Annotated in this window: 423 protein-coding genes, 18 tRNA genes, 10 pseudogenes and 1 riboswitch (2 of these 452 only partly in view); of the genes and pseudogenes, 198 read left to right on the top strand and 253 right to left on the bottom strand. The window is 66.0% G+C overall.

From position 1 onward, the window contains the following. From OMP44_RS07120 to OMP44_RS07110, 3 genes are all read left to right on the top strand, one after another. Positions 1–192, top strand: the end of a protein-coding gene (locus OMP44_RS07120; RefSeq protein ID WP_280307142.1) for an acyl-CoA dehydrogenase family protein. Its footprint begins 960 nt before the window's first position; 192 of the gene's 1,152 nt are visible here — the last part of the coding sequence; its start codon lies off the left edge, out of view; it ends in the stop codon at positions 190–192. A 138-nt stretch (positions 193–330) separates the two neighbouring features. Further along, positions 331–1,131, top strand: coding sequence for a universal stress protein (locus OMP44_RS07115; protein WP_158891073.1), 801 nt, complete (start codon positions 331–333; stop codon positions 1,129–1,131). Positions 1,132–1,279: 148 nt separating this feature from the next. Continuing rightward, positions 1,280–1,831 carry an ATP-dependent Clp protease proteolytic subunit gene (locus OMP44_RS07110; protein WP_187979065.1) on the top strand — a complete coding sequence of 184 codons (552 nt, stop codon included), beginning with the start codon at positions 1,280–1,282 and terminating at the stop codon, positions 1,829–1,831. Between the two features lie 62 nt (positions 1,832–1,893). On the opposite strand, the gene OMP44_RS07105 is transcribed toward OMP44_RS07110, so the two are convergent. Further along, on the bottom strand, positions 1,894–3,654 hold the full coding sequence (locus OMP44_RS07105; RefSeq protein WP_187979064.1) for a glycoside hydrolase family 5 protein: 1,761 nt from the start codon (positions 3,652–3,654) through the stop codon (positions 1,894–1,896). 398 nt (positions 3,655–4,052) lie between these two features. On the opposite strand from OMP44_RS07105, the gene OMP44_RS07100 reads away from it, so the two are divergent. Both OMP44_RS07100 and OMP44_RS07095 read left to right on the top strand, forming a co-directional pair. After that, positions 4,053–4,460 (top strand): response regulator, encoded by a 408-nt coding sequence (locus OMP44_RS07100; RefSeq protein WP_158891078.1) that lies wholly within the window; start codon positions 4,053–4,055, stop codon positions 4,458–4,460. Positions 4,461–4,525: 65 nt separating this feature from the next. Continuing rightward, the gene (locus OMP44_RS07095; protein ID WP_273862864.1) at positions 4,526–4,738 is read left to right on the top strand and encodes a hypothetical protein; all 213 of its coding nucleotides are present in this window, start codon (positions 4,526–4,528) and stop codon (positions 4,736–4,738) included. 15 nt (positions 4,739–4,753) lie between these two features. Here the strand turns inward: OMP44_RS07095 and OMP44_RS07090 are convergent, their stop codons facing one another. Next, positions 4,754–5,215, bottom strand: a complete 462-nt coding sequence (locus tag OMP44_RS07090; protein ID WP_027597697.1) for an Lrp/AsnC family transcriptional regulator — start codon at positions 5,213–5,215, stop codon at positions 4,754–4,756. Positions 5,216–5,438: 223 nt separating this feature from the next. On the opposite strand from OMP44_RS07090, the gene OMP44_RS07085 reads away from it, so the two are divergent. From OMP44_RS07085 to OMP44_RS07065, 5 genes are read left to right on the top strand one after another with little or no spacing between them, the layout of a single operon-like run. Continuing rightward, the gene (locus OMP44_RS07085; RefSeq protein ID WP_187979062.1) at positions 5,439–6,671 is read left to right on the top strand and encodes a thiamine pyrophosphate-dependent enzyme; all 1,233 of its coding nucleotides are present in this window, start codon (positions 5,439–5,441) and stop codon (positions 6,669–6,671) included. 4 nt (positions 6,672–6,675) lie between these two features. After that, entirely contained in the window at positions 6,676–7,734 is a 1,059-nt protein-coding gene (locus OMP44_RS07080; RefSeq protein WP_187979061.1) for an alpha-ketoacid dehydrogenase subunit beta, read from the top strand. A 1-nt stretch (position 7,735) separates the two neighbouring features. Continuing rightward, positions 7,736–9,022, top strand: coding sequence for a dihydrolipoamide acetyltransferase family protein (locus OMP44_RS07075; RefSeq protein WP_280307136.1), 1,287 nt, complete (start codon positions 7,736–7,738; stop codon positions 9,020–9,022). 2 nt (positions 9,023–9,024) lie between these two features. Beyond that, positions 9,025–10,407 (top strand): dihydrolipoyl dehydrogenase, encoded by a 1,383-nt coding sequence (gene lpdA, locus OMP44_RS07070; protein WP_280307134.1) that lies wholly within the window; start codon positions 9,025–9,027, stop codon positions 10,405–10,407. Further along, positions 10,404–11,423: an AraC family transcriptional regulator gene (locus tag OMP44_RS07065; RefSeq protein WP_280307132.1), complete on the top strand. Its 1,020-nt coding sequence runs from the start codon at positions 10,404–10,406 to the stop codon at positions 11,421–11,423. Before lpdA (OMP44_RS07070) ends, OMP44_RS07065 begins: the two co-directional genes overlap by 4 nt. Here the strand turns inward: OMP44_RS07065 and OMP44_RS07060 are convergent. The 9 genes from OMP44_RS07060 to tyrS all read right to left on the bottom strand — a co-directional run bounded on the left by OMP44_RS07060 (position 11,420) and on the right by tyrS (position 20,385). Next, entirely contained in the window at positions 11,420–11,821 is a 402-nt protein-coding gene (locus tag OMP44_RS07060; protein ID WP_187979057.1) for an ester cyclase, read from the bottom strand. The genes OMP44_RS07065 and OMP44_RS07060 overlap by 4 nt on opposite strands. Before the next feature lie 61 nt (positions 11,822–11,882). Then, a complete protein-coding gene (locus OMP44_RS07055; protein ID WP_280307130.1) occupies positions 11,883–13,136 on the bottom strand; it encodes a metal-dependent hydrolase family protein in 1,254 nt (417 codons plus the stop codon). Beyond that, on the bottom strand, positions 13,133–14,440 hold the full coding sequence (locus OMP44_RS07050) for an MFS transporter (RefSeq protein ID WP_280307129.1): 1,308 nt from the start codon (positions 14,438–14,440) through the stop codon (positions 13,133–13,135). The genes OMP44_RS07055 and OMP44_RS07050 overlap by 4 nt, the downstream gene beginning before the upstream one ends. A 183-nt stretch (positions 14,441–14,623) precedes the next feature. Next, a complete protein-coding gene (locus tag OMP44_RS07045) occupies positions 14,624–15,526 on the bottom strand; it encodes a LysR substrate-binding domain-containing protein (protein WP_273862857.1) in 903 nt (300 codons plus the stop codon). Positions 15,527–15,591: 65 nt separating this feature from the next. Further along, a complete protein-coding gene (locus OMP44_RS07040) occupies positions 15,592–16,377 on the bottom strand; it encodes an enoyl-CoA hydratase (protein WP_158891100.1) in 786 nt (261 codons plus the stop codon). Between the two features lie 14 nt (positions 16,378–16,391). After that, positions 16,392–17,576 (bottom strand): acetyl-CoA C-acyltransferase, encoded by a 1,185-nt coding sequence (locus OMP44_RS07035; RefSeq protein WP_280307126.1) that lies wholly within the window; start codon positions 17,574–17,576, stop codon positions 16,392–16,394. Positions 17,577–17,586: 10 nt separating this feature from the next. Further along, positions 17,587–18,354 (bottom strand): SDR family NAD(P)-dependent oxidoreductase, encoded by a 768-nt coding sequence (locus tag OMP44_RS07030; RefSeq protein ID WP_280307125.1) that lies wholly within the window; start codon positions 18,352–18,354, stop codon positions 17,587–17,589. Between the two features lie 98 nt (positions 18,355–18,452). Next, positions 18,453–19,130 (bottom strand): SDR family oxidoreductase, encoded by a 678-nt coding sequence (locus tag OMP44_RS07025; RefSeq protein ID WP_280307123.1) that lies wholly within the window; start codon positions 19,128–19,130, stop codon positions 18,453–18,455. A 10-nt stretch (positions 19,131–19,140) separates the two neighbouring features. After that, entirely contained in the window at positions 19,141–20,385 is a 1,245-nt protein-coding gene (tyrS, locus tag OMP44_RS07020; protein WP_280307122.1) for a tyrosine--tRNA ligase, read from the bottom strand. 595 nt (positions 20,386–20,980) lie between these two features. Between tyrS and OMP44_RS07015 the strand changes: the two genes are divergently transcribed. Both OMP44_RS07015 and OMP44_RS07010 read left to right on the top strand, forming a co-directional pair. Then, positions 20,981–22,150 carry a sensor histidine kinase gene (locus OMP44_RS07015; RefSeq protein ID WP_280307121.1) on the top strand — a complete coding sequence of 390 codons (1,170 nt, stop codon included), beginning with the start codon at positions 20,981–20,983 and terminating at the stop codon, positions 22,148–22,150. Between the two features lie 5 nt (positions 22,151–22,155). Continuing rightward, positions 22,156–22,767, top strand: a complete 612-nt coding sequence (locus OMP44_RS07010; protein ID WP_280307120.1) for a histidine phosphatase family protein — start codon at positions 22,156–22,158, stop codon at positions 22,765–22,767. On the opposite strand, the pseudogene OMP44_RS24905 reads toward OMP44_RS07010, so the two are convergent. The 7 genes and pseudogenes from OMP44_RS24905 to OMP44_RS06985 form a co-directional block, all read right to left on the bottom strand. Beyond that, positions 22,764–23,201: pseudogene (locus OMP44_RS24905) on the bottom strand (methyl-accepting chemotaxis protein); the annotation flags it as partial. The gene OMP44_RS07010 and the pseudogene OMP44_RS24905 sit on opposite strands and share 4 nt — an antisense overlap. Positions 23,202–23,306: 105 nt before the next feature. Next, positions 23,307–24,077: pseudogene (locus OMP44_RS24900) on the bottom strand (PAS domain-containing protein); the annotation flags it as partial. A 250-nt stretch (positions 24,078–24,327) separates the two neighbouring features. After that, a complete protein-coding gene (locus tag OMP44_RS07000; protein ID WP_252977104.1) occupies positions 24,328–25,794 on the bottom strand; it encodes a chemotaxis protein CheW in 1,467 nt (488 codons plus the stop codon). Next, positions 25,791–26,237 (bottom strand): annotated as a pseudogene (locus tag OMP44_RS24895) (methyl-accepting chemotaxis protein); the annotation flags it as partial. The gene OMP44_RS07000 and the pseudogene OMP44_RS24895, both read right to left, overlap by 4 nt. Positions 26,238–26,402: 165 nt before the next feature. Continuing rightward, positions 26,403–28,265, bottom strand: a pseudogene (locus tag OMP44_RS06995) (PAS domain-containing protein); the annotation flags it as partial. Between the two features lie 141 nt (positions 28,266–28,406). Next, positions 28,407–29,192 carry a sulfite exporter TauE/SafE family protein gene (locus tag OMP44_RS06990; protein ID WP_280307117.1) on the bottom strand — a complete coding sequence of 262 codons (786 nt, stop codon included), beginning with the start codon at positions 29,190–29,192 and terminating at the stop codon, positions 28,407–28,409. A 117-nt stretch (positions 29,193–29,309) separates the two neighbouring features. Then, a complete protein-coding gene (locus tag OMP44_RS06985) occupies positions 29,310–29,672 on the bottom strand; it encodes a hypothetical protein (protein ID WP_280307116.1) in 363 nt (120 codons plus the stop codon). Between the two features lie 166 nt (positions 29,673–29,838). On the opposite strand from OMP44_RS06985, the gene OMP44_RS06980 reads away from it, so the two are divergent. The 3 genes from OMP44_RS06980 (at position 29,839) to OMP44_RS06970 (ending at position 30,610) form a co-directional block, all read left to right on the top strand. Then, positions 29,839–30,042, top strand: a complete 204-nt coding sequence (locus OMP44_RS06980) for a hypothetical protein (RefSeq protein ID WP_133859334.1) — start codon at positions 29,839–29,841, stop codon at positions 30,040–30,042. A gap of 75 nt (positions 30,043–30,117) precedes the next feature. Further along, complete coding sequence (locus OMP44_RS06975; protein WP_260175664.1) at positions 30,118–30,246, top strand: hypothetical protein; 129 nt, start codon at positions 30,118–30,120, stop codon at positions 30,244–30,246. Positions 30,247–30,424: 178 nt separating this feature from the next. After that, entirely contained in the window at positions 30,425–30,610 is a 186-nt protein-coding gene (locus tag OMP44_RS06970; protein WP_133859335.1) for a hypothetical protein, read from the top strand. Positions 30,611–30,705: 95 nt separating this feature from the next. Here OMP44_RS06970 and OMP44_RS06965 read toward each other — a convergent pair. From OMP44_RS06965 to OMP44_RS06955, 3 genes are all read right to left on the bottom strand, one after another. Continuing rightward, positions 30,706–30,790 (bottom strand) — tRNA-Leu (locus OMP44_RS06965). Positions 30,791–30,841: 51 nt separating this feature from the next. Next, positions 30,842–30,917: transfer RNA gene (locus tag OMP44_RS06960), tRNA-His, on the bottom strand. Positions 30,918–30,952: 35 nt separating this feature from the next. After that, positions 30,953–31,029, bottom strand: a tRNA-Arg gene (locus OMP44_RS06955). A gap of 247 nt (positions 31,030–31,276) precedes the next feature. Here OMP44_RS06955 and folD point away from each other — a divergent pair. After that, on the top strand, positions 31,277–32,131 hold the full coding sequence (gene folD, locus OMP44_RS06950) for a bifunctional methylenetetrahydrofolate dehydrogenase/methenyltetrahydrofolate cyclohydrolase FolD (protein WP_133859336.1): 855 nt from the start codon (positions 31,277–31,279) through the stop codon (positions 32,129–32,131). 42 nt (positions 32,132–32,173) lie between these two features. On the opposite strand, the gene OMP44_RS06945 is transcribed toward folD, so the two are convergent. Then, complete coding sequence (locus OMP44_RS06945; RefSeq protein ID WP_371099721.1) at positions 32,174–33,019, bottom strand: glycine betaine ABC transporter substrate-binding protein; 846 nt, start codon at positions 33,017–33,019, stop codon at positions 32,174–32,176. Positions 33,020–33,288: 269 nt separating this feature from the next. On the opposite strand from OMP44_RS06945, the gene OMP44_RS06940 reads away from it, so the two are divergent. Together OMP44_RS06940 and OMP44_RS06935 are read left to right on the top strand one after the other, a co-directional pair. Next, a complete protein-coding gene (locus OMP44_RS06940) occupies positions 33,289–34,599 on the top strand; it encodes an alpha/beta fold hydrolase family protein (RefSeq protein WP_280307112.1) in 1,311 nt (436 codons plus the stop codon). Between the two features lie 97 nt (positions 34,600–34,696). Next, positions 34,697–35,413, top strand: a complete 717-nt coding sequence (locus OMP44_RS06935; RefSeq protein ID WP_252977306.1) for an MlaA family lipoprotein — start codon at positions 34,697–34,699, stop codon at positions 35,411–35,413. A 3-nt stretch (positions 35,414–35,416) separates the two neighbouring features. On the opposite strand, the gene OMP44_RS06930 is transcribed toward OMP44_RS06935, so the two are convergent. Beyond that, a complete protein-coding gene (locus tag OMP44_RS06930; protein WP_280307111.1) occupies positions 35,417–36,553 on the bottom strand; it encodes a patatin-like phospholipase family protein in 1,137 nt (378 codons plus the stop codon). Next, positions 36,554–37,489, bottom strand: a complete 936-nt coding sequence (locus OMP44_RS06925; RefSeq protein WP_280307110.1) for a lipid A biosynthesis lauroyl acyltransferase — start codon at positions 37,487–37,489, stop codon at positions 36,554–36,556. Positions 37,490–37,640: 151 nt separating this feature from the next. Between OMP44_RS06925 and minC the strand changes: the two genes are divergently transcribed. From minC to OMP44_RS06895, 6 genes are all read left to right on the top strand, one after another. Further along, positions 37,641–38,387 carry a septum site-determining protein MinC gene (minC, locus tag OMP44_RS06920; RefSeq protein ID WP_133859341.1) on the top strand — a complete coding sequence of 249 codons (747 nt, stop codon included), beginning with the start codon at positions 37,641–37,643 and terminating at the stop codon, positions 38,385–38,387. A 134-nt stretch (positions 38,388–38,521) separates the two neighbouring features. Then, positions 38,522–39,340: a septum site-determining protein MinD gene (minD, locus tag OMP44_RS06915; protein ID WP_133859342.1), complete on the top strand. Its 819-nt coding sequence runs from the start codon at positions 38,522–38,524 to the stop codon at positions 39,338–39,340. After that, entirely contained in the window at positions 39,337–39,591 is a 255-nt protein-coding gene (gene minE, locus OMP44_RS06910; RefSeq protein WP_017642793.1) for a cell division topological specificity factor MinE, read from the top strand. Before minD ends, minE begins: the two co-directional genes overlap by 4 nt. Positions 39,592–39,708: 117 nt before the next feature. Next, entirely contained in the window at positions 39,709–40,344 is a 636-nt protein-coding gene (locus tag OMP44_RS06905) for an RluA family pseudouridine synthase (RefSeq protein WP_187979040.1), read from the top strand. 45 nt (positions 40,345–40,389) lie between these two features. Then, the gene (locus OMP44_RS06900; protein WP_187979039.1) at positions 40,390–40,968 is read left to right on the top strand and encodes a class I SAM-dependent methyltransferase; all 579 of its coding nucleotides are present in this window, start codon (positions 40,390–40,392) and stop codon (positions 40,966–40,968) included. 88 nt (positions 40,969–41,056) lie between these two features. Then, positions 41,057–42,346 carry a M18 family aminopeptidase gene (locus OMP44_RS06895; protein WP_280307105.1) on the top strand — a complete coding sequence of 430 codons (1,290 nt, stop codon included), beginning with the start codon at positions 41,057–41,059 and terminating at the stop codon, positions 42,344–42,346. A 7-nt stretch (positions 42,347–42,353) separates the two neighbouring features. Here OMP44_RS06895 and OMP44_RS06890 read toward each other — a convergent pair whose 3' ends face one another. After that, complete coding sequence (locus OMP44_RS06890) at positions 42,354–43,091, bottom strand: UTRA domain-containing protein (protein WP_058790817.1); 738 nt, start codon at positions 43,089–43,091, stop codon at positions 42,354–42,356. Positions 43,092–43,273: 182 nt separating this feature from the next. Between OMP44_RS06890 and OMP44_RS06885 the strand changes: the two genes are divergently transcribed. The 6 genes from OMP44_RS06885 to OMP44_RS06860 are packed head-to-tail and all read left to right on the top strand — an operon-like array spanning position 43,274 to position 48,375. Continuing rightward, on the top strand, positions 43,274–44,335 hold the full coding sequence (locus tag OMP44_RS06885; protein ID WP_133859346.1) for an ABC transporter substrate-binding protein: 1,062 nt from the start codon (positions 43,274–43,276) through the stop codon (positions 44,333–44,335). Positions 44,336–44,339: 4 nt separating this feature from the next. Further along, positions 44,340–45,137 (top strand): alkaline phosphatase family protein, encoded by a 798-nt coding sequence (locus OMP44_RS06880; RefSeq protein WP_280307103.1) that lies wholly within the window; start codon positions 44,340–44,342, stop codon positions 45,135–45,137. Beyond that, positions 45,134–45,967 (top strand): ABC transporter permease, encoded by an 834-nt coding sequence (locus OMP44_RS06875; protein ID WP_133859348.1) that lies wholly within the window; start codon positions 45,134–45,136, stop codon positions 45,965–45,967. Before OMP44_RS06880 ends, OMP44_RS06875 begins: the two co-directional genes overlap by 4 nt. Continuing rightward, positions 45,954–46,739 (top strand): ABC transporter permease, encoded by a 786-nt coding sequence (locus OMP44_RS06870; RefSeq protein WP_133859349.1) that lies wholly within the window; start codon positions 45,954–45,956, stop codon positions 46,737–46,739. The genes OMP44_RS06875 and OMP44_RS06870 overlap by 14 nt, the downstream gene beginning before the upstream one ends. Continuing rightward, positions 46,736–47,725, top strand: a complete 990-nt coding sequence (locus OMP44_RS06865; RefSeq protein ID WP_280307101.1) for an ABC transporter ATP-binding protein — start codon at positions 46,736–46,738, stop codon at positions 47,723–47,725. The genes OMP44_RS06870 and OMP44_RS06865 overlap by 4 nt, the downstream gene beginning before the upstream one ends. Next, positions 47,722–48,375 carry an HAD family hydrolase gene (locus OMP44_RS06860; RefSeq protein ID WP_280307099.1) on the top strand — a complete coding sequence of 218 codons (654 nt, stop codon included), beginning with the start codon at positions 47,722–47,724 and terminating at the stop codon, positions 48,373–48,375. The genes OMP44_RS06865 and OMP44_RS06860 overlap by 4 nt, the downstream gene beginning before the upstream one ends. Before the next feature lie 173 nt (positions 48,376–48,548). On the opposite strand, the gene OMP44_RS06855 is transcribed toward OMP44_RS06860, so the two are convergent. Then, the gene (locus OMP44_RS06855) at positions 48,549–49,511 is read right to left on the bottom strand and encodes an NAD(P)H-quinone oxidoreductase (RefSeq protein ID WP_280307098.1); all 963 of its coding nucleotides are present in this window, start codon (positions 49,509–49,511) and stop codon (positions 48,549–48,551) included. 237 nt (positions 49,512–49,748) lie between these two features. Between OMP44_RS06855 and OMP44_RS06850 the strand changes: the two genes are divergently transcribed. Together OMP44_RS06850 and OMP44_RS06845 are read left to right on the top strand one after the other, a co-directional pair. Beyond that, positions 49,749–51,830, top strand: coding sequence for a carboxy terminal-processing peptidase (locus OMP44_RS06850; RefSeq protein ID WP_187979032.1), 2,082 nt, complete (start codon positions 49,749–49,751; stop codon positions 51,828–51,830). A 92-nt stretch (positions 51,831–51,922) separates the two neighbouring features. Beyond that, positions 51,923–53,668 carry a bifunctional diguanylate cyclase/phosphodiesterase gene (locus tag OMP44_RS06845; RefSeq protein WP_273862838.1) on the top strand — a complete coding sequence of 582 codons (1,746 nt, stop codon included), beginning with the start codon at positions 51,923–51,925 and terminating at the stop codon, positions 53,666–53,668. Between the two features lie 3 nt (positions 53,669–53,671). Here the strand turns inward: OMP44_RS06845 and OMP44_RS06840 are convergent, their stop codons facing one another. The 3 genes from OMP44_RS06840 to bamJ all read right to left on the bottom strand — a co-directional run bounded on the left by OMP44_RS06840 (position 53,672) and on the right by bamJ (position 55,437). Next, positions 53,672–54,043 carry a hypothetical protein gene (locus OMP44_RS06840; protein ID WP_280307095.1) on the bottom strand — a complete coding sequence of 124 codons (372 nt, stop codon included), beginning with the start codon at positions 54,041–54,043 and terminating at the stop codon, positions 53,672–53,674. A 5-nt stretch (positions 54,044–54,048) separates the two neighbouring features. Further along, positions 54,049–54,513 carry a YkvA family protein gene (locus OMP44_RS06835; protein ID WP_280307093.1) on the bottom strand — a complete coding sequence of 155 codons (465 nt, stop codon included), beginning with the start codon at positions 54,511–54,513 and terminating at the stop codon, positions 54,049–54,051. A gap of 150 nt (positions 54,514–54,663) precedes the next feature. Next, the gene (gene bamJ, locus OMP44_RS06830; protein WP_280307091.1) at positions 54,664–55,437 is read right to left on the bottom strand and encodes a BamJ family beta-barrel-assembly machinery protein; all 774 of its coding nucleotides are present in this window, start codon (positions 55,435–55,437) and stop codon (positions 54,664–54,666) included. A gap of 255 nt (positions 55,438–55,692) precedes the next feature. Here bamJ and OMP44_RS06825 point away from each other — a divergent pair, with 255 nt between their 5' ends. From OMP44_RS06825 to OMP44_RS06790, 8 genes are all read left to right on the top strand, one after another. Further along, positions 55,693–55,983, top strand: coding sequence for a hypothetical protein (locus OMP44_RS06825; RefSeq protein ID WP_187979031.1), 291 nt, complete (start codon positions 55,693–55,695; stop codon positions 55,981–55,983). A 63-nt stretch (positions 55,984–56,046) separates the two neighbouring features. Beyond that, entirely contained in the window at positions 56,047–56,721 is a 675-nt protein-coding gene (locus OMP44_RS06820; protein WP_280307090.1) for an ABC transporter ATP-binding protein, read from the top strand. Then, the gene (locus OMP44_RS06815; protein ID WP_280307088.1) at positions 56,718–59,177 is read left to right on the top strand and encodes an FtsX-like permease family protein; all 2,460 of its coding nucleotides are present in this window, start codon (positions 56,718–56,720) and stop codon (positions 59,175–59,177) included. The genes OMP44_RS06820 and OMP44_RS06815 overlap by 4 nt, the downstream gene beginning before the upstream one ends. After that, positions 59,167–60,219, top strand: coding sequence for a lipocalin-like domain-containing protein (locus OMP44_RS06810; protein ID WP_280307086.1), 1,053 nt, complete (start codon positions 59,167–59,169; stop codon positions 60,217–60,219). Before OMP44_RS06815 ends, OMP44_RS06810 begins: the two co-directional genes overlap by 11 nt. Positions 60,220–60,344: 125 nt before the next feature. Then, the gene (locus OMP44_RS06805) at positions 60,345–60,656 is read left to right on the top strand and encodes a DUF6482 family protein (RefSeq protein ID WP_280307085.1); all 312 of its coding nucleotides are present in this window, start codon (positions 60,345–60,347) and stop codon (positions 60,654–60,656) included. 163 nt (positions 60,657–60,819) lie between these two features. After that, positions 60,820–61,251 carry a DUF4440 domain-containing protein gene (locus OMP44_RS06800; protein WP_187979026.1) on the top strand — a complete coding sequence of 144 codons (432 nt, stop codon included), beginning with the start codon at positions 60,820–60,822 and terminating at the stop codon, positions 61,249–61,251. Between the two features lie 143 nt (positions 61,252–61,394). Beyond that, positions 61,395–62,420 carry a TerC family protein gene (locus OMP44_RS06795; RefSeq protein ID WP_280307084.1) on the top strand — a complete coding sequence of 342 codons (1,026 nt, stop codon included), beginning with the start codon at positions 61,395–61,397 and terminating at the stop codon, positions 62,418–62,420. 14 nt (positions 62,421–62,434) lie between these two features. Then, on the top strand, positions 62,435–62,722 hold the full coding sequence (locus OMP44_RS06790; protein WP_280307083.1) for a hypothetical protein: 288 nt from the start codon (positions 62,435–62,437) through the stop codon (positions 62,720–62,722). A gap of 406 nt (positions 62,723–63,128) precedes the next feature. Here the strand turns inward: OMP44_RS06790 and OMP44_RS06785 are convergent, their stop codons facing one another. Continuing rightward, a complete protein-coding gene (locus OMP44_RS06785) occupies positions 63,129–63,602 on the bottom strand; it encodes a GreA/GreB family elongation factor (RefSeq protein ID WP_208694798.1) in 474 nt (157 codons plus the stop codon). Positions 63,603–63,743: 141 nt separating this feature from the next. Here OMP44_RS06785 and OMP44_RS06780 point away from each other — a divergent pair, with 141 nt between their 5' ends. Further along, entirely contained in the window at positions 63,744–64,577 is an 834-nt protein-coding gene (locus OMP44_RS06780) for a DUF1206 domain-containing protein (protein ID WP_280307082.1), read from the top strand. A gap of 235 nt (positions 64,578–64,812) precedes the next feature. On the opposite strand, the gene hrpA is transcribed toward OMP44_RS06780, so the two are convergent. The 3 genes from hrpA to OMP44_RS06765 form a co-directional block, all read right to left on the bottom strand. Then, on the bottom strand, positions 64,813–68,838 hold the full coding sequence (hrpA, locus tag OMP44_RS06775; protein ID WP_280307080.1) for an ATP-dependent RNA helicase HrpA: 4,026 nt from the start codon (positions 68,836–68,838) through the stop codon (positions 64,813–64,815). Positions 68,839–68,981: 143 nt separating this feature from the next. Beyond that, positions 68,982–69,761, bottom strand: coding sequence for an SGNH/GDSL hydrolase family protein (locus OMP44_RS06770; protein ID WP_273862827.1), 780 nt, complete (start codon positions 69,759–69,761; stop codon positions 68,982–68,984). Between the two features lie 152 nt (positions 69,762–69,913). Beyond that, positions 69,914–71,593, bottom strand: coding sequence for a long-chain fatty acid--CoA ligase (locus OMP44_RS06765; RefSeq protein WP_133859369.1), 1,680 nt, complete (start codon positions 71,591–71,593; stop codon positions 69,914–69,916). Between the two features lie 259 nt (positions 71,594–71,852). On the opposite strand from OMP44_RS06765, the gene OMP44_RS06760 reads away from it, so the two are divergent. Then, positions 71,853–72,323, top strand: a complete 471-nt coding sequence (locus tag OMP44_RS06760; RefSeq protein WP_187979019.1) for a MaoC family dehydratase — start codon at positions 71,853–71,855, stop codon at positions 72,321–72,323. A gap of 16 nt (positions 72,324–72,339) precedes the next feature. Here OMP44_RS06760 and OMP44_RS06755 read toward each other — a convergent pair whose 3' ends face one another. The 15 genes and pseudogenes from OMP44_RS06755 to OMP44_RS06690 form a co-directional block, all read right to left on the bottom strand. Next, the gene (locus OMP44_RS06755; protein ID WP_280307078.1) at positions 72,340–72,915 is read right to left on the bottom strand and encodes a DUF1349 domain-containing protein; all 576 of its coding nucleotides are present in this window, start codon (positions 72,913–72,915) and stop codon (positions 72,340–72,342) included. A 53-nt stretch (positions 72,916–72,968) separates the two neighbouring features. Next, positions 72,969–74,039 (bottom strand): protein-glutamate methylesterase/protein-glutamine glutaminase, encoded by a 1,071-nt coding sequence (locus tag OMP44_RS06750; protein ID WP_280307077.1) that lies wholly within the window; start codon positions 74,037–74,039, stop codon positions 72,969–72,971. Continuing rightward, positions 74,036–74,545, bottom strand: a complete 510-nt coding sequence (locus OMP44_RS06745) for a chemotaxis protein CheD (protein ID WP_187979017.1) — start codon at positions 74,543–74,545, stop codon at positions 74,036–74,038. The genes OMP44_RS06750 and OMP44_RS06745 overlap by 4 nt, the downstream gene beginning before the upstream one ends. A gap of 2 nt (positions 74,546–74,547) precedes the next feature. Beyond that, positions 74,548–75,351 (bottom strand): CheR family methyltransferase, encoded by an 804-nt coding sequence (locus OMP44_RS06740; protein WP_133859374.1) that lies wholly within the window; start codon positions 75,349–75,351, stop codon positions 74,548–74,550. Positions 75,352–75,361: 10 nt separating this feature from the next. After that, on the bottom strand, positions 75,362–75,832 hold the full coding sequence (locus OMP44_RS06735) for a chemotaxis protein CheW (RefSeq protein ID WP_183630429.1): 471 nt from the start codon (positions 75,830–75,832) through the stop codon (positions 75,362–75,364). Continuing rightward, positions 75,832–77,487, bottom strand: coding sequence for a methyl-accepting chemotaxis protein (locus tag OMP44_RS06730; protein WP_187979016.1), 1,656 nt, complete (start codon positions 77,485–77,487; stop codon positions 75,832–75,834). Before OMP44_RS06730 ends, OMP44_RS06735 begins: the two co-directional genes overlap by 1 nt. A gap of 82 nt (positions 77,488–77,569) precedes the next feature. Then, a complete protein-coding gene (locus tag OMP44_RS06725) occupies positions 77,570–78,073 on the bottom strand; it encodes a chemotaxis protein CheW (RefSeq protein WP_133859377.1) in 504 nt (167 codons plus the stop codon). Between the two features lie 7 nt (positions 78,074–78,080). Then, positions 78,081–80,255 (bottom strand): HAMP domain-containing methyl-accepting chemotaxis protein, encoded by a 2,175-nt coding sequence (locus OMP44_RS06720; protein ID WP_280307073.1) that lies wholly within the window; start codon positions 80,253–80,255, stop codon positions 78,081–78,083. 187 nt (positions 80,256–80,442) lie between these two features. Continuing rightward, a pseudogene (locus OMP44_RS24890) lies at positions 80,443–81,160 on the bottom strand (methyl-accepting chemotaxis protein); the annotation flags it as partial. 54 nt (positions 81,161–81,214) lie between these two features. After that, positions 81,215–82,738, bottom strand: a pseudogene (locus OMP44_RS24885) (MCP four helix bundle domain-containing protein); the annotation flags it as partial. A 44-nt stretch (positions 82,739–82,782) separates the two neighbouring features. Then, positions 82,783–84,954: a chemotaxis protein CheA gene (locus tag OMP44_RS06710; protein WP_187979013.1), complete on the bottom strand. Its 2,172-nt coding sequence runs from the start codon at positions 84,952–84,954 to the stop codon at positions 82,783–82,785. After that, a complete protein-coding gene (locus OMP44_RS06705; protein WP_187979012.1) occupies positions 84,951–85,256 on the bottom strand; it encodes an STAS domain-containing protein in 306 nt (101 codons plus the stop codon). Before OMP44_RS06705 ends, OMP44_RS06710 begins: the two co-directional genes overlap by 4 nt. 20 nt (positions 85,257–85,276) lie before the next feature. Further along, positions 85,277–85,648 (bottom strand): response regulator, encoded by a 372-nt coding sequence (locus OMP44_RS06700; protein ID WP_133859381.1) that lies wholly within the window; start codon positions 85,646–85,648, stop codon positions 85,277–85,279. 11 nt (positions 85,649–85,659) lie between these two features. After that, positions 85,660–86,409: a methyl-accepting chemotaxis protein gene (locus OMP44_RS24880; protein ID WP_252977305.1), complete on the bottom strand. Its 750-nt coding sequence runs from the start codon at positions 86,407–86,409 to the stop codon at positions 85,660–85,662. Between the two features lie 565 nt (positions 86,410–86,974). After that, the gene (locus OMP44_RS06690) at positions 86,975–87,742 is read right to left on the bottom strand and encodes an FCD domain-containing protein (protein WP_187979011.1); all 768 of its coding nucleotides are present in this window, start codon (positions 87,740–87,742) and stop codon (positions 86,975–86,977) included. Between the two features lie 221 nt (positions 87,743–87,963). Between OMP44_RS06690 and OMP44_RS06685 the strand changes: the two genes are divergently transcribed. The 4 genes from OMP44_RS06685 to OMP44_RS06670 all read left to right on the top strand — a co-directional run bounded on the left by OMP44_RS06685 (position 87,964) and on the right by OMP44_RS06670 (position 92,814). Then, entirely contained in the window at positions 87,964–89,658 is a 1,695-nt protein-coding gene (locus tag OMP44_RS06685) for a lactate permease LctP family transporter (protein ID WP_273862897.1), read from the top strand. Positions 89,659–89,873: 215 nt separating this feature from the next. Continuing rightward, complete coding sequence (locus OMP44_RS06680) at positions 89,874–90,698, top strand: (Fe-S)-binding protein (protein WP_280307070.1); 825 nt, start codon at positions 89,874–89,876, stop codon at positions 90,696–90,698. Continuing rightward, positions 90,695–92,149: a LutB/LldF family L-lactate oxidation iron-sulfur protein gene (locus OMP44_RS06675; RefSeq protein ID WP_187979008.1), complete on the top strand. Its 1,455-nt coding sequence runs from the start codon at positions 90,695–90,697 to the stop codon at positions 92,147–92,149. Before OMP44_RS06680 ends, OMP44_RS06675 begins: the two co-directional genes overlap by 4 nt. After that, on the top strand, positions 92,146–92,814 hold the full coding sequence (locus tag OMP44_RS06670) for a LutC/YkgG family protein (protein ID WP_187979007.1): 669 nt from the start codon (positions 92,146–92,148) through the stop codon (positions 92,812–92,814). The genes OMP44_RS06675 and OMP44_RS06670 overlap by 4 nt, the downstream gene beginning before the upstream one ends. 168 nt (positions 92,815–92,982) lie before the next feature. Here OMP44_RS06670 and OMP44_RS06665 read toward each other — a convergent pair whose 3' ends face one another. From OMP44_RS06665 to OMP44_RS06655, 3 genes are all read right to left on the bottom strand, one after another. Next, positions 92,983–93,453 carry an MEKHLA domain-containing protein gene (locus OMP44_RS06665; protein WP_280307067.1) on the bottom strand — a complete coding sequence of 157 codons (471 nt, stop codon included), beginning with the start codon at positions 93,451–93,453 and terminating at the stop codon, positions 92,983–92,985. 108 nt (positions 93,454–93,561) lie between these two features. Beyond that, a complete protein-coding gene (locus OMP44_RS06660; protein ID WP_280307065.1) occupies positions 93,562–94,683 on the bottom strand; it encodes a YncE family protein in 1,122 nt (373 codons plus the stop codon). A gap of 101 nt (positions 94,684–94,784) precedes the next feature. After that, positions 94,785–95,789 carry a ribonuclease Z gene (locus OMP44_RS06655; protein WP_280307064.1) on the bottom strand — a complete coding sequence of 335 codons (1,005 nt, stop codon included), beginning with the start codon at positions 95,787–95,789 and terminating at the stop codon, positions 94,785–94,787. Positions 95,790–95,975: 186 nt separating this feature from the next. Between OMP44_RS06655 and OMP44_RS06650 the strand changes: the two genes are divergently transcribed. Further along, positions 95,976–97,220, top strand: a complete 1,245-nt coding sequence (locus OMP44_RS06650) for an acyl-CoA dehydrogenase family protein (RefSeq protein ID WP_280307062.1) — start codon at positions 95,976–95,978, stop codon at positions 97,218–97,220. A 57-nt stretch (positions 97,221–97,277) separates the two neighbouring features. Here the strand turns inward: OMP44_RS06650 and OMP44_RS24875 are convergent. Next, positions 97,278–97,673, bottom strand: a pseudogene (locus OMP44_RS24875) (methyl-accepting chemotaxis protein); the annotation flags it as partial. A gap of 144 nt (positions 97,674–97,817) precedes the next feature. Further along, positions 97,818–98,504, bottom strand: a pseudogene (locus OMP44_RS24870) (PAS domain-containing protein); the annotation flags it as partial. 301 nt (positions 98,505–98,805) lie between these two features. On the opposite strand from OMP44_RS24870, the gene OMP44_RS06640 reads away from it, so the two are divergent. From OMP44_RS06640 to OMP44_RS06625, 4 genes are all read left to right on the top strand, one after another. Further along, positions 98,806–99,972: an acyl-CoA dehydrogenase family protein gene (locus tag OMP44_RS06640; RefSeq protein ID WP_273862901.1), complete on the top strand. Its 1,167-nt coding sequence runs from the start codon at positions 98,806–98,808 to the stop codon at positions 99,970–99,972. A 10-nt stretch (positions 99,973–99,982) separates the two neighbouring features. Further along, a complete protein-coding gene (locus OMP44_RS06635) occupies positions 99,983–101,068 on the top strand; it encodes a sigma-54 interaction domain-containing protein (protein WP_280307060.1) in 1,086 nt (361 codons plus the stop codon). Positions 101,069–101,144: 76 nt separating this feature from the next. Next, positions 101,145–102,005, top strand: a complete 861-nt coding sequence (locus tag OMP44_RS06630; protein ID WP_280307059.1) for a pirin family protein — start codon at positions 101,145–101,147, stop codon at positions 102,003–102,005. A gap of 55 nt (positions 102,006–102,060) precedes the next feature. Next, positions 102,061–102,402: an FKBP-type peptidyl-prolyl cis-trans isomerase gene (locus tag OMP44_RS06625; protein WP_187978999.1), complete on the top strand. Its 342-nt coding sequence runs from the start codon at positions 102,061–102,063 to the stop codon at positions 102,400–102,402. 13 nt (positions 102,403–102,415) lie between these two features. On the opposite strand, the gene OMP44_RS06620 is transcribed toward OMP44_RS06625, so the two are convergent. Further along, positions 102,416–102,604 carry a hypothetical protein gene (locus OMP44_RS06620; protein WP_187978998.1) on the bottom strand — a complete coding sequence of 63 codons (189 nt, stop codon included), beginning with the start codon at positions 102,602–102,604 and terminating at the stop codon, positions 102,416–102,418. A 223-nt stretch (positions 102,605–102,827) separates the two neighbouring features. Further along, positions 102,828–105,503 carry a glycoside hydrolase family 5 protein gene (locus OMP44_RS06615; protein WP_488803451.1) on the bottom strand — a complete coding sequence of 892 codons (2,676 nt, stop codon included), beginning with the start codon at positions 105,501–105,503 and terminating at the stop codon, positions 102,828–102,830. A 445-nt stretch (positions 105,504–105,948) separates the two neighbouring features. Here OMP44_RS06615 and xth point away from each other — a divergent pair, with 445 nt between their 5' ends. Further along, complete coding sequence (xth, locus tag OMP44_RS06610) at positions 105,949–106,737, top strand: exodeoxyribonuclease III (protein WP_280307055.1); 789 nt, start codon at positions 105,949–105,951, stop codon at positions 106,735–106,737. Positions 106,738–106,741: 4 nt separating this feature from the next. Here xth and OMP44_RS06605 read toward each other — a convergent pair whose 3' ends face one another. Continuing rightward, positions 106,742–107,134 (bottom strand): hypothetical protein, encoded by a 393-nt coding sequence (locus OMP44_RS06605; RefSeq protein WP_280307053.1) that lies wholly within the window; start codon positions 107,132–107,134, stop codon positions 106,742–106,744. A 224-nt stretch (positions 107,135–107,358) separates the two neighbouring features. Between OMP44_RS06605 and OMP44_RS06600 the strand changes: the two genes are divergently transcribed. The 4 genes from OMP44_RS06600 to OMP44_RS06585 all read left to right on the top strand — a co-directional run bounded on the left by OMP44_RS06600 (position 107,359) and on the right by OMP44_RS06585 (position 110,337). Continuing rightward, positions 107,359–108,204, top strand: coding sequence for a sigma-54-dependent transcriptional regulator (locus OMP44_RS06600; protein WP_280307052.1), 846 nt, complete (start codon positions 107,359–107,361; stop codon positions 108,202–108,204). A 253-nt stretch (positions 108,205–108,457) separates the two neighbouring features. Further along, a complete protein-coding gene (gene rfbD, locus OMP44_RS06595; RefSeq protein ID WP_187978993.1) occupies positions 108,458–109,342 on the top strand; it encodes a dTDP-4-dehydrorhamnose reductase in 885 nt (294 codons plus the stop codon). A gap of 438 nt (positions 109,343–109,780) precedes the next feature. Continuing rightward, a complete protein-coding gene (locus tag OMP44_RS06590) occupies positions 109,781–110,017 on the top strand; it encodes a hypothetical protein (RefSeq protein ID WP_280307050.1) in 237 nt (78 codons plus the stop codon). Positions 110,018–110,130: 113 nt separating this feature from the next. Beyond that, positions 110,131–110,337, top strand: a complete 207-nt coding sequence (locus OMP44_RS06585) for a carbon storage regulator (RefSeq protein WP_280307049.1) — start codon at positions 110,131–110,133, stop codon at positions 110,335–110,337. 22 nt (positions 110,338–110,359) lie between these two features. Here the strand turns inward: OMP44_RS06585 and OMP44_RS06580 are convergent, their stop codons facing one another. From OMP44_RS06580 to dapA (OMP44_RS06555), 6 genes are all read right to left on the bottom strand, one after another. Further along, the gene (locus tag OMP44_RS06580) at positions 110,360–110,830 is read right to left on the bottom strand and encodes a hypothetical protein (protein ID WP_158896513.1); all 471 of its coding nucleotides are present in this window, start codon (positions 110,828–110,830) and stop codon (positions 110,360–110,362) included. Positions 110,831–111,186: 356 nt separating this feature from the next. Further along, positions 111,187–111,276, bottom strand: a tRNA-Ser gene (locus OMP44_RS06575). A gap of 80 nt (positions 111,277–111,356) precedes the next feature. Next, entirely contained in the window at positions 111,357–112,067 is a 711-nt protein-coding gene (gene purC, locus OMP44_RS06570; RefSeq protein ID WP_280307048.1) for a phosphoribosylaminoimidazolesuccinocarboxamide synthase, read from the bottom strand. 158 nt (positions 112,068–112,225) lie between these two features. Next, positions 112,226–112,984 (bottom strand): MBL fold metallo-hydrolase, encoded by a 759-nt coding sequence (locus tag OMP44_RS06565; protein WP_280307047.1) that lies wholly within the window; start codon positions 112,982–112,984, stop codon positions 112,226–112,228. After that, positions 112,923–114,107: an NlpB/DapX family lipoprotein gene (gene bamC, locus OMP44_RS06560; RefSeq protein ID WP_280307045.1), complete on the bottom strand. Its 1,185-nt coding sequence runs from the start codon at positions 114,105–114,107 to the stop codon at positions 112,923–112,925. The genes OMP44_RS06565 and bamC overlap by 62 nt, the downstream gene beginning before the upstream one ends. Positions 114,108–114,121: 14 nt before the next feature. Next, positions 114,122–115,000: a 4-hydroxy-tetrahydrodipicolinate synthase gene (dapA, locus tag OMP44_RS06555; RefSeq protein ID WP_280307044.1), complete on the bottom strand. Its 879-nt coding sequence runs from the start codon at positions 114,998–115,000 to the stop codon at positions 114,122–114,124. 154 nt (positions 115,001–115,154) lie between these two features. On the opposite strand from dapA (OMP44_RS06555), the gene OMP44_RS06550 reads away from it, so the two are divergent. Then, a complete protein-coding gene (locus OMP44_RS06550) occupies positions 115,155–115,715 on the top strand; it encodes a glycine cleavage system transcriptional repressor (protein ID WP_007162770.1) in 561 nt (186 codons plus the stop codon). A gap of 22 nt (positions 115,716–115,737) precedes the next feature. Further along, positions 115,738–116,211: a redoxin domain-containing protein gene (locus OMP44_RS06545; protein ID WP_133859407.1), complete on the top strand. Its 474-nt coding sequence runs from the start codon at positions 115,738–115,740 to the stop codon at positions 116,209–116,211. Here the strand turns inward: OMP44_RS06545 and OMP44_RS06540 are convergent, their stop codons facing one another. Next, positions 116,212–116,466, bottom strand: a complete 255-nt coding sequence (locus OMP44_RS06540; protein ID WP_273862906.1) for a sulfurtransferase TusA family protein — start codon at positions 116,464–116,466, stop codon at positions 116,212–116,214. A gap of 96 nt (positions 116,467–116,562) precedes the next feature. On the opposite strand from OMP44_RS06540, the gene OMP44_RS06535 reads away from it, so the two are divergent. Further along, positions 116,563–118,002, top strand: a complete 1,440-nt coding sequence (locus OMP44_RS06535; protein WP_187978986.1) for a M48 family metalloprotease — start codon at positions 116,563–116,565, stop codon at positions 118,000–118,002. Here OMP44_RS06535 and nadA read toward each other — a convergent pair. Next, complete coding sequence (gene nadA / locus OMP44_RS06530) at positions 117,999–119,057, bottom strand: quinolinate synthase NadA (protein WP_280307266.1); 1,059 nt, start codon at positions 119,055–119,057, stop codon at positions 117,999–118,001. The two genes, OMP44_RS06535 and nadA, sit on opposite strands and share 4 nt — an antisense overlap. Before the next feature lie 212 nt (positions 119,058–119,269). Here nadA and OMP44_RS06525 point away from each other — a divergent pair, with 212 nt between their 5' ends. Continuing rightward, positions 119,270–121,123 (top strand): pyruvate kinase, encoded by a 1,854-nt coding sequence (locus OMP44_RS06525; protein ID WP_273862908.1) that lies wholly within the window; start codon positions 119,270–119,272, stop codon positions 121,121–121,123. A 22-nt stretch (positions 121,124–121,145) separates the two neighbouring features. On the opposite strand, the gene OMP44_RS06520 is transcribed toward OMP44_RS06525, so the two are convergent. The 5 genes from OMP44_RS06520 to apbC form a co-directional block, all read right to left on the bottom strand. Further along, positions 121,146–122,036, bottom strand: coding sequence for a S66 peptidase family protein (locus OMP44_RS06520; RefSeq protein WP_273862909.1), 891 nt, complete (start codon positions 122,034–122,036; stop codon positions 121,146–121,148). Further along, positions 122,033–122,836 (bottom strand): MOSC domain-containing protein, encoded by an 804-nt coding sequence (locus tag OMP44_RS06515; RefSeq protein WP_273862910.1) that lies wholly within the window; start codon positions 122,834–122,836, stop codon positions 122,033–122,035. The genes OMP44_RS06520 and OMP44_RS06515 overlap by 4 nt, the downstream gene beginning before the upstream one ends. Before the next feature lie 72 nt (positions 122,837–122,908). Then, complete coding sequence (locus OMP44_RS06510; RefSeq protein WP_017640322.1) at positions 122,909–123,838, bottom strand: chemotaxis protein CheV; 930 nt, start codon at positions 123,836–123,838, stop codon at positions 122,909–122,911. Positions 123,839–123,954: 116 nt separating this feature from the next. Beyond that, complete coding sequence (gene dcd, locus OMP44_RS06505) at positions 123,955–124,521, bottom strand: dCTP deaminase (protein WP_007162761.1); 567 nt, start codon at positions 124,519–124,521, stop codon at positions 123,955–123,957. An 80-nt stretch (positions 124,522–124,601) separates the two neighbouring features. Beyond that, positions 124,602–125,696, bottom strand: a complete 1,095-nt coding sequence (gene apbC, locus OMP44_RS06500) for an iron-sulfur cluster carrier protein ApbC (RefSeq protein WP_273862912.1) — start codon at positions 125,694–125,696, stop codon at positions 124,602–124,604. 122 nt (positions 125,697–125,818) lie between these two features. Between apbC and OMP44_RS06495 the strand changes: the two genes are divergently transcribed. The 5 genes and pseudogenes from OMP44_RS06495 to OMP44_RS06475 all read left to right on the top strand — a co-directional run bounded on the left by OMP44_RS06495 (position 125,819) and on the right by OMP44_RS06475 (position 131,234). Next, positions 125,819–126,970 carry a M14 family metallopeptidase gene (locus OMP44_RS06495; protein WP_280307039.1) on the top strand — a complete coding sequence of 384 codons (1,152 nt, stop codon included), beginning with the start codon at positions 125,819–125,821 and terminating at the stop codon, positions 126,968–126,970. 98 nt (positions 126,971–127,068) lie between these two features. After that, on the top strand, positions 127,069–129,108 hold the full coding sequence (metG, locus tag OMP44_RS06490; RefSeq protein ID WP_273862914.1) for a methionine--tRNA ligase: 2,040 nt from the start codon (positions 127,069–127,071) through the stop codon (positions 129,106–129,108). A gap of 171 nt (positions 129,109–129,279) precedes the next feature. Continuing rightward, positions 129,280–130,275 (top strand): annotated as a pseudogene (locus tag OMP44_RS06485) (RnfABCDGE type electron transport complex subunit B); the annotation flags it as partial. Further along, complete coding sequence (gene nth, locus OMP44_RS06480) at positions 130,272–130,910, top strand: endonuclease III (RefSeq protein WP_093249298.1); 639 nt, start codon at positions 130,272–130,274, stop codon at positions 130,908–130,910. The pseudogene OMP44_RS06485 and the gene nth, both read left to right, overlap by 4 nt. Positions 130,911–131,051: 141 nt before the next feature. Then, the gene (locus OMP44_RS06475) at positions 131,052–131,234 is read left to right on the top strand and encodes a PA3496 family putative envelope integrity protein (protein WP_064307213.1); all 183 of its coding nucleotides are present in this window, start codon (positions 131,052–131,054) and stop codon (positions 131,232–131,234) included. Positions 131,235–131,284: 50 nt separating this feature from the next. Here OMP44_RS06475 and OMP44_RS06470 read toward each other — a convergent pair whose 3' ends face one another. Together OMP44_RS06470 and OMP44_RS06465 are read right to left on the bottom strand one after the other, a co-directional pair. Then, positions 131,285–132,502: an argininosuccinate synthase gene (locus OMP44_RS06470; protein WP_133859418.1), complete on the bottom strand. Its 1,218-nt coding sequence runs from the start codon at positions 132,500–132,502 to the stop codon at positions 131,285–131,287. A 117-nt stretch (positions 132,503–132,619) separates the two neighbouring features. Further along, the gene (locus OMP44_RS06465; RefSeq protein WP_280307036.1) at positions 132,620–133,570 is read right to left on the bottom strand and encodes a flagellar protein MotY; all 951 of its coding nucleotides are present in this window, start codon (positions 133,568–133,570) and stop codon (positions 132,620–132,622) included. A gap of 141 nt (positions 133,571–133,711) precedes the next feature. On the opposite strand from OMP44_RS06465, the gene pyrC reads away from it, so the two are divergent. The 4 genes from pyrC to bfr all read left to right on the top strand — a co-directional run bounded on the left by pyrC (position 133,712) and on the right by bfr (position 136,424). Then, positions 133,712–134,755: a dihydroorotase gene (gene pyrC, locus OMP44_RS06460; RefSeq protein WP_133859420.1), complete on the top strand. Its 1,044-nt coding sequence runs from the start codon at positions 133,712–133,714 to the stop codon at positions 134,753–134,755. Positions 134,756–134,757: 2 nt separating this feature from the next. Continuing rightward, on the top strand, positions 134,758–135,429 hold the full coding sequence (gene rnt, locus OMP44_RS06455) for a ribonuclease T (protein ID WP_405046278.1): 672 nt from the start codon (positions 134,758–134,760) through the stop codon (positions 135,427–135,429). A gap of 110 nt (positions 135,430–135,539) precedes the next feature. Then, positions 135,540–135,755, top strand: a complete 216-nt coding sequence (locus OMP44_RS06450; RefSeq protein WP_007162750.1) for a bacterioferritin-associated ferredoxin — start codon at positions 135,540–135,542, stop codon at positions 135,753–135,755. A 192-nt stretch (positions 135,756–135,947) separates the two neighbouring features. Then, entirely contained in the window at positions 135,948–136,424 is a 477-nt protein-coding gene (gene bfr, locus OMP44_RS06445; protein WP_017640309.1) for a bacterioferritin, read from the top strand. Between the two features lie 58 nt (positions 136,425–136,482). Here the strand turns inward: bfr and grxD are convergent, their stop codons facing one another. Continuing rightward, a complete protein-coding gene (gene grxD, locus OMP44_RS06440) occupies positions 136,483–136,809 on the bottom strand; it encodes a Grx4 family monothiol glutaredoxin (RefSeq protein ID WP_017640308.1) in 327 nt (108 codons plus the stop codon). A 245-nt stretch (positions 136,810–137,054) separates the two neighbouring features. Between grxD and OMP44_RS06435 the strand changes: the two genes are divergently transcribed. Together OMP44_RS06435 and argF are read left to right on the top strand one after the other, a co-directional pair. Beyond that, entirely contained in the window at positions 137,055–137,459 is a 405-nt protein-coding gene (locus OMP44_RS06435; protein ID WP_280307031.1) for a DUF3597 domain-containing protein, read from the top strand. 191 nt (positions 137,460–137,650) lie between these two features. Next, the gene (gene argF, locus OMP44_RS06430; RefSeq protein ID WP_280307029.1) at positions 137,651–138,568 is read left to right on the top strand and encodes an ornithine carbamoyltransferase; all 918 of its coding nucleotides are present in this window, start codon (positions 137,651–137,653) and stop codon (positions 138,566–138,568) included. A 45-nt stretch (positions 138,569–138,613) separates the two neighbouring features. Here the strand turns inward: argF and OMP44_RS06425 are convergent, their stop codons facing one another. Beyond that, positions 138,614–139,396, bottom strand: coding sequence for a PhzF family phenazine biosynthesis protein (locus OMP44_RS06425; RefSeq protein ID WP_187978972.1), 783 nt, complete (start codon positions 139,394–139,396; stop codon positions 138,614–138,616). A 296-nt stretch (positions 139,397–139,692) separates the two neighbouring features. Between OMP44_RS06425 and OMP44_RS06420 the strand changes: the two genes are divergently transcribed. The 5 genes from OMP44_RS06420 to metR all read left to right on the top strand — a co-directional run bounded on the left by OMP44_RS06420 (position 139,693) and on the right by metR (position 145,792). Then, complete coding sequence (locus OMP44_RS06420) at positions 139,693–140,565, top strand: MIP/aquaporin family protein (RefSeq protein WP_133859426.1); 873 nt, start codon at positions 139,693–139,695, stop codon at positions 140,563–140,565. A gap of 30 nt (positions 140,566–140,595) precedes the next feature. After that, entirely contained in the window at positions 140,596–142,104 is a 1,509-nt protein-coding gene (glpK, locus tag OMP44_RS06415) for a glycerol kinase GlpK (RefSeq protein WP_187978971.1), read from the top strand. Between the two features lie 169 nt (positions 142,105–142,273). Beyond that, complete coding sequence (locus tag OMP44_RS06410; RefSeq protein WP_133859428.1) at positions 142,274–143,038, top strand: DeoR/GlpR family DNA-binding transcription regulator; 765 nt, start codon at positions 142,274–142,276, stop codon at positions 143,036–143,038. Between the two features lie 156 nt (positions 143,039–143,194). After that, entirely contained in the window at positions 143,195–144,724 is a 1,530-nt protein-coding gene (glpD, locus tag OMP44_RS06405; protein WP_280307026.1) for a glycerol-3-phosphate dehydrogenase, read from the top strand. A 150-nt stretch (positions 144,725–144,874) separates the two neighbouring features. Continuing rightward, entirely contained in the window at positions 144,875–145,792 is a 918-nt protein-coding gene (gene metR / locus OMP44_RS06400; protein ID WP_059227569.1) for a transcriptional regulator MetR, read from the top strand. A 24-nt stretch (positions 145,793–145,816) separates the two neighbouring features. On the opposite strand, the gene OMP44_RS06395 is transcribed toward metR, so the two are convergent. Next, complete coding sequence (locus OMP44_RS06395; RefSeq protein ID WP_133859431.1) at positions 145,817–146,077, bottom strand: type B 50S ribosomal protein L31; 261 nt, start codon at positions 146,075–146,077, stop codon at positions 145,817–145,819. A 397-nt stretch (positions 146,078–146,474) separates the two neighbouring features. Here OMP44_RS06395 and OMP44_RS06390 point away from each other — a divergent pair, with 397 nt between their 5' ends. The 4 genes from OMP44_RS06390 to OMP44_RS06375 are packed head-to-tail and all read left to right on the top strand — an operon-like array spanning position 146,475 to position 151,469. Continuing rightward, positions 146,475–148,247 (top strand): N-acetylglutaminylglutamine amidotransferase, encoded by a 1,773-nt coding sequence (locus OMP44_RS06390; RefSeq protein WP_273862921.1) that lies wholly within the window; start codon positions 146,475–146,477, stop codon positions 148,245–148,247. 13 nt (positions 148,248–148,260) lie between these two features. Beyond that, entirely contained in the window at positions 148,261–150,000 is a 1,740-nt protein-coding gene (gene ngg, locus OMP44_RS06385) for an N-acetylglutaminylglutamine synthetase (RefSeq protein ID WP_280307023.1), read from the top strand. Continuing rightward, a complete protein-coding gene (locus OMP44_RS06380; protein WP_017640298.1) occupies positions 149,997–151,184 on the top strand; it encodes an osmoprotectant NAGGN system M42 family peptidase in 1,188 nt (395 codons plus the stop codon). The genes ngg and OMP44_RS06380 overlap by 4 nt, the downstream gene beginning before the upstream one ends. 54 nt (positions 151,185–151,238) lie before the next feature. Next, the gene (locus tag OMP44_RS06375) at positions 151,239–151,469 is read left to right on the top strand and encodes a YheU family protein (RefSeq protein ID WP_158896618.1); all 231 of its coding nucleotides are present in this window, start codon (positions 151,239–151,241) and stop codon (positions 151,467–151,469) included. Between the two features lie 15 nt (positions 151,470–151,484). Here the strand turns inward: OMP44_RS06375 and OMP44_RS06370 are convergent, their stop codons facing one another. The 13 genes from OMP44_RS06370 to OMP44_RS06310 form a co-directional block, all read right to left on the bottom strand. Then, positions 151,485–151,814, bottom strand: a complete 330-nt coding sequence (locus OMP44_RS06370; RefSeq protein WP_187978966.1) for a YnfA family protein — start codon at positions 151,812–151,814, stop codon at positions 151,485–151,487. Then, positions 151,808–152,950 carry a GNAT family N-acetyltransferase gene (locus tag OMP44_RS06365; RefSeq protein WP_273862923.1) on the bottom strand — a complete coding sequence of 381 codons (1,143 nt, stop codon included), beginning with the start codon at positions 152,948–152,950 and terminating at the stop codon, positions 151,808–151,810. The genes OMP44_RS06370 and OMP44_RS06365 overlap by 7 nt, the downstream gene beginning before the upstream one ends. Positions 152,951–153,084: 134 nt before the next feature. Next, positions 153,085–153,160: transfer RNA gene (locus tag OMP44_RS06360), tRNA-Glu, on the bottom strand. A gap of 34 nt (positions 153,161–153,194) precedes the next feature. After that, positions 153,195–153,270: transfer RNA gene (locus OMP44_RS06355), tRNA-Ala, on the bottom strand. Between the two features lie 40 nt (positions 153,271–153,310). Next, positions 153,311–153,386: transfer RNA gene (locus OMP44_RS06350), tRNA-Glu, on the bottom strand. 34 nt (positions 153,387–153,420) lie between these two features. After that, positions 153,421–153,496, bottom strand: a tRNA-Ala gene (locus tag OMP44_RS06345). Between the two features lie 39 nt (positions 153,497–153,535). Beyond that, positions 153,536–153,611 (bottom strand) — tRNA-Glu (locus OMP44_RS06340). 41 nt (positions 153,612–153,652) lie between these two features. After that, positions 153,653–153,728 (bottom strand) — tRNA-Ala (locus OMP44_RS06335). 99 nt (positions 153,729–153,827) lie between these two features. After that, entirely contained in the window at positions 153,828–154,706 is an 879-nt protein-coding gene (locus OMP44_RS06330) for a ParB/Srx family N-terminal domain-containing protein (RefSeq protein WP_280307019.1), read from the bottom strand. Positions 154,707–154,776: 70 nt separating this feature from the next. Further along, positions 154,777–155,898 (bottom strand): beta-ketoacyl-ACP synthase III, encoded by a 1,122-nt coding sequence (locus OMP44_RS06325; protein ID WP_280307018.1) that lies wholly within the window; start codon positions 155,896–155,898, stop codon positions 154,777–154,779. 72 nt (positions 155,899–155,970) lie between these two features. Next, complete coding sequence (locus OMP44_RS06320) at positions 155,971–156,960, bottom strand: DctP family TRAP transporter solute-binding subunit (RefSeq protein ID WP_280307017.1); 990 nt, start codon at positions 156,958–156,960, stop codon at positions 155,971–155,973. Positions 156,961–157,146: 186 nt separating this feature from the next. Continuing rightward, positions 157,147–157,278, bottom strand: a complete 132-nt coding sequence (locus OMP44_RS06315) for a hypothetical protein (protein ID WP_007162893.1) — start codon at positions 157,276–157,278, stop codon at positions 157,147–157,149. A 57-nt stretch (positions 157,279–157,335) separates the two neighbouring features. Continuing rightward, positions 157,336–157,575, bottom strand: coding sequence for a DUF2789 domain-containing protein (locus tag OMP44_RS06310; protein WP_133859439.1), 240 nt, complete (start codon positions 157,573–157,575; stop codon positions 157,336–157,338). Between the two features lie 139 nt (positions 157,576–157,714). Here OMP44_RS06310 and cprA point away from each other — a divergent pair, with 139 nt between their 5' ends. After that, the gene (gene cprA / locus OMP44_RS06305) at positions 157,715–158,866 is read left to right on the top strand and encodes a cationic peptide resistance protein CprA (protein WP_133859440.1); all 1,152 of its coding nucleotides are present in this window, start codon (positions 157,715–157,717) and stop codon (positions 158,864–158,866) included. A gap of 43 nt (positions 158,867–158,909) precedes the next feature. Here the strand turns inward: cprA and OMP44_RS06300 are convergent, their stop codons facing one another. Then, positions 158,910–159,848, bottom strand: a complete 939-nt coding sequence (locus OMP44_RS06300; RefSeq protein WP_252977103.1) for a bestrophin family protein — start codon at positions 159,846–159,848, stop codon at positions 158,910–158,912. A gap of 284 nt (positions 159,849–160,132) precedes the next feature. Here OMP44_RS06300 and OMP44_RS06295 point away from each other — a divergent pair, with 284 nt between their 5' ends. Beyond that, positions 160,133–160,771 carry a DsbA family oxidoreductase gene (locus OMP44_RS06295; protein WP_187978961.1) on the top strand — a complete coding sequence of 213 codons (639 nt, stop codon included), beginning with the start codon at positions 160,133–160,135 and terminating at the stop codon, positions 160,769–160,771. Here the strand turns inward: OMP44_RS06295 and def are convergent. Further along, entirely contained in the window at positions 160,768–161,307 is a 540-nt protein-coding gene (gene def, locus OMP44_RS06290) for a peptide deformylase (protein WP_133859443.1), read from the bottom strand. The genes OMP44_RS06295 and def overlap by 4 nt on opposite strands. Before the next feature lie 60 nt (positions 161,308–161,367). Between def and OMP44_RS06285 the strand changes: the two genes are divergently transcribed. Next, a complete protein-coding gene (locus OMP44_RS06285) occupies positions 161,368–162,558 on the top strand; it encodes a serine hydrolase domain-containing protein (protein WP_280307012.1) in 1,191 nt (396 codons plus the stop codon). Here the strand turns inward: OMP44_RS06285 and OMP44_RS06280 are convergent. From OMP44_RS06280 to OMP44_RS06245, 8 genes are all read right to left on the bottom strand, one after another. Further along, positions 162,546–163,391, bottom strand: a complete 846-nt coding sequence (locus OMP44_RS06280) for a hypothetical protein (RefSeq protein ID WP_133859445.1) — start codon at positions 163,389–163,391, stop codon at positions 162,546–162,548. The two genes, OMP44_RS06285 and OMP44_RS06280, sit on opposite strands and share 13 nt — an antisense overlap. A 3-nt stretch (positions 163,392–163,394) precedes the next feature. After that, on the bottom strand, positions 163,395–164,297 hold the full coding sequence (locus OMP44_RS06275; RefSeq protein ID WP_280307011.1) for a response regulator: 903 nt from the start codon (positions 164,295–164,297) through the stop codon (positions 163,395–163,397). Between the two features lie 68 nt (positions 164,298–164,365). After that, positions 164,366–166,225 (bottom strand): M48 family metalloprotease, encoded by a 1,860-nt coding sequence (locus tag OMP44_RS06270; RefSeq protein WP_280307010.1) that lies wholly within the window; start codon positions 166,223–166,225, stop codon positions 164,366–164,368. Positions 166,226–166,229: 4 nt separating this feature from the next. Further along, a complete protein-coding gene (locus tag OMP44_RS06265; protein ID WP_280307008.1) occupies positions 166,230–166,817 on the bottom strand; it encodes a LemA family protein in 588 nt (195 codons plus the stop codon). Between the two features lie 123 nt (positions 166,818–166,940). Then, positions 166,941–167,549, bottom strand: a complete 609-nt coding sequence (locus tag OMP44_RS06260; RefSeq protein ID WP_187978955.1) for a hypothetical protein — start codon at positions 167,547–167,549, stop codon at positions 166,941–166,943. 315 nt (positions 167,550–167,864) lie between these two features. Beyond that, the gene (gene pepN, locus OMP44_RS06255) at positions 167,865–170,504 is read right to left on the bottom strand and encodes an aminopeptidase N (protein WP_280307007.1); all 2,640 of its coding nucleotides are present in this window, start codon (positions 170,502–170,504) and stop codon (positions 167,865–167,867) included. A gap of 11 nt (positions 170,505–170,515) precedes the next feature. Then, complete coding sequence (locus tag OMP44_RS06250) at positions 170,516–171,358, bottom strand: DUF2797 domain-containing protein (RefSeq protein WP_133859983.1); 843 nt, start codon at positions 171,356–171,358, stop codon at positions 170,516–170,518. An 85-nt stretch (positions 171,359–171,443) separates the two neighbouring features. After that, positions 171,444–171,707, bottom strand: a complete 264-nt coding sequence (locus OMP44_RS06245; RefSeq protein ID WP_007162881.1) for a YeaC family protein — start codon at positions 171,705–171,707, stop codon at positions 171,444–171,446. A 335-nt stretch (positions 171,708–172,042) separates the two neighbouring features. Between OMP44_RS06245 and pdeM the strand changes: the two genes are divergently transcribed. Beyond that, a complete protein-coding gene (gene pdeM / locus OMP44_RS06240; protein ID WP_187978953.1) occupies positions 172,043–172,702 on the top strand; it encodes a ligase-associated DNA damage response endonuclease PdeM in 660 nt (219 codons plus the stop codon). Between the two features lie 18 nt (positions 172,703–172,720). On the opposite strand, the gene OMP44_RS06235 is transcribed toward pdeM, so the two are convergent. Continuing rightward, positions 172,721–172,945, bottom strand: a complete 225-nt coding sequence (locus tag OMP44_RS06235; RefSeq protein ID WP_027602825.1) for a hypothetical protein — start codon at positions 172,943–172,945, stop codon at positions 172,721–172,723. 67 nt (positions 172,946–173,012) lie between these two features. After that, positions 173,013–173,894 (bottom strand): polyprenyl synthetase family protein, encoded by an 882-nt coding sequence (locus tag OMP44_RS06230; RefSeq protein WP_187978952.1) that lies wholly within the window; start codon positions 173,892–173,894, stop codon positions 173,013–173,015. 135 nt (positions 173,895–174,029) lie between these two features. Here OMP44_RS06230 and fni point away from each other — a divergent pair, with 135 nt between their 5' ends. The 6 genes from fni to OMP44_RS06200 all read left to right on the top strand — a co-directional run bounded on the left by fni (position 174,030) and on the right by OMP44_RS06200 (position 180,667). Further along, the gene (gene fni, locus OMP44_RS06225) at positions 174,030–175,079 is read left to right on the top strand and encodes a type 2 isopentenyl-diphosphate Delta-isomerase (RefSeq protein ID WP_187978951.1); all 1,050 of its coding nucleotides are present in this window, start codon (positions 174,030–174,032) and stop codon (positions 175,077–175,079) included. Next, a complete protein-coding gene (locus OMP44_RS06220) occupies positions 175,079–176,374 on the top strand; it encodes a nucleotide disphospho-sugar-binding domain-containing protein (protein WP_280307006.1) in 1,296 nt (431 codons plus the stop codon). The genes fni and OMP44_RS06220 overlap by 1 nt, the downstream gene beginning before the upstream one ends. Further along, positions 176,337–177,530 carry a lycopene beta-cyclase CrtY gene (crtY, locus tag OMP44_RS06215; protein ID WP_280307265.1) on the top strand — a complete coding sequence of 398 codons (1,194 nt, stop codon included), beginning with the start codon at positions 176,337–176,339 and terminating at the stop codon, positions 177,528–177,530. Before OMP44_RS06220 ends, crtY begins: the two co-directional genes overlap by 38 nt. After that, on the top strand, positions 177,527–179,023 hold the full coding sequence (locus OMP44_RS06210) for a phytoene desaturase (RefSeq protein WP_280307005.1): 1,497 nt from the start codon (positions 177,527–177,529) through the stop codon (positions 179,021–179,023). The genes crtY and OMP44_RS06210 overlap by 4 nt, the downstream gene beginning before the upstream one ends. Positions 179,024–179,025: 2 nt before the next feature. Beyond that, positions 179,026–179,961 (top strand): phytoene/squalene synthase family protein, encoded by a 936-nt coding sequence (locus OMP44_RS06205; protein WP_273861113.1) that lies wholly within the window; start codon positions 179,026–179,028, stop codon positions 179,959–179,961. A 172-nt stretch (positions 179,962–180,133) separates the two neighbouring features. After that, positions 180,134–180,667 carry a gluconate 2-dehydrogenase subunit 3 family protein gene (locus tag OMP44_RS06200; protein ID WP_280307003.1) on the top strand — a complete coding sequence of 178 codons (534 nt, stop codon included), beginning with the start codon at positions 180,134–180,136 and terminating at the stop codon, positions 180,665–180,667. 39 nt (positions 180,668–180,706) lie between these two features. On the opposite strand, the gene OMP44_RS06195 is transcribed toward OMP44_RS06200, so the two are convergent. The 5 genes from OMP44_RS06195 to OMP44_RS06175 all read right to left on the bottom strand — a co-directional run bounded on the left by OMP44_RS06195 (position 180,707) and on the right by OMP44_RS06175 (position 184,944). Continuing rightward, the gene (locus OMP44_RS06195; protein ID WP_273861115.1) at positions 180,707–181,234 is read right to left on the bottom strand and encodes a sterol desaturase family protein; all 528 of its coding nucleotides are present in this window, start codon (positions 181,232–181,234) and stop codon (positions 180,707–180,709) included. Between the two features lie 181 nt (positions 181,235–181,415). After that, the gene (yegS, locus tag OMP44_RS06190; RefSeq protein ID WP_280307001.1) at positions 181,416–182,360 is read right to left on the bottom strand and encodes a lipid kinase YegS; all 945 of its coding nucleotides are present in this window, start codon (positions 182,358–182,360) and stop codon (positions 181,416–181,418) included. Positions 182,361–182,486: 126 nt separating this feature from the next. Continuing rightward, a complete protein-coding gene (locus tag OMP44_RS06185) occupies positions 182,487–183,683 on the bottom strand; it encodes a molybdopterin molybdotransferase MoeA (protein WP_280307000.1) in 1,197 nt (398 codons plus the stop codon). Next, positions 183,680–184,219 carry a molybdenum cofactor biosynthesis protein B gene (gene moaB, locus OMP44_RS06180; RefSeq protein WP_280306999.1) on the bottom strand — a complete coding sequence of 180 codons (540 nt, stop codon included), beginning with the start codon at positions 184,217–184,219 and terminating at the stop codon, positions 183,680–183,682. The genes OMP44_RS06185 and moaB overlap by 4 nt, the downstream gene beginning before the upstream one ends. Positions 184,220–184,452: 233 nt before the next feature. Continuing rightward, on the bottom strand, positions 184,453–184,944 hold the full coding sequence (locus OMP44_RS06175; RefSeq protein ID WP_263258706.1) for a hypothetical protein: 492 nt from the start codon (positions 184,942–184,944) through the stop codon (positions 184,453–184,455). A 205-nt stretch (positions 184,945–185,149) separates the two neighbouring features. Between OMP44_RS06175 and mobA the strand changes: the two genes are divergently transcribed. The 3 genes from mobA to OMP44_RS06160 all read left to right on the top strand — a co-directional run bounded on the left by mobA (position 185,150) and on the right by OMP44_RS06160 (position 186,209). Further along, complete coding sequence (mobA, locus tag OMP44_RS06170) at positions 185,150–185,725, top strand: molybdenum cofactor guanylyltransferase MobA (RefSeq protein ID WP_273861119.1); 576 nt, start codon at positions 185,150–185,152, stop codon at positions 185,723–185,725. Positions 185,726–185,834: 109 nt separating this feature from the next. Beyond that, positions 185,835–186,056 carry a YgdI/YgdR family lipoprotein gene (locus OMP44_RS06165; protein ID WP_059314378.1) on the top strand — a complete coding sequence of 74 codons (222 nt, stop codon included), beginning with the start codon at positions 185,835–185,837 and terminating at the stop codon, positions 186,054–186,056. 76 nt (positions 186,057–186,132) lie between these two features. Beyond that, positions 186,133–186,209 (top strand) — tRNA-Pro (locus OMP44_RS06160). Positions 186,210–186,450: 241 nt separating this feature from the next. On the opposite strand, the gene OMP44_RS06155 is transcribed toward OMP44_RS06160, so the two are convergent. After that, entirely contained in the window at positions 186,451–187,254 is an 804-nt protein-coding gene (locus OMP44_RS06155; protein ID WP_280306997.1) for a cation diffusion facilitator family transporter, read from the bottom strand. A gap of 68 nt (positions 187,255–187,322) precedes the next feature. Between OMP44_RS06155 and OMP44_RS06150 the strand changes: the two genes are divergently transcribed. Continuing rightward, positions 187,323–187,757, top strand: coding sequence for a MerR family transcriptional regulator (locus OMP44_RS06150; RefSeq protein ID WP_187978939.1), 435 nt, complete (start codon positions 187,323–187,325; stop codon positions 187,755–187,757). A gap of 106 nt (positions 187,758–187,863) precedes the next feature. Here OMP44_RS06150 and OMP44_RS06145 read toward each other — a convergent pair whose 3' ends face one another. The 3 genes from OMP44_RS06145 to OMP44_RS06135 form a co-directional block, all read right to left on the bottom strand. Beyond that, complete coding sequence (locus tag OMP44_RS06145; RefSeq protein ID WP_280306995.1) at positions 187,864–188,484, bottom strand: LysE family translocator; 621 nt, start codon at positions 188,482–188,484, stop codon at positions 187,864–187,866. A 107-nt stretch (positions 188,485–188,591) separates the two neighbouring features. Further along, positions 188,592–189,080: a hypothetical protein gene (locus OMP44_RS06140; RefSeq protein WP_133859468.1), complete on the bottom strand. Its 489-nt coding sequence runs from the start codon at positions 189,078–189,080 to the stop codon at positions 188,592–188,594. 217 nt (positions 189,081–189,297) lie between these two features. Beyond that, positions 189,298–189,684: a response regulator gene (locus tag OMP44_RS06135; RefSeq protein WP_187978937.1), complete on the bottom strand. Its 387-nt coding sequence runs from the start codon at positions 189,682–189,684 to the stop codon at positions 189,298–189,300. A 233-nt stretch (positions 189,685–189,917) separates the two neighbouring features. Between OMP44_RS06135 and OMP44_RS06130 the strand changes: the two genes are divergently transcribed. From OMP44_RS06130 to OMP44_RS06115, 4 genes are all read left to right on the top strand, one after another. Next, on the top strand, positions 189,918–191,531 hold the full coding sequence (locus OMP44_RS06130) for a histidine kinase famiy protein (RefSeq protein WP_187978936.1): 1,614 nt from the start codon (positions 189,918–189,920) through the stop codon (positions 191,529–191,531). Between the two features lie 224 nt (positions 191,532–191,755). Beyond that, positions 191,756–193,249, top strand: coding sequence for an ATPase domain-containing protein (locus OMP44_RS06125; protein ID WP_187978935.1), 1,494 nt, complete (start codon positions 191,756–191,758; stop codon positions 193,247–193,249). After that, positions 193,246–195,348, top strand: a complete 2,103-nt coding sequence (locus tag OMP44_RS06120; RefSeq protein WP_280306992.1) for a response regulator — start codon at positions 193,246–193,248, stop codon at positions 195,346–195,348. Before OMP44_RS06125 ends, OMP44_RS06120 begins: the two co-directional genes overlap by 4 nt. Positions 195,349–195,383: 35 nt before the next feature. Continuing rightward, a complete protein-coding gene (locus tag OMP44_RS06115) occupies positions 195,384–195,869 on the top strand; it encodes a GNAT family N-acetyltransferase (protein WP_280306991.1) in 486 nt (161 codons plus the stop codon). A gap of 483 nt (positions 195,870–196,352) precedes the next feature. Here OMP44_RS06115 and codA read toward each other — a convergent pair whose 3' ends face one another. Both codA and codB read right to left on the bottom strand, forming a co-directional pair. Beyond that, entirely contained in the window at positions 196,353–197,594 is a 1,242-nt protein-coding gene (gene codA / locus OMP44_RS06110) for a cytosine deaminase (RefSeq protein ID WP_280306990.1), read from the bottom strand. Between the two features lie 10 nt (positions 197,595–197,604). After that, positions 197,605–198,867 (bottom strand): cytosine permease, encoded by a 1,263-nt coding sequence (gene codB, locus OMP44_RS06105; protein ID WP_280306989.1) that lies wholly within the window; start codon positions 198,865–198,867, stop codon positions 197,605–197,607. 197 nt (positions 198,868–199,064) lie between these two features. Here codB and OMP44_RS06100 point away from each other — a divergent pair, with 197 nt between their 5' ends. The 8 genes and pseudogenes from OMP44_RS06100 to OMP44_RS06065 all read left to right on the top strand — a co-directional run bounded on the left by OMP44_RS06100 (position 199,065) and on the right by OMP44_RS06065 (position 208,033). Then, on the top strand, positions 199,065–199,982 hold the full coding sequence (locus OMP44_RS06100) for a 3-hydroxyacyl-CoA dehydrogenase family protein (RefSeq protein WP_280306988.1): 918 nt from the start codon (positions 199,065–199,067) through the stop codon (positions 199,980–199,982). Further along, a complete protein-coding gene (locus OMP44_RS06095; protein ID WP_280306986.1) occupies positions 199,979–201,421 on the top strand; it encodes a sigma-54 interaction domain-containing protein in 1,443 nt (480 codons plus the stop codon). The genes OMP44_RS06100 and OMP44_RS06095 overlap by 4 nt, the downstream gene beginning before the upstream one ends. Positions 201,422–201,782: 361 nt before the next feature. Then, complete coding sequence (locus tag OMP44_RS06090; RefSeq protein WP_158896688.1) at positions 201,783–203,177, top strand: GntP family permease; 1,395 nt, start codon at positions 201,783–201,785, stop codon at positions 203,175–203,177. A 10-nt stretch (positions 203,178–203,187) separates the two neighbouring features. Next, entirely contained in the window at positions 203,188–203,940 is a 753-nt protein-coding gene (locus OMP44_RS06085) for a 3-hydroxybutyrate dehydrogenase (RefSeq protein ID WP_059314355.1), read from the top strand. Between the two features lie 19 nt (positions 203,941–203,959). Next, the gene (locus OMP44_RS06080) at positions 203,960–204,661 is read left to right on the top strand and encodes a CoA transferase subunit A (protein ID WP_133859480.1); all 702 of its coding nucleotides are present in this window, start codon (positions 203,960–203,962) and stop codon (positions 204,659–204,661) included. A gap of 1 nt (position 204,662) precedes the next feature. Further along, positions 204,663–205,289, top strand: a complete 627-nt coding sequence (locus OMP44_RS06075; RefSeq protein ID WP_187978927.1) for a CoA transferase subunit B — start codon at positions 204,663–204,665, stop codon at positions 205,287–205,289. Between the two features lie 13 nt (positions 205,290–205,302). Further along, complete coding sequence (locus OMP44_RS06070; protein ID WP_280306984.1) at positions 205,303–206,484, top strand: acetyl-CoA C-acetyltransferase; 1,182 nt, start codon at positions 205,303–205,305, stop codon at positions 206,482–206,484. Positions 206,485–206,611: 127 nt separating this feature from the next. Beyond that, a pseudogene (locus OMP44_RS06065) lies at positions 206,612–208,033 on the top strand (short-chain fatty acid transporter). Positions 208,034–208,089: 56 nt separating this feature from the next. Here OMP44_RS06065 and OMP44_RS06060 read toward each other — a convergent pair. From OMP44_RS06060 to OMP44_RS06040, 5 genes are all read right to left on the bottom strand, one after another. Then, positions 208,090–208,314 (bottom strand): hypothetical protein, encoded by a 225-nt coding sequence (locus tag OMP44_RS06060; RefSeq protein WP_059314350.1) that lies wholly within the window; start codon positions 208,312–208,314, stop codon positions 208,090–208,092. 132 nt (positions 208,315–208,446) lie between these two features. Continuing rightward, positions 208,447–209,199 carry a TerC family protein gene (locus tag OMP44_RS06055; protein WP_158896822.1) on the bottom strand — a complete coding sequence of 251 codons (753 nt, stop codon included), beginning with the start codon at positions 209,197–209,199 and terminating at the stop codon, positions 208,447–208,449. Between the two features lie 111 nt (positions 209,200–209,310). After that, positions 209,311–210,126: a quaternary amine ABC transporter ATP-binding protein gene (locus tag OMP44_RS06050; RefSeq protein WP_133859485.1), complete on the bottom strand. Its 816-nt coding sequence runs from the start codon at positions 210,124–210,126 to the stop codon at positions 209,311–209,313. After that, on the bottom strand, positions 210,123–210,974 hold the full coding sequence (locus tag OMP44_RS06045) for an ABC transporter permease (protein WP_133859486.1): 852 nt from the start codon (positions 210,972–210,974) through the stop codon (positions 210,123–210,125). Before OMP44_RS06045 ends, OMP44_RS06050 begins: the two co-directional genes overlap by 4 nt. Position 210,975: 1 nt before the next feature. Continuing rightward, complete coding sequence (locus tag OMP44_RS06040; protein WP_187978924.1) at positions 210,976–211,935, bottom strand: ABC transporter substrate-binding protein; 960 nt, start codon at positions 211,933–211,935, stop codon at positions 210,976–210,978. A 284-nt stretch (positions 211,936–212,219) separates the two neighbouring features. Between OMP44_RS06040 and OMP44_RS06035 the strand changes: the two genes are divergently transcribed. After that, positions 212,220–213,056 carry an MBL fold metallo-hydrolase gene (locus OMP44_RS06035; RefSeq protein WP_133859488.1) on the top strand — a complete coding sequence of 279 codons (837 nt, stop codon included), beginning with the start codon at positions 212,220–212,222 and terminating at the stop codon, positions 213,054–213,056. Between the two features lie 177 nt (positions 213,057–213,233). On the opposite strand, the gene OMP44_RS06030 is transcribed toward OMP44_RS06035, so the two are convergent. The 3 genes from OMP44_RS06030 to hpxO form a co-directional block, all read right to left on the bottom strand. After that, the gene (locus OMP44_RS06030; protein WP_280306982.1) at positions 213,234–214,016 is read right to left on the bottom strand and encodes a phosphate/phosphite/phosphonate ABC transporter substrate-binding protein; all 783 of its coding nucleotides are present in this window, start codon (positions 214,014–214,016) and stop codon (positions 213,234–213,236) included. Positions 214,017–214,063: 47 nt separating this feature from the next. Further along, the gene (locus OMP44_RS06025) at positions 214,064–215,077 is read right to left on the bottom strand and encodes an ABC transporter substrate-binding protein (protein WP_133859490.1); all 1,014 of its coding nucleotides are present in this window, start codon (positions 215,075–215,077) and stop codon (positions 214,064–214,066) included. 75 nt (positions 215,078–215,152) lie between these two features. Further along, the gene (hpxO, locus tag OMP44_RS06020) at positions 215,153–216,310 is read right to left on the bottom strand and encodes an FAD-dependent urate hydroxylase HpxO (protein WP_280306980.1); all 1,158 of its coding nucleotides are present in this window, start codon (positions 216,308–216,310) and stop codon (positions 215,153–215,155) included. Between the two features lie 292 nt (positions 216,311–216,602). Here hpxO and OMP44_RS06015 point away from each other — a divergent pair, with 292 nt between their 5' ends. Then, complete coding sequence (locus OMP44_RS06015; protein ID WP_187978921.1) at positions 216,603–217,196, top strand: Yip1 family protein; 594 nt, start codon at positions 216,603–216,605, stop codon at positions 217,194–217,196. Positions 217,197–217,266: 70 nt separating this feature from the next. Here OMP44_RS06015 and OMP44_RS06010 read toward each other — a convergent pair whose 3' ends face one another. Both OMP44_RS06010 and OMP44_RS06005 read right to left on the bottom strand, forming a co-directional pair. Continuing rightward, complete coding sequence (locus OMP44_RS06010) at positions 217,267–218,043, bottom strand: DODA-type extradiol aromatic ring-opening family dioxygenase (protein ID WP_280306978.1); 777 nt, start codon at positions 218,041–218,043, stop codon at positions 217,267–217,269. Positions 218,044–218,065: 22 nt separating this feature from the next. Further along, positions 218,066–218,464, bottom strand: a complete 399-nt coding sequence (locus tag OMP44_RS06005) for a DoxX family protein (protein ID WP_273861138.1) — start codon at positions 218,462–218,464, stop codon at positions 218,066–218,068. Between the two features lie 102 nt (positions 218,465–218,566). On the opposite strand from OMP44_RS06005, the gene OMP44_RS06000 reads away from it, so the two are divergent. From OMP44_RS06000 to OMP44_RS05990, 3 genes are all read left to right on the top strand, one after another. Beyond that, positions 218,567–219,475, top strand: a complete 909-nt coding sequence (locus OMP44_RS06000; RefSeq protein ID WP_187978918.1) for a LysR family transcriptional regulator — start codon at positions 218,567–218,569, stop codon at positions 219,473–219,475. A gap of 106 nt (positions 219,476–219,581) precedes the next feature. Beyond that, positions 219,582–219,953, top strand: coding sequence for a YkgJ family cysteine cluster protein (locus tag OMP44_RS05995; RefSeq protein WP_273861139.1), 372 nt, complete (start codon positions 219,582–219,584; stop codon positions 219,951–219,953). A gap of 413 nt (positions 219,954–220,366) precedes the next feature. Next, complete coding sequence (locus OMP44_RS05990) at positions 220,367–220,639, top strand: HU family DNA-binding protein (protein WP_007159052.1); 273 nt, start codon at positions 220,367–220,369, stop codon at positions 220,637–220,639. Positions 220,640–220,741: 102 nt separating this feature from the next. Here the strand turns inward: OMP44_RS05990 and OMP44_RS05985 are convergent, their stop codons facing one another. From OMP44_RS05985 to imuA, 3 genes are read right to left on the bottom strand one after another with little or no spacing between them, the layout of a single operon-like run. Continuing rightward, the gene (locus OMP44_RS05985; protein WP_273861256.1) at positions 220,742–223,816 is read right to left on the bottom strand and encodes an error-prone DNA polymerase; all 3,075 of its coding nucleotides are present in this window, start codon (positions 223,814–223,816) and stop codon (positions 220,742–220,744) included. Then, positions 223,813–225,222 (bottom strand): Y-family DNA polymerase, encoded by a 1,410-nt coding sequence (locus OMP44_RS05980; RefSeq protein WP_280306971.1) that lies wholly within the window; start codon positions 225,220–225,222, stop codon positions 223,813–223,815. Before OMP44_RS05980 ends, OMP44_RS05985 begins: the two co-directional genes overlap by 4 nt. Positions 225,223–225,229: 7 nt before the next feature. Then, positions 225,230–225,847 carry a translesion DNA synthesis-associated protein ImuA gene (gene imuA, locus OMP44_RS05975; RefSeq protein WP_280306970.1) on the bottom strand — a complete coding sequence of 206 codons (618 nt, stop codon included), beginning with the start codon at positions 225,845–225,847 and terminating at the stop codon, positions 225,230–225,232. A 426-nt stretch (positions 225,848–226,273) separates the two neighbouring features. Between imuA and OMP44_RS05970 the strand changes: the two genes are divergently transcribed. After that, positions 226,274–226,759: a DUF4124 domain-containing protein gene (locus tag OMP44_RS05970; RefSeq protein ID WP_133859499.1), complete on the top strand. Its 486-nt coding sequence runs from the start codon at positions 226,274–226,276 to the stop codon at positions 226,757–226,759. Positions 226,760–226,761: 2 nt separating this feature from the next. Here the strand turns inward: OMP44_RS05970 and OMP44_RS05965 are convergent, their stop codons facing one another. From OMP44_RS05965 to OMP44_RS05955, 3 genes are all read right to left on the bottom strand, one after another. Next, positions 226,762–227,706, bottom strand: coding sequence for a SphA family protein (locus OMP44_RS05965; RefSeq protein WP_280306968.1), 945 nt, complete (start codon positions 227,704–227,706; stop codon positions 226,762–226,764). Positions 227,707–227,778: 72 nt separating this feature from the next. Next, positions 227,779–228,546, bottom strand: a complete 768-nt coding sequence (locus OMP44_RS05960) for a coniferyl-alcohol dehydrogenase (RefSeq protein WP_280306967.1) — start codon at positions 228,544–228,546, stop codon at positions 227,779–227,781. A gap of 39 nt (positions 228,547–228,585) precedes the next feature. Next, complete coding sequence (locus OMP44_RS05955; protein WP_280306965.1) at positions 228,586–230,058, bottom strand: benzaldehyde dehydrogenase; 1,473 nt, start codon at positions 230,056–230,058, stop codon at positions 228,586–228,588. Positions 230,059–230,284: 226 nt separating this feature from the next. On the opposite strand from OMP44_RS05955, the gene OMP44_RS05950 reads away from it, so the two are divergent. From OMP44_RS05950 to OMP44_RS05940, 3 genes are all read left to right on the top strand, one after another. Next, the gene (locus OMP44_RS05950) at positions 230,285–232,012 is read left to right on the top strand and encodes a sigma-54-dependent Fis family transcriptional regulator (RefSeq protein WP_187978911.1); all 1,728 of its coding nucleotides are present in this window, start codon (positions 230,285–230,287) and stop codon (positions 232,010–232,012) included. Between the two features lie 54 nt (positions 232,013–232,066). Then, entirely contained in the window at positions 232,067–232,531 is a 465-nt protein-coding gene (locus OMP44_RS05945) for a MarR family winged helix-turn-helix transcriptional regulator (protein WP_187978910.1), read from the top strand. A 670-nt stretch (positions 232,532–233,201) separates the two neighbouring features. Continuing rightward, positions 233,202–233,924: an IclR family transcriptional regulator gene (locus OMP44_RS05940; RefSeq protein WP_280306964.1), complete on the top strand. Its 723-nt coding sequence runs from the start codon at positions 233,202–233,204 to the stop codon at positions 233,922–233,924. On the opposite strand, the gene OMP44_RS05935 is transcribed toward OMP44_RS05940, so the two are convergent. From OMP44_RS05935 to OMP44_RS05925, 3 genes are all read right to left on the bottom strand, one after another. Then, positions 233,905–234,837, bottom strand: a complete 933-nt coding sequence (locus OMP44_RS05935; RefSeq protein ID WP_280306963.1) for an amidohydrolase family protein — start codon at positions 234,835–234,837, stop codon at positions 233,905–233,907. The genes OMP44_RS05940 and OMP44_RS05935 overlap by 20 nt on opposite strands. A 52-nt stretch (positions 234,838–234,889) precedes the next feature. Continuing rightward, positions 234,890–236,221, bottom strand: coding sequence for an MFS transporter (locus OMP44_RS05930; RefSeq protein WP_187978908.1), 1,332 nt, complete (start codon positions 236,219–236,221; stop codon positions 234,890–234,892). Positions 236,222–236,295: 74 nt separating this feature from the next. Next, the gene (locus tag OMP44_RS05925) at positions 236,296–237,273 is read right to left on the bottom strand and encodes a hydroxyacid dehydrogenase (protein ID WP_187978907.1); all 978 of its coding nucleotides are present in this window, start codon (positions 237,271–237,273) and stop codon (positions 236,296–236,298) included. Between the two features lie 212 nt (positions 237,274–237,485). Here OMP44_RS05925 and OMP44_RS05920 point away from each other — a divergent pair, with 212 nt between their 5' ends. After that, a complete protein-coding gene (locus OMP44_RS05920; RefSeq protein WP_280306962.1) occupies positions 237,486–238,160 on the top strand; it encodes an RraA family protein in 675 nt (224 codons plus the stop codon). Positions 238,161–238,386: 226 nt separating this feature from the next. Here OMP44_RS05920 and OMP44_RS05915 read toward each other — a convergent pair whose 3' ends face one another. The 5 genes from OMP44_RS05915 to OMP44_RS05895 all read right to left on the bottom strand — a co-directional run bounded on the left by OMP44_RS05915 (position 238,387) and on the right by OMP44_RS05895 (position 245,563). Then, the gene (locus OMP44_RS05915) at positions 238,387–239,742 is read right to left on the bottom strand and encodes an MFS transporter (protein WP_280306961.1); all 1,356 of its coding nucleotides are present in this window, start codon (positions 239,740–239,742) and stop codon (positions 238,387–238,389) included. 55 nt (positions 239,743–239,797) lie between these two features. Continuing rightward, a complete protein-coding gene (locus OMP44_RS05910; RefSeq protein ID WP_280306960.1) occupies positions 239,798–240,718 on the bottom strand; it encodes an SMP-30/gluconolactonase/LRE family protein in 921 nt (306 codons plus the stop codon). Between the two features lie 434 nt (positions 240,719–241,152). After that, positions 241,153–243,021, bottom strand: coding sequence for a feruloyl-CoA synthase (locus OMP44_RS05905; protein WP_280306959.1), 1,869 nt, complete (start codon positions 243,019–243,021; stop codon positions 241,153–241,155). 222 nt (positions 243,022–243,243) lie between these two features. Further along, positions 243,244–244,692 (bottom strand): aldehyde dehydrogenase, encoded by a 1,449-nt coding sequence (locus OMP44_RS05900; protein WP_280306957.1) that lies wholly within the window; start codon positions 244,690–244,692, stop codon positions 243,244–243,246. A 40-nt stretch (positions 244,693–244,732) separates the two neighbouring features. Beyond that, on the bottom strand, positions 244,733–245,563 hold the full coding sequence (locus OMP44_RS05895) for a p-hydroxycinnamoyl CoA hydratase/lyase (RefSeq protein ID WP_058792502.1): 831 nt from the start codon (positions 245,561–245,563) through the stop codon (positions 244,733–244,735). A 266-nt stretch (positions 245,564–245,829) separates the two neighbouring features. Between OMP44_RS05895 and OMP44_RS05890 the strand changes: the two genes are divergently transcribed. Together OMP44_RS05890 and OMP44_RS05885 are read left to right on the top strand one after the other, a co-directional pair. Then, complete coding sequence (locus OMP44_RS05890) at positions 245,830–246,888, top strand: aromatic ring-hydroxylating dioxygenase subunit alpha (RefSeq protein ID WP_187978902.1); 1,059 nt, start codon at positions 245,830–245,832, stop codon at positions 246,886–246,888. 10 nt (positions 246,889–246,898) lie between these two features. Then, a complete protein-coding gene (locus OMP44_RS05885; protein WP_280306955.1) occupies positions 246,899–247,852 on the top strand; it encodes a PDR/VanB family oxidoreductase in 954 nt (317 codons plus the stop codon). Positions 247,853–247,913: 61 nt separating this feature from the next. Here OMP44_RS05885 and OMP44_RS05880 read toward each other — a convergent pair whose 3' ends face one another. Further along, entirely contained in the window at positions 247,914–248,621 is a 708-nt protein-coding gene (locus OMP44_RS05880) for a GntR family transcriptional regulator (protein ID WP_273861147.1), read from the bottom strand. Beyond that, entirely contained in the window at positions 248,618–249,523 is a 906-nt protein-coding gene (locus tag OMP44_RS05875; RefSeq protein WP_187978899.1) for a LysR substrate-binding domain-containing protein, read from the bottom strand. Before OMP44_RS05875 ends, OMP44_RS05880 begins: the two co-directional genes overlap by 4 nt. Before the next feature lie 151 nt (positions 249,524–249,674). Between OMP44_RS05875 and ydiJ the strand changes: the two genes are divergently transcribed. Continuing rightward, positions 249,675–252,695 carry a D-2-hydroxyglutarate dehydrogenase YdiJ gene (gene ydiJ / locus OMP44_RS05870; protein WP_280307263.1) on the top strand — a complete coding sequence of 1,007 codons (3,021 nt, stop codon included), beginning with the start codon at positions 249,675–249,677 and terminating at the stop codon, positions 252,693–252,695. 340 nt (positions 252,696–253,035) lie between these two features. On the opposite strand, the gene OMP44_RS05865 is transcribed toward ydiJ, so the two are convergent. Both OMP44_RS05865 and OMP44_RS05860 read right to left on the bottom strand, forming a co-directional pair. Continuing rightward, positions 253,036–253,112, bottom strand: a tRNA-Asp gene (locus OMP44_RS05865). Between the two features lie 13 nt (positions 253,113–253,125). Next, positions 253,126–253,201, bottom strand: a tRNA-Val gene (locus OMP44_RS05860). A 211-nt stretch (positions 253,202–253,412) separates the two neighbouring features. Here OMP44_RS05860 and rdgC point away from each other — a divergent pair. Further along, a complete protein-coding gene (gene rdgC, locus OMP44_RS05855) occupies positions 253,413–254,333 on the top strand; it encodes a recombination-associated protein RdgC (RefSeq protein WP_158893974.1) in 921 nt (306 codons plus the stop codon). Between the two features lie 60 nt (positions 254,334–254,393). Further along, positions 254,394–255,335: a bile acid:sodium symporter family protein gene (locus OMP44_RS05850; RefSeq protein WP_027602755.1), complete on the top strand. Its 942-nt coding sequence runs from the start codon at positions 254,394–254,396 to the stop codon at positions 255,333–255,335. Here the strand turns inward: OMP44_RS05850 and OMP44_RS05845 are convergent. After that, positions 255,285–257,741 carry a putative bifunctional diguanylate cyclase/phosphodiesterase gene (locus OMP44_RS05845; RefSeq protein WP_273861149.1) on the bottom strand — a complete coding sequence of 819 codons (2,457 nt, stop codon included), beginning with the start codon at positions 257,739–257,741 and terminating at the stop codon, positions 255,285–255,287. The two genes, OMP44_RS05850 and OMP44_RS05845, sit on opposite strands and share 51 nt — an antisense overlap. A gap of 185 nt (positions 257,742–257,926) precedes the next feature. Next, a complete protein-coding gene (locus tag OMP44_RS05840; protein ID WP_133859529.1) occupies positions 257,927–258,493 on the bottom strand; it encodes a GNAT family N-acetyltransferase in 567 nt (188 codons plus the stop codon). 157 nt (positions 258,494–258,650) lie between these two features. Here OMP44_RS05840 and OMP44_RS05835 point away from each other — a divergent pair, with 157 nt between their 5' ends. From OMP44_RS05835 to OMP44_RS05820, 4 genes are all read left to right on the top strand, one after another. Then, a complete protein-coding gene (locus tag OMP44_RS05835) occupies positions 258,651–262,121 on the top strand; it encodes a hybrid sensor histidine kinase/response regulator (protein ID WP_280306949.1) in 3,471 nt (1,156 codons plus the stop codon). A 567-nt stretch (positions 262,122–262,688) separates the two neighbouring features. Then, positions 262,689–263,567 (top strand): dTDP-4-dehydrorhamnose reductase, encoded by an 879-nt coding sequence (gene rfbD / locus OMP44_RS05830; RefSeq protein ID WP_187978894.1) that lies wholly within the window; start codon positions 262,689–262,691, stop codon positions 263,565–263,567. 97 nt (positions 263,568–263,664) lie between these two features. Beyond that, the gene (locus OMP44_RS05825) at positions 263,665–263,946 is read left to right on the top strand and encodes a DUF3509 domain-containing protein (protein ID WP_064306571.1); all 282 of its coding nucleotides are present in this window, start codon (positions 263,665–263,667) and stop codon (positions 263,944–263,946) included. 15 nt (positions 263,947–263,961) lie between these two features. Then, entirely contained in the window at positions 263,962–264,396 is a 435-nt protein-coding gene (locus OMP44_RS05820; protein ID WP_187978892.1) for a hypothetical protein, read from the top strand. Positions 264,397–264,539: 143 nt separating this feature from the next. On the opposite strand, the gene OMP44_RS05815 is transcribed toward OMP44_RS05820, so the two are convergent. Further along, positions 264,540–264,827, bottom strand: coding sequence for a DUF3509 domain-containing protein (locus tag OMP44_RS05815; RefSeq protein WP_007159080.1), 288 nt, complete (start codon positions 264,825–264,827; stop codon positions 264,540–264,542). Between the two features lie 350 nt (positions 264,828–265,177). On the opposite strand from OMP44_RS05815, the gene OMP44_RS05810 reads away from it, so the two are divergent. The 6 genes from OMP44_RS05810 to OMP44_RS05785 all read left to right on the top strand — a co-directional run bounded on the left by OMP44_RS05810 (position 265,178) and on the right by OMP44_RS05785 (position 271,656). Further along, positions 265,178–265,573, top strand: a complete 396-nt coding sequence (locus OMP44_RS05810; protein WP_187978891.1) for an ElaB/YgaM/YqjD family protein — start codon at positions 265,178–265,180, stop codon at positions 265,571–265,573. A gap of 15 nt (positions 265,574–265,588) precedes the next feature. After that, positions 265,589–265,981 carry a phage holin family protein gene (locus tag OMP44_RS05805; RefSeq protein WP_133859534.1) on the top strand — a complete coding sequence of 131 codons (393 nt, stop codon included), beginning with the start codon at positions 265,589–265,591 and terminating at the stop codon, positions 265,979–265,981. After that, a complete protein-coding gene (locus OMP44_RS05800) occupies positions 265,978–266,319 on the top strand; it encodes a hypothetical protein (RefSeq protein ID WP_187978890.1) in 342 nt (113 codons plus the stop codon). Before OMP44_RS05805 ends, OMP44_RS05800 begins: the two co-directional genes overlap by 4 nt. 99 nt (positions 266,320–266,418) lie before the next feature. Beyond that, positions 266,419–267,597 carry an EAL domain-containing protein gene (locus OMP44_RS05795; protein WP_280306948.1) on the top strand — a complete coding sequence of 393 codons (1,179 nt, stop codon included), beginning with the start codon at positions 266,419–266,421 and terminating at the stop codon, positions 267,595–267,597. A 94-nt stretch (positions 267,598–267,691) separates the two neighbouring features. Beyond that, positions 267,692–269,023 (top strand): deoxyguanosinetriphosphate triphosphohydrolase, encoded by a 1,332-nt coding sequence (locus tag OMP44_RS05790; RefSeq protein WP_007159085.1) that lies wholly within the window; start codon positions 267,692–267,694, stop codon positions 269,021–269,023. An 11-nt stretch (positions 269,024–269,034) separates the two neighbouring features. After that, complete coding sequence (locus OMP44_RS05785) at positions 269,035–271,656, top strand: ligase-associated DNA damage response DEXH box helicase (RefSeq protein ID WP_280306946.1); 2,622 nt, start codon at positions 269,035–269,037, stop codon at positions 271,654–271,656. Here the strand turns inward: OMP44_RS05785 and OMP44_RS05780 are convergent. Both OMP44_RS05780 and OMP44_RS05775 read right to left on the bottom strand, forming a co-directional pair. Next, positions 271,610–272,461 (bottom strand): CvfB family protein, encoded by an 852-nt coding sequence (locus OMP44_RS05780; RefSeq protein WP_187978888.1) that lies wholly within the window; start codon positions 272,459–272,461, stop codon positions 271,610–271,612. The two genes, OMP44_RS05785 and OMP44_RS05780, sit on opposite strands and share 47 nt — an antisense overlap. A 325-nt stretch (positions 272,462–272,786) precedes the next feature. Then, on the bottom strand, positions 272,787–273,056 hold the full coding sequence (locus OMP44_RS05775; protein ID WP_252977097.1) for a hypothetical protein: 270 nt from the start codon (positions 273,054–273,056) through the stop codon (positions 272,787–272,789). Positions 273,057–273,753: 697 nt separating this feature from the next. Here OMP44_RS05775 and OMP44_RS05770 point away from each other — a divergent pair. The 4 genes from OMP44_RS05770 (at position 273,754) to dacB (ending at position 276,533) form a co-directional block, all read left to right on the top strand. Further along, positions 273,754–273,963: a cold-shock protein gene (locus OMP44_RS05770; protein WP_007159089.1), complete on the top strand. Its 210-nt coding sequence runs from the start codon at positions 273,754–273,756 to the stop codon at positions 273,961–273,963. A gap of 105 nt (positions 273,964–274,068) precedes the next feature. Further along, positions 274,069–274,725, top strand: coding sequence for a hypothetical protein (locus tag OMP44_RS05765; RefSeq protein ID WP_187978887.1), 657 nt, complete (start codon positions 274,069–274,071; stop codon positions 274,723–274,725). Positions 274,726–274,751: 26 nt separating this feature from the next. Beyond that, positions 274,752–274,901, top strand: coding sequence for a hypothetical protein (locus tag OMP44_RS05760; RefSeq protein ID WP_017639713.1), 150 nt, complete (start codon positions 274,752–274,754; stop codon positions 274,899–274,901). Between the two features lie 168 nt (positions 274,902–275,069). Then, positions 275,070–276,533 (top strand): D-alanyl-D-alanine carboxypeptidase/D-alanyl-D-alanine endopeptidase, encoded by a 1,464-nt coding sequence (gene dacB, locus OMP44_RS05755; protein WP_280306944.1) that lies wholly within the window; start codon positions 275,070–275,072, stop codon positions 276,531–276,533. Between the two features lie 157 nt (positions 276,534–276,690). On the opposite strand, the gene OMP44_RS05750 is transcribed toward dacB, so the two are convergent. From OMP44_RS05750 to OMP44_RS05630, 25 genes are all read right to left on the bottom strand, one after another. After that, positions 276,691–276,849, bottom strand: coding sequence for a DUF3309 family protein (locus tag OMP44_RS05750; RefSeq protein ID WP_007159093.1), 159 nt, complete (start codon positions 276,847–276,849; stop codon positions 276,691–276,693). A gap of 205 nt (positions 276,850–277,054) precedes the next feature. Next, a complete protein-coding gene (locus OMP44_RS05745) occupies positions 277,055–278,710 on the bottom strand; it encodes a cation acetate symporter (protein WP_280306941.1) in 1,656 nt (551 codons plus the stop codon). Beyond that, on the bottom strand, positions 278,707–279,018 hold the full coding sequence (locus tag OMP44_RS05740) for a DUF485 domain-containing protein (protein ID WP_133859542.1): 312 nt from the start codon (positions 279,016–279,018) through the stop codon (positions 278,707–278,709). Before OMP44_RS05740 ends, OMP44_RS05745 begins: the two co-directional genes overlap by 4 nt. 96 nt (positions 279,019–279,114) lie before the next feature. After that, positions 279,115–280,017 carry an efflux RND transporter periplasmic adaptor subunit gene (locus tag OMP44_RS05735; protein WP_280306940.1) on the bottom strand — a complete coding sequence of 301 codons (903 nt, stop codon included), beginning with the start codon at positions 280,015–280,017 and terminating at the stop codon, positions 279,115–279,117. 28 nt (positions 280,018–280,045) lie between these two features. Further along, positions 280,046–280,249 carry a DUF1656 domain-containing protein gene (locus OMP44_RS05730; protein ID WP_042135685.1) on the bottom strand — a complete coding sequence of 68 codons (204 nt, stop codon included), beginning with the start codon at positions 280,247–280,249 and terminating at the stop codon, positions 280,046–280,048. Next, complete coding sequence (locus OMP44_RS05725; protein WP_280306937.1) at positions 280,236–282,239, bottom strand: FUSC family protein; 2,004 nt, start codon at positions 282,237–282,239, stop codon at positions 280,236–280,238. The genes OMP44_RS05730 and OMP44_RS05725 overlap by 14 nt, the downstream gene beginning before the upstream one ends. A 153-nt stretch (positions 282,240–282,392) precedes the next feature. Continuing rightward, a complete protein-coding gene (locus tag OMP44_RS05720; protein ID WP_187978883.1) occupies positions 282,393–283,391 on the bottom strand; it encodes a tRNA dihydrouridine synthase in 999 nt (332 codons plus the stop codon). A gap of 2 nt (positions 283,392–283,393) precedes the next feature. After that, positions 283,394–283,834 carry an acyl-CoA thioesterase gene (locus OMP44_RS05715; RefSeq protein ID WP_158893939.1) on the bottom strand — a complete coding sequence of 147 codons (441 nt, stop codon included), beginning with the start codon at positions 283,832–283,834 and terminating at the stop codon, positions 283,394–283,396. Between the two features lie 141 nt (positions 283,835–283,975). Next, positions 283,976–284,052 (bottom strand) — tRNA-Arg (locus tag OMP44_RS05710). Between the two features lie 60 nt (positions 284,053–284,112). After that, positions 284,113–284,189: transfer RNA gene (locus OMP44_RS05705), tRNA-Arg, on the bottom strand. A gap of 106 nt (positions 284,190–284,295) precedes the next feature. After that, a tRNA-Ser gene (locus OMP44_RS05700) sits at positions 284,296–284,386 on the bottom strand. 61 nt (positions 284,387–284,447) lie between these two features. Next, on the bottom strand, positions 284,448–284,633 hold the full coding sequence (csrA, locus tag OMP44_RS05695) for a carbon storage regulator CsrA (protein WP_007159101.1): 186 nt from the start codon (positions 284,631–284,633) through the stop codon (positions 284,448–284,450). Between the two features lie 156 nt (positions 284,634–284,789). Next, a complete protein-coding gene (locus tag OMP44_RS05690; protein ID WP_133859548.1) occupies positions 284,790–286,025 on the bottom strand; it encodes an aspartate kinase in 1,236 nt (411 codons plus the stop codon). Between the two features lie 226 nt (positions 286,026–286,251). Next, on the bottom strand, positions 286,252–288,876 hold the full coding sequence (gene alaS, locus OMP44_RS05685; RefSeq protein ID WP_273861154.1) for an alanine--tRNA ligase: 2,625 nt from the start codon (positions 288,874–288,876) through the stop codon (positions 286,252–286,254). A 185-nt stretch (positions 288,877–289,061) separates the two neighbouring features. Continuing rightward, entirely contained in the window at positions 289,062–290,060 is a 999-nt protein-coding gene (gene ltaE / locus OMP44_RS05680) for a low-specificity L-threonine aldolase (protein WP_280306935.1), read from the bottom strand. An 11-nt stretch (positions 290,061–290,071) separates the two neighbouring features. After that, positions 290,072–291,079, bottom strand: a complete 1,008-nt coding sequence (gene astE, locus OMP44_RS05675; RefSeq protein WP_187978879.1) for a succinylglutamate desuccinylase — start codon at positions 291,077–291,079, stop codon at positions 290,072–290,074. Positions 291,080–291,279: 200 nt separating this feature from the next. Continuing rightward, positions 291,280–291,576 carry a GTPase gene (locus OMP44_RS05670; RefSeq protein WP_280306933.1) on the bottom strand — a complete coding sequence of 99 codons (297 nt, stop codon included), beginning with the start codon at positions 291,574–291,576 and terminating at the stop codon, positions 291,280–291,282. A 14-nt stretch (positions 291,577–291,590) separates the two neighbouring features. Further along, positions 291,591–292,952, bottom strand: coding sequence for an N-succinylarginine dihydrolase (astB, locus tag OMP44_RS05665; RefSeq protein WP_280306932.1), 1,362 nt, complete (start codon positions 292,950–292,952; stop codon positions 291,591–291,593). Beyond that, positions 292,949–294,412 carry a succinylglutamate-semialdehyde dehydrogenase gene (astD, locus tag OMP44_RS05660; RefSeq protein ID WP_280306931.1) on the bottom strand — a complete coding sequence of 488 codons (1,464 nt, stop codon included), beginning with the start codon at positions 294,410–294,412 and terminating at the stop codon, positions 292,949–292,951. Before astD ends, astB begins: the two co-directional genes overlap by 4 nt. A 9-nt stretch (positions 294,413–294,421) precedes the next feature. Next, positions 294,422–295,429 carry an arginine N-succinyltransferase gene (astA, locus tag OMP44_RS05655; protein ID WP_187978876.1) on the bottom strand — a complete coding sequence of 336 codons (1,008 nt, stop codon included), beginning with the start codon at positions 295,427–295,429 and terminating at the stop codon, positions 294,422–294,424. 26 nt (positions 295,430–295,455) lie between these two features. Further along, complete coding sequence (gene aruF / locus OMP44_RS05650; protein ID WP_280306929.1) at positions 295,456–296,475, bottom strand: arginine/ornithine succinyltransferase subunit alpha; 1,020 nt, start codon at positions 296,473–296,475, stop codon at positions 295,456–295,458. 62 nt (positions 296,476–296,537) lie between these two features. Continuing rightward, positions 296,538–297,758, bottom strand: a complete 1,221-nt coding sequence (locus tag OMP44_RS05645; protein WP_187978874.1) for an aspartate aminotransferase family protein — start codon at positions 297,756–297,758, stop codon at positions 296,538–296,540. Positions 297,759–297,944: 186 nt separating this feature from the next. After that, positions 297,945–298,409: an outer membrane lipoprotein gene (locus OMP44_RS05640; protein WP_133859558.1), complete on the bottom strand. Its 465-nt coding sequence runs from the start codon at positions 298,407–298,409 to the stop codon at positions 297,945–297,947. A gap of 133 nt (positions 298,410–298,542) precedes the next feature. After that, positions 298,543–299,190, bottom strand: coding sequence for a pyridoxamine 5'-phosphate oxidase (gene pdxH, locus OMP44_RS05635; protein WP_187978873.1), 648 nt, complete (start codon positions 299,188–299,190; stop codon positions 298,543–298,545). Between the two features lie 80 nt (positions 299,191–299,270). Continuing rightward, the gene (locus tag OMP44_RS05630; protein ID WP_280306926.1) at positions 299,271–300,116 is read right to left on the bottom strand and encodes an OmpA family protein; all 846 of its coding nucleotides are present in this window, start codon (positions 300,114–300,116) and stop codon (positions 299,271–299,273) included. Between the two features lie 279 nt (positions 300,117–300,395). Here OMP44_RS05630 and OMP44_RS05625 point away from each other — a divergent pair, with 279 nt between their 5' ends. Together OMP44_RS05625 and OMP44_RS05620 are read left to right on the top strand one after the other, a co-directional pair. Beyond that, on the top strand, positions 300,396–300,815 hold the full coding sequence (locus OMP44_RS05625; protein WP_187978871.1) for a hypothetical protein: 420 nt from the start codon (positions 300,396–300,398) through the stop codon (positions 300,813–300,815). 224 nt (positions 300,816–301,039) lie between these two features. Then, a complete protein-coding gene (locus OMP44_RS05620) occupies positions 301,040–301,633 on the top strand; it encodes an NYN domain-containing protein (RefSeq protein ID WP_133859562.1) in 594 nt (197 codons plus the stop codon). A gap of 9 nt (positions 301,634–301,642) precedes the next feature. On the opposite strand, the gene OMP44_RS05615 is transcribed toward OMP44_RS05620, so the two are convergent. The 4 genes from OMP44_RS05615 to OMP44_RS05600 all read right to left on the bottom strand — a co-directional run bounded on the left by OMP44_RS05615 (position 301,643) and on the right by OMP44_RS05600 (position 306,273). Next, the gene (locus OMP44_RS05615; RefSeq protein WP_280306924.1) at positions 301,643–302,788 is read right to left on the bottom strand and encodes a serine hydrolase domain-containing protein; all 1,146 of its coding nucleotides are present in this window, start codon (positions 302,786–302,788) and stop codon (positions 301,643–301,645) included. A gap of 194 nt (positions 302,789–302,982) precedes the next feature. Further along, a complete protein-coding gene (dinG, locus tag OMP44_RS05610) occupies positions 302,983–305,127 on the bottom strand; it encodes an ATP-dependent DNA helicase DinG (protein ID WP_187978870.1) in 2,145 nt (714 codons plus the stop codon). A gap of 135 nt (positions 305,128–305,262) precedes the next feature. Continuing rightward, the gene (locus OMP44_RS05605) at positions 305,263–305,523 is read right to left on the bottom strand and encodes a DUF1145 domain-containing protein (RefSeq protein WP_133859564.1); all 261 of its coding nucleotides are present in this window, start codon (positions 305,521–305,523) and stop codon (positions 305,263–305,265) included. Between the two features lie 90 nt (positions 305,524–305,613). Next, a complete protein-coding gene (locus tag OMP44_RS05600; protein WP_280306921.1) occupies positions 305,614–306,273 on the bottom strand; it encodes a PA1041 family peptidoglycan-binding anchor lipoprotein in 660 nt (219 codons plus the stop codon). A 135-nt stretch (positions 306,274–306,408) separates the two neighbouring features. Here OMP44_RS05600 and OMP44_RS05595 point away from each other — a divergent pair, with 135 nt between their 5' ends. Both OMP44_RS05595 and OMP44_RS05590 read left to right on the top strand, forming a co-directional pair. Next, entirely contained in the window at positions 306,409–306,906 is a 498-nt protein-coding gene (locus OMP44_RS05595; protein ID WP_187978868.1) for a DUF6231 family protein, read from the top strand. Position 306,907: 1 nt separating this feature from the next. Then, the gene (locus OMP44_RS05590) at positions 306,908–307,381 is read left to right on the top strand and encodes a YchJ family protein (protein ID WP_187978867.1); all 474 of its coding nucleotides are present in this window, start codon (positions 306,908–306,910) and stop codon (positions 307,379–307,381) included. A 12-nt stretch (positions 307,382–307,393) separates the two neighbouring features. Here OMP44_RS05590 and OMP44_RS05585 read toward each other — a convergent pair whose 3' ends face one another. After that, positions 307,394–307,954 (bottom strand): hypothetical protein, encoded by a 561-nt coding sequence (locus OMP44_RS05585; protein WP_187978866.1) that lies wholly within the window; start codon positions 307,952–307,954, stop codon positions 307,394–307,396. Positions 307,955–308,123: 169 nt separating this feature from the next. Between OMP44_RS05585 and OMP44_RS05580 the strand changes: the two genes are divergently transcribed. Continuing rightward, positions 308,124–308,606, top strand: a complete 483-nt coding sequence (locus tag OMP44_RS05580) for an LEA/WHy family protein (protein ID WP_187978865.1) — start codon at positions 308,124–308,126, stop codon at positions 308,604–308,606. A gap of 1 nt (position 308,607) precedes the next feature. Beyond that, the gene (locus OMP44_RS05575; RefSeq protein ID WP_007159125.1) at positions 308,608–308,805 is read left to right on the top strand and encodes an SEC-C metal-binding domain-containing protein; all 198 of its coding nucleotides are present in this window, start codon (positions 308,608–308,610) and stop codon (positions 308,803–308,805) included. A 57-nt stretch (positions 308,806–308,862) separates the two neighbouring features. Here the strand turns inward: OMP44_RS05575 and OMP44_RS05570 are convergent, their stop codons facing one another. Next, a complete protein-coding gene (locus OMP44_RS05570; protein ID WP_263259061.1) occupies positions 308,863–310,356 on the bottom strand; it encodes a RimK family ATP-grasp domain-containing protein in 1,494 nt (497 codons plus the stop codon). Positions 310,357–310,495: 139 nt separating this feature from the next. Between OMP44_RS05570 and OMP44_RS05565 the strand changes: the two genes are divergently transcribed. The 9 genes from OMP44_RS05565 (at position 310,496) to OMP44_RS05525 (ending at position 325,320) form a co-directional block, all read left to right on the top strand. Beyond that, the gene (locus OMP44_RS05565; protein ID WP_263259060.1) at positions 310,496–311,590 is read left to right on the top strand and encodes a GNAT family N-acetyltransferase/peptidase C39 family protein; all 1,095 of its coding nucleotides are present in this window, start codon (positions 310,496–310,498) and stop codon (positions 311,588–311,590) included. Positions 311,591–311,800: 210 nt separating this feature from the next. Then, positions 311,801–312,703 carry an AraC family transcriptional regulator gene (locus OMP44_RS05560; protein ID WP_027596884.1) on the top strand — a complete coding sequence of 301 codons (903 nt, stop codon included), beginning with the start codon at positions 311,801–311,803 and terminating at the stop codon, positions 312,701–312,703. A 112-nt stretch (positions 312,704–312,815) separates the two neighbouring features. After that, positions 312,816–313,649: a glutathione-dependent disulfide-bond oxidoreductase gene (gene yghU / locus OMP44_RS05555; RefSeq protein WP_280306917.1), complete on the top strand. Its 834-nt coding sequence runs from the start codon at positions 312,816–312,818 to the stop codon at positions 313,647–313,649. A 494-nt stretch (positions 313,650–314,143) separates the two neighbouring features. Next, on the top strand, positions 314,144–315,328 hold the full coding sequence (locus OMP44_RS05550; RefSeq protein ID WP_187978862.1) for an efflux RND transporter periplasmic adaptor subunit: 1,185 nt from the start codon (positions 314,144–314,146) through the stop codon (positions 315,326–315,328). Then, positions 315,325–318,471: a multidrug efflux RND transporter permease subunit gene (locus tag OMP44_RS05545; RefSeq protein ID WP_280306916.1), complete on the top strand. Its 3,147-nt coding sequence runs from the start codon at positions 315,325–315,327 to the stop codon at positions 318,469–318,471. The genes OMP44_RS05550 and OMP44_RS05545 overlap by 4 nt, the downstream gene beginning before the upstream one ends. Further along, the gene (locus OMP44_RS05540) at positions 318,468–321,569 is read left to right on the top strand and encodes an efflux RND transporter permease subunit (RefSeq protein WP_280306914.1); all 3,102 of its coding nucleotides are present in this window, start codon (positions 318,468–318,470) and stop codon (positions 321,567–321,569) included. Before OMP44_RS05545 ends, OMP44_RS05540 begins: the two co-directional genes overlap by 4 nt. 11 nt (positions 321,570–321,580) lie before the next feature. Further along, on the top strand, positions 321,581–323,017 hold the full coding sequence (locus tag OMP44_RS05535) for an efflux transporter outer membrane subunit (protein ID WP_280306913.1): 1,437 nt from the start codon (positions 321,581–321,583) through the stop codon (positions 323,015–323,017). Between the two features lie 234 nt (positions 323,018–323,251). Continuing rightward, on the top strand, positions 323,252–324,652 hold the full coding sequence (locus tag OMP44_RS05530; protein WP_280307262.1) for an ATP-binding protein: 1,401 nt from the start codon (positions 323,252–323,254) through the stop codon (positions 324,650–324,652). After that, entirely contained in the window at positions 324,649–325,320 is a 672-nt protein-coding gene (locus tag OMP44_RS05525; protein WP_280306911.1) for a response regulator, read from the top strand. Before OMP44_RS05530 ends, OMP44_RS05525 begins: the two co-directional genes overlap by 4 nt. A 5-nt stretch (positions 325,321–325,325) precedes the next feature. Here the strand turns inward: OMP44_RS05525 and OMP44_RS05520 are convergent, their stop codons facing one another. Then, positions 325,326–326,723, bottom strand: a complete 1,398-nt coding sequence (locus tag OMP44_RS05520) for a CoA transferase (RefSeq protein ID WP_280306909.1) — start codon at positions 326,721–326,723, stop codon at positions 325,326–325,328. Between the two features lie 162 nt (positions 326,724–326,885). On the opposite strand from OMP44_RS05520, the gene OMP44_RS05515 reads away from it, so the two are divergent. The 3 genes from OMP44_RS05515 to OMP44_RS05505 all read left to right on the top strand — a co-directional run bounded on the left by OMP44_RS05515 (position 326,886) and on the right by OMP44_RS05505 (position 329,105). Further along, positions 326,886–327,929 carry an SDR family oxidoreductase gene (locus OMP44_RS05515; RefSeq protein WP_280306908.1) on the top strand — a complete coding sequence of 348 codons (1,044 nt, stop codon included), beginning with the start codon at positions 326,886–326,888 and terminating at the stop codon, positions 327,927–327,929. An 85-nt stretch (positions 327,930–328,014) separates the two neighbouring features. Further along, on the top strand, positions 328,015–328,554 hold the full coding sequence (locus tag OMP44_RS05510) for a DsbA family protein (protein ID WP_280306906.1): 540 nt from the start codon (positions 328,015–328,017) through the stop codon (positions 328,552–328,554). A 113-nt stretch (positions 328,555–328,667) separates the two neighbouring features. Next, a complete protein-coding gene (locus OMP44_RS05505; protein ID WP_280307261.1) occupies positions 328,668–329,105 on the top strand; it encodes a YqaA family protein in 438 nt (145 codons plus the stop codon). Between the two features lie 20 nt (positions 329,106–329,125). Here OMP44_RS05505 and OMP44_RS05500 read toward each other — a convergent pair whose 3' ends face one another. From OMP44_RS05500 to OMP44_RS05490, 3 genes are all read right to left on the bottom strand, one after another. Then, positions 329,126–329,908 (bottom strand): lipopolysaccharide biosynthesis protein, encoded by a 783-nt coding sequence (locus OMP44_RS05500; protein WP_263259050.1) that lies wholly within the window; start codon positions 329,906–329,908, stop codon positions 329,126–329,128. Positions 329,909–330,215: 307 nt separating this feature from the next. Beyond that, positions 330,216–330,614: a hydroxyisourate hydrolase gene (uraH, locus tag OMP44_RS05495; protein WP_273861178.1), complete on the bottom strand. Its 399-nt coding sequence runs from the start codon at positions 330,612–330,614 to the stop codon at positions 330,216–330,218. Between the two features lie 11 nt (positions 330,615–330,625). Beyond that, a complete protein-coding gene (locus OMP44_RS05490) occupies positions 330,626–331,102 on the bottom strand; it encodes a GlcG/HbpS family heme-binding protein (RefSeq protein ID WP_280306904.1) in 477 nt (158 codons plus the stop codon). Between the two features lie 362 nt (positions 331,103–331,464). On the opposite strand from OMP44_RS05490, the gene dapA (OMP44_RS05485) reads away from it, so the two are divergent. The 10 genes from dapA (OMP44_RS05485) (at position 331,465) to OMP44_RS05440 (ending at position 342,210) form a co-directional block, all read left to right on the top strand. Next, positions 331,465–332,340 (top strand): 4-hydroxy-tetrahydrodipicolinate synthase, encoded by an 876-nt coding sequence (gene dapA / locus OMP44_RS05485; protein ID WP_150340685.1) that lies wholly within the window; start codon positions 331,465–331,467, stop codon positions 332,338–332,340. A 12-nt stretch (positions 332,341–332,352) separates the two neighbouring features. Beyond that, on the top strand, positions 332,353–333,519 hold the full coding sequence (locus tag OMP44_RS05480) for an iron-containing alcohol dehydrogenase (RefSeq protein WP_183630685.1): 1,167 nt from the start codon (positions 332,353–332,355) through the stop codon (positions 333,517–333,519). Beyond that, positions 333,516–334,769 (top strand): four-carbon acid sugar kinase family protein, encoded by a 1,254-nt coding sequence (locus tag OMP44_RS05475; RefSeq protein WP_280306902.1) that lies wholly within the window; start codon positions 333,516–333,518, stop codon positions 334,767–334,769. Before OMP44_RS05480 ends, OMP44_RS05475 begins: the two co-directional genes overlap by 4 nt. Then, positions 334,762–335,775 (top strand): 4-hydroxythreonine-4-phosphate dehydrogenase PdxA, encoded by a 1,014-nt coding sequence (pdxA, locus tag OMP44_RS05470; RefSeq protein WP_273861182.1) that lies wholly within the window; start codon positions 334,762–334,764, stop codon positions 335,773–335,775. The genes OMP44_RS05475 and pdxA overlap by 8 nt, the downstream gene beginning before the upstream one ends. Positions 335,776–335,786: 11 nt before the next feature. Continuing rightward, positions 335,787–336,737 carry a phosphoglycerate dehydrogenase gene (locus OMP44_RS05465; RefSeq protein ID WP_280306901.1) on the top strand — a complete coding sequence of 317 codons (951 nt, stop codon included), beginning with the start codon at positions 335,787–335,789 and terminating at the stop codon, positions 336,735–336,737. 27 nt (positions 336,738–336,764) lie between these two features. Beyond that, positions 336,765–338,090, top strand: coding sequence for an MFS transporter (locus OMP44_RS05460; RefSeq protein WP_187978850.1), 1,326 nt, complete (start codon positions 336,765–336,767; stop codon positions 338,088–338,090). A 78-nt stretch (positions 338,091–338,168) separates the two neighbouring features. After that, positions 338,169–339,581, top strand: a complete 1,413-nt coding sequence (locus OMP44_RS05455) for a sodium:solute symporter family protein (RefSeq protein WP_280306899.1) — start codon at positions 338,169–338,171, stop codon at positions 339,579–339,581. Further along, entirely contained in the window at positions 339,568–340,698 is a 1,131-nt protein-coding gene (locus OMP44_RS05450) for a sialidase family protein (protein ID WP_208694627.1), read from the top strand. The genes OMP44_RS05455 and OMP44_RS05450 overlap by 14 nt, the downstream gene beginning before the upstream one ends. A gap of 11 nt (positions 340,699–340,709) precedes the next feature. Further along, a complete protein-coding gene (locus tag OMP44_RS05445) occupies positions 340,710–341,393 on the top strand; it encodes an SDR family NAD(P)-dependent oxidoreductase (RefSeq protein WP_263259041.1) in 684 nt (227 codons plus the stop codon). A 55-nt stretch (positions 341,394–341,448) separates the two neighbouring features. Further along, complete coding sequence (locus OMP44_RS05440; RefSeq protein WP_280306896.1) at positions 341,449–342,210, top strand: DeoR/GlpR family DNA-binding transcription regulator; 762 nt, start codon at positions 341,449–341,451, stop codon at positions 342,208–342,210. Between the two features lie 78 nt (positions 342,211–342,288). Here OMP44_RS05440 and OMP44_RS05435 read toward each other — a convergent pair whose 3' ends face one another. From OMP44_RS05435 to OMP44_RS05395, 9 genes are all read right to left on the bottom strand, one after another. Next, a complete protein-coding gene (locus OMP44_RS05435; RefSeq protein ID WP_027596893.1) occupies positions 342,289–342,648 on the bottom strand; it encodes a RidA family protein in 360 nt (119 codons plus the stop codon). After that, entirely contained in the window at positions 342,609–343,775 is a 1,167-nt protein-coding gene (locus OMP44_RS05430; protein ID WP_280306894.1) for an NAD(P)/FAD-dependent oxidoreductase, read from the bottom strand. The genes OMP44_RS05435 and OMP44_RS05430 overlap by 40 nt, the downstream gene beginning before the upstream one ends. 13 nt (positions 343,776–343,788) lie before the next feature. After that, positions 343,789–345,168, bottom strand: a complete 1,380-nt coding sequence (locus tag OMP44_RS05425) for an FAD/NAD(P)-dependent oxidoreductase (protein ID WP_280306892.1) — start codon at positions 345,166–345,168, stop codon at positions 343,789–343,791. Further along, the gene (locus OMP44_RS05420; protein ID WP_280306891.1) at positions 345,165–345,512 is read right to left on the bottom strand and encodes a (2Fe-2S)-binding protein; all 348 of its coding nucleotides are present in this window, start codon (positions 345,510–345,512) and stop codon (positions 345,165–345,167) included. Before OMP44_RS05420 ends, OMP44_RS05425 begins: the two co-directional genes overlap by 4 nt. After that, positions 345,502–346,641 (bottom strand): NAD(P)/FAD-dependent oxidoreductase, encoded by a 1,140-nt coding sequence (locus OMP44_RS05415; protein WP_280306889.1) that lies wholly within the window; start codon positions 346,639–346,641, stop codon positions 345,502–345,504. The genes OMP44_RS05420 and OMP44_RS05415 overlap by 11 nt, the downstream gene beginning before the upstream one ends. After that, positions 346,638–347,435 carry an ABC transporter permease gene (locus tag OMP44_RS05410; protein ID WP_280306888.1) on the bottom strand — a complete coding sequence of 266 codons (798 nt, stop codon included), beginning with the start codon at positions 347,433–347,435 and terminating at the stop codon, positions 346,638–346,640. Before OMP44_RS05410 ends, OMP44_RS05415 begins: the two co-directional genes overlap by 4 nt. 5 nt (positions 347,436–347,440) lie before the next feature. Further along, positions 347,441–348,313, bottom strand: a complete 873-nt coding sequence (locus OMP44_RS05405) for an ABC transporter permease (RefSeq protein WP_280306887.1) — start codon at positions 348,311–348,313, stop codon at positions 347,441–347,443. Continuing rightward, entirely contained in the window at positions 348,300–349,373 is a 1,074-nt protein-coding gene (locus OMP44_RS05400) for an ABC transporter ATP-binding protein (protein WP_280306885.1), read from the bottom strand. Before OMP44_RS05400 ends, OMP44_RS05405 begins: the two co-directional genes overlap by 14 nt. Before the next feature lie 232 nt (positions 349,374–349,605). Further along, complete coding sequence (locus OMP44_RS05395; protein ID WP_280306884.1) at positions 349,606–350,679, bottom strand: ABC transporter substrate-binding protein; 1,074 nt, start codon at positions 350,677–350,679, stop codon at positions 349,606–349,608. Positions 350,680–350,902: 223 nt separating this feature from the next. Here OMP44_RS05395 and OMP44_RS05390 point away from each other — a divergent pair, with 223 nt between their 5' ends. Together OMP44_RS05390 and OMP44_RS05385 are read left to right on the top strand one after the other, a co-directional pair. Then, complete coding sequence (locus OMP44_RS05390) at positions 350,903–351,796, top strand: LysR substrate-binding domain-containing protein (protein ID WP_280306882.1); 894 nt, start codon at positions 350,903–350,905, stop codon at positions 351,794–351,796. 526 nt (positions 351,797–352,322) lie between these two features. Continuing rightward, positions 352,323–352,574 (top strand): hypothetical protein, encoded by a 252-nt coding sequence (locus OMP44_RS05385; RefSeq protein WP_280306881.1) that lies wholly within the window; start codon positions 352,323–352,325, stop codon positions 352,572–352,574. Positions 352,575–352,987: 413 nt separating this feature from the next. On the opposite strand, the gene OMP44_RS05380 is transcribed toward OMP44_RS05385, so the two are convergent. The 10 genes from OMP44_RS05380 to OMP44_RS05335 all read right to left on the bottom strand — a co-directional run bounded on the left by OMP44_RS05380 (position 352,988) and on the right by OMP44_RS05335 (position 360,877). Next, positions 352,988–353,064 (bottom strand) — tRNA-Pro (locus OMP44_RS05380). A gap of 64 nt (positions 353,065–353,128) precedes the next feature. After that, complete coding sequence (locus OMP44_RS05375) at positions 353,129–353,488, bottom strand: MerR family transcriptional regulator (RefSeq protein ID WP_007159195.1); 360 nt, start codon at positions 353,486–353,488, stop codon at positions 353,129–353,131. Beyond that, positions 353,469–353,771: an integration host factor subunit alpha gene (ihfA, locus tag OMP44_RS05370; protein WP_007159196.1), complete on the bottom strand. Its 303-nt coding sequence runs from the start codon at positions 353,769–353,771 to the stop codon at positions 353,469–353,471. Before ihfA ends, OMP44_RS05375 begins: the two co-directional genes overlap by 20 nt. A gap of 3 nt (positions 353,772–353,774) precedes the next feature. Further along, positions 353,775–356,153 carry a phenylalanine--tRNA ligase subunit beta gene (gene pheT, locus OMP44_RS05365; RefSeq protein WP_280306877.1) on the bottom strand — a complete coding sequence of 793 codons (2,379 nt, stop codon included), beginning with the start codon at positions 356,151–356,153 and terminating at the stop codon, positions 353,775–353,777. Between the two features lie 18 nt (positions 356,154–356,171). Beyond that, entirely contained in the window at positions 356,172–357,173 is a 1,002-nt protein-coding gene (gene pheS / locus OMP44_RS05360) for a phenylalanine--tRNA ligase subunit alpha (protein WP_017638834.1), read from the bottom strand. A 96-nt stretch (positions 357,174–357,269) separates the two neighbouring features. After that, positions 357,270–357,626, bottom strand: a complete 357-nt coding sequence (gene rplT, locus OMP44_RS05355; RefSeq protein WP_007159199.1) for a 50S ribosomal protein L20 — start codon at positions 357,624–357,626, stop codon at positions 357,270–357,272. 30 nt (positions 357,627–357,656) lie between these two features. After that, on the bottom strand, positions 357,657–357,851 hold the full coding sequence (rpmI, locus tag OMP44_RS05350) for a 50S ribosomal protein L35 (protein ID WP_007159200.1): 195 nt from the start codon (positions 357,849–357,851) through the stop codon (positions 357,657–357,659). 61 nt (positions 357,852–357,912) lie between these two features. Then, complete coding sequence (gene infC / locus OMP44_RS05345; RefSeq protein WP_158891979.1) at positions 357,913–358,446, bottom strand: translation initiation factor IF-3; 534 nt, start codon at positions 358,444–358,446, stop codon at positions 357,913–357,915. A gap of 20 nt (positions 358,447–358,466) precedes the next feature. Beyond that, positions 358,467–360,389, bottom strand: a complete 1,923-nt coding sequence (thrS, locus tag OMP44_RS05340; RefSeq protein WP_280306875.1) for a threonine--tRNA ligase — start codon at positions 360,387–360,389, stop codon at positions 358,467–358,469. 206 nt (positions 360,390–360,595) lie between these two features. Further along, positions 360,596–360,877, bottom strand: coding sequence for a hypothetical protein (locus tag OMP44_RS05335; protein ID WP_158891983.1), 282 nt, complete (start codon positions 360,875–360,877; stop codon positions 360,596–360,598). A gap of 405 nt (positions 360,878–361,282) precedes the next feature. On the opposite strand from OMP44_RS05335, the gene OMP44_RS05330 reads away from it, so the two are divergent. Continuing rightward, the gene (locus OMP44_RS05330; RefSeq protein WP_280306873.1) at positions 361,283–361,990 is read left to right on the top strand and encodes a YfdX family protein; all 708 of its coding nucleotides are present in this window, start codon (positions 361,283–361,285) and stop codon (positions 361,988–361,990) included. Positions 361,991–362,560: 570 nt separating this feature from the next. After that, positions 362,561–363,730, top strand: coding sequence for an MFS transporter (locus OMP44_RS05325; protein WP_187978832.1), 1,170 nt, complete (start codon positions 362,561–362,563; stop codon positions 363,728–363,730). A 287-nt stretch (positions 363,731–364,017) separates the two neighbouring features. Here the strand turns inward: OMP44_RS05325 and OMP44_RS05320 are convergent. The 4 genes from OMP44_RS05320 to OMP44_RS05305 form a co-directional block, all read right to left on the bottom strand. Then, positions 364,018–364,094 (bottom strand) — tRNA-Val (locus tag OMP44_RS05320). Positions 364,095–364,182: 88 nt separating this feature from the next. Further along, positions 364,183–364,695, bottom strand: coding sequence for a DUF2937 family protein (locus OMP44_RS05315; protein ID WP_187978831.1), 513 nt, complete (start codon positions 364,693–364,695; stop codon positions 364,183–364,185). A gap of 18 nt (positions 364,696–364,713) precedes the next feature. Then, entirely contained in the window at positions 364,714–365,487 is a 774-nt protein-coding gene (locus tag OMP44_RS05310; RefSeq protein ID WP_158891991.1) for a class II glutamine amidotransferase, read from the bottom strand. A 98-nt stretch (positions 365,488–365,585) separates the two neighbouring features. Next, complete coding sequence (locus OMP44_RS05305; RefSeq protein ID WP_280306870.1) at positions 365,586–366,059, bottom strand: MFS transporter; 474 nt, start codon at positions 366,057–366,059, stop codon at positions 365,586–365,588. A gap of 89 nt (positions 366,060–366,148) precedes the next feature. Here OMP44_RS05305 and OMP44_RS05300 point away from each other — a divergent pair, with 89 nt between their 5' ends. From OMP44_RS05300 to OMP44_RS05260, 9 genes are all read left to right on the top strand, one after another. After that, positions 366,149–368,170, top strand: a complete 2,022-nt coding sequence (locus tag OMP44_RS05300; protein WP_280306868.1) for a S9 family peptidase — start codon at positions 366,149–366,151, stop codon at positions 368,168–368,170. Between the two features lie 53 nt (positions 368,171–368,223). Further along, positions 368,224–368,979, top strand: coding sequence for an SRPBCC family protein (locus OMP44_RS05295; protein ID WP_280306866.1), 756 nt, complete (start codon positions 368,224–368,226; stop codon positions 368,977–368,979). Positions 368,980–369,194: 215 nt separating this feature from the next. Then, the gene (locus OMP44_RS05290; protein WP_133859631.1) at positions 369,195–370,046 is read left to right on the top strand and encodes a MurR/RpiR family transcriptional regulator; all 852 of its coding nucleotides are present in this window, start codon (positions 369,195–369,197) and stop codon (positions 370,044–370,046) included. A gap of 41 nt (positions 370,047–370,087) precedes the next feature. Beyond that, positions 370,088–370,663 carry a D-alanyl-D-alanine dipeptidase gene (gene ddpX, locus OMP44_RS05285; RefSeq protein ID WP_280306865.1) on the top strand — a complete coding sequence of 192 codons (576 nt, stop codon included), beginning with the start codon at positions 370,088–370,090 and terminating at the stop codon, positions 370,661–370,663. 106 nt (positions 370,664–370,769) lie between these two features. Further along, complete coding sequence (locus OMP44_RS05280) at positions 370,770–372,335, top strand: ABC transporter substrate-binding protein (RefSeq protein WP_280306864.1); 1,566 nt, start codon at positions 370,770–370,772, stop codon at positions 372,333–372,335. 48 nt (positions 372,336–372,383) lie between these two features. After that, positions 372,384–373,400 carry an ABC transporter permease gene (locus tag OMP44_RS05275; protein ID WP_133859634.1) on the top strand — a complete coding sequence of 339 codons (1,017 nt, stop codon included), beginning with the start codon at positions 372,384–372,386 and terminating at the stop codon, positions 373,398–373,400. Between the two features lies 1 nt (position 373,401). After that, on the top strand, positions 373,402–374,277 hold the full coding sequence (ddpC, locus tag OMP44_RS05270; RefSeq protein ID WP_187978825.1) for a D,D-dipeptide ABC transporter permease: 876 nt from the start codon (positions 373,402–373,404) through the stop codon (positions 374,275–374,277). A gap of 1 nt (position 374,278) precedes the next feature. Beyond that, on the top strand, positions 374,279–375,262 hold the full coding sequence (locus OMP44_RS05265; protein ID WP_187978824.1) for an ABC transporter ATP-binding protein: 984 nt from the start codon (positions 374,279–374,281) through the stop codon (positions 375,260–375,262). Further along, positions 375,259–376,242, top strand: a complete 984-nt coding sequence (locus OMP44_RS05260) for an oligopeptide/dipeptide ABC transporter ATP-binding protein (protein WP_187978823.1) — start codon at positions 375,259–375,261, stop codon at positions 376,240–376,242. Before OMP44_RS05265 ends, OMP44_RS05260 begins: the two co-directional genes overlap by 4 nt. An 8-nt stretch (positions 376,243–376,250) precedes the next feature. Here OMP44_RS05260 and OMP44_RS05255 read toward each other — a convergent pair whose 3' ends face one another. Continuing rightward, positions 376,251–376,700, bottom strand: a complete 450-nt coding sequence (locus tag OMP44_RS05255; protein WP_058762427.1) for a YcgN family cysteine cluster protein — start codon at positions 376,698–376,700, stop codon at positions 376,251–376,253. 137 nt (positions 376,701–376,837) lie between these two features. On the opposite strand from OMP44_RS05255, the gene OMP44_RS05250 reads away from it, so the two are divergent. Beyond that, positions 376,838–377,434, top strand: coding sequence for a nitroreductase family protein (locus OMP44_RS05250; RefSeq protein ID WP_133859638.1), 597 nt, complete (start codon positions 376,838–376,840; stop codon positions 377,432–377,434). Here the strand turns inward: OMP44_RS05250 and OMP44_RS05245 are convergent. From OMP44_RS05245 to rnd, 3 genes are read right to left on the bottom strand one after another with little or no spacing between them, the layout of a single operon-like run. Then, positions 377,419–378,360, bottom strand: a complete 942-nt coding sequence (locus tag OMP44_RS05245; RefSeq protein ID WP_280306862.1) for a D-2-hydroxyacid dehydrogenase — start codon at positions 378,358–378,360, stop codon at positions 377,419–377,421. The genes OMP44_RS05250 and OMP44_RS05245 overlap by 16 nt on opposite strands. Then, positions 378,357–378,659: a YcgL domain-containing protein gene (locus OMP44_RS05240; protein ID WP_273809156.1), complete on the bottom strand. Its 303-nt coding sequence runs from the start codon at positions 378,657–378,659 to the stop codon at positions 378,357–378,359. The genes OMP44_RS05245 and OMP44_RS05240 overlap by 4 nt, the downstream gene beginning before the upstream one ends. Beyond that, the gene (gene rnd, locus OMP44_RS05235; RefSeq protein WP_280306860.1) at positions 378,656–379,810 is read right to left on the bottom strand and encodes a ribonuclease D; all 1,155 of its coding nucleotides are present in this window, start codon (positions 379,808–379,810) and stop codon (positions 378,656–378,658) included. The genes OMP44_RS05240 and rnd overlap by 4 nt, the downstream gene beginning before the upstream one ends. Positions 379,811–380,094: 284 nt before the next feature. Between rnd and OMP44_RS05230 the strand changes: the two genes are divergently transcribed. Continuing rightward, positions 380,095–381,399 (top strand): OmpP1/FadL family transporter, encoded by a 1,305-nt coding sequence (locus OMP44_RS05230; protein ID WP_280306859.1) that lies wholly within the window; start codon positions 380,095–380,097, stop codon positions 381,397–381,399. Between the two features lie 102 nt (positions 381,400–381,501). Here OMP44_RS05230 and OMP44_RS05225 read toward each other — a convergent pair whose 3' ends face one another. From OMP44_RS05225 to cobO, 11 genes are all read right to left on the bottom strand, one after another. After that, positions 381,502–383,655, bottom strand: coding sequence for a putative bifunctional diguanylate cyclase/phosphodiesterase (locus OMP44_RS05225; protein ID WP_187978818.1), 2,154 nt, complete (start codon positions 383,653–383,655; stop codon positions 381,502–381,504). Positions 383,656–383,814: 159 nt separating this feature from the next. Continuing rightward, positions 383,815–384,546, bottom strand: coding sequence for an adenosylcobinamide-GDP ribazoletransferase (locus OMP44_RS05220; RefSeq protein ID WP_208694589.1), 732 nt, complete (start codon positions 384,544–384,546; stop codon positions 383,815–383,817). Further along, entirely contained in the window at positions 384,546–385,097 is a 552-nt protein-coding gene (locus OMP44_RS05215) for a histidine phosphatase family protein (protein WP_280306857.1), read from the bottom strand. The genes OMP44_RS05220 and OMP44_RS05215 overlap by 1 nt, the downstream gene beginning before the upstream one ends. Beyond that, positions 385,090–386,148: a nicotinate-nucleotide--dimethylbenzimidazole phosphoribosyltransferase gene (gene cobT / locus OMP44_RS05210; RefSeq protein WP_187978815.1), complete on the bottom strand. Its 1,059-nt coding sequence runs from the start codon at positions 386,146–386,148 to the stop codon at positions 385,090–385,092. Before cobT ends, OMP44_RS05215 begins: the two co-directional genes overlap by 8 nt. Continuing rightward, positions 386,145–386,666, bottom strand: a complete 522-nt coding sequence (cobU, locus tag OMP44_RS05205; protein WP_280306856.1) for a bifunctional adenosylcobinamide kinase/adenosylcobinamide-phosphate guanylyltransferase — start codon at positions 386,664–386,666, stop codon at positions 386,145–386,147. The genes cobT and cobU overlap by 4 nt, the downstream gene beginning before the upstream one ends. Next, entirely contained in the window at positions 386,667–388,118 is a 1,452-nt protein-coding gene (locus tag OMP44_RS05200) for a cobyric acid synthase (protein WP_280306855.1), read from the bottom strand. It abuts the gene before it with no gap. After that, entirely contained in the window at positions 388,115–389,104 is a 990-nt protein-coding gene (cobD, locus tag OMP44_RS05195) for a threonine-phosphate decarboxylase CobD (RefSeq protein WP_273861208.1), read from the bottom strand. Before cobD ends, OMP44_RS05200 begins: the two co-directional genes overlap by 4 nt. Next, positions 389,097–390,005, bottom strand: coding sequence for an adenosylcobinamide-phosphate synthase CbiB (cbiB, locus tag OMP44_RS05190; RefSeq protein WP_273861209.1), 909 nt, complete (start codon positions 390,003–390,005; stop codon positions 389,097–389,099). The genes cobD and cbiB overlap by 8 nt, the downstream gene beginning before the upstream one ends. Continuing rightward, positions 390,002–390,652, bottom strand: coding sequence for a 5,6-dimethylbenzimidazole synthase (gene bluB / locus OMP44_RS05185; RefSeq protein WP_133859651.1), 651 nt, complete (start codon positions 390,650–390,652; stop codon positions 390,002–390,004). Before bluB ends, cbiB begins: the two co-directional genes overlap by 4 nt. After that, positions 390,649–391,947, bottom strand: coding sequence for a cobyrinic acid a,c-diamide synthase CobB (locus tag OMP44_RS05180; RefSeq protein ID WP_280306854.1), 1,299 nt, complete (start codon positions 391,945–391,947; stop codon positions 390,649–390,651). The genes bluB and OMP44_RS05180 overlap by 4 nt, the downstream gene beginning before the upstream one ends. Continuing rightward, the gene (cobO, locus tag OMP44_RS05175) at positions 391,941–392,567 is read right to left on the bottom strand and encodes a cob(I)yrinic acid a,c-diamide adenosyltransferase (RefSeq protein ID WP_158895445.1); all 627 of its coding nucleotides are present in this window, start codon (positions 392,565–392,567) and stop codon (positions 391,941–391,943) included. Before cobO ends, OMP44_RS05180 begins: the two co-directional genes overlap by 7 nt. Before the next feature lie 96 nt (positions 392,568–392,663). Next, a riboswitch (cobalamin riboswitch) is annotated at positions 392,664–392,858 on the bottom strand. Positions 392,859–392,955: 97 nt separating this feature from the next. Here cobO and OMP44_RS05170 point away from each other — a divergent pair. The 4 genes from OMP44_RS05170 to OMP44_RS05155 all read left to right on the top strand — a co-directional run bounded on the left by OMP44_RS05170 (position 392,956) and on the right by OMP44_RS05155 (position 395,444). Beyond that, positions 392,956–393,285, top strand: a complete 330-nt coding sequence (locus OMP44_RS05170) for a four-helix bundle copper-binding protein (protein WP_280306853.1) — start codon at positions 392,956–392,958, stop codon at positions 393,283–393,285. A gap of 138 nt (positions 393,286–393,423) precedes the next feature. Continuing rightward, a complete protein-coding gene (locus tag OMP44_RS05165) occupies positions 393,424–393,792 on the top strand; it encodes a YggL 50S ribosome-binding family protein (RefSeq protein ID WP_280306852.1) in 369 nt (122 codons plus the stop codon). A gap of 69 nt (positions 393,793–393,861) precedes the next feature. Further along, positions 393,862–394,695, top strand: coding sequence for a metallophosphoesterase family protein (locus OMP44_RS05160; RefSeq protein WP_187978808.1), 834 nt, complete (start codon positions 393,862–393,864; stop codon positions 394,693–394,695). Between the two features lie 131 nt (positions 394,696–394,826). Beyond that, positions 394,827–395,444, top strand: a complete 618-nt coding sequence (locus OMP44_RS05155) for a DedA family protein (protein WP_280306851.1) — start codon at positions 394,827–394,829, stop codon at positions 395,442–395,444. On the opposite strand, the gene OMP44_RS05150 is transcribed toward OMP44_RS05155, so the two are convergent. The 9 genes from OMP44_RS05150 to ttcA all read right to left on the bottom strand — a co-directional run bounded on the left by OMP44_RS05150 (position 395,441) and on the right by ttcA (position 403,673). Next, positions 395,441–397,687 (bottom strand): xanthine dehydrogenase family protein molybdopterin-binding subunit, encoded by a 2,247-nt coding sequence (locus tag OMP44_RS05150; protein ID WP_280306850.1) that lies wholly within the window; start codon positions 397,685–397,687, stop codon positions 395,441–395,443. The genes OMP44_RS05155 and OMP44_RS05150 overlap by 4 nt on opposite strands. Then, the gene (locus OMP44_RS05145; protein WP_133859659.1) at positions 397,684–398,166 is read right to left on the bottom strand and encodes a (2Fe-2S)-binding protein; all 483 of its coding nucleotides are present in this window, start codon (positions 398,164–398,166) and stop codon (positions 397,684–397,686) included. The genes OMP44_RS05150 and OMP44_RS05145 overlap by 4 nt, the downstream gene beginning before the upstream one ends. A 2-nt stretch (positions 398,167–398,168) precedes the next feature. Continuing rightward, positions 398,169–399,395, bottom strand: coding sequence for a c-type cytochrome (locus OMP44_RS05140; RefSeq protein ID WP_280306849.1), 1,227 nt, complete (start codon positions 399,393–399,395; stop codon positions 398,169–398,171). Between the two features lie 278 nt (positions 399,396–399,673). Further along, entirely contained in the window at positions 399,674–399,994 is a 321-nt protein-coding gene (locus OMP44_RS05135) for a hypothetical protein (RefSeq protein ID WP_133859661.1), read from the bottom strand. Positions 399,995–400,048: 54 nt separating this feature from the next. Further along, a complete protein-coding gene (locus tag OMP44_RS05130) occupies positions 400,049–400,585 on the bottom strand; it encodes a C40 family peptidase (RefSeq protein ID WP_017638877.1) in 537 nt (178 codons plus the stop codon). Positions 400,586–400,681: 96 nt separating this feature from the next. Continuing rightward, complete coding sequence (locus tag OMP44_RS05125; RefSeq protein WP_280306847.1) at positions 400,682–401,347, bottom strand: C40 family peptidase; 666 nt, start codon at positions 401,345–401,347, stop codon at positions 400,682–400,684. Positions 401,348–401,416: 69 nt separating this feature from the next. Then, entirely contained in the window at positions 401,417–402,181 is a 765-nt protein-coding gene (locus OMP44_RS05120) for an SIR2 family NAD-dependent protein deacylase (protein ID WP_280306846.1), read from the bottom strand. Further along, a complete protein-coding gene (locus tag OMP44_RS05115) occupies positions 402,178–402,849 on the bottom strand; it encodes a DNA-3-methyladenine glycosylase I (RefSeq protein ID WP_187978806.1) in 672 nt (223 codons plus the stop codon). Before OMP44_RS05115 ends, OMP44_RS05120 begins: the two co-directional genes overlap by 4 nt. Next, positions 402,849–403,673, bottom strand: a complete 825-nt coding sequence (ttcA, locus tag OMP44_RS05110; protein ID WP_187978805.1) for a tRNA 2-thiocytidine(32) synthetase TtcA — start codon at positions 403,671–403,673, stop codon at positions 402,849–402,851. Before ttcA ends, OMP44_RS05115 begins: the two co-directional genes overlap by 1 nt. Positions 403,674–403,770: 97 nt before the next feature. Between ttcA and OMP44_RS05105 the strand changes: the two genes are divergently transcribed. Together OMP44_RS05105 and OMP44_RS05100 are read left to right on the top strand one after the other, a co-directional pair. After that, on the top strand, positions 403,771–404,391 hold the full coding sequence (locus OMP44_RS05105) for a DNA-J related domain-containing protein (RefSeq protein WP_280306845.1): 621 nt from the start codon (positions 403,771–403,773) through the stop codon (positions 404,389–404,391). After that, positions 404,339–404,911: a SprT family zinc-dependent metalloprotease gene (locus OMP44_RS05100; RefSeq protein ID WP_431312627.1), complete on the top strand. Its 573-nt coding sequence runs from the start codon at positions 404,339–404,341 to the stop codon at positions 404,909–404,911. Before OMP44_RS05105 ends, OMP44_RS05100 begins: the two co-directional genes overlap by 53 nt. A gap of 43 nt (positions 404,912–404,954) precedes the next feature. Here OMP44_RS05100 and OMP44_RS05095 read toward each other — a convergent pair whose 3' ends face one another. Both OMP44_RS05095 and htpG read right to left on the bottom strand, forming a co-directional pair. Then, positions 404,955–405,692 (bottom strand): dienelactone hydrolase family protein, encoded by a 738-nt coding sequence (locus OMP44_RS05095; protein WP_273861217.1) that lies wholly within the window; start codon positions 405,690–405,692, stop codon positions 404,955–404,957. A gap of 55 nt (positions 405,693–405,747) precedes the next feature. Continuing rightward, positions 405,748–407,652, bottom strand: a complete 1,905-nt coding sequence (gene htpG, locus OMP44_RS05090) for a molecular chaperone HtpG (RefSeq protein WP_064306644.1) — start codon at positions 407,650–407,652, stop codon at positions 405,748–405,750. Between the two features lie 200 nt (positions 407,653–407,852). On the opposite strand from htpG, the gene OMP44_RS05085 reads away from it, so the two are divergent. Continuing rightward, positions 407,853–408,134 (top strand): hypothetical protein, encoded by a 282-nt coding sequence (locus tag OMP44_RS05085; RefSeq protein WP_007159246.1) that lies wholly within the window; start codon positions 407,853–407,855, stop codon positions 408,132–408,134. Between the two features lie 55 nt (positions 408,135–408,189). Here the strand turns inward: OMP44_RS05085 and brnQ are convergent, their stop codons facing one another. The 10 genes from brnQ to sdhC all read right to left on the bottom strand — a co-directional run bounded on the left by brnQ (position 408,190) and on the right by sdhC (position 421,037). Beyond that, a complete protein-coding gene (gene brnQ / locus OMP44_RS05080; RefSeq protein ID WP_187978800.1) occupies positions 408,190–409,533 on the bottom strand; it encodes a branched-chain amino acid transport system II carrier protein in 1,344 nt (447 codons plus the stop codon). A gap of 205 nt (positions 409,534–409,738) precedes the next feature. After that, on the bottom strand, positions 409,739–410,626 hold the full coding sequence (sucD, locus tag OMP44_RS05075) for a succinate--CoA ligase subunit alpha (protein WP_133859671.1): 888 nt from the start codon (positions 410,624–410,626) through the stop codon (positions 409,739–409,741). Then, positions 410,626–411,792, bottom strand: coding sequence for an ADP-forming succinate--CoA ligase subunit beta (gene sucC / locus OMP44_RS05070; RefSeq protein ID WP_064306646.1), 1,167 nt, complete (start codon positions 411,790–411,792; stop codon positions 410,626–410,628). Before sucC ends, sucD begins: the two co-directional genes overlap by 1 nt. A gap of 207 nt (positions 411,793–411,999) precedes the next feature. Further along, positions 412,000–413,436 carry a dihydrolipoyl dehydrogenase gene (gene lpdA / locus OMP44_RS05065; RefSeq protein ID WP_133859672.1) on the bottom strand — a complete coding sequence of 479 codons (1,437 nt, stop codon included), beginning with the start codon at positions 413,434–413,436 and terminating at the stop codon, positions 412,000–412,002. An 80-nt stretch (positions 413,437–413,516) separates the two neighbouring features. Next, positions 413,517–414,737, bottom strand: a complete 1,221-nt coding sequence (gene odhB, locus OMP44_RS05060) for a 2-oxoglutarate dehydrogenase complex dihydrolipoyllysine-residue succinyltransferase (protein WP_280306843.1) — start codon at positions 414,735–414,737, stop codon at positions 413,517–413,519. Between the two features lie 42 nt (positions 414,738–414,779). Beyond that, complete coding sequence (locus OMP44_RS05055) at positions 414,780–417,611, bottom strand: 2-oxoglutarate dehydrogenase E1 component (protein ID WP_133859674.1); 2,832 nt, start codon at positions 417,609–417,611, stop codon at positions 414,780–414,782. A 185-nt stretch (positions 417,612–417,796) separates the two neighbouring features. Then, entirely contained in the window at positions 417,797–418,501 is a 705-nt protein-coding gene (locus OMP44_RS05050) for a succinate dehydrogenase iron-sulfur subunit (RefSeq protein WP_007159253.1), read from the bottom strand. A gap of 11 nt (positions 418,502–418,512) precedes the next feature. Further along, positions 418,513–420,285 (bottom strand): succinate dehydrogenase flavoprotein subunit, encoded by a 1,773-nt coding sequence (sdhA, locus tag OMP44_RS05045; protein WP_133859675.1) that lies wholly within the window; start codon positions 420,283–420,285, stop codon positions 418,513–418,515. 3 nt (positions 420,286–420,288) lie between these two features. Continuing rightward, the gene (gene sdhD, locus OMP44_RS05040) at positions 420,289–420,657 is read right to left on the bottom strand and encodes a succinate dehydrogenase, hydrophobic membrane anchor protein (RefSeq protein WP_133859676.1); all 369 of its coding nucleotides are present in this window, start codon (positions 420,655–420,657) and stop codon (positions 420,289–420,291) included. Then, positions 420,651–421,037 carry a succinate dehydrogenase, cytochrome b556 subunit gene (gene sdhC / locus OMP44_RS05035; protein WP_026083585.1) on the bottom strand — a complete coding sequence of 129 codons (387 nt, stop codon included), beginning with the start codon at positions 421,035–421,037 and terminating at the stop codon, positions 420,651–420,653. The genes sdhD and sdhC overlap by 7 nt, the downstream gene beginning before the upstream one ends. 347 nt (positions 421,038–421,384) lie before the next feature. Here sdhC and gltA point away from each other — a divergent pair, with 347 nt between their 5' ends. Further along, entirely contained in the window at positions 421,385–422,665 is a 1,281-nt protein-coding gene (gltA, locus tag OMP44_RS05030; protein ID WP_017638893.1) for a citrate synthase, read from the top strand. Positions 422,666–422,800: 135 nt separating this feature from the next. Here gltA and OMP44_RS05025 read toward each other — a convergent pair whose 3' ends face one another. The 6 genes from OMP44_RS05025 to ppsA all read right to left on the bottom strand — a co-directional run bounded on the left by OMP44_RS05025 (position 422,801) and on the right by ppsA (position 429,256). Beyond that, the gene (locus OMP44_RS05025) at positions 422,801–423,856 is read right to left on the bottom strand and encodes an OmpA family protein (RefSeq protein WP_187978798.1); all 1,056 of its coding nucleotides are present in this window, start codon (positions 423,854–423,856) and stop codon (positions 422,801–422,803) included. 100 nt (positions 423,857–423,956) lie between these two features. After that, a complete protein-coding gene (sigX, locus tag OMP44_RS05020) occupies positions 423,957–424,541 on the bottom strand; it encodes an RNA polymerase sigma factor SigX (protein ID WP_007159259.1) in 585 nt (194 codons plus the stop codon). 55 nt (positions 424,542–424,596) lie between these two features. After that, entirely contained in the window at positions 424,597–425,421 is an 825-nt protein-coding gene (locus tag OMP44_RS05015; protein WP_158895487.1) for a mechanosensitive ion channel family protein, read from the bottom strand. Further along, complete coding sequence (locus tag OMP44_RS05010; protein ID WP_187978797.1) at positions 425,422–425,685, bottom strand: CrfX protein; 264 nt, start codon at positions 425,683–425,685, stop codon at positions 425,422–425,424. Positions 425,686–425,733: 48 nt separating this feature from the next. Beyond that, complete coding sequence (locus OMP44_RS05005) at positions 425,734–426,735, bottom strand: zinc transporter ZntB (protein ID WP_187978796.1); 1,002 nt, start codon at positions 426,733–426,735, stop codon at positions 425,734–425,736. 151 nt (positions 426,736–426,886) lie between these two features. After that, on the bottom strand, positions 426,887–429,256 hold the full coding sequence (gene ppsA, locus OMP44_RS05000) for a phosphoenolpyruvate synthase (RefSeq protein WP_280306842.1): 2,370 nt from the start codon (positions 429,254–429,256) through the stop codon (positions 426,887–426,889). A 126-nt stretch (positions 429,257–429,382) separates the two neighbouring features. On the opposite strand from ppsA, the gene ppsR reads away from it, so the two are divergent. Together ppsR and OMP44_RS04990 are read left to right on the top strand one after the other, a co-directional pair. Beyond that, positions 429,383–430,201 (top strand): posphoenolpyruvate synthetase regulatory kinase/phosphorylase PpsR, encoded by an 819-nt coding sequence (gene ppsR / locus OMP44_RS04995; protein ID WP_133859682.1) that lies wholly within the window; start codon positions 429,383–429,385, stop codon positions 430,199–430,201. Between the two features lie 48 nt (positions 430,202–430,249). After that, a complete protein-coding gene (locus OMP44_RS04990; RefSeq protein WP_280306841.1) occupies positions 430,250–430,879 on the top strand; it encodes a LysE family translocator in 630 nt (209 codons plus the stop codon). Position 430,880: 1 nt separating this feature from the next. On the opposite strand, the gene OMP44_RS04985 is transcribed toward OMP44_RS04990, so the two are convergent. From OMP44_RS04985 to OMP44_RS04960, 6 genes are all read right to left on the bottom strand, one after another. Beyond that, positions 430,881–431,936 carry a hypothetical protein gene (locus OMP44_RS04985; protein WP_280306839.1) on the bottom strand — a complete coding sequence of 352 codons (1,056 nt, stop codon included), beginning with the start codon at positions 431,934–431,936 and terminating at the stop codon, positions 430,881–430,883. A gap of 101 nt (positions 431,937–432,037) precedes the next feature. Beyond that, positions 432,038–432,538, bottom strand: a complete 501-nt coding sequence (locus OMP44_RS04980) for a GNAT family N-acetyltransferase (protein WP_133859685.1) — start codon at positions 432,536–432,538, stop codon at positions 432,038–432,040. 84 nt (positions 432,539–432,622) lie between these two features. Beyond that, entirely contained in the window at positions 432,623–435,025 is a 2,403-nt protein-coding gene (locus tag OMP44_RS04975; protein ID WP_187978793.1) for a TonB-dependent siderophore receptor, read from the bottom strand. A gap of 395 nt (positions 435,026–435,420) precedes the next feature. Beyond that, a complete protein-coding gene (locus OMP44_RS04970; protein WP_187978792.1) occupies positions 435,421–437,418 on the bottom strand; it encodes a CHASE2 domain-containing protein in 1,998 nt (665 codons plus the stop codon). A gap of 10 nt (positions 437,419–437,428) precedes the next feature. Next, the gene (locus OMP44_RS04965) at positions 437,429–438,061 is read right to left on the bottom strand and encodes an OmpA family protein (protein WP_280306838.1); all 633 of its coding nucleotides are present in this window, start codon (positions 438,059–438,061) and stop codon (positions 437,429–437,431) included. Further along, positions 438,058–438,507 carry a FecR family protein gene (locus OMP44_RS04960; protein ID WP_280306837.1) on the bottom strand — a complete coding sequence of 150 codons (450 nt, stop codon included), beginning with the start codon at positions 438,505–438,507 and terminating at the stop codon, positions 438,058–438,060. Before OMP44_RS04960 ends, OMP44_RS04965 begins: the two co-directional genes overlap by 4 nt. Positions 438,508–438,773: 266 nt before the next feature. On the opposite strand from OMP44_RS04960, the gene OMP44_RS04955 reads away from it, so the two are divergent. Then, complete coding sequence (locus tag OMP44_RS04955; protein ID WP_280306836.1) at positions 438,774–439,340, top strand: histidine phosphatase family protein; 567 nt, start codon at positions 438,774–438,776, stop codon at positions 439,338–439,340. A gap of 6 nt (positions 439,341–439,346) precedes the next feature. Here the strand turns inward: OMP44_RS04955 and OMP44_RS04950 are convergent, their stop codons facing one another. Both OMP44_RS04950 and OMP44_RS04945 read right to left on the bottom strand, forming a co-directional pair. Further along, positions 439,347–439,727 (bottom strand): DUF1090 domain-containing protein, encoded by a 381-nt coding sequence (locus OMP44_RS04950; RefSeq protein ID WP_166655859.1) that lies wholly within the window; start codon positions 439,725–439,727, stop codon positions 439,347–439,349. A gap of 48 nt (positions 439,728–439,775) precedes the next feature. Beyond that, positions 439,776–440,585, bottom strand: coding sequence for an inositol monophosphatase family protein (locus OMP44_RS04945; RefSeq protein ID WP_280306835.1), 810 nt, complete (start codon positions 440,583–440,585; stop codon positions 439,776–439,778). 301 nt (positions 440,586–440,886) lie between these two features. On the opposite strand from OMP44_RS04945, the gene OMP44_RS04940 reads away from it, so the two are divergent. From OMP44_RS04940 to xylB, 9 genes are all read left to right on the top strand, one after another. Further along, positions 440,887–441,327, top strand: a complete 441-nt coding sequence (locus OMP44_RS04940) for a hypothetical protein (RefSeq protein WP_133859693.1) — start codon at positions 440,887–440,889, stop codon at positions 441,325–441,327. Positions 441,328–441,479: 152 nt separating this feature from the next. After that, entirely contained in the window at positions 441,480–441,725 is a 246-nt protein-coding gene (locus tag OMP44_RS04935) for a hypothetical protein (RefSeq protein ID WP_133859694.1), read from the top strand. A 143-nt stretch (positions 441,726–441,868) separates the two neighbouring features. Further along, a complete protein-coding gene (locus OMP44_RS04930) occupies positions 441,869–442,183 on the top strand; it encodes a hypothetical protein (RefSeq protein WP_133859695.1) in 315 nt (104 codons plus the stop codon). A gap of 215 nt (positions 442,184–442,398) precedes the next feature. Then, positions 442,399–443,724 (top strand): ABC transporter substrate-binding protein, encoded by a 1,326-nt coding sequence (locus OMP44_RS04925; RefSeq protein WP_187978787.1) that lies wholly within the window; start codon positions 442,399–442,401, stop codon positions 443,722–443,724. 122 nt (positions 443,725–443,846) lie between these two features. Continuing rightward, positions 443,847–444,779: a carbohydrate ABC transporter permease gene (locus OMP44_RS04920; RefSeq protein ID WP_133859696.1), complete on the top strand. Its 933-nt coding sequence runs from the start codon at positions 443,847–443,849 to the stop codon at positions 444,777–444,779. A 10-nt stretch (positions 444,780–444,789) separates the two neighbouring features. Then, positions 444,790–445,623 carry a carbohydrate ABC transporter permease gene (locus OMP44_RS04915; RefSeq protein ID WP_133859697.1) on the top strand — a complete coding sequence of 278 codons (834 nt, stop codon included), beginning with the start codon at positions 444,790–444,792 and terminating at the stop codon, positions 445,621–445,623. Between the two features lie 19 nt (positions 445,624–445,642). Continuing rightward, on the top strand, positions 445,643–446,740 hold the full coding sequence (locus tag OMP44_RS04910) for an ABC transporter ATP-binding protein (RefSeq protein WP_187978786.1): 1,098 nt from the start codon (positions 445,643–445,645) through the stop codon (positions 446,738–446,740). 67 nt (positions 446,741–446,807) lie between these two features. Further along, positions 446,808–448,283 (top strand): mannitol dehydrogenase family protein, encoded by a 1,476-nt coding sequence (locus tag OMP44_RS04905; protein ID WP_273861224.1) that lies wholly within the window; start codon positions 446,808–446,810, stop codon positions 448,281–448,283. A gap of 72 nt (positions 448,284–448,355) precedes the next feature. After that, complete coding sequence (xylB, locus tag OMP44_RS04900; RefSeq protein ID WP_280306833.1) at positions 448,356–449,852, top strand: xylulokinase; 1,497 nt, start codon at positions 448,356–448,358, stop codon at positions 449,850–449,852. A gap of 159 nt (positions 449,853–450,011) precedes the next feature. Here xylB and ybaK read toward each other — a convergent pair whose 3' ends face one another. Together ybaK and OMP44_RS04890 are read right to left on the bottom strand one after the other, a co-directional pair. After that, positions 450,012–450,482, bottom strand: coding sequence for a Cys-tRNA(Pro) deacylase (ybaK, locus tag OMP44_RS04895; RefSeq protein ID WP_187978783.1), 471 nt, complete (start codon positions 450,480–450,482; stop codon positions 450,012–450,014). Continuing rightward, positions 450,479–450,716 carry the 3' end of a diguanylate cyclase gene (locus tag OMP44_RS04890; protein ID WP_187978782.1) on the bottom strand. The gene runs 827 nt beyond the window's last position, so 238 of the gene's 1,065 nt are visible here — the last part of the coding sequence; its start codon lies off the right edge, out of view; its stop codon occupies positions 450,479–450,481. Before OMP44_RS04890 ends, ybaK begins: the two co-directional genes overlap by 4 nt.

Here is a 450,716-nt window from a genome sequence, read left to right as displayed (position 1 = left end):
AAGCTGTTCGCCACCGAGACGGGCGAATGGGTGTGCTCCAAGGCCATCCAGATCCATGGCGGCTATGGCTACCTGGAGGACTATCCGGTGGAGCAGTATTACCGCGATATCCGCATCACCCAGATCTACGAAGGCTCCAGTGAAATCCAGCGCCTGCTGATCACCCGGGAACTCGATCGCTACGAAATGTGAGGGCGTACAGGATGACGGCCGTGACCTGTCCAGCAAAAGCCGAAGATGACATCCAGGCGTCATCTGGACAGCGCCGGGCGGGTGCTACGCTCCGGACAGGGATCGTGTCTGGTCCCGGTCTTGCCAAGGAATACCGTTATGGCCTCCCTGCTCGCCTGCATCGATGGATCCCCCCACGCCGAAAGCGTCTGCGACCACACCGCCTGGTTGTCGCGACGCCTGGATGCGCCCGTCACCCTGCTGCATGTGCAGGAGTCGGCCAGTAGCGGCAAGAAGGTCGCCAACGGTACCCCGGTCTATCTGGACGATGACGTCGGTGCCGGCATGGCCAAGGCGCTGCTGCTCAATGCCCGCCAGCGCCTCCTCCAGCAGGGCCTGACCTCGGCACCGCAGATCCTGCGCCGCCCCGAGGGACTGGTGGATACCCTCAAGACCCTCGAAGGGGATACCCGCCTGCTGGTGATCGGCAAGCGCGGCGAGCGCTCCGGGGACAGCGGCATCGGCAGCCAGCTGGAAGCTGTGGTACGCGCCGTGCACCGGCCGATCCTGATCTGCTCGGGCCCCTTCAAGCCCCCGCGCCAGTTCACCATCGCCTATGACGGTCGGGAAGCCACCCACCAGGGCATCCTGGCGCTGGCGCGCAGTCCGCTGCTGACCGGCATGAGCGGCACGCTGCTGCGGGTCGGCGAAGACGATCCGATCCTGCGCAAGCGCCTGGAAGACCTGGCGCTGCTGCTGCGCAGCGCCGGGTGCCGGGTCGACACCACCGTCGCCCATGGCGACGTGGAGCGCATCGTCCCTCGCCACCTCGACGAACGCCGGGCCGACCTGCTGATCATGGGTGCCTACAGCCATTCCTCGGTCTGGCGCTTCCTGCGCGGCAGTCGCACCACCCAGCTGCTGCACAAGACCGAAGTACCGATGCTGCTGCTGCGCTGATCCTGGTTGCGTCACGGCACAGTCCATCCTTCTGGGACGCGCTTCGTCGGCCAGCCGACCTTCACGCTCAAGCCCGTCCGAAAGTCGCCGAAGCAACTCTTATAGAGCCCCGCCCTCCGCCGGGCTCCCCGGCGCGTCGGTAGGCACCATGAGCACCCATGTCATCCATTTCACCGGTCCCATCAATTCCACCAGTTGCGGCCAGCTGATCGCCCATTGCTCCCAGGCGGTCCAGCAGGATGCCTCGCGGATTCTGCTGAAGATCGCCACCATGGGCGGTGACTGCAGCTACGGCTTCACGATGTACAACTTCCTGCTGTCCCTGCCGCTGCCGGTGCACACCCACAACCTGGGTACCGTCGAATCCATGGGCAACATCCTGTTCCTGGCCGGCGAACACCGCACCGCCAGTCGCCACAGCAAGTTCCTCTACCATTCCTTCTACTGGAACCTGAACAACTCGGTGGACCATGCGCGCATGGCCGAATACGCCATGTGCCTGGACTACGACCTGGACCTCTACGCCGGCATCGTCGCCGAACGTACGGCCGGTGCCGCCGAAGCCCTGGACATCTACAGCTGCCTCAAGGCCAACGCCCGGCTGCTGAGTCCGGAAGCGGCCCTGACCACCGGGGTGATCCATGCCGTGGACGAATGCCGGGTACAGCCGGGTGAGGTCACCACTTTCATCCACCTTTAAGCGGGCAATAAAAAACCCGGTGGCCAAAGGTCACCGGGTTTTTTATTGCCCGCTGCTGAAGATCAGCGGCTGAAGGACACCAGGGTGTTCGGGTAGCCGACGCTGGCATCCAGGCGGCTGGCGTCGAAGAATACCCCCAGGTTGCTCGCGCCCTCCTGCACATAGCTGATCTTGAGGATCTGGCCATTGACGAGGCGTACCGAGCCACCCAGCTTGAAGGCCGAACGATTGGCCGCGGTGGCCGGGATGGAGATGGCCGCGCCGCGACGGTAGACACCGCGATTCCAATCGGCGTTGGTGAAGTCGTTGATGGCGCTGCTGACGCTGGCGGCGCTGGTCACGCCGGTGGGCGACACGGTCACCGTCTTGGGATAGCCCACGGCGTTGCCGTTGAAGGGCGTGCCCTCGGTGAAGACGCCCAGGCTGTTGCCGACCTGCACCGCGGAAATCCGCCGCACCTGGCCATCCGCGGTGGTGAGATAGGCACCGGCCTTGAAGGCGGCGCGGTTCACCGCGGTACCGGGTACCGAGATCGCGGCCTTCTTGAGGAACACCCCCTTGTGCCAGTCCGGGTTGGTGAAGTCGTTGATCACCGAGGTCACGGTACCGGCGGTCGCCCCGGTGCTCGGCGGAATCTGCACACCGGCATTGCTACCGGTGTTGCCTGCGTTGCCGGTGTTGCTGCCGCTGCCGGAATTGCCGCCGGCGCTGCCGCCTGCCGAACCGCTGTTGCCGGTGGCGCTACCGCCGGTGGCCGGCGCGGTGCTGCCACTGGCGACCGGACCGATGGCAGTGCAGCTGCTGTCGTCCAGGTACTTGCGCAGGGTCGGCCACTGCGGCCGCTCCTGGCCATTGATCGGCTCCACCGACATGAAGTAGCTGCCCCAGCCGGGACCGGCGGCCCAGTAGGAGGCCGGGATGCAGTTCTGCTTGAGGTAGGCCAGCATGTTGTCCATCAGCAGATTCCAGCGCGGATTATTGTCCGGGACACCGAATTCACCGATGTAGCCGCGCTTGTTGTTCTTCTTCAGCCAGTCGACGAAGGGCTTGACCCGGGTCACGCCATAGTTGGCGTCGAGCTTGTTGACATCGGTCTTGTCGTAGCTGCCGCCGGCGTTCTCGTCGAAGTAGGAATGCGCCGAGAAGATGATGTTGTTGGCCGGATCCTTCAGCCCCAGCAGGGCGTCGTTGAATTCGGCCCAGCGGGTCGCGCTCGACCAGCCGTTGCCTTCGACGATGACCGGGCGGGTGCTGTCCACCGCGCGCACGCCATTGATGCCGTACTGGGCCGCGGTCGGCCAGTAGGCCATGGCATCGTGGGGCTCGTTCATGATGTCGTAGGCGTACAGCGAGGACTGGCCGCTCCACTGCCGCGCGATGTGGGTCATGATCTCCTGATAGCGGGCATAGGGTACGCCGCTGGTGCCGATCACCTGGCCGCGATAGCGGGCGTAGTTGTGCAGGTCGAGGATGATCTTGATGCCGTGCTTCTGCGCATAGCCGAAGGTCTGGTTCACCAGGGCGACGTAGGCACTGTCCAGTGGTCCGCCCAGCTTGGGTTGCAGGCGCTCCCAGATGATGGGGAAACGAATCAGCTTGACGCCCCGCGCGCTCCACTGCTGGAAGTAGGCCTCCACCGGGAAGATGTAGTTGGTGCCATTGATGCCGGGCAGCACCTGGGGCGCGAAGCCCGCACCCGACAGATTCAGACCGACCAGGCTGACAGGCTCGGCCTGGGCAACGCCAGCGGACAGCGCGAGAACAGTGGCGGCCGCGGCGAGCGGACGACGAAGGGCGGTAGCGAAGGAGCGGATAGGCGTCATGGTCGGATACTGCTCAGGGAGGCGTGGCGTCGATATCCTTTGTGTACGAGCAAAGCCTGGGTTTAGGTAAGGCCACTGGGACGTGACAAAAAAAGCACTCTGCGTCCTGCAGTTGCCTTACCCAATACAAGTCATATGCCAGGTGGCTGAAACCTTTCACCCCAAAAGTAGTCCTTCCGCTTCACTGTCACGCTGAAACCCCTGACCTAGAGCCTTTACGGCAAACGTAACCAAATGTGCGCGGCATGGGGTCGCAGTGTCGAAACGCTGCGTCTGACAAGATAATCGCACCCTGAAGACAGAAATCTGACGCCAAATTCATTGACGCTCAGACTGGGGAATTTTCCTGGGTCGCGGCTATCCAAGGCTCAGCAACGTCTTGTATATAAGGTCCAGTCATGCGCGCAGAACAGCCGGGAACCCCTGTCTTCCGACCCACTCTCCTGGTGGTGGACGACGAGCCACTGGTCGCGGATTTCGTCCGCGAGATCCTCGAACCCGAAGGCTTCAACATCATCGCCGCTGACTCCGCCGACACCGCGTTGACGCTGTTGGAAAAGGAAGACGCCAACATCGACCTGCTGCTCACGGATATCCGTATGCCGGGTTCGATGGACGGGGCGCAGCTGGCCAACATGGTCTGCCAGCGCTGGCCAGACATGCCGATTATTGTCATGTCCGGCTACGAAACGCCGTCCACCGCAAGCATCAAATGCCAGGTGCGCTTCCTGCCCAAGCCCTGGTCCATCGGTCAGCTGATCGATGCAGTGAACGGCGTCGCCTATTCGGTTACGCCCAGCGCCTGAAGACCTGGGAACCTTGGCGATGTGAATAGTGTCACATCGCCACCCTGGTACTTAGGACAATAACAATGCTCGCCCTCACCCATCAGTTCGTCGCTCAATTGCCCAACATCGATTGCCTGTTTGGCCCGTTGACCCCGGATGGCGGTCTGCCCGTGCAGCTCGGTCGTTCCTGCGACGAGCGCCGGCTGACCCTGATGCTGGATATGGCGCGCCTGCGTGATAGCGCCTATTGTGCCGCTCAGGCGCAGCAGGTCCGCAGCTCGCTCGGCATTCGCTAACGGCTTCTCCTGCGCTCAGAGCGGTGGCGCCGGCCTGAGTAGCACCGCCTTGAGCGAAAAGGCCGAGGTCACACTGGCCACCCCGGGAATGCAGGTCAGGGTCTCGGCCAGAAAGTGCTGATAGGCCGCGAGATCCTGCACCACCACTCGCAACACATAGTCGGCATCCCCGGTCATCTGGAAACAGCTCATCACCTGAGGTGCCTTGACGATCTCCCGTTCGAAGGCGCGCAGGTAGTCGGTGGACTGCTTTTCCAGGCGCACCGAGACGAAGACGCTGACACTGCCGGCCAGCCGGGTCTCGTCGAGTTGGGCGTGATACCCCTGGATGTAGCGCTCCTCCTCCAGACGCTTGACCCGCCGTAGCGTCGGGGTCAGCGACAGCCCGATCTTCTGCGCCAGATCGCGCCAGCTCAGCCGCCCATCGGCGGACAGGGCATTGAGGATGCGCAGGTCGATACGATCCAGACCAGCCATGGTGCAAAACCTCTACTGTTGTTCTTGTACTGAGTTCAATAGCACCAAAAGCCCGGGCTGCCCATCCCGAAATTGCGGCAAAACGGCTAGTGGAGCCGGCCTATACTCAGGTGACCAATAACAAGAATGCCGAGGCCTCCACCATGTGGCACCCTGCATCGCATCCGGACGGCCAACCCGTCCTGCGACCCGCCCGCACCCTCATCCAGCTGGAGGGGCGGCCATGAGCGACTACCCTCCCCTGCGCCTGCACGTCCCCGAGCCCAGCGGCCGACCGGGACGTCCCACGGATTTCAGCTACCTGCAACTCTGCCCCGCCGGTCGTGCGGAAAGGCCGCCGGTGGACGTGGCACCGGTGGATACCCGGGAACTGGCCACCCAGCTGATCCGCATCCTCGACGAAGAGGGTCGCGCCGTCGGCCCCTGGGCCAGCGAAGAAGCGCCCGAACTGCTGCTGCAGGGCCTCAGGGCCATGCTCAAGACGCGGCTGTTCGATGCGCGGATGCTCAAGGCCCAGCGGCAGAAGAAGCTCTCCTTCTATATGCAGTGCCTCGGTGAGGAAGCCATTGCCGTCGGCCAGACCCTGGCGCTGCGCCCGGACGACATGCATTTCCCCACCTATCGCCAGCAGGGCATCCTCATCGCCCGCGAGGCGCCGCTGGACGAGATGATCTGCCAACTGTTGTCCAATGCCCGGGATCCGCTCAAGGGCCGCCAGCTGCCGGTGATGTACTCCTACCGCGACCTCGGCTTCTTTTCCATCTCCGGCAACCTGGGCACCCAGTACATCCAGGCGGTGGGCTGGGCCATGGCTTCGGCGATCAAGGGCGATACCCGCATCGCCGCCGGCTGGATCGGCGACGGCGCCACCGCCGAAGGCGACTTCCATGCCGCCCTCACCTTCGCCCACGTCTACCGGGCGCCGGTGATCCTCAACATCGTCAACAACCAGTGGGCCATCTCCACCTTCCAGGCCATCGCCGGCGGCGAGGGCATCACCCTGGCCACCCGTGGCCTCGGCTATGGCATCGCCGCCCTGCGGGTGGATGGCAACGACTTCCTCGCCGTGCTGGCCGCCTCGCGCTGGGCCGCCGAACGTGCCCGGCGCAACCTGGGGCCGACCCTGATCGAATGGGTGACCTACCGCGCCGGTCCCCACTCCACCTCGGACGATCCGTCCAAGTACCGTCCCGCCGATGACTGGACGCACTTCCCCCTGGGCGATCCCATCGACCGGCTCAAGGCGCACCTGATCGGTCGCGGGCTCTGGTCGGACGAACAGCACCAGGCGCTGACCGCCGAGCTGGAAGCCGAGGTGGCGACCGCGCAGAAGGCCGCCGAAGCCCATGGCACCTTTGCCAGCGATCTCGCCCCCAGCGCCGCCGACATGTTCGAGGAGGTCTACCAGGACCTGCCGCCGCACCTGCGCCGCCAACGCCAACAGCTCGGGAAGTGACGCCATGACCGTACAACAGGAAACCGACCTGCCGACCCAGGCCGGCAGCCGCAGCACCCTGACCATGATCCAGGCCATCCGCTCGGCGATGGACGTGATGCTCGAACGCGACGACAACGTGGTGGTGTTCGGCGAGGACGTCGGCTACTTCGGCGGCGTCTTTCGCTGCACAGAGGGCCTGCAGGCCAAGTACGGCGCCTCGCGGGTGTTCGATGCGCCCATCTCGGAGAACGGCATTGCCGGCGCCGCGGTGGGCATGGGCGCCTACGGCCTGCGCCCGGTGGCGGAGATCCAGTTCGCCGACTACGTCTACCCGGCCATCGACCAGATCGTCTCCGAGGCGGCGCGGCTGCGCTATCGCTCGGTCGGCCAGTTCACCTCGCCGCTGGTGTTCCGCATGCCTTGTGGCGGCGGCATCTATGGCGGCCAGACCCACAGCCAGAGTCCTGAGGCCATGTTCACCCAGGTGTGCGGCCTGCGCACGGTGATGCCCTCCAATCCCTACGACGCCAAGGGCCTGCTGATCGCCTCCATCGAGAGCGACGACCCGGTGATCTTTCTCGAACCCAAGCGCCTCTACAACGGCCCCTTCGACGGCCATCATGATCGTCCGGTAACGCCCTGGTCGGGCCACCCGGCCAGCGCAGTGCCGGATGGCTATTACCGGGTCGAGCTGGAACGGGCCGCCGTGGTCCGCCCTGGCAAGCAGGTCACGGTGCTGACCTATGGCACCACCGTCTGGGTCGCCCTGGCGGCCGCCGCCGAGACCGGCATCGATGCCGAGGTGATCGACATCCGCAGCCTCTGGCCGCTGGACCTGCAGACCCTCACCGATTCGGTGAACAAGACCGGTCGCTGCGTGGTGGTCCACGAAGCCACCCGTACCTGCGGCTATGGCGCCGAGCTGGTGTCCCTCATGCAGGAGCACTGCTTCCATCGCCTGGAGGCGCCCATCGAGCGCGTGACCGGCTGGGACACCCCCTATCCGCATGCCCAGGAATGGGACTACTTCCCGGGTCCGTCCCGGGTCGGCGCCGCGCTCAAGCGCGTCATGGAGGTCTGAGATGGGTACCCATGTCATCAAGATGCCCGACATCGGCGAAGGCATCGCCGAGGTGGAACTGGTCAAGTGGTACGTGGCGGTAGGGGATGAAGTCGGCGAAGACCAGACCCTGGCCGACGTCATGACCGACAAGGCCATGGTGGAGATCCCCTCCCCGGTGGTGGGCCGGGTGGTCGCCCTGGGCGGCGAGCCCGGCCAGGTGCTGGCCGTGGGCGCCGAGCTGATCCGCCTGGAGGTGGCCGGTGACGGCAATCTGCGCGAGGCCAGTCGCCCCGTGCCGATGGAAGCCGCGCCGGCGCCAGCACCCAAGGCGGAAGCGCCCAAGCCCGAAGCGGCCCCTGCTCCGCGACGCCTGGAAGCGGAGCTCCCGCGCGACGACGAGCGACCGGCTTCCCGTCCGGCCCCCGGCAGTCCGCCGCTGGCGTCTCCCGCGGTGCGCCAGCACGCCTGGGACCTGGGCATCGAATTGCGCTTCCTCACCGGCAGCGGACAGGGCGGGCGCATCCTGCATGGCGATCTGGAAGCCTATGTGCAGCAACGCGACGCCGGACTGCCACCGGCCACTGGCGGCGGTGGCCTGGCGAAACGCAGCGGCGAGGAGCGCATCCCGCTGATCGGCCTGAGACGCAAGATCGCCGAGAAGATGCAGGCCGCCAAGCGGCATATCCCCCACTTCACCTATGTGGAAGAGGTGGATGTCACCGAGCTGGAAGCCTTGCGCGCCACCCTCAACCAGCGCTGGCAGGGGCGTCGTGCCCATCTCACCCTGCTGCCCTTCCTGGCGCGCGCCCTGGTAGTGGCGGTGCGGGACTTTCCGCAGATGAATGCGCGCTTCGACGAAGACAGCAGTACCGTGACCCGCTATGGCGCCGTGCACCTGGGCATCGCCACCCAGGGCGAACAGGGTCTCGCGGTGCCGGTGGTACGGCACGCCGAGACCCTGGATCTCTGGGGCTGCGCCCAGGAGGTGGCACGGCTGGCCACCGCGGTGCGCGGCGGCAAGGCCGGTCGCGACGAACTGTCAGGCTCGACCCTGACCATCAGCAGCCTCGGTCCGCTGGGAGGAATCGCCTCCACGCCCATCATCAACCATCCCGAGGTGGCCATCATCGGCGTCAATCGCATCGTCGAGCGCCCGGCCTTCCGCAACGGCCTGGTGGTGCCACGCAAGCTGATGAATCTGTCCGCCTCCTTCGACCACCGGCTGATCGATGGCCAGGACGCCGCCAGCTTCATGCAGGCCGTGCGCCAGCTGCTCGAACAACCCGCCACCCTTTTCCTGGAGTAGCCATGGACACCCGACTCCTCATCATCGGCGGCGGCCCCGGCGGTTATGTCGCCGCCTTGCGCGCCGCCCAGCTGGGCATCGCCACCACCCTGGTGGAGGGCGCTGCCCTCGGCGGTACCTGCCTCAACGTCGGCTGCATTCCCTCCAAGGCGATGATCCATGTCGCTGAGGAATATCATCGCGCCAGCGGTCGCGCTGAGCATGGCAGCCTGGGCATCCGCCACGGCCGCCCGGAGCTGGATCTTGGCCAGGCCGTGGCCTGGAAGAACGGCATCGTCGATCGTCTCTCCACCGGCGTCGCCGCGCTGCTCAAGAAGCAGGGCGTGACGGTAATCGAGGGCTGGGCCGAAATCCTCGATGGCAAGACCGTCGAGGTGCAGCGCGCCGGCGGCGAGCGGCTGCGCATCCGCACCGAGCACCTGGTGCTGGCGATGGGCTCCACCTCGGTGGAATTGCCCAGCCTGCCCTTCGGTGGTCCGGTGATATCGGCCACTGAGGCCTTGTCACCCACGGAAATCCCCGACCACCTGGTGGTGGTGGGCGCCGGCTATATCGGTTTGGAACTGGGCATCGCCTATCGCAAGCTGGGCGCCCGGGTCGCGGTGGTGGAAGCCCAGTCGCGTCTGCTGCCCGGCTACGACGCCGAGCTCACGGCGCCCCTACGGCAGCGCCTGGAACGCCTGGGCATCGAGCTGCACTTGGGCTGCACCGTCGCCGGTCTGGCCGCGGACGGCGCGGGTCTGCGGATGACCCGTGGCGACGGTCGGGAAGAGCTTCTGCCGGCCCAGCGCATCCTGGTCGCCGCCGGCCGCCGCCCCCGCACCGAAGGCCTGGAGCGCCTGCCGCTGGACTACGACGGTCGCTACATCCGCGTCGACGACGGCTGTCGTACCAGCATGACCGACGTCTGGGCCATTGGTGATCTTACCGGCGAACCCCTGCTGGCCCATCGCGCCATGGCCCAGGGCGAGGTAGTGGCCGAGCTGATCGCCGGCAAGCGGCGGCGTTTCGCCCCGGTGGCCATCCCGGCGGTCTGCTACACCGATCCGGAGATCGTGGTGGTCGGCCTCACCCCCGAGCAGGCCAAGGCCCAGGGGCTGGAGACCAAGGTCGCCAGCTTCCCCTTAGCCGCCAATGGCCGTGCCCTCACCCTGGAGGCGCCGGAAGGCTTCGTGCGGGTGGTGGCCCGCGCGGACGACCACCGTATCCTCGGCTGGCAGGCCACCGGGCAGCAGGTGGCGGAACTGGCCACGGCCTTTTCCCACAGTCTGGAAATGGGCATGCAGCTGGAAGACGTCGCCGCCACCCTGCATCCCCACCCCACCCTGGGCGAAGCGGTGCAGGAAGCGGCGCTGCGGGCCCTGGGCCGGGCCCTGCATCTGTGACCGGCCTGCCGCGCGACAGCCTGGCGCGGGGCATCCTCGACGAGGCCCTGGCCGGGCTGTGCCGGCGCAGTGGTCTGGCGCCAGACGCCCTGCTAGCCGCCGAAGGCGTCCAGCTAGCCGACCTGCTGCTTGGCCGCGAGCGCCTTTCGGCGCCGCTATTCGGCCAGCTGTGGTATCGCCTGGCGCGGCGTTTCGATGATGAATTCTTCGCTCTCGGTCCGCGCCCGCTGCCGGCGGGCAGCTTTGCCTTTCTCTGCCAGAGCACCCGCCTGCAACCGACCCTCGGCGATGCCCTGCGGCAAAGCCTCGACTTCCTGCGGCTGACCCTCGGCGTCGACCTGCGCCTGCAGCGCAATGGCGAGCAGGTGACCCTGCGGCTGGCCCTGGGCAGTCTGCCGGGCAGCTTCGCCGTCTTCACCCTCTGGCTGATCCTGCACGGCCTGGCCTGCTGGCTGGTGGGCCGTCGCTTGCCGCTGGAGGAAATCCGCCAGACTGCCGAGGAGCCGCCAGCGGAACTGCTGGCCGACTATCGGCAGCGCTTCGGCTCCAAGCTGAGCTTCGCTCGCGGCGAAGACTGCCTGGTGCTAAACGCTGCCGTGCTGGGCCTGCCGATCCGCCGTACTGCCGCGGACGCGCGCCGCTTCATAGCCGCCGCACCGGGCAATCTGCTGGTGCATTATCGCGACGACGCCAGCCTGATCACCCGCATCCGCACCCTGTTGCGTACTTGTGCACCAGAGGACTGGCCGGACGCCGTCAGCCTGGCCGAGGCCCTGGGCCTGGCCCCCGCCACCCTGAGGCGCCAGCTGGCCGCGAGCGGCCAGACCTACCAGGGCCTCAAGGACGAACGCCGGTGCCGGCTAGCCTGTCGCCAGCTGGACCAGGGCGCCTTGCCCCTGGACGAGCTGGCCCTGCGCCTGGGTTTCGCCGACCCCCGTTCCTTCCAGCGCGCCTTTCGCAAGTGGACGGGCCTCAGTCCCCTCGGCTATCGCCAACGCCAGACCCGGGCGGGTTAGCCGTCGGCCAGCTGGGCAGCGATGGCGGCGGTATCGATCACCGAGCGCACCTCGCGGATGCGTCCGTTCTCGAAACGATAGAAGACATGTTCGCTGAAGCGTACGCGCCGTCCGTTCACTGCCAGCCCGAACAGCTCGCCGCGCGGCGTGCAATCGAAATCCAGCTGCGCGGCCAGCCAAGGCGCCTCGACCACCAGCAGATGGACGGTGAAGTGCAGATCGGGAATGGCGGCATGATCGCCTTCAAGCATGGCCTGGTAGCCCGCCAATCCCAGGGGCCGGCCGTTGTGCTCGACGGCGTCGTCGACATAACGGCCAAGCGCCGTCCAGGCCTGGCGGTTGAGGCAGTCGAGGTAGGCCTGGTAGTGGCTGCCGAGTTCGGTTGCGGCAAGGGGCATGACACGTTCTCCATGGGCGTTGACTGCTACAGGGGACCGCGCCAGTCCGGCAAGACTCCCGTTACCCGAGGCGATTCTTCACCAGACGGCCACCTTGCAGGATGACGTCGAGTCTTTCGCCCTGCCCCACCAGACAGGAGATATCAGCCAGCGGATCGCCATCCACGACCAGCAGATCGGCCAGGGCTCCGGTCGCGATACAACCCAGTTCGCCCTCGCGTTCAAGGATGCGTGCCGCGACACTGGTGGCGCTGCGCAAGGCCTCCAGATTGCCCAGCACCTCGGCGCGGATGCGCAGTTCCTGGGTCTGGTATTCGTGCATCTCGCCCAGCAGGTCGGAGCCGTAGCCCATGGGCACGCCCGCCTCGGCGAAGAATTCCAGGGCGCGACGGCCCGCCAGACGGACATCTTCGATCTTGGCCACGGAATCCGCCGGCAGGCCATAGCGCGCGCCGTGCTCGGCGAGCATCTCGTAGGTCACCTGGGTGGGCACGGCGAAGGCGCCCCGCTCGCGCATCAGCTGCGCCGTATCCCGGTCGACCAGATTGCCGTGTTCGATGGTGCGTACCCCGCACGCCACGGCGCGGCGAATGGCGCGGGCGGTATAGGCATGGGCCATCACATAGGTGTTGGCCGCCTCGGCTTCCTCGACGATGGCGCAGATCTCGGCTTCGCTGTACTGGGTATTGGCGATGGGATCAGTAGGTGAGGAAACACCGCCGGAGGCCATGATCTTGATCTGGCTGGCGCCCTGCTGCAGTTCTTCGCGCACCGCCTTGCGCACGTTGTCCACCCCATCCACCACCCGGGCGATGGCACCGGCGCGGAAACAGCAACTGCACGGCTCGTTCAGCAGGAGCTCCCCACGCGCCCGCATGTCCCCGTGGCCGCCGGTCTGCGACAGCGCCTTGCCGGAGGCGAAGATCCGCGGGCCCGGCACCAGTCCCAGGGCAATGGAGCGCGCCAGCGCCCAGTCCGCACCGCCGGCATCGCGGACGGTGGTGAAACCGCGCTCGAGCATCGCGCCCAGGATCGGCAGGGCGCGGTACATGATGATGGCGTTGGGCTGCAGGGCGTTGAAACCCAGGTTGGCACTGGACGCCAGTACATGCACATGGCAATCGATGAGGCCCGGCATCAGGGTGCGGCCGCCCAGATCGATGACGGTGACACCTGCCGGCGGCGCAGCGCTCTGGTCGCGTACGGCGGTAATGCGCTCACCGTCCACCAGGACTTCTTTACCGCTGATCAGGGTGCCGGTGGTCAGATCGAGCAGCTTGCCGTTGCGCAGTAGTAGAGAGGTGTTTTGAGTCATGCGGATTCTCCCGAGGGTTGGCCGCTGGCGCCGTCGCGGAACAGCGCGGCGCCCCCGGCACTGATGGCCGCGGCGAACATGATGTAGAAGGCTGGCGCCAGGTGGCTGTCGGTAGCAGCGATCAGCCAGGTCACGGTAAAGGTGGCGAAGCCGCCGAACAGGGTCACGGCGAAGTTGTAGGCCACCGACAGTCCGGTGGAGAGCACCCGCGTCGGCAACAATTCGCCGAAGGCCGCCAGCAGACCGCCCAGATAGCCGGAGATCAGCAGCCCCAGCACGGCCTGGAACACCAGCAGGGAAGGCAGGCCCGGCCAGCGATTGAGCATCCAGAACAGCGGCCAGGCGGCGCAGAAGATGGCCACGGCCGACCCCAGCAGCCAGGGTCGCTTGCCATGGCGATCTGCCAGGCGCCCTACCAGGGGCGTTGCCACCAGCAGCACCACGCCACCGAGTACACCGGCGGTGAAGCCCAGGCCGCTGGGCAGGCCCAGCACCCGAGTAGAGTAGGACGGCAGGTAGAACAGCACGGAGTAGGTGCAGACCGTCCAGAGCACGACCATGGAAAAGGTAATGGCGGTCTGGCGGGGATAGATGCGCACTACCTCCCGCAGCGGCGACTGGGCACGCTCGACGGAGGCATAGGCAGGGGTTTCGTCGATGCGGCTACGGATGTAGAAACCGACGGGGCCGATCAGGGAGCCGAACAGGAACGGCAGGCGCCAACCCCAGCTCTCAAGTTGCTCCGGGGTCAGCAACGCCGACAGCAGCGCGCCGGCGCCTGCACCCAGGGCGACCGCCACCCCGATGCTGGCCTGGATCCAGCTGGAGTAGTAGGCCTTTTGCCCAGCGGGCGCGTGTTCGGTGAGAAAGGCGGTCGCGCTGCCCATCTCGCCACCCGCGGAAAAGCCTTGCAGCAAGCGCGCGAAGACGATGAGCGCCGGGGCGAACAGCCCCCACTGGGCATAGCCCGGGGTCACGGCGATGATCAGGGTACCGGCGGCCATCAAGAGGATGGTCAGCGACAGCGCCGCCTTGCGACCGCGGCGATCGGAGTAGATGCCGAGCAGGATGCCACCGACCGGCCGCATGAAGAAGCCGACGCCAAAGGTGGCCAGGGCCAGGAGGTAGGAGGTGAGTTCGCTGGCGGTCGGAAAGAACACCTTGGCGATGATCACGGAGAAGAAGCTGTAGACGGTGAAGTCGAACCACTCCAGACCGTTGCCGATCACGGTTGCGACCACCGCCTTGTTGGCCTGGCGGCGGTGGGCGGCGGACGGCTGCGGAAAGGTCGTAGCGCTCTGCATTGTTGGCTCCCTGAATGCAAGTCGCGCAGGAAACTCGGGAGTCCCTGCACCGGCGACGGCAGTTTCGATAAAGGAAACAGGACGAGGATCTCCGCCCTCTGCCGCCGAGCTTAAGGGGCTACCGGGGACGCAGGAAAACGCTGATTGCAGGGGTTTGCATGCGCCTGACGCATGCAAGAGCGATCAGTGCGACGCGCTCAGGCTGTCATTCAGCCAGGTCTCGAAACGGCGCGCCGCCAGGCCCGGCTGGCGATCGCCCGGCCACAGCAGGTAGTACCCCCCCTGCCCCTGCACGCATTCGCTACAGGCTGCCACCAGCGCACCCGACTGCAGGTGGGCATCGATCATGGGGCGCCAACCCAGGACGATACCGTGGCCGGCAATCGCCAGATCGACCAGGATGGGGTACTGACTCACGGTGAGCCGCTGGCGGATCCGCGGGGCGGGATAGCCCAGCCGCGCGAACCATTCCGCCCAGGAGAGCCAGCGCCGCTGACCGTCCTCGATCATCAGCAGGCACCGGTCGAGCAGCTCCGGGGGTGACAGCTGACGCCCGCCCAGGTAGTCCGGCGCGCAATAGGCGCCTACCCACTCGGGAAACAACTGGCGGCCAGCCAACCCTGGGGGCGGCGGCTCACGCAGGAAATAGAGCGCCAGATCGAATTCGGGCTTGAGCAGGGTATCGAGGTTGTCCAGCACCCGCAGGCGCACGTCGATGCCGGGAAAGGCACTGGCGAAGCGGCCGATCAGCGGGCCCAGCCACAGTGCGGCCACGCCCGAGGAACAGGCCAGCACCAGCTGCTGCTCGCCACTGATATCCATGACGTCCGCGGTGGTTTCCGCGAGACCCGCGAGCAGCTGCTGAACCCGCTCGGCATAGCGCTGCCCGGAGACGGTCAGGTGCAGCCGCTTGTGCTCTCGACGAAACAGCGCGCGACCGAGAAAGGCCTCCAGCTGCGCCACCTGACGGCTGATGGCGCTCTGCGTGAGGTTGAGTTCCAGCGCCGCCCGGGTAAAGCTGCCGAGCCTGACCGTTGCCTCGAAGGCAATCAGATTGGTCAGGGGTGGCAAGGGCTCGATACGCATCCGGAGGCTCTGCAACACTGGGCTGAAACGGCCAGTCTAGCGCCTCTGACGGGCGCGGGGCGTGCTCAACGATGCTCGAACTTCGCCGGCCGCTTCTCGACGAAGGCCGCCATGCCTTCCTTCTGGTCGGCGCTGGCGAACAGCGAATGGAAGACCCGGCGCTCGAAGCGGATGCCCTCGGCCAGGCTGGTCTCGAAGGCGCGATTGACGCTTTCCTTGAGCAGCAGGGTCGCCGGCAGCGAACGACTGGCGATGCCGCGGGCGGCTTCCAGGGTGCGCTCCAGCAGCTCGTCGGCGGGAAACACCTGGGCGACCAGCCCGGCACGCTCGGCTTCGGCGGCGTGCAGCTGCCGCCCGGTCAGGCACAGTTCCATGGCCTTGGCCTTGCCCAGGGCGCGGGTCAGCCGCTGGGTACCGCCGATGCCGGGAATCACGCCCAGGGTAATCTCCGGCAGGCCGAAGCGTGCGGTGTCGGCGGCATAGATGAAGTCGCACAGCAGCGCCAGTTCGCAACCACCGCCCAGGGCATAGCCGGCGACGGCGGCGATCAGCGGTTTGCGCCGCTCGGCGATGCGGTCGGCGACGCGGAAGTAGTCGTCCAGGTAGATCTGCGGATAGCCCTGCCCGGCCATTTCCTTGATGTCGGCGCCCGCGGCGAACGCCTTGGCCGAGCCGGTGAGCACCACGCAACCGACCTCGGGATCGGCGTCCAGGCGCGCCAGCATGGCATCCAGCTCATGGAGCAGCTGGGCATTGAGGGCGTTGAGCGCCTTGGGGCGATTGAGGGTGATGAGGGCGACGCGCGCCTCGATCTCCAGCAGCAGGGTCGATTCGGTAGAGGCTTCGCTCATGGTCTTGTCCTTGTCTAGTCGTTGAGTTCCAGCGCCATGGCCGTGGCCTCGCCGCCGCCGATGCAGATGGCCGCCACGCCCCGGCGCAGACCGCGCTGGCGCAGCGCCTGGATCAGGGTGACCAGGATGCGCGCACCGGACGCGCCGATGGGATGGCCCAGGGCACAGGCGCCACCGTGCACGTTCAGGCGTTCCGGGTCCAGCCCCAAGGCATCCTGAGCGGCCAGGGCCACCACGGCGAAGGCTTCGTTGATCTCGAACAGGTCGACGTCGCTCAGCTGCCAGTCGATGCGCGCGAGCAAGGTACGGATGGCGCCGATGGGCGCGGTGGGAAAGTCGCCCGGCGCGCCGGCATGGGCGGCATGGCCACGGATCGTCGCCAGCGGCCTCAGCCCTTCGCGCGCTGCCGTGCTGGCCCGCATCAGCAGCAGCGCTGCGGCGCCATCCGAGATGGAACTGGCGTTGGCCGCGGTGACGGTACCGCCTTCACGAAAGGCCGGCTTGAGGGTGGGAATGCGTGCCGGATCGGCACGGCGGGGTTGCTCATCGGTGTCGATGCTCAGGGTTTCCCTGCGTCCCGCCACCTCCACCGCCACGATCTCGCTGGCGAAGGCACCGCTGGCCTGCGCCTGGCGCGCCCGGGCGAGGGACTGCTGGGCATAGGCATCCTGGCGTTCGCGGCCGATGCCCAGGCGCGCGGCGCAATCCTCGGCGAAGGTGCCCATCAGGCGCCCGGGTTCATAGGCGTCTTCCAGGCCGTCGAGAAACATGCTGTCGATCAGGGCGCCATGGCCGAGGCGGTAGCCGCTGCGGGCCTTTTCCAGCAGATAGGGCGCGCGACTCATGCTCTCCATGCCGCCCGCCACCACCACCTCGCCACTGCCGGCGCGCAGCAGGTCATGGCCGAGGATGGCCGCCTGCATCCCCGAACCGCACATCTTGTTCAGGGTGGTGCAGCGCGTGCTCTGGGCCAGACCGGCGCCAAGCGCCGCCTGGCGAGCGGGTGCCTGGCCGAGGCCGGCGGGCAGCACGCAGCCCAGCAGCACCTCGTCGACCCGTTCCGGCGCCCAGCCCGCCCGTTCCAGTACGGCGCGGACCACGGCGCTACCAAGCTGCGGCGCCGACAGCGCGGCCAGTTCGCCACCCAGGGCCGCCATGGGCGTACGGGCGGCGGCGACGATGACAATGGGGTCGTTCATGACGATTCTCCTAGCGCGGGGCCATGCGCAGCGCGCCGTCGAGGCGGATCACCTCGCCGTTGAGCATGGGATTCTCGATGATGTGGCGGACCAGGGCGGCGAATTCCTCGCCGCGGCCGAGGCGCGGCGGAAAGGGCACATTGGCGGCCAGGGCGTCGCGTACCTCGGGGGTCATGCCGGCCATCATGGGCGTCTCGAAGACGCCCGGCGCTATGGTCATGACCCGGATGCCCTGCCCGGCCAGTTCGCGCGCCGCCGGCAGGGTAAGCGCGGCGACGCCGCCCTTGGACGCGGCATAGGCGGCCTGGCCGATCTGGCCATCGAAGGCGGCGATGGAGGCGGTGTTGATGATCACGCCGCGCTCACCGCCGGCATTGGCCTCACCCTGGGCCATGGCCGCCGCGGCCAGGCGCAGGACATTGAAGCTGCCCACCAGGTTGACGTTGATGATGCGCGCGAAGGCGGCGAGATCGTGGGGGCCATTGCGCCCGAGGATGCGTGCGCCGCCGACGATGCCGGCGCAGTTGATCGCCCCCTGCAGACTGCCCCAGCGGGCCAGCAGGGTATCCAAGGCGGCGCTCAGGGCCTCGGCATCGGTCACGTCCACGGCCAGCGCCAGGGCCTGGTCGCCGAGCCGTTCGGCCTGGGCCTGCACGGCCTCGGCCTGGAGATCCAGCATTGCCACCCGGGCGCCTGCCGCGATCAGCGCCTCGGCGGTGGCGGCGCCCAGGCCGGAACCGGCGCCGGTTACCAGAAAGGTTTGCTCGTCGATGCGCATGGTGGCACTCCCCAGGATGATGGACTCATCTTCGATCCTCGGCCGGGGTCGGACAAGGGCCGGAGCGCTCAGTCGCAGCGAGCGATCCGGCTCCTCGTTCACCAGGGCAGGACCTGCCCCTGGTAGTCGAGAAAGGCGCAGCCAGGCTGGCCGGTCCGCGCCTCGATCGTCGCCACCAGACCGGCGACGCTATCGGCCACCTCGACCGGCGCGCTGGAGCCGCCCAGTTCGGTGCGCACCCAGCCCGGGTGCAGTGCCAGCACGGCGAACGCCGGCTGCTGCCCGGCGACCCAGCTCTGCAGCAGGCTGTTGAGCGCTGCCTTGCTGGCGCCATAAAGCGGCATTTCGGCGGCTCGTGCCAGGCTGACGCTGCCCATCTGCGAACTCAGGCAGGCCGCCACCCCGGCAGCGGCCATCCGCGGTGCCAGGGCCTCCAGCAGCCGCAGCGGCGCCACTGCATTGGTGAGGAACAGCTCGCCCAGCTCCGCGACGCTCGCCCGCTGCCCGTCCTCTTCCATCGGCCCCATGATGCCGGCATTGACGATCAGCCGCTCCAGCGAGCCGTCACCCAGCTCGTCCAGCAGGCGCGTGCCAAGGTCGGGATCGCGCAGATCCCCGGTCACCACCCGCAACCGCCCCTCGACGGCCGCGACCATCGCATCCAACGCCGCATTCGGCGTTCGCACCACCGCCAACACCCGAGCCCCTTGCGTCAGATAGCGCTCCACCAGCCCCAACCCTATGCCCCGCGAGGCACCTATCACCCAGACATTCATAGCCTTCTCCTCAGTCCGTCAACGTGATGCGCAGATGCCGTTTCTTGCCCAGACTCACCCGCCGACCCGCGTCGCTCAGCGCCAGACGGATAGCGGGATCCATCACCGGTTGCTCGTCCAGGCGCAGGCCGCCGCCTTCCGCCAGTCGACGTACCGCACTGCGCGACGGTTGCACTCCCGCCTCGACCAGCAACTCGACCAGGGTGACGCCCGCGTCCAGTTGCCTGCGGCTCACGGCGACCTCCGGCAACTGCCCGGCGCCGTCGCGATCGGCGAATACCTCGGCGGCGGCTGCCTCAGCATCGCGTTGCGCCCGCTCGCCATGGGCCAGCCGGGTCGCCTGATTGGCCAGCACGCTCTTCGCCAGATTGATTTCCGCACCGCCGAGCGCGCCGAGCCGCCGCACCTCGTCCAGCGGCAACTCGGTGAACAGGGCGAGGAAGCGCTCGACGTCGGCATCGTCGCAATTGCGCCAGAATTGCCAGAAGTCGAAGGCCGACAGCCGCTCCTCGTTGAGCCAGACCGCGCCCTGGGCCGACTTGCCCATCTTGCGGCCGTCGCGGGTGGCCAGCAGCGGCATGGTCAGGCCATGGAGCTGGGGACCGCCCTGCCGGCGTGACAGCTCCACGCCGTTGATGATGTTGGCCCACTGGTCGGCACCGCCCAGTTGCAGGGTGCAGCCGTAGCGCCGCGACAGCTCGACGAAGTCGTAGGCCTGCAGCAGGGTGTAGCCGAATTCCTCGAAGGACAGCGAGTGCTCGCGGTCGAGACGATTCCTGATGGCATCGAAGGTCAGCAGCCGGTTGATGGAAAAGTGCCGGCCGACGGCGCCGAGAAAATCCAGGTAGCCCAGGCCGTCGAGCCACTCGGCGTTGTCCACCACCTGGGCGCGGCCGTGGCCATCGCCCACTTCAAGATAGCGGTGAAAAGCCTTGGCGATGCCGGCCATGTTCAGGGCGATCTGGCCGTCGGTCAGCACCGGGCGGCTACTGTCACGAAAGCTGGGATCACCGATGCGGGTGGTGGCGCCGCCGATCAGCAGGAGGATGGGATGGCCGGCGCGCTGCAGCCAGCGCATCAGCATCAGGCCCTGCAGATGGCCGACGTGGAGGCTGTCGGCGGTGGCGTCGAAGCCGAGATAGCCGGTCACCGGTCCACTGGCAAAGGCGCGGGCGAGGCCGTCACGATCGGTGGTCTGGTGCACGAAGCCGCGGGCTTCGAGGGTGGCGAGCAGGTCTTGCTGGGTGCTGTCCATGGGGTCTCCTGTGGCTGGACGGTGCCAGGGAGACCGGGAGAAGTTGCCTTGACCGAGCCGCCCTAGGCGGTTCGGTCATGCGGCGCAGTACCTACCACCCGATATTGATCAGGTAGTAGTAATAGGCGCTGATGGGGCAGAGGAAGGTTCGCATGGGGCATCACGCTACCGGCTTGCCCAGCGGTTGGCAACTGCGAACCGCTCGCACTGCCGCTTCGACCAGATGTCGCACCTCCCCTGGCAGGCGCTGAACGAACGGCGACAGTGGCGTTCCGACACCTGTCCTTTGCCAGCAGTATCGAGACGCAGAGATGAACCTACCCGCTCCACCCCTAGCGATCCCCCGCGCCAACGTGGCGTTTCCAGGTGTACCTGGACAAGGAAAACCCCTTGCGTGAGAGGATCCCACCGATGAAAAGCATCACCCCGGCCAATCTGCTGCTGCTACTGCTTTGCCTCACGGTACTGGCCTACGCGACCGACCTGATCGGCTAGCCTCGGCCTGGAACAACCTCAATGAGGCGTAGCTGATGGTTGCCGTCCGGCGTCTCTTGGCCTAGCGTTCAGGCCGTGTCCGTCAGAGAACTACAGCGTCATGCCCAGCCAACTCTCCAGCACCGTCGAAAGCATCGAGCTGCTGGCGTCCCTGGATTCCGTCGCGGCGCTCCTGCGCGTCGTCTGTGATGTCAGCGGCCTTGGGGTCGCCACCGTCGCCGAGGTCACCGAGCAGCGCTGGATCGCCTGCGCGGTGGAAGATCGCATCGCCTTCGGCCTGCAACCCGGCGCCGAATTGGACCTCGAATCCACCCTCTGCAACCACGTACGCTCCTCCCACGACGCCGTGATCATCAGCGACGTGACCCAGAACCCCACCTACTGTGATCACCCGGCGCCCGGCCTCTATGGCTGGAAGAGCTACCTGTCGGTCCCGGTGTTTCGACCCAACGGCACCTTCTTCGGCACGCTGTGCGCCTTTGATCCCCAACCCGCACCGCTGCTGGAGCAGCGCCCGGTGATCGCTACGCTGGACGGCTTTGCCAGCCTGCTGGGCGAACTCCTCGCCCGCGAAGAACAGCGTCGCGAAGAAAGTCCCGGCCCGCGTGGCGACCTCGATCTCACACCGTTGCGCGAACAGTTGCTGGTGCTGCTGGAGGAGGATCTGCAGCATCCGCTGCAGGCGCTGGCCAAGGACGCGCCCGTGGATGCCTCCCAGGCGCAGCGCTGGCAGACCGAGGCCCGGCGCCTGGCCGAACGCAGCGCTGCGGCCGCCGACTTCGTGCGCGTCCGCCTGGGCCATGGCCTGCCCCTGAAACCGGCCCTGGTGGCAGGCGCCAATGAACGGCTCCTGGACCTGCTCGTCAGGCTGCAGACGCGTTTCCCCGACCATACCCTGGGCAGCGAGTTGCCGGAGCTACCCGCCGCCCTGCGCCTCGACCTGCCGCGCCTGTTGCAGGCGGTGGAGGCGCTGCTGGAGTGGGTCGCATCCCGCAACCCTGCTGGTGGCACCCTGCTGCTGCGCGGCGTGCTCGACGAACGCTGCTACCGCCTCGCCGTGGAAAGCCGCACCGCCGTGGTGGAGCCTGCAACCCTGAACCAGGTGTTCCAGCCGCTGCTGACCCAGGCCGATTCCGAGCAGCCCGCCCGCCTGGACCTGGGCCTCTATCTCGCCCAGGAAATCGCCCGCGGCCATGGCGGCAGTCTGGTCGCGCGCCTGGAAGCCGGCCACCTGAGATTTCTCCTTACCCTGCCCACTGCTCTGGATTGATACCCTTGCCCTTCCCTTCTCCCCTGCTGGTGATCCGTCACGGCGAAACCGACTGGAACGCCAGTGGTCGCCTCCAGGGTCGCCAGGACATACCCCTCAACGCGCGCGGCCGTGCCCAGGCCGAAGCCGTGGGCCTGGCCCTGCGCGACCGCCTCGACGTCTCTCGCTTCGCCTGCCTGAGCAGTCCGCTGCAACGCGCCAGCGCGACGCTCGATCTGATCCTGGCGCAGCTGTCGGGCACGCCAAGAAGCCTGGCCCGCGATGCGCGCCTGGCGGAAAAGGCCTTTGGTGACTGGGAGGGACTGGACATGCCGACCATCGCCCAGCGCTATCCGGAGCAGCACGCCCGACGCGTCGCCGAGCCCTATACCTTCCGGGTACCCGGTGGCGAAAGCTATGCCGATGCCGCCGAGCGGGTGCGCCCGCTGCTGGAAGAACTCCAGGGTCCCACGCTACTGGTGGCCCATGGCGCCCTGATCCGCAGCCTGCTGGTGGCGACCGGTCTAGCCAGCACTGAGGTGGCGACCCGGATGGTCATCCACCAGGGGCGCTGGCTGGAACTCGATGCGACCGGTTATGCGTGGTACAGCGCGCCTGGCTGGGACGAGCAGTCCTAACTCAGCCGCCGGGCGAACTGGCTGACCGCGCCCACCACCTGGCGGGCGCCCTCCTGGATCTCGGTGATGCGCACCCCGGCGTTGCTCGCCAGGTGCAGCCCCTGCTCCGCCTGCTGGCGGCTGGCGGCCATGTTGCTGACCGCGGTCTGCGCCAGTTGCTGATTCTGCTGCACCACCCCGACGATCTCTTCGGTGGCCTTGCTGGTGCGCCCGGCCAGTTGCCGGACCTCGTCCGCCACCACAGCGAAACCCCGGCCCTGTTCGCCCGCCCGGGCGGCTTCGATGGCGGCGTTGAGCGCCAGCAGATTGGTCTGCTCGGCGATACCGCTGATGGTCTTGACGATGGCGCTGATCACCAGCGACTGCTTGCCGAGGTCCTCGATGCCGTTGGCAGCGACCTGGATCTCGTCGGCGATGCGGGTCATCACCGCCACCGTGTCCCGCACCACCGCCGCACCCTGACGGGCGCTTTCGTCGGTGGTCTGGGAGATGTCGAAGGCGACCCGCGCGGCGTCGGCCACCGCCAGCTCCTGCTCCACCTGCTCGGTGATGACGGTGGCGAACTTGATGACCTTGTACAGCTCGCCGCGGGTGTTGAGCACCGGGTTGTAGGAGGCTTCCAGCCAGACCGTGCGGCCATGGCTGTCGATGCGCTTGAAGCGACTGGCCACGTAGTCACCCCGGTTGAGCCGCTCCCAGAAGGCGCGATAGTCGGCCGATTCGGCCTCTTCACGGCTGCAGAACATCCGATGGTGCTTGCCGACGATCTGCGCCAGCGAATAGCCCATGCCCTGCAGGAAGCGCTCGTTGGCGGTGAGCACCTCACCGGACAGATCGAATTCGATCACCGCGGTGGAGCGCAGCAGTGCATTGATGATGCCCGAGTGCTCGGTGGAGACTTCCACCTGCTCGGTCCGGTCGTAGGCATAGCAGCGGATCTGCTTGACCTGGCCCTGGCTGTCACGCACCGGCGTCCAGATCGCATAGAGCCAGGCAACGCCGCCCGTGCCGCGCAGCAGCCGATAGATGCCACTGGCCTGGTGACCTTCGCTGAAGCTTCGCTTCAGATCCCGATAGCAGTCCATGCATTTGATGTAGTCGGGAATGAGGTCGTCGAGTTTCCATCCGGTCAGGCTGCCAGGCGCGTAGCCCAGGCAGAGCGCGAAGTTCTCGTTGAAATCCTCGATCCGGCCCTGGGCGTCCAGCAGCAGATGCAGCGAATCCTGATGGAAGGCCGCGCTGACCTGGCGGTGTTCGGACAGTTCGGCTTCGAGATCGGCGATGCGGCGTTTGAGTGCGGAGTTGAACATGGGATCACCCAGGAAAGTTGTGTCTTCCTCTGGTTCGACGCGCCGCGGAATTTCTTGACAACTCGCTGATGAACGCCTGCACCCGGTTCCGGCAGAGGAGGCGCGGGTGGCGCGCCCCGTCTGGCGACTCCCGGCAAACACCACTCGCTCTAGCCTGCCGGTACCGCTTTGATGAGGGACGCCTGCGGTGGCCGACAAAGCCACGGGTAATCCGTTACCCGACCGTTCGACGAAGCGACGAGCGGTATCGTCAAACGGTCGCAGCCACGCGCTCCGGAAGGGTCTGCCGGGCCTGACCTTCCAGACGTTTCACCAGCGCCCCGAGATCGATCAGGGTCGCCTGGCGACTGTTGCCCGCGGATCCTACGCCCACCCAGCTCTGCGCCCGCTGCGCCGGTACTGCCCCGCCCTCCCCTGGCAACTGCCAGCTGCGCGCCAGGGCATCGGCGCGCAACTCGGTAAAGGCCTCGATGGCCTCGACCCGCTGCACCACGAAACCCAGGCGCTGGCTTTGCCCTTCCACCACGATCACCTGATCGCCGGGACCGGACTCCACCGCTGTCGCACCGGCCAGGGTCCGCAGGCAGACCAGGGTGATCTGCTGGCCGCGGACCTCCATCAATCCCAGCAACCGCGGATCCCGCTGGCCGAGGCGTAGGTAGTGCGCCGGCAGCGGCAAGACCTCCGCCACCTGCTCCAGCGGGACGGCGAACAGCAATTCGGCGAGAAAGGTCAGGCACGGCTGACGGCGGACCTGACGCCGCTCTTCGCGCAGCAGGTCGCGATCGGTGCGATAGATCCGCGCATAGGCCACCGCCGCCTCCTGGCACCCCAGGGCCAGGTGATCGATCACGATGGCCGCCTCGCCCTCCGCGGCGCTGAACACCCCGCGCAACAGCCCGGGCTGCTCCAGCCCGAAGCCAAGCAGCGGCGCGCACTGCGCCGGATCCCGCCGCCACATGCCGAGCAGCCGCTGGAAGCCGAAGGCGACCCGATACTGACCCCGGTCGCCCGCCGCCAGCACCAGCAGCTGCTCATGGTGAGCCTGGGCGGACGTGGCCAGCCCCAGCAGCTCGGACAGCTCCAGCACCGGCAAGGCCTGGCCTCTCAGCTGCACCTGGTAGCGACAGCTGTCGCTGGCGAATTCGCTGGGCGTCAGCTGCGGTCGATCCACCAGCTCCTGAACCACCGCCGCATCCAGGCACAGGCGCCGCCCGTCGCACTCGAACAGCAGATAGAGCCGCTCCGCTTCCGTGCCAATGGCGGCCTGCCGCTGTAGCGGCGGCGGCCTGTCGGCACTGACCTCGAAGCCCGGCAAGGCGGCCAGGGTGTCCAGATCCAGCAGATGGACCAGCCGGCCGCTTTCCGGGCGCAGATGGACGCGCCCCAGCAGGCGCCCGGGCGTCCCCTGCAATTGCACGATGGCGTCATCCGCCAGCTTGAGGATGTCCACCACCCCATCGATGGCCAGGCCGAAGCGTCCCCCCCCATGACGGATCACGGCGATCCGGCGCTCGTGCTCGACCGCCGGCAGCCCCAGCAGGCAATGGCCGTCCACCAGCGGCAGCGGCTGGCCGCCCAGCTCGAAGAGGCCCAGCAACCAGGGCACCGGACTTGGATGAGGCGCCAGGCGCTCCGGCCAGGGCACCACGCGTTCCAGGGCCTGGGCGGACAGCGCGACTTCCAGTTCGCCGATCCGCACCACACCCTGGGTCACGGCCGTCCTCCCCCAACCACCGGCGAAAGGGTGGTGGCCGCGTCCAGTTCCTGGATCAGCTGATTGACCCGCGCCGCATCGTCGAGCTGGGCCGCGGTGGAGCCGTTGATGGCCTCGATGGACTGCTGGGTCTTGCCCACCCCTTCGGCGATCAGGCCGAAGGCCTCGCCCACGCTGCGCGAGATCTCACTGCCCTGGGCGATGCTCTTGACCGACTCCAGGATCAACTTGTTGATCTCCTTGGTCGCCTGGGACGACTTCTCGGCCAGCTTGCGGACCTCATCGGCCACGACCGAGAAGCCCAGGCCGTGCTCGCCGGCGCGAGCCGCCTCGATGGCGGCGTTGAAGGCGAGCATGTTGGTCTGATTGGCGATGTCGCTGATCACCTGGACGATGTCCTGGATGCCTCCGGCCGTGGTACCGATGGCCTCCATGGCGTCCAGCGAGCGGGTCAGGGTCAGGGAACCACGCTCGGCTTCTTCCAGGGTGCGTCGGGCCATGCGGTTGGCGTCGTCGGTGGTCTCGGCGATCTGGTTGATGGAGCGGGTCAGGGCGTGCAGCGAAAGATTCATCTGCTCGATCTTCTGCCGCACGTGCTGTTCCATCTCCACCTGGCGGGTGATGTCGGTGGCGAACTTCACCACCTTGTGCACCTGCCCATCGGCGTCGAAGATGGGGTTGTAGGTGGCCTGGATCCAGATCCGCTGGCCGAACTTGCTCAGCCGCATGAAGCGCCCGCCAAACACCTCGCCCTGGGCCAGCCGCGCCCAGAACTCGCGGTACTCGCCGGAGGCGACGTGCTCCGCCTCGCAGAAGATGCGGTGATGCTGGCCGCGGATCTCCTCCAGCCGATAGCCCAGGGTCGCCAGGAAGTTGCGGTTGGCTTCGAGGATCTTGCCGGTCAGATCGAATTCGATCACCGCCTGGCCGCGGTCGACGGCCGCCACCTTGCCCGCATAATCGCTGTTGCGAATCTGGCTTTCGGTGATGTCCACGGCGAACTTCACCACCTTGCACGGCTTGCCGTCGGCGTCGAAGATCGGGTTGTAGGTGGCCTGGATCCAGATCTCCTCGCCCCGGCTGTTGCGTCTCTTGTACACCCCGGCGTCGAATTCGCCCCGCGCCAATTTATCCCAGAACAGCCGGTACTCCGCCGAGCGGGCATAGTCGTCGGGACAGAAGATGCGGTGATGCTTGCCCACCACTTCATCGGTCTGGTAACCCAGGGCCAGCAGGAAGTTGCGGTTGGCGGCGAGCACCGTGCCGTCGAGGGAGAATTCGGCGATGGCCTGGGATCGGTCGATGGCCGCCACCTTGCCCTCGTAATCGCTGTTGCGCAGCTGAGTCTCGGTGACGTCGCTGGCGAACTTGACCACCTTGTACGGCTTGCCCTCAGCATCGAGGATGGGGTTGTAGGTGGCCTGGATCCACACCTGGCGGCCGTCGCTGGCGCGTCTCTTGTACAGCCCGGCATCGAAGTCGCCGCGGCCGAGCTTTTCCCAGAACAGCCGATAGCCTGGCGAGCGGGCATGCTCGGGCTCACAGAAGATCCGGTGATGCTTGCCGCGCACCTCGTCCAGGCTGTAACCCAGAGCCGACAGGAAGTTCTCGTTGGCCGTCAGGATGTTGCCGTGCAGATCGAATTCGATCACCGCCTGGGCACGGTCGATGGCGGCCATCTTGCCTGCGAATTCGGCGGCCTGCAGTTGCGCATCGGTCACATCGGTGGCGAACTTCACCACCTTGTAGGGTCGACCGTCGCTGTCGAGGATGGGGTTGTAGGTGGCCTGGATCCAGATCGGCCGGCCATCGCGGCGGATGCGCTTGTAGACCCCGGTATCGAAGACACCCTGCCCCAGGCGATTCCACAGCAGGGCGTACTCCGCCGAACGCGCGTATTCGGCCGGGCACATCAGGCTGTGATGACGCCCGCGCAACTCGTCCAGCGCATAGCCGGTCATGCCGAGGAAGTTGTCATTGGCCCAGAGCACGTTGCCCTGCAGATCGAATTCGATCACCGCCTGGGAGCGATGGATGGCTTCGATCTTGCCTTCGTACTCGACCGCCTGCAGCCGCGTCTCGGTGATGTCGGTGGCGAACTTGATGATGCGCTGCGGGCGCCCCTGCGCATCCAGCAACGGATTGTAGGTGGCGCGAATCCACCTCAGAGTGCCGTCCTTGTGCTTGCGGCGATAGACACCGCTGTGGAACTCGCCGCGCGCCAACGCCGCCCAGAAGTCCTGATAGTCCTCGCTCTCCGCCACCCCGGGCGGGCAGAACAGGCGGTGCTGCCGCCCGCTGATCTCGTCGAGGCGATAGCCGAAGGTCTGCAGGAAGTTGTCGTTGGCGTGAAGGATCGTGCCCTGCAGATCGAATTCGATCACCGCCAGGGAGCGGTCCAGCGCCTGGCGCAGGGCGTGATAGGCAGAGGCATCGTCGACAGCGGCGGATTCGGCAGAGGCGGAAAACATGGGCAGCTCCAGGAGAGAACTCGGCGAACAGGTTATCGGCAATCGCGATAACAAATTGAACACCGTCTATCCTAGAGATGTTTTCTCCTGGCGGATTGCCAGTAGTCGTCCGATGAACGACCTTAAGTTTCCCCCCGACGTTCAGACCACCAGCTTGGCGCCTATGACCAGCAGCATGACCGCCAGACAGGGCCGCAGCACGCCATCCGGTACGCGTCCGGAGAGATGGCTGCCCAGGAAAATCCCCGGCAAGGACCCCAGCAGCAGAAAGCCCAGGACATGCCAGTCCAGATTGCCCAACCCGGCGTGACCGAGTCCCGCCACCAGCGTCAGGGGGACCGCATGGGCGATCTCGGTACCGACCAGGCGCCGGGTCGCCATCAGCGGATAGAGCAGGAACAGCGCCACCGTGCCCAGGGCCCCAGCGCCGATGGAAGTCAGGGTCACCATGAAGCCCAGCACTGCGCCGGTAAGCACCGTCAGGGCATTGAGCCGCCTGGCACTCAGGTGAAATCTGTCGCTGGCATGGCGGCTGGCAAAGGCGAAGATCTGCTTTTTGAAGAGAATGGCCAGGGCCGTCAAAAGCAGCACGATGCCCAGGGCATGCTTGATGAGGGCATTGGTGGCGTGCTGATCACCGGGCAGCAGCGCCAGGGCGAGTAGCGTCAGGGCGGCAGTGGGTACGCTACCGGCGGCCAGCCAGCCGGTCACCGTCCAGTCGATGTTGCGGTTGCGCTGGTGGACGAAGACGCCGCCCGCCTTGGTGATGGCGGCATAGAGCAGATCGGTGCCTACCGCTGCCGCGGGATTGATCCCGAACCAGAGCAGGATGGGGGTCATCAGCGAGCCACCACCCACGCCCGTCATGCCAACGATGAAGCCAACCACCAGCCCCGCGATCACGAAGCCCAACGCCTCTACTTCCATTACAGCCCCAATTGCCGTTGTCGGCTCATTTTGCGGCCGCACAGAATAACCACTCAGGTTAGACCGACCTATATTGAAAGGGTCTTTGCTTATAACCGATAACACTAAACTCTCGGGTTAGCGGCTCTGGTGGGCATTCAGATAGGCCGCGACCTCTTCGTCGCCATAGCCGGCGCGCCGGGCATGCGCCTCGATGGCGGCACGGCAGGCGGGATCGTTAACGGTCGCCGGCATGACGGTGCCGCAGGGCGCCAGGCTCGCCTGCGCCAGGAAGCTCTCGAGACCCTGCTTGTGTTCGTCCGCGACCGAATGGGTACCCGTGGTGGGTGCGTGGGCCGCTACCGGGGGCGTGGTGGTCGCCACCACGGCTGGCACACTGCTGGTCGAATCGCTACGGTGGGTGGTTGCCACTGCAGCCACTACCAGCAGGCCGAAACCTGCGGTCAACACCAGCAACTTGCGAGTTGAAGTCCCGCTCATGATTTCTTCTTCCCTATGAAAAAGCTGACAGCTCGGACCTGAAAACGACATGAGCTGCCGAAAGTCCGACTTTTAACCAATCAAGTCAGACAATATTTTTCCAGTCTGTGTTCAGTCAAAGGCGGCGCATGCCACACTCGGCGGTATCAGGAGACAGGAGCGGCTCATGCAGCACAAGGATTTCATCGGCCCCCGGTTGCGCCAGCTCAGCGCGGACCTTTCGCTCGCCGATCGTCTGGCGGAGAGTGCCCAGGTCGATCTCAATGCCGACCTGAAACGCCGGGTCCGGGAAGACCTCGAACGGGCGTTGCGCGAGGTCGGTCAGCTCAGCGAAGAGCAGACCCTCTGGCTGAACTGGGCGACCAGCTAACCCGGCACGCCCGCCGTCGTCGCGCTGTAACGCGCGGCTGCTATCTGTAGCGGCAGCCATCCTCTGGAGCCGAGCATGAAAGCGGAATACGAAATCAGTGACGACATCGCCCACTTCGTCGGGGGCGCCTTGATCAGCCTGGTGCTGCTCAGTGGCGGAGCCATCGGCGGCGCCCTGTTCCTGCTGGCCGAGACCTTCAACTGACCGTTTGTCGCCAGTCGCGCCGCTCCCGCAGCAGCTGCGAGGCCGTCCTTGACCGGGTCAGTGTTCGACCGCGCAGCCGTCACTCGCCCCGAATCCGCCCGCATCTTGCATTACCCGCCCGCCGCATTAGTCTTGAAAGTGCCAATAACAATTAGTGCAGACGGCAAGAGGTCGGATCATGCGCACCCAACTGACCCGCTCGATCACCCTGTTCGACAGCCCGGATCATCAGCCTGCGACGGCAGAGGTCTCCTCCGCGCCGGGCAATCGCAAGCGCAACCTGCAGAGGTGGACCAAGACCCTGGTGTTCGGCACCTCGTTCGCCGTCGCGCTCTGTGCGCCGCTGCTGCGGCATCTGCACTGAGACCGGGTACCAGCACTGGACGCCCGCTGGCCGCCACCTGAATCCCAGGCACAAAAAAACCGGCGCTGGGCCGGTCTTCTGCTGTGCATCTTGATTGGTGCGGACGGAGAGACTCGAACTCTCACACCTTGCGGCGCCAGAACCTAAATCTGGTGTGTCTACCAATTCCACCACGTCCGCGAGACGCTTGAAAGACGAACGCCAGACACGAGGTCTGGCGTTCGCTGAATATGGGGTGGACGATGGGAATCGAACCCACGACACCAGGAGCCACAATCCTGTGCTCTACCAACTGAGCTACGCCCACCATATCTTACGTGCTTGCCGTCGCCGAACCGCCAATGGCGCGCCCGGCAGGACTCGAACCTGCGACCATCCGCTTAGAAGGCGGATGCTCTATCCAGCTGAGCTACGGGCGCCTGTTACGGCAGCTGCCCTAGCAGAGACTTCCTTGGTGAGAAGCCTCTTGCCTGGCCCTTGTCAGTGACTTGGGCTGTGCTCGGCAAGCGGGGCGAATGTTATAAAGCTCCCGCCGGCCCGTCAACTAATTTTTAAAAAATTTTTAAGCAGAAGAATGAGTTAGCCGCCGCAGAGGCTTCTCTGTTGCCAGCGGGCCCGTCCATGCGAAAATAGCCGACCTCTTTCCGTCACCACCAGAAATCGCCCATGACCGCCCAACTGATCGACGGCAAGTCCATTGCCGCCCGCCTGCGCCAGGATATTGCCCAGCGAGTCTCTCAACGTCGTAGCGCCGGACTGCGCGCCCCTGGCCTCGCCGTCATCCTGGTCGGCACCGATCCCGCCTCGAGCGTCTATGTGGCGCACAAGCGCAAGGATTGCGAAGAGGTCGGTTTCGACTCCTATGCCCATGACCTGCCGGCCAGCACTACCCAGGCAGAACTGGAAGCCCTGATCGACCGGCTCAACGACGACACCAGCGTCGACGGCATCCTGCTGCAGTTGCCGCTGCCCGCGCACCTGGATGCCACCCAGCTGCTGGAACGCATCCGCACCGACAAGGACGTCGACGGCTTCCATCCCTACAACCTGGGTCGTCTGGCACAGCGCAATCCCCAGCTGCGCCCCTGCACGCCCAAGGGCATCATGACCCTGCTGCACAGCACCGGCGTCGACCTCTATGGGCTGGATGCGGTGGTGGTCGGCGCCTCCAACATCGTCGGTCGGCCCATGGCGCTGGAACTGTTGCTGGCCGGGTGCACCGCCACCGTGACCCACAGATTCACCCGCTCCCTCGAACACCACGTCAGCCAGGCCGATCTGGTGGTCGTCGCCGTGGGCAAGCCGGGACTGGTCAAGGGTGAATGGATCAAACCCGGCGCCATCGTCATCGACGTGGGCATCAACCGCCAGGCCGATGGCCGTCTGGTGGGCGACGTGGAATTCGACAGTGCCTGCGAGCGCGCCAGCTGGATCACTCCGGTTCCCGGTGGCGTCGGCCCGATGACGCGCGCCTGCCTGCTGGAAAACACGCTGTACGCGGCCGAGCAGCTGCACAGCTAGCAAAACGGGCCCCGCAGGGCCCGTTTTTCATTCAGCCAACCCTCAGGGCAGCCAGGACTTCACGCGATCCGGATGGGCAGCGATCCAGGCCTTGGCGGCCTCTTCCGGCTTCTTGCCCTCTTCCACGGCCAGCATCACCTCATTCACCTCACCCGGCTGCCAGGCGAACTTCTTCAGGAAGTCCCAGACCGGCTTGGCCTTGGCTTCCAGCGCGGGGTTGGCCACGGTGTCCACGTGCTCGGAGCCGCCGAACACACCCTTGGGATCTTCGAGGAACTTCAGCTTCCATTTGGCGAACATCCAGTGCGGCACCCAGCCCGTCACCACGACCGGTTTCTGGTCCTTCTCGGCCCGGGTCAGCTCGGCGATCATGCCGCTACCGGAACTGGCCACCAGCTTGTAGTCCAGGCCATAGTCCTTGATCGCCTGGTCGGCCTTGAGCATGACCCCGGCACCGGCGTCGATACCGACGATCCGACCACCGAAGTCGGCCTTCTGCGCCTGCAGATCGGCGATGCTGTTGGCCTTGACGTACTCCGGCACGATCAGACCGATCTTGGCATCGGGGGTGTTGACGTTCAGATCGACCACCTGGTCCTTCATCTTCTCGTAGTAGGCGCCATGGGTGACCGGCAACCAGGCGGACAGCATGGCGTCGAGCTTGCCGCGCGCCACGCCCTGCCACATGATGCCGGCGGCCACCGGCATGAGCTTGACCTCGTAGCCCAGATTCTGGCGGATCACTTCAGCTGCGGTATGGGTGGTGGCCACGCTATCGGCCCAGCCATCGACGTAGCCGATGGTGATTTCGGGCTTGGCCGCCTGGGCCAGGCTCATGGCCGAGGTCAGCGCGACACCGAGTCCTATTCCCAACAGTTTCTTCACCATGCTCATGCAGCAGTCCTCTCGCTATGGAAGTCGGGCGGTTGCCCCACCCCCATCATTCGGGCAATGCAAGATGGCCACTACCGTCTGGGCGACGCATAACGACCGGTTAGCGACAGGAGCTGAACTTTTCACGACATGCGATGTCGCTTGACGCAGCCCGGCGACCGCTCTGTAATCGACGCCGCGCAGAAACCTGCACCTGCCGATGCAACCTATTGGCGGGCCGTTGTCTTACCTACGCTCTCAAGCCCTCTGAAAGGACTCTGTCCATGCGTCTTTCGTTGCGCGTCGCCGCCCTGCTGGGCGCGCTGTTTTCCGGTCTCTGGGGTACCGCGCACGCGGCCGCCGAAGTGGATGCCGCCACCTATGGCTATCCACTAGTCAATCCTTTCGAAGCCACCATCGTCACCACGCCGGAAAAATTCCGTCCCGAGCTGCCGCCTGAAAGCACCATCGACCAGGATGACTACAGCCTCAACTTGCGTCCGGAACGGGAATACCAGCTGCCCGGCAACTTCTGGCCGGTGAAGAAATTCCACTACCGTCTTGCCCGCCAGGACCATCCGGCACCGCTGATCTTCCTGATCGCCGGTACCGGGGCCAACTACTCCTCGAGTACCCAGGAATACCTCAAGCGGCTGTATTACGCGGCCGGTTACCACGTGGTGCAGCTGTCCTCGCCCACCAGCTGGGACTTCATGGTGTCGGTGTCGCGCACCGCTACCCCGGGCTACACCCCGCACGATGCCGAGGATCTCTATCGCGCCATGCAGGCGGTACGCGCCCAGCATCCCAAGCTGCCGGTCACCGACTACTACCTGACCGGCTACAGCCTGGGCGGCCTGGACGCCGCCTTCGTCTCCTACCTGGACGAGAGCCAGCGCAGCTTCAACTTCAAGAAGGTGCTGATGGTCAATCCGCCGGTCAATCTGCTGACCTCGGTACGCAACCTGGATCGCCTGGTGCAGACCGAGGTGAGGGGCGTGACCAACAACCGCACCTTCTACGAGCTGATCCTGTCGAAGCTGACCCGCTACTTCCAGGAGAAGGGCTACGTCGACTTCAACGACGCCGTGGTGCGCGATTTCCAGCGCTCGCCGGAGCGACTGAGCAACGAAGAACTGGCCATGCTGATCGGCTCGTCCTTCCGCTTCTCGGCGGCTGACATCGCCTTCACGTCCGACCTGATCAACCGCCGCGGCCTGATCACCCCGCCGACCTACCCCATCAGCGAGGGCACCAGCCTGACGCGCTTCTTCGCCCGTTCGCTGCAGTGCGATTTCGACTGCTACATGACCGAGCAGGTAATGCCGTTCTGGCAGAAGAACTTCAAGGGGCAGAACCTCGACGATCTGGCGCGCAAGTCCAGCCTCGTCGCGCTGGAAGACTACCTGAAGAGCAGCCCGAAGATCGGCGTCATGCACAATGCCGACGACATCATCCTCGGCCCGGGCGACCTTGGTTTCCTGCGCAAGACCTTTGGCGATCGCTTGACCGTCTATCCCCACGGCGGCCATTGCGGCAATCTCAACTACCGCGTCAACGCGAACGCCATGCTGGAGTTCTTCGCCCGTGGTTAAGTCCCTGCTCGCTCTCCTCCTGATGGCCAGTGCCTCGGTCTTCGCCGCCGAATCGAGTCCGCCGCCCTCCTCGACCCTGACCATCGGCTCGGACACCATGCCGGCCGCGCCGGTGGGCGCCGATGGCTTCAGCAATCCGCTGTCGACCCTCAAGTACAACCCGGGTCTGGACCAGCGCGAATTCGAACGGGCGTCCCTGGTCGCCCTGGACGTCTACGATCCCTTCGAATCCTGGAATCGCCACGTCTACCACTTCAACTATCGGCTGGACGAGTGGGTCCTGCTGCCGGTGGTCAACGGCTACCGCTGGATCACCCCGCGCTTCGTACGTTCGGGCGTGAGCAACTTCTTCAGCAACCTGGGCGACGTCAACAACCTGCTCAACAGCGTGCTGCAGTTCAAGGGCCGCCGCGCCCTGGACACCACCGGCCGCCTGCTGCTCAACACCACCATCGGGGTGTTCGGCCTGTGGGACCCGGCGACTCGCGTCGGGCTGATCAAGCAGCCGGAAGACTTCGGCCAGACGCTGGGCTTCTATGGGGTTGGCAATGGCCCCTACCTGATGCTGCCGGTCCTCGGCCCGTCCAACCTGCGCGATACCGGCGGTCTGGCGGTGGATTTTGCCGCTGAAGCCCAGGTGAACTTCCTCAACGTCAGCGACGAAAGCGGTCGTCATCCGGAGATCATGGTGCTGCGCGGCATCAACCTCAGGTACGTGACCGACATGAGATACGGCCAGCTCAACTCGCCCTTCGAGTACGAGAAGATCCGCTATTTCTACACCAAGGCGCGGGAACTGCAGATCGCCGAATAAGGCCTAGGCGCGGGCGAGAAAGGTCTGGAGTTCGGGCAGGCGGGCCAGGGCATCGGTCCGCCCCAGCGCCATGAGTTCCTGGCAGTAGGCCGCCTCGAACAGCAGATAGCTGAGCAGCGCGCTGCCCGAGGGGCGATTCACCCCGACTCCCCGTAGCAACTGCCGCAACGCCGGTGGCAGGCGTTTGCGGTGCCGGGTGGCGATGTCCGCCAGCGGCTGGCTGGGCGAGATCACCAGCATGTCCACGGGACGGCAGAAGCGTCCGCTGACCGGGTCCCCTGCCGGCAGGGCGCTACTCAGCAGATTGAGGCGCCGGAGGGTTTCGGTATCGCTGTCCAGGGCATCGACGAAGGTGCTGTTGAGCAGATGACCGCCGATCTGCGCCACCGTCGGCGGCCGACCCTGCAGTCCGTGCTCGTGACCCCCAGGCGCGCCGAGTCCGATCACCAGGATACGCTCCGCCCCCAGATGCAGCGCCGGACTGATGGGCGCCGTCTGCCGTACCGAACCGTCGCCCAGGAACTCCCGCCCGACCTTCACCGGCGGAAAGAACAGTGGAATGGCCGTGCTGGCCAGCAAATGGTCGACCGCCAGCCGTGCCGGCACCCCGACGCGCCGATGACGAAACCAGGGATCGAGCGCGCCATGACTCTGGTAGAAGGTCATCGCCTGGCCCGAGGCATAGCCGAAGGCCGTGACCGCCACGGCTCGCAGGGCGCGCTGGCGCAAGGCCGCGGTGATCCCGGAGAAATCCAGCTCGCGGCTGAGCAGCGCCCGCAGGGGCGCGTTATCGAGCAGGGCCAGCGGTTCCTGGCGCCAGGCGCCGAACAGCGTCTGCAGGCCGAAACGCGCGGCCTGGCGGCTCGCCCCGGCCCAGTCGCTGCGATAGATCATCGCCGTTTCCAGGCTCGACCAGACCGCCGCCAGGCGATCCACCGCACGGCCGAAATCCAGGGCGCCGCAGCCCAGCACGGCGGCGTTGAGCGCGCCCGCCGAGGTAGCGACGAGGATCGGGAAGGGATTCTCGGAACGGACCGCCAGGGTATCGGCCACCACCTGCAGCACCCCGACCTGATAGGCGGCCCGCGCGCCACCGCCGGCCAGAATCAGCCCGGTGCGCCGCTCGCCGCCCAGACTCATCTAGCGCTTCTTCTTCGGATAGAGCTTTGGCTCGCCGGGCGGACGGGTCTTGAACCGCCGATGGGCCCAGAGGTACTGCTCGGGCAACTCGCTGACGCAGCGCTCGACCCAGTGATTGATGCGCAGGCAGTCGGCTTCCTCGCTCTCGCCAGGGAAGTCGGCCAGCGGCGGATGAACGACCAGGCGATAGCCCGAACCGTCCGCCAGGCGCTCCTGGGTGAAGGGCAGCACCCGTGCGCGCCCCAGGCGGGCGAACTTGGTGGTGGCCGTTACCGTGGCTGCCTGGATGCCGAACAGCGGCACGAACAGACTCTGCTTGGCGCCGTAGTCCTGGTCGGGCGCATACCAGATGGCCCGTCCGGCGCGCAGTACCTTGAGCATGGCGCGGACGTCCTCGCGCTCGATGGCAGTGGCGTCCTGGTTGTGGCGCTCGCGACCGCGGCGCTGGATGAAGTCGAACACCGGATTCTTGTGCTGGCGGTACATGCCATCGATGGTGTGCCGCTGCCCGAGCAGCGCCGCGCCGATTTCCAGGGTGGTGAAATGCAGCGCCATGAGGATCACCCCCTGACCTTCGCGCTGAGCGGCCTGCAGGTGCTCGAGGCCTTCGATATGGGCCAGGCGGGCCAGGCGCTGCCGCGGCCACCACCAGCTCATGGCCATCTCCAGCAGGGCCATGGCGCTGCTGGCGAAGTTGCGCCTCAGCAGGCGATCGCGTGCCCGCTCGTCGAGCCGGGGAAAGCAGAGTTCCAGATTGCGGCGGGCGATGGCGCGGCGCTGACCGGCGACGTGATAGAAGAGCCAGCCGAGTCCCTGGCCGAATCGCAGCAGCACGGCATAGGGCAGTTGCACCAGCAGCCAGAGCAGCCCCAGCCCCAGCCAGAGCGGCCAATAACGTGGATTGAGAAAGGCGAGGCGGAAAGACGGCCGCTCCATCGGAACTCCTGCATGAAAAAGTCGCGCCATTCTACAGGGCTCGCGCAGATTTCCCGTAGCCTTCACAGTCATGGTCCCCCAGACCCGGTGAGGGTTGCGACACGCCGGGCATCCCGCTATAAGTCCCGCCATCCAAGCACAAGTACCCACCATGACCGCAGCCGATCCTTCCGAAAGCGACTCCGTCTTCCAGCTCAAGGGCAACATGCTCGCCGTGACCGTGCTGGAGCTTCTCCGCAACGACCTGGGGCGCCTGGACCGGCAACTGGCCCAGAAGGTCGCCCAGGCCCCCAACTTCTTCCAGGAAACGCCGCTGGTACTGGGCCTCGACAAGCTCGCCGAGGATGCCGGCCCGCTCGACCTGGGCGCCCTCCTCGACCTCTGCCGCCGGCACGGCCTGCGCACCCTGGCCCTGCGCGCCAGTCGCAGCGGGGATCTGGCCGCCGCCAACGACTACGACCTGCCGATCCTGCCAGTCAGTTCCGGCGGGCGTGAACGCCAGGTCGAACCGCGCGATCGCGAGCCGGTCAAGCCGGCGGAACCGCCTAAACCGGCCGCACCGACGATCAATCCGACCAAGATCATCACCGCCCCGGTGCGCGGCGGTGTGCAGCTCTATGCCCCGGCCGGTGACCTAGTGGTGCTGGCGCCGGTCAGCCCGGGCGCCGAATTGCTCGCCGACGGCAACATCCATGTCTACGGCCCCATGCGCGGCCGAGCGCTGGCCGGGGTAAAAGGTGATACTAAAGCGCGGATTTTCTGCCAGCAGCTGACCGCGGAACTGCTCTCCATCGCTGGCCAGTACAAGGTCGCCGAGGACCTGCGACGCCATCCACAATGGGGCAATCCGGTACAGGTCAGTCTGGTGGGAGATGTGTTGAACATCACCCGTCTTTGACGGATACTTCCGCGAATTTTTCGCACTTGGCGCCTAAGCCGCCAACGGCAACACGAAGCGCGACACTGCCTGCAATCTCGTCACCGAGGGCATCGAGTCGCTTCAGTTATTCCTTTCGATCAAGGTGAATCAGTTTGGCCAAAGTACTCGTAGTCACCTCCGGCAAGGGCGGCGTCGGCAAGACCACCAGCAGCGCCGCCATCGGTACCGGTCTCGCCCTGCGCGGCCACAAGACCGTCATCGTCGACTTCGACGTCGGCCTGCGTAACCTCGACCTGATCATGGGCTGCGAGCGCCGCGTGGTGTACGACTTCGTCAACGTGATCAACAACGAAGCCACCCTGAGTCAGGCCCTGATCAAGGACAAGCGTCTCGAGAACCTGTTCGTGCTGGCCGCCAGCCAGACCCGCGACAAGGACGCCCTGACCCAGGACGGCGTGGAGCGCGTGATCAACGAACTCAAGCAGACCTTCGACTTCATCGTCTGCGACTCCCCGGCCGGCATCGAGAAGGGTGCTCACCTGGCGATGTACTTCGCCGACGAGGCCATCGTGGTGACCAACCCCGAAGTCTCCTCGGTCCGCGACTCCGACCGCATGCTCGGCCTGCTGGCCAGCAAGTCGCGCCGCGCGGAAAAGGGCGAGGAAGCCATCAAGGAACACCTGCTGCTGACCCGCTACAACCCCGAGCGCGTCACCAAGGGCGAAATGCTCGGCGTCGAGGACGTGGAAGAGATCCTGTCCATCCGCCTGCTCGGCGTGATCCCCGAATCCCAGGCGGTGCTCAAGGCGTCGAACCAGGGTATCCCGGTAATTCTCGACGAACAGAGCGACGCCGGTCAGGCCTACAGTGATACCGTGGAACGACTGCTCGGCAAGGAAGTGGCCTATCGCTTCCTCGACGTGAAGAAGAAAGGCTTCCTGCAACGTCTGTTCGGGGGTGGTAGCGAATGAACATCTTCGACTTCTTTCGCGATCGGAAGAAGCAGAACAGCGCTTCGATAGCCAAGGAGCGGCTGCAGATCATCGTGGCCCACGAACGCGGTCGCCACGAGCAGCCGGACTATCTGCCGCAATTGCAGAAAGATCTGCTGGAAGTGATCCGCAAGTACGTGCCCATCGAGCAGGACCAGATCCAGGTCGAACTGGAAAATCAGGGCAGTTGCTCGATCCTCGAACTTAACATCACCCTGCCCGACCGCTAAGGCGAGCGCAGCAGGACAGCGGCGGCCCCAGGGCCGCCGCTGGCGTTTAAGCCATGGCGAATCCTCGGTACCTGCCCAGCGCGGTGCCGCGATTCGCCGCCAGGTCCCAGGAAGCCCATGCCCCTCTCCAACATTCGCATCATCCACGAGGACGCCGCCCTGCTGGTGGTCGACAAGCCTACCCTGCTGCTGTCGGTCCCCGGTCGCGCCGAAGACAACCGCGACTGCCTGGTGACCCGCCTGCAGGAAAACGGCTATCCCGAGGCGCGCATCGTCCATCGCCTGGACTGGGAGACCTCCGGCGTCATCGTGCTGGCGCGGGACGCCGACAGCCATCGCGAGCTGTCCAGGCAATTCCATGATCGCGAAACGGAAAAGGCCTACATCGCCCTCTGCTGGGGCGAACCGGAGGCCAACAGCGGCCGCATCGAATTGCCGCTGCGCTACGACCCGCCGACCAAGCCGCGCCATGTGGTGGATCACGAACTGGGACGCCATGCCCTGACCTTCTGGCAGGTGCTGGAGCGCCATGGCCACTACAGCCGGGTGGAGCTCACGCCCATTACCGGCCGCTCCCATCAGCTGCGCGTCCATATGCTGAGCATCGGGCATCCGCTGCTGGGCGATCAGCTCTATGCCGAGGGCGAGGCGCTGGCGGCCCAGCCGCGCCTCTGCCTGCACGCCAGCCTGCTGACGCTGACCCACCCCCTTTCGGGCGAGCGGATGAGCTTTACCAGTCCCGCGCCTTTCTAAGCCTGGGCGCTGGCATACTGAGGCACTCAGCCAGAGGAGTGCCGCTTGTCTCACTGGACGTCCTACTACACCGCCACTGCCGCGGGCGGTCCGCGCGAGACCCTGCTGCAGGCACTCTCATCCCGCTCAGATCCGCCAGGATTGGCGCTGGATCTGGGCTGTGGCACCGGGCGCGACACCCTCGTCCTGCTGGAACGCGGCTGGCAGGTGCTGGCGGTGGATGCCGAGGCCGAGGCGCTGAGCACCCTGCGCGAGCGCACGCCGACCCTGCTGCAGAAACGCCTGGAAACCCGCCAGGCACGCTTTGAAACGCTCGAAATCCCTCCCTGCGACCTCGTCAATTCCAGCTTCGCCCTGCCCTTTTGCGAGCCAGCGCGCTTCCCGCTGCTCTGGACCGGGATCACCGCGGCGGTGCGCCCGGGTGGGCTGTTCTGCGGCCAGTTGCTCGGCGAGCGGGACAGCTGGGCCAGCAAGGGGGTGGCGGTCGTCGACGCCGCGGTCCTGCAACAGCTGCTGCGGGACTGGCAAGTCCTCCTGCAGCGGGAAGAGGAGGAGGACGGCCATACCGCGGTCGGGCGGCCCAAGCACTGGCATATCCATCACCTGGTGCTGCAGCGCCGCTGAGCCCTGAGCTGCCGTCCGCCCTGGGCGCTACGCTCGACTCCCCTGGGTCCAGAACCTAGACTGGACGCCTTGTCGTCCGGAGTCGTCCATGCGTACCGATCAGATCCAAGGCCTCATCGATTTCCTCTCCACCTCGCCCACGCCCTTCCACGCCACCGCAACCCTCGCGCGCCGTCTCGAAGCCGCCGGCTACCAACGCCTGGACGAGCGAGAAAGCTGGTCCGTGCAGCCGGGTGGACGCTACTACGTCACCCGCAACGATTCGTCGCTGATCGCCGTGCGCCTGGGTGCCCAACCGCTGGAACGCGGCCTGCGCCTGGTCGGCGCCCATACCGACAGTCCCTGCCTCAAGGTCAAGCCGCAGCCGGAGCTGCAGCGGCAGGGCTTCTGGCAACTGGGCGTCGAGGTCTACGGCGGCATGCTGATGGCGCCCTGGTTCGACCGCGACCTGTCCCTGGCGGGCCGGGTGACCTATCGCGCCGAGGGCCGGGTGCAGAGTCGCCTGATCGACTTCCGCAAGCCGCTGGCGATCATTCCCAATTTGGCCATCCACCTCAATCGCGAAGCCAACCAGGGCTGGGCCATCAATGCCCAGAACGAGCTGCCACCGATCCTGGCCCAGGTGCCTGCCGGCGAGCGGCGCGACTTCCGCGCCCTGCTGGCGGCGCGCCTGCAGCAGGAACATGGCATAGACCAAGCCGAGGTGCTGGATTTCGAACTGAGCTTCTATGATGTCCAGCCCGCCGCCCTGATCGGGCTGGATGACGACTTCATCGCCGCCGCTCGCCTGGACAACCTGCTGTCCTGCTATGCCGGCCTGGCAGCCCTGCTGGCCGACGAGGGCGACGAGAACGCCGTGCTGGTCTGCACCGATCACGAGGAAGTGGGCTCCACCTCCTGCTGCGGCGCCGACGGTCCCTTCCTCGAACAGGTGCTGCAACGCCTGCTGCCCGCCGGGGATGCCTTTACCCGCACCCTGCAGCGCTCGCTGCTGATCTCGGCCGACAACGCCCATGGCGTGCACCCCAACTATGCCGACAAGCACGATGGCAACCACGGCCCGAAACTGAACGGCGGCCCGGTGATCAAGGTGAATGCCAACCAGCGCTATGCCACCAGCAGCGAAACCGCGGCCTTCTTCCGCGACCTCTGCCAACGCGAAGCGGTGCCGGTACAGAGCTTCGTGGTGCGCAGCGACATGGGGTGCGGTTCCACCATCGGCCCCATCACCGCCGGGCAGCTGGGGGTGCGCACCGTAGACATCGGCCTGCCCACCTTCGCCATGCACTCCATCCGCGAACTGGCCGGCAGCCATGACCTGGGCCATCTGATCAAGGTGCTGACGGCCTTCTATGCGAGCAGCGAACTGCCGCTCTGAAGCCAGCCTAGTCCGGTACTTCGACCCTGACCTGGATGGCGTCATGCCGCCAGAATTCCAGGTCGCAATCGATCAGTCGCCCCTGCTGGTCGTGGTTGATGCGGGTGATGTGCAGCGCCGGACTGCCCTGCGCCACCCGCAGCGCCTGGGCCGCCTCCGGCAGCAGCGCCGTCGGCAGGATCTCGAAGCGCACCTCGCCGTAGCGAATGTCGTAGCGGTCGCGATACAACTCGGTGAGGGAGCGCTGCAGATCGTGCTCCAGCAAGCCCGGGAAATAGGCGGCATTGAGGTAGTGCTCGACATAGAGCACCAGCCGGCCGTCCACCCGACGCACCCGGCGGATCTGATAGACGCTGGACAGCGCCGGCAACTCCAGCAGGCGACAGATCTCCGCGGACGCCAGCATCTGCCGGGCCGCCACGACCTCGGTCGCCGGTACCCGTCCCTGGGCTTCCACCATGGCGTGAAAATGGGTCCGTGCCAGGGGGTTGTAGGCCAGCCGCGGCGGGGCGACGAACCAGCCCCGACGTTCCTCGCGATAGATCAGCCCTAGGGCTTCCAGCTGCAGCAGGGCTTCACGCAGGGTGATACGGGTGGTGGCGAACAGCTCGCTCAGCTGGCGCTCGGAGGGCAGGCGCTCCATGGCCGGCAGCAGGCCATGGGCGATCTGCTCCTGCAATGCCTGGCGGATGGCACCGGCACCCGGCGCACTTCTTTGGACTAGACCAGTTTCGGATTGGTGCACCCGGAGTGCCTCGACTAGGGTTTGTTGGGAGACTAAGACGGCCAGATGACCGCTTGGTGACGATTGCAGCGCCCGTGCCAGCGGTGAAACAGGGCGCATTGCCATCAAATCGTCATACCCCGGTCCTAGATTGGCCTGTGTCTTGCTGACCTAGACCAAGCCCTAACACCTGGAGCACCCGTATGACCCGTCTGCTTGCTTCCTTGTTGGCCACTGCCGTTGCGCTACAGGCCGGTACCGCCTTCGCCGATACCGTCGATCTCAAGTCCCTCGAAGCCGCCGCCCGCAAGGAAGGCGAGGTGAACAGCGTCGGCATGCCCGATACCTGGGCAAACTGGAAAGGTACCTGGCAGGACCTTGAGCAGAAATATGGGCTCAAGCATCAGGATACCGACATGAGCTCCGCCCAGGAGATCGCCAAGTTCGCCGCCGAAGGCGAGAACGCCTCCGCCGACATCGGTGACGTCGGTGCTTCCTTCGGCCCCATCGCCGTGCAGAAGGGCGTTACCCAGCCCTACAAGCCGAGCACCTGGGACCAGGTACCGAGCTGGGCCAAGGACAGCGACGGTCACTGGGCGCTGGCCTACACCGGCACCATCGCCTTCATCGTCAACAAGCAGACCGTCAAGGACGTCCCCCACTCCTGGGCCGATCTCCTCAAGGGCAACTACAAGGTCACCATCGGCGACGTCAGCGCCGCCTCCCAGGCGGTGAGTGGCGTACTGGCAGCGGCCTATGCCAACGGCGGCGACGAAAAGAACATCAAGCCGGCGCTGGACTTCTTCGCCAAGCTGGCCAAGCAGGGTCGCCTGGCCTTCACCAACCCGGTGGTGGCCAACCTCGAGAAGGGTGAAGTGGAAGTCGGGGTGGTGTGGGACTTCAACGCCCTGAGCTATCGCGACCAGATCGATCGCTCGCGCTTCGAGGTGCTGATCCCCTCCGATGGCTCGGTGACCTCCGGCTACACCACCATCATCAACAAGTACGCCAAGCACCCCAACGCCGCCAAGCTGGCCCGCGAGTACATCTTCTCCGACGCCGGCCAGATCAACCTGGCCCAGGGCTATGCCCGGCCGATCCGCGCCGAGCACCTGACCCTGCCGGCCGACGTCCAGGCCAAGCTGCTGCCCCAGGCGCAATACGCCAAGGCCCGGCCCATCGCCGACGCCAAGGCCTGGGAGGAAACCTCCAAGCGCCTGCCGCGGCTCTGGCAGGAACACGTTCTGATCAACATGCAGCAGTGACGTCATGAAGGTCATCCTGGTCGTGCTGGACGGACTCGCCCTGAGGGTCGCCGAACACGGACTCGGCTTTCTCCAGGCGCTCTGCCTGGCTGGCCGGGGTCGCCTCTACCGGTTGGAGTGCGAATTGCCCTCGCTCTCCCGCCCGCTCTACGAATGCCTGCTTACCGGGGTGCCCCCGGTGCGCAGCGGCATCGTCCACAATGGCGTGGACCGGCTGTCCAACCAGACCAGCCTCTTCCATCTGGCCCAGGCCGCCGGCCTCACCACGGCGGCGGCGGCCTACCACTGGGTCAGCGAACTCTACAACCGCAGCCCCTTCGATCGAGCGCGGGACAGGCACGTCAGCGACACCGCCCTGCCGATCCAGCACGGCCACTTCTATTACGCCGACCACTACCCGGACTCCCATCTGTTCGACGACGCCGAGCACCTGCGCCTGACCCAGGCGCCGGACATCCTCCTGGTCCATCCAATGAACATCGACGATGCCGGCCACCGGCACGGCCTCTCCAGCCCCGAATACCGCAATGCCGCGCGCCGCGCCGACGGCCTGCTGTCCCACTACCTGCCCGCCTGGCTGGACGCCGGCTACCAGGTGCTGGTGACCGCCGACCACGGCATGAACGACGACCGCAGTCACGGCGGGACGCTTCCGGAAGAACGCGAGGTGCCCCTGTTCGTCTTTGGCGCGGGCTTCTCCCTGGGCGAGGCCACACCGCGCCAGGTGGAGATCTGCGGCACCGTCTGCACGCTGCTGGGTCTTGCCCACGACAAGCCGCTATGCCGGGAGTTGCTGGCATGAAGCGGCCCTGGCTCGCCCTGCTGCTGATCCTGCCTTTCCTGCTGGTGTTCGGCGCCTTCCAGCTGGCGCCCCTGGCCTGGATCGCCTTCAACAGCTTCAATTCCAGCGAAAGTGGCTGGGGCCTGGGCAACTACGCCGAAATCCTCGGCTCGCCCTTTTACCTGCAGGCCATCCGCTTCTCCCTGGAAATTTCGCTCTGGTCCAGCGTCTGCGGTCTGCTCATCGCCCTGCTCGGCGCCTATTCGCTGACCCGGGTCGACTCGCGGCTGCGCGGCTTCGTGGTGGCCTTCACCAACATGACCAGCAACTTCGCCGGGGTGCCGCTGGCCTTCGCCTTCATCATCCTGCTGGGCATCAACGGTTGCCTGACCCTGGCGCTCAAGCAATTCGGACTGATCGAAGGCTTCAACCTCTACACCAAGGGCGGACTGATCCTCATCTACACCTACTTCCAGATTCCCCTGGGGGTGTTGCTGCTGTTCCCGGCCTTCGAAGCCCTCAAGCAGGACTGGCGCGACGCGGCGGCGCTGCTCGGCGCCGGCACCTGGCAATACTGGCGGCACATCGGCCTGCCGGTGCTCAGCCCGGCGCTGGTCGGCACCTTCATCATCCTGCTGGCCAACGCCCTGGGCGCCTACGCCACGGTCTATGCGCTCACAACCGGCAACTTCAACGTGGTACCGGTGCGCATCGCCGCCCTGGTTTCCGGCGATATCTATCTGGAGCCCAACCTGGCCGCGGCGCTGGCCATGCTGCTGGTGGCCTTCATGACCCTGATCACCCTCGTCCACCAGTGGCTGCTACGGCGGAGTCGGCATGTCCAGAACTGAGCGCCTCTATCATCGGACAGTGGTCTGGGTCCTGTTCCTGATCCTGTTCACGCCCCTGGCCGCGACCCTCCTCTATTCCCTGGCCACCCAGTGGTCGGCGACCCTGCTGCCGGCGGGCTTCACCTTCAAGTGGTACCTGCAGCTGTGGAGCGAGCCGCGCTTTCTCGCCGCCTTCGGTCGTTCCCTGGCGATCTGCTTTGGCGCCCTGGCGCTGTCCTGCGTGCTGATCCTGCCGGCCATGTTCGCCGTCGCCTATCACTTTCCACGGCTGGATGCGCTGATGAACGTGCTGATCCTGCTGCCCTTCGCCGTACCGCCGGTGGTCTCGGCGGTTGGTCTGTTGCAGCTCTACGCAAGTGGTCCGCTGCCGCTGACCGGCACGCCCTGGATCCTGGTGTTCTGCTACTTCACCATCGCCCTGCCCTTCATGTACCGCGCCATCAGCAACAACCTCCAGGCGCTGAATCTGCGCGACCTGATGGACGCCGCCCACCTGCTCGGCGCCAGCTCCTGGCGCGCCGCCCTGCTGGTGGTGCTGCCCAATTTGCGGACCGGGCTGATGGTGGCGCTGTTCCTGTCCTTTTCCTTTCTCATCGGCGAATTCGTCTTTGCCAACCTGCTGGTGGGAACGCGCTACGAGACGCTGCAGATCTACCTCTACAACCTGCGCAACGGCAGTGGCCACCTGACCAGCGCCCTGGTGATCTCCTACTTCCTCGCGGTCCTGCTGCTGACCTGGATCGCCAATCGCCTCAATCGGGAGCGGACATGAGCTATCTCGCGGTCAAGGGACTGCACAAGCGCTACGGCGCCAACACCCTGTTCACCGACATCGAATTCCATGCCGAACAGGGCGAACTGGTGACCCTGCTCGGTCCCTCGGGCTGCGGCAAGTCCACCCTGCTGCGCTGCCTGGCCGGGCTCACCGAGGTCGACCGCGGCGCCATCGTGCTGGCCGACCAGGACATCACCCAGCTACCACCGCAGCGCCGCGGCATCGCCATGGTGTTCCAGAGCTATGCGCTGTTTCCCAACATGACGGTGGAGCAGAACGTCGCCTTCGGCCTGCGCATGCAGCGCCTGGCACGGGACGAGGTGCAGCAGCGCGTGCAGGAGGTCCTGACCCTGGTGGAACTGCAAGGCTTCGCCACGCGCTATCCGCACCAGCTCTCCGGTGGCCAGTGCCAGCGGGTGGCCCTGGCGCGCTCGCTGATCGTGCGGCCACGGCTGCTGCTCCTGGACGAACCCCTCTCGGCGCTGGATGCCCGCATCCGTCGCCACCTGCGCGAACAGATTCGCGCCATCCAGCAGGAGCTGGGCCTGACCACGGTGTTCGTCACCCATGACCAGGAAGAGGCTCTCACCCTGTCCGATCGCATCGTGCTGATGCGCGAGGGCCGCATCGTCCAGAGCGGCGATGCCGAGACCCTCTACACCGCGCCGGTGGATGCCTTCGCCGCCGGCTTCATCGGCAACTACAACCTGCTCAGCGCCGACCAGGCCAGCCGGCTGTTCGGCCAGACCTTCCAGGGGCAGGTGGCGATTCGTCCCGAGGCCATAAGGCTCGGCGCCGCCGGTGGTTTCAGCGGCCGCATCGTTGGCCACAGCCTGCTGGGCAACGTGATCCGCTACCGGATCGCCACCGAAGCCTGCGAACTCAATGTCGACGTTCTCAACCATGGCCCGTCGGCCTTGCAGGCGAACGGCACAGCCGTCACCCTGGCCGTCGATTCCGACAGCCTGAGAGAAGTGGCATGACCCTGGCGATTTTCGATCTCGACGAAACCCTTATCGATGGTGACTGCTCCAGTCTCTGGAGCCAGCAGATGGGCGTGCTCGGCTGGGTCGACCGCGAGTCCTTCGTGCGGCGCGACAGCGAGCTGATGGCGGCCTACGCCCAGGGCGAACTGGCCATGGAAGACTACATGGCCTTCCACCTCGAACCCCTGGTGGGCCGCACGCCCGAAGAAGTGGATTTCGAGGTCGGTCCCTGGGTCGAGGACGTCATCGAACCGCTGATCTTCAGCGACGCCATGAAGTGCATCGCTGCCCACCGCGCCGCCGGCGACCGCGTGATCATCGTCTCGGCTTCCGGGGTGCATCTGGTGGAGCCCATTGCCGAGCGGCTGGGCGTGGAAGAGGTGCTGGCCATTGATCTGCAGGTCAGCCACGGCGTCTACAGCGGCCAGGTGGAAGGGGTCATGACCTTTCGCGAAGGCAAGCTGACCCGGCTGCTGGAATTGCTCGGCGGCGACCGCAGCCTGCTGGCTAACGCCAGCTTCTACTCCGACTCCCGCAACGACCTGCCGCTGCTCGAAGCGGTGGGCAAGCCGCACGTGGTCAACCCGGATCCGGTATTGCGCGAGCGCGCGGCACAGGCCGGCTGGCCGATCCTCAGCTGGCGGTAGAGTCAGTAAGACACTTATGTTATCGCGGCCATGGGCCGCTCCTACAGAAGCATCGCCCCTCGTAGGAGCGGCCCATGGCCGCGATGAAGACAGTTGCGCCTACAGCGGACTCGATCTGTAGGAGCGACCGTAGCGGCGGACCGCCATGGCCGCGATAACCCTGGCCGTGGGTGCTACTCCAACCCCTCGTCCAGCACCAGCACCACCTTGCCGTTCACCTCGTTGCTTTCCAGGGCGGCAAAGGCGGCTTCGGCGTTCTGGGCGGCGAAGCGGCGTTCCAGGTTGACGTTCAGCTTGCCTTCGGCGAACAGCGGCCAGACCCTGGCTTCCAGGGATCTCATGGTCTTGGCCTTGAACTCCACGGATCGATTGCGCAGGGTCGAACCGATGATGCGGATGCGCTTGCCCAGTACCTTGCCCAGATCCATCTCGGCCTGACGACCGCCCATGAGGCCGATCAGCACCCAGCGTCCATCCTGGCCCAGTAGGTCCAGGTTGAGCGGCGCATAGTTCGCCCCCACCGGATCGAGGATGACGTGGAAGGGCGCGAAATCGCGCAGGCCTTCCAAATCGGTCTTGCGCAGCACCCCGCCCTCGGCGCCGAGGCGCTCGCAGTGCGCCAGACGATCCTGGGAACCAACGCTGACCCAGCAGGGATTGCCAAAGGCCTTGCACAGCTGGATGGCGGCCGAGCCAACGCCGCTGGCACCGGCATGCAGCAGCACCTTTTCACCCGGCTGCAGGGCGGCCAAGTCGAACAGGTTGCTCCAGGCGGTCGCCCAGACCTCGGGCAGCGCCGCGGCCTCGACCAACGACAGGCCTTCCGGCACGGAAGCGGCCTGGCGCCCATCCACAACCACCTCGCTGGCCATGCCGCCGCCGGCCAGGAGTGCGCAGACGCGATCACCCACCTGCCAGCGCGAATCCGCGGTGGTCTCGCTGACCACCCCGGCGCATTCGAGGCCCAGGGTCGCCGGCGCGCCGGGTGGCGGCGGATAGTTGCCGGCCAGTTGCAGCAGGTCGGCACGGTTGAGGCCGGCGGCCGCCACCTTGATGCGAATTTCCCCTGGCGCCAGAGCGCGAGCGCTCAGTGACTGCCATTCCAGTTGCCCTTCGATACCTTGCAATGCGTTCACGGTGCCTCCATAGTGGCTCAGGCTTTGACGAAAAGCGCCTGCGCCGGCGGGTTCTGCGGGAGTCGAGCGGACCGGAAGACGCGGGGCTGTCACAGCCTTCCCCTCCGATCGCCGCTACCCTTCAGACCGCCGTCAGACGACTTTCGTCAGCGCCCGTCATACTTCCCCTGGCCGCGGAACCGCCCGGGCCGGGAAGGGCCTATAGCCTATTCCTTTCCGTGCATTAGTCGAATACACATGAAGCAGCTCTTGTCCCGTACCGCCCTCGTTGTCCTGCTTGGCGTCAGCGCAACGCCCCTCTTCGCCAAGCCCAACGCGCCGGTAGGCGCCGAGAAACTGCAACCCGACCGCGACCAGGTTATCGCCAGCCTCAACATCGTCGAACTGCTCAAGCGGCACCACTACAGCAAGCCGCCGCTCAACGATGCCCAGTCGATCAAGATCTACGACAGCTATCTGAAGATGCTTGATCCCGGCCGGCTATATTTCAATGCCGCCGACATCCGCGAATTCGATGCCTCGCGCACCCGTTTCGACGACTACCTCAAGCAGGGCAATCTCGAACCGGGCTTCGCCATCTACCGCCGTTATGCCCAGCGCATGACCGAGCGGCTGAACTATGGGCTGGGCCTGCTCAACGCCGGCATCGGCAAGCTCGACTTCAGTGTCGACGAGTCCTTCAACACCAATCGCGAGAAGGCGGCCTGGCCGGCGGACACCGCCGCGCTGGACGATCTCTGGCATCGCAAGCTCAAGGACGAGGTGCTGCGCCTGCGGCTGTCCGGCAAGACCGACCAGCAGATCCAGCAGCAGCTGACCAAGAGGTACAAGAATCAGCTGGCGCGCCTCAACCAGACCCGTGGCGAAGATGTCTTCCAGACCTACATCAATGCCTTCGCCGAGTCCTACGACCCGCACACCCAGTATCTCTCGCCGGAAAGCGCGGAGAACTTCGACATCAACATGAGCCTGTCGCTGGAAGGCATCGGCGCAGTGCTGCAGAACGACAACGACTACGTGCAGATCCTGCGCCTGGTCCCGGCCGGCCCTGCCGACAAGTCCAAGCAGATCGCTCCGGCCGACAAGATCGTCGGCGTCGCCCAGGGTGACGGCGAAATGGTCGATGTCATCGGCTGGCGCCTCGACGAGGTGGTCAAGCTGATCCGCGGGCCCAAGAACTCCAAGGTGCGCCTGGAGATCATCCCGGCGAGCAATGCGCCGAACGACCAGAAGACCAAGATCGTCACCATCACCCGCGAAGCGGTCAAGCTCGAAGAGCAGGCGGCGCAGAAGCACGTGATCGACGTGCCCCACGAGGGCAAGCACTACAAGCTCGGCGTGATCGACGTGCCGGCGTTCTACCTGGACTTCAAGGCCTATCGCGCGGGCGATCCGAACTACAAAAGCACCACGCGTGACGTGAAGAAGCTCATCGGTGAGCTGCAGAAGGAAAAGGTCGACGGCATCGTCCTCGACCTGCGCAACAACGGTGGTGGCTCGCTGCAGGAAGCCACCGAGCTGACCGGGCTGTTCATCGACCAGGGTCCCACCGTGCTGGTGCGCAATGGCGACGGCAAGGTCGAGGTGCTGGCCGACGACGAAGGCGGCGCCTTCTACAAGGGCCCCCTGACCGTGCTGGTCAATCGCCTGTCCGCTTCGGCCTCGGAGATCTTCGCCGGCGCCATGCAGGACTATCACCGCGCGCTGATCGTCGGTGGCCAGACCTTCGGCAAGGGCACCGTGCAGACCATCCAGCCGCTGAACCATGGCGAGCTGAAGCTGACCATCGCCAAGTTCTATCGCGTCTCCGGCCAGAGCACCCAGCATCAGGGCGTCCTGCCGGACATCGATTACCCGGCGGTGGTGGACACCAAGCAGATCGGCGAGAGCGCCCTGCCCGATTCCATGCCCTGGGATACCATCGCCCCGGCGGTGACCGGCCTGAGCAATCCCTTCGCCAACTACCTGCCGGAACTGGTCAAGCGCCATGACGTGCGGGTGCAGAAGGATCCCGACTTCATCTTCGCTGGCGAGCGCCTGAAGCTGGCCCAGGAGCTGGCGGCGGACACCACCGTCAGCCTCAACGAGCAGAAGCGCCGGGCCGAGCAGACCGCCCTGGACAATCGCCAGCTGGCCATGGAAAACCAGCGGCGCCAGGGCAAGGGTGAAGCCCCGCTCAAGGAGCTGAAGAAGATCGACGAGGACAACCCGGCGATCGACGACGACAAGACCAAGCCGCAGGACGACGCCTACCTGATGGAGTCGGGTCATGTACTGCTGGACTATCTCGACCTGAGTCAGACACCACCCAAGCGCTGACATCAAAGCGTCATATCTCTGTCGTGAAATGCCCGGGGGTCGCCAAGTGCGACCCCCGGGCATTTTCGTTTCTGGGTTTCTACAGGCTAACCATGACGCTTAACGACCAGGCTGGGGTGTTGGATCGCATTCTCGCCAACCGCGAGCTGCATTCGCTCTTTCAACCCATAGTGTCCTTGAGCGAGCGACGCATCCTCGGCTACGAGGCGCTCATCCGCGGCGCCTCCAATACTCCGCTGCAATCCCCCCTGCCCCTCTACGCCACCGCGCGCCAGGCCGGTCGCCTGTCCGAACTGGAAATCGCCGCCCGCCAGCAGTCCTGCCAGACCTTTCGCGAACTGGCCCTGGATGGCCTGCTGTTTCTCAATGTCTGCCCGGAAACCCTGCTGGAGCCGGCGCATCAGTCGGGGCAGACCCTCAAGCTGCTGCAGCGCCTGGGGCTCTCACCGGCCCAGGTGGTGATCGAGCTGACCGAACAGGCGCCCATCGATGACTTCGCGCTGCTGGCCACCGCCCTGCACCACTACCGCGCCATGGGCTTCTCCATCGCCCTCGATGATCTGGGCGCGGGCTATTCCAGCCTCCGGCGCTGGTCGGAGTTGCGCCCGGACTTCGTCAAGATCGATCGGCATTTCATCGAATCCATCCACCGCGATGCGGTGAAACGCGAATTCGTCGGCTCCATCCTGAAGATGGCCGAAGCCTCCCGGGCCCAGGTGATCGCCGAGGGCATCGAGACCCACGAAGAGCTGTCGACCCTGGCTAGCATGGGCATCGACCTGGTGCAGGGCTATCTGCTGGGCCGCCCGACGGCGGCCCCGCCGCGCGAGATCCAGACCCTGCTGCCGGTGATCACCACCCGCAGTTCCGATTTCGCCGAGGAAGCGACCACCGTCGCCAGCCTCAGGGTCGAGCAGGTCGCGGTCGGCCAGGACATGCTGATCCCCGAGGTACTGGAGCGCTTCCGCCTGCAACCCAGCCTCAATACCCTGGCGGTGGTGGACGAGGACGATCGCCCGGTGGGCATCGTCCATCACCACGAGCTGAGTTCGGCGCTGCTCAAGCCCTTCGCCCACGAAGTGTTCGCGCGCAAGCCCATCGCCCGGCTGATGAGCCAGGATTTCCTGGCCACCGAAACCAACCAGTCGCTGCAGCAGGTCAGCCGGCTGCTCACCGCGCGGGCACGCCAGCGCATCGAAGAGGATTTCATCATTACCGAGGGCGGTCGCTATGTCGGGGTCGGTCGGGTGATGGATGTCCTGCGGCTGATTACCGAGCAGCGCATCCAGCAGGCCAAGCACGCCAACCCCCTCACCCAGCTGCCCGGCAACGTGCCCATCCAGCAGTGCCTCACGCGCTTGCTGGATCAGCAGCGCGAAGCCGTGGTGTGCTACGTCGACATCGATGGCTTCAAGCCCTTCAACGATCTCTATGGCTACGCCAAGGGCGACGAGGTGCTGCTCTCGCTGGCGCAGACCCTCTCCGAACGCCTGGATCCGCAGCAGGACTTCGTCGGCCATATCGGTGGCGACGACTTTCTGGTGGTGCTGGGTTCCTCGGACTGGCGACAGCGACTCAACGGCCTGATGGCGGGCTTCCAGGAGCGCTGCCGGCATTTCTATCGCAGCGAGCACCTGGAAGCCGGCTGCTTTCTCGCCTACGACAGAGACGGCCGCCGCCGCGAGTATCCGCTGCTGTCGCTGTCACTGGGGGTCGTGGAGCTGGACAAGGAGGCCGGCAAGCGGGTGGATGCCAGCGGCCTGGCCGGCCTTGCCTCGGAAGCCAAGCGCAACGCCAAGAGGGTGCCCGGCTACAGCCTGCACCTGATGCGGGCTTGAACCCTATTTAAGGCGATGGTCGGGATAGCGGTGGTCGAATACCCGGGTCACCTCGGCCGCGTGCCAGCTGACTGCATCGCTCACCGGCGGCGAGCCGTCCAGGGCACCCAGGCGCAGGGCGCAGTCGAAGAAACCTTCACGAGGGATGCGCGTCCCGCTCTGGCTCACCACCAGCGCACTGCGCAGGGGCCGGCCCTCGCGACGGTCGAGGGCCGCCAAATACTCCAGAGCGGTGGTCAGAGTCACCATCGCCGGCTGGGGCAGCCCCAGCCGTTCGATCACCGAGCGATAGGTCAGCAGGCTGCGGCTGCGCCGCGCACTTTCCAGTTCATCCAGCAAGGCCAGCCAGTGCTGGCGACTGATGCGTACGCTCAAGCCATTCAGTCCCGCAGCTGATCGAGGGCGACACCCGCCGCCGGCCGTTCGTGTCGGTCGGGCAGCGCGGCCAGAGCCGCCTGCTGACTTGCGGTACGGTTGGCGCGCCAGGCTAGGAAGCCATCCAGCTCGTCGCTGCAGGCCTTGCCGACCCAGGCCAGCACGGCGAGGTCGTCGAGCAGACCGAACATGGGCACCCAGTCGGGAATGAGGTCAATAGGCAGCAGGAAATAGACCAGGCCGCCGGCTACGGTCAGCAGCGTCTTGCGGCTGACCCCGCGATACTCGCCGCGCCACCAGGCCAGCAGCAACTGATGGAACAGCCCCAGGGTCTCACGGGCTTCGCCCAGCTTGAGTCCACGCTTGCTGGTCTTGCGCGCGACGCCGAGCAGCAGCGCCGGCAGGCGGCCACGGATCAGCAGGCGCTGGGCGATACCCAGATAGCGATCAAAATTCTTCGGCGGCTTCATGGACACCTCGAGCAATGGAGAACGGAGGGCAGCAACCCCTTTGGCGCAGGGCTTTTCACCCCAGCTTTGATCGCACCGCTGCGTCAGGGTTTCCCGCCGCCCAACGTAAAACGCCCTGCAAGGCAGGGCGTCTGATACAGCAGGAGCGGCTTACTTCTTGGCCGGGGCCTTTTCGGCAGCGGCCGGCGCATCGGCAGCCGGAGCGACCGGGGCGTCTTCGGCGTCGGCAGCAGCGGCGTCCTTGATGCCGAGCAGTTCCAGGTCGAACACCAGCACCGAGTTGGCCGGGATCGCCGGGCTCGGGCTCTGGGCGCCGTAGGCCAGCTCGGAGGGGATGTACAGCTTGATCTTCTCGCCGACATGCATCAGTTGTAGCGCCTCGACCCAACCCGGAATCACGCCGTTGACCGGCAGGTCGATCGGGGTGCCACGCTTGATGGAGCTGTCGAACACGGTACCGTCGACCAGCTTGCCCTCGTAGTGCACGGTGACCACGTCGGTGGGCTTGGGCTGCGGGCCGTCGGCCTTCTTGACCACTTCGTACTGCAGGCCGGAGGCGGTGGTGATCACACCAGGCTTCTTGCCGTTCTCTTCAAGAAACTTCTTGCCGGCCTTGGCGTTGTCTTCGCTGACCTTGGTCATCTTCTCTTCGGCACGCTTCTGCAGGGCGGCGAAGGCTTCGGTCAGCTGCTGATCGGTCAGCTTCTGGTCCTTCTTGCCAACGGCGTCCTCGATACCCAGGGCGACGGCCTTGGGATCCAGGTCATCGATACCTTCCTGGGCCAGGCTCTTGCCCATGTTCAGGCCGATGCCGTAGGACGCCTTCTGGGCCGGGCTTTCCAGCTCGACCTTGGGCTTGGAGTCGCAGCCGCCCAGAACCAGACCCACCAGGGCCACCGCTGCTGCCAACCGATACTGTTTCATGTTGATTCCTTATCCGTGCGCATTGTGCGCGTTCAAATAACTGATCGAGCTTACAAGGAGACCTGCTCGCTTGCCATCGTCAGGCCTCTAAATGGCTGCAAAGGATAAGATTTCAAGCTTAGGTCTGCCTGAACATCGCGTGAACGAGGGGCGGGCAATCCCTGCGACGTCTTGTCCGGGGTGCCCGAGCAGTGGCGACCGGCGCGAGTCCAGGCGCTAGACTAGCGCCTTCTTCAGTGCCTGCCAGAGACCTCCATGTTCGAGCCCAACGATCTGAATCGCCCGCCCCTCGACCTCGCCCGCGAATCGCGCAAGGCCGGCGGCTACGGCCTGCTGTACTCGGTGCTGCTGGCGATCGGCATCCTGCTCTATCACCACTGGGTGCCCAGCGCCTTCCCCGGCAGCCTGCTGGAAATGTCCCTGGCGCTGCCCATCATCCTGTTCGCCGGCAGCGCCGTGTACTACCTGAACATGGTGCGCAAGTGCGAACGCCTGCAGCGCGAGGAAGACGAAAAAGCTGGCAAGGGCAAGGCCAAGCGCCGCTGACCGCGCTGAACGTCACCGCCCGCGCCCGGTCGATTGCAGACCACGACCGGCGCTGGAGGCGCGATGCTGACCATCACCGATCTGCACAAGAGTTATCCCACGCCCCAGGGGCCGCTGCCGGTCCTGCGCGGCGTGGACCTGAGCCTGGCGCGGGGCGCGAGTCTGGCGCTCATGGGCGAATCCGGCAGTGGCAAGAGCACCCTGCTGCATCTGGTCGCCGGTCTCGACCGGCCTGACCGAGGCGATATCCAGGCCGCGGGCCAGGCACTCGCCAGCCTCAACGAGCGTGACCTCGCCACCTGGCGCCGCGAGGGCATCGGGCTGATCTTCCAGCAATTCAATCTGATCGCCAGTCTGACCGTGGCCGACAATCTCGCCTTCCAGGCCCGGCTGGCCGGCCGCCATGATCCGCGCTGGCAAGCCGAGCTGGCCGAACGCCTGGGCCTGGCCACCCTGCTGGAACGCTATCCGGAACAGCTCTCCGGCGGCCAGCAGCAGCGCGTGGCCCTGGGGCGGGCGCTCGCCTCCTGGCCACCCCTGCTGCTCGCCGATGAACCCACCGGCAATCTCGACGAAGCCAGTGGCGACCAGGCCCTCGCCCTGTTGCTGGAACTGGTGGCCGAGACCGGCAGCAGCCTGCTGATGGTGACCCACAGCGCGCGTATCGCCAGTCATCTCGATCGCACCCTGCAACTGGAACGCGGACGTCTCGGCGGCGCAGCCGTGGGCCCATCATGAGGCTGCTCTACTGGAGTCTGCACAGCCTGGTCAGTCACTGGCGGCGGCATCCCCTGCAACTCGCCGGCCTGGTCGCCGGCCTGTGGCTGGCGACCGCACTGCTGACCGGAGTGCTGGCGCTCAACGCCCAGGCCCGCCAGAGCTATGCCCAGGCCAGCGCCCTCTTCGGCGCCGACCAGTCGAGTCTTGAAGCCCCCGACGGCAAGCGCTTGCCCCAGGCGCTGTTCGTTGAACTGCGCCGCCAGGGCTGGCCGGTGTCGCCCGTCCTACAGGGGCGCCTGACCCTGGCCGAGCGCGAGGGCGCCCTGCCACTGCTGGGCATCGAACCGGTCAGTCTGCCCAGCGATCGCGGCGTGACGGCCAGCGCACCGCCAGAGGCCCTGTTCGACTTCCTCGGTCCGACCGGGACCACCTGGATCGCGCCAGAGACGCTGCGTGAATGGCGGCTGCAGGCCGGCGCGGTGCTGCATCGCGCCGATGGCCTGGTGCTGCCACCGTTGCAGCCGCGCCCCGGCCTGGCGCCCGGTACCCTGGTAATGGACATCGGCCAGGCTCAGCGCCTGCTGGACGCGCCAGACCAGCTTTCCCGGCTGATCCTGCCAAAGACCTTCCAACGTGCCCTGCCCACCCTGGACGGGGTCAGCCTGCAACGGGTGGAGAATGACCAGGGCGCCGAACTGGACCGCCTGACCGACAGCTTCCACCTTAACCTGCTGGCACTCGGCCTGCTGGCCTTTGCCGTCGGCCTGTTCATTGTCCATGCCGCGACCGGTCTGGCGCTGGAACAGCGCCGGGCCCTACTGCGTACCCTGCGCGCCTGTGGCCTGTCGGCCGCGACCCTGGTACTGGCGCTGACCCTGGAGCTGGCGCTGATCGCCCTGGGGGCGGGCGCCCTGGGGGTTGCCAGCGGGTACCTTCTGGCGGCGCTGTTGCTACCCGATGTGGCGGCCAGCCTGCGCGGCCTCTACGGCGCCGAAATCGCCGGCAGCCTGACCCTGAGTCCGGCCTGGTGGCTGGCCGGCCTCGGCCTCAGCCTGGGTGGAGCCCTGCTGGCCGGTGCCGATGGTCTGTGGCGCGCGGCGCGGCTACCGCTGCTGGCCCTGGCCCAGGGCGAGGCCTGGCGCGCTGCCCATGGCCGCTGGCTGCGTCGCCAGGCGCTGGGTGCCCTGCTGGTGGGCCTGGCGGCGCTGGTCCTCTGGCTGGGCGGCAACAGCCTGGCCAGCGGCCTGGCCCTGCTGGGTTGCCTCCTGCTGGCTGCCGCGCTGGCGTTGCCCCCGCTGCTGAGCGCCCTGCTGGATCTCCTGCTGAAGCGGGCACGGAGGCCACTTTCGCGCTGGTTCCTGGCCGACGCCCGACAACAGTTGCCCGGACTGTCCCAGGCGCTGATGGCGTTGTTGCTGGCCCTGGCGGCCAATGTCGGCGCCGGCAGCATGACCGAGGGTTTTCGCCGCACCTTCGATGGCTGGCTCGACCAGCGCCTGGCCGCCGAACTCTATCTGCGCCCGCAGGACGCTGCCCAGGCGGCGACCCTGCTCGACTGGCTGCCCCGCCAATCCAGCGTGCGCGCGGTACTGCCGGTGTACGAACGGGAGACGGGTATTCAAGGCCAGCCATCTACCCTGAGCGGTATCCTCGACGCCGATCTCTATCGGCGACACTGGCCGCTGCTCGATGCCGGCGACGAGGCCTGGACGCCGTTCTTCGCCGGTGATGGCCTGATGCTCAGCGAGCAACTGGCCCGCCGCCTGGGGGTGGTCAAGGGGCAACGGCTGGAGCTGCAGGGCAGCCAGGGTCGCTGGTCCGCCCCGGTGCTCGCCACCTATGCCGACTATGGCAATCCGCGCGGCCACCTGCTGCTGCCTCAGGCTCGCCTGCGGGCGCTGTGGCCGGATGCCGCCCTAGTGCGCATCGTCGTCCGCATGGCGCCGGCGCAGGTGGAGGCCCTGCGCAGCGAGCTGCAGCAGCGCTTCGGGCTGGACGCCAGTCACTCCATCGATCAGGGTCAGCTGCGGCGTTATGCCGACCAGGTCTTCGAGCGCACCTTCAGCGCCACCGCGGCGCTCAATGCCCTGACCCTGGCGGTGGCCGGTCTTGCCCTGTTCATCGCCCTGCTCGGCCAGGCGCAACGCCGTCTCGGCCAGCTCGCGCCACTCTGGGCGCTGGGCATCGAGCGTCCGCGGCTGATCCTGCTCAGTCTGGGCCAGTTGCTGGGGCTCGCCCTGCTGACCCTGGCACTGGCCATCCCGTTGGGCATCCTGCTCGCCTGGTGCCTGGTGGCGGTGGTGAACGTCCAGGCCTTTGGCTGGCGATTGCCGCTGCAGGTCTTTCCGGGCCAGCTGTTGGCGCTCTCCGCCATTGCCCTGCTGGCAACCCTGCTGGCGGCCGCCTGGCCCCTGCTTCGGCTGCAGCGCAGTCAACCGCTGGATCTGCTGCGAGAACTCGGTAATGAACGCTAGGGTCCTGCTGGTCGCATTCCTGCTGCTCACCGGTTGCGACGAGCAGCCGCCGTCCGCAGGCTTCGCCGGCCTCGGCCAGGGCAGCGAGAACTTCGCCGCGGTGGTGCCCGGCAAGGTCTTCAGCTTTCCGGCCGATCACGGCGCCCACCCGGATTTCCGCATCGAATGGTGGTACGTCACGGCCAACCTCAGCGATGCCGAGGGCCATCAATACGGCGTGCAATGGACGCTGTTCCGCAGCGCCCTGCGCCCCGGCGCCGACCAGCCCGGCTGGAGCAACGGCAACCTCTGGCTGGGCCATGCCGGCCTTACCAGCGAGACCCGCCAGTTTTCCGCCCAGACCCAGGGTCGCGGCGGCATCGGCCAGGCCGGGGTGACCGCCGCGCCCTTTTCCGCCTGGATCGACGACTGGCGGCTGAGCGGAGACCTGAACGGACGCGCCGAGGTTCGGGCCCAGGGTCCGGGCTTCGCCTACCGGCTGAATCTCGCCGCCAGCGGCCCGCTGGTGCTCCAGGGCGAAGGCGGGGTGAGTCGCAAATCCGCCAGTGGCCAGGCGTCCTACTACTACAGCCAGCCGTTCTTCCAGGCCCAGGGCGAATTGGAGATCGAAGGCCGGCGTGTGCCGGTCAAGGGCCTGGCCTGGCTGGATCGCGAATGGAGCAGCCAGCACCTGGCCGCGGACCAGCTCGGCTGGGACTGGTTTTCCCTGCACCTGGACGACGGTCGCCAACTGATGCTCTATCGCCTGCGCCAGGCCGACGGCCAGCACTATCTATTCGGCAACCTGATCGGTGCCGACGGCCACAACCAGCCCCTACATCCCGGCGATATCCGCCTGGCGCCGGAGTCCACCCACAGGGTCGCCGGACGCGAGGTGCCGGTACGCTGGTCCATCACCCTGCCGGGGCAGCAGCTCGATCTGCATATCGCGGCGGTCAACCCCGATGCCTGGATGGCCCTGGGCACGCCCTACTGGGAAGGTCCGGTAAGGGTGGAGGGCAGCGCCAAGGGGGTGGGCTATCTGGAAATGACGGGGTACTGAAAAAAGCCGCAAAACGCGCCCTGGCCGCCTCTCGCATCGGAACTCCCAGCCCTGCCCTCGCCTCGAATCCCTAACTCCCCCTGCCGCCGCGCAGGGCTCGTTAGCGTGATAACCGAGGTGTGTCGATGAATGTCAAAGAGCTGAATCAGCAGGTCAAAGCCGGCGCGGTCAAGGAAGTCAACCTGGTGTCCATGGAAGGCGGCTCCTACGTCATCCATGCCTTGGTGGAAGGCACCTCGGTACCGGTCGCCGATGACAAGGGCGCGACCCTGCACGTGGCCTCGGTGGAAGAAGCCCGGCGTATCCTCGACGACGTCAAGGAGGTGCGCCTGTTCATCGCCCAGCCAGCGGTCTATGAAGAGATGGTCGGCCAGCCGGTGAGCGAGACCGATTCCCGCGAAGAGATCCCGCTGCGCTCGAAGATCGAGAATCGCTGAGCCGCACTCCTCCGCCGTCGCCGGCTACCGACGGCGACGCCGCCCCGTCATGACCCGGATCTCCCCGACCGGTGTCATCTTCCAACGATCTGGCCATGGCACGTACTCGCTCAGTACCAATTGTTATATTATAACAATTTCAAGTTCACCTGAGGATAACGCCGTGTCTGTTGCCAGTCCTGCCCACGCGCCTGCTCGCTCCAACGAAGAGATCGCCTGCCTCGCCGGCGCCAAGGCTGCCCTGCACACCTGGGCGGCGACCGTCGCCACCCGCGATGTGGAAGCCATTCTTGCGCTCTATGCGCCCGACGCCATCCTGGTGCCGACGCTTTCCAACGAGGTGCGGGACTGCGAGGACAGCCGACGGGAATATTTCCGCAATTTCCTCGCCAATGAGGGGCTGGTGTGCGACGTGGAGATCTTCAAGAAGAGGGTCAGCAGCAAACTCAGCACCGTGGTGGTCGGCGGCCTCTATGTCTTCCACTATCGCGATGGCGAGCAGGTCATCAGTGTGCCCGCACGCTTTCTCTTCACCTTCGAGCAGATCGACGGCCGCTGGCTGATCACCGGCCACCATTCCTCCCGAGAGGCCTGATCCAGAGCGGTTGCATTTTGTAAAACTGCAAGCCTTGCCGAATGTGCGCGAGTTCGAAATCCTGTCCTGGTGACCCGGGCCCCTCTGACGGTATGTGCCGCCATGTCGAGTCATAGTCTTGAAACTTGACTAAGGAGGGGCTCATGAACGCCCTGCATGCATTCTTCTTCGCCGACTTCCTCGGCACCGCCACCTGGATGTGGCTGACCTTCTTCGCCGTCGTCATCGCCCTGCTGGCCTTCGACCTGGGTGTCCTCCACAAGGAGAACAAGCCCATCGAGGTCAAGGAAAGCCTGCTGCTGTCCGCGGGCTACATCACCGCGGGCCTGCTGTTCGCCCTCTTCGTCTGGCAGCTCAAGGGCGTTGATGCCAGCCTCGACTACGTCACCGGGTTCCTGATCGAGAAGTCGTTGTCCATGGACAACGTCTTCCTCATGGCGGTGATCTTCGGCTTCTTCGCCATCCCGCGGGAATACCAGCACCGGGTGCTGTTCTGGGGCATTCTCGGGGTGATCGTGCTGCGCGCCATCATGATCGGCCTGGGCGCCGCCCTGATCCATCAGTTCGACTGGATCCTCTATGTCTTTGGCGCCTTCCTGGTAATCACCGGGGTCAAGATGCTGTTCGCCAAGGTGGACGAAGAGCCCAAGCTCGACGACAACTTCTTCATCAAATTCCTGCGCAAGAAGCTGCGCGTGACCGACGAGCTGCACGGCCAGCATTTCTTCGTGCGCCAGCCTGATGCCAGCGGCAAGACGGTGCTCTGGGTGACGCCGATGTTCCTGGCGCTGATCGTGATCGAGTGCGCCGACCTGGTGTTCGCGGTGGACAGCGTGCCGGCGATCTTCGCCATCACCCAGGATCCCTTCATCGTCTACACCTCCAACGTCTTCGCCATCCTCGGCCTGCGCGCCCTGTACTTCGCCCTGGCGGCGATGATCCATCGCTTCGCCTATCTCAAGTACGCCCTGGCGCTGGTGCTGGTGTTCATCGGCTGCAAGATCTTCCTGGTGGGTATCATCGGCAAGATCCCCCCGGCGATCTCCCTGAGCGTGACCCTGGGCCTGCTGGCCGGTGGCGTGCTGGTGTCGCTGTACAAGACCCGCAGCGAGGCCAAGCCCACCGCTGCCGGTCATGAGCCGCGCGACTCCCTGAACAGGCCTTCGTGAAAGAGCGGACGACCATGACTACCAGAGCCATCCTCGGACTCGCCGGCATTCTCCTGCTACTTGGTCTCGGCGGTTGCGACAGTGCCGAGAAGGCCGCGGACAGCTTCGCCACCAAGGTGGAGGAAGCCGCTCGCGAACAGGCGCGGGAAACCCTCGGTGGGACGCTCGACGAGCTGAACAAGAAGGTCGACGAGGCCCAGAATCAGGGCCGCGCCTGGCTGGATCAGCATCGGCCGAAGTCGGAAAAGGAAGAGGCGGCACCGCCCAGGTCCAACCGGCCGGTGGAGGGGGTGGAGACCTGAGAGAGGGATCACCCTGGCGGCAATCCTGGAATCACGGCGGACCTCAACGTCTCTCAATCGCGGCCATGGCGATCCGCCGATGCGGCCGCTCCTACGGCCAACAGCACTGCCCTAATCGCACAACATGGTCGACGCCCCTAAGCGAGGTCTGTAGGAGCGGCCCATGGCCGCTATTACCATCAACGGCACCACATGGGATCGTAGCGTGGAAAACGGCGTAGCCTTTTCCACCGGGGCTTCGTGGCGAAGGCACCCTCACCCCAACACTCTCCCGAGGGGAGAGGGAGCTATCCGGGCGGGCATTCATCTCCATCGGCACCGGCACGCTCGCGATCCGCCGCCATTGCCCAGTCCACAGGCGCGGGCCAAGGCCACGATGGAGACAGGACGTTACCTCTGTCCTACGTTAATACACCGCCAGGATCTCCTGCCGGTGCACCTTGCCTTCCACCGTCACCGCCACCTCATCGCCCTCCTCCCGCCCCAGCAATGCCTGACCCAAGGGTGCGCGGGGCGAGATCACCAGGACATCGTGGCCATCCAGCCTGACCTTGAGTCCCGCTGCATCCGGGCCGAGGAACAGCCAGCGGCTGGCCGTCGCAGTGGTCAATTCGACCAGGGCACCGACGCGAATGCCATCGTTCATGGCGACGGGTGTCAGCGCCCGGTAGGCCGCCAGGGCCAGCTCGATCTCGTGCAGGCGACGGCGTTGGCCATCCGCCAGATAGGCCGCTTCCAGACCGCGGGTGTCGTACTTGTTCTCGGCCTTGCTTTCGCTGTGGGTGGCCGCCTCGTGGCTGGCCGCCAACTGCTGGCTGATGACCTCGCGGTCGGCTTCCAGGGCCTGAAGAATGAGGGGAAGCAGTCGCGCTTTGTCCATGAACCGGTCGCCGGAGCAAAGAGTGCGAGCCTAAGGCCAAAACCCGCTCGCTGCCAGTCCTCGGAGAACGTCCGTCCGGCCATTAGAACCCGCACGCGGGCCACCGGTCAGTACAAGGCAGAATGTAACAGGGCATAACAGATGCACACTCGTACCGGACTTACCTTGCTGGCTCGCGGCGGCTACGCCGCTCGTGGCCTCGTCTATCTCATCATCGGCGTTCTGGCGCTGCTCGCCGCACGCGGCTCCGGCCAGCCGGCGGACAGCCACGACAGCCTGGAAGCCCTGCTCGCCCAGCCCTTCGGGCACTTTCTGGTCGGCCTGGTGGTGGTCGGTCTGATCGCCTTCGCGGCCTGGCGTATTCTCCAGGCCATCCGCGATGTCGATGACCATGGCAGCAAGCCCAAGGGCCTGGTGATCCGCGCCGGCCTGCTGGTGGGCGGCATCACCTATGGCGCCCTGGCCTTCTTCGCCCTGGGGCTGCTGATCAGCGGTCTGCGCCAGAGCGGTGGTTCGGGTGGGGAAACCAACGACCTGCTGCAGATGATCCTCGGCTGGCGCTATTCCAATCTGCTGGTTTACGTCGCCGCACTGATCCCCCTGGGGGTGGGCCTCGCCCATTTCGTGAAGGGCTGGAAGGCCAGCTTCGAGCGGTATCTCGAAGCCAGTCCCGAACAGCTGCGCATGATTCGGCCCATCGGTCGCTTCGGCCTCATCGCTCGGGGCGTGGCCTTCGTCGAGATCGCCGTCCTGCTGGTGGTCAGCGGCTCGCGCTACCAGGCCTTGCATCCGCCGGGCATGAAGGACGCCCTGAACGGCCTGCAGAATCTGCCCTTCGGTGGACTGGTGCTGTCGGTGGTAGGCCTGGGCCTGATTGCCTTTGCCTTCTACAGCTTCGCGGAAGCCTGGTGGCGGCGTATCGAGATGAACCTGCCGGATGTGGGCGGCTCGCTGCGCCAGGTGCTGCCGCGCTAGGCCCGCGCCAGACGTTCATACATCGCGCGCCAGTGGCTGGGTGGCTCCCCGTCCGGAACACCTAGTAGCCGTCCGGACAGTGAACGAAAGACAGGCGGCGGGCGCCAACCCATGCCGGGAGACGCTCCGCCGCGCGGCCAGCCGTACCACCAGGTTGCCGACCAGACAGCGCGGCTCAGAGATCTACGGATGATCGCTCGAACATCTTCCGAGCGGCGCCGCCGATGGAGGACCGCTAGGCCTCCACCTGGCTCCACTGCTTGTTCAGCCGCTTGTCCGACACCGGCATCCGCGTGCCCAGCTGCTGGGCCCAAAGCGACACCCGATACTCTTCCAGCATCCAGCGATAGAGCTCCAAATTGGCGTCGCGCTTGCCCTCCTGACCATGCTTGGCGGCGCGGGCGCGATACTGCTCCCAGAGTCCGGCCAGCTCGCCGCTCCAGACGCGATCGCGCTGCACCTGGCCGCCGAGCTTGTCGAAGCGCTGCTCGATGGCCTTCAGGTAGCGTGGATACTCCTTGAGCCATTCCAGCGGCGTATCGCGGACGAACCCGGGATAGACCAGGCTACCCCGCTGCGCCTTGATGTCGTTGAGAGCCACCGCCTGGGCCAGGTCGATGCGGCCCTTGAATTTCTTCTGCAGGCCATGCCAGAGCTTGAGGATCTCCAGGGTCAAGCGCGCGATGCGTTCCGCCTGCTCGGTCCAGCCCGCCTTGCGCCGTTCGGCCAGCGAGGCCAGGCCGGCGCCATCGCGGGGCAGCTCGGCGTCGTCAGCGAGGATGGTGGCGTCCAGGCTGGCCAGCAGGATGTCTTCCACCAGGGCCTCCGGCCGGCCCAGCTCGCGGTGCAGCAGGCCCAGCTCGGTGAGCCCGGGCAACTTGCCGCGCAGGAACTTGGCCTGTTCCGCCAGTTGCTGCAGCAGCAGTCGCTGCAGGGCGCGGCGGTGCTGGTAGCGGGCTTCGGCCTGGGTGGCGAAGCGGCCTTCGCGCACCGTGCCCTGCTCGTCCACCAGCGCCGGATAGACCGTCATGGAAAGGCCGGCCACCTGCTGCTGGGTCTTGGCCGCCACCTCGGCGAAGGCCTTGGCCTCCACCGGGCGCTGCTCCTGGCGCTTCTGCGTCGGCAGCGCCAGGGCCGCCTGGCTTTCCTGAGCGAAGCGCGCCGTCACCTCGGCCAGGTCGCGGCCTTCCCCCAGCGGCTTGCCCTGGGCATCGACCACCTCGAGATTCATGCGCAGGTGCGGATCCAGGCCGGCTTCGGCCTCCGGCCAGGCGTCGTCGGGGATGCGGGCACCGGTCATGCGCTGCAATTCGCGCCCCAGGGCCTCGTGCAGCGAGCCCTCGCCGAAGGGGATCTTGTCCAGCGCCGCGCGAACGAAATCCGGCACCGGGACGAAGTTCTTGCGCAGGGCCTTGGGCAGGTTGCGCACCAGGGCCACGCAGCGGTCATAGAGCACCCCCGGCACCAGCCAGTCGAGGCGCTGGGGCGGCAGCTGTGGCAACAGTGGCGCCGGCACCCGCAGGGTGACGCCGTCACGCGGATGGGTCGGGTCGAATTCGTAGGACAGCGGCAGGGTCAACTCGCCCAGGCGCAGGGTGTCCGGATACTGGGCGGCGGTGACCTCGCTGGCTTCGCGGGCAAGGACGTCTTCCTCGCGCATGATCAGCAGATCGGGCTGCTTGGCGCTTTCGCGGCGATACCAGCTGTCGAAGGTGGCAGTCTGGTAGACGTCCGCCGGCAGACGCGCGGCATAGTAGTCAAACAGGGTTTCCTCGTCGGCGAGGATGTCGCGGCGGCGGGCCTTGGCTTCCAGTTCGTCCAGCCGCTCCAGCAGCGCCCGGTTGGCGGCCAGGCACTTGGCGCGACTGTTGATCTCGCCGCGCACCAGGCCCTCGCGGATGAACAACTCGCGGGCAGCGGGCGGATCTACGGGGCCGAAGTGCACCGGGCGACGACCGACCACGATCAGGCCATAGAGGGTGACCTGCTCATAGGCCACCACCTGGCCCCGCTTCTTCTCCCAGTGGGGTTCGAGGTGGGTCTTCTTGACCAGGTGCCCCGCCACCGGCTCGATCCAGTCCGGTTCGATCTTGGCCACCATGCGGGCGAACAGCTTGGTGGTCTCCACCAGCTCCGCGGCCATGATCCAGGTGGGTTTCTTGCGGCCGATGACGCTGCTGGGATGGATCCAGAAGCGCCGCTGGCGCGCGCCCAGGTAGTCGCCATCCTCGCTCTTCTGGCCAATCTGGCTGAGCAGACCGGCGAGAATGGCCTTGTGCAGCGCCGCGTAACCACGGGCGCGTACCGCCGCCTCGCTGGCTTCGGCCTGTTGCTGGGCCTTGGCGTTGACGTGCTTGTCGGTGGTCGGCGCGGGTTTGTGGGTGCCCTCCGCGGCTGCTGGCGCTGGACTTTCGGCCTTGCGCACCTGGAGCCCCAGTTCGCGGCACAGCAGGGTCAGCTGGCGATGGGCATCGCGCCACTCGCGCAGCCGCAGGTAGTTGAGGAAGTGCTTGCGGCACCAGCTGCGCAGGGCGTTGGAACCCAGCGCCTGGCGTTGCTCTTCGAAGCCGTGCCAGAGATTGACCAGGGCGGCGAAATCCGAATCCGGGTCCTTCCACTGGGCGTGGGCCTGATCGGCCTGGGTCTGGCGGTCCGCCGGGCGCTCGCGCGGGTCCTGCACGGACAGCGCGCTGGTGACGATCAGCACCTCGGCGAGACTGCCCTGCTCGGTCGCCTCCAGCAGCATGCGCCCCAGCCGCGGATCGACGGGCAGGCGCGCCAGTTGCCGACCCAGGGGCAGCAGGCGGCCTTCGACATCGACCGCCGAAAGTTCCTGCAACAGGGTGAAGCCGTCCTTGATCGCCTTGCCATCCGGCGGCTCGATGAAGGGGAAATCTTCGATGCGACCCAGGCGCAGATGCAGCATCTGCAGGATCACCGCCGCCAGGTTGGTGCGCAGGATTTCCGGATCGGTGAAGGTCGGGCGACCGAGGAAGTCCTCTTCGCTGAAGAGGCGGATGCAGATGCCTGGCTCGACCCGGCCGCAACGACCCTTGCGCTGGTTGGCGCTGGCCTGGGAGATGGCTTCGATGGGCAGTCGCTGGACCTTGGCTCTATAGCTGTAGCGACTGATGCGCGCGGTCCCGCTGTCGATCACGTAGCGGATGCCCGGCACGGTCAGCGAGGTCTCGGCGACGTTGGTGGCCAGCACAATCTTGCGCCCGGGACGCGGCTGGAAGATCTTCTGCTGCTCGGCCGGCGTCAGTCGGGCATAGAGCGGCAGCACCTCGGTGAATTTCAGCTGGGCCTTGCGCAGGACCTCGGCGCAGTCGCGGATCTCGCGCTCGCCGGGCAGGAACACCAGTACATCGCCCGGGCGCTGACCGACGCTGCGCTCGTGAGCCTCGATCTCGTCCAGCGCCTGGAGGATGCCCTGGTCCACCGAGAGATCGTCCACCAGCCGTTCGCCGTCTTCATCCACCTCGGCGCTGAGCGGGCGGTACCAGGTCTCCACGGGATAGGTCCGCCCGGACACCTCGACGATGGGTGCGCCGTCGAAGTGCCTGGAGAAGCGCTCCAGATCGATGGTGGCCGAGGTGATGATCAGCTTGAGATCGGGACGACGCGGCAGCAGGGTCTTGAGAAAGCCCAGCAGGAAGTCGATGTTGAGACTGCGCTCGTGGGCCTCGTCGACGATGATCGTGTCGTAGCGCTCGAGAAAGCGGTCGTGCTGGGTTTCGGCCAGCAGGATGCCATCGGTCATCAGCTTGATCAGGGTGGCATCGGTGCTCTGATCCTCGAACCGCACCTGATAGCCGACCAGTTCGCCCAGCGGCGAACCCAGTTCCTCCGCCACCCGGGCGCCCACGCTGCGCGCCGCCAGGCGGCGCGGCTGAGTGTGGCCGATCAGTCCCTGCACACCCCTGCCCAGTTCCAGACAGATCTTGGGCAGCTGGGTGGTCTTGCCCGAACCGGTCTCGCCGGCGATCACCACCACCTGATGGGCGGCGATGGCGCGCTTGATCTCCTCGCGCTTGGCGGCGATTGGCAGGGCGTCGTCGTAGCGGATGCGCGGCACGCTGGCACGCCGCGCCTCGACCTTGGCACAGGACGCCTGGAAACGCTCCAGCCACTGGGCTTCGCGGGTCGGATCAGGTTGTTTCTGCAGGGCCTGGAGCTGGCGCCGCAGGCGATGGCGATCGGCGTTGAAGGCCTGATCCAGGTTGGCGGCGAGACGGGCAACGGAGGGGGTATCGGTCATGAAACTCTTTCGACGGCGGTCGCTTGGACCGGTAAGTGTAAAAGAGTTGGGGGGTGCGGCGGGGCTTTACAAGAACGGCGGGTGGAAAACCGCCGGGTTGCCGGCCCCTGCGCGACGCCTGGTCGCGCAGGGGCGGTAGCGCATTAGCGCTTGGCCTGGACGCTGGCCACGTTCAGTTTGGCCGGCGGCGTGCGCAGGGCCATGTCCAGGGACTGCAGGGCCTTCCAGGCGTCCTGTTGCAGATCGGCGGGATCGGCGTGATCGAACTTGATCTTTTCGCCGGCGGCCGGCAGCGGCGGACGGGTGCCGTAGATCAGCGCATAGAAGACCGAGGCGGTCAGGTAGGTGCCGGTAAAGGACGGATGGCTGCCGTCGGGCAGGAACAGCCCGGGCTGCGGCTGATCGGCCAGGGCCTTCTGCCAGGCCTGGCCTACCGGGGCCAGCAGCGCGCCGGTCTCCTTGGCCAGGGGGGTGTAGACGCTGTCCAACTGCGCCTGCATGGTCGGGTTGTTCTGCCGGGCCCAGGTCAGGTAGAGGATCGGCTGGGCGCCGTCCTTGCGCGCCAGATCGGCGATCAGGCGTACGTACTGACGGGTGAGGTCCGGATTCTTCACCGGCATCATGCTGTGATCCTGGATCACCACGTAGTCGTAGTTGGCCTTGGCCAGCTCGTCCTGCACGTCGTGGCGCTTCCAGTGTTCCTCGAGGCTGGCGCCGCTGAAGGTCACATGCTTGACGTCCAGCGGACGCGACTGACCGGCCTCGACGGACATCTGACGGACCATTGCCGGCAGATCGTTGACGAAGGTGTAGCTGTTGCCCACGAACAGGACGCGGATGGGTTCACCGGCCTGGACCTGACCGAGCACGCTGGAGCCCAGCAGGAAGAGGCCCAGCACGGCCTGGCGTACGCTAATTCGCATGGTGTGTCCTCAAGGAAAGAGGTCGGAGAGATGACGGCAAAATGCCGCCTGCGGTTTATACCCGAACCTCTTGCGAAAACCATGCTTGGAAACCAGCGGCACCGCTACCAGTCGACGAGAGGTAGCGGCGCAGGGGACGTAGCGACGTCCTGTTACGCCTTCTTGAGTTCGGCGTCACGCAGTTCACGACGCAGGATCTTGCCGACGTTGGTGGTCGGCAGGCTATCGCGGAATTCCACCAGTTTGGGTCGCTTATAGCCGGTGACGTTGTCGTGCATGTGCTTGAGCACCTGCTCGGTGGTCAGGGACGCACCGGGCTTGGGCACCACGAATACCTTGATCTTCTCCCCCGCCACCTCGTCGGGAATGCCGATAGCCGCGCACTGCATCACCCCGGGCAGCTGGGAGAGCACCTCTTCCAGCTCGTTGGGATAGACGTTGAAGCCGGACACCAGAATCATGTCCTTCTTGCGATCGACAATGCGCAGGTAACCATCCGGCTCGATCACGGCGATGTCGCCGGTACGCAGCCAGCCCTCGGCATCCAGCACCTCGGCGGTGGCCTCGGGTCTCAGCCAGTAGCCTTTCATGACCTGGGGGCCCTTGACGCACAACTCGCCGGGGGTGTCGAAGCCCTGGGCCACGCCATCGGCATCCACCACCTTGCAGTCGGTGCCCGGCACCGGCATGCCGATGGTGCCCAGCCGGCGACGCTCCAGCGGATTGAAGCTCACCACCGGACTGGTCTCGGTCATGCCGTAGCCTTCGCAGATGCCGCAGCCGGTGACCTCTTCCCAGCGCAGGGCCACGGATTGCTGCAGCGCCATGCCGCCGGAAAAGGTCACCTTGAGCTGGGAGAAATCCAGCTGGCGGAAATCCTCGCTGTTGCACAGGGCGGCGAACAGGGTGTTGAGACCGACGAAGCCGTTGAAGCGCCACTGCCTGAGTTCCTTGACCAGCGCCGGCAGGTCGCGCGGATTGGTGATCAGGACATTGTGGTTGCCCTGGATCAGCATGGCCATGCAGTGAATGGTGAAGGCATAGATGTGGTAGAGCGGCAGCGGCGCGATCATGACCTGGGCACCGCCGCCCAGGTACTTGGTCATCAGCACCTGGCACTGCAGCATGTTGGCCACCAGATTGCGGTGCGTCAGCATGGCGCCCTTGGCGATGCCGGTGGTGCCGCCGGTGTACTGCAGCACGGCGACGTCCTCCGCCGCAGGGTCGGCGTCGACGAAATCGACGTGCTCGCCCTTGGTCATGGCATCGACGAAGCGGATGGAATGGGGAATGCGATAGGCCGGCACCATCTTCTTGACATGGCGGACCACGGCGTTGACCAGCAGGCGCTTGAAGGTCGGCAGCAGGTCACCAACCTCGGTGATGATGACGTGGCGGATATCGGTCTGCGGCAGCACCTGTTCGGCCAGGTGCGCCATGTTGGCCAGGCAGACCAGCGCCCGGGCGCCGGAATCCTTGAACTGGTGCTGCATCTCGCGGGCGGTATAGAGGGGGTTGGTGTTGACCACCACCAGGCCGGCGCGCATGGCGCCAAAGACCACCACCGGGTATTGCAGCACGTTGGGCATCTGCACGGCGATGCGATCGCCGGGTTGCAGGTCGGTGTGCTTTTGCAGATAGGCGGCGAACTGGCCGGACAATTCATAGAGTTCGCGGTAGCTCAGCGTCCGCCCCAGATTGCTGAACGCCGGGCGCTCGGCGTAGGTCTGGCAGGCCTCGCGAAATACCGCCAGGACGTTGCGATAACGGTCCAGGTCTATGTCTGTCTGGATGCCCTCGGGATATTTGTCACTCCAGAAATTCGGCATCATGCAGCCCGCTCCCGCTCTATGGTTATTGTTCGTTGGCGTGCCGTGATCAGCGCTGAACCGGCCCTGCGAGCCTAGCAGCTTTGCCTAGCCCGCAACAGCATCAATATCCGCCCTTGACGTCACTTAATGACCATATGATCAATTACGGTCACGCTCTCTGCCGGCTTTTCCGGGAGGTGATTAGCCTCTGGCGGCGAGGCTGGGTAGAATGCCCGGCTTCGCGGCGTCCGCCGCCTTGTCACAGCTGCCGGAGCGCTTCATGAGCCTGACCGAAAACATCCCTTATGAAGCCCTCGAAATCGGCCAGAAGGTGACCGTGACCCGTACTATCGAGGAGCGCGACGTGCTGCTGTTCGCCGCCGTCTCCGGCGACTGCAACCCGCTGCACTTGGACCCTGAATTCGCCGCCAAGACGCTGTTTCGCGAGCCCATCGCCCACGGCATGCTCAGTGGCGCCCTGATCAGCGCCGCAGTGGCCTGCAACCTGCCGGGACCGGGCACCCTCTATGTCGACCAGACCATGACCTTCGAAAAGCCGGTCAAGCTGGGCGATACCCTGACGGTGGAAATCGAGGTGCTGGAAAAGCTGCCGAAGTTTCGCGTGAACCTGGCTACCCGGGTGTTCAACCAGCATGGGGACAAGGTCGTCGACGGCGTCGCCAAGGTGGTCGCGCCGCGTAAGCCGGTGCAGGTGCAACAGGTGGAACTGCCCCCCGTCACCGTCGGCTGAACCACCCTTCCCCGCGTCAACTCAGATCGGCCAGGCCTCGTTGCAGCGGGGCTTGCAGACTGAACTCGCTGAACGCCACTTCCATGCCGCCGCGCTCCGGGGTGCCACAGACCGGGCCGACCCGGTATTCCGCGGCGGCTGGCAGGCTGGCCAGGCGCAGCAGCGGCCAGCGCTGACCGTCGAACGAGGTCTGGACCCGCAGGGTACCCTGGGTCAGGGTGACCCTCAGCCACACCTCCTCTCGCTCACCCAGCGGTGCGCCCACGGCCAGATCCGAGCGTCCCAGGGTCAGGACGCTGAGCAGCTGGGGGGTATCGTCGAAGTAGCCGATGCCGACGCGCAGCCACTGCTGCTCATCGATCCGCACCATCAGCCCGGCGTGGTCGCCCTGGTTCTTGCAGCGCGCCGCCACCCGCAGCTGGGCGGTGAAGCCACTGGTGACCCGGGCGCCGAAGAAGTGGCCGCTGTGGCGCTCGGCGCCGTCGTGGGTCTGATGCCAGAAGTCACTGTGGCGATCGGTGATGACCCGCAGCCGCTCGGGCTCGGCCAGCCAGGTCTCGGGTTCATTGATCCATTGGCAGATGTCGAACATGGGGCTCTCCTCGCGTGCTCGCGCTTGGAGTCCCGCCTGCCCCGCAAGTTCGTCTAGACCCCACCTTTGAGAATGGCGGCGGCGATCTGGCCGAGGCCGATTTCCTGCTCCACCGCGCCGAGCTTCATGGCTTCCTTGGGCATGCCGTAGACCACGCAACTGTCTTCGTCCTGGCCGAGGGTCCGGCCGCCGACGTCACGCAGCTCCTTGAGGCCGCGGGCGCCGTCATCGCCCATGCCGGTCATGATGATACCCAGGGCATTGCTGCCGGCGGCCCGCGCCACCGAGCGGAACAGCACATCCACCGAGGGGCGATGGCGACTCACCGGCGGACCGTCGACCACGTCCACCTGATACTGGGCACCACTGCGCTTGAGCAGCATGTGGCGACCGCCCGGGGCGATCAGCACCCGCCCCGGCAGGACCCGATCGCCATGCCGGGCTTCGCGCACCTCCAGCTCGCAGAGGCGATCCAGGCGCTCGGCGAAGGCGGCGGTGAAGCGCTCGGGCATGTGCTGGACCACGACGATGCCCGGGCAGACCCGTGGCAGTGAGGTCAGCACCGCTTCCAGGGCCTGGGTCCCGCCGGTGGAGGTACCCAGGGCGACGATGCGCTCGGTGGTGCGCGCCATGGCCGGGCTGCCGCCGGCCGGCAGGATGGCGTCGGCGCTGAGCTTGGGCGTCGGCACCACCGGCACGCCACGGGGCGCCAGGCGCTTGAGATTGGCCCGGGCGGCGGCCTTGACCGCGCTGGTGAGGTCGTCCGAGGCGTCCTTGAGGAACTGCTTGAGATTGGCCTGGGGCTTGGTGACGATGCTGACCGCCCCGGCGGCCATGGCCTGCAGGGTGGTGGCGGCGCCCTTCTCGGTCAGGGTCGAGCAGATCACCACCGGGGTCGGACGCTCGGCCATGATCTTCTTGAGAAAGGTGATGCCGTCCATGCGTGGCATCTCCACGTCCAGCACGATGACGTCGGGCCACTGCTTGCGCATCTTGTCCTGGGCGAACACCGGGTCGGCGGCGCCCCCCAGCACCTCGATGGCCGGATCCTCCGCGAGACTCTGGGCGAGCACCTGCCGCACCACGGCGGAGTCGTCGACGATAAGGACCTTGATCTTGTTCATGGAGTAATTCTCGTAAGCGGCGGAACATAGGGTAGCTCCACCTGTTGCATGAGCACCCGGCCGTCGACGAGGTCCAGGGACAGTTTGCGATGGCCGGCGCCGCGGACATGGGTCCGCACCGAATGGATACCGGCCTGGGCCAGCTGCGCCAGCGCCGCCTCGACGTTGACGTCGCCGATGCTGCGGACGCGATCGCGCAGGAGCTGGGGAAACATGTTGCCGCCGCCGTAGAGGTGCACCTGGTAACCGGGCAGATCACCGCCGTGGCGGGCGATCGCCCCCAGCAGCAGCTGCAGGGATTCGTCGACATAGTGACCGTCGGCGGGCGCGCCGGGCACGGCGCGCTGGCGCGTGGGCAACAGCGCATGGGTCATGCCGCCGAGACGGCGCCGCGGGTGCCAGAAGACGAAGGACACGCAGGAGCCCAGGATGGTCCGGATCCGCACCTCGCCCTGGCCGAAATACCATTCGCCTGGACGCAGAAACAGCTCCGGCGCGGCTGCCATGGCTAGAGCGGACGTTGATAGATGGAAGGACTGACCATTTTCAGGGCGTCGGTCACCCCATTGAGGCTCTCGGAATGACTGACGAAGAAGTAGCCACCGGGTCGCAGGTGGCGGACCAGGCGGGCCACCACCTGGCGCTTGGTGGGCACGTCGAAGTAGATCATCACGTTGCGCAGGAAGATGATGTCGAAGGTGCCCAGCTCCGGCAGCGAATTGTTCAGATTGATCTGGCGAAAGGCGATCCGCGCGGTCAGGCGCGGATCCACCAGAAAGGTGCCGTCGTTGTCGCCCACGCCCTTGAAGCAGTAGCGCCGCAACAGCGCCGGCGGGATGTTCTCGGCTTCGGCGAGCGGATACTGGGCATTGCGCGCCTTGGCCAGCACCCGGGTGCTGAGGTCGGAGGCGACGATTTCCCAGGGCCGCTCGCCCAGTCCTTCGGCCAGAGTCATGGCCAGCGTATAGGGCTCCTCGCCCGAGGAGCAGGCGCCGCTCCACAGCCGCAGCGGCTGGCGCCTTTCCCAGTTCGGCAGCACCTGCTCGCGCAGGAAGTCGAAGTGCTTGGGCTCCCGAAAGAAATAGGTTTCGTTGGTGGTCAGCAGATCGACCGCCATCTGGCATTCCGCCTGGTCGCGCTGGATCAGCTGGAAATAGGCGTCGTAGCTGGGCGTGCCGCGCTGGCGCACGCGCTTGGCCAGGCGACCGCTCACCAGCGGGCGCTTGGCATCGGACATGCTGATGCCGGCGACCCGGAAGATGAAGCTGCGAAACTGGCGGAATTCGCTGTCGGTCAGCGCGGGGAGTTCCATGGTTCGCGACTCAGGCAGCCGTCATGGCGGCGAGCTGGGCGAGATCGTCTGCGCCCAGCACCCGATCCATGTCGAGCAGGATGACGAAACCGGCACCCTGCTTGGCCATGCCGAGGATGAAATCGGTGCGGATCGAAGCGCCGAAGCGCGGCGCCGGCTCGATGCCGTCGGCGCCGATCTCCAGCACCTCGCAGACCGCGTCCACCACGATGCCGAACACCTGGGGGCCACCGTCGACCTGGATCTCCAGCACCACGATGCAGCTGCGGCGGGAGGTCTCGGTCACCTCGTTGCGAAAGCGCACGCCGAGGTCCATGACCGGCACGGCGGCGCCGCGCAGGTTGATGACGCCACGGATGGCCGGCGGCAGCATGGGCACCGTGGTGACCGCGCCGTACTCGATGATCTCCCGCACGCAGCCGGTGTTCACGCCGTAGAGGTCACCGGCGAGCTGAAAGGTCAGAAACTGGCGCAATAGCATCAGGCTTGCTCCTCGAAACGGGCGAAACCGGCCGGCACGCTGCCACGGGGCGCGCGACGGGGCGAGTCGATCAGCGCCGAGGCGCGCTCGGCCAGGCTCGACCCCGAGCGCTTGGCGCCGGGACGGGCGACCTGCTGGGCCACCGGCGAACCGCTCAGGGTGAAGTATTCCATCATCTGCTGGAGCTGCTCGGCCTGGCCGCTCATCTCCTCCGCGGTGGCGGCCAGCTCTTCGGACGCCGAGGCGTTCTGCTGGGTGATCTGGCTCAGTTGCAGCATGGCGCCATTGATCTGCTCGACCCCGGCGCTCTGCTCTTCGGAGGCCGCGGTGATTTCCTGCACCAGGTCGGAGGTCTTGTTGATGGAGGGCACCATCTCGGCCAGCAGCGATCCGGCGCGCTCGGCCAGGGCCACACTGCTCTTGGCCACGGTGCCGATTTCCTGGGCGGCGACCTGGCTGCGTTCGGCCAGCTTGCGCACCTCGGCGGCCACCACGGCGAAGCCTTTGCCGTGCTCGCCGGCGCGGGCGGCTTCGATGGCGGCGTTGAGCGCCAGCAGGTTGGTCTGGTAGGCGATGTCGTCGACGATGCCGATCTTCTCGGCGATGGTCTTCATGGCCACCAGCGTCTCGCGCACGGCCTGGCCGCCCTCGTCCGCTTCACGCGCGGCCTTGCCGGCCATGCCGTCGGTGACCTTGGCGTTCTCGGTGTTCTGGGCGATGGAAGCCGACATCTCCTCGATGCTGGCGCTGGTCTCCTCGACGGAGGCGGCCTGCTCGGTGCTGGCCTGGCTCATGCTCTGGGCAGTGGCCGAGACCTCTTCCGAGGCGCTGGCCAGGCCATCGGCCGAGCTGCGCACGTCGCTGATGATCTGCGCCAGGGTGGTGGTCATGGTACGCACGGAGGCCAGCATGCTGGTGGTGTCGCCTTCGCGGGTCGCCACCTCGACGCTCAGATCGCCGCGGGCGACGCGCTGCACCACCTCGGCGGCATAGGCCGGTTCGCCACCCAGCTGCCGGATCAGGCTGCGGGTGATCAGATAGCCGAGCAGGACGGCGATCAGGGTCGCCACCGCGCCAATCACCAGCATCAGGTTGCGGGCATCGACGTAGGCGTCGGTCGCCGCTTCACCGGCTTCCTGCATGCGCTGGGCCTGCAGATCGTTCAGGGCGCCGAGGGCGGCGACCAGCTCGTTGTTGTTGGGCGCGAAGACATTCAGCAGATAGTCCCGGGCCTGGCCACGGTCGGTGTCGAGCAGGCGAAAGAATTCGCCGTACTTGTCCTGCAGGCGCTGACGCGCGTCCGTGGCAGCGGCCAGCTTCTGCTTGCCATCCTCACTGACGATCTTCTTTTGCAGATCGGCGAGTATCTCTGCGTTGCCGGAGCGGACCTTGGCGATGTCTTCCTTGGTCTTGGCCAGGGCGCGCTCATCGTCCAGCAGCAGCAGGTTGCGCATCAGGCGGCCGCTGTCCAGGGTGTTACGCACCAGGGTGTTGGCCTGGACGGTCATGGGGAAACGGAATTTCGACATGTTGTCGGCCGAGTCCTTCATGGTGCCCATGTTCAGCAGGGCGACACCCATGACCAGCAGCAGCATCAGGATGGCAGCCCCGAAGCCGATCGCCAGCTTGGTCGAGACGCGAAGTGTGTTCAGCATGGTGGAAGCGCCTCCGGCGCCGATTGAAACTGCTTCGTTTAAGAGGCGCCGGTTACCGTCGCCCATGGCAATGCGGGGTCTTTCAGCTGGCGGCCTGGGCCAGGTTCGCCAGTTCCTGTACGTCGAGGACCTGGGCCACGTCGAGCAGGGTCAGGAAGCCGTCTTCGGACTTGACCATGCCGGCGATGAAGTGCGGCGCCAGGCGACTGCCAAAGGCCGGCGCCGGACGGATGTCCGCCGCGGCGATTTCCAGCACCTCGCTCACCGCATCCACCACCACGCCCAGCACCTGGGTGTCTTCGTCGGCGCACACTTCCAAGATCACGATGCAGGTCCGCGGGCCGACCCGGGTCGGTCGGCCGCCGAAGCGGGCCTCCAGATCCACCACCGGGACCACCGCGCCGCGCAGATTGATCACCCCACGAATGCAGGCCGGCATCAGCGGGACCTGGGTCAGTTGGCCGAACTCGATGATCTCGCGCACCGCGAGGGTATCCACCGCATAGGTCTCACCGTCGACCACGAAGGTCAGGTGCTGATGGCCAAGGTGTTCGTGGGCGATGTCGCCAAGGGTCAGGGCAGTCATGAAGCCATTACTCCGGGAAGCGGACGTAACCGTCCGGCAGGCCGCCCGCGGCCATCTGGGGACGACGCAGGGTCGGCTGGGCCGTACGGCTCGCGGCCGGGCGCGTCTGCTCGATGGCACGCTCCAGGTCCTGGACCGCACGACCATCGCCGGTGTGGAAGAAGCCCATCAGGCGCTGCAGCTGCTCGGCCTGACCGCTCATTTCTTCGGCGGTCGCGGCCAGCTCTTCCGAGGCCGAGGCGTTCTGTTGGGTGATCTGGTTGAGTTGCAGCATGGCGCTATTGATCTGAGTGACTCCGCTACTCTGTTCTTCGGACGCCGCGGCGATTTCCTGTACCAGATCGGAGGTCTTGCTGATGGACGGTACCATTTCGTCGAGCAGTGACCCGGCGCGCTCGGCCAGGGCCACACTGCTCTTGGCCACGGTGCCGATTTCCTGGGCGGCGACCTGGCTGCGTTCGGCCAGCTTGCGCACCTCGGCGGCCACCACGGCGAAGCCTTTGCCGTGCTCGCCGGCGCGGGCGGCTTCGATGGCGGCGTTGAGCGCCAGCAGGTTGGTCTGGTAGGCGATGTCGTCGACGATGCCGATCTTCTCGGCGATGGTCTTCATGGCCACCAGCGTCTCACCCACCGCTTCGCCACCTTCGTTGGCCTCGCGCGCGGCCTTGCCGGCCATGCCGTCGGTGACCTTGGCGTTCTCGGTGTTCTGGGCGATGGAGGCCGACATCTGCTCTACGCTGGCGCTGGTCTCCTCGACCGAGGCGGCCTGTTCGGTGCTGGCCTGGCTCATGCTCTGGGCGGTGGCGGAGATCTCTTCCGAGGCGCTGGCCAGGGCATCGGCCGACAGGCGCACGTCGCCGATGATCTGGTTCAGCTTGCCGACGGTGCCGTTGATCGATTCCTTGAGTTCCAGCAGCTGACCCTGGTAGTCACCGCGCACGGTACGGCTCAGGTCGCCCTGGGAGAGCCCGGCCATGACGCCCATGGCTTCGTTGACCGGCGCCACGATGGCATCGAGTGTACCGTTGATCCCGGCGACGATGCGGCGGAAGTCACCCTGGTGGGCAGCGGCATCGGCACGGGTGTCCAGGCGACCGGCCATGGCCGCCTGGCTCAGCTGGTTGGCGTCCTCGACCAGGCGCTGGATGTTGCCGCGGACCTGCTCGAGGTTGTCGTTGATGACCGCCTTCTGCCCGGGGAAGCGCTCCAGCGCCACCGACAGATCGCCTTCGCCGAAGCTCTTGACGCAGGCCATGGCCTTTGCCGAATCGCTCAGGTGGCCGGCGACCATGCCGTTGACCCCTTCGGCCATGTTGCGATAGGCGCCCTGGAAGCGCTCGGCCGGAATGCGCACCACGGTTTCGCCGCGGTCATGGGCAGCCGACATACTGCTCATTTCGCTGATCAGGCTGCGCAGGGTGGTGACCATGTTCTGCATGGCCGCCATCAGGCTGGTCTTGTCGTCGTCGCGCAGCTTGATGTCGTCCGGCAGATCGCCGGCGGCCACGCAGCCGGCCAGGGTCGCCACCGCCGCGGGCTCACCGCCCAGCTGACGCAGCAGATTGCGGGTGATGAAGAAGCCCAGCAGGGCCACCGCCAGCAGGGTCGCCAGGGCAATGCCCAGGGCCAGCCAGGTGGCCTCGACCTTGGTCTTCTGGGCGACCTGCACACCTTGCAGCGCCAGGGTCTGGTTGTAGCCTACGTGCTCGTCGAGGGCCTTGTTGATCGCCAGCATCACGTCGGTGCGGCTGCGCATCAGGGCCTGGGCGTCTTCGTTGCGATTTTGCCGCGACAGGGCGATGACCTGGTCGCCGAGGCTGAACAGCGCCGTAAAGGCGGCGCGATCGGCGACCAGCAGGCCACGGTCGCGGTCGTCCGAGACCAGCGTCTCGTACTTGCCGAGATTCTGGCCGATGCGCTCCTTGGCCGCGGCCAGGTCCTGCTCGACGGTGGTCATGGTTTCGGCGCTGGTCGACAGCACGTGGCGATAGATGCCCACCACGTAGTCGGAGCGGCTGTCGTTGACCTCGCCGAGCGCCTTGAGGCTGGGAACGGTGTTGTCGTTGCCGTAGTTGGCTGCCTGGAACACCTGGTCGATTTCGTATTGCCCGGTGCCGGCCAGCACCAGGATGCCCAATAATGCGGACAGCACCAGCAGCAGCATTTTCTTGATGACGGTCATGTCGATGGTCTCAAAAAGGCCACCTGCAGGTGGCCGTTGGATAGGGGTCAGGATTCGAAGGAGACGTAGCCGTCAGGCACGCCCGAGGTACCCGTACGCAGGGCCTTGCCCGGGACCTGCATGGCCTTGGGCCGCGAGGCCTCCAGCGCGCGTTCCAGGTCCTGTACCACCCGGCCTTCGCCGGTATTGAAGAAGCCCATCAGGCGTTGCAGCTGCTCGGCCTGGGTACTCATTTCCTCGGCGGTGGCAGCCAGTTCTTCGGACGCCGAGGCGTTCTGCTGGGTGATCTGGCTCAGTTGCAGCATGGCGCCGTTGATCTGGCTCACCCCGCTGCTCTGTTCTTCGCTGGCCGAGGCGATTTCCTGCACCAGGTCGGAGGTCTTGCTGATGGACGGCACCATCTGCTCCAGCAGGGTGCCGGCGCGTTCGGCCAGGGCCACGCTGCTCTTGGCCACGGTGCCGATTTCCTGGGCGGCGACCTGGCTGCGTTCGGCCAGCTTGCGGACCTCTGCAGCCACCACGGCGAAGCCCTTGCCGTGCTCGCCGGCACGGGCCGCTTCGATGGCGGCGTTGAGCGCCAGCAGGTTGGTCTGGTAGGCGATGTCGTCGACGATGCCGATCTTGTCGGCGATGGTCTTCATGGCCACCAGGGTCTCGCCAACCGCCTGACCGCCCTCCCCGGCTTCCCGCGCGGCCTTGCCGGCCATGCCGTCAGTGACCTTGGCGTTCTCGGTGTTCTGGGTGATGGAGGCCGACATCTGCTCGACGCTGGCGCTGGTCTCCTCGACCGAGGCCGCCTGTTCGGTGCTGGCCTGGCTCATGCTCTGGGCGGTGGCGGAGATCTCTTCCGAGGCGCTGGCCAGGGAGTCGGCCGACAGGCGCACGTCGCCGATGATCTGGTTCAGCTTGCCCACGGTGCCGTTGATCGACTCCTTGAGCTCCAGCAACTGCCCCTGGTAGTCACCGCGTACGGTGCGGCTCAGGTCGCCCTGGGAGAGCCCGGCCATCACGCCCATGGCTTCGTTGACCGGCGCCACGATGGCGTCGAGGGTGCCATTGATGCCGGCGACGATGCGGCGGAAATCGCCCTGGTGGGCACTGGCATCGGCGCGGGTGTCGAGACGACCGGCCATGGCCGCCTGGCTCAGCAGATTGGCGTCTTCGACCAGGCGCTGGATGTTGCCGCGGACCTGTTCGAGGTTGTCGTTGATCACCGCCTTCTGGCCGGGGAAGCGTTCCAGCGCCACCGACAGATCGCCTTCGCCGAAGCGCTTGACGCAGGCCATGGCCTTTGCCGAATCGCTCAGGTGGCCGGCGACCATGGCGTTGACGCCTTCGGCCATGCCGCGGAAGGTGCCCTGGAAGCGCTCGACGGGAATGCGGGCATCGGTCTCGCCGCGATCATGGGCGGCGGACAGCTGCACCATCTCCGCGACCAGAAGCTGGATGTTGTCGCGCACCTGCTCAAGGTTGTCGTTGATCACCGCCTTCCTGCCGGGGAAACGCTCCAGCGGCGCGGCCAGATCGCCTTCGCCGAAGCTTTTGACGCAGGCCATGGCCTTGGCCGAATCGCTCAGGTGACCGGCGACCATGGCGTTGACGCCTTCGGCGACGTTGCGGAAGGTGCCCTGGAAGCGCTCCAGCGGGATGCGTTTGTCGGTCTCGCCGCGATCATGCTCGCTGGCCATGGTGCTCATCTCCTGCACCAGACCGCGCAGGGTCACCACCATGCGCTGCATGGCGGCCATCAGGCTGGAATCGTCGCCGGCGCGCAGCTGCAGATCGTCGGGCAGGTCGCCCGCGGCGGTGCGGTTGGCGACCTTGGCCACCTCGGCCGGCTCGCCGCCGAGCTGACGCAGCAGGTTGCGGGTGATGAAGAAGCCGAGCAGGCCGATCAGTAGCAGGGTGGCCACGGAGATGCCGACCGACAGCAGCGTGGCCTGATTGAGCGTGCCCTCCGCCAGGTTGGACTGCTCGGTTCCCAGCTTCTGGTTATAGAGGCGATGGGCGTCGAGAACATCACCCACGTGGGTGATGATCTCCTGGTTTTCGCCCAGCAGCCGCTTGACCTCGTCATCCTGGCTGGCGCGCGACAGCGGGATCACCTTGGCCGCGAGCTGGTTGAGCGCGGCGATCGCCTGCCTGTCGTCTTCCCATAGACGCTTGTCGGTGTCGTCGGAGATCTGCCCCTCGTAAGCCTTGAGCGCCTCATCGGTCAGCCGCTGCGATTCGCTGAGTTCCTTTTCGGCCTTCTGGGTGGCGGCATCACCGTCGGCGGCGAGATGGCGATAGATGTTGGTGATGACATCGGCGGAATGGGCGTCGACGGCGTCGATGCCCAGAATGGCCGGCACGGTATCGTTGTTGCCGAAATTGGCCCGTTCGAAGACCTGGTGCAATTGGTAGTAGGCCAGCCCTGCCAGGAGAATGATCCCCAGCAGCGCAGAGAGGACCAGCAGGGACATGCGTTTGGTAACGGTCATGGACTCTAAATCCTTGTCGGTCAGGTCAAGTCGGGTCGGTTCAGTTAGGCCAGCACGGGTGCGAGGACTGGAGCAGCGGTGCCGGTGGACGCGGCTTCGCCAATCAGGCCGGGCACGTTGAGGATCAGCGCCACGGCACCGGTACCCAGGATGGTGAAACCACCGAGGCTGCGGTTGTGGCCGAACAGCGGACCGAGCGGCTTGATCACGGTCTGGAATTCGCCGAGCAGCTGATCGACCACCAGGCCGGCGCGCTGGCCGGCATAGCGCACCACCACCACGTTCTGCCGCCGCGGCGGGGCTTCCTCGATGGTAAACAGCTGACGCAGGCGCAGCACCGGCAGCACCTCGCCGCGCAGGTCGAGGTAGTCGTTGCCGTTGGCCTGGACACTGGCCGCCTCGGTCAGCTCGATGCACTCCTCCACCGCTTCCAGGGGCACCACGTAGGTGGCCTTGCCGACGCCGATGAGGAAGCCGTCGATGATCGCCAGGGTCAGCGGCAGGCGGATGGTCACCGTGGTGCCGCGGCCCTCCTCGCTGGTGAGGTCGACGCTGCCGCGCAGGGCGGTGATGTTCTTTTTCACCACGTCCATGCCGACGCCGCGACCGGACAGGTTGCTGATCTGCTCGGCGGTGGAGAAACCCGGTTCGAAGATCAGGTTGAACACGTCCTTGTCGGCCAGCACCTGGCCTTCGGCGATCAGGCCGCGCTCGGTCGCCTTGCGCAGGATGCGCTCGCGCGACAGACCGCCACCGTCGTCGGTGACCTGGATGACGATGCTGCTGGCCTCGTGATAGGCGTTCAGCCCCACGGTGCCCTGGGCCGGCTTGCCACGCGCCAGGCGCAGCTCGGCGGATTCGATGCCGTGGTCCATGGCGTTGCGGATCAGGTGGGTCAGCGGATCACCGATCTTTTCCACCACGGTCTTGTCCAGTTCGGTCTCGCCACCGCTGATGCGCAGGGCAATGTCCTTGCCGATTTCCTTGGAGACGTCGCGGACCACCCGCTGGAAGCGGTTGAAGGTGGTACCGATCTGCACCATGCGCAGGGTCAGGGCGGTATCCCGCACCTCTTCCACCAGGCGCGACAGCACCCCGGTGGATTCCACCAGGGCCGCCAGGCCGCTCTGCTGGGCGATCAGCTGGGTCCCGGCACCGGCGATGATCAGCTCACCGATGAGGTCGATCAGTTGGTCGAGTTTGGTGGCGTCGATGCGGATCAACTGGCCTTCGCCCGCCGGCGCGCGCTGCTCCTTGATCTTGCGCTGCTTGTTCAGGGCCGCATCCACCACCGGCGGATTGACCAGCTGGGCTTCCACCAGGGCTTCGCCAATAGGCTGGCGCGGGGTGGCCGGATCGGCCTGGCGGCGCAGCACCTCGTCCAGCTCGGTGGCGGTCAGGGTGCCGCAGCGCACCAGGATCTCGCCCAGGCGCAGGTCTTCCTCGGCCAGGTCGTCGATCAGCTGGCAGTAGTCGCTGCTGCGGCTGTGCGGCGGCAGGATGCGGATCTGGCTGTCTTCGCGGACGAATTCGAAGGCCGCCTCGATGGTCGCCTTGTCGGCGTCGCTGTCGAAGGCGACCTCGAAGCCCAGGTAGCAGGTCTCCGGATCCATGTCCGCTGCGGCCGGGATGGCATCGGTCAGGGTGACGATGTTGACGATGCGGCCAAAGCTGTTGAGGTAGCGGACGAAGGCCAGCGGATCCATGCCGTTGCGCAGCATGTCCGGACCGAAGCGCAGCGACAGGTGCCAGTGGCCGGCGGCCACGCCATCGACCGGTGCCGCCAGGGTACGGGCGGCAGCGACCGGCTGGGCCGCCTTGGCGCTCGGCTGCAGATAGTGCTCCAGGCGCTGCACCAGCACGGCGCCGGCGGCCTGGAAGTCGGGCTCCGGCTCGCTGCCGGACGACACCCGGGCGATCAGGCCGTTGAGGTGGTCGCAGACCTCAAGGAACAGCGCCGACAGGGTCTCGTCGAAGGCCAGCTCGTTGCTGCGGATCCGGTCGAGCACGCTTTCGGCGACATGGGTGAAGGCCACCACATGGTCCAGACCGAACAGACCGGCCGAACCCTTGATGGTGTGGGCGGCGCGGAAGATGGCATTGATCAGCTCGACATCATCCGGTGCCTGCTCGATCTGCAGCAGCGCGGCTTCCATCTGCTGCAGCAATTCCTCGCTCTCGGCGATGAAGGTCTTGAGAATCTCGTCCATGTTCATGCGGCAACACCTTCCGCGGCGGCCGCGGTAAAGAAGTCGGCAAGACCTGCCAGCTCCAGCAGTTCGGTGACGGCGGGGCTGGGATCGACCAGCTCCAGGCTGCCGCCCAAACGCTGCGCCTCCCGGTGGGCCAGCAGCAGCAACTGCAGCCCGGCCGAATCGAATTCATCGACCTCGGCCAGTTCCAGCGCCACGGTGACCCCGGCGGTCAGGGGCTCCATCAGCAGCGGCTTGCTGTCGGCCGCGGTGTAGATGGTCAGCGGCCCGGTAATGGGCAAGCGGGTACGAACGGCATCGTTCATGGGGGCAGCCTCCAGGGCCATCAGGGCATGATCAGCTTGGAAACCGCCGCCAGCATCTGCGCCGGCTGGAACGGCTTGACCATCCAGGCCTTGGCACCGGCGGCCTGGCCGGCGGCCTTCTTGGCGGCATCGGATTCGGTGGTGAGCATGATCACCGGGGTGAACCGGTAGGCCGGCAGCTTCTTGGCCGCGGTGACGAAGGTGATGCCGTCCATGTTGGGCATGTTCACGTCGCTGATGATCAGGTGCACCTTGCGACCGTCCAGCTTGGTCAGGGCATCGCGGCCGTCGCAGCCTTCGATGACGTCATAGCCCGCGCTTTTCAGGGTCATGGACACCACCTGGCGGATGGAGATGGAGTCGTCGACGATCAGAATGGTCTTGTTGCTCATGACAGCTTTCCTTAAAAGAACGTGATATCGGATTCGGCAGCGGCGGCGGCCGGTCGCTTGCCGTGGTGCACGGCGACCTGCTCGGCCATGGTGTAGGTGCGGGCCAGCTCGGCGAGCCAGCCACGGGTGTCGAGGGTCGGCAGCGGCTGACCGCTGGCAGCCAGGGTGCGACGGTCGATCACCAGGCGCTCGAGGCGCGCCTGGTCGTCACGGATGTGGCCGAGCATCTGGCTGACGCGATCCTGGAATTGCAGGGCGACCAGCACCTCGGCAATGGCGCCGCCCACGGCCGCGGCGTTGTCGGCCAGGGCATCGCTGCGCTCGACCACGTCACGGGTGGTGCCGCCAAAGGCGCCGATGACCTGCTCGATGGTCTCGCCGGACTGGTTCAGGGTGCCGGTGTCGCGTTCGGCGTGGAGCTGCGACAGTTCCAGGGTGCGGGCAATGGCGCCGTTCACCGTTTCCACGGTTTCGCCGATCTTCTGTCCGGTATCGCCGGACAGGGTGGAGAGCTTGCGCACCTCGTCGGCGACCACCGCGAAACCGCGCCCGGCTTCACCGGCCCGGGCGGCTTCGATGGCGGCATTGAGGGCCAGCAGGTTGGTCTGGCGCGCCACGTCGCCGACGTCCTTGGCCATGCTCTTGAGTTGTTCGGTCAGACCGGCCAGGCCGTTGACCTCGTCCAGCAGCGCGCCCTTGCTCGACAGCGCCTCGCGCAGCGAGTGCAGGATGCCGTCGAGCTGGTTCTGGCTGCTGGCCATGAGATTGACCAGGCGATCGCCACCGCCATGATCGGCGCCGGCGACGCTGTGGATGCGGTCGGCCAGTTCGGCGAAGCGACTGGTCAGGCTGACGATTTCCTGCTCGGTGTGGGCCCGCGCCGCTTCGATCTGCTCGGACCATACCGGCAGTACCGCCACGCAGAGGGCTTCGAGTGCCTCGTCCCGACCGCTGGCCGGGCTCTGGCTCACGGCCTGGTCGGCGGCGCGCTCGGCGTGGCGCGCCTGGGCGCGACGCAGCTGCCAGAAGCCCAGACCGGCGGCAAGCACCACCTGGGTGGCACTCAGCGCCAGGGTGGTCGGCGTCACGCCGCCCACGAACAGGATCGCGCCGGTACCGCAGGCACCGAGCAATGCAGGGGTGAAGGTAAAGTCGACGAGCGAGGGCGAAGAAGAGGCGTGTTCCACAGGAGGGTACCGGTCTAGACGCCAGCGAAGGCGGGAAGGTGTGACCGGGTTATCAGCTCTGGAACGCTAAACTTTAGCCGCGGACGCTCAACTTATGCTACTAGCATAATGACATCATGATGTTTTCCGCCAGATTTTTCTAGAGCTCATCTCGCCGTTTGGCCCGTGCTAGACGGCCTGCCATGGCGCCGGCCTCCTCCAGAACCTCCCGCACATAGCCCAGATGACGACTCGCGGCCTCGCGCGCCGTTTCCGCTTCACCCGCGACAATCGCCTGGTAGAGCGACCGGTGCTGTTCCAGCAGGCGCTCGCGGGTTTCGCCCCGCTGCGCCTGCATGCCGCCGATATTGGTCACCATGTGATGGCGCAGCAATTCGAACAGGCTGCGGATGCTGTGCAGGTAGACGGCGTTGTGACTGGCCTCGGCGATGGCCAGGTGAAAGGCCGCATCGGCCTCGCCCTCCTCTTCCCGGGTCAGGGTCTCGCGCCGCCGGTAGCAGTCTTCCAGGCGTTCCCAGGCCAGGGTCAGCCGCGCCAGGTCCGGCTCGGTGGCGCGCTGGGCGGCGTAATAGGCACAGGCGCTTTCCAGGGTGTGGCGAAACTCCAGCAGATCGCGGCGGGTTTCCTCGCGGCTTTCCAGCAACGGTAGCAGGGGATCGGTGAAGGCACTGTTGAGCGCCTCGGTGACATAGGTGCCACCGCCCTGCCGGCTGAGCAGCAGGCCGCGCGCGATCAGCTTCTGGATGGCTTCGCGCAGCGAGGGTCGCGATACCCCGAAGCGCTCGGCCAGCACCCGCTCGGCCGGCAGGCGCTCGCCAGGTCGCAGAGAGCCTTCGGCGATCAGCGCCTCCAGGTGCTTGACGATGTCGTCCGACAGACGACGTTGCTTGACCGGTTCGAACCCCATGAAAAACCTCGAAAAATGCCGCGGACGATGGCGGACGTCCGCCAGCCGGGCGGTACTGGCCGACGAAAGTCGCACATCAAGGGGTTTGACAGAGGCAAAGACCCCGCTTAACGTGCGTGAAGTCGCTCTTGTAAATTGGTATTACCAATTTTTGCCACAGGTCGCGATCTTGTGCAACCCCGTCCTGCCGCCTCCCTACAAAAACAATCAAGGAGCACCCGATGGATACCTGGCAACAGATCTATCTCCCCCTGGGCAGCCTGGGCCTTTCGGCCTTCGTCGCCGCCCTGCCCATTCTGTTCTTCTTCGTCGCGCTCGCCGGTCTGAGGCTCAAGGGCCATGTGGCGGGCGCCATCACCCTGGCGATCGCCCTGCTCATCGCGCTGTTCGTCTATCGCATGCCGGTGGACAAGGCGCTGGCCTCGGCCGGCTACGGTTTCCTCTATGGCCTCTGGCCCATCGCCTGGATCATCGTCACGGCGGTGTTCCTCTACAAGCTGACGGTCAAGTGCGGGCAGTTCGACATCATCCGCAGCTCGGTGCTGTCCATCACCGACGACCAGCGCCTGCAGGTGCTGCTGATCGGCTTCTGCTTTGGCGCCTTCCTGGAGGGTGCGGCCGGCTTCGGCGCACCGGTGGCCATCACCGCCGCCCTGCTGGTGGGCCTCGGCCACAATCCGCTGAAGGCGGCCGGGCTCTGCCTGATCGCCAACACTGCGCCGGTGGCCTTTGGCGCCCTGGGCATCCCGACCATCGTCGCCGGGCAGGTGACCGGTATCGACGCCTTCAAGATCGGCGCCATGACCGGTCGCCAGCTGCCGCTGCTGTCGCTGCTGGTGCCGCTGTGGCTGATGTTCATGATGGACGGCATGCGCGGGCTGCGGGAAACCTGGAAGCCGGCGCTGATCTGCGGCGGCACCTTCGCCGTGTTCCAGTACCTGACCTCCAACTTCATCGGTCCGGAGCTGCCCGACATCACTTCGTCCCTGGCCGCCATGATCGCCCTCACCGCCTACCTCAAGCTGCGCCAGCCGCAGCACGCCACCGCCGGTGCCACGACCGTGACGGGCGGCGGTGCGGCCATGCTGGGGGGCGGTGGTGCCGGCTTCGGCCAGGGCGGTCGCCTGCCGCCGGAGCATCCCCTGGGTACCGTGATCAAGGCCTGGTCGCCGTTCCTGATCCTGACCGTGGTCGTCACGATCTGGACCACCAAGGCCTTCAAGGCGCTGTTCGCCACCGGCGGCGCCCTCTATGCCCTCGTGATCAACGTACCGGTGCCCTACCTGGACAAGCTGGTGCTCAAGACGCTGCCGATCGTAGCCACGCCGACGCCAATGCCGGCGGTCTACAAGCTCGACCTGCTGTCGGCGTCGGGCACCGCCATCCTGATCTCGGCGCTGATCTCCATGGCCATCTTCCGCATCAAGCCCTCGACCGCCCTGGGCGTGTTCAGGGAAACCCTGGTGGAGTTGCGCAAGCCGATCCTGTCGATCGGCCTGGTGCTGGCCTTCGCCTTCGTCGTCAACTACTCGGGCATGTCCACCACCCTGGCCCTGCTGCTGGCCGGTACCGGCGCGCTGTTCCCCTTCTTCTCGCCGCTGCTGGGCTGGCTAGGGGTATTCCTGACCGGTTCGGATACCTCGTCCAATGCCCTGTTCGGCTCGCTGCAGGCGACCACCGCGCACCAGATCGGCGTTTCCGACACCCTGCTGGTGGCGGCCAACAGCTCCGGCGGCGTGACCGGCAAGATGATCTCGCCGCAATCCATCGCCGTGGCCTGCGCCGCCACCGGCATGGTGGGCAAGGAGTCCGACCTGTTCCGTTTCACCGTACGGCACAGCATCGGCTTCGCCGTGCTGGTCGGCTTGATCACCCTGGCGCAGGCCTATGTGTTCACCGGCATGCTGGTGCACTGATCGTGCGTTTCCCGGCGGCGACCCAGGTCGCCGCCGGTCTTCTGGAGCCTTTTCATGATCTCGCGAGCTAGAGACAAACAAGGCGAAAAGGCCTGAGGAAGCGGAGTTTACGAGTGGTAAATGAGCATTCCGAAGGCCTTTTCAACGCGGTTTGGCCGACGCGCAGCAGATCATGAAAAGGCTCTCTTTTAACCGGGCCAACCCGGAGTAGCCTAATGAACGACCTCTTCCACAACGCCGCCCCCAACGCCACCCGCACCGCGCCACCGCTGGCGCCGCCGCGGACCTATCCGCCGCAGAAACCGACCCAGGTCTATCTGTTCGGCACCTGCGTGGTGGACCTCTTCTATCCCGAAGCCGGCATGGACAGCATCCGCCTGCTGGAGCGCGAAGGCATCCGCGTGCATTTCCCCCAGGAGCAGAGCTGCTGTGGTCAGCCCGCCTACACCTCGGGCTACACCGAGGAAGCCCGTGCCGTGGCCCGCACCCAGCTGGCGCTGTTCGCCGAGCCCTGGCCGGTGGTGGTGCCCTCCGGCTCCTGCGCCGGGATGCTGCGCCATCACTACGCCGAGCTGTTCGCCGACGAGCCTGACACCCTGCGGCAGGTAAGGGATCTGGCCGAGCGCACCTACGAACTGGCGGAATTCCTGCTGCACGTCTGCCAGGTCGACTACCAGGATCGCGGCGCCCCGACCAAGGTGGCGCTGCACACCTCCTGCAGCGCCCGCCGGGAGATGCAGACCCACCTGCACGGCCGCGCCCTGCTCGGCCAGCTGCAGGCCGTGGAGCGCGTCGACCATGACCACGAGAGCGAATGCTGCGGTTTTGGCGGCACCTTCTCGGTACGCATGCCGGACATCTCCGGCGCCATGGTGGCGGACAAGACCCGTGCCCTGCAGGACAGCGGTGCGGCCCAGGTGCTCACCGCCGACTGCGGTTGCCTGATGAATATCAACGGCGCCCTGGAAAAGCAGCGCGCTGCCCTGCGTGGCGAACACCTGGCGAGCTTTCTCTGGCGCCGTATCGGAGGTGCCGTATGAACGAGATGCTGAAGATCCCCCTCACCGACATCAGCGCGGCGCCCCCCTTCAAGACGCGCGCCCGCCAGGCCCTGGGCGACGACCAGCTCAGACGCAACTTCCGCACGGCCATGGATTCGCTGATGACCAAGCGCCTGGCCAGCATGAGCGATGCCGACGAGCGCGAGCGCCTGCGCGAACTGGGCAATCGCACCCGCGCCCGGGCGCTGTCCAAGCTGCCGGAGCTGCTGGAGCGCCTGGAAGCCAACCTCAAGCGCAATGGCGTCCAGGTGCACTGGGCCGAGACCACGGCCGAGGCCAACGCCATCGTCCAGCAGATCGCCGAGCGCCATGCGGCCAAACTGCTGATCAAGGGCAAGTCCATGGTCAGCGAAGAAATGGACATGAACCACGTGCTCGGCGCCCAGGGCATCGACTGCCTGGAATCGGACATGGGCGAGTACATCATCCAGCTCGCCGGCGAGAAGCCCTCGCACATCATCATGCCGGCCATCCACCTCAACCGGCAGCAGGTGGGCACCCTCTTCCACGAGCACCTCGCCGAGCCCTACACCACCGACGTCGACGAACTCATCCAGACCGGTCGGCGGGTGCTGCGGCAGAAATTCTTCGAGGCCGACATCGGCATCTCCGGGGTCAACTTCGCCGTGGCCGAGACCGGTACCCTGCTGCTGGTGGAAAACGAGGGCAACGGGCGGATGTCCACCACGGTACCGCCGGTGCACATCGCCGTGACCGGTATCGAAAAGGTGGTGGAGAACCTGCGCGACGTGGTACCGCTGCTATCGCTGCTGACCCGTTCGGCCCTGGGCCAGCCGATCACCACCTACGTCAACATGATCTCCGGGCCGCGCAAGGCCGAGGAGCTGGACGGACCGCGCGAGGTGCACCTGGTGCTGCTGGACAACGGCCGCAGCCAGGCCTTCGCCGACAGCGAATTGCGCCAGACCCTCAACTGCATCCGCTGCGGCGCCTGCATGAATCACTGCCCGGTCTATACCCGCATCGGCGGCCATGCCTATGGTGAGGTCTATCCCGGCCCCATCGGCGCCATCATCACCCCCCACCTGGTCGGCCTGGAGCAGGCGCCCGACCACCCCAGCGCCTCCTCGCTGTGTGGCGCCTGTGGTGAAGTCTGCCCGGTCAAGATCCCGATTCCGGCGCTCTTGCGGCGCCTGCGCGAAGAGAACGTCAAGGCGCCCAATGCCGAGCCGCACCTGCTGCGCGGCCAGGGCAGCAAGTTCTCCGCCCGGGAGCGCTGGACCTGGCATGCCTGGCAGAATCTCTACACCTCGCCGCTGCTCTATCGCGGCTTCAGCTACCTGGCCACCCGCTTCGGCCGCTTCGCCCCCGGCCAGCTCGGCCCCTGGACGGAGCACCACAGCGCGCCCAGGCCGGCATCGCGCTCGCTGCACGAACTGGCCCGCGACCACCTGGAGAAACGCCCATGAGCGCCCGCGACAACATCCTCGCCAAGCTGCGCGGCAGTCTGCAGGGCACTCAGCCGCTGGCGGACACCTTCGATGAAGCCCTGGTGACCGAACCCTGGCGCTATCCACCTGCGGAGCGCGTCGCCCGCCTGCGCACCCTGATGGAGACGGTGCATACCGAAACCCACCTGACCACCGCGGCGGACTGGCCGGCGCTGGTCGAGCGCGTCCTCGCCGAACGGGGTCTGGATCAGCTATTGATCGCTCCCGGCACGCCCCACGGTGCGCGCCTGGTGGAGCGCTGGCAGGGCGACGGCTCACCGCGCTGGAAGGCCTACGATCGCCCCGTGGAAGAGTGGAAGGCCGAACTGTTCAACGACACCCCGGCCAGCCTCACCGGCACCCTTGGCGCCCTGGCCTCCACTGGCAGCCTGGTGCTCTGGCCGGATCGTCAGGAACCGCGCCTGATGAGCCTGGTGCCCCCGCTGCATATCGCCCTGCTCAGGGCCAGCACCGTGGTGGACAACTTCTACGAGTTGCAGCAACAGCACCGCTGGCAGGACGGCATGCCGACCAATGCCCTGCTGATCTCCGGGCCGTCCAAGACCGCCGACATCGAGCAGGTACTGGCCTATGGCGCCCACGGGCCCAAGGATCTGGTGGTGCTGATCGTCGAGGACAAGTGAAGCATCCGACCGGGATGAGTCGGGATAGCCTGGCATTACCCTCGCGTGGAAAACGCTGCGCGGTTTTCCACCCTACGACGTCAGACTAGGCGTAGGGTGGACAACGGCGCAGCCTTGTCCCCGAATTCGCCGATCTTCCGAGCGCAGCCGAGCCCAACGATCTTTGCCTCACTCCAGTTGCCCAATCCGCTGCGGGTCCGGCCAGAACAACGCCGCCTGCCCCAATCGCTGTCCGTCGACATCAAGCAGATTCCACACCACGCCGGCATGGATCTGGAAGGCCTCACCGTCTCGATCGATCCGCCAGCCCTCATAGCCACAGGCATAACCCTGGCGCCCCACCGCTTCCATCAGGCGCTGGCGCTCGTCCCTGTCCTTGGGTGAGGCGCTGAACCTGGAGGGCATGCCGATGAATTCGGCGCGGGGATAGCCGAAGCAGCTTAAGGCCTGCCGGTTGGCATAGCAGAACAGCGGATCGGCTTCGGTACCGTGCGCCAGCAGGGCATAGGGTGCCCGCTCATGCAGCCAGGCAGGAACGTCGGCCGCAAGTAATCCCGCAGGACGCGGCAGCGGCTGGCCGAGCCAGTGACGATAAGAGGCTTCCAGCAGCGGAAGCAGGCTGAGATCGGTCGCGGACAAGGTGGCGGCTCCTGGGTGGTGGGACCCACGCATTCAAGAGCAAGCCGGCGGGCTTGGGAAGCCCGGGGCCACCGCAGCAGGACGCTGCAGCAGCCAGGGCGGCGTGGTTTACTTCACCGCGGAGAGGTCGATGCGCACCACGCTTTCCGGTGCGGTGTTCATGTATTCCTTGTCGAAGGGCGTCTTCACCGTCGCATACAGCGTCTGGCCATCCGGGCTGACCAGCAGGCTGTTGGGATTGGGCTTGAGGTCGTAGGCCTTTTTCTCGGCGTAGGTGGTGGCGTCGAGGATCAGCAGCCGACCGGTCTCGCGCTGGGTGATGTACAGCTCATTGCGTTTGGTATTGAGCTTGATGGCCAGGGCGTCACCCACCGGCAGGCGCTTGATTACCTTGCCGCTGCGGATATCGAAGACCAGCACGGTCTTGGCCTCGGAATTGTCGGTGACGAACAGCTGGTGGTTCGCGCGATCCTCGGCCAGGTTCAGCAGCAGGTACTTGCCACCGTCACCCGGGGTCCAGCGGTGTTCGATCTTGCGGGTGCGCGGATTGATCACCAGCACTTCCCCACTGCCGTTGGCCGCATAGAGGCGCCCGGTGTCCTCGGAATACAGCAGGCCGGTCACCCACTTGCCGGCATTGGGAATGCGCGCCTTGAGGGTCAGCGTCTTGGCGTCCACCACCCAGATCACCCCCGGATCGCCGACACCGCCGACATACAGCAGGCCGTCATGCAGGATGACCTGGCGCGGATTGACCGGATGGCCGTCACGACCCATCTCGTTGAATTTCAGCCGTTTCTCCACCTTGCCGGTACGCAGGTCGATGCGGCTGAGGCCGCCGTCCAGGGAGTTGGTGACGAATAGTGTCTCGCCGCTGGCATCGGTGGTCAGGGCGAAGTTCTTCAGGTCGGTGTGGATCTGGCCAGTGATGGCCAGGGTGGCCGGATCCAGCTGGTAGATCACCCCGCCGGTGACGCCCTTGGTCAACTGGGCAGTCGCCGCATAGACCGACTGCTTGGCCGGGCTGTAGGCCAGCTCGTAGACGCCGTAGCCCAGCTCGATGCGCTTGAGTTCGGCCGGCGCCTGGGGCGCGGCGGGCTGCGCGGCGACAGGCGTCGGCGCGGGCGGCGGTGGCATCGGTGCCTCCGGGCGGCTGGAACAGGCTGCCACTGCCAGGGACAGTAGCGCCATGGCGCCCAGCGTCGAGACCTTGTTGAAAGACACCGCCATTTGCTTCTCCTAGGACGAGGTGCGAGGGATCGAAAGGATCCTGAAATGATAAACGTTCGCACTATGCCCAAGGAGAACAGGTCAGACAAGACCGAAGCGTTTCAGCCTCTTTCCTGCTGCGGTTCGCCATCCCCTGCCCCGCCGCTCTGGTCCAGGGCTTTCAGCCGGCCGTGACGATCCAGGCGAAAGCGCGCGAAATCCTCGGCCAGCTGCAGATGGCCGCCATAGCAGGCCGCGGCTTCCCGACGCAGCTCGTCGATGGACGGCGAACGCACCGCCTCGGCCTGATAGCGCGGACTGAAATGAGTGAGCAGCAGGGCCGGCAGCGCCTGCGCCTCGGCGAAACGAGCGATGCCGGCCGCGCTGCTGTGGCCCCAGCTCTGCCCGGTCTTGTCGATCTGCGCCTGGGCGTAGGTGGCTTCATGGACCAGCAGCTGAGCGCCCCGGCAGGCCTCCGTCAGCAAGGCGGGATCGTCGTTGTCTCCCGCCACCACCAGCCGCCGCTCGCCATGGGCCGCCTGCAGGAAGTCGGCGCTGCGCAGCAGGCGGCCTTCGTGCAGCACGTCCTCGCCGCCATGCAGCCGGCCCCACAGCGGCCCGCGCGGCACCTGGGCCGCCGCCAGGGCCGCGGGATCGAGGCGCTGCGGCCGACGGGTCTCGCGGAAGCGAAAGGCATGGCTGGGCACCCGGTGGGAGAGCGCGAAGGCGTCGATATCCCAGGCGCCCACGGCAACGCCGGTAAAACCCTCCAGGGCATGGAAGCGCAGCTCGAAAGGCAGGTGCAGCGCGGTCAGCATCCGGGTGGCGGCGAGCCAGTCATGGACCGCCTGGGGTGCGATCAGCAGCAGTGGCTGGCGGCGTCCGGTCATGGCGGCACTGGCCAGCAGCCCTGGCAAACCATAGCAGTGGTCGCCGTGGACATGGGTGATGCAGATGGCGCGCAGATCCGCCGCCGACAGCGGGGTGCGCAGCAGCTGGTGCTGGGTGGCCTCGCCGCAATCGACGAGAAACCAGCCCTTGCCCTGGTCCTCGATCAGGGCAAGGGCCGAGACGTTGCGCCGCCGGGTCGGCACCCCGGCCGAGGTGCCGAGAAACAAGAGGTCCATGGGGACTCCAGACAAAACGCCAGTCTAGCGTGGCCGACTCGCTGTCGCCCGGGCAACAGCGGCCAGGCACTCCTGCTGCCGGCCAGGCAGTCCATGCCCGGCAAACCCCGAAAAAGCGGCCTTTCAGGTCCTGGCAACGCTCTTGCAAAGCCTCTGGCGTCGACCTTCCAAACGCTGAGGATCACCATGAACCTGCCCGCTCGCCACCTGCCGCCCACCCCTGCGCCCAGCCCCGACTACGAACAGCTGGCCGCGCGCTTTCGGCCGCTTTTTGCCCGGATCGCCGAAGGCGCCCTGGAACGCGAACGCCAGCGCACCCTGCCCTATGCGCCCGTCGCCTGGCTCAAGGACGCCGGCTTCGGCGCCGTGCGGGTGCCCGTGGAGTTCGGCGGCAGCGGTGCCAGCCTGCCGCAACTGGTACGGCTGCTGATCGAACTGGCAGCCGCCGACAGCAATCTGCCCCAGGCGCTGCGCGGCCACTTCGCCTTTGTCGAGGATCGCCTCAACGCCCATGCCAGCGCTTCCCAACAGGTCTGGTTCGAGCGCTTCGTCGCCGGTGACCTGGTGGGCAACGCCTGGACCGAGATCGGTACCGTCAGGCTAGGCGAGGTCATCACCCGGGTCAGCCAGCAGGACGGTGAGTGGCGTCTCAACGGCACCAAGTACTACAGCACCGGCAGCCTGTTTGCCGACTGGATCGACGTCTACGCCCAGCGCGACGACACCGGCGACGACGTCATCGCCGCCATCCGCACCGACCAGCCGGGTGTGCGCCAGTCCGACGACTGGGACGGCTTCGGCCAGCGCACCACCGCCAGTGGCACCTCGATGTTCGAAAACGTGCGCGTGGCGCCGGAAAATGTCATCGACTTCGCCACCCGCTTCAAATACCAGACCGCCTTCTACCAGCTGGTGCTACTGGCCGTGATCACCGGCAGCGGCCAGGCGGCCGTGCGCGAATTCGCTGCCGAAGTACGGGGGCGCACCCGGGTCTACAGCCATGGCAACGCCAATGCGGCCAGTGCCGATCCCCAGGTGCAGCAGGTGGTGGGCAGGGCCTCGGCCTTCGTCTATGCCGCCGAAGCCGCGACCCTGGCAGCCGCCGCCGCGGCCCAGGTCGCTTTCGAGGCCCGCTATGCTGGGGATGCCGCCGCCGAGCACGCCGCCAACGTGGCGGCGGAACTGGAATCGGCCCAGGCGCAATCGGCGGTCGCCGAGCTGGTGCTGCGGGCCACCAGTGACCTCTTCAATGCCTTGGGCGCGTCGGCCACTAGCAGCCGCAAGGGCCTGGATCGCCACTGGCGCAATGCCCGCACCGCGGCCTCGCACAATCCGCTGATCTACAAGGAACGCATCGTCGGCACCTGGGAGATCGACGGCAGCGAACCGCCCTTCGTCTGGCAGATCGGCGGCGGCAGCAAGCAGGGCTGACCACCTGAATGCACAACGGCAACCCTGGGGTTGCCGTTGTGCATTCAGCGTGCGGGATCAGTTCGACAGCTGGCGGGCGAAGCGCCCCACGGCGCCGACCACCCGCTGGGCGCCATCCTGGATCTCCACGATCACCTGCCCGGCCTGCCCCGCCAGCTCCAGGCCCTGCTCGGCCTGACGCCGGCCGTTCTCGATCACCGTCACGGCTTCGCCGGCCAGTTGCTGGTTCTGCTGCACCACCCCGACGATCTCCTCGGTCGCCTTGCTGGTGCGCGAGGCCAGTTGCCTGACCTCGTCGGCCACCACGGCGAAGCCGCGGCCCTGCTCGCCGGCCCGAGCCGCCTCGATGGCGGCATTGAGCGCCAGCAGGTTGGTCTGTTCGGCGATGCCGCTGATGGTCTTGATGATGGTGCCGATCACCTGGGACTGGTTGTCCAGCGCCTCGATGCCCTTCACCGCCTCCTGCATCTGGGTGGCCAGGGCGCGCATCACCTCCACCGTCTGCTGCGCCACCGCCGCACCCTTGCGGGCGGTGTCGTCGGTATGCCGGGAGGTCTCGAAGGCTACGCTGGCGGCCTCGGACACCGCCTGTTCCTGCTGGACCTGATCGGTGATCACGGTGGCGAACTTGACCACCTTGTACAGGCGATCATGGGCGTCGATCACCGGGTTGTAGGAGGCTTCCAGCCAGACATCGCGGCCATGGGCATCCAGGCGCTTGAAGCGATCCACGACGAATTCGCCGCGACGCAGACGCGCCCAGAATTGCTGATAGGCCTCGGAGTTGGCCTCGGCCGGCTCGCAGAACAGCCGGTGGTGCTTGCCCTTGATCTGCGCCAGGGAATAGCCCATGGCCTGCAGGAATCTGTCGTTGGCGTCGAGCACCTCGCCGTCGAGGTTGAATTCGATGACCGCCGTGGAACGGCGCAGCGCCTTGAGCAGGCTTTCGTGCTCGCGCGAGGTCTCGATGGTTCTCGTCAGGTTGTTGCAGAACAGTCGGAAGCGCGTCACCTGGCCCTGGCTGTCGTGGAACGGGTGCAGGATGCCTCTCAGCCAGGCTTCCCGGCCATCGCCACGCAAGAGATGCAGCGCCCCGCTATAGGGCTCGCCGCGGCTCAGGCACTGCTGCAGGCGACGGTTGTACTCCTGGTTTCTGACATGCGCCGGCACCAGATCCAGGAGCGGACGACCCAGCAAATCCGCGGCGCGCAGGCCCATTTCCTGTTCGAAATTGGCGTTCACCGCGGTCACGCGGCCCTGGCCGTCCAGCTCCAGGCCAATCATCTCGACGTCGAGCTCGGCCTTCAGTCGCTTGAAGGAATCCACCTGCTCGCGGAGACGCTGCAGTTCTTGTTTTAATCCTTTGTTGAACATGACACGCCCCTGGTCGGGAGATTGAGTTAATTCAGTGTCGGCAGCCAACAGTCAGGGCTTAAATGAGATAGCAAAAAAAGATGACCAGGCGGTCGGAATGCAAGATGGGTGGCGCCACGCCATTAACTAATAACAAAAAAATATTTCAACTAAGGGTTTGGCTCGCATTACGTTCTAACACCTGCGACCCCCTCCACCGCACGAGTCCCTCATGTCCGATGCCCTGCTGGATCCCCTCACGCCCCTGCTGGAACGCTTCGCCGCCACCGCGGCCGAACGCGATCGTCAGGGCGGAACGCCCAAGACCGAGCGTGACGCCCTGCGCCAGAGCGGTCTCCTGGCCCTGAGCATTCCCCCGGAACTGGGCGGCCTCGGCGCCACCTGGGACCAGACGCTGGAGGCAGTGCGGCGGCTGGCCCGGGTCGACAGCTCCCTGGCCCACGTCTTCGGCTTCCATCATCTGTTGCTCGCCACCACCCAGCTGTTCGGCCAGCCTGCGCAATGGCGACCCTGGCTGGAGAGCACCGCGCGCGATGCCCTGTTCTGGGGGAACGCGCTCAACCCCCTGGATCGCCGTACCCTCGCCCGCCGCCACGGCGATGCCTGGCAGGTGGATGGCCAGAAGAGCTTTTGCAGCGGTGCCCTGGACTCCGATCTGTTGCTGCTCTCGGCGCTGGAGAACGATGACAGCGGACGCCTGCTGATTGCCGTGGTGCCTACCGGGCGCGCCGGCATCCAGTTGTTCGACGACTGGGACAACAACGGCCAGCGCCAGACCGACAGCGGCAGCGCGCGCTTCGACGGCGTACGCGTCGAACAGCAGGAATGGCTGCTCGACCCCGGCCCGCTAAGCACGCCTTTCGCCTGCCTGCGGCCGCTGCTGGCCCAGCTGATCTTCGCCAACATCTTTCTCGGCCTGGCCGAAGGCGCCTTCGCCGAGGCGCGCCGCTACACCACCACCCAGGCGCGCCCCTGGTTCAAGTCAACGGCCGCCAGCGCCAGCGAAGACCCCTACATCCTACGCCACTACGGCGAGTTCTGGGTCGCCCTGGAGAGCAGTCGGCTGCTGGTGGAGCGCGCCAACGGCGCCTTCGCCCAGGCGTGGCAACAGGGTACGGCCCTCACCCCAGCGGCACGCGGCGAACTGGCCGTCGCCATCGCCACGGCCAAGGTCGCCGCCAGCCGGCACGGCCTCGATCTCGCCAGCCGCCTGTTCGAGGTCGGCGGCGCCCGGGCCACCGCCGGTGCGCTGCGCCTGGATCGCTACTGGCGCAACCTGCGCACCCAGACCCTGCACGATCCGGTCGACTACAAGTTGCACGAGCTGGGCGAGTGGGCCCTCAACGACACCCTTCCCACCCCCAGCTTCTACTCCTGAGGAATCCGCGATGACCCTGCTGACCCTGACGCGCACGCCCGAGGTGCCCCGCTACCGCGCGACCGCCCAGGTGTTCGCCGATCCCAAATCGCGCGACCTGCTCGCCCACCTGGAAAAGATCGCCCCGAGCGACGCCAGTGTGCTGGTGATCGGCGAGACCGGTACCGGCAAGGAACTGATCGCCCGGCATATCCATGCGCTGAGCCACCGCTATGCCGGCCCCTTCGTCGCCGTCAATTGCGGCGCCTTTGCCGAGAGCCTGGTCGAGGCTGAGTTGTTCGGCCATGAGAAAGGCGCCTTCACCGGCGCCCTCACCGCGCGCGCCGGCTGGTTCGAGGAGGCCAACGGCGGCACCCTGTTTCTCGACGAGATCGGCGACCTGCCGTTGTCGGTGCAGGTCAAGCTGCTGCGCGTCCTGCAGGAGCGCGAGGTGGTGCGGCTCGGCTCTCGCCGCAGCCTGCCGCTGAACGTAAGGATCGTCGCCGCCACCAACGTCCCGCTGGAGCGGGCGGTGGCCGAAGGCTCCTTTCGCGAAGACCTCTGGTACCGCCTCAATGTGGTCAGCCTGCCGCTGTTGCCGCTGCGCCAGCGCCAGGGCGATATCCTGCCGCTGGCCCGGCACTTCCTTCACGCCTATGCCCAGGCGCCGGTCGCCCTGACACCGGCGGCGGAGCGACGCCTGCTGGAACACCCCTGGCCGGGCAATATCCGCGAACTGGAAAACACCCTGCAGCACGCCCTGCTGGTCAAGCCTCAGGGCCAGCTGGAAGCCAGCGACCTGTCCTTCGTCCAGCGGCCCAGCCTCGTTTCGCCAGCGCCACGCCCGGTCGAGACGGCGCCAGTGGACAGCCTGCTGGCCAAGGCATTCGCCCAGTTGTTCGAAGAGCAACCGGAGGCCCTGCACGAGCGCGTCGAAGAGGCCCTGGTACGCGCGGCCTATCGCTTCTGCCATCGCAACCAGGTCCACACCGCGCGCCTGCTGGGGCTGAGTCGCAACGTCACCCGCGCCCACCTGATCCGCATCGGCGAACTGGTGGTCAATCACCGTCGCCCGCTCGCGGTCCGGCCGGAACGCGAGGTGCGCTTCTCCATCTGAAGGGCGCTCTTCACGCCTGGGGTACCCGCCTGCCGAGGTGCCCCTTACACTGGGGTTTTGCCCCGCGAGGCCCCGCATGACCGCCCGTACCCTGCAGCACCGCCATCCCGCCCGGCGTGACGACATCGGTGACCTCCAGACCCGCCGCCCGCTGCCGGGCCCCGGCCTGCCGCATCTGGATCCCTTCCTGTTCCTCAACCACCACGGTCCCCAGGTCTATCCGCCGCACAATGCCGGCCTGCCCTTTGGTCCTCATCCCCATCGCGGCTTCGAGACGGTGACCTTCATCCTCGCCGGTGCGCTGGCCCACCGCGACAGCGGCGGCCACGAAAGCGTCATCGAAGCCGGGGGCATCCAGTGGATGACCGCGGGCAGCGGGCTGGTGCATGCCGAACTCTCTCCCGCCGCCTTCAAGCGCGATGGCGGTGACCTGGAGATCCTGCAGCTGTGGGTCAATCTGCCCGCCCGTCTCAAGTTCACGCCTCCGGCCTACCAGGGCGTCACTGCCGAGGCCATGCCGCTGATCGAAGAGGATGAAGGCCGGGTGCGTATCCGACTCACCTCCGGCACTCACCAGGGTGTCCAGGGCGCCGTGCAGACGCCGACGCCCATCACCCTGATGACCGTCGAGATCGCCCCCGGCGGCCGCGCCACCCTGCCCGCTCCCGCGGGTGCCATGGTGTTCTGCTACAGCGTCCGCGGCACCCTGCAGATCGCTGGTCATGACGAAGCCCCCTGGCAGCTGTTCGAATTCGCCGATGACGGCGACCACCTCGAAGTCGCCAGTCGCGACGGCGCGGTACTGCTCTATGGGCATGCGGCGCCCTTTGCCGAACCCATCGTCGCCCATGGCCCCTTCGTCATGAACAGCGCCGAGGAGATCCGCCAGGCGATCCGCGACTACCAGGCGGGCCTGTTCGGCGACGTGCCGGAGTGAGCCCGCCACAGGATCGCACTCAGGCTAGAATCCGGCTTTTGCCGGGAGCATAGCCATGAGTGACGAATTGCGGATCGAGGATCTGGTAGTGGGTGACGGCAAGGCGGTGGTCAAGGGCGCCCTGATCACCACCCACTACGAGGGCTGGCTGGACGACGGCACCCTGTTCGATTCATCCCGCGCCAAGGGCCGGCCCTTCCAGTGCGTGATCGGCACCGGCCGAGTGATCAAGGGCTGGGACCAGGGGTTGATGGGCATGCGGGTGGGCGGCAAGCGGCGCCTGGAGGTACCGGCGGCGCTCGCCTATGGCGAACGTCAGGTCGGTGCGCTGATCAAGCCGCACTCCAGCCTGACTTTTGAAATCGAATTGCTGGAAGTCTTGACGCGGGACGATTGAGGCCTGGCCGACTTCAGTTCGGTGCCTTGGTATTCCGGCGTACCAGCTCGAGCTGGGCTTCGAGCACGCTCAGCCGGGCAAACTCACGGGTGTAGATGACGAATTGCTCCTGAAAGCTCTGCCGGCTCCGGGCGAGATCCTGTCGATGACTGCGAATCTGCTCTTCGAGCGTCTGCAGCCGCTGCTGGGTGGTTTGCGTCATGGCACCTACTCCTTGTGCTTGGGGTGTCAATCGGACTCTAACCGTGCCCTGACAAATCGAGCTAGAGCCGTTCGTCGTCGCTAAACTAGCGCCACAGAGCCGTTTCGTATCGTTGATGCGCTTCCGTGCTGCGTGAAAGGCGCGTTTTTCCTTACCGATCGGTCAAGAAAAAAGCAACGAACCTCGAGAGGTTCGTCGCCTTCAGGACAGGCTCAGCGAAAAGCTAGCGCGGGCCTACCGCCGTGCAGGCGTTGCTGGCATCGACATACTTCTTCAGGGTCGGCCACTGCGGCCGCTCCACGCCATTGACCGGCTCCACCGCCAGCGGGGCAGCTCCCCAACCCGGACCCGCCGCCCAGTAGGTCAGCGGCATGCAGTTCTGTTGCAGATAGGCCAGCAGATTGTCGGTGGCGGTCAGCCAGCGGCTGTCGCCAGCCGGTACGCCGAACTCGGCGATCATGCCTCGCTTGCCGTTGCGCTTGAGCCATTCGACGAAGGGCTTGACGCGATTGACCCCTACCTGCGGATCGAAGTTGTTCATGTTTTGCGCGGCGTAGCTGCCACTGCCATCCTCATCGAGGTAGACGTTGGCTGCGTAGATGATGTTGTTGGCCGGATCCTTCAGATTGAGCAAGGCATTGCTCGCGCTCGGCCAGTTGGCCGCGCTACCCCAGGCATTGCCCTGGACGATCACCGGGTGGGTGCGGTCCATGGTGCGCACCCCGTCGATGCCGGACTGCGCCGTCACCGGCCAGCTGCTGTCGGCGCCATTGGGCTTGCCCATGATGTCATAGCCATAGAGCGCGGCATGGTTGCCCCACTGGTAGGCCAGACGGTACATCAGATCCCAGTAGTTGAAGTTGGTGACGGTACCGGTGCCGATCAGGGTGCCCTTGTAGCGCCCGCCGTTATCCAGCGCCAGGATCACCTTCATGTTGTACTTCTTGGCCAGCTCCAGTACCTGGGTGACCTGCTGGGTGTACGCCCCTTCCAGGCTCCCGAAGAAACGTGTCTGCAGACGTTCCCAGATCACCGGAAAGCGGATCAGCCGCACGCCCTTGGCGCTCCACTGCTGAAAGTTGGCCTCGCCCGGCATGATGTAGTTGACGTTGAGGACCCCGGGCAGCGTCTGAGGCGCAAAGGCGGCACCCGAGAAGTTCAGCCCCAGCAGATTGAGCTTGGCGCTGTTGGCAGGCGTACCGCTCGATCCCGTCGGCGCGGCCGCGGAACCGGCTGCCGGCGTGGTAGAGCCCGTGGATCCCGAGCTGCCGGTTCCGGTGGCAGGCTTCACCTCGACCACCGGCGCCGTCGCGGCCGGCGTCGCGCTGCCGGAGTTATTGCTGGAGTTGCTGCCCGAGCTGGAGCTGCCCGTACTGCCCGTCGTGGTCCCGGGCACCGTCGCCGGCGTGCCGGAGGTGGTGGTGCCAGTCTTCAGGGTCTTGGGATAGCCATAGGCATTGCCGTCGAGCTGCGGGCTCTCGATGAAGACGCTCATGTTGCTGCCGACGACCTGGGCATAGGTCACCTTGTAGCTCTTGCCATCGGCTGGCGTGAGCTGTGCGCCCACCTTGAAGGCGCCCACGTTGGCGGCCGACGCCGGAATGGAGAAGCCGGCCGACTTGCGATAGACGCCATGCAGCCAGTCTTCGTTGGTGAAATCGTTGATCGAAGTAGTCACCCCGGTCGTGGTCGAGTCGCCAGTATTGCCGGTGCCCGCAGGGGTACCGGTGCCCGTGCTGCCACCGCTGCTCGAACCGCTGCTGCCGCTGCTGGAGCCACCGCTGCTGCCCGTGGAGCCGCTGGAGCCGCCCGTGGCTCCGGTGCCACTGGCCGGCGTACTGCCGGCGCCACTGGCAAGCGGGCCGATGGCGGTGCAGCTGCTGTCATCGATGTATTTCTTCAGGGTCGGCCACTGCGGTCGGTCGGCACCGTTGACGGGCTCCACCGACAGGAAGTAGTTGCCCCAGCCCGGACCCGCCGCCCAGTAGGTCGAAGGAATGCAGTTCTGTTTGAGATAGGCCAGCATTCGGTCCATCAGCGGCAGCCAGCGGGGGTCGTTATCCGGCACGCCGAATTCGCCGATCATGCCCTTCTTCTTGTTCTTCTTCAGCCATTCGACGAAGGGGCGCACACGCTCCACGCCGTAGTCCTGGCTCAGCTTGCCGACATCGATACCGGTGTAGTTGCCGCCGGCGCTCTCGTCGAAATAGGAATGCGCCTGGAAGATCAGGTTATCGGACGGATCCTTGAGCGCCAGCAGGGAGTCGTTCCACAGTGGCCAGCGGGTTGCCTCCGACCAGCCATTGCCCTCGATCATGATGGGCTTGGTCTTGTCCACCGCGCGGACCCCGTTGATGCCGTACTGGGCGGCGATCGGCCACTGGGCCATGGAGTCGTGGGGCTCGTTCATGATGTCGTAGGCGTACAGCGACGGCTGACTGCTCCAGCGCTGCGCGATCCGGGTCATGATCTCCTGGTAGCGGTCATAGGGCACCGCCGCGCTGCCGATCACCGACCCGCGATAGAAGGTGTAGTTGTGCAGGTCGAGGATGATGCGCATGCCGTACTTCTGCGCATTGGCGAAGGTCTGGTCCACCAGCGCCGCATAGGTCGGGTCCAGCGGACCGCCCAGCACCGGTTGCAGGCGCTCCCAGATGATCGGGAAGCGGATCAGCTTGATGCCCTTGCCACTCCACTGCTTGAAGTAGGCCTCGACGGGAAAGATGTAGTGGGTGCCATTGACGCCCGGCAGTACCTGACCCGCGAACCCGGCCCCGGACAGATTGAGGCCGACCAGATTGACCTGCTCGGCCTTGGCACCGGTAGCCAGGGTCAGGGCGGCAACGAAGGGCAGCACCTGGGCGGCCCTGAGGGAAAACTTCAGGAAGGATGGATTCATCATCACCAACTGCGCTAAATCGACAGCGCGCTCCCTGAACACTGGCCGATATGAAGTGAGAGAAGAGTCGCGCAGTTATGCCTGACGCGACGTTGCCTCCAGGCACCCTGACCTATACAAGCCACATGCCAACTTCATAGTCAATGACTATGGCCACTATTTAGACATCATCAAGAACAAATACAAGCAATTGATTATTAATGATTTTTTCAAATAACCGCTCATCGCCGCCGACAGATGAATCCTTTCACCTAGAGTTGTCAGCGCTTCAACTCCAGTCCGCCGTCAAATTTATTCCTCCAACTATCAGACAACCGCCCAAAAGTTCCCGAAGGTGCCAAAAAAAGTAAGTCGCATATTAACGTGAAACAGATCACATAATCATTACTGAGGAACTGCCCATCTCTTGCCCGGGTCATGGCTATAACCTCTTCCGGAGCACTCCATGACCTCCCTTACCCTTGCGACCTACAACGTCAACGGCATTCGTGCCCGGCTGCCCGTCCTCCTGCAATGGCTGGAGCGGGAGCAGCCCGACATCGTCTGCCTGCAGGAACTGAAGGCGAAGTGTGCCGACTTTCCGCGGGCGGAACTGGAAGCTGCGGGGTATGGTGCGCTGTGGGATGGTCAGCCTTCCTGGAATGGGGTCGCCATCCTGGCGCGCGACGACCAGCCACTGGAGATTCGCCGGGGCCTGCCGGGAATGGCCGACGACCCGCAACGCCGCTATCTGGAGGCGGCGGTGAAAGGCGTGGTGGTCGCCAGCCTCTATCTACCCAACGGCAATCCCTGGCCGGGCCCCAAATTCGACTACAAGCTGACCTGGTTCGAGCGCTTCATCCAGCATGCCCAGGGGCTGAGCGAAAGTGGCCATCCCGTAGTGCTGGCGGGTGACTACAACGTGGTGCCGACCGATAGGGACATCTACGATCCCACGTCCTGGCGCAAGGACGCCCTGCTGCAACCCGAGAGTCGTGCCTGTTTCGAACGCCTGCTGGGTCAGGGATGGTTGGATGCCCTGCGTGCCTGCCATCCGGACGAGGCGATCTACACCTACTGGGACTACTTCCGCCAACGCTGGCAGCGCAATTCGGGTCTGCGCATCGACCATCTGTTGTTGAGTCCGACGCTGCAGGACGCCTTGCAGGAAGCCGGGGTACATCGCTGGGTACGCGACCTGGAAAAGACCAGCGACCATGCCCCCACCTGGATCCGCTTCAAGGCACCTCGCTAAGCGTTCAGGCGTCACGCAGCAGGTCGTTGGCATTGAGCAGCGCGAAGAGCACTTCCGGACGCTGGTTGAGGCCGCGGCGCACGGCCGCCGGTATCGACTGCTGGAGCTTGCGACACAGTCCCGGTCGTGACTGCAGCTCAATGAGCATGCCACGCGCGCTGCGCACCTCTCCGGGTCCCGGCTCGATGTTCAGGCGGATGCCGAGCTGCTCCTGCAGGCGCTGCTGCAGCCGCTGCAGATCGGCAACGCTGGCGACGTTTTCCAGTCGCTCCAGCAGCCGCTGCTCTTCCTGGCGATTGAGCAGGAGCGCCCGCGCATCAGCGGCGGGATCCGCCAGCACGGCTTCACGCTCGCAGGTGCAGACGCCAGCGGGACAAGGCGCACGCAGGGAAGGCATTTGAATTCGATTCCTCTTCTTCAGGGCGACCGAGACGTTCCGGCCGCTTCATTCCGGCGATAGTGGCAGCTGTACCCAGTCTTTTGGCAGACCCTCGGACCAACGCCCTGATTCCTCGGCTTACCACCGACAACCAAATCAATCGACTCAAAATAACCAAAAACTCTAGATGCATAGCGAAAGCTTATTTTTTGGCATAACTTGTCAGAGGATAGGATAGCGCTTTGACTGACTATGACTTCGCCATGCCCACGCTCTCACCCGACCTTCTTATAGTTCCTGCAGATCAGCAAAGCGCCCTGACCATCCGCGCCAAGGCACTGGCCTTCGCCGATCCGCGCTCCCGAGAGCTGCTCGAATACCTGGATGAGCGGGCGCCGCAACCCCATCCCGTAGTGCTGGTGGGCGAATGGGGAACTGGTCGTGAGCTGCTGGCACGTCGGCTACACGAGCGCAGCGGCAGGACCGGGCTGTTCAGCAGCCTGAATTGCGCCGCACTCAGTCGTCGCCATGGGGCTGCCGAACTGTTCGGCTATGTTCCCCGAGCCTATGCCGGCACCTCTGGCAGCCGCGTGGGCTGGTTCGGTACCGCCCATGGAGGCAGCCTCTATCTCGACGAGATCGCCGACCTGCCTGGCGAATTGCAGGAAGAGCTGCTGGACGTACTACTGGATGGCAGCATCCTGCGTCTGGGCAGTAGCGTACGCACGCCCGTGGATGTCCGCCTGATTGCCGGTTCCAGCGTGGACCTGGCACGGGCGGTCGAGGCTGGCAATTTCTCTGCGCGTCTCTGGGCGCTCCTTGCGCCGGGTCTGGTGCCCGTGCCGCCGCTGCGCGAGCGCCCGGCCGACCTACTGCCCCTGGCCCGGCATTTCCTCCAGCAGCATGCCGACCGCCTCGATCGCAGGGCGCCTGAGCTGACCACCGAGGACGAAACGGCGCTACTCGCCTATCCCTGGCCAGGAAACGTCCGCGAACTTGAACAGGTTCTCCATACCGCCCTGCTGACTGCCTCGACGTCAGGGCTCCAGCTTGGCAAGCTGCTGCCCTGGTCTTCCAAGACGCGCTGAACTCCGCCGACAGACGGCAGTCCTAGCCGCGTATACCACTTTGCTCGAGTCCTACCATGACCGCCCTGTCCAATCAGTCGATGCCCACTCCGCCATAGCCAGCGGCTGCCACCTTTCTTCGTAAAGGTGACCAGAAACCTCGATTTGTCGCCTCGTGCGGCAGGTTTCGGTTCGCGCAGGAAAAGCCCGCGGCTTTTCAGCAATCGACTACTTTGGATTACGCCTTCAGCAGAAGGCGTTCAGGCATGGTTTCATGAATATTGTGATCACTGGCCGCTCCGGCCAGGTTTCGCGCGCCTTGCAGCGCGAGTTCGGTAGCACCCATCAATTGACCGTGCTCGGTCAAGCGGATCTGGACCTCGCCCAGACCGGACGACTGCGGGCAGCTTTCGACCGCCTGGAACCCGACCTCATCCTCAACGCCGCCGCCTATACCGCCGTGGATCAGGCTGAAGAGGACAGCGAGCGCGCCGAGGCCATCAACGCCCGCGCGCCGCAGATCCTGGCCGAGCTGGCACGCGAACGGGATATTCCCTTCGTGCACTACTCGTCCGATTACGTCTTCGACGGCAGCCGTCGCCACCCCTATACCGAGACCTGCAATCCGGCGCCCCTGAGCGTCTATGGTCGCTCCAAGCTGGCGGGTGAAGAGGCGGTGCTGGCAGCTGGAGGTCGCGCACTGGTGCTGCGCACCTCCTGGGTCTACTCCCATGACGGCCAGTGCTTCTTCAATACCATGCGCCAGCTGCTGGCCGAGCGCGACGAACTCCACGTAGTCGAGGATCAGCTCGGCGCCCCCACCTGGGCACCCACCATCGCCACCACCACGCGCCAGCTGGTCGAACGCCTGCTGGAGCAGGGCGATGTCGGCGGCCTCTATCACCTGACCAATGCCGGCCAGACCTCCTGGTACGGCTTCGCTGCCGCCATCGCCGAGCGCCTGGCGCAACGCGGCGAGCTGCGTGCCCGCCTCTACCCGACAACAACCGAACACTACCCAACGCCGGCCACGAGACCGCTCTATTCCTGCCTGGACTGCCGCAAGATCGAGGCGGTCCTGCCGGCCGCCTTGCCGCACTGGCAGGCCGACTTCGACCGCTGCTGGGCGTTGTTCGAGCGCGACAGACAGCTGAACTGAGCGTGCAGGACCCCGGCGGATCTGTCCGCCGGGTCGCCCCAGATCGAAGGTCAGAAGAGGTGTCTTCCCTCACTGTAGCTCCCGCTCGTCACTCTCGCGGGTGGGCTCAGCCATGTCGTCGCCTGTCCCTTCCCGGATGATCCTGGCAGATCGTGAGGGTGATCCCGTCGTCGTTCGTGATGGTCTCCAGGCTGGTCACGTCGGATACGAGGGCGACCGAGCCTGGCCGCGACAGTTGTCGGCCGTCGGACGATCCGGCCCGAGATCAAAAGGCGCCCCTACCGCGCCCGCCGACCACCCAGGGCTTCAGCCAATACCTCTTGTCCGTTCAGCGGAAAAAAAAGCTGATCGCGCTATCGATCCCATCCAGACTGTTCATCAGCAGTCGATAAGATTCATGGCGATACTCTCCAACAAGAACAGCAGCCGGAGCCTCCCATGCCAGAAGAATACGAAAGCGATATCCGTCCCTATGCGAGATCGGCGCGGAAATCCGATTTCAATGAAATGGCCGCCGCCGTGGCCGCCGCCATCTCCGTCTGGGCCCTGGCCACCCTGATCGCCGTCATCGCGGGCTATCACGGCAGTGGGGCGACCAACACCATCAACCTGCTGGTCATGGTCTCGGGAGGTCTGGGATTCGTTGGACGCCGCTGGCAACTGGGACGTCGATAGCGGCCTAGGACCTGCGCCAAGCCCCTGGAGCAGCACCAACAATCTGCCTACTGATTCTCACAAAGGGCGGAACTGTTTATCATCGGCGCCCTGAAATCATGGCAGGGATGCTCATGTCTTATCTGGTCTTGACCCGTCGCACCGACGAAATCATCAATCTATCCCTCAAGCCGGGAGCTGATGAAGAACAGCTGCTGGATCTGCTGTTCAATGGCGGCATCAACATCCGCATCCTCAAGGTGCAGGGCGACCGCGTGCAGATAGGCGTCCAGGCGCCTGCCGACATCAGCGTCATGCGTCAGGAGTTGCTGCCCTTCTAGGTCGGCCGGTAACCGCCAGGCGCTACCTAGACCAGGGCGAGTGGCGATTGCGTACGTACTCGAAGCGCCCCTCCAGTCCCCGCCACTCCACACCCTGCCAGAGTTCGGGAGCCAGCGTCCCTTCTGCCTGCAGATCCGCACGATAGTGGGGGAAGAACGGCTGGCCATTGCGCAGCACGATCACGTTGTGGCGCTCCTCGATCTGGGCGATGAGGTCCAGAACGGCTTCGGACGAGCGTCCGCCGCTCAGGCAATAGCAGCTGCCATATTGGTGCAGCATGCTTTCGAAGCGGTAACGATAGAGGGTGCAGCGATCGGTTTCGAGGTGAACGCTCTGCCCCTTGGCATCCTGCAAGGCGTGATGAACGCAGTGGTCGCAATCCTCGAATTCCTGCCGCGACTCCACCCACTCACCCAGAAACTGCTTCTTCCACCGCCACACCAGCAGCCCACGATCTTCAGGCCGTGAGTACACGCTGACCTTGTAGAACATCGCTCGACTCCTCTTATTGTTATGCGCCGAAGCCATCGTCCAACGGCTGCCGCCTGCTGCTCGGCCATCGGAGATCGCACGCTCTATGGCGTACATTTCCAGCATCGCTCCATTTGCCCGAAGCGTCCAGCCATTCCCAGACGCCGATCACTACCGCCCGACGGCATGCAGCGACCATGGACAGCGGTGCGTTGGCTGCCGAACCAGCCGCAGCTTCGTCCAGCGTCGATACCAGATGCCGGCGGTCCCACTTCGTAAATAATCCGCATTAGACCGGGACAAACTTCCGATCCAGAGCCGAAATCCGGCCAATAAAAAACCCCGAGGTGCCTGGCACACTCGGGGTTTTTCGTAATTGGCGGAGAGATAGGGATTTGAACCCTAGGAGCCATTGCTGACTCAACGGATTTCGAATCCGTCCCGTTCGACCACTCCGGCATCTCTCCAACGCGGCGCATGATACCAGCGATGCGCGCAAAAGCGAACAAGCAATTGCAAAAAAAGCTCTGGTATCAGCGGCTTGCGTTTAGAGCGGGACGCCCAGGCGCTGGGCGACCTCTTCGTAGGCCTCGATCACGCCGCCCAGCCCCTGGCGGAAGCGATCCTTGTCCATCTTCTTGCGGGTTTCCTTGTCCCACAGGCGGCTGCCGTCTGGGCTGAATTCGTCGCCCAGCACGACCTTGCCATGGAACAGGCCGAATTCCAGCTTGAAGTCCACCAGCAGCAGGCCGGCATCATCGAACAGCTGCTTGAGGATGTCGTTGATGCGGAAGGTCAGCGCCTTCATCTCGACCAACTGGTCGAGGGTGGCCCAGCCAAAGGCCTGGACGTGGCTTTCGTTGACCATCGGATCGTGCAGCGCATCGTTCTTCAGGAAGAGTTCGAAGGTCGGCGGCGTCAGCTCCAGGCCCTCTTCCACGCCCAGACGGCGCACCAGGCTGCCGGCGGCGAAGTTGCGCACCACGCACTCCACCGGAATCATCTCGAGCTTCTTGACCAGGCATTCGTTGTCGCCCAGCAGTTGCTCGAACTGGGTGGGGATCCCGGCGGCTTCCAGCTTCTGCATGACGAAGGCATTGAACTTGTTGTTCACCATGCCCTTGCGCTCGAGTTGCTCGATGCGCTCGCCATCGAAGGCAGAGGTGTCGTTGCGGAACAACAGGACCAGGCGATCGGGATCGTCGGTGGTGAATACCGACTTGGCCTTGCCACGGTAGAGTTCTGCGCGTTTTTCCATCTTGGACTCCGGTTCGAATGGCTTGCAGGCTGTGGACGAACGCAGGTGAGACGACCGGTTCGGGACGAGTACAGCCGGGAAGCGCAGTTTACATAGGATCGTGGGTATTTTGGCCGTGCAGCAGCGCCCGGCCGCCAAAGAAAAACCGGGTCAGCGCCTCAGGCGATGACCTGCCATTCCAGACCCTGCTGCTGATCGGCGATCTGCAGCCAGTCCGCGTCGCAGCCCAGCGCGTTGGTGAAGCAGGCGCGGGCAAGCCAGGGGTTGTTGTTCTTCTCGCTCAGGTGGGCGAGCACCAGATGCTGCAGGCGCGGACAGGCCAGCTCCATCACCAGGTCAGCCGATTGCCGGTTGTTGAGATGCCCGCGCACCCCGCCGACCCGTGCCTTGAGGTGATAGGGATAGGGTCCCGCGGCGAGCATGTTGCTGTCGTGGTTGGCTTCGATCACCAGGGCATCCAGGCCGCGGTAATGCGCCAGCACCCCTGGGGTCGCCTCGCCGAGATCGGTGAGCACGCCCAGGCGCTTGCGGCCGTCGTCGAAGACGAACTGGGTCGGCTCCAGGGCGTCATGGGACACCTGCACCACCGTCACTTCCAGCGCATCCAGTACCAGCCGTTCGCCGTCCACCAGCAGCCCCTGGGCCGCCACCGGCTTGCGCAGGCCACGCCCGGTACCGGCACTGTAATAGACCGGCACCCCGTGCTTGCGCGCCAGCAGCTCGACGCCCTGCACGTGATCGGAGTGTTCGTGGGTGACCAGGACGGCGTCCAGCTGGGCAGGTACCACACCCAGCCGGGCCAGGCGACGTTCGGCTTCCCGCAGGGAGAAGCCGCAGTCGATCAGCACATAGCTGTTATGGCTGTGCACCAGGGTCGAGTTGCCCCGACTGCCGCTGCCCAGGATTGCGAAGCGCATATTGCATGCTCGTCTGAAGCTTTTTCAGCACGCCTTCGGCGATGTCCTGGGGTGCTGCGGTGTTGATGGTCTTGTCCAGGGTAACCTGGACGGTGTTGCCCACCGAGGTGAGGCGCACCTGGAAGCGCCGGGCGCGGGCGTCTTCCTCTTCCTTGGTCTCGCCCTTGCCGAACAAGCGGCCGAAGAAGCCCGGCTTGCGTTCTTCAGGCTTCTGCGCGCCTTCGGCGATGTTCACGTAGTAGACGCCCAGGCTGCGATCCATGTCGTCGACGCGGATGTCGGCGCCTTCGATGGCGCGACCCACGCTGGACCAGGCGCGATTCAGATCGCTTTCCAGCACCAGCATGGGCACGCCGCTGCCGTCGACCTCGTAGGTCACGCGCTCCGGGGTGTCGTAGCCACCGGCGGCCAGCAGCGAGACCGAGCCACTGCCCTGCTCGCTGCGGTCCAGGCCGGCCAGCACCTGATTCAGCAGGGCGTCATCGAGCGCCGAGCTGTTCTGGCTGCTGGACCAGGACGGCTCGCTGGAGCTGCCCTGGCTGCGGGTCTGGGTCTGGAGGAAGATCTCGCTGCTGCCCGACTGTACGCCCGGCTCGATGCGCAGACGGGTGCGCAGCTCGTTGCCCGGTTGCAGGCGGCCGTTGGTGCTCAGGCTGCGCGCCAGCGGCGTCGATAGATCGGTGGGCGCCTGCCAGGCGGTGATGATCTCACCGGTCTGCGGGCGCTCTTCGGCAATGCGGAAGCCATTGTCGGTCAGGTACTGACGAGCCACCGGCCAGACGTTGGCCGGGACCTTCTGGGCGGCCAGCCAGCGGGCATTGCCGCTACGCTGCACGCTGAACTGTTCGTTGCCACTGCCCTGGACGGCCAGCGCCTGGGGTTTCGGCACTTCGAAGCCATAGGAGCGATTCTGGGTATCGGCCACATTGGCCGGAATCGGCAACAGCGGATCCATTGGCTTGGCCTGGACATCCGTCGGCACCTGCATAGGGCCGGTCTCGCGGGATTCGAGATAGTCATTGCCGCGATCGCGGAAATAGCCATGCTCGCCCCACACCCAGCTGCAGCCACTGGCGGCGGCCACGGCCAGACCCAGCGTCGTCAAACCCAGAACACGTTTCATCGACTGCTTCCTAATCACGCCAGCACTCCCGCCTGACGCAGGGCCTGACGTACCACTTCGTGGCAGCGCGAGCTGAGCCAGGTCAGCGGCAGACGGATACCGGCGTCGATCATGCCCATTTCATGCAGGGCCCACTTCACCGGGATCGGATTCGATTCGATGAACAGATTCTTGTGCAGCGGCATCAGCTGTTCGTTGAGCGCGCGTGCGGTGTCGGCATCGCCGCGCATGGCGGCGGCGCAGAGTTCACTCATGGCGCGCGGCGCGACATTGGCGGTCACCGAGATGTTGCCCTTGCCACCCAGCAGCATGAGTTCGGCGGCGGTGGCGTCATCGCCCGAGTAGACCAGAAAGTCCTTGCTGACCCGGGAGAGAATGTCGCGTGCGCGCGCCAGGTCGCCGGTGGCTTCCTTGATGCCGATGATGTTCGGCACCTTGGCCAGCCGCTCGACGGTCTCGGCCAGCATGTCGCAGGCGGTGCGGCCCGGCACGTTGTAGAGGATCTGCGGGATGGCGACGGTTTCGGCGATCATGCGGAAGTGCTGATACAGCCCTTCCTGGGTCGGCTTGTTGTAGTAGGGCACGACCAGCAGACAGGCGTCGGCGCCCGCGTCCTTGGCGGCGCGGGTCAGGTCGATGGCCTCCCGGGTGGAATTGCCACCGGTACCGGCGATCACCGGGATGCGGCCCTTGACCTGCTCGACCACATGACGGATCACAGCTACGTGCTCGTCCACGTCGACCGTGGCGGATTCACCCGAGGTGCCCACCGCGACGATGGCGTCGGTGCCTTCGGCGAGATGGAAGTCCACCAGCTTGGTCAGGTTGTCCCAGTCGATACGCCCCTGGGCGTCCATAGGGGTGACCAGCGCCACCATGCTCCCCGCAATCATGCAACCGCTCCTGCCGGAAAAAGAGAGCGGTAATGGTACTGACGCCTCTGCGCCAGCACAAGCAACGTGCCCCCAACGGGCATTCCCCCCGCGAGCGCTTTTCGCTACCCTTTCGCCTTTGCCAGTCTGTATCTCCCTCCTGCCAGGAACCCTAATGTCCGCTACCCCCCCGATTCGCGAACAATTTCTCGTCATCAGTGCGCTGGGCGCCAATCCCATGGAGCTGACCAACGTGCTCTACCGCAGCTGCATGGACAATCGCTGTGCGGTAGTCAGCAGCCGGCTGAGCCGGCACGGGGAATACAGCGCGCTGATCCTGCAGGTCTCCGGCAACTGGGACGGCCTGGCGCGCCTCGAAGGCGGCCTCGCCGGCCTTGGCAAGCGCCACGGCTTCACCGTCGGCGTCACCCGCAGCGCCGCCCTGGAGAATCGTCCCCAGGCGCTGCCGTACGTCGTCTATGTCAGCGCTGCCTACCGCCCGGACATCCTCAACGAACTCTGCCAGTTCTTCGCCGACCACAAGATCGAAGTGGAGAATCTGGTCTGCGATTCCTACCAGGCGCCCCAGACCGGCGGCACCATGCTCAACGCCACCATCACCGTAACCCTGCCCGCCGGCACCCAGATCAGCTGGCTGCGCGATCAGTTCCTGGATTTCGCCGACGCCCTCAATCTGGATGCCCTGATCGAGCCCTGGCGGCCGCAGAGCAACTGACCGAACCCGCAAGGAGCTGCCCATGAGCGTGACCCTCGACCAACCGCTTCCGGATTTTCAGGCCCAGGCCACCAGCGGCCTCGAGGTCTCGCCCGCCAGCCTGCGCGGTCGCCAGGCGGTGCTGTACTTCTACCCCAAGGACAACACCCCCGGCTGCACCACTCAGGGCCAGGGCTTTCGCGACCTGCACGAGCAGTTCCAGGCGGCCGATACCCTAATCCTGGGCGTCAGCCGTGACAGCCTGCGCACCCACGAGAATTTCCGCACCAAGCAGGGCTTTCCCTTCGAGCTGATCAGCGACAAGGACGAGACCCTCTGCCAGCTGTTCGACGTGATGCGGCAGAAGAAGCTCTATGGCAAGGACTACATCGGCGTGGATCGCAGTACCTTCCTCATCGACCGGGAAGGCGTGGTACGCCAGATCTGGCGCGGCGTGAAGGTCCCAGGGCATGTCGCCGAGGTGCTGGCCGCCGCCCAGGCACTCAACCAGGCCTGATCAGGCCTTGCGCAGCCAGTAGCGAAAGGTCTCCCCCGCCACCTCTTCGCCCACCAGGGCATGGCCCGACAGCTTGGCAAAGGTGCGGAAGTCGCGTTGCGAACCGGCATCGGTCGCCACCACGGCCAGTACCTCGCCGGAAGCCAGCCGATTGAGTTCCAGCTTGGCCTTGAGCAGCGGCATGGGACAACTCAGGCCGCTGGCGTCCAGCTGGGCGGTCACGGCGCCGGTGTAGGGTTGGCTCAGATCGGCCATGGGATTCTCCATTGGGGGCTGCGTCAGTGCCCGGGGTTGCTAGGCACCCAGACGACGGGCCGCTAAAGTAGCGCTTTTGCGGCCACGAGTCTTGCCATGAACGTCCTGCGCCCCGCCCTGCTGTCCCTGGCGCTGCTCGCCGCGCCCTTCCTGGCGCAGGGGGCGAACGATCTGCCGTCGCTGGGCGATGCTAGCTCTTCGATCGTCTCGCCCGAGCAGGAGTTTCAGATGGGCCGCGCCTGGCTGAGCATGCTCCGCGGCCAGGTCCCGACCATCAACGATCCGCAGCTCAAGCAATTCGTCGAACAGACCGTCTACAAGCTGGCCGAGACCAGCGACCTGCAGGATCACCGCCTGGTCTTCATCCTGATCAAGGACCCCGAGATCAACGCCTTCGCCGCGCCCGGCGGGGTGATCGGGGTGAATGGTGGGCTGTTCCTCAAATCGGAAACCGAAGCCGAGTATGCGGCGGTCATGGCCCATGAGCTGGGTCATTTGATCCAGCGCCACTTCGCCCGCGGGGTGGAAAACCAGCAACGCATGCAGCTGCCGCTGATGGCGGCCCTGCTCGCCGGAATCGTTGCGGCCGCGGCCGGCGGTGGCGACGTGGGAATCGCCGCCATCGCCTCGACCCAGGCGGCGGCGATCCAGAGCCAGTTGCGCTTTTCCCGCCTTAACGAGCAGGAGGCTGACCGCGTCGGTATCGTCAATCTTGAGCGCGCCGGCTACGATCCGCGTGCCATGCCGGAGATGTTCGGTCGGCTCGCCCGCCAGTATCGCTATGACCGTACCCCACCGGAGTTCCTGCTGACTCACCCGGTCACCGACAGCCGGATCGCCGATACCCAGGCGCGCGCCGAGCGTTTTCCCAAGGGCGGCGTCGAGGACAGCAAGCGCTTCCAGCTGATGAAGGTGCGCACCCAGATGTACTTCGAGGAGACCGCCGGCCTGCTGGTGAAGCGCTATCGCGCCCAGCTGCAGGAGGCGCCGGACAACGATCCGGTGCGCTATGGGCTGGCCATGGGCCTGACCAAGCAGGGCCAGCTAAACGAGGCGCGCGACACGCTCGCGCCGCTGCTGCGCAAGGCCCCGGACGACATCAGCTACAACCTCGCCCAGGTCGATCTGGACATTACCGCCAATCGCCTGCCTGACGCTCAGAAACGCGTGCAGCGGCTGATGGACCTCTATCCGGACGATCTGGCCGTGAGTCTGGCCCAGGTAGACATGCTCGGCCGCACCAAGCAGGCCAAGGCCGCCAGCCAGTTGCTCGACAAACTGATCAAGCAGCGGCCGATCGATCCGGACCTGTGGAATCAGGCGGCGGACGTTCGCGGCCAGGCCGGGGATCTGGTCGGGGTGCATCAGGCACGAGCCGAGTACTTCGCCCTGACCGGGGACTACAACCAGGCGATCCAGCAATTGGGGTTCGCCAAGCAGCGCGCCGCCAGCAACTATCAGCTGGCCGCGCGGATCGACGCCCGCCAGCAGGAAATGATCGCCCAGCGCAAGCTGAGCGAAGAGATCCTGCGCTAGGCGTTACCCTTGATCTGCAGCTGCAGCGCCTGGGTGAAGTCGAGCATGCGCTTGAGCGGCTTGACCGCCCGGGGGATGAGCGCCGGATCGACCAGCACCTCGCCGGAGCCGTCGAGCAGGCAATTGAGGGTGCGCTCCAGGGTGTTCATCGCCATCCAGGGACAGTGGGCGCAGCTGCGACAGGCGGCGCCGTTGCCGGCGGTGGGCGCCTCGATGAAGGTCTTGTCGGGGCAGGCCTGCTGCATCTTGTAGAAGATGCCGCGATCGGTGGCGACGATGAACTGGCGATTGGGCAGTGTCTGGGCCGCCTTGATCATCTGGCTGGTGGAGCCGACATGGTCGGCCAGCTCGATCACCGCCTCGGGCGACTCGGGATGCACCAGGATGGCCGCTTCCGGATAGAGCCGCTTGAGGTCTTCCAGCTGGCTGGCCTTGAACTCCTCGTGGACGATGCAGGAGCCTTCCCACAGCAGCATGTCGGCACCGGTTTCGCGCTGGATATAGCGACCCAGGTGGCGATCGGGCGCCCAGAGGATGGCCTCGTCGTTGTCCATCAGATGCTCGACGATGTCCAGCGCGCAGCCGGAGGTGACCACCCAGTCCGCGCGGGCCTTCACCGCGGCCGAGGTGTTGGCGTAGACCACCACGGTACGCTCGGGATGCTGGTCGCAGAAGGCGGAGAATTCCTCCACCGGGCAACCCAGGTCCAGGGAGCACGTGGCCTCCAGGGTCGGCATCAGCACGCGCTTTTCCGGATTGAGGATCTTGGCCGTCTCGCCCATGAACTTGACCCCGGCCACCACCACGGTGGACGCCGGGTGGCGATTGCCGAAGCGGGCCATCTCCAGGGAATCGGCGACGCAACCGCCGGTCTCCTCGGCCAGCGCCTGGATCAGCGGATCGGTGTAGTAATGGGCGAGCAGCACCGCGTTCTGCGCCTTGAGCTCGCGGGCGATGGCGGTCTTGTAGGCCGCGATCTCGTCCGGCCCGAGCGCCTTGGGCTGCTTGGCGGCCAGATGGGCCTGGACCAGGAGACGTTCGGAAATCTGCACCATGGCGGGTACCTGAAAACGGGGGTCGTCAAGGCCGCGCATCATAGCAGCATCCTCGCCGACTCCCTATGGGCGCCAGCGGCAGCCTCCGCGAGCAGTGGCCATCTGCCGCTAATGTCTGGCAACACTTGGCTTTTCACTTCTGCGGCGGCCATGGGTCCGAGACAGGAACGCCCGGTGAGCGTCTCGCCTGGGCCCTCTGCTGGAGATCTAGCGTGCCGTCCCGTTCGACCTCGCGTTCCCGAACCTCCGATCAGGCTCTCGCCACCCTGCTGGATAAGCTACGCGCCCTGCAAGGTGCCCTGGAGCAGGCCGCCGCCGAGCCGCGGCTGGATCGGCAGGCGCTCAATCCCGCCTACCGCGCCAGTGCCCAGAATCTGCTCGCCTATCTGACACTGCGCGACAACGATCTGCATGACCTGCAACTGCAACTCTCCGCCCTGGGGCTATCGTCCCTGGGGCGCTCCGAAGCCGCCGTGCTGCCGACCGTGGCGACCCTCATCAACACCCTGGAGCGCCTGCTCGGTGGCCGCCCGGCGACGCGGCCGACGACCATGGCCGCCAATCCCCTGGCAGACCATGCGCGGGCATTGTTCGGCACGCCCGCCGCCGCGCGGGAGGTACGCATCATGGTCACCTTGCCCAGCGAGGCCGCAGACGATTATGCGCTGGTACGCGACCTGCTGGCGGGCCATATGGATTGCGCGCGCATCAACTGCGCCCACGACGAACCGGCCAGCTGGACGCGCATGATCGAACACGTGCGGCGGGCCAGCGCGGAGCTGGACCAGCCCTGCAAGGTATTCATGGACCTGCCGGGCCCCAAGCTGCGCACCGGGCCCATCGCCACGGGCGTGGCGGTAAAGAAGGTCAAGCCCGAGCGCGACGCCCAGGGCCGCGTCCGCCAGCCGGCGCGGATCTGGCTGACCGGCCGCCGCCGACCGCGACCAGCGCCCTCCCCGGCGACTGCCAGCCTCCAGGTGGGCGAACGCTGGCTGAAGAATCTGCAGGCGGGCGACTGCATCCGCCTGGTGGACACCCGGCAGGCGCGGCGGCGCTGGACGGTGGTCGAGGTCGGCGATCGCGGCTGCTGGGCGGAGGCGACCAAGACCACCTACCTCACGCCCGGCCTGCGCCTGAGCGTCGATCGCGATGGACGCAGGCGGCACAGCCGCATCGGCGACTTCGCCCCGCAGCCGGGCGCCCTGCGGCTGGCCGAGGACGATCTGCTGATCCTGACCGCCGACCAGACGCCCGGTCGGCCCGCCAGCCAGGACAGCGGCGGGTGCCTGCTGACACCCGCCACCCTGGGCTGCACCCTGCCCCAGGTGTTCGCCGACGTCCGTAGCGGCGAGCCGGTCTGGTTCGACGATGGCAAGATCGGCGGGCTGATCGAACGCGCCGATCAGGACGCGCTGCAGATCCGCATCACCCAGGCGCCGGGCGGCGCCAAGCTCAAGGGCGACAAGGGCATCAACTTTCCCCAGAGTACCCTGCGGCTGGCAGCGCTGGGCGAACAGGACCTCGCGGCCTTGGCCTTTGCCGCCGAGCATGCGGACGGCATCGAGATGTCCTTCGTCAACAGCGCGGACGACGTCCGCGCGCTGCTCGCGGAACTGGAGCGCCTGCAGGCCGAGCACCTGGGTGTGGTGCTGAAGATAGAAACCCGTCGGGGCTTCGACAACCTTCCCGCACTGCTGCTGGCGGGCATGCAGCGCGGCGGCTTCGGCGTGATGATCGCCCGCGGCGACCTGGCGGTGGAAGGCGGCTTCGAGCGCCTGGCGGCGCTGCAAGAGGACATTCTCTGCCTGTGCGAAGCGGCCCACGTGCCGGTGATCTGGGCGACCCAGGTGCTGGAAAACCTGGCCAAGAAGGGTTCGCCTTCGCGCGCCGAGATCACCGATGCCGCCACCGGGGTCCGCGCCGAATGCGTGATGCTCAACAAGGGCCCGCACATCCTCAAGGCGGTCGCCACCCTGGATGAACTGCTGGTGCGGATGCAGGGCTACAACAGCAAGAAGCGCCAGCTGCTGCGCAAGCTGGAACTGGCTTCGCCCTGGGCGGACTGATCCGCCCAGGGGCTGGTCAGGCTTAAAGCACCTGCAGGCGACCCGCTTCCAGACGCACGCGGGCGCCATAGGGCCAGGCCTGGTTTTCCGGCCCATGGCCGCTGGGCAGGCCGCGATAGAGGGCGATGCCGCGCGGCGCCAGCCATTCGACGAAGATCTCTTCCAGCGACTGCTCGACGTTACGCGGCGGGCAGTCGGTGAAGGTGCCCAGGCAGACCGCGCCGATGCGGTGCTCGGTGAGGTTGCCGAGCAACTGGCAGAGGCTGCGCTCCAGTCGATAGTAGGGCTCGCCGACGTCTTCCAGCATGAGGATGGCGCCGTCGTGGGGGCGCAGGGCAGCGGCGGTCCCGACCACGCTGGCCAGGGTAGTCAGGTTGCCGCCGATCAGTTCGCCGGCAGGCACCTGGGTCGGGCCGGCCAGGCGCTCCAGCTGCCAGGCCGGACGGCTGCCCGCGCACAGTTCCAGGACCGATTCCAGCGAGCGGGTACGGGCCGCCTGGGTAGCCGGATCCTCGTCACGACGCCCCCAATCCAGGGCGCCCGGGCCGTGGATGGCGGTGAGACCGCGGCGGTGAAAGGCCTCCAGCAGCACCGTCAGGTCGGAATAGCCGATCAGCGGCCGGCCCTTGCTGCTGGACAGCCGCGACCAGTCCAGCCAGGGCAGCAGTTGCGCGGATCCGTAACCGCCGCGCAGGCACCAGACCGCATCCACGTCCGCCTGGCTGAAAGCCCAGTGCAGATCGGCGGCGCGCTCCTCGGCGGTACCGGCGAGATAGCGATGGCGCTTGAGCGCCTGTTCGCCCAGCACCGCTTCGATGCCGGCGGCCTGCAGTTGCTCGATCGCCACCGTGACCAGCTCTTCCTTGACCGCACCCGCCGGACTGACCAGCGCCACACGCCGCACGGGATTCATTCCAGCACCTCCACCGGCATGCCGGCTTCGATGGTGCCGCGCCCCAGGGGGATGACGTTCATGCCGAACAGCATGCGATTGTCCTGGAAGCGGTATTCGCGCAAGGCCGTGAGCGGCTGTCGATCCGGATCCTTTTCACCGGTCAGCGGATCCTGGGTGATGACGATGCAGCGCGAGCAGGGACAGGCGACGGCGAAGTCCACCGCGCCGATGCGCAGGCGCTTCCAGCCATCTTCGGCGTATGCGGGCGTACCCTCCACCACCAGATTTGGCCGGAAGCGCAGCATGTCCAGCGGCTTGCCTACCCGCGCCACCAGATCGGCCAGGGAGGCCTCGCTGGTCAGCAGCAAGGGGAAGCCGTCGGCGAAATGCACCTTCTGCCCCGGCTCGGCGAAATCGGTATTGATCTGCCGGGCATGGCTTTCGGCGATGTGCACCAGGCGGCAGCGGCGACCGAGGAAGTCGCTCAACCAGGCATCTGCCGCCGCGGCGACCGGCGCCTGCAGGGTGTCGCGCCAGATGGTCACGCCCAGTTGTTCGCCGGTGGTATCCGGCACCGCCACCTCGAGCGGCGTCCGGCCGGGCGCGCTCAGGCGCAGCCGGTCGGCAGCCAGCCAGCGCGCCTCGATGTGATTCATCTGCGCCAGCTGGCGCAGCGTCAGGAAGCGGCCGGTGTCGGCATCCACCACCATCCAGCGGCGGTCACCCACCAGGCCCAGGGCATCCACCTCGGCCTGGACGAGGGATTCCACGGCCGTCGACTTGACGGGATAACGATAGAGGGCACTGAGGTGCGACATGGGCGCGGCTTCCTGGCGGCGGACAAAGGCCGCCAGTGTAAGGGAGGCGCCGGAGCGGCGAAACCGCGAGGATTACTCCTCGGCCAGCGCCAGGCGCCGGCGCACTTCCTCGACCAGTTGATCGGGCTGGAACTTGGAGAGGAAGGCGTTGCAGCCCACCTTTTTCACCATGGCTTCGTTGAAGCTGCCCGACAGCGAGGTGTGCAGCACCACATAGAGGTCGGCGAGCCGCGGATCCTGGCGGATCTCGGTGGTCAGGCGATAGCCGTCCATTTCCGGCATCTCAGCATCGGTCAGGACCATCAGCAGCTTCTCGGTCAGCACCACACCTTCATCGGCCCAGGCCTTGAGCTTGCGCAGGGCCTGCAGGCCATCGGTGGCGACGTGGAATTTCAGATCCAGCTGCACCAGGGTGTCGCGCAGCTGGCCGATGGCGGTGCTGGAGTCGTCCACCAGCAGCACCTCGCGACCGCGAGCCTTGGCCAGCAGCGGATCGGCCAGGCGCTCCTGGGAGACCTTGACGTTGTAGGGGGCGATCTCGGCCAGCACCTTTTCCACGTCGATCACCTCCACCAGACGGTCTTCGATGCGGGTGATGGCGGTCAGGTAGTGCTGGCGTCCAGCGCCGCCGGGCGGAGCCTGGATGCTGTCCCAGTTGAGGTTGATGATGCGATCGACGCTGCCGACCAGGAAGGCCTGCACCGAGCGGTTGTACTCGGTAACGATGATGGTGCTGTTCTCGTCGGGCGTGATGGGTCGCATGCCGATGGCGGCGGCCAGATCAATCACCGGCAGGGTCTGACCCCGCAGGTGGACGACGCCGCAGATCATCGGATGGCGCTTGGGCATCTGGGTCAGGCGCGGCAGCTTGAGGACTTCCTGCACCTTGAACACGTTGATGGCGAACATCTGCCGGCTGGACAGCTGAAACATGAGAATTTCCAGACGATTCTCGCCAACCAGCTGGGTGCGTTGATCGACGGTGTCGAGAATGCCGGCCATGGAAAGTCCACTCCAAAGATAAGTCAGGTCACAGGCTATCGGCGGCAGCGGTCGATTCTTGAGGCCCGGAAACAGCGAAGCCGCCCAACAGGCGGCTTCGCTCGAACAGCTGCGGATCAGGCGCGTGGCAGGGTCACGCCGCGCTGGCCCTGGTACTTACCACCGCGATCCTTGTAGGAGACCTCGCAGGCCTCGTCGGACTGCAGGAACAGCATCTGGGCCACGCCCTCGTTGGCGTAGATCTTGGCCGGCAGGGTCGTGGTGTTGGAGAACTCCAGGGTCACGTGGCCTTCCCACTCGGGCTCCAGCGGGGTGACGTTGACGATGATGCCGCAGCGGGCATAGGTGCTCTTGCCCAGGCAGATGGTCAGGACGTCGCGCGGGATGCGGAAGTATTCCACGGTGCGGGCCAGGGCGAAGGAGTTCGGCGGAATGATGCAGACGTCGCTGACCACGTCGACGAAGCTCTTGTCGTCGAAGTTCTTCGGGTCCACCACCGCCGAATGGATGTTGGTGAACACCTTGAATTCGTTGGCGCAGCGCACGTCGTAGCCGTAGCTGGACACCCCGTAGGAGATCACCCGGCTGTCGTCCGCACCGCGCATCTGGCGCTCGACGAAGGGCTCGATCATGCCGTGCTCCTGGGCCATGCGGCGAATCCACTTGTCCGATTTGATGCTCATGGCAGGTCTAGCTCCGGGGCGAAAAATTGACCGCGCATTGTATTGGATAGCGGCGCGGTCTCAAAGGCGAACGCACGAAATCAGTCGTCGCTGACGGTGATGGTCGGCATGCCGCCGCCGGCCTGGCCGCCCTGGGCGATGCGGGCGCCGACCTTGCGCGCCAGTTCCTGGTAGATCAGCGCGATCTGGCTGTCGGGATCGGCGATGGCGGTGGGACGTCCGGCGTCGGCCTGCTCGCGGATGGCCATGGCGAGCGGCAAGGAAGCCAGGAGATCCACGCCGTACTGCTCGGCCAGCTTGCTACCGCCGCCTTCGCCGAACAGGTGCTCGGCGTGGCCGCAGTTGGAGCAGATGTGCACCGCCATGTTCTCCACCACCCCGAGCACCGGGATGTTGACCTTCTGGAACATCTCCACACCCTTCCTGGCGTCCAGCAGGGCCAGGTCCTGGGGCGTGGTGACGATCACCGCGCCGGCCACTGGCACCTTCTGCGCCAGGGTCAGCTGGATATCGCCGGTGCCCGGCGGCATGTCAATCACCAGGTAGTCAAGGTCGTTCCAGGCGGTCTGGGTGATCAGTTGGATCAGGGCGCCGGAGACCATTGGGCCACGCCAGGCCACCGGGGTCTTGTCATTGGTCAGGAAGGCCATGGACATGACCTCGACACCATGGGCCTGCAGCGGGATGAACCACTTCTCGTCGCGCACCTCGGGCCGGGTGCCCTCGGCGAAACCGAACATGATGCCCTGGCTGGGGCCATAGATGTCGGCGTCCAGCACGCCGACCCGGGCCCCTTCGCGGGCCAGCGCCAGGGCCAGGTTGGCGGCGGTGGTGGACTTGCCCACCCCGCCCTTGCCCGAGGCCACGGCAATGATGTTCTTGACGTTGCCCATGGCCTCCAGCTGCGGCTGGGCGGCGTGAGGCGCGATGAGGCAATCGACCTGGATCTCGGCGGTCTCGACCCCGGGCACGTTCTCCAACGCGGTCTTGAGCACCTGGGCCAGGCCACCCTTGAACAGTCCGGCGGCATAGCCCAGCTCGAAGCGGGCGCGCACCCTGCCACCGTCCAGCGCGAGGTCGCGCAGGGCGCCGGCGCTGAGCAGGTCCTGTTCGAGATAGGGATCGTGATACTGGCGCAGCGCGGCCTCGATGGCCTCGCGAGTCGGAGCGGTCATGCGGACTCCCGGAAACAGCGGATAGGAAAGAGAAGCTGCGGCCTATGCTACCCACTGTCCTTGCTAAAGCCTATCCACGCGGCGCTACACTCCCGGCTTTCCCCTCGCCCGTGGAGTCCTGCGTGAACGCCTCTTCCCTGCACATCAGTTCCACCTTCGACAGCGGCGCCGTCGAGGTGCTGTCCCTGGCCGATCACGCGGACATCCGCCTGCGCATCCGCCCGGACACCGCCTCGCCCTTCACCCAGTGGTTCCATTTCCGTCTCGAAGGCGCCCGCGGCCTGCCCTGCCAGCTGAGCTTCGACAACGCCGGCGAGTGCGCCTACCCAGAGGGCTGGCGCGACTATGGCGTGGTCGCCAGCTATTGCGGCCAGGAGTGGTTCCGCATTCCCAGCCGCTATGACGGCAAGGCCCTGAGCTGGACCGTCACCCCGGAACACGACAGCCTGTTCTTCGCCTATTTCGAACCCTATCCGGAGAGCCGTCACCTGGCCTTCATGGGCGAGGCGCAACGCCATCCCGCCGTCCGTCTGGAAACCGTCGGCCGTTCGCTGCTGGGACGTTCGCTGGACCTGCTGCGCATCGGCACCCCAGGCGCTGGCAAGAAGAACATCTGGATCATCGCCCGCCAGCACCCCGGTGAGCCCATGGCCGAGTGGTTCGTCGAAGGCCTGCTGCGCCGCCTGCTCGGCCTGGGCGAACACCAGGGCGACCCGGTCGGTGCCAAGCTGCTGGAGCATGCGGTACTGCACGTGGTGCCCAACATGAATCCCGACGGCTCGGCGCTGGGCAATCTGCGCACCAACGCCGCCGGCGCCAACCTCAACCGCGAATGGCTGGAGCCGGACGAAGGACGCAGTCCCGAGGTGCTGGCGGTACGCCGCGCCATCGCCGCGAGCGGCTGCGACCTGTTCCTCGACATCCACGGCGACGAGGCCCTGCCCTATGTCTTCGTCGACGGCTGCAACGGTCTGCCCACCTTCGGCGAGCGCGAGGAAGCCGAGCAGCAGGCCTTCCTGCAGCGCTTCCAGCGCGCCAGCCCGGATTTCCAGACCCGGTACGGCTATCCCCGCGGTCATTTCGGCAGCGAGACCCTCAAGCTCGCCACCAAGTACGTCGGCTATACCCATGGCTGCCTGGCCCTGACCCTGGAGCTGCCATTCAAGGACAACGCCAACGATCCCCGCCCGGACGTCGGCTGGAACGGTGCCCGCAGCGCCGCCCTGGGCGCGGCCATGGTCAGCGCTCTTTACTGGCAACTGGCCGATCTCTAGGCCAGCTCCAGTCATCGCCCATCCCCACGGATGAAACCGACCGGCCATTTCGCTATGATGGTCGGTCAATTTATCAGCGCCGCGATCCAGCCAAGACCATGACCGAGCCCCGCAAGATTCTCGTCACCAGCGCCCTGCCCTATGCCAACGGCTCCATCCATCTCGGCCACATGGTCGAGTACATCCAGACCGACATCTGGGCCCGCTTCCAGCGGCTGCGCGGCAACCAGTGCATCTATGTCTGCGCCGACGACGCCCACGGTTCGGCCATCATGCTGCGCGCCGAGCGCGAGGGCATCACGCCCGAGCAGCTGATCGACAACGTCAAGCGCGAGCACAGCGCCGACTTTGCCGACTTCGGCGTGGCCTTCGACAACTTCCACTCTACCCACGCGGAAGAGAATCGCGAGCTGTCGCGCGCCATCTACCTGAAGCTGCGCGAGAAGGGCCATATCGCCACCCGGCCGGTCACCCAGTATTTCGACCCGGACAAGCAGATGTTCCTGGCCGACCGCTTCATCAAGGGCACCTGCCCCAAGTGCGGCAGCGCCGACCAGTACGGCGACAACTGCGAGAAGTGCGGCGCCACCTATGCGCCCACCGAACTGAAGGATCCCAAGTCGGCCATCTCCGGCGCGACCCCGGTGCTGCGTGAATCCGAGCACTTCTTCTTCAAGCTTCCCGACTTCGCCGAGATGCTCAAGGGCTGGACCCGCAGCGGTGCCCTGCAGGAATCGGTGGCCAACAAGATCGCCGAATGGCTGGACGCCGGGCTGCAGGAATGGGACATCTCCCGGGATGCGCCCTACTTCGGCTTCGAGATCCCCGACGCTCCGGGCAAGTACTTCTATGTCTGGCTGGACGCGCCCATCGGCTACATGGCCAGCTTCAAGAATCTCTGCGATCGTCGCGACGATCTGGACTTCGACGCCTACTGGAACAAGGACAGCACCGCCGAGCTGTACCACTTCATCGGCAAGGACATCGTCAACTTCCATGCGCTGTTCTGGCCGGCCATGCTCGAAGGCGCCGGCTACCGCAAGCCGACCGCGCTGAGCGTCCACGGTTTCCTCACCGTCGACGGCCAGAAGATGTCCAAGTCCCGCGGTACCTTCATCAAGGCGCGCACCTACCTGGATCACCTGAATCCCGAATACCTGCGCTACTACTTCGCCGCCAAGCTCTCTCGCCACGTCGAGGACATCGACCTGAACCTCGAGGACTTCGTGCAGAAGGTCAATTCCGACCTGGTGGGCAAGGTGGTCAACATCGCCAGCCGCTGCGCCGGCTTCATCCACAAGGGCAATGCCGGCCTGCTGGTGGACGCCCAGGCCGCGCCCGAGCTGGAAGCCGCCTTCCGCGCCGCCACGCCCAGCATCGCCGAGGCCTACGAGACCCGTGACTTCGGCCGCGCCATGCGCGAGATCATGGCCCTGGCCGACCGCGCCAACGCCTGGATCGCCGACCAGGCGCCCTGGAGCCTGGCCAAGCAGGACGGCAAGGCCGACGAAGTGCAGGCCATCTGCGCCCAGGGCATCGAGCTGTTCCGCCAGCTGGCGATCCTGCTCAAGCCGGTACTGCCCAACCTGACCGCCGCCGCCGAGGCCTTCCTCAACGTCGCCCCCCTGACCTGGGCCGACCTCGACACCCGCCTGGCCAATCATCAGCTCAACGCCTTCCAGCCCCTGCTCACCCGCATCGAACCCGCCAAGGTGCAGACCATGATCGACGCTTCCAAGGAAGACCTGGCTGCCCAGGCCGCTCCCCAGCCCGCCGGCAATGGCGAACTGAGCAAGGCCCCGCTGGCCGAGACCATCGACTTCGATACCTTTTCCAAGGTCGACCTGCGCATCGCCCTGATCGAGAAAGCCGAATTCGTCGAAGGCGCCGACAAGCTCCTGCGCCTGACCCTGGACATCGGCGATGCCAAGCGAAACGTCTTCTCCGGCATCAAGAGCGCCTACCCGGAGCCGAGCCAGCTCGAAGGCCGCCTGACCCTGTACGTCGCCAACCTCGCGCCTCGCAAGATGAAGTTCGGCGTCTCCGAAGGCATGGTCCTGGCCGCCGGCCCCGGCGGCAGCGAGATCCACCTGCTCAGTCCCGACAGCGGCGCCAAGCCCGGCCAGCGGGTGATGTGACAGCAACGGCGCCGAGAGCCTGCTCAAAGGCGAGCGAGCTAGCGACAAACAAGGCGAACATGGCTGAGGAAGCGGAGTTTACAAAGCGTAAATGAGCATTCCGAAGCCATTTTCAACGCAGTTTGGCCGACGCGCAGCCGACTTTGAGCAGGCTCTCAGGGCGCCGTTCTTCCTCCAGCCCCGACCCTGATCATGAACGCTCACGCCACCCTCATCACCGCCATCGACGCCCTGCTGCCGCAGACCCAGTGCGGCAAATGCGGCCACCCCGGTTGCCAGCCCTATGCGGCGGGCATCGCCGCGGGTGAGGCGCACAACAAGTGCCCGCCCGGTGGCGCGGCCACCATCCTGGAACTCTCGACCCTGCTCCAGCGCCCGACGCTGCCCCTGGACTCGCCTTATCCGGTCACACCCAGCCAGCGCGCGGTGATCCGCGAGGATGAATGCATCGGCTGCACCAAGTGCATCCAGGTCTGCCCCACCGATGCCATCCTGGGCGCGGCCAAGCTGATGCACACGGTGATCGAGAACGAATGCAGCGGTTGCGAGCTGTGCCTGGCACCCTGCCCGGTGGACTGCATCGATCTGGTGGCGGTCCCGGCACCGGTCGACCGCACGGCGGAGCGTCAGCGCGCGCACTACTATCGGCGCCGCTTCGACGCCCGCCAGTCCCGCCTGCAACGGGACCGCGAACGACTGGACGCCGAGCGCCAGCGCCGTCAGGTGCCACCTGCGACCGCCACGGCTGCAGAGCCCCTCGCCACGGCGGAATCCTCACTCAAGCCGCTGAAGATCGCTGCCGCCATGGCGCGTGTCGCCCTGCAGAAGGCCGAGCGGCAATTGGTCCAGTACGGTACGCCCGCGTTGGAAACCCAGGTGCAGCAGTTGCGTGAAGCGGCCCAGCAGGCGCAGACGGCCCTCGACAGGGCGCAGCAGGGGCCCGCCAGCGCCAGTGCGCCGGCCCTGGCGCAGCCGTCCGCCGACCCCGCTGCGCTCAGGCAGGCGCGGATCGCTGCCACCCTGGCACGCGCCCAGCTGACCAAGGCCGAGCGGGCCTTCGGTAGCGAGCCCACACCCCCGCAGAGCGCCCAGCTGGAAACCCTGCGCAGCGCCGCTCAGCAGGCGGCTCACCACCTCACGGCCTTGGAAGAGCGAACCGACCGATGAATGCCGCCAAACGCCTGGAGATCTTTCGCCGGCTGCACGAGGACAACCCCGATCCCAAGACGGAATTGGCCTACGCCTCGCCGTTCGAGCTGCTGATCGCGGTGATCCTCTCGGCCCAGGCCACCGACGTCAGCGTCAACAAGGCCACCGCCCGCCTCTATCCGGTGGCCAACACGCCCCAGGCCATCCTGGACCTGGGCGTGGCGGGATTGTCGGAGTACATCAAGACCATCGGGCTCTACAACAGCAAGGCCAAGAACGTCATCGAGACCTGCCGGCTGCTGCTGGAACGCCATGGCGGTGCGGTGCCCGAGACCCGCGAGGAACTGGAGGCCCTGCCCGGCGTGGGGCGCAAGACCGCCAACGTAGTGCTCAACACCGCTTTCCGTCAGCTCGCCATGGCGGTGGATACCCATATCTTCCGCGTCAGCAACAGAACCAATCTCGCCCCGGGCAAGAACGTGGTGGAGGTCGAGCTCAAGCTGCTCAAGGTGGTGCCGAAGGATTTCCTGCTGGATGCCCACCACTGGCTGATCCTGCACGGCCGCTATGTCTGCCAGGCGCGCAAGCCCCGCTGCGGCAGCTGCCGCATCGAGGATCTCTGCGAATACAAGGCAAAAACCTCTGACGATTGAAAAAGGGCGCACCAAAGCCCTTTGGCGATTGAAAAAATCTTTTTTACCGGCCCCTGCTTTGTCGCTATAAGGTGCGCGAAAAGGTCCGCAGCCCCGTCGATGACTGGCGTGTGACCCTGTCCAGCCTTGCAGGAGTTACCCATGGCCGAAGACAAAAGCGACATCGATGTAGACGAAGATTTCGAGACCGATGGCGAGACGCCTGAAACCGTCGAGCCCATCGTCATCAGCAAGACCAATCTGACCAAGCGGCGTCTGATCGACGACATGCTCGAAGAGCGTCGCCTGAAGCGGCAGATCTCCGAGTACGACTTCGATCTGTAGCCCATGAAAAACCCCAGCTGAGGCTGGGGTTTTGCGTTGCGCGGCGACCCTTACAGCAGGGTACGACCCTTGCCAGCAGCGATGCGCATGCGCAGGGCGTTGAGCTTGATGAAGCCCGCCGCGTCGGCCTGGTTGTAGGCGCCACCGTCTTCTTCGAAGGTGGCGATGTTGGCATCGAACAGCGACTCGTCGGACTTGCGGCCGACAACGATGACGTTGCCCTTGTACAGCTTCAGGCGTACCACACCGTTCACACTGGCCTGGGAGGCGTCGATCATCTTCTGCAGCATCAGCCGCTCGGGGCTCCACCAGTAGCCGGTGTAGATCAGGCTGGCGTACTTGGGCATCAGCTCGTCCTTGAGGTGAGCCACCTCGCGGTCGAGGGTGATGGACTCGATGGCGCGGTGGGCCTTGAGCATGATGGTGCCGCCAGGCGTCTCGTAGCAGCCACGGGACTTCATGCCGACGTAGCGGTTCTCGACGATGTCCAGGCGACCGATGCCGTTCTCGCCGCCGATGCGGTTCAGTTCGGCCAGCACGGTGGCCGGGCTCAGCTCCTGGCCGTCGATGGCGACGATGTCACCATTGCGGTAGGTCAGCTCGAGGTAGGTCGGGGTGTCCGGCGCGGCTTCCGGAGACTTGGTCCAGCGCCACATGTCTTCTTCGTGCTCGGTCCAGGTGTCTTCCAGCACGCCGCCCTCGTAGGAGATGTGCAACAGGTTGGCGTCCATGGAGTACGGCGACTTCTTCTTGCCGTGGCGCTCGATCGGGATCTGGTGCTTTTCGGCGTAGTCCATCAGCTTCTCGCGGGACAGCAGGTCCCACTCGCGCCAGGGTGCGATCACCTTGACGCCCGGCTTGAGCGCATAGGCGCCCAGCTCGAAACGCACCTGGTCGTTGCCCTTGCCGGTGGCGCCGTGGGAGATGGCGTCGGCGCCGGTCTCGTTGGCGATCTCGATCAGGCGCTTGGCGATCAGCGGACGGGCAATGGAGGTACCCAGCAGGTACTCGCCTTCGTAGACGGTGTTGGCACGGAACATCGGGTAGACGAAGTCGCGGACGAATTCTTCGCGCAGGTCGTCGATGTAGATTTCCTTGACGCCCATGGCCTTGGCTTTGGCGCGTGCCGGTTCGACTTCCTCGCCCTGGCCGAGGTCAGCGGTGAAGGTCACCACTTCGCAGTTATAGGTATCCTGCAGCCACTTGAGGATCACCGAGGTGTCCAGGCCGCCGGAATACGCCAGGACTACCTTCTTCACATCCGCCATGCCGTTCGCTCCCGTGTGTTGCGTTGAGTCGGAAAGCGACAATTCTACTGGTCGCCTCGCTGCTTTTACAGGGGCGCGACGCACTCTGATGTCTGGGCGACATGCGGTCGTGACGGATCAGCCCTTGGGCTTGGCCGGCGGTGCCGGGGTGGGCGCCGGCGGTTCGGCCGGATTGGCCGCGGTGCTGGTGGTTGCCGCAGCTGGAGGCTCGGCGCCTGGCGGCACCCGCGAGAACACCAGGGTCACCCGGCGATTGAGCGCGCGATTGGCCTTGCTGCTGTTGGGCGCCACGGGGTACTGCTCGCCAAAGAAGCGCAATTCGATCTGCTCCGCGGCGAAGCCCTTGCTCTTGAGGTACTCCATCACCGCGATGGCACGCAGCCGGGATTCCTGGCGGTTATCCAGGCGCGTGCCCTGGTTGTCGCTGTAGCCCGAGACGATGACGTGGTTGACCGTCGGATCGGCCTTCAGGTACTCATCGATGAGATCGAGCTTGGCCTTGGCCAGATCGTCCAGGGTATCTCCGCCGCCCGGAAAATTGACCTGGGAATGGCGGATCTGCTCGAAATTGACCGCCAGCAGCTTCTGGGTACAGGCCTGGAACTGCTGGTAGGCCGGTTCGAAGCGCACCGGCAGCAGCCGGACCTCGACCCGGTCGTCCAGGGCGCCCGCGCGACTGACCTGGGGCATGCGCCCTTCCATCAACCCCGCCAGCAGCCGCTGCGCCTGCTGCGCGCTGGTGGCCAGCGCCTGCTCACCCTCGACGACCTTGACCGAGCCGAGGCTGATATCGCCCAGCCCCGGCTTCCAGGGCACCGCCGCCGCCTTCAGGCTGGCACTGCCCGCCGGCAGCCACTGACCATTGGGCCGTAGCTCGAACACCGTGGACTCGCCCGCGCGACGCAGGAAGCCGCCGCTGCCGAAACGAGGAATGGGCTGCAGCAGGCGACAGGCGAAGATGTCGCCCTCGACCTTCCATTCCACGCTTTCGAGCCGGCTCTGGAAGGTCATCCCCCAGGCCGGCACGGCAAGCAGCAGAGAGGAAAGGAAGAGGTAACGCGAGCGCACGTCGGACTCCGGAAAGAAAAAGTACCTGGGCTTCTTATCGGTCGAAGGCGCGGAAAACTTGAGTACGGTCCCGCCGCACGGATGCCGGCTACCCCCTTTTCCGGTAGCATTTCCCCACTTTCCCGCAGCCTGGAATCCCGCATGACCGACCGGATCACCCTTGCCCGTCCCGATGACTGGCACATTCACCTGCGCGACGGCGCCGCCCTGCCGCAGACCGTCGCCGACGCTGCCCGGGAATTCGGTCGCGCCATCGTCATGCCCAACCTGGTGCCACCGGTGCGCAATGCCGAGCAGGCCGCCGCCTACCGCGCGCGTATCCTGGCCGCGCGCCCGGCCGGCAGCCGCTTCGAACCGCTGATGGTGCTCTATCTCACCGACCGCACCAGCCCGGAAGAGGTACGCAGCGCCAAGGCCAGCGGCTTCGTGCACGCCGCCAAGCTCTATCCGGCCGGCGCTACCACCAATTCCGATTCCGGCGTGACCTCGCTGGACAACCTCTTTCCCACCCTGGAAGCCATGGCCGAGATCGGCCTGCCGCTGCTGGTGCACGGCGAGGTCACCCATGCCGAGGTGGACGTCTTCGACCGCGAGAAGAAATTCATCGACGAGCATCTGGTGCGTATCGTCCAGCGCTTCCCGACGCTGAAGGTGGTGTTCGAGCACATCACCACCGGTGATGCCGCTGCCTTCGTGCGCGAGGCCCCGGCCAACGTCGGTGCCACCATCACCGTCCACCACCTGCTGTACAACCGCAACCACATGCTGGTGGGCGGGATCCGGCCGCACTTCTATTGCCTGCCGATCCTCAAGCGCAATACCCACCAGAGCGCCCTGCTGGACGCCGCCACCAGTGGCAATCCCAAGTTCTTCCTCGGCACCGATTCGGCACCCCATGCCCGTCACGCCAAGGAAGCGGCCTGCGGCTGCGCCGGCTGCTACACCGCCTATGGCGCTCTAGAGCTCTATGCCGAGGCCTTCGAGAGCCGCAATGCCCTCGACCGTCTGGAAGGCTTCGCCAGCCATTTCGGCGCCGACTTCTACGGCCTGCCGCGCAATACCGAGACCGTCACCCTGGTCCGCGAGGACTGGCAGGCCCCTGCCTCCCTGCCCTTCGGTGACCACGAGGTGATTCCGCTGCGCGCCGGCGAGACGCTGCGCTGGCGTCTGGAGGTGGGCGCATGAGCATGGACGAGACCTTCAGCGACGAACTGGACGCCAGCCAGCCGATGTCCGACTCGCGCATCCCCATGGCGCGCCGCTTCCGTGGCTACCTGCCGGTAGTAGTGGATGTCGAGACCGGTGGCTTCAATGCCGCCACCGATGCCCTGCTGGAAATCGCCGCCACCACGGTGGCCATGGACGAGGACGGGGTGCTCTACCCGGACCACACCTACTTCTTCCGCGTCGAACCCTTCGCCGGCGCCAATATCGAGCCGGCGGCGCTGGAGTTCACCGGCATCAAGCTCGACCATCCGCTGCGCATGGCGGTGGGCGAAGAGCAGGCGCTCAGCGAAATCTTCAAGGGCGTGCGCAAGTCGCTCAAGGCCAACGGCTGCAAGAGAGCCATCCTGGTCGGCCACAACAGCAGCTTCGACCTGGGCTTTCTCAATGCCGCGGTGCTGCGCTGCGGGCTGAAGCGCAATCCCTTCCACCCCTTCTCCAGCTTCGATACCGCCACCCTGGCCGGACTGGCCTATGGTCAGACGGTGCTGGCCAAGGCCTGCCAGGCCGCCGGTATCGAATTCGATAACCGCGAAGCCCACTCGGCCCGCTACGACACTGAGAAGACCGCCGAGCTGTTCTGCGGCATCGTCAATCGCTGGCGGGAGATGGGCGGCTGGGTTGATCTCGACTGACCGTCCGTCGCCCGCCCTGCCGTTAATGAGATTTTGCCGCCTACAACTTTGACAATAATTCTCATTGTCATTAGCTTTGGCGGCACCTCCACTCATACAGCAGGCGATCCATGTACGTGTGTCTTTGCCGTGGCGTGACCGACAAGCAGATTCGCGAAGCCATCTATGAGGGCTGCTGCAGTTATCGGGAAGTCCGGGAAAGCACCGGTTGCGCCACCCAGTGCGGCAAGTGCGCCTGCCTCGCCAAGCAGGTGGTCAAGGAAACCCTCGGTGAGCTGCACGGCGCCCAGCAGCTCGCCTATGCGCTGGACGTCCCGCGCGCCTGAGCGATACCCCTGCAAAAAAAGCCGGACCTTGCGTCCGGCTTTTTTATTGTCTAATCAAACGCTTACGAAAAGGATGGAAAAGCTTTCGATTACCGTTCGATTTTCGTCGATTTTTCAACAACTTAAGCTTTTGACAAAGGGCCCTCCCACGCTCAGACTGCCGGTAATCCCACCCGATTTGCAGGTCCGGCCATGAAAGGCGATATCACCGTCATCCAGCATTTGAACAAGATCCTCGGCAACGAACTGGTGGCCATCAACCAGTATTTCCTGCACTCGCGGATGTACAACGACTGGGGTATCCGCAAGCTGGGTCATCACGAGTACAAGGAATCCATCGACGAGATGAAGCACGCCGATCGCCTGATCGAGCGCATCCTGTTCCTGGAAGGTCTGCCCAACCTGCAGGACCTGGGCAAGCTGATGATCGGCGAGAACACTCAGGAGATGATCCAGTGCGACCTGCGCCTGGAAATCAGCGCCGTGGCCGACCTGCGTGAAGCCATCACCTATTGCGAGAGCGTGCGGGACTATGTGAGTCGCGACATGCTCAAGAGCATCCTCGAATCCGAGGAAGAGCATATCGACTGGCTGGAGACCCAGCTGAGCCTCATCGCCAGCGTCGGGATCGAGAACTACATCCAGTCGCAGATGCACGACGACGATTGATCGGGCAGCCGCCCATAAAAAAGCCCGCACGCTGCGGGCTTTTTTATGGGCCAGGGACTCAGGCGTCCTTGGTTTCCACGGCCTGCTTGATCAGGGTCTGCAACTCGCCCTTCTCATAGAGCTCGGCCAGGATGTCGCTGCCGCCGACCAGCTCGCCGCCGACCCACAGCTGGGGGAAGGTCGGCCAGTTGGCGTACTTGGGCAGGTTGGCGCGGATTTCCGGATTCTGCAGGATGTCGACATAGGCGAATTTTTCGCCACAGGCCATCAGCACCTGCGCGGCGCGGGAAGAGAAGCCGCACTGAGGCGCGTTCGGCGAACCCTTCATGTAGAGCAGCACGGGATTGTTGGCAATCTGGTCTTTGATGGTATCGATGATTTCCACGATGCACCTCGCTAATACGGTGGGACGATTGTAACGGAAAGGCCGGTGGAACGCCGGGATTTCCGCGACGTCCAGCCCATGACAGGCGCGGCTCGACCTGCAAATCGACCACGCTCCGGCACCACCGTTCGCCGCCATGACCACGATCCGGCGCGCCGCCGAGCAAACTTTGCGGACGCGGCCGTGGTCAGGTTAAAGGTAGGCGCCGCTCGGTGCGCCTGATCCAAGACCCCCAGGAGAACTCCATGAGCCTGTTCAGCACCATCCTATCCAAGCTCGGCATCGGTGAAGCCCACGCGGACACCCCTGCCGCCGCGCCCACTACCGGTGCCACCGAGACCACCACGCCCGCCGGTAGCACCGCCCCCGCAGGTGCTGGCAACCATATGAGCCAGGTGGACGTCGCCGCCAAGCTGGATGGCCTGGCCACTCAGAAAGGCGAGCAACTCAACTGGAAGACCTCCATCGTCGACCTCCTCAAGCTCCTCGACCTGGACAGCAGCCTGACCGCCCGCCAGGAACTGGCCAAGGAACTGAACTGCCCGGCCGACAAGCTGGGCGACTCTGCCCAGATGAACATGTGGCTGCACAAGGCCGTCCTGCAGAAGCTGGCCGACAACGGCGGCAACGTTCCCGCCGACCTGCTGTAAGGCTACCGCCAACTGATCCGTCTCGGGCCAGCCGCCCTGCCCGAAGGGCCTGGCCTGCGATGGTGGTAAAATGCGACATGAACTTATACCATTTCGCCTTTGGTCTTTCCGCCGTTTGAAACGGCATGCTCTCAGGTTCGCCGCGTCCTCCATGGACGGCCGTTACCGGGACGGGACGCTAGGGTAACGAAATGACGGTTCGCCACTTTCTCTCTTTCATGGACTGTTCCCCCGAGGAACTCCGGCAACTCATCGCACGCGGCATCGAGCTCAAGGCCCTGCGCAACCGGGGTGTGCTGCACGAGCCCCTGCGCAATCGCGTCCTGGGCATGATCTTCGAAAAGGCCTCGACCCGTACCCGCCTCTCCTTCGAGGCCGGCATGATCCAGCTCGGCGGCCAGGCGATCTTCCTCTCTTCCCGTGATACCCAACTTGGTCGCGGCGAACCTGTCCCGGACAGCGCCCGCGTCATGTCGAGCATGCTCGACGGCGTGATGATCCGTACCTATGCCCACGAGATGCTCACCACCTTCGCCGCCAATTCCAGGGTGCCGGTAATCAATGGCCTGTCGGATGATCTGCACCCCTGCCAGCTGCTCGCCGACATGCAGACCTTCTTCGAACACCGGGGCGACATCCGCGGCAAGACCGTGGCCTGGATCGGCGATGGCAACAACATGTGCAACAGCTACATCGAGGCGGCCGAGCAGCTCGACTTCAGCCTGCGCATCGCCTGCCCGGAAGACTATGAGCCCAATCCGCGCTTCCTCGAACGCGCCGGCGACCGCGTGCAGCTGACCCGGGATCCACGCGAGGCGGTGGCCCAGGCCCACCTGGTCAGTACCGACGTCTGGACCTCCATGGGCCAGGAAGAGGAAACCCGCCTACGCCTGGCGGCCTTCAAGCCCTACCAGGTCACCGCCCAACTGCTCGATGGCGCCGCGCCCGATGTGCTGTTCATGCACTGCCTGCCGGCCCACCGCGGGGAAGAGATCAGCCACACCCTGCTGGACGATGCCCGCGCGGTGGTCTGGGACGAAGCCGAAAATCGCCTGCATGCCCAGAAGGCGCTGCTCGAATTTCTCATCAAGCCGCCGCTGCACGCCTGAACCCGGCAGAAGCCTCGGCTGCGTCAGGCAGTCGAGGCCCTTTCGCTACAGCAACAGCTGACCGCGCAGCACCGTCACCGCCCGCCCGGCGATACTGACCCGGTCACCCTCCAGTCGACACCTGAGCTGCCCGCCCCGGGCCGAAAGCTGCTGGGCGGTGAGCATCCGCTTGGCCAGTCGCCGCGACCAGTAGGGAATCAGGCTGCAATGCGCCGAACCGGTGACGGGATCTTCATCCACACCCACTGCCGGGGCGAAGAAGCGCGAAACGAAGTCCACCTCCTGCCCCCGCGCGGTCACGATGACGCCTTGCCAGGGGAGCCGGGCGATGGCCGCCAGGTCCGGCTTGCAGTCACGCACCGCCTGCTCCGACTCCAGCAGTACCAGCAGCTTGTCCGCCGCCAGTGCATCCACCGGCGAGACCCGCAGGGCACGTTCCAGCTCGGGAGTGACCCCCTGCTCCGTGGGCACCAGCGCAGGGAAATCCAACGCCAGCAGTCCATCGGCTTCGCGAAATACCCGCAGGACGCCCGACTGACTGATGAACTCCAGGCGATCACCCGCTTCGCCATAGACCTCGAACAGGATGTGCGCGGCAGCCAGGGTGGCATGACCGCACAGGGGCACCTCGGTCCGCGGGGTAAACCAGCGGATGCGCCAGGTATCCTCCTCCCACACCACGAAGGCGGTTTCCGAAAGATTGTGCTCGGTGGCGATCCGCTGCAGCAGCTCATCGGCCGGCCAGCTGTCCAGGCGGTAGACCGCAGCGGGATTGCCACGGAAGAACTGATCGGTGAAGGCATCGACCTGATGAAATTCTAGGGGCATGCGCGCTACCTGAGCAGAAGAAGAGAAACAGCAAGCATCGACGTCGCACGGGCACCCGGCCTCTGATGATCCCTGACAGCAACGGCTATACATTAAGACCTGCCAACCGGCCGGTTGTCGCCAGAAGTCCTATGACCAAAATAGCAGGCGGCGTCGCATCGGCAATGAATTGTCGAACGTCGTCACTGTTTTTGCGCTCAGGAGCTTTGACAGTTTTCATATTTGAAATTAGATTTTCGGTTGCGAACAAATGGCTCTCCGGCCACCTATAAATACAACAACCACGAGGCTCCTCCATGAGTACTCTTCCGGCTCCAACGCTACGCGGTCAATGCATCGCCGAATTCCTCGGCACAGCCCTCCTCATTTTTTTCGGTACCGGTTGCGTGGCGGCCGCGAAGGTCGGCGGCGCTACTCTCGGCCTCTGGGAGATCAGTATCATCTGGGGCGTCGGCGTGAGCATGGCGGTCTACCTGTCCGCCGGTGTCTCCGGCGCGCATCTCAGTCCGGCCGTCACCATCGCCCTCTGGCTGTTCGGTGGCTTCGAAAGACGCAAGGTCCCGGCCTACATCCTGGCCCAGGTGGCCGGCGCCTTCTGCGGTGCGGCGCTGGTCTACGGCCTCTACAGCAGCCTGTTTTTCGATTATGAACAGGCCCATCACATGGTCCGCGGCAGCCAGGCGAGCCTGGAGCTGGCCGGCGTCTTCTCCACCTATCCCCATCCGTCCCTGTCGGTTGGCCAGGCCTTCCTGGTCGAGGCCGTCATCACCGCCATCCTGCTGGCCATGATCATGGCCCTCACCGACGACGGCAACGGCCTGCCCCGCGGTCCGCTCGCACCCCTGCTGATCGGCCTGCTGATCGCCGTGATCGGTGGCTCCATGGGTCCGCTGACCGGCTTCGCCATGAACCCGGCTCGCGATTTCGGACCCAAGCTGATGACCTTCTTTGCCGGCTGGGGCGAGATCGCCTTCACCGGTGGCCGTGACATCCCCTACTTCCTGGTGCCCATCTTCGGCCCCATCGTCGGTGCCTGCCTGGGCGCCGCCGGTTACAAGGCGCTGATTTGCCGCCATCTGCCCGGCCTGGCTTCGGGTGCCTGCGACGTCCCGGCCAAGGCCGAGGACAGTGCCCGCACCGAAGTGACCTCCGCCTCCAAAGCGTCCTGATCGCCGCGAATCACAATAAGGAACAAGACCATGACCGACCAGAACAAGCAGTACATCGTCGCGCTCGACCAGGGCACCACCAGCTCGCGCGCCATCGTGCTGGACCGCAACGCCAACGTGGTGACCATTGCCCAGCGCGAATTCGCGCAGATCTACCCGCAGGCCGGCTGGGTCGAGCACGACCCCATGGAGATCTGGGCCACCCAGAGCGCGGTGTTCGTCGAGGCGCTGGCCCAGGCCAGCATCAGCAACGAGCAGATCGCCGCCATCGGCATCACCAACCAGCGGGAAACCGCCATCGTCTGGGACAAGACCACCGGCCGTCCCATCTACAACGCCATCGTCTGGCAGAGCCGCCAGAGCACCGCGATCTGCGACCAGCTCAAGCGCGACGGCATGGAAGACCATATCCGCAAGACCACCGGCCTGGTGATCGACCCCTACTTCTCGGGCACCAAGATCAAGTGGATCCTCGACCATGTCGAAGGCAGCCGTGAACGCGCCCGCCGTGGCGAGCTGCTGTTCGGCACCGTCGATACCTGGCTGATCTGGAAGATGACCCAGGGTCAGGCCCACGTGACCGACTACACCAACGCCTCGCGCACCCTGCTGTTCGATATCCACAAGCGCGAGTGGGACGCCACCATGCTCGAGGTGCTGGACATCCCGCGCGAGATGCTGCCGGAAGTGAAGTCCTCCTCCGAGGTCTATGGCCACGCGCACCTGGGCAGCGGCCAGACCACCGGCATCCCCATCGCCGGTATCGCCGGCGATCAGCAGGCGGCGCTGTTCGGCCAGATGTGCGTGGAACCCGGCCAGGCCAAGAACACCTATGGCACCGGTTGCTTCCTGCTGATGAACACCGGCGAGAAGGCGGTACAGTCCCAGCACGGCCTGCTGACCACCATCGCCTGCGGTCCCCGCGGCGAGGTCAACTACGCCCTGGAAGGCGCCATCTTCAACGGTGGCTCCACCGTCCAGTGGCTGCGCGACGAACTCAAGGTGATCAACGACTCCCTGGACTCCGAGTACTTCGCCACCAAGGTGACCGACAGCAACGGCGTCTACCTGGTCCCGGCCTTCACCGGCCTGGGCGCGCCCTACTGGGATCCCTATGCCCGCGGTGCGCTGTTCGGCCTGACCCGTGGCGTCAAGGTGGACCACATCATCCGCGCCACCCTGGAATCCATCGCCTTCCAGACCCGCGATGTGCTGGATGCCATGCAGCAGGATGCCGGCGAAGCCCTGAAGTCCCTGCGGGTGGACGGTGGCGCCACCGCCAACAACTTCCTCATGCAGTTCCAGTCGGACGTGCTCGGCACCCGGGTCGAGCGGCCGGTAATGAAGGAGACCACCGCCCTGGGCGCGGCCTACCTGGCCGGTCTTGCCACCGGCTTCTGGAGCAGCCTGGACGAGTTGCGCAGCAAGAGCACCATCGAACGGGTCTTCGAGCCGGCATGCGACCCGACCAAGAGAGACACCCTGTACAAGGGCTGGAAAAAGGCCGTCGAGCGCACCCGCGGCTGGGCCCTGGACTGAGTGACTCCGTTGCGGAAGGTGCCGGCGGTTGCCCGGCGGCCTTCCGGACGGCTCTCCATGAGACCGGCGTCTTCCGACGCCGGTCTTGCTTTGCGCGACAAGCGCTTTCCACCCGGAAAGACCTACGGCATCCTCTGTGAATTTACTCGATCACCTCAAGGAAGCCGCAATGAGCCTGGCGCCTCGCCAACAGCAGATTCTCGAACTGGTCCGTGAGCGCGGCTACGTCAGCATCGAAGAGCTGGCCCAGCATTTCTCCGTCACCCCGCAGACGATCCGCCGCGATATCAACCAGCTCGCCGAGGCCGGCCTGCTGCGGCGCTACCATGGCGGCGCTGCCCACGACTCCAGCGTGGAGAACACCGAATACAGCATGAGGGCCGGCCAGATGCGCGAGGAAAAGCGCCTGATCGCCGAAGCCGTGGCCGCCGCCGTACCCGACCATGCCTCGCTGTTCATCAATATCGGCACCACCACCGAGGCCATCGCCCATGCCCTGCTCGGGCATCGCAGCCTCAAGGTCATCACCAACAACCTGCACGTGGCCAACATCCTCAGCGCCAAGGACGACTTCGACGTCCTGATCGCCAGCGGCAAGGTGCGCAGCGACGGCGGCGTGGTGGGCCAGGCGACCGCCGACTTCATCAAGCAGTTCAAGGTCGACTACGCCCTGGTTGGCATCAGCGGCATCGACGAAGACGGCACCCTGCTGGACTTCGACTACCAGGAGGTCTGCGTCTCCCAGGCCATCATCCATAACGCCCGCCAGGTGTTTCTTGCCGCCGATTCCAGCAAGTTCGGTCGCAACGCCATGATCCGCCTGGGCAGCCTGGAGCAGATCGACCAGCTCTTCACCGAGCGCGAGCCGTCACCCGCCTTCGCCCGCTGCCTGCAGGAATGGCAGGTCAAGGTGGAAGTGGCGCGCCCGCGCTGACCCTCCGAGGCGACGACCATTCGTCGCCTGGCTTCTCTCTATATTCGTTTTTTTTCGTTTTAGCGGTCTGAAGACACAGACCTGGCTAGAACCTGAGTTTTTGCTGGGCTATTATGTTCGAAACCGAATAATTATGTTCGTTTCACAGGAGGCATCATGGCCCAGGCACCCACTGCAACTCCCCGGACTTACGATCTCGCCGTCATCGGCGGTGGCATCAACGGCGTAGGCATCGCGGCCGATGCCGCCGGTCGGGGTCTGTCGGTGTTTCTCTGTGAACGCGACGACCTGGCGAGCCATACCTCGTCCGCCAGCAGCAAGCTGATCCACGGCGGCCTGCGCTACCTGGAACATCACGAATTCCGCCTGGTGCGCGAAGCCCTCGCCGAGCGTGAGGTGCTGCTGGCCAAGGCGCCCCATATCGTCAAGCCGATGCGCTTCGTCCTGCCCCACCGCCCGCACCTGCGTCCGGCGTGGATGATCCGGGCCGGTCTCTTCCTTTATGACCACCTCGGCAAGCGCGAAAAGCTGCCGGGTTCCCGTGGCCTGAAGTTCGATGCCCAGGGGCCGCTCAAGGCCGAGATCAAGCGCGGCTTCGAATATTCCGACTGCTGGGTGGACGATGCCCGCCTGGTGGTGCTCAACGCCATGCAGGCGCGTGACAAGGGTGCCGACATCGTGACCCGCACCCGTTGCGTCAGCGCCCGCCGCGTCGAGGGTCACTGGGAGGTCGAGGTCGAAGGTCCTCAGGGTCGCCAGCAGATCCGTGCCAAGGGCCTGGTCAATGCCGCCGGTCCCTGGGTCGCCAGCTTCATTCGCCAGGACCTGCAGCAGAAGTCGCCTTACGGGATCCGCCTGATCCAGGGCAGTCACGTCATCGTGCCCAAGCTGTACGAAGGCGAGCAGGCCTACATCATGCAGAACGAAGATCGCCGCATCGTCTTCGCCATTCCCTATCTCGGCCAGTACACCATGGTCGGTACCACGGATCGCGAGTACCAGGGCGATCCGGCCAAGGTGACCATCACCGAACAGGAAATCGACTACGTGCTGGGCGTGGCCAATGCCCACTTCCGCAAGCAACTCAGCCGCAACGACGTCCTGCATACCTTCTCCGGCGTACGCCCGCTGTGCGACGACGAATCGGACAACCCTTCCGCCATCACCCGCGACTACACCCTGTCGCTGGCCGAGGAGCAGGGTGCCCCGCTGCTGTCGGTGTTCGGTGGCAAGCTGACCACCTACCGCAAGCTCGCCGAGTCGGCGATGGCGCAGTTGCAGCCCTTCTTCCCGCAGCTGGGCAACAGCTGGACCGCATCGGCACCGCTGCCCGGTGGCGAGAACATGACCACACCCCAGGCGCTGACCCGCGAGTTGCTGGACAAGGTCAGTGGTCTGACGCCGGCCCTCGCGCAGCGTTGGGCAACCACCTATGGCAGCCGGGTCTGGACCCTGCTCGGTGACGGACGCTCGGTGGAGACGCTGGGCAAGGTGATAGGTGCCGACCTGTACGCGCGGGAAGTCGAGTACCTGCAACGATACGAGTGGGTCACCAGTGCCGATGACGTGCTCTGGCGGCGGACCAAGCTGGGCCTGGTATTCAGCGATGCCGAACGGGCTGCGCTGGAAGACTTCCTGGCGCATTCGGAACCGGCCCAGGACAGCAAGGACAGCAACGCCGCCTAAGTGGGATGCTGGTCTGTCCCCGGGCGGGCAATCTGGTCGGGGGCACTCGATTCATCAATCGCACTGGATTCTGCAGCGGCTGACGTGGCGGAAGATGGCCAGTACCATGAAAAGTCTTCATGATGCGGCTTTACTTCCAGCGCCAGTGCCATGTTCGAACTCCGTCACCTGAAAACCCTGCATGCTCTCCGCGAATCCTCCAGCCTGGTGGAAGCGGCGGAGCGTTTGCACCTGACCCAATCCGCCCTCTCCCATCAGTTCAAGGAACTGGAAGAGCGCCTGGGTACCCCACTGTTCATCCGCAAGACCAAGCCCATCCGCTTCACCAGTGCCGGCCTGCGGCTGCTGCAGACCGCGGACGCGGTGTTGCCGCATCTGCGCAGTGCCGAGCGGGACCTGGCGCGGCTGGTGGGCGGGACCGCGGGACGGCTGCACATGGCCATCGAATGCCACAGCTGCTTCCAGTGGCTGATGCCCACCATCGACCAATTCCGTGATTCCTGGCCGGAAGTGGAGCTGGACCTGGCCTCCGGGTTCTCCTTCGCGCCCCTGCCGGCCCTGGCCCGAGGCGATCTGGATCTGGTGGTGACGGCCGATCCGGTGGACCTTTCGGGCGTCACCTACGTGCCACTGTTCACCTACGAGGCCCTGCTGGCGGTGGCCAACCAGCATCCGCTGGCGCAGCGTCCCTATATCGTCCCTGAGGACCTCGCCCAGGAAACGCAGATCACCTATCCGGTGGAGCGCGATCGACTGGATATCTTCACCCGCTTTCTCGATCCGGCCGACGTCGAGCCGTTGTCGATACGCACGGCGGAGATGACGGTGATGATGCTGCAGCTGGTGGCGTCGGGTCGTGGCGTCTGCTGCCTGCCCAACTGGGCGATTCACGAATACAGCTCACGCGGCTATGTCACCGCGCGCCGACTCGGTGAGAAGGGGCTGTATGCGACGCTCTATGCGGCGATCCGCGAAGACATGCTGGAGGCGCCTTTCATGCAGGATTTCCTGCTGACCGCCAAGGACACCTCCTTCGCCACCCTGGAAGGGGTCAGCAGCGCGCGCTGAGTCGGCGCGCTGCTCGCGAGGGGCTTACTTGCTGTTGCCACCCGGGAAGCCGGCGAACTTCTTGTTGAAGCTCGAGACACGACCTTCGACCTTCATCTGGCGCTGCTCGCCGGTGTAGATCGGGTGGGAGGCGCTGGATACGTCCAGACTGATGTAGGGATAGGTCTCCCCTTCGTATTCCTGGGTCCGATCGCTCTCGGCAGTGGAGCGGATCAGGAAGTAGGTGTCCGAGGTGGTGTCGTGGAACAGCACGGGACGGTAGTTGGGATGGATACCGGGTCTCATGAGGCGTCTCCTGGTCTGGGGCGGCGACGACGACAGGTCATCGCTGGGCCCGATAAAGATACATTATAACATAAACAAGCAAGTTTGACAGCCGCACCTGTGACGGTGGCGGCAGCCACGGGCTTTTCGATGGAACCATCCGCCGCGCCCGGGGCTCGTAACCTGAGGCCCTGACCGGCGGCACCCCACCCTCTCTGAGACCTGCTGTCGGTCAATGCGTGCGTTCAGACCTGGAGCGCCAGACAGACGACCTGTCCGCTCCACGCCTCCCACACGCACCGCGCCCCTGCATTGGCTTCTCAAGGATCGCGAGAAGTCCACACGCATTGGATGCGCACGCCGGGTTCGGGATTGAACTCACCGCGCCGCATCCCAAGGATTCAAGAGGCACAGAACCATGTGCGGCATCGCCGGAGAGCTTCGTTTCGATCAACAACCCGCAGCCATCAGCGTGGTGGAGCGTATTACCCACCGCCTCGAACAGCGCGGACCTGATGCCTGGGGCTTCCATAGCCAGGGACCGGTCGCCCTGGGCCATCGCCGGCTGAAGATCATGGATCTGGCGGAAGCTTCGGGCCAACCCATGATCGAGCCGGAACTGGGTCTGTCCATGGTGTTCAACGGCGCCATCTACAACTATCCGGAACTGCGTACCGAGCTGGAAGCCAAGGGTTATAGCTTTTATTCCGGGGGTGACACCGAGATCCTGCTCAAGGCCTATCACGCCTGGGGCAAGGACATGCTGCCCAAGCTCAATGGCATGTTCGCCTTCGCCATCTGGGAGCGTGACAGTGGCCGGCTGTTCATCGCCCGGGATCGCCTGGGGATCAAACCACTGTATCTCTCGTTCACCGACAGGCGCCTGAGATTCGCTTCCAGCCTGCCCGCCCTGCTGGAAGCCGGTGACATCGACACCCGTATCGATCCGGTCGCGCTCAACCACTACCTGAACTTCCATGCCGTGGTGCCGGCGCCGCGTACCATCCTGCAGGGCGTGCAAAAGCTGCCGCCGGCGACCTGGATGACCGTGGATGCGTCCGGCCAGCAGCACCAGGAGACCTGGTGGAACCTGGACTACGGTCCCCGTGAAGACGAGCGCCGCTATACCCTGGACGACTGGGCCGAGCGGGTCCTGCATGGTCTCAAGGACGCCGTGGCGATTCGCCAGCGTGCGGCGCGCGAGGTTGGGGTACTGCTTTCCGGCGGGGTGGATTCCAGTCTGCTGGTGGGCCTGCTGCACGATTCGGGAGTCAAGGACCTGCTGACCTTCTCCATCGGCTTCGAGGATGCCGGTGGCGAGCGCGGCGACGAATTCCAGTATTCCGATCTGATCGCCAACCACTACGGCACTCGCCACCATCAACTGCGCATCGCCGAAGACGAGATCATCCAGCAGCTGCCGCGTGCCTTCTCCGCCATGAGCGAGCCGATGGTCAGTCACGACTGCATCGCCTTCTACCTGCTCTCGCGTGAGGTCTCCAAGCACTGCAAGGTGGTGCAGAGCGGTCAGGGTGCGGACGAACTCTTCGCCGGCTACCACTGGTATCCCCAGGTACATGGCGCCGCCGATCCCTTCGCCGCCTACCGCGCCGCCTTCTTCGATCGCGACTACGCCCAGTACGCCGCCACCGTGCAGGCGGGTGTACGCCTGGAGGAAGACGCCGCCGAAGCCTTCGTCCGTCAGCACTTCGCCAAGCCGGGCGCCAGCGCCGGGGTCGACAAGGCCCTGCGCCTGGACAGCACCGTGATGCTGGTGGATGACCCGGTCAAGCGGGTCGACAACATGACCATGGCGTGGGGCCTGGAAGCCCGGGTGCCCTTCCTCGACTATCGCCTGGCCGAACTCTCGGCGCGCATTCCCGCCGAATTCAAATTGGGCGATGGCGGCAAGCAGGTACTCAAGGCCGCCGCGCGCAAGGTCATTCCTCAAGAGGTGATCGACCGACCCAAGGGCTATTTCCCGGTGCCGGGCCTCAAGCACCTGGAAGGCAACACCCTGACCTGGGTACGCGAGTTGCTGCTGGATCCCAGCCAGGATCGCGGCCTGTTCGACACCGCCGAGATCGATCGCCTGCTGACCAATCCGGCCGATCGCATCACGCCTCTGCGCGGTTCCAAGCTCTGGCAACTCGCCGCGCTCAACCTCTGGATGAGCGAACACGGACTGTGAGGGTGCAAGACGCATGAAAGCGACCAGCTACAACCAGCGCCTCCAGCGTGCCCAGACGCCCTCCTACGAACGGCTGCAGGCGCGCCTTGCGGAAGGCGACCATCCGACCTCCCAGCCGCTCTGCCTCCATTGCGGCTGGGGACGGCTGCTCATCGGTCACACCTATCCCGATCCCGCCAGTCTGGCCAAGGAATTGCTCACCGAAACGCCCGGCGAGCGCGACATCGCCCTCTACGTGGCCGCTCCGCATCAGGTGCTGGCCCAGGCGCCACAACAGCTGTTTCTCGACCCCAGTGATACCCTGCGGGTCTGGTTCAGCGACTATCGCCCGGCACGCCGGATCTATCGCGGCTTTCGTATCCGCCGCGCCTGCTCCGCGCAGGACTGGAGCGAGATCAATCGGCTCTATCAGCAGCGCCATATGCTGCCCGTGGACACCGAGCGGCTGACGCCGCGGCACAAGGGTGGTCCGGTCTACTGGCTGGCGGAAGACGACGACAGCGGCGCCATCATCGGCTCGGTGATGGGCCTCAATCACGTCAAGGCCTTTAGGGATCCCGATGGCGGCTCCTCGCTGTGGTGCCTGGCGGTCTCGCCCGAGTGCAGCCGGCCCGGTGTCGGCGAGGCGCTGGTTCGCCACCTGATCGAGCACTATGCCAGCCGCGGCCTGGCCTATCTGGACCTGTCGGTGCTGCATGACAACCTGCAGGCCAAGCGACTCTACGACAAGCTGGGTTTCCGCCCGCTGCAGACCTTCGCCATCAAGTGCAAGAACGGCATCAACCAGACGCTGTTCCTCGGCCCCGGCCCTGCCGCCGAGCTGAATCCCTATGCACGGATCATCGTCGACGAAGCCTTGCGGCGTGGCATCGAGGTGCAGGTGGACGATGCCGAAGGGGGTCTTTTCACCCTTATCCAGGGCAACCGCCGCATCCGCTGCCGCGAATCCCTCACCGATCTCACCTCCGCCGTGACCATGACCCTCTGCGCCGACAAGGTGCTGACCAGTCGCACCCTGGCCCGTGCCGGGCTGAAGGTCCCCGAGCAGCAACTGGCGGGCAGCGACGAAGACAACACCGCCTTTCTGGAGAAGCACGGCGCCCTGGTGGTCAAGCCGGTCAATGGCGAACAGGGCAAGGGCGTGGCCGTGGACATCCGCGACGCCGAGCACCTTGCCACCGCCATCCAGGCGGCGCGGCGCCATGACGATCGTGTGCTGCTGGAAAGCTTTCACCAGGGCCTCGATCTGCGGGTGGTGGTCATTGGTCACGAGGTGGTGGCCGCGGCCATTCGCCGGCCGGCGGAAATCGTCGGCGATGGCCAGCACAGCGTCCGGGACCTGATCGAAGCCCAGAGCCGCCGCCGTCAGGCCGCTACCGGCGGCGAGTCGCGCATCCCGATGGACGAGGAAACCGAACGCGCCATCCGCGGCGCCGGTCACGACTGGGACAGTGTGCTGCCCGCCGGCACTCATCTGGCCGTGCGCAAGACCGCCAACCTGCACACCGGCGGCATCCTGGAGGACGTCACCGACAGTCTGCATCCGGTGCTCGCCGACGCGGCCATCCAGGCAGCGCGCGCTCTGGACATCCCCGTCACCGGCATGGACCTGCTGGTCCCAGCCGCCGATTCGCCCGACTACGTCATCATCGAAGCCAACGAGCGACCGGGCCTGGCCAACCACGAGCCGCGGCCCACCGCCGAACGCTTCATCGACCTGCTGTTCCCGCTGTCCCGGGAGGTTCCGCTATGAATCGCTTGCCCGAGCCCGATCTGGATTACCTGCGCAAGGTCCTGCTGGACATGCTGGCGATCCCCAGCCCCACGGGCTTCACCGACACCATCGTCATGTACGTCGCCGAACGGCTCAACGAACTGGACATCCCCTTCGAGCTGACCCGCCGCGGCACCATTCGCGCCACCATCAAGGGCCACAAGGAGAGTCCGGATCGCGCCGTCTCCGCGCATCTGGACACCATTGGCGCCATCGTCCGCGAGATCAAGGACAACGGCCGGCTGGGCCTGGCGGCCGTGGGCCACTGGTCGAGCCGCTTCGCCGAAGGCAGCCGCGTCAGCCTGTTCACCGATGACGGTACCCTGAGAGGCAGCGTGCTGCCGCTGCTGGCCTCCGGCCACGCCTTCAACACCGAAATCGACAAGATGCCGGTGACCTGGGACCACATCGAATTGCGCCTGGACGCCGTGACCAAGAGTCGCCACGAGACCGAGCAGCTGGGCGTGCAGGTCGGCGACTTCGTCGCCTTCGATCCGTTGCCGGAGTTCACCGACAGCGGCTACATCAGTTCGCGCCATCTGGACGACAAGGCTGGCGTCGCCGCCCTGCTCACCGCCTTGAAGATGCTCAAGGAAACCGGCCAGACCCCACCGATCGACTGCCACCCGCTGTTCACCATCACCGAGGAGGTGGGCTCGGGCGCCGCCGGTGCCCTGCCCTGGGACGTCAGCGAATTCGTCGGCATCGACATCGCCCCCGTGGCGCCCGGACAGCGCTCCGACGAGCACCGCGTCAGCGTGGCCATGCAGGACTCCGCCGGTCCCTACGACTATCACCTGTCACGGCACCTGCTGCGCCTGGCGCAGCGCAACGACATCCCGGTGCGCCGCGACCTGTTCCGCTACTACTACAGCGACGCCCACTCGGCGATCAGTTCCGGCCAGGACGTGCGGGTCGCCCTGCTGGCCTTCGGCTGCGACGCCACCCATGGCTACGAGCGCACCCATATCGTCAGCCTGGCGGCGCTCAGCCAGCTGCTGACCGGGTACATGCTCAGCCCGCCGGTGTTCGACAGCGATGCGCAACCGGCCGACAGTTCGCTGGATCGCTTCGGTCACCAGTTGCTGCCGGAAGACACCCAGATGGACAACCAGACGCACCTGCCGCCGCTGGAGGAGGTCGTCGGCGACGGCAGCAAATAGCGTTCGAACCAAGCGCCTGGGGTATCCTGGGCGCCTTTTTTCAGGCACCTCTCGATGATCATCCCCCACGACCAGCTCGCTGCCGCCACCCTCGACAATCTGCTGGAAGACTTCGTCACCCGCGACGGCACCGACAACGGCGACGAAACACCCCTGGCGACCCGTACCCAGCGCGCTCGCCGCGCCCTGGAAACCGGCGAGGCCGTCATTCTCTTCGATCCGGACAGCGCGCTGTGCCAGCTGGTACTGCGCCGCGATGTGCCGCCCGAACTGCTAAACGACTAGCGCGTCTCGCGCCTGTCAGGCACTGCCGCGCGGCGCCAGCAGGATCACCAGCGCCCCGGCCACGCACAGCAGACCGCCCGCCAGATCCGTCCAGGTCGGCCGGGTGCGCTCGACCAGCGCCAGCCAGCCCAGCGAGGCCACCACATAGATGCCGCCATAGGCCGCATAGGCGCGCCCGGCGTAGGCCGACTCGATACGGGTCAGCAACAGGGCGAAGAGCACGAGGCTGGCAAGCCCGGGCGCTATCCACCAGGGACTGCGATCCAGCCGTAGCCAGAGCCAGAAGGCATAGCAGCCGGCGATCTCGAATAGCGCCGCCAAGAAGAACCAGAGATAGTTCAGCATGGCGCCGCGCCGTCTTCCTGGCGATAGGGCAAGGCCTCGGCGGCCCGCTGCGCATAGGCCTGGACGCCGTCGCGCTCCTGGTCGAGAAACTCCGCCACGGCCGCTCTCAGGCCTGGATGCACCAGATAGTGCCAGGAACGGGTCAGGGTCGGTTCAAAGCCGCGAATCAGCTTGTGTTCGCCCTGGGCGCCGGCATCGAAGCGTTGCAGCCCTTCGGCGATGGCGTATTCGATGCCCTGGTAGAAACAGGTCTCGAAATGCAGCTGGTCGAATTCCTGCAGGCAGCCCCAGTAACGGCCATAGAGGGTGTCACCGTCCTTGAGATAGAAGGCCATGGCCACCGGCCGACTGCCCTGGCGGACCAGCACCACCCGAATCGCCTCGGGCAGCCGTTCGGCCAGCAGACTGAAGAAGGCGCGGGTCAGATAGGGATCCTGGCCACGCACCTCGTAGGTGTTGGCGTAGCAGGCATGGACGAAGTCCCACTCCGCCTCGCTCAGCTCATCGCCCTTACGCCACTCGAAACTCACCCCCAGGCCGGCGACCTGGTCACGTTCCTTGCGCAATTGCTTGCGCTTGCGCGAGGTCAGGGCGGCGAGGAAGTCGCCATAGTCGCGATAGCCGCGGTTATGCCAGTGGAACTGGCAGCCAAGCCGCGCCAGCCAGCCGTCGCGATCCTGGAGCAGGGCATCGGCCTTGGGATCGGTGAAGTTCACATGCAGGCTGGAGAGCTCCAGCTCGGCCAGGCTGCTCGTGGTGGCGTCGAGCAGGGTCGCGCAGGCAGCCGGATCGCCCAGCAGGCGCGCGCCCTGCACCGGTGAAAAGGGCACGGCGGCCAGCAGCTTGGGATAGTAGTCGATCCCGGCACGGCGGCAGGCATCGGCCCAGGCCCAGTCGAAGACGTATTCCCCATAGGAGTGCATCTTCAGATAGGCCGGCATCGCGGCTCGCAGGTGCCCCTGGTCATCCTTGAGGATCTGGTGCGCCGGCTGCCAGCCGGTCCCCTGCCCCAGGCTGCCACTGTCTTCCAGGGTGGCAAGGAATTCATGCCGCAGAAAGGGCTGGTCGTCCGCCAGCAGCGCGTTCCACGCGGCAGCAGGCACCTGGGCCAGGCTGTAGAGATACTCGACGATCATCCCACTCCCCTTGCTTGCATTCGGCCTACAGGTCTAACACAGATGAGTACCCGGACGGGCACCTGTGAAAGACTCTGACGGCGGGCTTTCGTGCGGACGAAAAAAAACCGCCGTGAGGCGGTTTCTTTCGAGTGTGGCGTCCCCTAGGGGACTCGAACCCCTGTTACCGCCGTGAAAGGGCGGTGTCCTAGGCCACTAGACGAAGGGGACGTTACCCTGGTGTGACCCTCGCGGATCACGAATTTGGTGGAGCTAGACGGGATCGAACCGTCGACCTCTTGCATGCCATGCAAGCGCTCTCCCAGCTGAGCTATAGCCCCAAGTACAGCATCTTGCCACGCCTGGGCTGCGTGACCGATATGGCGTCCCCTAGGGGACTCGAACCCCTGTTACCGCCGTGAAAGGGCGGTGTCCTAGGCCACTAGACGAAGGGGACGTTACCCTGGTGCAACCCTTGCGGATCACGAATTTGGTGGAGCTAGACGGGATCGAACCGTCGACCTCTTGCATGCCATGCAAGCGCTCTCCCAGCTGAGCTATAGCCCCGTGTACAACGTTCGCCACGTCTGGGATACGTGACTGATATGGCGTCCCCTAGGGGACTCGAACCCCTGTTACCGCCGTGAAAGGGCGGTGTCCTAGGCCACTAGACGAAGGGGACGAAACCTTCTACCGATTTCCCCCAAGGGCGAAACCGAAATTTGGTGGAGCTAGACGGGATCGAACCGTCGACCTCTTGCATGCCATGCAAGCGCTCTCCCAGCTGAGCTATAGCCCCGTCGGTCAGGACGGGGCGCATGTTAAGAGGCTCGGCCTCCCCTGTCAACACCAATAAGAAAAAAACCTGCTAGTAACAGACACTTAAGCCGCAAAACGGCTAGATCGCCCGCGCCAGGGCGGCACGCTGGGCGCGTGCCGCCAGCAGGTAGGTGAACTTGCCGTCGCTGGCGGAGAGCTTGCGCAGGACCTTCTTGTCCAGGGCGCGATAGCCACCCATCTCCAGCGCCGTACGCCCCGAACTGCCGATCAGCATGCCGGGATTGGCCACCATCAGACGGGCGGCTTGCTCCACGGCCTTGGCGTAGCTCTTGCGATCATCGAGATCGTAGCCCTGCAGGGGCAACAGCATGCGCAGCCACTCGGCCCAGTAGAACTCGAGGAATTCCGACGGCAGCACCCGACCGTCCGGGGTACGCGGCTTGTCGTAGCCGATCTGGCGGGTGAAATACACCAGGGCGCGGTAGGGATCGTCGGCCATGGCGGTGAGGCCCAGGGTTTCCGGGAGCTGCTCGGGTAGGATCGGGCGGCCCTGGGGGTCCTTGAGCCAGGCCTTGCGCTCGTCGAGCAGGCGAATCCAGAACTCGGCCATGCTCGCCGCGCCACTGAAGTCATCGGTGACCCTGACCCACACCGAGGTCTCGGGGCCACCGCCGGGGTGTTCCCAGAAGGCGGAAAAGGTGTGGTGACCATCGGTGAGGTAGAGCTGTCGTCCCGGCCCTATGACGACGGTCTTCATCTCATCCGGACAGGTACCGGGCGGCCGCATACCGAGGGCGTCACCGGCCGAGCGCAGACTGGTGCTCGGCTGGACGCCGCCACTCAAGTGCTGGCCGTTGGCTTCGCAGTAGTCGTCGAACAGCTTGCGCCGGTCGCAGGCGTACTTGCCAAGCTTGTACAGCACCTGGTCATGGCCGATCGCGGGCTGGGTGGGGCGCAGCTGGCGCAATTGCACCCGGAGCAGGCTTCCTGGCGACACGGGGTCTTCCTTTCTCGAGAGGTCTTCCCAGGTCCGACAACGGTCCTCCCGGGAAAACTCCTGCCGTCGATCAGACCTTGCGCAGGACCACGCTGCCGATGGAGTAACCGGCGCCGAAGGAGCTGAGCACGCCCAGGCTGCCACTGGCCAGATCCTCGTGGTGCAGATGCAGGGCAATGACCGAGCCGGCCGAGCTGGTGTTGCCGTAGGTATCGAGGATGACCGGCGCCTCGCCAGGCTCGGGTTCGCGCCCCAGCAGGCGCTTGACGATGAGGTGGTTCATCGCCAGGTTGGCCTGGTGCAGCCAGAAGCGCGAGACCCGCTCGACAGGAATATCCAGCTCGGCGAGGTGATTGGCGATCAGCTCGGCCACCAGCGGGCAGACCTCCTTGAACACCTTGCGCCCTTCCTGGACGAACAGCTTGTCCGGGTGGGTCATGCCCTCCTCCGCCGCGCGGTTGAGAAAGCCGAAGTTGTTGCGGATGTTATTGGAGAACTGGGTGAGCAGCCGGGTCCCGAGGATCTCGAAGCGATGCGCCGAGGTCGCCTGGTCGGCGCGCTCCACCACCAGGGCAGTGGCCGCATCGCCAAAGATGAAATGGCTGTCGCGGTCGCGGAAATTCAAATGGCCGGTGCAGATCTCCGGATCTATCACCAGTACCGCCCGCGCCTGGCCCAATTGCACGGCGTTGGCCGCGGTCTGCAGACCGAAGGTCGCCGAGGAGCAGGCAACGTTCATGTCGAACCCGTAGCCCTGGATACCCAGTGCGGCCTGGACCTCGATGGCTACCGCCGGATAGGGGCGCTGCAGGTTGGAACAGGCGATGATGACGCCGTCGATGTCGGCGGCCGTCCGCCCGGCGCGTTCCAGGGCCTCGCGCGCCGCGGCGACCCCCATCTCGCAGAGGATCGACGGCTCGTCGTTGGAACGCTCGGGAATGCGCGGCACCATGCGCGCCGGATCGAGGATACCGGCCTTGTCGACCACATGGCGGCTGCGGATGCCGGAGGCCTTCTCGATGAAGGCGGCGCTGGATTCCGGCTGGGGCGCCAGGCTGCCCTGGGCGATGGCGTCGGCATGCTCGGCATTCCACTGGCCAGCCCACTGATTGAAGGACGCAACCAGCTCGTCGTTGGAAATGCTTTCGGGCGGCGTATAGAGCCCACTACCGCTGATGACCGCGTGCTGCACGGCTATTCCTCTTGTTGTCAGGATGACGCCGTGCCAGTTTGCCGCAAATCCGGGGTGGACGCCCGTGCAATCTCAGCGCCGATTGGCGGCCTCGGCGGCGCGCAGGACGTCGCTGCCCACTTCGCTTTCATACCGCTTGATCAGGGGCGCCACCGCCGCGCGCCAGGCATCGCGCTCGGCAGCCGTCGGCACCAGGATCTTGCTGGTATTGGCCGCCACCACCCGCTCGCGCGCCTTGGCGTTGATGGCTTCGGCATCGCGATTCACCCCTTGGGACACCTCTTCGAGGATGGCCTCCAGCTCGCTGCGGATCTCGAAGGGCAGGCCGTTCCAGAACGTGGTGTTGGTGATGAGCATATAGGTGAGGAAGCTGTGGTTGTCCTCGACGATATAGGGCTGCACGGTATTGATCTTCTGCCCCAGGAGATTCGACCAGGGATTCTCCGCGCCCTGCACCTTGCCGGTGCGCAGGGCGTCGTAGACCTGGGCGAAGGGCAGCTTGACCGCCTGGGCGCCCAGTTGCTGGTAGTAGGCCGCCAGCACATCGGAGGATTCGACGCGGAAGGTCAGGCCCTTGAGGTCGGCGGGGATGTGGATTTCCCGCGTGGCCGAGAGCTGCCTGCCACCGTTGTTCCAGTAGGCCAGCCCGGTGATGCCGTGGGGGACCAGGCTGCCCAGCAGTTCGCGGCTCTTGTCGCGGCGCTGGAAACGCTTGACCGCCTCGATGTTGTCGAACAGAAAGGGCAGATCGTAGACCCTGAGCGGCTTGGCCAGGGCGTTGAGCTTGGACACCGAGGGCGCCAGCAGCTGGACCCGATTGCTGCGCAGGGCCTCCAGCTCGTCGGCATCGCCTACCAGGCTGGAGTTGGGATAGACCTCGATCCGGACCTTGCCGGCCAGCCGCTCCTGCACCAGCTTCTGCACCTGCAGGGCTCCGCGGCCCTTGGGCGTATCGTCCGTCACCACATGGGCGAACTTGATGACGATGGGCTCGGCCACGGCAAGGGGCATGGCCAAGGCAAAGAGTGAGCCGGCCACGGTGGTGAAGAAGGTCTTGATCATGGGATTCCCTGCGTTGAACGATCCATCGGATCGCCCGTGCGACCCCGGTCGCGGTGCGTGCGCGACGCCATTACCTTAGCAGTCGCGGCGGGAAAGGCTGGTCAACGGCGAAAACGGCAAGACGAGTGTGCAAGAAAGGCGGATCAGGGGTAGGGTCAGCGCCGCCGAAGCGGCGCCAGGAAACCATCAGGGCGAAATGGGATCACTTGCGGGGAAGGTTTCCTCGACGGATTCGTCGAGCTGTTCCTCGCTCACCTCGTCTTCATCGTCGGCGACGGGCGGATCGTTGGGCTGCTGTTGGGCATGGACGGCATTCATGGCAAGTCTCCGGACAGGGAAGGGTCTGCAGGGCTGAATGCTTCCAGCCCTGTAGCTTTAGTCATGACTGTGCAGACGGACGTTCAGCTCGTCGACGATCGGTGCCCAGTCGGCGTCGCCCATGATCTCGTCCTTGAGGAAGGCCTTCTGCGCCGGCGACCAGAAGTCGGCTTCGGATACCTTGACCGCGTCGGGCAGCGGGGAGTGGCTGGCGATGAAGTCATCGATGGCAGCCGGATCGGAGTCCAGGCCCAGTTGCTCGAAGAGGGTCGTCAGATCGTGAACAGGAAGTTCCATGGGGGTCTCCAGGCGGTTATCGGTCGTTACGCTCAGGTATCTAGAAAGACGCCAGCCTTGAGGGGTTCCCCTGCCTTAATAAATCCTTCAGCGACGAGCCTTAAGGTACGCCCACGTTCCGCCAACCAGGGCCTCTGCCATGTCGCTTCCCGTCTCTTCCATTCAATTCACCGCCGCGCCGCGCCGCATCCTCGTTACCGGTGCCACCGGCTTTCTCGGCGGTGCCGTCACCCTGCGTCTGCTGGAGCTGGGCCATGTCGAAGGGCTGAGCTTCCTGGTCCGTGCCGCCACCCCGGCGGAAGGCCTGGAGCGCCTGCTGCAGAATCTGCGCGTCCATGACATCGACGAGCGCCTGGCAGCCCTGCTCAAGCCCGAACAGATTCTCTGTGGCGACCTGCTCGACACCCACTGGATCGACGCCGCCAAGCCGCTCCTGCAGACCCTGGACGAGGTCATCAACTGCGCGGCGGTGGCCTCCTTCTCGCGCAATCCGAAAATCTGGCCGGTCAACGTCGAAGGCACCTTCGCCCTTGCCGAGGCGTGCGCCCAGTCGCGGCGCCTGAAGCGCTTCCTGCACGTCAGCACCGCCATGGCCTGCGGCCCGCAGCGCCAATCGCCGGTCGCAGAAACCTGGGATTTCCCCGAACCGGACCAGCAACTGGTGGATTACACCGCCTCCAAGGCCGCCATCGAACTCAAGCTGCGCAACGAGTTGCCGCTGCTGCCGCTGGTGGTGGCGCGCCCCTCCATCGTGGTGGGTCATCGTCGTTCGGGTTGCAAGGCGTCGGGCAGCATCTTCTGGGTGTTCCGCATGGGCTTCGCTCTGGAACGCTTCACCTGCGGCCTCGATGAGCAGATCGATGTCATCCCGGTGGACTACTGCGCCGAAGCCCTGGTGGAACTGGCGCTCAAGCCCAAGCTGAACTACAGCCTGTACCACATCTCCGCGGGTAACGCCGGCGCCTGCACCTTCGGCGAAATCGACGAGGCCTATGCCGGCGCCATGGGCGACGCCCCGGTCGGCGAGCGCTATCGCCAGGTGGACAGCGCCGACCTCAAAGAGCTGGCCGCCGACTTCAACGAGCGCATCGGCCCGGCCAATCCGCGCCTGGTGCTGCGGGCGCTCAAGCTGTACGGCGGCTTCGCCGATCTGAACTACCTGTTCGACAACCAGCGTCTGCTCGACGAAGGCATCGCCGCTCCGCCGCGCTTCACCGACTACCTGGATGTCTGCGTGCATTCCTCGCGGGACATCAGCATCCCGGCGCAGATGCAGTGGGATTTCAAATGAAGCGCGTGCCCGGTGCCGGCGACCGCCAGGCACCGGGCGCTGCTCAGACGGAATCCCGCTCCGGTGAAGTCAGTCGCGAATCCCGGACGATATCGCTGACCGAGGCGTAGCCCCCGCGCGCATCGCGCAACATTGTCCGCAGGTTACCTTCGATGGTGTTGCAGATGGTGCCCATGGTGATCTGGTGCCGACTGCGCTGGAAGGGATTCTGCAGATCGGTACCGACCTTCTCCATCGCCAGGAAGATGAAGCCCACCACGGTGGAGGCCAGCGGTGTGTACCACTGCAGGCTTTCCACCAGACCGATGGGCATGAGCACGCAGAACAGGAAGATGAACAGCCGCGGGAAGTTCACGTAGGGATAGGGCAAGGGCGTATTGGCGATGCGCTCCATGCCACCCTGCCAGTTGGACATGTCGACGAAGGTGGCTTCGAGTCGCTCCAGGCGGATGCTGTCCAGGCGGCCGGCGCGGTATTCCAGGGCGATCAGGCTAGAGGAGCCACTGAGGATGGCATTGGCGAAGTTGTTGGTCTCCTTGCGCATCGACCACTCCTCCTTGCCCAGGTAGGTACGCACCTCCTTGGGTAGGGGATCGCCGCTGAGCTGGCAGGCCAGGCAGCGCACATAGGCGAGATGGCGCTCGATGAGCACCGTCTTGATCGCATTGAAATGCTCGTCACCGTCGTCGATGAGCGTCAGCACCTGGCGAGTGAAGCTGCGCGAGCTGTTGACCATGCCACCCCAAAGGGTGCGCGCCTCCCACCAGCGCTGGTAGGCGCTGGTATTGCGGAAACTGGTCAGCACGATCAGCGCCGAGCCGATCAGCGTCAGGGGGATATTGGGCAGCTCCGCCCGTTTCTCCACCAGCAGCATATAGTCAGCGGTAACGGCGATGTCCCACAGCAGCAGCCAGAAAACCGACCAGCCGACGTAGGTGAAGGTTTGCCGAAGGAATGTCAGGATGCGGTGGAAATAGCCCACGGTGATAGTCCTTAGCGCGTGAAAGAAGGGGTGCCGCCATAGGAACCTGGGGTCGGAAACAGGTTCAAGGCAAGCGTCTGGAGCGCGGATCGCCGCCCACTTCACGCAATTGACCGGTGGCAATTCCATTTCCAGATATGAAGAGCTGTCCGGTCGCAGGCTGCGGCTCTTCGCGACCACAGGAGCTGACCGGGTACCAGATTGCCCAGGGATATCGGCAGCTTTACCGAACATCTGCGCCCAGGTGCGGTCCGACGGACACCATGCCCTTCCGGAGCACTGCCATGACCGCCACCCCGCGCGTTCGTCTGGATGTCTGGAGCGATTACGTCTGCCCCTTCTGCTATCTGGAGCTGCCCCAGCTGGCGCGTCTGCAGGAGGAATTCGGCGACCAGCTGGCCATCGAGTGGCATGCCTTCGAATTGCGTCCCGAGCCCACCCCTACCCTCGATCCTGCCGGCGATTACCTGCGCCGGACCTGGGATCGCGCCGTCTATCCCATGGCGGCGGAGTACGGCATGGTGCTGCGCCTACCGCCGGTACAACCGCGCAGTCGCCTGGCGCTAGAGGCGGCGGAATTCGCCCGCGAGCACGATCGCTTCGACGCCTTCCATCTGGCGGTTTTCCAGGCCTTCTTCGAAGAGGGTCGGGATATCGGTGAGCTGGACGTGCTGCTGGAGCTGGCGCGGCGCACGGGTCTGGACAGCGAGGCGCTGAAAGCCAGTCTCGCCCGTGGCGATCACACCGATCTGGTGCTGCATGCCGAGGATCGCGCCGAAGCCCTGGGCATCACCGCCGTGCCGACGCTGCTGCTGCGCTCCGCCGGGGCGCCCGTCGAAGCGGCTCGGGCACTGGATGGCGCGGTGCCCTTCGCCCAATTGGCGGCGGCCGTCAGGGCGCAGCTGGAGACGGCCGGCGCCTAGCGCTGGGCGTCCGGCGTCAGCTCGGGGAACAGCACCTCGGTAAAGCCGAAACGGGCGAAATCCTGGATCCGCGAAGGATAGAGGCGGCCGATGAGGTGATCGTATTCGTGCAGGACCACCCGTGCGTGAAAACCCTCGGCTTCCTGGTCGACGGCGCGGCCATCGCCATCCACGCCGCGGTAGCGGATCCGCCGTGGCCGCGGCACCTCGCCGCGCAGTCCGGGGATCGACAGACAGCCTTCCCAGCCGAGTTCTTCGCGGGCGTCCAGCACCTCGATCCGCGGATTGATCAGCACCTGCAGCGGCACCGGCGCCGCCTCGGGATAGCGGGCATTGCGCTCGAAGCCAAAGACCATCAGCTGCAGATCTTCGCCGATCTGGGGCGCCGCGAGGCCCACGCCACCGGCGGTGGCCATGGTGTCGAACATATCCTGGATAAGGCCGTGCAGCTCGGCCGAGCCGAAGCGCTCTGCCGCTACCGGCGGCGCCACCCGCAGCAGACGCGGATCGCCCATCTTCAAAATGTCACGAATCATGCGAGGATTCCTCCCTTTGGCCGGTCCAGCCGCCGGCGTTTCGCCAGGAGCTTAAACCAGATGTCTTCCCTACTGCTCGCCAGCGCACTCGGCCTCGGCCTGAGTACAAATCTCGCCCAGGCCGAGGACGCCACCCTCGCCGCCCGCCTGGATCCGATCCTGGAACGCGCCGTCGCCCAGCAGCGTATCGTCGGTACCGTGGTCATGGTCGCCCGCCAAGGCCGGGTGGTGTACCAGCGCGCGGCCGGTTTCGCCGATCGCGAAGCCCAGCGGCCGATGCGCGAAGACCAGCTGTTTCGCTTCGCCTCCCTGACCAAGCCGATGGTGGCCGTGGCGGCCTTGCGCCTGGCGGATCAGGGTCGCCTGGATCTGCAGGCGCCGGTCAGTCGCTACCTGCCCTACTTCACCCCGCAGCTGGCCGACGGCACCCTGGCCGTACCCACCCTGGCGCAGCTTCTCAGTCATACCGCCGGCCTGCACTACGGCTTCGGCGAAGATTCGAACGGACCCTATCATCGCGCCGGGGTATCCGACGGCCTGGATGGGACTCCGCTGACCCTGGAAGAGAATCTGCGGCGCCTGGCGGGTGTGCCGCTGGACTTCAAACCGGGCACCCAGTGGCGCTACTCCCTCGGGCTGGACGTGATGGGCGGTGTGCTGGCGGCCGCGACCGGGCAGCCCCTGCCCGAGGTCGTCCAGCAGCAGGTGGCCGCACCGCTGGGCCTGCACGACCTGAGCTTCCACGTCAGCGACGCCGAGCGCCTGGCCACCGCCTATCGCGACGGCTATCCGCGCCCCGAACCCATGAGCGAGCCCTATCTGCTGCCGATGCCCAAGGGCGGCATCCTCTATTCGCCGGCGCGCGCCCTTTCGGCGCAGGCCTTCGCCTCGGGCGGCGGTGGCATGCAGGGCAGCGCGGGCGACTATCTCGCCTTTCTGGAGGCACTCCGCCAGGGCAGGCTGCTCACGCCGGCCAGCCAGCGCCTGATCATGGAAGACCAGATCCCGGGGCTGCAACGCGACGATGCGCCGGGCTGGGGTTTCAGCCTGGGCGCGGCGGTACTGCGCGATGCCCGGCTGGCCAGGACCCCGCAGGCGCCCGGCACCCTGCAGTGGGGCGGCGTCTACGGCAATGCCTGGTTCATCGATCCGGCGCGGGAGCTCAGCGTGGTGATCCTGACCAACACCGCGATCGCCGGCATGAGCGGGCCCTTCCCGGAGGCCATCCTCGCCGCCCTCTACCGCGACTGAGCGGACTCCAGGCGGGCCTGGAGCGCCTGCAACTGCTCCTGCAGCGCGGCATGCTCGTGCTGCAGGGCCTGGTAGCTGTCCGTCACGGCATCGGTATCGATGAACACCTGCTCGATGAATTCCTTTTCCACCAGGGTCCGCGATAGCTTCGCCCGTTCTGCTTCGAGGCTTTCGCGCAGGGTCTCCAGCTCCTCCTGCAGGTGCCCATCCAGTTCCGGCGAGGCCGCAACGGCCGGGGTCGTCGGCTGCTGTCGCAGCCGCAGCAGGTCTTCGCCGAGTCGCTGGACCGTCGCCTTGAGCTGATCGCGCTCGCGACGCATTTCCAGCAGGGTGCCCTGGACCCGGTCATGCTCGAGACTCAGGCGCTGCAGCTTCGCCTCGGCGCCGCGCATCTCGCGATTCTGCACGTGCAGATTGGTGACCAGCTTGTGCGCCCGGTCCAGTTTGGACTTGAGATCGTCCAGCTTGAATTCGAGATTCTCGCGGTGGGCCAGCAGGTCGTCGATATAGGGCTGGTTGGTCTTTTTCCAGTCCGGATAGTCGTCGCCCTCGACCCCGTCGAGACGGCCCACCAGGTCCAGGCTGTCGCTCATGGCCTGACCCAGGGGCTCGACATCCGCCTGCCGCGCCGCGTCGATCAGGCCGGCCGCGGTCTCGGCCTGGCTGGTGAGCGACTGCGGCTCACCGGGCTCGGGAGTCTCGCTTTTCTCGCCAGCCGCTTCAGGGCGCGGAAAGAGCCGCTGCCAGAGCAGCGTCAGGACCAGGGCAATGAGCAGCACGTTGGACAGGGTGACCAGCAGGAAACCCCATTCGACGAAGCGCGAGTCGTTCATTCCCTAGCTCAACAGGAAGGCGATGAAACCGTCGCCGAGCCCGGGAAAGGACAGGCTGAAGTCGGCGCGCCCATTGTTCTGTCGCCAGAGGCTGTAGAGCTTTTCGAAGGGCTTCTGCACCAGGTGACTGGTGCTCAGCACCAGCGGCGCCCCGCCCTTGCCGGTGGAGATCATGCTGCTGAGGTCGGCGAGGAAGGCGGTGGCGTTCTCGTAGATCTCGCGGCTCAGGGTCGCACTGGCGATGGCCGCATGGATGGCGGCGGGCGAGAGCCCGGCCAGAGCGCCACCGAGAATGCAGGCCGCATTGAGGTCCAGCAGGCAGACGGCTTCCAGCGCCTTGCTCTGCGGGTGGCCATAGATGCCGATCACATAGGGCAAGGCCAGTCGATCGACTGGGATCGGCGCCATGGGCTCGATCTGGCAGACGATGGAGGACAGACCGAGCAACTGGCGAATACGCTGTGGATCGGGATTGAAGCGGGTCGGGATCAGCAGGCTCTCGCGACCTGAGGATTCGATGGCCTGTTCGGCACTGGCGCCGTCCTGCAGCACGGTGAGCACCGCCTGCTGCAGGGTCTCCTGGACGAAGGGCTTGGTCACGACGAAGGCTGCGCCGTTGCGGTAGGCCGCCTCGATGTTGCGCGCCGAGGACTCGGTGGTGACAAAGCCCACATGGATATCGGCGCCCACCCGCTGGCGGATCGCCTGGAGCAATTCCAGACCGGTCATCCCAGGCATGTGCCAGTCGGTGAGCACCAGGTTGGGGGTCCAGGTCTCCAGCAGCGCCACGGCTTCCTCGCCGGTGGACGCCACGCGCAATTCGATATCCCTGTAGCCGGTATTCGCCAGAATCCGCTTGATGATGGTCTGGACCGCTCGACTGTCGTCTACCACGAGGAACTTCATGTTCCATCCCTGAATTATGAACGCCGCGTTATCCCTCGGCGATTACTCGCCTCAGGCGCCAGTATGGATCACACATCAGATATCACATGGCCAGTATCAGCTGAACGGCGACCTTTTTGCGACAGTTTGTCATCGGTAACTGAAAGGTATTCGTCCAACGCAGGATACGGCAATTCGAGCACCGTACAATATAACCTTAGCAGCTCTAGCTCGGAGGTTTGGACGCGCTCGTCCGCCTTGACCAGGCACAGCAGGCCCTCCAGCACCAGGGTGCGCGCCGCGATGCTCAGCAGGCCAAGTCGCGCCAGGGCGCCGTCCAGCGCCGGACGCCAGGGGTGCGGGGGCTCATAGGCACAATGCAGGCCGGGAAAGGTGCTGGCGACGGCCAGCATAAAGGCCCGCCGAGCGGCCTGGACGTCCCGGTGATTCTGTTCGGCGGCCACCGCATAGAGGGTGAGCACCGCGACCCGGGCCTGGGCCAGCGTTCTCCGCCCCGACAGTCGCTGACGCCCGGGCGCCAGACTGCCGATCAGCTGGCGCTGGATGATGCGCGCCAGACAGTAGCGTGAGAGATCCAGCTCAGGCGTAGCGGCGAAGCCTGTCTTGAGGTCGACGAGCAGCTGGCGTAGGACCGGCCGCGGCAGTTGGCGGATGGCCGGAAAGGTCAGCTGGGCAACCGGCAGGCGCAGCGACGGATGCAGGCTGTCGGCCCAGCGCTGCCCTGCCCCGCCGTCGGCTACCGACGGGCTGGCGGCCAGCGCCAGCAGCAGCTCCGCCGCCTGCCGGGGTTGCCGCACGAAAGCCTGCAGGGTCTCGGGAATGTTCCGCCAGGGCGCGGGGGTAGCTACCGCCGCGAGCGGGGGCGCGGCGGACACCGGCGGCGGCGCAGCGAATGCCGGATTGCCCGCGACATGGGCAACGCCCATGGGTAGCAGGGCCTCGGCCCGGAGTCGCTCGAGCTGCCACTCGTCAAAGTCCGGTTCCAGCTGCTGAATACGCTCCAGCACCGGGGGATGGGTGGCGAACCAGGAGGCGCCCGAATCGCCCAGCACCATGTGGGCGACGCTACGTGCCCGGCGGTGATAGAGCCGCCCCTGCAGCGGATGGGCGGCGATCTTCTTCAGGGCATTGGCCAGTCCCTGGGGCTGGCGGGTGAACTGCACGGCGGAGGCATCCGCCAGGCGCTCGCGCGAGCGCGCCGCCGCGGCCTGGATCAGATTGGCGAAGAACAGTCCGCAGCCGCCGATCACCAGCAGCAGGGTGCCCAGCAACCCGCCCAGCAGGGGGCTGCCACTGCCCCGGCCGGTGGTCGAGCTGCGATCGAAGAACAATTCCCGCCCCAGGTCGGCGATCAGGCTGATGCCATGCAGCCAGCCCAGCAGACGCAGATTCAGGCGCATGTCGCCATTGAGCAGATGACTGAATTCGTGGGCGACCACCCCCTGCAATTCATCGCGGGTCAGCTGGTGAAGGGCGCCGCGAGTCAGGCACAGGGTCGCATCGGCCGGTCCGTAGCCGCTGATGAAGGCATTGATGGCCGGTTCGTCCGGCAGCAGGTAGAGGCGCGGCACCGGGATGCCGGCGGCCAGGGCCATCTCTGCCACCACGTTGTGCAACTGGCGCGTCGTGGGGTCGGCCTGATCGTCCAGGGGCAGCGCGCCCAGCCGCCTGACCACGGCCTGTCCACCCAGGCGGGCGAGTTGCCGGACCTTCCAGCAGGAGGCCGCGGCGATGACGCCGGTGAACGTCAGGCCGGTCTTCACCAGCGTCGCCTCGCGCCCGCCCAGATAGTCGATCACCTTCCGCGGCAGGAACACCAGGGCCAGGCCGGCGCTGGCCAGCGCCATGACCAGCACCACCAGGGCCAGCAAGACGAGACAAAGCCGGGTGCGCCGGCGCGCCGCGGCCTGGTCCTCGAGGAAACGCACGCGCTCAGCTCAGGCTGATCCGCGGTGCCCGACGCGCGTCTGCGTCCGGCAGGGCCAGCGGCTGCGCCAGGCGGAAGCCGAAGCGCCTGGCGACCAGCGAGCCGGGAAAGGTCTCGCAGCGATTGTTGTAGTCCATCACCGCGTCGTTATGGGCCTGGCGCGCATAGGCCAGGCGATTCTCCGTGGAGCTCAGCTCTTCCATCAGCTGCAGGACGGTCTCGTTGGCCTTGAGCTCAGGATAGGCTTCGCTGACGGCGAACAGCCGTCCGAGGGCGCTGCCGAGGCGCTGCTCGCCCTGCTCCAAGGCGGCCCGCGCGACGGGATCCTCCGGTCGGGTCTTGGCCTGGTGCAGACCGGATTGCGCCTGCTGCCGCGCCGCCATCACCGCCTGCAGTGTCTCGCGCTCGTGCTGCAGATAGCCCTTCACCGCTTCCACCAGATTGGGGATGAGGTCGTATCGGCGATTGAGCTGAACATCGATCTGGGCGAAGGCGTTGCGATAGGCGTTGCGCGCCGTGATCAGGGCGTTGTAGAGGCTGATCGCGAACAGGCCGAGGGCGACCAGGGCAGCCAGCAGGAGCAGCAGTTTCATAGAATCGTCCTTGAAGGTGCTGAGAAGCCCCAGTCTAGGGGCACGCCACTCCAACGGTTGCGCAGCGCGACGGATGCGACGGTTGAGGGGATGGCTGGCGAATCAGGCGCCGCACACCACCGTTCAGGACGAGGAAGGCGCGCCCGTGTCGGTCGGATGCCGGGACGCCGAGTCCGCCTTGCGACCGGGCTGTAGCTCGGCCAGCAGGGCGTCACGCTCCTGGCGCAGCTGGGCAAGGCTGGTCTGGGTGCGAGTCAGCTCTTCCTGCAGGCGCTGGGCGTGGGCCTCCGAAGCGCGCAGTTCGCGATTCTGCGCGCGCAGGCCGGTCACCACCTTGTGCGCCCGGGTCAGCCGCATGACCATGTTGTCCACCTTGAGCTCCAGGGCTTCGCGGTGCGACAGCAATTCCTCGACGTAGGGGTCGTCGCTCTTCTTCCACTCGGGATAGTTGGCGTCGTACACCTCTTCCGGGCCCTCGTCGAAGAGATCGACGTTACGGTTCACCGCCGGGCCGCTGCTGGCGGGGAGCGGCGGCGGCGGGGTATCGGCAGGCGGGCTCTCGAGCACTTCGGGAACCGGCAACGGCTGCTCCTCGCTGGCACCCTCGGCCTTGGCCGACGCGTCGCTGGCGACATAGCGCTGCCACAGGAGAAACACCACCAGGGCGATCAGCAGGATGTTGCACAGGGTTATCAGGACGAATCCCCAATCCATCAGCTGTGCATGACTCATCTGCCGCTCCGCTCTCTTCCGGTGATTAGGGCCTGGGTGCCGTTCGAAACACCCTGCCCACCCTGTCGGCGGCGGTGCCTCGTTCTGCAGCTGATTTGAATACAGCTGCCAGCCTAAAGCATTTCTATCAGCCCAGCGGCGCCAGAGCGGAGACGAGTTGCCGGGCACGGGCATGCGCTGCCGGTCCGCGGGCTGAGCCAGAAGCCTTGGCTGCGGAGAAAAGCTGGGCGAAAAAAAGCCTGACGCTGGGCGTCAGGCTTTGCAGAGGCGGGCGAGGTCGGGCTTCGCGGAGCTCAACCCAACCTGTGGATGGCCCTACGCCAGGCTCTTGCTCACCACCTCGTAGACGTCGCTGGACAGCTCGCCGCTGGCCAGAATCCGCTCCAGCTCGGCACGCATGAGGGCCTGGCGCGCGGGACCGTACTTCTTCCAGCGGGTCAGGGGCGTGAGCAGGCGCGAGGCGATCTGCGGATTGAGGCGGTTGAGGGTGATGATCTGGTCGGCCAGGAAGCGATAGCCGCTGCCGTCCTCGGCGTGGAAGTTGACCAGGTTGGCGTTGGCGAAGGCACCGATCAGCGCCCGCACCTTGTTGGGGTTCTTCAGGATGAAGACCGGGTTCTGCATGAGTGCCTGGACGCGCGCCAGGCCGCCCGGCAAGGGACTGGAGGCCTGGACGCTGAGCCAGGTGTCCATCACCAGCGGATCGGCCTTGAATTCCTCGAAGAAGCGCGCCAGCACCTCGGCCTTTTCCTGCTCGAAGCCGGAATTGACCAGGGCGCTCAGTGCGGCCAGGCGCTCGGTCATGTTGTCGGCGTGCTCGAATTGCTCCAGGGCGGCATCGCGCGCCTCCGGCTCTTCCAGCAGCATCAGGTAGCCGAGGGCGGCGTTCTGCAGGCTGCGGCGGGCGATATGGTCGGCGCTGGCCTGGTAGGGCGTGGCGCGCGAGGCTTCACGGGCACTGCGGTAACGCTGCCAGAGCACGTCGCGCAGGGACTCGGCGATGGCCCGGCGCGCCTGGCGACGAGCACCATGGATGGCACCCGGATCGGCCTGCTCGGCCAGCTCCACCAGATAGGCCTCGGACGGCAGCGACAGCATCTCGGCGACCATGGCCGGATCGAGGGAATCATCCGCGGCCACGCTACGCAGGGCCTCCACAAGTCGGGTGTCCAGCGGCTCGCCAGCGATCATGCCCTGCAGCACCTGCACGGCCAGCTGCTGGCCGGCGTCCCAGCGGTTGAAGCCGTCGCTGTCGTGCTGCATGAGGAAGGTCAGCTGCTCGCGACTGTAGGGGAAGCTGAGCTTGACCGGGGCGGAGAAGCCCCGCAGCAGCGAAGGCAGCGGTTGCTCGGGTACGTCGACGAAGGTGAAGGTCTGCTCGGCCTGGGTGACCGACAGCACCCGGTCGCTGCCCTGGGCCGCGCTCTCGCCTTCCAGGCGCAGCGGCAGGTCGCGGCCCTGGCCGTCCAGCAGCCCCAGCTGGACCGGGATGACGAAGGGTTCCTTGGTCGGTTGACCCGGGGTGGGCGGGCAGCTCTGGCGGAAGGTCAGCCGATAGGTCCTGGCCGCCGCATCGTACTGCTCGCTGACCGCCAGGCGTGGCGTGCCGGACTGGCTGTACCAGCGCTTGAACTGGCTGAAATCGGCGCCGTTGGCGTCTTCCAGGGCCTTGATGAAGTCGTCGCAGGTCACGGCCTGGCCATCGTGGCGCTCGAAGTAGAGATCGGTGCCCTTGCGGAAGCCCTCCGGCCCCAGCAGGGTGTGCAGCATCCGCACCACCTCGGCGCCCTTCTCGTACACCGTCAGGGTGTAGAAGTTGGAGATCTCGATGAAGTGATCCGGGCGCACCGGGTGGGCCATGGGGCCGGCGTCCTCGGCGAACTGGTTGGTGCGCAGGAAGGCCACGTCCTCGATGCGCTTGACCGTGGGCGAATTCATATCGGAGCTGAAGCCGGCGTCGCGGAACACGGTGAAGCCTTCCTTGAGCGACAGCTGGAACCAGTCGCGGCAGGTCACGCGGTTGCCCGACCAGTTGTGGAAGTACTCGTGGGCAACGATGGCCTCGACGCGCTGGTGAGCGGCGTCGGTGGCGGTGCGCGGACTGGCCAGCACGGCGCTGGAGTTGAAGATGTTGAGGCCCTTGTTCTCCATGGCGCCCATGTTGAAGTCGTTCACCGCGACGATCATGAAGATGTCCAGATCGTATTCGCGGCCGTAGACCTCCTCGTCCCAGCGCATGGACTTCTTCAGGCTGTCCATGGCGTGCTGCAGCTTGCCGATGTTTTCCGGTTCGACGTAGATGCGCAGGGTCACGTCGCGACCGCTGCCGGTGCGATAGCTGTCTTCCACGGACCGGAGGTCACCGGCCACCAGGGCGAACAGATAGGCCGGCTTGGGGAAGGGATCTTCCCAGGTGGCCCAGTGACGTCCGCCCTCGGCATCGCCACTGGCCACGGGATTGCCGTTGGAAAGCAGGATCGGGTACTTGCCCCTGTCGGCCTCCACCGTGGTGGTGAAGACGCTCATCACGTCCGGCCGGTCCAGGTAGTAGGTGATCTTGCGGAAGCCCTCGGCTTCGCACTGGGTGCAGAACATGGTGCCGGAGACGTACAGCCCTTCGAGGGCGGTATTGCTTTCCGGATGGATGCGCACCGAGGTCTTGAGCACGAAGGCCTCGCCCCGCGGCTGCAGGGTCAGGCTGCCCGCCTCGACCTGGTAGTCGCCCGCCGCCAGGGTCTGGTCGTCCAGCGCCACCGCCAGCAGCTCCAGCTCCTCGCCATGCAGCACCAGCGGCGGCAGGCCCGCGCCACGCGTCGGGTTGCGCTGCAAACGTAGCTCGGCATGCACCAGGGTCTGGTCGTCATGCAGCTCGAAGCGGAGGCGGGTTTCCTCGATGAGGTACTCGGGCGCCTGGTAGTCCTTCAGGTAGATGGTCTGGGGCTGGTCGGTGCGCATGGCTTACGTCCTTACATCTCTGCTGCGGAGGCGGACACGGCCAGCTGATAGGCCGTGTACTTGCGAATGTTGATCACGCCGGTGTCGAACATCAGGTATTGACCCTTGATGCCCAGCAGCGTGCCTTCCACCACGGGGGTCTTTTCCAGGTCGTGGCTGACCACCTTGGTGGGATAGACCGTGACCGGATAATGGATCTCGATGGGCGCCATGTCGACCACCGGCTGGATCGCCTGCAGGCCGAAGCGACCCTGGAGATCGTCCAGGCCCTGGGCGCAGGCATCGAAGATCCGCTCGCGCACCGCGACCAAGTCTTCCGGCGCGGCCACGCCCTTGAGCATGGCCCGCCAGTTGGTGCGATCGCCTACCTGGCTGCGCAGCACATCTTCCACCAGACCGGATTGCTGGCGGGTGGCCACCCTCAGGATCGGCAGCGCCTGGTAGGCGCCCTGGTCGATCCAGCGGGTGGGCAGCTGGGTGGCGCGGGTGATGCCGACCTTGAGGCCCGAGGAATTGGCCAGGTAGACGATGTGGGGCACCATGCAATGGGCCTCGCCCCACTCCGGCTGGCGGCAGGTGCCGTGCTCGTAGTGGCACTTCTCTGGGCTGACGATGCAGCTGTCGCACTGGGCCAGGGCGGTGAAGCAGGGATAGCAGTAGCCCTGGCTGAAGCTCTTGCGGGTCTTGCGTCCGCAATGGGTGCAATGGATGGCACCCAGGTACTCGAGCCGCACGCGACGGCCGATCAGCGGATTGACCGGCACCTCGCGCTCATCGAGGCGAAAGGCATAGTTGACGGGGTCGGCCAGGGTCACGGCCATCTTGCGCAGGGCGCCACGGCCCAGTTCGGTCATCACGGTAGAAATTTCTCGATTTCTAAAAGACGCGAGGTGCCTCTTCGTCGCCGAAGGGCACCTCGTCAGGGTAAGGCGCGGACAGTCAGTGGATGGCGTCGGACTTGAACAGGATGTTCTCGATGGGTACCGACTTGGAGGCGCACTCCTGGGGCCCCATGTAGCCGGTCCGCTGATCTTCGGGCAGGTGCTTGGCCTCGTAGGCGATCACTGCCTGAAGACAGAGCTCGACCTGGTCGCGACTGAGCTTGCGGCCGTCCGGCCACTTGCCGATCTCCACGGCCAGCTTCAGGCCCTCGTAGATATCGGGGGTGATGTTTTCCAGCATCTGGGCGAAGGATGTCGACATGGGTCGCTCCGGACTCTAGTGATCCGCCAGTTTACCGGGCTGCCGGCGACGGCGCACCTGGCCTGACTCAATGGTGGCCATAGGTTGTGTTTGGCTCGAAGCCCAGAGTTGGCGATGCCGGATTGGGCTGTTGGGCTTCGCTGCGCTCAACCCAACCTACGCGGGTGCGTATCCCGTAGCGTAGAAAACGGCCTGGCCTTTTCCACTGAAGAATTCGGGTCAGGGTCGCCCTTCTCACCCAGGGAGCGGGCGCTAGCCAACAGGCCTACCCTGCAACAGGGCTGAACCCTGACACCTGGCCGCCATCAGAGCAGGAAGCGCTTTCCGGAGACCCCATGCCTGCCTATCACCCCCTCATCCTCGCCGATGTCGAACTCTGGCTACTCGCGGAAAAGGCCATCTACTGGCCGGCACGCCGGGCGTTACTGGTGGCGGACATCCATTTCGGCAAGGCGGCGGCCTTCCGGGCCCTGGGCCAACCGGTACCCCACGGCACCACTGCGGGCAACATCGCCCGGCTGGACAGCCTGCTGGCGCGCTACGACTGCCAGGAGATCATCTTTCTCGGTGACTTCCTGCACGCCCCGGAGTCCCGCGCGCCCCTGACCCTGGACACCTTGGAGCGCTGGCGGGAACACCAGGCCCATCTGCGGCTGCTGTTGATCCGCGGCAACCACGATCGCCGCGCGGGAGATCCGCCCGCCGCCCTGGGCATCGACGTGGTGGGCGAACCGCTGGAGCTGGATGGCCTGTCGTTGCAGCACGAACCCGATCCGCACCCGCGACTGCCAGTGTTGGCCGGGCATATCCATCCGGCCTTTCGGCTGCAGGGCCGTGGGCGCCAGGCGCTTCGCCTGCCCTGCTTCTGCCTGGAAAACGACGAGGTGCTGATCCTGCCGGCCTTTGGCGATTTCACCGGCGGGCACCTGCTGGCACCCGATCCGGCGCGGCGGATCTTCGTGGTGGGGGATGGCGGTATCTGGCCCTTGCGCTAGAGCCAGATACCCGGGAGATCAGCCTTCTTCGGTGATCCCGGTGATGGTGATGCCATGGCGCTCCAGCAGGGCCACCGTGGGTTCGTCGTAGTCCCGTGGCACCTCACTGTCGTCGTACTCTTCCAGGGCATCGTCACGGACGATCTGGGCGACCCGCTCCATATCCGGCTTTTGGTCAGCGTCGGTGGTCACCACCGAGGTATTGCCGTCAACGTTACTGTAAGCAATTTTCCACTTCGACATCTCAGGACTCCTCACACGGAAACAGGGTTATCGAGAGATTAGAGGGTCGGACGCCCAGTAATTCGCCCTAACGCGGACGAAAGACGATATCCAGCAGGGCGGCGAGGGCGCCCTCGGCGCAATCGGCCTGGGCCAGAGCCTCGCGGGCCTGCCTGAGGTGACTTTGTAACTGGCGTTGAGCATGGTCGCGGCCGAGCAGGCTGACCAGCGTGGACTTATCGCCATCCTTGCCGGCGTCCTTGCCCAGGCCCTTGCCGTCGTCGAGATCATCGAGCAACTGGAAGGCCAGGCCGAGCTGGCAGGCGAACACCTGGAAGGCTTCGCGCTGCGTGGCGGTGGTAACCAGGGTGACACTGGCCATGCCCATGGCCGCGGAAAACAGCGCACCGGTCTTGAGCTGGTTGGTCAGGGCGATGGCATCGGCCGGACGCGTCTGGCGACCGCCGTGCAGGTCATGGTACTGGCCGCAGACCAGACCGGCGGTGCCGACCGCATCGGCCAGTTGGCAGACCATCTGGGTACGGGTTTCCGCCGGTACGCCGGAGAGGCCCGCGACCAGGCGCAGGGCATGGCTGAGCAGGGCCACCGCGGCCAGCATGGCGACGTCTTCGCCGAATTCGACGTGCAGCGTTGGCCGACCGCGACGCAGACGAGCATCGTCCATGCAGGGCATGTCATCGAGGAACAACGAGGCGGCATGGACCATTTCCACGGCGCAACCCAGATCGAGGACGGCTTCGTCGGACTGACCCAGATCCTCGGCGGCCAGCACCATCAGCAGCGGACGCAGTCGCTTGCCCGGGGCCATGACCCCACTGCGGATGGCGGCGGCGACCGGATCGGTCCCGGCCGGCAATAGCTCTGCCAGACGCTCGTCGATACGGGTACGCTGCCATTGCAGCGAAGCGGCAAAATTGTCTGTCGCGTTCGGCACTAATACGGTCGCCATGAGTCGAGATACTCCATATGTGGAACCGACGAACGGTCGCACCTCGGTGGATAAGGTCTTCGCAAAGCGAACCCGTCGTCCCCTACCAGACCACAACGACCGACGAAAGGTCATTCAGGGCGGACTCTAGAAGACATGGTGGATTGGGAACTGGCAAGCCGCAAGAACGATCATCTGGACATCGTGCTGGATCCCCACAAGGCCCGTAGCGCCGTCACCACGGGCTTCGACGCCTATCGCTTCACGCATTGCGCCCTGCCCGAGCTCAATCTCGACGAGGTCGACCTGGGCACCCGCCTGTTCGGTCGTCCCCTGGCCGCGCCGCTGTTGATCAGCTCCATGACCGGCGGGCCAGAGCGGGCCGCGCTGATCAATCGCCACCTCGCCGAGGCGGCCCAGACCCTGGGCATCGCCCTGGCAGTCGGCTCCCAGCGCATCGCCCTGCAGCAGGGTGGCGATCAGGGCCTAACCGGCGAATTGCGCCGCCTGGCGCCGGACGTGCCGCTGCTGGCCAATTTCGGCGCCGCGCAGCTGGTGGCCGGCTACGGCCTCGACGAGGCCCGGCGCGCGGTGGAGATGATCGAGGCAGACGCCCTGATCGTGCATCTCAATCCCTTGCAGGAAGCCGTGCAGGCCGGTGGCGATCGCCGCTGGCGCGGCATTCTGGCAGCCCTGGAAAATCTGGTTACACAACTGTCCGTGCCAGTGGTCGTCAAGGAAGTCGGCGCCGGCCTGTCGGGCCGGGTCGCCACGCAACTGCTGGAGGCTGGCGTGGCGGTGCTGGATGTCGCCGGAACCGGTGGCACCAGTTGGGCGGCGGTGGAAGCCGAACGCGCCCGTGACGAGCAGCAGCGCGCCATCGCCCGCGCCTTCACCGACTGGGGCATCCCCACCGCCGAGAGCCTGCGCCAGGTGCGCGCCGCCTGCCCCCGGGCGACGGTGATCGCCTCGGGCGGCATCCGCGACGGTATCGACGTGGCCAAGGCCATCCGCCTTGGTGCGGACCTGGCCGGCCAGGCCGCTGCGGCCCTGCCTGGCGCCACTGAATCCACCGAGGCGGTGATCGCGCATTTCCGGGTGGTGATCGAACAGCTGCGCATCGCCTGCTTCTGTACCGGCTCGGCGGATCTGGCCGGCTTGCGCCAGGCCGAGCTGCTGGACGCCGCGCCGCGGCGGTGCCCATAGTGGCCGACACCCGACCGGACGCCGCCATGCATGTCGCCCTGATCTCGCCGCCGCTGCCGAGCCACCTGTCCACCCATCTGGTGCTGGGCGAGGCGCTGGTCGCGCTCGGCCACCGGGTCACCCTGCTGCACCAGGTGGAAGTGGGCGATCGGGCGCTGCCAGCAGGCATCCAGTTCCAGTCCCTGGGCGCGACCAGCCATCCACGTGGCAGCCTGGCGCCCCTGCTGGCGCGGACCGCCAGCAACAAGCCCTGGTCGGTATTCGGCGTGATCGCCGACATGGCGCGCAATACCGAACTGTTCTGCCGCGAAGGCCCGGCCGCCTTGCGTGACCTCAGGGTCGACTGCCTGATCGCCGACCAGATGGAACCGGCCGGCGGACTGCTCGGCGACCACCTGGGCCTGCCCTATGCATCACTGGCCTGCGCCGTGCCGATGAATCGCGAGCCCCACCTGCCGCTGCCCACCCTGCCCTTCGCCTATCCTGGCACCGAGCGGGAGCGGCAGATTGTCCAGGGCGCCACCCAGGTGTTCGACCTGATGATGCGCGGCCAGGGCAAGGTCATCCAGCGCCAGGCCCAGGCCTTCGGCCTCGGCGAGCGACGGACCCTCGACGACTGCTTCTCGCCGTATCTGCAGTTGAGCCAATGCCTGCCGGGCTTCGACTTTCCGCGTCATGCCCCGCCGCCGCACTTTCACGAGGTCGGGCCGCTGCGTTCGCCGGCAGTGCGTGAGCAACGGCTGGAACTGGAGATCGATCCGCGCCAGCCCTTCGTCTTCGCCTCCTTCGGCACCCTGCAGGGTGGCCGGCTACCGCTGTTCCGCCGCATCGCCCAGGCCTGTCGCCAACTCGGCGTCCAGGTGCTGATCGCCCACTGCGGACGTCTGGAGGCCAGTGCCGAACGCCGTCTGCTGGACGACGGCGCCACCTGGGTCACCGACTTCGCGCCCCAGGAGGCGGCCATTGCCCGCGCCGACGCAGTCATCACCCACGGCGGTTTCAATACCGTGCTGGACGCCCTGGCGGCTGGCAAACCCATGCTCGCCCTGCCCATGGTGTTCGACCAGCCAGGCATCGCCCGCCGCCTGGAAAGGGTCGGCGCCGGCATCTGCCTGGCACCGCGCCTGGCCAGCAAGGCCCGCCTGACCCAGGCCCTGGGCGCCGTGCTGGCCGACCCGGCCTATCGCCGGGCGGCCGAACGCTTCGTGCCCATTACCCAGGCGGCCGGCGGTGTCGCGGCTGCCGCCCGCCTGGTGGATGGCCTGGCCCGGCGAGGACTCGAACGTGCGTCCTGACCTGCTGATCGTCGGCGGCGGCCTGGCCGGCGGCCTGCTCGCCCTGCGCCTGGCGGAAACCCGCCCGGAGCTGGACTGGCGCCTGGTGGAAGCCGGTCCGCGGCTGGGCGGCAACCACACCTGGTCCTTTCACGAGCCGGACCTCACCGCGCCGCAGCATGCCTGGATCGAGCCCCTGATCGCCCACCGTTGGCCGGGCTACGAGGTGCGCTTCCCCAAGCGCCAGCGGCACCTCGGCAGCGGCTATGCCAGCATCAGCGCCGAACGCTTCCATGAGGTATTGAGCGCCCGGCTGCCGGCCGAGCGCCTGCTGCTGGGCCGCGAGGTGCTGCGCCTGCAGGACGATGGCGTGGTGTTCGCCGATGGCTACACCCTGGCCGCCGGCGCCGTGATCGACGCGCGGGGGCCGCGACCCGATCCGGCGCTCTGGCTCGGCTATCAGAAATTCCTCGGCCAGGAGGTGCGCCTGGTTCGCCCCCATGGCCTGGCCGAACCCATCGTGATGGACGCCACCGTCGATCAGCTGGACGGCTATCGCTTCGTCTACAGCCTGCCGCTGGCGCCCGACCGGCTGCTAATCGAAGACACCTACTATGCGGACGGCGAAAGCCTCCCCGCGGAACGCCTGCGCCAGCACCTGGCCGACTATGCCCGACAGCAGGGCTGGGAAATCGCCGAGGTACTGCGCGAAGAACAGGGCGTGCTGCCCATCATCCTGGGCGGCGATCTCGACCGCTATTGGGACAACGTCACCGCCGGCGCGCCCATTGGCCTGGCCGCGGGGCTGTTCCACCCCACCACCGGTTACTCGCTGCCGGAGGCGGTGCGCCTGGCGGAGCACCTGGCCGCGCAACCCTTGACCTCCAGCGCCAGGCTGCGCGACTCCCTGCGGCAGTACGCCCAGGGGCGCTGGCAGCAACAGGGCTTCTTTCGCCTGCTCAATCGCATGCTGTTTCTCGCTGGCCGTCCCGAGCACCGGGTGCGCGTCATGCAAAGGTTCTACGGCCTCGGCGAACCGCTAATCCAGCGCTTCTACGCCGGCCGCCTCACCGCCTTCGATCGGCTGCGCATCCTCTCCGGCAAACCGCCGGTGCCGCTGAAACCAGCCCTGGATGCCGCGCTGGCTCGTCCCCCTCAGTCCAAGGAAGCACCATGACCCAAGGTAACGGGCCCAAGCGGGCCATCGTCATCGGCGCCGGCTTCGGCGGTATCGCCCTGGCGATCCGCCTGCAGTCGGCCGGCATCGCCACCACCCTCATCGAGGGCCGCGACAAGCCCGGCGGCCGTGCCTACGTCTATGAGGAGGCGGGCTTCACCTTCGACGCCGGCCCCACCGTCCTCACCGATCCCTCGGCGCTGGAAGAGCTGTTCGCCCTGAGCGGCCGGCAGATGAGCGACTATGTGGAGCTCTTGCCGGTCAGCCCCTTCTACCAGCTGTGCTGGGAAGACGGCACCCGCTTCGACTACGTCAACGACCAGGCCCGGCTGGACGAGCAGATCCGTGCCCTGGAGCCAGACGACGTGGCCGGCTACCAGCGCTTCCTGGCCTATTCCCAGGCGGTGTTCGAAGAAGGCTACATCCGTCTCGGCGCCAAGCCCTTCCTCAAGGTCGGCGACATGCTCGCCGCGGGTCCCAAGCTGGCCAAGCTCACGGCCTGGCGCAGCGTCTACACCCAGGTGTCGCGCTTCGTGAAGAGCGAGAAGCTGCGCCAGGCGCTGTCCTTCCACACCCTGCTGGTGGGCGGCAATCCCTTCGCCACCTCCTCGATCTATGCGCTGATCCATGCGCTGGAACGCAAGTGGGGCGTCTGGTTCGCCAAGGGTGGCACCCATCAGCTGGTTCTGGGCCTACTGAAGCTCTTTACCGACCTCGGCGGCGAAGTGCGCCTGAACACGCCGGTGGAGCGCATCCTCACCGAAGGCAATAGGGCCACCGGCGTCTGCCTGGCCGATGGCAGCCAGCTCGAGGCGGACCTGGTGGCCTCCAACGCCGACGTGGTGCATACCTATCGCAAGCTGCTCGGTCATCACACCCATGGCGTGGTCGAGAGCAACCGCCTCAAGCGCAAGCGACACAGCATGTCGCTGTTCGTCATCCACTTCGGCCTGAGCCAGCCGCCGGTGGGGCTCGAACACCACATGGTCTGCTTCGGCCAGCGCTATCGCGGCCTGATCGACGAACTGTTCAAGGGCCCGGGCGTACCGGACGACTTCTCGCTCTACCTGCACTCGCCCTGCGTCACCGATCCGTCGCTGGCACCGCCCGGGCACAGTTCTCACTACGTGCTGGCGCCGGTGCCGCACCTGGGCAATGCCGACGTCGACTGGAGCGTGGAAGGTCCGCGCCTGCGCGACAAGATCCTCGCCTACCTGGAAGAGCGCTACATGCCCGGCCTGCGCGAGCATCTGGTCACCTCGCGCATCTTCACCCCGGCCGATTTCCGCCAGGAGCTCAATGCCCACCTTGGCTCGGCCTTCTCCCTGGAGCCCATCCTCACCCAGAGCGCCTGGTTCCGGCCGCACAATCGCGATAGTGTCATCCCCAACCTCTACCTGGTCGGCGCGGGCACCCATCCCGGGGCCGGCGTCCCGGGCGTGGTCGGCTCAGCCAAGGCCACCGCCAGCGTCATCCTCGAGGAGCACGGTTAGCCATGCCAGCCACCCATGACGTCGTCGACCACGCCGAGCAGAGCATCGCCGTCGGTTCCAAGAGCTTTGCCGCAGCCGCCAAGCTGTTCGCTCCCGAGACCCGCGAGAGCGCCGTGCTGCTCTATGCCTGGTGCCGCCATTGCGACGACGTCATCGATGGCCAGGAACTGGGCCATGGCCAGGTCGAGGGCGATCGCCGCGCCGGGCGCGAACGCCTGGCCGAACTGGAACGCCTGACCCGCGCCGCCTACGGCGATGAGCCGCTGCAGGATCCGGCCTTCGCCGCCTTCCAGCGGGTGGTCAGGCGCCATGGCATTCCCCTGGCGCTGCCGCTGGATCACCTCGCCGGCTTTCGCATGGATGTCGAGGAACGCATCTATGTGGAACTCGAAGACACCCTGGAGTACTGCTACCACGTCGCCGGGGTGGTCGGGGTGATGATGGCGCGCATCATGGGCGCCGAAGACGAGGAAACCCTGGATCGCGCCTGCGACCTGGGCATGGCCTTCCAGCTCACCAACATCGCCCGCGACATCGTCGAGGACGCCCGTATCGGGCGCATCTACCTGCCACGCCTGTGGCTCGACGAAGTCGGCGTGCCGGCGGGTGAACTAGCGGAGCCGCGCCATCGCGAAGCGGTCGCCCAACTGGCCGAGCGGCTGGTGCGCCTGGCCGAGCCCTACTATGACTCGGCACGCCAGGGCATCGCCGCTCTGCCCCTGCGCTCGGCCTGGGCCATCGCCACCGCCCGTGGCGTCTACCGCGAGATCGGCGTCCAGGTGCTGCAACTGGGCAGCCATGCCTGGGACCAGCGCGTCAGCACCAGCACCGCCGACAAGCTGCGCCTGGTCTGCCGCGGCGCCGCGCGCGCCATGCTCTCCCGTCACCAGCGCGACGAGCCACGCCCGACCGAGCTCTGGACCCGACCGCGGCGCTGACGCCAGTGATCGCGCCCCGGTCACATTTGCGTGCATCTCGGGGATGCCCAACAGCAAACTTTTATGCGATAAACGGGTCGGATTAAAGCGACCCCTCGCGGGCCGCGGATGGATGGATGCCTGAGCCAGAGCGCTGCATCCGGTAGTCAGCCTACGAGTATGGGATTTGCACATGCACAAGACGGAAACGGCTGTTTCAAACGATCGCTTCGCTGCCTCCTCGTCACTACTTGCCCTTGGCCTTTCCGCTAACGCGCAGTCCGGTTACAAGCCCGAATTCTTCAACGCCATCCAGTGGCGTACCCTGGTCGCCCTCTGCGCGCACCTGCAGGCCGATAGCGAACAGGCCGATACCCGCCTGCCCGAATTCATCGATCGCCACATGCTGACCCCCTACGCCCACGGCGACCGTTCCAACATCGTCGATCCCTTCGACGAGCAGGCCCAGGTCCAGCAGGGTGCCAATCTGCGCGATCTGCTGCGTGACGGCCTGGCCGTGGTGAACAGCTACTGCACCGAGCGGCTAGGTGCCGGTTTCGCCGAACTGGCGGCTGGTGAACAGGCCCAGGTGGTCACCGCCGCCGAAACGGGCACCCTGAACCCGCCGGCCAAGGAGTTCATCGATCTGCTGCGCAACGAGAGCGAGCGCAGCCAGTACGCTCATTCACTGTTCGCTGCCTACGACGACACTCCCGCTATCGCCTGATCCCGTCTAGCGCCTCCCTGGAGGCGCTTCCGCTCCCGCCTAGTCCACTTCTTCCTGCGCCTGATCCCGGGCCTTGCGTTCGCGTGAGGAATCCAGGGCGCCGCCGTGTATCTCGCGCAACTGCTGCTTGAGCTGCTGGGTGGTCGGTGCCAACAGGAAACCGAAGGACACGCAGCCGTCCTTGCCGTCCACCGCATGGTGCATGCGATGCGCCTGATAGAGCCGTTTCAGATAGCCGGTGCGCGGGATGTAGCGGAAGGGCCAGCGCTGATGCACCAGGCCATCGTGGGCGATGAAGTACAGCAGACCGTAGAGGGTCATGCCGGCTCCTATCCACTGCAGGCGCCAGTAGCCGGCATTGCCCAGGGCGATCAGCAGGATGGCCAGGCCGGCGAAGACGACCGCATAGAGATCGTTCTTCTCGAACCAGCCCGTCCGGGCGCGGTGGTGAGACTCATGCCAGCCCCATCCCCAGCCGTGCATGATGTACTTGTGCGACCACCAGGCGAAGGCTTCCATGCCCGCCACGGTGGCCAGCACGATTCCCGCATTGATCAGTATTTCCAACGTAACCTCCGCAGCCACCTGATCAGAAGCTGCTCACGATCTGCTGCGCGTCGGCCAAACTGCGTTGAAAAGGCCCTGGAGGGCCAGCCCCATCGGAATGCTCATTTACAACTCGTAAACTCCGCTTCCTCAGGCCTTTTCGCCTTGTTTGACTCTAGCTCGCGAGATCGTGAACACCTTCTTAGGACGTCGCCGCCGGTTCGGCCAGGGAGCCGGCGGTCTCGCCCAGCAGGGGCGAATCCACCGGTAGACAGACCTGCAGGATACCCGGACGTACCTCGAATCTCACCCGGTCTCGCTTGACCGGTTCACCGTCGAGGTTCATGTCCAGACCTTCGGCGGCTTCCAGCTCCACCCAGGGCAGGCGCGCGCGGATAAACATCTCTTCGGTGCTGAAGCCCTTGCTGAGGAATTCGCCCAGGGTACCGAGCACATCCTGGGACGCTGGCAGGATGCCCACGTCGAGCAGGCCATCGTTGACCACGGCAGTGGGACAGAGCACGTGGCCACCGCCGGCCTGACGACCGTTGCCGATGCCCAGGGCGAGGAATTCGCCTTCCCACTCGAAACCGGGACCGCGGAAGCGACCATGGGCCGAATGCACCTCGGCGAAACGGGTCAGGCCGGTGAGGAAGTAGGCCGCACCACCCAGCAGGCGCTTGAGTTCGCCAGGGGTGTTGGCGGTCACCTGGGAGCCGAAGCCGCCGGTGGCCATATTGAGGAACAGCTGGCCTTCCGCCTCGATCAGGTCGATGGCACTGGTCGGCCCATCCAGCAGCGCCAGGGCCGCCGCAGGCTCCACCGGCACACCCGCCGCCCGGGCGAAGTCGTTGGCGGTGCCCAAGGGCAGCAGGCCGAGGCGGGCCTGGCTGTGATTCTGCGCCATGGCTTCGGCCACGGCGCGCAGGGTGCCGTCGCCACCAGCGGCCACCAGGGTGCCGTAGCCTTCGCGGGTCGCCTGCTCGACGAAGCGCGCGGCATCGTCTTCTTCCCAGGTCACCCGTACATCGATGCGATGACCGGCGGCACGCCGTTCAAGAATGGCCTCCCGCACGTCCTCGTTACCGGTTTCCTTGCCATTGAGAATGACCAGGGCTGCGTCAGCCAGGGTGCCTGTCGTCGTCATGTCTGTCGTCCAAGGTTGGCTCTGCGCGGCGAGATGCCGCGCCAGGTACCGGGCAGCGCCCGGCGAGCGAATCTGGAGACTAGGACTGTGGCCCAACGGCCACGTTCAGTCCTGACTGCCGGTTGGCTAGGCCTTGAGCAATTCGGCCAACGGGATGAAGCGCACCGGATCACCGACGGCGAAGGTACGATCCTCACGGATCTCCACCAGGCCATGGGCCCAGGCCGCCGTCTGCAGCACATTGGAGCCCTGGTTGCGATGGGGTACCGCCCGGCCATCTTCCAGCCGCGCCCGCTGGTATTCGCGGCGCGCACCGGCACGCGGCCAGTCGAACCCCGCCGGCACCTCGACGCTCAGCGGTGCCACGTCGATCTTGCCGGCCCGGCGCAGCAGATAGGGCCGTGCCAGCAGGCCGAAGGTCACCAGGGTGGACGCCGGATTGCCCGGCAGGCCGATCAGCGGAATGCCACGAAAGCGTCCGCAGGTGAGCGGCTTGCCCGGCTTGAGCGCCAGCTTCCACAGGGTCAGCTCGCCTTCTTCGCGCAGGGCCTGGCCCAGATAGTCGGCCTCACCCACGGAGACACCGCCCGTAGAGAGGATCAGATCGGCCTGCAGCGCGCCCAGTCGCCTGCGCGTCTCGGCGAGATCATCCGGCAGGATGCCCTGGTCCGACACCTCGCAACCCAGCCGCCGCAGCCAGCTGATGAGCAGGGCGCGATTGCTGTTGTAGATCTGCCCCGGACCGAGCGGCTGTCCGGGCGCCACGAGTTCATCGCCGGTGGACAGTACCGCGACCTTGAGGCGGCGAAAGACGTTCAGCTGGGCACGCCCGAGGGACGCGGCGACTCCCAGCTCCGCCGGCCCCAGAGCGGTACCGGCCGACAGCACCTCGTCACCCACCCGGACTTCGTTGCCGCGGCGACGGATGTTGCGCCCCGGTCGCAGCTGCTCGACGAAGCGCACCCGACCGTCATCCAGCACCTCGGTGTTCTCCTGCATCTCCACGCAGTCGGCACCCGCCGGAACGGGCGCGCCGGTGAAGATGCGCGCACAGGTGCCCGGCTCCAGGGGCGCCGGTGCCTGGCCGGCGAAGATGCGCTGGGAGACCCGCAGCGGCTCGCCCTGCCAGTCGTCCAGGCGCAGGGCATAGCCGTCCATGGCACTGTTGTCCCACGGCGGGAGATCCAGGTCGGCTACCAGGGGCGCGGCCAGGATGCGCCCGTCGGCGTGTTCCAGGGCCACCTGCTCATGGGGCAAGGGACCGTCTTCGGCCGCCAGGGCCAGCAGCCGGGCCAGGGCCTCTTCCAGCGCCAGCAGGCTCATCCGCGCGGCCCGCAGGGCTCGGCCTGCTTGAGATGCGGCACGAAGTTGCAGGGGCGATGACGGTTGTCCAGCTGTTCGGCGAGGATGCCGTCCCAGGCGGTACGGCAGGCGTTGGTCGAACCCGGCAGGCAGCAGACCAGGGTGCCATTGGCGAGGCCGGCCAGCGCCCGGGACTGCACGGTGGAGGTGCCGATGTCGGCCACGGAGATCTGGCGGAACAGTTCGCCGAAGCCATCCACCTGCTTGTCCAGCAGGCAGGCGACGGCTTCCGGGGTGCTGTCGCGACCGGTGAAGCCGGTGCCCCCGGTGATCAGCACTACCTGCACCTGGTCTTCGGCGATCCAGTGGGCGACCCGGGCGCGGATCTTGTAGAGGTCATCCTTGAGCAGCACGCGGTCGGCGAGGAAATGGCCGGCGGCCTCCAGGCGGTCGACGAACAGCTGACCCGAGGTATCGGTCTCGAAGGTGCGGGTGTCGCTGACCGTCAGGACAGCGATGTTCAGCGGTACGAAAACCGCCTCGGCTTTGTGGCTCATCTGGTTGGATTTCCGAAGAGTGCGAAGGAAAGGGTGCAGCGGAAGACCGCTGGACGGGCAGCGGGTTTCCCGAAGGGGGTGAGCATTGGACTGGCAGCGACCGGAAGGTGGCCGCTCCGACAGTGAGGGCGGCTGTCGATCCCGATCGACGTGAAGATCCGAAAAGGCTGCATCATCACAGCCTAGAGGAAAAGCCGACGCCCCTTCAACCGAGCGGGCGCCGCTGGCGTGACCTAGCGCTGGCGTTGCTCGCCTTCGGCGTGAGTCTCCCACTTGATGGGACGCGGGTCGGCGATGTCGTTGGCATCCTGACTGAAGCGACCGTATTGCGGGGCGATGTTCGGGTCTTCCTCCCAGGTCGCCTGTTGGGTGAAGGTGCCGGCCTTGCGATCGAACGTGAGGAAATGCCGGGCCGTCTTGCCGCCCCAGTCCGCGGAGGGCAGGGAGATGAAATCCACCTGGTACTTGTCGTCGGTCAGCTTGCCGTGCACCACGTAGACGCCATAGTGCTCCTCGCCGGGCGAGATGATCTTGTAGACGCCATTGCTGTAGTAATAGAGGGTGGCGTCGGGATAGGGCTTCTTCTCGTAGAGCTTCTCGTAGAACAGCTTCTGCCGGACGGTCGGCTGGCCAAAGGTGACCTTGATCGCAGGGGGTTCACCACCGCCGGCGCCAAAGGCGGGCAAGGCAGCCAGGGCCAAAGCGGAAAGCAGCATCGTCTTCATCGTTTGCAAACTCCTTCTGGGCAGGGACTCCCCGCCACCGCGCGGCAGGAATCAAAGGTGTCTAGCACGCCCCTTTGCACGGGACGCGCTCGAGTCTAGCCCAGCCGTCCCGCCCGGATAAAGCCCGCTCTGGTCAGCCGCCAGCGGTGAAACCGGGCTAGGATGGACACCCGTTTCCCGCGTCCGCAAGCCCGAGGCCTCCTGCATGCCACTGCTCCCCTCCTCCATCCTCATTCTGGCCGGCGGTCGCGGTCAGCGCATGGGTGGGCGCGACAAGGGCCTGGTGGAATGGCAGGGCCAGCCGCTGGTGGCCCAGGTGCAGGCTGCGGTGCGGGCACTGACCGATGATCTGGTGATCTCCTGCAACCGCAATGCGCCGCGTTATGCCCTCTGGGCCGACCAGCTGGTGGCCGATGAGCAACCGGACTTTCCCGGTCCCCTGGCCGGCATCCTCGCCGGACTCGCCGTGGCGCGGCATGACTGGGTGCTGCTGCTGCCCTGCGATGCACCGCGAATAGATGCCGCCCTCGCCCTGCAGCTGCTCGCTGCGGCCCAGGCGAGCGCGGGCCCGGTGATGGCGCGTCAGGGTGGCTACTGGCAACCGCTGTTCAGCGCCCTGCCCCGGCGCCTGTTGCCCGCCTTGCGCCAGGCCTGGGCGGACGGCGAACGCAGTCCGCGAGGCGCCCTGCTGCCACTGGGCCTGACTGCCGTGGACTTCGCCGAAGACGATGTCCGTCTGGCCAACTTCAACGATCCCGCGGCCCTGGAAAACGGGGTTTGAACCTGGCGAACCATTAGGCCAGAGGGCGTGACCCAGCGGTTCCGGGACGAACTCGGCCCCGCACCCGCGGTCCTAAGCCCGCTTGGTTGCCAAGAAAGGAGACCGTCACATGAACAAGCACCTGCTCCCCGCCGCCCTGCTGGTCGTCGCCAGCGCCCTGCTCGCCGGCTGCTCCACCCCCAGCGTCATCACCCTGAACGATGGCCGCGAGATCCAGGCCACCGACACGCCGAAGTATGATGACGACTCGGGTTTCTATACGTTCAAGCAGCTCGACGGCAAGCCGACCCGCATCAACAAGGATCAGGTTCGCACCATCAAGGAGCTCTGATTCCTGCCCGGCGCGATTTTTTTACCTAACCCCTTGTGCTTGCATGAGTTTTAGGTAGAATGCGCGCCATCCATTACGGAGCGTAGCGCAGCTTGGTAGCGCGTCTCGTTCGGGACGAGAAGGTCGCTGGTTCGAATCCAGTCGCTCCGACCAATCTGATCCGCAAGGATCACCCCAAAGCCCGCCCAGTGCGGGCTTTGTCGTTTCTGACGTTTAGCTATTTGCTCTGGCGATGCTTGCCTCTCTTCTCTCCTGCATGACTGCTCCGGCAGGCACTCGTCTTGTTCTCCGGCATGCCAAACCGGGAAGCGGACGTCTCGGCGGTGGATTGTCCGCGCCCCAAGGGAGCGACGAGATCGCCTCGCCCGACCCTGCCTGCACAGCGACAGACCGCCTACGGGCGGCCTGGCTTTTCCACGGATTCAAGAGCCCCCTGGCTGTCAGCGGCGCAGCACGAAGCAGCCGGAGCGCGCTGGCCAGGCTCAACGATGACCGCTGGCGCCTTACCGCCGCAGCAGGAAGGCACCGGCGTCTCCTGCATTGAAGCGGCTTGCAGCTCCTGCGCTGGCACTCCCTGCCCTTCCGAACCAGGACGCCACGCGCGGTAGGCCTCACGACTGACCTGCCAGGCCGAGTGCAGGAACAGCGCGGCGATGGCCAGACCGACCAGGACGTCTGGCCAGAGGCTGCCAGTGACAGCCACCAGGATGGCAGCCAGCACCACGCTGGTATTGGCGACCAGATCGTTCCGTGAACAGATCCAGGTGGACCTCATGTTCAGATCGTCCGCGCGATGGCTGTACAGCAGATAGAAGCAGTAGGTATTGGCGAGCAGTGCGACGAGTCCGACCGTGCCCATCCAGTCGGCCTGGGGCACCTCCTGCAGGATCACCTTGCGCACGGCGTCCGTGATCACCAGCACGCCGAACAGCAGCATGAAGCCGCCTTTCACCAGGGCAGCACCAGCGCGGGCTCTATCACTTCGATGCAGCACGAACAGCGTCAGCGCATAGACCGAGGCATCGCCGAACATGTCCAGGGAATCCCCGAGCAGCGCCGTCGAGCCGGCCAGCCAACCGGCCGCGAACTCCACCAAAAACATCACCGCATTGATCGCCAGCACACTGTAGAGCACGCGACTCTGGCGACCTCGCAGCTGAGCCAGCTCGCTGGCCTTGTCTTCGCAGCAACTGTCCACGGCACTCTCTCGGCAACACTCAGGATTTGCCCTAGGCTGAAGGTTATAGTCGCTATAAGGTCAAGGCCATGAACGCTCCTACGTACACCATCGGTCAGCTGGCCAAGGCCACGGATACCAAGACCGTCACCATCCGCTACTACGAAAAGGAAGGCTTGCTGCCGTCCTCGACGCGCTCTGCGTCCGGCTACCGGCTGTACGGCCCGACCGAACGGGATCGGCTGCTCTTCGTCAGACGTGCCCGCATGCTGGGCTTCAGCCTGGATGAAGTCCGGGAGCTACTCGGCCTGGCGGATCGGCAGCAGGCGCCTTGCGCTGCCGTGGATAGCCTCGTGGCAGAACACCTGCGGCAGGTGCGGCAGCGGCTTGCCGATCTGCAAGCCCTGGAGAGCGAATTGCAGCGGCTGTTGGCGTGCTGCCACGGCGGGACCATAGCGGAATGCAGGATCATCGAGTCGTTGGCTGGTACGCCGATGCCTGGAGGTGGGCGCTGCCTTGGCTAAAAGGGGCATCCACCTGCGCGCTTGCACCCCAAGGCCCGCTAAATGCGGGCTTTGTTGTTTCTGGCGTTTGGCTTTGGCGTCCTCTCGGAAGCGCCCCTCCCCCTCTTTACCTGCGACTCAGCGCCAGCTTGGCGGCGAACAGCAGGAAGACCACGCCCGTCACCCGATCCAGCCAGCGGATCACCGCGGCCTTGCGCAGGGCCTCGCCCAGGGTGCGAGTGGCGCCGATCAGGGTCAGGGACCAGAGCAGCCCCAGCGCCACATGGATGGCGACCAGGCCGAAGGTCCAGGCGATCAGGGGTTGGCCCTGGGGAATGAACTGGGGCAGGAAGGACACGTAGAAGATGCCGACCTTGGGATTGAGGATATTGCCCAGCATCCCCTTGAGGAACCAATTCGAGTCTGTGCCGCCCTCGCCTGCCGTTGGCGTGAGGGTCGTACGAGGGCGCAGCAGCAGGTTGAGGCCGAGCCAGCAGAGGTAGGCGGCGCCACAATACTTCAGCAGCGTATAGGCCAGTTCCGAGACTGCCAGCAGCGCGCCCAGGCCGAAGGCCACGGCGGCGCCCCAGAGCAGGCAGCCCGCGTTGATCCCCAGGGCCGCACGCCAGGCCTGGGCGCGTCCTTCGACGGCGGCGGTGCGCAGGATCAGCGCGGTATCGAGGCCTGGTGTGACGGTGAGCAGGGACGCGGCCAGGGTGAAGGCCAGCAGGTTATCGGCGAGGGCCATGACAGGGCTCGTTTCGGCTGGGGGCTTGGAAACGGTAGCACGGGACAGGCCGGCGATCAGCCTGCTCTCGAACCGCCATGGCCGCCCGCAGGCGGCCATGGCGAGGCTCAGCCGGCGGCGCGGAAGGCCGGTTCCTGCTCGGCGATGTAGCGCGCGGCGGCGCGGCGGGCTTCCAGTCCGAAGGCCTGGGGATTGCGATCGACGATGCGCTCCAGGGTCCCGCGGGGAATACCGTCGGCTTCGAAGTCGGTGCGGCACTGCAGGGCGCCGGCGTGGCAGACGTTGCGCTCGACCGCCTCGATCAGGCCACCGGCACGCAGGGTCTTGACGATGTTATGGGGCAGGCGCCGACTGCGGCGCAGGGCGGCCGTGGCCGTGGCCAGGACGTCGAGGATCTCGTTTTCCACCGGGGTGAAGGGGCCGTTGCCGAGCTTGCCCTTCTGCATCAGGTAGCGGCGCGAAAGCAGCCTGCCCTGGCGTTCGAGGGCTTCGCGCGCGGCCAGGTCGAGGCGACCGCGGCTTTCCAGGCTGCGCTCCAGCGCAATGAGAAATTCCCAATCGGTGATCTGAGAAATCTGGGTGATGACTGCGTCCATGAAGCGCTCCTTGCCAGTCGGGAATAGATGGCACATTGATAGCGTTCAGCGCTTTTGGTTCCCTGTAAAACAGGCATGCCGACGGACGTCATATCATTTGGCCAGTCGAAACGGGGCACTGCCGACGAGCGCGTCTATTCGGGGGACGAAAGGAGGCATGACCAGATCAGGGCGGCAGGCCGGCTCGGACAGGTTGCGCCACCCATGAAGCAGGCCCCTAGCGACGCGGCAGCAGGCTCTCGACCAGTTGGCTGAGGTCGGCCACGCTCCAGGGCTTGGGCAGGAAGGCCGCCCGGCGCGGCAGGATGGCAAGATCCTGGTCGATGTAGCCGGAGATGATGATGAAGGGGATCGTCGGCCAGCTCACAGCGGCAAGCTGGGCGAAGGCCAGGCCATCCAGCATGCCCGGCACGTTGACATCGGCGATGACCATCTTGGTATCGCTGCCGCGGGTGTCCATGTGCGCCAAGGCCTCGTCACTGGAAGCGACCGCCACGACATCCAAGCCCTGTTCGGTGAGAATTTCGGTCAGCAGCTCGCGCTGGCCCGCATCATCTTCCAGAACAAGAATTTGTCTTTGTATTTCAAGGCTTCTCGGCTTCATGGCAGGTCAGACAGCGAAGGCTGAAGAGGTTCTCCCGAAACCTACCTAACGGTCACCTGAGGCAGGTGAGCGGTACACTGGCAAATGGCCGCCAAAGCCGCGCCACGCTTGGCTTTCAGCTCCGAAAAGGGCGATGCCAGACCGCCTCGTGAGGGGTGCCGATGAAGTTTTCTCGCCGCTTGGCTGTCTGAGGGCCAAGACGCCCAATTTTGCCTGCCAAGGATTCCGCCTCCGTGAGCCAGAAGCACCCACCCCGCAAGGCGCGGGTCGACAATTCCGCGACGAGCGATGTTTCGCACGAGGGCAAGAACATCTTCTTCGCCGCCGTAGAAACCACGCGGATGCCGATGCTGATCACCGACCCCAATCAGCCGGACAACCCGATCCTGTTCGCCAACAATGCCTTTACCGACATGACCGGTTACGGGGTGGACGAACTGCTGGGACGCAATTGCCGTTTCCTGCAGGGGCCGGAGACCGATCGCTCGGTGGTCGCCCAGATCCGCGAGGCGGTGGAGCAGGAACGCGAGATCTCGGTGGAGATCATCAACTATCGCAAGGACGGCTCGACCTTCTGGAACGCGTTGTTCGTCTCGCCGGTGTACAACGATGCGGGCGAGCTGACCTATTACTTCGCGTCCCAGCTGGATGTCAGCCGGCGGCGCGACGCCGAGGATGCCCTGCGCCAGGCGCAGAAGATGGAGGCGCTCGGCCAGCTCACCGGTGGTATCGCCCACGACTTCAACAACCTGCTGCAGGTGATGATGGGCTATATCGACATCATCCAGCGCACCGCGGAAAAGCCCAGCTTCGACCAGGAGCGCATCGTCCGCAGCGCCACCCATGCCAAGTCGGCGGCGGAACGCGCCAGTACCCTCACCCAGCAGCTGCTGGCCTTTTCGCGCAAGCAGAAGCTCGAAGGCCGGGTGCTCAATCTGAACAACCTGATCCGCACCTCCCACGAGTTGGCGGAGCGGACCCTGGGCGACGTGGAAATCCGCACCCGGCTGGAACCCGAACTGTGGAATTGCCGCATCGATCCGACCCAGGCCGAAGTGGCGCTGCTCAATATCCTGATCAATGCCCGGGATGCCCTGGCTGATCGCCCGCAACCCAGCGTGGGCATCGAGACGCGCAACGTCGAGGTGCGCGAACTGGCGAACATGTCCTACGACGGCCTGATGCCCGGTCGCTATGTCAGCCTGGCGATCACCGACAACGGTCATGGCATGCCCGCCAGCATCCGCGATCGGGTGATGGACCCCTTCTTCACCACCAAGGAAGAAGGCAAGGGCTCGGGGCTGGGTCTGTCGATGGTCTATGGCTTCGCCAAGCAATCCGGCGGTACGGTACGCATTTATTCGGAAGAAGACGTCGGTACCACGCTGCGCCTGTATTTCCCGGTGGATGACAGCCTCGTCACCCATCAGCAGGCGGAGCAGCGTTCGGACCGCCGCAGTGGTACGGAGCGCATCCTGGTGGTGGAAGACCGCCCGGATGTCGCCGAACTGGCCAAGCTGGTAATGGAAGACTATGGCTACACCGCGCAGATCACCTTCAATGCCAGCGAGGCGCTCAGGGTGCTGCGCGAAAGCGAGCAGCCGTTCGACCTCCTGTTCACCGACCTGATCATGCCGGGCGGCATGAATGGCGTGATGCTGGCGCGGGAGGTGAAACGCCTGCACCCGGGGATGAAGATCCTGCTCACCACCGGCTACGCCGAAAACTCGCTGGAGCGCACCGATATCGGCGGCTCGGAGTTCGAGGTGATCTCCAAGCCCTATATCCCCAACGATCTGGCGCGCAAGATTCGCCGGGTGCTGGATGGGCCGAACGGGATCGCCTGATCGCAACGGCTTGGCGAGGCTGCACTGTGTCGGAGTGGCCGGCGGCGGGCCAGGGTATTAGACTTACTATAATTCAGTGCGGCTCTGGTCTCCGCCGTCGACTCCCGGCGTGACATCATCACTGCCCGCACCTTGCCGCCGGATTCTCGGGCCTGCCCGGAGCTCAGGCTGGGCCGCGGCCATGCTGTCCCCTTCGCTTCCGCCACCTTGAGGTCCGGTCACCCATGAATTCCCCTAGCCCGTCAATTATCGCGACAGGCAATACCGGTCTGGACCAGGTGTTGCGCGGCGGCTTACCCCGCGATCGACTCTATCTGCTGGAGGGTACACCGGGGTCGGGCAAGACCACCCTGGGCCTGCAGTTTCTCTTTGAAGGGGTACGCCGGGGCGAGTCGGTGCTCTACATCACGCTATCGGAAACCAGCGAAGAGTTGCAGAGCGTGGCCGAGTCCCATGGCTGGAGCCTGGAGGGCGTGGAGCTGTTCGAGCTATCCGCCGCCGATGCGGTGCTGGGCGGTGCTCAGGAGCAGACCATCCTGCACCCCTGGGAATCCGAACTGGGCGATACCATCGAGCTGATTCAGGCGCGGGTGGATGAACTCAAGCCGAGTCGGCTAGTGTTCGACAGCCTGTCGGAGATGCGTCTGCTGGCCCAGGATCCCCTGCGCTATCGGCGCCAGGTGCTGGCGCTCAAACAGTTCTTCGCCGGGCGCGGCATCACCGTGCTGCTGGTGGACGACCTGACCACCAGTCCAGGCGGGCGGGACAACCACCTGCACAGCCTCTGCCACGGGGTGCTGACCCTGGAGCGCCTGACCCTGGACTTCGGCGCTGCCCGCCGCCGCCTGCAGATCCAGAAGCTGCGTGGCCGAGATTTCGTCGCCGGCTATCACGACTTCACCATCCGCCGGGGCGGGCTGGAGATCTATCCGCGGATCATCGCTGCGGGGCACTACGAAGAATTCCTTGGCGCCGTCGTCCCCAGCAACATCCAGGACCTGGACGCGCTGCTGCACGGCGGGCCCTTGCGCGGTACCAGCACCCTGATCACCGGTCCGGCGGGGGCCGGCAAGACGACGCTCGCCCTGCAGTTCGTGATGGCGGCCTGCGCGCGCGGGGAAAGATGCGCCGTATACGAATTCGACGAACGTATCGGCACCCTGCTCAAGCGTGCGGAAAGCATGGGGATGCCGCTGCTGCGCTATATCGACGAAGGTCTGCTGGTGGTTCACCAGATTCATCCCGCCGAGTTGTCGCCCGGCGAATTCGCCTGGCGCGTGCGGCAGGACGTCGAGGAAAACAACTGCCGGATGCTGGTGCTGGACAGCCTCAATGGCTACCTGGCGGCCATGCCGCAGGAGCAGCAGCTGATTCTGCAGTTGCACGAATTGCTCTCCTACCTGAGCCAGTCCGGGGTGGTGACCTTCCTTATCAATCCCCAGCATGGCCTGGTCGGCTCCATGACCTCCAATCTGGATATTTCCTACATTGCCGATACGGTGGTGCTGGTGCGCTTCTTCGAAGCGCACGGCCGTCTGCGCAAGGCCATTTCCATCCTCAAGCACCGCGGCGGCGGGCATGAGGATGCGATACGGGAATTGCGCATCGATACCCAGGGCATCCGGGTGGGTCAGCCGCTGGTGGACTTCCGTGGCGTGCTGACCGGCACCCCGGAGTATTTCGGTGCCAGGCAGCCCCTGATGGAAGAGCGCGATTGACCGAGTCCAAGACGCCCGCCTGCGAACTGATCATCTGTGCCCCGCTTCGCGGTGACGCGGCCAACCTGCAGCGGCTTTTTACCCAGGGCTATCTCACCCGCTACGTCACCAGCCTCGACGAGGTCGCGGCGGCCCTGGGCGACGACACCGGCATCATCGTCTTTACCGAGGAAGCCCTGCGCCAGGACCTGAGCGCCCTGGCAGAGGCTCTGGAGCGGCAGCCCACCTGGTCGGATATCCCGCTGGTATTGCTGGCTTCCGATGCCAAGCGCTCGGGGCGTGGCAACGATCTCCTGCGCCGACAGCTGCCGGCGGCGACCACCAACCTGGTCATCCTCGAACGGCCGCTGAGTGGCGCCTCGCTGCTGAGCAGCGTCGCGGCGGCCTGGCGGTCGCGCCTGCGTCAGTTCGAGATGCGCGACCGCCTCGCCGAACTCGCCCAGGAACGCGAGCGCCTGCAGACGCTGCTGGAGAATCTGCCGGTCGGGGTGTGCTTCATGGATGCCGAGGGTCGGACCCTGGTCAGCAATCCCTTCTATGAGCAGTACGTGCCGGGTCAGCACATTCCTTCCCGGCAGCCTGGGGAGGTGTCGCGCTGGACCGCGCTCGACGACAGTGGCCGACTGTTGCCACCCGAGCGCTTTCCGGGTGCTCGGGCGCTGGCTGGCGAGCGGGTCAAGGGCCAGGATTTCTATCACACCAGTGCAGCCGGCGAGGAATCCTGGCTGCGGGTGAGCGCAGTGCCGCTGCACGACGCCGGCCGGCAGATCATCGGGGCGACCACGGTGATCGCCGATGTCAGCGACGAGAAGCGCGCCGAACTGGCGCTGCGTCGCTTCAATGAAGAACTGGAACTCCAGGTCGCGGAGCGCACCCGCACCCTGGCGCTTACCCTCAGCGAATTGCAGCGGGAAACCGCCGAGCGCAATCGCGCCGAAGAGCAGTTGCGCCAGTCGCTGAAGATGGAAGCGGTCGGCCAGCTCACCGGCGGCATCGCCCATGACTTCAACAACATGCTCACCGGGGTGCTGGGCGCCCTGGATCTGATGAAAATCAAGAACAAGGGACAGCTCGCCGGCCTGGAGCGGTACATGGAGGCCGCGCAGCACTCGGCGCACCGGGCGGCCGCCCTTACCCAGCGGTTGCTGGCCTTTTCCCGCCGGCAGTCGCTGGAGTCCCGGCCGATGTCCGCCAACGAGCTGATCCTGGCGCTGCAGGAGTTGTTGCAGCGCACCGTGAGCGAACAGATCTCGGTGGAGCTGGCGCTGGGCGAGGACCTGCCCTGGATCCTGGCCGATGCCAACCAGCTGGAGAATGCGCTGCTCAACCTGGTGATCAACGCCCGCGATGCCATGCCGGATGGCGGTGTCGTGACCCTGGCGACTTCGCTGCTGACGGTCACCGAGCCGGGGACGGACGACGAGGCCCTGGCCCCGGGCGACTATGTCTGCATCGAAGTGCGGGACAGCGGTACCGGTATCCCAGAGCGGCTGCTGGACAAGGTGCTCGAACCCTTCTTCACCACCAAGCCGCAGGGCCAGGGCACCGGCCTGGGGCTGTCGATGGTCTATGGCTTCGCCCGACAGAGCAATGGCCGTCTTACCCTCGCCAGCGACGCCAGCGGGACGCAGGTCTGCGTCTTCCTGCCGACGGCCGAGCAGCGCCGAGAGTCGCAGCGGGCCGAACCGACGGAGTTCGCCCAGGGCGCCGGACAGACCATCCTCCTCGTGGAGGACGACGTCGCGGTCCGGCTGGTCAATCAGGAAGCCCTGGAAGCCCTGGGTTATCAGGTGTGGAGCGCCGCCGAAGGCAAGGCCGCGTTGCGCCTGCTGGACCAGATTCCCCAGCTGGACCTGCTGGTGACCGATGTTGGTCTGCCAGGCCTCAACGGTCGCCAGCTGGCGGAGGTCATCCAGCAGCTCAGGCCGCGACTGCCGGTGCTGTTCCTTACCGGCTACGCCGAAGGTGCGCTCAGTAGGAACGCCTTCCTGGGTGGTAACATGGAGTTGATGACCAAGCCCTTCACCCTGGACCAGCTGGCCGCGCAGGTCGCCGCCATGCTGGCCGGATCCGCCAATCGGGCAGTGGTGCCCTCCTGAGGTCGGCGCCGCCCCGCGACCAGACCAAGGCACCCATGACCACCCAGATCCGCCCCGCCCGCCGCGAAGACGCCACCCGCATCCATGAACTGATCGTCGAACTGGCCGACTATGAAAAGGCCGTTCACGAGGTACTGGCCAGCCCGTCCCAGATCGAGGCCACGCTGTTCGCCGCCGATACTCCGACCCGGGCGCTGGTCGCCGAGCACGAAGGCGCGGTGGTGGGCTATGCCGTGTATTTCTACAGCTATTCCACCTGGCTGGGCCGCAACGGCATCTACCTGGAAGACCTCTATGTGAGCCCCAGCGCCCGCGGCACCGGCCTGGGCAAGGGGCTGCTGCGCGAACTTGCTCGGGAGGCGGTGGCCAACGACTGCGGCCGCCTGGAATGGAGCGTGCTGGACTGGAACACCCCGGCCATCGACTTCTACGAAAGCCTGGGCGCCAAGGCGCAGGGCGAATGGGTCCGCTATCGCCTGGACGGTGCGGCGCTACGGGATTTCGCGGAAAGCGGGCGGTAGGTTTTCGTAGGTTGGGTCGAGCGCCAGCGAAGGCCGACGCGATGGAACGCGACATGGGTAATGGCAGTTGCGGTCAGGACGGTCCGCTGCTGCCAGGAGCCCCTAATCGCGGCCATGGGCCGCTCCTACAGATTTTGATTCTCCTGTAGGAGCGGCCCATGGCCGCGATCAGCGCCGTAGCGTGGAAAACGGCGCAGCCTTTTCCACTGGGGACTTCGGAATGGGGCGTGCCCTCACCCCAGCCCTCTCCCAGAGGGAGAGGGGGTTGTTCGAGTAAGAATCAGATCTTTGCCAGCCCTGAAAATCGCAGCGCCGTAGCGTGGAAAACGGCGCAGCTTTTTCCACCGGGGACTTCGGCGCGGGGCGCGCCCTCACCCCAACCCTCTCCCAAGGGGAGAGGGTGTTGTTGGAGTGAGTGTCGGGTCTTTGCCGGGACTGAAAAATCGCCTTCGACCGTCGCATCCCTACCCTGGTCATGATCCATCACGAGTCCGCCAGCTCCACCTGCGCCGGGCGGCGCTGCATCAGCACCTTGCTGTTACGGATGGAGTACAGCGGCAGGCCCTGGCTGCGGACCATCTCGTAGTCGCTGTCGGCGGACAGCACCAGCAGGTTGGCTGGCCGCCCCTCCTCCAGGCCGTAGCGATCGCCCAGGCATAGGGCCTTGGCGCTATTGACCGTGACCAGGTCCAGTGCCGATTGCAGGTTGCGATAGCCGAGCATGTGGCAGATGTGCAGCCCTGCTTCCAGCACGCGCAGGATGTTGCCGTTCCCCAGTGGATACCAGGGATCGACGATGGAATCCTGGGCGAAGCAGACATTGAGGCCGGCCTCCAGCAGCTCGTTGACCCGGGTCACGCCGCGGCGCTTGGGAAAGCTGTCGAAGCGGCCCTGCAGGTGGATGCTCTCGGTCGGGCAGGAGATGAAGTTGATGCCGGCATGGGTCAGCAGGCGGAACAGCTTGGCGCAGTAGGCGTTGTCGTAGGAGCCCATGGCGGTGGTGTGGCTGGCGGTGACCCGCGAACCCATGCCGCGGCTGCGCGCCTCTTCGGCCAGCACCTCCAGAAAGCGCGAGTGGGGATCGTCGGTTTCGTCGCAATGGACGTCCACCAGGCAGCCGGTGCGCTCGGCCAGGTCCATGAGGAATTTCACCGAGCTCACCCCCTGGTCGCGGGTGTACTCGAAGTGCGGGATGCCGCCGACCACATCGGCGCCCAGGCGGATCGACTCCTCCATCAGCTCGCGTCCGTTTTTGAAGGACTCGATGCCCTCCTGGGGAAAGGCGACGATCTGCAGATCGATCAGGTGCCGGTTTTCCTCGCGCACCTCCAGCATGGCCTTGAGCGCGGCCAGCGACGGATCGGTGACATCGACATGGGTGCGCACGTGCTGGATGCCGTGGGCGGCCAGGGCGCGGATGGTACGCGTGGCGCGGGTCTTGGTGTCTTCCTGGGTGATGGTGGCCTTGCGCTCGCCCCAGCATTCGATGCCTTCGAACAGGGTGCCGCTCATGTTCCAGCGCGGCTCGCCAGCGGTCAGGGTGGCATCGAGGTGGATGTGCGGCTCGACGAAGGGCGGCACCACCAGGTTGCCGGCGGCGTCGAGGTCGTCCGGCCCTACCGCGGGCGGCATGAGCTGCTCGGCGATGGCGGCGATGCGTCCGCCTTCCAGGCGAATGTCATGGAGGCCTTCGCGGTCACGCAGGCGGGCATTGAGGATGCGCATGGTCGATCTCCTAGAGCGAAGCGGGGGCGGCGGTACGACGACCGCGACTCAGGCCATTGAACACGCCATAGCCGAGCGCCGCCACCCCGATGCCCACCAGGGGCGCGACCCAGGGTGAACCGAAGGCGGCCAGGGTGCCCAGCCCATAGGCGGCCAGACCCGGCCAGTTGTAGTGCGGCAGGCGGGCCTCGGCGAGCAGCGGATAGCGGCCGCGGTGGCGCAGCCAGAAGTCGGCGACGATCACCCCGCCGATGGGCGGGATCACCGTGCCGAGCAGCACCAGATAGGGCACCAGCAGGTCGTACATGCCCAGCAGCGCCAGGGCGGTCCCGATCAGGGCGCCGGCCAGGGTCGCCGTCTTGCGGCGGCCGGTGCGCACCAGGTTGCAGCCGGCCACGGCGAAGTTGTAGATGGTGTTGTCCTGGGTGCTCCAGATGTTGAGCAGCAACATGGCCAGGGCGGCGGTGGCGAAGCCCTGCAACATCAGCACCTCCACTACGTCCGGTTGCTGGTAGACGATGGCGCCATAGGCGCCGATCAGCACCATCAGGCCGTTGCCGAGGAAGAAGCCGATCAGGCTGGCAAGTACCGCCACCCGGGTGGAGCGGGCGAAGCGCGTCCAGTTGGTGGCCTGGGTGGCACCACTGACAAAGGTGCCGAACACCAGGGTGATGGCGGTGGACAGGTCCAGGCTGCTGCTGGGCTGGATCGCCAGCAGGCCGGCCAGGCCGCCGGCCTTGGTGGTGGTCACGCTCATGGACAGGATCAGCAGCAGCGCCATGGCCGGCACGGCGATCCAGGAGAGGATCTCCAGGCCCCGGTAGCCGATGTAGGCGGTGGCGCAGAAGCCCAGGCCGAACACCGCCATCAGCGCCAGCACCGCGCCCTGCTCCAGGCCGAAGTACTTGCCCAGCACCACCGCAGCGGTGGCCGTACCCCAGGCGTACCAGCCGATCTGGGTGAAGCCGAGGATGAGGTCGCACAGCTTGCTGCCGCGTTCGCCAAAGGCGAAGCGCCCCATCAGCACCGAGTTGAGGCCGCTGCGACAGGCGATATGGCCGAGGGCGGCGGCATAGAGACCCAGCAGCAGATTGCCGAGGGCGATGACCAGCAGCAGGTCGGCGAAACCGAAGGCCACCCCCAGCTTGCCACCGGCGAACATGGTGGCGGTGAAGAAGGTGAAGCCCAGCAGCACCATGGCCAGGGAGGCCAGACCCTTGCGGGCGTGGGGCGGCACTTCGCTCAGGGGATAGTCGTTGCCGGCGTTGCTCATAAGGGACTCCTCGGGATGGACGTGCCTGTCCTGTAGCAGTGCCCATGCCAGCCCCGGCCAAGGGGCGTGACAGAGCCCAGGGGCCGCAACGAATCCATTACCAGGGCCCGCCTTTGGTGCAAGGCGGCGCTCCGTGCCTTGGCCGGGGGCAGTCAAGTGTGAGACGGTTGCCGCGGCCGTCTCACAAGGAAAAGATCATGACCACGCCTCGCCTCGCCGTCCTGGGTTCCGGTCTCATGGGCATCGGCATCGCCGTGCATCTGGCGCGCCACGGCCATGCCGTGCGGCTGCAGGACGTCGACCCCGTCCGCCTCGCCGAGGTGGCAGCCACCGCGCGCACCCTGCTCGCCGAGCTGGAAGAAGCCGACATCGCGGTGGACACCGAGGCGGTGATCGCCCGCCTGACCACCACCACCGACCTGGCCGATCTCGCCGATTGCGACCTGCTGTTCGAAGCCGTGCCCGAGCGCCTGAAGCTCAAGCACCGGCTCTATGCCCAGCTCGAAGCCGTGCTGCGCCCCGATGCCCTGATCGCCAGCAATACCAGCGGCCTGCCACCGGACGAGCTGGCCGCGCACCTGCACCATCCCGAGCGCCTGCTGATCGCCCACTTCTGGAATCCGCCGCACTTCATCCCGCTGGTCGAGCTGGTGCCCGGCACGGCCACCCTGCCCGCCCATCTGGAATCCGTGCGCCAGCTGCTGGAGGCCGCCGACCTGGAGGCCGTGGTCTTGCAGCACGCCATTCCCGGCTTCGTCGGCAACCGCCTGCAATTCGCCCTGCTGCGCGAGGCCCTGCACATCGTGCAGAGCGGCGCGGCGGATGCCGAGACGGTGGACCGGGTGATGCGCGCCTCGCTGGGCCGGCGCTATGCCATGGTCGGTCCGCTGGAAGCGGCGGACATGGGCGGCCTGGACACCTTTCGCGACATCGCCAGCCACCTCTGGCCAACCCTGGCGCGGGACGAGGCGCCGCTGCAGCTGCTGGAAGACCAAGTGGCGGCCGGCCGTACCGGCCTGCGCAGTGGTGCGGGCTTTCACGAGTGGGACGCGGCGCGGCGCGAGCGTATCGTCCAGCGCCGGCTGCACCAGCTGCGCCATGCGCTGAAGCCATGAGTCGCACTTCGCCCGGCCTGCCGGACCTGGAGGACTACGCCGAGATCCGCCAGCGGGCGATCCGCTCGCTGTTCGAGATCATCGAGCAGACCAGCAATGGCACGGTGATCGTCGACCGCGAGGCGCGCATCGTCTGGATCAACCAGAGATACGCCCAGCACTTCGGCCTGCCGGATGCCGCCGCCGCCATCGGTCAGCCGGTGGAACAGATCATTCCCCACAGCCTGCTGCGCGAGGTGGCGCGCAATGGCCAGCCGATCCTGCTGGACATGCTGGAGACCCGCAACGGACCGCTGGTGGTGATGCGCCTGCCGATCCATACCGACGAAGGCGAGTTGATCGGCGCCATCGGCTTCGCCCTGTTCGACCAGCTGCAGCAACTGGCGCCGCTGGTGACCCGCTACCTGCGCATCCAGGAAGAGCTGGCCACCACCCGGCGCTCGCTGCAGCATGCACGCACCGCCAAGTATGGTTTCGGCCACTTCGTCGGCAGCGGACCGGCCAGCCTGGAGGTCAAGCGTCGCGCCCGGCGCGCCGCCGCCAGCGAGGCCGCGGTGCTGCTGCTGGGCGAGACCGGCACCGGCAAGGAGTTGCTGGCCCACGCCATCCACGGCGCCTCGCCACGCGCCGGGCGGCCCTTTGTCAGCATCAACGCCGCGGCCATTCCGGAAAGCCTGCTGGAAGCGGAATTTTTCGGTACCGCGCCCGGCGCCTTCACCGGCGCCGAGCGACGGGCCCGCCCGGGCAAGCTGCAGATCGCCCAGGGCGGCACCCTGTTTCTCGACGAGATCGGCGACATGCCCCTGGCCTTGCAGGCCAAGCTGCTGCGGGTGCTGCAGGAAAAGGAGTACGAGCCGCTGGGCTCCAACGAGGTGCTGGCCTGTGACGTGCGCATGATCGCCGCTACCTCGCGTGACCTGGACGTCGCCGTGGCCGAGGGGCGCTTTCGCGCCGATCTCTATTACCGGCTCAATGTCCTGCCGATCCGCATTCCACCGCTGCGAGAACGCCTCGACGACCTGAGGGTGCTGGCCGAGGCCATCCTCGCTGACCTGCGCAAGCTGAACGGACAGCCAATGCCCGAATTCACCACCGACGGCCTGGCGCTGCTGCAGCGCCAACCCTGGCCCGGCAACGTGCGCGAGTTGCGCAACGTGCTTGAGCGCGCCGTGCTGCTGGGTGACGACAGCCAGCTGGATGCCGCGGCGCTGACGGCGGCCCTGGGCATCGCCCCCGCTCCCTCGACGACCGGCGAATCAGTCAGTTACCGGACCGGCGAAACCTACGCCCAAGCCCGCCAGCGCTTCGATCGCGAGCTGCTGCAGGGCGCCCTGGCCGCCTGCGGTGGCAAGGTGGAAGAAGCCGCGCGCCGCCTGGGTCTGGGGCGGTCAACGCTGTACAAGAAGCTGGTGGCGCTAGGGCTAATGTCTCAAACATGAGACATGTCCAGATATAGAGACGAAGTCCGTAGGAGCGGCCCATGGCCGCGATAGATCGTTTATCGCGGCCATGGGCCGCTCCTACAGAGTCACGGCGTAGGCTGGTTTGAAACCGCTTTATCGTCGAAGGCCAACATTGCCGCCCGTGGACTGATGTTGGGCTTCGCTTCGCTCAGCCCAACCTACGGGGTCCAGCTTTTGAGACAATCTATCGGTAGCGGGCAGAGATCAAAATAAAATCTTATACAAAACAACAACTTACAAAGCTGGCACGGTTCTGGCTCCTGCATTCGGGCGATTCCTGCATCGCCCTTATAACAACAAGAACCGCTTCGCCCCAGGCGAAGCTCTAGGAGAAGCCATGAGTGTCCTGATTGCACTCGCCGCCCTGGCGCTGCTGATGTTCGCCGCCTACCGGGGTTTCAGTGTCATCCTCTTCGCCCCCCTCGCCGCCCTCGGCGCCGTGCTGCTTACCGATCCGTCCGCCGTGGCGCCCGCCTTCACCGGGGTGTTCATGGACAAGATGGTGGGCTTTCTCAAGCTCTACTTCCCGGTTTTCATGCTGGGCGCCCTGTTCGGCAAGCTGATCGAGCTGTCGGGCTTTTCCCGCGCGATCGTCGCCGCAGCCATCCGCCTGCTCGGTCGCGAACGGGCCATCCCGGTGATCGTCGCGGTCTGCGCCCTGCTCACCTATGGCGGCGTCTCGCTGTTCGTGGTGGTCTTTGCGGTCTATCCCTTCGCCGCCGAGATGTTTCGCCAGAGCGACATCCCCAAGCGGCTGATCCCGGCGACCATCGCCCTGGGCGCCTTCTCCTTCACCATGGATGCCCTGCCCGGCACGCCGCAGATCCAGAACATCATCCCCACCAGCTTCTTCCAGACCACCGCCTGGGCCGCGCCCTGGCTGGGCCTGGCCGGTTCGCTGTTCGTCATAGCCGTTGGCCTGACCTACCTCGGCAGCGCCCGGCGCAAGGCCCGCAACAGTGGCGAGGGCTATGCCAGCGTGCCGCTGCGCAACGAGCCCGAGACCGCCGCCGACCTGCCGCTGCCCAACCCCTGGCTGGCCCTGGCGCCGCTGGTGCTGGTAGGCGTGCTCAACCTGCTGCTGACCCGCTGGATCCCCGACTGGTATGGCGCCACCCATAACCTGGCCCTGCCCGGCATGGCCAAGCCGGTGACCCAGGAGGTGGCCAAGCTGACCGGTATCTGGGCGGTCGAAGGCGCGCTGCTGGCGGGCATCCTGCTAGTGCTGGCGACCGGCTTCGGCGCCATCCGCGGGCGCCTGGCGGAAGGCAGCAAGACCGCCGTCTCCGGCGCCCTGCTGGCCGGGATGAACACGGCGTCGGAATACGGCTTCGGCGCGGTGATCGCCGCCCTGCCCGGCTTCGTGCTGTTCGCCCAGGGCCTCAAGGCCATCCCCGATCCGCTGATCAACGAGGCGGTGAGCGTGACCCTGCTGGCCGGCATCACCGGTTCCGCCTCGGGCGGCATGAGCATCGCCCTGGCGGCCATGAGCGACACCTTCATCGCCGCCGCCAATGGCGCGGGTATTCCCCTGGAAGTCCTGCACCGGGTGGCGGCCATGGCCAGTGGCGGCATGGACACCCTGCCGCACAACGGCGCGGTGATCACCCTGCTGGCGGTGACCGGCCTGACCCACCGCGAAGCCTATGGCGGCGTGTTCAAGATCACCCTGATCAAGACCGTGGCGGTGTTCTTCGTCATCGCCCTCTACTACCTGACCGGCCTCGTCTAAGGAGACCACCATGGACCTCACCGGCAAGACCGCCCTGGTCACCGGCTCCACCAGCGGCATCGGCCTGGGCATCGCCCAGCGCCTGGCCGCCGCTGGCGCCACCCTCATCCTCAACGGCTTCGGCGATCCCGCTGCGGCCCAGGCCAGCCTCCCCGGTCGCTCGGGTTTCCACGGGGCCGACCTGTCCAGGCCGGAGGAGATCGAAGACCTCTTCGCCTACGCCAAACGCGACTTCGGCGGCGTGGACATCCTGGTCAACAACGCCGGCATCCAGCACGTCGCGCCGGTGGAGGACTTTCCGGTGGAGCGCTGGGACGCGGTGATTGCCCTCAATCTCTCGGCCGTGTTCCACACCACCCGTCTGGCGCTGCCGGGCATGCGCGAAGGCAACTGGGGCCGCATCGTCAACATCTCCTCGGTGCATGGCCTGGTGGCCTCCACCGGCAAGGCCGCCTATGTCGCCGCCAAGCATGGCGTGGTGGGTCTGACCAAGGTCACCGCCCTGGAAACCGCCCGCACCGGCATCACCTGCAACGCACTGTGCCCAGGTTTCGTGCTCACCCCGCTGATCCAGCAGCAACTGGACAGCCGTGGCAGCGATCCGGATCAGGCACGTCGCGACCTGCTCAGCGAAAAGCAGCCGTCGCAGGATTTCGTCACCACCGACCAGCTGGGCGAGCTGGCGCTGTTCCTGTGCAGCGACGCCGCCGCCCAGGTGCGCGGCGCCGCCTGGACCATGGACGGCGGCTGGACCGCTCAATAACGACAAGAGGATCTCCGTCATGAACAAGCTCTATCCCAACGCCGCGGCCGCCCTCGACGGGCTGGTCGGCGACGGCATCACCCTGGCCGTGGGCGGCTTCGGTCTCTGCGGCATTCCCGAGGCGCTGATCGCCGCCCTGCGCGACACCGGCGCCCGCGAACTGACCGCCATCAGCAACAACGCCGGGGTGGACGGCTTCGGCCTCGGCCAGCTGCTGGAGACCCGGCAGATCCGCAAGATGATTTCCTCCTACGTGGGCGAGAACAAGGAATTCGAGCGTCAGTATCTGGCCGGCGAACTGGAGCTGGAATTCACCCCCCAGGGCACCCTGGCCGAGAAGCTGCGCGCCGGTGGCGCGGGCATCCCGGCGTTCTACACCCGCACCGGCTACGGCACCCTGGTGGCCGAGGGCAAGGAGGTCCGCGACTTCAATGGCCAGCCGCATGTCATGGAACTGGCACTGACCGCCGACGTGGCCCTGGTCAAGGCGCAACGCGCCGACAAGGCCGGCAATCTGGTATTCAACAAGACCGCGCGCAACTTCAATCCGCTGTGCGCCATGGCCGGTCGCGTCTGCGTCGCCGAGGTGGAAGAGCTGGTGGAAGTCGGCGAGCTGGACCCCGACCAGATCCACCTGCCCGGCATCTTCGTGCAGCGCCTGGTGGTCAACGCCAATCCCGAGAAACGCATCGAGAAACGCACCCTGAGCGAGGAGAAGTAAGATGGCCTGGACCCGCGAACAGATGGCGCAACGCGCCGCCCGGGAGCTGCAGGACGGCTTCTACGTCAACCTTGGCATCGGCTTGCCGACCCTCGTCGCCAACTACATCCCCGCCGGCATGGACGTCTGGCTGCAGTCGGAGAACGGCCTGCTCGGCATCGGCCCCTTCCCCACCACCGAGACGGTCGACCCGGACCTGATCAACGCCGGCAAGCAGACCGTCACCGCCCTGCCCGGCAGCAGCTATTTCGACAGCGCCGCCAGCTTCGGCATGATCCGCGGCGGTCACGTCAACCTGGCCATCCTCGGCGCCATGCAGGTGTCGGCCCAGGGTGACCTGGCCAACTGGATGATCCCCGGCAAGATGGTCAAGGGCATGGGCGGCGCCATGGACCTGGTGGCTGGGGTGCAGCGCGTGGTGGTGCTGATGGAGCATACCGCCAAGGGCGCCCACAAGATCCTGCCGGCTTGCGACCTGCCGCTGACCGGGGTCGGCGTGGTCGACCTGATCATCACCGATCTGGCCGTGCTGGAGGTGACCGAGGGCGGTCTCCGGCTGGTGGAGCTGGCCGAAGGCGTCAGCCTCGATGAACTGCGCGCCGCCACCGGCGCCCCCATCCAGGCCTGAGGAGATCCCAGCCATGCAAGACGTCGTCATCGTCGCTGCCACCCGCACCGCGGTCGGCAGTTTCCAGGGCTCCCTGGCCAATGTGCCCGCCGTGGAGCTCGGCGCCACCGTCATCCGCGCCCTGCTGGAGCAGACCGGCGTGGCCCCGGCGCAGGTGGATGAAGTCATCCTCGGCCAGGTGCTCACCGCCGGCGCCGGCCAGAATCCGGCGCGCCAGGCAGCGGTCAAGGCCGGCCTGCCCCACGAAGTGTCGGCCCTGACCCTGAACAAGGTCTGCGGCTCCGGCCTCAAGGCGGTGCAGCTGGCGGTCCAGGCGATCCGCTGCGGCGACGCCGAGATCGTCATCGCCGGCGGCATGGAGAACATGAGCCTGGCGCCCTATGTGCTGCCCAAGGTACGCACCGGCCTGCGGCTGGGCCATGCCGAGCTGGTCGACTCCATGCTCAGCGATGGGCTGTGGGATGCCTTCAACGACTACCACATGGGCCAGACCGCGGAGAACCTGGTGCAGAAGTACCAGCTCAGCCGCGAGGCCCAGGACGCCTTTGCCGCGCGTTCCCAGCAGCACGCCGCGGCAGCGGTGGAATCCGGCCGCTTCCGCGAGGAGATCACCCCGGTGGCCATTCCCCAGCGCAAGGGCGAGCCGCTGCTGTTCGACACCGACGAGGGCATCCGCGCCGATACCACCGCCGAGGGACTGGCGCGCCTGCGTCCGGCCTTCGCCAAGGACGGCAGCGTCACCGCTGGCAACGCCTCCAGCCTCAACGACGGCGCCGCCGCGGTGCTGGTGATGAGTGCGGCCAGGGCGGCCGCCCTGGGTCTGACACCGCTGGCGCATGTCGCCGCCTACGCCAGCGCCGGAGTGGACCCGGCGATCATGGGCATCGGCCCGGTCTCGGCCACCCGCAAGACCCTGGAAAAGGCCGGCTGGCAATTGGCCGACCTGGACCTGATCGAGGCCAACGAAGCCTTCGCCGCCCAGGCCCTGGCCGTGGGTCAGGAGCTGGGCTGGGATGACGAGAAGGTCAACGTCAACGGCGGCGCCATCGCCCTGGGCCATCCCATCGGTGCCTCGGGTTGCCGGGTGTTGGTGACCCTGCTGCACGAGTTGCGTCGGCGGGAGGGTCGGCGTGGCTTGGCGACCCTGTGCATCGGCGGTGGCCAGGGCGTGGCCCTGGCGGTGGAGCGGCGTTAAAGCCTATCGCGGCCATGGGCCGCTCCTACAGGTCCGGAGACCACCGTAGGAGCGGCCCATGGCCGCGATCAATGCATCACCGTCCCGCACTACACTCCCACAAAAAACAACAACAAAAGGATCCACCATGAGCTCAACCCCTTCCCGCGATTCGCGCAGCGCGCGGTTCGCCCTGGCCTGTTCCAATTGGGCCGAGCGCTGGTTTCCCGATTCCTGGGTGTTCGCCGTGCTCGCCGTGGCCGTGGTGGCCCTGGCCGCCCTCGGCATGGGCGCCCCCGCGGCCAAGACCGCCAAGGCCTTTGGCGACGGTTTCTGGAGTCTGATTCCCTTCACCATGCAGATGGCCTTCGTGGTCATCGGCGGCTATGTGGTGGCCAGTTCCGGTCCGGCCGGGCGCCTGATCGAGCGCCTGGCGCGGGTGCCCCGGACCGGCCGCGGCGCGGTGTGCTGGGTCGCCCTGGTGGCCATGCTCGCCTCCCTGCTCAACTGGGGCCTGAGCCTGGTGTTCGGCGGCCTGCTGGTGCGTGCCCTGGCCCGCCGCGAAGAACTCAAGATGGACTATCGCGCCGCTGGCGCCGCGGCCTACCTGGGCCTGGGCGCGGTCTGGGCGCTGGGCCTGTCGTCGTCGGCGGCCCAGCTGCAGGCCAATCCGGCCAGTCTGCCGCCATCGATCCTGGCCATCACCGGGGTGATCCCCTTCAGCCAGACACTGTTCCTCTGGCAATCCGGCGCCCTGCTGCTGGTGTTGCTGGTGGTCTCGGCGGTGATCGCCTATGTCACCGCGCCAGGACCGGACAGCGCGCGCGATGCACGCGCCTGCGGTGTCGAAGTCACCCCGGCGCCCAAGGCCGCAGACAAGCCAACCCGTCCGGGCGAATGGCTCGAATACAGTCCGATCCTGATCGTGCTGCTGGTCTTGCTGGCCGCCGGCTGGCTGGTACAGGAATTCGCCAGCAAGCCGGCCATCGAGGCCATCTCCGGGCTGAACACCTACAACCTGCTGTTCATCAGCGTGGGGGCCTTGCTGCACTAGCGGCCGCGGCACTTCCTCGACGCCGTGGCCCGGGCCGTGCCGGCCACCACCGGGGTGCTGATCCAGTTCCCGCTGTACGGGTCCATCGCCGCCATCCTGACCAAGGTCAACGGCACCGACGGCCAGACCCTGGCGCACCATATCGCCGCGTTCTTCACCCAGATCGCCACCCACGACACCTACGCCCTGTTGATGGGGGTCTATTCGGCGCTGCTGGGGTTCTTCATCCCCTCGGGCGGGGGCAAGTGGATCATCGAGGCGCCCTATGTGATGCAGGTAGCCAACGACCTGCAATATCACCTGGGCTGGGCCGTGCAGATCTACAACGCCGCCGAGGCACTGCCGAATCTGATCAATCCCTTCTACATGCTGCCGCTACTGGGCGTGCTGGGGCTGAAGGCGCGCGACCTGGTCGGCTTTTCCTTCGTGCAGCTGCTGGTCCATGCACCCTTGGTGCTGGTGCTGCTGTGGCTGTTGGGGGGAACGTTGGCATATCTGCCGCCGGTACACCCGTAGCTCGGGTGGGGCGCAGAAAGTAAGGCGGGAGGGGTAAAGCGGGAGCCGGCTGAATCTCAGCCGGCGATGGCCAGACGGGTACTGTCGATGATGGCCTGCAGGCGGCTCGGGGTGCTGTATTCGTCGCGGTAGATCCGGCGGGTGTGCTTGGCCACGCCATGCTCGTTGACGACGATGAAGGAAAAACCCCGCTTGCTGGGGGCGTCGATGACGCAGCTCATCGGCGCGAAAGCGGCGCTGAGGGCATGCATGGCGTTCTGGGCTTGGGCTTGTATGTTCATGACTTCAGTTATAAACCTCACGTGTGACGCTGCTATGACAAAGGTCTTGACCGATAGTGCCTAGACTTTCCAGTTATTGTTAGCAATAGGCGTGCCGGAATGTAACAAGGCCTTTTCCGACACGCCCTGCCCTTACTTGCCGGCAGCCTGCTGGCGACGCTTGGCTCGCCGCGACAGCATGTTCAGGCCCTCGATCAGCGCCGAGAAGGCCATGGCCGCGTAGATGTAGCCCTTGGGCACATGGGCGCCGAAACCCTCGGCGATCAGGGTCATGCCGATCATGATCAGGAACCCCAACGCCAGCATCACGACAGTGGGGTTCCTGTCGATGAACTTGGCCAGGGGATCGGCCGCCAGCAACATGACGGTCACCGCCACCACCACCGCGATCACCATCACCGGCAGGTGCTCGGTCATGCCCACGGCGGTGATGATGCTGTCCACCGAGAACACCAGGTCCAGCAAGAGGATCTGCACGATGGCGGAGCCGAACGCCAGGGTCGCCGTCTCGCCGCCCTTGGTCAGGGCGCTGTCGGGCTCGGGGTCGACGTTGTGATGGATCTCCTTGGTCGCCTTCCACAACAGGAACAGGCCACCGGCGATGAGGATCAGGTCCTTCCAGGAAAAGCTCTTGCCGAAGACCTCAATGATCGGCTCGGTAAGCTGGACGATCCAGGCCACGGTGCCGAGCAGACCCAGGCGCAGGATCAGCGCCAGGCTGATGCCGATGCGACGGCCCTTCTGCTGCTGGTGAGCGGGCAGCTTGTTGGTCAGGATGGAGATGAAGATGAGGTTGTCGATGCCCAGCACCACCTCCATCACGATCAGGGTGGCCAGGGCAGCCCAGACGGTCGGGTCGGCGGCGAGTTGTAGCAGATAGTCCATTGCGGCACGGTTCCAGTGGGAAGAGAAAGGCCTGACAGGGTCAGGCCGCAGGTCTCACCATCAGAGCCTCGCGCCTGTGAAATGCTCGTGAAGGCCTCTGCCGCAATTGTTTCAAACTGTCGCAGCGGTACGCCGCTGGACGAAGCGCGCCACGTAGTCGTCGGCCGGCTGGCCGAGGATGTCCGCGGGGGTACCCACCTGCACCAGTCGACCGTCGCGCAGAATGGCGATGCGATTACCCAGGCGCAGTGCCTCGTCCAGGTCATGGGTGATGAAGACGATGGTCTTGTGCAGGCGCTGTTGCAGCTCCAGCAGTTGCTCCTGCATCTCGGCGCGGATCAGCGGATCGAGGGCGGAAAAGGCCTCGTCCATCAGGATGATCTCGGTATCCGCCGCCAGGGCACGGGCCAGGCCGACCCGCTGGCGCATGCCGCCGGAGAGCTGGTGCGGCCACTTGCGCTCGTAGCCGGCCAGGCCCACCACCTCGAGCCAGTGCAGCGCCCGTTCGCGACAGACCGCCTTGGGCTCGCCCCGCACCTTGAGGCCGTAGGCGACGTTGTCCAGCACCCGCCGATGGGGCAGCAGGCCAAAGCTCTGGAACACCATGCTGATGCGCTGGCGGCGCAATTCGCGCAGCGCCGGCAGCGGCAGTTGCAGGATGTCCTGGCCATCGATGAGGATGCGCCCGCTGCTCGGATCGATCAGCCGATTGAAGTGGCGCACCAGGGTCGATTTGCCGGAACCGGAGAGGCCCATGATGACGAAGATCTCGCCTTCGGCGATTTCCAGGGACAGATCGTCCACCCCCACCACGCAACCCGTGCGGGCGAGGATGTCGGCCTTGTCGTGCCCCTCGCGGAGCAGGGCCAGGGCAGCCTGCTCGCGTTTGCCGAAGATCTTGGAGACCCGCTCGACGACGATCTTCATCGCTCCACCTCGTGGCGCTGGCGGCCATAGGCCTGGGTGATGCGGTCGATGACCACGGCGAGAATGACGATGGCCAGTCCCGCCTGCAGGCCCTTGCCCACGTCCAGGGTCTGGATGCCCACCAGCACCTCTTCACCAAGACCCCGGGCGCCGATCATGGAGGCGATCACCACCATGGACAGCGCCATCATGGTGGTCTGGTTGATGCCGGCCATGATGCTTGGCAGCGCCAGCGGCAGCTGCACGCCGAACAGCTGCTGCCAGCGACTGGCGCCAAAGGCGTTGACAGCCTCCATGACCTCGCGATCGACCTGGCGGATGCCCAGGTCGGTGAGGCGGATCAGCGGCGGCGCGGCATAGATCACCGTGGCGAAGATCGCCGGCACCTTGCCCAGGCCGAACAGCATCAGCACCGGGATCAGGTACACGAAGCTGGGCATGGTCTGCATGATGTCCAGTAGTGGCATCAGCACCAGACGCAGACGGGCGCTACGAGCGCAGAGAATGCCCAGGGGGATGCCGATGATCACCGCGATGGCGGTGGCCACCAGCACCAAGGCCAGGGTCTGCATCAGCTTGTCCCACAGCCCCAGGGCGCCGACCAGGAACAGCAGTCCGGTGATCAGCAGGGTCGGCAACACTCGTCGGGTGGCATGGGCGGCCAGGGCCGCGACGATCAGCAGCAGCGCCCACCAGGGGGTGCCGCGCAGCAGGCCTTCAAGCCAGACGATGGCCTGCAGCAGGGTGTCGGAGATGGTCCGGAAGACGTCGCCGTAGCGGGTCACCAGCCAGTCGACACCGCGATTGACGGCGTCGGCGAAGGAAAAGGTCAGACCTTCGGGAAACATCCTAGAGCGCCGCCTGGATCTTGCTGCGCGCCGCGGCGTCGGTCACCCAGGCCTGCCACAGTTCGGGATGGGCCTTGAGCAGCGCCTTGGCCGCGGCGGGGGCGTCCTGCTTGGCTTCGGCCTGCTCGGCCAGGGTGCGGTTGAGCAGTTCGATGGGTACGTTGACTCGACTCAGCACGGCCACCAGCTCGGGGGCGCCGTCGTGGAAAGGCTTGGAGAGGCCGGCCTGCACCTGGATGCGCTTGGCTTCGCCGTCACGGGGCTTGAGCTGCACCATGTCGACTCGGCCCAGCAGCGGCGTCGGCGACCAGTAGTAGGTCAGGATCGGCTGCTTGCGCCGGGTGGCCGAGACGATGGCCGCATCCAGCGCCGGTCCAGTACCCGGGCGGAAGTTGGTGTATTTGTCGCTCAGGCCGTAGCTCTGCAGCATCTGGGTGTTTTCCAGTTCGCAGGTCCAGCCGGCCGGGCAATTGTAGAAGCGGCCCTTGCCCGGTTCTTCCGGATCACGGAACAGCTCGGCGTACTGACCCAGGTCGGCGATGCTCTTCAGGTTGGGGGCCTTGGCGCCCTCGCCTTCCACCAGATAGCGTGGCACGTACCAGCCTTCGGTGGCACCTTCTATAGGAGCGCCCACGCCGACCACCTTGCCAGCGGCGGCGGCCTTGTTCCAGGCCTCGCTGCGGCCTATCCACTCCTCGGCGAACACCTGGATGTCGTTGTTGCCCAGGGCCTGCTCCAGGGTGATGGAGTTGCCGGGGATGCTGTCCACCTTGCAGTCATAGCCGTGCTGCAGGACGAAGCCCATCAATTCGGAGAGCAGCATGCCGCTCTCCCAGTTCACCCCGGCGAACTTCACCGGCTTGCTGGCGCACCAGCTGTCGGCCTGGGCGGTGCCGGCGGCGAGCAGGCCAAGGGAGAGGCCGGCGGCCAGGAGGGAACGGCGGGGAAAGGCTGTGGGCATGGGTGACTCCGTCTGCACTGGGAGGGCCAGGGCGGCAGAGCCGTTCCGCTGGCGATCCTACCTTGGTCAGCGCCGCGGGCTCAGGGTTCAGCCAGAGCGCTTGGGGCCGCCCCTGTGAGGCTCGCGGGCGCTGAACACAGCGTCGTGCTCTGGTCGATCAAGCGGCGCCACCCAGACCCGTCGACCTCTCCCTCGCCGCAATGACACTCGCACGGACGACCGCTGCGCTCGAACTTTGCACGCGCTCGCCTCTTCTACCGGAGGTCACCCTCGCGGAGCCGATCATGCGTATCCATCACCTCAACTGCGGCTGCATGTGCCCCCTGGGTGGGGCACTGTACGACGGTTTCAGCCATGGCCTTGCCGCCCACCTCGCCTGTCATTGCCTGCTGGTGGAAACCGACCGGGACGGCCTGGTGCTGGTGGATACCGGCTTTGGCGAAGCCGATCTCAGGGAACGCGGCCGGCGGCTGAGTCCGTTCTTCCGGCTGATGAATCGCATCCAGTACGATCCCGAACTCAGCGCCCTGGCGCAGCTCCGCCGCCTGGGTTTTCGTCCGGGCGACGTCCGCCATATCGTGCTCACCCATCTGGATTTCGACCACGCCGGCGGCCTGGACGACTTTCCCCAGGCCCAGGTCCATGTCCTGCAGCGCGAGTGGGATGCGCAGCGGCAGCGCCATGGCTTCATCGGTCGACGCCGCTACCGTCCGGCACAGTGGCAAGGCATTCGCCACTGGCATTTCCATGAACCCCAGGGCGAGCGGTGGAATGGCTTCGCCAGCGTGCGTGACCTGCCTGGGCTGCCGCCGGAGATTCTGATGATCCCGCTGCCCGGCCATACCCCGGGTCATGCCGGTATTGCCATCCAGCACGACGGAGGCTGGTTGCTGCACGCCGGCGACGCCTATTTCTATCGCGACGAGATGCGCCAGCCCGAACGTCACTGCACACCGGGCCTGAGGTTCTACCAGCGCCTGATGGAAGCCGACCGCGCCAGCCGCCTGGACAACCAGGCGCGCCTGCGCGAACTTTCCCTGCGCCAGGACCTGGGGCTGACGCTGTTCTGCAGCCATGATCTAGTGGAGTTAAAGCGGTTGCAGGAGGGTGAGCGGGCGTAGGCTGCGCTGAGCACGGCGAAGCTCAACAGGACCTAGGCCGAGCTCCTCGATGTTGGGCTTCGACGATAAAGCTGTCTCAACCCACCCTACGCCAGGGTCGGGACCCGTAGCGCAGCGAAGCCCAACAGGGCCAAGCCCCCGTGTTGGGCTTCGACGGTAAAGCCGTCTCAACCCAACCTAGGCAATCACTGGGTAACCCTGCTCCACCGCCTCCCGGCGCCAATCCAGCAGGGGTAGATAAGTCGCCTCTTCCACGGCCGTGACACCGTCGAGGGCAAGGATGTCGGCCAACGCAGGATCGGCGGCCAGGCTGTCGTTCAGGGCCGTGCGCAAGGCCTGCACTTCCGCGTCCGAACGACTGGCGGCGGTGATGAAGGGCAGTGCCGGGCTGGTACGCGTGCGTTGCAGCAGGCGCAGACCGGCGACCCGCGCGGGCTGGGCGCGTTGCAGATAGCCATAGGTCACGGCATCCACCGCCGCCACATCGGCGTGCCCCTGCTGCAACAGCGCCAGACTGTTGGCGTGGCTTTCGCTGACGATCATCTCGCCGAAGAAGCGGGCACGCTCGGCCAGGGGCGCCACGGCGTGGCGCAGCAGATTCATGCCGGTATTGGAATCCAGGCCGTTGAGGGCGACACGCTTGCCGCGCAGATCGGCCAGGCTGGTCGCCTCCAGCGTCTCGGGCACCAGGATGAAGGCGCAGTGCTCGGCCGCCTGGCAACCCTCGAAGCGATAACGCGGCGCCGCGACCAGGCGCACCTGGCCGCGCAGGCGGGTCGCCCAGGGATAGCCGCAGGTCTGGGCCAGCAGCAGCGCGGGATGCGTCCAGAGCGCCGGCAGCTCCTCGGGCGCAGGGTCGAGCGTCTCGCCCAGGCGCAGCGCCACGGCCTCGGCCAGCTGGCGATAGGCGTCGCGCACCTCGGCAGGCTCGACGTACATGGTGAGGGCGGCGACGGTCATGGGCGACTCCAGCACGGGAAACCGCCATTATCCCCTAATCAAGGCGCCTAGAGCGCCGCCTTTACCCGCTCGGCGTTTTCCGCCGGCAGCCAGGACGTCCAGACCTCCGGATGCTCCTTGAGGAAACGCTTGGCCACGACCTGGGCGTCTTCGCGTTTCTCGGCCATGCCGGCGAGGATGCCGTTGAACTGGTCGAGGGGGAATTCGACCTTCTCGAACAGCGCCACCAGGGCCGGCGCCTTGTCGTGCAGGTCGCGGGAGACGCCGATGGTGATCTTGGCCGGCAGGGAGCGTGACGGCAGCGGATCGGGATTCTTCGGATCCGACAGGGTATCCCAGGCCTTCTGGCTGAACGGCGGTTCTTCCAGCTGGACCAGCTTGTAGCGGCCCATCAGCGGGGTCGGCGACCAATAGTAGAAGAGCACCGGCTCGCCACGACGCATGGCGGTAGCGATGGCCGCATCCAGTGCGGGGCCGGTACCGGTGCGGAAGTTGGTGTAGCTGTCGGTCAGCTTGTAGGCCTTGAGCTTCTGGCTGTTGACGATCTCGCAGGTCCAGCCGGTCGGGCAGTTGAGGAAGCGACCCTTGCCGGGCTCTTCCGGATCGCGGAACAACTCCTTGTAGCGCGGCAGATCGGCGACGCTCTTCAGGTCCGGCGCCTTGGCCTGGATGCCCCGCGCGGGATCACCCTTGACCAGGTATTCCGGTACCCACCAGCCCTCGGTAGCGCCCTTGACCGTCTCGCCGACGGCAAAGACCTTGCCGGCCTTTTCCGCCGCGCGCCAGGCCGGACTGCGCCCGGCCCACTGCTCGCCCGTGACCTGGATGTCATTTTGCGCCAGGGCGTTTTCCAGGGTCACGGTGTTGCCCGGCACGCTGTCGGTCTGGCAGCCATAGCCCTTCTCCACCAGCAGGCGCAGCACCTCGGTGGTGAACATGCCGCTCTCCCAGTTGGGGCCGGCGAATTTCACCGTCTGCGGATAGGGACAGCCGCCGTCGGCGGCAAAGGCCAGCGGGGTGATGGCAAGGCTGGCAAGGGTCAGGGCGAGACGCAGGCGCATGGGCTAACTCTCCGACGAGGACGTGGGCCTTTCGACCCCCGGCACTGCCATTCGTCCCCGCGGGCCAGGGCTATTTCACAGCGGACCGCCCTCGGCGGTCTTGCGCAGGCCGGCGATCACCGTCTCGCCGGTTTCCCGGGCCAGCTCGGCGTACCAGGCCTGAGTAGCCAGGGGTTCGTGGCCGTGGGTGATCTCGCAACGCTTGCGCGCCCGCTCGACGATGCCGGCGACCCGTTCCAGCCGGGCCTGCTCGTAGGCCTGCAGGGCCACGCGCGGATCGGCCTCGGCGTCCAGGCAGCGTACCAGCACCCAGGCATCCTCCATGGCCTGGCAACCGCCCTGCCCCAGGTCCGGGGCCATGGCATGGGCGGAATCGCCCAGGAGCGCCACCCGGCCCTGCACCAGGGTCGGCAATGGCCGGGTATCGTGGATCTCCACGCGGGCCACGCCCTGGGGATCCAGTCGTTCGATGAGGCGCTGCACCGGCGGCGCCCAGCCGGCGAAGTGCTCGGCCAGCTCCGCGCGGTAACGGCCGCGGTCGTTGGGTGTGCCCTTGGGCAGGGGTACGTCGAAAAAGAAATAGAATTCGTCGCCGCCCATGGGCATCAGGGAAACCCGCTGGTGCGCCCCGACGAATTGCGCCCAGTCGTGGGCCTCGGCCAGCTCCGGCGCGATCCTCACCCGCCCGTTCCAGTTCACGTAGCCGCAATACTCACGGGTGATGGCCTGGTCCACCACCCGCTCCCGCAGGCGCGAGTGGGTTCCATCGGCAGCGATCAGCAGATCGGCCCGTTCGCGCCGACCGTCGCCAAGGAGCACGGTCACCCCGGTCGCATCCTGCTCGAAGCCGTCGCAACCAACACCCAGGGTCACCCGCTCGGCGCCCACGGCTTCCAGCAGCAGTCGCTGCAGGTGGGCACGGGCGATGGGACGTGCTGGCCGGCCCACGGCCGTATAAAGAGGCAGCAGGCTGAACTGGGTAAGCAACCGTCCCTCGTGGTCCCGGTAGCTCATGGTCTGCATGTCACCGCTGACCGCGGCGATAGCGGACCCGAGCCCCAGGTGTTCGAGTACCTTGACGCCGTTGGGCCAGATGGAAATGGCCGCACCGATGGGGGCGAGATCCTGCGCGCGCTCGAACAGGCGGACCCGGTGCCCGGCCTGCTGCAACGCCAGGGCGGCGGTGAGACCGCCCATGCCGGCGCCGGCGATGATGATGTCGAGAGATGGCATGACAGGCCTCGTTTGGCGGTAACAGATACCCTGAACAAGCAATTTCCTGTCCAAGTGGTCAGGTATTGCCTTCCGGGCGCTGGCCGGACAGCAGAGGCCAGGAAACGCACCAGCCTGGTGCTCTGTGCACCATTAGTCGCTTCGTCTGCAGGCAAGCTGCCCTTCGTCGGCTCGCATGACGCATTCCAGACCTCTTCTATACTCCTAAGGTAGTCGCCAGTCGCGTTTTACCCAGCGTTCGCCATCCATAGAGGCCCGCTTGCGGCGACCACAGCGGGTGAGGAGCAGGATCATGATCAATCATGTCTGGGGCCTGCTGGCCCATCCCGATCGCGAGTGGCAACAGATCCGTCGCGAAGGGGAAACGGTCGGACACTTCTTCGCCCATCATGTCGCCTTCCTGGCGGCCATTCCCGTCGTCGCTTCCCTGGTAGGGACCACCACCTTCGGCTGGCGCTTCGGCGGCGGTGAAGCCCATGTGCTGGACATACCCACGGCGGTGGTCCTGGCGGTCATCAGCTATGCGCTGATCATGGCGGCCGTCGTAGCCATGGGGCATGTGATTCACTGGCTGGCGCGGCGCTATCCGGATCGGCCCAGTGCCAACCGCTGCATCCTCTTCGCCGGCTACGTGGCCACGCCCATGCTGCTGAGCGGTCTGGTGGGCTTCTATCCGCTGGTGTGGCTGTGCGCCATCGCCGGGATCGTCGGCCTGGCCTATTCGGCCTACCTGCTCTATACGGGTATCCCCTCCTTCCTCAATATCGACCAGCGGGAAGGCTTCATCATGTCCGGTTCCACCCTGGCCATCGGGGTGCTGGTGCTGGAGGTGCTGATGGCGACCACGGTTCTGATGTGGGGCTATGGTCCCAAGCTGTTCGGCTGATCGAACGTCACACTGCCGTTAGCAAAAAGCCCGGATGCGTTACCGCTCCGGGCTTTTTGTTGGCGAACGGCTAGTGACGGGAAAAGCCGTAGAGATCCATGGCCAGGATGCGATGGGCGATGCCGTCGTGATGGACGCTGAAGGTGCCCTCGGGGTCGGCCGCGCCCAGGGCGACGAACAGCGGCAACAGGTGCTCGTCGGTGGGATGGGCCTGGCGGGCCTGCGGCGCCTGACGTCGGTAATCGAGCAAGGCGTCCAGGTCCCGCTCGCGCAGGCGGGTCTGCATCCATTGCTGGAAGTCCCGCACATAGCTGGGGGAGTCGGCGCCGCCACGGCGGAAATCACCGAGATTGTGGGTCAGGCTGCCCGAGCCGATCAGCAGGGTGTCCGCCGGTAGCACCCTGGCCAGCGCCTGGCCCAGGGCATAGTGGTAGTCCGGCCCGCGGGCAGCGCTCATCGACAGCGGCACCACGGGGATCCGAGCGTCGGGATAGAGATAGCGCAGCGGCACCCAGGCGCCATGATCCAGTCCTTGCTCGCCCGTCTCGGCCTCCCAGCCCTGATCACGTAGCCCTTGCGCCAGCTGCTCGGCCAGGGCCGGAGCGCCAGGCGCGGGATAGTCCAGGTGGTAGAGGGCCTCGGGAAAGCCATAGAAGTCATGGACGGTAGCCGGCCGCTTGGCGCTGCCGAACAGCGGAACCCGGGTATCGAAGTGCGCCGAGACCACAACGATGGCGGCCGGGGTCGGCAGCGACCGTCCCAGGTCGCGCCAGGCCGTTCCCGCCGCGCCGGCGTCGAGCGCCTCCATGGGCGAACCGTGAGAAACGAACAGGGTGGGAAGCGACATGGTGGCGACCTCTGAGCAGGGTTCAGGAACGCTTGCGGGCATCCCAGGAGAGCTGGCCAGCGCCCAGCAGTGCCAGGGCGGCGGCGGTCACGGCGAGAAAGACCGGATATTCCCAGCCGCCATGGGGATTGGAGAAGGACCAGCCGTTGCCGAAATGGACCGTCGCGGCCGCGAACAGTTGGACGGCGGCGACTGCCGCGACCGGACGCACCCAGGCGCCGAGGATCAGGAGTACGCCCGCGCCCAGCTCGAAGAAGGTGACCGGATAGGCCAGCCAGCCGGGAAAGCCCACCGAGGCGAAGAAAGCCGCCGTGCCCGGCAGGGTGAACACCAGCAGCTTGGTCAGGCCGTGGGCCAGGAACATGGCGCCCAGGGCCAGGCGCAGCAACAGCGGGGCATAGGATGCAGTACGGTCGGTCATGCTGATTCTCGAACGGAGGAAGGATGACGCTATTGTCCTGTTTCCAGCACGCGAATAAAGGCGCACCCTGGGAATGAACTGTGCACGCTATGGAAACAATCCTTGGACACTCTGAGAGCCTTGCAGGCCTTCATCAAGATCGTCGAACTGGGCAGCCTGACCGCCGCGGCGGAGCGGCTGGAGCTGTCGCGCTCGGCGCTTACCAAGCACCTGGCGGCCCTGGAGCGCCACTACGGCACTCGGCTGCTGCAACGCACCACCCGCACCCTGAGCCTGACCGAGGCCGGGCGTACGCTGCATGAAGGACTGGTCCCGCTGCTCGGTGATCTGGAGGCCCTCGAGCAGCGCCTGCAGGAAGGCCACGAGCGGCCCCAGGGGCGGCTCAGGGTCAGTGCGCCCCTCACCTTTGGCGTACGTCACCTGGCGCCGCTGGTGAGTAGCTTCCTGCATGAATATCCCGAGGTCGCCATCGATCTGGAGCTGAGCGATCGCCAGGTGCGCCTGGTCGAGGAAGGCTTCGATCTGGCCGTGCGCATCGGCGACCTCAGCGACTCCAGTCTGGTGGCGCAGCCCCTGGGAGCGGTCGAGCTGTTCATCTGTGCCGCACCCGCCTATTTGCAGCGCCATGGTCGCCCCGAGCATCCCACCGCCTTGCGTGAGCATCGTTGCCTGCTCTACAGCTACGCCAGCGATGGCGATCTCTGGGAATTCCAGCGTGAGGGGGAGCGCCTGCAGGTCAAGGTCAGCGGTCCACTGCGCGCCAACAATGGCAGCGTCCTCCACCAGGCGGCGCTGGACGGCCACGGCATCATTCGCCAGCCGGATTTCCTGGTGGGCGATGACCTGGCGGCGGGTCGCCTGGAGCGACTGTTCGCCCCCTGGTACACCCAGGCCATCGCCATCCACGCCCTCTATCCCCATCGGCGCCTGGTGCCGGCCAAGGTGCGGCTGTTCATTGCCTGGCTGCAGCGACATCTGGTCACGCCCGAGCACCTGAAAAGACTGCCGTAGGTCGCCGCCGAACGGTCGTTGGAGGGGGCTTCGCAGCCTCACGGGGCTTGCCTAGAATCCGTGCCTGTCCCGCCGGCCCTGCCGGTTCCTACGATGGCTGTCGTCCATGTCGACCGAGAATCCCTGCCTCAGCTGTGGCGCCTGCTGCGCCCATTTTCGCGTGTCTTTCTATTGGGGCGAATGCCAGTCGGCAGGCGGCCTGGTGCCCGACTACCTGACCGTCGCGATCAGCCCGCACCTGGTGGCCATGCAGGGCACCGAGCAGAAGCCGGTACGCTGTGCGGCCCTGCTCGGCGAGGTGGGCTGCGGCACGCGCTGCACCGTCTATGAAAACCGTTCCAGCACCTGCCGCGAGTTCACCGCCGCCTGGGAGTACGGCGAAGCCAATCCGCACTGCGATGCCGCCCGTGCGGCCTATGGCCTGCCGCCCCTGACGCCACCGTTGCAGCCGCATATCTCGCCCGACCGCGTAGCTTAGGCACTGTAGGAAAACTGCCTGCGCTCGGTGATGCTTCGTTGAAAAACCTCTGGATCGCCAGCCCGGTCGGAATGCTCATTTACCACTCGTAAACTCCGCTTCCTCAAGGTTTTTCGCCTCGCCTCACCATCGCTCGGCGACTTTTCGTTCAGCGACTAGAGGAAACCAAACGGCCATTGCCGCTGCCCAAAAAGGCGACGGTTGGGCTGTGAAGCGTGGAAAATGCAGTGCGGATCAGGTTTTCACGCCCCTGCCAGATCGAATACCCTATCGTTCTTTCGCCCGCTATGCGTATCCTGTAGCGCCGAACAACAAGGCTGCTTCAACCGGCCACGTAGAGGCTCACAAAGGCTCTACGCAAGGCAAAGCTGCCGCTATACTGCCTGGCCAATACTCACACATGGAGTTTTTACATGAATAAAGCTGAGCTGATCGACGCCATTGCCGCGTCTGCCGACCTGCCCAAGGCCACCGCTGCCAAAGCCCTGGACGCCTTCACCACTGCGGTGACCGACGCCCTGAAGCAAGGCGACAGCGTCAGCCTGGTCGGTTTCGGAACTTTCGCAGTAAAAGAGCGCGCTGCTCGCGAAGGCCGCAACCCGCAGACCGGTGCCACCATCAAGATCGCCGCTGCCAAGCTGCCCGGCTTCAAGCCCGGCAAAGGCCTCAAAGACGCCGTCAGCTAAGACTGCGTTGGTCGATTCTTGTCTTCCGGGCGCTTCAGAGCGCTTCGGAAGACAGTCCCCCGCTCCACCAGCCTCTCCCCCGCCTCACCTCTCCCTCAAGCCCTAGTGGAAATCCCGACTCGACACCATGAGTTCGTCGAGCAAAGGACTCAGGTCGGTCAAGCGACCGGCGATCAGGTGCTGCACCCCCGCTTCCCGTTCCAGATGCCCCTCGACCTGTAGCAATCGTGCCTGCAACAACGGTCGCCGCTGCTGTTCGCCCACCGCGCGCCAGACCACCACATTGAGCATGCCGTGCTCGTCTTCCAGGGTCACGAAGATCACCCCGCTGGCCGTGCCCGGTCGCTGTCGTCCGCGTACCAGTCCGGCCACCCGCACCAGGGCACCGGGTCTGATCTCGTCCAGCTCACGGAAATCCCGGCAGCGCCGGGCCTGGAGTTCACCGCGCAACAGGCTCAGCGGATGGGGTCCCAGGGTGGTGCCCAGCATGCGGTAGTCGGCATGCACGTCCTCCGCGACGCTGGGTGCGAGCAAGGCCGGGCGTTCCTCCAGGGCGCTGTCCGCCGACGCGAACAGCGGCAGCTGGCGCTCCACCCCGGCCATGGCCCAGCGTGCCTGATGGCGATCCCCGGCCAGCTCCGCCAGGGCGCCGGCCTCCGCCAGCTGTCCGCGCGCCCGGGCATCCAGCTCGGCCCGACGACAGAGGTCCTCGACGTCGCGAAAGGGCTGCGTACCCCGTGCCGCTACCAGGCGCTGGCCAGCCGCTTCCGCCAGCCCCTGTACCAGGCGCAGGCCCAGGCGGATCGCCGGCTGATGGCCGGCACTCGCCTCCAGCCGGCAATCCCAGTCGCTGGCCTGCACGGTCACCGCGCGCACCTCGATGCCGTGGCGCCGGGCGTCCTGCAACACCTGATCCGGACTGTAGAAACCCATCGGCCAGCTGTTGACCAGGGCACAGGCGAAGGCGGCCGGCTCGTGGCACTTGAGCCAGGAGCTGGCATAGGTCAGCAGGGCGAAGCTGGCGGCATGGGATTCGGGAAAGCCGTAGCTGCCGAAGCCCTTGATCTGCTCGAAGAGGCGCGCAGCGAATTCCGGGCGATAGCCGCGCTCGACCATGCGGCTGTGCAGCCGTTGGCGATGGGGTTCGAGGCCGCCGTGGCGCTTCCAGGCAGCCATGGAGCGGCGCAACTGATCGGCTTCGCCGGGCGTGTACTGGGCGGCGACCATGGCGATCTGCATCACCTGTTCCTGGAACAGCGGCACTCCCAGGGTGCGCTCCAGGGCTGGACGCAATTCGTCATGGGGATAGTCGGCCTCCTCTTCCCCGTTCCGGCGGCGCAGATAGGGATGCACCATGTCGCCCTGGATGGGGCCGGGACGGACGATGGCCACCTCGATCACCAGGTCGTAGAGGGTTTGCGGCCTGAGGCGCGGCAGCATGGCCATCTGGGCGCGGGATTCGATCTGGAATACCCCCACCGTATCGGCGCGGGAGATCATGGCGTAGGTGGGCGGGTCTTCCTGGGGCAGGCTGGCCAGGGTCCAGCGCTGGCCGCGCCAGCCGGCGACCAGATCGAAGCAGCGGCGCAGGGCGCTGAGCATGCCCAGGGCGAGGATGTCGACCTTGAGCAGGCCCACGGCATCGAGGTCGTCCTTGTCCCACTGGATCAGGGTGCGTTCGGGCATGGCGGCGTTTTCCACCGGCACCAGCGTCGCCAGGGGCGCTGCGGAAATGACGAAGCCACCGGGATGCTGGGAGAGGTGCCGGGGAAAGCCGATCAGTTGGCCGGCGAGGATGAGCACTCGCTGCAGCAGCGGGCTGTCCGGGTCGAAACCCGCTTCGCGCAGACGCTGCGGACCGGGGATCTCGTCGGTCCAGCGCCCGGCGCACCCGGACAGGGCGTCGAGCTGGTCGCCCGGCAGGCCCAGGGCCTTGCCAACATCGCGCAGGGCGCCGGCGGCGTGATAGGTGCTGACCACCGCGGTGAGCGCGGCCCGCTCGCGCCCATAGCGGCGAAAGACGTACTGGATGACCTCTTCGCGCCGCTCGTGCTCGAAATCGACGTCGATATCGGGCGGCTCGTCGCGCTCGCGGGAGATGAAGCGCTCGAACAGCAGATTGCCGGTGAGCGGATTCAGCTCGGTGATGCCCAGCACATAGCAGACCACCGAGTTGGCCGCCGAGCCGCGGCCCTGGCAGAGGATGTGCTGGCGGCGGGCGTAGTCGACGATGTCGTGCACGGTGAGGAAGTAGTTCTCGTAGCCCTTTTCGGCGATCAGCGCCAGCTCCCGGGCCACCTGGTCGGTGACCCTTTCCGGCGCGCCTTCCGGCCAGCGCCAGGCCAGGCCACGGCGGGTCAGCTCGGCCAGCCAGGCGCCGGCCGTCGCGCCGGCGGGTATCACCTCCTGGGGATAGCGATAGCGCAACTCGCCCAGATCGAAGCGGCAGCGGGCGGCGATCCTCAGGGTCTCGGCGCGCAGCGCCGCGGGATAGAGGCTTTCGAGCACCGCCAGCGGGCGCAGATGGCGCTCGCCGTTGGGATGCAGGCGATAGCCGGCCTCGGCCACCGGCAGGTGATGGCGGATGCCGGTGAGCACATCCTGCAGGGCCCGGCGCCCGCGGGTGTGCATGTGCACGTCGCCACAGGCCACTGCCGGCACGCCCAGTTGGGTGCCCAGTGCCTGCAACTGCAGGAGTCGGGCGGTATCGTCGGCGCCGCGCAGCAATTCGACGCCGAGCCAGAGGCGCTCGGCGAAGACCTGCTTGAGCCAGGCGCCTGCCTCGGCCACGGGTTCTTCTCCCGGCAACCAGATCGCCAGCAGCCCGGGCAGTGGCGGCTGCAGATCCGCGCGAGCAAGCTGGTAGCGGCCCTTGGGCGCACGACGGCGCGCCCGGGTGATCAGGGCGCAGAGGGTCTCGTAACCCGACAGATCCTCCGCCAGCAGCACCAGCCGCAGGCCATCGTCGAGGGTCAGCTCACTGCCGACGATGAGTGGCAGCCCGACCTGACGCGCCGCCTGCCAGGCACGGACGATGCCGCTCAGGGTGCCTTCGTCGGTGATGGCCAGCGCCGCGTAGCCCAGCGCCTTGGCGCGCTCGAACAACTCCAGGGCGCTGGAGGCACCGCGCTGGAAACTGAAATTCGACAGGCAATGCAGCTCGGCATAGCCGCTCATGCGAACCAGCCCTGGATCCACCAGGGCGTCTCCTCGCCATAGCGGCGAAAGGCCCAGGCCTGGCGTCCGTCGGCCACCTCGATGCGATAGTAGTCGCGGCGCTGGTCGCCCCCGTCCCACCAGCCACTTTCGATGCGTTCAGGGCCCGCGAGGACGCGGCGTGGCTGACCGTCGAGGGGACGCGGTTCGCTCAGCAGCCAACCCGGACGCAGACCGGGCAGCGCGGTCTCCAGGCGTCGTTCCGGGCGCCAGACTAGGGCGCGCTCGGGACGGTGATCCGCCTGGATGCCAAGACCGAGTACCGCTGCTTCGCCCAGCCGGGCACGCAGGCGCTCGCGCAATACTTCCCAGCCCACGGCCTGGGCCGGGCGTTCGTCGAACAGACCATGGCGTTCCGGCACGAAGAGCGGCAATTCCTCGCTTTCCAGGCGCAGCGCCAGTACCGGCGCCACCACCTGCAGCTGTTCGAGACGACCTCGGGCGAATTCGAATAGCAGGGCGGCATCGCGCTCGGGCGCCAGCAGGCCGATGGTGAGGGCGGTGGCCGGACCCTGGCGATGCTCCAGCCAGAGCAGAAAGCGCTGCACGCCACGGTCGCGACTGGCCAGCCAGGCGGCCAGGTCGGCGGTGAGGCGGCGCAGCGGGAACAGCAGGGCCTGGTGGGATTCCACCTCGAAATTGAGCTCCACCCGCGTCACGAAACGGTCGGGGGGTCGATAGAATTCCAGCGCCAGGCTGCGGCTGCCACCCAGCAGATCCAGCTGCTGCAGGAGCTCCGGGGTGAAGCGGCGGGCCAGGGCGGCCCTGGGCAGGGCCTTGAGCTGCGCCAGGCGGCGGATGCCCATGCGTGCCAGCGCCTGGGCCTGCTGGGGAGCGAAACCGGCCCGCTCCACCGGGAGTCGATCGAGCAGACGCGGCAGCTCCTCGGTGGAGGCGGCCAGACCATCGGCGACATTGGTCAGCACCCGCGCCGCCACCGGATTGGGCGCCAGGGCCAGCCGATGGCGAAAACCCAGGCCCTGGAGCTCCTGGCGCAGGCGCCGTTCCAGCCGCGGCCACGGCCCCAGCAGCGGCAGACTGGACTGCACCTCCAGCAGCAGCGCCCGGGGGTAGTGGCGGCTGACCTGGGAACTGAAGCCATAGCCCCAGGCCGCCAGCAGCGTCTCGGCCGTCTCGATGAGCGCCGGATCGTGCTCCTGCTGCTCGAAGTCGCGGGTCAGCGCCTGGGCGGCGGCCAGGGTCAGGCCCGGGCGCAGTCCCAGCGCTCGGGCGGCCGGATTGACCGCCTGCAGCAGCCGCCGGTGCGGTGGTCCGGAGAGCAGCACCAGCGGCTGCTCCGGCTGCGGATGACGGCGCAGCACGGCATCCAGCGCCAGCTGCGGAAAGAGGATGCAGGCCCAGCGCATGGCCAGCTCAAGCGCCGCCGGCCAAATCGAGCACCCCAGGTTGCCCGCCCCGGCATTTGCGGATGTGCAACCGTTCCAGGGGGGCCCGAAGTTCCAGGCGCAAGGCCGCTGGCGAAGGATTGTCCAAGGCAGCGGCCGGACGCAGGGCGAAGGCCAGGGTGCGACCGCTCTCGGCGGCGACCTGCAACCGGCGCAACTGGCGATCGTCGGCGCGCTCGGGCCAGCAGAGCACCGCGCCAAAGCAACCCGAACGCAGGCATTGCTCGGCGGCCCAGAGCACCTCGGCGCCCTGGGCGCGGATCACCACCAGGGAATCCAGCGCCACCCCGGCCGCCTGCCAGGCCAATGGATAGGGCGACAGCGGCGGCGCGATCAGGGCGATGCGCTCGGCGGCCTGGCTCAGGCGCGCCAGGGTCGGCCAGAGCAGCCGCAACTCGCCATGGCCGGGGCCGGCGAGCAGCAATTCGGTGAGGGCCGCCTCGGGCCAGCCGGCGCCAGGCAGATAGGCATCCAGGGCAGCGACCCCGGTGGGCTGACCACTGCGCCGGGCTTCGGGACTGGTCTGCCCCTTCCACAGGCGCCGCTCCTCGAACAGCCGGGCCAGGCTGGCGCCGCCGCCGCTCATGCCGCCAGACCTGCAGGGGTGTTGTCCATGGCCATCGCCTCTATCTGTATATGCATACAGTATTAGAGGCGATTTGCATCGAGGTCAAGTCGAACCGCTGTGCTGGTCGATGAGGGGCCATCCGAATCCAGATCACACCGCAGGCAACCACCATTGTTCGAGGGCATGGCGGAGGCGATAAGGCTGTCAACTGACCTGTAGCGCCGGGCATCTGGCAGTGCACTCGATGGTGGGCCAGGAGGCACTGGATGCCCGCAAGATGAAGAACATGAAGATTTCGACAGCCATTGGCAAGGTCGCGGGGTCCTTGCGCCGACGTCAGCCGTCCAGTCACCGGCTCCGTCCCGAGCACGCGCCGGTACTGGGAGTCGTGGCAGGCATCTTGTATCCTGCGGAAGACACTTCGAGTGCCCGGAGGGCCTCATCATGCGTTCACTGCTCTATGGCCTGCTGCTCGCCAGTGGCGTCGTGGCCGCTCAAGATGTCTACAAGTGCGTGGACGACCAGGGCCGGACAACCTATACCCAGGGCGCCTGCCCAACGAATAGTCAGATCACCACCATTCCGCTGCAGAGTCTGCCCGACAGCAACGGCTTCACGCCGCCGCCCAGGCCCGCCGCGCCTCCGCCGGTCAGTGCGCCGCGCGAGGTCACCGTGGTACCCGCCCCCGCTTCCAGCCGCCAACGTCCGGTCGACGACGTCACCGTGGTCGGCGGCTCCTCGTCCTCTTCCAGCTCTCGTCAGGAAACCGAGGTGCGCGGCTCCGGCATCATCTATCAGCCGGTGCCGGTCTACATCGACCGCCGGCCACGCAACGAGACCTGGCACATGGTGCCCCATCCCCAGGCCCAGCAGCCCCAGCCGCCAGCGCCTCCACCGCCGCCGAACCGGGGCATCCCCATCGATCGCTAGCGCTACAGCTTGTGCAGGAAGTTGACGACGAACTTGCGCCCCTCGGTGCGGTTCTCGGCGTCCTGCTCGAAGTAGCTGTTGACGGTGACCAGGTTCTCCCGGGAAAAGGCGTAGGTGAAACCCGGGCCCCAGGCCCAGACCTTTTCCCGCCGCCCGCTGACGTCATGCCCGTCCACCTGGGTGTCGGTGATCTGCCGGAGCCAGTAGCCGCTCAGGCCGACGCTGAGCCGATCGTTCAGCGCGTACTGGGTGGCGAAGTTGGCGTGCAGCGCCTGGCCGGCCCGGGTATCGGACACATCGCCGAAGCTGCGTAGCGGCTGGTCGTTCCTGCCATTCCACAGGTACCAGAAGCGTCCGGTCACCGACCACTGCGGCGTCAGCCAGTAGGTGGTGGCGTAGTAGGGATTGAAGGACCAGAAGTTGCTGCCCGGATTGATCGCCCGGTCGCGGTCGTAGCGACCGGTGGGGGCGACGATCTCGGCCTCGATACGCTGCGCCCAGCGCGGTCCGCCATCGGGGCGGGTGGTGGTGGGCAGTTGCAGGAAGGCGCCCAGGGTCAGGTCCCCTACCCCTTCGCGGGCGCTCAGCGCCTGGCCGCCGAGGCCGTCATCGACATCGGCATGGGCCAGCCAGGGCAGGATGGCGGTGAAGCCGGGCATGGCGCCATTGGCCAGGGGCTGGCCGAGGTAGATCAGCTGGGTGACCGGGGCGAAGGTGGTCAGCTCCTGCTTGGGCAAGGGCAGCTTGCGCCCGTCCTGGTCGTTGAAGCGGCTGGTCTTGCCATAGATCAGGTACTCCGACAGGTACCAGCCGGGGCCATCCGGCGCCGGCGCGCCATCGTAGAAACTGGTGGAGCCGAGATTGAGACCGGGCAGATCGTAGGCCTGGACCTGCAGGGAGGCGAGACTGGCCGCGGCCAGCAGACCGAATTCGAAACGTGTGCGCATGACGTCGTCCTGGAATTGTTCTTGTTGTGGGAAAACGCGATCACCACGCCCGGGCAGGCGCGGTGATCCGGGTCAGACGTAACTGGCGGCGAGACCGCCATCCACCGGCAGGTTGGCGCCATTGATCCAGCGCGAGGCATCGCTGCAGAGGAAGGCAATGGCCTCGGCCACCTCGTCGGCCAGCGCCGGGCGCAGCATGCGCTGGCTGTCGCGGGCGACGCGCTCTTCGCCGAGCATGCTGACGAAGTCGCCGAGGATGGGGGTGAATACCGGCCCGGGCGCCACGCAATTCAGCCGCACGCCGAATTCGCGGAACCAGGTCTGGGACTGCACGAAGCTCCAGACGATGAGCGCCTCCTTGAAGTACTGGTAGCAGGTGGCCTGGTCCACCGGATGGGCTTCCAGCCAGGCCTGGGCCTGGGCGAAGTCGGCGATCTGCGCCAGCGCGCGATGCTGTTCCAGGCGCTGTGGCCATTCGGCGCCGAGGATGGAGGCGACGTTGACGATGGCGCCACCCTGCCCCAGCCGCGCGACCAGTTGCTGGCTGAGCAGCCGCAGGCCGAGATAGTTGACTCGCGCCACGGCCTCCCGGGGCGCCGTGCCCGGCACCCCGGCGACGTTGCACAGGCCGTGCAGACGCTCCGGCAGGCGGTTGACCAGGGCGGCGATGCTGTCGGGATCGCCCAGGTCGGCCTGGTGAAAGTCGTCCAGGCTGAGTTGGGGCTGATTGCGATCGACGCCGATCACATAGGCGCCCTGAAAGCGCGCCAGACGCGCCAGTTCGGCGCCGATGCCGGAAGCCACGCCGGTGACGACCAGGGTCTTGCCATACAGGGTCATGGGATTTTCCTCTTGTTGTTATTGGTTGGGTAACACGGGCTAGAAGGGATAGCGTGGCGGCTCGGCATGCTCGGTCACCCACTGCCACTGGCTGTAGTCGTCCCAGTTGCACAGGCCGCCGACGCTGCCGCCATTGCCGGACTGGCCACGCCCGCCGAAGGGATTGACCACCTCGTCGTTCACCGTCTGGTCGTTGATGTGCAGCATTCCGCACTCCAGGCGTTCGCCCAGGGCGCGGGCGCGGGCCAGGGAGCCGGAGAGCACGCCGGCCGCCAGGCCGTAGGGGGTGCGATTGGCCAGGTCGACGGCCTCGGCCTCGCTGGCGAAGGTCACCACGCTGGCCACCGGACCAAAGATTTCTTCGTCGAAGGCGCGCATGCCGGGACGGACACCGCTCAGTACGGTCGGGGCATAGAACAGCCCTTCATGCCGGCCGCCCTGCTCCAGCAGGGCACCGGCAGCGAGGCTGTCGGCGACGATGCCCTGTACCCGTTGCAGCTGCCGGGCATTGATCAGCGGACCCAGCTGGGTCGTGGGTTCCAGCGGATCACCCAGGCGCAGGGCGGCGGCGCAGGCGACCAGGCGTTCGGTGAAGGCGGCGGCGAGGCGCTGGTGCACCAGGATCAGCCCGGTGGCCATGCAGATCTGGCCCTGGTGCAGGAAACTGCCCCAGGCGGCGCAGCCGACGGCGCGGTCGAGATCGGCGTCGTCGAGCACGATCAGCGGATTCTTGCCGCCCAGCTCCAGGGCCACCTTCTTCAGGTGGCGCCCGGCGCTTTCCGCCACCTGGCGCCCGGCCTGGGTCGAGCCGGTGAAGGCGATCATCCGCACCTGGGGATGGGCGCAGAGCGCCGCCCCGGCCTCGGCGCGACCGGGCAGCACCTGCAGCACGCCCTTGGGCAGGCCGATGGCCTCGAACAGTCGGGCGATCAGGATGCCGCCGCTCACCGGCGTCTGGTGATCCGGCTTGAGCACCACGGCATTGCCGCAGGCCAGCGCCGGCGCCACGGCGCGCAGCGAAAGGATCAGCGGGAAGTTGAAGGGCGAGATCACCCCCACCACGCCATGGGGTAGGCGGCGGGCATAGGACAGCGCCCCGCGCTCGCTGGGCAGGACCACGCCATGGGGCTGCAGCAACTGGCCGGCGACCTGTTGCAGGATGACCCCGGCTTCGCGCAATTCCAGCTCGGCCTTGGGCAGGATGCCGCCGGTCTCCCGGGCGATCAGGGGTGCCAGTTCGGCGCGCTGCATTTCCAGCTGCGCGGCGGCGGCCAGGAACAGCCCGGCCTTTTGCCGCGCTGTCCAGGCGACCCAGGCCGGTTGCGCCTGGGCCGCCTTGGCGCAGGCCTGGTCGATGTCGGCGCCACTGGCCAGGCCGGTGCAATGCAGGGGCTGGCCAGTGGCGGGTTCGACGACCTCCAGGATGCCGCCCTGGGCGGCGATCCAGTCGCCATCGAAAATCCGCTCGCGCCAGGGTGCGCCGTCCAGGAAGGGTGTGGATGGTCTGCTCATAGCCTTCTCCTTGTTGTTATCGGGCCACGGTGGGCAAGGACAGGGGAGCAAAGGCTGTGCCCAGCCCGGGCTGGCAGGAGAAAGAGCCGTTCAATCAGGGACTTGCTGATTTAGGTGGACAAAGACACCCGGCCTACCCGGCAAACGTCTTGCTCAAAAGATAAAGTTATGAGGTATAACCTTTCTCTCGATTGCGCATTTGCGCAATTACTCCGGGAGTCCTGCCATGGCCCTGTCCGAACGCCTGTCCCTCAACGCCTTGCAGCAGGTCGCGCCGGGCCTGCACCGGGGCGACAGTGCCGCCTGGGACGGCAGCGCCAGCCCGACCCAGGCGGAACTGGCCGAGTGCCTGTTCTTCTCGCCCGGCGATGGCCGCATCTGGCTCAATGACCAGCGCATGCTGCTGGTGCACGCCTCCGCCTTTGGTGCCCTGCGGCGCGAGTTGATCGGCGCCCTGGGTCAGGAGCGCGCCCGCGGTCTGCTGACCCGGGTGGGCTATCTTTCTGGGGTAAGGGACGCCGAACTGGTGCGCAAGCGCTGGCCCCAGGCCGACGCCGCGGCCATCTTCGCGGCCGGTACCCGCCTGCATGGCCTGGAGGGTCTGGTGCGGGTCGAGCCGCTGCATTTCGAATTCGATGTCGACCAAGGGCGCTATGGCGGCGAATTCCTCTGGCATCACTCGGCCGAATGCGACGAGCACCAGATCGCCCACGGTCAGGGCAGCGACCCGGCCTGCTGGATGGAGATCGGCTATGCGATCGGCTATGTCAGCAGCCTGTTCGGCCGCCTGGTGATCTTTCGCGAGGTGGAATGCCGCGCCATGGGCCACCACGTCTGCCGGGTCGAAGGCCGCAATGCCGAACGCTGGCCCGATGTGGCGGAAGACCTGCGCTATCTCAATGCCGCTGGCGACGGCGCCCCCGCGACAGCCGCCACGGAACGCCTGCCCGCGCCCCTGCCCCACGCCGCCGACGGCCAGCAACCGCTGGTGGGCGCCTCGGCGGCCTTCAACAGCGCCTTCCAGGCCCTGCAGCGGGTCGCCCCGACCCCGGCCACGGTGCTGCTCACCGGCGAATCCGGGGTGGGCAAGGAATTGTTCGCCAGCCACCTGCACCGCCTCAGCCGCCGCGCCGACGGCCCCTTCGTCGCACTCAACTGCGCGGCCATTCCCGAGAATCTCATCGAAGCCGAATTGTTCGGCGTGGAGCGCGGCGCCTACACCGGCGCCAACCAGTCCCGCGCCGGGCGCTTCGAACGCGCCCAGGGCGGCACCCTGTTTCTCGACGAGATCGCCTGCCTGAGTCTGCCCGGCCAGGGCAAGCTGCTGCGCGCGCTCCAGGAGCGCGAGATCGAGCGGGTCGGCGGCAGCCGCACCCTCAAGGTGGACGTGCGCGTGATCGCCGCCACCAATCTGGACCTGCGCGACGCGGTACGCCGCGGCGACTTCCGCGAAGACCTCTTCTATCGCCTCAACGTCTATCCCATCGGCATCCCGCCCCTGCGGGACCGCCGCGACGACGTGCCGCTGCTGGTGGATCTGTTCCTGCGGCGCTTCTGCGCCGCCTACGAACGTCCGCCGGTGGGCCTGACCATGCGCGCCCTCAAGGCCCTGCTGCGCTACGACTTTCCCGGCAACGTGCGGGAATTGCAGAATCTGGTGGAGCGCGGGGTGATCGCCAGCGATCCGGGCGAACTCATCGACCTGCCCCACCTGTTTCGCGGCGAATCGCTGCCGGCCGACCTCCTGGAACCGGCGCCGCAGACAGCCAGCTGGCTGGAACGCCTGGGCGTGGACGGCAAACGCCCGCTGCACCTGGGACAGCTGGAAGCCGAGCTGCTCGACGAAGCCCTGGCGCGCAGCCAGGGCAACGTGGCCGCCGCGGCGCGACTGCTCGGCCTGAGTCGTGCCCAGTTCGCCTATCGCCATCGCCGCGCGCGCCAGGATCTGGACTAGAATGACCCCTCGATACCCTCCTCTCGCCATCTCCGACGGAAGCCCTTCCCGCCGATGAGTTCCCCCGACGACGCCACGCCCCTGGACCCTGCCGCCACCCCCTGGCTGGACACCGCCGTAGGCTATGCCCTGCGCCGCGCCCAGATGAAGATGTTCCAGCACCTGGTGGACAGCCTGGCCGCCTATGACCTGCGCCCCGCCCAGTTCACCGCCCTGGTGATCCTCGAACAGGAACCGGGCCTGATGCAGGCCGACCTGGCCCGGCGCCTGGCCATCGAGCCACCGCAACTGGTGCTGCTGCTGAACAAGCTGGAACGCCAGGGCCTGGCCGAGCGGGTACGGGGCACCCAGGATCGCCGCGCCTACGCCCTGCACCTCACCGAGCAGGGCCGTGCCCTGGTGGGTGAACTCAAGGAACGCGCCGCCGCCAGCGACCGCGCCGCCAGCGCGCCGCTGGAGGATGCCGAACGGGCCGAGCTGTTGCGTCTGCTGCGCAAGCTCAATGGGGAATTGGGCTAGGTCGATTTCGAGGTGCGCCTTGAGTCGGTATTCGCCCAGATACGGCAAAATCGTCCAGGACGACTGCAATCCTGTGGCAACGAACTGTGGCGTAGTCAGTATCCAGAGGCTGCCGAATTCGACAGTGACTTTCGCTATGCAGGCTTCCTATACTGAGGTCACCTGATCGAACGAGCAGCCTCTGCCAGGGCGTCCAATCCTACGTTCGCAGGAAACCCGGTGTGGCAGCGCCGGGTTTATCGTTTCATGCCCTGAGCGTCCTTCCGTTCGAATCCGCCTGCTCAGCTCGTGGCCAGCTAAGAGTGGGCCAAAAAGATAGATTTCAAGCTCGAACCTCTCCTATGGCTAGCCCCCTCTCCCTTTGAGAGAGGGCCGAGGCACCGCCCCGTTGGGCTTCGCTGCGATCAACCGCAACCTACGAAAAACTGACCTATGTCCAGCTTCCCCCTCTCCCGCCGGGAGAGGGCCGGGGTGAGGGACACCAGCAGCGCCCGAGGCACCGCCCTGTTGGGCTTCGCTGCGCTCAACCGCAACCTACGAAAAGCTGACCTATATCCAGCTTCCCCCTCTCCCCCCGGGAGAGGGCCGGGGTGAGGGTCAACCTGACCCTAGGCGCCTCCGGTCCGCTCGCGGATAATGCGGCTCCCCGTCCGCTCAGGAGACATCCAGGTTGAATACCCTTCGTCCGCGCCCGGAAGTTGCCGGCGTCGCCTCCGCCGACCGCGTCCTGACCGTGCTCACCGCCTTTCGCATCGGCGATTCGGCCCTGAGTCTCGCCGAGCTGACCACCCGCACCGGGCTGATCAAGAGCACCATCATGCGCCTGCTGGTCTCGCTGGAGACCTTTGGCCTGGTCACCCGCCTCGCCGACGGTCGCTACATGCTGGCCAGCGAAGTGGTACGGCTGAACGCCATCTACCAGGACGCCCACGATGTGGAGCGCCACATCATGCCGCGCCTGCATCAGCTGACCGAAGAGAGCGGCGAGACCGCATCCTTCTATGTGCGCCACGGCGCCTATCGCCTCTGCCAGTACCGGGTGAATTCGCCGCATCGCCTGCGCCTGCACCTGCAACCCGGCGACATGCGGCCCATGGACGAGGCGGCCAGCGCCCAGGCCCTGCAGACCTCCCATGAGGTCGCCAAGGCCGGGCTGACGCCCTATTACTCCTGTGGTGTCACCGATCCCCATGCCGCATCCCTGGCGCTGCCGATCTATGGCGCGCAGGAAGAGCTGCTGGGCGCCCTGGTCATCTCCGGTCCGGCCAACCGCCTTACCCAGGAACGCGCTCGCGCCCTGCATGGGGTACTGGGTGCCACCGCCGACGAACTGACCCGCAGCCTGGGCGGCAAGCCACTGTACGGCTCGACCGTCAAAAACCGTACAGACTGACCGGGTTGTCGCGCAGGATGGCGGTACGCGCCTGTTCATCGGGTGCCCAGTCGGCCAGCAGGTCGAAGATACGGCCGTCGTCCGGCTTGTGGCCGGCCGCCACCGTGGGGTGCGGCCAGTCGCTGCCCCACAGCAGCCGCTCGGGATGGCGCCGCACCAGCTCCCGCGCCACGGCGCCGACATCGGCATAGTCCGGCGGACCACTGCGCGACCTGATGTAGGGTCCCGATAGTTTCACCCAGGTACGACCACCGTCCAGCAGCCGTCCCAGCACGGCGAAGGCCGCCGACTGCACGCCTTCCGGCTGGGGCACATGGCCGAGGTGATCGATCACCAGTCGCGCCGGCAGGCGTTGCAGACGGCTCTCCAGCTCCACCAGCTGATTACCCGGAGCGACCACCTGGACGTTCCAGCCCAGTTCGTTGACCCGTGCGGCCAGGGGCTCCAGATCGTCCAGGTCGGCACCCCCATAGCTCAGGTTGAAGCGGATACCGCGTATCCCGGCCTGGTGCAGCGCCTGCAACTCGGCAGCGGTGATGGCTTGGTCGATCACCGCCACCCCGCGGGCCTGGCCGCCGCTGCGGGCCAGACCGTCGAGCAGGCAGCGATTGTCGGTGCCATAGGTGGACGGCGTGACGATCACCAGGCGTTGCAGCCCCAGCAGCGCCTGCAGCTGGCGGTAGTCGTCCAGGGAGGCATTGGGCGGCAGCAGCTTGGCGCCGGGCGCGGCCGGATAGCGGTCGTCGTAGAGATGCATGTGGCAGTCGACGCTGCCGGCCGGCGGCTTGAGCCGGGGCGCCGTCTGGATACTGGAAAAGGGTGTGGAGGCCTGGGCCCCCAGGGTGTTGAACAGGCACAGAACGGCACCCGTCTGGGCGCTCGCTTGCAAGAAGCGCCGACGATTGAAGGTCATGAAGAATTCCTCGAGCGGCCGGCCAGCCCGAGCGGGCCGGCCGTGACAGGTCCTAGCTGGCGTTGGCGGTTGCGGCCTGAGCTTCGGCCTTGGCGCGCATGGCCTTGCGGCCCATGACCAGCACCAGCAGACCGCTGATGGCGCACAGGGTGGCCAGCGGCAGTACCGCCAGGGCATGGCTATGGGTGGCACCGTGGATGGCGCCATAGACGTTGACCATCACCCCGCCGCCGATGAGGTTGGCCAGGGCGCCGATGGCGGCCAGACCCGCCGCGGCGGTAGAGGACGACAGCCAGCCCGAGGCCAGCGCCCAGAACGGTCCCTTCATCGAATAGGCACCGATCAGCACCAGGCTCAGCAGGATCACCGTGGCGGCCAGCGACGAGGTGAACATGCCCGCCAACAGACCCACGGCGATCAGCAGCATGGTGAGCGAGGTGTGCCAACGACGTTCGCCGGTGCGATCCGAGCTACGGCCCCAGAGGACCATCGCCACGGAGGCCAGGCCATAGGGAATGGCATTGGTGAGGCCGACCTCCAGATTGGACAGGCCAAAGGACTTGAGCAATTGCGGCGCCCAGACGCTCATGGTGCTGCCGGCCGCCGAGGCGCCCGAATAGATCAGCGCCATCACCCAGATATCCTTGTGCTTGAGCAGTTGCCAGAGGGAGATATGGCCGATGCTGGTTTTGCGTCCGCGCTCTTCGGCCAGCTTGAGCGTCAGCCAGCTGCGCTGCTCGTCGCTCAGCCATTTGGCCTGCTCCGGGCGGTCGGTCAGCACGAACAGGCAGGCGATACCCAGCAGTACGGCGGGGATGCCTTCCAGGATGAACAGCCAGTGCCAGCCACGGATACCCAGCCAGCCGTCCATGCTCAGCAGCAGGCCGGAGAGCGGCGAGCCGAGGAAATTCGCCCCCGGTATCGCCACCATGAAGAGGGCGACCATGCGCGCCCGGTAGTTGGACGGCAGCCAGTAGGTGAGATACAGCAGCACCCCGGGAAAGAAGCCGGCTTCCGCAGCGCCCAGCAGGAAGCGCATCACGTACAGCGAGTTGGCGCCCTGGACGAAGGCGGTACCGGCCGAGATCAGCCCCCAGGTGATCATGATCCGGGCGATCCAGATCCGCGCACCGAAGCGTTGCAATGCCAGGTTGCTCGGCACCTCCACCAGGAAATAGGAAAAGAAAAACAGGCTGCTGGCGAAGCCGAAGATCGCGGGCGTCAGGCTCAGATCCTTGTTCATCTGCAGCGAGGCCATGCCGATGTTGCCGCGGTCGATGATGGCGATGAGGTAGCAGACGATCAGGAACGGCAGGATGCGCCAGGCGACGCGGCGCATGGTCGCGCGTTCCAGTTCGCTGACCGGGGACGTGGGGGTAGTCATGAGAGCTCTCCGTCTTATTGTTGTGGAGATCGCGTGGCAGGCGGCCCCGTGGGGCCACCCCGTCGCCGCCGCGCTTAGGCGGCCGTCAGGTGGCGATTGACCACCGCGCGCGACTCCACCGTCTTGCCGTGCCAGCAATCGAGCACCTGCTGCACCGCTACCAGGCCGACGCGGTCGCGCGCCTCGGTGGTGTTGGCGCCGACGTGCGGCGTGGCCACCAGGTTAGCGACTCCCCAGAGGTTGCTGTCCGCCGGCGGCGGTTCGGGATGAAAGGTGTCCAGGCCGGCGCCGCCGAGCTGGCCTTCGCGCAGCGCCGTGACCAGGGCCTGGGTATCGATCAGCTCGCCGCGGGCGGTGTTGATCAGCAGGCTGCCGGGGCGCATGCGGGCGAACTGGGCGGCACCGAACAGGTGGCGATTGGCCTCGGTCAGGGGGCAATGCAGGCTGATGACATCGCACTCGGCCAGCAAGGCATCGAAGCTTTCCTCGCGCTGGACATGATCGCGCGCGGGCAGGTGCTTGAGATAGGGATCATAGACCCGCACCTGCATCCGCAGCGGCGCCACCAGATCCATCAGCACACTGCCGATGGCGCCCAGCCCGACCAGACCCAGGGTCTTGCCGAACAGCTCGGTGCCGTTGGCCTGGGACTTGTCCCAGTGTCCGGCGCGCATCCGCGCATCCAGCCAGGCGGTCTGCCGCGCCACGCTGAACATCAGGGCAAAGGCGTGTTCGGCCACCGACTGGGCATTGGCGCCCAGGGCGATGGTGACCGGAATCCCGCGGTCGGCCGCGGCCTGGAGGTCGATGGTGTCGTAGCCCACGCCGTGCTTGGCGATGATCGCCAGCTTGGCCGACGCCTCGATCATGGGCCGGGTCAGCTTGCCCTGGCGGACGATGATGGCGTCCGGCTGTTCCTGGCGGATCAGGGCGAGCAGGTCGTCATGGGGCATGTAGGGCTCGGTCGGGATGACCTGGACGTCATGGGCGGCGGCCAGGGCCATGGCTTCGGGAGCCAGTGCCGGACCGGTGAGCAGGATCTTGCGGGTCATCGGAGTACCCCTTGTTGTTATGGACGGGCACAGCGCCTAAGGCGAGCGATCTGTCTCAGAACCTATCATAATGAAACGCCATTGCAAATTTTATCTTGTAATCGATAAAGAGGGCCGGTCAAAGGACTTGAAACCTTGAAAACGAAATGCAATTCTGAAATCAGCCAGCCAATACGTGGCGGCATCCGACAATTCCCACAAGAGAAATGCCCATGACCATCGGCTTCAGAGTGCTCACTGCCCAACGCAAGGTCGCGGCCGACTGGGTCGCGCGCTACCGCGACATCCCGGTCGCCAACGTCAGCGACTCCATGCACCGCATGACCGCCGGCGGCTCGCGCCTGCGCCCCATGCATCGCCAGGGCGTACTCGCCGGCCCGGCCCTGACCGTCAAGGCGCGTCCGGGCGACAACCTCATGCTGCACCACGCCCTGGACATCGCCGAACCGGGTGACGTCATCGTGGTGGATGCCGGTGGCGACCTGAGCAATGCGCTGATCGGCGAGATGATGGTGGCCTACGCGGTCAAGCGCGGCGTGGCCGGCATCGTCATCAACGGCGCCATCCGCGATTCCGCCAACATCGGCGCCGGCGACTTCCCGCTGTTCGCTGCCGGCATCTCCCATCGCGGTCCGTACAAGGACGGCCCCGGCGAGATCAACGTGCCCATCGCCATCGACGGCATGGTCATAGAGCCGGGTGACCTGGTGATCGGCGACGACGACGGCCTGCTCTGCGTGCCCTACGATCATGTCGCCGAGGTCTATGACCGCGCCGCCGCCAAGCACGCCGCCGAAGAAAAGCAGATGCAACAGATCGCCGAAGGCACCAACGACCGCAGCTGGGTCCTGGAATCGCTCAGGAAGAAGGGCTGCGCCCTGCCCTAGCGACCTCTTGCCGGTATGAAAAAAGGCAGCTCTTGGCTGCCTTTTTTTCATGTTGGCACCCTCTCGAAACCGCTCTGCTGATGGCTCCCGCACTCCCGACCACTGCAGGCGGCGGCATCCCGACGCCTTCCACACCGCCTTCGCGCCTGGCGCAGGTGCTGCCGGCGCGGCCTGCCAAAGAAAGAGGCGGCCTGGGCCGCCTCTTTCCATCCCGAACCTCTGCGCCTCAGGTACGCCCCACCCCTTCCAGGCCCGTCGTGCCCAGCGGCTTCACCGGCTCCCGCCGACTCGGATCACCCAGCCAGAGCATCAGCACGACGCCCAGCGCCAGCACCGAGGCCACCACATAGAAGGGCCCGGAGAAACTCTGGGTGGCATCCTTGACCAGGCCGATGGCGAAGGGTCCGACGAAGCCGCCCAGGTTGCCAATGGAGACGATCAGCGCCAGTCCCCCCGCCGCGGCCCGACCGGTCAGGAAGGTGGAGGGAATGGCCCAGAAGGTCGCCTGGAAGGACAGGATGCTCGCCACCGCCACACTCAGGCAGGTCATGCGCAGCAGCGGATCGGCCGAGAGCGCCGCGCCCACCAGGCCCAGCGCGGCAAGCGCCAGGGCACCGGCCACATAGGGCAGCCGCTGGGCACCCTGGTTGGCCTGGCGCGCCCAGAGCGTCATGGCGACGGCGCCAAGGATGTAGGGGATGGTGGCCACCAGGCCGACGGTGGTGTTCTGCATGCCCAGGCTCTTGATGATCTGCGGCATCCAGATGCCGATCCCCACGGAGCCGACGATGCCGCAGAAGTTGATGGCGGCCAGCATGAACACCTTGGAGTTGGTGAAGGCGTGGCGCAGCGTGGAACCATGGGTGGCACCGATCTCGCGCTGCTCGCGGGCCAGGCGTTCAGTCAGCCAGGTGCGCTCGCGGGTCGACAGCCAGCGCGACTTGGCCGGCGTATCCACCAGCACGAACAGACAGAGGATGCCGAGCAGCACCGCCGGCAGGGCTTCCGCCACCAGCAGGAATTGCCAGTTTCTCAGCCCCATGAAGTCATGCACGTCCAGCAGCATCCCCGACAACGGCGAGCCAATGATGTTGGCGGTGGGGATGCCCAGCAGAAAGGCCGCGGTGGCCTTGGCGCGCCATTTGCCGGGAAACCAGTAGGTGAAGTAGAGGTAGACCCCCGGGGTGAAGCCGGCCTCGGCCACTCCCAGCAGGAAGCGCAGGATGCTGAAGCTGACCGGCCCGGTGGCGAAGGCCGTGGCCATGGAGATCAGGCCCCAGCTGATCATGATCCGCGCGATCCAGACCCGTGCGCCGAAGCGCTGCAACAGCAGGTTGCTCGGCACCTCGAAGAGGAAGTAGCCGAAGAAGAACAGGCCCGCCGCCCAGCCGAACATCGTCGCGGTGAGCCCCAGGTCCTGGTTCATGCTGATGGCGGCGAAGCCGACATTGGTGCGGTCCAGGTAGCTGACCACATAGCAGGCGAAGATGAACGGCAGGATGCGCCACAGGGCGCGCCGCAGGAGTTGCTCGCCCTCGGCATCGGTCAGAGACGGCTGCTCGCCCGGATGGGTCTGGCTCATGGGTAACCTCTCTTGTAGTTGTTGTGGGGTAAAGCGCGAGACGCCGCAGCGCCGGTCAGAGATGGGAAAACAGCGGCAGGCCGCGTACCGGAGTCTCCGCGCGCAGGATGCTGCCGGTCTCGGATTCGGTGATGAACAGGCTGCGCCCTTCGGGGCCGCCGAAGGCCAGGTTGGTGTTGCTGATGCCGGCGCAGGATTTGAGTCGGGCCAGCGGCTCGGCCACCGGTGAGAGCTGCCAGACCGAGCCGAAACCGGTGTGGGCGATGTAGAGATTGCTCTCCTCGTCCAGCGCCAGGCCATCGGGGCCGCCCAGGCCGCCATGCAACTGGGCGAAGACGCCGACCTTGCCGATCAGCGGGCCGTTGCCCAGGGGAATCCGCCAGACCTGCTGGGCGCGGGTCACCGCCACCAGCAGGTGGTTGAGCCGGGGATCGAAGACGATGCCGTTGGGGCTGGGCACCGTCGCCAGCAGACAGCTGAGCTGGCCATCGGCGCCCAGACGATAGACCCGGCCGCTGGCGTCCTGCAGACCGGTCTGCCCCTGGTCGGTGAAATAGAGATCACCGGCCGGCGAGAACACCAGGTCGTTGACGCCCTTGAAGCCTTCGGAGCCGGCGCTGTCCAGCACCGTCTCCACCTCGCCGCGCAGCGGATCGAGCTGCAGGATGCCGCGCCTGTAGTCGGCGATGAAGATGCGCCCGTCGCGGTGGATCTTCAGGCCGTTGGGCCAGCCGTCGTATTCGCAGACCAGCTCCCACTCGCCCCTGGGATCGATGCGCAAGATGCGCCCGTTGGGGATGTCGGTGACATAGAGATTGCCCTGGCGATCGAAGGAGGGCCCTTCCAGAAAGGAATCGATGGCGCGGCCCTGGCGATTGGCATCGGCCCAGGCGGTCCGCCGCGGCTGGCGATAGCGCTCGGGCAGGCGGGTGAAGACAGCAGTTTCCAGCGTCGGAGGCGCAGTGAAGAAGCTCATGCACAGAGACCTTTGGCGGCGGCGTAGGCCGGCTAGCGGAGGGGGGTTACCCTTGTATTTATGAAACGCTATTTCAAAATAAAGGATGAATAGCCAAATGCAAGCCCTGATAGCCTGGATTCCTTACGGAAATTACAGACTCATACTCTGGAATCAGAACGAAACTCTGGAAAGGCCCCGATTGACGGGCCAGCACGCGGCCAGCTACCTGGAAAGCCAGGTCCGGTCAGCGGCTATTGGGAAGCAAGACAGGGATGCAGCCAGCGACTGGCGCCTGGTTCCGCGACAGACGAACAGGAAAATGCCCGGCGCCCTCCGGGGCGCCAGGCGCCTCTGCAGTCGGGAGTGCAAGGATGGCAACGGGGTGCCGAAGCGGGCCACCAGGACCGGGATGGCCGGCATTGCACCGGGCACCCTGGTCCTGGCGCTACATCTCACGCCCTGATCAACAACGGCGCCGTTCCGCGATAGCAGGCCTCCAGCCGTTCCGCGCGATGGGTCAGGACGCTGCGCTGGTTGAGCGAGCCCTTGTCGGTGATCTCGCCGCGGTCGGCGGATGGCGGTTCTTCCTGCAGGGCGATCCATTCCAGGCGGCTGGCGTTGCCCGAAGCCTCGCGATTGAGGCGCTTGAGCCAGGCGGCGAACCAGTCCTGCACCGGGGCGCTGGCCAGTACCGTGGCGGCATCGACGCCGTCTTCCAGCCCGGCCAGTTGCCGGCAATCCGCCAGGCGCGGGAAGACCAGCAGTCCCAGACACTCGCGATCCGGCGCCGCCACCACCACGTCCTGCACCAGCGGCGTCCCCTCCAGCACCGCGCGATTGCGCAGGGGACCGACGCTGACGAAGACCCCGGACGACAGCTTGAAGTCCTCGGCGATGCGGCCGTCGAACATCAGGCCCAGTTGCGGATTGGCCGGGTCGACCAGCTTGAGGGCATCGCCCGAGCAGTAGAAACCCTCCTCGTCGAAGCAGGCGGCGGTCTGGGCGGTGTCGCGCCAGTAGCCGGGCATGATGTGCGGACCCCGGAAGCGCCCTTCCAGCTTGCCGTCCACCGGCACCAGCTTGAGTTCGCAGCCCGGCGCCGGCACCCCGACATAGCCGGCTACTGAAAGCGGTCCGGTGGTGAAGGTGCAACTGGGCGAGGCCTCGGTCATGCCCAGACCGGCCATCATGCGGATGCGTTCGCCGCAATGGGCCTCGGCGATGCGATCCAGGCGATCCCAGACGCTTTGCGACAGCCCCGCCGCGGCAAAGAAGAACAGCCGCATGCGGGCGAAGAAGCGCTCGCGCAACTCGGCGTCGCGCTCCAGGGCATTGGCCAGCTCTTCCCAGCCGCGCGGCACCGTCAGGTAGGCGGTGGGCGATACCTCGCGCAGATTGCGCAGGGTCTCGCCGAAGCCCTGGGGGGTCGGCTTGCCTTCGTCCAGATAGAAGGTGCCGCCGTTGTAGAGCACGATGCCCAGGTTATGGCTACCGCCAAAGGTGTGGTTCCAGGGCAGCCAGTCCACCAGCACCGGCGGCTCTTCGCCAAACACCGGAAAGGTCTGCAAGAGCATCTGCTGGTTAGCGCAGAGCATGCGCTGGGTGGTGGTCACCGCCTTGGGCAGCTTGGTGGAACCGGAGGTGAAGAGAAACTTGGCGATGCTGTCCGGCCCGGTGGCGGCGAAGGCACGCTCGGCGGCGGCCAGTTCACCACGGGCGAGCAGCGCCGCGAAGGTCAGGGTATTGCGGCCCTGGACCTGACCGCGGGTCGCGATCACCGGTACGTCGGCGGGCAGCACGGCGTCCAGCGCCTTCTGGAACGCCGGGCCATCGCTGACGAACACCAGTCCCGGCTGCAGCAGGTCGCAGACATGGCGCAGCTTGGCGTGGTCCTGGGACAGCAGTGCGTAGCCGGGTGACACCGGGCAGAAGGGAATGCCGGCATAGAGGGCGGCCATGGCCAGCTGCAGGTGCTCCGGATCGTTGCCGGAGAGAATCGCCAGCGGCCGCTCGGCGGAAAGACCGAATTCCAGCAGCGCGGCGGCCAGCTGGCGCACCCGCTCCAGCATCTCGCCATAGGAGAATTCGCGCCAGGCGCCGCCGGCTTCCCGGGCGGCGAAGAAGGTGCGGTCCGGGGCCACCGCGGCCCAGTGCAGCAGCCGGTCCAGCAGCCGCGGCGGCGGCGGGGTCAGGGCTTCCTGGGAGGCCATGTAGAGCAGTCCACCCCGCTCTTCCACGGTGACGCCGGGTTGTCCCAGGGTCACCGGGCGATAGCGCAGCGGCTGATCGGCGGGCGCGCGGGTATGCGTGACGTGACTCACCTTGAATTCTCCTCTGGGCTGGCGCCCGAGGGCGCCTCTTATTGTTGTTGCAACAGGAGCGAGGTTCTGTACGAAAAGTCGCCGAGCGAAGGTCAGGCGAGGCGAAAAAGGCTGAGGAAGCGGAGTTTACGAGCGGTAAATGAGCATTCCGAAGCCTTTTTCAACGAAGCATCACCGAGCGCAGGCATTTGTCGTACAGAACCTAGGGACGGCGGACGCTGATCAGATCGGGTAGTGGCGCGGCCCCGTCTGCAGCGTCACCCAGCGCAACTGGGTGAAATGGTCGATGGAGGCCCGTGAGCCGAAGCTGCCGTAACCGCTGGACTTCACGCCGCCAAAGGGCATCTGCGCCTCGTCGTGCACCGTGGGGCCATTGATGTGGCAGATGCCGCTCTCCACCCGCTGCGCCAGCGCCAGGGCACGGGCGGTGTCGCGACTGAAGATGGCCGACGAGAGGCCGAATTCGGAATCGTTGGCCAGGCGCAGCAGGGCCTCGTCACCCTCGGCACGGATCACCACGGCCACCGGGCCGAATGACTCCTCGGCATAGAGCTGCATCTCGGCGGTGACGCCATCCAGCAGGGTCGGTTGCAGGATGCTGCCCTCCAGCTCGCCACCGCAGACCAACCGGGCGCCCCTGCCCACGGCGTCGTCGATCAGCGCCTTGATGCGGGTGCCGGCACCGGCGTCGATCAGGGAACCCAGCACCGAATCGGCCGCGCCGGGATCGCCGGCCTTGAGGGTGCGTACCTTGGCCGCCAGGCGCTCGACGAAGGCGTCGGCGATGCGACTGTCCACCAGCAGGCGCTCGGTGGACATGCAGATCTGCCCCTGATTGAAATAGGCGCCAAAGGCCGCCGCGGCGACCGCGGCATCCAGGTCGGCATCCTCCAGCACCAGCAGCGGTGCCTTGCCGCCCAGTTCCAGCACGGCCGGCTTGAGATGGCGCGCCGCCAGCTCGCCAACGATGCGACCCACCCGGGTGGAGCCGGTGAAGTTGACGCGCCGCACCGCCGGGTTGGCGATCAGCCGCTCGACGATGGCCGGGGCATCCTCCGGAGCATTGGTGACGACATTGACCACACCGTCGCCCAGGCCGGCATCCTGCAGCACCTGGCCGATCAGCCGGTGCACGCCCGGACTCTGTTCGGAGGCCTTGAGCACCACGGTGTTGCCGCAGGCCAGCGGCATGGCCAGGGCGCGGGTACCGAGGATCACCGGCGCGTTCCAGGGCGCGATGCCCAGCACCACGCCACAGGGCTGGCGTAGCGCCATGGCAAAGCTGCCGGGCACGTCGGACGGTATGACCTCGCCCTGGATCTGGGTGGTCATGGCCGCCGCCTCGCGCAGCATGTTGGCCGCCAGGTGGACATTGAAGCCGTACCAGTTGGCCATGGCCCCGGTCTCTCCGGCGAGGGCGACGAATTCACTACTGCGCGCGACCAGACCATCGGCGGCGGCCAGCAGACGGCGACGACGCTCGCCCGGTGGTAGCGCAGCCCAGGCGGGAAAGGCGGCCTGGGCCGCGGCCACCGCGGCGTCGGCATCGTCCAGGGTGGCGGCGGCCACCGTGGAGACCACCGCGCCGGTCACCGGATGGCAACGCTGATAGCTGCGACCGTCGCCGGCCGGGCGGCTGGCGCCGCCGATGAGCAGGGATACCTCGACCATGACGCTACCTCTTGTTGTTGTACGGGTGGGCGGTGGCGGTTCAGCGCTTGTAGGTCTGCAGCCCGGGCTTGATGCTCTTGTCGTCGAGGAACTGCTTCATGCCCTGTTCGCGACCGCCTTCCGGATCCTGCAGCCGCGACTGGTCGAGCTTGGCATAGAGGTAGTCCTCGTTCTGCTCCCAGGTGAGTTCGCGGCAGCGCTTGAAACCGACCTTGGCGGCCCGCAGCACCACCGGATTCTTGTCCAGCAGCTCGCGGGCCAGGGCGGTGGTCACCTCGCGCAACTGGTCGCGCGGCACGCTCTGGTTGACCAGGCCCATGGCCGCCGCTTCGGGACCGCTGAAGGTCTTGCCGGTCATCACATAGTAGAGGGCGGTACGGTGGCCCACGGTATCGGCCAGAGCCTTGCTCACCAGGTTGCCCGGGGGAATGCCCCAGTTGATCTCGGACAGGCCGAAGGTGGCCTCGTCGGCGGTGATGGCCAGGTCGCAGGCCACCAGCGGGCTGAAGCCGCCGCCAAAGCACCAGCCGTTGACCATGGCGATGGTCGGCTTGGCGTACATGCGCAACAGCTTCCACTGCCACTGGGAGGCTTCGCGGCGAATCTTTTCCTGCAGGATCTCGGGGCCGGCGTCGGTCTCGCGGAAGTATTCCTTGAGATCCATGCCCGCGGTCCAGGCATCGCCGGCACCGGTCAGCACCAGCACGCCGGCACTGGCGTCCTGCTCCAGGGTCTCCAGCACCTCGACCATCTCGCGGTTGAGGGTGGGACTCATGGCATTGCGTTTTTCCGGACGATTGAGCGTCACCCAGGCGATACCGTCCTCGATGTCCACTTTGACCGTCTGCCAGCGTCCGTCATAACTGCCCATGGCGTGTGCCTCTTGTTGTTGGGTGGGTATGGAGCTGAAGCTACGCCAGGGAATTAGTTAAGTCAATTAACTATTTTGCTGAGCATGCATGATGCCGGTGAACGATAGGGGGGTGTGGGCAAACAGGATCCAATTGAGCAGAAATGAGCGCAACACTCGTAACGCCATTCGTCCTGAGAACGGTCTCGTACGGCGAATGCCGTTGACAGGAATCGTTAACCGTCATAACCATTGGATCCAATAGACAACAACAAGAGGCCCCGCTCATGTACCCGAAGAACGCCTGGTACGTCGCCTGTACCCCCGACGAAGTCCAAGACAAGCCCCTGGGTCGCCAGATCTGTGGCGAACCCTTGGTCTTCTACCGTGACGCCAATGGCCAGGTGGTGGCCCTGGAAGACTTCTGCCCGCACCGCGGTGCGCCGCTGTCCCTGGGCTTCGTCCGCGACGGCACCCTGGTCTGCGGCTATCACGGCCTGGAGATGGGCTGCGGTGGCAAGACCCTGGGCATGCCGGGGCAGCGGGTCGGCGTCTTTCCCGCGGTGCGCCCCTATGCCGCCGTCGAGCGGCACGGCTTCATCTGGGTCTGGCCGGGCGACCAGGCCAAGGCCGATGCGGCGCTGATTCCCCACCTGGAGTGGGCCGAGAGTCCCGACTGGGCCTATGGCGGCGGCCTCTATCACATCCAGTGCGACTACCGGCTGATGATCGACAACCTCATGGATCTCACCCACGAGACCTATGTCCACGCCTCCAGCATCGGCCAGAAGGAGATCGACGAGGCGCCGCCGGCCACCCGCGTCGACGGTGACGAGGTCATCACCAGCCGGCACATGGAAAACATCTCCGCCCCACCCTTCTGGCGCATGGCCCTGCGTGGCAATGGCCTGGCCGACGACGTCCCGGTGGATCGCTGGCAGATCTGCCGCTTCACCCCGCCCAGCCACGTGATGATCGAGGTGGGCGTGGCCCATGCCGGCCATGGCGGCTACGAGGCTCCGGCGGCGGTCAAGGCCGCCAGCGTGGTGGTGGACTTCATCACCCCCGAGACCGAGACCTCCATCTGGTACTTCTGGGGCATGGCGCGCAACTTCAAGCCGGACGATGCCGAGCTCACCGCCAGCATCCGCGAAGGCCAGGGCAAGATCTTCGGCGAAGACCTGGAGATGCTCGAACGCCAGCAGCAGAACCTGCTGCGCTATCCGGAGCGCGGCCTGCTCAAGCTCAACATCGATGCCGGCGGCGTGCAGTCGCGGCAGATCATCGACCGCCTGCTGGCCGCCGAACAGGCCGCCACCGGCATCCCGGTCCGGCAGATCGCCTAGGAGACCTCTCATGCTCGATCTGATCGTCACCGCCGTACAGCGCGAGGCCCCCACCATCCTGGCCTTCGACCTGGCCCGCGCCGACAGCGGCCCCCTGCCCGGCTTCGCCGCCGGCGCCCATCTGGAAATCACCCTGGGCGACGGCCTGGTGCGCCACTATTCGCTCTGTACCGCGCCGGAACCGGTACCGACCCGCTATCGCATCGCCGTGCTGCTCGTCCCCGACTCCCGCGGCGGCTCCCAGGCCATGCATCGACTGCAGGTAGGCGATCGCCTGCAGGCCAGTGAACCCCGCAACCTGTTCGGTCTGGTCCCCAGCGCGCGTCGCACCCAGCTGCTGGCCGGAGGTATCGGTATCACTCCGCTCCTGGCCATGGCCGAACAGCTCTATCAGCAGGGCGCGCACTTCACCCTGAGATACCTGGTACGCGACCGCGAACACGCGGCCTTCATCCCCTGGCTCAAGGCGCGGCCCTATGCCGAGCAGGTCAGGGTGCACTTCGACCAGCACGACCCGGCGCTGCGACCCAACTTCCAGCACCTGCTCGGTCCGGCGGCACCGGACGATCACCTCTATGTCTGCGGCCCGGCCGGCTTCATGGCCGCGGTGGTGGACGCCGCCCAGGCCCAGGGCTGGCAACCCGGCCAGATCCATCGGGAGTTCTTCGCCGCCGATCCCGCCGCCCAGGGAGAGCAAAGACCCTTTGAGGTGGAGCTGGCGCGCAGCGGTCGCCGCGTGCAGGTACCGGCCGAACGCAGCGTGGTCGAGGTTCTGGCTGACCTGGGTGTCGTCCTGCCGGTGTCCTGTGGCCAGGGTCTCTGCGGCACCTGCCTGACCCCGGTGCTGGCCGGCGAACCCGAGCACCGCGACCTCTTTCTCTCCGCAGCCGAACACGCCGCCAACGACCGCTTCACCCCCTGCTGCTCGCGCGCCAAGGGCGAGCGGTTGGTGCTGGATCTCTGACAAACCGAGCCCGCCCTACCTCCCCCTCTCCCCTTGGGAGAGGGCCGGGTGAGGGTCCGCTCTACACCAGCACCTTCATCCCCACCGCCTCGCCCTCTTCCCCACCAAACCACCGCGCATACCCCAGGGTCGCCTGGGCGTGCTCGCGCATGATGCCCTCGGCGCGGGCACCCTGGCCGCGCACCAGGGCGTCGAACACCGCGTGGTGCTGCAGGTGGGCGAAATTGAAGCGACGGTACTCGCGGTCGAGATCCTCGGCATCCACCGCCAGGGCGCTCACCGAGGCGAAGGGCAGGTGCTCGTGACGCCCCAGGGCCACGGCGATGGCCGGATTACCGCTGGCCGCGACGATGGCCTGGTGAAAGGCCCGATTGAGATCGTGATAGTCCTCCAGGTCCTCCAGCCGCACATGCCCTTTGGCGAACAGTCGATCGCCACGGCGCAGGCAGTCTTCCAGCGTGGCGCGGGTGGCAGCGTCCAGGCCACGTTCGGCGGCCTGGCGCGCGGCCAGGCCTTCCAGCACCCCGCGCACCTCCACCGCGCCCTCCAGATCGGCGCCCGTCAGCGCGCGCACCTGATAGCCGCGGGCACCGCTGCGCTCCAGCAGACCTTCCTCGGCCAGGGTGCGCAGGGCCAGGCGCACCGGCATGCGCGACACGGCGAAGCGCTCGGCGGTGGGAAGCTCCGCCAGGCGTTCGCCCGCGCCCAGTTCGCCGGACAGGATCATCTGCCGCAGCGCGGCCAGCACCCGCTGTCCCGGCTTGCTCATGGCTGCCCCTCTCCTTCGTTGATCTCGGCCAGCAGCCACTGGCGAAAGGCCTGTAGCGACGGCAGCCCTTCGTTGCGCGGCGGATAGACCAGGTAATAGCTGCGCCGACTGACCAATGCCGGACCGCAGGCCCGCAGCTCGCCCTGGGCCAGCTCGTCCTCCACCAGTACCCGCGGTACCAGCCCGATGCCGATGCCGGCGCGTACCGCCTGGATCAGGTGCGAGGTCAGCTCGAAACTCGGTCCCGGGCGCATGGCCCGATGGGGCAGCTCATGGTGGCGGAACCATTCACCCCAGGCCTGGGGATTATTGGCCACGCCCAGCAGCAGCTGGCCAGCCAGGGTCGCCGGCGTCGCATCCGGCAACTCGGCCAGCGTCGTCGGGCTGGCAATCACCACAAGCTGCTCGGCCTGCAGCGGATGAGCACAAAGCCCAGGCCAGTTACCGCTGCCGACGCTGATAGCCGCATCGATCTCGCTGGCGGCGAAGTCCACCGCCTGGATGCGCGAATGCAGGTGCACCAGCATGCCGGGATGGGCAGCGTAGAAGTCACCTAGGCGTGGCAACAGCCACTTGGAACCAAAGGTCGGCAGCACCGCCAGGCGCAGCGTGCCCTGCCCGGAGGCGAAGGCCATGGCCTGCAGGGTGGCGCTGCGGATCTGCCCCAGGGCCAGGCCCAGCTCACGGCTATAGGCGCGCCCCACATCGGTGAGCACGATCTGCCGGCCCTCGCGACGAAACAGCGTCAGCCCCAGCAACTGTTCCAGCGCCTGCACCTGGCGCCCTACGGCGCTCTGGGTCAGCGACAGCTCCTCGGCCGCCCGGGTGTAGCTCTCATGCCGCGCCGCCGCCTCGAAGGCCAGCAGCAGCGACATGGAGGGCGTCAGGCGGCGGTGATTCATTCAGGATCTTCCGGCATAGGCGGCGGAATCTTCGGTTGTGGCGCCGCCGCGCTGTGGTGAGAATGCCTACTATAGCCAGAAAAGGTCGACGCCATTCCTTCGCTCGCTGAAGGAGACGGCCGTCCGCCGCCAGAGAGCCCGCCTGATGAACATGATCGCCCGCCTGCCGGCCTCGGCGCCCCTCGCCGCCGCCTACACCGACTTCCTGACCACCCTCGCCGCCAGCGGCTTCCAGGGCGAGATCGCGCTGGACCATGCCAGCCGCACGGTCATGGCCACCGACAACTCCATCTACCAGCGCCTGCCCCAGGCAGCGGTCTTTCCCAAGGACAGCGCCGACGTCCAGTGCCTGGCCCGACTGATGGGCGAGGCGCGCTTCCAGGGCGTGGTCCTGACCCCGCGCGGCGGCGGCACCGGCACCAACGGCCAGTCCCTCACCGACGGCATCGTGGTCGACCTCTCCCGCCACCTGAACAGGATCCTGGAGATCAACGCCGCGGAGGGCTGGGTGCGGGTCCAGGCCGGCGTGGTCAAGGACCAGCTCAATGCCGCGCTCCGCCCCCACGGCCTGTTCTTCGCCCCGGAGCTGTCCACCTCCAACCGCGCCACCATCGGCGGCATGATCAACACCGACGCCAGCGGCCAGGGCAGCGTGACCTACGGCAAGACCCGCAACCACGTGCTGGAACTGGACGCCTACCTGATCGGCGGTGAACGCCTGGAAAGTCGCCCGGTGGACAGCGCCGAACTGGACGCCCTCTGCGCCCGCGACGATCGCACCGGGGCCGTCTACCGCTGCGCGCGGGACATCGCCGAGCAGCAGGCCGAACTGATCGAGGCACGCTTTCCCAAGCTCAATCGCTGCCTGACCGGTTATGACCTGGCGCACCTGATCGAGGCGGACGGCCGCTTCAACCTCAACAGCGTGCTCTGCGGCGCCGAAGGCTCCCTGGCCTTCATCGCCGAGGCCAAGCTCAACGTCCTGCCGATTCCCAAGTATTCGGTGCTGGTCAACGTCCGCTACGCCAGCTTCATGGACGCCCTGCGCGACGCCCGCGCCCTGATCGAACTCAAGCCGTTGTCCATCGAGACGGTGGATTCCAAGGTGCTCCTGCTGGCCATGCAGGACATCGTCTGGCACAGCGTGGCGGAGTATTTCCCCGAAGATGTGGAGCGCCCCACCCTGGGCATCAACCTGGTGGAATTCAGCGGCGACGATCCCGAGGAAGTGGATGCCCGCGTCCAGGGCTTCCTCGACCACCTGCGCCAGGACACTACCGTCGAGCGCCTCGGCCACACCCTGGCCATCGGCCGCAACGCCGTGACCCGCGTCTACACCATGCGCAAGCGCGCCGTGGGCCTGCTGGGCAACGTCCAGGGCGAGATCCGTCCGCAGCCCTTCGTCGAAGACACCGCGGTCCCGCCCGAGCGCCTGGCCGACTTCATCGCCGAATTCCGCGCCCTGCTCGATGGCCACAACCTGCAATACGGCATGTTCGGCCATGTCGACGCCGGGGTGCTGCACGTGCGTCCGGCGCTGGATCTCAAGGACCCACGCCAGGCGGCGCTGGTGCGGCCGATCTCCGACCAGGTGGCCGCGCTGACACAGAAATACGGTGGCCTGCTCTGGGGCGAACACGGCAAGGGCGTGCGCTCGGAATATGCGCCGGCCTTCTTCGGCGACCTCTACCCATCGTTACAGGCGCTCAAGGGTGCCTTCGATCCGCACAACCAGCTCAATCCGGGCAAGATCGCCACCCCGCTCGCCAGCGGCGCCGAGTTGCTCAAGGTCGATGGCGTGACCCTCAGGGGCGAGTTGGACCGCACCCTCGACGAGCGCGTCTGGCAGAGCTACGGCACCGCCATGCACTGCAACGGCAATGGCGCCTGCTACAACTACGATCCCGACGACGCCATGTGCCCGTCCTGGAAGGCCACCCGCCAGCGCATCCACTCACCCAAGGGGCGCGCCGCCCTGATCCGTGAATGGCTGCGCCTGCAGGGCCAGGCCGGCATCGATGTCCTGGCCCCCGCGCCGCGTGGTGCCCGGAACTGGCTCAAGGCCCTGCCGCAACGCTGGCGCAATGGCCGCCAGGCCGAGGCGGACTTCTCCCACGAGGTCTATGACGCCATGGCCGGCTGCCTGGCGTGCAAGTCCTGCGCGGGCCAGTGCCCGATCAAGGTCAATGTGCCGGAATTTCGCTCGCGCTTCCTCGAGCTCTATCACCGTCGCTACCTGCGCCCGCTGCGCGATTACCTGATCGGCTCCCTGGAATTCAGCCTGCCGCTGTTCGCCCGCGCCCCCGGTCTCTACAACGCCGTCATGGGCGCCACACCCATTCAGCGGCTGTTCGCCGAGCGCATCGGCATGGTCGACAGCCCCCTGCTCAGCCGTTTCGACCTGGTGCCGGTCATGCATCAATGGCAGGTACAGATCGCCACCCCCGAGCGGCTGCTGGCCCTGAGCGATGAAGAACGCGCCAGGACTATCGTGGTGGTGCAGGACGCCTTCACCCGCTATTTCGAGACCCCGCTCACCGCCGCCTTCCTCGAACTGGCCGCGCGGCTCGGCCAGCGAGTGTTCCTCGCGCCCTATCGCGCCAACGGCAAGCCGTTGCAGGTGCAGGGTTTCCTCGGCGCCTTCGAACGCACGGCGCGGCGCAACGCGGCCCAGCTCGCCAGCCTGGCCGGCTTCGGCGTCACGCTGGTCGGTCTCGATCCGGCCATGACCCTGGTCTATCGCCAGGAATACCCCAAGATCCCCGGTATCGCCCGGATGCCCGAGGTCCTGCTGCCCCAGGAGTGGCTGCTGCAGGTGTTGCCGAAAGAGCAGCACGTAGTCGGTGACAAGGTCTATCGCCTGCTCGGCCACTGCACCGAAAAGACCAACGCCCCGGCCAGCGTCAGTCAGTGGCAGCAGGTGTTCGAACGCCTGGGCCTGGGCCTCAAGCCGGAAAGCACCGGCTGCTGCGGCATGTCCGGAACCTATGGCCACGAGGCGCGCAACCTGGCGACCTCCAGGGTGATCTACGACCAGTCATGGGCCCGCGCCCTGGCGGTACCGGGCGAAGCCCTGGCCACCGGCTACTCCTGCCGCAGCCAGGTCAAGCGCATCGACGACCGCCGCCTGCGCCACCCGCTGGAAGCGGTGTTGGATGCGGTAAGGGGCTGAACTCGCCTCGCGTTCTGCCACGCTATCGCGGCCATGGCGGTCCGCCGATGCGGCCGCTCCTACAGAGGCACCCGTGCCTGTAGGAGCTGCCCATGGCCGCGATCAGAACCCTAATGCAGAAGCAGCCCTATCGGCGGAGCACCGCGGCCATGATTAATTAGTAGCGTTTTCCACAGGCATGCGAACAGGCCGACAGGCAAAACTCTCGCCCCAGGCAAGCTACATAGAGAAGGAAAAACCCTGAGAAAGCTCGACCAGAAAAATCGCGCCCAAACGAAAAAGCGGCCACTAGGGCCGCTTCTCGATGGCTGCTGGCGTTCAGGACCAGACAACCCTTAAATGGCGCAGCGGACGGGACTCGAACCCGCGACCCCCGGCGTGACAGGCCGGTATTCTAACCGACTGAACTACCGCTGCGCATTACCTCGAGTGGTGGGTGATGACGGGATCGAACCGCCGACCCTCTGCTTGTAAGGCAGATGCTCTCCCAGCTGAGCTAATCACCCGTTTGCTCTCGAAGTGGGGCGCATTCTACGGAGGGGTTCCCGACCTGACAACCCCTTTTTGAAAAAAAATTTTCCAGCACTTCCAAAGGCTTAGCGCCGCCCCCCGGCGCAACCGGAGAAAGCGCGCATTCCCGACGACCACCGCGATCCGGGGTTGGCCTCCGGGGCGGGCGACGCGGATAATGCGCGCTTCGTTTTTGGGAGTGACACCATGTGGTTCCGTAATCTGCTCGTCTACCGTCTCACCCAGGAAGTCGCCTTCGAGACCGAAGCCCTCGAAGCCGCGCTCGCCGCCAAGCCGGCTCGCCCCTGCGCCAGCCAGGAATTGTCCACCTACGGCTTCGTCGCGCCCTTCGGCAAGGGCCCGGACCTGCCGCTGGTGCACGAAAGCCAGGGCTTCTTCCTGATCGCCGCGCGCAAGGAAGAACGCATCCTGCCCAGCAGCGTGGTCAAGGAAGCCGTGCAGGAAAAGGTCGACGAGATCGAAAGCCAGCAGATGCGCAAGGTCTACAAGAAGGAGAAGGAGCAGATCAAGGACGAGATCGTCCAGGCCTTCCTGCCGCGCGCCTTCATCCGTCGCCAGACCACCTATGCCGCCATCGATCCCAAGCAGGGCTGGATCCTGGTGGACGCCTCCAGCGCCAAGCGCGCCGAGGACCTGCTCTCCACCCTGCGCGATGCCCTGGGCTCGCTGCCGGTCCGGCCGCTGGGCGTCAAGCAGGCGCCGATGGCCACCTTCACCGACTGGGTCAAGGCCGGTGACGCCACCCATGGCCTCTACATCCTCGACGAGTGCGAATTGCGCGATGCCGGTGAAGACGGCGGCGTGGTGCGCTGCAAGGGTCAGGACCTGACCAGCGAAGAGATCCAGAACCACCTGGGCGCCGGCAAGCTGGTCACCAAGCTGGCCCTGGCCTGGCAGGACAAGCTCGCCCTGCTGCTGGACGACAAGGTCACCATCAAGCGGCTGAAGTTCGAGGACCTGCTGCAGGACCAGGCCGAACAGGATGGCGGCGAAGACGCCCTCGGCCAGCAGGACGCCAGCTTCGTGCTGATGATGATGACCCTGGCGGAATTCCTGCCTCAGCTGATCGAGGCTCTGGGGGGTGAAGAATTGCCCCAGGGGCTCTAAGCTCGTTTCAAGGCCGGCGCAGACCGGCCTTTTTTCTGCCCTTTTGAAAAGGAGTTTGCCATGCGTGCCCTGGCCGCCTTCAGCCGCTTCGTCGGCAATACCTTCGCCTTCTGGGTGCTGCTCGCCGCCCTGCTGGCGTTCTTCGCCCCCGCGGTGTTCAAGCCGCTGAGCGTGGCCATCGTGCCGCTGCTGGGGGTGATCATGTTCGGCATGGGCCTGACCCTCAAGGTCGAGGATTTCGCCGCGGTCGGCCGTCACCCCTGGCGGGTGCTGCTGGGTGTGGTAGCCCACTTCGTCATCATGCCGGGCGTGGCCTGGGCGCTCTGCCAGCTGTTCCACCTGCCGCCGGAAATCGCCGTCGGCGTCATCCTGGTCGGCTGCTGCCCCAGCGGCACGGCGTCCAACGTCATGACCTGGCTGGCCAAGGGCGACCTGGCCCTGTCGGTCGCCATCGCCGCGGTGACCACCCTGCTCGCCCCCTTGCTGACCCCGGCGCTGATCTGGCTGCTGGCCTCCACCTGGCTGCCGATCTCCTTTGGCGGGCTGTTCTGGTCGATCCTGCAGGTGGTGCTGCTGCCCATCGCCCTAGGCCTGGTCGCCCAGCGCCTGCTCGGCCAGCGCGTCGGCGCCCTGGTCGAGGTGCTGCCGCTGGCCTCGGTGGTGAGCATCGTAGTGATCGTCGCCGCGGTGGTGGCCGCCAGCCAGGCGCGCATCGCCGAATCCGGGTTGCTGATCATGGCAGTGGTGATCCTGCACAACGGCTTCGGCTTCCTGCTCGGCTATCTCACCGGCAAGTTCTGCAAGCTGCCGGTGGCCCAGCGCAAGTCCCTGGCGCTGGAAGTGGGCATGCAGAATTCCGGACTCGGCGCCGCCCTGGCCACGGCGCATTTCTCGCCGCTGGCCGCGGTTCCCAGCGCCCTTTTCAGCGTCTGGCACAACATCTCCGGCGCGCTACTGGCGACCCTCTTCCGCCGTTTCAAGGACGATGACGCCCGTCCCTGAGGCCTCGCGCCACACCTGCCGGACCAGCGCCTGGCAGGTGTCCTCGGTGAAGGGCTGCGGCCGGGCGATGCCATAGCCCTGGGCATAGTCGACCCCCAGGGTGGCCAGCGCCGCTACCACCGCTGCATTTTCGGCGAATTCGGCGATGGTCTTCTTGCCGGTGAGATGGCCGAGCTGGTTGATCGCCTCGACCATGGCGCTGTCCACGGCGTCCTCCAGGAGATGGCGGACAAAGCTGCCGTCGATCTTCAGGTAGTCCACCGGCAGGTGCTTGAGATAGGTGAAGGACGACATCCCGGCGCCGAAGTCGTCCAGAGAGAATCTCACCCCCAGACCGCGCAATTCGTCCATGAACAGCCGCGCCGCATCCAGATTGGCCACGGCGCTGGTCTCGGTGATCTCGAAGCAGATCCGCGCCGGCGCGATCTGCCAGCGCTGCAGTTGCTGCCTGACGAAATCCGCGAGACCCGCCTCGCCCAAGGAATGCCCGGACAGATTGATGGCCAGGGTGTCGAGCAGCCCGGCGGGCAGCTCGGCGAAACGGGCCAGCGCCGCGGCGATCACCCAGCGATCCAGGTCGGGCATCAGCCCATAGCGCTCGGCGGCCGGAATGAAGGCGCCCGGCGCGATCAGCCGCTCGCCCTCTTCCAGCCGCATCAGCACCTCCACGTGGCGATCCGCGGCGGTCTCCTGGCCCAGCCCCAGGATCGGCTGGACATACAGCCTGAAGCTGTCCTCGGCCAGCGCCCGGTGCAGCCGCTGCACCCAGGCCATCTCGCCATGGCGCTGGTCCAGCTCCACATCGCCCGGGGCGAACACCTGGATGCGATTGCGGCCCTTGTCCTTGGCCGCGTAGCAGGCCAGGTCCGCCAGGCGCAGCGCCTCCTCGGGCGCCAGGGCCTGTCCCCCCAGGTGCACCACGCCGATGCTCAGACCGACCCTAAAGCCCTGTCCGGCCGCTTCGAATTGCAGGGTACCCACGCAGCAGCGCAGTCGCTCGGCAACCGCCTCGGCCTGGGCCGGCGTACGATTTTCCAGCAGCACGCCGAATTCGTCGCCACCCAGGCGCGCCAGGCAGTCGTCCTCGCCCAGCTGCTGGCCGAGCAATTCGCACAGCTGGCGCAGCAGGCGATCGCCATGGAAATGGCCGGAGGTGTCGTTAACGATCTTGAACTGATCCAGATCGATGAACAGCAGCGAGGCACAGGCCAGGTCCTCGCTTGCCAGCAGGCGCTCCAGACGGGTCTCGAATTCGCGGCGATTGAGCAGCCCGGTAAGGGCATCGTGACTGGCCTGCCAGGCCAGATCATGCAGGAAGGCGCGCTCGCGGGTCTGGTCGTGCATGACCAGCACCACCCCGGTGCCGGATTCGTCCCGCGGCAGCGTGGTCACCGTCAGGGCCACCGGCACCCGGGTGCCGTCGACGCGCACCAGCTGGTGCGCCAGGGGCTCGTCGCCCACCAGCCAGTCCTGGCTGCGCAAGCGCTCGGCCAGCGGTCGGGTCGACGCCGGCTGATCCTCGGTCTGGATGTCGAACAGGTGGGTGACGGGCGTGCCCGCGGCCAGCCCCGGCCGCGCCAGCAGGCGCTCTGCCGCCGGGTTGTGATAGAGCAGCCGCCCCTGGGCATTCAGCGCCAGTACCGCATCGCCGAGGGAAGCCAGGATGACCTGGATATGTTCCTTCTCGGCCTGCAGCGCCTGCTCGGAGCGCCAGCGCTGCTGTACCAGGCTGTGCATGCGCCAGAGCGCCAGGAGCACCAGCAGGGCGCCGACCAGGACGTTGGCGATGAACAAGGCCTCGACCAACTGGCGCGAGGCCGACCCGAGGCGCTCCGAGAAGGCCACCGTTTCCGGCATCATCCGGTCATGCAGATCCAGCAGCTGGCGTTTCAGCGGAATCAGCGCCGGTCCCGGTCCCTGCAGCTTGATCAATTCGAAGCCGGTGCGTGCCAGGGCCTGGAATTCGTCCATGTAGGGATCGGTGATCTGCCAGCGGGCGATCACCCCTTCGAAGGGCTCCACATGGCGAGCCATTTGAAAGAGGGCGATAAGGCCGTCGATATCGTCAGGGTGGTTGCCCGCCAGGCGCAGCAGGCGCGCTGCCTCGGCAGGATTGCCGTCGGTATCCAGCTCCTGCCGCGCCGCCCGGTCGAGATCGTTGACGCTGATGGACGCCAGATAATCCCGATAGGACTCCGAGCGCCCCTCATCCAGATAGGCGCCAAGCGACAGCATGGCGTTGCCGAGGCTCTTGCTCCACAGACTTTCCGCGGAAACGTAGGCACGCACCGTCGACAGCAGTTGCAGGCTGACGATGGCGACCAGTGCCTGGCAGGACAGGATGATGACGAAGGGCCAGACGACCCGCAGCGTACGCAGCGCAGAGGAAGGCGACAGTGAAGACATACAGCGATCCGCAAAAGGAGACAGGCGAATTCTTGCCATTGAGCAGGCATGTCGGCCGTTTCGCGGAAAACTGTTGGCATGGAAAACTGCTGCGCTGGATTACCGGCGCCAAACAAGCGACATAGACGGCCTCTGGCCATGCTGCTGCCAGAGGTTGCCGACGAACGGTAGGTCAGACGCCACCGCTAGTTGAAGGACGCCTCCAGCCGGGCCTTCACCTCGGGCCATTCGCGATCGGTGATGCTGTACATCACGGTGTCGTCGAGCCGGCCATCCGCCAGCCGGCGATGATGACGCAGCAGGCCTTCGCGAACCGCGCCCAACTTCTCGATGGCCGCCTGGGATCTGAGATTGGTCGCGGCCGTCTTGAGCTGCACGCGCACCAGCTGCCACTGCTCGAAGGCATGGCGCAGCATCAGGTACTTGATGTTGCCGTTGAGCCCGCTGCCATGCTGCTCGCTGTCGAGCCAGGTCCAGCCGATCTCGGCGGCGGGCAGTGCTGGCAGGAAGTCGGCGAAGCGGGTAGTGCCTACCAGCCGGTCGGCGATGCGCACGGCGAAGGGCAAGGCGCGCCCCTCGCGCTGCTCGGCCAGCGCCTGGCGATACCAGTCCGGACGCAGAGGACCGCTCAGGTAGTGCAGCGCTTCGCGATTGCGCTCGGCCAGGCTGACCAGCTCCAGCACGTCACCTTCCGCCAGGGGGTCCAGGCGCAGCGCACCACGTTGCAGGGAAATGGGCTGCGCTTGGAACATGGCGGTCTCTCTCGCTTGAATCAGCCCGCAAACCTAACAGGGCCAGCCGTCCGGCTCAACCCACGGCGTCTCTCCACGTGCCGGAACTGACGTCTGGCAGCCCAAGGTGCGACACTTTGTCCGGGCGCGATGGGCGCCTGGAATGTCTGGAGTCGCCATGTCCCTGCCCAGCGGGCTGATCATCACCGTTACCCTCGGCTACCTGGCCCTGCTGTTCGCCATCGCCTTCTATGGCGATCGCCGACCACCGCTCAAGCCGCGCCTGCGGGCCTGGGTCTACAGCCTGTCGCTGGCCGTCTACTGCACCAGCTGGACCTTCTTCGGTGCGGTCGGCCAGGCCGCCGATCAGCTCTGGTCCTTTCTGCCCATCTACCTGGGGCCCATCCTGTTCCTGCTGCTGGCGCCGCAACTGGTCAAGAAGATGGTGCTGATCAGCAAGAAGGAAAACATCACCTCCATCGCCGACTTCATCGCCTCCCGCTACGGCAAGTCGCAGACCCTGGCCATCGTCGTCGCGCTCATCTGCCTGGTCGGCGTCCTGCCCTACCTGGCGCTGCAGCTCAAGGGCATCGTCATCGGCGTCAACCTGCTGACCGGCATCAATGCCGAGTCCCTGAGCACCCGCGCCCAAGACACCGCGCTGTTCGTCTCCCTGGTGCTGGCGGTCTTCGCCATTCTCTTCGGCACCCGCAACCTGGACGTCACCGAGCACCATCGCGGCATGATGCTGGCGATCGCCTTCGAATCCCTGGTCAAGCTCGCCGCCTTCATCGCCGTCGGCCTCTGGGTCACCTATGGCCTGCACGACGGCTTCGCCGATCTGCTGACCCGGTCGCAGCAGGCGCCGCAACTGCAGGAATACTGGCGCGAGACGCTGGACTGGCCGGGCCTGCTGATCCAGACCGGCGTGGCCTTCATCGCCGTGATGTGCCTGCCGCGCCAGTTCCATGTCACGGTGGTGGAAAACACCGATACCCGGGACGTCAACCTGGCGCGCTGGGTGTTTCCGCTCTATCTGGCGCTGGCCGCCCTGTTCGTCATCCCCATCGCCCTGGCCGGCCAGCTGCACCTGCCCGGAGGCGTACTGCCCGACTCCTTCGTCATCAGCCTGCCGCTGGCCCAGGAGCGTCCCTGGCTGGCCTTGCTGGCCTTCCTGGGCGGCGCCTCGGCCGCCACCGGCATGGTGATCGTCGCCTGCGTGGCCCTCTCCACCATGATCTCCAACGACATCGTCCTGCCCTGGCTACTCAAGCGCCGGGGCCAGGTGGAGAGTCCCCATGCGGTGTTCAGCCACTGGATGCTCACGGTGCGCCGCGCCAGCATCGTGGTCATCCTGGTCCTGGCCTACTGCAGCTATCGCCTGCTGGGCTCCAATGCCAGCCTGGCCACCATCGGCCAGATCGCCTTCGCCGCCATCGCCCAGCTCGGACCGGCCATGGTCGGGGCGCTGTTCTGGAAGGCCGCCAATCGCCGCGGCGTCTTTGCCGGCCTCACCGCCGGGGCCCTGCTATGGGGCTACCTGATGGTGCTGCCGGTGGTGGCCACCAGTCTGCAGTGGCCGTTGCACGCCTTTCCCGGCCTCGCCTGGTTCGAGCAACCCGCGGGGGAGCGGACACTGCAACCAACTACGGTCGGTGCCCTGGTCTCCCTGGCCGGCAACTTCCTGCTGTTCGCCCTGGTGTCGCTGCTCTCGCGGACCCGGGTATCGGAATACTGGCAAGCCGGGCGCTTCATCGCCCAGTACGCCCTGCCCCGACCGCGCAATCGCGCCCTGCTGGCGGTCAAGCTGGAGGACCTGCGGCTGCTCGCCGCCCGCTTCGTCGGCGACGAGCGCGCCCGCCTGAGCTTCAGTCGCTTCGCCGAGCAGAGCGGCCTGACCTATCACCCCGCGATGAATGCCAACAGCGAATGGATCGCCCAGACCGAGCGCCTGCTGGCCGGGGTGATCGGCGCCTCCTCGGCACGCGCCGTGGTCAAGGCCGCCATCGAAGGCCGCGACATGCAGGTCGACGACGTGGTGCGCATCGCCGACGAGGCCTCGGAGGTGCTGGAATTCAACCGGGCGCTCTTGCAGGGCGCCATCGAGAACATCTCCCAGGGCCTCAGCGTGGTCGACCAGTCGCTGCGGCTGGTGGCCTGGAACCAGCGCTACCTGGAGCTGTTCGACTATCCTGACGGCATGATCCAGGTCGGCCGGCCCATCGCCGAGATCATCCGCTACAACGCCCTGCGCGGCCTCTGCGGACCGGGCGATCCCGACGAGCACGTGGCCCGGCGGGTGGAGCGGATGCGCCAGGGCATCCCCCACACCTCGGAACGCACCTTTCCCAATGGCCGGGTGATCGAGCTGATCGGCAGTCCCATGCCCGGGCGCGGCTTCGTGATGAGCTTTACCGACATCACCGCCTTCCGCGAGGCCGAGCGCGCTCTGCGCGAAGCCAACGAGGGCCTGGAGCAGCGCGTCGAGGAACGCACCCGCGAACTGTCCCAGCTCAACCAGGCGCTGGAGGAAGCCAAGGCTCATGCGGAAGCGGCCAACCAGTCGAAGAGCCGCTTCCTCACCGCGGTCAGCCACGACCTCATGCAGCCGCTGAGCGCCGCCCGCCTGTTCACCGCCGCCCTCGCCCACCAGGACGGCCTGGCCCAGGAAGCCCAGGAACTGGTGCGCAACATGGACAGCGCCCTGAGATCCAGCGAAGACCTGATCGCCGATCTGCTGGACATCTCGCGACTGGAGAACGGTCGCATCCTGGCCACGCCGGCACCCTTTTCCCTGGCCACCCTGTTCGAGGCCCTGGGCGTGGAATTCAAGGCCCTGGCGCAGAACCAGGGCACCAACCTGCGCATCCGCAGCAGTCGGCTGGTGGTCAACAGCGACAGCAAGTTGCTGCGGCGGGTGCTGCAGAATTTCCTCACCAATGCCCTGAGATATGCCCATGGCCGGGTGCTGCTCGGGGTCCGCCGCCAGGGCCAGAGCGTGAGCCTGGAGGTCTGGGACAGCGGCCCCGGCATCCCGGCGGACAAGCTGGAGCTGATCTTCGAGGAATTCAAGCGCCTGGACAGCCACCAGACCCGCGCGGAAAAGGGCCTGGGGCTCGGCCTGGCGATCGCCGATCGCCTTTGCCGGGTGCTGGGTCACGAACTCTCGGTGCGCTCCTGGCCGGGTCATGGCAGCGTCTTCAGCGTCAAGGTGCCCCTGGCACCCGCGCTGGCCATCCAGGCGGCAACCGCCAGCGAAACCGCCCAGCCCCTGGCCGGCGATCCGGTGCTGTGCATCGACAACGAAGACAGCATCCTGCTCGGGTTGCGCAGCCTGCTGGGCCGCTGGGGCTGCCAGGTCTGGACCGCACGCAGTCGCGAGGAATGCGCTGCCCTGCTCGCCCAGGGCGTGGTACCGCGACTGCTCATCGTCGACTATCACCTGAGCGATGCCGACACCGGTCCGGATGTCGCCGAATGGATTCGCCAGGCCCTGGGCCAGGACATCCCCGGCATCGTCATCAGTGCCGATGGCCGACCGGAATGCCTGGACCGGGTGCGTCAGGCGCGACTGGATTTCCTGCCCAAGCCGGTCAAGCCGGCTTCGCTACGCGCCTTGCTGAGTCGGCAACTGGCGCTCTCCGGTTGAGGGAACACGCAGACGGCACGTCACGACGCCGAACGGCCTTTCGTTCAGCGTCGATTAAGGTTGTCAGAAGCCTGAGAGATAGAACAATCCACAGCTTCTGTTGATAACTTTGTTGAAAACATGGTGGAAAAGAACCCGGAGCCTTGCTCTGCGGGCTCCCCAAACAAGTTGGTCATTTTTTAATCAGTTTAATAAGTTCAACATAATCAACAACTTAATTCAAAAGCAGGATTTTCGGCAGGGAAAACTCCAGGCCAGACAGGGCTTGACATGCGCTAGCACAACTTGTGCACAACTCTAGGTAAAAAAGACCAACGGACACCCCGCAGCTGTCGCACAATTGTCAAGTATTCGTGAAACAAATTTTTTCGAGCCTCCCGGGAGGCCGTATGGGGAGGCGGGCCGCAGGCTAGAGCCGACAGCTGCGGCCGCACGCAGGCCAAAGGCTAGCCTTGTCCTCTGCCGGTCATCGGGTAGACTGCCTGCTTTTGCTCAGGGCTGTCGTGGCGACGCCCAACCTGTCAATCAGGCATGGACGCGCCAGCCCTTCTGGAATAGCTCAGTCACATGAACGTCTTCATCGCGGGTCAACACGGCCAACTTTCTCAGGCGCTGCAACAACTGCTGGCCGCCAAGGCCCGGATAACCGTCATCGGCCGGGCCCAGGTGGATTTCACCCAGCTGGAGGCACTCCATGAACGCGTCCTGGCCGCAAAGCCCGACGTCATCATCAATGCCGCCGCCTACACCGCCGTGGACGCCGCCGAGAGCGATCCCCAGACCGCTGCCCTGATCAACGAACGGGTGCCCGAGGTCTTCGCCCGGGCCGCACAGCAGCTCGGCATTCCGATGGTCCACTACTCCACCGACTATGTTTTCGATGGCAGCAAGGAAGGCCGTTACCGGGAAGAAGATCCGACCTGCCCACTCAATGTCTATGGTCGGACCAAGCTGGCCGGCGAGAACGCCGTGCGTGAACACGCCGAGCGCCACCTCATCCTGCGCACCAGCTGGGTCTATTCCTGGCAGGGCAACAATTTCCTGCGCACCATGGTGCGGCTGCTCAGCGAGCGCGACGAACTGAACATCGTCGACGACCAGATCGGCGCGCCCACCTGGACCCGCACCATCGCCGCCGCCACCGACCGACTGCTCGCCCACAGCGACCAGGACGAACTCTGGGGTACCTATCACCTGACCGCCAACGGCACCACCTCCTGGTTCGGGTTCGCCGAGCAGATCGCCCGGCGCCTGCGCGAGACCGGCCAGCTGAAGGCCCGCCTCAATCCCATCCCCAGCAGTTCCTATCCCACCCCGGCCCATCGCCCCATCAATTCCCGCCTGTCCACTGAAAAGCTGGCGGCGGTGCTGGGTGAGCCGCTACCCGACTGGCAAGCGGCTTTCGCCCAGTGCTGGAGCGAGCGCGAACTTCAGGTGAGCGGCTGAAACGGGCCGTCGGTCATACTTCTGGGATCTGCTCGAGAACTACCCCAGCCTCTCGAAGTCAATGGCACTGACCCCGCTCACGCCAGTCAGGTACGTCATGGACAACCCTTTCCAACTCATCGCCGCGGCTTTCGAGCATGACTTCCGGGTCAATTTCCGCATCGAGCGCCTCGACGGCAGCGTCAGCCTGACGCTGTCCGACGACAGCGGCGTCAAGGTCAAGCGGTTGATCAGCAAGCAGCAATTGCATGACCACACCCGCCTCGCGCGATTGATCGACAGCATCCGCCTGGGTATCGCCATCGATGAAGGTCATGGCGTCACGGCCTTGCTGGCCGGCGGCAGTGGCACCGTGAATCGTCTGACCGTAGCGAACTGAGCAGGAAGCAGCACTATGCACACCATGGAAGGCATCAGCGACGGCCTGCTACCGGGCCCTAGCCCGGTCACCCTGCTCGATGGCCTGGAGACGGCAGCTGCGCTGCATACCCCACGCGCCTCGCTGTACCAGCTCACCTGCGCCCGTCTCGACGAGCAACTGGCGCCACTCAAGGTCTGGCCAACGCTGCCGGACCGGACCGGGCGCTTTTCCTTTACCTTGCTGGACCGCTGCGGACGCATCCTCTACCGCTCGCCGACCTTGCGTCAGGCGCTGTATCGGGAAGAGGAACTGCTCAATGGTGTGATCGCCAGTGCGCGGCTGGCTGCCGTGCAAGCCGGACAGGGCTTTCCGTCCTGGGGTGTAGTGGACGTCGCCTGCCCCATGTATGAGCTGCCTGTCACCCAACTGCCCTGTGCGGGATGCCGGCTGCTGAAGTGCAAGAGCTGAGAGAAGCGTTACGGCTAAAACTCTGACGCTAACTACTTGTTTAGTATCTTTTTTAGCATCTTTGAATCTTCAACGTTCGAGACCAACGAATGCCAGGGCATCCGTACTGCAAGTCTCGCGCTGAAGCTTTCTGCGCCGAGTCGTTACTCGGAATATCTCAGCATGTTGGCGCCCGTGGCCCGCAGCACCGCCATGGATTGCGGCGCCAGCGCGCCGGCCCGCAGCGATACGTCCTTGCGAACCTCGTCGATTACCGTTTTCAGCAGCTGGCTCTCGCCCAGTTGCCGGGCGCTGACCACCCGGTTCACCCGCGCATCGTCACACTGCTGATCCTGCACCGTCAGCACAATACTGCCATCAGGGCGAGGCGCCGTGACCGAGCATTTATAAGTACTGAAAGCGGCAGTCAGTCTATCTATGGCGTTTTCCATTCTTCCCCCTCTTATTTGTCTAGAAGTGCATGGACGATCAAATACGACGCAACTGACAGTGATAGAAACAGCAAAGTTCTTGCGCTCTACTTGAATAAGACCCGCAATGGCGCTAGTGCCCGATTTTGTGAGCCAGCTCTGCTAATCGGGTTTTGCTGCGGAACTTTCAGCAGAGCAAAATCGATAAGGTATGACCATTCGTCCGCCTTGCCGGTCGTTGGGCATCTTGCCTCCCGACCTTATAAAGGCGCCGGTAGAGCGCCATGGCGGTCCTGATCGGTGGAACCTTTGCTTCCAGCGCTCACTCGAAAGGGCTGAAACGGATACCCATCGCCTATCAGGAGCGCGCCATGAACGACAAAATCCCTCCCGTGATCAAAGACGAGCTTGCCGCTGACATCGATGAGCAGGCACACAAGCAGAACGCTGACCGGGTCCGTCGTCATCTGGGCGAGGCCGAGCAGGCACTGACCGACGAATTCCACACCCTGCTGGCAGATGCCGAGCAGCTGCTCAAGCACACCGCCAGCATGGCCGGTGAGCAGGCAGACGAACTGCGTGCCAAGTTGAGCTCCAGCCTGGAACGCTCCCGCGATGTGCTCAAGTCCAAGCAGGACGATCTCTATCGCCAGGGCGTCGCGGCCAAGGAAACCACCGAGGAATACGTGGTCGACAATCCCTTCAAGGCCCTCGGCATCGCTGCTGGCGTCGGCTTCCTGATTGGCCTGCTGGCCTCGCGCCGCTAAGCCTGGGGGACTGCCATGGACACCTCCTCTCCTCCACGGGAGCTGCCTGACGAGGCGCCCAAGCCATCGGTCAAGCGCCTCGCCGGCGCAGTGGTCGGCCTGCTGCAGAGTCACCTGGAACTGCTGGGCATCGAGGTTCAGGAAGAGAAGGTCCGTACCTTCCAGCTGTTTCTCTTTACCGGCCTGAGCCTGATCTTCGGCTTGCTGGTACTGGTCGGCGTCTCGGCAGCGGTCATCATCGCCTTCTGGGATACCTACCGCATGGCCGCAACGCTGGGCCTGTGCGCCTTCTATGCGGTGGCACTGGTGATCTGCATCCTGCGGGCCCTGAGCCTGGTCAAGGGTGCGGCGCCCTTCCATGCCACCCTGGAAGAACTCAACCGCAACCGGGAGCGCCTACTGCCATGAACCAGCCGCTTACCTCTGCCACCAGCCAGGCAAAGCGCAAGGAACTGGTCCGGTTGCGCATGGAGATGTATCGCCAGCAGCTGATCTACAACGCTCAGCCCCTGCATAACCCCATCAGTCTCATCGGTGACCTGGTGCGACCGAACCGGGACAAGGTGGCCAGCTCGGCGAAGAAGCCGTTGATGCTGGGTGCCACGGTGTTCCTGTCGCTGTTCGGCAAACGCCTGGGCGCGGTGGGTCGGCTGGCCCGCATCGGCCTGGCGCTCTACCCGATCGTCAACCGCTTGCAGAATCGCCATCGCGAGCAGGCTGACCAGCCGCTGCCGCCGCCCCGCTAGCGGTGTTATGAAGAATGGCTCCCTCGGGAGCCATTCTGTCATCTGGCACCCTTATCGCATGGCTAAGCTGAACGCTCCGCCCACGATAAGGATAGCCCTGTGTTTTCTGGCCAGCCCACTGCCTTCTTCCAACCCTTCATCGACACCGCGACCGGGCGTATCGCCGGCGTCGAAGCCCTGGGCCGTCTGCGTCAGGCCGATGGCCGCCACGCCTCCGTCGGCCCCCTGTTCGCCAATCCCGATACCCCGACCGCGGAGCTGCTGCAGCTCGACCGCACCCTCAGGGACGATGCGCTGCGGCGCTTCGCCGGCGCGCCGGAGGACTGGTTTCTCAGCCTCAACCTCTCGCCACGCTGGATCAGCCAGCTGGACGATGGCGTCGCCCTGCCCAGCCTGGCGCAATTGCAGCGTTCCGGTATCGACCCGACGCGGATCGTCTACGAGATCACCGAGGCGGCCGGCGATCTGCCGAGCCTGACCCAGGCCGTCGCCCGCTACCGCGAACTCGGCATCCGCATCGCCATCGACGATTTCGGTTCCGGCTATTCGCAACTGGATCGGGTGCTGGACCTGCAGCCGGATATCCTCAAGCTGGACATGCGGCTGTTCCAGGCCGCCGCGCGAGGTGGCCCCCGGGGCGACGCGGTCAAGGCACTGGCGCAGATGGCCGAAAAGACCGGCTGCTGGCTGATCGCCGAGGGCGTCGAGACCGAGACCGAACTCGACTTCGCCCTGGAATGCGGCGCCCGCTACGTGCAGGGCTTTCTCTTCGCCGAGGCCACCGCCGAACTGGGCGCGAGCGACAGCCATCAGCAACGCTTCGCCGCCCTGCGCAGCCGCTTCGTCGATGGCAAGCTGGCCCAGCAGACCCGGTTACTGGAATTGCGCCAGCAACTCGCCGAATTCGTCACCCAGCTCAGACCCTGGGCGGAACACGGCGGCCCCCTGAGCGCGCTGCCCGATCCCCAGGCCTTTCCCGGACTGCTGCGCATCTACCAGTGCGACCGCGCCGGTACCCAGATCACCCCGAATCTGGAATGGAACGGCATGTTCTGGCGCGAGAATCGCCGCTACCTCAATCACAACTGGTCCTGGCGCCCCTACTTCTACGCCCTGCTGGCCGAAGGCTGGAACGAGCGCCGCCTGGCGCTTTCGACGGTCTACCGCGACGCCACCACCAACCAGTACTGCCTGACCGCCAGCCAGTTCCTGGAAAGCGGTCAGCGCCTGCTGCTGATCGACCTGGACGCCAGTCAATTGCCAGGCTTTGCCAAGTGAGCGGTGATGATCGTATGTTGCCGAGGTCAGAACGCAGAAGCGCCGCACGGCAACCGCCGGCGCTCCCCTTATCGGTGATAGCTCGAGGACGGCCTTGGACTGGCAGACACTTCTTATCCGCGAACGGCTGGGCAAACCCCTGCACAGCCCGGATGAACTGGGGCGCAGCCCCTTTCACAAGGACCACGACCGCATCATCTTTTCCGGTGCCTTCCGCCGGCTGGGGCGCAAGACCCAGGTTCACCCCGTCACCAGCAACGATCACATCCACACCCGCCTGACCCACAGCCTGGAAGTCAGCTGCGTCGGGCGCTCGCTGGGCATGCGCGTGGGCGAGAGCCTGAGGGGGGCGCTGCCCGACTGGTGCGATCCAAGCGATCTCGGCATGGTGGTGCAGTCGGCCTGCCTCGCCCACGACATCGGCAATCCGCCCTTCGGCCATTCCGGCGAAGACGCCATCCGCTACTGGTTCACCCAGGCCGCCGGCCGCGGCTGGCTGGACGACATGAGCGAGGCGGAGCGCCAGGACTTCCTGCATTTCGAAGGCAACGCCCAGGGCTTCCGGGTGCTGACCCAGCTTGAATACCACCAGTTCGACGGCGGCACCCGCCTGACCTACGCCACCCTCGGCACCTATCTCAAGTATCCCTGGACCTCGCGCTATGCTGCGGCGCCCGGGTACAAGAAGCACAAGTTCGGCTGCTACCAGAGCGAGCTGCCGCTGCTGGAGCAGATCGCCGAGAAACTCGAACTGCCGCTGCTGGGCCCGGAGCGCTGGGCACGGCATCCCCTGGTCTACCTCATGGAGGCCGCCGATGACATCTGCTACGGGCTGATCGATCTGGAAGACGGCCTGGAGATGGAGCTGCTGGACTATGCCGAGGTCGAGGCGCTGCTGCTGGGCCTGGTCGGCGACGACCTGCCGGAAACCTATCGGCAACTCGGCCCCAAGGATTCGCGGCGGCGCAAGCTGGCCATCCTGCGTGGCAAGGCCATCGAACACCTGACCAACGCCACCGCCCGCGCCTTCGTCGACCAGCAGGACGCCCTGCTCGCCGGCACCCTGGGCGATGACCTGGTCGAACACATGGCCGGGCCGGCCAAGCTCTGCGTGCAGCGCGCCAAGGCGCTGGCCCGGGAAAAGATCTTCCACGACAAGCGCAAGACCCTGCACGAGATCGGCGCCTACACCACCCTGGAGATCCTGCTCAACGCCTTCTGTGGCGCCGCCCTGGAGCAGCACCGCGGGCGTGAGCCGTCGTTCAAGAGCCGCCGCATCCTCGACCTGTTGGGCAACAGCGCGCCCGATCCTTCCTGGACCCTGCACCAGGCCTTCATGCGGGTGATCGATTTCATCGCCGGCATGACCGACAGCTACGCCACCGCCATGGCGGCCGAGATGACCGGGCGTTCGAACCCGGTCTAAGGAGCGCCACGATGGCCACCTTACCCCGTACGCGCAAGGGTCCTGGCAGTCGCTGGCTGGCCGCCCAGGGCTGGAAGGCCTTTCCCTTCCAGCGCGAGGTGGCCAAGGCCATCGCCGCCGGCGAATCCGGTCTGCTGCACGCCACCACCGGCTCGGGCAAGACCTATGCGGTCTGGCTCGCCGCCCTGGATGCCTTCGTCGCGCCCAGGCCGATCACCGCCAAGGGCCTGCCCAGCAAGCGCAAACAGGCGCCACCGCCGCTCACCGTGCTCTGGCTGACGCCCATGCGCGCCCTGGCGGCGGACACCCTGCGCGCCCTGGAGCGGCCGGTGCTCGACGAAGAACTGGAATGGACTCTGGGCCTGCGCACCGGCGATACCGGCAGCAGCGAGCGCGCCCGGCAGAATCGCCGCCTGCCGACGGCCCTGGTCACCACGCCGGAGAGCCTGTCGCTGTTGCTCTCCCGTGAGGACGCCCAGGAAGCCCTGGGCCAGGTTCGCCTGGTGGTCATCGACGAATGGCACGAATTGCTCGGCAACAAGCGCGGCACCCAGACGCAACTCGCCCTGGCCCGCCTGCGGCGCTGGAATCCCGGGCTGCAGACCTGGGGCCTGTCGGCCACCCTCGGCAATCAGGCCCATGCGCTGGACGTGCTGCTGGCCGGTGCCCCGGGCCAGCTCGTCCAGGGTCGTCAGGACAAGCGCCTGCAGGTGGACACCCTGCTGCCCGAAGGCGGCGTCGAACGCTTCGCCTGGGCCGGGCACCTGGGCATGCGGCTGCTGCAGCAGGTGATCCGCGAACTGGAAGACAGCCCCACCACCCTGGTCTTCACCAACACCCGCGCCCAGACCGAACTCTGGTACCAGGCCCTGTTGCAGGCGCGCCCGGACTGGGCCGGTCTGATCGCCCTGCACCATGGCTCCATCGAGAAGCAGGCCCGCGAATGGGTGGAGGCCGGTCTCAAGAATGGCCTGCTCAAGGCGGTGATCTGTACCTCCAGCCTCGACCTCGGGGTGGATTTCCTGCCGGTGGAGCGGGTGCTGCAGATCGGCTCGCCCAAGAGCATCGCCCGCCTGCTGCAACGCGCCGGCCGCAGTGGTCACGCCCCGGGCCGGGCCTCGCGGGCGACCCTGGTACCCACCTACAGCCTCGATCTGCTGGATGCGGCGGCCACTCGGCGAGCCATCACCGCGGGCGAGATCGAGGCGCGCACCGCCCCGGTCAAGCCCCTGGACGTCCTGGTGCAGCATCTGGTGACCGTCGCCCTGGGCGGCGGCTTCGAACCGGATGACCTGCTACCGGAGATCCGCAGCGCCTGGGCCTATCGCCACCTCAGCGAAGGCGAATGGATCTGGGCGCTGGCCTTCGTTCGCAACGGGGGCGCCTCGCTGTCGGCCTATCCCGACTATCGCCGTGCCGAGCCCGATGCCGAAGGCATCTGGCGGGTGCCTGACAAGCAACTGGCCAAGCGGCATCGGCTGGGCATCGGCACCATCGTCAGCGAGACCAGCCTCAATGTGCAGTTCTGGTCCAAGGGCGGCGGCGGCAATCGCCTGGGCAATATCGAGGAAGGCTTCATCGCCCGGCTGCGGCCCGGCGACCACTTTCTCTTCGCCGGTCGTACCCTGGAACTGGTACGGGTGGAAAACATGACGGTGTACGTGCGCCGTGCCAGCGGGCGCAAGGCCGCCATCCCGCGCTGGAGCGGCAGTCGCATGCCGCTCTCGGACACCCTCGCCCAGTACGTGCTGGCCCTGCTCGAAGACGCCGAGGCCCAGCGTTACGAAAGCCCGGAAATGCGCCTGCTGCAACCGCTGCTGGATGTACAGCGGCAGTGGTCGGCACTGCCCAGCGCCCATTACCTGCTCGCCGAGACCCTGGAATCCCGCGAAGGCTCGCACCTGTTCCTCTATCCCTTCGCCGGCCGGCATGCCCATCTGGGGCTGGCCAGCCTGCTGGCCTGGCGCCTGGCGCAGAGGAGACCCTGCACCTTTTCCATCGCCGTCAACGACTACGGCCTGGAACTGGTCTCACCGGTCAGCCTGGACTGGCAGGAGCTACTCGATGCCAGCCTCTTCACTACCGACAACCTGGTCAGCGATACCCTCGCCAGTCTGAACGCCGCCGAACTCGCCCAGCGCCGGTTTCGCGAGATCGCCCGCATCTCGGGGCTGATCTTTTCCGGCTATCCGGGGGCGCACAAGAGCAACCGCCAGCTGCAGGCCAGCAGCAGCCTCTTCTATCAGGTCTTTCGCCAGTACGACCCGGACAACCTGCTGCTCGGCCAGGCCCAGACCGAAGTCCTGCGCCAGGAACTCGATGCCGATCGCCTGCAGCAGACCCTGACCCGGACCGGCGCCCTGCCCCTGCGCCTGGTGAACCTGGACCATCCCTCGCCCTTCGCGCTGCCCCTCATGGTCGAGCGCTTGCGCGAGAGTCTGAGTTCGGAAAAGCTGGCCGACCGCATCACCCGCCTGGTCGGCGATCTGGAACGCGAAGCCGGGCCCGACGAGCGAGCACGCGCCTTCGATCCCGAATCCCTGGTGCAACCCAGCCATGACAGCGATCTGACGCCCCGCCGTGGCGCTACTGCGCGGCGTCCTCGCGTACAGAAATCCGGTCGTCCTCGATAACGATCCGGCCCTGGCGATAGAGATGGCCGATGGCCTTCTTGAAATTGCCCTTGCTGACGCCGAACAGTTGGTGGATCAGGGCTGGCGGACTGCTGTCGCTGAGCTCCAGCACCCCACCGCGCGCCTTGGCCAGGGCGATGATCTGCTCGGCGAGATCGGCGCCCGCGGCGGCTCCCTGGGCCTGCAGGGTCAGGCTGATCTTGCCGTCGGCCCGGATCTCGCGAATGAAGCCGCGCTCGCGCTGACCCAGGCGCAACGGCTTGAAGGCCTCATTGCGATGCACCAGGCCCCAGTGCTTATTGTCGACGATCACCTTGTAGCCGAGGTCGGTCTGCTCGACCACCAGCAACGGCACCGGCTGGCCGACCTTGTAGCGCGGCGGGTCGCGGTCCAGATAGCGATCCAGGCGTGCGGTGGCGACGATCCGCCGAGTGCGGGCGTCCAGATGCACGTGCACCACGCAATGGTCGCCCACCTGCAGCGGACGCTTCTCTTCCGAATGCGGCAGCAGCAGGTCCTTGGGCAGGCCCCAGTCGAGGAAGATCCCTACCCGGCCGACCTCCACCACCCGCAGACTGGCAAAGCCGCCGACCTGCACCTTCGGCTTATCGGTGGTGGCGATCAGGCGGTCTTCGCTGTCCAGATAAAGGAAGACGTTGAGCCAGTCGCCTTCGGCGCAGGGTTCGTCACGCGGCGCATAACGACGCGGCAGCAGCACCTCGCCGTCGTTGCCGGCATCTAGGAACAGACCGATGGGGGTGTTGCGCAAAATCTGCAAGCTGTTGAAGCGACCCAGCAAGGCCATGAATGGAGACTCCTGTAGAAAGCGGTCTATTTTACCGCGATCATCAAGGCCACTGCTCGATCGCTGGCCTGCATCGTCGAAAAGGTCGCTCGGCGGCATGCGCAGCGCTGATGGCGGCAAAGCAGTGCTCGTGTGACGAACCTCGACCTGACCTGACTCCATCCCCGCATAGCTCGGCGCCATGAGTTGCCGAAGGCACATCCGTAGGGCCGGAGCATCATGTTATTGGCGGCTGCTTGCGGCTTGGAACCGCAGGCTGAAGGGAAGCAGCCCACGCGCGAGGAGCGCGCCCACTGCTCCACGTCGAATCCAGTGACCGCCTGACTCAGGCAGTCAGGCAGTCAGCTGCGAGTGGAATCTCTATGAAGAGACCGACCGTATCAGCCTCGACGCGCATCGCCGCCACGACCGTATTCAACAGGAACGGATTGGTAGCCTGCTCGTTGGTCACTATGCGCTGGGTCAGCTTGATCGCCTGGTGGGCGTGGTAAACCGCTATCAGTATCTCGTTGAGGTTCAGGCGACGAAGCTCGACGCGGTATCCGGCGAGGCCATGGCCCAGTGCGCGTCCTGCGCTTTCCAGTCCGTTTTTCACAGTAGATCCTTGGACCCTTGCGGTCCGGGGTAATAATTCGAACAAAATAATAGCACCTAGCCACCATCCGAATTGAGCAGGTCATCACCGTTTCGACACCACTGGCCTATGAGACCCGCCACGCCAGGCTAAGCCCTCGCCCGCAACGGCTGTGCATGGCTCAGGCCGGCCACGGAATAGCTCTGCCTGGACGCCAACTGGCGACATCTCGGCGCGCAGGACCCGGGTGCCGACCTGCAACGACGTTCAAAGGAGCCTGCAGAGGGCGCATAGGCTCCTGAAAAACCTGCAGAACCATCAGGTGCGCACGACCGCTTGCCGAACTCGACGTACTGCCCTGCGTCTCGCTCCCCGGTATCCTCCGTTCAGGAAACGATTCAGCACGGATCGCTGCTCGCAGTCGACGGGACCAGGCCCAGGACAGCGCTCGGCGCTCCCTCCGCCAACAGCCGTTTACCTGCTCCAGCTACCGCTTCGACCATGGTCGGTAAAGTCAACATCGGGCAGCTCAAAGGTCTTGTTTTGCGCAAGCCAGTCTGAGACCATCCATCGCTGTCAGGTGAGGCTGTCTCTACAAAGCGGCTCACCTGTCGAGAACCTGGAGTACATCAGGGCCAGCTTTCGCGGCATGGGTTTCTCCTCGTTTCAAAACTGTCGTCCTTTGGACAACAACGTCATCTTATTCAAGGAGAAATCCATGTCTACTCGCCAAACTGGCACCGTCAAGTGGTTCAACGACGAGAAAGGCTTCGGCTTCATCACCCCCCAGAGCGGTCCGGACGTGTTCGTTCACTACCGTTCCATTCAGGGTAACGGCTTCAAGAGCCTGCAAGAAGGCCAGGCTGTTTCCTTCCTGGTCGTGCAAGGCCAGAAAGGCCTGCAGGCCGATGAGGTGCAGGTGATCTAATCACCCGCCTTCTCGAAAAAGCCCAACCCCGGTTGGGCTTTTTTTTGCGCGAACGTTGGCCCCTGCCAGCTTTCGCTATCGCCACCTAGGGATGAGGTGCGTTTCATGAAGACTCTCGCTGCCCTGCTCTGCCTGCTTCTGCTCGCCGGTTGCGCCGCCTTTCCCGGTGACGAACTCTCTTCCCAGCCATTCCGCACGTCCCTGAGCGCGCCACCACAGCGCCCCAATGTGCTGGTGGAATTCAATTTCTATCGTGGCACTGTCGAGGACGCCAAGGAGGCGACGTCGATCGCCGTCGCCCGTGAAGGCCTGAAGCCCCGGCTTCGAGAGATCCTGGCAGGCTCCGGGCTGTTCGACCGCATCACCCTGGTGCCGGAACCCGGCAGACCCGACGACGCCCTGCTGCGCCTCAAGCTCTACAACAGCACCTCCTACGCCGCCGCCATCGCCAGTGGCCTGATCACCGGCGCCACCTTCTTTCTCGTCCCGGGAACCGCCAGGGACGACTATGTGCTGACCGCCGAATGGATCGCGCCGGGAAGCGGACCGTCCACCCGCGTGCGCAACGCCAGCTCGGTGCGCACCTGGATGGGGGTGTGGTTCCTGCCCCTGGCCGCCAGCCATCAGGCCGGGACCGCCATCGAAGAATCCTTCGCCCGCCAGGTCAACGAAGCCCTGCGCCAGCTGCAGAACGCCGGCGTGTTCGCTGACCACTCCTCGCCCCAGGGGAACGGCGAAACGTCTGCGCCGGTCACACCTTGACCGGCAGTCACGTAGACGAGGATCCCATGGCCGAAGAAAAGCGCAAAGCCGACGAACGCGAACTGCCCAAGGACGAAAAGCCCCTGCGCACCGAGCACGCCAAGACCGACGACGGGCGCGATCCGCCTTCGCCCAACAGTCCGGACCGTACCAAGGACGCCACCGGCTACAACTGATCCCGCCCTTTCCGGAAACGACCGCTGCGGCGGTCGTTTCTTTATCCGCGCCCTGCCCCTTGGGGTTGGCTCGCCCCTCCCTCCTTACTGCATAATGCCCACACTCCGACGTCTATCGGCCCCTTTTCTCTTCAACTAGGCCGATACCCTGCCAAGGTGTGTGTCCCGATGCGAAAGACCTTCCGATCTCTGGGCCTGCTGCTGAGCTGCTGCGCCCTGGGCTTTTCCCTGCCCGTCAATGCCGATACCTCCTACCTGCCGCCGCGAATCGAAAAGGCGATGCAGACCAATAAGATTCCCGGCAGCGACCTGTCGCTGGTGATGCTGCCCCTCGATGGCCCGGGCGAGAACGACTACTACAATGCCGACGTCTCGGTGAATCCGGCTTCGACCATGAAGCTGATCACCACCTTTGCCGCCCTGGAACTGCTGGGTCCCACCTATCAGTGGAAGACCGAGTTCTATACCGACGGCACGCTCAAGGACGGCATCCTCAACGGCAATCTCTACCTCAAGGGTGGCGGCGATCCCAAGCTGAACATGGAGCGGCTGTGGCTGCTCATGCGTGATCTGCGCGCCAATGGCGTGCTGGAAGTCACCGGTGACCTGGTGCTGGATCGCGGTCGCTTCGTGAAACCCAATCTGCCGGCCTTCAACGACGATGGCGAAGACGAGAACAAGACCTTCCTGGTCGGTCCGGACTCGCTGCTGGTCAATCTCAAGTCGGTGCGCATGGTGGTCCGCTCGGCCGATGGCCGGGTCAGCGTCTCCATGGATCCGCCGCTGACCAACGTCAACATCGACAACCAGATGCGCGCCACCGGCAAGAGCGGTTGCCCGGCCTGGCCCGAAGTGCGCTTCAATCCGGTGCCTCAGGCCGATGGCAGTACCAGCCTCATCGTCAGCGGCCAGTTGCCGGACGGTTGCAACGCCCAGAGCTATCTGTCGCTGCTCGATCACCCGACCTATACCGCCGGCGCGGTCCGGGCCATCTGGCAGGAACTGGGTGGCAGCATCAAGGGCCGTACCCGCGAGGGCAGCGTGCCGCGCAATGCCGAGCTGCTCGCCCGGGCCTTCTCGCCCGATGTGGTGGAGATCATTCGCGACATCAACAAGTACAGCAACAACACCATGGCCCAGCAGCTGTTCCTGTCCATCGGGGCGCAATTCCGCACCTCGGCGGATGCCGACGACAGCAAGGCGGCGCTGCGGGTCATCCGCTCGTGGCTGGCGCGCAAGGGCATCAATGCCAGTCACCTGATCATGGAGAACGGCTCCGGCCTGTCCCGGACCGAGCGGGTCAGTGCCCGGGAGATGGCGGAGATCCTGCGCGCCGCCTGGCAGAGTCCCTACGGCCCGGAGTTCATCTCTTCACTGCCGCTGGCCGGCATGGACGGCACCCTGCGCAAGCGCATGAAGAACTCGCCGCTGACCGGCCAGGCCCACATGAAGACCGGCACCCTGAACAATGTACGGGCCCTGGCGGGCTTTGTCCGGGACGCCAACGCGCGCAACTGGGTGGTGGTCGCCATTCTCAACAGCAGCCGCCCCTGGGGGGCTTCGTCGATCCTGGACGAGGTGGTGCTGGACCTCTATCAGCGCAGCCGCCAGGACGGCGCGGTCGCCAACTGACGCGCAAAACAAAACCGGCGCCTGCTTGCGCAGACGCCGGTTTTGTTTACCACACTCGGCAAGGCAGGCCGGAAAGCCGACGTTACCGCGCTGCACCGCATTGGGCAAGAACTTTGTCCCACGCACCCTTGTGGGGCATTTTCAGGCCTTTGACAGGCTAGATCATGCCGAGCAAGAGCAGTACCAGCAGGACGACCAGGATGGCGCCCACGATACCGGACGGGCCATAGCCCCAGCTGCGCGAATGCGGGAATACCGGAAGTCCGCCGATGAGCAGGACCAGCAGCACCAGAACCAGGATGGTCGAGAGAGTCATCTGCCATTCTCCATGAAGGCCAAGGGTCGACCGTCGTCGTAACAGCTTGATACGAAGCGAACGGGCTTATTCCATGGACCCGCGCCAGCGACGGAAAATCCCGACGTCGTCAGGTAACCCTGCCCTTCACCGCCAAGTCGGCGTTTTCGCCCCCAAAAAGAAAGCCCGGATCAGGGATCCGGGCTTGGTCTTGTGCCGGTGTCCGTCAGTGCGAGACGGCACCGCTGGCGCCCAGACCAGTCTGGGATCTGACGAACTGCGGATAGAAGCGCGCGCGCTCTTCTTCGGCAGCCGCCGACTTGTCGGTGATGGAGAAGAACCAGATACCGATGAAGGCCACGGCGATGGAGAACAGCGCCGGGTATTCATAGGGGTAGATCGGCTTGGCATGACCGAGGATGGTCACCCAGATGGTCGGGCCAAGCACCATCAGGGCAACGGCGGTGATCAGGCCGAGCCAGCCACCGATCATGGCGCCCCGGGTGGTCAGCCGCTTCCAGTACATCGAGAGCAGCAGGATGGGGAAGTTGCAGCTGGCGGCGATGGAGAACGCCAGGCCCACCATGAAGGCGATGTTCTGCTTCTCGAAGAGGATGCCCAGGGCGATGGCGACCACGCCCAGCGCCACGGTGGTCATCTTGGAGACGCGGATCTCGTCCTTCTCGTTGGCCTTGCCCTGCTTGATCACGCTGGCGTAGAGGTCATGGGAGACCGCCGAGGCACCGGCCAGGGTCAGACCGGCGACCACCGCGAGGATGGTGGCGAAGGCTACCGCCGAGATGAAGCCCAGGAAGATGCTGCCGCCCACGGCGTTGGCCAGGTGCACCGCCGCCATGTTGTTGCCACCCAGCAGGGCGCCGGCGGCGTCCTTGAACGCCGGGTTGGTGCTGACCAGCAGGATGGCGCCAAAGCCGATGATGAAGGTCAGGATGTAGAAGTAGCCGATGAAGCCGGTGGCGTAGAACACGCTCTTGCGGGCTTCCTTGGCGTCGCCCACGGTGAAGAAGCGCATCAGGATGTGCGGCAGACCGGCGGTGCCGAACATCAGCGCCAGGCCCAGGGAGAAGGCCGAGATCGGATCCTTCACCAGACCGCCGGGACTCATGATGGCCTCGCCTTTCGGGTGCACGGCGATGGCTTCGGCGAACAGGCGGTTGAAGTCGAAGCCGACGTGCTTCATCACCATGAAGGCCATGAAGGTGGCACCGGACAGCAGCAGCACTGCCTTGATGATCTGTACCCAGGTGGTGGCCAGCATGCCGCCGAAGAGCACATAGAGCACCATCAGGATACCCACCAGCACCACGGCGATGCTGTAGTCCAGGCCGAACAGCAGCTGGATCAGCTTGCCGGCACCGACCATCTGGGCGATCAGGTAGAGGGCGACCACCACCAGCGACCCGCAGGCGGACAGGGTACGGATGTCCTTCTGCTTGAGGCGATAGGAGGCCACGTCGGCGAAGGTGTACTTGCCCAGGTTGCGCAGGCGCTCGGCGATCAGGAACAGGATGATCGGCCAGCCCACCAGGAAGCCGATGGAGTAGATCAGGCCGTCGTAGCCGGAGGTGAACACCAGGGCGGAAATGCCCAGGAAGGAGGCGGCCGACATGTAGTCACCGGCGATCGCCAGGCCGTTCTGGAAACCGGTGATGCGTCCACCGGCGGCGTAGTAGTCCGCGGCAGAGCGATTGCGTTTCGAGGCCCAGTAAGTGATGCCCAGGGTGGCCCCGACGAAGGCCACGAACATCAGGATGGCGGAGACGTTCAGGGGTTGGCGCTGGACCGCGCCGCTGATGGCATCGGCGGCCCAGAGCGAAGGCGAGAGGGCCAGCAGCGCGGCGGTCAGGGAAAGACGTTTCATGGCTGCACCTCCCGGAGGATTTCCGCGTTGAGCCGATCGAATTCGCCATTGGCCCGGCGTACATAGATACCGGTCAGGACGAAGGCCGAAAGGATCAGACCGACGCCCAGGGGAATGCCCCAGGTCATGGCGGTCTCCGCATGGATACGGGTGCCGAGGACCTTGGGGGCGAAGGCGATCAGGAGGATGAAGGCGGAATAGAGTCCGAGCATGATGGCCGAAAGCGTCCAGGCGAATCGCCCGCGTTTCGCCACCAGCTCCTGGAAACGCGGACTGGCTTCAATCCGCCGGTAGGTGCTGTCATTCATTATTGTTGTTCCTTACAGCATGACGGGAGCGTCGAGCTCTACTCTAGGCCCGCCCGGTAAGGCTTCCAGACGACTTTAGTCGTACCCCTCCAGACCTCAGTAATCCCAGAGGCGACGCCAGCCCTGCAACGGGTGGTGACCCTCGCCATCGAGCACTGAAACGCTCGCTGTCATCCCCGCACTGAGGTGGATATCCGCCGGTACGTCGAGCAGTTCGATGCGCACCGGAATGCGCTGCGCCAGGCGTACCCAGTTGAAGGTCGGCTCGACGTTGGCCAGCAACTGGGCATCATTGGCCGCATTGCGATCGGTGATGCCGCTGCTGATGCTCGCCACCCGTCCCTGCAGCGGCGCTGCCTGGTTCATCAGGCGCACCCGTACCGCAGCGCCGGGGTGGATATGGGGGATCTTGGTTTCCTCGAAATAGGCCATGACGTAGAAGGAACGGGTATCCACCAGCGCCATCACCGCCTGGCCGGTCTGCACATAGTTGCCCTCGGCGAATCTGAGGTTGGTGATCCGCCCCTCCCGCGGCGCCAGCACCCGGCTGCGATCCAGGTTGATCTGGGCCAGGTTCACGTCGCTCAGGGCTTCCTGGTACTGGCTGCGGGCGACGGCGACATTGACCTGGGCGGTCTCGCGGTCCTCCGCGCTGATGGCACTGGTACCCAGACGTTGGCGCCGGGCCGCCTCGCTTTCGCGCAGACGCAGTTGCTGCTGGCGCGTATCGGCCACCGCCTTGGCATGGTCGAGATTGGCCTGATAGCGCTGCTGGTCGATCTGCAGGAGCAGACCGCCGCGCTTTACCAGCTGGTTGTCCACCACTGCCAGGCGCGTCACCCAGCCCGACACGTCGGGCGCCACCACCACCACGTCCGCCCGTACCCGCGCATCGCGGGTCCAGGGGGTGTAGAGATAGAAATGCCACAGCCAGGTACCGGCCAGGATGGCGAGCAGTACCACGCTCAGGGTTATCGCCACACGCAGGGTCTTGTGCATCGCCTTGGGGATCCTCTTGTCAGGGGGCTCAGGTGGCCAGGACGGCGACGAGGCCGGCCAGCCAGAGCACGAACAGCGCACAGCCGAACAGGGCGCTGTGCCACAGATGGCGGCCGAGGCCGCTGCGCTGCAGCAGCCACAGCGACAGCGCCGTCAGCAGCAGCGCCAGAACGCCATAGACGAACAGCGGCCCCAGATAGACCCCGCCGATGGCCCATTCATGCAGATTCATCCGCGCCCTCCTCCGCTACTGCTTTCAGACAACAGCCACGCCAGGTCTGCTGGAGCTGGCCGATGGCGCCGCGCGCCAGACGATGCGGTTCATCGTCGGGGGCCTGGCCCAGCGCCCGGCGCAGGCGCTCCGCCGCCGTATCCAGCGCGTCCGGCTGCAGGTCATCGAAGCCGACCGCCAGTTGCTCGGCGAAGCGCCCGAGAAAGGCATCCCGCGCCCCTGCCACTTCGCCCCGGGCACTTGCCAGGCAGGCGCGCAGGTGCAGCAGCTCGTTGCCCAGATCGAGCGCCAGCAGGCCCCGCTCCCAGCGGCCGCGTTCGCTGGCCGACAACTGCTCGATATGCCGCGCCAGCAGCAGCAGGCGATCCGCCATCCGCCCGCCGAACCAGGTCTCGGCATTGGCCAGGGGGACCGTGGTCAGCCGCTGCAGGTCGTGGGTGGTGGCCTCGAGGATCCGGCGACTGGTGCGCCGCGGCGTGCGCAGACTGATCAGCCGGAACATGAGCACGGCCGAACCGACGCCGATCAGCAGACTCTGCAGCTGGTTGAGCAAGGCACCCATCTCCACCTGGCCGTGGTTGTTGGGCGAGACCAGCACCAGCAGATGGATGGCGAAGGCCGTCGCTGTCCCCACCACGCTGGGAGGCCCGGCCATCCCCAGGGCGGCAAAAAACAGCGGCACCCCCAGCACCAGGCACAGCAGCGGATAGCCGCTGATCTGCGGCAGCAGCACCTGGCTGATCAGGATGGCGACCGGCGCCGCATAGAGAATGCCCCGCAGGAAACCGAGGCCGATGGCGGCGGCGTTGTCGCGATTGGCGAACAGGCTGCAGATGACGCCGGCCATCAGCATGGCGCCCGGCGCGGACGGCCAGGCACTGGCCAGCCAGAACACCCCCACGGCCAGCAATGCACAGGCGCTGCGCAGGCCATAGAGCAGCGCCGTCTGGACATCGCGATGGCGGGCCAGCGCCGAAGGCGCCACGGCGCTGAGCCGGGCCGTATGGACGCTGTCCAGAGCGCGGCCGGCGAGCAGGATCTTGTCCAGCAGGATGGCGAAACGGGCCAGCAGGTAGCGCTGGTCGTTGTCGAGTTGCGGCGAGCTGCCGGCAGCCTCTCGCAGACGCTGCAGGAGGGCTTCCAGGGCCGGAGCCTGGGGGTCTGCCAGGGTCGTGAGCAGTTCGTCGCGCCAGGGCTGCAAGACGGCCCTCCGCGGCTCGTCCAGGCCACGCCACTGGCGCATGGCGCCGCGAGCGGTCCGCAACAGGCTGAGCAGGTCCCGCGACAGCAGCCGCAACGCCCTGGCGCGCTGCCGGCCGCGCTGGCCTTCGAACCAGGCGTGATCGCGCTGGGCATCCACCGCCACCACCTGACCGAGCATGGCCAGCAGTCCCTGGGTTGCATCCTGGGCCTCGGCCAGCTCCGCCCGGGCGGCAGCCACGCCCTGTTCCCAGGTGCGGCGTGCCTGGACGGCCAGATTCTGCTCCACCCGTTGCGGCCAGAACAGCGCACTCACCGCCGAGGCCACGACGATACCCAGGCAGATCTCGGTACAGCGGGCCACCGCCTGGTCGAACACCGTCAGCGGATGGGCGATGGCGGGCAGGCCGATGATGGCGACCGTATAGCCGGCCAGCACGAAGCCATAGGCGACGTGATTGCGCAGCAGGGTCGAGGCCGCCGTGCACAGCGCCATCCAGCCGGCCAGCGCGAGCAGGAACAGCCAGGGCGTCTGGGCGAAGAAGCCCATCAGCACCACCGCCATGCAGGTGCCGACGAGGGTGCCGAGCAGGCGGAACAATCCCTTGGCCAGCACCATGCCGGACAGCGGCTGGGAGACGATCATCACTGTCATGCAGGCCCAGACCGGTTGTTCGAGACTGAAGCGAAAGGCCAGCCAGAGCGCCAGTCCGGCGGCGAACAGGGTCTTGCCGGCAAAGAGGAGCGCCGTCGGCGTGGGAGCGAGAAAGACCGTCCAGGGTAGACGCACGTCGGCTCTTGGATTGCGGGGGATCCAGCATAGGCCGCGCGGCCCAGGCGAAGTTCCAGCGGTTATGCCGGACGAAAAAAAGGCGACCCGGGGTCGCCTGAAGTGCCTTGCGTGCTCGAGCGACGACGCTCCGTCGTCACCACTCCCTGCAGACTAGCCGAGTTGCAGCCGCCGCTCTTGATCGAGATCAAGGTTTGCCGGGTTTTGTCCGGTCATGCCAAGCAGGCGGTCGATCAGGGCGCAATCGGATTCGCGCCGCACCTGGGCGAACAGGGCCGCAGCCTCGGGATAGCTGCGCGTCAGCATGCCAAGCCACTGCTTGAGGCGTCCCGGGGCATAGCGCGGTGCCAGCTTGCGTTGCGCCATGCTCCAGAAGCGCTGCACCCGCGGCAGGATCTCGGCCCAGCTCTGCGGGACGGCTTCTTCTCCGCGTACGGCAGCGGCGATCTGCAGCGCCAGGTCCGGTCGCGAGACCAGACCGCGCCCCAGCATCACCGAGGCCTGGCCGCTGACGCTGCGACAGCGCCAGTAGTCGTCCAGGGTCCAGATCTCGCCATTGGCCAGCACCGGCACGGACACCCGGTCAGCCACCCGCGCCACCCACTCCCAGTGCGCCGGCGGACGATAACCCTCGACCTTGGTCCGCGCATGGACCACCAGTTGCGCCGCGCCCCCCTCCGCCAGCGCCTCGGCGCAGGCCAGGGCGCCGTTCGGGCTGTCATAGCCCAGGCGCATCTTGGCGGTGACCGGAATGTGCGCCGGAACGGCCTGGCGCACGCTCTCGACAATGCGGTTGAGCAGCTCCGGCTCCTTGAGCAGCACCGCTCCGCCGCGGGACTTGTTGACGGTCTTGGCCGGGCAGCCGAAGTTGAGATCGATCACTGGCGCGCCCAGGGTGCAGGCAAAGGCCGCGTTGTCCGCCAGGCAGGCCGGATCCGAGCCCAGCAGTTGCACCCGCATGGGCGTACCGGATGGCGTGCGCGCGCCCTCCTCCAGCTCCGGTGCCAGCTTGGCGAAGGCCGCCGCCGGCAGCAGCCGATCACAGACGCGGATGAATTCGCTCACGCACCAGTCGAGTCCACCCACCTCGGTCAGCAGTTCGCGCAGGATGTCGTCGACGAGACCCTCCATGGGCGCCAGGGCGATCTCCATGCTCAGAGGTCCTCGCCAGGGAGCGCCTGGCCATAGCCAACCAGGAATTCGGGTGGCATGCGCCTGGGTTTGCCGGAGGACAGCTCGATGCAGACGAAGGTCGTCCGGGCGCGCAGCAGGGTCACGCCATCGGCGGGGCGCTGCAGCTGGAATTGCCGGGTCATGCGCAGGCGTCGATCCCAGTCCACCAGCCAGGTGCCCAGCACCAGCTCATCATCCTGGTAGCCACTGCTGAGGTAGTCGATCTCGTGGCGCACCACGGCCATGGCGCGATCCAGGCGCTGGAAGGTGGCCAGATCCAGACCCAGGGCCGCCGAGTGCTGCCAGGCGCACTGTTCTAGCCAGCTGACGTAGACGGCGTTGTTGGCATGGCCCAGGCCGTCGATGTGCTCGGCGCCGATGCGCAGCGGCAGGAGATGGGGAGTCGGTCTGTCCCACTGCATGAAGAGACCCTCTCGCGGGCAAGGTCGAAAGACGGGAAGCCGGACCGATACGAAACCGGTCAGGTCACCGGTCGCGGATACTGGCACGAATCCACGGGCAATAAAAAAGGGCCTGCATCGCTGCAGGCCCTTCTTCATGTTTGGCGCACTCGGGAGGATTCGAACCTCCGACCGCTCGGTTCGTAGCCGAGTACTCTATCCAGCTGAGCTACGAGTGCGTTTCGGTGAGTTTAACCAGGACACCGCTGGTACTGCTGAAGCCAGAGGCTTCGTCGATTTGGCGCACTCGGGAGGATTCGAACCTCCGACCGCTCGGTTCGTAGCCGAGTACTCTATCCAGCTGAGCTACGAGTGCGTTGAAGCTGCGTATTCTAGCTTCCGTTTCTGACGTGTCAAGCAAATTTGCTTGTTTATCAGGTACTTACCAATCGGTCAGTACAGCGGAGCCAGTTTGAAGCAAATGGCGGTGAGGGAGGGATTCGAACCCTCGACACCCTTTTGAGGTGTACTCCCTTAGCAGGGGAGCGCCTTCGGCCACTCGGCCACCTCACCGCAACGGGGCGAAACTATATCGAAGGTTTGCCCGTTTGCAAAGAGAAAAATTCAAAAAAAATCAGTGGTTTGGTTCTTGGTCCTTTTCCTTCTGGATGCGCTGATAGATTTCCTCGCGATGAACCGCGACTTCCTTGGGTGCATTGACGCCGATGCGGACCTGGTTGCCCTTGACTCCCAGTACCGTCACGGTGACTTCATCACCCACCATCAGGGTCTCACCAACCCGACGAGTCAAAATAAGCATTCCATTCTCCTTAAGCTTTTAACTCAGTCTGCACGTATGAACCGAAACGATCCCTGAATGGACCTTCTAGTCGCTATTGACCTCTGTCCATGCAAGTAAAGTTCCGTAGAACCCGCGTCAGATGAGGTCCCTGTGGCAGGGACCTCATCTGACCGGTCACTCGGCGCCGCGTGCGGGGGCGTCGAGCTCGAAAGCGGTATGCAGGGCACGGACGGCCAGTTCGAGGTATTTCTCCTCGATGACCACCGATACCTTGATCTCGGAGGTGGAGATCATCTGGATGTTGATGCTCTCCTTGGCGAGGGCTTCGAACATCTGGCTGGCCACACCGGCATGGGATCTCATGCCCACGCCAACGATGGAGACCTTGGCGATCTTGGTGTCGCCGACGGACTCCCGGGCACCGATCTCGACGCCGGTGCGCTTGAGGATCTCCAGGGCCGCCTGGTAGTCGTTGCGGTGCACGGTGAAGGTGAAGTCGGTGGTGTTATCGTGCGCGACGTTCTGCACGATCATGTCGACTTCGATGTTGGCCGCGCTGATCGGGCCGAGGATCTTGAAGGCCACGCCGGGGGTATCCGGCACACCGCGAATGGTCAGCTTGGCTTCGTCACGGTTGAAGGCGATGCCGGAGATGATCGGCTGTTCCATGGATTCCTCTTCATCAAGGGTAATGAGGGTGCCCGGACCCTCCTGAAAGCTGTGCAGCACGCGCAGCGGCACGTTGTATTTACCGGCGAATTCCACCGAGCGGATCTGCAGCACCTTGGAGCCGAGGCTGGCCATTTCCAGCATTTCCTCGAAGGTGATCTTGTCCAGGCGCTGGGCCTGGGGCACCACGCGCGGATCGGTGGTGTAGACGCCGTCGACGTCGGTGTAGATCTGGCACTCATCGGCCTTCAGCGCGGCCGCCAGGGCCACGCCGGTGGTGTCGGAGCCACCACGGCCCAGGGTGGTGATGTTGCCCTGCTCGTCGACACCCTGGAAGCCGGCCACGACCACGACCTTGCGCGCCTTGAGGTCGGCGCGGATGCGGGCGTCGTCGATCTGCTGGATGCGTGCCTTGGTGTGCGCGCTGTCGGTAAGGATGCGCACCTGGCTGCCCGTGTAGGAAACCGCCTGGACGCCGCGCTTGAGCAGCGCCATGGTCAGCAGGCCGATGGTGACCTGCTCGCCGGTGGAAACCATGACATCCAGCTCGCGCGGATCGGGTTGCTCCATGATTTGCTTGGCGAGGCCGATCAGGCGATTGGTCTCGCCGCTCATGGCCGACACCACCACCACGATCTGGTCGCCTGCCTCATGGAAGCGTTTCACCTTGTCGGCGACCTGCTCGATACGCTCCACCGTACCCACCGAGGTACCGCCGAATTTCTGTACGATCAATGCCATTGCTTGCTGCCCGTCCGCAGAAAAATCTGATTCAAGTTGTTGAGGGAGGAAGCGGGCCGCCCTCCCCGGCGACCCGAGCCCGTTCATAATCTGCTGCGCGTCGGCCAAACGGCGTTGGGATTGCTTTCGGAATGCTCATTTACCATTCGTAAACTCGAACGCGAGTCCGATCCGCTTCCTCAAGCACTTCCGCCTTGTTTGGCTCTAGCTCGCGAGATTATGGCTCCTATAGGCTTTCCTCGGCGTACTGGCCGGCACAGGCCAGGGCCGCTTCGAGCTGGCTGGCATCGGTGCCGCCGCCCTGGGCCATGTCCGGACGACCGCCGCCCTTGCCACCGACCACGGCCGCGGCGCGCTTCATCAGCTCGCCGGCCTTGAGCCTGGCGGTCAGGTCGGCGGTGACGCCGGCCACCAGCACCACCTTGCCGTCGGCTTCGCCACCCAGCAGGATCATGCCGCTGCCGAGCTTGTTCTTGAGCTGGTCGACCAGCGCCAGCAGCGCCTTGCCGTCGAGACCGTCGAGGCGCGCGGTGAGCACCTTGGCGCCCTTGACGTCCTGCGCCTGGTCCACCAGGTCACCGGCCGAGGCACTGGCGGCCTTGGCCTTGAGCTGCTCGATTTCCTTTTCCAGCTGACGATTGCGCTCGACCAGCGCGGCCAGCTTGTCCAGCACGTTGTCGCGACTGCCCTTGAGCAGGCTGGCGGCTTCGCGCAGCTGCTCCTCGGCGCCATTGAGGTAGGCCAGGGCCGCGGTGCCGGTGATGGCCTCCACGCGGCGCACGCCGGAGGCCACGCCGCCTTCGCTGACCAGCTTGAGCAGGCCGATGTCGCCGGTCTGGGCCACGTGGGTGCCGCCGCACAGCTCGACGGAGAACTCACCGCCCATGCCGACCACGCGCACCACGTCGCCGTACTTCTCGCCGAACAGCGCCATGGCGCCGCGGGCCTTGGCTTCGTCGATGGCCATGACCTCGGTGGTCACCGCGCTGTTCTTGCGGATCTCTTCGTTGACGATGGTCTCGATGCGCTTGAGCTCCTCGGGCTTGATGGCCTCGAAGTGGCTGAAGTCGAATCTCAGGCGCTGGTCGTTGACCAGGGAGCCCTTCTGATGGACATGATCGCCCAGCACCTGGCGCAGCGCGGCGTGCAGCAGGTGGGTACCGGAGTGGTTCAGGGCGATGCCCTGGCGACGGCTGGCGTCGACCTGGGCCATGAGCGCGGTGCCGACGTTGAGGCTGCCCCTGGTCACCACGCCATGGTGCAGGAAGGCGCCCTGGGTCTTGGTGGTGTCGCGCACGGCAAAGCCGACGCCGGCGCTTTCCAGGGTACCGGTATCACCGACCTGGCCACCGGATTCACCGTAGAACGGCGTCTGGTCGAGGATGACCACGCCCTCCTCGCCTTCGGCCAGGCTGTCCACCGGCTGACCGGCACGGTACAGGGCGACGATGGTGCCCGAGGCGCTGGTGGTGTCGTAGCCGAGGAAGCGGGTTTCGCCCTCGACCTTGACCAGGCTGTTGTAATCCACACCAAAGGCACTGGCGGAACGGGCGCGCTCGCGCTGGGCTTCCATCTCGCGCTCGAAACCGGCCTCGTCGAGGTTGAGGTTGCGCTCGCGGGCGATGTCGTTGGTCAGGTCGACCGGGAAGCCGTAGGTGTCATAGAGCTTGAACACCACGTCACCGGGGATGGTGTCGCCCTGCAGTTGCGCCAGATCCTGCTCGAGGATCTTCAGACCCTGCTCCAGGGTCTTGGCGAACTGCTCTTCCTCGGTGCGCAGCACGCGCTCGATGTGCGCCTGCTGCTGGACCAGCTCGGGATAGGCCTGGCCCATCTCGGCCACCAGGGCGGCGACGATCCTGTGGAAGAAGGTGCCCTTGGCGCCCAGCTTGTTGCCATGACGGCAGGCGCGGCGAATGATGCGCCGCAGCACGTAGCCGCGGCCTTCATTGGACGGCAGCACGCCGTCGGCGATCAGGAAGCTGCAGGAGCGAATGTGGTCGGCCACCACCTTGAGCGACGGGGCGTCGTCATTGGCGCAGCCGATGGCCTCGGCCGAGGCCGCCAGGAGTTGCTGGAACAGGTCGATCTCGTAGTTCGAATGCACGTGCTGCAGCACCGCGCTGACCCGCTCCAGGCCCATGCCGGTGTCGACGCTGGGCGCCGGCAGCGGATGCAGGACGCCATCGGCGGTGCGGTTGAACTGCATGAAGACGTTGTTCCAGATTTCGATGTAGCGATCGCCGTCTTCTTCCGGGGAGCCGGGCGGGCCACCCCAGATCTCGGCGCCATGGTCGAAGAAGATTTCGGTGCAGGGGCCGCAGGGACCGGTGTCGCCCATGGTCCAGAAGTTGTCCGAGGCATAGGGCGCGCCCTTGTTGTCGCCGATGCGCACCATCTGCGCCTCGGGCACCCCGACTTCCTTGGTCCAGATGTCATAGGCCTCGTCATCGGTGGCATAGACGGTGACCCAGAGCTTTTCCCGGGGCAGACCCAGCCACTGGGGCGAGGTGAGGAATTCCCAGGCGAAGGTGATGGCGTCGCGCTTGAAGTAGTCGCCGAAGCTGAAGTTGCCCAGCATCTCGAAGAAGGTGTGGTGACGCGCCGTGTAGCCGACGTTCTCCAGGTCGTTGTGCTTGCCGCCCGCGCGCACGCACTTCTGGCTGGTGGCGGCACGGGTGTAGCTGCGCTTTTCCATGCCGAGGAAGCAGTCCTTGAACTGGTTCATCCCGGCGTTGGTGAACAGCAGGGTCGGATCGTTCGCGGGGATCAGCGAACTGGAGGCGACCCGGGTGTGCCCCTTCTCTTCGAAGAAGCGGAGGAAGGCTTCACGGATTTCGGCGCTTTTCATATTCATTCCAGACAATGGGCTTTTCGACGCGCGTGACGGGCATCCGACTGGATCGCAGACGAGACGAACGGAGCGGGCGCCGCAGACGCGGCACGTGCGGAAAACGGACACGCATGTCTGGGAGTATATCGACGCCCGCGCCCCGGTGTCGCCCCGGTTGCGCAGGAAAAACGTCGTCGGAAGACTTAGCGGCGGCGGTAGGCGGAGAAAGCGGCGATGACCGCCTCGATATCGGCGGCGCTGACGTCCAGATGGGTGACCAGCCGCAGGCGTGCTGCCAGACTGATGCGGATGCCACGCTCGGCCAGGAAGGCATGCAGCGCGGGCGCCTCGTCGCCCAGGGCGAGATAGACCATGTTGGTCTGCACCGGCTCCACCTGATAGCCGAGCTCGGCCAGGGCGGTGCCGAGTTGCGCCGCGTGGGCGTGGTCCTCGGCCAGCCGCTCGACCTGGTGATCGAGGACATGCAGGCCGGCGGCCGCGAGGATGCCGGCCTGGCGCATGCCACCGCCCACCACCTTGCGCCAGCGCCGCGCCTTGGCGATGAGCGCGGCCTCGCCGCAGAGCACCGAACCCACCGGGGCGCCGAGGCCCTTGGACAGGCAGACCGACACCGAGTCGAAATGCTGGCTGATCTCGCGCACCGGTACGCCGAGCTTGACCGCGGCGTTGTACAGCCGCGCGCCATCCAGGTGCAGGGCCAGGCCGTGCTCCCGGGTGAAGGCCCGCGCCGCCGCCAGATAGGCCAGTGGCAGGACCTTGCCGTGCATGGTGTTTTCCAGCGCCAGCAGCCGGGTGCGGGCGAAATGGAAGTCATCGGCCTTGATGTAGCTGCGCACCAGGTCGAGGTCGAGACTGCCGTCGGCGGCCATCTCGATGGGCTGCGGCTGGATGGAACCGAGCACGGCGGCGCCGCCGCCCTCGTACTTGTAGGTATGGGCCTGCTGGCCGACCAGGTATTCGTCGCCCCGCTCGCAGTGCGCCAGCAGGCCGAGCAGGTTGCTCATGGTACCGCTGGGCACGAAGAGTCCTGCTTCCAGACCGAGATCGCCTGCCAGACGTTGCTCCAGGCGAGTGACCGTGGGGTCTTCGCCGTAGACGTCATCGCCGAGTTCGGCGGCCAGCATGGCCTGGCGCATGGCCGGCGTGGGCTGGGTGACGGTGTCGCTGCGCAGATCGATCAAGCGTTCGCTCCTTATGCCGGGACCACGATGAGTCCGGCCCGCAGGCCGACGGCGACCTTGGGATTGGGGAAGATGATGCGCGCCTCGGCTTCGTCGACGATCCAGCGCTCGCTGCCGTCTTCGGCCAGCAGCGAACCCTGGCGCAGCGGCGAGAAGTTGGCCACGTCGTCGGCCAGGTGCAACTGGAAGCGCGGACTGGACTTGTACACCTGGCGCGCCACGCGGAATCTCAGCAGCGCGGAATCCGGTGGCGGCAACTCGGCTTCGCGGCCTTCGACCAGGGCTTCCAGCAGCAGGCGCAGGCGACTCAGGTCGAGTTCGCTGTTCTCGCCGAAGGGCCGTGCCTGGCCCAGCTCCAGGGTCAGGGCCTCGGCCTGGCATTCGGCGTAGGTGTAGGCGCTGAAGGTGATGCCCGGCTTGTCGTAGAGCAGCACGGCCTCGATGCCGGCGGCTTCGAGGCGCTGCAGCTCGGCTTCCGAATGCTCGCGCCCGGCGCTCCAGGGATAGAGGGCGAAGCGCGGCAGCGCCGAGGCGCGCAGTGCGGTGTGCAGGTCGTAATGCAGGCGCGCCCGATCGGGCTTGCTGAAGAACTGCGCGGACAGGCGTTCCAGGTCGTTGGCGCGTTGCGCCTCGGAGCCCTCGGCCTGGGCATGGCGGCCGTTGAAGAGGCGATTCAGATCCTGCTCGACATAGCGGGTGCCCCGGCGCATGGCGTCGGGATTGCCGTACATGAACAGCAGACGGCAGGCGGGGCGCAGGGCGCCGCTGGCGATGCCGCTGAGCAACGCGTCGAGCAGCTCCATGGGCGCCGTCTCGTTGCCATGGATACCCGCGGAGAGCAGCAGGTCCATGCGGTTGTCGCGCGCCACCGGCGGGGTGACTTCCAGCACGCCTTCGGTCAACCAGTGGAGACGGGTGCCGTCGGCAGTCAGTTGAATCTTCTCGGTCGGCTCGCGGCCGGCCAGGGTCAGGTCCAGCAGGCGGCCAAGCGCCAACCGATAACGTTCAGATGCAGGCATGCTCTACTCCGCTGAGCGACGTGTCGGGGCTAGTGTGGCGCTTCAGAAGTTGTCTACACAATTTTGGCGGCGCTTTTTGTCCCCAAGCGACGTTGCCCCTCCTCGCCATAGCCCTGCTATGACTCGTCGCGGCGCCTTGCCCGGAGACAAAAATCACTCGCCAATTCTTGCGCGAACTTCCGGAACACCACACTAGATACTCAATGATCGTGGCCGCAACCGCAATCGGCGTCATGCACGTGATTCTCATCGCCTTCGTCGGCGAAGGTCTCCAGGGCGATGGACAGGCCCAGGGCATTGATGGCCTGGGGGCGCAGTACCAGGACCGGGGTCTGCTCCTCATCATCCTGGGAGTCGGCGAAGATGCTGAGACCGCCGCTGCCATCGGCTTCCAGCCAGAGGTCGCGACCGGCCAGGCGGATGGCCAGGCGCTGGACCTGCAGCGTCTGCTGCTCGTCCGCGGTGGGTTCGAGGATGAGATCGAGAAGGTAGCTCATGGGGGCTCCGGAGGTCAGGGCAATTGAAAGGGATAGACCGAGCCGAGGCCCAGCAACTGGGTCAACTCGTCGAGGGCGGTGCGGACCTCGCCCAGCAAATGGGGATCGGCGAGATCCGCAGGTGTCAGGCGGTCTCGGTAGTAGCGATCCACCCAGTCGAGCAGTTGGGCATGCAGCGCCGGGGTAAAGCGCACCCCCGGATTCACCGCGGCCAGCTCGTCGGCGGTGAGCGACACGCGCAGGCGCAGGCAGGCGGGGCCACCGCCGTTCTGCATGCTCTGCTTGAGATCGAAGACCTTGACCTCACCCAGCGGGCCTGCGCCGCCGACCTGGGCCTGCAGATAGTCCCAGACCAGCGGATTCTGTCGGCACTCGTCGGGCACCACCAGCAATGCGCCCTGCCCCGGTCGATCCAGCAGCTGGCTGTTGAACAGATAGGAGCGCACGGCGTCGCCGACGCTGATCTCGCTGCGCCGCACGCAGAGGCGTTGCAAGGTGGCACCGCGTCGGGCGAGCTTGGTTTGCAATTCGTCGAGCACGCGATCGCTGTCGAGGAAGGCATCCTCATGGTGGAACAGCACCTGGGCGTTGCCCACCGAGATGACGTCGTTGTGGAAGACGCCCTGGTCCACCACCGCCGGATTCTGCTGGGCGAACACCACGCCCTCCTCGCTCAGGCCATGCAGACGCGCGATGGCCTGGGAGGCTTCCAGGGTCTGCCGCGCCGGATAGCGATGGGGCTCGGGATAGCGCGGATCGAAGGCGCTGCGACCGAAGACGAAGAATTCCACGCCCGGGGCGCCGTGGTCGCGACTGAAGCGGGTGTGGTTGGCCGCGCCCTCGTCACCGAACTGGGCCACCGAGGGTAGCGGCGCATGGTGCTGGAAACGCGCGGGATCGCGAAACATCGCCTGGAGGATGCGCGCCGTGGTGCTGGGTTCGAGGCTGCGGTGAAACTTGCAGGCCAGGTTGGCTGGGGTGAAATGCACGCGGCCGTCGCGGGTGTCGGCGCTGGGGCTGACGGTGGCGGCGTTGGCTGTCCACATGGCCGAGGCGGAACTGGCGGAGAGCAGCAGCGGCAAGGCTTCGCGCGCCGCACTCTCCAGCACCTGGGCATCGCTGCCGGCGAACCCGAGGCGGCGCAGCGAGGCGATGTCGGGTCTTTCATGAGGGGCGAGCACACCCTGCTCGAAACCCAGCTCCATCAGCGCCTGCATCTTGGCCAGGCCCTGGCGCGCGGCCTCGCGCGGATTCGAGCACTGCTGCTTGCTGGCCTGGGACGCCACGTTGCCGTAGGACAGGCCGGCATAGTTGTGGGTCGGACCGACCAGGCCGTCGAAATTGACCTCCCGCGCGGCAGGGGCGAGTTGACTCATAGCTGTAGTCCTGGAGGCAGTTGGCTAGGCAGGGTCAGGGCGTCACTTTCCAGCGAGGCGACCGGGAAGGCGCAGTAGTCCGCGGCGTAATAGGCGCTGGGTCGATGATTGCCCGAGGCACCGACGCCGCCGAAGGGGGCGGCACTGGCCGCCCCGGTCAGGGGCCGGTTCCAGTTGACGATGCCGGCGCGCACCCCTTGCCAGAAGCGTTCGTAGAGGACCGGATCGTCGGCCAGCAGGCCGGCCGCCAGGCCAAAGCGAGTGGCGTTGGCAAGCGCCAGCGCCTCGTCGAAGTCGCCATAGCGCTGGACCTGCAACAGCGGACCGAAGACTTCTTCATCGGGCAGGTCGGCGATCCCCGACACCTCGATGATCCCCGGCGTGAGCAGCGCTCGCTGGGGCTCCGGCTGCCGCAACTCCAGCAGTGCCCGGCCACCCTGGGCCAGGCGCTGGGCCTGGGTCTGCAGCAGGGCCTGGGCAGCGGCAAGAGAGATGACGGTGCCCATGAAGGGCGCCGGATCGGCGTCGAAGGGACCGGTGCTGAGCCCGGCACTGACACTCACCAGGCGCGCCAGCAGGGCATCGCCCCAGGCCCCCTGGGGTACCAGCAGGCGGCGGGCGCAGGTGCAGCGCTGCCCGGCGGAGAGGAAGGCCGACTGGACGATGGTCACCACGGCGGCGTCCAGATCGGCCACCGGCGCCACCACCAGGGGATTGTTGCCGCCCATCTCCAGCGCCAGCAGTCGCTGCGGACGGTCCGCGTTGAGACGATGCAGCGCCGCACCGGTGGCGCTGGAGCCGGTGAAGAGGATGCCGTCCAGGCCCGGATGCGCGGCCAGGGCCTCGCCGGTGGTCCGACCGCCCTGCACGAGATTGAGCACCCCGGCCGGCAGCCCGGCGGCGATCCAGCATTCCAGGGTCAGGGCGGCGAAACGCGGCGTCAGCTCGCTGGGCTTGAACACCACCGTGTTGCCAGCCAGCAGCGCCGGGACGATATGGCCATTGGGCAGATGGCCGGGGAAATTGTAGGGACCGAAGACCGCCAGGACGCCGTGCGGTCGATGGCGCGTGACGCTGCGGGCGTCCGCCACGCTAGCCGAACGCTCGCCACTACGGGCCGCTTCGGCCTGGGCGGAGATGGCCACCTTGGCGATCATGCTGCCGAGCTCGGTATCGGCCTCCCACAGCGGCTTGCCGGTTTCCTCGGCCAAGGCCCGGGTCAGCTCGGAGCGGCGTTGCTGCAGCGCCTGGGCGAAGGCCTGCAGGATCTCCAGGCGCGCGGCCTGGCCGCGCCTTTCCCAGGCGGGAAAGGCCTGGCGTGCCGCGGCGATCGCCTGGTCGACGTCCGCTGCGTCCGCGGCCGCGCCCTGCCACAGCGCGGTACCGGCGTAGGGATCGAGCGAGGTGAAGGTCTCGCCACGTCCGGGGCACCACTGACCAGCGATATAGAGGCTATCCATGGGGTCTCCTCAGGGCATCAGCCGCACGGCGCGCACCTGAGCGCCGGCCATCAGCCGCAGTTCGCGGGCAGTGGCCAGATCGACCACCAGGGTGCCGGAAGCCAGGCGCGCGCGGGCGCTGGTGATGCGACAGTCCTGGCATTTGCGGTTGTGGATCAGATAGACCTCGGCATCGTCGCCCGGCGTGCCGACCGCGAGGACCAGGCGCTGGCTGTCGCGGATCGCGCGCACCTTGGCGGTCTCGGCCTCGACGGTCGGACCCGCGTCGAAGATGTCGACATAGCCCTGGTAGTTGAAGCCCTCGGCCTCCAGCAGGCGGCGCGCGGCCTCGGTATCCGGGTGCACCCGACCGATCACCTGGCGCGCTTCCGGCGACAGGAAGCAGGTGTACAGCGGAAAGCGCGGCATCAGCTCGGCGATGAAACCGCGATTGCCGATGCCGGTGAGGTAGTCCGCCTGGGAAAATTCCATCTTGAAGAAATGCCGGCCCAGGGCTTCCCAGAAGGGTGACTGGCCCTGGTCATCGGACATGCCGCGCAATTCGGCGATGATGCGCTCGGCGAACAGCTCGCGGAATTCGGCGATGAACAGGAAGCGTGACTTGGACAGCAGGCGCCCGGCCGCGCCACCGCGCCGATCGGCGCGCAGGAACAGCGAGCAGAGTTCGGAGCTGCCGGTCATGTCATTGGCCAGAAACAGCGTGGGGATCTGCCGGTGGATGTCCAGTTCGCGCGAGGCGCTCACCGTCAGGCCGACCCGGTAGTTGTACCAGGGCTCACGCAGCCCCAGGGCCGCGGCGATCCCCGCGATGCCGATGACCTCGCCGTCCTCTTCCAGGACGAACAGATAGTCCGCGTCGGCGGATTCGACCTGGCGCAGAAAGCTGCGCTCGGCATTTTCCACCCGCTGCGCCAGGCGTTCCTCGCTGGCTGGCAGGGTGGTGAGACCGGCGCCGGCCGCCTGCGCCAGTTGCAGCAGCGCGGGCACATCGGCACGGGTGACGGGACGGACGATCATCGGACCTCCAAAGACGCTAGGGTCGGCTACAGCGCTACCAGACGAACCCGGTCGCCTTCGGCGATCTCCAGGGTGGCGATCTGCTCGGGGGAAAGGACGACGGCTTCGCCAGGCGTCCAGCGCAGCGGCGTGGCCAGCGCCCGAAAATTTTCCAGGCCATCGTTGGCGACCAGGAACCAGGGTGCCTCGTCGCCGGCCGGACTACCTTCGCTCACCGGCGCCAGGCGGCTCTCGGCGATGGAGCGGATGGCCGTGGTGCGGGCGTGCAGGGTCGGACCGCCATCGAAGATGTCGATGTAGTTGTCGGTTTCGAAGCCTTCCCGGCTGAGGATGTCGAAGGTGATCTGAGCCCGGGGATGCACCTGCCCCATGGCTTCCTGGGCGCTGTCGGGCAGCAGGGGCACATAGAGCGGATAGGTCGGCATCAGTTCGGCGAGAAAGGTGCGACTCTTCTGCCCGGACAGGCGCTCGGCGGCGGCGTAGTCCATGTCGAAGAAGTTGCGCCCTACCCCGTTCCAGAACGGCGATTCGCCGTCATCGTCCGCCAGCCCGACGATCTCCACCACCACCGTATCGGCGAAACGCGCCGGGTGGGCGGCCATGAACAGCAGACGGGCGCGGGAATTGAGTTCGGCGTGAGGGGTGTCGAGCAGCGGGCGCTGGACGTAGAAGCTGCTCAGCACGCTGTTGCCGGTCAGGTCGTGACAGAGCGACAGCACATGGACCTTGTTGTGGATCTTCAGCTCGCGCGAGGCGTGGATGAAGGTCTCGTTGCGAAAGCTGTAGAAGGGCTCGGAGAAACCGGCCGAGGCGACGATGGCCGAACAGCCCAGCAGCTCGCCGCTGCGGGTGTCTTCGAGCACGAAGAAATAGCTCTCCTCGCCATGGAAGCCCACCTCGGCCGCCAGCGACGACTCCGAGATGCGGATCTTGTCGCGCAACCGTTCGGGGTTGTCGGGCAGCGAGGTGACGCCAACCGGGCTATCCGCGGCGAGCCGCTGGACCAGGGGCAGATCCGCCGCGCGCGCAGGGCGCATTACCAGCATGAGAACTCCTTGTGTACGGATCCATCCTTGGATGCCAGCGGTACGCGTCCCGCGTCCGGAGATTAGCCTTGGGTAAGACGCGCCAGGGCGCGATCCAGGCGGGCCAGGCCTTCGTCGATATCGGTCTCGGCGATGATCAGGCTCGGCGCCATGCGCAGCACGTCCGGGCCGGCCTGCAGGATCATCAGGCCTTCCTCGTTGGCGGCGGTGACGATGTCCTTGGCGCGCCCCTTCCAGCTGTCGTTGAGCACCGCGCCGATCAGCAGGCCCAGGCCGCGGATCTGCTGGAACAGGTGGTAACGGGCGTTGAGCTGCTCCAGACCGGCGACAAAGCGCTGATGGCGCGCGGCGACGCCGGCCAGGGTTTCCGGGGTGGCGACGATGTCCAGCAGCGCGGCGCCCACGGCGCAGCCCAGCGGATTGCCGCCATAGGTGCTGCCGTGCACGCCGGCGCTGAAGTGCTGGGCGACCTGCTCGGTGGTCAGCATGGCTGCCAGCGGGAAACCGCCGCCGATGCTCTTGGCGGTGGTGAGGATGTCCGGCACCACGCCATAGTGCTGGTAGGCGTAGAGATGACCGCTGCGACCGACCCCGCTCTGCACCTCGTCGAAGATCAGCAGGGCGCCATGGGTGTCGCACAGGCGACGCGCGCCTTCCAGGTAGGCCTGGTCGGCCGGCAGCACGCCGCCCTCGCCCTGGATGGGTTCGAGGATGACCGCGCAGGTCTTGTCCGAAACCACGGCTTCGAGGGCGGCCAGGTCGTTGTAGGGCACGTGGCGGATGCCTTCGATCTTGGGACCGAAGCCATCGGAATACTTGGGCTGCCCCCCAACGCTGACGGTGAACAGGGTCCGACCGTGGAAGCTGTTGGTGGCGGCGACGATCTCGTAGCGACTGCCGCCACTGACGTCATGACCATAGCGACGGGCCAGCTTGCAGGCCGCCTCGTTGGCTTCGGCACCGGAGTTGGCGAAGAACACCCGGTCGGCGAAGGTATGGTCCACCAGCTTGCGCGCCAGGCGCAGGGCAGGCTCGTTGGTGTAGATGTTGGACACGTGCCAGAGCTTGCCGGCCTGCTCGGTCAGGGCCTTGATCAGCGCGGGATGGCCATGGCCCAGGGCACTGACGGCAATGCCGCCAGCGAAGTCGACGTATTCGCGATCGGCCTGATCCCAGACGCGGGAACCCTCTCCTCGCACCGGAATGAACGCGGCGGGGGCGTAGGTCGGGACCATCACCTCATCGAAGGCGGCGCGTTGCACATTGGGTTGAGAAGCGGACATCGGGATTTCTCCTGCCGATCACGGCGGTGACTGAGGGGGATTGTAGGACGACCTCCAGGCGCGGCATTGCGCCCAGGCGACAACTATTTACGGGCGAAAACGCAAACGGGCGTCCGACTCGCAGTCTAGCGATTCGGACACCCGCTCTGGAAGGGCGAGGACGTACCTTCGGGTACGTCCGGAAGATCAGTTGGGCGCGACGCGGCTGGTGCCGTTGACGGTCATGATGCGCACCCGCTCGCCGACGCGGAACATCTCGCCCTTGTTGACCGCCTGCACATAGGCGCGGGAGCCGCCGTCGTCTTCCTTCACGGTGATCTCGACACCGCTGGCCTTGGTGAAGCCCTCTTCGGTGGCCGCACCCAGCAGGCCGCCGGCTACTGCACCGATGATGGCGGTGACGAAGCTGCCACGCCCGCCGCCAATGGCGCTACCGCCAATGCCACCGACCACGGCACCGGCCCCGGCGCCAACGGGCGACTTGGTGCCCTCGATGGTCACCGGACGCAGGGCGGTGATGGTACCGGTACGGACCGTCTGCACCTGCCGGGCCTCATCGCGCGAATAGACGTCGCCGGACTGATCGGAGGCGCAGCCGGCCAGCAGGGCGACGGCGGTCAGGGAAGCGGCGAGTTGAAGGACTCTGTTCATGGGGCAACTCCAGGGGCAGTTGAAAGACACTGGCCGTACCGGGCAGCGGTACGGGCGCAGATCGCTATTATCCTTGACCCAGGGCGTCCGGGGAGGTTTCCGGCGAATGTAACCTCGGCACCTTGCGAACGCCTTAAGGTGCCAGGCGCTGGCGCTGCCAGCCACCCTCTACGCGCTGGTAATCCAGCCGATCGTGGAGGCGGCTGGAACGCCCCTGCCAGAACTCGATGCGCTGGGGCTTGAGGCGATAGCCACCCCAGAACGGCGGCCGGCTGGGATCACCGTCGGCGAAGCGCCGCTGCACCTCGGCCAGACGCTGCTCCAGCTCGTGACGATCGGCAATGGCCTGGCTCTGCGGCGAGGCCCAGGCACCCAGGCGACTGCCCAGTGGACGGACCCGGTAGTAGGCATCGGATTCCTCGGCGGACACCTGTTCCACCCGGCCCTCGATGCGCACCTGGCGCTCCAGTGCCGGCCAGAAGAAGGTCATGGCCGCCCGCGGCTGCACGGCCATCTGCTGCCCCTTGGCGCTGTCGTAATTGGTATAGAAGACGAAGCCCTGGGCATCGACGCCCTTGAGCAGCAGCACGCGGCAATGGGGCTGGCCTTGGTCATCGACGGTGGCCAGCCAGCAGGCATTGGCTTCGACCGGAGGCTGCTCGGTACGCACCGCCTCTTCGAACCACTGCCCGAACAGGGCATAGGGATCGGCGGGCGCCTGGGCTTCGGTCAGGCCGTCGCGGGTGTAGTCGCGACGCATATCGGCGAGGGACGGTGACATGGAAGTCTCCTGCTAGGTCGGTATCGACCTAGCTTAACCAAGTCCCGCCCGGCTCGCCTGCTTCAGGACAAGCTTTGTCGCTAGCGCGCCGCCAGCGACTGCAGGCTGGCCAGCACGGTCGCGCGCGGCTGGATCAGCACCTCGACGCGGCGGTTGACGGCACGACCGGCGGCGGTGGTGTTGTCGGCACGCGGATGGGCGGCGGCCAGACCGCGCACGATCAGGCGATTGCCGCTGTAGCCGCTGAGACGGAAGATCGCCGCCACGGCCTGGGCGCGTTGCAGGCTGATCTTGTCGTTGAGCGCGGCGGCGCCGGTGCTGTCGCTGAAGCCCAGCACGATGACGGCGCTGTCTTCATCGACGCTCACCGACTTGGCCGAGCGGGACAGCGGGCCGAGCATCACCGGCAGCAGCATCTCGGCGCGATCCGGGTTGAAGGAGCTGTCCACCGGCGTGATCAGTACCAGGGCGTTGTCGCGACGCTCGACCTTGACATTGCTGCCGGCCACGGCGACGCGCAGCTTCTGCTCGTGTTCATCCAGCCAGGCCTTGCTGACCTTGACCGGTACCGGCTTGAGCACTTCCGCCTTGGCCAGGGGCTTCACGTCTTCGCTGCCGAAGGGCCACCACCAGCGACTGCCCTTCTCGCCTGCCGCGGCGGCCTGTTCGGCCTTGGCGGCGGGCGCCTTCGCCGTGACCTTGGCTTCGGCCTTGGGCTCGGCCGCCTTGGCTACCGGCTTGGCCGGCGCGGCCGCCTGGTCGCCACCACCGAACGGCCACCACCAGTGGCTGCCGCTGGCGGCGGTGCTGGCCTGGGCATTGCCCGGCGTGGCAGGCGCGGCGGCCTGGTCGCCAGTGCCCTGGAAGGAGCTGCAGGCGGATACGCCCATGCAGAGAATGAGGGTGGTGGATTTGATCAGCTTCATGCAAAGTTTCCCATCGGCGAGCCGGAGGACAGAGTGAATCAATGCCCCGGCCAGAGCCGGCGGCATGAGTGAACTTAAAGTAGTTTCGAGATTGTGGCCGCAAACCTACGCCGGGCAAAGCGGTCGAGTCACGAAATTTGCGTCTGTGCCGACCAGTGGCAGTGCCCCTGGCAGCGAGCGAAGGAAGATCCAGGCGAATCGCTGCCAGGGCGCTGCTGATGGGTTGGCGGCGAGCGAAGGTTACGTTGAAGGCATGGCTACCCGCCCGGAGGCGAGAGCATGGAAGGACTCATCGATGTCGCGACCCTGGAGCGTCTGGCCGCCAGCGCCGCAGCCATTACCCGCGACTGTCGCTGTCTGCGGCGGGACCTGGCGGGATGGACGGCCTGGCCGGTGGGCTACCGGGAAACGGAGTTCGCGCAGATCGGCACCCTGGCACGTCACGCCCCCGAAGACGCCATCATCGCGGAGTACCACCCGGCGGGCACTCACTACTGGTCAGCTGACGCCCCCATCGCGCCCTGCTTCTATCCCTACAACCAGAGCACGGTATGGCGGTGCCTGGGCTGCGAACGTCTTTACCTGCGGCATGATGACGATGGCGCCTACCATTTGGCGCCGCGCATTCGCCTGCTGCAGAGCGCCCTGATCATCGATGCCCCCCACGCCAATGACGGGCGCGAAGCCACAACGACCTGACCTCCGGCCTCCAGCGCCAGCGATCTGACAAAGGGCGATCAAGCGCTCGTCTTTCGGTATCCAGGGCCACTTTCGCGCCCGGGCGGACGCTCTAGGTCGCGGCGTTTGCAATCCCTTCTCGTTACCTGAGGCGCAAACCGGGAATTAAGCCCACAATAGGCGCCGCGTATCCCGCGTGCGGGTGTGCGCCCATCAACGGTAAAAAACCTGGTCCCAGCAATACGATGGCAACTACAACTCGAACGGGCGTCGCCTGGTTTGTCGACGGTGCCTATGCCCTGAGCGCCTGGAATGGTTCGGTCTATGGCGCGAAATTCGACTATCTCAAGCTACGGCTTTTCATTGAAGAGGATGCGGGCGAACCCATAGGCGACGCCTACTACTTCAACTGCGATAGCGACCCACCCACCATCGCCCAGACCGGCTTCAACAAGTTCTTGAGCTCGGCCCCACCCAAGGGCGCCGGCCTGAGGGTCAAGCTGTACTGGCTGCAGAGCAAGGCCCACGAATGGCCTGCCTCCGTGGGTGGCGGGCCGATCCTGCATCCGGTGACCGGCGAGCAGTACACCACCAAGAGCCAGAAAGGCGTGGATGTCGGCCTGGCCTTCAATCTGATGCGCTCCCATGCCAAGCGCGGCTGGAAGAAGCTCTACCTGGTGGCGGGCGACGGCGATTTCCACGAGGTGGTGCAGTACCTGGTGGAAAACGAAGGGGTCGAGGTCACGGTGATCGGCGCGCACTTCTCCATCAGCGGCGAGATCGCGCCCTATGTCCGGGTGATCGAATTCAAGGACATCGAGGCGGCCATCGCCCGCTAGCCGACCGCCCTAGAGGCACTCCCCTACCGCGCGCGCCAGGGCCTGGGCGCGTGGGTCCATCAGCACGTAGGGCCCCAGGGTATTGGTGACGAAGCCGAAGGCCACCTCGCGCTCCGGATCGGCGAAGCCGGTCGAGCCACCCGCCCCCGGATGGCCGAAGGCCTGAGGGCCGAGACCATAGGTGGCATTGGCCTGGTCCGGCTGGTCGAGCATGAAGCCCAGCCCGAAGCGGGTCGGCGTGAGCAGGGTGCGGTCCTCGCCCTGACTGTGCTCCACCAGAGCCTCGCTCAGTGTCTCCCATTCCAGCAGATCGCCGGCCAGCAGACCGGCATAGAAGCCCGCCAGACTGCGCGCATGGCCGTGGCCGTTGGCCGCCGGCTGCTGGAAGCGCCGCCATTCGGCCTTGTTGGTGCTGGTGAGCACCCCGGCTGGATTGCCAAAGGCCAGGGTCGGCAGCGCCACGGGGTCGCTCAGGGTGGTCTTGAGCAGGCGCTGCGCGGCGGCATCGCCCAGCACGCCCTTGCCCCGCACGATATGGGCGACGCGCTCGTCTTCGCTGGCCGGCAGGCCGATGTGAAAATCCAGGCCCAGGCGCTCGGCGGTCCGGGCCACGATGGCCTCGCCCGGGCCACGGCCGTCGGCGCGACGGATCAGTTCGCCCAGCAGCCAGCCAAAGGTGATGGGGGCATAGCCATGGGCGGTGCCGGGCGTCCACCAGGGTGCCTCGGCGGCGACCGCGGCGGTCATGGTGTCCCAGTCGTACAGGGCGTCACCCGCCAGGCGTTCGCGCAAGGCGGAGACGCCGGATCTGTGGCTGAGCAGCTGTCGCAGCGTAACGTCGGCCTTGCCGGCGGTGGCGAATTCCGGCCAGCGTTCGGCGACCGGGGCATCGAGGGCCAGCTTGCCCTCCTCCACCAGCTGCAGCGCCGCCACCGCGGTGAAGGCCTTGGTGCAGGAGAACAGATTGAGCAGGGTATCGGTGTGCCAGGGCGTCTGACCGTCCTTGTCGGCCAGGCCGCCCCAGAGATCCAGCACCGTTTCACTGCCGACCTGGACGCACAGCGCCGCCCCGCGGGTCTGGCCGGCGGCCAACAACTCGGCGAAGGCCTCGCGGACGGATTCGAATCTCAGGTCGTGATAGCCGTGGACGGTCATGGGTTTTCCTTACGGGTGATGCGCTGGCGCCGTGGGTCAGACGGTCCGCTGATACGGCCACTGCCAAAGGTCGCGGTAGGTTGGGTTGAGCGTAGCGAAGCCCAACAGCTGTTGCCTCGGGGCCGGATCTGTTGGGCTTCGACGATAGAGCCGTCTCAGCCCAACCTACGGCTTGTCGCAGCCAGGGCCACCTCTTATTGAATCTCCCGCCGAAACGGCGGCAGCGCATTGAGGATGGCCTTGCCGTAGCGCTGGGTCACCAGACGGCGATCCAGCAGCGAGATGGTGCCGCTATCCTGCTCGGTGCGCAGCAGCCGACCGCAGGCCTGGATCAGCCGCAAGGAGGCGTCGGGCACGGCGATCTCCATGAAGGGATTGCCACCGCGCGCCTCGATCCACTCGGCCAGGGCGGCTTCCACCGGATCGTCGGGCACGGCGAAGGGAATCTTGGCGATGACCACGTGCTCGCAGTAGGCGCCGGGCAGGTCGACCCCCTCGGCGAAGCTGGCCAGGCCGAACAGCACGCTGGCCTCGCCATCGTCGACACGCTTCCTGTGCTTGTTCAGGGTCTCCTGCTTGGACAGGTTGCCCTGGATGAGCACCCGCTTGCGCCAGTCCCGTTCCAGGCCGTCGAAGACGTCCTGCATCTGCCGCCGCGAGGAAAACAGCACCAGGGCGCCACGCGCGCCTTCGAGCATCGCCGGCAATTCGCGGACGATAGCCGCGGTGTGCTCGGCGGCGTTGCGCGGATCGGCCTTGAGATCGGGTACCCGCAGCACCCCGGCCTCGGCGTGACGGAACGGACTGGGCACCACGGCGGTGGCCGCCGAGCGCGGCAGGCCGGATCTCATGCGAAAGCGGTCGAAGGTGCCCAGGGCGGTCAGGGTCGCCGAAGTCACCAGGGCGCCGAAGGCGACATTCCACAGGTGACGGCGCAGCATCTCGGCGGCGAGGATGGGGCTGGCATTGACCTCGATGTCGTACAGCGAACCCGTTTCGGCGAGGGTCATCCAGCGTGCCATGGGCGGGCTGTCTTCCGGGTCTTCGCAGGTAAAGGCCGTCCACAACTCCCAGTTGCCCTGGGCGCGCGCCAGCAGACTACCGAACAGCGGATACCACTCCTCGGCCTGGTAGCTGGCGAGGCCAATGCTGGATTCGCCGTCCATGGCCTGCTTGAGCATCTCGGTCAGGCGGGTGAAGAGGTCGGTAAGCTTGGCGAAGCCTTTCTTGAGTTCGATGCCCATCTCGCGCAGGTCTTCGGGGATCACCCCGCCAACGAATCTGTGCCGCGGCCGCTCGCGGCCTTCCATATCCTCGCCCGCGCGAAAATCCGCCAGGGCTTCGCAGGCAGTGAACATGAACTGCTGCTGGGTGCGGATCTCCCGCGCCAGCTCCGGCACCTGCTCGACCAGGCGACCGAGATCACCCGGCAACGGATGCTGGGCCAGCAGCTTGGTGAGATTCTTGGCGATCTGCTCCAGCCACTCGGCGGTGGATCTCAGCCGGGTGAAATGGGCAAAGTGGCCGATGGCCTTGTCCGGCAGGTGGTGGCCTTCGTCGAACACATAAAGGGTGTCGCGGGGATCGGGCAGGATGGCGCCGCCACCCAGGGCCAGGTCGGCCAGTACCAGGTCATGGTTGGTGACGATGACATCGACCTTGGTCATGCCTTCGCGCGCCCGGTAGAAGGCGCACTGCTGGAAATTCGGGCAGTGACGATTGGTGCACTGGCTATGGTCGGTGGTGATGCGCGACCACTGGACGTCCTCGATGGCCTCCGGCCAGCTGTCACGATCACCGTCCCAGCGATTGCCGGCCAGGCGCTCGATCATCTTGCCGAACAGTTCGTTGGACGCCTCGTCCACATCGATCTTGAAGCCATCCTCGGCGAACAGCTGGGCGGTGGCGTTCTGCGCCTGACCCTCCTGCAGCAGCATGTCCAGCTTGGACAGGCACAGGTAACGCCCCCGGCCCTTGGCCAGCGCGAAGCTGAAGGACAGTCCGCTGTTGCGCAGGATGTCCGGCAGGTCCTTGTGCACGATCTGCTCCTGCAGCGCCACCGTCGCCGTGGCGATCACCAGCCGCTTGCCGGCCGCCTTGGCCACGGGAATGGCGGCCAGGGCATAGGCCACGGTCTTGCCGGTACCGGTACCCGCCTCCACCGCCACCACGGCGGGCTCGCCTTCGCGATGGCCCTCCTCGTCCTGGGCGATGCCACCCAGGCCCTTGGCGGTCTCCGCGATCATCAGGCGCTGGCCATAGCGTGGCTTGAGCGACTTGGCTTCGAGGAAACGCGTGTAGGCGCCCTGGATCTGGGTCTTGAGTTCGGTGCTGAGCATGCCTGGTTCCGGGCGATGGCAAAGCAGCGCCCCGTCCGGCGGACGAGCGCTGTATGCATCTACAGTAATGGATCTTGGGCGCTATGATAACGCGCCTGTCGTCAGGATGCGCCCGACGTTGAGGTCGCAGGCCGCTCAGGCGCCCGGCAGCTGGGGCGGCAGCCGATGAAAGGCGCCGAAGATCAGCAGGCTCAGACGATCGAGCCAGGGATGGCGGCGCAGGCGCAGGGCACGACGGCTGGCGAAGACTTCACCCAGGTGCAGCAGCAGCAGGGCCAGGGCGACCAGGGCGAGCAATTGGGGGAACGGGCGAGCGAGAGGCAGGGCGACAGCGGCGGCTGCGGCGAGCCAGAACAGCAGGAGGAGGACTTTGCCGGTGAGGGACAGGGTTTTCATGGATTCCAGCAGGAGGACGAGATGGATCGGACCATAACGCCTGGAGCCGGAAAAAGTAAAGGCGGCGGACCTAGGTCCGCCGCCGATGCATCACTTGCGGTCGATCTGGATTTCGACGCGGCGGTTGGTGGCACGGCCTTCAGCGGTCTCGTTGGTGGCGATCGGCTGACGCTCGCCCATGCCTTTCACGGAGACGATGCTGGCTGCCGGCACACCGGCCTGGACCAGGTAGTTGCTGACCGACTTGGCGCGACGCTCGGACAGACGCTGGTTGTAGGCGTCGGTACCCTTGCTGTCGGTATGGCCGGTGATCGACAGACGAGTGCTGGCGGCTTCGCCACGCAGACGACCGGCGATACCGTCGAGCTGAGCACGATCCTGCGGACTGACTTCGGCGGAATCGAAGGCGAAGTGCAGATCACGCGCGGTGATCACTTCCTGCTTCGGCAGCGGTGCCGGCGCGGGAGCCGGTGCGGGCGCCGGAGCCGGGGCCGGAGCGGGCTCCATGCGGGCGACCTGCTCGTTGCCCTTGCCGTGCACCCAGCAATAGGCGCCAGCGGTGGTACCTATGCCCAGGGCCGCCATGCCGGCGACGTTACCGCTTTGGGTAGCGCCGGCCGCACCGCCGACCAGGGCGCCGACCGCAGCGCACACCGGCCAATCGGATTTCTGTACGCCGCCCGCGCAACCGGCCAGCACGGTGCTTGCCAGGATGAGGGGTAAAGCTGTCCTTGCGATGCTCTTGCTCATGAAGGGTCTCCTATAGACCAGGTACCGCGAGTTAGGCTCGTCTTTCGTTGTAGTGCGCTGTCAGACTAATGGTGGCGTACACATCTTGACAACGCTGGTTGCTTAGTCAATCGCGATTTGATTAGGGTTCCCTTAATGGCAAACATATTCTCGTCCCGTACCCCGCAACAGGCTCTGGCAAGCCTGCTCGACCATCATCGCCCGGCACGTCTGCTCTGCGTCGCGCGTGAGCCGCTACCGGCGCTGCAGGCCTATGCCGAGGCCCATCCCCACTGCCAGCTGGTGCAGGCCGCGGTCCCCCTGGACGAGCCGAGCCTACTGGCCGAACGCTACGATCTGGTGATCCTCGCCGATTGCCTGGAACATCTGCCGCTGCGAACGGGCCGCGAATTGCTCGGCGGCCTGCGCAACCTCAACACCTCGCGGCTGGCCGTGCTGGTGGACCTGGCCGCCAGCGAATGGCAGCTGACGGATTTCTACGCCCTGGCCCTGCAGGCCAGCGAGCGCTTCGCCCGGGACGGCCAGGTGGTCACCCTGTTTAGCTATGATCTGCACGACTACAAGCAGGTCCCGGACTGGCTCAATGCCCGGTTCTGGGCCAACCCGCAGAATTTCGGCAAGTACTGGTGGTGAGATGCATTCCATGGCCCCCTGCCCCTGTGGCTCGGACCTGTCGCTTGGCGACTGTTGCGGCGCCTTTCATGCCGGCACTCCAGCGCCCGATGCCGAGCGCCTGATGCGTTCGCGCTACAGCGCCTATGCGCTGGGACTGATCGACTACCTGGTGGCCACCACGGCCCCCGCGCAGCAGGCACTGCTGGACAGGGAAGCGCTGACGGCCTGGAGTCTGGGCAGTCGCTGGCAGGGTCTGCAGGTGCTGGAGCATCGCCCCGAGCCCGGCGATCCTGACCATGCGCGCGTCAGCTTCGTGGCGCGCTGGGAGGATGGGCGCGGCGCCCATCGTCATGAAGAGCGCTCGGGCTTCGTCCAGCGCGAGGGGCGCTGGTACTTTCTCGATCCGACCGCCAGACCCCTGCCAGGCCGCAACGACGCCTGCCTGTGCGGCAGCGGCGCCAAGTTCAAGAAGTGCTGCGCCGGCTTCCTGTAGCGCTGACCGCGCCTATTCCCTGACCAGCGTCAGGTGATCGGTATCCGGGACCGCCACGGGCAGTGGCTCGGAGGCCGGGCCCAGGTCGCTGCCCACAGGCGCCAGACTCAGGTGCGACAGATCGACCCGCGACGGTGCTACCGGTGCGGCCTCGTCCTGGAGATCGGCGCCCACCGGAGCCAGGCCGAAATCCGGTGCCTGGACATCGACGAAGGCCGCCATCACAGCATCCCGTGGCGCGACCGACAGCGACCCGCGCTCGGCGGCAGACGCGGCGGTAGGTGCGGTGGCGGCTGGCTCTTGGGTCTCGACGGGTGCCGCAGCCGGCTCGCCCGTCTCGGCCATGGGCGCCACCTCGACCCGCGCCCCGGCCTGGGCCAGGGTGGCGCGATAGCGCTCGGCGGTGGCGGCGTCGAGACGATTCTTGATGATCATGCGGCGACCGGAGAAGAGCACGGCGATGCGCTGTTCATCCGCCTGAAACAGCCGCATCAGATTCTGTCGGGTCTGCTGCGCATCGGCGCCAGCGACCAGCTCGCCCTGGAAGGCGATTTCATAGAGCACGGCGGACATGACGACCTCCTCGGTCACGGCAAGAGCTGCAGGATGCAACGTCGCGCCGGAGGGGTCCAGTCCGCACGGTCGCCTGGCCCAGGCGTTTTTTTGTTAGCCTGTGCCGAAGCGGCCCCGACTTGTGCAGCAATCGGTGCTTGTTAAACTGCGCAGAAAACGGGAGTGCCGCATGCTTCGCCAGGCCTTGTTCATCACCCTGCTCGGCGTCCTGCTGAGCAGCCTTGGCGGTTGTACCTACATCGGGCGCAACTATGAGGAGCCCCAGGTCGAACTGACCGGCGTGGAGCTGATCCGCGCACGGCTGTGGAGCCAGGACTTCGTGCTGCACTTCCGCGTCCAGAATCCCAACGACAGCACCCTGCCCGTGCGCAGCCTGGCCTATACCGTCTACCTGAACGATCTGCTGCTGTCCCAGGGCACCGCCAACCTGCATTCGTCGGTGCCGGCCAACGGTCAGCGCAGCTTCTCAGTGCCGGTGCAGACCAATCTATGGCGCTATGTGAAGGACGTCGGTCGCATGCTGGAAGACCCCAACCAGCCGATCAACTATCGGCTGCGCGGTCGGGTGAAGACCGGCTGGCTGTTCGGGCGCAGCGTCCATTTTTCTCGCCAGGGGCAGTTCGTGCCTGGCGCCTACATCCCGGAGTTATGAGATGAACCAACACGTCCACGGTCCCGATTGTAATCACGACCATGACCACGATCATGGCCATGCGCACCATGTGCACGGCCCGCACTGCAACCATGGCCCGGCCCAGGAGCCGGTGCGCAATCCGCTGAAGGAAGTGGGTCGCAACGATCCCTGCCCGTGCGGCAGCGAGAAGAAATTCAAGAAGTGCCACGGCGCCTGATCGCGCCTTGAGCGACGGGTGAGGCCCTGCCCTCACCCGCTCCGCGACCCTGGCGCGTTACCAAGGCTGTCCGCCGCGTTGCGACTCCAGCCGCCGGATGAATTCCTCCAGCACCAAGGCGTAGAGATCGTCCTTGAGCACCAGGTCCTCGACCCCGCAATCGATGTTGGGATTGTCGTTGACCTCGATCACCGCCAGCTTGTCGCCCGCCTGCTTGAGATCCACGCCATAGAGACCATCGCCGATCAGGTTGGCGGTGCGTACCGCCAGCTCGACCACCGCATGGGGCGCGTCCTGCACTGCCAGGGTACGGAAATCGCCACTGACCTCGGTGGCGCTGGCGCTGTGGTCGTAGATCTGCCAGTGCCCCTTGGACATGAAGTACTGGCAGGCGAAGATCGGCTCCTGGTTCAGCACGCCGATGCGCCAGTCGTATTCGGTGTAAAAGAACTCCTGGGCCAGCAGCAGCACCGAGCGTTCGAACAGTTCGGCGCTGGCCTTGCGCAGCTGCGCCGCGTCCTCGACCTTGATGACGCCGCGGGAAAAGGAGCCGTCGGGGATCTTCAGCACCAGCGGAAAGCCCAGGCGCTCGCCGAGGTCTTCGAGTTGACCGGGATTGTCCTTGTAGAGGATCTCGGTCGCCGGCATGTCCAGCTTGTGGGCGCGCAGCAGGTCGGCCAGATAGACCTTGTTGGTGCATCTCAGGATGGAACGTGGATCGTCCATCACCACCAGGCCCTCGCTTTCGGCCTTCTTGGCGAAGCGATAGGTGTGGTGGTCGATGGCGGTGGTCTCGCGGATGAACAGGGCGTCGAATTCACCCAGCCGTGCGTAATCCTTCTTTTCGATCAGCTCCACGTCCAGCCCCAGGTGCTTGCCGACGCGCACGAAATTCTTCAGCGCCTTGGCATCTGACGGCGGAAAGGCTTCCTTGGGGTCGTGCAGGATGGCCAGGTCGAAACGGTATTTTTCGCGCCGCCCCGGCTTGAGCCAGACGCGGCGACTAAAGCCGTCGAGGGCGTTGGCGAATTGATCTTCCTGCTGTTCGTGCAACTTGTGGATGCTGCCCAGCTTGAGGCCGCCGATGTGCCAGCCGGCGCGATCGCGGCGGAATTCCACCAGCAGCAGTGGACAGGGAAAGGCCTCGAACACCTGGCGCGCCAGATCCTGCAGGGGCGCGATGTCGGTGTTGCCGAAATAGAGCGTGAGGGTGAAGCCGTCGGCGCTGCCATAGGGATGACCGGCCAGCGCCTTGGTCAGCAGCTTGTCCAGGTCCTCCAGCGCCAGGCCATAGAGCGACTTGCGCGCCAGTTCGCTGATGGTGCGCACCGAGGGGATGACCTTGTGCCCCCGGGCTTCGGCGAGCAGCGAGCAGTAGTAGCCGTGGCCGAGGTACTTCTGGCTGCGGCAGAGATTGATCACCTGCACGCGTTTGCCATTGTCCTGTTCGTTGGATTGTTCCAGGTATTCCTGGGCGGTGATGACGTCTTCGCTGGGATAGTAGGACGACCAGTCTTCCTTGCGTTCCACGACGATATACAGCTTGCTCACTGGACCTCCTGGTTGCGGGGCGTGGTCGCGGCGGAAACCCGGATGCCGCCGGACCACTCCAACTGTTGTAACGCGGGTGCTATTAACCGTTGCTTAACCATGCCAGGCTGCCCGCTCTGCTCCAGGAGAATCCTTCGCGATGAGTTTCACACTCAGGCCCGCCGGGCTGGACGATCTGGCGGCGCTGGTCGATCTGGAAGCGCGCTGCTTCAGCTATGACCGCCTTTCCCGGCGCAATTTCCACTACATGCTCACCCGGGCGAACGCCGTGCTGATCCTGGCGGAAAATGACCGCCAGGTGGCGGGCTACGCCCTGGTGCTGTTCCACCAGAACACCTCGCTGGCGCGGCTCTATTCCATCGCCGTCGATCCCGCGGCGCGCGGCCATCGCCTGGGCCAGCGGCTGCTGGAGGCTGCCGAAGCCGAGGCGGTGGAGCGCGATTGCGCCTACCTGCGTCTGGAAGTCCGGCCGGACAACGCCGCCGCCATCGCCCTCTACGAGCGCAACGGCTATCTGCCCTTCGCCACGGTGGAGGACTACTACGAGGACCACAGCCAGGCCCTGCGCTTCGAGAAGCGCATCCGCCAGCCGCGCGAAGGCCAGGCGCGCCCGGTGCCCTTCTATCGCCAGACCACCGATTTCACCTGCGGTCCGGCCAGCCTGCTGATGGCCATGGGCGCCCTGCAGCCCGGTCGCCCGCTGGAGCGCCGCGAGGAATTGCGGCTGTGGCGCGAGGCCACCACCATCTACATGACCGCCGGGCACGGCGGCTGCGGCCCTCATGGCCTGGCCCTGGCCGCGCTGCGCCGGGGCTTCAGGGTCACACTGCAGGTCAATACCCGGGGCCCGCTGTTCCTCGACGGCGTGCGCAGCGAAGAAAAGAAGGAGGTCATGCGCCTGGTGCACGAGGACTTCAGCGCCGAGATCAAGCAATCGCCCATCGAGCGCCTCTACCGGACGCGCCTGGACATCGCCCACTGGGTCAACCAGGGCGCCTTCCCGCTGGTGCTGATCAGCTCCTTCCGGCTGACCAAGGCCAAGGGACCGCACTGGGTGCTGGTCACCGACTGCGACGAGGACTTCGTCTACCTGCACGATCCCGATGTCGACCACAGCCAGCACCGCCGCGAACTGGACTGCCAGCACATCCCGGTGTCCCACGCCGAGTTCGACAAGATGAGTCGCTTCGGCCGCGGCAAGCTGCGCGCAGCGGTGATCCTGCGCACAGGCTGAACCCTGAGGCTTGTCTGAAAAGTCGCCGAGCGAAGATGAGGCAAGGCAAAAATCGGCGAGGAAGCGGAGTTTACGAGTGGTAAATGAGCATTCCGAGCTGATTTTTAACGCGGCATCATCGATGCGCAGGCATTTTTCGGACAAAGCCTAGGTTGCGCAGGACGTCTAACAGGGCCAGGATCAAGGCCAACAAGAACGACGGGGCGGTCGATGAGTCAGTCCTTGCGCAAGCGCAATCCCTCCTACGAATTGATGGAGGACCTGAGCGGTCACTCGGTGATCTATCGGGAGCATGGCTTTCCCTGCCCGCTGGTGCGCTGGCATTTCCACAAGGAATACGAGCTGCACCTGATCGTGGCCAGTTCGGGGACCGCCTTCATCGGCGACTACATCGGCAACTTCTATCCGGGCAGCCTTTTCCTTACCGGTCCGCATCTGCCGCACAACTGGATCAGCCGCGTCGCCGAGGGCGAGGTGGTGGCCAAGCGCGACATGCTGGTCAACTTCACCAACGAGACGGTGGACAACGCCACCGCGGTGTTTCCCGAACTCAGCGGCCTGGCGCCGCTGCTGGAGCGCGCCCGCTACGGCATCGAATTCCAGGATCCGCAGCTGATCGCCCGCGCCGAGGCGTTGCTGCAACAGATTTCGGAGAGCGGCGGCGCCACCCGACTCGGTCATTTCCTGGTGCTGATGGAGGCACTGGCCACCTCGGAGCGCTATCAGCTGCTGTCGGGCAGCGTCGAGCCGGCCACGGCCAGCGAGCAGGCCGTGGATCGCACCAACCGGGCGCTGAATTTCATCTTCGATCACTACCAGCGTGATTTCACCCAGGAAGAAGTGGCCGAGCACCTGGGCATGACGCCCACCTATTTCTCGCGTTTCTTCCGCCAGGCCACCGGGCGCACCTTCGTCGAATTCGTCAACAGCCTGCGTATCAGCAAGGCCTGCGAGATGCTCTCCCACAGCAGCATGCCGGTCACCGACATCTGCTTCGAGGCCGGCTTCAACAACATCTCGAACTTCAATCGACGCTTCCACCAGCTCAAGGGCATGACCCCGCGCCAGTACCGCACCCTGACGGTACAGCGCCTGACCGAACAGAACGCCTGAGCGGCTTTCCTTGATCCGGTTTGTTGCCAGCGTGAGAGCCACTGAACAGACCTGCCGCAAAGTTCGGTTATGATCGAACTACCCATCCGTGCCGACCGAGGACAGAGCCACCATGAGCGACCCCTACACGCCCCCATGCGTCTGGACCCCCACCACCTCCGGCGGTAACTTCGCCAGCATCAACCGCCCCATCGCCGGACCGACCCACGACAAGGAGCTGCCGGTCGGCGAGCATCCCTTCCAGCTGTATTCGCTGGGCACGCCCAACGGCATGAAGGTGACCATCCTGCTGGAAGAGCTGCTGGCGGCCGGACATGGCGACGCCGAATACGATGCCTGGCTGATCCGCATCAGCGAGGGCGAGCAATTTTCCAGCGGCTTCGTCGAGATCAATCCGAATTCCAAGATCCCGGCCCTGGTGGATCGGCGCGGCGCCGAGCCGCTGCGCGTCTTCGAGTCCGGCGCCATCCTGCTCTATCTCGCCGACAGCTTTGGCGCCTTCATCCCGAAGGATCACGCCGGTCGCACCGAGACGCTGAACTGGCTGTTCTGGCAGATGGGCTCGGCGCCCTTCCTCGGCGGCGGCTTCGGGCATTTCTACGCCTATGCGCCGGAAAAGCTCGAATACCCCATCAACCGCTACGCCATGGAAGCCAAGCGCCAACTCGATGTGCTCGACCGCCTGCTGGCCGAGCGCAGCTACGTGGCCGGCGAGGACTACGGCATCGCCGACATCGCCATCTGGAGCTGGTACGGCAACCTGGTGCTGGGCCAGTTGTACAACGCCGCGGAATTCCTCGCGGTGCAGGACTATACCCACGTGCAGCGCTGGGCCCAGGCCATCGCCGCACGGCCGGCGGTGCAGCGCGGTCGGCGGGTCAATCGCACCTGGGGCGAGCCGGGCGAGCAACTGGCCGAGCGGCATTCGGCGGCCGACCTGGATTGACGCGGGGTAGACGTCAGCGGAGCCGTTGGGTTCGCTGATCGCGGCCATGGGCCGCTCCTACAGAGGCTTGATGTTTCCGTAGGAGCGGCCGCATCGGCGGACTGCCATGGCCGCGATAAAGACAGTTGCTGCTACGAAAGGGGCGACAGTTGATCCCGATTTTTTGCCAGGGTGATGCAGATGAGCGCCTGCTCGAAAAGCCCTCTCGCCACCAGGCCCAGTGGAAAAGGCTGCGCCGTTTTCCACGCTACTGCAGTGCTCGGCCGCAACCTATTTGCCACTGGCGCGGAACCTGATCGCGAGTGACCGGAGCTGAAGCCGCCATAGCCCTGCGCGGCCCCTGGCCAGCTCTAGATACCGAACCGGACCCAAAGCGCTCGCCAACTCCTGCGCGAGCGTCTGGACTACCCCATTAGCAGGCGCTGAGCGCCTTTCCATATTTCCTGCACATTTGCCCAGCAGCCTGACTTCCATCTCAGTCAGGTCTGGCAGGCATGAGCAGGAAATCCCGCATTCTCGTCGTCGTTGTCTTGGTCGGTGCCGCCGTGGCGCTGGGGCTGGTGCTGCACGGGCGTTCGACCAATGCCGGCAGCGCTGCGCATGGCAGCCAGGGTGGCCGGGCCTGGGGCGCGGCCGCGGGACAGGGCCAGGCGATCACCGTGGCAGTGGGCCAGGCCGGGCATGCGGATGTGCCGGTCACCCTCACCGCCCTGGGCACCGTGGTGGCCAACGCCAGCGTCACGGTGACCACCCGGGTGGCCGGTCAGCTGGAGCAGGTGTTCTTCACCGAAGGTCAGCGGGTGAAGAAGGGCCAGCTCCTGGCGCAGATCGATCCGCGGCCCTACCAGGCCACCCTGGATCAGTATCGCGGTGACCTGGCGCAGAACCAGGCGCAACTCAAGAGTGCCCAGCTGACCCTGGAACGCTATCGCCGGCTGGTGGCCAAGGATTCCCTGGCCAAACAGGAGCTGGACACCCAGGTCGCCACTGTGGGCCAGTACCAGGGCGCGGTGCAGGCGGACCAGGCGCAGATCGCCGCCGCCCAGTTGAATCTGCAGTACGCCCGCATCATGGCGCCGCTGGAAGGCTATGTCGGCCTGCGCCTGGTGGACCCGGGCAACTACCTCGCGGCCGGCGACACCACCGGCCTCGTCAGCATCACCCAGACCGATCCCATCGCCGTGACCTTCAGCCTGCCCCAGGCGACGCTTGCCAGCCTGCTGCCCAAGGTCCGCCAGGGCCAGGCGCTGCCGGTCACCGCGCTCGGCCAGCTGGACGGTACGACGCTGGCCGATGGCGCGTTGAAGTTCATCAGCAACGAGATCGACACCAGCACCGGCAGCCTCAAGCTCAAGGCAGTGTTCGCCAACCCGGAAGAGAAGCTCTACCCCAACCAGTTCGTCAACGTGCGCCTGCAGACCGACACCCTGAAGAACGCCGTGGTGGTCCCCGCCGCCGCGGTGCAGCTGAGCAGCGACGGCAGCTTCGTCTATGTGGTGGGCGCCGATGACAGGGTGCAAAGACGCAGCGTGACCGCCGGGCCGGCACTGGGCGAGCGGCTGGCCATCACCCAGGGACTCGCGGGCGATGAGCGGGTGGTCATTCGCGGCATCGACCACCTGCGCGACGGCGCCCAGGTCCGCGTGGAAGGCGCGCCGGCGGCGGATGCCCGCCGATGAATCCGTCACGGCTGTTCATCCAGCGACCGGTGGCCACGGTGCTGCTGATGGTGGCGGTGCTGTTCGCCGGCCTGCTCGGCTATCGCCTGCTGCCCATCTCGGCGCTGCCGGAGGTGGACTATCCCATCATCCAGGTGACCACCCTCTACCCCGGCGCCAGCGCCAAGGTGCTGGCCACCGCAGTGACGGCGCCGCTGGAACGCCAGCTGGGACAGATGGCCGGCCTGGCGCAGCAGTACTCCACCAGCTCGGCCGGCGCTTCGGTCATTACCCTGAAATTCGATCTCAGCCTGTCGCTGGACGTCGCCGAGCAGGAGGTGCAGGCCGCGATCAACGCCGCCAACAGCTATCTACCGGACGACCTGCCCAATCCGCCCACCTACAAGAAGGTCAATCCCGCCGACGCCCCGGTGCTGACCCTGGCCGCCACCTCCGACAGCCTGCCGCTGACCCGGGTGCAGGACCTGGTCAGCAACCGCCTGGCGCTGAAGCTGTCGCAGATCTCCGGGGTTGGCCTGGTGAGCCTGGCCGGCGGCCAGCAGCCGGCGGTGCGCATCGATGTCGACCCCAAGGCCCTGGCCGCCCACGGCCTGACCCTGGAAGACGTCTACACGGTGGTCAATGCCGCCAACGTCAACGGCTCCAAGGGCGGCTTCGACGGCCCCGACCACTCCATTACCATCGACGCCAACGACCAGTTGCGCAGCGCCGCCGAGTACGGCGAGCTGGTGCTCAGCTATGCGCAGGGCGCCGCCCTGCACCTCGAGGACGTGGCCACGGTCGCAGAGGCACCGGAAAACGCCTATCTGCAGGCCACCGCCAACGGCCGGCCGGCCATCGTCATCAACATCCAGCGCCAACCGGGGGCGAACGTCATCGGCGTGGTCGACGCCATCCAGAAACAGTTGCCCAAGCTCCGGGCCGCCCTGCCCGACAATGTCCAGCTAACGGTGCTGGCCGATCGCACCCAGACCATCCGCGCCTCGCTTGCCGACGTGCAGTTCGAGTTGCTGCTGTCCATCGCCCTGGTGGTGATGGTGACCTTCCTCTTCCTGCGCAACCTCACCGCGACCCTGATTCCCAGCCTGGCGGTGCCGCTGTCGCTGGTGGGCACCTTCGGGATCATGTATCTCGCGGGCTTCTCGCTGAACAACCTGACGCTGATGGCCCTGACCATCGCCACCGGCTTCGTCATCGACGACGCCATCGTGGTGGTGGAAAACATCGCCCGCCACCTGGAAGAGGGCGAGCCGCCGCTGCAGGCGGCGCTGCGCGGTTCGCGGGAGATCGGCTTCACCATCATTTCCCTGACCTTCTCGCTGATCGCCGTGCTGATCCCGCTGCTGTTCATGGGCGACGTGGTGGGTCGGCTGTTCCGCGAATTCGCCATCACCCTGGCGGTGGCCATCCTGGTCTCCATGTTCGTCTCCCTGACGCTCACGCCGATGCTCTGCGGCCGGCTGCTGCAGCACGTGCCGCCGGAGCGCCAGAGCCGCTTCGCGCGCTGGGGCGAGCGGCAATTCGAACGCCTGGTAGCGGGTTACGACCGCACCCTGAGCGTGGTGCTGGACCATCAGCGGCTGACCCTGCTGGTGGCCGTGGCCACCGTGGCGCTGACCGCCCTGCTCTATCTGCTGGTGCCCAAGGGCTTCTTTCCCGGCGAAGACACCGGGCTGATCGTCGGTTTCACCCGCGCCTCCCAGGATGTCTCCTTCGACGCCATGGCCCGCCGCCAGCAGGCGCTGGTCGAGCAGGTGCTGGCCGATCCGGCGGTGGCGACGGTCACCTCGACCCTCGGCGTCGACGGCAGCAACGCCACCCTCAACCAGGGCCGCCTGCAGATCCAGCTCAAGCCCTTCGACGAGCGCAGCGAGCGGGCGCCGGCCATCATCCAGCGCCTCAAGCAGGGCGCCGCGGGCGTCGCCGGTATTCGCCTGGACCTGGTAGCCAACCAGGAGCTGACGGTGGACGACCAGCTCACGCCCAGCCAGTACCAGTTCACCCTGGACGATGCCGACGGCACCCGGCTGGCCGCCCTGCTGCCGCGGCTGATGCCGCGTCTACAGGCCCGGCCGGAATTGCGCGACGTGCTCGACGACCTGGAAGACCAGGGCCTCACCGCCCAGGTGGAGCTGGACCGCGCCGCCGCCGCCCGTTTCGGCATCACCGCGGCCGATGTGGACACCGCGCTCTACAACGCCTTCGGCCAACGGCTGATCTCCACCATCTTCACCCAGGCCAACCAGTACCGGGTGGTGCTGCAGGTGCCCGGTGCCTTCCGGCAGACCCCGGCGGCCTTCGGCGACATCTACCTGGCGCCGGCGACCACCGCCACGGCCAGTGGCACCAGCAGCAGTACGACAACGACCACCAGCACCCCCAAGGGCCTGGTACGCCTCACCGACATCGCCCGCATCGAGCAGCGCCCGGGCCCCCTGTCCCTGACGCGCCTGGGGCAATTCCCGGCGGTGACGCTGTCCTTCAACCTGGCTGACGGCTATTCCCTGGAGCAGGCGCAGCAGGCCATCGCCCAGAGCATGGCCGAGGCCCAGGCACCGAGTAGCGTCACCCTGAGGTACCAGGGCGCGGCCCAGGCCTTCCAGCAGGCGGCGGGCAATACCCTGTGGCTGATCCTGGCCGCGGTGGTGGTGATGTACATCGTGCTGGGGGTGCTCTACGAGAGCTTCATCCACCCGGTGACCATCCTTTCCACCCTGCCCTCGGCGGCCATCGGCGCCCTGCTGCTCCTGCTGCTGACCGGCACCGAGTTCTCCCTGATCGCCCTGATCGGCGTGGTGCTGCTGATCGGCATCGTCAAGAAGAACGCCATCATGATGGTGGACTTCGCCCTGGAGGGACGCCAGCAGCTGCACCTGGCGCCGCGGGAGGCCATTCACCGCGCCTGCCTGTTGCGCCTGAGACCCATCCTGATGACCACCCTGGCCGCCCTGCTCGGCGCTCTGCCGCTGATGTTCGCCAGTGGTTCCGGCGCCGAACTGCGCCGGCCGCTGGGGCTGGTGATCGTCGGCGGGCTGCTGGTCAGCCAGGTGCTGACGCTCTACACCACGCCGGTGATCTACCTGGTCTTCGATAGCCTCGGCGAGCGGCTGGGGCGGCGCTGGCAGCGGAGCGGCGGACGATGAATCCCATCCGCCTGTTCGTGCTCAAGCCGGTCGCCACCCTGTTGCTGAGTCTGGCGGTGCTGTTGCTCGGCCTGCTCGGCTACGCCCGCTTGCCGGTGGCGCCGCTGCCCAAGGTGGACTTCCCCACCATCGTGGTCACCGCCAGCCTGCCGGGCGCCAGCCCCGAGACCATGGCCGCCACCGTCGCCACGCCGCTGGAGCGCAGCCTCGGCCAGATCGCCGGAGTCACCGAGCTGACCTCCAGCAGCAGCCAGGGCGCCACCACTCTGATCCTGCAATTCGACCTGTCGCGCAACATCGACGGCGCCGCCCGCGACGTCCAGGCCGGCATCAATGCGGCACGCAGCCTGCTGCCCAGCGGCATGCCCAGCCTGCCCACCTATCGCAAGGCCAATCCCACGGAATCGCCGATCCTGATGCTGGCGCTGACCTCCAAGACGCGCAGCCCGGGCGAACTCTATGACCTGGCGTCGAGCATCCTGCAGCAGAAGATCGCCCAGGTGCAGGGCGTCGGCCAGGTATCGATCCGCGGCAGTTCGCTGCCGGCGATCCGCATCGACCTGCAGCCCCAGCAACTGGCCCATGCCGGCATCGCCCTGGACAGCGTGCGCGCGGCCATCGCCAACGCCACCACCCATGGCGCCAAGGGCGTGCTGCATGCCGAGGGCCAGACCTGGTCCATCGAAAGCAACGGCCAGCTGGAGCAGGCGGCGGACTATGCGCAGCTGATCGTCGGCTACCAGCAAGGCGCCGCGCTGCGGCTGAGCGACGTGGCGCGGGTCTACGCCACGGTCGAGGACGTCTACGTCAGCGGCTCGCTGAACGGCCAGCCCTCGGTGACCCTGGGCGTCACCCGCCAGGCCGGCGCCAACATGCTGCAGACCCTGGACGCCATCAAGGCCCAGCTGCCGGTCCTGCAGGCCCTGGTGCCGGGTGACGTGGACCTGGTGCCGGTGATCGACCGCTCCGCCAGCATCCGCGCCTCGCTGCACTCCACCGAGGAGACCCTGCTGGTGGCGATGCTGCTGGTGATCGCGGTGGTGTTCGTCTTCCTGCGCGACCTGCGGGCCACCCTGGTACCCGCCGTGGCCCTGCCGCTGTCGCTGATCGGCACCTGCGCGGTCATGTACCTGCTGGACTACAGCCTGGACAACCTGTCGCTGATGGCGCTGATCATCGCCACCGGTTTCGTGGTGGACGACGCCATCGTGGTGCTGGAGAACGTCACCCGCCACCGCGAGCTGGGTCGCGGTCCGCTGCGCGCGGCACTGATCGGCAGCCGCGAGGTGGCCTTCACCGTGCTGTCCATGACGCTGTCGCTGATCGCCGTGTTCATCCCGCTGCTGCTCATGGGTGGCATCGTCGGCCGGCTGTTCCGCGAATTCGCCGTGACACTCAGCGTGGCTCTGGTCATCTCCATGCTGCTGTCGCTGACCCTCACCCCCATGCTCTGCGCGCGGGTACTGCGCGAGCGCTCACCCGAAGCAACGGTGCCGGCGCTTTATCGGTGGATCGAGCACGGCCTGGCGCGCCTGCAAGGCGGCTATCTGCGCGGCCTGGACTGGGTGCTGCGGCACCCGCTGCTGACCCTGGCGAGCCTGGCGCTGACCGTGGGGCTCAACGTCTACCTCTATGTGGTGGTGCCCAAGGGCTTCTTTCCGGACCAGGATACCGGGGTGGTGCTCGGCGCCATTCGTGCCGACCAGAGCATCTCCTACCAGGCCCTGGCGCCCCATGTGAAGGAGATCGCCGCCCGCTTGCGTGACGATCCCGACGTGGCGGCGGTGATGGCCTCCACGGGCGGCGGCATGTTCGGCTCGCGCAACTCGGCGCAATTCTTCATCCGCCTCAAGGACTACAACGAGCGCCAGGACAGCGCCCAGCGGATCGCCAATCGCCTCAGCCAGCTTGGCAGCCGCCATGCCGGCATCCAGCTGTTCCTCATGCCGGCCCAGGATCTGCGGGTCGGCGGGCGCAGCGCCAACGCCACCTATCAATTCAGCCTGCAGGCCGACGACCTCGACGAACTGCGCCGCTGGACACCCAGGGTGGAAGCCGCCTTCAAGACCCTGCCGGAACTCACCGGGGTGGATTCCGATGCGCAGAACGGCGGCCAAGAGGTGCGCCTGGAGATCGACCGCGCCGCGGCGAGTCGCCTGGGGGTGAGCGTCAAGGACCTCGACACCCTGCTGGACAACGCCTTCAGCCAGCGCCAGGTGGCCACCCTCTATCGCACCCTCAACCAGTACCACGTGGTGCTGGGGCTGGCGCCGGCCTACACCCAGGACCCGGAGGTGCTCAAGCAGCTGTACGTGGTGACCGGCAGCGGCGTCCAGGTCCCGCTGGCCGCCTTCGCCCGCTTCGCCGGCGGCAATGCCCCCCTGGCGGTGGCGCACCAGGGCCAGATGGCGACCAGCACCCTGGCCTTCAACCTGGCCGACGGGGTATCTCTGGAGCAGGCCCAGGCGGCGATCCAGGCGGCGCTGGTCAAGGTCGGCCTGCCGCGGGAGATCCAGTCCGGCTTCCAGGGCACCGCCCAGGCCTTCGCCACCCTGGTCGCGCAGATCCCCTGGCTGGTGGCCGCGGCCCTGGCGGCCATCTACCTGGTGCTGGGCATGCTCTACGAGAGCTACATCCATCCGCTGACCATTCTCTCCACCCTGCCCTCGGCCGGGGTCGGTGCGCTGTTGCTGCTGCTGGCCACCGGCACCCAGCTGACCCTCATCGCCCTGATCGGCATCCTGCTGCTGATCGGCATCGTCAAAAAGAACGCCATCTTGCTGGTGGACTTCGCCCTGGTCGCCGAGCGCGACCGCGGCCTCTCGCCCGAGGCCGCCATCCGCGAGGCCTGCCGGCTGAGATTCCGGCCGATCCTGATGACCACCCTGGCGGCCTTCTTCGGCGCCCTGCCGCTGGCGCTGGGCAGCGGCGGCGACGATGCCCTGCGCCAGCCCCTGGGGCTGGCCATCGCTGGCGGCCTGGCCCTGAGCCAGGTGCTGACCCTCTTCACCACCCCGGTGGTGTTCCTCTGTCTCGACCGCCTGAGCCGCGCCAGCCGCCGGTTCTGGCGCCAGCATCTGCGCCGCGCCGCGGCCTGAAGGTAACGACCATGCCGCTCCCGCGCCTCCTGCCCCCGCTGCTCCTGCTGACCCTGCTTGCCGGCTGCACCGTCGGGCCCGACTACCAAAGGCCCAGCGCCCCGCTGTCGACGCAATTCAAGGAGGCAGCTGGCTGGAAGGCCGCCCGCCCGCGTGACGATCAGGCCAAGGGCGCCTGGTGGCAACGCTACGACGATCCCCAGCTCAGCGCCCTGCTGACCCAGGTGGCGGTCTCCAACCAGAACGTCGCCCAGTACCAGGCGCTCTATCGCCAGGCACGCGCCCTGGTCCGCGAAAGCCGCGCCGAGACCCTGCCCAGCGCCACCCTGGACGCCAAGACCACCCGCAGCGAAAACGCCAGCAGCAGCGACAGCGGCAGTACCAGTGCCGGCGGCGCCACGGTCAGGAACGCCGACAGCCTGAGTCTCGGCCTGAGCTGGGACCTGGACCTCTGGGGCCGGCTGCGCCGCACCCTGGAAGAAGACCGTGCCAGTGCCCAGGCCAGTGCCGCCGAGCTGGCCAACGCCACCCTCAGCGCCCAGGCGGAACTGGCCCAGGACTACTTCCAGCTGCGCGTGCTGGATCGGCGCCTGACGCTCTATGAGCAGACCCTGGCCGATTACCGCCGCTATCTCGCGGTGATCCAGAACAAGTACGACGAACAGCTCGCCTCCCGTGCCGATCTCGCCCAGGCACGGACCCAGCTGGAGAGCGCCGACGCCAATCGGCTGGCCCTGACCACCCAGCGCGCCCAGCTGGAACACGCCATCGCCCTGCTGCTGGGCAAGCCGCCCGCGGACTTCGCCCTGGCCGCCGATCCCCGGTGGCAGGCCCGGCTGCCGGACATTCCCGCTGGCCTGCCCACCGCCCTGCTGGAGCGCCGCCCGGACATCGCCCAGGCCGAGCGCCAGGTGGCCGCCGCCAATGCCGCCATCGGCGTGGCCACCGCCGCCTACTACCCCGACCTGACCCTGAGCGCCAGCGGCGGCTACCAGAGCAGCCTGCTCGGCGAGCTGCTCAAGACGCCGAGCCGCTTCTGGTCACTGGGACCGACCCTCTCCGGTACCCTGTTCGATTTCGGTGCCACCCGCGCGAGCGTCGGCCAGGCGCGCGCGGCCTACGACGCCAAGGTGGCCAGCTACCGGCAGACGGTGCTCACCGCCCTGGGCGAGGTGGAAGACGACCTGGTGGCGCTGCGCGTGCTCGGTCCCGAACTCGCCGCCCAGCGCCGCGCCGTGGCCGCCGCGCGTGACTCGGCCAGCGTGACCCGCGACCAGTACGAGGCCGGCATCATCGACTACCTGGACGTGGCCACCACCCAGGCGACCCAGCTGAGCCAGGAGCAAAGCCTGCTGCAACTGGAATCCAGCCAGCTGGTAACCAGCGTGCAGCTGCAGATGGCGCTGGGTGGCGACTGGCAGGCCGCGCGCCTGGCCGACGCCCCCTGATAACCTGTTCTCGATCTCGCGAGCTAGAGACAAACAAGGCCTAGGCGGCCCCACGAAAATAGCTGAGGAAGCGGAGTTACAAATAGTGAATGAGCATTCCGACGGAGCTGGCCTTCCAGACCATTTTCAACGCCGTTTGGCCGACGCGCAGCAGATCAAGAATAGGTTCTGACAGCCACCCGTGGAGCTGCTAGCGTGCCCCTACCTTCCGCTGTCGAGATCCGCATGGGCCTGCTGCGTCTGTCCCTTTCCGCCAAGGTCTTTCTCGCCGCCCTGGCGCTCTGCGCCTTCGCCGTGCTGGGCATGGCCTGGGCCTCCTACCTGAGTTTCTCGCGGGATTTCCTCGGCTATCTCAACGGCCAGGCCGAACAGCGGCTGGATGCCCTGGTACCGCGCTTCGAGCACGCCTACGCCGAGCATGGCGACTGGAATTTCCTGCTCAACCAGCACCCGCCCGAGGCCTGGATCCAGCTGCTGCGCCCGGAATTGCCCGCCAATACCAGCGTCCGCCCCTCCCCGCCGGTGTCGGATCTCACCGGCGCCTTTCTGCGCTTCTCGCTGCTGGATGCCGAGCATCGCTACCTGATCGGCTTTCGCGACCTGCCGCCCGTCCCGCTGTTGCGGGCCATCCACTGGCAGGGCCGGGTGGTCGGCTGGCTGGCGCTGACGCCCTTCGAGGCGGTCATCAGCGACGGCGACCGCCGCTTTCAGCAGAGCCAGATCCGTTCCAGCCTGGTGATCGCCTTCGTCTGTCTGCTGCTGGCCGCCGCCCTGGCCTGGTGGATCGCCCGCACCCTGCTGCGCCCGATCCGCACCGTGGCCGGCGCCACCCATCGCCTGGCGGCCGGCGACTACGGCATCCAGCTGCCCATCCGCTCCGCCGACGAGGCCGGCCAGCTGGCCCAGGACTTCAACCGCCTGGCCCGCGTCCTGGCCAGCAACGAGCTGCAGCGCCGCGCCTTCATGGCCGACATCTCCCACGAGTTGCGGACGCCCCTGGCGGTGCTCAGGGGTGAACTGGAAGCCATGGAGGACGGAATCCGCCCGCTGGACGTGAGCGGGCTGAAGTCGCTGCAGACCGAGGTCGGCTCGCTGAACAAGCTGGTGGACGATCTCTTCGAATTGTCGCTGGCCGAAGTCGGCGGCCCCACCTACCGCCACGAAGCGCTGGACCTGGCGACCCTGCTGGCGCTGACCGCCGATGCCTGGCGCCCGCGCTATCGCCAGGCCGGCCTGGAACTGCGGCTGGAGCTGCCGGACGCCCCGCTGCTGATCCGCGGCGATGAGGCGCGCCTGGGCCAGCTGTTCTACAACCTGCTGGAGAACAGCCTGAGGTACACCGAAGCCCCTGGTCAGGTGCACCTTTCCGCGCGCCAGCTCGGCAACTGGCTGCAGGTCGATCTGCAGGACTCCGCGCCCGGCGTTCCCGCGGCCGACCGCGAACGGCTGTTCGAGCGGTTCTACCGCGTCGAAGGCTCGCGCAGCCGCCGCAGCGGCGGCGCCGGCCTGGGCCTGGCCATCTGTCGCGGCATCGCCGAGGTGCATGGCGGTCAGCTGCAGGCCAAGGAATCACCGCTTGGCGGCCTCTGGCTCGAACTGCGGTTGCCCGCCCTCGCTGACCGGAGCCCGGCATGAGCCAGACCATCCTGCTGGTGGAAGACGAACCCAAGCTCGCCGCCCTGCTGGGTGACTACCTCAAGGCCGCCGGCTTCACCTGCGACTGGTACGCCGACGGCGAACAGGCCCTGGCCGCCCTCCGCGCCACACCACCCGACCTGCTGCTGCTCGACCTGATGCTGCCCGGCCTCGACGGCCTGGAGATCTGCCGCGCGGTACGCACCTTCAGCGCCCTGCCGATCATCATGGTCACCGCCCGGGTCGACGAGATCGACCGCCTGCTCGGCCTGGAACTGGGCGCCGACGACTACATCTGCAAACCCTTCAGCCCGCGCGAGGTGGTGGCCCGGGTCAAGGCCGTGCTGCGCCGCAGCAGCGTGCCGGACGGCCGGCCCGCGCCCAGCGGCCTGCAGCTGGACACCGAGACCTACCAGGCCAGCTTCAACGGGCGGCCGCTGGAGCTGACCCCGGTGGAATTCCGCCTGCTGGCGACCCTGGCCCAGCACCCCGGCAAGGTGCTTTCGCGCGACCAGTTGCTCAACCACCTGCACACCGACTACCGCATCCTCACCGACCGCACCGTCGACAGCCACGTGCGCAACGTCCGCCGCAAGCTGCACCGCCTCGACCCGGACTGCGAGCTGATCCGCTCCATCTATGGCGTGGGCTATTGCCTGGAGACTTGACCCGCTCAGCCTGCGCTCGACCAGGCCGCACTCGCCGATCCCAGCCGCGTAGCCGGCCGCGGCCAGTGCAGGCGCAGGTCGCCGATCTGCAGCGGCGGGCGCAACCGCAGCGCCGGCCCCCAGGCGGTGGGCTCGGGGGTGGCATCGTAGTCGGCGTCCTGCACGCTGGTATAAAGGGGCGCGTAGGCCACGGCGGGATGCTCGGTCAGCAGGCAGGCGGTACGCGCCAGCGACAGGCGCGCGCTCAGCACACGGCCCTCGCGCAGGCGACCGGTGAGGCCGCGGATGACCGCCGCCGCCATCAGGTAGCCGGTGGCGTGGTCGAGGGCCTGGACCGGCAGGGGCACCGGCTGCTCGCGCTGCTGCCAGTCGCGCCCGGCCGCCGCGATGCCGCAGGACAGCTGCACCAGGCTGTCGTAGCCACGTCGCAGGGCCCAGGGCCCGCTCCAGCCGTAGGCGCACAGGGACACGTCGATCAGCGCCGGCTGCAATGCCCGGCGCTGGGCGGCACCATAGCCGAGCCGCTCTAGAGCGTCGGCGCGATAGCCGTGCACCAGGACATCCGCCTCTTCCAGCAAGGCTTCGAACACCCAACGGTCGGCCGGCCGGCGCAGGTCCAATCGCGCGCAGCGCTTGCCCAGCGTCACCTCGGGTGCCTGGGCCGGTTCGTCCCAGTCGGGGGGATCGATCCGCAGCACCTCGGCGCCCAGCCCGGCCAGCAGGCGGGTGGCGATGGGTCCGGCGAGGATGCGGGTCAGGTCGAGGATGCGAATGTCCTGCAAGGGGCGTTGTGGATCGGGGCGCCAGTCGCGCGCGGTGGCAATGGCTGTCCATTCCTGGGCGATCAGGGGTTCGGCGCGAACGGCCTGGCCCTGAGGATGCGCCTGCCAATCCGCCTGGGTACGTAGCCTGGCCGCGCAGCCGCCCGCCGCGACGATGGCCGTCTCCAGGTCTTCGCCCGACCCGCCCGCCATGGCCCGCGCCACGGCGTCATGGCTATTGGCGCAGCCCAGCACGGCCAGGGCACGCTCCCGGTGATGAGGCGCATTGGCGTGCAACCGTAGCCAGCCGTCGCGGGTACGGTAGTCGCCGGTGATCGCATCCCAGACGGCGGGCAATTCCCAGCCCAGGGAACGCAGGGAGGTCTTGAACCAGGCCGCGGCCAGGTGCCGGTCCACCTGCACCGGCAATCCGGGTGCCCCTTCGGCCAGCAGATCGGCGGCGGCCAGGCCGGCGACCCCGATCGCCGCCGTGGCGAGGTCGCTGACCGGAAAGCAGGAGGCCAGGCTATCGTTGCCCCGGACCTGCAGATTTGCCGCCTGGGCGGCAGACAGATCCAGGGCGGTGACGAGTTCGTCGAGCAGGGATTGAAAGACGGCAGGCGTACGGGACGGGTGGGTCAAGGCAAGGTCCTCCGCGGCAGCAGGCAGTGCTCTCACAGTAGCCCTGCCTGCGCGAGCAGGACACCGGCGTTCGTCCGTCTACCGTCCAGCCCGACACGGGGACAAATCGCCCTCTGCCTGGGTCTCCCCTTCATCAGCCCACCCACGCTATCGGGAGACCCCATGACCGCACGACAACTCCTCATCGCCGGCGCCAGCGGCATCATCGGCCAGGCCGTGCTGGACGCCTTCGCCAAGGCCGGCTGGTCCATCACCACCGTCGGCCGCTCGCGACAGGCACCCAGTCGCTTTCCTCATCTGACCGCCGACCTGCTGGACCCGGCCAGCCTGGCCGCGGCCAAGGCCGATCTCGCCGGCGTGACCCATCTCTTCTACAGCGCCCTCAAGCCCAACCCCGACCCAGGCGTCGAGGCGGACGAAAACGCCGCCATGCTGGAGAACCTGGTCGCCGCGGTACGGGATGCCGGCGCCCCCCTGGCCCGCATCACCTTCGTCCAGGGCGGCAAGATCTACGGCGCCCACCTGGGGGTGTACAAGACCCCAGCCCGCGAGGATGACAGCCGCCACTTCCCGCCCAACCTCTATTTCCGCCATGAAGACTTCGTGCGCAGCCTGGAGGCCGACGGCATCCGCTGGACCGCCCTGCGCCCCGACATCGTCATCGGTCACTCACTGGGCTCGGCCATGAACCTGGGCAACCTGATCGGTCTCTACGGCGCCCTGTGCAAGGCGACCGGCACCGCCATGCAATTCCCCGGAACCGAGCAGGCCTATCGCGGCGCCCTGGTCAACGTCACGGCCGCGCCGCTGCTGGGCGAAGCCGCGGTCTGGGCCGCCGAAGAGCAGCACGATGGCGCCTTCAACCTCACCAACGGCGATGTCTTTCGCTGGAGTCACGTCTGGCCACAGCTGGCCGACTGGTTCGGGCTGGACGTGGGCGAGCCGCAACCCATCTCCCTGGCCCAGCGCCTGACCGCGCTGAAGCCGCTCTGGCAGGCGCTGGCGCAAGGGGAAGGACTGGCCGAGGCCGATCCCGAGCGGATTGCGCCCGGGGCCTTCGGCGACTTCATCTTCCATGTCGAGAAGGACGCCATCTTCGATGTGACCAAGGCGCGGCAGGCCGGCTTCGGGCAGATGGTCCTGAGATCGGACGAGGTCCTGCTCGCGCACCTGGAGGACATGCGTCGGCGGCGACTGATTCCCTGAGGCATCCCGCGCCGTCCCGATAGAGGCAAAACGCCCGGGACGACATGCGGTCTCAACCCCAACGTCTCGCCATTGGAGTTCTACCTTGTACGCCGACACCCTCACCTGGGGCCATGGCCCCCGCACCTTCGAAGTCTTTCTCGAGCCCACCTGCCCCTTTTCGGTCAAGGCCTTCAACAAGCTCGACGACCTGCTGACCCAGGCCAGCCCCGAGCGGATCACCCTGAAGATCCGCCTGCAATCCCAACCCTGGCACCTGTTCTCCGGGGTGGTGGTGCGCTGCGTGCTGGCCGCCGCCACCCTCGACGGCGGCAGGGAGAGCGCCAAGGCGGTGCTGGCCGCGGTGGCGGCCCATCGCGAGGAATTCGAGTTCAAGGATCACGCCACCGGACCCAACCGCGACGCCACGCCCAACGACATCATCGCGCGCCTGGAAGGCTACAGCGGCCTGGCCCTGGCCGACGCCTTCGCCAATCCGGACCTGCAGCACGCCATCAAGTGGCACTGCAAGTACGCCCGGCAGAACGGTATCCATGTCTCGCCGACCTTCATGATCGATGGTCTGGTACAACCCGACATCAGCAGCGGGGACTCGGTCGCGGACTGGCTCGCTCGGGTGGGTTGAGCCCCAGGGCTCAGGGTCGAGAGGCGGCATAGCCCGGCCACTCGCGCTATGCTCGGCGGCTTCCTCCCGACCCGAGACAGCCCCTAGATGGCCCTTCCCGCTGGAGCCTCATCCTGGAAGCCCTGAGCGTCTACCTGGGCCTGGCCGCCCTCGCCTTCGGCGCGGCCACCCTGTTGCCCCTGCAATCGGAAGCGGCCCTGGCCGGGCTGCTGCTCACCGGGCGCTATGCCACGGCGCTCCTGCTGCTGGCCGCGACGCTGGGCAATGTCGCCGGCTCGACGCTGAACTGGTGGCTGGGTACCCATCTCGAACGCTTTCGCCAACGCCGCTGGTTTCCAGTGTCGGCGGAGCGCCTTGCGCGTATCCAAGCGGCCTATCAGCGCTGGGGCTGGTGGTCGCTGCTGCTCAGCTGGACGCCCGTGATCGGCGATCCCCTGACCCTGGTGGCCGGGGTGATGCGCGAACCGCTGTGGCGCTTTCTACTGGTGGTGACCCTGGCCAAGGCCACGCGCTACACCGTGGTCTGGGGTCTTGCCCTGGGTTGGCGCTGAGTCGGCCTGGCTATCGTTCGCTAACCAAGCTGACGCCGGCGGCGCCACAACCAGCGCGTTTCCACGGCGGCGAGATCGGCAAGCGGAATCAGGTCAGCGGGAATACGACTGCAGTTCGACAGGTTGAACACCTGGCGACCCGCGGCGCGCATCGCGGTCTGCATGACCTGCAGGCCGGGCAGGATGCGACTGTGCAGGTGCTCGTCGAGGCCGCAGGGCGACGCCGGCGAGCGGCCATCCTCGTAGAACCGCGGACGGTCGCTGTCGAGATCGACGCCGGCAAGATAGATCTCGGTGAATCCCAGGTGATAGGCCAGTTGCAGGGCGATGAAGGCCACCGTGCGGACATCGAAGATGCCGTAATCCAGGTTGCAGCTGAAGCCGATATCCCGGGCGCGACGACTGAACCAGGCAGGCAGCCGTTGCGCCTGTTCCTGTTCGGCGCCCAGGTGGTGCTCCAGGCGTGTGGCTGGCGCGCGGTGCAGCGGATGCGCCTTGGCGGCCAGTTCCGCGGGCAGGGCCTGGATGGCTTTCGGCCAGAGTGCCAGCCGGGTGGCCCGCTCCAGTCCCTGTCGATAGAGCTCGGGTTGCTGCTGCGCGAAACTGAGATCGCTGCAGACGTAGAACAGCGGACTCAGGGGACTGCCCAGCAACTTGGCGATGGCGCCATTCATGGTGATGACCGGAATGTCCCGCCAGACCGGCAGGTTGAGCCTGCCCGCCGACGGCCCCGAGGCCAGCAGCAGCACGGGGCCGCGGTAGGCATTGCGCCAGGCGGCGAAGGCGCCAGCGCTCGAACTCACAGCTTCGGTCGGGCGGAACGAGAGGGGTGAAAGGTACAAGGTACGACTCCTCGGAGTGACGATGACCAGACCTGGCGCGCCGATCGACCACTAGCGAACGCGCCACGTGACAGGGCCCAGCACTGGACAGCGCTGCGGCCCCGTCGCCCATTGTGCGTGAACCTGCCGCTGCTGGATTTCTACCCCAGGTAAAAGTCCGTCGCCACCTTGTATCCGGATCCTTACAAAGTCCGGCGTTGAGTCGTGACCGCTGCTGCCCTGGCGCCTCCCAGGCTGGATACTCTGGCCAGCCTGGGAGGCCTTGCCGCTAGGAACCGCGGTAGGTGCTGAAGCCGTAGGGGCTGAGCAACAGCGGGATATGGTAGTGCTGCTCTGGCTGGGTGACGTCGAACACCACCGGGATCTCGGGGAAAAAGGCGCTGCGGCCCTGCTGGCGATAGTAGTCGCCGGTCTTGAAGACCACCCGGTACTCGCCCTTCTCGAAGGTCCTTTCCTTGGGGAACAGCGCCGGCACCCGGCCCTGCTCGTTGGTGACCTCCTCCGCCAGCGGCTGCCAGCCCTGCCCTACCTGGCGCTCCAGGGTCACGTGCACCCCCGCCGACGGCTTGCCGTCCTCCAGGTTGAGCACGTGGACACTCAGGGGATTGGGCGCGGCGACCGCGAAGCCGGACAGGGCCAGGCCACACAACAGCACGAACGTCTTCATGGAGATTTCCTTCAAGGATGAGAGGTGAGGTTGAGGTGTTCAGCGGCCGCCAGCGCGCAGCGCTCGTCCGCCCCGCCACCGCCGGCACCGGCGATGCCCAGGGCGCCGACCAGCTGGTCGCCTTCGTAAAGGGGGATGCCACCACCGAGCAGCAGCAACTCGGGCAGGGTGACGAGATTGGCCGCATCCGGGTTCTGCCGGGCGCGCTCGGCCAACGCCTGCGACGGGGTGCGGGTGGACAGGGCGGTAAAGGCCTTGCGCCGCGCCGCCTCGGCGTTGTGCGGTCCGACGCGGGTATCGCGTTGCAGGAGGATCAGTTGACCGCTGCGGTCGAGCACCGCGAGCGCGGCGCTGCAGGGCGCGGCCTGCGCCAGTCGCTGCGCGGCCGCGAGGTCGAGATCGGGGTGCTGCGGCAGCGCCGCCTGCGCCTGACCGAGGGTGGCAGCGCCCAGCAGCGTGAGGGTGAGAGAGGGAAGAAAGCGCGACATGATTCGAGGTCCAGGAGATGACCCCGCCAAACTATCCTGATCACTCGGTCAGGAACGGGTACTGCAGAATGACAATTTTGTCAGAAGGATCAGCGAGATAGCTGTCCCGGCCCGACAGCGTCACCCCTCGCCCGCAGCGTTAACATTCCTGCCTCGCGGCGAGTGGGTAACGCGCCGAGGCTCCCGTTGCCTTGATCCCTCTCTATTGCCAGCGACCCGAGTCGACAGTGGCCTCACGAAGGGCCGTTGCTTTCCAGAGGTGCACAGACCCATCGACCACGCAAAACCATCGGGTCGCTATTGATCGATTAGATCAAAACATGCTTTATTGTGATCAGAACAATCACAAGGTAGGCATGACCATGAAATTCCGCGGCATCGTTCCCGCCCTCGTTACCCCCTTTGACGCCCAACAACGTGTCGATGAAAACGCTTTGCGCGGTTTGATCGAAAACCTGATTGGCGCCGGCGTCCACGGCCTGTTCGTACTGGGCACCAACGGCGAGTTCTTCGCCCTCTCCGAAGCCGAAAAGTTGCGTATCGCCGAGCTCACGGTGGACGCCGCGGGCGGCCGGGTCCCGGTCGTAGCCGGTACCGGTGCCTTCGCGACGCACGAAGTGATTGAACTGAACAAAAAGATGGCGGATCGCGGCGTCGATGCCCTGTCGGTGATCACGCCCTACTTCAATGCTGTCAGCCAGAAAGAGCTGATCACTCATTACGAAGCCATTGGCGACGCCTCCCCACTGCCGCTCATGCTCTACAACATTCCGGCCAAGACCGGCATGTCGATCGGCATCGGCGCCGTGGCCACCTTGAGCCAGCATCCGCAGATCAAGGGGATCAAGGACAGCGCGGGCAACTTCGACGCCCTGGTGCAGATGATGAAGTACCGCAGCGATGACTTCGCCGTCTTCGCCGGTACCGACTCCCTCATCTACTGGAACCTGCTGGCCGGCGGCGATGGCGCGGTGGCCGCCACGGCCAACGCAGTACCTCAGGTCGTCATGACCATCTGGAACGCCTTCCAGGCCGGCGATCACGCCACAGCCCGCGCCGCCCAGGAAAAGCTGCGGCCGCTGCGCGATGCCTTCGCCCTGGGCACCATGCCATCGGTACTGAAGAAGGCCGCCGACCTGCTCAACGTCCCGGTCGGCCCCTGCCGCGCTCCGGTCGCGCCGCTGGACGAAGCCACGGTGCACAAGCTCGAAGGCCTGCTGGCCATCTATCGCGACTGACCCGGAGCGCCCATGTCCCTCTATCATTTCCAGACCGTCAAACACCTGGTCCACGGCGCCGGCGCCCTGGATCAGCTCGGCGACAAGCTCGCCCTTCTCGACGTCCCGCTGCGCCGCGTGGTGCTGGTCACCCAGAACGCCATGCATGGCCTGGGCGTGACCGAGCGCGTCAAGGCGCAACTGGCCGCCCGCGACATCGACGTGGCGGTGATCGACAACGTCGAGATCGAGCCGACCCTTGAGAACATCGAGCAGGTCTTTCGCGAGCAGGTCGCGCCGCGCCAACCGGACGCCCTGCTGGCCATCGGCGGCGGCTCGGTGCTGGACGCCGCCAAGCTGTTCGCGGTCATGCTCACCAACGAGCAGTCGCTCAGGTCCATGCTCGGCATCGACCAGGTGGCCCGCGCCGGGCTGCCCACCGTGCTGGTCCCCACCACTGCCGGCACCGGCTCGGAAGTGACGCCCAATGCCATCGTCACCCTGCCCGACGAAGAGTTGAAAGTAGGCGTGGTCAGCCGCCACCTGCTGCCCGCCCTGGTGCTGCTCGATCCACTGCTGACCCTGAGCCTGCCCAAGGCCATCACCGCGGCTACCGGGATGGACGCCTTCACCCACTCCCTGGAGTCCTTCATCTCCAACAAGGCCAACCCGGTCAGCGATACCTTCGCCCTGGAGTCCATGCGCCTGATCGCCGGTAGCATCGTCGAGGCCTACCAGCAGCCGGATTCGGTACGCGCCCGCAGCGACATGCTGCTCGGCTCCACCTATGGCGGCGTGGCCCTGACCGCCGCCGGCACGGCCGCTGTCCATGCCCTGGCCTATCCCCTGGGCGGCAAGTTCCACGTCACCCATGGCGTGGCCAATGCCATGCTGCTGCCCCATGTCATGGCCTTCAACCTGGACAGTTGCGCGCCGCGCCTGAAGCGCGCCGCCCTGGTCTGCGGCCTGGCCCGCGAGGAAGACAGCGACGAAGCCGCCGCACACAAGTTGATCGAACAGATCGCCGCCTGGACCGCCACCCTGGAGATTCCGCAGGACCTGGCCGCCTTTGGTGTCCGCGAGGAACACCTGCCAGAGATGGCCGTGGCGGCGTCCAAGGTCACCCGACTGATGGTCAACAATCCCAAGCCGCTGAGCCTGGACGACATCCAGGCGCTCTATCGGCGGCTGCTGCCATGACCCGCCTGCTGATCCTGGCCGACGACCTCAGCGGCGCCGCCGACTGCGCCCTGGGCTTTGCTAAGGCCCAGGCGACCCGGGTGCTGCTCGACGCCGCGGCCCTGGTTGCCCAGGCACCGGTGACGGCACTGGATCTGGACAGCCGTCGACTGGACGCGCGTGCGGCCGCCGCGCGCCATGCCGCACTGCTCGGGCACCCGGCGTTGGCGGGCGCCGCGCTCTACAAGAAGATCGACTCCACCCTGCGTGGCAATGTCGCCGCCGAGGTAGCGGCCCTCGCCCCGCGCGGCCTGGCCCTGGTAGCGCCCGCCTACCCGGCACTGGGCCGCACGACCCAGGGTGGCATCCAGTATCTGGACGGCGTACCGGTCGACCAGACCGATGTCTGGCGCAACGAGGGCCTGACCGGCAGTGCCGATCTGGTCGCTCAACTGACCGATCACGGCATCAGCTGTGCCCGGCTGGACCTCGCCACCCTGCGTCAGCCGGTGGCCCTGGCCGCCGCCCTGCGCCGCGCGCTGGACAGTGGTCTGCCCGCGCTGGTCTGCGACGCCGAGCGCCAAACGGACCTTGAGGCGCTGGCCCGGGCCTCCGCGCCCTTGGCGCAGCAGCTGTTCTGGGTCGGCTCCGCGGGCCTGGCCGAGGCGCTGCCTGCTGCCCTGGGCCTGACTGGCCACACCGCACTCCGCCCTCCAAGCGACGGCCCGATCCTTACGGTGGTGGGCAGCATGTCACGACACTCCCAGGCCCAGGCCGAGCGTCTGGTGGCGGGGAGCGGCCAACACTGGCAGCGGCTGGCCCCTGCCTGGCTGCTGGAGCCGCAGCACGCCGCCGAGCGTACCGCGCTGGCCACGGCCCTCGCTCGGCAGCTCGCCCGTGGCGAAGACGTCCTGGTGAGCCTTGACCAGCAGGCCCGCGACCCGCGCCAGGCCGTGGCCCTGAGCCAGGCCCTGGCCGAACTGCTGCAGCCCGCCCTGCAGGAGGCCGCCGCCCTCATGGCCACCGGTGGCGAGACCGCACGCGCCCTGCTCGCCCAGGCTGGCATCACCGCGCTGGACCTGCACGGCGCCCTCGCCCCGGGCGTGGCCCTGGCCAGCACCCGCTGGCGCGGTCGCGCCCTGCGGGTAGTGACCAAGGCCGGCGGCTTTGGCCAACCCGACACCCTCCTCGACGCCTGGCGCCACCTGCGCGCCAGCCTACCCGCACAGGCCGCCACGGCCTGCCTGCAGAAGGAAGCCCACCATGTCTGAACGTCCCGTCATCGGCATCACCATGGGTGACGCCACCGGCGTCGGTCCCGAAATCATCATGAAGTCCCTGGCCCACGCCTCGGTCTACGACAGTTGCCGGCCGCTGGTCATCGGCGACGCGGGTCGCCTGGAGGATGCCAATCGCATCGTCGGCGGTCGCCTGCAGATCAACGCCATCGAGCGGCCCGATCAGGCGCGCTTCCAACCCGGCGTGGTGGATTGCATCGACCTCGGGATGATTCCCGCCGACCTGCCCTACGGCAAGCTGTCCGCCCTGGCCGGCGACGCCGCCTATCGCTACATCGAACGCACCGTGCAGCTCACCTCCGCCGGTGAACTCGATGCCATCTGCACCGCCCCGCTGAACAAGGAAGCCCTGCACGCGGGCGGCCATATCTTCCCGGGCCATACCGAGCTGCTGGCGCACCTCACCGGCACCGAGGAGGTGTCGATGATGCTGATGACGCCAATCCTCAAGGTCATCCACGTCACCACCCATATCGGCATCATCGACGCCATCGCACGCATCGAGCCGGGCCTGGTCAAGCGCACCATCGAACGCGCCCACGCCACCCTGCAGCGGGCCGGCATCCAGGATCCCCTGATCGCCGTCTGCGGCATCAACCCGCATGCCGGCGAGAACGGCCTGTTCGGCTACGGCGAAGAAGAAACCAAGATCCAGCCGGCCATCGACGAACTGCGCGCCCGTGGCTGGCGCGTGGAAGGCCCGCTGCCTGCGGACACCCTGTTCTTCCGCGCCGGTCGCGGCGATTTCGACTGCGTGGTGGCCATGTATCACGACCAGGGCCACGGCCCGGTCAAGGTCATGGGCCTGGAAGCGGGCGTCAATGTCACCGTCGGCCTGCCGGTGATCCGCACCTCGGTGGACCACGGCACCGCCTTCGACATCGCCGGTAAGGGCATCGCCGACGAGCGCAGCCTCATCGAGGCGCTGCGCCAGGCCACCGAACTCGCCAGCCGGCACCGCGCCAGCCAGGCCGCCTGAGGAGCCTGACCATGAAAGTCGTCTGCACCTCGCCGTCCTTCGCCAAGTACTCCCGGGAACCGCTCGAGCTGCTGGCCCGCCACGGCATCGACGTGGTGACCCTGCCCGCCGACATCGATGCCGAGGATTTCATCGCCGCGGCCGCCGATTGCCAGGCGGCCATCACCGCCTTCAACGTCTTCGACGCCGCCACCTTCGCGGCCCTGCCGCAGCTGCGCCTGGTGTGCAAGCACGGCGTCGGGGTCGACAACATCGACCTGGACGCGGCCCGCGCCCATGGCGTGACCGTCTGCAACGTGCCCAACTCCAACCGCCATGCGGTGGCCGACTACACCTTCGCCCTGCTGCTGGCCTCGGCCCGCCAGGTGGCCCGCGCCGACCGCGAAACCCGCGCCGGCGAGTGGCCACGGCTGTTTGGCGCGGATGTCCATGGCAAGACCCTGGGCATCGTCGGCCTGGGCAGCATCGGCAAGGAAGTCGCGCGGCGCGCCAGTGGCTTCGCCATGCGCGTCATCGCCCATGACCCCTATCCCGATCAGGCCTTCGCCGACCGCGAACGCATCGAGTTTCGCGCCCTCGACGAGCTCCTCGCCGAAGCCGATTTCGTCACCCTGCACATCGGCCTGTCCGACGCCACTCGCCACCTGCTGGAGGCACGGCGACTGGGCCTGATGAAGCCGGGCGCCCACCTGATCAACGCCGCCCGCGGCGGCATCGTCGATGAAGAGGCGCTCTACCAGGCACTGCACAGTGGCCACCTGGGCGGCGCAGCTCTGGACGTGTTCGAGAACGAGCCGGCCAACCAGCACCCGCTGTACGGGCTGCCCACCGTGGTGGTGTCACCGCACATCGCCGGCTACACCCCGGGCGCGCTGGACATCCTCAGCCTCACCTGCGCCCGCAACGTGGTCGCCGCCCTTACCGGCAGCACCACCCTGGAGTCCGTCGTCGTCGCCCCCTGACCCCCCTACCCCTTTCGGAACCTGATCATGGATAACAACAACAAGGCCACCAGGATTCGCTGGATCATCGCCGGACTGATGTGGACAGCGATCGCCATCAACTATATCGACCGGGTGGTGCTCTCCGCCGCCGCGCCCTTCATCAGCAAGGAATTCGCCCTCAACGCGACCGAGATGGGGCTGATCATGTCGGCCTTCTTCTGGTCGTACGCCCTGCTGCAGTTGCCCGCCGGCTGGCTGGCCGACCGCTTCGGTCAGAAGGCCACCCTGGGCGGCGCGGTGCTCTGGTGGTCGCTGGCGACTGCCCTGACCGGCCTCGCCACGGGCTTCAAGTCGCTGTTCGCCTTGCGCATCGGCCTGGGCATCGGCGAGGCGGCGGCCTACCCGAGCAACGCCGGCATCACCTCGCGCTGGTTTCCCGACAAGGAGCGCGCCACCGTCTCGGGCATCTTCGACAGCGGTTCCAAGTTCGGCGGCGCGGTGGCCATGCCGCTGATCGTCGGCCTGATCGCACTGTTCGGCTGGAAGCTGACCTTCGTCATCAGCGGCGCCCTCGGCATCCTCTGGGCCCTGGCCTGGTTCGCCTTCTACCGCAACGATCCGGAAGACCACCCGCGCATCAACGAGGCCGAGCTGCGCTACATCCGCGAAGGCCAGCGGCGCCGCGAAGGCAATGGCGAGAAGCCGGCCATGCGCTGGTACGAGCTGCTGCGCTATCGCAACGTCTGGGCCATGTGCCTGGGCTTCTTCTTCATCAACTACAACTCCTACTTCTTCATCACCTGGCTGCCCACCTACCTGGTCAAGGAAAAGGGCATGGACCTCATCTCCATGGGCTTCATGGCGGCGCTGCCGCTGCTGATCGCCATGGTGGTGGAAGTCTTCGCCGGCTGGCTGTCGGACCGCATCTACCGCAGTGGCCGCTATTCGCTGACCACCATCCGCAAGACCTTCCTGATCGTCGGCCTGCTGATGGCCTCCTGCATCGGCCTGGCCGCCTTCGCCGAGTCGGCCTGGATCGCCATCGTGCTGCTGTGCATCGCCAAGTCCGGCACCACCGTGGCCGCCACCCAGGTGTGGGCCATGCCCGGGGATATCGCCCCGCGCGGCATGACTTCGATGCTGGCCGGCCTGCAGAACTCGGTTTCCAACATGGGCGGCGTGGTCGGCCCCATCGTCACCGGCTTCATCGTCGCCACCACCGGCTCCTTCAACATTGCCCTGCTGTTCTCGGCGGCGCTGATCGTGGCGGCCATCCTCAACTACCTGTTCCTGCTCGGCCGGGTGGAACCCATCGTCACCGACGACGACCCGGAGGCGGACCTGCTGGGCGCCGGCCAACCCAGCCACTGACGTTCCTCGTTCAGGGCGCCGGCGGCCTGTCGGCGCCCTGTGAAAAAGCTCGTACAACAACAACACGGAGCGATTTCCATGCAGACGTTCGACGTGCAAAGCACCGCCATCATCATCGGGATGGTGGTGGTCTACATCCTCTTCACCACCTGGCTCAGCATCCGCCTGCGCAGCCGCACCAGCGGCGAATTCATGGTGGCCGCGCGCAGCATGCCGGCCTTCGTGGTGGGCATCCTGATGATGTCGGAATTCATCGGCGCCAAGTCCACGGTGGGCACCGCCCAGGCCGCCTTCGAGAGTGGTTTCGCCGCCTCCTGGTCGGTGATCGCCGCGGCCATCGGCTTCCCACTGTTCGGCCTGCTGATGGCGCGCAAGCTCTACGCCTCCGGCGAATTCACCATCTCCGGTTTCATCGCCCAGAAGTACGGCCTGTCCACCAAGCTGATGGTGTCGATCATCATGATCTACGCCCTCCTGCTGGTGAACGTGGGCAACTACGTCAGCGGCGCCGCGGCCATCGCCACGGTGCTCAAGATCAACCTGCCCACCGCGGCCTTCATCACCGCCATCGTCAGTACCCTGTACTACGCGTTCGGCGGGCTGAAGAGCGTGGCCTACGTCAGCATCCTGCACACCGCGGTCAAGTACGTGGGCGTGCTCATCGTCACGGGCGTGGCCCTGCACATGACCGGTGGCTTCACCCCGGTCATGCAGAACATGCCGGAGCACTACTTCACCTGGGACGGCGCCATCGGCGGCAGCAAGATCTTCGCCTGGATCATCGGTACCGTCGGCGCGATCTTCTCCACCCAGTTCATCATCCAGGCGATCTCCTCGACCAAGGATGCCCGCGCCGCGCAACGCTCCACCTTCCATGCCTCGCTGCTGTGCATCCCCATCTCCCTGGCGCTAGGCTTCATCGGGGTCGCGTCCAAGTACCTGCATCCGGAAATGAGCAGCCTCTACGCCCTGCCGGTCTTCCTGCAGTCGATGCACCCGGTGCTGGCCGGCGTGGTGACCATTTCCCTGGTCGCCTCCATCTTCGTCAGCGTCAGCACCGTGGCCCTGGCCATCGCCTCGCTGGTGGTCCGCGACTTCTACGTGCCGCTGCGCAAGCCGACGCCCGAGCGTGAATTCAAGGCCACCCGGGTGATCTCCCTGATCATCGGCTTCGTGCCGCTGTTCTTCGTGTTCTTCGTGCCCGAGATCCTGAACCTGTCGTTCTTTACCCGGGCGCTGCGCCTGTCCATCGCGGTGATCGCCATGATCGCCATCTACCTGCCGCTGTTCGCCACCAATCGCGGCGCGACCCTGGGCCTGCTGGCCTCGACCATCACCACCAGCGTCTGGTATCTGCTGGGCAACCCCTATGGCATCGACAACATGTACGTTGCCCTGGCGACGCCCGCCATCGTCGTGGTCATCGAACGGCTCTTCCCCCAGTCCGCCGCCAAAGCCGCCCCTGCCGAGGTCCCCCATGTCCATCACTGAAATCGCCATCGCCGGCCGCCAGGACAGCTTCCTGCCGACGCCCTATCCGCAGAACCACGCCGCCAACCTGCTGGCTCAGCCCGACGGCACCCTGCTGTGCACCTGGTTCGCCGGCACCCAGGAAGGCAAGGCCGACATCTCGGTGCTGCTAAGCCGCCGCGATCCATCGAGCGGGACCTGGAGCGAGCCCGTGCAGCTGTCGGACGACCCGACCCGCTCCGAACAGAACCCCATCCTGTTCCAGGCGCCGAATTGTCCGCTGTGGCTGCTGTGGACGGCCCAACTGGCCGGCAACCAGGACACCGCCATCGTCCGCCGCCGCCTGTCCACCGATGGCGGCCACAGCTGGGGCCCGATCGAGACTCTGATCGACACCCCCGGAACCTTTGTTCGCCAGCCGCCGGTGGTGCTGGCCAATGGCGACTGGCTGCTGCCGATCTTCCACTGCATCGCCCGCGCCGGCGAGAAGTGGGTGGGCAGCCATGACACCAGCGCCGTGCTGATTTCCGGCGATCAGGGCCGCAGCTGGACCGAACATGCGGTGCCCGAGAGCAGCGGCTGCGTGCACATGAATATCCAGCTGCTGGGTGACGGCAGCCTGCTGGCGCTGTTCCGCAGTCGCTGGGCCGACTTCATCCATGCCAGCCGCTCCCAGGATGGCGGTCGCAGCTGGAGCGCACCTACCCCGACGGCCCTGCCCAACAACAACTCATCCATCCAGTTCGTTCGCCTCACCAGCGGCGAACTGGTGGTGGCCTACAACCCCACCAGCGCCGCCGACTACAGCGAGCGCCGCGCCTCGCTCTATGACGAGATCGACGATGGCGACAGCCGCGTCGATCCGGTGGCGAAGGACGGTGAACGCAGCGCTGTCTGGGGCGTGCCGCGCGGCCCCATGAGCCTGGCCGTGTCCACGGACGAGGGTCAGAGCTGGCGGCGCCTGGACGTCGAGGCCGGCGATGGCTACTGCCTGACCAACAACTCCACCGAGAAGCTCAATCGCGAGTACTCCTATCCGAGCCTGGTGCAAGCGCCCGACGGTGATCTCCACCTGGCTTTCACCTACTTTCGTCAGCGCATCAAGCACGTCCGCCTGCCGCTGGCCGCGCTGCGTTAGAGGAGACGGCGATGACAACTCAGCCTCATGCCCTGATTACCGGCGTCAGCTCCGGCATCGGCGCCGCCATCGCCCAGCGCCTGCTCGCCGAGGGCTGGCAGGTGACCGGCCTCAGCCGCCGCCCGCCCGAGCACAAACATCCGGCGCTGACCTGGATCGGCGTCGACCTGGCCGATGACCAGGCACTGGACGCCGTGCTGGCCGACATTGGCCCGCTGGACGCCATCGTCCATGCGGCCGGCTTCATGCGTACCGCGCCGCTGGGCGCGCTGGACCCGGCCGATGGCACCGCCATGTGGCACCTGCACGTCGCCGTGGCCAGCCGCCTGGTGGACCGCCTGATCGAGCGCCTCGCCGCGGGCGGGCGCATCGTGCTGATCGGCAGCCGCACCATGCAGGGCGCGGCCGGACGCAGCCAGTACGCCGCCACCAAGGCAGCCCTGGTGGGCCTGGTGCGTTCTTGGGCGCTGGAATTGGCTTCGCGTGGCATCACCGTGAACCTGGTGGCGCCCGGGGCGACCGAGACGCCCATGCTGCGTGATCCGGGTCGTGCCGGCACGCCGCCGCGGCTGCCGCCGCTGGGCCGCTATGTGCAGCCTGAAGAGGTCGCGGGCCTGACCGCCTTCCTGCTCGGCCCGGATGCCGGCGCCCTCACCGGCCAGACGCTGACGGTCTGCGGCGGCGCCTCGCTGTGATGTGGGGGAAGCGTGACTGCGCTAGAGTAGCGCCGTCTCTCCCGATGGATTCCCCATGAAGGTCGCCAAACGTCGCCAGGCCATCCTCGAACTGGTCCTCGCCGGTCACACCAACGTCGAAACCCTCTGCCGGCATCTGGGAGTGTCGGAAGCCACGGTCCGCCGCGACCTGACCGCCCTCGCGGAAGAAGGCCAGATCCTGCGCACCTACGGCGGCGCGACCCACATCGGCACCCGTGAGCCCGAGCCATCCCTGGAGCAACGCAGCAACCAGTCCGGCCCGGAAAAGGCCCTGCTCGCCCGCGCCGCCCTGGCTCATATCAATGACCACGACACCCTGGTGCTGGACGGCGGTACCACCACCGCCGCCCTGGCCAAGCTGCTCAGCGAAAGACGCGGCCTGCACGTCATCACCAACAACCTGCTGGCGGTGCCGCTGCTGCGCGACCTGCCCGAAGGCCACGTCACCCTGCTCGGCGGCGACCTCCGCCCCGGCAGCATGTCCACCTTCGGCCCGGCGGCCTTCACCATGCTGGAGCGGCTGTCGGCCGACAAGGTCTTCCTCAGCGCCGACGGCGTGGTCGCCGGCCGCGGCCTTTGCGAGGCCAGTACCGAGCAGGCCTACCTCAAGGAGCTGATGATCCAGCAGGCCGCCGAGGTCTTCGTGCTTGCGGACTCGACCAAGCTGGGGCGTGATCGCCAGCAACACTGGACGCCCCTGAAGACGGACTGGACGCTGATCACCGATGCGACGGCGAGCGAGGTCCTGACCCCCTTCAGGCAGCAGGGGCTGGTAAGGGTTGAAGTGGTGTCCTGAGCGACCTGCCCCCGGCGTCGCCAGCCGCTGGTGATTACGGATAGGCGCACCGCCTCACACGAGCCGATGCGCCCTGCCTCACTCCGCCGCCGCGACGATGGCGATCTCGACCAGCAACTCCGGCGCCGCCAGCCTGGACTCCACCGTAGCCCGTGCAGGTGCCTGCCCTTCCGGGGCCCAGGCGTCCCACACCTCGTTCATGCCGGCGAAGTTGGCCTGGATGTCCGACAGCCACACCTGGGCGCTGAGGATGCGCGTCTTGTCCAGCCCGACCTTGGCCAGGTAGTCGTCGATCTTCTGCAGGACCTGCGCGGTCTGCCCCTTGATGTCCTGGGTGCGATCATTGGCCGTCTGGCCGCCGACGAAGGTGATGCCGCCCTTGTACTGGACGACGCGGCTCATGCGCTGGTTGGTTTCGATACGGGTAATGGGTTGCATATAGGCTCCTTGAGTGGCCTGGGGGTTGAGGAATCTCTGTGGAAGCGATCGATGGTGAAGGCCGCGAGATCGATGGGTGAAGACTCGTCGAGCACCAGCTGCGCGACGCGCTGGCCGGTGCCGAGGCTCATCTGGAAACCGCTACCGCAGTAACCGAACGAGTAGGTCAGGCCACTGGCGCGACTGCTGCCAGAGATGACGGGCAGGTCGTCTTCGGTGAAGGCTTCGATACCGGACCAGGCGCGGTTGATGCCCAGATGCCTGAGGTGGGGAAAGAGATCCGTCACCGTCTGGGCGCTGGTCACGAGCCGAGCGATATCGACTTCGCCGTGGCGCGCCTCGAAGTCCAGGGCACCGATCAGCTTGCCGCCAATGACCACCGTACCGTTGTCGAACTGCTTGAAGGACAGGGCGCGGCCGGTGGCGCCGAGTACCTGCCTGCAGAAGGGCGCCACCCGATGGGTCACCATCAGCATCAGGCCTTGCGGATAGGTGGGCACCGGCTCGCCCGCCTCGGCAGCCAACCGTCCCGCCCAGGCACCGGCCGTCACCACCAGCTGGTCCGCCGCGAACCGACCTTGGCGCGTCTCGACCTGCCAACGGGTGCCTCGCTGGGTGATGGACAGCGCAGGCGTCTGTTCATGCAGCACCATCCCCAGGCGCTCCGCTGCCTGCCGAACCGCGGTCACCACGCGGTAAGGCGTCGCGTAGCCATCGTCCGCCACCCAGATGCCGCCCACCACATGGGGCGCCACCGTCGGCAGGAGTTCGAAGACCTCCTGCCGATCAATGAGCACCTCATGGGTGAAGCCATGGGCCTGAAGTTCTGCGACTCGATCCCGACAGTCCTGCAGCTCTGCGTCGGTTTCGGCCAGCTTGAGCTGGCCGCTGGCGACGAAACTCGCGTCCGTCCCCAGCAGCGCCGGCAGGTTGTGCCAGAGTTCGCGGGACGCCAACGCCAGGGGGATTTCCGCCAGATGCCGGCCGAGCGTCCGCACTCCTCCGGCGTTCACACCGGAGGCATGCCGCCCGGCGTAGTCGGCTTCGAGCACGGTCACCCGCACGCCGCGCTGCGCAAGCTGCCAGGCCGTACTCAAGCCATGCAGCCCGGCGCCGATGACGATCACGTCCGCCGTCCTGTCAGCCACTGGCGAGCTCTCCCAGGGTAATGGGCTTGATCGGTGGCCGAATGCGGTAGTAACCCACCTCGTCGGGCGTGAGCCCACGCGACTTGGCGATGATCTCGGTGACGGTCAAGCCGCACATCCGTCCCTGGCAGGGACCCATGCCGCAGCGACCGAAGGATTTTGCCTGATTGGGCCCACTGCAGCCCAGCTCGACGAAGCGGCGGACATCGCCTGCCGTGACCTCTTCGCAGCGGCAGATGGTGACGTCGTCCCGGGCGGGAATGCGGTTCTCCTCGCGCGGGCGATACAGGGCATCGAGGAAGGGACGGATACGCAGGTTGCGCTCCAGCTCGGCGCGCAGGGGCGCAGCCTGGGCATCGCGCTGGGCCGGGGTGATCTGGCCGAGGCTACGCGCCAGCCCCAGCGCCGCGAGCTGCCCTTGCAACGCGGCCGCCTGGGCACCGCCAATCCCAGCGCCATCGCCGGCCACCGCGATGAAGGGCACATCGAGCGCGCCCCAGCCATCGGTTTCCGGGACGAAGCACAGCTGCGCATCATCCCAGCGATGCAGGGCCCTGAGCGCCTGGGTGAACTGGATGTTCGGCACCACGCCCTGGTGCAGCAGCACGGTGTTGGCCAACACCCGGTGTGCCTTCCCGTCGACGACGAAGCTGAGCGCCTGGGCCTGCCCTTCCCCCTCGACCTGTAGCTGCTCGGCGCCGGTGTAGTGCGGGACCTGGCCCTTGCGCAGGGCGCGCAACAGCGAGACCCCCTTGCGCAGGTAGGGCCAGGCCCGCAATGCCGCCAGCAGGTGCCTGCGTGCATTCCAGTAGTCCTCACGGCGACTGGTGTCCACCAGGGCCGCAATGGGGATGCCCGCCCTCAGGTATTGCCAGCCGAGCAGGTAGAGCAGCGGTCCGCAGCCGGCCAGCACCACCGGTCCCTGCGGACCGATGCCAGCGGTCTTGAGCAGGATCTGCGCGGCCCCGACGGTCATCACCCCGGGCAAGGTCCAGCCGGGAATGGGAAAGGGCCGCTCCATGGCGCCGGTTGCCAGCAGCACGGCCCTGGCAGCGAAGGAACGTACCCGTCCGTCCTTGAGGTAATGCACCTGACGCTCGCGGGTGATCTGCCAGACGGACGCTCCCGTCTCGTGGCGCACGGTCGTGCTCTTCACCGCCTCCGCCAAGTGAGCGCCGGCCGCATAATCCGGTCCGAGCAGCGAACGCCGTGCCGCTGAGGCGCTGGCGATACCGCGATAGATCTGCCCGCCGACCGCGGCCTGCTCGTCGAGCAGCACCACGGAAAGCCCCAGATCCGCCAGGGTTCGTGCCCCGGCCATGCCGGCAGGACCCGCACCGATGACGACGACGTCTATAGGTTCGAGATTCATGGCTGCACCTCCATCACCACGGGCTCGACGGCGATGAAGGGCAGCTCCCGGGCGCCCTGCTGCGAACGGATGCGCATGCCGTCGGCCGCCTCGATCAGGCAACTCTGGCGACTCGGCACCCCGTCGATCTCGACCAGGCATTCGAAGCACACGCCCATCATGCAATAGGGTGCACGGGCTTCACCGCCTACCGGTGAGGTGCGGAACCGACGTACGCCCGCCAGCAGCAAGGCGGCGGCAACCGTAAGACCGCTCGGCACCTGGAAGGCCTGGTCGTCGAAGGTCAGGGTGATGAGGCGACCGCCTTCAGCATCGATGCGGCGAAACAAGGAATCAGTGGGCATGGGAAAACACCTCCCCCGTGAGAAAACGTTCGCCAGCGAACACCGCCAGCTCGTCCGGCTGTTCACCGCCCCGTACCCAGGGCGCGATACGGGTCGCGTGCGCCGCGGCTAGGGTCACGCCGCTGTGGCAGGTGACGACGAAGGCACCAGGGTGCGACGCGGACTCCTGATAGATCGGATAGCCGTCCGGGCTCATGACGCGCAGCGCGCCCCAGGCCCGCACCAGGCGCACGTCAGCCAGCAGCGGAAAGGTGCTGACGCCGCGCTGGGCGATCCTGGCGAGCACATCGGTGGTGGTGAGGTCGTTGAAGCCGACCTCCTCCATGGAATCGCCAAGCTGCACACTGCCCTCGTCGGTCTGGCGCACATTGATCGTCGGGTAGTCCAGGAAGGGGCGAACCCGCTCACTGACCAATACCTGCCCACGATTCGGCGCGACCGGGGCATGCAGTCCGACCTGCTCCCCCAGCGGCCGATTGCCCAGGCCCGCCGCCAGCACCAGGCGCGGCGCGGTGAAGCGCTGACCGGGGGTGACCACGGTGAATTCGCCAGGCGCGGAATCGATCCGCTCGACCGGCATCCGCCCCAGTACCGTCGCCCCGTGGTGCTGTGCTCCCGCATGCAAGGCCCGCAGGAGCTTGAGCGGATTCACGTGGCCATCCATGGGTGTGTAGCTCGCCCCGACGACCTTGGGACCGATACCGGGCAAGCGTGCCCGCAGATCCGCCTGATCCAGCATTTCGAAGGGGTAATCGCCCAGGCCCGCCTGCATACCTGCCAGCCGCGCCTGGCGCTCCGCCAGCTCCTGCTCGGAAAAACACATGTGAAAGCCGCCGGGCTGCTTCAGGCGGACATCGACGTCCGTCTCCTTCAGCAGGTCCTCGGCCAGCCCGGTCCAGGCCAGCGCCGAGGAACGCGTCCAGCGGGAATATTCGAGGCGGTCGAAGCCCTTGCCCTGCACCCAGACCAGACCGAAGTTGCCCCGGGAGGCGCGGAAGGCGTCATCGCCCTGGTCGAGCACCAGCGTCCTGGTACCGGCCTTCGCCAGGCCATAGGCGACCGCCATGCCGACCAGTCCACCGCCAACCACGATGACCTCTGCCGAGGTGGATACGCTGCTGTCGTTCATTGCTTCTCTCCGATCAGCACCCGATCCAGGCCGACGAGCCGATCGAGCAGCAGCATCACCGCCAGGGTGCCCAGGATCAGCACCGTGGAGGCCGCCGTGATCAGGGGATCGATGGTCTGGGAGATCTGGTTGTACATGGCGACCGGCAAGGTCGTGGTGCCGGGTGTGGCGACGAAGACCGTCATGGTCAGCTCGTCGAAACTCTGGATGAAGGCGAGCAGCCAACCACCGACCACACCGGTGCGGATCCGCGGCAGGATCACCCGCCAGAAGGTCTGCAGCCGATTGGCGCCCAGGGACAGCGCCGCGTGTTCCGCATCGCGCTCCAGGCCGATGGTGGACGCCAGCGTCAGGCGCAAGGCATAGGGCAGCACGACGATGACGTGGGTGATGCTCAGCGCCCACAGCGAGCCGCCCACCTGGGCGAGGGAAAAGAAGCGCAGGAAGGCGATCCCCAGCACCACCGAGGGAATCATCAGCGGCGACATCAGAAAGCCGGTGATCGCCCCGCGTCCGGGAAAGTCGTAGCGACTGATCGCCAGCGCCGCGGGCACCGCGAGCAAGGTCGCGACCGTCGCCGACACCAGGCCCAGCTTGAGCGACAGCCAGAAGGCATCGAACATTTCCTGGTTGGCCCACAGCGCCTCGAACCAGCGCAGCGACAGGCCACCGGAAGGCAATGAAATGAAGCCTTCGCCGGTAAAGGACACCGCCATCACCACCACCAGCGGCGCGACGATGAAGGCGATGAACAGCGCATGAAAGGCAAGGGAGAAGAAACCGTTCCGGTACATGGCGATCACTCGAAGACGTGTTTGAAACGGCGCTCGGCCAACCGGCTGCAGCCCACCACGATCACCAGGTTGGCGATCAGCAGCAGTACCGCGATGGCGGCGCCCAGCGGCCAGTTCAGCGAACCGAGGAATTCGTCGTAGGCGGCCGTCGCCACCACCTTGAGGCGTCGTCCGCCGATGATCGCGGGGGTGGCGAAGGCCGAGGCCGCCAGGGCGAAGACGATGATCGAGCCCGAGAGGATTCCCGGCACGATCTGCGGCAGCACCACCCGCCTGAAGGTCGTCATCCGCGAAGCGCCCAGCGACAGGCCGGCCTGCTCCACCTGCAGATCGAGCTTTTGCAGGCTGGCCCAGACGGCGATCACCATGAAGGGCACCAGCACATGGGTCAGCGCCAGCACGACCCCGAACTGGGTGAACATCATGCGGATGGGAAAATCGATGACGCCCAGTGCCTGCAACGCCTGGTTGATCAGCCCGTTGTTGCCCAGCAGGATGGCCCACCCCAGGGTGCGCACCACCACCGAGATGAGCAGGGGTCCGAGCACCACGAGCAGGAACAGCGACCGCCAGGGTGCCCGCATGCGGGCGATGACGAGCGTCTCCGGCACGCCGATCAGGACCGAACAGACGGTCACCGCGAGCGCCATGCCGCCGGTGCGCAGGAAGATCTCGTGAAAATAGTCGTCGCCGAACACCTCCAGGTAGTTGGCCAGCGAGTACACGGGAATGACCCCCTTGGTGTCGCTGAACAGGTTCAACGACAGCATGGCCGTGAGCACCAGCGGCGCCGCCAGCAGGGTCAGGAACACGAGCAGCGCAGGCCCGGTCAGCAGCCAGGGGGCGCTACCAACACGCTCCGCATCATCGGTGGCCATAGGACACCTCCCGGCCGAGCAGGCGCAGGTCGTCGTCCAGCCAGGTCAGGCCCACCTCCTCCCCTTCCAGCGGCGGCGGCGCACCAAGATTCGGCTGCGTCAGATTCACCGGCCCCAGGGGGCTCTCGACACCGATCAGCCAGAGGTTGCCGAGGAACACCCGCATGCGCACCGTGCCGCGCAACCGGGCTTCGGCAGGATCGGCCAGGCGGATCTTTTCCGGCCGCAGGTAGACGTTTACATCGCCGTCGAACTGATGCCCCTCATGAGGGACGTGCAGCATCAGGCCATCGACCTTGACCTCGTAGCAGCGTGGCTTGCGGTTATGGACGGCGCCAGGGAAGGCATTGGTCTTGCCCAGGAAGCTCGAGGCGAAGGGCGACTGGGGCCGCTCGTAGATCTCGAACGGCGAACCGATCTGCACGATGCGCCCGCCGTGCATCACCGCGATGCGGTCGCTCATGGTCATCGCTTCAACCTGGTCGTGGGTGACCAGGATGGTGGTGATGCCGAGGTCGCGCTGGATGGCGCGCAACTCGATGTGCATGTCCTCGCGCAGCTTGGCGTCAAGGTTCGACATCGGCTCGTCCAGCAGCAACAGGTCCGGGCGGATCGCCAGTGCCCGGGCGATGGCCACCCGCTGGCGCTGCCCGCCGGACAATGCCTTGGGATAGCGTTCGCCCAGGCCCTGCAGCCTAACCATGTCGAGCGCCGACTTCACCAGCTCTGCCCTTTCGCTACGCGGGACACCGCGCATCTCCAGGCCGAAGCTGACGTTCTCGGCCACGGTCATGTGGGGAAACAGGGCATAGCTCTGGAACACCATCCCCAGTCCGCGCTTTTCCGGGCGGACATGGGTGATGTCACGACCGTCCAGCACGATGCGCCCGGCGCTGGGCTGTACGAAACCCGCAACACTTTGCAGCGTCGTGGTCTTGCCGCAACCCGAAGGGCCGAGCAGGGAAAGAAATTCGCCTTTCTCCACGGCCAGATCGAGTCCGGCAATGGCGGTGAAGTCACCATAGGTTTTGACGAGTCCGTCGAGGATCAGGAAAGCCATGGGCATGCCTCCGGCGATCACGAAGGCGTGATCGCTGTTCGTCCAAGGGAGGTTGGAGCGACCGATTGCTAGGGAAAAACCAGCCACTCGATCATCGAGCGAGGTAAAACCGGACGATGGCGAAATGGACGTGAGGGCCTGCTGCTACAGCGGGCGGAGGGATAGCCCGAAGCCGCCCTCCTCTCCACTCGCAATCCCGCTGTCACTTCATCGCCATCTGGCCGATACGCCACTATCGCTCGATGGTCCTGTTCCAGCGCGTCGTCCATTCGGAACGCTTCTGGTTGATGGTGTCCCAATCGACCTTGAGCAGGCTGTCGACCTTTTCCTGGCCGTAAGGCATACGGGAAGCCAGTTCTGGCGGCAGCTTCACGGTGCGATTGACCGGCGCGAAGCCGTTGCTTTCGGACTGGATCTTCTGGATTTCCGGCGACAGCACATACTGAATGAATTGCTGGGAGAGTTCGGACTGCGCATTGGGCGTGACGGAGCAGGCAGCGACCTGGAGGGCTACCGCGCCCTCCTTCGGATAGATGAACTTGAGCGGAAAGCCGGTGTTCTGCAGCGCCACCGCACGGCCACTGCCGTACACCGCCATGACCACATCGCCGTTCTGCATCATCCCGTCCATCTCGCCCGGGGCACTGACCCAGGCCAGCACGTTGGGCGCGATCTTCTTCTCGAACACCGCGAAACCCGGATCGATGTCTTTCTCGCCGCCGCCATTCAGCCGCGCCATCTCGATCAGCGAATGCAGGCCGTAGGTGTTGGTGATCGGCGGCATGCCCAGCAGCTGCCGGTACTTCGGATCTTCCAGATCGGTCCAGGACGTGGGGGCCGCCCAGCCGCGCTTCTTGAACGCTTCTTCGTTGTAGCCGATCCCGGTGGCAACCATACCTACCGCAGTCGCCTCGGGACTCAGACGCGCCAGGGGATACAGGTCCTGGTAGACAGGCGCATCCGTGAGCTTTTCGCAGAAGCCGAGCTGCAAAGCCTGGTACATGGGGCCGTCGTCCATCATGGCGACGTTGATCTGCTGCCGCCCTTTCTGGGCCTGCAGCTTGGCCAGCGTTTCAGTCGAGTTGCCCGATACATACACGACCTTGACCCCATGCGCCTTTTCGAAGGCGGGAATGACGCGGGTCTTGTACATCTGCTCTGTTGAACCGCCGACGCCCGCGACATACAGCGTCGTCTCGGCGTGAGCGGGAAGCGCCATGCCAGTGCCGGCAGCGGCCAACAGCAGCGCGGACAGACCCTGACGCAAGAAGATGGATGAGGTACGGACGAGATACGGACTGGTCACGGGCAATGCTCCCTTTTTTGCGTTGCGGCAGATCGAGAACGTCGTGAGGACACGACCGGAAGATCCATGCATCCGCCTCCGAGGACATCGCGGTAACCGCCATTCGGAAACGCTTTCTTTTTATGGGGCCATTTGGCTTGTGACCGAGTATTGTCAGCCTGAACCCATAGGGTCAAATACGAAGGTACGGGTTAAGTATTCATATTTGATATGGAGAGCTCTGTTGAATCTCAGACAGATCGAAGCCTTCCGCAGCGTGATGCGTCTAGGCTCCATGACCGCGGCCGCCGAAGCCCTGCACACCTCGCAGCCCAACGTCAGCCGACTGATCGCCCAGCTGGAATTGAGTACCGGACTCAAACTGTTCGAACGCGCGGGGGTACGGCTGATACCCACGAAGGAAGGCAGCGCCTTCTTCCAAGAAGTGGAACGGGCCTATGTGGGGCTGGACAGCCTGCGCCAGTCGGCCAAGAACATCCGCAACCTGGGTACCGGTCGCCTACGTATCGCGGCGGTACCCTCGACCGGCCTCACACTCATACCCCACGTGATCAAGGACTTCGTCGCGACCCGCCCAGAGCTGACCGTCTCCCTACACATGAACGCCTCCCCAACCGTAGTGCAGTGGGTGCAGTCTCAATTTTGTGATCTGGGCGTAGTAGTCCAGCCCAGCGACGCCGGCCCCCTGGAAACGCTGCTGATCACCCGGCTCCGCGCCGTCTGCGTTCTGCCACCAGGCCATCGACTGGCGGCGCAGGAAGTCATCAGGGCGCAAGATCTCCATGGTGAGAACTTCGTATCTCTCTGTCATGGCGACGGCACCCGCGAGCAGATGGACAGGGTCTTCGAACAGGCCGGTGTCGAACGCAAGCTCGCCGTGGAAGGCCAGTACAGCTCGATAACCTGCGAGATGGTCGCCGCCGGCATGGGCGCCGCCCTCATGAGCCCGAACGTTGCCCAGGATTTTCTGCACAAGGGCATCACTATCCACCGCTTCGAGCCTGAGCTGTTGTTTCCGGTCTACGTGGTTGCTCCCGCGGGGACAGGTCAAACGCCGCTGGCAACAGACTTTATTCAGGCATTACAAAAGCACTACGCAGCGCACTATCCACATTGAGGACTGATTTCAATACTTCTCTACTCACACGGTGGGAGCATCTTGGTCACCATCGTGAGTATCGCTAAGCGCACCAAGCTGCTTAATAAACCTCGCGTTGGTTCGCCATAAATAGTCCGCAGGATATGAGGTCATTCATTCGACTAACTGCGGCTATTGACCTATTCCGGCCTAGACGCCATAGACAGGCTGAGGGAGGGACAGCTTTAAACCCCTTCGTACATACGCCTCATAGCTGCACCCCCAACAGCCAGACGCTTGGTTCTGCAGCAGCACGCTCTTGGATGGGGCAAAGGCCGACGGCCGCGGCACAAAAATAGTAGGTACAAAATCAAGCGCCCTTGAGTAGCTGACTCCAATTGCAGTTGAGCTAGAGCGACCTAACACTCGTGGTTCGAACATCGAAGTACTGCAAAGCCCCGCAATCCGCGCATAAGGACGCTCAAAAAGATATTTGGCACCTGCTTCGCAGGCACTGGCCATCTCAATGACGGTCATAACCTTTGCACACATACGAGGAGACCACATGGCTATCAATGCAGAACTCAAAGCTGAAATCTTGCGCCGCCTGTATCACTCGCATCCGGAAGGCCTGGGTAACGAAATTCTCGACAACCATCATGGCGAAGAGGCCGTCATGGATGTCCTTCAGGACCTGCAAGAGCATGGACTTATCCAAAAAGGTCATCTTTCGGTAGACACGCAAGGACAGCGCTCTCTGATGCCGCCCGTAAAATTGACGTCCGCTGGGGCGGATGTAGCAAAGGACGTTGAGTGATCGGAAGAGCCCAACGCTATCGTTGGGCTCTTCTCCATCAGGCATGCTCATTTAGCAATAACAACTGATCGAACATGACCGACAAGTCGATAGCTACACGGATTTCAGGGCTACGTCCTGATTTGGCATCGATAGAACTAGGCTGTAGCAGAGGAAACAAGGTGTCGGCAGATGCAGCAGCACCAAGCCTCAGAGGCTCTTCTACACTGTCCGGACCGTCAAGATTTAGCAGAACTCGTTGCGCCCACAGGGTCGACTTGGCTACCAGCCGGCAGCCTAATATCAAAACTGAACGCTGGTAGCACCTAAGCGGGGTAGCCAGCTGGTTTTGCTCGGATTTTGATTCTGTTTTGATTGGAGCCTAGAAACGAAAAAGGCCCAAGCAACTAAGTGCTTGAGCCTTTTCGTTAATTTGGTCGGGACGGAGTGATTCGAACACTCGACCCCTTGCACCCCATGCAAGTGCGCTACCAGGCTGCGCTACGCCCCGACTGTGTTCCTCTAGGGAACGGCGTGCATCTTACTGCAACGCTTTGATTAATGGAAGCTTTTTTTCACTTCTTCAGTACGACGAGGACTTCTTCGAGTTCGCTGATCATCTGGCGGATGAGCTGGTGGTACTGCGAACCCTCGTCGCGGGTCTCGTCGCCCTGGGTGAGGCGCTGGCGCGCCCCGCCGATGGTGAAGCCTTCGTTGTACAGCAGTGAGCGGATCTGGCGGATCATCAGCACGTCGTGGCGCTGGTAGTAGCGCCGGTTGCCGCGGCGCTTCACCGGGTTCAACTGGGGGAATTCCTGCTCCCAGTAGCGCAGCACGTGCGGCTTGACCAGGCAAAGATCGCTCACCTCACCGATGGTGAAGTAGCGCTTGCCCGGTATGACCGGCAGTTCGTCGTTATGACTTGGTTCCAGCATAGGCCTCGACCCTGGCTTTGAGTTTCTGCCCGGGGCGGAAGGTCACCACACGGCGTGCCGTGATGGGTATCTCCTCCCCCGTCTTGGGATTGCGTCCGGGGCGCTGGCGCTTGTCGCGCAGGTCGAAGTTGCCGAAACCGGACAACTTGACCTGCTCGTTGCTTTCGAGCGCATGACGAATTTCTTCGAAGAACAGTTCGACCAATTCCTTGGCTTCACGTTTGTTCAGACCGAGCTCTTCAAACAGACGTTCGGCCATCTCAGCTTTCGTCAGGGCCCCCATGCGCTATTTCCTTAAGGTGGCGTTGAACCTTCTTTCCAGAGAAACGAGGATTTTCTGCGTCGTTTCGTTGACTTCTTCATCGGTTAATGTGCGCGATGGATGTTGCAAGGTCAAGCCGATGGCGACGCTTTTTCTATGTGGATCAATGCCTTTGCCTTGATAGACGTCGAACAGACGCAGCTCCTTGAGGCCTTCTCCGGCGTTTTCGCGGATGTCGGCCAGGAGGTCGCCTGCGGCGACGCTTTCGTCCACCACCAGTGCCAGGTCACGCCGCACTTCCGGGAAGCGCGACAGCTCGCCAAAGCGCGGCAGACTGCCAGTGGTCAGGGCATCGAGCACCAGCTCGAAGAGGAACACCGGACGATCCACGTCCAGTTCGCGCGCCACTTCCGGATGCAGGGCGCCCAGGTAGCCGACCGGCTGCCCTGCCCTTTCGATCAGTGCGGTCTGCCCCGGGTGCAAGGCCGGATGCTCGCCTGCGACGAAGCGGAAGTCGCTGCCTGCACCGGACTGCGCCAGCAGCGCCTCGACATCGGCCTTGACGTCGAAGAAGTCCACCGCCTCACGCCCGGACGACCAGCTCTCCGGCAGACGCGAACCGCAGACGGCACCCGCCAGGACGTTTTCCTGCACCAGGCCTTCCAGCTGACCGACGAATCTCAGCCCCGACTCGAACAGCCGGACGCGGTCCTGCTGACGGTTGAGGTTGTACTGCACGGCCTTGACCAGACCCGGCCACAGCGATGAGCGCATAGCGGCCATGTCGGTGGAGATGGGATTGGCCAGCATCACCGGCTGAGCCTCAGGGGCGAACAGACGGAAGGTCTTTTCGTCGATGAAGCTGTAGGTGATGGCTTCCTGGTAACCGCGGGCCACCAGCAGGCGACGCAGCTGGCTCAGCTCACCCTTGCTCTCGGGCAGGGGCTGCGGCGCCAGGCGGGCCTGAGGGAAACGGATCGGCAGCTGGTTGTAGCCATAGAGGCGCGCCAGCTCTTCGATCAGGTCCACTTCGATGCGGATATCGAATCTGTGACTGGGTACGCCCACCTGCCAGCGACCGGCCTCCAGGCGGGCCACGGCCAGGCCGAGGCCGCTGAGCAGACGCTCGACCTGGGCATCGTCCAGGGTCAGACCCAGGACGCGCTCGATGCGCTCGGCGCGCAGCAGGATCGGCTCGACCTGCGGCAGGTGCTCGGCGCTGACCGCCTCGATCACCGGTCCCGGCTCACCGCCAACGATGTCCAGCAGCAGGCGGGTCGCGCGCTCCATGGCCTTGCGCGCCAGCTCGAAGTCCACGCCCCGCTCGAAGCGGTGGGAGGAATCGGTGTGCAGGCCATAGGACCGCGCCTTGCCGGCGACGGCGATGGTGTCGAAGAAGGCGCTTTCCAGGAACAGGTCACGGCTACCGGCGGCCACACCGCTGTGCTCGCCGCCCATGACGCCGGCGATGGCCAGGGCGCGCTCATGGTCGGCGATCACCAGGGTGTCGTTGCGCAGTTCGATGTCCTGGCCATCCAGCAGCACCAGACGCTCGCCGGCATCGGCCAGGCGCACGCGGATGCCGCCCTTGATCTGGTCCAGATCGAAGGCATGCATGGGCTGACCCAGTTCGAGCATCACGTAGTTGGTGACGTCGACGGCGGCATCAATGCTGCGCACGCCACTGCGGCGCAGGCGCTCGACCATCCAGTCCGGCGTGGGACGGGACAGGTCGACGTTCTTGACCATACGACCCAGGTAGCGCGGGCAAGCCTGGGGCGCCAGCACCTCGACCGGACGGGTCTCCTGGTGCGTAGCCGCTACGGCCTCGACCTGCAAGGGCTCGACGGTGGCGTTGTACAGGGCACCTACTTCCCGCGCCAGACCGGCGATGGACAGGCAGTCGCCGCGGTTCGGGGTCAGGTCGACGTCGATGATGGCGTCATCCAGCTGCAGGTAGCTGCGAATACTCTCGCCCACCGGCGCGCCGGCCGGCAGCTCCAGCAGGCCGCTGTTGTCTTCGCTGATCTGCAGTTCGCTGGCCGAGCAGAGCATGCCGTGGGATTCCACGCCGCGCAGCTTGGCCTTCTTGATGGTGAAGTCACCGGGCAGCGTGGCGCCGACGGTGGCGAAGGGCACCTTCAGGCCCGCGCGCACATTGGGCGCACCACAGACCACCTGGAAGGATTCCTGACCGTTGCTCACCTGGCAGACATTGAGCTTGTCGGCATCGGGATGGCGCTCGACGGAGATCACCTCGCCGACGATGACGCCCTGGAAGCTCCCGGCCGCCGCTTCGACGCCGTCCACTTCCAGGCCGGCCATCGACAGCCGGGCAACCAGATCCTCGTGCGTAGCCGCAGGGTTCACCCAGCTACGCAGCCATTGTTCACTGAATTTCATAGGACTCCCGTCTGGCAGCTAGCGGAATTGCGCCAGGAAGCGCAGATCGTTGTCGAAGAAGAGGCGCAGGTCGTTGACCCCGTAGCGCAACATGGCCAGGCGCTCGGCGCCCATGCCGAAGGCGAAGCCCTGGTACTTCTCCGGATCGATGCCGGCCATGCGCAGGACATTGGGATGGACCATGCCGCAGCCCAGCACCTCGAGCCAGCGCGAAGCCGGTTCGCCATCGCGACTTGGGCGGCGGATGTCCACCTCGGCCGACGGCTCGGTGAAGGGGAAGTAGGAGGGACGGAAGCGGACTTCCAGCTCTTCCTCGAAGAACTCGCGCAGGAAGGTCACCAGGGTGCTCTTGAGATCGGCGAAGCTGACTTCCTCATCGATCACCAGGCCTTCGACCTGATGGAACATCGGCGAGTGGGTCTGATCGCTGTCGCAGCGATAGACACGACCTGGGCAGATGATGCGGATCGGCGGCTGCTGGCTCTCCATGGTGCGGATCTGCACCGGCGAGGTATGGGTGCGCAGCAGCATGTTGGCGTTGAAATAGAAGGTGTCGTGCATCGCCCGCGCCGGGTGGTGGCCGGGAATGTTGAGCGCTTCGAAGTTGTGGTAGTCGTCTTCGATCTCGGGACCGGTGGCGACGCCATAGCCGATGTTGGCGAACAGGCGCTCGATCCGCTCCAGGGTGCGGGTGACGGGATGCAGGCCACCGGAGGCCTGGCCGCGCCCGGGCAAGGTCACGTCGATGCGTTCCGCGGCGAGGCGAGCGGCCAGGGCGGCCTGCTCCAGCGTCGCCTTGCGGCTGTTGATTGCGTCCTGGACACGTTCCTTGGCGGCGTTGATCAGCGCGCCAGCCTGGGGACGCTCCTCCGCGGTGAGGTGGCCCAGGGTCTTCATGATCTGGGTCAGCTCACCCTTCTTGCCCAGGTAATTGACCCGGAGCTGTTCCAGGGCATTGGTGTCTTCGGTGTGCCGCACGGCCTCCAGTGCTTGGGAGACCAGCGCATCCAGGTTTTCCATCTAGGGACTCCAGATACAAAATAGGGGAAGAGCTATGAGGCTCTTCCCCTATTGATAACGTTGCTTCGCGCCAGAGACGCGAGATTGCCGGGGGGCTTAAGCCAGCGAAGCTTTAGCTTTCTCGACAATCGCAGCAAACGCCGCTTTTTCGTTCACGGCCAGATCGGCCAGTACCTTACGGTCGATCTCGATGGCCGCTTTTTTCAGGCCGGCGATCAGACGGCTGTAGGACAGACCGTTGATACGAGCACCAGCGTTGATACGAGCGATCCACAGAGCGCGGAACTGACGCTTCTTCTGACGGCGGTCGCGGTAGGCGTATTGGCCTGCCTTGATTACCGCTTGCTTAGCGACGCGGAAGACGCGCGAACGGGCACCGTAGTAGCCTTTTGCGAGCTTCAGGATTTTCTTGTGACGGCGACGAGCGATAACGCCACGCTTAACACGAGCCATGAGTAACTTCCTTTAAATTCTTAACCAGGATTAACGAAGGCGCAGCATGCGCTCGACCTTTTGGACGTCGGATGCATGCATCAGCGACGTACCGCGCAGCTGACGCTTACGCTTGGTGGTCATCTTGGTCAGAATGTGGCTCTTGAAAGCGTGCTTGTGCTTGATGCCACCAGCAGTTTTCACGAAGCGCTTCGCAGCGCCGCTTTTGGTTTTCATCTTTGGCATGTTCGGATACTCCGCATTGAGTGATTACGCATAACAGCAAGGCCTGCCAGTGCCCTGGTAGTTACTTTTTCTTCTTGGGGGCGATGACCATGATGAGTTGGCGTCCTTCCATCTTAGGATGCTGCTCAACGGCGCCGTGTTCGACGAGGTCAGCTTCGACCCGCTTCAACAGCTCCATGCCCAGCTCCTGGTGGGCCATCTCCCGGCCGCGGAATCTCAACGAGACCTTGGCCTTGTCCCCCTCGGTTAGGAAACGTACCAGGTTGCGTAGTTTTACCTGGTAATCCCCTTCTTCCGTCCCTGGACGAAACTTGATTTCTTTGACCTGAGCCTGCTTCTGGTTCTTCTTCGCCGCCGCGACTTGCTTCTTCTTCTCGAAGACGTGCTTGCCGTAGTCCATGATCCGGCAGACCGGAGGTAGGGCGTCGGCGGTGATTTCCACCAGATCCAGCTTGGCGTCTTCAGCAGCCTGCAGGGCCTCCTGGATGGAGACGATGCCTACTTGCTGACCATCGGCGCCAATAAGGCGAACTTCCCGGGCGGTGATATTTTCGTTGATCGGTGCCCGGGGTGCGGCTCGCTTGTCTTGTCTCATGTCACGCTGCTTGATAGTGATTACTCCGAATCTTGCCGGCCACGCCGGGAAACCGCTTGCGTGAGCAGCTCGCGGAAACGCTCGATGGGCATGGAGCCCAGGTCAACGCCTTCACGGGTACGCACGGCAACGGATCGTGTCTCAACCTCCCGGTCTCCGATAACCAGGAGATAGGGAACCTTGAGCAAAGTATGCTCGCGGATTTTAAAGCCGATCTTCTCGTTTCTCAAGTCGGCTTTGGCTCGGAAGCCCTCAGCGTTCAATTCGCCGACGACCTGCTGGGCAAAATCGGCCTGCTTGTCGGTGATATTGAGCACCACCGCCTGGGTCGGAGCGAGCCACGCCGGGAACAGACCGGCATAGTGCTCGATGAGCATGCCGATGAAACGCTCGAAGGAACCGAGGATGGCGCGGTGCAGCATCACTGGACGCTGACGGCTATTGTCCTCGGAGATGTAGCTGGCATCGAGACGCTCTGGGAGGTTCGGATCGTATTGCAGGGTACCACACTGCCATTGACGACCCAGGCAGTCCTTGAGGGTGAATTCGATCTTCGGCCCGTAGAAGGCGCCCTCGCCCGGCTGGTATTCCCAGTCCAGACCCGAGGCATCCAGCGCATCGGCCAGGGCCTTCTCGGCGCGATCCCACAGCTCTTCGGAACCGACGCGCTTGGCCGGCCGGGTGGAGAGCTTCATGATCACGTCGGTGAAACCGAAGTCGGCATAGACCTGCAGGGTCAGCTTGATGAAGTTGTCGGCTTCCTGCTTGACCTGCTCTTCCGTGCAGAAGATGTGGGCGTCATCCTGGGTGAAGCCGCGCACGCGCATGATGCCGTGCAAGGCACCGGACGGCTCATTGCGGTGGCAGGCACCGAATTCGGCCAGGCGCAGCGGCAGGTCGCGGTAGGACTTCAGGCCCTGGTTGAACACCTGCACATGGCAGGGGCAGTTCATCGGCTTGATCGCGAAGTCACGACTTTCCGAGGCCGTGGTGAACATGCCTTCGGCGTAGTTGGACCAGTGACCCGAACGCTCCCACAGAACGCGATCGACCACCTGGGGCGTCTTGATCTCCTGGTAGCCGTGGTCGCGCTGGACCTTGCGCATGTACTGCTCGAGCACCTGGTAGACGGTCCAGCCATTGGCGTGCCAGAACACCATGCCGGGCGCTTCTTCCTGCAGGTGGAAGAGGTCGAGCTGCTTGCCGATGCGGCGATGGTCGCGCTTCTCGGCTTCCTCGATGCGCTGGATATAGGCCGCCAGCTGCTTCTTGTCCGCCCAGGCGGTGCCATAGATGCGCTGCAGCTGTTCGTTCTTGGCATCGCCACGCCAGTAGGCGCCGGACAGCTTGGTCAGCTTGAACGCCTTGAGGAAGCGGGTGTTGGGCACGTGGGGGCCCCGGCACATGTCGACGTATTCCTCGTGGTAGTACAGGCCCATGGCCTGCTCCTCGGGCATGTCGTCGATCAGGCGCAGCTTGTACTCCTCACCCCGGGCCTTGAACACCTCGATGACCTCGGCGCGCGGCGTCACTTTCTTGATGACGTCGTAGTCCTTGTCGATCAGCTCGCGCATCCGAGTCTCGATGGCCGAGAGGTCATCGAGGGTAAAGGGACGCTCGAAGGCGATGTCGTAGTAGAAGCCTTCATCGATCACCGGACCAATGACCATCCTGGCGGTCGGGAACAGCTGCTTGACCGCATGACCCACCAGGTGGGCGCAGGAGTGGCGGATGATCTCCAGACCGTCCTCGTCCTTGGCGGTGATGATCTGCAGGTTGGCATCCTGCTCGATGAGATCGCTGGCATCGCGCAGCTGGCCGTCGACGCGACCGGCGATGGTGGCCTTGGCAAGACCGGCACCAATGGACTGGGCGACTTCGGCTACGGTGACGGGCTTGTCGAATGGACGTTGGCTACCGTCGGGGAGAGTAATGACAGGCATGGCGCCTCCTCAACTCAGTGGTGACCCATACCAAGGGCCACATGGTGGGATTGGCCAGTAAGCAGCCGCACCGCTGGAAATCCCGCCGCACAATGGCAGGGCCGCAAGGCATTCCGGGCGACGCGAAAGGATCACTGGAAAGTTTGGGACGGAAATCCTTTCAGAAACTGAGACCTAGCGCAACCTCGCAAGGGACTGCCGTCTCTCTAGCGGGCCGCGTCGGGGTACTTCTTGAGGAACTGCTTCTGCATTTCCTGACAGTTTTCCATCAGCGCCTGGCGATCGGCCGGCGAGGTGTCCGCGGCGTTGGCCCGCGCCAGGCACTGGTCGATGGCCTGCTGCTCGTTGGCGCGGCTGACCGGCGTCGCATTGTGGCGATAGACGTAGATGATGGAGCCGAAGACCACGACCGCGAACAGGATCGACAGCAGGATCAATCCCAGGCAACCACCCTTGCCGATCTGCCGGCCTTCACCACCCTGCGTCATCACTCGCTCCTCGCGGTAACGGGCCCTGCTCGCGCCTGGCGAAGCAACGAAGCCCAAGAAAAATCGTCCGTCAGTCTACGTGAAAACCCAGGGCCTCACGACCGAGGCAAGCGGTCACACCCCTATTCGAATGATCCACGGAAGATCGACGTGGACTTCCGAAAAGTTTTACCGCGCAAAACAAACTTATGCCGGACTCAATAAAACTCTTACCTGTATCAAGTACGGCAAGATCACCCAGATTTAGCCGCGCAAACTCGTTCAGCAATTATTCAAGAAAAGCCCCACCCTTATTAATCCAGTGTTAAGCGATACGGCGGAGTATCGATTCCAGGCACTGCAGAACCTGGTTCTGGTACCTGAGCGATAGCCTTACTTCAATTGCATATCCGCTGGAGGCAGCAAATGAACGTCAAGAATAAACTGGCAAAGAGCATGCTGGTCGTCGCCATCGTAGCCGCCTGCTCGTCTGCGGCCATCGCCGCGAACCAAGCCCCCTCGACAAACGAGCTGGGCAGCTTCCAGGCCCTGTCCACCCAGGGGCAACGGGCCTTCACCGACATCTCCGCGGCACGCCTGGAGCTCTTCCAGGGGCAAACGAAGCAAGCAGTGTCCCATGTCAAGGACGCCCAGCAGGCACTCAAACTTGCGCAGTCGGATAATACCGCGCTGAAAAAAGCCGCGAGTGAATTACAGGTCAAGGACAATCAGGGCAAGGCCGATACCAGTACCGCTGTAACCTCCTGGCTACCTATCTGGGGCGATACCGTGGTGCAGGACAGTTATATGGCCAGCCCGCAGAAGGTTAAGGCAGTGGCCGATGCCAATAACAAACTCAAACATGGCGACGCCAAGGGTGCTGCCGAAACTCTGCGCCTGGCCGATGTGGATATCGATACGGCCATCGCCCTGGCACCGCTCAAGCAGACCATGACAGACGTCGACCAGGCGGCCAAGCAACTGGCCAGCGACAAGTTCTATGAGGCCAACCTGACGCTCAAGCAGGTTCAGGATGGCGTGCGCTACGCTTCGACGACCCTGGACTTCACGGCGAACAAGCACGGGCTGCAGCCGGCGGGCTCCTTCACCGAGACCGTCACCCCGAGCAGCTAATGGCTTTTGACGCACAACAGGGCGATCGCAAGGTCGCCCGTTAAACGACTCCATGCCCGGCAAGTCCGCCTCGATCACGGCGTACAGCACAGGCAAACACGAAAAGGGCGATCTTTCGGATCGTCCTTTCTATTACCCGCCACCGATGGGAATTTCGTTTTGCCAGGTCCAGCTGACCCCAAACCCATCTCCCTCCCCGCATGAGCCTTGACGAAACCTGTCCACAGCCGCCGGCACCTAAAACTTCAAGGCGCCAGACATGGGCTGCCGGTGCAGGAAAGGCAGTCGGTGTGCAGATGACACCCAGGCCTGTTGGCGTGTTGACGCTCCGCTCCGCCCATCGATCCGCACGAGCCTTCATCTCCCCTTCTCCACAGGCAGAGCTACCAGGTCCTACCGATACCTCCGCCAGGCGGCTGCCAACGCTCGGATCAAACATGGTCATCCAGCTCTGCGCATATCGTCCTGAAATGCACGATTGTGCGTAATCTTGCTTAATCATGCATGATCAGCTAACACTGGTATGAGGTGTGATTACCCCTACTGCCGTCTTATTTCGGAGCCTCTCCAATGCAACATGTGCAACTCGCTGCCCAACAGCCTTCGGGAGCGATCGAGCAATGGGCGACTCGCGCCGGCTTCCTCATTGCGGGTTCGGCCATGGCCGCGTGGGCACCCCTGGTGCCCGTCGCCAAGGCGAGGATCGGCGCCGATGATTCGACGCTTGGCCTCCTGCTGCTTTGCCTGGGCCTGGGATCCATTGTCGCGATGCCCATCGTCGGCATCCTCGCCAGCCGCTTCGGATGCCGTGCGGTGATCGCGACCAGCTCGGTGGCACTGGCGCTGGTGCTGCCGCTGCTTGCGGTCGCCGATTCGCTTCTCGGCATGGCCATAGCCCTGGCCCTGTTCGGGGCCAGCGTTGGCGCTCTGGATGTCGCAATCAACATCCAGGCCGTGATGGTCGAGAAGGACAGCGGGCGCAACATGATGTCCGGCTTCCACGGCCTGTTCAGTGTCGGCGGGATCGTCGGCGCCGGCGGCATGAGCGTTCTGCTGGGGGCTGGAATCCAACCGCTGGTTGCGACCCTGGTGTTCAGCGCGTTGTTGATCCTTCTCCTCGCGGCCTCAATCAAGGGTCTGCTGCCCTACGGCAATCATGACGCCGGGCATACTCCGCTGTTCACGTTGCCGCGCGGGATCGTCGCCTTCATCGGCCTGCTCTGTTTTCTGATTTTTCTCGGCGAAGGCGCGATCCTGGACTGGAGCGCCCTGTTCCTGATCGATGCGCATGGTGTAGAGCCGGCGCAGGCCGGCTTCGGTTACACGGTATTCGCGCTGGCGATGACCATCGGCCGCCTGACCGGCGACTGGATCGTGAAGACGCTGGGCGGCCTGAAAGTGGTCGTAGGCGGCGGTCTACTCGCCGCGGCAGGCTTCCTGATGGCGGTCTTGGCACCTACCCAGCCCCTTGCCTTCGCAGGCTTTCTGCTGGTTGGCCTCGGGGCGTCCAACATCGTCCCCGTGCTCTTCAGTGCCGCCGGAAGGCAGACCCGGATGCCCGCAAGCCACGCCATTGCAGCGATCACCACAATCGGCTACGCCGGCATTCTCTTTGGCCCGGCCGCCATCGGCTTCGTAGCGCAGCATTGGAGCCTGAGTGCCGCGCTGCTGCTGGTGGGTGGCGGGATGGCATTCGTGGCGCTCACATGGCCGATGACTGCCCGGCAGCGAGACGCCTAGCACCTCGCCTTCTTGGGGGCAAAGACCCTGGCCCAGCAGCACGCCGTTGGAATGACTCAGGTCATGAAGCATGCCGAGCAGCAGCGCCAGCGGCTTGCCGAGAGGGCCTAGTGGCTACTCAAGGGCAGCTGCGACGGTGGAATGGCGGTGCCGCGCTATTAATCATCAGCCCAAATCGCCAGGACGGATCTGAAGTCCTGACCACTTTGCTAATCCACCCCCAAACGAAAAAAGGCGACCCTTTCGGATCGCCTTTTTTCTTACCCGCCAGCAGTGCGGGTTTTGTTTGGTAGGCACGATTGGATTCGAACCAACGACCCCCACCATGTCAAGGTGGTGCTCTAACCAACTGAGCTACGTGCCTGCTGTGGGTGCGCATTCTACAGCGCGGGACTTTAGCGTCAAGCCCTTTTTTCAGCTAAACGCCTGAAAACGTGAAATTTTTTTGAAGGCTAGGACACCCGCCGGGCGGGACGCCGCGGATAGAGCAGGATAGAAAGCCAGAGCGCGAGGGTTTCCACCGTCACCGCCAAAGCCAATCCCAGCCCTATTCCCCAGCCGATGGCTTCGGGGGTAAGCACCACCTGATAGCGATACTGCTGCAGGGTCTCGTCGCGCAGTTCGCTGTTGGGCGACACCAGGATGTGCCAGGCCCGCTGGTACCAGGGCCCCTGCAGCGCCTGCCACTCTTCGTTGAACAGCGCATTACGACGTATCAGTATGCCGAGACTGTCGGCATCGCTGCGAAAGACCGGATCGTCACTGGCCTGGTAATGCGCCAACAGACCCTCGAGACTGCCCTCGAAGTACTGCTGCGCGGTCCGTCTGAAACCGCTCAGGGCCTGATCGGACTCCAGGCGATGGGCATCCACGCGCTGCTCGTAGTCGAGCATGAAGCCGGGAATCTGTACCCCTACCAGCAAGGCCAGGGTAAACAACAGCAGACGAATATAACTGCGCAGCATCGTGGTGTGGCTTCCTGTCTAGACGCGGCCCTGGGAGACGATCTCGCCATCCCACCAGAGATGCCATTCCCCTGGCTGGTGCAGGGTCCAGACCTCGTCGGAGGTCAACGGCTCGGTGGCGATGATGGTGACGACGTCGTTGGGCGAGGTCTCGGCCTTGAAGTCGATGTGGACTTCCGCATCGCGCAACTGGGCCGGACCGAAGGGGGCGCGGCGGGTGATATGGGCCAGCTTGGTGGTGCAGAAGCTGAACAGCCAGTCGCCGTCGCTGAGCAGGCAGTTGAAGACGCCCTTCTTGCGAAAGCCATCGCAGGCATTCACCAGCTGCGGCAACAGCATCTCCACCGGGACGGGTTCGGGAAAGCGCTCGCGGACCTGATCCAGCAGGCTGCAAAAGGCCGTCTCGCTGTCGGTATCGCCCACCGGCCGGTAGAAGCGCGGCTCGGGATGGAAATCCTGCAGCTGGCCGTTATGGGCAAAGCTCCAGTAGCGTCCACCCAGTTCCCGCACGAAGGGATGGGTGTTGGCCAGATTGACCGACCCGACGTTGGCGTGACGGATATGGCCGATCACCGTATGGCTCTTGATCGGGTAGCCCTGGACCAGCTTGGCCACCTCGGAATCGGCGCCTGGCAGGGCATCCTTGAACAGGTGCAGTCCCCTGCCCTCGTAGAAGGCCACGCCCCAGCCATCCCGATGCGGACCGGTGCGGCCGCCGCGCTGCATGAGGCCCTGGAGACTGAAGACCAGATCCGTGGGCACGTTGGCACTCATGCCCAGCAATTCGCACATGTCCGTCCCTCCGGGGTGGCTGCCTGGTTCAACGGCGGCTGCAGCCGCTGCCCTTCGCCAGCATGCTGAAGGGGTCACGCCCCGGGCGCAAGCCTGGATTACAGGCGGGGTTCGACGCGCTCGCCACGTCCCCGGGGTTCGCGGCGCTCGACCGGGGCTGCCGGGGCCCGCGGGGCCACCGGCGATTCCGGTTGCGGATCATCCGTCGGCGCTGCCGCGGCGACCGGGGCGGGACGCGGATGGGAGCGCCGGTACAGCCAGCGACAGAGAACGAAGATCAGGTAGAGCACCACGGCGATGGTGCCGGCTGCGGCCAGGTTGGCCACGGCCGACCAGGCGCTGTTGCCCACCTTGAACACCAGATCCAGCACCGTCACGGCGATCGCCGGCGCATAGAGGCCGTGCTCGGCATCCACCAGGGCCGGCGTCACCAGCAGCACGGCCACCACCAGCCGGATGGGTTCGCGCAGCCAGCGCCAGAGCCAGCCGGTGGCCTTGAAAGACACCACCAACAGCAGCAGCGCGGCGATGGCGTAGACGGCCCAGGCGATCAGGTACTCTTGCTCGGTCATTGCGATCCATGGCGATAGCGGAAAGGAGAAGCCTATGATAGCGGTTTTGCCCCGCCCGCGTGCTCTTGCGCGGCGCCCAAGGAGCCCGCATGACCCAAGCCCCCATTGCCCGCCGCGCCCCCGGTGACGATCCCTACGCCTGGCTGGAGAGCCGCGACGCCCCCGAGGTGCTGGCGCACCTGGAAGCCGAGAACGCCTACCTGGAAGCCGAGCTGGCACCCGAGGCCGCCCTGCGCGAACAGCTGTTCGAAGAGATCCGCGCGCGCATTCGTGAGACGGATCTGTCGCTGCCCGTCCCCCGCGGCGACTATCTCTACTACCAGCGCACCCAGGCCGGTGACGAATACGGCCGTAACTATCGCTGCCGTCGCCCCGCCAATGGCGACCTGACGCCCGATCCAGCGACCGAAGAGCTGCTGTTCGACGGCAATGCCATCGCCGACGGCGGCTTTCTTTCGGTCGGCCGCTTCACCATCAGTCCGGACCAGACCCGCCTCGCCTACAGCCTCGACCAGGTCGGTGACGAGACCTACCGGCTCTATGTGAAGGAGCTGGCCACCGGCTCGGTGACCGAACTGCCCTTCGAGGAGTGCGACGGCAGCCTGACCTGGGCCAACGACAGCCGCACCCTGTTCTTTGGTGAACGCGACGAATCCCATCGTCCGCACAAGCTCTATCGCTACCACCTGGGCGATGCCGAGCCGCAACTGGTCTTCCACGAGACCGACGGGCGCTTCTTCCTCGGCTGCTATCGTTCGAGCTCCGAGCGCAAGCTGCTGCTGCTGTCGCACAGCAAGACCACCAGCGAAGCCTGGGTGCTGGACGCGGATCGACCGGACGAGGCCTTTGTCTGCCTGGCGCCCCGCGAGGAAGGTCACGAGTACTTCCCCGATCATGGCGTCGATGGCTGGTACATCCGCAGCAATCAGGACGGCATCAACTTCGCGCTCTACCAGGCCGCCGAAGACAGCCCCACGCGCGCGCACTGGCAGCCGGTGGTGCCCCATGACCCGGAGGTGATGCTGGAGGATGCCAGTCTCGGCGCCCAGGCGCTGGTGCTGAGCCTGCGCAGCGCCGGCCTGCCAATTCTGGAGGTGCGGCCCTACGGCAAGGCGCCCTATCGGGTCGACCTGCCGGACGAGGTCTACAGCCTCGATGCCATGGACGTGCTGGAATTCAACAGTCCGGTCATGCGCCTGCGCTACGAAGCGCTCAATCGCCCCGCCGAGATCCGCGAACTGGACCTGGCCAGCGGTACCCAGCGGGTGCTCAAGCAGGTCCCGGTGGAAGGCCCGTTCGACGCCGATGCCTACGAGAGCCGCCGCCTGTGGGCCACCGCCGCCGATGGCACCCGTATCCCCATCAGCCTGGTCGGTCGGCGCGACCTGCCGCAAAGCGCCCCGCTCTATCTGTATGGCTACGGCGCCTATGGCCACAGCCTCGATCCCTGGTTCTCCCATGCCCGCCTGAGCCTTCTGGATCGTGGCGTGCGCTTCGCCATCGCCCATGTGCGCGGCGGTGGCGAGCTGGGTGAAGCCTGGTATCGCAGCGGCAAGCTGGAACACAAGCAGAACACCTTCGACGACTTCATCGCCTGCACCGAGCATCTGCTGGAGCAGGGCCTGACGACACCGCAACAGGTGGTCATCAGCGGCGGCAGCGCCGGCGGTCTGCTGATCGGTGCGGTGCTCAACCAGCGTCCGGACCTCTATGCCGCCGCCATTGCCGAGGTGCCCTTCGTCGATGTGCTCAACACCATGCTCAAGCCGGACCTGCCGCTGACCGTGACCGAGTACGACGAGTGGGGCGATCCGAACGAGCCCGAGGTGCGCGCGCGCATCGCCAGCTACGCGCCCTACGAAAACGTCAAGGCCCAGGCCTATCCGGCCATCCTGGCGGTGGCCGGCTATCACGACACCCGGGTGCAGTACTGGGAAGCCGCCAAGTGGGTGGCGCGGCTGCGCGAGCGGCGGACCGATCAGGCGCCCCTGCTCCTGCTCAAGACCGAATTCGGCGCCGGCCACGGCGGCATGAGCGGGCGTTACCAGGCCTTGCGCGACGTGGCCCTGGAATACGCCTTCGTCTTCCGGGTACTGGGCCTGACCGGCTAGGGAACGGCGGGGGCTCTGGGCAGGTCTTTTCCACAGCTAAAGGAGAATCTGCCATGCACCTAGATGCCCCCACTCCCACTCTCACTCCTCCGCCTCGCGACGCCGCTGCCATCAAGGGCGTCGAACGCCTGGCCTCCGTGGCCGGCGGTGGCCTGCTGATCAGCCGCGGTCTGGCGCGTGGCGGTCTGCTCGGTCTGCTGACCGGCGCCACCGGCGCCTGGCTGCTGAAACGCGGCCTGCGCGGTCACTGCTCGATCAAGAGCACCCTGACCAAGGTGCGTTTCGAGCGCGACGTCCGCCGTTCGCTGGCCTGGCATTCGGCAGCCTCCCAGACCCGCCGGATCGTCATCGCCCGCCCCCGCGATGAGCTCTATCGCTTCTGGCGCGACTTCTCCAACCTGCCGATCTTCATGCGCCATATCGAACGCGTGGACGTGCTCAACGACCGCTATTCCCACTGGGTGGTCAAGGCGCCCATGGGGCGCTTCGAATGGGACGCCGAAGTCACCGACGACGTACCGGGTCGGCTGATCGGCTGGCGCTCCTGCGGTTACGCCGGCCTGAACAACCTGGGTTGGGTCAGCTTCGCCGATGTGCCCGGTGGCACCGAGGTGACCGCGGTCATGGCCTACGAGCCGCCAGCCGGGCGCCTCGGCCATCTGTTCGCCCGTCTGCTGCGTCGCGACCCCGGTACCCGCATCGCCCAGGACCTGTCCGAGCTGAAGGTGCTGCTGGAACGCGCCCATGCGGTCGGCGATCACTATGGCGCCGTCGAGCGCACCTCGCACATGGAGTCACCGCTAGGCTGACCTCCGGCTGTACTGCGGCGTCTCTTCTGGGACGCCGCTACCTTCCTTCAGGCCATTCAGCCCCGATTGGCTTATCTCTTAACGACCCCCAAACCCGCTTTGCGACACCTCGGTAACAACCGGCGTGCGGCCTCTTGCGACGCCTGGAAAACCAATGTTAGCTTTCGAACAACGGAGCTTTTAATGACAGCTCGATAACATTGCGGATCTACACCTTGACCAAGCCGCTGTTCTTCCAGGCCCTCGAAGGCGCCTTCGCCGACCTTACGCCCACCGGCAAACGCGTCGCGGGCTACCTGTTGGCCAATCCGGAGAAGCTGCCCTTCGAGACCGCCGACAGCATCGCCCAGCGCACCAACACCACCGGCATTTCCGTGGGCCGGCTGCTGCGCTCGCTGGGCTATCGCAACCTCGACGACGTCAAACAGAGCCTGAGAGACGAAGGTCTGGAAGCCTGGCGCATCACCGATCGCTTCAGTGCCTTTCGCCAGCAGAGCGGACGCAGCGACGCCCTGGACCGCTCCCTGGCCGCCGAGCTCGCCGCCATCGAGGACGTCTACCAGCTGGCCCGCGGACCGGTGTTCGAACAGGTGGTCCGGCAGCTGACCGGTGCCGATGCCGTGTTCATCGCCGGTATCCAGACCACCCGCGGGGTACTCGGCAGTTTTCACAGCCTGCTGGAATACATCCGGCCCAAGGCCTTCTACGTCGACGGGCTGTCGGGCACCTACGCCGACATCTTCAACAGCGGCTTCGCCCAGCCCTACCTGGTGGTGGCCGACTTTCGCGCCTATTCCAGCGTGACCCGCAAGCTCTGCGAGAGCGCTCGCGATGCCCGGCTGCCCATGGCGCTGATCACCGACTACCACTGCCCCTGGGCGCGGGATTACCCCGCCGACCTGCTGCAACTGCGCCTGGAAGTCGACCAGTTCTGGGACTCCCTGGCGCCGCTGGCCTGCCTGCTGAACCTGCTGGTGTCGGCGGTGGCGGATCGCTCGGGCGATGCCCTGGAACAGCGGCTGGCCAGCAACCGCGCCCTGCAGCAGCGCTTCGGGCAATTCGAATGAGCCCTGGCCCTCTTCTTCACCCCAAGGAAGCCTTCCGTACCGTGAACCATCCAGAACTCGTCGAGATCGACGCCGACCACTACGGCGTAGCCATCCACCTGGTCTATGCGACCGCCGACAACCTGGCCGGCAAGGTGCTCTACCAGGACGCCCACTGCCTGCTGCACCGGGATGCCGCCGTCCGCCTGCACCGCGCCAGCGCGCTGGCGCAACAGGCCGGTCTGCGCCTGCAGGTGCTGGATGCCTACCGCCCGCCCTATGCCCAGCAATTGCTGTGGCGGGTGCTGCCCGACGCCCAGTACGTGAGCGATCCGGCGCAGGGTTCGCACCACAGCCGCGGCGTGGCCGTGGACGTGACCCTGCTCGACGAGGCCGGTGAACCGCTGGACATGGGTACTGGCTTCGACGACATGCGCGAGCTGTCGCACCTGTTCAATCCGGCGCTGCCCGCCGCCGCCCAGCGCAATCGCCTGCTGCTGCTGGGCATCATGCAGAGCGCCGGCTTCACCTTCATCCCCAGCGAGTGGTGGCACTTCGAACTGCCCGACGCCCGTCGTTATGCGCTGATCGACTACCACCATCTCGGCCAGGAGGAGCTCGCCACCCTGCTGAACTGATCCTGCCGGCGACCGGGTCATTCGAATCCGGCGCCGCGAGCCCTTCGCTCGACCGCCTTGCCCACTGCCGAAACACCCATAAACCCAAACAATCCGAGGTACCGGCATGTTCTCGTCTTCGCGCACCCACGTTTCATCGGCGTCCCGCGTGCTCGTCCTGGTTTCCCTGCTGGGCCTCGGCGCCTGGCAACCGGCCAGCGCCGCCACCGCGACCGACACCCTGGTCATCGGCAAGCCTGCAGATCTGCAGACCGTCGATCCGGGCGTGACCTTTGACAACAACGACTGGACCGTGACCTACCCGGCCTACCAGCGCCTGATGCGCTACAAGGTGGAAGACGGCAAGGGCAGCACCGACGTCGAGGGCGACCTGGCCAGCGGCTGGACCGTCTCTCCCGACAACCTGGTGTGGACCTTCACCCTGAAGCCCGGCAACAAGTTCGATGATGGCAGCGAGGTCACCGCCGAGGCGGTCAAGTTCTCCGTCGAGCGCCTGATGAAGCTCAAGCAGGGCCCGTCCAGCATCTTCCCGGCGGACATGACGGTGACCGTGGTGGATCCGCAGACGATCAGATTCACCCTGCAGAAGCCCTTCGCGCCCTTCCTCTTCGCCCTGGCCCACGACGGCGCCAGCGTGATCAACCCCAAGGTGGCCAGCACCCACGGCAAGGACGTGGACGCCTGGCTGGCCGGCCATACCGCCGGCTCCGGCGCCTATCGCCTGGCCGCCTGGCAGAAGGGCCAGTCGCTGACCCTGGAACCCAATCCGCACTACGCCGGCAAGGCGCCCACGCTCAAGCAGGTGGTAATCCGCATCATCGCCGAGCCTTCGGTACGGCGCCTGCAACTGGAACAGGGCGATCTGGACATCATCGAGGACCTGCCCGAGGACCAGGTCAAGGCGCTGGCGCAGAAGTCCGGCTTCGTCACCACCGCCTACCCCTCGCTGCGGGTGACCTACCTCTACCTCAACAACAGGCGCGCGCCGCTGAACGATGTCAACGCGCGCAAGGCGGTGGTCGACTCCCTCGACTACCAGGGCATCGTCGAAGGCATCGCCATGGGCAAGGCCAAGCTCATGAACGGCCCGATCCCGGACGGCATGTGGGGCCATGATCCGAGCCTGCCAATGCCCAGGCAGGACCTGGAAGCGGCCCAAGCCGCCCTGGGCAAGGCGCCCAAGGTGCGGGAGCTGCAATTCCTCTACTCGGACAAGGATCCGGCCTGGGAGCCCATCGGCCTGACCCTGCAGGCGGGCCTGGGCACCCTAGGCGTCAACCTGAAGATGGAGAAGCTGGCCAACGCCACCTTCCGCGAGCGCCTGGGCAAGGGCGACTTCGACGTCGCCATCGGCAACTGGAGTCCGGACTTCGCCGATCCCTACATGTTCATGAACTTCTGGTTCGACAGCACCAATGCGGGACTGGCGGGCAACCGCGCCTTCTACAGCAATCCCAAGGTGGACCAGCTGTTGCGCGACGCCGCCAGCGTCAGCGACGTGGCCCAGCGCAAGGCGCTGTACCAAGAGGCCCAGAAGATTGTGGTGGGCGACGCTGCCTACGCCTACCTCTACCAGAAGGCCTACACGGTGCCGATGCGCGCCGCGGTCAAGGGGTACGTGTTCAACCCCATGCTCGAACAGGTCTTCGATTTCGTTGCGATGTCCAAGTAAGGGCGACGGGTGCCGGCGCGCTCCGGCACCCGCCTCGCGAGGTATGCCATGGCCTTCTTCCATCTGCTGCGCAAGCAGCTGACCGATATCCTCATCGTGGTGATCGGGGTGTCCCTGATCACCTTCGTCATCTCCCATCTGATCCCCGGCGATCCGGCACGGCTGATCGCCGGCGAGCGTGCCAGCGATGAAATCGTCGCCGGCATCCGTCAGCAGCTGGGCCTGGACCTGCCGTTGTACCAGCAATACTTCCGCTACATGGGAGACCTGCTGCAGGGCGATCTGGGCCAGTCGATCCGCACCCATCGCCCGGTGCTGGAAGACCTGCAGCTGTTCTTCCCGGCCACCCTGGAGCTGGCCCTGGCCGCGCTGCTGCTGTCGATCCTGATCGGCGTGCCCCTGGGCGTGCTCTCGGCGGTCTACAACAACCGCTGGATCGATCACATCAGCCGTACCCTGGCGGTGGCCGGCATCTCCACCCCGGCCTTCTGGCTGGGCCTGGGGCTGATCGTGCTGTTCTACGGGCACCTCGGCTGGCTGCCCGGCGGCGGGCGCCTGGACCAGGGGCTGACGCCACCGCCAGCGGTGACCGGCTTCTATCTGATCGATACCCTGCTGGCGGGCGATCTCACCGGCTTCGTTAGCGCGGCCAGGCACCTGTTGCTGCCGGCGGTGACCCTGGCCTTCGTCAACCTGGGCGTCATCACCCGGCAGATCCGCGGCGCCATGCTCGAACAGCTGGGCGAGGACTATATCCGCACCGCCCGCGCCTATGGCCTGTCGCAGACCACCGTGGTGCTGCGCCATGCGCTGCCCAATGCGCTGATTCCTTCCATCACGGTGATCGGCCTGGCCCTGGGAGACCTGCTCTATGGCGCGGTGCTCACCGAGACCGTGTTCGCCTGGCCGGGCATGGGCGCCTATGTGGTCAAGTCGATCCAGGCGCTGGATTTCCCGGCGGTCATGGGCTTCGCCATCGTGGTGTCCTTCATCTACGTCCTGCTCAACCGCTTCATCGACCTGCTCTACCGGCTGGTCGATCCCCGCATCGGCAAGGTGAACTAGCATGACGACCCTGATCTCTGCGCGCCCCGGCTGGCGCGAGCAGACCGCCTGGCTGGCCTGGCGCATCCGCCGCAATCCGCTGATGCTCACGGGGCTGGTGATCACCCTGCTGGTGCTGCTGTGCATGGTCGCCGCACCCTGGCTCGCGCCCTACCAGCCCAACGCGCTGAAACTCACCGCCCGCCTGCAGGCACCCAGCGCCCTGCACTGGTTCGGCACCGACGAGGTGGGTCGCGACCTGCTCAGCCGGGTGATCTACGGCAGCCGCCAGTCGGTGGGCGTCGGCCTGTTCGTGGCCTTTGCCGCCTGCGCCAGCGGCGGCCTGCTCGGCTGCCTGTCGGGCATCGTCGGCGGCGCCTTCGATCGGCTGATGATGCGCCTGATGGACATCATCCTCTCGGTGCCTTCGCTGGTGCTGATCATGGCCCTGGCCGCCGCCCTCGGGCCGAGTCTGTTCAACGCCATGCTGGCCATCACCCTGGTGCGCATTCCCTTCTATGTGCGCCTGGCGCGCGGTCAGACCCTGAGCATCCGCCAGCTGGCCTATGTCCAGGCGGCACGCACCTTCGGCGCCGGCAAATGGCACCTGGTGCACTGGCACGTGGCCCGCAACGCCATGCCGCCGCTGCTGGTGCAATTCAGCCTGGACATCGGCAACGCCATCCTCATGGCCTCGGCGCTGGGCTTCATCGGCCTGGGCGCCCAGCCGCCCACCGCGGAATGGGGCGTGATGGTCGCCAGCGGCCGCAATTTCATCCTCGATCAGTGGTGGTACTCGACCTTTCCGGGCCTGGCGATCCTGGTCACCGCCATCGGTTTCAACCTGCTGGGCGATGGCATCCGCGATCTGCTCGATCCTCGCCAAAAGGGCAAATGACATGGGCCAGCCCGTTCTGCACATCGACCAGCTGAATCTGGAATTCCCCGGCTTTCGCAGCAGCGCCAAGGCGCTCAACGGCGTCAGCCTGAGTGTGGCCCCCGGCGAGATCGTCGGCGTGGTGGGCGAGTCCGGCTCGGGCAAGTCGGTCACCGCGATGCTCACCCTCGGCCTGTTGCCCCCCGGCAGCTACCGGGTCACCGGCGGCAGCGTCAACCTGGTGGGCCACGACATGCTCGCCTTGAGCGAGCGCCAGCTGATGGAGGTCCGCGGCCGCGAGGCGGCGATGATCTTCCAGGAGCCGATGACCGCGCTCAATCCGACGCGGCGCATCGGTCGCCAGCTGCTGGACGTGATTCGCCGCCATACCGCGCTGGATACCGCCCAGGCCCGCGCCAAGGCAATCGAGTTGCTCAAGGACATGCATATCGCCGATCCCGAGCAGATCCTCGAACGCTATCCCTTCGAGCTGTCCGGCGGCATGCGCCAGCGCATCATGATCGCCCTGGCTTTCTCCTGCGAGCCGCAGCTGCTGATCGCCGATGAGCCGACCACCGCGCTGGACGTCACGGTGCAGCGCCAGGTGCTGCTGCTGCTGCGCGAGAAGGCACGGGCCCGGGGCACCGCCATCCTGCTGATCACCCACGACATGGCCCTGGTCGCGCAATTCTGCGATCGCGTCTATGTGATGTACGCCGGCGGCATCGTCGAACAGGGGGCTACCGCGGCGGTCATGCAGGCACCTCGGCATCCCTATACCCAGGGCCTGATGGCCTGCCTGCCGGAAAAGGCGGTGCCGGGCAGCGACCTGGCCAGCATCCCCGGGCAGGTGCCCAACCTGGCCCAGCTGCCTGGCGGCTGCAGCTTCAAGGATCGTTGCAGTCGGCGCCATGAACGCTGCGAGACGCGCCCCGCGCTGCTGCCGACGGACACCCCCGATCATCTGAGCGCCTGCTGGCTGCAGGCGGAGGACGCCCCGGCATGAACACCCTTGCTCCGCCTGCCGTACCGCTGCTGGAACTCAGCGGCGTCGAGGTGCGTTATCCGGTGGGCCGCGACTGGCTCGGGCGCACCAAGGGCCAGGCCCATGCCCTCAACGGCATCGACCTGCGGCTCTTTCCCGGTGAGACCCTGGGCGTGCTCGGTGAATCCGGCTGCGGCAAGAGCACCCTGGCTCAGGTCCTGATGGGGCTGGTGGCGCCGGTGAGCGGCTCCCTTCGAGGCACGGCCCGTGGCGAGCGCAACATCCAGATCGTCTTCCAAGACCCCCAATCCTCACTGGATCCGCGCCTGCCGGTGTGGAAGCTGATCACCGAGCCGCTGGTGGTGCGGGGTCGCAGCTCCTCTGTCGAATTGCGCGCCCTGGCCGAGCGCCTGGCGGTGCAGGTCGGTATCCGTCCCGAATACCTGGATCGCTACCCGCACCAGTTCTCCGGTGGCCAGCGCCAGCGCATCGCCATCGCCCGGGCGCTGTCGTCGGACCCGGACGTCATCATTCTCGACGAACCCACCTCGGCCCTGGACATCTCGGTACAGGCCCAGATCCTCAACCTGCTGGCCCAGCTGCAACGCGATCGCGGCCTGACCTTCGTGCTGATCTCCCACAACGTCTCGGTGGTGCGCCACCTGGCCGACCGGGTGGCGGTGATGTACCTGGGACAGATCGTCGAGCTGGGGGCGGCGGCAGAGGTGCTGGAGCAGCCCAGCCACCCCTATACCCGGCTGTTGCTGGAGGCGGTGCCGCGGCTGGACCAGCCGCTCACCGGCAATGCCGCAGCGCAGCGCACCGAGTTGCCGGGCAACCGGGTGCTGCCGACGGGCTGTTTCTTTCGGGATCGCTGTCCGCAGGCGGGCGCCGGTTGCGAGCGACCTCAGGCACTGCTGCCAGGCACCTTGGCGGAGGTACGCTGCCATCGAGCGGCGGACCTGGCCGTACCGCGGCGGGCCAGCCCCGCGGTGGTCTGAAGCCGTTATCAGCCCGCGCGGAAGATCAGATAGTCTTCCCAGTCGTCTTCGGCGACCTGGGTCTCGCTGAGCATGCGGCCGGACTGGGAGATACCGGCCTTGTGCACCGCCTCGCGGTCGTCGCAGATCAGCGGGTGCCACTCCGGCAGATCCTTGCCTTCGGCCACCAGGCGATAGCCGCAGGTGGGCGGCAGCCAGGCGAACTGGTCGGCCTGGGCCGGCGTGAGCTGGATGCAGTCGGGAACGAAGCGGGTACGCTCGGCGTAACGGCTGCACTGACAGGTCTTGAGATCCAGCAGCTTGCAGGCGATGCGCGTGTAGTAGACGGCGCCATCGTCCTCGTCTTCGAGTTTCTGCAGGCAGCACAGGCCACAGCCGTCGCACAGCGACTCCCATTCCTGGGCATCGAGCTGATCGAGGGTCTTGCGCTTCCAGAACGGCTGGGTGATGGCGGCCATGGCAGAGATCGTGGCAAGGAAAGGGGGCGCGCAGTCTAGTGCCGCACGCCGCGAGCGCCAAGCACCGTTCGCACCCTTGTCGACTCCGCCCGACCGGATTACCGTGCCGGACTCCCCTTTCCTCCCGTGGTGAAGCCATGACCAGCAGCAGCCGTACGCCCCAGTATCCCGTCGATTCCCAGTTCGTCCAGCGCTGGTCGCCCCGCGCCTTCGACCCGGTCGCCATCGAGGAGGAGACACTACTCGGCTTCATCGAGGCCGCGCGCTGGGCGCCGTCAGCCTTCAACGCCCAGCCCTGGCGCTTCCTCTATGCCCGCCGCGACGACGCCCACTGGGCGCTTTTCCTGTCGCTGATCAGTGAATTCAACCGCGGCTGGGCGCAGCACGCCTCGGCGCTGGTGATCATCCTGTCGAAGACCACCCTGCTGCGCGCCAGCAGTGGCGAGGAAGTCCCCTTCCCCAGTCACAGCTTCGATGCCGGTGCGGCCTGGGCCTACCTGGCGCTGCAGGCGACCAACGCCGGCTGGCACGCCCACGGCATGGCCGGGATCGACCGCGAAGGCATCCAGCGCGAACTCAAGGTGCCGGCGGCGTTCAAGGTCGAGCTGGCGGTAGCCATCGGCAAGCTGGGCGACAAGGCCAGCTTGCCGGAGTCCCTGCAGGGGCGCGAGCTGCCCAGTCCGCGTCTGACCGTCGAGGAGCTGGCGGTGGCCGGCCCCTATACCTTCGACTGAGCGGCCAGGTCGACGGCGCCGCGCAGGGGCTGCCCCTGGTGCAGGCGCTGGAGATTGTCGAGAAACAACCGGACCGCCGCCGCCGGCGGCGTAGGTCCGGCGACATGGGCGGTGAGGTGCAGGTTGGGCGTCCGCCAGAAGGGGTGCTCGGCCGGCAGCGGCTCCTGACGGAACACGTCCAGCACCGCCCCGGCCAGCTGCCCGCTCTCCAACGCGGCGATCAGCTCGGCGTCCACCACGCTGGTGCCACGCCCGGCATTGATGAACAAGGCACCTGCAGGCAAGGCAGCGAAGAAGTCCGCATCGTAGAGATCCCGGGTGCTACCACTGTCCGGCAACAGATTGACCACGAAGTCCGCATCCCGCGCCGCCTGGCGCAGTTCCGCGAGCGGCACCACCCGGGCAAAGCCAGGCAAGGTTCGTGCGCTGCGGGCGACGCCGGTGAGGCTCATGCCGAACGGCGCGAACAGGCGGGCGATGTCCTGGCCGATGTCCCCTGCCCCGACCAGCAACAGCCGCCGCCCGGCCAGGGTGCCAGGCGCCCGGGTATCCCAGCGTCCTTCCTGCTGACTGAGCTGCCGCGCAGCCACCTGGCGCTCAAACTGCAGCAGATAGGTCAGGACGTATTCGCCGATGCTCTGGCCGAACAAGCCTACCGCCCTGGTGAAGCGATAGTCGCAGGGCAGATCCGCCGCCAGCAGCGGTGCGTAGCCGGCCCAGGTCGATTGCAGCCAGAGCGGCTTGACGCCCTGGCGCAACAGGGCCGCGGCGCGATCGGGCTGGCCGAGCCAGAAGCACGGCTGCTGCGCCAGACGCACGGCCTCGACCAGGTCCGCCGGTACCTGTAGGTCCAGCTCCGGCGCCCACTGGCGCCAGGCATCAACATAGCCGGTCGGCGCGTCTTCCAGCAGCAGGACGGCGGTCATAGCGGATCGTTGAGCCGCAGCAGCTCCTCGGGCAGGTGCTCGAGGTAGTCATCGCGCTCCAGCTCCGGCGGCGGCATCTGCAGGTGATAGCCCTGCTTGGCGATGTTCTCGAGGACCTTGGCGACATCTTCCCGTGCCAGCTTGCGCTCCGGGGTCAGCACGAATTCGAAGGCCAGCGCCGGCGGACCGAAGGCCGTGAGCAGGCCCTCGGGCACGGGTTTCAGGCCCTTGAGCTTGTCGACATAGAGGTACATTTCCGGCTTGCGCGGACTGCGGTAGATGGAGCAGAGCAGTTTCATGGGGTGTCTTCCAGGGGCGCCGGCGGGGTGCGTTGCGCCTGCAGGTGAGCGAGAAGGGCCTGGCCGAAGCGCTCGCGACGCCAGCCGCGCAGATTCGCCGGCAGCTGGTAGTCGCCATCAGGCCAGCCGGTGAGCAGCAGGGCTTCGAGCACCTTCTTGCGCAGCATCAGTTCCGGCGCCATGCCCAGGGCCTCGGCATCCCGTTCGCCGATGGCGCGCAAGGCCTTGAGCAGCGGCGACGCCTCGTGGGGCAAGGGTTCGGCCTGCAGCGCCGGCCATTGCTCAGCCGGGGTGGCCGCGCCTTCGGCGATCAGTTCCAGCAGGGTATCGCCATCCTGGCGCACGGTGCGCGGGTGCATGTCGTCGATGCGCGCCAGGGCCTGCTTGTCGGTCGGCTGGAAACGCGCCAGCGGCCACAGCGAGCGCTCGCGCAGGACATGGTTGCGTGGCTGATCGCGCTCGCGGGCCTTGACCTCGCGCCAGTGGCAGAGCACCCGCAGCACCGCCAGTTGCTGGCGCGACAGGCGCCAGGCCAGCTTGACGTCGCGATAGGCTTCCCAGGGATCGCTGATACGGCGCAGATTGGCCACCAGCTCGGCGCCATCCTCCAGCAGCCAGGCACGCCGCCGGTCATCCAGGCGCGCGTCGAGATAGAGATAGACGTCGACCAGATAGGTCACGTCGGCCGCCGCGTAACGTTCCTGCAACGGCGTCAGCGGCCGTTGCAGCCAGTCGGAACGGGTCTCGTCCTTGGGGATGTCGATCTTGAGCACTTCGGCGACCAGCCGCGAATAACCCATGGAATGGGCCAGCCCCAGATAGGCCGCCGCCAGCTGGGTGTCGTACAGCGGCTGCGGCAGGCTGCCGGTCAGGCGCAACAGCACTTCCAGGTCTTCGCTGCAGGCGTGCAGCACCTTGACCACCGCCGGGTCCTCCAGCAGCGCGGCGAAGGGTGTCCAGTCGCCGATGCACAGGGGATCGACCAGGTAGGCCTGTTCGCCGTCGCCAATCTGGATCAGGCCGGCCTTGGGATAGAAGGTGTCGACCCGCATGAATTCGGTGTCGAGGGCGATGAAGGGCAGGGTCTGGCACCGCGCGCAGAGGGCGGCCAGCGCCGCGTCGTCGCGGATCCAGTGAGGGGCAGAAGTCAAGGGCGCACTCCGAACAGATGAGCAGACAGTATAAGCCACCCGGGCCGCTTCTTCGGTGCCGCTTGACGCCCCTGTCATACACCGGGAAGCGTGGCATTCAGCGGCTTTCCAGGCGGGTTCGTCGGATGAACGCTTGATGACCGCCCCGAACCAAACGTGACCGAATAGTTTTTTTTGTATTCGCAGGCAGGGCCTGCTAAAAGCTGAGTGTGCGCAGGTACTCACTCGGACTTGGGAATCCGCGGAGGTAAGCGCTTCTCGCCTTTCAATGGAGCTGCAAGAGCATGAAAACAATAAAACTGACCCTACTTGCATTGGCCGTTTCGAGCGCTTCCGGCTATGCCCTGGCGAACGGTCTGGCTATCAACGAACAGAGTGTCAGCGGGATGGGTACCTCCTTCGCCGGACGCTCTTCCTCCGCGCAGGACGCTTCCACCATCTATGGCAACCCGGCGGGCATGTCGCGCCTGGGCCGTGAGGTGTCCCTGGGTGGCGCCTACATCCACGCCAAGGTCGATATCAAGGACGTCAACGCCCGTTATGCCAACGGCCAACAGGTGCCCGGCAGCAACGACGGCGACATGGTGCCCAACTCGGTGGTGCCCTTCGGCTACTTCGTGACCCCGGTGGATGACCGCCTGCACTTCGGCCTGGGTGTGTATGTCCCCTATGCGCTGATCAGCAACTACGAGCACGCCTTCCAGGGTCGCTACCAGGGTCAGGCGAGCAAGGTGGAAGTCATCACCATCCAGCCCACCGTCAGCTACAAGATCACCGACAAGGTTTCCATCGGCTTCGGTCCGACCATCAACCGCATCGAAGGCAAGCTCAACAGCAACGTCAACTTCGGCAGCACCCAGGATGGCCAGGTCAAGATCGATGGCGACGACACCGCCTATGGTTTCAACGTCGGCCTGCTCGCGGACCTGACCGATGACCTGACCTTCGGCCTGACCTACCACTCCAAGGTCACCTACAAGCTCAAGGGCAACACCGAGGTCACGGGTGCCAACAGCCAGGCCAGTCCGATCACCAACGCCCTGGTCAGCCGGCTCAACGGCAAGTATGACGCCAGCCTCAACATCACCCTGCCGGAAAGCAGCGATGCCTCCTTCACCTACCGTCTGAACAACAACTGGACGATGTACGCCGGTGCCACCTGGACCCGCTGGAGTCGCCTGAAGTCGATCGACGTGGAGAACGAAGGCACCCCCACCCTGCCGGTGCTGGGTTCGCCCCTGGCGACCGTGACGGAGGAACTCAACTGGAAGGACACCTGGTCCTACGCCATCGGCACGGCCTATCAGCTGAATCCCCAGTGGGTGCTGCGCGCGGGCATGGCCATCGACCCCTCGCCGGCCGACAACGGCAACCGCAACGTGCGCATCCCGGTGGGCGATCGCAAGACCTTCTCGGTGGGCGCAGGCTGGTCGCCGACCAAGGACATGACCATCGATGTGGCCTATGCCTACCTCTGGGAAGACGATGTGTCGATCAATCGCCCCGCCACCTCCACCAAGGCCGGCTACAGCGCCAAGTACGACAACAGCGCCCACGGTCTGGGCGCCCAGCTGACCTACCGTTTCTAAGCGTCAGGGTCCGCTACCGAAGCCGCCGCCAGGCGGCTTCGTGCTTTCCGGGACCGGGATCGCGCAGCACCATCCGCGTCGACGAATAGCCGCGGTGCTCGCCTACGCTCTGAGCCCCCAGTAGCCCTGCTCCTGCTCCGCGTACCAGCGCTGGAAGTCGTCCAGCGACAGGGCGCCGGCCACCAGTTGGCCCTGGATCTGGTCGCAGCCCAGCTCGGTGAGGACCTGCAGGGCCTGGCGGGTCTCCACGCCTTCGGCCACCACCCGCAGCCCGCGCAACTGGCCGAGCTGGACCAGCAGCCTGATGACCTCCTGATCACCGGGCAGCTGGCAGTGCTCGATGAATTGCCGATCGATCTTCAGCTCGTCGATGGGAAAGCTGCTCAGGCAGGCCAGCGAGGAATGCCCGGCGCCGAAGTCGTCCAGCGACAGCTCGAAGCCCATGGCCTTGAGCTGGCGCAGGCAGTCGAGCACCTGTACCGGATTGCTCATGGCCCGGGACTCGGTGATCTCCAGGCAGAAGCCGGCGGCGACGGCGCCGGTCTCGTCCAGCAGCCGGCCGATGCGGGCGATGAAGGCGGGATGCTCGAGGTCCAGCAGTGACAGATTGACGTTGAGCTTGAGGGCGCCCAGCTGCCGCTCGCGCTGCAGGCGCATGCAGCGCTCCAGCACCCAAAGGGTGATGTCGCAGATCTTGCGACTCTGTTCGGCGATGCCGACGAAGGCGTCCGGCTTGAGCAGCCCCAGTTCCGGATGCTGCCAGCGGATCAGGACCTCGGCGCCTTCCACGCGGCCGTCGGGTAGCGCGATCTTGGGTTGCAGATAGAGGCGCAGCTGATCGTGATCCACGGCCAGGTCGAGGGCGTCGAGCATGGCGATGCCCAGCTGCCGCTGACGCTCCTGGTCCGGATCGTGGAAGGCGAAGGGCAGCTGGCGCCGGCGCGCATCCTGCAGCGCGGTCTCGGCGTTGGCCAGCAGGGCCTCGGCGCTGGCGCCATGCTCGGGGTAGCAGGCGATACCGAAGGTGATGCGCAGCGACACCCGCTGGTTGCCGCTGACGAAGGGTTTTTCCACCAGGTTGCGCAGCGACAGCAGCGCCGCCTCCGCCGAGGCGTCGTCGAACCAGGGTAGCAGCAGGACGAAGGTGTCGGCGCCGATCCGCGCCACGCCATTCTCTTCCGGCGCCGCGACCCTCAGCCGACGCGCCAGGTGGCGCAGGATCTTGTCGCCACCTTCCTGGCCGAGCAGTTCGTTGATGTTGCGGAAGTTGGCCACATCCAGCAGCAGCACGGCGAAGCGCCCGGCCGCGGCATGCTCGATGCGCTGGCGAATCTCCAGGACCAGCCGCACCTGGTTGGGCAGCCGGGTGAGCATGTCGCGAAACGCCAGCTGGCTGATGCGCCGCTCGCGCGCGGCCAGGGCGGCGCCCATCTGATTCATGGCGCGACCGAGCCGGCCGACCGGATCGCGGCCTTCCTTGAGGCCCAGCTGATAGTCGCCATCGGCGATGCGTTCGGTGGCCTGACCCAGACGGAGCAGATAGCGATTGAGTGCGCCTGCCAAGATCCGGCTGACCAGAGCGCCCATCGCGAAGATGATCGCCCCTATGAGCAGCGAATCCAGCAGAGCCGACTGCTCCGCCGCTGCTATTCCTTCCATGAACATGTCCGCCCCTATGACGACTGCTTGCCCGTTCTGCCCTGGAATGGCCAGGAACAGGGAACGGAAACTGCCAAAGTTATCCTGGTATTCCGCGAAACGCGGTTGATGATCGGCAAACACCGCTGCGAGTTCCGGGGGTGCCTGCTCGTAGAGCTGGCGATAGTCGCCGAAATAGCCAACGCGGATTTCCTCCTCGTTGGCCGAATCCATGATGAAGCGAAAGCTCGAGCCTTCCTTGACGAAGGCATAGAGCGAGGCCAGCCCGGCCTTGCGGGCATAGCGATCCAGGGTGATCAGGGTTCGCTGGTAGCGTTCGGGATCGGCCTGGGCCGGATCCTGCAATTGGGCGAGATAGTCCTCGCCGAGAATTTCCGGCAGCGCCAGGGCCGCGCTCATCAAGCGATAGTCGATGCTCTGGCTGCTGGCTTCGCGCGCCTGGTGGTAGCTGTGCAGAGTGAACAGCAGGGTGCCCAGGGCATCCACCAGGATGAACGCCAGAAAGAACTTGGCGAACAGGCTGCGTGGCTTGAAGCGGAGCCGCGACGCGGGGGCGACTTCCCGGGGCGAGGCGACGCTGTGAGGCGCATCGAGCATTGGGGCTCCTTGTCCAACTGACGACGACTCCCCCTGGACCCGCTCGTGCCGAGGCGGTTTCGCTGGACGCGCAACCAGGCGCCTTCTTAACGGTTTAACCGACGTCGTTCAAGGACCACGGTCGCAAAATCCCGGGTGCCTCACGCTTGGGCCGATTTTTCAGCCCAGCGTCAGGGCCAGCGCGACCAATACCCCGGTCTCGGTGAATTCCAGCAGGGCTCCGGCGGTATCCCCGGTGGTACCGCCGAGACGCTGGCGCAGGGCGCGTCGCACCAGCAGCGCGACCCCGGCGGTGACCAGCAGTGCGGTCCAGCCCTGGGGCAGCAGGAGGATGGCTAGCGCGCCCAGCAGCAGCACCCGAGTCAAGGTTGTCCGCGGCAGGTGGCGACTGAGCAGATCGCCCAGACCGCCAGGGCGTACATAGGGGGTGGTCAGCAACAGCCAGGGCAGCGCCAGGCGACCGGCCAGGGGCGCCAGCCACAGACAGCCCGGCGCGTGCGGCAGGAGCACCACCAGAGCGCTCCACTTGAGCAGCAGGGTCAGCAGCAGCGCCAGCACGCCCATGGGTCCGCAGGCCGGATCCTTCATGATGGCGAGGGTCCGCTCGCGATCGCCATAGCCGCCGATCCAGGCATCCACGGTGTCAGCCAGGCCATCCAGATGCAGGCCGCCGGTGAGGATCACCCAGCCGGCCAGCACCAGGGCCGCCTGCAGGAAGACGCCGCCCGCGGCGCCCAGCCAGGCGATCAGACTGAGGAGCGCACCCAGCAGCAGGCCAACCGCCGGATACCAGAGCACCGAGCGGCCGACGGCTTCGGCGGGCGGCAGGCCGGGCAGCCGGACCGGCAGACGGGTCAGAAACTGCACGGCGATCAGCAGGGGTAGCGGCATCAGCCCTCCTCCAGCGTCAGTGGCTGCAGGGTCGCGTAGGGCGCCTCGACCTGCAGCAGGTCCCTGGGTGCCAGACCCCGCTGGCGGGCCAGCAGCAGGCGGATGACGCCGCCATGGGTGACGATCAGACTGCGGTGGCCCTGCAGCCGGGGCCGCCACCGTGTCACCGCCCCCAGGACCCGTTCGGCGAAGGCCGCCACGGGCTCGCCCTCGGGCGGGGTATAGGCATAGGGATCGGCCCAGAACCGCCCCAGGGCCTCCGCCTGGTCCTGCATGAGCTCCGCGGCGCTACGGCCTTCCCAGGCGCCGAAATCCAGTTCGCGCAGATCCGCTTCCAGCACCAGCTCGGCGCCCTGCTCCGCCGCCAGCCACTCGGCGAAGCGCGCGCAGCGCTGTTGCGGCGACGTCAGGATCAGCTCGAAAGGCGGCTGCGTGGCGACGGCGGCACGCAACTGCGCCCAGCCCTGCTCCGCCAGCGGCGGATCGAGGCGTCCGCGAAAGCCTTCGGGGCCTTGGGTGACGCCATGGCGCAGCAGCCAGCAGTCAGTCATGGGCGCGGCTGGAGACACTGGCTTCGGCAAAGGTCGCCATCTCGCTGTGCAGGCGGCAGGACAGTTGCAGCAGCGGCACGGCCAGCGCCGCACCGCTGCCTTCGCCCAGACGCAGGCCAAGGTCCAGCAGCGGCTCGCCGCCCAGCGCCAGCAGCACCGCGGCATGGCCGGGCTCGGCGCCGCAGTGGGCGAACAGCAGCCAGTCGCGGGTGGCGGGTTGCAGGCGCTGGGCGCAGAGCGCTGCCACCGAGCAGATGAAGCCGTCGATCAGGGTCGGCAGGCCCTGCTGGGCACAGGCCAGATAGGCACCGGTCAGGGCCGCCAGCTCGAAGCCGCCCAGGCGCCGCAGCAGCTCGTAGGGATCGTCCAGGGCGTCGCCATGGCGCAGCAGCGCGCGCTGGATGACCGCCACCTTGCGCGCCACCCCATCGGCGTCCAGGCCGGTACCGGGCCCGGCCAGGGCCAGCGGCGAGGTATCCAGCAGCACACTGGCAATGGCGCTGGCGGCGGTGGTGTTGCCGATGCCCATCTCGCCGCCGATGAACAGATCGGCACCCCCGGCGCAGGCGCGCAGGACGGCGTCGCGCCCGGCCTGCAGCGCGGCCTGGCACTGGTCATGGGTCATGGCCGGGGTCAGGGTGAAATTGGCGGTACCGCGCCCTAGCGGCAGGTCGATGATCCCGGGCAGGGCTTCCAGCGGCGTGACGGTGCCCAGGTTGATGACTTCCAGGGCGGCGTCCAGTTGCCGGGCGAGCACGCTGATGGCGGCTCCGCCACGCACGAAGTTGCGTACCATCTCGGCGGTCACGGACTGCGGATAGGCCGAGACGCCCTCTTCCACCACCCCATGATCACCGGCGAAGACGGCGATGGCGGTCCGCTGCAGCAGTGGCCGCGGCGTGCCCTGCAGGGCCGCCAGCTGGATGGCCAGCACTTCCAGATCGCCGAGCGAACCGCTCGGCTTGGTCAATACCGCCTGCCGCTGGCGCGCGGCTTCGGCGGCGGCGGTATCGGGTTGGCGGCAGGGTCCTTGCCACCAGGGCATGCTCATAGCGGGATTCCTTTGAGGGTCAGGGGGAGACCGGCGACGGTCAGCACCACGCGCTCGCAGCGCGCGGCCAGGGCCTGGTGCAATTCGCCGGCGGCATCGACATAGCGGCGCGTCAGCTCGCCCAGCGGGACGACGCCCAGACCGGTTTCGTTGCTGACGAAGATGAGGTGGCCGGGCAACTGCGGCACGACGTCAAGCAGCTCCGCGCAGGCACTGTCGAGGCGCCGGGGATCGTCGAGCAAGAGCAGATTGGTCAGCCAGAGGGTCAGGCAGTCCACCAGCAGGCAGGCATTCGGCGCCGCCAAAGCCTCCAGGCGTTCGGCCAGCGCCAGGGGTTCTTCCACCAGCCCCCAGTGCGCCGGTCGGCGGGCGGCATGGCGTTCGATGCGGCGGGCCAGTTCGGCGTCGCTGCCGCCGGCGGTGGCGATATAGGTGACGGCAAGGCCGGACTCGGCGGCCAGGCGCTCGGCCAGGGCGCTCTTGCCGGAGCGAGCGCCACCGAGGATGAATTCGCGCATCTAGAGCTCGCAGAGGGCGCGCAGGCGCCCGGTGTCCAAATGGTGTTCGACCAGATCGGCCAGGCGCTCCAGATCGCGCTCGCGCAGGGCGTGGTAGTCCAGCTGCTGCGCTTCGGCGAGACCCGCCCAACGCAGCAGGGCGACGCTGGCGGCGGGCGATTCGAACAGGCCGTGCAGGTAGGTGCCCAGCACCTGGCCGTCGTCGCTGAGGCTGCCATCCACGCGGCCATCGGCAAAGCGCAGCACCGGCCGCTCCAGGGCCGGGCCCTGGCTGACACCGGCATGGATCTCGTAGCCGGCCACCTCGGCGTCGCCGTCGCTCAGCCAGCCGTGCACGTTGCGCAGCTGCTTTTCCGCCGCCAATTCGGTGCTCATGGCCAGGAGGCCCAGACCGGCGCTGTCACCCGGCGCGCCTTCCAGCCCGAGAGGATCGGCGATCCGCTCGCCGAGCATCTGGAAGCCCCCACAGATGCCCAGCACCCGCCCGCCGTATCGCAGATGACGGGTGATGGCCGCGTCCCAGCCCTGGGCGCGCAGAAAGGCCAGGTCGCTGCGCACGCTCTTGGAGCCGCCGAGGATGATCAGGTCGGCGGCGGGTAGCGCCTCGCCCTGGCGGACGAACAGCAACTCCACCTGGGGATGCAGGCGCAGGGGATCGAAATCGGTGTGGTTGCTCAATCGCGGCATCACCGGCACCGCCACCCGCAGACGCGGTCCCTGCTTGGCGACCTGGCCGGTGGCCAGGCGATCCTCGGCTTCCAGGTGCAGGTCGTGCAGATAGGGCAGCACGCCGAGCACCGGCTTGCCGGTACGGGCTTCGAGCCAGTCCAGCCCGGGTTGCAGCAGCGCCAGGTCACCGCGGAAGCGGTTGATGATGAAGCCGGCGACGCGCGCCTGTTCACTGGGTTCGAGCAGGTCGAGGGTGCCGACCAGATGGGCGAAGACGCCGCCCCGGTCGATGTCGGCCACCAGCAGCACCGGGCAGTCCACCGCCTCGGCGAAGCCCATGTTGGCGATATCGCCCTGGCGCAGGTTGATCTCGGCCGGCGAACCGGCGCCCTCCACCAGCACCACCTGATAGCCCGCCGAGAGGCGGGCATGGGAGGCCAGCACCGCCTCCCGGGCTATCGGCTTGTAGGCGTGATAGGCCTTGGCATCCATGCTGGTGACGGCGCGACCGTGAATGATCACCTGGGCGCCGACATCGGTGTTGGGCTTGAGCAGCACCGGATTCATGTCGGTATGGGGCGCCAGGCCACAGGCCTGGGCCTGGACCGCCTGGGCCCGGCCGATCTCGCCACCATCGGCGGTCACGGCGCTGTTGAGCGCCATGTTCTGCGGCTTGAAGGGCACCACGGCCACGCCCTGGCGATAGAGCCAGCGGCACAGGGCGGCCACCAGGGTGCTCTTGCCGGCATCGGAGGTGGTGCCCTGCACCATCAGCGTACTCATAGGGGACTCCGGTAGCTGGCGAGGCCCTGGTCCAGGCGCTGCCAGCCGGACTCGTCGCCGGGCAGCCCGAATCTCAGGGCGCCAAGCGCGGGAAACAGGCGGGTGAGGATGGCCTGGCGGGCCAGGTGTTCGTGCAGCTCCGCGACGTCCGCGCGCTGCAGCAATTGAAAGAGGGCGCAGCCACCGCTGGGCGCGAGGGCGTGCCGGGCCAGCAACGCCGCCAGGCGCTCACCGGCCTTGAGCAGCGCCTCGCGCTGACGCTGCTGGCCCGGCTGATCGGCCAGCAGTTGCCGGGCGAGATGACGACTGGGGCCGTTCACCGTCCAGGGACCCAGTTGCTCGTCCAGCTGCGCCAGCAGGCTTCGCGCCGCCAGCACGAAGCCCAGGCGCATCCCGGCCAGTCCGAAGAACTTGCCAAAGGAGCGCAGCACGATCAGCCCGGGCAGATCGCTGAAGGGTGCAAGACTCGCTGCAGGGGTGGGATCCATGAAGGCCTCGTCCACCACCAGCCAGCCACCGCGGCGTTCGAGGCGGGCGTGCCAGTCCAGCAGCCGGGCCGGCGACAGGCGTTCGCCCGTGGGATTGTTGGGATTGACCACCACCACCACGTCCAGCTGGTCGAGGTCGGCCGCGATCCGGGCTTCGCTCCACTCCAGCACCTCGTGCCCGGCGCGACGCCAGGCCAGGGCGTGTTCGGCGTAACAGGGCGCCAGTACCGCGACCCGCGCGGGTGCGCGCAGGGTCGGCAGTGCCTGGATGGCGGCCTGGGAACCGGCCACCGGCAGCAGCGCGCCGGCCCGGTAACAGGCACCGGCAGCCTCCACCAGGCCGTCATCGGGCTCCGGCAGCCGGGCCCAGGCGCTGGCCGGAATCTCCGGCAGCGGCCAGGGCCAGGGGGCCAGGCCGGTGGACAGGTCCAGCCAATCGCCCAGGGGAATGTCGTAGCTGCGGGCGGCACGCCGCAGTCGACCGCCATGCTCAAGCAAGCAGCAGTCCTCCCAGGGCGATCAGCGCGGTCCACAACCAGGCGCCACGGCGCACCAGTTTCAGGGCGCGGGTGATGGCCAGGAAGGTCGGCGCCGGTCCACGGCCCAGCACCGGACGCTCGTGCCATTCGCCGTGGTAGCGAGCCGGGCCGCCCAGGCTCACGCCCAGGGTGCCGGCACCGGCCGCCATCACCGGACCGGCGTTGGGGCTGTCCCACAGCGGTGCCTGGGTGCGCCAGCTTTCGATGGCGCTCCAGAAGCGGCCAAGGCCGGCATAGGTCAGGGCTACCAGGCGCGCAGGGATGTAATTGAGGACATCGTCCAGCCGCGCCGCGGCCCAGCCGAAACGCTCCAGGCGCGGCGTGCGATAGCCCCACATGGCGTCCAGGGTATTGGCCAGGCGATAGAGCACCACGCCCGGGGCACCCAGCAGGGCGAACCAGAACAGCGCGGCGAAGACGGCATCGCTGCCATTCTCCAGCACCGATTCGGTGGCGGCGCGGGCCACGGCGGTCTCGTCCAGTTCGCTGGTCTCACGACTGACCAGGTAGCCGACCCGACGCCGTGCCTCGGGCAGATTGTTGCGCTGCAGGGCGCGGGCCACCGGCTCGGCGTGCTCGCCAAGGCTGCGTAGTCCCACGGCCAGATACAGCGCCAGGGGCTGGATTATCCAGGCCAGCCAGTCGAGCTGGCAGAGCAAGGCGGTGAGCAGCACCCAGGGCAGCACGGCCAGGCTCCAGGCCACCACGCCATGGCTGCGCCAGCCACGGCCACCGGGATTGAAGCGGGCTTCGAGGCTGTCGGCCAGGCGCCCGAACAGCACCAGGGGGTGGGCGCGGCGGGGTTCGCCGAACAGCAGGTCGAGCAGCATGCCGCTGACGACCGCGAAGGCCAGCATCATGGTTTCTGGCCCCAGCGATTCTCGAAGACCAGCTCCTCCAGCGGCCGCCCCTGGCGCCAGCCCTCCTCTTCCAGCATCGGGCGCGGATAGAAGGCTTCCACCGGTCCCAGGCAGAGGATGGCCGCCGGCTGCGCGCCTTCCGGCATCTCCAGCAGGCTGCGCACGGCTTCCGGCTCGAACAGCGACACCCAGCCCATGCCCAGGCCTTCGCAGCGCGCCGCCAGCCAGAGATTCTGGATGGCGCAGGACAGCGAGGCCAGGTCCATCTCCGGCAGGGTACGGCGGCCGAAGACGTGGGCTTCACGGCCGTCCATGAGCGCGGCCACCAGCACCTCGGCGCAATCGAGGATGCCCTGCACCTTGAGTTTCATGAAGTCGTCGCTGCGCTCGCCGAGGGCGTCGGCGGTGGCGCAGCGCTCTTCTTCCACCAGCTCGTGCAGGCGCTGGCGCAGGGCCGGATCGCTGATGCGCAGGAAGCGCCAGGGCTGCATCAGCCCGACGCTGGGCGCCTGGTGGGCGGCACCGAGCAGGCGGGCCAGTTGCTCGGGGGGCACCTCGCCACCGCAGAAGTGGCGCATGTCGCGGCGCTCGGCGATGGCTCGGTAGACGGCGGCTTGTTCGGCGGGGGTATAGGGGGTCGTGGTCACGGCTTGAGCATCGCGGCGGCCGCGGCGGGTGCCGACGGCATGTAGAAGTGAATATAGCTGGCGGTGAGGCGACCGTCGCGGTAGACCGCCTCGGCGACCGCCTTGCCGTTGGGGCACAGCCCGCGCGCCCAGGGCACCTCGGATGACTCGAGGGCCGAGTGATGATAGGTGTGGCCACGCAGGGTGCCCTGCTCGAACTCCACCGACTGCAAGGCCAGGGCGGTGAGGCGTGCCTGCATCCGCGCGCTGCCCGGCAGCAGTCCGAGCAGGCTGGCGGATTCGCCGGCCTTGTCGGTCAGTTCGTCGAGCAGATAGAGCATGCCGCCGCACTCGGCGAGGATCGGTTTGCCGGCCGCATGGTGGGCGCGAATGGCCGCGCGCATGCCCAGGTTGTTGGACAGCGTCTGCAGGTGCAGCTCGGGATAGCCGCCGGGCAGATAGAGGCTGTCCACCGCTGGCAGCGCCGTGTCGGTGAGCACGGAAAAGAACTGCAGCTCGGCGCCCAGGGCGCGCAGCAGATCGAGATTGGCCTGGTAGATGAAGGCCAGCGCCGCATCCCGGGCCACGCCGATCCGCACCCCCGCCAGCAGCGGCTCGACCACGGTCGGCGGCGGTGCGGCAAAGGCCACCGGCGGCGGCACTTCGAGTGTGGAACTGGCGCCCAGGGCATCGGCCGCCATGTCGAGACGACGATCCAGGTCGGTGACCTCGTCGGCCTGGATCAGCCCCAGGTGACGACTGGGCAACTCGATGCCGGCATCGCGCGGCAGGCTGCCAAAGAAGGTCATGCCCGCTGGCAGGCTGCCGCGGATCAGTTGCGTCTGCCGCGGACTGCCACTGCGATTGGCCAGCACCCCGGCGAAGGGCAGGCCCGGCCGATAGTGGGCCAGGCCATAGGCCAGGGCGCCAAAGGTCTGCGCCAGGCCGGCGGCGTCGATCACTCCCAGCACCGGTACGCCAAAGCGCTCGGCCAGGTCGGCCGCCGAGGGCTGGCCGTCGAACAGGCCCATGACGCCTTCGATGAGGATGAGATCGGCCTCCCCCGCCGCTTCCCACAGCAGGCGCCGGCTCTCGGCCTCGCCGATCATCCACAGATCGAGCTGGTAGACGGGTGCGCCGCTGGCGCGGGCAAGGATCATCGGATCGAGAAAGTCCGGACCGCACTTGAACACCCGTACCCGCCGCCCCTGGCGGGCGTGCAACCGGGCCAGGGCGGCGGTGACGCTGGTCTTGCCCTGACCGGAGGCCGGGGCGGCGATCAGCAGCGCCGGGCAATGCCGCGTCTCGCCTACCATTCGATACCCTGCTGGGCGCGGACGCCGGCCTGGAAGGCATGCTTGACCAGACTCATGTCGGTCACGGTATCGGCGGCCTCGACCAGCGCCGGCGGCGCACCGCGCCCGGTCACCACCACGTGCTGGTGCGCCGGGCGCCCGGCCAGATCGGCCAGCACCTGGTCGACGTCCAGATAGCCGTGCTTGAAGGCGATGTTGAGTTCGTCCAGCAGCACCAGGCCGATGGCCGGATCGCGCAGCAGCTCGACCGCCACCGCCCAGGCCGCGGCAGCCGACTGCAGATCGCGGGCCCGGTCCTGGGTATCCCAGGTGAAGCCCTCGCCCATGACGTGGTAGCGCACCTCGTCCGGGAAGCGCCTGAAGAAGAGTTGCTCGCCGGTGTCGCGGCGGCCCTTGATGAATTGCACCACGCCCACCTTCATGCCATGGCCGAGGGCACGCGCCGCCATGCCGAAGGCCGAGCTGCTCTTGCCCTTGCCGATGCCGGTGTGGACCAGCAGCAGGCCGCGCTCGTCCTGGGCTTCGGCGATGCGGGCGTCGATCACCGCCTTCTTGCGCACCATGCGCGCGCGGTGGCGCTCGTCGCGCTCGGGGCTGGTCGAATCGGGGCTATCGGTCATGGGTGGTTCTCCGGGTGCGGGCGCGGCGGAGAAACGGGCAGAGACGCCGCCCGCGCAAGGCAGGTGGCGACGCCGCGCGACGCCCTCCGCATCGCCGAGATGAACGCAAGCGTGGCCGGTCTCCGGGCTGGTGAGCCGATGCCCTGGGGGCATCCGCTGCGCCCCTTCCCGGCCAGGGCCAGTGGGTGTCGCGCAGCTACTGCTCAACTACCGTTGCGGGGGCAGCGCCGGCTCGACCGGCTTCCCTGTTTCACCCCGGCGAGGCGGGGCACCACGTGCAAGGGCGCAGGGTACGGACTACCCGGGAGAGCGTCAATCGATCGCACCGGCCGAACTCGGCGCCAGCCGACCGGGTCCACCCTAGGCACCCCACACCAGGAGCTACCGGATGAACGATGCCACCCTCGCCGCCTGTATCAAGGCCTGTCTCGACTGCGCTGCCGCCTGTGAAACCTGTGCCAGCGCCTGCCTGGGCGAAGCCAATCTGGACATGATGCGCGACTGCGTCCGCCTGGACCGGGACTGCGCCGATGCCTGCCGCCTGGCCGCCACCTTCATGCAGCGCAATAGCGACCGCATCGCCGAAGCCTGCGCTCTGTGCCTGGCCACCTGCCGCGCCTGCGCCGCCGAATGCGGCAAGCACAAGGCCGATCACTGCCAGGCCTGCGCCCGGGCCTGCGAAGCCTGCGCCGATGCCTGCGCGGCCATGGCGGCCTGAGCAGGTCCTTCCGCTACTGCGCGCTCCGGTCGCAGGCAAAAAGGTCCGGCTGACCCACCGCTGGAGCGGTCGGCATTGGCATTACCCGTCGACGCCAGGGATAATGCCCGCCCTTTAATCGATATCCAGGCCTTCGCCATGACCGATACCAACCAAGATCCCCGTTTGAGCCGCATGAAGCGTCGCCTGCGCAAGAAGCAGTACCTGGGCGAATTCCAGGAACTGGCCTTTGAGATCAAGGTGAGCTTCAAGAACGAACTCAGCGAAGACGATCTGGACACCTTCCTGGGCGACTTCATCGACTACGTCGAAGAGCGCACGCTGGACTACATCGGCGGCTTCGACAACGCCTGGGTCGAAGGCACCATCATGGCCAACAAGCGCTACACCTCGCCCACCGCGGAAGACCGTACCGCCCTGCTGGACTGGCTCAAGGCCCGCCCCGAAGTCGGCGAAGCCAACGCCTCCGAGCTGCATGACGCCTGGCACCACGACGGCGAAGTCTAGCTAGCGTTCGCCGGATCGCTTGGCGCCCGTTGCGGTCGTAAAGGGGAATCCGTTGGAAACCAGGTCCTCATGACGACCCTCCTGCAAATCTCCGATACCCACTTCGGCACCGAGCAACCCGCCGTGGTCGCGGCTCTGGAAGCCCATGTCCGCGAACACGGCGCCGATGTCCTCATTCTCTCCGGGGACATCACCCAGCGCGCCCGGCGCGAACAATTCGCCGCCGCCAAGACCTTTGTCGAACGCCTAGAAAGCCACGGCATTCCGCAAACCTTGGTGATCCCGGGTAATCACGACCTGCCGCTGTACAATGTCTTCGCGCGTTTCCTGACGCCCTATGGCAACTATCGCCGCCATTTCGGCCAGGATCTGGAGCCCAGTTTCGAAAACGACGAGCTGTTGCTGGTCGGGCTCAACACCACCGCTCCGCAACGCCACAAGGACGGAGCGGTAAGCACCGAGCAGATCGAGCGGGTGGCCGAGCGCCTGCGCCGCGCCGGTCCGGGCAAGCTGCGCATCGTCATCGCCCACCAGCCCTTCGGCGCCCTCGAACTCAGTGACCTGAGCAATCTGCAGCACAACGCCGATCACGCCCTGGCCACCTGGGCCGACGCCGGACTGGATCTGGTGATGGGCGGGCATATCCACCTGCCCTATGTGCTGCCGCTGAGTCGCCAGTACCCCACCCTGCCCCGCGAGGTCTGGATCGTCCAGGCCGGCACCGCCCTCTCCTCTCGCGTGCGCGGCACCTCGCCCAACTCCTTCAATCGCCTGCTGGTCGGCGAAGGGGCGGAGAAGACCGTGGACGTGGAGCGCTGGGACTTCCAGGGCGATCGTTTCGTCGTCGGCGAGCGCCACGCACTGCGCTGGCAGGCTGCTCAGGACGCTCTGGCGAAAAGCTGAGGCGTCCAGTCGGGGGCGCCGATGCGCGCTCCTGCGCACTTCCAGCAATGGAAATTGATTCAAGCTGTTGAAACGGCTGGCAGGCCACGGGCGCCACGTAGTCTTAGGACTTTCGGCAAGAGTGGCCTCCCATGGAATCCCTGACGCAATCGCTGCTTGGCTTTATCGAAACCCACCAGGCCTGGGCGCCGCTGCTCGTCGGCCTGCTCGCCTTTGGCGAGTCCCTGGTGCTGCTGGGCGTCTTCATTCCGGCCACAGCACTGCTGCTGGTGGTCGGCGGCCTGGCCGGCTCCGGGGTGCTCTCGCCGGTGCCGCTGGTGCTGGCCGCCATCGTCGGCGCCATCCTCGGCGACATCTGCTCCTACATCATCGGCCGCTGGCTCGGTCCCAGTATCGTCCACCGCCCGCCCTTTCGCCGCTATCGCAAGCAGGTGGCCAGGACCCGACTGTTCTTTCGCCGCTATGGTTTCTTCGCGGTATTCGGCGGACGCTTCCTGACCATGATCCGCAACACCGTGCCCCTGGTGGCCGGGATGATGGCGATGAACCAGCTGCGCTTCCAGTCGGCCAATGTGCTCTCGGCCATCGTCTGGGCGCCACTGATGATGGGCCCGGGTTATCTGGCGGCCAAGGGCGCCAACCACTTCAGCTTTGCCGGCAACGAGTCGCTGTGGATCGGTGCGGCGATCGTCGCCGTGCTGGGCGCCGGCGCCGCGCTGTTCTTCAAGCAGCGGCTGAAACGCGCCTAGCGGCTAGCGGCTAGCGCCTCGCGCAGACGCTGGCGATTCAGCGGTACCTCGCGCAGGCGCAGGCCGGTCGCTGCCGCCACGGCATTGGCGATGGCCGCGGGGATGGCCGCGGTGGTGGCCTCCCCGGCCCCCACCGCCGGTTCTTCCGGCCGATCGATCAGCTCCAGTTCCAGCTCGGGCAATTCGTTGAAGGTCAGCGGCGGATAGGCACCCCACTCCAGGCTGGTCACTCCCTGGTGATCGAAACGCACCGCCTGCTTGAGGGTCCGGGCGATGCCCTGGACCACGCAGCCTTCCAGCTGATTGCGCAGGCCATCCGGATTGACGATCAGACCGCAATCATGAGCCACCACCACACGAGTGACCCGGATCCCCGTCGCCTCGCTCACCGCCACCTCGACCACCGCGGCCACATAGGCGTTCTCGTTTTCGTAGTGCAGGAAGGCCAGCCCCTGCCCTTTCGCCAGGGCACCGTTCCAAGCCTTTTCCTGCCGGGTGGGTGGTTGCCAACCGGCCTTGTCGGTGGCGGCCTGCAGCACCGCCCGTGCGCGAGGGTCCTGCAGATAGCGCAGGCGGAATTCCAACGGATCGACCCCGGCCGCCAGGGCCAGCTCGTCCATGAAGGATTCGTTGGCAAAGGTATTGCCTACCGCTCCCAGGGCGCGCAGGGCCGAGGGTCGCAGCGGCGAATCCCCGGCTTCCAGCCAATGGGTCGCCACCTGGACGTTGAGCAGGTCGTAGTCCAGCGGCGCATTGCGATTGCCACCGCCCCGCCCACCCTCGAGCGGCAGGTTGTAGGCCAGCTGCCCGGCGAGCAGCGCCGCCTTGCCGGTCTGGCCATTGGGTCGGGTCAGGTGGGTAGGCGTCCAGTTGGCGAAGCGCCAGGCGAGCAGATCACCAGCCGCGCTCAGGCCACCCGCCAGACGCAGCAGCATGGCCGGGCCCTTGGGATTCCAGCCGTGCTCGTCGGCCCGACTCCACTGCACCCGCACCGGACGGCCGCACAGCTTGGACAACAGCGCCGCATCGGCCGCCGCATCATCGGCGCCGTTATGGCCATAGCAACCCGAAGCCTGCTGATAGATGACATGGATACTGTCTTCCGGCAGCGCCAGCAGATCCGCCAGTGCTGCCCGGAGCTGGTAGACGCCCTGGGTACCGCTCCAGACCGTGGCGCCGTCGGCACGCACGTCCGCCACCGCGCAGGAGGGACCGATGGAGTCATGGTTCTGATAGGGCCAGCGATACTCGGCGTCCAGCCGCTGCGCGGCATTCGCCAATTCGCCCGCGACATCGCCGGCCTCCTGCTGGATGTCGGCCGGTCCGGCCTTGGCTTCCAGCTGGGCGTAGAGTTCGCCCGGCAGCGGCAGATCCGGCACCAGGCTCCAGTCCACCCGCAGCGCCGCCGCGCCCTGCCGCGCCAGCCAGGGCTGCTCGGCCACCACCGCGACGAAGGCGCCTTCGTACACCAGCTGAGCGCCAGCCGGCAGCGCGCTGGCATCGATACCGCGCAGGCTCACCCCCGCCAGCCGCGCCGAACCGGTGCAGGGTGGCCGTATCACGCAGCCGTGCAGCATGCCGGGCAGGCGCCGGTCGTGGACGTAATCGAAGCTGCCAAACAGCTTGGCGGGGATGTCCTCGCGCGGCACCGAGGTGCCGACCAGGCGGTAATCCTTGACGGCGCGGGTACGCACGGCCTGATTGACCAGCCGCCCCAGGGGCCGTCCGCCCACCAGTTCGCCATAGCTGACATAGCGCCCGGTGGGATCGCCACGATAGACCACGCGGCCATCCACCGTGTCCACCACCGCCAGATCCAGCCCCAGGCGCCGCGATCCCTCCAGAAACAGGAATTGCCGCGCGCTGGCGGCGGCCTTGCGCAACTGGGCGCCGCCCACCTGCAGACTCTTGCTGCCGGCGGTGATGCCCTGGTCCGGGGTCAGCCGGGTATCGCCCTGGATCAGCCGGGTGGCGGCAAAGGCCACGCAAAGCTCCTCGGCCACGATCTGCCGCAACGCCGTGCTGACCCCGGTACCCAGTTCCACCTTGCCGCTGTAGACGGTGACCTGGCCCTGGGCATCCACCGCCAGCCAGGCGTCCAGCTGGCGCTGATCGAGGGTCTTGGCCAGGTCCGCCGGGTCAGCCGGCGCAGGCAGCACCTGGGCGGCGACCGGTCGCTGCAGGCTGAAGCCCAGCAGCAGCACTGCGCTGCCGCCGAGAAAGGCACGTCGCGACAGCGTCATGCCGGAGCCTGCCCGTCGCGCAGGAGCACCGCCGCCCGCTTGACCGCCCGCAGGATGCGATAGTGGGTACCGCAGCCACAGAAGTTGGCCGCCAGCGCCTGGCGGATCTGCGCATCGCTGGGATCAGGCACGCGTTCGAGCAGCGCCCGGGCGGTCATCACCATGCCGGGGATGCAATAGCCGCACTGCGCCGCCTGTTCCTCGATAAAGGCCTGCTGCAGCGCGTGCGGCGCCTCAGGCGTACCCAGACCTTCCAGGGTCAGCAGCTCACGACCGGCAAAGGAGACTGCCGGCAACAGGCAGGCACGCACCGGCTTGCCATCCGCCAGCACCGTACAGGCGCCACACTCGCCCAGGCCGCAGCCGAACTTCGGCCCCTTGAGACCCAGTTCGTCACGCAAGGCCTCCAGCAAGGGCATGCGCGGATCGACGTCGAGTTGTCGCTGCTCGCCATTGACCTTCAATTCGATGGCCGCCACCGCTATTTCTCTCCTTTGCGCGCGGCCGCCACGTCCGCAGCACGGATGTCGGCGGCGTGACCGCCAAAGCGGCGGCCGATGTAGGTGGCCAGGTCGGCCAGTTGCTGATCGCTGAGCAAGTCCCGATAGGCTGGCATGAAGGCATGTTCGGTCCGCCCCTGGCGATCGAGGCCGTCGAGCAGGACACGCACCAGGTTGGTCCCCGCGGGATCGCGCACCGCCGAATAGTTGCTGAAGGATCGTGGATAGGGACCAGCCGGCCCCCGGTCGTCCGGGGCATGACAGCTGGCGCAGGCGGATTGCAGCAAGGCCGCGCTTTCCGCCTCGGCGGCGGTGAGCGGCCCGGTTTCCCCGGGCGGCTGCACCTCGGCCCGTGCCGGCACCGCTCCGGGCTGCGCCGGCAGGGTCCGCAGATAGGCGATCAGGGCGCCGAGGTCCGCATCGTTCAGATGACGGGTACCGCCACTCACCACCTCGGCCATGGGTCCCGCCGCCACGGCTTCGCCACGCTGGTGCCCTTCGCGCAGATAGCTGGCCAGCTTGGCATCGCTCCAGCCGCCAAGGCCGCGGGGATCCGCGGTGAGATTCCAGGCGGTCCAGCCCTGCTGGGTCGCGCCGGTATAGGCCCGGCCGCTGTCGAGACCCTGGCTCCAGGTGCGCGGCGTATGGCACTCCTGGCAGTGTCCCACCGCCTCCGCCAGGTAGGCACCCCGCGCCACCTGAGCGTCCGTCACGGCGGGCAGTGGGCCCTGACGGAAGTTCAGCCATTTCCAGCCACGGATCAGCGCGCGCTGATCGAAGGGAAAGCGCAGCGCGTTGGCCGGCGGTGCATAGGGCACGGGGCGCTGGACCTGCAGATAGGCGAAGATGGCCGCGACATCCTCGTCGCTCAAGCGGGTAAAGGCCGTATAGGGAAAGGCCGGATAGAGCTGCTCACCCTCGCGCCCGAGGCCTTCGTGCAAGGCCCGGCGAAACTCGTCTGCCGTCCAGTCCCCCAGTCCGTGTTCGCGATCCGGGGTGATGTTGCTCGAATAGAGACGGCCAAAAGGCGTCTCGAAGGCGACGCCACCGGCGAAGGGCGCGCCATCGGGACGGGTATGGCAGCCCTGGCAGTTGCCCAGGCGGGTCAGATATTCGCCACGCGCCAGGGGCGTCTCGTCGGCGTGGACCAGCGCGGTCCTGGACAGGAGCAGCATCCCCGCCAGCAGGGGCAGGGCCAGGGATCTCATCAGCTCTCCTCGTGAGGTCGAATCGGACTGGCCGATTACGCCGTGGCTTTGCCTTCATCCTAATCGCAGCGGCAAGCCGCCGTGACGTTCGCCCCCGGAGGTGAGATACAGACGACAGTTTCGACCCGCACCTTGACGACGGCCTTTACATTCCCACCCTGGTCCGGCTTCGTCCTGATGCGTGCCCTTGGAACGCTGCCTGCCTCGGATCCTGATTACCTGCACTCCGAACAGGAAGGAAACCACCCAGACGTGAAACTCTACAGGGGTGGTATTACTCAACGCTTGGGCACGAAGCCATCGGGCTTGGCCGCCAGCCAGTCAACGAACTGGCGAATGCGCGGATCGCTGAGCAGCAATTCGCGGCTGTTGTATTCCAGCGCCAGGGTCTTTTCGTCGAAGGTCTGGTGGATATGGTTGTGGCAGGGTCGGCAGACCCAGAGGGTGGCGGTGATCCGGCTGATGCGGTCGAATCTCTTGCGCACGTAGGCCTTGTCGTGCAGCGAGCGAGGGATCAGATGATGGCGGGTGAGCGGCGCCGCCCGACCGCACAGCTCGCAGCGAGCCGGCTGGGGCGGCAGACGTATCGCCTGGGGCATGATGGGCTCCGCACGGGCTGGATACCCATTCGAGCGACCCGGGCGAAACGGGGTTCAATAGCCGCCGGCGAGACTCGGCGTGACCAGCACCCGCTTGGCCTGCAGGTAGCTGTTCTGCCAGTAGGGCTTGGCCAGGCTGTCCAGGCGCACGGTACCGCCGGTACGCGGCGCATGGACGAAGCGCCCCTCCCCGACATAGATACCGGCATGGCTGACCTGACGGCCACCGGCGGTGGCGAAGAAGATCAGATCACCGGGCTGCAGGGCGTTGCGCGCCACATTGGGCGAGCCGAGGGTGATCATCTCGCGGGTCGAGCGCGGCAGGGTCACGCCAGCCGCATCGCGATAGACGTAGCCGATCAGACCGCTGCAGTCGAACCCACCGGCCGGGGTGTTGCCGCCGTAGCGATAGGGGGTGCCGACCAGGCCGATGGCCCGAAAGAGTACATCGTTGGCCGCCTGGGCCTGGCTTTCCAGCAGGGGACGGGAGACGACCGGGGCGACCGGTGCGGGGGCCTGGGGCGGCCTGCCGGCACAGGCGGCCAGCAGTACGAAGGCGCAATACAATCCGAGGCGAGCCGCATGCGGCATTGGAGACATCCTTAGTTATCCATCGATCACCGTCGGCCTGCCACGCAGCCTCGACGGGTCCTCGAAGCGCACCGGCGAAGATCGCGGCGATACGCCTCAGCGCAATACGCGCTTGCCTTCCAGGAAACTCACCTTCCAGTACTGGTCGTTCAGGCTGTCCACCCGCACCCCGCCGCTACGACGACTGGAGGAATGGATGAACTTGCCTTCGCCCATGTAGATACCGGTGTGACTGACCCGGCCACGGCCGTTGCTATTGAACAGCAACAGGTCGCCAGGTTCCAGGTCGTTCTTGCTGACTACCGGTACTTCGAGATCGATGATCTCGCGGGTGGAACGCGGCAGGGTCATGCCGGCGCGCTCGCGAAAGACGTAATTGACGAAACCGCTGCAGTCGAAACCGGCCAGGGTGCTGCCGCCACGGCGATAGGGCGTCCCTACCAGTTGGGTGGCACGATTGAGGATCTGGTCCGCCAGATTCGGCAGCGCCTGGCGCGGGCCGACCTCGCGCTCCCAGTCGAACTGATGCGGCGACTGGGTATGAGGGAAGACCGGACGTTGCTGAGCACCCTCGGTCTCCATGGGCACGGAGCCGTTCCCAGCGCCACCCAGCCCATGCAGCGAAGCGGTCTGGAACGTCCGGGAAGTACTGGAAGAATCCTGGCTAACGACGGCATCGGGACTTTGCGGCGCACTCGCACAGGCGGCGAGCAGACAGACAAAAGACAGGGGCACGAAGGGTGCGAAGCGGTTCCTTGGCATGGGCACGACCGTGTCGTTTTTTCAAAGTTTCGACACCTTGCCGACCTGGATCACAGATGGCAAGTTTTTTTAGCCCTCGATGTGACTCAAAAGCCGAGGAAGGACGTCTACGGCCCTTTTTTTGAGTTGAACGGTCGCCAGGCCACTCAGCGACGAACGGTCCGGGTTGATCTCGATGAGGTCACCCCCCTGCGCCAGGGTCTGCCCGATCGGCGCCTGGATATAGCCGAAGGCAGCCGTGGTGCCGACGGCGATCACCAGGTCGAAGCCCTCCTCCACCGCCTCCTGCAGACGCTGCAGCTCGGTGACCGGCAAGGCTTCCTCGAACAGCACCACGGGTGGCCGCAGCATGCCGCCACAGGAGGGACACCGCGGCGGCAACGGGCCGGCCAGGTAATCTTGGGCCTCCTCGACGGCCTGCGCGCAACTCATGCAGGCGAGCGGCTCCAGTTGTCCGTGGATCTCGATCAGCCGCTCCGATGGAAAACCCGACTGCCGATGAAAGCCGTCGATGTTCTGTGTCAGTACCCAGCTGCCGGGACGCCGAATGCCGAAATCGGTGATCGCCTGGTGCGCCGCATTGGGCACGGCCGCGGCGCAGGCGCGGCCGAGTTGCGCCAGGTAGCGCCAGCAGAGCTCCGGGCGCTGCCGGAGCATGCTGCCCGAAAGAGCCGCCTCGATGGGGATGCCTTCCTCGGTGAGGCCGTTGTACAGCCCGCCGAGGCCGCGATAGGTCGGCAGTCCGGAGTCGGCGGAGAGCCCTGCCCCGGTGATGAACAGCACCCGCCCGGCCCGCGCGAGCAGACCCCGGGCGCGGGCAAGGGCGTCAGTCAATGATTCACCGTCAGGGCCAGCATCACCGACAGCTGGCAGAGCGGACGCCCGCTCTGTTCCTGCCAGAGGTTGAAGGCCTCCTGCATCTTCTGCCGATCGCGCTTGGCGGTGGGCGCCTTGTCGAGGATGTTCTGCGCCTTGAGCGCCGTCACCACATCGTCGGTCGCCAGGAAGGTGTCCTTGCCGGCCATGCGCAGGAAGCGCTGCGCCGACAGGCCACCCAGCTGGTTGCCACGCTTGGTCAGCAGCTCCCACAGGCCAACGATGTCCTCTGTGGGCCATTCGGCCAGCAACTGGCCGAAGCTGCCGTGGCTGCGCTGGAAATCGAGCACCATCTGGGCGTTGATCGGCACGCTGCGCAACTTGCCCAGGTGGCGGATCAGCCGCGCATCCTGCATCAGCCGCTCCAGGCGTTCGCCGCCCATGAGCACCACCTTCTCCGGATCGAAGCCGAAGAAGACCTCCTCGAAGGCCGGCCACTTGGCATCCACCAGGCTGTGCTTGAGGCCGGCGCGAAAGATGCGGCGGGTCAGCAGCGACAGATAGCGGTCATCGCCCACGGACCTCAGGGTCGCGGCGTCCACCGGTTGCGGCAGTCGCGCTTCCAGGGCCGCACGCGAGCCACAGCGGTTGAGGGCGTATTCGAGCAGCCAGGCGTAGTCCCGCATCAGAGATTCATCACCTGGACGAAGCGCGGGGTCGCGCTGTCATCGATCTTGAGACCGGCGAAGTCGAACAGCTCGCGATCGGCCAGCTGCGAGGGCACCACGTTCTGCAGGGCGCGGAACATGATCTCGGTGCGCCCCGGCGTCTTGCGCTCCCACTCCAGCAGCATCTCCTTGACCACCTTGCGCTGCAGGTTTTCCTGGGAGCCGCAAAGGTTGCAGGGAATGATGGGGAATTCGCGCAGGACGGCGTAGGCCTCGATGTCCTTCTCGTTGCAGTAGGCGAGCGGGCGGATCACCACATTGCGGCCGTCATCGGCGCGCAACTTGGGCGGCATGGCCTTGAGGGTGCCGCCATGGAACAAATTGAGGAAGAAGGTTTCTACCATGTCATCGCGATGATGGCCGAGCGCCATCTTCGTCGCACCGATCTCGTCGGCGAAGGTATAGAGGATGCCCCGGCGCAGGCGCGAGCACAGCGAACAGGTGGTCTTGCCCTCGGGGATCTTTTCCTTCACCACGGAATAGGTATCACGTTCCAGAACGTGGTACTCGACCCCCAGTTCCTGCAGATACTGGGGTAAAACGTGTTCAGGAAAGCCCGGCTGCTTCTGGTCGAGGTTGACCGCCACGATCTCGAAGCGAATCGGCGCGACCTTCTGCAGATAGAGCAGCATGTCGAGCAGGGTGTAGCTGTCCTTGCCACCGGACAGGCAGACCATGACCTTGTCGCCGTCCTCGATCATGTTGTAGTCGGCGATGGCTTCGCCGGTAAGACGGCGCAGGCGTTTTTGCAGCTTGTTCTGGTTGACCGAAAGGGTGCCCATGGATGAATCCGCGAAAGGAAAAAACGAAAGGCCGGCATTTTACGCGCAAAGCTTCCGCCGCCCTACCCCGAACGTCAGTCCGTGGCGACCGGCAGCCATGAGCGAAACCCAGGCGCTCATGACGGCGCTCCATCAGGAACTGCTCGGAGCCCAGACCAGCCTGTCGGAGTACGAGTTGCTGCAGGCCTTGCGCCGGGCGGGTTCGCACCTGGTCCCGCCGCGCCCGGTGACCGACAACTACGAACTCTTCCGCCTGCATTTTCGCGTCTTCAATGCCCTCTACCAGCTGCGCGACCAGCTGCGTGCCGAACAGCGCGCCGAACTGATCATCAGCGCCCTGCGCATCGAACTGCGACCCTATCTGCGTGCCCGGCCCGGGCTGATCGTGGCCGATCCGCTGCGCGCCTATTACCTGGATCTCACCCACCTGGAGACCACCACGCCGGAAGACGTGGCCAACCTGCTCAATCACTTCTGGGCGCTGGTCAATGGCGAGTCCGAACTACTGGAAGCCCTGCGCCTGCTAGGCCTGGATCGTTCGGCGGACTACGGCCAGATCCGCCGCCGCTATCGCCAGCTCGCCAGTCGGCACCATCCGGATCGTGGCGGCAGCACCGGTCGACTGCAGACCATCAACGCGGCCATGGATACGCTGAGGCGGCACTATGGCCACCAGCCGACCGCGGACGCTAGGGCGCAGGCACCAGCTTCGGCATAATCACCCGCCTCGCCAGAGGTTGCCCATGCCTGAACAACTCCACGCCCGGGTCGAAGACTGCTATCGGCAGGCCGAGGCCTTCTTCAAACGTCGCTTCCCGCGCCCTGACGTCGGCCTGGCCCTGCGTGGCCAGCGCGCCGGCGTCGCCCATCTCACCGAGAACCGGTTGAGATTCAACGGGCAGCTCTATCAGCAAAATCGCGCTCACTTCCTCGAACAGACCGTGGCCCATGAGGTGGCGCATCTGGTGGCGCACCAGTTGTTTGGTGGCGGCATCAGGCCCCATGGCGAGGAGTGGCAGCTGATCATGCGTGGCGTCTATGGCCTGCCGCCGGATCGCTGCCATACCTACGAATTGCCGCAACGGGCCCGCACCCTGTACCTGTATCGCTGCAACTGCTCGGACGGTCGCTTCGAATTCACCGCCCAGCGTCACGCTCTGGTGCGCAAGGGACGGCGCTATCTGTGCCGACGCTGCCGCGGGCCCCTGGATTTCACCCAGGAAGTCATCCGCGGCTGACCCTGCCGGGCCCGACCCGGGCTCCGGCAGACAACGAAAATCATCAGCCCTGGGCGAAGACTTCGTCGAACAGGTTGTGCATCGCCAGGAAGGCACGCTTGGCCACCACCGGGTGATACTGCTGCTTGCCCGGATTGTTGGCTTCGGGATCGGTGAAGGAATGCACCGCGCCGCCATAGCTCAGCAGTTGCCAATCCACCTGGGCGGCATCCATCTCCTGGCGGAAGCCGGTGAGCTGCTCGTCCGGCACCATGGGATCGGCGGCGCCGTGCAGCACCAGTACCGGACCGGTGATACGGGCCGCATCGGCCGGGTTGGGCGTATCCAGATTGGCGTGGAAGGTCACCACGGCGCTCAGCGGCGCCCCATCGCGCGCCAGTTCCAGCGCCGCGCAGCCGCCAAAACAGAAGCCGATGGCAGCGATCTGGTGGACATCCACCGCCGCCGTCTCGGCCTGGGCGACCAGCGCCGCATGAGCCGCCTGCATGCGCTGGCGCAACAGCGCGCGATCGCCGCGGATCGGCGTCATGGCCGCCAGGGCCTCGTCGGCATTCTGCGGGCGCACATTGCGACCGTAGAAATCCACGACCAGGTAAGCCAGGCCGTCGGCCTCGGCCAGCGCCTTGGCCTGGTCGACGGCGCCATGGGACACCCCCATCCAGTTGGGCGCGAAGAGCACGCCCGGACGGGTCGGATGACTGCTGGTGGCGTACACCAGCTGGCTCTCGAACGGCTGACCATCGATTTCGTAGGCAACGGGTTTTACAGTGACTTCGACCATGGGGTCCTCCAAAGGATAGATAAGAAAAAGCCCGCCGAGGCGGGCTTCTCCATCTTCAAGCGGACAATTCCACCAGCAGTTTGTTTAACCGGCGGACATAGGCGGCGGGATCCTTGAGGCTGTCGCCGGCGGCCAGCGCAGCCTGATCGAACAGGATGTGCGACAGGTCGGCGAAACGGTCCTCGTCGGGCTCGCCATCGAGTTTCTCGATCAGCGGGTGCTGCGGATTGATCTCGAAGATCGGCTTGGAATCCGGCGCCTTCTGACCGCTGGCTTCCAGGATGCGGCGCATCTGCAAGCCGAGGTCCTGCTCGCCGATGGCCAGGATCGCCGGCGAATCGGTCAGGCGATGGGACACGCGAACTTCGCTGACCTGGGCATCCAGGGCCTGCTTGAGGCGCTCCACCAGGCCTTCCTTGGTCTTGGCGACCTCTTCCTGGGCCTGCTTGTCTTCTTCGCTGTCGAGCTTGCCGAGATCCAGATCGCCACGGGCGACATCGACGAAATGCTTGCCGTCGAATTCGGTGAGATAGCTCATCAGCCACTCGTCAATGCGATCGGTCAGCAGCAGCACCTCGACACCCTTCTTGCGGAAGACTTCCAGGTGCGGGCTGTTCTTGATCTGGGCATGGCTCTCGCCGGTCAGGTAGTAGATCTTGTCCTGACCTTCCTTCATCCGGCCGATGTAGTCGGCCAGCGACACGTTCTGGGCATCGTCGCCATTGTGGGTCGAGGCGAAACGCAGCAGGCCGGCGATCTTCTCGCGGTTGGCGAAGTCTTCCGCCGGACCTTCCTTGAGCACCTGGCCGAAGTGGCCCCAGAACGACTGGTACTTCTCCGGCTCGCTCTTGGCCAGCTTCTCGAGCATGTCCAGCACGCGTTTGGTCAGCGCCGACTTCATGGAGTCGATCACCGGATCCTTCTGCAGGATCTCGCGGGACACGTTCAGCGACAGGTCGTTGGAATCCACTACACCCTTGATGAATCTCAGGTACAGCGGCAGGAACTGGTCGGCCTGGTCCATGATGAAGACGCGCTGCACATAGAGCTTCAGGCCCTTGGGCGCTTCACGCTGGTAGAGATCGAAGGGCGCACGGGCCGGCACGTACAGCAGCGAGGTGTATTCGAGCTTGCCCTCGACTTTGTTGTGGCTCCAGGTCAGCGGATTCTCGAAGTCATGGCCGACGTGCTTGTAGAACTCCTGGTAGTCCTCGTCCTTGAGTTCGGTACGCGGACGGGTCCAGAGCGCGCTGGCACGGTTGACGGTTTCCCACTCGGCGGCGGTCGGCTGCTCGTCCTCGCCACCCTGCTGCTCCTTGGGCAGCTCGATGGGCAGGCCGATGTGGTCGGAGTATTTCTTGACCACGTTGCGCAGGCGCCAGCCATCGGCGAACTCGGTTTCCTCGGGTTTGAGGTGCAGCACGATGCGGGTACCGCGTTCGGGCTTGTCGATGTTCGCGACCTCGAACTCCCCTTCCCCCTTCGACGACCAGTGCACGCCTTCGGCGGCGGGCTGGCCGGCACGGCGGGTGTAGACGTCGACCTGATCGGCGACGATGAACGCCGAGTAGAAGCCCACGCCGAACTGACCGATGAGGTTGGAATCCTTCTTCTGGTCGCCGCTGAGATTCTTCAGGAAATCGGCGGTACCAGACTTGGCGATGGTGCCGAGGTGAGCGATCACCTCTTCGCGGCTCATGCCGATGCCGTTGTCTTCGAGGGTGACCGTGCCGGCCTCCTTGTCGAAGCTCAGGCGAATCTTCAGCGTATCCCCGCCTTCGAGCAGTTCGGGCTTGGACAAGGCCTCGAATCTGAGCTTGTCGGCCGCGTCGGAGGCGTTGGAAATCAATTCGCGCAGGAAGATTTCCTTGTTGGAATACAGCGAGTGAATCATCAGGTGAAGCAGCTGCTTCACTTCGGTCTGGAAGCCTAGGGTTTCCTTTTGAGTCTCCACACTCATGCTACGAACTCCGCTATCGATAGGTACGCACCAGATGCCTGGCGATGTCGCGGAGATGGGGGCGCCCGATGACATTTCAACCTTGGCGCGCTCGGTTCGCGATGCAAGTAGGAATTTGCGCGATGCCTGGGCTAGACGCGGAACTTAACTTTTAACGGGGCGCTCGAACGGCTGTCGTGTAGTTCATAAGGAGAAAACACATGAAAAAGCCCTTCGCTATTGCCCTGCTCTTCACTGCCGCCTTCGGCCTCGCCGCCTGTGACAAGCCTTCCGAAAACAAGGCTCAGGATGCTGCCAAGACCGAACAGAAAGCCCAGGAAAACCTGAACAAAGCCGCTGAGCAGAGCAACAAGGCTGCTGAGCAGCGCAACGAAGCCGCCAACGAGGCTGCCAAGGAGCAATCCAAAGGCGAAGCCACCTCGGTCAGCCCGGCCACCGGTACCGCCAACGGCAACGCGCCGGCTACCCAGCCCAAGCCGTAAGCTGTCTGGATATGAAAAAAGCCCGCTTATGCGGGCTTTTTTGTGGGCGGCTTATTCAGGAACGCGAGGGATCCGGTTCGGCCTCGTCCTCTTGGACGCGTTCGCCAGGCCGCAGGCTTTCCAGCGTCAGGGCGACCAGCCCCACCACCACGGCCGGCAACAGCCAGCCCAGCCCCGAGTCGGCCAGCGGCAGCCACTGTACGGCACCGCTCAGATAGGGCACCGTCAGGTGCGCCGCCTGTAGGCCATCGAGGATGCCGAAGGCCAGGGCCACCAGCAGCACCGGCCCGAGGATGCGCCCGGGCGCCACCCAGCGGGCGGTGAAGAAGCTCATCACCACCAGGGCGATGCAGGGCGGATAGATGGCGGTCAGGATCGGCACCGAGATCTGGATCAGCTGGGTCAGGCCTAGGTTGGACACCAACAGCGAGAAGGCCGCCAGCAGGACCACCAGACTGCGATAGCTGAACGGCAGGAATTCGCTGAAGAACTCCGCGCAGGCGCAGGTCAGGCCCACCGCGGTGACCAGGCAGGCCAGGGTGATCAGCACCGCCAGGAAGTCGCTGCCGACACTGCCGAAGGTGTGCTGCACATAGGCATGCAGGACCTCGGCGCCATTGCTGGCATGGGGCACCAGCACTCCGCTACCGGCGCCGAGCTGGAACAGACTCAGGTAGACCAGCACCAGCCCTGCCCCGGCAATCAGCCCGGCGATGATGGTGTAGCGCGTCAGCAGCTGCGGCGCCGTCACGCCACGGGCACGAATGGCGTTGACGATGACGATGCCGAATACCAGGGCGCCCAGGGTATCCATGGTCAGGTAGCCGTTGACGAAGCCCTGGGACAGCGCCCGCGAGGCGTAGTCCGGTGCCGCCGTGGCAGGACCGCCAGCCGGCCAGAACAGCGCGGCGCCGCCCAGTACCGCCAGCGCCAGGATCTTCAGCGGACCGAGAAAGCGCCCCACGGTGTCGAGCAGGCGTCCCGGATAGAGCGAGACCACCAGCACCACCAGGAAATAGGCCAGGCTGTAGAGGAACAGCGGTATGGGTCCGTTGCCCAGCAGCGGCGCGACGCCGACCTCGAAGGACACCGTGGCGGTGCGCGGCGTGGCGAACAGCGGTCCCACAGACAGGTAGCAGACGATGGCCAGGGTGCGGGCAGCGGTCTGGCCGAGCGGCTTGCTCAGGGCGTCCATGCCGCCTCCGACCCGTGCCAGGGCGATCAGCGTCAGCACCGGCAGGCCGACAGCGGTCAGCAGGAAGCCCAGGGCAGCGCTCCAGACGTGCTCGCCCGCCTGCAGACCGACGATCGGGGGAAAGATGATGTTGCCCGCGCCGACGAACAACGCGAACGTCATGAATCCAAGGGCCAGGACATCCCGGCTTTGCAAAGCTTTCATGGAAGGCAGTACCAGCAATGAGGAAAACGAGGCAGCCCGCCCTCATGGGAGCAGGTCTTGGCGGGGCCACGGGGTGGCCGTTGGAGCGGAAGGTTGCCATCCTAACGAATTACCGGCGAAAAGGCAGCCGGCAGCTGATGAGGCGTCATGGTCGCGCCCATGAAAAAGGCCGCCCGAAGGCGGCCTTTTCTATCGTCAGTCAGGCTCAGGCCTTCTTGACTTCCCAACCGGTCAGCTCGGCCAGGGCCTTGCCGATGTCAGCCAGGGAACGCACTGTCTTCACACCCGCGTCCTGCAGGGCGGCGAACTTCTCGTCCGCAGTACCCTTGCCGCCGGAGATGATGGCGCCGGCGTGGCCCATGCGCTTGCCGGGCGGTGCGGTGACACCGGCGATGTAGGACACCACCGGCTTGGTCACGTTGGCCTTGATGTAGGCCGCGGCTTCTTCTTCAGCGCTGCCGCCGATCTCGCCGATCATCACGATGGCTTCGGTCTGCGGATCTTCCTGGAACAGCTTCAGGATATCGATGAAGTTCGAACCCGGAATGGGATCGCCGCCGATGCCCACGCAGGTGGACTGGCCGAAGCCGGCGTCGGTGGTCTGCTTCACGGCTTCATAGGTCAGGGTGCCGGAACGCGACACGATACCGACCTTGCCCGGCAGGTGGATGTGACCGGGCATGATGCCGATCTTGCACTCGCCGGGGGTGATGACGCCGGGGCAGTTCGGGCCGATCAGGCGTACGCCCAGCTCGTCGCACTTCACCTTGGCATCCAGCATGTCGAGGGTGGGGATACCCTCGGTGATGCAGACGATCAGCTTGATACCGCCCAGCGCCGCTTCCATGATGGAGTCTTTGCAGAAGGGAGCCGGCACATAGATCACCGAAGCGTCGGCGCCAGTGGCTTCGACGGCTTCACGCACGGTGTTGAACACCGGCAGACCCAGGTGGGTGGAGCCGCCCTTGCCGGGCGTCACGCCGCCGACCATCTGGGTGCCATAGGCGATGGCCTGTTCGGAGTGGAAGGTACCCTGGCTACCGGTGAAGCCCTGGCAGATGACCTTGGTGTCTTTGTTGATCAGGACGCTCATTACTTACCCTCCGCGGCCTTGACGACCTGCTGGGCAGCGTCGGTCAGGCTGGTTGCCGCGATGATGTTCAGGCCGCTTTCGGCCAGGACCTTGGCACCGAGTTCGGCGTTGTTGCCTTCCAGGCGAACCACGACCGGCACCTTCACGCCAACTTCTTTCACGGCGCCGATGATGCCTTCGGCGATCATGTCGCAGCGCACGATGCCGCCGAAGATGTTGACCAGAACGGCCTTCACGTTGCTATCGGACAGGATGATCTTGAACGCCTCGGTCACGCGCTCTTTGGTCGCGCCACCGCCAACGTCCAGGAAGTTGGCCGGCTTGCCGCCGTGCAGGTTGACGATGTCCATGGTACCCATGGCCAGACCGGCACCGTTGACCATGCAGCCGATGCTGCCTTCCAGGGCCACGTAGTTCAGTTCCCACTTCTGCGCATGAGCTTCACGGGCGTCGTCCTGCGACGGGTCGTGGAAGGCGCGCAGCTTGGGCTGACGGTAGATGGCGTTGCTGTCGATGTTGATCTTGGCATCCAGGCAGTGCAGGTTGCCGTCCTTCTTGATCACCAGGGGGTTCACTTCCAGCAGCGCCAGGTCGTAGTCCTGGAACAGCTTGGCCAGACCGACGAAGATCTGGGTGAACTGCTTGATCTGGTCACCTTTCAGGCCCAGCTGGAAAGCCAGGTCGCGACCCTGGTAGGGCTGAGCGCCCACCAGCGGATCGATGGTGGCCTTGAGAATCTTTTCCGGAGTGTCGTGAGCGACTTTCTCGATGTCCACGCCACCTTCGGTGGACGCCATAAACACGATACGGCGGCTGGAACGATCGACCACGGCGCCCAGATAGAGCTCCTGATCGATGTCGGTGCAGGATTCAACCAGGATCTTGGTGACCGGCTGACCGTTGGCGTCGGTCTGGTAGGTCACCAGACGCTGGCCCAGCCACTTGGCGGCGAATTCCTTGGCTTCTTCCTTGCTCTTGACCAGCTTCACACCACCGGCCTTACCACGGCCACCGGCATGTACCTGGGCCTTGACGACCCACTCGTCGCCGCCGATACGGCCGCAAGCCTCGTAGGCCTCCTGGGGGGTGTCGACAGCGTAGCCTTTGGAAACGGGCAGGCCGTATTCAGCGAACAGCTGCTTACCCTGATACTCGTGGAGATTCATGCTTGTCTACCGTCTTCGTTGGGTATTGCGCATTCGACGCTGTGCGTTCTCCGAGCCGTCCTCCGGACGGTCGCGGGCACCGCGCCACCTGTGACCCCTGCCCTAGTGGGGTGTCTCACACCCCACTAACAAGAGTCCGAGGTGCCTTCCTGCGGTGGAGCCCTGAGGCTCCACGGCGGTCGGCGACCCCGTGGTTCTGTAAACCTCTTACCGCTTCTTGCGATTCACCGCGTGGATCGCATGACCGTTCACCGCCAGGGCCGCTTCGTGCAGCGCCTCGGACAGCGTCGGGTGCGAGAACACCATCATGCCCAGGTCTTCGGCGCTGGAGCCGAATTCCATGGCGATGGCGCCTTGCTGCACCAGTTCCGCCGCGCTCGGGCCGACCACATGGACGCCCAGGACGCGATCGGTCTTGGCATCCGCCACGACCTTGACGAAGCCGGCGGTGTCGTTGGCCGCCAGGGCACGCCCGCTGACCGCGAAGGGGAAGGTGCCGACATTGACTTCGACGCCTTCGGCCTTCAGGGCCTGCTCGGTCTTGCCGACCCACGCGATTTCCGGGTGGGTGTAGATCACCGAGGGGACCAGATCATAGTTCATCTGGGCCTTGTGACCGGCGATGCGCTCGGCAACCATCACGCCCTCTTCCGAGGCCTTGTGGGCCAGCATCAGACCACGCACGCAGTCGCCGATGGCGAACACGCCCGGCACGCTGGTAGCGCAATGGTCGTCGACGTAGATGTAGCCACGCTCGTCGCTTTCCACGCCGCTGTCGGATGCCAGCAGGTCGGTGGTGACCGGACGACGGCCCACGGCGACGATCAGACGATCGAAGGTGATCTGCTTTTCTTCACCGGCTTCGGTGTAGTTGACGGTGACTTCTTCGCCGTTCACTTGGGAACCGGTCACGCGAGCACCCATGCGGATGTTCAGACCCTGCTTGGAGAGGATCTTGTAGGCTTCCTTGGACACCTGCTCATCGGCGGCGACCAGGAACTTGTCCAGGGCTTCCAGCACGGTGACTTCGGCGCCCAGGCGAGCCCAGACCGAACCCAGCTCCAGGCCGATGACGCCGGCACCGATCACGCCCAGACGCTTGGGCACGCTCTGGAATTCCAGGGCGCCGGTGGAATCGACGATGACCTTCTGGTCCACCGGAGCCGGCGGGATGTCGATGGGACGCGAGCCGGACGCCAGGATGACGTTCTCGGCCTCGACCACCTGGACGTTGCCGTCCAGACCGGTGACTTCGACCTTCTTGCCGGACAGCAGCTTGCCGTTGCCTTCCAGCAGGGTCACGCCGTTCGCCTTGAACAGGGTGGCCACGCCGCCGGTGAGGTTCTTCACGATCTGGTCCTTGCGGCCGATCATGGTGGGCACGTCGATGGTGACGTTCGGCGCGTCGATGCCGTGGACCTTAAAGCCCTCGTGGGCCTCGTGGTACTTGTAGGAGCTGTCCAGCAGCGCCTTGGAGGGAATGCAACCCACGTTCAGGCAGGTGCCGCCCAGGGCGACCTTGCCTTCCTTGCCCTTGTAGCGCTCGACACAGGCCGTCTTCAGACCGAGCTGCGCGGCGCGGATGGCGGCCACGTAGCCACCAGGGCCTGCGCCGATCACTACTACGTCGAATTTGTCGCTCATACACTAATCCCCTTGGAGCAGCTTCAGGCAGGAAAACTTGAAGCGGTGCGTGGCCCCTGCCCCGCACCGCGAGAGCCGGATCAGATGTCCAGCAGCAGACGAGCCGGGTCTTCCAGCAGGTCCTTCATGGTGACCAGGAAGGTCACGGCTTCCTTGCCATCGATCAGGCGATGGTCGTAGGACAGCGCAAGATACATCATCGGCAGGATCACGACCTGGCCGTTCACCGCCATGGGGCGCTCCTGGATCTTGTGCATGCCCAGGATCGCGGTCTGCGGCGGGTTGACGATGGGGGTGGACAGCAGCGAACCGAAGACACCACCGTTGGAGATGGTGAAGGTACCACCCTGCATGTCGTCCATGGTCAGCTTGCCGGCCTTGGCCTTCTTGCCGAAGTCGGCGATGGTGCCTTCCACTTCCGCCAGGCTCATGAACTCGGCGTTGCGCAGCACCGGGACCACCAGGCCGCGGTCGCTGGACACGGCCACGCCGATGTCCTGATAACCGTGGTAGACGATGTCGTTGCCGTCGATGGAGGCATTGACGCCCGGCTGACGCTTGAGCGCCTCGGTGGCGGCCTTGACGAAGAAGGACATGAAGCCCAGGCGCACGCCATTGTGCTTCTTCTCGAACATGTCCTTGTACTTGGAGCGCAGGTCCATGATCGGCTTCATGTTGACCTCGTTGAAGGTCGTCAGCATGGCCATGCTGGACTGGGCTTCCACCAGGCGCTCGGCGACCTTGGCCCGCAGGCGGGTCATGGGCACGCGCTTCTCGGTACGGTCGCCAGCGGCGGTCACCACCGGAGCGGCGGCGGCAGCGGGCTTGGCAGCCGGAGCGGTGGCGCCGGACTTCTTGGCCTCGACGGCGGCGACGGCGTCTTCCTTGGTGATGCGACCGCCCTTGCCGGTGCCGACCAGGGTAGCCGGATCGATGCCGTTCTCTTCGGCGATCTTGCGTGCGGCAGGAGCCAGGATCGGGTCCTCTTCACCACCGGCGGCCGGCGCGGCAGCCGGAGCGCTGGCAGCGGTCGGCTGGGCAGCCGGCGCGGCGGCGGCAGTGGCACCCTCTTCCACGCGAGCGATGACTTCTTCGCTCAGCACGGTGTCGCCTTCGTTCTTCAGGACTTCGGCCAGGACACCATCGACAGGTGCCACGACTTCCAGCACGACCTTGTCGGTCTCGATGTCAACCAGCAATTCGTCACGCTTGACCGCTTCGCCCGGCTTCTTGTGCCAGGTGGCGACGGTGCCGTCAGCGACCGATTCCGGGAAGGTAGGGGCTTTGATCTCGATAGCCATTCTATGAATTTCCTTAGTGATCTCTAGTAGTCGCGTGGCGAATCAAACGGAGAAAGCATCGTTCAGCAGTTTTTCCTGCTGCTCGGCGTGCATGGAGGCATAGCCGCAGGCCGGCGCGGCGGACGCATCGCGACCGGCGTATTCCAGACCCAGGCCCTGCTTGTAGGCGGACACGGCGCGACGCATGTGATGCTGGCTGCAGTACCAGGCACCCTGGTTCATCGGCTCTTCCTGGCACCAGACCACGCGCTCGAGGTTCGGGTAGCCCGCCAGCACCTCGGCCAGATCGTCTTCCGGGAACGGATAGAGCTGCTCCAGACGCACGATGGCGATGTCCTGGCGATTCTCGCTGCGGCGCTTTTCCAGCAGGTCGTAGTAGACCTTGCCGCTGCACAGGACCAGGCGCTTAACCTGCTGGGCATCGATCTGATCCAGCTCGTTGATCACGGTCTGGAACGAACCGTGGGCCAGGTCTTCCAGGGTCGAGATGGCCAGCTTGTGGCGCAGCAGCGACTTGGGCGTGAGCACCACCAGCGGCTTGCGCAGCGGGCGGATCACCTGACGACGCAGCAGATGGTAGATCTGCGCCGGCGTGGTCGGTACGCAGACCTGGATGTTCTGCTCGGCGCACAGTTGCAGGTAACGCTCCAGACGAGCCGACGAGTGCTCCGGACCCTGGCCTTCGTAGCCATGGGGCAGCAGCATGGTCAGGCCGCAGAGACGACCCCACTTGATCTCGCCGCTGGTGATGAACTGGTCGATGACCACCTGGGCACCGTTGGCGAAGTCACCGAACTGGGCTTCCCAGACCACCAGCGCGTTGGGCGTGGTGGTGGCATAACCGTATTCGAAGCCCAGCACCGCTTCCTCGGAAAGGAAGGAGTCGTAGATCTCGAACGACGGCTGGTCTTCGGCCAGGTGCTGCAGGGGCACGTAGGGTACGGCGTCCTTCTGGTTGTGCAGCACCGCGTGACGGTGCGAGAAGGTGCCACGGCCGACGTCCTGACCGGTGATGCGGATCGGGTGGCCTTCGTGCAACAGGGTGGCGTAGGCCATGGTCTCGGCGAAGCCCCAGTTCAGGGGCAGACCGCCAGCAGTCATCTTCTGGCGGTCTTCGAGGATCTTGCCGACCTGACGCTGGACCACGACGCCTTCCGGAACCTGCAGCAGCTTGTTGGCCAGGTCCTGCAGGGTCTTGAGGTCGAAGCCGGTGTCGTGCCGGGCGGTCCAAGCGTGGCCGAGGTAGGGTTTCCAGTCGACGAACAGGTCGCGATTGGGTTCCTTGACCAGGCTGGCCACGACGTGACGGCCCTCGTCGAGGGCGCCGCGGTAGGCTTCGAACTGCGCCTGGACCTGCTCGGCGGTGACCACGCCGGCCTGGGTCAGGGCATCGGCGTAGAGATCGCGGGTGGTGCGCTGCTTGGCGATCTGCTGGTACATCAGCGGCTGGGTGCCGCTCGGCTCGTCGGCCTCGTTGTGGCCGCGACGGCGGTAGCACACCAGGTCGATGACGATGTCACGCTTGAACTGCATGCGGTAGTCGACCGCCAGCTGGGTGACGAACAGCACCGCTTCGGGATCGTCGCCGTTCACGTGGAAGATCGGCGCCTGGATCATCTTGGCGACGTCGGTGGCGTACTCGGTGGAGCGCGCGTCTTCCTGGCGGTTGGTGGTGAAGCCCACCTGGTTGTTGATGACGAGGTGCAGGGTGCCGCCGGTCTTGTAGGCGCGGGTCTGCGACATCTGGAAGGTTTCCATGACCACGCCCTGGCCCGCGAAGGCCGCGTCGCCGTGGATGGCGACGGGTACGACCTTGTCGCCGGAGCGATCGCCGCGGCGATCCTGGCGGGCACGTACCGAACCTTCCACCACCGGAGAGACGATCTCCAGGTGCGAAGGGTTGAACGCCAGCGCCAGGTGGACTTCGCCGCCCTGGGTCATGACGTTGGAGGAGAAGCCCTGGTGGTACTTGACGTCACCGGAGCCCAGCTCGACCAGCTTCTTGCCTTCGAATTCGTCGAACAGGTCGCGCGGGTTCTTGCCCAGGGTGTTGACCAGCACGTTCAGGCGGCCACGGTGGGCCATGCCGATCACCAGCTCCTTGACGCCATAGGAACCGGAACGCTGGATGATCTCGTCGATCAGCGGAATCAGGCTCTCGCCCCCTTCCAGGCCGAAACGCTTGGTGCCCGGGTACTTGGTGCCCAGGTACTTTTCCAGGCCTTCGGCGGCGGTCAGGCGCTCCAGCAGATGGGTGCGGACTTCAGGGGAATACTGCGGGCGGCCACGGACGCTTTCCAGGCGCTGCAGGAACCAGCGGCGCTCCTCGGAATCGACGATGTGCATGAACTCCGCACCGACCGTGCGGCAATATGTCTCTTGCAGCGCATCCCTGATTTCACGGAGAGTTGCCTCCTCTTTGCCGATGAACAATTCACCGGTGCGGAATGTGGTATCCAGATCGGCATCGGTCAACCCATAGTGGTTGAGCAGCAGATCGGCAGGCGGCTGACGCTTCCACAGACCCAGGGGATCGAGCTGGGCAGCCTGATGGCCCTGCAGACGATACGCCTGGATCAGACGCAGGACTTCGACCTGCTTCTTCTCGTGTTCGGAACTGACGGTACCGGCCGAAACCGGTTGAGCTCGCCGCTGGTTCTTGCCCAACAGCACGAAATGGTCACGGATCGCGGAATGCGCGACGTCCGGCGAATTGCCAGTGACCGCAGGCAGCTTCTGGAAGTAGGTGCGCCACTCTTCCGGCACAGCGTTGGCATCGTGCAGAAACAGCTCATAGAGCTCTTCCACATAGGCAGCGTTACTGCCGGACAGGTGAGCGCTGTCCCACAGTTGCTGCATCTGACTTTCATGCATCTAGTTCACCCCTTCGGCAGAGATAGCATCAGCCGATAACCAGTCTCGACGCGAGACCTGGCTTCCCTACGGCTGCGCCAATGCCCGGATGCTGTTCCGGGTATCCCTGAATGGACATTGGTTGAATCAAGCTATCGAGGTCGCTAACGAACCCGCCCGGCACAACTGGCCGGGCGGGACGTGGATCAGGTACCGCTCTGCAGCAGCATCGCCCGCACATGGCCAATGGCCTTGGTCGGGTTCAGCCCCTTGGGACAGACCGCCACGCAGTTCATGATCGACCGGCAGCGGAACACGCTGAACGGATCGTCCATGGCCGCCAGACGTTCCTGGGTCTTGGTGTCACGACTGTCGGCCAGGAAGCGATAGGCCTGCAGCAGCGCGGCGGGGCCGAGGAACTTGTCGGGGTTCCACCAGAAGGACGGGCAGGACGTCGAGCAGCAGGCACACAGGATGCACTCGTACAGACCATCGATCTTCTCGCGGTCTTCCGGGCTCTGCAGGCGCTCGATGGCCGGGGCCGGAGTCTCGTTCTGCAGGAACGGCTTCACCTTCTCGTACTGCTTGTAGAAGATGCTCATGTCGACGACCAGGTCACGGATGACCGGCAGGCCGGGCAGCGGGCGCACGACCAGCTTGTCGTTCTTGACCACGGCCGACAGCGGCGTGATGCACGCCAGGCCGTTCTTGCCGTTGATGTTCATGCCGTCGGAGCCGCACACGCCTTCGCGGCAGGAACGACGGTAGGAGAAGCCTTCATCCTGCTCTTTGATCAGAGCCAGGACGTCCAGCACCATGAGGTCCTTCCCACCGGTATCGACCTGGAACTCTTGCATGGACGGCAGGCCGTCCTGATCCGGGTTGTAACGATAAACGCTGACTTTCAACATGGTGGTCACCTTTAGTAAGTCCGAACCTTGGGTTCGAACATCGGTACGGTCTTGGGCGCGAAGTTGACTCCACGCTTACTGACCCGCTTTTCACCGGGGAAATAGAGGGTGTGGCACAGCCAGTTCTCGTCGTCACGCTCTTCGAAGTCTTCACGGGCGTGAGCACCACGGGACTCCTTGCGGTTCTCGGCAGCGATGGCGGTTGCTTCGGCCACTTCCAGCAGGTTCTGCAACTCGAGCGCCTCGATACGGGCGGTGTTGAAGCCCTGGCTCTTGTCGTTGATCTTGACCTTGGCGATGCGCTCGCGCAGATCGGCCAGCTCGGCGATGCCCTTCTGCATGTACTCGCCGGTGCGGAACACCCCGAAGTAGTTCTGCATGCAGGTCTGCAGCTGCTTGCGCAGCGTGGCGACGTCGTCGCCAGTGGTCCGCTCATTGACGCCGGACAGACGCTGCAGCGAGGCTTCCAGGTCGCTTTCCGAAGCACCGCGGTGCTCGATGCCGTCCTTGAGCGCCTTCTCCAGATGCAGACCGGCCGCACGACCGAAGACCACCAGGTCCAGCAGCGAGTTGCCACCCAGGCGGTTGGCGCCGTGCACGGACACGCAAGCCACTTCGCCCACGGCGAACAGGCCTTCGATGATTCTGTCGTTGCCGTTGGCGTCCTGAGTGATGGCCTGACCATGAATGTTGGTGGCGATGCCGCCCATCATATAGTGGCAGGTGGGGATCACGGGCACCGGCGCGACGACCGGGTCGACATGGGCGAAGGTCTTGGACAGTTCGCAGATGCCGGGCAGACGGCTGTGCAGCACGTCTTCACCCAGGTGGTCCAGCTTCAGCAGCACGTGGTCGCCATCCGGACCGCAACCGTTGCCGGCCAGCACTTCCTTGACCATGGAACGGGCGACCACGTCGCGACCGGCCAGGTCCTTGGCGTTGGGCGCATAGCGCTCCATGAAGCGCTCGCCGTGCTTGTTGATCAGATAGCCACCCTCACCACGGCAACCCTCGGTGACCAGCACCCCGGCGCCGGCGATGCCGGTGGGGTGGAACTGCCACATCTCGATGTCCTGCACCGGCACACCGGCGCGCAGCGCCATGCCGACGCCGTCACCGGTGTTGATCAGGGCGTTGGTGGTGGAGGCATAGATACGGCCCGCACCGCCGGTGGCCAGCACGGTGGCCTTGGCCTTGACGTAGACGGTCTCGCCGGTCTCGATGCAGATGGCGATGACCCCGACGATGACGCCGTCCTGGTTCTTCACCAGATCCACGGCGTACCACTCGTTGAGGAATACCGTGTTGTTCTTCAGGTTGCCCTGATAGAGGGTGTGCAGCAGGGCGTGACCGGTACGGTCGGCCGCAGCGCAGGTCCGCGCGGCCTGGCCGCCCTTGCCGTAGTCCTTGGACTGGCCGCCGAAGGGACGCTGATAGATGCGGCCCTGCTCGGTGCGGGAGAACGGCAGACCCATGTGCTCGAGTTCGAAGACCGCTTCCGGGCCTACGGAGCACATGTACTCGATGGCGTCCTGGTCACCGATGTAGTCCGACCCCTTGACGGTGTCGTACATGTGCCAGCGCCAGTCATCGTTCGGGTCGGCCGAGGCGATGGCGCAGGTGATGCCGCCCTGGGCGGACACGGTATGGGAACGGGTCGGGAAGACCTTGGTGATCACCGCGGTCTTGTGACCGGACTGGGCCAGTTGCAGCGCTGCGCGCATACCGGCGCCGCCGCCACCTACGATGATGGCATCAAACGAGATATGACGAATTGTGGACATAGATCAAACACCCCAGAAGATCTGCACGCCCCAGACGAAGAACGCGAACATCGCGAACCCGCATACCGCCTGGAACAGGAAACGCACGGCGGTAGCGCCCTTGCCGATAGCCATGGTGGTCAGGTAGTCGGTGGAGATGGTCCACATACCAACCCAGGCATGAACGCAGACGGACACCAGCGCCAGCAGGCTGAAGATGCGCATCAGGGTGTGGGAGAACAGGCCGTGCCATTGCTCGAAGGTGAGCCCTGGGTGAAGGATCAGGTAGCCGATGATAAAGAGGAAGTAGACCGCAAGGACGACTGCCGAGACCCGTTGAGCCATCCAGTCGTAGAGACCGGAACGCGAAAGATTGGTGACGTTGGTTACCATACCCAAACCCCTGCCAGAATGATCAGAACTGCGGAAATGACCAACACAAGCTGCGCACCCAGCTTGCCACCCTGCAGGGTTTCGCCGGCGCCACCATCCATGATCAGGTGCCGGATGCCGGCGACCAGATGGTAGAGCAATGCAGACAGCAGACCCCAGATCACGAGCTTGACCAGCGGATAGGCCAGAAAAGCTTTCACTTGGCCGAAGCCTTCCGGACTGCCCAGGGACAGGTGCAGGCCATAAAGCATGACTGCAATGCCGAGGAACAGGATGACGCCGGAGATACGGTGAAGAATCGAGGTATAAGCTGTGATAGGTAGTTTGATGGTCCTGAGATCTAGGTTTACAGGTCGTTTGCTATTCACGGCTTCTTTCACACTGAGGGCCCAATTGCGGTCGGGCTAGTTATAGGAGATTCCACATCTGCTACACGCTTCCTGTTGGAAGCGTCTCGACCGCTCGGCATCAGCTCGCCGACCCGGTACGGTCGGGCGAGAATTATAGACAGTTAGCCTACTCATGACAAACGCGGATGCCCGATTCCGACGTCGCCAGCTGATATTCAGAAGCCTGCGTGTTAAGGTCTTTTCGCCGCACAATCCGCCCAGAAAGAGCCTTTAGGGTGATATTTTCGTAAATTGACTTTCAAATTTATCCCTCTATAGTGGGCGAGGCCCTGAGTGGAGGGTTTATTGATGATTTCAAAGCAAAATAAGGAGGCCTAATGGCTGACAAGAAAGCGCAGTTGATCATCTCGGGAGCGGATCCGGTTGACCTGCCCGTTATGTCCGGCACCCTTGGCCCGGACGTGATCGATGTTCGCAACCTCACCTCCACTGGTGTGTTCACCTTCGACCCGGGCTTCATGTCCACTGCCTCGTGCGAGTCCAAGATCACCTATATCGATGGTGACAAGGGCATCCTGCTGCACCGGGGCTACCCGATCGAGCAACTGGCGGAGAAATCCGACTATCTCGAGACCTGTTACCTGCTGCTCAAGGGTGAATTGCCGAACGCGCAAGAAAAGGCGCAGTTCGTTGACACCATCAAGAACCACACCATGGTTCACGAGCAACTGAAGAACTTCTTCAACGGCTTCCGCCGCGATGCGCACCCCATGGCGATCATGTGCGGTGTGGTCGGCGCCCTCTCGGCCTTCTACCACGACTCCCTGGACATCACCGATCCGCAGCACCGCGAGATTTCGGCGATGCGCCTGATCGCCAAGATGCCGACCCTGGCAGCCATGGTGCACAAGTACTCCATGGGTCAGCCGATGATGTATCCCCGCAACAACCTGGGATACGCGGAAAACTTCCTGCACATGATGTTCAACACCCCGTGCGAGGAAAAGCCGATCAGCCCGGTGCTGGCCCGCGCCATGGATCGCATCTTCATCCTGCATGCCGACCATGAGCAGAACGCCTCCACCTCCACCGTCCGCCTGGCCGGTTCGTCGGGCGCCAACCCTTTCGCCTGTATCGCTGCCGGTATCGCCGCCCTCTGGGGCCCGGCGCACGGTGGCGCGAACGAAGCGGTACTGAAGATGCTGGACGAGATCGGCGATGTGGCCAACATCGACAAGTTCGTGGCCAAGGCCAAGGACAAGAACGATCCGTTCAAGCTGATGGGCTTCGGCCATCGCGTCTACAAGAACTTCGATCCGCGCGCCACGGTGATGAAGCAGACCTGCGACGAGGTCCTGGCCGAGCTCGGCATCAACGATCCGCAGCTGGAACTGGCCATGCGCCTCGAAGAACTGGCTCGCAAGGACCCCTACTTCGTCGAGCGCAACCTCTACCCGAACGTGGACTTCTACTCCGGCATCATCCTCAAGGCGATCGGTATCCCGACCAGCATGTTCACCGTGATCTTCGCCATGGCGCGGACCGTCGGCTGGATCTCGCACTGGCAGGAAATGCTGTCCGGTCCCTACAAGATCGGCCGGCCGCGCCAGCTGTACACCGGCGTTGCCCAACGCGACATCTCGGACGATCGCGGCTGATCGATCCGCCAGTAAGAACCCCGCTTTGGCGGGGTTTTTTATGCCTGTAGCACCTTGATCGAAGTCGGGCGCGAGAAACGTCAGGCATGAAAAAGCCCGCACTAGGCGGGCTTTTTCGAGTCTGGATCAGGCAGCTTACTTGGCCTGAGCTTCGACTTCGGCTTCTACGCGACGGTTGACAGCGCGGCCGGCTTCGGTGGCGTTGTCAGCAACCGGGCGGGATTCGCCGTAACCAACAGCATTCACGCGGCCGCCCTGCACGCCGTACTGGTTAACCAGGACGTTACGCACGGCGTTGGCACGACGCTCGGACAGCTTCTGGTTGTAGGCGTCGGTGCCGACGGAGTCGGTGTGGCCTTCAACGGTGGTCGAGGTCTGCGGGTACTGCTGCATGAAATCAGCCAGGTTCTTGATGTCGGCGTAGCTGTTGGGCTTGACCACGGCCTTGTCGAAATCGAATTTCACGTCCAGCTCGACGCGAACGGTTTCGGCAGCAGCCGGGCAGCCGGTAGCGTCAACGGTGACGTTGGCCGGGGTGTTCGGGCACTTGTCGACGTTGTCGCAGACGCCGTCGTTGTCGGAATCGGTGCAGACGTCAGCAACGGGGGCCGGAGCCGGAGCCGGAGCGACTTCTTTCTTGGTGGAACCACCGAAGTTCAGACCAACACCTACAGCAGCGCTCCACTCGGTGTCGCCGTAGTCGATGTTGTAGTTAGCTTGCACGCCGGTACGGGCATACAGGTTCTCGGTGAAGTAGTACTTCAGGCCGGCACCCAGGTTGGCGTAGGTGGAGCGATCACGACCACCTTCGTTGATGTCACGGTTGCTGATGGACTGGTGAGCGAAGCCACCGGACACGTACGGACGCAGGCCGACGCCGGGCTGACCGAAGTGGTAGTAGGCATCCAGAGCGGCCAGGCTGCCCTTGATGTTCTTGTGACCCAGGTCGTGGTCGCCACGGGCGTTGTGGTACTCACCGTAGGACAACGCCAGCTCAACGTCATCGGTCAGGAAGTAGCCAACGGAACCGCCGTACAGGTCAGCATTGGTCATGTTGCGCTGGCTGTCGGTGAACAGACGGCTGCCGAACAGCTCGGTCTCGACGGCGCCTTGACCTTGTGCCAGGGCGCTCAGCGAGGCGCTTGCCAGCAGGGAGCCGATAACGACGCCCAAGGTGCTCTTCAGTTTCATCCTTTGTATCCCCATTTTAGTGGTACTAATTCCGGCAATCTCCGGAGGCTTCGACAACAAGTTTTCGTGAAGTTCAAAAACTTACGACCGACACATCCGGTCAGCCCTCAACTTCAGCTGCGAACTTGTCACGCAGTTTGTCGAGTGCCCGCTTGTACCGCATCTTGGTGGCGCTGAGGCCCATGTGCATGATGTCGGCGATCTCCTGGAACTCCAGCTCGGCGACGAAGCGCAGCACCAGAATCTCCCGATCGACCTGACCCACATGGACCAGCCAGCGATCCATCCCTCCCTTCTCTTCCAGCTTCGGCGCCCGTTCCTCGGAGGCTTCCTCCATCGGATCCAGACTTAATGCCTCTACCAGCCGCCGCTTGCGACGTTCCTTGCGGTACTGAGTGATGCACTCGTTGTAGGTGATGCTGTACAGCCAGGTCTTGAATTTCGATTTCCCCTCGAAATTCTTCAAACCGTAAAGCACCTTCAGCATGATCTCCTGGCAGACATCGTCTGCATCCCGGTCGTTCCCCAGGTAGCGGGCGCAGACGTTGAACAGGGTGCGCTGATAACGGCGCATTAGTTCTTCGTAGGCTCGCGTCACGTGGAAGAGTTCACCATGCGCGCGTTGGACCAGCTCTTCATCACTGAGCGTAGTCGGGTCGTAGGCATGAGGGGCAGGCTTGTTCAAGACGGAGTTGGCTACCAAAAAGTGGCGGGCATGATAGCCATCTCCGCGGCGCCTGTCAGCGGCTGCGCACCTGAGCCTCCAGTAATAGACGGTTCGGAACCGAAACGATATCGCCCTCCTCGGTCATGATGAGGGTCTTGGCGGTCCCGATTTCCTCGATCTCGCCTTCGACGTCCGCCAGGGTCACCCACTGGCCGACTTCGTAGAGTTCGCGCACATAGATGCCGGCCAGAATCTGCGACACCAGCCCCCGGCTGCCCAGACCCAGGGCCAGGGCGGCGGCCAGGGCGAAGGCGGTCAGCACGATGGCGATGACTAGGTTCAGCAGCTCGGTCTTGATCTCCAGCTGACCGACCGCGACCGAAATCGAAATGATGATGACCAGGCCCTGGGCCAGGCGCCCCAGCCCCGCGGCGTAATCTAGGCCGACACCCTCGGCGGCGCCGTGGACCAGGCCACTGACCAGTTGCGCCAGCAGCACGCCAACGATGAGCACCAGGGCGGCACCAAAGATCTTGGGTACATAGAGCGCCATGACGTCCAGGGTGGAGGACACGCGCTGCAGGCCCAGGGATTCGGCGGCCGACACTAGGAACACCAGCAGGACAAACCAATAGACAATCCGGCCGATCAGGGTGGTGACCGGGATGCGGATGCCGATCTTGGCCAGCTGTTTGGTCACACCGGCACCGGCAAGGATGCGATCCAGGCCGAGTTTGGCGAGTACCTTCGACAGCACGGTATCGAGAATCTTGGCGACGGCGAAGCCGGCGAGGATCACCACCAGGGCGCCAAAGACGTTGGGAATGAAACCGGCCACCTTGCTCCACAGGGTGGTCATGGCGGACAACAGACTCTGGGTCCAGATATCGAATTCCATCTACTTCAGGATCTCCGGGGAAGATTCGCTACGCCGGGTGCGACGTAAGCGCGGCTTCAGATGAGGGGCACCGTTGCCCAGCGCCAGCAGCAGCACCGATACCCAGTGCCGCCCGATCAGATCGAACAGCGCACCCGCGCCCACCTGGCGGTTGGCGGTCTTGAGCACCCGGTGCAAGCGCGCCTGGTCATCGCCCTCCTCGTCCTGAGCGTTGGCCGGGGTATTGAGGAGCGCCTTGAGGGACGCTTCGAAAGGATCGTGCATAAGCACCTCGCTGGTCGTTTCCTCTTGACGCAACGAGGTGGAGGCGGGTCACAGCCAGCGCAGTCGGCGAAACAGCCAGACCTGGAAGATCGATACCGCCGCGATCAGCAGGCAGGCGGCCACGAAGCCGAAGGGAGACGACGAACCCGGCAGGCCGCCCATGTTCATTCCCAGCAGACCGGTGATGAAGCTGATGGGCAGGAAGAAACCGGTGATGATGGCCAGCAGATAGAGGGTGCGATTGGTCTTTTCCGTGGTCGCCCGCTGTTCGGCGTCCTGCAGCAGCGCCACCCGCTCGCGCATTACCTCGAGTTCTTCCAGGTTGCGCACCAGGCTGTTGTGCAATTCGCTCCAGTACCCCTGACTGGCCGCCTCGACGAACCAGGCGGGCTTGCCACGGGCCAGATCGCCATAGATGTCGCGCTGCGGGGCCAGGTAACGGCGCAACCCGGTCGCGCGACGCCTGAGGGTGAGCACCTGGGCATGGTCGGGCAGGCTGTTCTCATCCTGGTCGACCTGCTCTTCGAGGCCATCGAGCTGGTCGGACAGGCCGCGCACCAGGTCATCGACCCGGCTGGTCATGTAGCTGGCGAGATAGAGCACCAGTTCCTCGGCGCTCTGGGCGCCGATGCCCGTTTCCAGGTCTTCCTGGACTTCGGCGGCAGCCTTCATGGGTCTCATGCGCAGCGAGATCACCCGGCGTTTGTCGACGAATACCCGCAGCGACACCATGTCTTCGGGCACGGCGCCAGGATTGAGGTTCACCCCGCGCAGGAACAGCAGCAGGCTGTCGTCGGGCTGATTGACCAGCCGCGGGCGGGTCGCCTCCTCCAGCAGCAGGTCACAGGCGAATTCGCTCAGGCCGCTGGATTGCCGGAGCCAGGCCTGGGCTTCGGGAACGCTGCGATCCCAGTGTAGCCAGAGCACCTCGCCGGGGCCCGGCTCGGCCTCGGCCAGTTCCCGGCGGCTAAGGCGTCTTCCGCCGCCACGGCCATCGAGGAGATAGCCATAGATGAGACCCTGTTCCACATCGCTGTCGTACTGCTGCATCTGACGTCTCTTGCAGGGATCGCGACCGCTTCCGGTCAAGCGCTCCGGCAAAGGCGGCCCTGAACAGGGCGCAGGCGCCACCTTCGTGGGGAATGGGGGAATTAATCCTGGAAAGGCTCACCCCGCCTGCCAGGCGGGGTGAGTCCTGGGATCAGGCGTTGCCTTCAGCCAGGAAGAACCAGGTGTCGAGCACGGAGTCGGGGTTGAGCGAGACGCTCTCGATGCCCTGCTCCATCAGCCACTTGGCCAGGTCCGGGTGATCCGAGGGACCCTGACCGCAGATGCCGATGTACTTGCCGGCCCGGTTGCAGGCGGCGATGGCATTGGCCAGCAGCTTCTTGACCGCCGGATTACGCTCGTCGAACAGGTGGGCGATGATGCCGGAGTCGCGATCCAGGCCCAGGGTGAGCTGGGTCAGGTCGTTGGAGCCGATGGAGAAGCCGTCGAAGTGCTCGAGGAACTCGTCCGCCAGCAGGGCGTTGGAGGGCAGCTCGCACATCATGATCACGCGCAGGTCGTTCTCGCCGCGCTTGAGGCCGTTCTCGCCGAGCAACTCGACCACCCGTGCCGCCTCGTCCAGGGTGCGCACGAAGGGCACCATGAGCTCGACGTTGGTCAGGCCCATCTCTTCGCGCACCTTCTTCATGGCGCGACATTCCAGCTCGAAGCAGTCGCGGAAATTCTCGCTGATGTAGCGGGAGGCACCGCGGAAGCCCAGCATGGGGTTCTCTTCCTCGGGTTCGTAGAGCTTGCCGCCGATCAGGTTGGCGTACTCGTTGGACTTGAAGTCCGACAGGCGCACGATGACCTTTTTCGGCCAGAAGGCGGCTGCCAGGGTGGCGACCCCTTCCACCAGCTTCTCGACATAGAAGCCGACCGGATCCGAATAGCCGGCGATACGCTTGTCGACGCTTTCCTTCACCTCGAAGGGCAGGCTGTCGTAGTTCAGCAGCGCCTTGGGGTGCACGCCGATCATGCGATTGATGATGAATTCGAGGCGCGCCAGACCCACGCCGGCGTTGGGCAGCTGGGCGAAATCGAAGGCACGGTCGGGGTTGCCGACGTTCATCATGATCTTGAACGGCAACTCGGGCATGGCATCCACCGAGCTCTTGCGGATGTCGAAGTCCAGCTCGCCTTCGTAGATCAGGCCGGTATCGCCCTCGGCGCAGGAGACGGTGACGGTCTGGCCTTCCTTGAGCAGGCTGGTGGCATTGCCGCAGCCGACCACCGCCGGGATACCCAGCTCGCGGGCGATGATGGCGGCGTGGCAGGTACGACCGCCCCGGTTGGTGACGATGGCGCTGGCGCGCTTCATCACCGGCTCCCAGTCGGGGTCGGTCATGTCCGAAACCAGGACATCGCCGGGCTGGACGCGATCCATCTCGCTGACGTCGCGGATGATCTTGACCTTGCCGGCGCCGATGCGCTGGCCGATGGCACGGCCTTCCACCAGCACCTGGCCCTTGTCCTTGAGCAGGTAGCGCTCCATGACGGTGACGCTGGCCCGGCTCTTCACGGTTTCAGGACGGGCCTGGACGATGTAGAGCTTGCCGTCGTCGCCGTCCTTGGCCCACTCGATGTCCATCGGCCGTCCATAGTGGCGCTCGATGATCAGCGCCTGCTTGGACAGTTCGGTGACCTCGGCGTCGGTGATCGAGAAACGCGCGCGATCCGCGGGCTCGACATCGACGGTACGGACCGAGCGGCCGGCCTTGGCTTCTTCGCCATAGACCATCTTGATCGCCTTGCTGCCCAGGTTGCGTCTGAGGATGGCCGGGCGACCGGCTTCCAGGGTGGGCTTGTGGACATAGAATTCGTCCGGGTTCACCGCGCCCTGCACCACGGTCTCGCCCAGGCCATAGGCGGCGGTGACGAAGACCGCATCGCGGAAGCCGGATTCGGTATCCAGGGTGAAGAGCACGCCGGCGGCGCCGGTTTCCGAACGCACCATGCGCTGCACGCCGGCGGACAGGGCGACCAGCTTGTGATCGAAGCCCTGGTGGACGCGGTAGGCGATGGCGCGGTCATTGAAGAGGGAGGCGAAGACTTCCTTGGCCGCGCGAATGACGTTGTCGACGCCGCGGATGTTGAGGAAGGTTTCCTGCTGGCCGGCAAAGGAGGCATCCGGCAGGTCTTCGGCGGTCGCCGAAGAGCGCACGGCCACGGCGAGATTGGGGTTGCCTGCCGAGAGCTCGGCGAAGGCCCGGCGAATCTCGGCGTCCAGGCGCTCGGGGAAGGGTGCATCCATGACCCACTGGCGGATCTGGGCGCCAGTCTTGGCCAGGGCGACGACGTCGTCGACATCCAGGGCATCGAGGGCGGCGTGGATACGCTCGTTCAGCCCGCTCTGCTCAAGGAAATCGCGATAGGCCTGGGCCGTGGTGGCGAACCCGCCCGGCACGGAGACGCCCGCGTTGGCCAGGTTGGCGATCATCTCGCCGAGAGATGCGTTCTTGCCGCCCACGCGCTCGACGTCGTGTACGCCAAGCTGCTCCAGTGAAATTACATACTCGTCCAAGGTCTTCTCTCCATCTTGTGTCTTTGTGGGAAAGCAGTACGCCTCGGCGCCCGCCCCATGGACAGTGGACGGCGGTAGGTTACAGTGCAGCGATCCCTGCCCCGTACGCCACCAGGACGTCCCTCCATGCAACGAACCGCCTTTTTCATTTCCGACGGTACCGGCATCACGGCCGAAACCCTCGGTCAGAGCCTCCTGGCCCAGTTCGGGGACATCACCTTCAGAAAGATCACGCGCCCCTACGTGGATACGCTGGACAAGGCCAGGGCGATGGTACAGCAGATCAATGCCGCCGCCGTCCAGGACGGTGCGCGACCCATCATCTTCGATACCATCGTCAACCGTGACATCCGGGCCATTCTGGACCAGTCGAACGGGTTCATGATCGACATCTTCTCCACGTTTTTATCCCCGCTCGAACGGGAACTTTCCGCCGAATCTTCGTATTCGGTAGGGAAGTCACATTCGATCATGCACAATAGTCACTACATGGAGCGGATCGAGGCCGTCAATTTCGCACTCGAAAACGACGACGGCGCCCGCACGACCCACTATGCGCAGGCCGATCTGATCCTGGTGGGGGTCTCGCGCTGCGGCAAGACGCCGACCTGCCTCTACATGGCGCTGCAATATGGCATCCGCGCGGCGAACTATCCGCTGACCGAAGAGGACATGGAGCGCCTGCAGTTGCCCGCTTCGCTCAAGACCTACAAGGACAAGCTGTTCGGGCTGACCATCGACGCCGAGCGCCTGGCGGCGATCCGCCACGAGCGCCGGCCCAACAGTCGCTATGCGAGCTTCGCCCAGTGCGAATTCGAACTGCGCGAGGTGGAGAGTCTGTTCCGTCGCGAGAACATCTCCTTCATCAACACCACGCATTTTTCCGTGGAGGAGATCTCGGCGAAGATTCTGGTGGAGAAAGGCGTGGAAAGACGGTTTAAATAGCCGACCACCCTCCTCTGCAGCGCCTGCGTGGCGCGCCAGGCGACCGCCATGAACCTCGTCGATGCCCTGCTGTTCTTTCCGGTCGCCCTGCTCATCGCCCTGACCCCCGGCCCCAACAACTTCTGCTCGCTCGGCAATGGCATCCGCCATGGCGCGGTGACCGCGGGCTTGGCGGCCCTGGGTCGCGATGTGGCCTTCGTGATCTTCCTGGTGATCTCGGCGGTGGGCCTGGGCGCCATGCTGCTGGCTTCGGAGACGGCCTTCACCGTCATCAAGTGGATCGGCGCGCTCTACCTGCTCTACCTCGGCGTGAAGAGCTGGCGCAGCCGGGCCTTCGACGGCCTGGACCTGACCGAGACCGGGGCGGCCCAACCGCGGGCGCTGCACCGGCTGATGCTGCAGGAATTCCTCATCGGCATCAGCAATCCCAAGGCGATCCTGCTGTTCGCCGCGGTCTTTCCGCAGTTCATCGACCCCACTCAGCCGACGACCCAGCAATTCGTCTACCTGGGTGGCACCCATCTGTTCGCGGAAATGGTCGCGGCCTTCATCTATGGTCTGTTCGGCCGGCAGATCCGCCGCTTCATCCGCGGACCCCGTGGGGTCCGTCGCCTCAACCAGGCTACCGGGGCCTTCTTTGCCGGCGCAGGCGGTCTGTTGCTGACCGCCCACCGCTGATTCAGGACGACACCAGCCCGGACTGGGCGGCGCCCAGCTTGGCCAGGGCCGCTTCGATCGCCGACCAGGGCTGCTGCCTGGGCGCTACCGGCTTGTCCACGGCTGCCTGGCGAGCGGTCCGCACCAGAGCGTTGAATTCGGCTGTCAGAGCAGCGGCCTGGGCCGTGTCCGCATCTCCGGTAAAGACCACGGGCGACAGCCAGAGGCGCTCCTTCAGGCGTTCGCCGATCTGGTAGGCGAATTGCAGCCGCCGCTGCTGGCCGATCTGCCCGGCCTCGGTGTCTTCGACCAGGCCCAGCGACAGCGTCTTGTAGGCCGGCAGCCGATCGAGCAGACCCTGCTGGGCCTGGACCGAACGCGGCCAGTCGACATGCAGCCCCTCCACCGGCAGAGCGGTAGCCAGGCCCAGGTTGTCGATCAGCTCACCGTGACGCACGCCCAGCAGCTTCTTCAGCGGCTCGCGCTGCAGCAGGTTGTAGGCCCTTTCGAAGGCGGTACGCCAGGCCAGCGGCAGCTCCAGCGCCAGCAGCGGCTCGTCGAGCTGGATCCATTCCACGCCCTGGGCGGCCAACCGCGCGAAGATCTCGCCGTAGACCGGCAGCAGCGACTCCAGCAGCTCGAGGCGGTCGAAGGCGGGATCGAGTGCGCGACCAAGCCACAGATAGCTCAGCGGCCCGAGGATTATCGGCTTGACGGCCAGACCGAGCGCCTGGGCCTCGGCGACCTCATCGAAAAGCTGTTCCCAGCCGATGGCAAAGGACTGGTCCGAGGTGAATACGGGAACCTGACAGGTGCCGGCGAACCCGTGATCGTCCGCCGGCTCGACATGGGCGGCAGCGCCTACCAGACAGGAGTGCGCCAGCACCCGATCGCCCCAGCCAAAGTCGCCTACCGTGAGCCACTCACAACCCGCAGCCTGCTGGGCACGCCACGCCTGCCGACGCTGCTCGCGTCCCTGGGCGATCAGGGCGGCGCGGTCGCAATTGTCGAGAGACGCCAGGGACGCGTCACCCTGTTGCTCGCTGCGCGCGGAACCCTGGGAATGAATCTTGACCATTGCACACCTCCACTTGACAGGCTGGAGATTGTCTTCTCGCGCGACGCATGAAACAAACTCAGGTTTCTTGTGATGAACTCAAGTTTCTTTCATACACCCGATCAGGGCTTGAAGCGCGCCATGCTGTAGACGTCGGTGAACACCCCATCGCGCAGGGCATAGCGCCGCAGCAGACCTTCTTCTTCGAAACCGAGCTTGCGATAGAGCGCCAGGGCCGGCTCGTTGTCGCTGAAAACCGTCAGCTCGACCCGTTGCAGATTCATCCAGTTGTCGGCGAGGTCGAGCAGCGCCGTCAGCAGCTGGGTGCCTATGCCCTGCCCCTGGCAATCCCGGGCCACGCCCATACCGATGGCACCACAATGCTGGCGGCGAATACGCGGCTGCTGTTCGAGACTGGCGCTGCCCACAACCCGCCCCTGCTGCAGGGCGACCAGCGCGACCCGGCCCTCGCGCTCGGCACTCTGCCGCTGCCGCCATTGCTCGGCGGTCTGATAGGGCAATTGCAGCACCTGTCGCGCCACTACCGGATCGCCATAAAGGGCGGCCAGGCCCTCGGCGTGACGATCGGCATAGCGTTCCAGATGGACGAGCGAGCTGGACATGGGTGGCACTCCTTCGCGGAAGTCCGCAGCTTCGCCCAGGTCCGGGGGATCGGACAAGGGCGAAGCGTACGAGTCACGCGCCGGTTACAGCGTCCACTTCAGGCTAAGCATGACGTTGCGAGGATCGCCGTAGGTGCCGAAACCCGTGCCGCTGGGAATGCCCTGCCAATACTTCTCGTCGAAGATGTTGTTGAAGTTGACCCGGCCATCCCAGTGGTCGTTGAAGCGGTAGCCCGCCATCAGGCCGACCACGGAATAGCTGTCCTGCTTGGCCTCGCCATTACCCACCCGCTTGAAGGTCTCGCTCTGCGCCAGCACATCGGCGCCGATGCGCCATTTGCTCAGATCCCCGGTCAGTTGATAGCTGGTGGCAGCCTTGAACAGATGCTTGGGCTGCTCCGGAGCGAAGCGGCGGTCTTCGTAGACCAGATCCTTGGTGTACTCGCTCAGCACCAGGGTATAGGCCGCCGATGCCTGCCAGTTGGGCGCCAGTTGCCCGGAGATCTCCGCATCGATGCCACGGCTGCGCACTTCGCCGGCAGTGTCGTAGCAGGTACGGCTCTGCCGGGTGCACTCGATCGGCTGGGGGGACAGCTCATAGGCGCGGCCCTCCTGAATGGTCTCGAAGAGCGCTACGGAGGCATTCAGGGCACCGTCGAAATAGGCGCCCTTCAGGCCAATCTCGTAGCTCTTGCCCGTCATGGGCGCGAGCACGGAGTTACCGGTGTTCTGCTGGCTCTGCGGTTTGAAGATATCGGTGTAGCTGGCGTAGACCGAATAGGTGTCGTTCAGGTCGTAGATGATGCCGGCATAGGGCGTAAATTCACGCGTGGCCTTGTAGTCGTCATCGCTGTAGAGGTTGTCGAAGTCATACCAGCTGACCCGGCCGCCGACGATGACGTGCAGCGGGTCTATGGGGTTGAAACGCGCCGCCGCGTAGATCGCTTCTTCGGTCGTGGTGTTCTTGCTGGCATAGGGCGTCAGGCTGTCCTTGGCCGGCTTGGGAATGCTGCTGGGGCGGAAGTTGTAGATATCGATCGGTGTAGCACCCGAGTAGCCGCCACGCTGATAGAACTTCTCCTGACGGCGACTCACCCCGGCCATCAATTCGTGCTCGCGGCCCAGCAACTGGAAGGGACCGCTGACCGAGGCGTCGATGTTGAGCTGGTCGGAATCGGTACGGTAGGCGCCGGAAGCGGTACCGAGATCGGCCACCGTGTTGTAGGCGTAGTTGTTGCTCGGCAGGGTGGTGACGTAGTTGGAATAGGTATCCGAATTCGCCCAGACCTGCTGCGCCGCCAGCTTGGCCTTCCAGCCGTTGTCGAAGGTGTGGGTGATGTCGGAGAACAGGGTGTAGTTGTCCTGATCCCAGTAAGCCCAGTCGCCGCTCAGGAAGGTGGAGCGCGACAGGTGCAGGTTTTCCCCATTGGGACCGCTGGGCAGGCTGCCCCAATCGGAGGTCTTGTCCTCGCGCTGCTTGGACGCGCCGATGGTCCAGGTGGTGGCGTCGCTGAGATCCGCTTCGAGGACGCCATAGAAGGTCTGGCGCTTGCGCTCGCGCACGTCCTGGAAACTGTGGCCGTCCTCGTAGGCGGCCACGGCGCGACCGCGCAGGGTGCCGGCTTCGTTGAGCTTGTTGGAGGCGTCGACCTCGGTACGGTAGCGGTCCCAGCTGCCGGCGCTGGTGGTGACGCTGACCTGGGGGAAGGCGGTCGGGCGCTTGCGCACCAGATTCAGGGTGGCCGAAGGATCGCCGGCGCCGGTCATCAGGCCGGTGGCGCCGCGAACCACCTCGACGCGGTCGTAGATGGACAGATCGGCCGAGGACAGGGTGTCGAGGGTAAAGGTCCCGGCCGTGGTGGGCAGGCCGTCGTACATGATGTTGTCGATGCGGAAGCCACGGGAGAGGAATTCCTGACGGTCGCCGCCGAACTTGTTCAGCGTCACTCCAGGGGCGTATCTGACCACATCATTGAGATCGGTCATGCCCTGGTCTTCCATGCGCTGCCGGGTGATGACACTCACCGACTGGGGCGTCTCCCGGATCGACAGGGGCAGGCCGGTGGAGGTGCTCATGGCGCCGGTGGTGTAGGAGCGTGTCCCTTCGGTGGTCGTCCGGCCGGTCAGGGAGCCATCGTCCGCGCTGATGGTGGTGGCCTCCAGCGCCACGCTGCCGGTCGCCGCCTGGGTGGCCACCGGGGCGACGGTCGCGACCGAGCCGCTGACCGAGGCCGCGAGGCCACTGCCCGCCAGCAGGCGCTGCAGGGCGACATCCGGCTCCATCCGCCCCGCCAGTGCCGGTGCTCGCTTGCCCACCAGGGCAGCAGGATCGTAATTCACCTGGAAACCGCTCGCGCGCGCGAAGCTCTGCAAGGCATCGGCCAGCGGCTGCGCCGGTTGCGACAGCGCCACGGGAGCGGCCTGGGCGAGGGTCGCCACGCCCAGGGAGACGGAAAGCGCGATGAGACGAAGGGAGAAGAGCTGCATGTCGTTGGTCGTCCTCTAGGGAAACACCGACCCGTCCGTACCCCACGTAAGGACTCGCTGGAGGCTTTCCAGGGACCGGTATCCATTGCCGTCTTGCGCGGCGGAACGCAGGCTATGCAACCTGGATGCATCTGTAAATGCAAATTAATATCATAAGCGAACGCAAATCAGCCGATTCCGCTCCGGAAGCGCTCAAGGACGCGCCTCTGCCGGTGTCAGCCTTCCATCGCCCTGTCCTGACTATTTTCGAGGAAATGTTTCAAGGAAACAGGGACTGACCTGCCTACCTTGCGCGGCAGTGGGCAAAGCTGTTGCGCGAGCGGTGGCCTATCGCTGTGGTGAAGGCGGAATTGGAAATGGAGGGCTGGGGAAACTACAGACGGCGGTGGGCCGGTTCAAACCAGCCGCCTGGAGCCACCCACTCCCTCATCGTGAAAGCGCTGGGCGATGGCGCAGATCTGCGGCTCGATGGCCAGGAAGGCGTCGAGCACCAGGGGATCGAAGGTGCTGCCGCGCATCTCGCGCATCATCTGCAGCGAATCCGCATGGCTGAACGGCTCCTTGTAGCAGCGCCGGCTGATCAGGGCGTCGTAGATATCGGCCACCGCCATGATCCGCCCCGCCAGCGGGATGCCGGTACCGGACAATCCGTTGGGATAGCCGCTGCCATCCCACTTCTCGTGGTGGGTGCTGGCGATCTCGGCGGCCAGGGCGAGAAAGTTGTCATCCTCCAGATGGCTGGCCGTGCTGAGGATGATCTGCCGACCGAATTCGGCATGCCGCTGCATCACCTGCATCTCCTCCGGGGTCAGCCGGCCGGGCTTGAGCAGGATGGCATCCGGCACGCCGACCTTGCCGATGTCGTGCAAGGGCGCGGACAGGAACAGCAGCTTGATGTAATCGGGCGTGAGTTGCTCCGGCGCGTGGCCGGACAGCCGCAACTGCTCGGCGATGGCGCGAACGTAGTACTGGGTGCGCTTGATATGGGCACCGGTTTCGGGATCGCGGGTTTCGGCGACCGCCGCCATGGACTCGATGGTGACCTGCCGCGAGCGTTCCAGCTGCCGGCGCCAGCGCTCTTCGTGCTGACGCGCCAGGATGATCCGGGTGATCAGCGCCAGCGCCGAGAGCATCGCCACCAGCAGCAGAGGCGCGGCCAGCGGCAGGAAGACGTCATGGCGAACGAACAGCCAGGCGCCCAGCAGTTGCGGCAGGACGATCAAGGCGGCCGCCAGCAGGGCGAAGCGACGCTGACTGCGATTGAAGAGAAAGCCAACGGCGAGCAGCAGGCCGCCGGTCAGGCATAGCACCAGTTGCAGCACGCCGGCGAACTGGGGAATCCGTACCAGGGCATCGTCCAGCAGGTCCTGGGTCAGGGCGGCCTGCAGCCTGACACCGGAAAAGATCTGGCCCAGCGCCGTCGTGTGCAGGTCGTTGAAGCCTGCGGCCGAGACGCCGACGAAGACGACCTTGCCCTTGAGGGTGGCCGGCGCCACCGCGCCGCTGAGCACCGCCACTGCCGAGACCTCCGGATAGTGCTCGGCCCCGCTGTGCAGCCGCAGCAGCGCCTGGCCTTCGCGATCGAGTGGCAGCCGGTGATCGCCGAGTCGCAGCATCGGCCCGGCAAGGCCGCTATCCACCACCGCCTCGTTCAGCCCCAGGGCGCGCAGGGTGGCGGCCAGCGCCAGACTCGGATGGAGGATGCCCTGGTGGCTGAGCAGCAGGGGGACGCGCCGCAGGATGCCATCGCTGTCACGCTGGCTGTTGATGAAGCCGCTGAAGCGCGTCTGGCTGGCGATGGGGGCCACGTTGTCCAGCGCGCCGCTGGCTGCGGGCAGCTGAAGGGCGTCGAGGTCGCCGGTGAAGCCGACCCCTGGCCGCAGTCCGCCGGAGACGGGTTGCTGCAGATCGAGAAAGAAGAAACGGGCGCCGACGGCCCCCGTCTGCCCCATGACGTAGCCGAGATAACCGTCATTGTCCTGCAATTCCGCAGGCACTCCGGAAAAGTTCAGGTCCACACCGAAGTCGTCGCGGAAACTCTGCTGCAAGGCCTTGAGCGAGGTCCGGTCCGGCTCGCTGAACAGGACATCCACGGCGATCGCCGCCGGCTCGGCCTCGGCGATGCGGGAGAGCAGCTGAGCGACCCGGTAGCGGGGCCAGGGCCACTGCCCGAGCGCCGCCAGACTCGCCTCGTCGATGCTGACCACCTGGACATCCGTGGCATCCTCGGTGCTGGCCGCAAGGCGACTGAGCTGGTCGTAGGCCAGGCGATCGAGGTACTGCAGCGGCGGCAACTGCGCCAGGGCAGCGAGGCCGAAGGCCAGCGACAGCCCCAGGCTGACCAGGAACATCCAGGGCGCGCGCCGGCGCAGCAGGGTCGCAACGGAGTTCATGCCCGCGAACCTAGAGAATCAGGACTTCGACACGCCGGTTGCGTGGCTCGGATTTGCCGGGACGGGTCGGCACCAGGGGCACGGTATCGCCGAAAAACTCGACATTGATACGCAACTTGGGATCGAGCCGCTGCAGCAGACCGGCCACCTTGCGGGCACGCTGCCCCGAGAGGTCGAGGTTGTAGGAAGGCGCTCCCGAGCCATCCGCATGGCCGAAAACCGAAATCTCCGTGGGGATGCGCTGCCGTGCCGTTTCCAGCACCTCAGGGAGGAGCGCCTTGGACTGCGGCGTGAGCTCCATGCTGTCGGAGAGGAAGTTGAGGATGTAGGTCTTCGGCGGCGACGGCTGAGCCGCCAGCACCTGTCGATGCTGCTGCTCGAAAAGGGGTTGGGCGACCGCCTGCACAGCGGTCGGCGCCTGCCCCGGTGCGCCCACCGTGACCTCGCCGAAGCCCTGGTCGATGGCCTGGCGACCGGCCGAGCTGGTTACCGAAACGGCGCCGACATGGCCGTCTTCATCGGGCATGAGGATGACCCGCGTCTGCGGCGGCGGCGGACTGGCACAGCCGCCCAGCAGCAGCGCGGACAACAGCACGCTCAGCAGCAGACGCCCAGGGGACGCGACAGCGACCATCGCGTTCATTGGGCCTGGACCAGGAAACGGGTGCCGCGCACGCCGATGGTAGCGGTCGGCGTTTCGATCTTGACCGTGTCGGGGGCGACCTTGCCGATCTTGCCGGACGAGTAGATGGCGGAGCCCTTGGTCAGGTACAGCGAGAAGCCATAGCGACTGCGCTTGGGCTCGAAGAGATAGTCACGCAATTGCACATCGGCGTCGCTGCCCAGGGTGAGCAGGGTGCCGTCGAGAAAGACGATGGCGGCGGTGGCATCCGGACCGGCCTGCAGGCGATCGGCCACCTCCAGGGTGGTACCGGCCTGAGCGTCCAGGGTGGCATTCTGGCGCACTACCTTGACGCTGCCCGAGACGCTCTTGATCAGCGCCACATGTGCCTCTTCCGCGGCCGTGACCGGCGCAGACCCCAGCAATTGCAGCCCGAGCAGCGCCAATGCGAACAGTGTTGTCTTCATGCTTTCCTGGTCCCTGGATGGAAGGGCGTGGCCGCCGTGGGGCGACGGATTGCCGGCAGGACCTCGGATGGAACCTTGAAGCGGCCTGCTGCGCAGCGGTCAGGGCTCCAGACTCGTGAACCCAGTCACCTTCTACCAGATAAACAAGCCAAGCGGCACGCAAAGTAGTACGAATGGCACCTGGCCACTATTCATGCCATCACGACCCCGCGAGACGAACGGCACCGGCAGCGGTCTAGTGAGCAATCTTTCCAAGGTTACCTTTCATGCAGATCATTCTGGTCCGTCACGGCAAGCCCGATCTATCCAGCAAGGCCCGCTGCACTCCAAGGGAGATGAAGGATTGGGTCGCGCGCTACCAGAAGGCGCCGGTGCCCGCAGGCCAGGAGCCCGCGGAGACGCGGCGGCTGGCGCAAGAGGCGGGTTACGTGGTGAGCAGTCCCCTGAGTCGCTGCGTGCGCTCGCTCGAGTACCTGATGGGGTGCCCCGGCAGCCCGGTGGATGACCGCTATGCCGAAGCCCACCTGCCCTATCTGGAACTGGATACGCCGCGACTGCCGGTCAAGGCCTGGCGCCTGCTGTTCAGATCCGCCTGGTTCCTGGGTTTCGCCGCCCATACCGAGTCCATCGGCAGTTCCTCGGTACGCGCCGGCCAGGCGGCCGATCACCTCATCGAACTGGCCGAACGCCACGGTTCGGTACTGCTGCTGGGGCACGGCATCATGAACGTGCTGATCGCCTGGCAGTTGCGCAAGCGCGGCTGGCGCGGCCCCCTGCACCTGCTGCTCAAGGACTACTGGAAGCCGAGCATCTATCGCAAGGAAACGCGCTGAGATCGCTCAGCGGTCCGCCCTGGCGCGGGCCTCTTCCAGTTCACGGCGCGCCTCGGCCAGCTTTCGGGTGCGCACCTGGATCTTGTCTGCGTCGCCCTTGGCCTGGGCGCTACGCAGATCCCGTTCTCGCTCGGCCACCTCGCGGCTCCGGGCCTGGATGACGTCCAGCCGCTGCTGGCGCAGGCCGGCGTCGGTGCAATGCGCCTGGACCGCGCCGAGTGCCCGCCGCAACCCCGCCAGCCGCCCTGCATCGCCTTGCGCCTGCGCCTGGGCGATCTGCCGCTCCAGCGTCAGGCGCTTCGCCGCGCAGCCGCCGTCGGCCGCCACAGCCAGGCCGGGCAGCAACAGGGTGGTCGCGAACAGCACTGTCCTGGTTCGGTCTTTCATCGGCATTCCTCCGGACATTGAAAGGCGAGCGCTTCCGGGTCGTTTCGCTCAAGCGTCCAGCGACGGCCCGACCAGCGCGGCAAGCTGATCGTAGACGCCGGGCGCTGCCACCAGCAGGGGATTGCCATTGACCAGGCCATCGTTGCGCAGGAAGGCGTTGTGGCGCCCCCCTGCCTCCTGGATCAGGACCAGGCCCGCCAGGCAGTCCCAGCCATGGATCAGGGTTTCGTAATAGCCGATCAGCCGGCCGGCGGCGACATAGGCCGTCATCAGGGCACCCGAGCCATTGCGGAAGAATTGCCCCCCCTCGGCGAGCAAACCGGTCACGAATGGCAGGAAGTGTTCCTTGCCGCGTCTATGAGTGGTACCCAGCCCGGTCAGGCCCTGGCGGATCTCGGTGGCCGCATGGACGCGCAGCGGCTGGCCGTTGACGAAGGCGCCGTGCCCGCGCAGGCCATGGAAGAGTTCGTCGTGATTCGGATCCATGATGGCGCCGAGCAAGGGCTCGCCCTCGTGCATCAGGCCGATGGACACGCACCAGTTGTGCAGGCCGTTGAGAAAGGGCGCGGTGCCGTCGATGGGGTCTATGACCCAGAGGTAGGGCGCGGACAGGTCGGTGGCGCCGCCCTCCTCGCCCAGCAGGCCATCCTCCGGAAAGCGCTCGCTCAGGCGTTGGCGGATGAGCTCCTCCAGCGTCTTGTCGGCGATGCTCACCACGTCCTGCAGGTCGCTGCCCTTGTGGTCCACCTGCAGCGCACCACGCCGGCGATAGAAGTCGAGGCCGAGCTGCGCCGCTTCCCGGGCGATGTCCTGGACAGCGCGGTAGCGTTCGGCGATGGCGGGGGCGATAGCGGTCATGAGCGCTCCTGGAACGGGAAAAGGCGTCAGGGTGCCAGTTCCACCGGTGGAAAAGAATAGTCGCGATCCTGCCCGTCAGCGCCCTTGACGCTGGCCCCGGTCAGACCGTGGCCGTGCACTGGCCAAATTCTGCCGATGTCGGCAAAGGTCCGACTAGAAGCCCCTGGTCATGGCCGTGTCATCTCGGCGGCGCAGGCTGTCGGGTATTGGCACTCAGGACGGCGAAATGCAGCGACGGACCGCACCAAATCCGCTCGCCGCCGTCAGAACAGTTGAGTGCTCGTTGTACCGGGAGGACGCCATGACCGCACAAACTTCGCTATTCCACGGCAATGGTCAGCTGCAGCAGTTGCGGCGACTGATTCCCAGACAGCATTTCGAAGGTCTGGAACGCCATCTCGAGTTGCTGTCGCAGGAATTTCCGCTCTTCGATCATCCGCCGTTGAGCATCGACTGCGCCGTTGCCGAAACCCTGGAGAACCTTGGCATTCGTGCCTTCCAGTGGCAGGGCAGTTGCGATCTGCCACAGCGGATGGCCCTGGGCAGCGCCCTGATGGGCGAAGGATTCATGGCTCAGTCCAGCACGCCGGAATACACCCTCTATCTCAACGTGCGAGGCGAGAAGGTGCTGTTGCGGCAAGAGCCCGCCGGTGGCCAGACCCTGGTCAGCCTGGTGTCGGATTGCCCGCCGCTCTTCGCTTATCTGGCGGCCAAGCACCGCGAGCCGCTACCGGTCGCCTGAGCGACCCGGCATCCGCTTGTCGGTAGCGTGACCGACCGGTAACGAGGATGACGAACGGGATCACAAATACGCAGTAACGTCAGACTAAGCGGGAACCAAATAGGCAGTGGAATGGTAGATTCGCGCTTCGGATCTACCAGGAGACCCAAGGAATGGGAATTCGTATTCTGGCCAGCGTCATCGCAACCTTCGCCGCCTTTCATGCCGAAGCTGCCACCCTCCCCGCCGTACCGCCGCTCAAGCTGGCGGACCTCACCCTTCAGGTCCCCCTCTCGAGTACCGATGCCATCCCTGCCAGAACTGACGCCCAGTTGCGCGACAGTCGGCAGCCAGTCAATGGCGCCCGCTGGCTGAACGAACATCGAACCCTTGCTCAAGAGCAACGCTGGGTATTCTAGTCCGTTGGATTGATGTCGACGGATGGTTTCCCATTCGTATGCTTTTTGATCCTGTCTGGGGAATGAATCGCTTTTTTTCAGGTCCGTCTGGTTCTACGGGCAGCTCAACTCTTCTGCCCTTTCAACCTGCACGCGGAGCCGTCATGAAACGCCTGTCCCTTCTCCTGTTCGCCGCCCTGTCGGCCTGCAGCTCGGCTCCCACGCAGCCCCCGGCCGATCCGTCGCAATTCGGCGGCCGTACCCAGGAACAACTCCGGCAGAGTTTCGGCTCGCCGCAGCGGGTCGCGCAGCTCGATCGCCTGGTGGTCTACGAATATCGCAACCTGCGCGCCCCGGGCAGTGCGACGCCGGTCTATTCCTTCCTCATCGAAAACGAGCGGGTGATCGAATCCACCCCCGGAACCTTGCAGCTTTATCGCGAGGACGGCATCACCAAGGTCAAGGCGGAAAGTCTCTAGGCAGAGCCGCCGGCCGGATCGCACGTCCCGCGCAGCCTTGCGCGGATGTGCAAAAAAATACCGATTTTGGTGTCTTTCAGCATTTGTTTCCCGGGCGGCAACGGGCTGTAATCGGTCCGTGGCTTCCGCTGCAAAGGCCGTCACAGCCGGCCGCGTAGTGGGTTACAACAACAAGAAAAGCGTCTGCTGCAGTTGCACAGGACGCGGAGTGCAAGATGAAAACAACACCAAAAGCGCTTTTATTGTCCGCTGTCACCCTCTCTGCAGGCCTGACCTTCTCGCTGGCCCTCCAGGCCGCCGAAACGGTCACCATCGCCACCGTCAACAACAGCGACATGATCCGCATGCAGCGGCTGTCCAAGACCTTCGAAGAACAGCACCCCGACATCAAGCTCAACTGGGTGGTGCTCGAGGAAAACGTGCTGCGGCAGCGGCTGACAACCGACATCGCCACCCAGGGCGGTCAGTTCGACGTCCTGACCATCGGCATGTACGAGACCGGCCTCTGGGGCGCCCAGAACTGGCTGGAGCCCATGAAGGACCTGCCCGCCAACTACGACCTGGACGACCTCTTCCCGTCGGTTCGCGAAGGCCTGTCGGTCAAGGGCACCCTCTATGCGCTGCCCTTCTACGCCGAAAGCTCCATCACCTACTACCGCAAGGACCTGTTCCAGCAGGCTGGGCTGACCATGCCCACCCAGCCCACCTGGACCCAGATCGCCGAGTTCGCCGGCAAGCTGCACCAGCCGGACAAGGACCAGTACGGTCTCTGCCTGAGAGGCAAGGCCGGCTGGGGCGAGAACATGGCCCTGGTCACCACCATGGCCAACGCCTTCGGCGCGCGCTGGTTCGACGAGAAGTGGCAACCGGAATTCACCGGCCCGGAATGGACCGCGGCGGCCAACTACTACGTCACCAACATGAAGAAGTACGGTCCGCCCGGCGCCTCCAGCAACGGCTTCAACGAGAACCTGGCGCTGTTCAACAGCGGCAAGTGCGCCATCTGGGTCGATGCCAGCGTCGCCGGCTCCTTCACCATGGACAAGAGCCAGAGCAAGGTCGCCGACAGCGTCGGCTTCGCCGGCTCGCCGCGCGAGGTCACCGACAAGGGCTCCTCCTGGCTGTACGCCTGGTCCCTGGGTATCCCGACTTCATCCAAGCACAAGGATGCCGCCAAGACCTTCGTGACCTGGGCCACCTCCAAGGACTACGCCAAGCTGGTCGCGGACAAGGACGGCATCGCCAACGTGCCGCCGGGTACCCGCAAGTCCACCTACAGCCAGGCCTACATGGACGCGGCGCCCTTCGCCAAGGTCTCGCTGGACATGCTGCAGCACGCCGACCCGGCCCATCCCTCGGCCAAGCCGGTGCCCTATGTGGGCATCCAGTACGTGACCATCCCCGAGTTCCAGGCCATCGGCACCTCGGTAGGCAAGCTGTTCGCCGCGGCCCTCACCGGGCAGATGTCGGTCGAGCAGGCGCTGCAGGCGGCGCAGCAGTCCACCGCCCGGGAAATGAAGCGCGCCGGCTATCCCAAGTAGCGCTGGAGCCCTGGGTCCGCACCCCGCGGACCCAGGCCTAGCGGCTTTTCCTGCCTGATCCGTCGCTGGCGTCGCGAGACGCCAGTGCCTCGTCACGGCCCACTGCCTTGCGGAGCATCGCCATGCAGACCTCCACCCTCAAGACGCCCGCCGTCGAAACCCCTGCCGCTCCCGCCCGTCGTCAACGCCGTCGTGCTAGTCCCGGCTGGTTCCTGATCAGTCCTTCGGTGGCTCTGCTGCTGGTGTGGATGCTGGTGCCCCTGGGCATGACCATCTGGTTTTCGCTGATCCGCTACAACCTGCTCTATCCGGGCGAGCACGCCTTCGTCGGCCTGGAGAACTTCGAATACTTCGTCACCGATGCCGGCTTCTGGCCCGGCATGAGCAACACCCTGCTGCTGGTGGGCAGCGTGCTGCTGATCAGCGTGGTCTTCGGCGTGCTGATCTCGGCGCTTCTGGAAGCCAGCGAGTTCCTTGGCCGCGGCATCGTCCGCGTCCTGCTGATCTCGCCGTTCTTCATCATGCCCACGGTCAGCGCCCTGATCTGGAAGAACCTGATCTTCCATCCGGTCTCCGGCATTCTCGCCGCGGTCTGGAAACTCTTCGGCGCCACCCCGGTGGACTGGCTGGCCACCCATCCGCTGCTGTCGATCATCCTGATCGTGTCCTGGCAGTGGCTGCCCTTCGCCATTCTCATCCTGATGACCGCCATGCAGTCGCTGGATCAGGAGCAGAAGGAAGCGGCCCGCCTGGATGGCGCCGGCCCGCTCGCCATCTTCTGGCACCTGACCCTGCCGCACCTGGCGCGGCCCATCGCCGTGGTGGTGATGATCGAGACGATCTTCCTGCTGTCGGTGTTCGCCGAGATCTACACCACCACCAGTGGCGGTCCGGGCTTCGCCTCCACCAACCTCGCCTACCTGATCTACAACCAGGCCCTGCTGCAGTTCGACGTCGGCCTGGCCTCCGCCGGCGGCCTGATCGCCGTGCTCATCGCCAACATCGCCGCCATCATCCTGGTGCGGATGCTCGGCAAGAACCTGACCCAACAGTGAGGACCCTGACATGCTGACGCTCAAGCAATCCCGGCGCCTGCAGAGCCTGCTGCTGGGCCTGCTCGCCTGGCTGGTAGCCCTGGTGCTGTTCTTCCCGATCTTCTGGATGGTGCTGACCAGCTTCAAGACCGAGATCGACGCCTTCGCCACGCCGCCGCAGTTCTTCTTCACGCCCACGCTGGAGAACTACCTGACCATCCAGGCACGCAGCGACTACTTCCACTTCGCGCTGAACTCGGTGGTGATCTCCTTTGGCGCCACCCTGCTGAGTCTGCTGCTGGCGCTGCCGGCGGCCTATTCCATGGCCTTCCACGAGACCAAGAACACCCAGCGCCTGCTGCTGTGGATGCTGTCCACCAAGATGCTGCCGGCGGTGGGCGTACTGGTGCCCATCTATCTGCTGGCCAAGCAGTTCGAACTGCTCGACAGCCGGCTGCTGCTGATCGCCGTCTACACCCTGATCAACCTGCCGATCGTGGTCTGGATGGTCTACACCTACTTCAAGGACATCCCCAAGGACATCCTCGAGGCCGCGCGCCTGGATGGCGCGACCACCTACCAGGAAATCGTCCGGGTGCTGCTGCCGATCGCCAAGGGCGGCATCGCCTCGACCATGCTGCTGTCGCTGATCCTCTGCTGGAACGAGGCCTTCTGGTCGCTGAACCTGACCTCGTCCAACGCCGCGCCGCTGACCGCGCTGATCGCCTCCTACTCCAGTCCCCAGGGACTGTTCTGGGCCAAGCTGTCGGCCGTCTCGACGCTGGCCTGCGCGCCCATCCTGATCTTTGGCTGGATCAGCCAGAAACAACTCGTCCGCGGCCTATCGTTCGGCGCGGTGAAATAAGAACAAGAGGACTCCTGTCATGGCCAATCTGAAAATCCGCAGCCTGCGCAAGGGCTTCGACTCGCTGGAAATCATCAAGGGCGTCGACCTCGACATCAACGACCGCGAATTCGTGGTCTTCGTCGGCCCGTCCGGGTGCGGCAAGTCAACCCTGCTGCGCCTCATCGCCGGCCTGGAAGAGGTCAGCAGCGGCACCCTGGAGCTGGACGGTCGCGACATCACCGAAGTGTCGCCTGCCAAGCGCGACCTGGCCATGGTGTTCCAGACCTATGCCCTCTATCCGCATATGAGCGTGCGCAAGAATCTGTCCTTCGCCCTCGATCTGGCCAAGATCGACAAGCAGGAAGTGGAGCGCAAGGTCGCCGATGCCGCCCGCATCCTCGAGCTGACGCCGCTGCTGGAGCGCAAGCCGCGTCAGCTCTCCGGTGGCCAGCGCCAGCGGGTGGCCATCGGCCGCGCCATCGTCCGCCAGCCGAAGATCTTTCTGTTCGACGAACCCCTGTCCAACCTGGACGCCGCCCTGCGCGTGCAGATGCGCCTGGAACTGGCGCGTCTGCACCAGGAATTGCAGGCCACCATGATCTACGTGACCCACGACCAGGTGGAAGCCATGACCCTGGCGACCAAGGTGGTGGTGCTCAACGGCGGCCGCGTCGAACAGGTCGGTTCGCCCCTGGAGCTCTATCACCATCCGGCCAACCTCTTCGTCGCCGGCTTCCTGGGCACGCCGAAGATGGCGTTCTTCAAGGGCAAGGTGGTGGCCACCGACGCCCAGGGCGTGGAGGTGGAGCTGGCGGCCGGTCCGCGCCTGCACCTGCCACGCCGTGGTGACGACCTCGCGATCGGCAGCCCGGTGACCCTGGGCATTCGCCCAGAACACCTGCGCCTGGCCGCCGACGGCCAGCTGCCGGTCATCAGCGACGTGGCCGAACGCCTGGGCAGCGACACCTATTGCCACATGGTCACCGAGGCCGAGGAGCCGCTGACCGTGCGCGTGCCGGGTGACTGCGCCGTCGCCTACGGCGAACGCCAGCGCCTGGCGCTGGACGTCGACTTCTGCCACCTGTTCGACGAACAGGGCCGCGCCGTGGCGCCGCTGCTGCGCAAAGCCGCCTGACCCCTCTCCCCTTTCCTGCCCCGGCGCCCCGCACGCGCCCGGGGCACCGCCTTGCAGGATCGCCATCGTGAAACTCAATCGCCAGCACCTCGAACAGCTTCCCGACTACATCGCCAAGCCCGGCTACGCCTCCTGCCAGTTGCGTCAGGGGATCGTCCACATCGGCGTCGGCGGCTTCCACCGCGCGCACCAGGCCATCTACACCGAGGCCCTGCTCAATCAGGGCCGCGACCTGGACTGGAGCATCTGCGGCGTCGGCCTGCGCGCCGAAGACCGCGCCATGCGTGATGCCCTGGCCGGCCAGGACTATCTCTACACCCAGGTGGTGCTGGCCGACGAGCCGAACACCGAGGTGCGCGTCGTCGGCGCCATCAGCGGCATGCTGCTGGCCGAAGACGGCACCCAGACGCTGATCGACAAGCTGGCCCATCCCAGCACCCGCATCGTCTCCCTCACCATCACCGAGGGCGGCTACTGCATGGATGACAGCACCGGCGAATTCAACTTCAAGCTGCCCCAGATCCAGCACGACCTGCAGCATCCGGGCGATCCGCGCAGCGTCTTCGGCTTCCTGCTGGCGGCCCTGGCCAAGCGCCGCGCCGAGGGCACCGGTCCCTTCACCGTGATGTCCTGCGACAACCTTCCGCACAATGGCCAGGTCACCCGCAAGGCCCTGCTGGCCTATGCCGCCCTGGTGGACGAAGAGCTGCACGGCTGGATCGCCGAGCACGTCAGCTTCCCCAACGCCATGGTCGATCGCATCACCCCCATGACCAGCACCGCCCATCGCGAGGCACTGCTGGCCGAACACGGCGTCGAGGACGCCTGGCCGGTGGTCTGCGAGCCCTTCCTGCAGTGGGTGCTGGAAGACAGGTTCGTCGCCGGTCGTCCGGCCTGGGAAGACGTCGGCGTCCAGTTCACCGATGACGTCACCCCCTACGAGGAGATGAAGATCAAGTTGCTCAACGGCAGCCATCTGGCGCTGACCTACCTGGGCTTCCTCAAGGGCTACCGTTTCGTCCACGAGACCATGGCCGATCCGCTGTTCGTGCGCTACATCCGCGCCTACATGGACGAGGACGTGACCCCGCAGCTGGCACCGGTGCCCGGCATCGATCTCGACCAGTACAAGGACACCCTGATCGAGCGCTTCTCCAATCGCGCCATCGCCGACCAGCTGGAGCGGGTCTGCTCCGATGGCTCGTCGAAGTTTCCCAAGTTCACCGTGCCGACCATCAACCGCCTGATCGAAGACGACCAGGCCATGGATCGCGCCGCCCTGGTGGTGGCCGCCTGGGCGGTCTATCTGCGTGGCGTGGACGAGACCGGGGCGACCTATCGCATCCCCGATCCGCGCGCCAATTACTGCGAGGAACTGGTGCAGGATCAGAAGAATCTTACCGAGCGCCTGCTGGGCGCCGAGGAAATCTTCGGTAAGCACATCCCGAAATCCGCGGCCTTCGTTGCCGCCTTCGAGCGGCAGCTGTACAACTTGCGTACCCACGGGGTCAGCGCCACCTTGCAGACCCTGCTCGGCGACTAGCCCTGGCAGAAAGCTGCCTGCTCAGCGTCGACTTTTCAGACAAGCCCTAACAACAACAAGGAGCGGCCAGGCATGAAGTTTCTCGGGATCGACTGCGGCACCCAGGGCACCAAGGCGGTGATCCTGGATGTCGAGCGCGGGGTGGTACTGGGCGAAGGCAGTGCGCCGCACCCCTTGACCGAGGCCGCCAACGGCCGCCGCGAGCAGAATCCGGCGGACTGGATCCGGGCGCTGGTGGCGGCCACCCGCGCCGCCCTGGCGCAGGCCGGCAGCGATGGGCAGGACATCCTCGGCGTCGGCGTCTCCGGCCAGCAGCATGGTCTGGTACTGCTCGACGACAGCGGCAAGGTCCTGCGTCCGGCCAAGCTCTGGTGCGACACCGAATCCACCCCGGAAAACCAGCGGCTGCTGGACCACCTGGGCGGGGCGGAGGGCTCCATCGAGCGCCTGGGCCTGGCCATCGCGCCGGGCTACACCGTATCCAAACTGCTCTGGACCAAGGAACAGCACCCGGAGGTGTTCGACCAGATCGACCAGGTGCTGCTGCCCCACGATTACCTGAACTTCTGGCTGACCGGCCGCGCCGTGGCCGAATACGGCGACGCCTCGGGCACCGGCTATTTCAATGTGCGCACGCGCCAGTACGACCTGGAGTTGCTGCGCCATATCGACCCCAGTGGTCGCCTGGAGCGCGCCCTGCCGGAGTTGATCGAAGCCGACCAGCCAGTCGGGCGGCTGCGACCGGAGGTCGCCAGCCAACTGGGCATCAACGCCCAGGCGCTGGTCTCCAGCGGTGGCGGCGACAACATGATGGGCGCCCTGGGCACCGGCAACAGCCGCGCCGGCCAGATCACCCTGAGCCTGGGCACCTCGGGCACCCTCTATGGGTACTCCGACGAACCTCGCATCAGCGAGCATCCTGCCGTGGCAGGCTTCTGCTCGTCCAACGGCGGCTGGCTGCCGCTGATCTGCACCATGAACCTGACCAATGCCAGCGGCCAGATCCGCGAGTTGCTCGGCCTGGATCTCGCCGAATTCACCCGTCTGGTGGCGGAGTCGCCCATCGGCGCGGAGGGGGTGCTGATGCTGCCCTTCCTCAATGGCGAACGGGTGCCGGCGCTGCCGACCGCCACCGCCAGCCTGCATGGCCTCACCGCCACCAACCTCACCCGCGCCAACCTGTGCCGGGCGGTGGTCGAGGGAGTGAGCTTCGCCCTGAGATACGGCTTCGACCTGCTGCGTGACCAGGGCATGCCCGGCGATACCCTGAGACTGATCGGCGGCGGCGCCAGGAGTCCGGTCTGGCGCCAGCTGATCGCCGATCTGATGAACACCCCGGTGGTCTGCCCGATCCACGGCGAAGCCGCGGCCCTGGGTGGCGCGCTGCAGGCCGCCTGGTGCTGGAGTCGCGAACAGGGGCATCCGGAATCGCTCGACAGCCTCACCGAGCGCTGCGTGCATCTGGACCCGGCCAGCCGTGCCGAACCGGATCCCGCACGGGTCGCCGAGTACGAAGCGGCCTACCAGCGCTACCGGCAGCAGCTGCGTGAGAGCTACGGAATAGCCTAGCGGGCGGAGGGGGTGGAAAACGCCAGGCGGTTTTCACCCTACTGGAGGTCGGCAACCAACCCGTCGCAGGGTGGACAACGGCGCAGCCTTGTCCACCACCAGCCCGAGCGCGCGTGGAAAACACTACGCGGTTTTCCACCCTACCCGAAAGACAGGCGCTCAGGCCTTGCCGATCGGCACGAAGGGCGCATCCAGCAAGCGGGCGAGGTCCGTAGGTGCCAGGGCCACTTCCAGCCCCCGGCGTCCGGCGCTGACATGGATGCCCGGCAACTCCGCCGCGGACTTGTCGATGAAGGTACGCAGTCGCTTCTTCTGCCCCAGCGGACTGATACCGCCGACCAGGTAACCGGTGCTGCGCTGGGCCTGGTCGGGCTTGGCCATCTCCAGCTTCTTGACGCCGGCCGCCTGGGCCAGGGCCTTGAGATCCAGGGTTCCGGCGACCGGCACGATGGCCACCAGCAACTCCTGCTTCTCGCTCGCCGCCAACAGGGTCTTGAACACCGTTTCCGGCGCCAGGCCAAGCTTTTCGACGGCTTCCAGGCCGTAGGAGGCGGCCTTGGGATCATGGTGGTAGCTCAGCACCTCGTGGGGCACCTGGGCTTTCTTGAGCAACTCTATCGCCGGGGTCATGCCAGCACTCCTTGGGGATCGGCCACCTCAGCCCGCCCGCGGCCCTGCGCCTTGGCCCGGTAGAGGGCGAAGTCGGCGGCCTGCAGCCAGTGGGCAACGTCATCGTAGGCCCGGTCGAATCCGGCGACGCCGCAGCTCATGCCGACGCGGACGTTCTGACGATCGCCGGGGCCGCCCGCCTGCATCTCGTGCAACCGCTCCTGCAGCCGTCGAATCAGGTCCAGGGCCCGTTCG

It is taken from the genome of Pseudomonas flavocrustae, assembly GCF_029872515.1.
Classification (GTDB): Bacteria; Pseudomonadota; Gammaproteobacteria; order Pseudomonadales; family Pseudomonadaceae; genus Chryseomonas; species Chryseomonas aestiva.
The sequence above is the reverse complement of the archived record's forward strand: the minus strand, read 5'-3'. Positions and strand labels throughout refer to the sequence as shown.

Excerpts from the sequence above, each read along its gene's own strand:
- OMP44_RS07115 (WP_158891073.1), top strand. The coding sequence starts at position 331 with ATGGCCTCCCTGCTCGCCTGCATCGATGGATCCCCCCACGCCGAAAGC.
- OMP44_RS07110 (WP_187979065.1), top strand. The coding sequence starts at position 1,280 with ATGAGCACCCATGTCATCCATTTCACCGGTCCCATCAATTCCACCAGT.
- OMP44_RS07105 (WP_187979064.1), bottom strand. The coding sequence starts at position 3,654 with ATGACGCCTATCCGCTCCTTCGCTACCGCCCTTCGTCGTCCGCTCGCC.
- OMP44_RS07100 (WP_158891078.1), top strand. The coding sequence starts at position 4,053 with ATGCGCGCAGAACAGCCGGGAACCCCTGTCTTCCGACCCACTCTCCTG.
- OMP44_RS07095 (WP_273862864.1), top strand. The coding sequence starts at position 4,526 with ATGCTCGCCCTCACCCATCAGTTCGTCGCTCAATTGCCCAACATCGAT.
- OMP44_RS07090 (WP_027597697.1), bottom strand. The coding sequence starts at position 5,215 with ATGGCTGGTCTGGATCGTATCGACCTGCGCATCCTCAATGCCCTGTCC.
- OMP44_RS07085 (WP_187979062.1), top strand. The coding sequence starts at position 5,439 with ATGAGCGACTACCCTCCCCTGCGCCTGCACGTCCCCGAGCCCAGCGGC.
- OMP44_RS07080 (WP_187979061.1), top strand. The coding sequence starts at position 6,676 with ATGACCGTACAACAGGAAACCGACCTGCCGACCCAGGCCGGCAGCCGC.
- OMP44_RS07075 (WP_280307136.1), top strand. The coding sequence starts at position 7,736 with ATGGGTACCCATGTCATCAAGATGCCCGACATCGGCGAAGGCATCGCC.
- lpdA (WP_280307134.1), top strand. The coding sequence starts at position 9,025 with ATGGACACCCGACTCCTCATCATCGGCGGCGGCCCCGGCGGTTATGTC.
- OMP44_RS07060 (WP_187979057.1), bottom strand. The coding sequence starts at position 11,821 with ATGCCCCTTGCCGCAACCGAACTCGGCAGCCACTACCAGGCCTACCTC.
- OMP44_RS07055 (WP_280307130.1), bottom strand. The coding sequence starts at position 13,136 with ATGACTCAAAACACCTCTCTACTACTGCGCAACGGCAAGCTGCTCGAT.
- OMP44_RS07050 (WP_280307129.1), bottom strand. The coding sequence starts at position 14,440 with ATGCAGAGCGCTACGACCTTTCCGCAGCCGTCCGCCGCCCACCGCCGC.
- OMP44_RS07045 (WP_273862857.1), bottom strand. The coding sequence starts at position 15,526 with ATGCGTATCGAGCCCTTGCCACCCCTGACCAATCTGATTGCCTTCGAG.
- OMP44_RS07040 (WP_158891100.1), bottom strand. The coding sequence starts at position 16,377 with ATGAGCGAAGCCTCTACCGAATCGACCCTGCTGCTGGAGATCGAGGCG.
- OMP44_RS07035 (WP_280307126.1), bottom strand. The coding sequence starts at position 17,576 with ATGAACGACCCCATTGTCATCGTCGCCGCCGCCCGTACGCCCATGGCG.
- OMP44_RS07030 (WP_280307125.1), bottom strand. The coding sequence starts at position 18,354 with ATGCGCATCGACGAGCAAACCTTTCTGGTAACCGGCGCCGGTTCCGGC.
- OMP44_RS07025 (WP_280307123.1), bottom strand. The coding sequence starts at position 19,130 with ATGAATGTCTGGGTGATAGGTGCCTCGCGGGGCATAGGGTTGGGGCTG.
- tyrS (WP_280307122.1), bottom strand. The coding sequence starts at position 20,385 with ATGGACAGCACCCAGCAAGACCTGCTCGCCACCCTCGAAGCCCGCGGC.
- OMP44_RS07015 (WP_280307121.1), top strand. The coding sequence starts at position 20,981 with ATGCCCAGCCAACTCTCCAGCACCGTCGAAAGCATCGAGCTGCTGGCG.
- OMP44_RS06990 (WP_280307117.1), bottom strand. The coding sequence starts at position 29,192 with ATGGAAGTAGAGGCGTTGGGCTTCGTGATCGCGGGGCTGGTGGTTGGC.
- OMP44_RS06985 (WP_280307116.1), bottom strand. The coding sequence starts at position 29,672 with ATGAGCGGGACTTCAACTCGCAAGTTGCTGGTGTTGACCGCAGGTTTC.
- OMP44_RS06980 (WP_133859334.1), top strand. The coding sequence starts at position 29,839 with ATGCAGCACAAGGATTTCATCGGCCCCCGGTTGCGCCAGCTCAGCGCG.
- OMP44_RS06975 (WP_260175664.1), top strand. The coding sequence starts at position 30,118 with ATGAAAGCGGAATACGAAATCAGTGACGACATCGCCCACTTCGTCGGG.
- OMP44_RS06970 (WP_133859335.1), top strand. The coding sequence starts at position 30,425 with ATGCGCACCCAACTGACCCGCTCGATCACCCTGTTCGACAGCCCGGAT.
- folD (WP_133859336.1), top strand. The coding sequence starts at position 31,277 with ATGACCGCCCAACTGATCGACGGCAAGTCCATTGCCGCCCGCCTGCGC.
- OMP44_RS06945 (WP_371099721.1), bottom strand. The coding sequence starts at position 33,019 with ATGGTGAAGAAACTGTTGGGAATAGGACTCGGTGTCGCGCTGACCTCG.
- OMP44_RS06940 (WP_280307112.1), top strand. The coding sequence starts at position 33,289 with ATGCGTCTTTCGTTGCGCGTCGCCGCCCTGCTGGGCGCGCTGTTTTCC.
- OMP44_RS06935 (WP_252977306.1), top strand. The coding sequence starts at position 34,697 with ATGCCGGCCGCGCCGGTGGGCGCCGATGGCTTCAGCAATCCGCTGTCG.
- OMP44_RS06930 (WP_280307111.1), bottom strand. The coding sequence starts at position 36,553 with ATGAGTCTGGGCGGCGAGCGGCGCACCGGGCTGATTCTGGCCGGCGGT.
- OMP44_RS06925 (WP_280307110.1), bottom strand. The coding sequence starts at position 37,489 with ATGGAGCGGCCGTCTTTCCGCCTCGCCTTTCTCAATCCACGTTATTGG.
- minC (WP_133859341.1), top strand. The coding sequence starts at position 37,641 with ATGACCGCAGCCGATCCTTCCGAAAGCGACTCCGTCTTCCAGCTCAAG.
- minE (WP_017642793.1), top strand. The coding sequence starts at position 39,337 with ATGAACATCTTCGACTTCTTTCGCGATCGGAAGAAGCAGAACAGCGCT.
- OMP44_RS06905 (WP_187979040.1), top strand. The coding sequence starts at position 39,709 with ATGCCCCTCTCCAACATTCGCATCATCCACGAGGACGCCGCCCTGCTG.
- OMP44_RS06895 (WP_280307105.1), top strand. The coding sequence starts at position 41,057 with ATGCGTACCGATCAGATCCAAGGCCTCATCGATTTCCTCTCCACCTCG.
- OMP44_RS06885 (WP_133859346.1), top strand. The coding sequence starts at position 43,274 with ATGACCCGTCTGCTTGCTTCCTTGTTGGCCACTGCCGTTGCGCTACAG.
- OMP44_RS06880 (WP_280307103.1), top strand. The coding sequence starts at position 44,340 with ATGAAGGTCATCCTGGTCGTGCTGGACGGACTCGCCCTGAGGGTCGCC.
- OMP44_RS06875 (WP_133859348.1), top strand. The coding sequence starts at position 45,134 with ATGAAGCGGCCCTGGCTCGCCCTGCTGCTGATCCTGCCTTTCCTGCTG.
- OMP44_RS06870 (WP_133859349.1), top strand. The coding sequence starts at position 45,954 with ATGTCCAGAACTGAGCGCCTCTATCATCGGACAGTGGTCTGGGTCCTG.
- OMP44_RS06865 (WP_280307101.1), top strand. The coding sequence starts at position 46,736 with ATGAGCTATCTCGCGGTCAAGGGACTGCACAAGCGCTACGGCGCCAAC.
- OMP44_RS06860 (WP_280307099.1), top strand. The coding sequence starts at position 47,722 with ATGACCCTGGCGATTTTCGATCTCGACGAAACCCTTATCGATGGTGAC.
- OMP44_RS06850 (WP_187979032.1), top strand. The coding sequence starts at position 49,749 with ATGAAGCAGCTCTTGTCCCGTACCGCCCTCGTTGTCCTGCTTGGCGTC.
- OMP44_RS06845 (WP_273862838.1), top strand. The coding sequence starts at position 51,923 with ATGACGCTTAACGACCAGGCTGGGGTGTTGGATCGCATTCTCGCCAAC.
- OMP44_RS06835 (WP_280307093.1), bottom strand. The coding sequence starts at position 54,513 with ATGAAGCCGCCGAAGAATTTTGATCGCTATCTGGGTATCGCCCAGCGC.
- bamJ (WP_280307091.1), bottom strand. The coding sequence starts at position 55,437 with ATGAAACAGTATCGGTTGGCAGCAGCGGTGGCCCTGGTGGGTCTGGTT.
- OMP44_RS06825 (WP_187979031.1), top strand. The coding sequence starts at position 55,693 with ATGTTCGAGCCCAACGATCTGAATCGCCCGCCCCTCGACCTCGCCCGC.
- OMP44_RS06820 (WP_280307090.1), top strand. The coding sequence starts at position 56,047 with ATGCTGACCATCACCGATCTGCACAAGAGTTATCCCACGCCCCAGGGG.
- OMP44_RS06815 (WP_280307088.1), top strand. The coding sequence starts at position 56,718 with ATGAGGCTGCTCTACTGGAGTCTGCACAGCCTGGTCAGTCACTGGCGG.
- OMP44_RS06810 (WP_280307086.1), top strand. The coding sequence starts at position 59,167 with ATGAACGCTAGGGTCCTGCTGGTCGCATTCCTGCTGCTCACCGGTTGC.
- OMP44_RS06805 (WP_280307085.1), top strand. The coding sequence starts at position 60,345 with ATGAATGTCAAAGAGCTGAATCAGCAGGTCAAAGCCGGCGCGGTCAAG.
- OMP44_RS06795 (WP_280307084.1), top strand. The coding sequence starts at position 61,395 with ATGAACGCCCTGCATGCATTCTTCTTCGCCGACTTCCTCGGCACCGCC.
- OMP44_RS06790 (WP_280307083.1), top strand. The coding sequence starts at position 62,435 with ATGACTACCAGAGCCATCCTCGGACTCGCCGGCATTCTCCTGCTACTT.
- OMP44_RS06785 (WP_208694798.1), bottom strand. The coding sequence starts at position 63,602 with ATGGACAAAGCGCGACTGCTTCCCCTCATTCTTCAGGCCCTGGAAGCC.
- OMP44_RS06780 (WP_280307082.1), top strand. The coding sequence starts at position 63,744 with ATGCACACTCGTACCGGACTTACCTTGCTGGCTCGCGGCGGCTACGCC.
- hrpA (WP_280307080.1), bottom strand. The coding sequence starts at position 68,838 with ATGACCGATACCCCCTCCGTTGCCCGTCTCGCCGCCAACCTGGATCAG.
- OMP44_RS06770 (WP_273862827.1), bottom strand. The coding sequence starts at position 69,761 with ATGCGAATTAGCGTACGCCAGGCCGTGCTGGGCCTCTTCCTGCTGGGC.
- OMP44_RS06765 (WP_133859369.1), bottom strand. The coding sequence starts at position 71,593 with ATGATGCCGAATTTCTGGAGTGACAAATATCCCGAGGGCATCCAGACA.
- OMP44_RS06760 (WP_187979019.1), top strand. The coding sequence starts at position 71,853 with ATGAGCCTGACCGAAAACATCCCTTATGAAGCCCTCGAAATCGGCCAG.
- OMP44_RS06755 (WP_280307078.1), bottom strand. The coding sequence starts at position 72,915 with ATGTTCGACATCTGCCAATGGATCAATGAACCCGAGACCTGGCTGGCC.
- OMP44_RS06750 (WP_280307077.1), bottom strand. The coding sequence starts at position 74,039 with ATGAACAAGATCAAGGTCCTTATCGTCGACGACTCCGCCGTGGTGCGG.
- OMP44_RS06745 (WP_187979017.1), bottom strand. The coding sequence starts at position 74,545 with ATGGCAGCCGCGCCGGAGCTGTTTCTGCGTCCAGGCGAATGGTATTTC.
- OMP44_RS06740 (WP_133859374.1), bottom strand. The coding sequence starts at position 75,351 with ATGGAACTCCCCGCGCTGACCGACAGCGAATTCCGCCAGTTTCGCAGC.
- OMP44_RS06735 (WP_183630429.1), bottom strand. The coding sequence starts at position 75,832 with ATGCTATTGCGCCAGTTTCTGACCTTTCAGCTCGCCGGTGACCTCTAC.
- OMP44_RS06730 (WP_187979016.1), bottom strand. The coding sequence starts at position 77,487 with ATGCTGAACACACTTCGCGTCTCGACCAAGCTGGCGATCGGCTTCGGG.
- OMP44_RS06725 (WP_133859377.1), bottom strand. The coding sequence starts at position 78,073 with ATGACTGCCCTGACCCTTGGCGACATCGCCCACGAACACCTTGGCCAT.
- OMP44_RS06720 (WP_280307073.1), bottom strand. The coding sequence starts at position 80,255 with ATGACCGTCATCAAGAAAATGCTGCTGCTGGTGCTGTCCGCATTATTG.
- OMP44_RS06710 (WP_187979013.1), bottom strand. The coding sequence starts at position 84,954 with ATGAACATGGACGAGATTCTCAAGACCTTCATCGCCGAGAGCGAGGAA.
- OMP44_RS06705 (WP_187979012.1), bottom strand. The coding sequence starts at position 85,256 with ATGAACGATGCCGTTCGTACCCGCTTGCCCATTACCGGGCCGCTGACC.
- OMP44_RS06700 (WP_133859381.1), bottom strand. The coding sequence starts at position 85,648 with ATGAGCAACAAGACCATTCTGATCGTCGACGACTCCATCTCCATCCGC.
- OMP44_RS24880 (WP_252977305.1), bottom strand. The coding sequence starts at position 86,409 with ATGGCCAGCAGCCAGAACCAGCTCGACGGCATCCTGCACTCGCTGCGC.
- OMP44_RS06690 (WP_187979011.1), bottom strand. The coding sequence starts at position 87,742 with ATGGGGTTCGAACCGGTCAAGCAACGTCGTCTGTCGGACGACATCGTC.
- OMP44_RS06685 (WP_273862897.1), top strand. The coding sequence starts at position 87,964 with ATGGATACCTGGCAACAGATCTATCTCCCCCTGGGCAGCCTGGGCCTT.
- OMP44_RS06680 (WP_280307070.1), top strand. The coding sequence starts at position 89,874 with ATGAACGACCTCTTCCACAACGCCGCCCCCAACGCCACCCGCACCGCG.
- OMP44_RS06675 (WP_187979008.1), top strand. The coding sequence starts at position 90,695 with ATGAACGAGATGCTGAAGATCCCCCTCACCGACATCAGCGCGGCGCCC.
- OMP44_RS06670 (WP_187979007.1), top strand. The coding sequence starts at position 92,146 with ATGAGCGCCCGCGACAACATCCTCGCCAAGCTGCGCGGCAGTCTGCAG.
- OMP44_RS06660 (WP_280307065.1), bottom strand. The coding sequence starts at position 94,683 with ATGGCGGTGTCTTTCAACAAGGTCTCGACGCTGGGCGCCATGGCGCTA.
- OMP44_RS06655 (WP_280307064.1), bottom strand. The coding sequence starts at position 95,789 with ATGGACCTCTTGTTTCTCGGCACCTCGGCCGGGGTGCCGACCCGGCGG.
- OMP44_RS06650 (WP_280307062.1), top strand. The coding sequence starts at position 95,976 with ATGAACCTGCCCGCTCGCCACCTGCCGCCCACCCCTGCGCCCAGCCCC.
- OMP44_RS06640 (WP_273862901.1), top strand. The coding sequence starts at position 98,806 with ATGTCCGATGCCCTGCTGGATCCCCTCACGCCCCTGCTGGAACGCTTC.
- OMP44_RS06635 (WP_280307060.1), top strand. The coding sequence starts at position 99,983 with ATGACCCTGCTGACCCTGACGCGCACGCCCGAGGTGCCCCGCTACCGC.
- OMP44_RS06630 (WP_280307059.1), top strand. The coding sequence starts at position 101,145 with ATGACCGCCCGTACCCTGCAGCACCGCCATCCCGCCCGGCGTGACGAC.
- OMP44_RS06625 (WP_187978999.1), top strand. The coding sequence starts at position 102,061 with ATGAGTGACGAATTGCGGATCGAGGATCTGGTAGTGGGTGACGGCAAG.
- OMP44_RS06620 (WP_187978998.1), bottom strand. The coding sequence starts at position 102,604 with ATGACGCAAACCACCCAGCAGCGGCTGCAGACGCTCGAAGAGCAGATT.
- OMP44_RS06615 (WP_488803451.1), bottom strand. The coding sequence starts at position 105,503 with ATGAATCCATCCTTCCTGAAGTTTTCCCTCAGGGCCGCCCAGGTGCTG.
- xth (WP_280307055.1), top strand. The coding sequence starts at position 105,949 with ATGACCTCCCTTACCCTTGCGACCTACAACGTCAACGGCATTCGTGCC.
- OMP44_RS06605 (WP_280307053.1), bottom strand. The coding sequence starts at position 107,134 with ATGCCTTCCCTGCGTGCGCCTTGTCCCGCTGGCGTCTGCACCTGCGAG.
- rfbD (WP_187978993.1), top strand. The coding sequence starts at position 108,458 with ATGAATATTGTGATCACTGGCCGCTCCGGCCAGGTTTCGCGCGCCTTG.
- OMP44_RS06590 (WP_280307050.1), top strand. The coding sequence starts at position 109,781 with ATGCCAGAAGAATACGAAAGCGATATCCGTCCCTATGCGAGATCGGCG.
- OMP44_RS06585 (WP_280307049.1), top strand. The coding sequence starts at position 110,131 with ATGTCTTATCTGGTCTTGACCCGTCGCACCGACGAAATCATCAATCTA.
- OMP44_RS06580 (WP_158896513.1), bottom strand. The coding sequence starts at position 110,830 with ATGTTCTACAAGGTCAGCGTGTACTCACGGCCTGAAGATCGTGGGCTG.
- purC (WP_280307048.1), bottom strand. The coding sequence starts at position 112,067 with ATGGAAAAACGCGCAGAACTCTACCGTGGCAAGGCCAAGTCGGTATTC.
- OMP44_RS06565 (WP_280307047.1), bottom strand. The coding sequence starts at position 112,984 with ATGCGCTTCGCAATCCTGGGCAGCGGCAGTCGGGGCAACTCGACCCTG.
- bamC (WP_280307045.1), bottom strand. The coding sequence starts at position 114,107 with ATGAAACGTGTTCTGGGTTTGACGACGCTGGGTCTGGCCGTGGCCGCC.
- dapA (WP_280307044.1), bottom strand. The coding sequence starts at position 115,000 with ATGATTGCGGGGAGCATGGTGGCGCTGGTCACCCCTATGGACGCCCAG.
- OMP44_RS06550 (WP_007162770.1), top strand. The coding sequence starts at position 115,155 with ATGTCCGCTACCCCCCCGATTCGCGAACAATTTCTCGTCATCAGTGCG.
- OMP44_RS06545 (WP_133859407.1), top strand. The coding sequence starts at position 115,738 with ATGAGCGTGACCCTCGACCAACCGCTTCCGGATTTTCAGGCCCAGGCC.
- OMP44_RS06540 (WP_273862906.1), bottom strand. The coding sequence starts at position 116,466 with ATGGCCGATCTGAGCCAACCCTACACCGGCGCCGTGACCGCCCAGCTG.
- OMP44_RS06535 (WP_187978986.1), top strand. The coding sequence starts at position 116,563 with ATGAACGTCCTGCGCCCCGCCCTGCTGTCCCTGGCGCTGCTCGCCGCG.
- nadA (WP_280307266.1), bottom strand. The coding sequence starts at position 119,057 with ATGGTGCAGATTTCCGAACGTCTCCTGGTCCAGGCCCATCTGGCCGCC.
- OMP44_RS06520 (WP_273862909.1), bottom strand. The coding sequence starts at position 122,036 with ATGAATCCCGTGCGGCGTGTGGCGCTGGTCAGTCCGGCGGGTGCGGTC.
- OMP44_RS06515 (WP_273862910.1), bottom strand. The coding sequence starts at position 122,836 with ATGTCGCACCTCAGTGCCCTCTATCGTTATCCCGTCAAGTCGACGGCC.
- OMP44_RS06510 (WP_017640322.1), bottom strand. The coding sequence starts at position 123,838 with ATGGCCGGCATTCTCGACACCGTCGATCAACGCACCCAGCTGGTTGGC.
- dcd (WP_007162761.1), bottom strand. The coding sequence starts at position 124,521 with ATGAGCATCAAATCGGACAAGTGGATTCGCCGCATGGCCCAGGAGCAC.
- apbC (WP_273862912.1), bottom strand. The coding sequence starts at position 125,696 with ATGACCGCTCCGACTCGCGAGGCCATCGAGGCCGCGCTGCGCCAGTAT.
- metG (WP_273862914.1), top strand. The coding sequence starts at position 127,069 with ATGACCGAGCCCCGCAAGATTCTCGTCACCAGCGCCCTGCCCTATGCC.
- nth (WP_093249298.1), top strand. The coding sequence starts at position 130,272 with ATGAATGCCGCCAAACGCCTGGAGATCTTTCGCCGGCTGCACGAGGAC.
- OMP44_RS06475 (WP_064307213.1), top strand. The coding sequence starts at position 131,052 with ATGGCCGAAGACAAAAGCGACATCGATGTAGACGAAGATTTCGAGACC.
- OMP44_RS06470 (WP_133859418.1), bottom strand. The coding sequence starts at position 132,502 with ATGGCGGATGTGAAGAAGGTAGTCCTGGCGTATTCCGGCGGCCTGGAC.
- pyrC (WP_133859420.1), top strand. The coding sequence starts at position 133,712 with ATGACCGACCGGATCACCCTTGCCCGTCCCGATGACTGGCACATTCAC.
- rnt (WP_405046278.1), top strand. The coding sequence starts at position 134,758 with ATGGACGAGACCTTCAGCGACGAACTGGACGCCAGCCAGCCGATGTCC.
- OMP44_RS06450 (WP_007162750.1), top strand. The coding sequence starts at position 135,540 with ATGTACGTGTGTCTTTGCCGTGGCGTGACCGACAAGCAGATTCGCGAA.
- bfr (WP_017640309.1), top strand. The coding sequence starts at position 135,948 with ATGAAAGGCGATATCACCGTCATCCAGCATTTGAACAAGATCCTCGGC.
- OMP44_RS06435 (WP_280307031.1), top strand. The coding sequence starts at position 137,055 with ATGAGCCTGTTCAGCACCATCCTATCCAAGCTCGGCATCGGTGAAGCC.
- argF (WP_280307029.1), top strand. The coding sequence starts at position 137,651 with ATGACGGTTCGCCACTTTCTCTCTTTCATGGACTGTTCCCCCGAGGAA.
- OMP44_RS06425 (WP_187978972.1), bottom strand. The coding sequence starts at position 139,396 with ATGCCCCTAGAATTTCATCAGGTCGATGCCTTCACCGATCAGTTCTTC.
- OMP44_RS06420 (WP_133859426.1), top strand. The coding sequence starts at position 139,693 with ATGAGTACTCTTCCGGCTCCAACGCTACGCGGTCAATGCATCGCCGAA.
- glpK (WP_187978971.1), top strand. The coding sequence starts at position 140,596 with ATGACCGACCAGAACAAGCAGTACATCGTCGCGCTCGACCAGGGCACC.
- OMP44_RS06410 (WP_133859428.1), top strand. The coding sequence starts at position 142,274 with ATGAGCCTGGCGCCTCGCCAACAGCAGATTCTCGAACTGGTCCGTGAG.
- glpD (WP_280307026.1), top strand. The coding sequence starts at position 143,195 with ATGGCCCAGGCACCCACTGCAACTCCCCGGACTTACGATCTCGCCGTC.
- metR (WP_059227569.1), top strand. The coding sequence starts at position 144,875 with ATGTTCGAACTCCGTCACCTGAAAACCCTGCATGCTCTCCGCGAATCC.
- OMP44_RS06395 (WP_133859431.1), bottom strand. The coding sequence starts at position 146,077 with ATGAGACCCGGTATCCATCCCAACTACCGTCCCGTGCTGTTCCACGAC.
- OMP44_RS06390 (WP_273862921.1), top strand. The coding sequence starts at position 146,475 with ATGTGCGGCATCGCCGGAGAGCTTCGTTTCGATCAACAACCCGCAGCC.
- ngg (WP_280307023.1), top strand. The coding sequence starts at position 148,261 with ATGAAAGCGACCAGCTACAACCAGCGCCTCCAGCGTGCCCAGACGCCC.
- OMP44_RS06380 (WP_017640298.1), top strand. The coding sequence starts at position 149,997 with ATGAATCGCTTGCCCGAGCCCGATCTGGATTACCTGCGCAAGGTCCTG.
- OMP44_RS06375 (WP_158896618.1), top strand. The coding sequence starts at position 151,239 with ATGATCATCCCCCACGACCAGCTCGCTGCCGCCACCCTCGACAATCTG.
- OMP44_RS06370 (WP_187978966.1), bottom strand. The coding sequence starts at position 151,814 with ATGCTGAACTATCTCTGGTTCTTCTTGGCGGCGCTATTCGAGATCGCC.
- OMP44_RS06365 (WP_273862923.1), bottom strand. The coding sequence starts at position 152,950 with ATGATCGTCGAGTATCTCTACAGCCTGGCCCAGGTGCCTGCTGCCGCG.
- OMP44_RS06320 (WP_280307017.1), bottom strand. The coding sequence starts at position 156,960 with ATGATCAAGACCTTCTTCACCACCGTGGCCGGCTCACTCTTTGCCTTG.
- OMP44_RS06315 (WP_007162893.1), bottom strand. The coding sequence starts at position 157,278 with ATGAATGCCGTCCATGCCCAACAGCAGCCCAACGATCCGCCCGTCGCC.
- OMP44_RS06310 (WP_133859439.1), bottom strand. The coding sequence starts at position 157,575 with ATGGAACTTCCTGTTCACGATCTGACGACCCTCTTCGAGCAACTGGGC.
- cprA (WP_133859440.1), top strand. The coding sequence starts at position 157,715 with ATGTCGCTTCCCGTCTCTTCCATTCAATTCACCGCCGCGCCGCGCCGC.
- OMP44_RS06295 (WP_187978961.1), top strand. The coding sequence starts at position 160,133 with ATGACCGCCACCCCGCGCGTTCGTCTGGATGTCTGGAGCGATTACGTC.
- def (WP_133859443.1), bottom strand. The coding sequence starts at position 161,307 with ATGATTCGTGACATTTTGAAGATGGGCGATCCGCGTCTGCTGCGGGTG.
- OMP44_RS06285 (WP_280307012.1), top strand. The coding sequence starts at position 161,368 with ATGTCTTCCCTACTGCTCGCCAGCGCACTCGGCCTCGGCCTGAGTACA.
- OMP44_RS06280 (WP_133859445.1), bottom strand. The coding sequence starts at position 163,391 with ATGAACGACTCGCGCTTCGTCGAATGGGGTTTCCTGCTGGTCACCCTG.
- OMP44_RS06275 (WP_280307011.1), bottom strand. The coding sequence starts at position 164,297 with ATGAAGTTCCTCGTGGTAGACGACAGTCGAGCGGTCCAGACCATCATC.
- OMP44_RS06265 (WP_280307008.1), bottom strand. The coding sequence starts at position 166,817 with ATGAAACTGCTGCTCCTGCTGGCTGCCCTGGTCGCCCTCGGCCTGTTC.
- OMP44_RS06260 (WP_187978955.1), bottom strand. The coding sequence starts at position 167,549 with ATGAGTCATGCACAGCTGATGGATTGGGGATTCGTCCTGATAACCCTG.
- pepN (WP_280307007.1), bottom strand. The coding sequence starts at position 170,504 with ATGCGCACCGACCAGCCCCAGACCATCTACCTGAAGGACTACCAGGCG.
- OMP44_RS06250 (WP_133859983.1), bottom strand. The coding sequence starts at position 171,358 with ATGACCGAACTGGGCCGTGGCGCCCTGCGCAAGATGGCCGTGACCCTG.
- OMP44_RS06245 (WP_007162881.1), bottom strand. The coding sequence starts at position 171,707 with ATGTCGACATCCTTCGCCCAGATGCTGGAAAACATCACCCCCGATATC.
- pdeM (WP_187978953.1), top strand. The coding sequence starts at position 172,043 with ATGCCTGCCTATCACCCCCTCATCCTCGCCGATGTCGAACTCTGGCTA.
- OMP44_RS06235 (WP_027602825.1), bottom strand. The coding sequence starts at position 172,945 with ATGTCGAAGTGGAAAATTGCTTACAGTAACGTTGACGGCAATACCTCG.
- OMP44_RS06230 (WP_187978952.1), bottom strand. The coding sequence starts at position 173,894 with ATGGCGACCGTATTAGTGCCGAACGCGACAGACAATTTTGCCGCTTCG.
- fni (WP_187978951.1), top strand. The coding sequence starts at position 174,030 with ATGGTGGATTGGGAACTGGCAAGCCGCAAGAACGATCATCTGGACATC.
- crtY (WP_280307265.1), top strand. The coding sequence starts at position 176,337 with ATGGCCTGGCCCGGCGAGGACTCGAACGTGCGTCCTGACCTGCTGATC.
- OMP44_RS06210 (WP_280307005.1), top strand. The coding sequence starts at position 177,527 with ATGACCCAAGGTAACGGGCCCAAGCGGGCCATCGTCATCGGCGCCGGC.
- OMP44_RS06205 (WP_273861113.1), top strand. The coding sequence starts at position 179,026 with ATGCCAGCCACCCATGACGTCGTCGACCACGCCGAGCAGAGCATCGCC.
- OMP44_RS06200 (WP_280307003.1), top strand. The coding sequence starts at position 180,134 with ATGCACAAGACGGAAACGGCTGTTTCAAACGATCGCTTCGCTGCCTCC.
- yegS (WP_280307001.1), bottom strand. The coding sequence starts at position 182,360 with ATGACGACGACAGGCACCCTGGCTGACGCAGCCCTGGTCATTCTCAAT.
- OMP44_RS06185 (WP_280307000.1), bottom strand. The coding sequence starts at position 183,683 with ATGAGCCTGCTGGCGCTGGAAGAGGCCCTGGCCCGGCTGCTGGCCCTG.
- moaB (WP_280306999.1), bottom strand. The coding sequence starts at position 184,219 with ATGAGCCACAAAGCCGAGGCGGTTTTCGTACCGCTGAACATCGCTGTC.
- OMP44_RS06175 (WP_263258706.1), bottom strand. The coding sequence starts at position 184,944 with ATGAAGACGATGCTGCTTTCCGCTTTGGCCCTGGCTGCCTTGCCCGCC.
- mobA (WP_273861119.1), top strand. The coding sequence starts at position 185,150 with ATGCCACTGCTCCCCTCCTCCATCCTCATTCTGGCCGGCGGTCGCGGT.
- OMP44_RS06165 (WP_059314378.1), top strand. The coding sequence starts at position 185,835 with ATGAACAAGCACCTGCTCCCCGCCGCCCTGCTGGTCGTCGCCAGCGCC.
- OMP44_RS06150 (WP_187978939.1), top strand. The coding sequence starts at position 187,323 with ATGAACGCTCCTACGTACACCATCGGTCAGCTGGCCAAGGCCACGGAT.
- OMP44_RS06145 (WP_280306995.1), bottom strand. The coding sequence starts at position 188,484 with ATGGCCCTCGCCGATAACCTGCTGGCCTTCACCCTGGCCGCGTCCCTG.
- OMP44_RS06140 (WP_133859468.1), bottom strand. The coding sequence starts at position 189,080 with ATGGACGCAGTCATCACCCAGATTTCTCAGATCACCGATTGGGAATTT.
- OMP44_RS06135 (WP_187978937.1), bottom strand. The coding sequence starts at position 189,684 with ATGAAGCCGAGAAGCCTTGAAATACAAAGACAAATTCTTGTTCTGGAA.
- OMP44_RS06125 (WP_187978935.1), top strand. The coding sequence starts at position 191,756 with ATGAATTCCCCTAGCCCGTCAATTATCGCGACAGGCAATACCGGTCTG.
- OMP44_RS06115 (WP_280306991.1), top strand. The coding sequence starts at position 195,384 with ATGACCACCCAGATCCGCCCCGCCCGCCGCGAAGACGCCACCCGCATC.
- codA (WP_280306990.1), bottom strand. The coding sequence starts at position 197,594 with ATGCGCATCCTCAATGCCCGCCTGCGTGACCGCGAAGGCCTCCATGAC.
- codB (WP_280306989.1), bottom strand. The coding sequence starts at position 198,867 with ATGAGCAACGCCGGCAACGACTATCCCCTGAGCGAAGTGCCGCCCCAC.
- OMP44_RS06100 (WP_280306988.1), top strand. The coding sequence starts at position 199,065 with ATGACCACGCCTCGCCTCGCCGTCCTGGGTTCCGGTCTCATGGGCATC.
- OMP44_RS06095 (WP_280306986.1), top strand. The coding sequence starts at position 199,979 with ATGAGTCGCACTTCGCCCGGCCTGCCGGACCTGGAGGACTACGCCGAG.
- OMP44_RS06090 (WP_158896688.1), top strand. The coding sequence starts at position 201,783 with ATGAGTGTCCTGATTGCACTCGCCGCCCTGGCGCTGCTGATGTTCGCC.
- OMP44_RS06085 (WP_059314355.1), top strand. The coding sequence starts at position 203,188 with ATGGACCTCACCGGCAAGACCGCCCTGGTCACCGGCTCCACCAGCGGC.
- OMP44_RS06080 (WP_133859480.1), top strand. The coding sequence starts at position 203,960 with ATGAACAAGCTCTATCCCAACGCCGCGGCCGCCCTCGACGGGCTGGTC.
- OMP44_RS06075 (WP_187978927.1), top strand. The coding sequence starts at position 204,663 with ATGGCCTGGACCCGCGAACAGATGGCGCAACGCGCCGCCCGGGAGCTG.
- OMP44_RS06070 (WP_280306984.1), top strand. The coding sequence starts at position 205,303 with ATGCAAGACGTCGTCATCGTCGCTGCCACCCGCACCGCGGTCGGCAGT.
- OMP44_RS06060 (WP_059314350.1), bottom strand. The coding sequence starts at position 208,314 with ATGAACATACAAGCCCAAGCCCAGAACGCCATGCATGCCCTCAGCGCC.
- OMP44_RS06055 (WP_158896822.1), bottom strand. The coding sequence starts at position 209,199 with ATGGACTATCTGCTACAACTCGCCGCCGACCCGACCGTCTGGGCTGCC.
- OMP44_RS06050 (WP_133859485.1), bottom strand. The coding sequence starts at position 210,126 with ATGAAGATCGTCGTCGAGCGGGTCTCCAAGATCTTCGGCAAACGCGAG.
- OMP44_RS06045 (WP_133859486.1), bottom strand. The coding sequence starts at position 210,974 with ATGTTTCCCGAAGGTCTGACCTTTTCCTTCGCCGACGCCGTCAATCGC.
- OMP44_RS06040 (WP_187978924.1), bottom strand. The coding sequence starts at position 211,935 with ATGCCCACAGCCTTTCCCCGCCGTTCCCTCCTGGCCGCCGGCCTCTCC.
- OMP44_RS06035 (WP_133859488.1), top strand. The coding sequence starts at position 212,220 with ATGCGTATCCATCACCTCAACTGCGGCTGCATGTGCCCCCTGGGTGGG.
- OMP44_RS06030 (WP_280306982.1), bottom strand. The coding sequence starts at position 214,016 with ATGACCGTCGCCGCCCTCACCATGTACGTCGAGCCTGCCGAGGTGCGC.
- OMP44_RS06025 (WP_133859490.1), bottom strand. The coding sequence starts at position 215,077 with ATGCGCCTGCGTCTCGCCCTGACCCTTGCCAGCCTTGCCATCACCCCG.
- hpxO (WP_280306980.1), bottom strand. The coding sequence starts at position 216,310 with ATGCCATCTCTCGACATCATCATCGCCGGCGCCGGCATGGGCGGTCTC.
- OMP44_RS06015 (WP_187978921.1), top strand. The coding sequence starts at position 216,603 with ATGATCAATCATGTCTGGGGCCTGCTGGCCCATCCCGATCGCGAGTGG.
- OMP44_RS06010 (WP_280306978.1), bottom strand. The coding sequence starts at position 218,043 with ATGTCGCTTCCCACCCTGTTCGTTTCTCACGGTTCGCCCATGGAGGCG.
- OMP44_RS06005 (WP_273861138.1), bottom strand. The coding sequence starts at position 218,464 with ATGACCGACCGTACTGCATCCTATGCCCCGCTGTTGCTGCGCCTGGCC.
- OMP44_RS05995 (WP_273861139.1), top strand. The coding sequence starts at position 219,582 with ATGTCGACCGAGAATCCCTGCCTCAGCTGTGGCGCCTGCTGCGCCCAT.
- OMP44_RS05990 (WP_007159052.1), top strand. The coding sequence starts at position 220,367 with ATGAATAAAGCTGAGCTGATCGACGCCATTGCCGCGTCTGCCGACCTG.
- OMP44_RS05985 (WP_273861256.1), bottom strand. The coding sequence starts at position 223,816 with ATGAGCGGCTATGCCGAGCTGCATTGCCTGTCGAATTTCAGTTTCCAG.
- OMP44_RS05980 (WP_280306971.1), bottom strand. The coding sequence starts at position 225,222 with ATGCGCTGGGCCTGCATCCTCTTTCCGCAGCTGGCGCTGGATGCCGTG.
- imuA (WP_280306970.1), bottom strand. The coding sequence starts at position 225,847 with ATGAGCGGCGGCGGCGCCAGCCTGGCCCGGCTGTTCGAGGAGCGGCGC.
- OMP44_RS05970 (WP_133859499.1), top strand. The coding sequence starts at position 226,274 with ATGCGTTCACTGCTCTATGGCCTGCTGCTCGCCAGTGGCGTCGTGGCC.
- OMP44_RS05965 (WP_280306968.1), bottom strand. The coding sequence starts at position 227,706 with ATGCGCACACGTTTCGAATTCGGTCTGCTGGCCGCGGCCAGTCTCGCC.
- OMP44_RS05960 (WP_280306967.1), bottom strand. The coding sequence starts at position 228,546 with ATGACCCTGTATGGCAAGACCCTGGTCGTCACCGGCGTGGCTTCCGGC.
- OMP44_RS05955 (WP_280306965.1), bottom strand. The coding sequence starts at position 230,058 with ATGAGCAGACCATCCACACCCTTCCTGGACGGCGCACCCTGGCGCGAG.
- OMP44_RS05950 (WP_187978911.1), top strand. The coding sequence starts at position 230,285 with ATGGCCCTGTCCGAACGCCTGTCCCTCAACGCCTTGCAGCAGGTCGCG.
- OMP44_RS05945 (WP_187978910.1), top strand. The coding sequence starts at position 232,067 with ATGAGTTCCCCCGACGACGCCACGCCCCTGGACCCTGCCGCCACCCCC.
- OMP44_RS05935 (WP_280306963.1), bottom strand. The coding sequence starts at position 234,837 with ATGACCTTCAATCGTCGGCGCTTCTTGCAAGCGAGCGCCCAGACGGGT.
- OMP44_RS05930 (WP_187978908.1), bottom strand. The coding sequence starts at position 236,221 with ATGACTACCCCCACGTCCCCGGTCAGCGAACTGGAACGCGCGACCATG.
- OMP44_RS05925 (WP_187978907.1), bottom strand. The coding sequence starts at position 237,273 with ATGACCCGCAAGATCCTGCTCACCGGTCCGGCACTGGCTCCCGAAGCC.
- OMP44_RS05920 (WP_280306962.1), top strand. The coding sequence starts at position 237,486 with ATGACCATCGGCTTCAGAGTGCTCACTGCCCAACGCAAGGTCGCGGCC.
- OMP44_RS05915 (WP_280306961.1), bottom strand. The coding sequence starts at position 239,742 with ATGAGCCAGACCCATCCGGGCGAGCAGCCGTCTCTGACCGATGCCGAG.
- OMP44_RS05910 (WP_280306960.1), bottom strand. The coding sequence starts at position 240,718 with ATGAGCTTCTTCACTGCGCCTCCGACGCTGGAAACTGCTGTCTTCACC.
- OMP44_RS05900 (WP_280306957.1), bottom strand. The coding sequence starts at position 244,692 with ATGGTCGAGGTATCCCTGCTCATCGGCGGCGCCAGCCGCCCGGCCGGC.
- OMP44_RS05895 (WP_058792502.1), bottom strand. The coding sequence starts at position 245,563 with ATGGGCAGTTATGACGGACGCTGGCAGACGGTCAAAGTGGACATCGAG.
- OMP44_RS05890 (WP_187978902.1), top strand. The coding sequence starts at position 245,830 with ATGTACCCGAAGAACGCCTGGTACGTCGCCTGTACCCCCGACGAAGTC.
- OMP44_RS05885 (WP_280306955.1), top strand. The coding sequence starts at position 246,899 with ATGCTCGATCTGATCGTCACCGCCGTACAGCGCGAGGCCCCCACCATC.
- OMP44_RS05880 (WP_273861147.1), bottom strand. The coding sequence starts at position 248,621 with ATGAGCAAGCCGGGACAGCGGGTGCTGGCCGCGCTGCGGCAGATGATC.
- OMP44_RS05875 (WP_187978899.1), bottom strand. The coding sequence starts at position 249,523 with ATGAATCACCGCCGCCTGACGCCCTCCATGTCGCTGCTGCTGGCCTTC.
- ydiJ (WP_280307263.1), top strand. The coding sequence starts at position 249,675 with ATGATCGCCCGCCTGCCGGCCTCGGCGCCCCTCGCCGCCGCCTACACC.
- rdgC (WP_158893974.1), top strand. The coding sequence starts at position 253,413 with ATGTGGTTCCGTAATCTGCTCGTCTACCGTCTCACCCAGGAAGTCGCC.
- OMP44_RS05850 (WP_027602755.1), top strand. The coding sequence starts at position 254,394 with ATGCGTGCCCTGGCCGCCTTCAGCCGCTTCGTCGGCAATACCTTCGCC.
- OMP44_RS05845 (WP_273861149.1), bottom strand. The coding sequence starts at position 257,741 with ATGTCTTCACTGTCGCCTTCCTCTGCGCTGCGTACGCTGCGGGTCGTC.
- OMP44_RS05840 (WP_133859529.1), bottom strand. The coding sequence starts at position 258,493 with ATGTTCCAAGCGCAGCCCATTTCCCTGCAACGTGGTGCGCTGCGCCTG.
- OMP44_RS05835 (WP_280306949.1), top strand. The coding sequence starts at position 258,651 with ATGTCCCTGCCCAGCGGGCTGATCATCACCGTTACCCTCGGCTACCTG.
- rfbD (WP_187978894.1), top strand. The coding sequence starts at position 262,689 with ATGAACGTCTTCATCGCGGGTCAACACGGCCAACTTTCTCAGGCGCTG.
- OMP44_RS05825 (WP_064306571.1), top strand. The coding sequence starts at position 263,665 with ATGGACAACCCTTTCCAACTCATCGCCGCGGCTTTCGAGCATGACTTC.
- OMP44_RS05820 (WP_187978892.1), top strand. The coding sequence starts at position 263,962 with ATGCACACCATGGAAGGCATCAGCGACGGCCTGCTACCGGGCCCTAGC.
- OMP44_RS05815 (WP_007159080.1), bottom strand. The coding sequence starts at position 264,827 with ATGGAAAACGCCATAGATAGACTGACTGCCGCTTTCAGTACTTATAAA.
- OMP44_RS05810 (WP_187978891.1), top strand. The coding sequence starts at position 265,178 with ATGAACGACAAAATCCCTCCCGTGATCAAAGACGAGCTTGCCGCTGAC.
- OMP44_RS05805 (WP_133859534.1), top strand. The coding sequence starts at position 265,589 with ATGGACACCTCCTCTCCTCCACGGGAGCTGCCTGACGAGGCGCCCAAG.
- OMP44_RS05800 (WP_187978890.1), top strand. The coding sequence starts at position 265,978 with ATGAACCAGCCGCTTACCTCTGCCACCAGCCAGGCAAAGCGCAAGGAA.
- OMP44_RS05785 (WP_280306946.1), top strand. The coding sequence starts at position 269,035 with ATGGCCACCTTACCCCGTACGCGCAAGGGTCCTGGCAGTCGCTGGCTG.
- OMP44_RS05780 (WP_187978888.1), bottom strand. The coding sequence starts at position 272,461 with ATGGCCTTGCTGGGTCGCTTCAACAGCTTGCAGATTTTGCGCAACACC.
- OMP44_RS05770 (WP_007159089.1), top strand. The coding sequence starts at position 273,754 with ATGTCTACTCGCCAAACTGGCACCGTCAAGTGGTTCAACGACGAGAAA.
- OMP44_RS05765 (WP_187978887.1), top strand. The coding sequence starts at position 274,069 with ATGAAGACTCTCGCTGCCCTGCTCTGCCTGCTTCTGCTCGCCGGTTGC.
- OMP44_RS05760 (WP_017639713.1), top strand. The coding sequence starts at position 274,752 with ATGGCCGAAGAAAAGCGCAAAGCCGACGAACGCGAACTGCCCAAGGAC.
- dacB (WP_280306944.1), top strand. The coding sequence starts at position 275,070 with ATGCGAAAGACCTTCCGATCTCTGGGCCTGCTGCTGAGCTGCTGCGCC.
- OMP44_RS05750 (WP_007159093.1), bottom strand. The coding sequence starts at position 276,849 with ATGACTCTCTCGACCATCCTGGTTCTGGTGCTGCTGGTCCTGCTCATC.
- OMP44_RS05745 (WP_280306941.1), bottom strand. The coding sequence starts at position 278,710 with ATGAAACGTCTTTCCCTGACCGCCGCGCTGCTGGCCCTCTCGCCTTCG.
- OMP44_RS05740 (WP_133859542.1), bottom strand. The coding sequence starts at position 279,018 with ATGAATGACAGCACCTACCGGCGGATTGAAGCCAGTCCGCGTTTCCAG.
- OMP44_RS05735 (WP_280306940.1), bottom strand. The coding sequence starts at position 280,017 with ATGCACAAGACCCTGCGTGTGGCGATAACCCTGAGCGTGGTACTGCTC.
- OMP44_RS05730 (WP_042135685.1), bottom strand. The coding sequence starts at position 280,249 with ATGAATCTGCATGAATGGGCCATCGGCGGGGTCTATCTGGGGCCGCTG.
- OMP44_RS05720 (WP_187978883.1), bottom strand. The coding sequence starts at position 283,391 with ATGGAGATCGCCCTGGCGCCCATGGAGGGTCTCGTCGACGACATCCTG.
- OMP44_RS05715 (WP_158893939.1), bottom strand. The coding sequence starts at position 283,834 with ATGCAGTGGGACAGACCGACTCCCCATCTCCTGCCGCTGCGCATCGGC.
- csrA (WP_007159101.1), bottom strand. The coding sequence starts at position 284,633 with ATGCTTATTTTGACTCGTCGGGTTGGTGAGACCCTGATGGTGGGTGAT.
- OMP44_RS05690 (WP_133859548.1), bottom strand. The coding sequence starts at position 286,025 with ATGGCATTGATCGTACAGAAATTCGGCGGTACCTCGGTGGGTACGGTG.
- alaS (WP_273861154.1), bottom strand. The coding sequence starts at position 288,876 with ATGAAAAGCGCCGAAATCCGTGAAGCCTTCCTCCGCTTCTTCGAAGAG.
- astE (WP_187978879.1), bottom strand. The coding sequence starts at position 291,079 with ATGCCTGCATCTGAACGTTATCGGTTGGCGCTTGGCCGCCTGCTGGAC.
- OMP44_RS05670 (WP_280306933.1), bottom strand. The coding sequence starts at position 291,576 with ATGAGCTACCTTCTCGATCTCATCCTCGAACCCACCGCGGACGAGCAG.
- astB (WP_280306932.1), bottom strand. The coding sequence starts at position 292,952 with ATGAGTCAACTCGCCCCTGCCGCGCGGGAGGTCAATTTCGACGGCCTG.
- astD (WP_280306931.1), bottom strand. The coding sequence starts at position 294,412 with ATGGATAGCCTCTATATCGCTGGTCAGTGGTGCCCCGGACGTGGCGAG.
- astA (WP_187978876.1), bottom strand. The coding sequence starts at position 295,429 with ATGATCGTCCGTCCCGTCACCCGTGCCGATGTGCCCGCGCTGCTGCAA.
- aruF (WP_280306929.1), bottom strand. The coding sequence starts at position 296,475 with ATGCTGGTAATGCGCCCTGCGCGCGCGGCGGATCTGCCCCTGGTCCAG.
- OMP44_RS05645 (WP_187978874.1), bottom strand. The coding sequence starts at position 297,758 with ATGTCCGCTTCTCAACCCAATGTGCAACGCGCCGCCTTCGATGAGGTG.
- OMP44_RS05640 (WP_133859558.1), bottom strand. The coding sequence starts at position 298,409 with ATGAACAGAGTCCTTCAACTCGCCGCTTCCCTGACCGCCGTCGCCCTG.
- pdxH (WP_187978873.1), bottom strand. The coding sequence starts at position 299,190 with ATGTCACCGTCCCTCGCCGATATGCGTCGCGACTACACCCGCGACGGC.
- OMP44_RS05630 (WP_280306926.1), bottom strand. The coding sequence starts at position 300,116 with ATGAAGCTGATCAAATCCACCACCCTCATTCTCTGCATGGGCGTATCC.
- OMP44_RS05625 (WP_187978871.1), top strand. The coding sequence starts at position 300,396 with ATGGAAGGACTCATCGATGTCGCGACCCTGGAGCGTCTGGCCGCCAGC.
- OMP44_RS05620 (WP_133859562.1), top strand. The coding sequence starts at position 301,040 with ATGGCAACTACAACTCGAACGGGCGTCGCCTGGTTTGTCGACGGTGCC.
- OMP44_RS05615 (WP_280306924.1), bottom strand. The coding sequence starts at position 302,788 with ATGACCGTCCACGGCTATCACGACCTGAGATTCGAATCCGTCCGCGAG.
- dinG (WP_187978870.1), bottom strand. The coding sequence starts at position 305,127 with ATGCTCAGCACCGAACTCAAGACCCAGATCCAGGGCGCCTACACGCGT.
- OMP44_RS05605 (WP_133859564.1), bottom strand. The coding sequence starts at position 305,523 with ATGAAAACCCTGTCCCTCACCGGCAAAGTCCTCCTCCTGCTGTTCTGG.
- OMP44_RS05600 (WP_280306921.1), bottom strand. The coding sequence starts at position 306,273 with ATGAGCAAGAGCATCGCAAGGACAGCTTTACCCCTCATCCTGGCAAGC.
- OMP44_RS05595 (WP_187978868.1), top strand. The coding sequence starts at position 306,409 with ATGGCAAACATATTCTCGTCCCGTACCCCGCAACAGGCTCTGGCAAGC.
- OMP44_RS05590 (WP_187978867.1), top strand. The coding sequence starts at position 306,908 with ATGCATTCCATGGCCCCCTGCCCCTGTGGCTCGGACCTGTCGCTTGGC.
- OMP44_RS05585 (WP_187978866.1), bottom strand. The coding sequence starts at position 307,954 with ATGTCCGCCGTGCTCTATGAAATCGCCTTCCAGGGCGAGCTGGTCGCT.
- OMP44_RS05580 (WP_187978865.1), top strand. The coding sequence starts at position 308,124 with ATGCTTCGCCAGGCCTTGTTCATCACCCTGCTCGGCGTCCTGCTGAGC.
- OMP44_RS05575 (WP_007159125.1), top strand. The coding sequence starts at position 308,608 with ATGAACCAACACGTCCACGGTCCCGATTGTAATCACGACCATGACCAC.
- OMP44_RS05565 (WP_263259060.1), top strand. The coding sequence starts at position 310,496 with ATGAGTTTCACACTCAGGCCCGCCGGGCTGGACGATCTGGCGGCGCTG.
- OMP44_RS05560 (WP_027596884.1), top strand. The coding sequence starts at position 311,801 with ATGAGTCAGTCCTTGCGCAAGCGCAATCCCTCCTACGAATTGATGGAG.
- yghU (WP_280306917.1), top strand. The coding sequence starts at position 312,816 with ATGAGCGACCCCTACACGCCCCCATGCGTCTGGACCCCCACCACCTCC.
- OMP44_RS05550 (WP_187978862.1), top strand. The coding sequence starts at position 314,144 with ATGAGCAGGAAATCCCGCATTCTCGTCGTCGTTGTCTTGGTCGGTGCC.
- OMP44_RS05545 (WP_280306916.1), top strand. The coding sequence starts at position 315,325 with ATGAATCCGTCACGGCTGTTCATCCAGCGACCGGTGGCCACGGTGCTG.
- OMP44_RS05540 (WP_280306914.1), top strand. The coding sequence starts at position 318,468 with ATGAATCCCATCCGCCTGTTCGTGCTCAAGCCGGTCGCCACCCTGTTG.
- OMP44_RS05535 (WP_280306913.1), top strand. The coding sequence starts at position 321,581 with ATGCCGCTCCCGCGCCTCCTGCCCCCGCTGCTCCTGCTGACCCTGCTT.
- OMP44_RS05525 (WP_280306911.1), top strand. The coding sequence starts at position 324,649 with ATGAGCCAGACCATCCTGCTGGTGGAAGACGAACCCAAGCTCGCCGCC.
- OMP44_RS05515 (WP_280306908.1), top strand. The coding sequence starts at position 326,886 with ATGACCGCACGACAACTCCTCATCGCCGGCGCCAGCGGCATCATCGGC.
- uraH (WP_273861178.1), bottom strand. The coding sequence starts at position 330,614 with ATGAAGACGTTCGTGCTGTTGTGTGGCCTGGCCCTGTCCGGCTTCGCG.
- OMP44_RS05490 (WP_280306904.1), bottom strand. The coding sequence starts at position 331,102 with ATGTCGCGCTTTCTTCCCTCTCTCACCCTCACGCTGCTGGGCGCTGCC.
- dapA (WP_150340685.1), top strand. The coding sequence starts at position 331,465 with ATGAAATTCCGCGGCATCGTTCCCGCCCTCGTTACCCCCTTTGACGCC.
- OMP44_RS05480 (WP_183630685.1), top strand. The coding sequence starts at position 332,353 with ATGTCCCTCTATCATTTCCAGACCGTCAAACACCTGGTCCACGGCGCC.
- OMP44_RS05475 (WP_280306902.1), top strand. The coding sequence starts at position 333,516 with ATGACCCGCCTGCTGATCCTGGCCGACGACCTCAGCGGCGCCGCCGAC.
- pdxA (WP_273861182.1), top strand. The coding sequence starts at position 334,762 with ATGTCTGAACGTCCCGTCATCGGCATCACCATGGGTGACGCCACCGGC.
- OMP44_RS05465 (WP_280306901.1), top strand. The coding sequence starts at position 335,787 with ATGAAAGTCGTCTGCACCTCGCCGTCCTTCGCCAAGTACTCCCGGGAA.
- OMP44_RS05460 (WP_187978850.1), top strand. The coding sequence starts at position 336,765 with ATGGATAACAACAACAAGGCCACCAGGATTCGCTGGATCATCGCCGGA.
- OMP44_RS05455 (WP_280306899.1), top strand. The coding sequence starts at position 338,169 with ATGCAGACGTTCGACGTGCAAAGCACCGCCATCATCATCGGGATGGTG.
- OMP44_RS05450 (WP_208694627.1), top strand. The coding sequence starts at position 339,568 with ATGTCCATCACTGAAATCGCCATCGCCGGCCGCCAGGACAGCTTCCTG.
- OMP44_RS05445 (WP_263259041.1), top strand. The coding sequence starts at position 340,710 with ATGACAACTCAGCCTCATGCCCTGATTACCGGCGTCAGCTCCGGCATC.
- OMP44_RS05440 (WP_280306896.1), top strand. The coding sequence starts at position 341,449 with ATGAAGGTCGCCAAACGTCGCCAGGCCATCCTCGAACTGGTCCTCGCC.
- OMP44_RS05435 (WP_027596893.1), bottom strand. The coding sequence starts at position 342,648 with ATGCAACCCATTACCCGTATCGAAACCAACCAGCGCATGAGCCGCGTC.
- OMP44_RS05425 (WP_280306892.1), bottom strand. The coding sequence starts at position 345,168 with ATGAATCTCGAACCTATAGACGTCGTCGTCATCGGTGCGGGTCCTGCC.
- OMP44_RS05420 (WP_280306891.1), bottom strand. The coding sequence starts at position 345,512 with ATGCCCACTGATTCCTTGTTTCGCCGCATCGATGCTGAAGGCGGTCGC.
- OMP44_RS05415 (WP_280306889.1), bottom strand. The coding sequence starts at position 346,641 with ATGAACGACAGCAGCGTATCCACCTCGGCAGAGGTCATCGTGGTTGGC.
- OMP44_RS05410 (WP_280306888.1), bottom strand. The coding sequence starts at position 347,435 with ATGTACCGGAACGGTTTCTTCTCCCTTGCCTTTCATGCGCTGTTCATC.
- OMP44_RS05405 (WP_280306887.1), bottom strand. The coding sequence starts at position 348,313 with ATGGCCACCGATGATGCGGAGCGTGTTGGTAGCGCCCCCTGGCTGCTG.
- OMP44_RS05400 (WP_280306885.1), bottom strand. The coding sequence starts at position 349,373 with ATGGCTTTCCTGATCCTCGACGGACTCGTCAAAACCTATGGTGACTTC.
- OMP44_RS05385 (WP_280306881.1), top strand. The coding sequence starts at position 352,323 with ATGGCTATCAATGCAGAACTCAAAGCTGAAATCTTGCGCCGCCTGTAT.
- OMP44_RS05375 (WP_007159195.1), bottom strand. The coding sequence starts at position 353,488 with ATGCTGGAACCAAGTCATAACGACGAACTGCCGGTCATACCGGGCAAG.
- ihfA (WP_007159196.1), bottom strand. The coding sequence starts at position 353,771 with ATGGGGGCCCTGACGAAAGCTGAGATGGCCGAACGTCTGTTTGAAGAG.
- pheT (WP_280306877.1), bottom strand. The coding sequence starts at position 356,153 with ATGAAATTCAGTGAACAATGGCTGCGTAGCTGGGTGAACCCTGCGGCT.
- pheS (WP_017638834.1), bottom strand. The coding sequence starts at position 357,173 with ATGGAAAACCTGGATGCGCTGGTCTCCCAAGCACTGGAGGCCGTGCGG.
- rplT (WP_007159199.1), bottom strand. The coding sequence starts at position 357,626 with ATGGCTCGTGTTAAGCGTGGCGTTATCGCTCGTCGCCGTCACAAGAAA.
- rpmI (WP_007159200.1), bottom strand. The coding sequence starts at position 357,851 with ATGCCAAAGATGAAAACCAAAAGCGGCGCTGCGAAGCGCTTCGTGAAA.
- infC (WP_158891979.1), bottom strand. The coding sequence starts at position 358,446 with ATGAGACAAGACAAGCGAGCCGCACCCCGGGCACCGATCAACGAAAAT.
- thrS (WP_280306875.1), bottom strand. The coding sequence starts at position 360,389 with ATGCCTGTCATTACTCTCCCCGACGGTAGCCAACGTCCATTCGACAAG.
- OMP44_RS05335 (WP_158891983.1), bottom strand. The coding sequence starts at position 360,877 with ATGACGCAGGGTGGTGAAGGCCGGCAGATCGGCAAGGGTGGTTGCCTG.
- OMP44_RS05330 (WP_280306873.1), top strand. The coding sequence starts at position 361,283 with ATGAACGTCAAGAATAAACTGGCAAAGAGCATGCTGGTCGTCGCCATC.
- OMP44_RS05325 (WP_187978832.1), top strand. The coding sequence starts at position 362,561 with ATGCAACATGTGCAACTCGCTGCCCAACAGCCTTCGGGAGCGATCGAG.
- OMP44_RS05315 (WP_187978831.1), bottom strand. The coding sequence starts at position 364,695 with ATGCTGCGCAGTTATATTCGTCTGCTGTTGTTTACCCTGGCCTTGCTG.
- OMP44_RS05310 (WP_158891991.1), bottom strand. The coding sequence starts at position 365,487 with ATGTGCGAATTGCTGGGCATGAGTGCCAACGTGCCCACGGATCTGGTC.
- OMP44_RS05305 (WP_280306870.1), bottom strand. The coding sequence starts at position 366,059 with ATGACCGAGCAAGAGTACCTGATCGCCTGGGCCGTCTACGCCATCGCC.
- OMP44_RS05300 (WP_280306868.1), top strand. The coding sequence starts at position 366,149 with ATGACCCAAGCCCCCATTGCCCGCCGCGCCCCCGGTGACGATCCCTAC.
- OMP44_RS05295 (WP_280306866.1), top strand. The coding sequence starts at position 368,224 with ATGCACCTAGATGCCCCCACTCCCACTCTCACTCCTCCGCCTCGCGAC.
- OMP44_RS05280 (WP_280306864.1), top strand. The coding sequence starts at position 370,770 with ATGTTCTCGTCTTCGCGCACCCACGTTTCATCGGCGTCCCGCGTGCTC.
- OMP44_RS05275 (WP_133859634.1), top strand. The coding sequence starts at position 372,384 with ATGGCCTTCTTCCATCTGCTGCGCAAGCAGCTGACCGATATCCTCATC.
- ddpC (WP_187978825.1), top strand. The coding sequence starts at position 373,402 with ATGACGACCCTGATCTCTGCGCGCCCCGGCTGGCGCGAGCAGACCGCC.
- OMP44_RS05265 (WP_187978824.1), top strand. The coding sequence starts at position 374,279 with ATGGGCCAGCCCGTTCTGCACATCGACCAGCTGAATCTGGAATTCCCC.
- OMP44_RS05260 (WP_187978823.1), top strand. The coding sequence starts at position 375,259 with ATGAACACCCTTGCTCCGCCTGCCGTACCGCTGCTGGAACTCAGCGGC.
- OMP44_RS05255 (WP_058762427.1), bottom strand. The coding sequence starts at position 376,700 with ATGGCCGCCATCACCCAGCCGTTCTGGAAGCGCAAGACCCTCGATCAG.
- OMP44_RS05250 (WP_133859638.1), top strand. The coding sequence starts at position 376,838 with ATGACCAGCAGCAGCCGTACGCCCCAGTATCCCGTCGATTCCCAGTTC.
- OMP44_RS05245 (WP_280306862.1), bottom strand. The coding sequence starts at position 378,360 with ATGACCGCCGTCCTGCTGCTGGAAGACGCGCCGACCGGCTATGTTGAT.
- OMP44_RS05240 (WP_273809156.1), bottom strand. The coding sequence starts at position 378,659 with ATGAAACTGCTCTGCTCCATCTACCGCAGTCCGCGCAAGCCGGAAATG.
- OMP44_RS05230 (WP_280306859.1), top strand. The coding sequence starts at position 380,095 with ATGAAAACAATAAAACTGACCCTACTTGCATTGGCCGTTTCGAGCGCT.
- OMP44_RS05225 (WP_187978818.1), bottom strand. The coding sequence starts at position 383,655 with ATGCTCGATGCGCCTCACAGCGTCGCCTCGCCCCGGGAAGTCGCCCCC.
- OMP44_RS05220 (WP_208694589.1), bottom strand. The coding sequence starts at position 384,546 with ATGCCGCTACCCCTGCTGATCGCCGTGCAGTTTCTGACCCGTCTGCCG.
- OMP44_RS05215 (WP_280306857.1), bottom strand. The coding sequence starts at position 385,097 with ATGACTGACTGCTGGCTGCTGCGCCATGGCGTCACCCAAGGCCCCGAA.
- cobT (WP_187978815.1), bottom strand. The coding sequence starts at position 386,148 with ATGAGCATGCCCTGGTGGCAAGGACCCTGCCGCCAACCCGATACCGCC.
- cobU (WP_280306856.1), bottom strand. The coding sequence starts at position 386,666 with ATGCGCGAATTCATCCTCGGTGGCGCTCGCTCCGGCAAGAGCGCCCTG.
- OMP44_RS05200 (WP_280306855.1), bottom strand. The coding sequence starts at position 388,118 with ATGAGTACGCTGATGGTGCAGGGCACCACCTCCGATGCCGGCAAGAGC.
- cbiB (WP_273861209.1), bottom strand. The coding sequence starts at position 390,005 with ATGATGCTGGCCTTCGCGGTCGTCAGCGGCATGCTGCTCGACCTGCTG.
- OMP44_RS05180 (WP_280306854.1), bottom strand. The coding sequence starts at position 391,947 with ATGGTAGGCGAGACGCGGCATTGCCCGGCGCTGCTGATCGCCGCCCCG.
- cobO (WP_158895445.1), bottom strand. The coding sequence starts at position 392,567 with ATGACCGATAGCCCCGATTCGACCAGCCCCGAGCGCGACGAGCGCCAC.
- OMP44_RS05170 (WP_280306853.1), top strand. The coding sequence starts at position 392,956 with ATGAACGATGCCACCCTCGCCGCCTGTATCAAGGCCTGTCTCGACTGC.
- OMP44_RS05165 (WP_280306852.1), top strand. The coding sequence starts at position 393,424 with ATGACCGATACCAACCAAGATCCCCGTTTGAGCCGCATGAAGCGTCGC.
- OMP44_RS05160 (WP_187978808.1), top strand. The coding sequence starts at position 393,862 with ATGACGACCCTCCTGCAAATCTCCGATACCCACTTCGGCACCGAGCAA.
- OMP44_RS05155 (WP_280306851.1), top strand. The coding sequence starts at position 394,827 with ATGGAATCCCTGACGCAATCGCTGCTTGGCTTTATCGAAACCCACCAG.
- OMP44_RS05150 (WP_280306850.1), bottom strand. The coding sequence starts at position 397,687 with ATGACGCTGTCGCGACGTGCCTTTCTCGGCGGCAGCGCAGTGCTGCTG.
- OMP44_RS05140 (WP_280306849.1), bottom strand. The coding sequence starts at position 399,395 with ATGAGATCCCTGGCCCTGCCCCTGCTGGCGGGGATGCTGCTCCTGTCC.
- OMP44_RS05135 (WP_133859661.1), bottom strand. The coding sequence starts at position 399,994 with ATGCCCCAGGCGATACGTCTGCCGCCCCAGCCGGCTCGCTGCGAGCTG.
- OMP44_RS05130 (WP_017638877.1), bottom strand. The coding sequence starts at position 400,585 with ATGCCGCATGCGGCTCGCCTCGGATTGTATTGCGCCTTCGTACTGCTG.
- OMP44_RS05125 (WP_280306847.1), bottom strand. The coding sequence starts at position 401,347 with ATGCCAAGGAACCGCTTCGCACCCTTCGTGCCCCTGTCTTTTGTCTGT.
- OMP44_RS05115 (WP_187978806.1), bottom strand. The coding sequence starts at position 402,849 with ATGCGGGACTACGCCTGGCTGCTCGAATACGCCCTCAACCGCTGTGGC.
- ttcA (WP_187978805.1), bottom strand. The coding sequence starts at position 403,673 with ATGGGCACCCTTTCGGTCAACCAGAACAAGCTGCAAAAACGCCTGCGC.
- OMP44_RS05105 (WP_280306845.1), top strand. The coding sequence starts at position 403,771 with ATGAGCGAAACCCAGGCGCTCATGACGGCGCTCCATCAGGAACTGCTC.
- OMP44_RS05100 (WP_431312627.1), top strand. The coding sequence starts at position 404,339 with ATGGCCACCAGCCGACCGCGGACGCTAGGGCGCAGGCACCAGCTTCGG.
- OMP44_RS05095 (WP_273861217.1), bottom strand. The coding sequence starts at position 405,692 with ATGGTCGAAGTCACTGTAAAACCCGTTGCCTACGAAATCGATGGTCAG.
- htpG (WP_064306644.1), bottom strand. The coding sequence starts at position 407,652 with ATGAGTGTGGAGACTCAAAAGGAAACCCTAGGCTTCCAGACCGAAGTG.
- OMP44_RS05085 (WP_007159246.1), top strand. The coding sequence starts at position 407,853 with ATGAAAAAGCCCTTCGCTATTGCCCTGCTCTTCACTGCCGCCTTCGGC.
- brnQ (WP_187978800.1), bottom strand. The coding sequence starts at position 409,533 with ATGAAAGCTTTGCAAAGCCGGGATGTCCTGGCCCTTGGATTCATGACG.
- sucD (WP_133859671.1), bottom strand. The coding sequence starts at position 410,626 with ATGAGCGTCCTGATCAACAAAGACACCAAGGTCATCTGCCAGGGCTTC.
- sucC (WP_064306646.1), bottom strand. The coding sequence starts at position 411,792 with ATGAATCTCCACGAGTATCAGGGTAAGCAGCTGTTCGCTGAATACGGC.
- lpdA (WP_133859672.1), bottom strand. The coding sequence starts at position 413,436 with ATGAGCGACAAATTCGACGTAGTAGTGATCGGCGCAGGCCCTGGTGGC.
- odhB (WP_280306843.1), bottom strand. The coding sequence starts at position 414,737 with ATGGCTATCGAGATCAAAGCCCCTACCTTCCCGGAATCGGTCGCTGAC.
- OMP44_RS05055 (WP_133859674.1), bottom strand. The coding sequence starts at position 417,611 with ATGCATGAAAGTCAGATGCAGCAACTGTGGGACAGCGCTCACCTGTCC.
- OMP44_RS05050 (WP_007159253.1), bottom strand. The coding sequence starts at position 418,501 with ATGTTGAAAGTCAGCGTTTATCGTTACAACCCGGATCAGGACGGCCTG.
- sdhA (WP_133859675.1), bottom strand. The coding sequence starts at position 420,285 with ATGTCCACAATTCGTCATATCTCGTTTGATGCCATCATCGTAGGTGGC.
- sdhD (WP_133859676.1), bottom strand. The coding sequence starts at position 420,657 with ATGGTAACCAACGTCACCAATCTTTCGCGTTCCGGTCTCTACGACTGG.
- gltA (WP_017638893.1), top strand. The coding sequence starts at position 421,385 with ATGGCTGACAAGAAAGCGCAGTTGATCATCTCGGGAGCGGATCCGGTT.
- OMP44_RS05025 (WP_187978798.1), bottom strand. The coding sequence starts at position 423,856 with ATGAAACTGAAGAGCACCTTGGGCGTCGTTATCGGCTCCCTGCTGGCA.
- OMP44_RS05015 (WP_158895487.1), bottom strand. The coding sequence starts at position 425,421 with ATGGAATTCGATATCTGGACCCAGAGTCTGTTGTCCGCCATGACCACC.
- OMP44_RS05010 (WP_187978797.1), bottom strand. The coding sequence starts at position 425,685 with ATGCACGATCCTTTCGAAGCGTCCCTCAAGGCGCTCCTCAATACCCCG.
- OMP44_RS05005 (WP_187978796.1), bottom strand. The coding sequence starts at position 426,735 with ATGCAGCAGTACGACAGCGATGTGGAACAGGGTCTCATCTATGGCTAT.
- ppsR (WP_133859682.1), top strand. The coding sequence starts at position 429,383 with ATGCAACGAACCGCCTTTTTCATTTCCGACGGTACCGGCATCACGGCC.
- OMP44_RS04990 (WP_280306841.1), top strand. The coding sequence starts at position 430,250 with ATGAACCTCGTCGATGCCCTGCTGTTCTTTCCGGTCGCCCTGCTCATC.
- OMP44_RS04985 (WP_280306839.1), bottom strand. The coding sequence starts at position 431,936 with ATGGTCAAGATTCATTCCCAGGGTTCCGCGCGCAGCGAGCAACAGGGT.
- OMP44_RS04980 (WP_133859685.1), bottom strand. The coding sequence starts at position 432,538 with ATGTCCAGCTCGCTCGTCCATCTGGAACGCTATGCCGATCGTCACGCC.
- OMP44_RS04975 (WP_187978793.1), bottom strand. The coding sequence starts at position 435,025 with ATGCAGCTCTTCTCCCTTCGTCTCATCGCGCTTTCCGTCTCCCTGGGC.
- OMP44_RS04970 (WP_187978792.1), bottom strand. The coding sequence starts at position 437,418 with ATGAACTCCGTTGCGACCCTGCTGCGCCGGCGCGCGCCCTGGATGTTC.
- OMP44_RS04965 (WP_280306838.1), bottom strand. The coding sequence starts at position 438,061 with ATGAACGCGATGGTCGCTGTCGCGTCCCCTGGGCGTCTGCTGCTGAGC.
- OMP44_RS04960 (WP_280306837.1), bottom strand. The coding sequence starts at position 438,507 with ATGAAGACAACACTGTTCGCATTGGCGCTGCTCGGGCTGCAATTGCTG.
- OMP44_RS04955 (WP_280306836.1), top strand. The coding sequence starts at position 438,774 with ATGCAGATCATTCTGGTCCGTCACGGCAAGCCCGATCTATCCAGCAAG.
- OMP44_RS04950 (WP_166655859.1), bottom strand. The coding sequence starts at position 439,727 with ATGAAAGACCGAACCAGGACAGTGCTGTTCGCGACCACCCTGTTGCTG.
- OMP44_RS04945 (WP_280306835.1), bottom strand. The coding sequence starts at position 440,585 with ATGACCGCTATCGCCCCCGCCATCGCCGAACGCTACCGCGCTGTCCAG.
- OMP44_RS04940 (WP_133859693.1), top strand. The coding sequence starts at position 440,887 with ATGACCGCACAAACTTCGCTATTCCACGGCAATGGTCAGCTGCAGCAG.
- OMP44_RS04935 (WP_133859694.1), top strand. The coding sequence starts at position 441,480 with ATGGGAATTCGTATTCTGGCCAGCGTCATCGCAACCTTCGCCGCCTTT.
- OMP44_RS04930 (WP_133859695.1), top strand. The coding sequence starts at position 441,869 with ATGAAACGCCTGTCCCTTCTCCTGTTCGCCGCCCTGTCGGCCTGCAGC.
- OMP44_RS04925 (WP_187978787.1), top strand. The coding sequence starts at position 442,399 with ATGAAAACAACACCAAAAGCGCTTTTATTGTCCGCTGTCACCCTCTCT.
- OMP44_RS04920 (WP_133859696.1), top strand. The coding sequence starts at position 443,847 with ATGCAGACCTCCACCCTCAAGACGCCCGCCGTCGAAACCCCTGCCGCT.
- OMP44_RS04915 (WP_133859697.1), top strand. The coding sequence starts at position 444,790 with ATGCTGACGCTCAAGCAATCCCGGCGCCTGCAGAGCCTGCTGCTGGGC.
- OMP44_RS04910 (WP_187978786.1), top strand. The coding sequence starts at position 445,643 with ATGGCCAATCTGAAAATCCGCAGCCTGCGCAAGGGCTTCGACTCGCTG.
- xylB (WP_280306833.1), top strand. The coding sequence starts at position 448,356 with ATGAAGTTTCTCGGGATCGACTGCGGCACCCAGGGCACCAAGGCGGTG.
- ybaK (WP_187978783.1), bottom strand. The coding sequence starts at position 450,482 with ATGACCCCGGCGATAGAGTTGCTCAAGAAAGCCCAGGTGCCCCACGAG.